The sequence below is a fragment of the Rhodococcus sp. 105337 genome, from assembly GCF_012844225.1.
Classification (GTDB): Bacteria; Actinomycetota; Actinomycetes; order Mycobacteriales; family Mycobacteriaceae; genus Rhodococcus.
This window is the reverse complement of the sequence record NZ_JABAGQ010000002.1, coordinates 226,103-554,782: the sequence shown is the minus strand read 5'-3', so window position 1 is coordinate 554,782 and position 328,680 is coordinate 226,103. Positions and strand designations below refer to the sequence as shown.

General features: G+C 67.7%; 304 protein-coding genes, 8 tRNA genes, 2 other RNA genes and 1 pseudogene. 131 read left to right on the top strand and 184 right to left on the bottom strand.

The window, feature by feature from the left end:
* Positions 1-68 precede the first annotated feature (68 nt).
* Together HF886_RS06355 and HF886_RS06350 are read right to left on the bottom strand one after the other, a co-directional pair.
* Positions 69-629 (bottom strand): hypothetical protein, encoded by a 561-nt coding sequence (locus tag HF886_RS06355; protein ID WP_169651815.1) that lies wholly within the window; start codon positions 627-629, stop codon positions 69-71.
* Positions 630-641: 12 nt separating this feature from the next.
* Positions 642-1,790, bottom strand: a complete 1,149-nt coding sequence (locus tag HF886_RS06350) for a zinc-dependent alcohol dehydrogenase (RefSeq protein WP_169651814.1) — start codon at positions 1,788-1,790, stop codon at positions 642-644.
* A 177-nt stretch (positions 1,791-1,967) separates the two neighbouring features.
* Here HF886_RS06350 and HF886_RS06345 point away from each other — a divergent pair, with 177 nt between their 5' ends.
* Positions 1,968-2,882, top strand: a complete 915-nt coding sequence (locus HF886_RS06345) for a manganese catalase family protein (RefSeq protein WP_169651813.1) — start codon at positions 1,968-1,970, stop codon at positions 2,880-2,882.
* A 301-nt stretch (positions 2,883-3,183) separates the two neighbouring features.
* On the opposite strand, the gene HF886_RS06340 is transcribed toward HF886_RS06345, so the two are convergent.
* The 3 genes from HF886_RS06340 to HF886_RS06330 all read right to left on the bottom strand — a co-directional run bounded on the left by HF886_RS06340 (position 3,184) and on the right by HF886_RS06330 (position 5,855).
* Positions 3,184-4,137 (bottom strand): DUF808 domain-containing protein, encoded by a 954-nt coding sequence (locus HF886_RS06340; protein WP_169620202.1) that lies wholly within the window; start codon positions 4,135-4,137, stop codon positions 3,184-3,186.
* Positions 4,138-4,345: 208 nt separating this feature from the next.
* Positions 4,346-4,762, bottom strand: coding sequence for a cytochrome c oxidase subunit 4 (locus tag HF886_RS06335; RefSeq protein WP_169620203.1), 417 nt, complete (start codon positions 4,760-4,762; stop codon positions 4,346-4,348).
* 40 nt (positions 4,763-4,802) lie between these two features.
* Entirely contained in the window at positions 4,803-5,855 is a 1,053-nt protein-coding gene (locus HF886_RS06330) for a cytochrome c oxidase subunit II (RefSeq protein WP_169620204.1), read from the bottom strand.
* Positions 5,856-6,163: 308 nt separating this feature from the next.
* Between HF886_RS06330 and asnB the strand changes: the two genes are divergently transcribed.
* Positions 6,164-8,089: an asparagine synthase (glutamine-hydrolyzing) gene (gene asnB / locus HF886_RS06325; RefSeq protein WP_169620205.1), complete on the top strand. Its 1,926-nt coding sequence runs from the start codon at positions 6,164-6,166 to the stop codon at positions 8,087-8,089.
* Between the two features lie 96 nt (positions 8,090-8,185).
* Here the strand turns inward: asnB and HF886_RS06320 are convergent, their stop codons facing one another.
* The gene (locus tag HF886_RS06320) at positions 8,186-9,154 is read right to left on the bottom strand and encodes a carbohydrate kinase family protein (protein ID WP_169651812.1); all 969 of its coding nucleotides are present in this window, start codon (positions 9,152-9,154) and stop codon (positions 8,186-8,188) included.
* A gap of 126 nt (positions 9,155-9,280) precedes the next feature.
* Entirely contained in the window at positions 9,281-9,631 is a 351-nt protein-coding gene (locus HF886_RS06315) for an iron-sulfur cluster assembly accessory protein (RefSeq protein WP_169620207.1), read from the bottom strand.
* Positions 9,632-9,790: 159 nt separating this feature from the next.
* Here HF886_RS06315 and HF886_RS06310 point away from each other — a divergent pair, with 159 nt between their 5' ends.
* Positions 9,791-10,462 carry a DUF3043 domain-containing protein gene (locus tag HF886_RS06310; RefSeq protein WP_169620208.1) on the top strand — a complete coding sequence of 224 codons (672 nt, stop codon included), beginning with the start codon at positions 9,791-9,793 and terminating at the stop codon, positions 10,460-10,462.
* Here the strand turns inward: HF886_RS06310 and HF886_RS06305 are convergent.
* Entirely contained in the window at positions 10,459-10,683 is a 225-nt protein-coding gene (locus tag HF886_RS06305; protein WP_169620209.1) for a hypothetical protein, read from the bottom strand. The two genes, HF886_RS06310 and HF886_RS06305, sit on opposite strands and share 4 nt — an antisense overlap.
* Positions 10,684-10,805: 122 nt before the next feature.
* Here HF886_RS06305 and cobT point away from each other — a divergent pair, with 122 nt between their 5' ends.
* Together cobT and HF886_RS06295 are read left to right on the top strand one after the other, a co-directional pair.
* Positions 10,806-11,897 carry a nicotinate-nucleotide--dimethylbenzimidazole phosphoribosyltransferase gene (cobT, locus tag HF886_RS06300; RefSeq protein WP_169651811.1) on the top strand — a complete coding sequence of 364 codons (1,092 nt, stop codon included), beginning with the start codon at positions 10,806-10,808 and terminating at the stop codon, positions 11,895-11,897.
* The gene (locus tag HF886_RS06295) at positions 11,897-12,661 is read left to right on the top strand and encodes an adenosylcobinamide-GDP ribazoletransferase (protein WP_169620211.1); all 765 of its coding nucleotides are present in this window, start codon (positions 11,897-11,899) and stop codon (positions 12,659-12,661) included. Before cobT ends, HF886_RS06295 begins: the two co-directional genes overlap by 1 nt.
* 84 nt (positions 12,662-12,745) lie before the next feature.
* Here HF886_RS06295 and HF886_RS06290 read toward each other — a convergent pair whose 3' ends face one another.
* Both HF886_RS06290 and gcvT read right to left on the bottom strand, forming a co-directional pair.
* Complete coding sequence (locus HF886_RS06290; RefSeq protein ID WP_169651810.1) at positions 12,746-13,852, bottom strand: branched-chain amino acid aminotransferase; 1,107 nt, start codon at positions 13,850-13,852, stop codon at positions 12,746-12,748.
* Positions 13,853-13,885: 33 nt separating this feature from the next.
* The gene (gcvT, locus tag HF886_RS06285) at positions 13,886-14,986 is read right to left on the bottom strand and encodes a glycine cleavage system aminomethyltransferase GcvT (protein ID WP_169651809.1); all 1,101 of its coding nucleotides are present in this window, start codon (positions 14,984-14,986) and stop codon (positions 13,886-13,888) included.
* Between the two features lie 87 nt (positions 14,987-15,073).
* Between gcvT and HF886_RS06280 the strand changes: the two genes are divergently transcribed.
* The 5 genes from HF886_RS06280 (at position 15,074) to HF886_RS06260 (ending at position 21,850) form a co-directional block, all read left to right on the top strand.
* A complete protein-coding gene (locus HF886_RS06280; protein WP_169620214.1) occupies positions 15,074-16,585 on the top strand; it encodes a leucyl aminopeptidase in 1,512 nt (503 codons plus the stop codon).
* 304 nt (positions 16,586-16,889) lie between these two features.
* Positions 16,890-19,040 (top strand): 2-oxoglutarate dehydrogenase, E2 component, dihydrolipoamide succinyltransferase, encoded by a 2,151-nt coding sequence (gene sucB, locus HF886_RS06275; protein ID WP_169651808.1) that lies wholly within the window; start codon positions 16,890-16,892, stop codon positions 19,038-19,040.
* Positions 19,041-19,185: 145 nt separating this feature from the next.
* Entirely contained in the window at positions 19,186-19,965 is a 780-nt protein-coding gene (gene lipB / locus HF886_RS06270) for a lipoyl(octanoyl) transferase LipB (protein ID WP_169651807.1), read from the top strand.
* A gap of 55 nt (positions 19,966-20,020) precedes the next feature.
* Positions 20,021-21,031 (top strand): lipoyl synthase, encoded by a 1,011-nt coding sequence (lipA, locus tag HF886_RS06265; RefSeq protein ID WP_169620217.1) that lies wholly within the window; start codon positions 20,021-20,023, stop codon positions 21,029-21,031.
* A gap of 78 nt (positions 21,032-21,109) precedes the next feature.
* On the top strand, positions 21,110-21,850 hold the full coding sequence (locus HF886_RS06260; protein WP_169620218.1) for a DUF4191 domain-containing protein: 741 nt from the start codon (positions 21,110-21,112) through the stop codon (positions 21,848-21,850).
* 78 nt (positions 21,851-21,928) lie between these two features.
* Here the strand turns inward: HF886_RS06260 and HF886_RS06255 are convergent, their stop codons facing one another.
* A complete protein-coding gene (locus HF886_RS06255) occupies positions 21,929-22,405 on the bottom strand; it encodes an RDD family protein (protein WP_169620219.1) in 477 nt (158 codons plus the stop codon).
* A gap of 210 nt (positions 22,406-22,615) precedes the next feature.
* On the opposite strand from HF886_RS06255, the gene glnA (HF886_RS06250) reads away from it, so the two are divergent.
* A complete protein-coding gene (gene glnA, locus HF886_RS06250; protein WP_169620220.1) occupies positions 22,616-24,052 on the top strand; it encodes a type I glutamate--ammonia ligase in 1,437 nt (478 codons plus the stop codon).
* Positions 24,053-24,275: 223 nt separating this feature from the next.
* Here the strand turns inward: glnA (HF886_RS06250) and HF886_RS06245 are convergent, their stop codons facing one another.
* Positions 24,276-24,728, bottom strand: coding sequence for a helix-turn-helix transcriptional regulator (locus HF886_RS06245; protein ID WP_169651806.1), 453 nt, complete (start codon positions 24,726-24,728; stop codon positions 24,276-24,278).
* Positions 24,729-25,005: 277 nt separating this feature from the next.
* Here HF886_RS06245 and istA point away from each other — a divergent pair, with 277 nt between their 5' ends.
* Genes istA through HF886_RS06230 form a run of 3 tightly spaced genes read left to right on the top strand, consistent with a single transcriptional unit; the run spans position 25,006 to position 28,196 of the window.
* Positions 25,006-26,244, top strand: coding sequence for an IS21 family transposase (gene istA, locus HF886_RS06240; protein WP_296549579.1), 1,239 nt, complete (start codon positions 25,006-25,008; stop codon positions 26,242-26,244).
* On the top strand, positions 26,241-27,032 hold the full coding sequence (gene istB, locus HF886_RS06235) for an IS21-like element helper ATPase IstB (RefSeq protein WP_169651804.1): 792 nt from the start codon (positions 26,241-26,243) through the stop codon (positions 27,030-27,032). The genes istA and istB overlap by 4 nt, the downstream gene beginning before the upstream one ends.
* Positions 27,033-27,071: 39 nt before the next feature.
* The gene (locus HF886_RS06230) at positions 27,072-28,196 is read left to right on the top strand and encodes a hypothetical protein (protein ID WP_169651803.1); all 1,125 of its coding nucleotides are present in this window, start codon (positions 27,072-27,074) and stop codon (positions 28,194-28,196) included.
* Positions 28,197-28,229: 33 nt separating this feature from the next.
* On the opposite strand, the gene HF886_RS06225 is transcribed toward HF886_RS06230, so the two are convergent.
* On the bottom strand, positions 28,230-30,596 hold the full coding sequence (locus tag HF886_RS06225) for an AAA family ATPase (protein ID WP_169651802.1): 2,367 nt from the start codon (positions 30,594-30,596) through the stop codon (positions 28,230-28,232).
* On the opposite strand from HF886_RS06225, the pseudogene HF886_RS06220 reads away from it, so the two are divergent.
* Positions 30,586-31,412, top strand: a pseudogene (locus tag HF886_RS06220) (alpha/beta hydrolase). The gene HF886_RS06225 and the pseudogene HF886_RS06220 sit on opposite strands and share 11 nt — an antisense overlap.
* Before the next feature lie 73 nt (positions 31,413-31,485).
* Here the strand turns inward: HF886_RS06220 and HF886_RS06215 are convergent.
* The 3 genes from HF886_RS06215 to HF886_RS06210 all read right to left on the bottom strand — a co-directional run bounded on the left by HF886_RS06215 (position 31,486) and on the right by HF886_RS06210 (position 33,345).
* Positions 31,486-32,112, bottom strand: a complete 627-nt coding sequence (locus tag HF886_RS06215) for a class I SAM-dependent methyltransferase (RefSeq protein ID WP_169651801.1) — start codon at positions 32,110-32,112, stop codon at positions 31,486-31,488.
* Positions 32,113-32,202: 90 nt separating this feature from the next.
* Positions 32,203-32,535, bottom strand: a complete 333-nt coding sequence (locus HF886_RS20895; RefSeq protein WP_206038554.1) for a hypothetical protein — start codon at positions 32,533-32,535, stop codon at positions 32,203-32,205.
* 18 nt (positions 32,536-32,553) lie between these two features.
* A complete protein-coding gene (locus HF886_RS06210; RefSeq protein ID WP_206038553.1) occupies positions 32,554-33,345 on the bottom strand; it encodes an MFS transporter in 792 nt (263 codons plus the stop codon).
* A gap of 86 nt (positions 33,346-33,431) precedes the next feature.
* On the opposite strand from HF886_RS06210, the gene HF886_RS06205 reads away from it, so the two are divergent.
* The 4 genes from HF886_RS06205 (at position 33,432) to HF886_RS21010 (ending at position 37,481) form a co-directional block, all read left to right on the top strand.
* A complete protein-coding gene (locus tag HF886_RS06205) occupies positions 33,432-34,013 on the top strand; it encodes a TetR/AcrR family transcriptional regulator (RefSeq protein WP_169620223.1) in 582 nt (193 codons plus the stop codon).
* A gap of 79 nt (positions 34,014-34,092) precedes the next feature.
* On the top strand, positions 34,093-34,536 hold the full coding sequence (locus HF886_RS06200) for a Fur family transcriptional regulator (RefSeq protein ID WP_169620224.1): 444 nt from the start codon (positions 34,093-34,095) through the stop codon (positions 34,534-34,536).
* A gap of 37 nt (positions 34,537-34,573) precedes the next feature.
* Positions 34,574-36,757, top strand: coding sequence for a catalase/peroxidase HPI (gene katG / locus HF886_RS06195; protein ID WP_346765072.1), 2,184 nt, complete (start codon positions 34,574-34,576; stop codon positions 36,755-36,757).
* A 151-nt stretch (positions 36,758-36,908) separates the two neighbouring features.
* The gene (locus tag HF886_RS21010; protein WP_240954893.1) at positions 36,909-37,481 is read left to right on the top strand and encodes a hypothetical protein; all 573 of its coding nucleotides are present in this window, start codon (positions 36,909-36,911) and stop codon (positions 37,479-37,481) included.
* A 12-nt stretch (positions 37,482-37,493) separates the two neighbouring features.
* Here HF886_RS21010 and HF886_RS06185 read toward each other — a convergent pair whose 3' ends face one another.
* The 3 genes from HF886_RS06185 to HF886_RS06175 all read right to left on the bottom strand — a co-directional run bounded on the left by HF886_RS06185 (position 37,494) and on the right by HF886_RS06175 (position 43,500).
* On the bottom strand, positions 37,494-40,508 hold the full coding sequence (locus HF886_RS06185; protein ID WP_169651844.1) for a bifunctional [glutamine synthetase] adenylyltransferase/[glutamine synthetase]-adenylyl-L-tyrosine phosphorylase: 3,015 nt from the start codon (positions 40,506-40,508) through the stop codon (positions 37,494-37,496).
* Positions 40,509-40,533: 25 nt separating this feature from the next.
* A complete protein-coding gene (glnA, locus tag HF886_RS06180; RefSeq protein ID WP_169620225.1) occupies positions 40,534-41,871 on the bottom strand; it encodes a type I glutamate--ammonia ligase in 1,338 nt (445 codons plus the stop codon).
* An 84-nt stretch (positions 41,872-41,955) separates the two neighbouring features.
* A complete protein-coding gene (locus tag HF886_RS06175) occupies positions 41,956-43,500 on the bottom strand; it encodes an alpha/beta hydrolase (RefSeq protein WP_240954915.1) in 1,545 nt (514 codons plus the stop codon).
* A gap of 156 nt (positions 43,501-43,656) precedes the next feature.
* Here HF886_RS06175 and panB point away from each other — a divergent pair, with 156 nt between their 5' ends.
* The 3 genes from panB (at position 43,657) to pip (ending at position 46,086) form a co-directional block, all read left to right on the top strand.
* Entirely contained in the window at positions 43,657-44,505 is an 849-nt protein-coding gene (panB, locus tag HF886_RS06170) for a 3-methyl-2-oxobutanoate hydroxymethyltransferase (RefSeq protein ID WP_169651800.1), read from the top strand.
* A gap of 175 nt (positions 44,506-44,680) precedes the next feature.
* Positions 44,681-45,124, top strand: coding sequence for a hypothetical protein (locus HF886_RS06165; RefSeq protein ID WP_169651799.1), 444 nt, complete (start codon positions 44,681-44,683; stop codon positions 45,122-45,124).
* The gene (gene pip, locus HF886_RS06160; protein ID WP_169651798.1) at positions 45,124-46,086 is read left to right on the top strand and encodes a prolyl aminopeptidase; all 963 of its coding nucleotides are present in this window, start codon (positions 45,124-45,126) and stop codon (positions 46,084-46,086) included. Before HF886_RS06165 ends, pip begins: the two co-directional genes overlap by 1 nt.
* Positions 46,087-46,098: 12 nt before the next feature.
* Here pip and HF886_RS06155 read toward each other — a convergent pair whose 3' ends face one another.
* The 4 genes from HF886_RS06155 to rnpB form a co-directional block, all read right to left on the bottom strand.
* The gene (locus HF886_RS06155; RefSeq protein WP_169651797.1) at positions 46,099-46,701 is read right to left on the bottom strand and encodes a CHAP domain-containing protein; all 603 of its coding nucleotides are present in this window, start codon (positions 46,699-46,701) and stop codon (positions 46,099-46,101) included.
* Complete coding sequence (locus tag HF886_RS06150) at positions 46,691-48,100, bottom strand: RNB domain-containing ribonuclease (protein WP_169651796.1); 1,410 nt, start codon at positions 48,098-48,100, stop codon at positions 46,691-46,693. The genes HF886_RS06155 and HF886_RS06150 overlap by 11 nt, the downstream gene beginning before the upstream one ends.
* Before the next feature lie 25 nt (positions 48,101-48,125).
* Complete coding sequence (locus HF886_RS06145) at positions 48,126-48,305, bottom strand: hypothetical protein (protein ID WP_169620231.1); 180 nt, start codon at positions 48,303-48,305, stop codon at positions 48,126-48,128.
* Between the two features lie 301 nt (positions 48,306-48,606).
* Positions 48,607-49,018, bottom strand: an RNA gene (gene rnpB / locus HF886_RS06140) — RNase P RNA component class A.
* Positions 49,019-49,139: 121 nt separating this feature from the next.
* Here rnpB and HF886_RS06135 point away from each other — a divergent pair.
* The gene (locus HF886_RS06135; protein ID WP_169651795.1) at positions 49,140-49,658 is read left to right on the top strand and encodes a DUF1697 domain-containing protein; all 519 of its coding nucleotides are present in this window, start codon (positions 49,140-49,142) and stop codon (positions 49,656-49,658) included.
* Positions 49,659-49,761: 103 nt separating this feature from the next.
* Positions 49,762-51,027 carry a lipase family protein gene (locus tag HF886_RS06130; protein WP_169651794.1) on the top strand — a complete coding sequence of 422 codons (1,266 nt, stop codon included), beginning with the start codon at positions 49,762-49,764 and terminating at the stop codon, positions 51,025-51,027.
* Positions 51,028-51,170: 143 nt separating this feature from the next.
* On the opposite strand, the gene HF886_RS06125 is transcribed toward HF886_RS06130, so the two are convergent.
* The 3 genes from HF886_RS06125 to HF886_RS06115 all read right to left on the bottom strand — a co-directional run bounded on the left by HF886_RS06125 (position 51,171) and on the right by HF886_RS06115 (position 54,271).
* Positions 51,171-52,364, bottom strand: coding sequence for a bifunctional RNase H/acid phosphatase (locus HF886_RS06125; protein WP_206038551.1), 1,194 nt, complete (start codon positions 52,362-52,364; stop codon positions 51,171-51,173).
* Positions 52,313-53,050 (bottom strand): C4-type zinc ribbon domain-containing protein, encoded by a 738-nt coding sequence (locus tag HF886_RS06120; protein ID WP_169651792.1) that lies wholly within the window; start codon positions 53,048-53,050, stop codon positions 52,313-52,315. Before HF886_RS06120 ends, HF886_RS06125 begins: the two co-directional genes overlap by 52 nt.
* Before the next feature lie 75 nt (positions 53,051-53,125).
* Positions 53,126-54,271 (bottom strand): Nif3-like dinuclear metal center hexameric protein, encoded by a 1,146-nt coding sequence (locus tag HF886_RS06115; protein ID WP_169651791.1) that lies wholly within the window; start codon positions 54,269-54,271, stop codon positions 53,126-53,128.
* Between the two features lie 76 nt (positions 54,272-54,347).
* Here HF886_RS06115 and HF886_RS06110 point away from each other — a divergent pair, with 76 nt between their 5' ends.
* The 11 genes from HF886_RS06110 to HF886_RS06060 all read left to right on the top strand — a co-directional run bounded on the left by HF886_RS06110 (position 54,348) and on the right by HF886_RS06060 (position 63,465).
* Positions 54,348-55,037 (top strand): HAD-IA family hydrolase, encoded by a 690-nt coding sequence (locus HF886_RS06110; RefSeq protein WP_169620237.1) that lies wholly within the window; start codon positions 54,348-54,350, stop codon positions 55,035-55,037.
* A 7-nt stretch (positions 55,038-55,044) separates the two neighbouring features.
* A complete protein-coding gene (locus HF886_RS06105) occupies positions 55,045-55,500 on the top strand; it encodes a low molecular weight protein-tyrosine-phosphatase (protein WP_169620390.1) in 456 nt (151 codons plus the stop codon).
* 28 nt (positions 55,501-55,528) lie between these two features.
* Complete coding sequence (locus HF886_RS06100; protein WP_169651790.1) at positions 55,529-56,479, top strand: SURF1 family protein; 951 nt, start codon at positions 55,529-55,531, stop codon at positions 56,477-56,479.
* A 64-nt stretch (positions 56,480-56,543) separates the two neighbouring features.
* Positions 56,544-56,900 carry a DUF5655 domain-containing protein gene (locus tag HF886_RS06095; protein WP_169620239.1) on the top strand — a complete coding sequence of 119 codons (357 nt, stop codon included), beginning with the start codon at positions 56,544-56,546 and terminating at the stop codon, positions 56,898-56,900.
* A 163-nt stretch (positions 56,901-57,063) separates the two neighbouring features.
* Positions 57,064-58,707 (top strand): ABC transporter substrate-binding protein, encoded by a 1,644-nt coding sequence (locus HF886_RS06090; RefSeq protein ID WP_169651789.1) that lies wholly within the window; start codon positions 57,064-57,066, stop codon positions 58,705-58,707.
* Between the two features lie 3 nt (positions 58,708-58,710).
* The gene (locus HF886_RS06085) at positions 58,711-59,706 is read left to right on the top strand and encodes an ABC transporter permease (protein ID WP_169651788.1); all 996 of its coding nucleotides are present in this window, start codon (positions 58,711-58,713) and stop codon (positions 59,704-59,706) included.
* Positions 59,703-61,394: a dipeptide/oligopeptide/nickel ABC transporter permease/ATP-binding protein gene (locus HF886_RS06080; RefSeq protein WP_346765300.1), complete on the top strand. Its 1,692-nt coding sequence runs from the start codon at positions 59,703-59,705 to the stop codon at positions 61,392-61,394. The genes HF886_RS06085 and HF886_RS06080 overlap by 4 nt, the downstream gene beginning before the upstream one ends.
* Positions 61,391-62,152, top strand: coding sequence for a dipeptide/oligopeptide/nickel ABC transporter ATP-binding protein (locus tag HF886_RS06075; RefSeq protein WP_206038549.1), 762 nt, complete (start codon positions 61,391-61,393; stop codon positions 62,150-62,152). Before HF886_RS06080 ends, HF886_RS06075 begins: the two co-directional genes overlap by 4 nt.
* Positions 62,153-62,191: 39 nt before the next feature.
* Positions 62,192-62,698, top strand: a complete 507-nt coding sequence (locus HF886_RS06070; protein WP_169651787.1) for a hypothetical protein — start codon at positions 62,192-62,194, stop codon at positions 62,696-62,698.
* Between the two features lie 88 nt (positions 62,699-62,786).
* A complete protein-coding gene (locus tag HF886_RS06065) occupies positions 62,787-63,212 on the top strand; it encodes a hypothetical protein (RefSeq protein WP_169651786.1) in 426 nt (141 codons plus the stop codon).
* 40 nt (positions 63,213-63,252) lie between these two features.
* The gene (locus HF886_RS06060; RefSeq protein ID WP_169651785.1) at positions 63,253-63,465 is read left to right on the top strand and encodes a DUF4287 domain-containing protein; all 213 of its coding nucleotides are present in this window, start codon (positions 63,253-63,255) and stop codon (positions 63,463-63,465) included.
* 18 nt (positions 63,466-63,483) lie between these two features.
* Here HF886_RS06060 and HF886_RS06055 read toward each other — a convergent pair whose 3' ends face one another.
* The 6 genes from HF886_RS06055 to HF886_RS06030 all read right to left on the bottom strand — a co-directional run bounded on the left by HF886_RS06055 (position 63,484) and on the right by HF886_RS06030 (position 67,846).
* Positions 63,484-64,158, bottom strand: coding sequence for a hypothetical protein (locus HF886_RS06055; RefSeq protein WP_169651784.1), 675 nt, complete (start codon positions 64,156-64,158; stop codon positions 63,484-63,486).
* Positions 64,155-64,790 carry a hypothetical protein gene (locus HF886_RS06050; RefSeq protein WP_346765299.1) on the bottom strand — a complete coding sequence of 212 codons (636 nt, stop codon included), beginning with the start codon at positions 64,788-64,790 and terminating at the stop codon, positions 64,155-64,157. Before HF886_RS06050 ends, HF886_RS06055 begins: the two co-directional genes overlap by 4 nt.
* A 130-nt stretch (positions 64,791-64,920) precedes the next feature.
* Positions 64,921-66,573: an NAD-dependent malic enzyme gene (locus tag HF886_RS06045; RefSeq protein WP_169620246.1), complete on the bottom strand. Its 1,653-nt coding sequence runs from the start codon at positions 66,571-66,573 to the stop codon at positions 64,921-64,923.
* A 242-nt stretch (positions 66,574-66,815) separates the two neighbouring features.
* Positions 66,816-66,890, bottom strand: a tRNA-Val gene (locus HF886_RS06040).
* A gap of 33 nt (positions 66,891-66,923) precedes the next feature.
* A complete protein-coding gene (locus HF886_RS06035) occupies positions 66,924-67,388 on the bottom strand; it encodes a peroxiredoxin (protein WP_169620247.1) in 465 nt (154 codons plus the stop codon).
* Between the two features lie 35 nt (positions 67,389-67,423).
* Positions 67,424-67,846: a DUF3052 domain-containing protein gene (locus tag HF886_RS06030; protein WP_169620248.1), complete on the bottom strand. Its 423-nt coding sequence runs from the start codon at positions 67,844-67,846 to the stop codon at positions 67,424-67,426.
* A 346-nt stretch (positions 67,847-68,192) separates the two neighbouring features.
* Here HF886_RS06030 and aceE point away from each other — a divergent pair, with 346 nt between their 5' ends.
* The 6 genes from aceE (at position 68,193) to HF886_RS06000 (ending at position 76,626) form a co-directional block, all read left to right on the top strand.
* Positions 68,193-71,042 carry a pyruvate dehydrogenase (acetyl-transferring), homodimeric type gene (aceE, locus tag HF886_RS06025; RefSeq protein ID WP_169651783.1) on the top strand — a complete coding sequence of 950 codons (2,850 nt, stop codon included), beginning with the start codon at positions 68,193-68,195 and terminating at the stop codon, positions 71,040-71,042.
* A 61-nt stretch (positions 71,043-71,103) separates the two neighbouring features.
* A complete protein-coding gene (locus tag HF886_RS06020) occupies positions 71,104-72,417 on the top strand; it encodes a helix-turn-helix domain-containing protein (RefSeq protein WP_169651782.1) in 1,314 nt (437 codons plus the stop codon).
* Between the two features lie 128 nt (positions 72,418-72,545).
* Positions 72,546-73,463, top strand: coding sequence for an ACP S-malonyltransferase (locus tag HF886_RS06015; RefSeq protein ID WP_169620394.1), 918 nt, complete (start codon positions 72,546-72,548; stop codon positions 73,461-73,463).
* Positions 73,464-73,577: 114 nt separating this feature from the next.
* Complete coding sequence (acpM, locus tag HF886_RS06010; RefSeq protein WP_072699228.1) at positions 73,578-73,853, top strand: meromycolate extension acyl carrier protein AcpM; 276 nt, start codon at positions 73,578-73,580, stop codon at positions 73,851-73,853.
* An 8-nt stretch (positions 73,854-73,861) separates the two neighbouring features.
* Entirely contained in the window at positions 73,862-75,103 is a 1,242-nt protein-coding gene (locus tag HF886_RS06005) for a KasA/KasB family beta-ketoacyl-ACP synthase (protein WP_169651781.1), read from the top strand.
* Between the two features lie 89 nt (positions 75,104-75,192).
* Complete coding sequence (locus tag HF886_RS06000) at positions 75,193-76,626, top strand: carboxyl transferase domain-containing protein (protein WP_169620252.1); 1,434 nt, start codon at positions 75,193-75,195, stop codon at positions 76,624-76,626.
* Positions 76,627-76,748: 122 nt separating this feature from the next.
* Here HF886_RS06000 and HF886_RS05995 read toward each other — a convergent pair whose 3' ends face one another.
* The 3 genes from HF886_RS05995 to HF886_RS05985 all read right to left on the bottom strand — a co-directional run bounded on the left by HF886_RS05995 (position 76,749) and on the right by HF886_RS05985 (position 79,350).
* Entirely contained in the window at positions 76,749-77,255 is a 507-nt protein-coding gene (locus HF886_RS05995) for a DUF3145 domain-containing protein (RefSeq protein WP_169620253.1), read from the bottom strand.
* 120 nt (positions 77,256-77,375) lie between these two features.
* A complete protein-coding gene (locus tag HF886_RS05990) occupies positions 77,376-78,188 on the bottom strand; it encodes a serine hydrolase domain-containing protein (protein WP_169620254.1) in 813 nt (270 codons plus the stop codon).
* Between the two features lie 34 nt (positions 78,189-78,222).
* Complete coding sequence (locus tag HF886_RS05985; protein ID WP_169620255.1) at positions 78,223-79,350, bottom strand: NDMA-dependent alcohol dehydrogenase; 1,128 nt, start codon at positions 79,348-79,350, stop codon at positions 78,223-78,225.
* Between the two features lie 227 nt (positions 79,351-79,577).
* On the opposite strand from HF886_RS05985, the gene HF886_RS05980 reads away from it, so the two are divergent.
* Both HF886_RS05980 and HF886_RS05975 read left to right on the top strand, forming a co-directional pair.
* Positions 79,578-79,997, top strand: coding sequence for an OB-fold domain-containing protein (locus tag HF886_RS05980; RefSeq protein WP_169651780.1), 420 nt, complete (start codon positions 79,578-79,580; stop codon positions 79,995-79,997).
* A 34-nt stretch (positions 79,998-80,031) separates the two neighbouring features.
* Positions 80,032-81,180: a thiolase family protein gene (locus HF886_RS05975; RefSeq protein ID WP_169651779.1), complete on the top strand. Its 1,149-nt coding sequence runs from the start codon at positions 80,032-80,034 to the stop codon at positions 81,178-81,180.
* A gap of 97 nt (positions 81,181-81,277) precedes the next feature.
* Here the strand turns inward: HF886_RS05975 and HF886_RS05970 are convergent, their stop codons facing one another.
* Positions 81,278-82,240: an endonuclease/exonuclease/phosphatase family protein gene (locus HF886_RS05970; RefSeq protein WP_346765298.1), complete on the bottom strand. Its 963-nt coding sequence runs from the start codon at positions 82,238-82,240 to the stop codon at positions 81,278-81,280.
* A gap of 153 nt (positions 82,241-82,393) precedes the next feature.
* Between HF886_RS05970 and HF886_RS05965 the strand changes: the two genes are divergently transcribed.
* On the top strand, positions 82,394-83,269 hold the full coding sequence (locus tag HF886_RS05965; protein ID WP_169620259.1) for an SGNH/GDSL hydrolase family protein: 876 nt from the start codon (positions 82,394-82,396) through the stop codon (positions 83,267-83,269).
* A gap of 28 nt (positions 83,270-83,297) precedes the next feature.
* On the opposite strand, the gene HF886_RS05960 is transcribed toward HF886_RS05965, so the two are convergent.
* Both HF886_RS05960 and HF886_RS05955 read right to left on the bottom strand, forming a co-directional pair.
* Positions 83,298-83,906 carry a TetR/AcrR family transcriptional regulator gene (locus tag HF886_RS05960; RefSeq protein WP_169620260.1) on the bottom strand — a complete coding sequence of 203 codons (609 nt, stop codon included), beginning with the start codon at positions 83,904-83,906 and terminating at the stop codon, positions 83,298-83,300.
* A 100-nt stretch (positions 83,907-84,006) separates the two neighbouring features.
* On the bottom strand, positions 84,007-84,780 hold the full coding sequence (locus HF886_RS05955) for an SDR family oxidoreductase (RefSeq protein WP_296550095.1): 774 nt from the start codon (positions 84,778-84,780) through the stop codon (positions 84,007-84,009).
* A gap of 148 nt (positions 84,781-84,928) precedes the next feature.
* Here HF886_RS05955 and HF886_RS05950 point away from each other — a divergent pair, with 148 nt between their 5' ends.
* The 6 genes from HF886_RS05950 to HF886_RS05925 all read left to right on the top strand — a co-directional run bounded on the left by HF886_RS05950 (position 84,929) and on the right by HF886_RS05925 (position 90,069).
* On the top strand, positions 84,929-85,732 hold the full coding sequence (locus HF886_RS05950) for an ABC transporter ATP-binding protein (RefSeq protein WP_346765297.1): 804 nt from the start codon (positions 84,929-84,931) through the stop codon (positions 85,730-85,732).
* A complete protein-coding gene (locus tag HF886_RS05945) occupies positions 85,729-86,448 on the top strand; it encodes an ABC transporter ATP-binding protein (RefSeq protein WP_169651777.1) in 720 nt (239 codons plus the stop codon). The genes HF886_RS05950 and HF886_RS05945 overlap by 4 nt, the downstream gene beginning before the upstream one ends.
* Positions 86,449-86,458: 10 nt before the next feature.
* Positions 86,459-87,337: a branched-chain amino acid ABC transporter permease gene (locus HF886_RS05940; protein WP_169620264.1), complete on the top strand. Its 879-nt coding sequence runs from the start codon at positions 86,459-86,461 to the stop codon at positions 87,335-87,337.
* Between the two features lie 2 nt (positions 87,338-87,339).
* Positions 87,340-88,446 (top strand): branched-chain amino acid ABC transporter permease, encoded by a 1,107-nt coding sequence (locus tag HF886_RS05935; protein WP_169620265.1) that lies wholly within the window; start codon positions 87,340-87,342, stop codon positions 88,444-88,446.
* A gap of 53 nt (positions 88,447-88,499) precedes the next feature.
* Positions 88,500-89,705 (top strand): ABC transporter substrate-binding protein, encoded by a 1,206-nt coding sequence (locus tag HF886_RS05930; RefSeq protein ID WP_206038548.1) that lies wholly within the window; start codon positions 88,500-88,502, stop codon positions 89,703-89,705.
* A gap of 184 nt (positions 89,706-89,889) precedes the next feature.
* A complete protein-coding gene (locus HF886_RS05925) occupies positions 89,890-90,069 on the top strand; it encodes a hypothetical protein (protein ID WP_169651775.1) in 180 nt (59 codons plus the stop codon).
* Positions 90,070-90,109: 40 nt separating this feature from the next.
* On the opposite strand, the gene HF886_RS05920 is transcribed toward HF886_RS05925, so the two are convergent.
* Positions 90,110-91,072 (bottom strand): YafY family protein, encoded by a 963-nt coding sequence (locus HF886_RS05920; RefSeq protein WP_169651838.1) that lies wholly within the window; start codon positions 91,070-91,072, stop codon positions 90,110-90,112.
* A 62-nt stretch (positions 91,073-91,134) separates the two neighbouring features.
* Between HF886_RS05920 and HF886_RS05915 the strand changes: the two genes are divergently transcribed.
* Positions 91,135-91,707, top strand: a complete 573-nt coding sequence (locus HF886_RS05915) for a DinB family protein (RefSeq protein WP_169651774.1) — start codon at positions 91,135-91,137, stop codon at positions 91,705-91,707.
* Position 91,708: 1 nt separating this feature from the next.
* A complete protein-coding gene (locus HF886_RS05910) occupies positions 91,709-92,146 on the top strand; it encodes a VOC family protein (protein WP_169620269.1) in 438 nt (145 codons plus the stop codon).
* 54 nt (positions 92,147-92,200) lie between these two features.
* Here HF886_RS05910 and HF886_RS05905 read toward each other — a convergent pair whose 3' ends face one another.
* Entirely contained in the window at positions 92,201-92,842 is a 642-nt protein-coding gene (locus tag HF886_RS05905) for an NAD(P)H-dependent oxidoreductase (protein ID WP_169620270.1), read from the bottom strand.
* 91 nt (positions 92,843-92,933) lie between these two features.
* On the opposite strand from HF886_RS05905, the gene HF886_RS05900 reads away from it, so the two are divergent.
* From HF886_RS05900 to HF886_RS05890, 3 genes are all read left to right on the top strand, one after another.
* Positions 92,934-93,464 carry a MarR family transcriptional regulator gene (locus HF886_RS05900; RefSeq protein ID WP_296550107.1) on the top strand — a complete coding sequence of 177 codons (531 nt, stop codon included), beginning with the start codon at positions 92,934-92,936 and terminating at the stop codon, positions 93,462-93,464.
* A 40-nt stretch (positions 93,465-93,504) separates the two neighbouring features.
* Positions 93,505-94,065: a GNAT family N-acetyltransferase gene (locus HF886_RS05895; protein WP_169651773.1), complete on the top strand. Its 561-nt coding sequence runs from the start codon at positions 93,505-93,507 to the stop codon at positions 94,063-94,065.
* A gap of 80 nt (positions 94,066-94,145) precedes the next feature.
* Positions 94,146-94,562, top strand: coding sequence for a VOC family protein (locus HF886_RS05890; protein WP_240954892.1), 417 nt, complete (start codon positions 94,146-94,148; stop codon positions 94,560-94,562).
* Between the two features lie 2 nt (positions 94,563-94,564).
* On the opposite strand, the gene HF886_RS05885 is transcribed toward HF886_RS05890, so the two are convergent.
* Together HF886_RS05885 and HF886_RS05880 are read right to left on the bottom strand one after the other, a co-directional pair.
* Positions 94,565-94,638 (bottom strand) — tRNA-Ile (locus HF886_RS05885).
* Between the two features lie 184 nt (positions 94,639-94,822).
* Positions 94,823-94,895: transfer RNA gene (locus HF886_RS05880), tRNA-Asn, on the bottom strand.
* 150 nt (positions 94,896-95,045) lie between these two features.
* Here HF886_RS05880 and HF886_RS05875 point away from each other — a divergent pair.
* Complete coding sequence (locus tag HF886_RS05875; RefSeq protein ID WP_206036732.1) at positions 95,046-95,291, top strand: hypothetical protein; 246 nt, start codon at positions 95,046-95,048, stop codon at positions 95,289-95,291.
* Positions 95,292-95,295: 4 nt separating this feature from the next.
* Here HF886_RS05875 and dnaG read toward each other — a convergent pair whose 3' ends face one another.
* The 3 genes from dnaG to HF886_RS05860 all read right to left on the bottom strand — a co-directional run bounded on the left by dnaG (position 95,296) and on the right by HF886_RS05860 (position 99,265).
* Positions 95,296-97,209, bottom strand: coding sequence for a DNA primase (gene dnaG / locus HF886_RS05870; protein ID WP_169651772.1), 1,914 nt, complete (start codon positions 97,207-97,209; stop codon positions 95,296-95,298).
* A 60-nt stretch (positions 97,210-97,269) separates the two neighbouring features.
* Positions 97,270-98,541 (bottom strand): deoxyguanosinetriphosphate triphosphohydrolase, encoded by a 1,272-nt coding sequence (locus HF886_RS05865; protein WP_169620301.1) that lies wholly within the window; start codon positions 98,539-98,541, stop codon positions 97,270-97,272.
* A 103-nt stretch (positions 98,542-98,644) separates the two neighbouring features.
* Positions 98,645-99,265 carry a YdcF family protein gene (locus HF886_RS05860; RefSeq protein ID WP_296550222.1) on the bottom strand — a complete coding sequence of 207 codons (621 nt, stop codon included), beginning with the start codon at positions 99,263-99,265 and terminating at the stop codon, positions 98,645-98,647.
* Positions 99,266-99,424: 159 nt separating this feature from the next.
* Between HF886_RS05860 and HF886_RS05855 the strand changes: the two genes are divergently transcribed.
* Positions 99,425-101,413, top strand: coding sequence for a TPM domain-containing protein (locus HF886_RS05855; RefSeq protein WP_169651770.1), 1,989 nt, complete (start codon positions 99,425-99,427; stop codon positions 101,411-101,413).
* Between the two features lie 132 nt (positions 101,414-101,545).
* Here the strand turns inward: HF886_RS05855 and HF886_RS05850 are convergent, their stop codons facing one another.
* Entirely contained in the window at positions 101,546-102,937 is a 1,392-nt protein-coding gene (locus tag HF886_RS05850; RefSeq protein ID WP_169620304.1) for a glycine--tRNA ligase, read from the bottom strand.
* A gap of 161 nt (positions 102,938-103,098) precedes the next feature.
* On the opposite strand from HF886_RS05850, the gene HF886_RS05845 reads away from it, so the two are divergent.
* Together HF886_RS05845 and HF886_RS05840 are read left to right on the top strand one after the other, a co-directional pair.
* A complete protein-coding gene (locus HF886_RS05845) occupies positions 103,099-103,458 on the top strand; it encodes a metalloregulator ArsR/SmtB family transcription factor (RefSeq protein ID WP_169651769.1) in 360 nt (119 codons plus the stop codon).
* Positions 103,455-103,883, top strand: a complete 429-nt coding sequence (locus tag HF886_RS05840; RefSeq protein WP_169620306.1) for a Fur family transcriptional regulator — start codon at positions 103,455-103,457, stop codon at positions 103,881-103,883. Before HF886_RS05845 ends, HF886_RS05840 begins: the two co-directional genes overlap by 4 nt.
* A 12-nt stretch (positions 103,884-103,895) precedes the next feature.
* Here HF886_RS05840 and HF886_RS05835 read toward each other — a convergent pair whose 3' ends face one another.
* Genes HF886_RS05835 through recO form a run of 4 tightly spaced genes read right to left on the bottom strand, consistent with a single transcriptional unit; the run spans position 103,896 to position 106,420 of the window.
* Positions 103,896-104,426 carry a hypothetical protein gene (locus tag HF886_RS05835; RefSeq protein WP_169651768.1) on the bottom strand — a complete coding sequence of 177 codons (531 nt, stop codon included), beginning with the start codon at positions 104,424-104,426 and terminating at the stop codon, positions 103,896-103,898.
* A complete protein-coding gene (locus HF886_RS05830) occupies positions 104,423-104,845 on the bottom strand; it encodes a hypothetical protein (protein ID WP_169620308.1) in 423 nt (140 codons plus the stop codon). Before HF886_RS05830 ends, HF886_RS05835 begins: the two co-directional genes overlap by 4 nt.
* A complete protein-coding gene (locus tag HF886_RS05825; RefSeq protein ID WP_206036658.1) occupies positions 104,842-105,648 on the bottom strand; it encodes an isoprenyl transferase in 807 nt (268 codons plus the stop codon). The genes HF886_RS05830 and HF886_RS05825 overlap by 4 nt, the downstream gene beginning before the upstream one ends.
* A complete protein-coding gene (recO, locus tag HF886_RS05820) occupies positions 105,605-106,420 on the bottom strand; it encodes a DNA repair protein RecO (RefSeq protein ID WP_169620310.1) in 816 nt (271 codons plus the stop codon). The genes HF886_RS05825 and recO overlap by 44 nt, the downstream gene beginning before the upstream one ends.
* A 124-nt stretch (positions 106,421-106,544) precedes the next feature.
* On the opposite strand from recO, the gene HF886_RS05815 reads away from it, so the two are divergent.
* Both HF886_RS05815 and HF886_RS05810 read left to right on the top strand, forming a co-directional pair.
* Entirely contained in the window at positions 106,545-107,954 is a 1,410-nt protein-coding gene (locus HF886_RS05815) for an amidase (protein WP_169651767.1), read from the top strand.
* Positions 107,951-108,544 (top strand): TetR family transcriptional regulator, encoded by a 594-nt coding sequence (locus tag HF886_RS05810; RefSeq protein ID WP_169651766.1) that lies wholly within the window; start codon positions 107,951-107,953, stop codon positions 108,542-108,544. Before HF886_RS05815 ends, HF886_RS05810 begins: the two co-directional genes overlap by 4 nt.
* Here HF886_RS05810 and era read toward each other — a convergent pair.
* The 5 genes from era to HF886_RS05785 all read right to left on the bottom strand — a co-directional run bounded on the left by era (position 108,541) and on the right by HF886_RS05785 (position 113,292).
* Positions 108,541-109,458: a GTPase Era gene (gene era / locus HF886_RS05805; protein WP_169620313.1), complete on the bottom strand. Its 918-nt coding sequence runs from the start codon at positions 109,456-109,458 to the stop codon at positions 108,541-108,543. The genes HF886_RS05810 and era overlap by 4 nt on opposite strands.
* Complete coding sequence (locus tag HF886_RS05800; RefSeq protein ID WP_169620314.1) at positions 109,455-110,768, bottom strand: hemolysin family protein; 1,314 nt, start codon at positions 110,766-110,768, stop codon at positions 109,455-109,457. Before HF886_RS05800 ends, era begins: the two co-directional genes overlap by 4 nt.
* A gap of 76 nt (positions 110,769-110,844) precedes the next feature.
* Positions 110,845-111,387: an rRNA maturation RNase YbeY gene (gene ybeY, locus HF886_RS05795; RefSeq protein ID WP_169620315.1), complete on the bottom strand. Its 543-nt coding sequence runs from the start codon at positions 111,385-111,387 to the stop codon at positions 110,845-110,847.
* A 79-nt stretch (positions 111,388-111,466) separates the two neighbouring features.
* Positions 111,467-112,534 (bottom strand): PhoH family protein, encoded by a 1,068-nt coding sequence (locus tag HF886_RS05790; protein ID WP_169620316.1) that lies wholly within the window; start codon positions 112,532-112,534, stop codon positions 111,467-111,469.
* 62 nt (positions 112,535-112,596) lie between these two features.
* A complete protein-coding gene (locus HF886_RS05785; protein WP_346765296.1) occupies positions 112,597-113,292 on the bottom strand; it encodes a TetR/AcrR family transcriptional regulator in 696 nt (231 codons plus the stop codon).
* Between the two features lie 126 nt (positions 113,293-113,418).
* Between HF886_RS05785 and HF886_RS05780 the strand changes: the two genes are divergently transcribed.
* Positions 113,419-115,077 (top strand): MFS transporter, encoded by a 1,659-nt coding sequence (locus HF886_RS05780; RefSeq protein WP_169651765.1) that lies wholly within the window; start codon positions 113,419-113,421, stop codon positions 115,075-115,077.
* Here HF886_RS05780 and HF886_RS05775 read toward each other — a convergent pair.
* The 4 genes from HF886_RS05775 to hrcA are packed head-to-tail and all read right to left on the bottom strand — an operon-like array spanning position 115,014 to position 118,795.
* Positions 115,014-115,763: a prolyl oligopeptidase family serine peptidase gene (locus HF886_RS05775; protein ID WP_169651764.1), complete on the bottom strand. Its 750-nt coding sequence runs from the start codon at positions 115,761-115,763 to the stop codon at positions 115,014-115,016. The genes HF886_RS05780 and HF886_RS05775 overlap by 64 nt on opposite strands.
* Positions 115,764-115,773: 10 nt before the next feature.
* Complete coding sequence (locus tag HF886_RS05770) at positions 115,774-116,532, bottom strand: 16S rRNA (uracil(1498)-N(3))-methyltransferase (RefSeq protein WP_169620320.1); 759 nt, start codon at positions 116,530-116,532, stop codon at positions 115,774-115,776.
* Positions 116,533-116,537: 5 nt separating this feature from the next.
* A complete protein-coding gene (dnaJ, locus tag HF886_RS05765; RefSeq protein WP_169620321.1) occupies positions 116,538-117,689 on the bottom strand; it encodes a molecular chaperone DnaJ in 1,152 nt (383 codons plus the stop codon).
* Between the two features lie 59 nt (positions 117,690-117,748).
* Positions 117,749-118,795: a heat-inducible transcriptional repressor HrcA gene (gene hrcA / locus HF886_RS05760; RefSeq protein WP_169651835.1), complete on the bottom strand. Its 1,047-nt coding sequence runs from the start codon at positions 118,793-118,795 to the stop codon at positions 117,749-117,751.
* 165 nt (positions 118,796-118,960) lie between these two features.
* On the opposite strand from hrcA, the gene HF886_RS05755 reads away from it, so the two are divergent.
* On the top strand, positions 118,961-119,401 hold the full coding sequence (locus HF886_RS05755; RefSeq protein WP_169620322.1) for a type II toxin-antitoxin system VapB family antitoxin: 441 nt from the start codon (positions 118,961-118,963) through the stop codon (positions 119,399-119,401).
* Positions 119,402-119,425: 24 nt separating this feature from the next.
* Here the strand turns inward: HF886_RS05755 and hemW are convergent, their stop codons facing one another.
* Positions 119,426-120,616, bottom strand: a complete 1,191-nt coding sequence (gene hemW, locus HF886_RS05750) for a radical SAM family heme chaperone HemW (protein WP_206036740.1) — start codon at positions 120,614-120,616, stop codon at positions 119,426-119,428.
* A gap of 425 nt (positions 120,617-121,041) precedes the next feature.
* On the opposite strand from hemW, the gene HF886_RS05745 reads away from it, so the two are divergent.
* The 7 genes from HF886_RS05745 to HF886_RS05715 all read left to right on the top strand — a co-directional run bounded on the left by HF886_RS05745 (position 121,042) and on the right by HF886_RS05715 (position 128,576).
* Positions 121,042-122,760, top strand: a complete 1,719-nt coding sequence (locus HF886_RS05745) for a nitrite/sulfite reductase (RefSeq protein ID WP_169620324.1) — start codon at positions 121,042-121,044, stop codon at positions 122,758-122,760.
* A 29-nt stretch (positions 122,761-122,789) separates the two neighbouring features.
* On the top strand, positions 122,790-123,518 hold the full coding sequence (locus HF886_RS05740) for a phosphoadenylyl-sulfate reductase (RefSeq protein WP_169651834.1): 729 nt from the start codon (positions 122,790-122,792) through the stop codon (positions 123,516-123,518).
* Positions 123,515-124,459: a sulfate adenylyltransferase subunit CysD gene (gene cysD, locus HF886_RS05735; protein WP_169620325.1), complete on the top strand. Its 945-nt coding sequence runs from the start codon at positions 123,515-123,517 to the stop codon at positions 124,457-124,459. Before HF886_RS05740 ends, cysD begins: the two co-directional genes overlap by 4 nt.
* 2 nt (positions 124,460-124,461) lie before the next feature.
* Positions 124,462-125,796 (top strand): GTP-binding protein, encoded by a 1,335-nt coding sequence (locus HF886_RS05730; RefSeq protein WP_169620326.1) that lies wholly within the window; start codon positions 124,462-124,464, stop codon positions 125,794-125,796.
* Positions 125,793-126,539, top strand: a complete 747-nt coding sequence (locus HF886_RS05725) for a sirohydrochlorin chelatase (protein ID WP_169651763.1) — start codon at positions 125,793-125,795, stop codon at positions 126,537-126,539. The genes HF886_RS05730 and HF886_RS05725 overlap by 4 nt, the downstream gene beginning before the upstream one ends.
* 177 nt (positions 126,540-126,716) lie before the next feature.
* Entirely contained in the window at positions 126,717-127,607 is an 891-nt protein-coding gene (gene ppk2, locus HF886_RS05720; RefSeq protein ID WP_169620328.1) for a polyphosphate kinase 2, read from the top strand.
* Positions 127,608-127,691: 84 nt separating this feature from the next.
* On the top strand, positions 127,692-128,576 hold the full coding sequence (locus HF886_RS05715) for a universal stress protein (protein ID WP_169651762.1): 885 nt from the start codon (positions 127,692-127,694) through the stop codon (positions 128,574-128,576).
* Here HF886_RS05715 and HF886_RS05710 read toward each other — a convergent pair.
* The 5 genes from HF886_RS05710 to HF886_RS05690 form a co-directional block, all read right to left on the bottom strand.
* Positions 128,569-129,573, bottom strand: a complete 1,005-nt coding sequence (locus HF886_RS05710) for a sulfate ABC transporter ATP-binding protein (protein WP_169620330.1) — start codon at positions 129,571-129,573, stop codon at positions 128,569-128,571. The two genes, HF886_RS05715 and HF886_RS05710, sit on opposite strands and share 8 nt — an antisense overlap.
* Positions 129,570-130,379, bottom strand: coding sequence for a sulfate ABC transporter permease subunit CysW (cysW, locus tag HF886_RS05705; protein WP_169620331.1), 810 nt, complete (start codon positions 130,377-130,379; stop codon positions 129,570-129,572). Before cysW ends, HF886_RS05710 begins: the two co-directional genes overlap by 4 nt.
* The gene (gene cysT / locus HF886_RS05700) at positions 130,376-131,170 is read right to left on the bottom strand and encodes a sulfate ABC transporter permease subunit CysT (protein ID WP_296549262.1); all 795 of its coding nucleotides are present in this window, start codon (positions 131,168-131,170) and stop codon (positions 130,376-130,378) included. The genes cysW and cysT overlap by 4 nt, the downstream gene beginning before the upstream one ends.
* 90 nt (positions 131,171-131,260) lie before the next feature.
* Positions 131,261-132,289 carry a sulfate ABC transporter substrate-binding protein gene (locus HF886_RS05695; RefSeq protein ID WP_169651761.1) on the bottom strand — a complete coding sequence of 343 codons (1,029 nt, stop codon included), beginning with the start codon at positions 132,287-132,289 and terminating at the stop codon, positions 131,261-131,263.
* Positions 132,290-132,701: 412 nt separating this feature from the next.
* Complete coding sequence (locus HF886_RS05690; protein ID WP_169620334.1) at positions 132,702-132,908, bottom strand: hypothetical protein; 207 nt, start codon at positions 132,906-132,908, stop codon at positions 132,702-132,704.
* Between the two features lie 88 nt (positions 132,909-132,996).
* Between HF886_RS05690 and HF886_RS05685 the strand changes: the two genes are divergently transcribed.
* Entirely contained in the window at positions 132,997-134,934 is a 1,938-nt protein-coding gene (locus HF886_RS05685) for a glycoside hydrolase family 15 protein (protein WP_169620335.1), read from the top strand.
* 25 nt (positions 134,935-134,959) lie between these two features.
* On the opposite strand, the gene HF886_RS05680 is transcribed toward HF886_RS05685, so the two are convergent.
* Positions 134,960-135,892 carry a nitronate monooxygenase gene (locus HF886_RS05680; RefSeq protein ID WP_169620336.1) on the bottom strand — a complete coding sequence of 311 codons (933 nt, stop codon included), beginning with the start codon at positions 135,890-135,892 and terminating at the stop codon, positions 134,960-134,962.
* A 41-nt stretch (positions 135,893-135,933) separates the two neighbouring features.
* Complete coding sequence (gene lepA, locus HF886_RS05675; protein ID WP_296549240.1) at positions 135,934-137,823, bottom strand: translation elongation factor 4; 1,890 nt, start codon at positions 137,821-137,823, stop codon at positions 135,934-135,936.
* Positions 137,824-137,918: 95 nt separating this feature from the next.
* Here lepA and HF886_RS05670 point away from each other — a divergent pair, with 95 nt between their 5' ends.
* On the top strand, positions 137,919-138,509 hold the full coding sequence (locus tag HF886_RS05670) for a type II toxin-antitoxin system PemK/MazF family toxin (RefSeq protein ID WP_169620337.1): 591 nt from the start codon (positions 137,919-137,921) through the stop codon (positions 138,507-138,509).
* A 100-nt stretch (positions 138,510-138,609) separates the two neighbouring features.
* Here HF886_RS05670 and HF886_RS05665 read toward each other — a convergent pair whose 3' ends face one another.
* From HF886_RS05665 to HF886_RS05650, 4 genes are all read right to left on the bottom strand, one after another.
* Positions 138,610-139,497 carry an aquaporin gene (locus tag HF886_RS05665; RefSeq protein WP_169620338.1) on the bottom strand — a complete coding sequence of 296 codons (888 nt, stop codon included), beginning with the start codon at positions 139,495-139,497 and terminating at the stop codon, positions 138,610-138,612.
* A gap of 100 nt (positions 139,498-139,597) precedes the next feature.
* Entirely contained in the window at positions 139,598-140,428 is an 831-nt protein-coding gene (locus tag HF886_RS05660; RefSeq protein WP_169620400.1) for a transglutaminase family protein, read from the bottom strand.
* Between the two features lie 8 nt (positions 140,429-140,436).
* On the bottom strand, positions 140,437-141,411 hold the full coding sequence (locus HF886_RS05655) for an alpha-E domain-containing protein (RefSeq protein WP_169620339.1): 975 nt from the start codon (positions 141,409-141,411) through the stop codon (positions 140,437-140,439).
* On the bottom strand, positions 141,411-142,970 hold the full coding sequence (locus tag HF886_RS05650; RefSeq protein ID WP_240954907.1) for a circularly permuted type 2 ATP-grasp protein: 1,560 nt from the start codon (positions 142,968-142,970) through the stop codon (positions 141,411-141,413). Before HF886_RS05650 ends, HF886_RS05655 begins: the two co-directional genes overlap by 1 nt.
* Before the next feature lie 304 nt (positions 142,971-143,274).
* On the opposite strand from HF886_RS05650, the gene rpsT reads away from it, so the two are divergent.
* Complete coding sequence (rpsT, locus tag HF886_RS05645; protein WP_072699291.1) at positions 143,275-143,535, top strand: 30S ribosomal protein S20; 261 nt, start codon at positions 143,275-143,277, stop codon at positions 143,533-143,535.
* Between the two features lie 129 nt (positions 143,536-143,664).
* Here rpsT and holA read toward each other — a convergent pair whose 3' ends face one another.
* The 14 genes from holA to HF886_RS05575 form a co-directional block, all read right to left on the bottom strand.
* Entirely contained in the window at positions 143,665-144,636 is a 972-nt protein-coding gene (holA, locus tag HF886_RS05640) for a DNA polymerase III subunit delta (RefSeq protein ID WP_169620341.1), read from the bottom strand.
* Positions 144,633-146,981, bottom strand: coding sequence for a ComEC/Rec2 family competence protein (locus HF886_RS05635; RefSeq protein WP_169651759.1), 2,349 nt, complete (start codon positions 146,979-146,981; stop codon positions 144,633-144,635). Before HF886_RS05635 ends, holA begins: the two co-directional genes overlap by 4 nt.
* Positions 146,978-147,823: a ComEA family DNA-binding protein gene (locus HF886_RS05630; RefSeq protein ID WP_169651758.1), complete on the bottom strand. Its 846-nt coding sequence runs from the start codon at positions 147,821-147,823 to the stop codon at positions 146,978-146,980. Before HF886_RS05630 ends, HF886_RS05635 begins: the two co-directional genes overlap by 4 nt.
* Before the next feature lie 115 nt (positions 147,824-147,938).
* Positions 147,939-148,754: a DegV family protein gene (locus tag HF886_RS05625; RefSeq protein ID WP_169651757.1), complete on the bottom strand. Its 816-nt coding sequence runs from the start codon at positions 148,752-148,754 to the stop codon at positions 147,939-147,941.
* 5 nt (positions 148,755-148,759) lie between these two features.
* Positions 148,760-149,551 carry a diglucosylglycerate octanoyltransferase gene (octT, locus tag HF886_RS05620; RefSeq protein ID WP_169651756.1) on the bottom strand — a complete coding sequence of 264 codons (792 nt, stop codon included), beginning with the start codon at positions 149,549-149,551 and terminating at the stop codon, positions 148,760-148,762.
* Positions 149,538-150,188, bottom strand: a complete 651-nt coding sequence (locus HF886_RS05615; protein WP_169620346.1) for a histidine phosphatase family protein — start codon at positions 150,186-150,188, stop codon at positions 149,538-149,540. Before HF886_RS05615 ends, octT begins: the two co-directional genes overlap by 14 nt.
* Entirely contained in the window at positions 150,185-150,640 is a 456-nt protein-coding gene (gene rsfS / locus HF886_RS05610; protein ID WP_169651755.1) for a ribosome silencing factor, read from the bottom strand. The genes HF886_RS05615 and rsfS overlap by 4 nt, the downstream gene beginning before the upstream one ends.
* The gene (gene nadD, locus HF886_RS05605) at positions 150,637-151,296 is read right to left on the bottom strand and encodes a nicotinate-nucleotide adenylyltransferase (RefSeq protein ID WP_169620401.1); all 660 of its coding nucleotides are present in this window, start codon (positions 151,294-151,296) and stop codon (positions 150,637-150,639) included. The genes rsfS and nadD overlap by 4 nt, the downstream gene beginning before the upstream one ends.
* Before the next feature lie 70 nt (positions 151,297-151,366).
* Positions 151,367-152,812, bottom strand: coding sequence for a VWA domain-containing protein (locus tag HF886_RS05600; protein WP_169620348.1), 1,446 nt, complete (start codon positions 152,810-152,812; stop codon positions 151,367-151,369).
* Position 152,813: 1 nt separating this feature from the next.
* On the bottom strand, positions 152,814-153,710 hold the full coding sequence (locus HF886_RS05595; RefSeq protein WP_169620349.1) for a MoxR family ATPase: 897 nt from the start codon (positions 153,708-153,710) through the stop codon (positions 152,814-152,816).
* A gap of 29 nt (positions 153,711-153,739) precedes the next feature.
* Positions 153,740-155,020, bottom strand: a complete 1,281-nt coding sequence (locus HF886_RS05590) for a glutamate-5-semialdehyde dehydrogenase (protein WP_169651754.1) — start codon at positions 155,018-155,020, stop codon at positions 153,740-153,742.
* A 55-nt stretch (positions 155,021-155,075) separates the two neighbouring features.
* A complete protein-coding gene (locus HF886_RS05585; protein ID WP_169651753.1) occupies positions 155,076-156,182 on the bottom strand; it encodes a D-alanine--D-alanine ligase family protein in 1,107 nt (368 codons plus the stop codon).
* An 82-nt stretch (positions 156,183-156,264) separates the two neighbouring features.
* Positions 156,265-157,389 (bottom strand): cystathionine gamma-lyase, encoded by a 1,125-nt coding sequence (locus tag HF886_RS05580; protein ID WP_169651752.1) that lies wholly within the window; start codon positions 157,387-157,389, stop codon positions 156,265-156,267.
* 4 nt (positions 157,390-157,393) lie between these two features.
* Positions 157,394-158,392, bottom strand: a complete 999-nt coding sequence (locus tag HF886_RS05575; RefSeq protein ID WP_169620353.1) for an NAD(P)H-dependent glycerol-3-phosphate dehydrogenase — start codon at positions 158,390-158,392, stop codon at positions 157,394-157,396.
* 141 nt (positions 158,393-158,533) lie between these two features.
* Between HF886_RS05575 and cofC the strand changes: the two genes are divergently transcribed.
* Genes cofC through HF886_RS05560 form a run of 3 tightly spaced genes read left to right on the top strand, consistent with a single transcriptional unit; the run spans position 158,534 to position 162,429 of the window.
* A complete protein-coding gene (gene cofC, locus HF886_RS05570) occupies positions 158,534-159,256 on the top strand; it encodes a 2-phospho-L-lactate guanylyltransferase (RefSeq protein WP_169620354.1) in 723 nt (240 codons plus the stop codon).
* A 32-nt stretch (positions 159,257-159,288) separates the two neighbouring features.
* Positions 159,289-161,469 (top strand): RNA degradosome polyphosphate kinase, encoded by a 2,181-nt coding sequence (locus HF886_RS05565; protein ID WP_169651833.1) that lies wholly within the window; start codon positions 159,289-159,291, stop codon positions 161,467-161,469.
* A gap of 12 nt (positions 161,470-161,481) precedes the next feature.
* Positions 161,482-162,429 (top strand): NUDIX hydrolase, encoded by a 948-nt coding sequence (locus HF886_RS05560; protein ID WP_169620355.1) that lies wholly within the window; start codon positions 161,482-161,484, stop codon positions 162,427-162,429.
* A 180-nt stretch (positions 162,430-162,609) separates the two neighbouring features.
* Here HF886_RS05560 and HF886_RS05555 read toward each other — a convergent pair whose 3' ends face one another.
* The 3 genes from HF886_RS05555 to leuC all read right to left on the bottom strand — a co-directional run bounded on the left by HF886_RS05555 (position 162,610) and on the right by leuC (position 165,581).
* Positions 162,610-163,371 carry an HU family DNA-binding protein gene (locus HF886_RS05555; protein ID WP_169620356.1) on the bottom strand — a complete coding sequence of 254 codons (762 nt, stop codon included), beginning with the start codon at positions 163,369-163,371 and terminating at the stop codon, positions 162,610-162,612.
* 169 nt (positions 163,372-163,540) lie between these two features.
* A complete protein-coding gene (leuD, locus tag HF886_RS05550) occupies positions 163,541-164,137 on the bottom strand; it encodes a 3-isopropylmalate dehydratase small subunit (RefSeq protein WP_169620357.1) in 597 nt (198 codons plus the stop codon).
* A gap of 25 nt (positions 164,138-164,162) precedes the next feature.
* A complete protein-coding gene (gene leuC / locus HF886_RS05545; protein ID WP_206038546.1) occupies positions 164,163-165,581 on the bottom strand; it encodes a 3-isopropylmalate dehydratase large subunit in 1,419 nt (472 codons plus the stop codon).
* A gap of 127 nt (positions 165,582-165,708) precedes the next feature.
* On the opposite strand from leuC, the gene HF886_RS05540 reads away from it, so the two are divergent.
* The 3 genes from HF886_RS05540 (at position 165,709) to HF886_RS05530 (ending at position 167,223) form a co-directional block, all read left to right on the top strand.
* Complete coding sequence (locus tag HF886_RS05540; RefSeq protein ID WP_169620359.1) at positions 165,709-166,410, top strand: IclR family transcriptional regulator; 702 nt, start codon at positions 165,709-165,711, stop codon at positions 166,408-166,410.
* Positions 166,411-166,454: 44 nt separating this feature from the next.
* Complete coding sequence (locus tag HF886_RS05535; protein ID WP_169651750.1) at positions 166,455-166,967, top strand: PPOX class F420-dependent oxidoreductase; 513 nt, start codon at positions 166,455-166,457, stop codon at positions 166,965-166,967.
* Positions 166,968-167,049: 82 nt separating this feature from the next.
* Positions 167,050-167,223, top strand: coding sequence for a DUF5302 domain-containing protein (locus HF886_RS05530; protein WP_169651749.1), 174 nt, complete (start codon positions 167,050-167,052; stop codon positions 167,221-167,223).
* A 56-nt stretch (positions 167,224-167,279) separates the two neighbouring features.
* Here HF886_RS05530 and HF886_RS05525 read toward each other — a convergent pair.
* From HF886_RS05525 to HF886_RS05505, 5 genes are all read right to left on the bottom strand, one after another.
* Positions 167,280-167,352 (bottom strand) — tRNA-Glu (locus HF886_RS05525).
* Positions 167,353-167,437: 85 nt separating this feature from the next.
* Positions 167,438-167,513: transfer RNA gene (locus HF886_RS05520), tRNA-Glu, on the bottom strand.
* An 87-nt stretch (positions 167,514-167,600) separates the two neighbouring features.
* Positions 167,601-167,672: transfer RNA gene (locus HF886_RS05515), tRNA-Gln, on the bottom strand.
* 193 nt (positions 167,673-167,865) lie between these two features.
* On the bottom strand, positions 167,866-169,338 hold the full coding sequence (gene gltX, locus HF886_RS05510) for a glutamate--tRNA ligase (RefSeq protein WP_169619632.1): 1,473 nt from the start codon (positions 169,336-169,338) through the stop codon (positions 167,866-167,868).
* 82 nt (positions 169,339-169,420) lie between these two features.
* On the bottom strand, positions 169,421-170,197 hold the full coding sequence (locus HF886_RS05505) for a fumarylacetoacetate hydrolase family protein (protein WP_169651748.1): 777 nt from the start codon (positions 170,195-170,197) through the stop codon (positions 169,421-169,423).
* Positions 170,198-170,310: 113 nt separating this feature from the next.
* Between HF886_RS05505 and HF886_RS05500 the strand changes: the two genes are divergently transcribed.
* Complete coding sequence (locus HF886_RS05500) at positions 170,311-171,483, top strand: MFS transporter (RefSeq protein ID WP_169619634.1); 1,173 nt, start codon at positions 170,311-170,313, stop codon at positions 171,481-171,483.
* A gap of 47 nt (positions 171,484-171,530) precedes the next feature.
* Here HF886_RS05500 and HF886_RS05495 read toward each other — a convergent pair whose 3' ends face one another.
* The 6 genes from HF886_RS05495 to HF886_RS05470 all read right to left on the bottom strand — a co-directional run bounded on the left by HF886_RS05495 (position 171,531) and on the right by HF886_RS05470 (position 179,910).
* A complete protein-coding gene (locus HF886_RS05495) occupies positions 171,531-172,541 on the bottom strand; it encodes a 3-isopropylmalate dehydrogenase (RefSeq protein ID WP_169619635.1) in 1,011 nt (336 codons plus the stop codon).
* Positions 172,542-172,649: 108 nt separating this feature from the next.
* A complete protein-coding gene (serA, locus tag HF886_RS05490) occupies positions 172,650-174,242 on the bottom strand; it encodes a phosphoglycerate dehydrogenase (protein ID WP_169619636.1) in 1,593 nt (530 codons plus the stop codon).
* A gap of 212 nt (positions 174,243-174,454) precedes the next feature.
* Positions 174,455-176,269 (bottom strand): SulP family inorganic anion transporter, encoded by a 1,815-nt coding sequence (locus HF886_RS05485; RefSeq protein WP_169651747.1) that lies wholly within the window; start codon positions 176,267-176,269, stop codon positions 174,455-174,457.
* Between the two features lie 150 nt (positions 176,270-176,419).
* Positions 176,420-177,433: a ketol-acid reductoisomerase gene (ilvC, locus tag HF886_RS05480; protein WP_169619638.1), complete on the bottom strand. Its 1,014-nt coding sequence runs from the start codon at positions 177,431-177,433 to the stop codon at positions 176,420-176,422.
* A gap of 36 nt (positions 177,434-177,469) precedes the next feature.
* Positions 177,470-177,973: an acetolactate synthase small subunit gene (gene ilvN, locus HF886_RS05475; protein WP_169619639.1), complete on the bottom strand. Its 504-nt coding sequence runs from the start codon at positions 177,971-177,973 to the stop codon at positions 177,470-177,472.
* A complete protein-coding gene (locus tag HF886_RS05470) occupies positions 177,970-179,910 on the bottom strand; it encodes an acetolactate synthase large subunit (RefSeq protein WP_169619640.1) in 1,941 nt (646 codons plus the stop codon). The genes ilvN and HF886_RS05470 overlap by 4 nt, the downstream gene beginning before the upstream one ends.
* 263 nt (positions 179,911-180,173) lie before the next feature.
* Between HF886_RS05470 and HF886_RS05465 the strand changes: the two genes are divergently transcribed.
* Positions 180,174-180,698, top strand: a complete 525-nt coding sequence (locus HF886_RS05465; RefSeq protein ID WP_169619641.1) for a PH domain-containing protein — start codon at positions 180,174-180,176, stop codon at positions 180,696-180,698.
* A gap of 101 nt (positions 180,699-180,799) precedes the next feature.
* Positions 180,800-182,641, top strand: a complete 1,842-nt coding sequence (gene ilvD, locus HF886_RS05460) for a dihydroxy-acid dehydratase (protein ID WP_169619642.1) — start codon at positions 180,800-180,802, stop codon at positions 182,639-182,641.
* Positions 182,642-182,710: 69 nt separating this feature from the next.
* Here the strand turns inward: ilvD and HF886_RS05455 are convergent, their stop codons facing one another.
* Positions 182,711-183,460: a DoxX family protein gene (locus HF886_RS05455; RefSeq protein ID WP_296550417.1), complete on the bottom strand. Its 750-nt coding sequence runs from the start codon at positions 183,458-183,460 to the stop codon at positions 182,711-182,713.
* A gap of 78 nt (positions 183,461-183,538) precedes the next feature.
* Here HF886_RS05455 and HF886_RS05450 point away from each other — a divergent pair, with 78 nt between their 5' ends.
* Positions 183,539-184,687 carry a PQQ-dependent sugar dehydrogenase gene (locus tag HF886_RS05450; protein WP_169651746.1) on the top strand — a complete coding sequence of 383 codons (1,149 nt, stop codon included), beginning with the start codon at positions 183,539-183,541 and terminating at the stop codon, positions 184,685-184,687.
* Between the two features lie 104 nt (positions 184,688-184,791).
* On the opposite strand, the gene gatB is transcribed toward HF886_RS05450, so the two are convergent.
* From gatB to HF886_RS05430, 4 genes are all read right to left on the bottom strand, one after another.
* On the bottom strand, positions 184,792-186,303 hold the full coding sequence (gene gatB, locus HF886_RS05445; protein WP_169619644.1) for an Asp-tRNA(Asn)/Glu-tRNA(Gln) amidotransferase subunit GatB: 1,512 nt from the start codon (positions 186,301-186,303) through the stop codon (positions 184,792-184,794).
* A 67-nt stretch (positions 186,304-186,370) separates the two neighbouring features.
* Positions 186,371-187,402 (bottom strand): 6-phosphofructokinase, encoded by a 1,032-nt coding sequence (locus HF886_RS05440; protein ID WP_169619645.1) that lies wholly within the window; start codon positions 187,400-187,402, stop codon positions 186,371-186,373.
* A gap of 68 nt (positions 187,403-187,470) precedes the next feature.
* The gene (locus HF886_RS05435) at positions 187,471-188,148 is read right to left on the bottom strand and encodes a response regulator transcription factor (protein ID WP_169619646.1); all 678 of its coding nucleotides are present in this window, start codon (positions 188,146-188,148) and stop codon (positions 187,471-187,473) included.
* An 11-nt stretch (positions 188,149-188,159) separates the two neighbouring features.
* On the bottom strand, positions 188,160-189,308 hold the full coding sequence (locus tag HF886_RS05430; RefSeq protein ID WP_169651832.1) for a histidine kinase: 1,149 nt from the start codon (positions 189,306-189,308) through the stop codon (positions 188,160-188,162).
* Positions 189,309-189,474: 166 nt separating this feature from the next.
* Between HF886_RS05430 and HF886_RS20890 the strand changes: the two genes are divergently transcribed.
* Both HF886_RS20890 and HF886_RS05420 read left to right on the top strand, forming a co-directional pair.
* Positions 189,475-190,155 carry a hypothetical protein gene (locus HF886_RS20890; RefSeq protein WP_206036534.1) on the top strand — a complete coding sequence of 227 codons (681 nt, stop codon included), beginning with the start codon at positions 189,475-189,477 and terminating at the stop codon, positions 190,153-190,155.
* Positions 190,152-191,537: an alpha/beta-hydrolase family protein gene (locus HF886_RS05420; protein WP_169651745.1), complete on the top strand. Its 1,386-nt coding sequence runs from the start codon at positions 190,152-190,154 to the stop codon at positions 191,535-191,537. Before HF886_RS20890 ends, HF886_RS05420 begins: the two co-directional genes overlap by 4 nt.
* 74 nt (positions 191,538-191,611) lie before the next feature.
* On the opposite strand, the gene gatA is transcribed toward HF886_RS05420, so the two are convergent.
* On the bottom strand, positions 191,612-193,087 hold the full coding sequence (gene gatA, locus HF886_RS05415) for an Asp-tRNA(Asn)/Glu-tRNA(Gln) amidotransferase subunit GatA (protein WP_169619648.1): 1,476 nt from the start codon (positions 193,085-193,087) through the stop codon (positions 191,612-191,614).
* Complete coding sequence (gatC, locus tag HF886_RS05410) at positions 193,084-193,383, bottom strand: Asp-tRNA(Asn)/Glu-tRNA(Gln) amidotransferase subunit GatC (protein WP_169619649.1); 300 nt, start codon at positions 193,381-193,383, stop codon at positions 193,084-193,086. Before gatC ends, gatA begins: the two co-directional genes overlap by 4 nt.
* 312 nt (positions 193,384-193,695) lie before the next feature.
* Here gatC and HF886_RS05405 point away from each other — a divergent pair, with 312 nt between their 5' ends.
* A complete protein-coding gene (locus HF886_RS05405; RefSeq protein ID WP_169619650.1) occupies positions 193,696-194,346 on the top strand; it encodes an amino acid-binding protein in 651 nt (216 codons plus the stop codon).
* A 60-nt stretch (positions 194,347-194,406) separates the two neighbouring features.
* On the opposite strand, the gene HF886_RS05400 is transcribed toward HF886_RS05405, so the two are convergent.
* The 8 genes from HF886_RS05400 to HF886_RS05365 form a co-directional block, all read right to left on the bottom strand.
* Positions 194,407-196,392, bottom strand: a complete 1,986-nt coding sequence (locus HF886_RS05400; RefSeq protein ID WP_169619651.1) for a YhgE/Pip domain-containing protein — start codon at positions 196,390-196,392, stop codon at positions 194,407-194,409.
* Between the two features lie 2 nt (positions 196,393-196,394).
* Positions 196,395-197,126 carry a hypothetical protein gene (locus HF886_RS05395; protein ID WP_240951953.1) on the bottom strand — a complete coding sequence of 244 codons (732 nt, stop codon included), beginning with the start codon at positions 197,124-197,126 and terminating at the stop codon, positions 196,395-196,397.
* 252 nt (positions 197,127-197,378) lie between these two features.
* Positions 197,379-199,466 (bottom strand): NAD-dependent DNA ligase LigA, encoded by a 2,088-nt coding sequence (gene ligA, locus HF886_RS05390; protein ID WP_169619652.1) that lies wholly within the window; start codon positions 199,464-199,466, stop codon positions 197,379-197,381.
* Positions 199,467-199,556: 90 nt separating this feature from the next.
* Positions 199,557-200,585: a methionine synthase gene (locus HF886_RS05385; RefSeq protein WP_346765295.1), complete on the bottom strand. Its 1,029-nt coding sequence runs from the start codon at positions 200,583-200,585 to the stop codon at positions 199,557-199,559.
* Positions 200,582-201,676 carry a tRNA 2-thiouridine(34) synthase MnmA gene (gene mnmA, locus HF886_RS05380; RefSeq protein ID WP_169619653.1) on the bottom strand — a complete coding sequence of 365 codons (1,095 nt, stop codon included), beginning with the start codon at positions 201,674-201,676 and terminating at the stop codon, positions 200,582-200,584. Before mnmA ends, HF886_RS05385 begins: the two co-directional genes overlap by 4 nt.
* Positions 201,673-202,908 (bottom strand): cysteine desulfurase family protein, encoded by a 1,236-nt coding sequence (locus HF886_RS05375; RefSeq protein WP_169651744.1) that lies wholly within the window; start codon positions 202,906-202,908, stop codon positions 201,673-201,675. Before HF886_RS05375 ends, mnmA begins: the two co-directional genes overlap by 4 nt.
* A 189-nt stretch (positions 202,909-203,097) precedes the next feature.
* A complete protein-coding gene (locus HF886_RS05370; RefSeq protein ID WP_169651743.1) occupies positions 203,098-204,054 on the bottom strand; it encodes an electron transfer flavoprotein subunit alpha/FixB family protein in 957 nt (318 codons plus the stop codon).
* A gap of 48 nt (positions 204,055-204,102) precedes the next feature.
* On the bottom strand, positions 204,103-204,888 hold the full coding sequence (locus HF886_RS05365; protein WP_169619656.1) for an electron transfer flavoprotein subunit beta/FixA family protein: 786 nt from the start codon (positions 204,886-204,888) through the stop codon (positions 204,103-204,105).
* A gap of 229 nt (positions 204,889-205,117) precedes the next feature.
* On the opposite strand from HF886_RS05365, the gene HF886_RS05360 reads away from it, so the two are divergent.
* The 3 genes from HF886_RS05360 to HF886_RS05350 are packed head-to-tail and all read left to right on the top strand — an operon-like array spanning position 205,118 to position 208,691.
* Positions 205,118-205,897, top strand: coding sequence for a class I SAM-dependent methyltransferase (locus HF886_RS05360; protein ID WP_346765294.1), 780 nt, complete (start codon positions 205,118-205,120; stop codon positions 205,895-205,897).
* Positions 205,898-205,923: 26 nt separating this feature from the next.
* Entirely contained in the window at positions 205,924-207,444 is a 1,521-nt protein-coding gene (locus tag HF886_RS05355; RefSeq protein WP_169651830.1) for a glycoside hydrolase family 57 protein, read from the top strand.
* On the top strand, positions 207,444-208,691 hold the full coding sequence (locus HF886_RS05350) for a glycosyltransferase family 4 protein (RefSeq protein WP_169619658.1): 1,248 nt from the start codon (positions 207,444-207,446) through the stop codon (positions 208,689-208,691). The genes HF886_RS05355 and HF886_RS05350 overlap by 1 nt, the downstream gene beginning before the upstream one ends.
* 1 nt (position 208,692) lies before the next feature.
* Here HF886_RS05350 and HF886_RS05345 read toward each other — a convergent pair whose 3' ends face one another.
* The gene (locus HF886_RS05345; RefSeq protein WP_169651741.1) at positions 208,693-210,180 is read right to left on the bottom strand and encodes an amidase family protein; all 1,488 of its coding nucleotides are present in this window, start codon (positions 210,178-210,180) and stop codon (positions 208,693-208,695) included.
* Between the two features lie 36 nt (positions 210,181-210,216).
* Positions 210,217-210,981: an acyltransferase gene (locus tag HF886_RS05340; protein ID WP_169619660.1), complete on the bottom strand. Its 765-nt coding sequence runs from the start codon at positions 210,979-210,981 to the stop codon at positions 210,217-210,219.
* Between the two features lie 94 nt (positions 210,982-211,075).
* Between HF886_RS05340 and HF886_RS05335 the strand changes: the two genes are divergently transcribed.
* Positions 211,076-212,377 carry a PQQ-binding-like beta-propeller repeat protein gene (locus tag HF886_RS05335; RefSeq protein ID WP_169619661.1) on the top strand — a complete coding sequence of 434 codons (1,302 nt, stop codon included), beginning with the start codon at positions 211,076-211,078 and terminating at the stop codon, positions 212,375-212,377.
* 10 nt (positions 212,378-212,387) lie between these two features.
* Here HF886_RS05335 and HF886_RS05330 read toward each other — a convergent pair whose 3' ends face one another.
* The gene (locus HF886_RS05330; RefSeq protein ID WP_169619662.1) at positions 212,388-213,296 is read right to left on the bottom strand and encodes a LysR family transcriptional regulator; all 909 of its coding nucleotides are present in this window, start codon (positions 213,294-213,296) and stop codon (positions 212,388-212,390) included.
* A gap of 70 nt (positions 213,297-213,366) precedes the next feature.
* Between HF886_RS05330 and dapA the strand changes: the two genes are divergently transcribed.
* Entirely contained in the window at positions 213,367-214,260 is an 894-nt protein-coding gene (dapA, locus tag HF886_RS05325) for a 4-hydroxy-tetrahydrodipicolinate synthase (protein ID WP_169619663.1), read from the top strand.
* Here dapA and HF886_RS05320 read toward each other — a convergent pair.
* From HF886_RS05320 to HF886_RS05300, 5 genes are read right to left on the bottom strand one after another with little or no spacing between them, the layout of a single operon-like run.
* Entirely contained in the window at positions 214,257-215,414 is a 1,158-nt protein-coding gene (locus HF886_RS05320) for a class I SAM-dependent methyltransferase (RefSeq protein ID WP_169619664.1), read from the bottom strand. The two genes, dapA and HF886_RS05320, sit on opposite strands and share 4 nt — an antisense overlap.
* Positions 215,415-216,392 carry a class I SAM-dependent methyltransferase gene (locus tag HF886_RS05315; protein ID WP_169651740.1) on the bottom strand — a complete coding sequence of 326 codons (978 nt, stop codon included), beginning with the start codon at positions 216,390-216,392 and terminating at the stop codon, positions 215,415-215,417. It abuts the gene before it with no gap.
* 52 nt (positions 216,393-216,444) lie between these two features.
* Complete coding sequence (locus tag HF886_RS05310) at positions 216,445-217,224, bottom strand: enoyl-CoA hydratase-related protein (protein ID WP_169651739.1); 780 nt, start codon at positions 217,222-217,224, stop codon at positions 216,445-216,447.
* Positions 217,225-217,233: 9 nt separating this feature from the next.
* Positions 217,234-218,067: an NUDIX domain-containing protein gene (locus tag HF886_RS05305; protein ID WP_169651738.1), complete on the bottom strand. Its 834-nt coding sequence runs from the start codon at positions 218,065-218,067 to the stop codon at positions 217,234-217,236.
* Positions 218,068-218,119: 52 nt separating this feature from the next.
* Positions 218,120-218,944: an ABC transporter ATP-binding protein gene (locus HF886_RS05300; protein WP_169619668.1), complete on the bottom strand. Its 825-nt coding sequence runs from the start codon at positions 218,942-218,944 to the stop codon at positions 218,120-218,122.
* Between the two features lie 50 nt (positions 218,945-218,994).
* Here HF886_RS05300 and glgX point away from each other — a divergent pair, with 50 nt between their 5' ends.
* The gene (glgX, locus tag HF886_RS05295) at positions 218,995-221,190 is read left to right on the top strand and encodes a glycogen debranching protein GlgX (protein ID WP_169619669.1); all 2,196 of its coding nucleotides are present in this window, start codon (positions 218,995-218,997) and stop codon (positions 221,188-221,190) included.
* Positions 221,191-221,220: 30 nt separating this feature from the next.
* Here glgX and HF886_RS05290 read toward each other — a convergent pair whose 3' ends face one another.
* The 3 genes from HF886_RS05290 to ctaD all read right to left on the bottom strand — a co-directional run bounded on the left by HF886_RS05290 (position 221,221) and on the right by ctaD (position 225,130).
* Complete coding sequence (locus HF886_RS05290) at positions 221,221-221,988, bottom strand: peptidyl-tRNA hydrolase (protein WP_346765047.1); 768 nt, start codon at positions 221,986-221,988, stop codon at positions 221,221-221,223.
* Positions 221,978-223,225 (bottom strand): phosphoserine phosphatase SerB, encoded by a 1,248-nt coding sequence (gene serB, locus HF886_RS05285; protein ID WP_169619670.1) that lies wholly within the window; start codon positions 223,223-223,225, stop codon positions 221,978-221,980. The genes HF886_RS05290 and serB overlap by 11 nt, the downstream gene beginning before the upstream one ends.
* Positions 223,226-223,369: 144 nt before the next feature.
* Positions 223,370-225,130, bottom strand: a complete 1,761-nt coding sequence (gene ctaD, locus HF886_RS05280) for a cytochrome c oxidase subunit I (RefSeq protein WP_169619671.1) — start codon at positions 225,128-225,130, stop codon at positions 223,370-223,372.
* Positions 225,131-225,417: 287 nt separating this feature from the next.
* Here ctaD and HF886_RS05275 point away from each other — a divergent pair, with 287 nt between their 5' ends.
* A complete protein-coding gene (locus tag HF886_RS05275; RefSeq protein WP_169619672.1) occupies positions 225,418-226,482 on the top strand; it encodes an ABC transporter substrate-binding protein in 1,065 nt (354 codons plus the stop codon).
* Positions 226,483-226,496: 14 nt separating this feature from the next.
* Positions 226,497-226,973, top strand: coding sequence for an NUDIX domain-containing protein (locus tag HF886_RS05270; RefSeq protein ID WP_169619673.1), 477 nt, complete (start codon positions 226,497-226,499; stop codon positions 226,971-226,973).
* An 81-nt stretch (positions 226,974-227,054) separates the two neighbouring features.
* Here the strand turns inward: HF886_RS05270 and nrdF are convergent, their stop codons facing one another.
* The 8 genes from nrdF to HF886_RS05230 all read right to left on the bottom strand — a co-directional run bounded on the left by nrdF (position 227,055) and on the right by HF886_RS05230 (position 235,971).
* Positions 227,055-228,062, bottom strand: a complete 1,008-nt coding sequence (nrdF, locus tag HF886_RS05265; protein WP_169619674.1) for a class 1b ribonucleoside-diphosphate reductase subunit beta — start codon at positions 228,060-228,062, stop codon at positions 227,055-227,057.
* A 52-nt stretch (positions 228,063-228,114) separates the two neighbouring features.
* Positions 228,115-230,196, bottom strand: a complete 2,082-nt coding sequence (gene nrdE / locus HF886_RS05260; RefSeq protein ID WP_206036560.1) for a class 1b ribonucleoside-diphosphate reductase subunit alpha — start codon at positions 230,194-230,196, stop codon at positions 228,115-228,117.
* 202 nt (positions 230,197-230,398) lie between these two features.
* Positions 230,399-230,851 carry a class Ib ribonucleoside-diphosphate reductase assembly flavoprotein NrdI gene (gene nrdI, locus HF886_RS05255; RefSeq protein WP_169651737.1) on the bottom strand — a complete coding sequence of 151 codons (453 nt, stop codon included), beginning with the start codon at positions 230,849-230,851 and terminating at the stop codon, positions 230,399-230,401.
* Between the two features lie 106 nt (positions 230,852-230,957).
* Positions 230,958-231,188: a redoxin NrdH gene (locus HF886_RS05250; RefSeq protein WP_169619677.1), complete on the bottom strand. Its 231-nt coding sequence runs from the start codon at positions 231,186-231,188 to the stop codon at positions 230,958-230,960.
* A gap of 331 nt (positions 231,189-231,519) precedes the next feature.
* Complete coding sequence (locus HF886_RS05245; RefSeq protein WP_169619678.1) at positions 231,520-233,610, bottom strand: xanthine dehydrogenase family protein molybdopterin-binding subunit; 2,091 nt, start codon at positions 233,608-233,610, stop codon at positions 231,520-231,522.
* A complete protein-coding gene (locus tag HF886_RS05240; protein WP_169651736.1) occupies positions 233,607-234,608 on the bottom strand; it encodes a xanthine dehydrogenase family protein subunit M in 1,002 nt (333 codons plus the stop codon). Before HF886_RS05240 ends, HF886_RS05245 begins: the two co-directional genes overlap by 4 nt.
* Positions 234,605-235,180, bottom strand: coding sequence for a 2Fe-2S iron-sulfur cluster-binding protein (locus HF886_RS05235; protein WP_169651735.1), 576 nt, complete (start codon positions 235,178-235,180; stop codon positions 234,605-234,607). The genes HF886_RS05240 and HF886_RS05235 overlap by 4 nt, the downstream gene beginning before the upstream one ends.
* Positions 235,181-235,407: 227 nt before the next feature.
* Entirely contained in the window at positions 235,408-235,971 is a 564-nt protein-coding gene (locus HF886_RS05230) for an NAD(P)H-dependent oxidoreductase (RefSeq protein ID WP_169619681.1), read from the bottom strand.
* 90 nt (positions 235,972-236,061) lie between these two features.
* On the opposite strand from HF886_RS05230, the gene HF886_RS05225 reads away from it, so the two are divergent.
* Positions 236,062-236,673, top strand: a complete 612-nt coding sequence (locus tag HF886_RS05225) for a TetR/AcrR family transcriptional regulator (RefSeq protein ID WP_346765293.1) — start codon at positions 236,062-236,064, stop codon at positions 236,671-236,673.
* 24 nt (positions 236,674-236,697) lie between these two features.
* Entirely contained in the window at positions 236,698-237,123 is a 426-nt protein-coding gene (locus HF886_RS05220) for an META domain-containing protein (protein ID WP_169619682.1), read from the top strand.
* Positions 237,124-237,144: 21 nt separating this feature from the next.
* On the opposite strand, the gene HF886_RS05215 is transcribed toward HF886_RS05220, so the two are convergent.
* Entirely contained in the window at positions 237,145-237,693 is a 549-nt protein-coding gene (locus HF886_RS05215) for a nucleosidase (protein WP_296549438.1), read from the bottom strand.
* Between the two features lie 118 nt (positions 237,694-237,811).
* Here HF886_RS05215 and nadE point away from each other — a divergent pair, with 118 nt between their 5' ends.
* Positions 237,812-238,651 (top strand): ammonia-dependent NAD(+) synthetase, encoded by an 840-nt coding sequence (nadE, locus tag HF886_RS05210; protein ID WP_169651734.1) that lies wholly within the window; start codon positions 237,812-237,814, stop codon positions 238,649-238,651.
* Between the two features lie 21 nt (positions 238,652-238,672).
* On the opposite strand, the gene HF886_RS05205 is transcribed toward nadE, so the two are convergent.
* Both HF886_RS05205 and moaA read right to left on the bottom strand, forming a co-directional pair.
* Positions 238,673-238,951 (bottom strand): MoaD/ThiS family protein, encoded by a 279-nt coding sequence (locus HF886_RS05205; RefSeq protein ID WP_169619685.1) that lies wholly within the window; start codon positions 238,949-238,951, stop codon positions 238,673-238,675.
* Positions 238,944-240,002: a GTP 3',8-cyclase MoaA gene (gene moaA, locus HF886_RS05200; RefSeq protein ID WP_169619686.1), complete on the bottom strand. Its 1,059-nt coding sequence runs from the start codon at positions 240,000-240,002 to the stop codon at positions 238,944-238,946. The genes HF886_RS05205 and moaA overlap by 8 nt, the downstream gene beginning before the upstream one ends.
* Before the next feature lie 127 nt (positions 240,003-240,129).
* On the opposite strand from moaA, the gene glp reads away from it, so the two are divergent.
* The 4 genes from glp to HF886_RS05180 all read left to right on the top strand — a co-directional run bounded on the left by glp (position 240,130) and on the right by HF886_RS05180 (position 244,459).
* On the top strand, positions 240,130-241,323 hold the full coding sequence (gene glp / locus HF886_RS05195; protein ID WP_169651733.1) for a gephyrin-like molybdotransferase Glp: 1,194 nt from the start codon (positions 240,130-240,132) through the stop codon (positions 241,321-241,323).
* Positions 241,320-242,324, top strand: coding sequence for a bifunctional molybdenum cofactor biosynthesis protein MoaC/MoaB (gene moaCB, locus HF886_RS05190; protein ID WP_169619688.1), 1,005 nt, complete (start codon positions 241,320-241,322; stop codon positions 242,322-242,324). The genes glp and moaCB overlap by 4 nt, the downstream gene beginning before the upstream one ends.
* Positions 242,317-242,784, top strand: coding sequence for a molybdenum cofactor biosynthesis protein MoaE (locus tag HF886_RS05185; RefSeq protein ID WP_169619689.1), 468 nt, complete (start codon positions 242,317-242,319; stop codon positions 242,782-242,784). The genes moaCB and HF886_RS05185 overlap by 8 nt, the downstream gene beginning before the upstream one ends.
* A 226-nt stretch (positions 242,785-243,010) precedes the next feature.
* The gene (locus HF886_RS05180) at positions 243,011-244,459 is read left to right on the top strand and encodes a DEAD/DEAH box helicase (protein ID WP_169651732.1); all 1,449 of its coding nucleotides are present in this window, start codon (positions 243,011-243,013) and stop codon (positions 244,457-244,459) included.
* A gap of 13 nt (positions 244,460-244,472) precedes the next feature.
* Here the strand turns inward: HF886_RS05180 and HF886_RS05175 are convergent, their stop codons facing one another.
* The 4 genes from HF886_RS05175 to HF886_RS05160 form a co-directional block, all read right to left on the bottom strand.
* Positions 244,473-245,495 (bottom strand): GTP-binding protein, encoded by a 1,023-nt coding sequence (locus tag HF886_RS05175; protein ID WP_169651731.1) that lies wholly within the window; start codon positions 245,493-245,495, stop codon positions 244,473-244,475.
* A gap of 83 nt (positions 245,496-245,578) precedes the next feature.
* Complete coding sequence (locus HF886_RS05170) at positions 245,579-246,217, bottom strand: MBL fold metallo-hydrolase (RefSeq protein ID WP_296549434.1); 639 nt, start codon at positions 246,215-246,217, stop codon at positions 245,579-245,581.
* Positions 246,214-247,299: an S-(hydroxymethyl)mycothiol dehydrogenase gene (locus HF886_RS05165; RefSeq protein ID WP_169651730.1), complete on the bottom strand. Its 1,086-nt coding sequence runs from the start codon at positions 247,297-247,299 to the stop codon at positions 246,214-246,216. Before HF886_RS05165 ends, HF886_RS05170 begins: the two co-directional genes overlap by 4 nt.
* Before the next feature lie 147 nt (positions 247,300-247,446).
* Positions 247,447-247,662, bottom strand: coding sequence for a hypothetical protein (locus tag HF886_RS05160; protein WP_169619693.1), 216 nt, complete (start codon positions 247,660-247,662; stop codon positions 247,447-247,449).
* A 120-nt stretch (positions 247,663-247,782) separates the two neighbouring features.
* On the opposite strand from HF886_RS05160, the gene HF886_RS05155 reads away from it, so the two are divergent.
* Both HF886_RS05155 and HF886_RS05150 read left to right on the top strand, forming a co-directional pair.
* Positions 247,783-249,549, top strand: coding sequence for a cutinase family protein (locus HF886_RS05155; protein ID WP_169651729.1), 1,767 nt, complete (start codon positions 247,783-247,785; stop codon positions 249,547-249,549).
* A 252-nt stretch (positions 249,550-249,801) separates the two neighbouring features.
* Positions 249,802-252,321, top strand: coding sequence for an excinuclease ABC subunit UvrA (locus HF886_RS05150; protein ID WP_169651728.1), 2,520 nt, complete (start codon positions 249,802-249,804; stop codon positions 252,319-252,321).
* 128 nt (positions 252,322-252,449) lie between these two features.
* Here HF886_RS05150 and HF886_RS05145 read toward each other — a convergent pair.
* The 7 genes from HF886_RS05145 to HF886_RS05115 form a co-directional block, all read right to left on the bottom strand.
* Positions 252,450-252,522 (bottom strand) — tRNA-Ala (locus tag HF886_RS05145).
* A gap of 134 nt (positions 252,523-252,656) precedes the next feature.
* Positions 252,657-253,403, bottom strand: a complete 747-nt coding sequence (locus HF886_RS05140) for a DsbA family protein (protein ID WP_169651727.1) — start codon at positions 253,401-253,403, stop codon at positions 252,657-252,659.
* 36 nt (positions 253,404-253,439) lie between these two features.
* Positions 253,440-253,928, bottom strand: a complete 489-nt coding sequence (locus HF886_RS05135) for a MauE/DoxX family redox-associated membrane protein (RefSeq protein WP_169651726.1) — start codon at positions 253,926-253,928, stop codon at positions 253,440-253,442.
* Positions 253,929-253,953: 25 nt separating this feature from the next.
* Positions 253,954-255,177, bottom strand: coding sequence for an MFS transporter (locus tag HF886_RS05130; RefSeq protein WP_169651725.1), 1,224 nt, complete (start codon positions 255,175-255,177; stop codon positions 253,954-253,956).
* 81 nt (positions 255,178-255,258) lie between these two features.
* Complete coding sequence (gene pgm, locus HF886_RS05125; RefSeq protein WP_169651724.1) at positions 255,259-256,887, bottom strand: phosphoglucomutase (alpha-D-glucose-1,6-bisphosphate-dependent); 1,629 nt, start codon at positions 256,885-256,887, stop codon at positions 255,259-255,261.
* A 567-nt stretch (positions 256,888-257,454) separates the two neighbouring features.
* Positions 257,455-257,697 (bottom strand): DUF2630 family protein, encoded by a 243-nt coding sequence (locus HF886_RS05120; protein WP_169651723.1) that lies wholly within the window; start codon positions 257,695-257,697, stop codon positions 257,455-257,457.
* Between the two features lie 888 nt (positions 257,698-258,585).
* Positions 258,586-259,923 (bottom strand): DUF2254 domain-containing protein, encoded by a 1,338-nt coding sequence (locus HF886_RS05115; protein ID WP_206038545.1) that lies wholly within the window; start codon positions 259,921-259,923, stop codon positions 258,586-258,588.
* Between the two features lie 118 nt (positions 259,924-260,041).
* On the opposite strand from HF886_RS05115, the gene HF886_RS05110 reads away from it, so the two are divergent.
* Entirely contained in the window at positions 260,042-260,557 is a 516-nt protein-coding gene (locus HF886_RS05110; protein ID WP_346765303.1) for an SRPBCC domain-containing protein, read from the top strand.
* A 67-nt stretch (positions 260,558-260,624) separates the two neighbouring features.
* Here the strand turns inward: HF886_RS05110 and ssrA are convergent.
* From ssrA to prfB, 9 genes are all read right to left on the bottom strand, one after another.
* Positions 260,625-260,996, bottom strand: a transfer-messenger RNA (tmRNA) gene (gene ssrA / locus HF886_RS05105).
* A 124-nt stretch (positions 260,997-261,120) separates the two neighbouring features.
* Complete coding sequence (locus tag HF886_RS05100) at positions 261,121-261,531, bottom strand: TIGR03667 family PPOX class F420-dependent oxidoreductase (RefSeq protein ID WP_169651721.1); 411 nt, start codon at positions 261,529-261,531, stop codon at positions 261,121-261,123.
* Between the two features lie 121 nt (positions 261,532-261,652).
* Positions 261,653-262,510, bottom strand: coding sequence for a DMT family transporter (locus HF886_RS05095; RefSeq protein WP_169651826.1), 858 nt, complete (start codon positions 262,508-262,510; stop codon positions 261,653-261,655).
* Positions 262,507-262,983: an SsrA-binding protein SmpB gene (gene smpB, locus HF886_RS05090; RefSeq protein ID WP_169619705.1), complete on the bottom strand. Its 477-nt coding sequence runs from the start codon at positions 262,981-262,983 to the stop codon at positions 262,507-262,509. The genes HF886_RS05095 and smpB overlap by 4 nt, the downstream gene beginning before the upstream one ends.
* Before the next feature lie 69 nt (positions 262,984-263,052).
* Complete coding sequence (gene ftsX, locus HF886_RS05085) at positions 263,053-263,958, bottom strand: permease-like cell division protein FtsX (RefSeq protein ID WP_169619706.1); 906 nt, start codon at positions 263,956-263,958, stop codon at positions 263,053-263,055.
* 51 nt (positions 263,959-264,009) lie between these two features.
* Positions 264,010-264,699: a cell division ATP-binding protein FtsE gene (gene ftsE, locus HF886_RS05080; RefSeq protein WP_169619707.1), complete on the bottom strand. Its 690-nt coding sequence runs from the start codon at positions 264,697-264,699 to the stop codon at positions 264,010-264,012.
* 31 nt (positions 264,700-264,730) lie between these two features.
* Complete coding sequence (locus tag HF886_RS05075; RefSeq protein WP_169619708.1) at positions 264,731-265,198, bottom strand: hypothetical protein; 468 nt, start codon at positions 265,196-265,198, stop codon at positions 264,731-264,733.
* Positions 265,195-266,082: a mechanosensitive ion channel family protein gene (locus HF886_RS05070; protein ID WP_169651720.1), complete on the bottom strand. Its 888-nt coding sequence runs from the start codon at positions 266,080-266,082 to the stop codon at positions 265,195-265,197. The genes HF886_RS05075 and HF886_RS05070 overlap by 4 nt, the downstream gene beginning before the upstream one ends.
* A gap of 21 nt (positions 266,083-266,103) precedes the next feature.
* Positions 266,104-267,222, bottom strand: coding sequence for a peptide chain release factor 2 (gene prfB / locus HF886_RS05065; protein WP_169619710.1), 1,119 nt, complete (start codon positions 267,220-267,222; stop codon positions 266,104-266,106).
* 32 nt (positions 267,223-267,254) lie between these two features.
* On the opposite strand from prfB, the gene hisN reads away from it, so the two are divergent.
* The 3 genes from hisN (at position 267,255) to HF886_RS05050 (ending at position 270,786) form a co-directional block, all read left to right on the top strand.
* Positions 267,255-268,043 (top strand): histidinol-phosphatase, encoded by a 789-nt coding sequence (gene hisN / locus HF886_RS05060; protein ID WP_169651719.1) that lies wholly within the window; start codon positions 267,255-267,257, stop codon positions 268,041-268,043.
* A 111-nt stretch (positions 268,044-268,154) separates the two neighbouring features.
* A complete protein-coding gene (locus HF886_RS05055; protein ID WP_169651718.1) occupies positions 268,155-269,546 on the top strand; it encodes an acyl-CoA dehydrogenase family protein in 1,392 nt (463 codons plus the stop codon).
* 28 nt (positions 269,547-269,574) lie between these two features.
* A complete protein-coding gene (locus HF886_RS05050) occupies positions 269,575-270,786 on the top strand; it encodes an acyl-CoA dehydrogenase family protein (RefSeq protein WP_169619713.1) in 1,212 nt (403 codons plus the stop codon).
* An 84-nt stretch (positions 270,787-270,870) separates the two neighbouring features.
* Here HF886_RS05050 and HF886_RS05045 read toward each other — a convergent pair whose 3' ends face one another.
* The gene (locus HF886_RS05045; RefSeq protein WP_169651825.1) at positions 270,871-271,815 is read right to left on the bottom strand and encodes an alpha/beta hydrolase family protein; all 945 of its coding nucleotides are present in this window, start codon (positions 271,813-271,815) and stop codon (positions 270,871-270,873) included.
* Between the two features lie 328 nt (positions 271,816-272,143).
* On the opposite strand from HF886_RS05045, the gene HF886_RS05040 reads away from it, so the two are divergent.
* The gene (locus tag HF886_RS05040) at positions 272,144-273,832 is read left to right on the top strand and encodes an acyl-CoA synthetase (protein WP_169651717.1); all 1,689 of its coding nucleotides are present in this window, start codon (positions 272,144-272,146) and stop codon (positions 273,830-273,832) included.
* Between the two features lie 57 nt (positions 273,833-273,889).
* On the opposite strand, the gene HF886_RS05035 is transcribed toward HF886_RS05040, so the two are convergent.
* Positions 273,890-273,966 (bottom strand) — tRNA-Met (locus HF886_RS05035).
* Between the two features lie 452 nt (positions 273,967-274,418).
* Here HF886_RS05035 and HF886_RS05030 point away from each other — a divergent pair.
* A complete protein-coding gene (locus tag HF886_RS05030; protein ID WP_169651716.1) occupies positions 274,419-274,988 on the top strand; it encodes a transglycosylase family protein in 570 nt (189 codons plus the stop codon).
* A gap of 122 nt (positions 274,989-275,110) precedes the next feature.
* Here HF886_RS05030 and HF886_RS05025 read toward each other — a convergent pair whose 3' ends face one another.
* Positions 275,111-278,107: a UPF0182 family protein gene (locus HF886_RS05025; RefSeq protein ID WP_346765302.1), complete on the bottom strand. Its 2,997-nt coding sequence runs from the start codon at positions 278,105-278,107 to the stop codon at positions 275,111-275,113.
* Between the two features lie 190 nt (positions 278,108-278,297).
* Between HF886_RS05025 and HF886_RS05020 the strand changes: the two genes are divergently transcribed.
* Positions 278,298-278,903 carry a PPA1309 family protein gene (locus HF886_RS05020; protein WP_169619716.1) on the top strand — a complete coding sequence of 202 codons (606 nt, stop codon included), beginning with the start codon at positions 278,298-278,300 and terminating at the stop codon, positions 278,901-278,903.
* Between the two features lie 5 nt (positions 278,904-278,908).
* On the opposite strand, the gene HF886_RS05015 is transcribed toward HF886_RS05020, so the two are convergent.
* Complete coding sequence (locus tag HF886_RS05015; RefSeq protein ID WP_169619717.1) at positions 278,909-279,931, bottom strand: PDZ domain-containing protein; 1,023 nt, start codon at positions 279,929-279,931, stop codon at positions 278,909-278,911.
* 87 nt (positions 279,932-280,018) lie between these two features.
* Here HF886_RS05015 and HF886_RS05010 point away from each other — a divergent pair, with 87 nt between their 5' ends.
* The 3 genes from HF886_RS05010 to HF886_RS05000 all read left to right on the top strand — a co-directional run bounded on the left by HF886_RS05010 (position 280,019) and on the right by HF886_RS05000 (position 283,770).
* Positions 280,019-281,455 (top strand): zinc-dependent metalloprotease, encoded by a 1,437-nt coding sequence (locus HF886_RS05010; protein ID WP_169651715.1) that lies wholly within the window; start codon positions 280,019-280,021, stop codon positions 281,453-281,455.
* A gap of 93 nt (positions 281,456-281,548) precedes the next feature.
* Positions 281,549-282,448: a hypothetical protein gene (locus HF886_RS05005; protein ID WP_169651714.1), complete on the top strand. Its 900-nt coding sequence runs from the start codon at positions 281,549-281,551 to the stop codon at positions 282,446-282,448.
* On the top strand, positions 282,445-283,770 hold the full coding sequence (locus tag HF886_RS05000; RefSeq protein ID WP_169619720.1) for an AarF/UbiB family protein: 1,326 nt from the start codon (positions 282,445-282,447) through the stop codon (positions 283,768-283,770). Before HF886_RS05005 ends, HF886_RS05000 begins: the two co-directional genes overlap by 4 nt.
* A 19-nt stretch (positions 283,771-283,789) precedes the next feature.
* On the opposite strand, the gene HF886_RS04995 is transcribed toward HF886_RS05000, so the two are convergent.
* The gene (locus HF886_RS04995) at positions 283,790-284,044 is read right to left on the bottom strand and encodes a WhiB family transcriptional regulator (RefSeq protein WP_206036567.1); all 255 of its coding nucleotides are present in this window, start codon (positions 284,042-284,044) and stop codon (positions 283,790-283,792) included.
* Positions 284,045-284,217: 173 nt separating this feature from the next.
* Complete coding sequence (locus HF886_RS04990) at positions 284,218-284,355, bottom strand: hypothetical protein (RefSeq protein ID WP_169651713.1); 138 nt, start codon at positions 284,353-284,355, stop codon at positions 284,218-284,220.
* A 176-nt stretch (positions 284,356-284,531) separates the two neighbouring features.
* Between HF886_RS04990 and HF886_RS04985 the strand changes: the two genes are divergently transcribed.
* Positions 284,532-284,909 carry a VOC family protein gene (locus HF886_RS04985; protein ID WP_169619722.1) on the top strand — a complete coding sequence of 126 codons (378 nt, stop codon included), beginning with the start codon at positions 284,532-284,534 and terminating at the stop codon, positions 284,907-284,909.
* On the opposite strand, the gene HF886_RS04980 is transcribed toward HF886_RS04985, so the two are convergent.
* Positions 284,898-287,033: an ATP-dependent DNA helicase UvrD2 gene (locus tag HF886_RS04980; protein WP_169619723.1), complete on the bottom strand. Its 2,136-nt coding sequence runs from the start codon at positions 287,031-287,033 to the stop codon at positions 284,898-284,900. The genes HF886_RS04985 and HF886_RS04980 overlap by 12 nt on opposite strands.
* Positions 287,034-287,163: 130 nt before the next feature.
* Between HF886_RS04980 and HF886_RS04975 the strand changes: the two genes are divergently transcribed.
* Positions 287,164-287,418, top strand: a complete 255-nt coding sequence (locus HF886_RS04975; RefSeq protein ID WP_169619724.1) for a mycoredoxin — start codon at positions 287,164-287,166, stop codon at positions 287,416-287,418.
* 9 nt (positions 287,419-287,427) lie between these two features.
* On the opposite strand, the gene nudC is transcribed toward HF886_RS04975, so the two are convergent.
* Complete coding sequence (gene nudC / locus HF886_RS04970) at positions 287,428-288,327, bottom strand: NAD(+) diphosphatase (protein WP_169619725.1); 900 nt, start codon at positions 288,325-288,327, stop codon at positions 287,428-287,430.
* 10 nt (positions 288,328-288,337) lie between these two features.
* The gene (locus HF886_RS04965; protein WP_169651712.1) at positions 288,338-289,426 is read right to left on the bottom strand and encodes a potassium channel family protein; all 1,089 of its coding nucleotides are present in this window, start codon (positions 289,424-289,426) and stop codon (positions 288,338-288,340) included.
* A 116-nt stretch (positions 289,427-289,542) separates the two neighbouring features.
* Here HF886_RS04965 and HF886_RS04960 point away from each other — a divergent pair, with 116 nt between their 5' ends.
* Positions 289,543-289,944, top strand: coding sequence for a hypothetical protein (locus tag HF886_RS04960; protein ID WP_169651711.1), 402 nt, complete (start codon positions 289,543-289,545; stop codon positions 289,942-289,944).
* A 10-nt stretch (positions 289,945-289,954) separates the two neighbouring features.
* Here HF886_RS04960 and HF886_RS04955 read toward each other — a convergent pair whose 3' ends face one another.
* Entirely contained in the window at positions 289,955-290,635 is a 681-nt protein-coding gene (locus HF886_RS04955) for an alpha/beta fold hydrolase (protein WP_169651710.1), read from the bottom strand.
* 163 nt (positions 290,636-290,798) lie between these two features.
* Positions 290,799-292,016, bottom strand: coding sequence for an erythromycin esterase family protein (locus tag HF886_RS04950; RefSeq protein WP_169651709.1), 1,218 nt, complete (start codon positions 292,014-292,016; stop codon positions 290,799-290,801).
* A 113-nt stretch (positions 292,017-292,129) separates the two neighbouring features.
* Between HF886_RS04950 and HF886_RS04945 the strand changes: the two genes are divergently transcribed.
* Positions 292,130-292,882 carry a MerR family transcriptional regulator gene (locus HF886_RS04945; protein ID WP_169651708.1) on the top strand — a complete coding sequence of 251 codons (753 nt, stop codon included), beginning with the start codon at positions 292,130-292,132 and terminating at the stop codon, positions 292,880-292,882.
* Here the strand turns inward: HF886_RS04945 and HF886_RS04940 are convergent.
* Both HF886_RS04940 and HF886_RS04935 read right to left on the bottom strand, forming a co-directional pair.
* Positions 292,879-296,277, bottom strand: coding sequence for a UvrD-helicase domain-containing protein (locus HF886_RS04940; RefSeq protein ID WP_169651707.1), 3,399 nt, complete (start codon positions 296,275-296,277; stop codon positions 292,879-292,881). The two genes, HF886_RS04945 and HF886_RS04940, sit on opposite strands and share 4 nt — an antisense overlap.
* Positions 296,274-299,624: an ATP-dependent DNA helicase gene (locus HF886_RS04935; RefSeq protein ID WP_169651706.1), complete on the bottom strand. Its 3,351-nt coding sequence runs from the start codon at positions 299,622-299,624 to the stop codon at positions 296,274-296,276. Before HF886_RS04935 ends, HF886_RS04940 begins: the two co-directional genes overlap by 4 nt.
* 168 nt (positions 299,625-299,792) lie before the next feature.
* Between HF886_RS04935 and HF886_RS04930 the strand changes: the two genes are divergently transcribed.
* The 6 genes from HF886_RS04930 to HF886_RS04905 all read left to right on the top strand — a co-directional run bounded on the left by HF886_RS04930 (position 299,793) and on the right by HF886_RS04905 (position 304,761).
* Positions 299,793-300,785, top strand: a complete 993-nt coding sequence (locus tag HF886_RS04930) for an ABC transporter substrate-binding protein (RefSeq protein WP_169619733.1) — start codon at positions 299,793-299,795, stop codon at positions 300,783-300,785.
* Between the two features lie 76 nt (positions 300,786-300,861).
* Entirely contained in the window at positions 300,862-301,842 is a 981-nt protein-coding gene (locus tag HF886_RS04925) for an iron chelate uptake ABC transporter family permease subunit (RefSeq protein ID WP_169619734.1), read from the top strand.
* A complete protein-coding gene (locus HF886_RS04920) occupies positions 301,835-302,893 on the top strand; it encodes an iron chelate uptake ABC transporter family permease subunit (RefSeq protein ID WP_240954891.1) in 1,059 nt (352 codons plus the stop codon). The genes HF886_RS04925 and HF886_RS04920 overlap by 8 nt, the downstream gene beginning before the upstream one ends.
* On the top strand, positions 302,890-303,648 hold the full coding sequence (locus tag HF886_RS04915) for an ATP-binding cassette domain-containing protein (protein ID WP_169619735.1): 759 nt from the start codon (positions 302,890-302,892) through the stop codon (positions 303,646-303,648). The genes HF886_RS04920 and HF886_RS04915 overlap by 4 nt, the downstream gene beginning before the upstream one ends.
* 21 nt (positions 303,649-303,669) lie before the next feature.
* On the top strand, positions 303,670-304,455 hold the full coding sequence (locus HF886_RS04910) for an alpha/beta fold hydrolase (RefSeq protein WP_169651705.1): 786 nt from the start codon (positions 303,670-303,672) through the stop codon (positions 304,453-304,455).
* Entirely contained in the window at positions 304,456-304,761 is a 306-nt protein-coding gene (locus HF886_RS04905) for an MGMT family protein (protein WP_169619737.1), read from the top strand.
* Between the two features lie 64 nt (positions 304,762-304,825).
* Here HF886_RS04905 and HF886_RS04900 read toward each other — a convergent pair whose 3' ends face one another.
* Entirely contained in the window at positions 304,826-306,079 is a 1,254-nt protein-coding gene (locus HF886_RS04900) for a multidrug effflux MFS transporter (protein ID WP_169651704.1), read from the bottom strand.
* A gap of 64 nt (positions 306,080-306,143) precedes the next feature.
* Between HF886_RS04900 and HF886_RS04895 the strand changes: the two genes are divergently transcribed.
* Positions 306,144-306,602: a MarR family transcriptional regulator gene (locus HF886_RS04895; RefSeq protein WP_169619739.1), complete on the top strand. Its 459-nt coding sequence runs from the start codon at positions 306,144-306,146 to the stop codon at positions 306,600-306,602.
* A gap of 62 nt (positions 306,603-306,664) precedes the next feature.
* The gene (locus HF886_RS04890) at positions 306,665-308,404 is read left to right on the top strand and encodes an NTP transferase domain-containing protein (protein ID WP_169651703.1); all 1,740 of its coding nucleotides are present in this window, start codon (positions 306,665-306,667) and stop codon (positions 308,402-308,404) included.
* Positions 308,405-308,425: 21 nt separating this feature from the next.
* Here the strand turns inward: HF886_RS04890 and HF886_RS04885 are convergent, their stop codons facing one another.
* From HF886_RS04885 to HF886_RS04850, 8 genes are all read right to left on the bottom strand, one after another.
* Positions 308,426-309,136, bottom strand: a complete 711-nt coding sequence (locus HF886_RS04885) for a sirohydrochlorin chelatase (protein ID WP_169619741.1) — start codon at positions 309,134-309,136, stop codon at positions 308,426-308,428.
* Positions 309,137-309,139: 3 nt separating this feature from the next.
* Positions 309,140-310,273, bottom strand: a complete 1,134-nt coding sequence (locus HF886_RS04880; RefSeq protein ID WP_169619742.1) for a uroporphyrinogen-III synthase — start codon at positions 310,271-310,273, stop codon at positions 309,140-309,142.
* On the bottom strand, positions 310,270-310,710 hold the full coding sequence (gene nirD, locus HF886_RS04875) for a nitrite reductase small subunit NirD (RefSeq protein ID WP_169651702.1): 441 nt from the start codon (positions 310,708-310,710) through the stop codon (positions 310,270-310,272). Before nirD ends, HF886_RS04880 begins: the two co-directional genes overlap by 4 nt.
* A 95-nt stretch (positions 310,711-310,805) precedes the next feature.
* Complete coding sequence (gene nirB / locus HF886_RS04870; RefSeq protein ID WP_169651701.1) at positions 310,806-313,328, bottom strand: nitrite reductase large subunit NirB; 2,523 nt, start codon at positions 313,326-313,328, stop codon at positions 310,806-310,808.
* Positions 313,329-313,364: 36 nt separating this feature from the next.
* Entirely contained in the window at positions 313,365-314,837 is a 1,473-nt protein-coding gene (locus tag HF886_RS04865) for a nitrate/nitrite transporter (RefSeq protein WP_169651700.1), read from the bottom strand.
* Between the two features lie 136 nt (positions 314,838-314,973).
* A complete protein-coding gene (locus tag HF886_RS04860; protein WP_169619746.1) occupies positions 314,974-315,828 on the bottom strand; it encodes a TIGR02569 family protein in 855 nt (284 codons plus the stop codon).
* A gap of 112 nt (positions 315,829-315,940) precedes the next feature.
* A complete protein-coding gene (gene moeZ, locus HF886_RS04855; RefSeq protein WP_169651699.1) occupies positions 315,941-317,176 on the bottom strand; it encodes an adenylyltransferase/sulfurtransferase MoeZ in 1,236 nt (411 codons plus the stop codon).
* Between the two features lie 28 nt (positions 317,177-317,204).
* A complete protein-coding gene (locus HF886_RS04850) occupies positions 317,205-318,317 on the bottom strand; it encodes a DUF3152 domain-containing protein (protein WP_169651698.1) in 1,113 nt (370 codons plus the stop codon).
* 191 nt (positions 318,318-318,508) lie between these two features.
* On the opposite strand from HF886_RS04850, the gene HF886_RS04845 reads away from it, so the two are divergent.
* On the top strand, positions 318,509-319,168 hold the full coding sequence (locus tag HF886_RS04845) for a TetR/AcrR family transcriptional regulator (RefSeq protein WP_169619748.1): 660 nt from the start codon (positions 318,509-318,511) through the stop codon (positions 319,166-319,168).
* Positions 319,169-319,276: 108 nt separating this feature from the next.
* Here HF886_RS04845 and HF886_RS04840 read toward each other — a convergent pair whose 3' ends face one another.
* Together HF886_RS04840 and HF886_RS04835 are read right to left on the bottom strand one after the other, a co-directional pair.
* Positions 319,277-319,507: a DUF3107 domain-containing protein gene (locus HF886_RS04840; RefSeq protein WP_169619749.1), complete on the bottom strand. Its 231-nt coding sequence runs from the start codon at positions 319,505-319,507 to the stop codon at positions 319,277-319,279.
* A 45-nt stretch (positions 319,508-319,552) separates the two neighbouring features.
* Positions 319,553-320,245, bottom strand: coding sequence for a ferritin-like fold-containing protein (locus HF886_RS04835; protein WP_169651697.1), 693 nt, complete (start codon positions 320,243-320,245; stop codon positions 319,553-319,555).
* A gap of 201 nt (positions 320,246-320,446) precedes the next feature.
* On the opposite strand from HF886_RS04835, the gene HF886_RS04830 reads away from it, so the two are divergent.
* Together HF886_RS04830 and HF886_RS04825 are read left to right on the top strand one after the other, a co-directional pair.
* Positions 320,447-322,132, top strand: a complete 1,686-nt coding sequence (locus HF886_RS04830; RefSeq protein WP_169651696.1) for a DEAD/DEAH box helicase — start codon at positions 320,447-320,449, stop codon at positions 322,130-322,132.
* Between the two features lie 5 nt (positions 322,133-322,137).
* Positions 322,138-323,349 carry a PQQ-binding-like beta-propeller repeat protein gene (locus HF886_RS04825; RefSeq protein WP_169651695.1) on the top strand — a complete coding sequence of 404 codons (1,212 nt, stop codon included), beginning with the start codon at positions 322,138-322,140 and terminating at the stop codon, positions 323,347-323,349.
* Between the two features lie 11 nt (positions 323,350-323,360).
* Here the strand turns inward: HF886_RS04825 and HF886_RS04820 are convergent, their stop codons facing one another.
* On the bottom strand, positions 323,361-324,146 hold the full coding sequence (locus HF886_RS04820; protein WP_169651694.1) for an AAA family ATPase: 786 nt from the start codon (positions 324,144-324,146) through the stop codon (positions 323,361-323,363).
* A 104-nt stretch (positions 324,147-324,250) separates the two neighbouring features.
* Between HF886_RS04820 and HF886_RS04815 the strand changes: the two genes are divergently transcribed.
* On the top strand, positions 324,251-324,721 hold the full coding sequence (locus HF886_RS04815) for a GNAT family N-acetyltransferase (RefSeq protein WP_169651693.1): 471 nt from the start codon (positions 324,251-324,253) through the stop codon (positions 324,719-324,721).
* A 22-nt stretch (positions 324,722-324,743) separates the two neighbouring features.
* Here HF886_RS04815 and HF886_RS04810 read toward each other — a convergent pair whose 3' ends face one another.
* Positions 324,744-325,166 carry a hypothetical protein gene (locus tag HF886_RS04810; RefSeq protein WP_169619755.1) on the bottom strand — a complete coding sequence of 141 codons (423 nt, stop codon included), beginning with the start codon at positions 325,164-325,166 and terminating at the stop codon, positions 324,744-324,746.
* Positions 325,167-325,213: 47 nt separating this feature from the next.
* Between HF886_RS04810 and HF886_RS04805 the strand changes: the two genes are divergently transcribed.
* Together HF886_RS04805 and HF886_RS04800 are read left to right on the top strand one after the other, a co-directional pair.
* On the top strand, positions 325,214-326,155 hold the full coding sequence (locus HF886_RS04805; protein ID WP_169651692.1) for a diacylglycerol kinase family protein: 942 nt from the start codon (positions 325,214-325,216) through the stop codon (positions 326,153-326,155).
* Positions 326,156-326,398: 243 nt separating this feature from the next.
* Positions 326,399-326,653 carry a WhiB family transcriptional regulator gene (locus HF886_RS04800; RefSeq protein ID WP_072699424.1) on the top strand — a complete coding sequence of 85 codons (255 nt, stop codon included), beginning with the start codon at positions 326,399-326,401 and terminating at the stop codon, positions 326,651-326,653.
* 80 nt (positions 326,654-326,733) lie between these two features.
* Here the strand turns inward: HF886_RS04800 and HF886_RS04795 are convergent, their stop codons facing one another.
* Together HF886_RS04795 and HF886_RS04790 are read right to left on the bottom strand one after the other, a co-directional pair.
* Positions 326,734-328,209: a histidine kinase N-terminal domain-containing protein gene (locus HF886_RS04795; protein WP_169619757.1), complete on the bottom strand. Its 1,476-nt coding sequence runs from the start codon at positions 328,207-328,209 to the stop codon at positions 326,734-326,736.
* A gap of 17 nt (positions 328,210-328,226) precedes the next feature.
* Complete coding sequence (locus HF886_RS04790) at positions 328,227-328,442, bottom strand: biotin/lipoyl-binding carrier protein (RefSeq protein WP_169651691.1); 216 nt, start codon at positions 328,440-328,442, stop codon at positions 328,227-328,229.
* Positions 328,443-328,680: the final 238 nt, after the last annotated feature.

Genomic DNA, 328,680 nt, shown 5'->3' with positions numbered 1-328,680 from the left:
CGGCGAGGGAGCGACACGCCGCGGACCTGGCCGGATGCGCTCAGCCGATTCCCACCACTTCCCGGGACTTACCCGAGTCCCGCACCGAGAGCCAGGAGCCACGGCGCGCCGACGAGGATCGGATCGAGCCACTGGTGGGACTTGTCGACTCGCGTGCTCTTCGCACGCTCCGCCGGTCCGTTATGGGTGAACTCCGCCCGGACTCCCGTTTCCGTCACCGGGTTGTCCGGTCGCCCGGAAACGAAGGAACGCAGATGCGACTCGACCGCGTCGACACGATCGGCACCGAGCAGCAGGAGCCAGTGCGCGGCACGGCCTTCACTGAAACGGCGGTAGGCGTACTTGCGGATCATTCCGGACAGGCCCTTGGGCGGGCACGCCGTGCCGAAGACCGGGGTGACGAAGGCATGCTCGACGGATCGTTCCCGTGGCCACCTCTCCTCCTGTCGCTCGGGGAAGGTCCATCGCGCACCCGATGCCTCGGGGTCGAAGCGCTCTTTCGGTACCGACGGACGGTCCGCGGGATCGATGTCCACACCCCATCCGGGAATACGTGCGCGCAACGCATCGGCGTCCGGCGGCTGTGGCGCGCTCGGGACGTAGGCGGTCGGAAGTTCGTGTTCTGCCATCACGCAGCCCTCTCATCCGGCATCCGGCACGATGACCGGCTTGATGCACTCGTCGAGTTTCGCGGAGAAGATGTGGAATCCCTCGGCGATGTGTTCCAGCGGAATCCTGTGCGTGACAAGCTCGTTGGGCTTGATGTAACCGTTGCGAATATGTTCGAACAAACGCGGCCACTGGCGTTTGACCGGGCACTGATTCATCCGCAGCGTCAAACCCTTGTTCATCGCGTCGCCGAATTTGACGGCACTGAACATCGGCCCGTACGCCCCCATGACCGAGACCGTTCCGCCCTTGCGGACCGAGTCGATCGCCCAGTTCAATGCGATAGGTGATCCACCCTGCAACTTGAACTTCGCCGACGTCACGTGCTGGAGGAAGTTGCCGTCGGCTTCCGCGCCTACCGCATCGATGACCACATCGGCCCCGAGATAGTCGGTGGCCTTCTTCATCTGCACGACGATGTCGTCGTATTCCGCGAAGTTGTAGGTCTCGGCGTGAGCGAAGGTGCGTGCTTTCTCGAGTCGATACTCGAGGTGGTCGATCACGATGACTCGGCCGGCGCCCATGAACCACGAACTCTTCGCGGCGTACAGCCCTACCGGGCCGGCCCCGAAGACCACGACGGTGTCGCCCTCGGTGATGTCACCCAACTGGGCACCGAAATAGCCTGTCGCCAGCGCGTCGGTGCACATCAGCGCGTCTTCGTCGTCCATCCATTCCGGGATCGGTTCGGGCCCGACGTCGGCGAACGGCACTCGCACGAATTCCGCCTGGCCTCCGTCGTATCCGCCGCAGGTGTGCGAGTAGCCGTAGATGCCGCCCACTGCCGTGGCATTCGGATTGACGTTGTGGCAGTTGGAATACAGCCCGCGTGCACAGAAGTAGCAGGATCCGCAGTACACGTTGAACGGCACCATCACCCGGTCTCCGGGCGTCAGATTGCGGACCGACGGCCCGACCTCGTGCACCACGCCGATGAACTCGTGACCGAAGGTCATCCCGACACGCGTGTCGGGCATCATGCCGTGGTACAGGTGCAGGTCCGAACCGCAGATAGCCGCTCTCTGCACGCGCACGATCGCATCGTTCGGGTGCTCGATACGCGGGATGTCCTTCTCTTCCACCCGGATCTTGTAGGGCCCTCGGTACACCATCGCTTTCAAGTCGCCTCCCGGGTCTCCTCGTGGTTCGTGGCACGCGGGTACCCCCTCGGATACGTCCGATGCACGACCGGGCCGATCAGTTCCGGGGAGATCTCACGATCTCGGAGGTTTGGTCGCGTTTCGCGGTGGTACCTCCCCACCCCAGGACTCAGAAGTCCCGACACGAAAGGGAGAGAATTGTTCCGTCACACAGATCACCTCCAGTTCGACGTCAAACCCGAGAAGCCCGATCCCGTCTACGCCCGCAAACTCCAAGAACTCATCGGCGGCGCATACGGCGAAATGACCGTCACCATGCAGTACCTGTTCCAGGGATGGAACTGCCGGATGCCCGGCAAGTACAAGGACATGATCATGGACGTCGCCACCGAAGAAATCGGCCACGTCGAAATGATCGCCACCATGGTCGCCCGGTTCCTCGAAGGCGCACCGGCCACCGAATCGACCAAGAACGCCGCCGCCGACCCCGTCGTCGCGGCCGTGCTCGGCGGAATGGACCCGCAACAGGCCATCGTCTCCGGCGGCGGACCGACGCTGTCGGACAGCAACGGTGTGCCCTGGAACGGACGGTTCATCGTCGCGAGCGGCAACCTGCTCGCCGACTTCCGGGCCAACGTCGCTGCCGAAGCGCAGGGCCGGGTACAAACCGCGCGTTTGTATCACATGACCGACGATCCGGGTGTCAAGGACATGCTGAAGTTCAACCTGGCGCGCGATACGTACCACCAGAATCTGTGGCTCGCGGCGATCGAGGAACTGCAGGCCGACGGGATCGAGCCGTCCCCGATCGCACCGAACGCGTTGTTCGACGAGGAGCATTCCGAACATGCCACGAGCTTGTGGCATCTGTCGGACGGTGTCGCGTCGGATCAGGGCCGGTGGGCGCACGGTACCGGTCCCGACGGGTCGACGCCGATGTCGTTCCTGGCCGATCCGGTTCCGCTCGGTGATGTGGCCAGTGCGCCGCCGCCGGATCCGAAGCTGTATGCGACCTATGACGGGTCGCAGGGTGAGCCGCGTTCGGCTGCGCTGGGCACGGAGAAGGGGCTGATGGGCAAGATGAAGGACGCCCTCGATCCCGAAACGCCCTGATCTGTTGACCTGCGCGCGGGCCCGCGTCCTCCGGGACGCGGGCGCGCCGTTGTCGGAACGCTCCCCACATGTGAAGGCAGGCATGTGAAGACCCCGCCGACGCAGGCGCCGACGGGGTCCTCCCGGAAGGTTCGCAACACGTGGCCGACTGCGAACCGGGCACGGTGACCACTTTCGTGGCCAACCCCGGATAACCGGACGGCACGGACTCAAACAGTCACAACGCGGAGCGTCGAACTTTCACTGCACCGAAGTCTCAGTGCCCGAAGTTTCAGTGCCCGAAGTTTCAGTGCCCGAAGTTTCAGTGCACCGAGGACGTCTTCTTCCGCTTCGGAATCAGGTGCATCACCAGGACCACCAGTGCCCCGAGAACGAGTCCGACGAGGGCCGAGACCACGGTCCCGGAAGTCCAGGACAGGACACCGCCGAACCCGCCGTGGACGAGTTCACCGAACCAGTGCTCGAGATCGTGAAGCCGGTCGGCGGGCCAATGGAATCCGGCCTCGCCGACATTGATGATCAGGATGTGCCCGCCGACCCACAGCATCGCGGCGATCCCCACGACGGTGAGCACGGCCATCACCTTCGGCATCGCGGCGACGAGTCCCCGGCCGACCCGGCGAGCGAACGACGACTGCCGCTGGGCGAGCGACAGTCCCACGTCGTCCATCTTCACGATCAGCGCGACCACGCCGTACACCAGCGCGGTGATGAGGAGCGCCACGACGATCAGAACCATCAGCCTGGTGAGGAACGGTTCGGACTCGACCGACGACAGCGAAATCACCATGATCTCGGCGGACAGGATCAGATCGGTCCGGATGGCTCCGTTGACCATGGTCTTTTCGAGTTCCGGTCCGGACTTGGGTGCGTCCGCGGCCTCGTCCTCGTGATGGCCCCCGGTGAGGGCCTCGTAGACCTTCTCCGCTCCCTCGTAGCACAGGAACAGGCCGCCGGCGATGAGCAGGTACGGCAGCGCTTGCGGCAGGAACTGGCTGAGGATCATCGCCACCGGGAGGATGATCAGGAGCTTGTTGCGGATGGAACCGATCGCGATCTTGCGAATGATCGGCAGTTCGCGATCCGGGCTGAATCCGTGCACGTAGCGGGGAGTGACCGCGGTGTCGTCGACGACCACTCCCGCGGCCTTGACGCTCGCGCGACCGGCCGCTGCGCCGACGTCGTCGATGGACGCCGCTGCTGCTTTCGCGAGCGCCGCGACGTCGTCCAGCAGGGCGACGAGACCACCAGCCACGGGAAACCTCCACAGTTCGGTCGATCGAGCGACGCGCGGTCGCGGGTCGACCTTCAAACGGTAGCCGATCGCCCGCCCGGCCCGACAGCCCGTCGGTACGTAGCCGGACGAGTGACAACCGCTCCACCTCGAGAAGAACCGGAACGGCGCCGACGACAGCGGGCGCCACACCCGAAGGTGTGGCGCCCGCTGTGGACTATGAACTCGCTCAGTGCTTCTCGGGACCGATGTGGTACTCGAACACCAGGCCGGCCGACGCCGCGAGGATCAGCACCACGGCACCCGCGATCATCCAGGGCTGGAAGAACGCCAGCGAGATGGCGGCGAAGGATGCCGACGCGGCCAGCAGGATGGGCCAGAAGCTGCCCGCGCTGAAGAATCCGAGGTCGCCGGCGCCATCGCTGATCTCGGCATCCTCGTAGTCCTCGGGGCGAGTGTCGAGACGCCGAGCCACGAACCGGAAGTACGTTCCGATGATGAGGGTCAGTCCGGCGGAGAGCACGATGCCGGTGAGACCCGCCCACTCGATGCCCGTACGGGACAATCCTGTGAAGGTTCCGTACACGATCGCGACGAGCACGAAGAACACCGTCGTCACTTCGAAGAGCTTGGCTTCGATTTTCATATCAGCACTTGTCCTTGTCGATGAAAGGCGAAGAGACGGGTCACTCGCTGGCGCCGGATGCGGAACGGTCGGTGCGATCGGTCTTGAACGGGACCGTCGACGTGGCGACGGGGCTCTGGCCGATGGCCTCGAGTGCGGCGGCGTTGGACAGACCCTGTCCGCCGTCCTCGACAGGCTTACGAAGGTCGATGAAGCGTGCGAAGTCCTCGGGGCTCACCGCGCGGACCTCGAAGTTCATCATCGCGTGGTAGGTGCCGCACATCTCCGCGCAGCGACCGACGAAGGCGCCCTCACGCTCGATCTCCGAGATCTGGAAGACCGGGTCGGAGTTGTTCTGGATCGGGTTCGGGTTCACGTCACGCTTGAACAGGAACTCGGGGACCCAGAACGAGTGGATGACGTCCGACGACGCGAGGTAGAACTCGATCCGCTTGCCGGTCGGGAGGACCAGGACGGGAACCTCGTTGCTGGTGCCGATCGTCTCGATCTTGTCGTAGTGCAGGTAGGACAGGTCTTCGACCGGGGCACCGTGGATCGGGCCGAGTTCGGCGTGCGCATCCTCCGCATTGGGGATGTCGATCTGCACTGCTTCCTCGGCGGCCTCGTCGATGCCGTTGTACGGCTGACTTCCGTCCTGGAGGTCGATCGAGCGGTAACCGAACTTCCAGTTCCACTGGAAACCGGTGACGTCGACGACGACGTTGGGGTTGTCTTCCTTCTCCAGGACGTAGTTCTGCACCACGACCGTGAAGTAGAAGAGGACACACACAGCAACGAACGGCGCCGCCGTGTACGCGAGCTCGAGCGGCACGTTGTATGCCGTCTGCCGCGGGAACTCCGGGGAGTCCTTCCGTCGCCGGTAGGCGATGATCACCCAGAAGGTGAGGGCCCACACGAGAATTCCCATGACGAGGGCGGCGACAACCGACCACGTCCACAGGTCACGCATACGCTCGGCTTGGGGGGTCACGCCCTCCGGCCAGCCGAAACGAAGGACTTCTTCGCTCGAACACCCGGTCAGCACCAAGGCTGCAATGCCGAGTGATGCTGCGAGCCCGAACCGCCGAAGGATCCGACCTTGCGCCACGTTCACGCCTTCCTGATCGCTGCAATTTCAGTAGGGCACACCAAGAGGGCCAGCCCAATTACTACGCAGCGTAGACCAAACCCGGCCGCTATCCATCCTCGGGGCACGAAGAAAGTGTCGCGCCTGGGGATTCGCCCGGAACGTACCGACGTGACGACGGTTTTTGCGCGGTGCCGCCCGCTCGCCCTCCCGGCTGTCTGCGGCATACTCCAAGGGAACAACGACGAACGTCGGCGAACAGTTCCCACGGCCCTGAGCGGTGGTCGCCGGCTGGTTCGCTTCTGACACCCCGAACGGAATGAGGTACCGAACGCGTGTGCGGCTTGCTCGGGTTTCTGACCACCGACGGCACCAGCGACGAGGCCGTCGCCCAGGTGGCGTCCGCAATGCACTGCCTCCGGCATCGCGGCCCGGACGAACACGGCACCTGGAATGATGCCGATCTCGTCTTCGGGTTCAACCGACTGTCGATCATCGACATCGCCCATTCGCATCAGCCTCTGCGCTGGGGGCCTCCGGAGCAGCCCGACCGGTATGCCCTGACCTTCAACGGCGAGATCTACAACTATCTCGAACTGCGCAAGGAACTCGCCGACGAGTTCGGGGCGACGTTCGAGACCGAAGGCGACAGCGAGACCATCGTCGCGGCGTACCACCACTGGGGCGCCGAGGCCGTGCGCCGCCTGCGCGGAATGTTCGCGTTCGCGATCTGGGACACCGTGAACCGTGAGCTGTTCCTGGCACGCGACCCGTTCGGCATCAAGCCGCTGTTCCTCGCGACCGGCACCGCCGGCACCGCGTTCGGCAGCGAGAAGAAGAGCCTTCTCGAACTGGCCGACCTGATCGGCATCGGTACCGAACTCGATCCGCGGGCAGTGGAGCACTACACGGTCCTGCAGTACGTGCCCGAGCCCGAATCGCTCCACAAGGAGATCCGCCGGCTCGAGTCGGGTTGCTACGCGCGACTGACCCCGGGAGCGGAGCCCGAGATCACGCGGTACTTCGAACCGACCTTCCCGGTGCGGCCCTTCGCGGCAGGCCGCGAGCAGGATCGCTACCGCGAGATCGCCGACGCGCTCGAGGATTCTGTCGCCAAGCACATGCGCGCGGACGTGACGGTGGGTTCGTTCCTGTCCGGTGGCATCGACTCCACCGCCATTGCGGCTCTGGCGATGCGCCACAATCCGAACCTCATCACGTTCACGGCCGGCTTCGAGCGGGAGGGATATTCGGAGGTCGACGTGGCCGCCGAGTCCGCCGCCGCGATCGGTGCGCGCCACGTGGTGCGGGTCGTCTCCCCCGCCGAGTTCGCCGCGGCCATTCCCGAGATCGTCTGGTACCTCGACGACCCTGTCGCCGACCCGGCGCTGGTGCCGCTCTGGTTCATCGCCAAGGAGGCCCGCAAGCACGTCAAGGTGGTGCTCTCGGGCGAGGGCGCCGACGAACTGTTCGGCGGTTACACGATCTACCGGGAGCCGCTGTCGCTGCGACCGTTCGAGTTCCTGCCTCCGGCGCTGCGCCGCGCCGCAGGCAGACTGTCCGACCGTATTCCCGAGGGAACCCGGGGCAAGAGCCTGCTGCATCGCGGGTCGATGCCGCTCGAGGAGCGCTACTACGGCAACGCGCGGAGCTTCAGCGACGCGCAACTGCGGTCGGTGCTGCGCGAGTTCCGGCCCGAGTGGACGCACCAGGACGTCACCGCGCCCATCTATGCGCGGTCGGTGGGCTGGGATCCCGTCGCCCGCATGCAGCACCTGGACCTGTTCACGTGGCTGCGCGGCGACATCCTCGTCAAGGCCGACAAGATGACCATGGCGAATTCCCTCGAGCTGCGCGTCCCGTTCCTCGATCCCGAGGTGTACCGCGTGGCGTCGCAGGTCCCGCTGGACCAGAAGATCACCAAGGACACCACCAAGTACGCGCTGCGTAAATCGCTCGAGGGCATCGTCCCGTCCCATGTCCTGCACCGCGCGAAGCTCGGGTTCCCGGTGCCGCTGCGGCACTGGCTCGCCGGCACCGAGCTGTTCGACTGGGCGCATCAGGTGATCGCCGAGTCCGGCACCGACCACCTGATCGACAAGGCCGCGGTGACGAAGATGCTCGACGACCATCGCGTCGGCACGGTCGACCACAGCCGCCGGCTGTGGACCGTGCTGGTGTTCATGATCTGGCACGGCATCTTCGTCGAGGAGCGCATCGTTCCGCAGATCCAGGAACCGGCGTACCCCGTCGAGGTCTAGGCACCACACGCACCAAGACAGACGGTCGTGGCCACTCCGCCGAGCGGAAGTGGCCACGACCGTCTGTTGTCGTTCCGAGGGCCGGAGCCCGGTGAACTAGAGGATGGCGGCGATGTCGTCCGCGGCAGCCGCACCGTAGGCGTCGGCGAGACGCTTGAGCGCATCGGCCCGGTCGAAGGTCCACTCCTGCGTCCCGGTGGTCTCGAGGACGTGCACCGCGACCAGCGAGCCGAGTTGCGCGGCACGTTCGACACCCAGTCCTGCGCGGTGGGCGACGAGGAAGCCCGCACGGAAGGCGTCGCCGACGCCGGTCGGGTCCACCTTCGCGCGGTCCGGGACCACGCCGACGTGCACCCAGTTGCCGTCACGGTCGACGATGTTCGCGCCGTTGCCGCCGAGCGTGGTGATCCGCATGCCGACCTTGGCGCCGATCTCGTCCTCGGTCAGACCTGTCTTCTGCTGGAGCAGTCCCCACTCGTATTCGTTGGTGAACAGGTACTCCGCGCCCTCGATGAGCTCGGCGGCCTGCTTGCCGTCGAGGCGCGCGAGCTGCTGGGAGGGGTCCGCGACGAACGGGACGCCGAGCCGGCGGCACTCCTCGGTGTGGCGGATCATGGCGTCGGGGTCGTTGGCGCCGATCAGCACGAGGTCGACTCCGTGTTGTGCCACGACATCCGCGATCGAGATCTCGCGGGCCTCCGACATCGCACCCGGATAGAACGACGCGATCTGCGCCATGTCCTCATCGGTCGTGCACACGAACCGAGCCGTGTGCGCGGTCTCGGAGACATGCACGGACGCGCAGTTCACGCCGTGGTTCTCCAGCCAGCCGCGGTACTCGGCGAAGTCCGCGCCGACCGCGCCGACGAGCACCGGAGAACCGCCGAGCACACCCATCGCGAACGCGATGTTGCCGCCGACACCACCTCGCCGGACGACGAGGTCGTCCACCAGGAAGCTCAGCGAGATGTGTGCGAGCTGGTCGGCGAGCAACTGTTCGGCGAACCGGCCGGGGAAGCGCATGAGGTGATCGGTGGCAATGGAGCCGGTCACAGCGATGGTCACGTGGCTGTACCTTTCCGCAGGAATCGGGACGATGAGGCACTCGGGACGAGGCCGTAGCGCCCTCACGGTACCCGGAGACACGAGAGGGCCCCGGTGCTCTCGCACCGAGGCCCTCTCGAGACCGACTCAGTTGAACGAATCACCGCACGCGCACGAACCCGTGGCGTTCGGGTTGTCGATCGTGAAGCCCTGCTTCTCGATGGTGTCGACGAAATCGATCGCCGCACCTTCGACGTACGGAGCGCTCATACGGTCCACAGCGAGCTTGACGCCGGCGAAGTCCTTGATCAGGTCGCCGTCGAGACTGCGATCGTCGAAGAACAACTGGTATCGAAGACCGGCGCAGCCGCCGGGCTGCACGGCGATACGCAGTGCGAGGTCGTCACGGCCCTCCTGATCGAGAAGTGCCTTCGCCTTGGAGGCGGCGGCCTCGGTCAGGACGACGCCGTGAGTGTCGGTTTCTTGCTGCACAGTCATGGGCGCTCCCTGTATTTCGTGTCGGACCTGTGGTTCGTGTCGGACCCGGATGCCTCAACGGTACCGCGCCCGGATGTATTCCCCGTGAACGAGTCGCGCAACACAGTGGTATTGCAGCCTGGTTTACCCGTTCTCGCGAATATCCCATAGCCTGGAAGGGTGAAGTTGCTACGCCGCGGCGGTTCCGACGAGTCCGCCGACCACGAGGTTCCCGTGCCCGAGGCCCTGCCCGACGGGGAGGCTGTCGCCGCCGCCCCGAAGGTCACCACCGGCAAGGGCCGCCCGACGCCCAAGCGCCGAGACGCCGAAAGTCGCCGTCGCGGCCCGGTCGCCCCGGCCCCGATGACGGCGAAGGAAGCGCGCGAGCGGCGCAAAGCCGCACGCAAGTCGCAGTCGAAAGACCAGCGCAAAGCCGCTGCAGCCGAGCGTCGCGCGGCCGCATCCGAGCGCCGTAACCGGATGCTCGCCGGCGAAGAGAAGTTCCTGCTTCCCCGCGACCGGGGCCCGGAGCGCGCGTACGTGCGCGATCTCGTCGACAGCCGCCGCAACCTCGTCGGCCTCTTCATGCCGCTCGCGCTGGTGCTCATCATGTCGATGTTCCTCGGCCCCGTCGTGCAGCAGTACGTCACGCTGGCGATGTTCCTCCTGATGCTGCTGATGGTGATCGAGGGGATCTACCTCGGCCGTCTCGTGAACAGGAAGGTCCGCGAGCGTTATCCCGACTCCGCCCAGGGCGGATTCGGGCTGGGCTGGTACGCGTTCGTCCGCGCGTCGCAGATCCGCAAGCTCCGCGCGCCGCTCCCCCGGGTCAAGCCCGGCGACGCCGTCTAGGAATCTTCGCCCGCTCGGCACACATCGTGGTTTTCGGCCGCGGCCCGCTCGTCCTCGGACAATTCGGGCTGCGGCCGATTCGTCTCTCCGGGCCGGAAGGCGTTGGTCCGCCACCAGGCCCGCGCCACCCACCGGGGCCGCGCAGCCGGGAGGAACCGGCCGATCTCCGGCGCGGCCGCGAGTGCCAGGAGAAAGCCCATGATCACTATGATGTCCGCCATAGTGCCAGCCTGCGGGTGATGATCTCCGAGCGAAAGTGGCAGAAAAGACATCCATCGTCGGATTTGTGCCACAGGGCGAATTGATAGCGTCAGTCGGTGATTCCCCACGCGAGAGGTGACATGTGACCAGCACCCCCGGCTCACCCGCCGGTATCGAGTTCCCCCAGCTGACCGCACCGGACAGGGAGGTGCGACTCGTCGCCGAGGAACGACAGCGGGACCTGACCAAGCCTGCCGGCTCACTGGGCCGTCTCGAGGTCCTCGGTTGCTGGGTCGCCGCATGCCAGGGCGAAGTTCCCCCGCACCCGTTCCGGCGGCCCCGCGTCGTGGTCTTCGCCGGTGACCACGGAGTCGCACGCAACGGTGTCTCCGCATACCCGCCGGAGGTGACGGCCCAGATGGTCGCCAACCTCGTAGCAGGCGGAGCAGCAGTGAACGTCCTTGCCGGCGTTGCCGGAGCAGGCGTCCGCGTCGTCGATATGGCGGTGGACGGCGACACCCCCGCCGAGGTGTCCACCTTCAAGATCCGGCGCTCGAGCGGGAGCATCGACCGCGAAGACGCGCTGACCCACGACGAGACGGTACGGGCGGTCGAGGCCGGTCGCGCACTCGCCGACCGAGAAGTCGACGAAGGAGCGGATCTCCTGATCGCCGGTGACATGGGGATCGGCAACACCACCCCCGCCACCGTCCTCATCGCGACGCTGACGAGCACCGAACCTGTCGCCGCCGTCGGCCGCGGCACCGGAGTCGACGACGCCGGCTGGATGCGCAAGGTCACCGCCATCCGCGACGCGATGCGGCGTGCACGTCCGCACACCCGAGATCCGATCGCCCTGCTGCGCACAGCGGGCGGTGCCGATTTCGCCGCCATGGCGGGATATCTGTCGCAGGCTGCGGTACGCCGCACGCCCGTGATCCTCGACGGCGTCGTGGTCACCGCTGCGGCGATGGTGGCCGAAGAACTGACCCCGGGCGCAGCACGATGGTGGGTCGCCGGGCATCGGTCCGCCGAACCGGCCCACACGATCGCGCTGCGCCACCTGCGACTCGAACCGATTCTGGATCTCGACATGCGGCTGGGCGAAGGATCGGGCGCGGTGGCCGCACTCCCCGTCGTGCAGGGTGCGGTGGAGATCCTGGCGAGCATGGCGACGTTCTCGGAGGCCGGAGTCAGTACCCGCGACGAGGCTCCCACCAAGACCGCCGGGTGATGCTGCGCCGGTGGATCGACGGCGTGTCGCTGTCGCTCTCGTGGCTGACCGTCCTTCCCGCGCGGGGCCCGCACGACATCGACAGAACGGTCGCAGGCCGGGCGATCACCGCCGCTCCCGTCGCCGGCCTGGTACTGGGTGCAGCAGCGGCCGCGGTGTCCTGGGTAGCGAGCACCGCCGGTGCGCCGGTCTTCGCCACGGGACTGCTCTGTGTCGGTGTGCTCGCCGTCGGGACCCGTGGGATGCACGTCGACGGGCTGAGCGACACGGCCGACGGTCTCGGTTGTTACGGACCGCCCGAACGTGCCCGGGAAGTGATGCACAGCGGCGGAGCGGGGCCGTTCGGTGTCGTCGCGTCGATCGTCGTACTCGGCATTCAGGCGGCGTCGTTCGGCGCGCTCGCGGACGCCGGTGGATGGGCGGCGATCCTCGTTGCGGTAGCCGTGGGCCGGGTCGCCGTGGTGCTCGCGTGCCGCCGAGGAGTGCCCGCGGCGCCGGGAAGCGGCTTCGGCACCCTGGTGGCCGGAACGCAGGGTCCGCTTCCGATCGCGCTGTGGCTGGTCGCGGCGACAGCCGCTGCCGTCCTGACCACGCCCGCAACGCCGTGGCTCGGCCCGCTTGCCGTACTCGTGGCGCTGGTGTTGTCGGCTCTGTTCGTGCGGCACTGCGCCCGCCGGTTCGGCGGACTCAACGGCGACGTGCTCGGCGCGGCGCTGGAAGGCACGGTCGCGGCGGTCGCACTGGTGGCTGCGACCGCGCTCTGACAGAGCCGACCGGCCGAAACAGAGAAGGCCGCGACCGTCGGTACGGTCGCGACCCTCTCCGGGTGCAGATCTCTGCGGGCTGATCTACGCGCGCAGCGTCGTCATCCAGCCGTGCGTGTCGGCGAACGTGCCGCGCTGGATACCGGTCAGCGTGTCGCGCAGCGCCATCGTCACCGGTCCCGGCTCGCCGTCTCCGATGATGAACTCGCCGTCCTTGTCCTTGATTCTGCCGACCGGGGTGATCACGGCTGCGGTTCCACACGCGAACACCTCGGTGATCTCCCCGCTTGCGGCCTTCTCACGCCACTCGTCGGTGCTGATCCGCTGTTCGTCCACGACCAGACCGGAATCCGTGGCGAGAGTCAGCAGCGAGTCGCGGGTGATGCCGGGCAGCAACGACCCCGACAGTTCCGGGGTGACGAGACGCGCATCCGCGCCGGACCCGTACACGAAGTACAGGTTCATCCCGCCCATCTCCTCGACGTACTTGCGTTCGATCGCGTCGAGCCACACCACCTGGTCACAACCCTGCTCGGCGGCGTGGGCCTGCGCGACGAGCGACGCCGCATAGTTGCCGGCGAACTTCGCGGCACCCGTGCCGCCGGGCGAGGCGCGCACGTATTCACGCGAGAGCCACACGCTCACCGGGCGCACGCCGCGCGGGAAGTAGGCGCCGGCGGGAGAGGCGATGAGGAGGTATCGGTACTCGTGGGCGGGCCGCACGCCGAGTGCAGGCTCGGTCGCGAACATGAAGGGCCGCAGATACAGCGACTCCTCCCCGCCCGCCGCGGGAACCCACTCGTGGTCGACGTCGAGCAGTTCGCGGACCGACTTCTCGAACAACTCCGGCGGCAGGTACGGCATGGCCAGGCGCTCGGCGGACCGGTTCATCCGCGCCGCATTCTCACTCAACCGGAACGACGAGATGCTGCCGTCCGCCTGCCGGTACGCCTTGAGTCCTTCGAAGATCGCCTGGCCGTAGTGCAGCACCATGGCAGCGGGATCGATCTGGATCGGGGCGTACGGCTCGACCTTCGCGTCGTGCCAGCCCACACCTTCGGTGTAGGTGATCGACACCATGTGGTCGGTGAAGTACTGCCCGAATCCGGGCTCGGACAGAATCTCCTGTCGCCGCTCCGCAGAGCTGGGTGAGGAATGCGGGACGCGGACGAATTCGAGGACACCTGTCATGAACGACAATCCTAACAATCAGCGGAAACGGATCTACTTCGTGTGGTCCTCGACGAACGGCGGGTTCACGACCTCGGCCCGCAACGACCGGCCCCGCACGTCCACCGTGACCTCGTCACCGGCGGCGATTCCCGGGGCGGTGTCGAGAAGCGCGAGCGCGATACCGATCTTGAGGGTGGGGGAGAACGTTCCGGACGTGGTCTGCCCGACGGGCACGCCGTCACGGGAGACGGTCAGCCCCTGGCGCAACACCCCGCGGTCGACGGCCCGCAGACCCCACAGGCGCCGTGCCGGTCCGGATTCCTTCTCGGCGAGGAGCGCCTCGCGACCCCAGAACTGCGGCTTCTTCCAGCCGACGGCCCAGCCCACCCGTGCCTGGACGGGCGAGATGTCGACGGACAACTCGTGCCCGTGCAGTGCGTAACCCATCTCGGTCCGCAGCGTGTCGCGAGCGCCGAGGCCTGCCACCTGCCCACCGGCGTCGCGGACCGACGCCGCGAGCGCGCGAAACACCGTCTCGGCGTCGTCCCAGCGGGGCAGCACCTCGAATCCGCGCTCACCGGTGTAGCCGCTGCGGCACACCCGCACCGGCATGCCCTGGTAGTCGGCGTCGACGAAACCCATGTAGGCGATGTCGGTGGGCAGCCCGAGGCCGGCAAGCACGTCCTCGGCCCGCGGTCCCTGCACGGCGAACACCGCGTAGTCGCGATGCTGGTTCGAGACGGTCACCCCGTCCGGTGCCGCGGCGGACAGCGCATCGACGACCGCGGCGGTGTTCGCCGCATTGGGAACGAGGAACAGTTCGTCGTCGGAGACGTAGTAGACGATGAGGTCGTCGGTGACACCGCCGGTCTCGGTGCAGCACAGGGTGTACTGCGCCTTGCCGGGGCCGATCTTGGCGAGGTCGTTGGTGAGCGCGGCGTTCACGAATGCGGCAGCGCCCGGGCCGTGGACCAGGGCTTTACCCAGGTGGCTGACATCGAACAGGCCCACGGCCTCACGGACCGCGGTGTGCTCGGCGACCGTCCCGGCATAGGAGACGGGCATCTCCCAGCCACCGAACGGTGCGAAGGTGGCGCCGAGTTCGACATGGACGGCGTGGATGGGCCCCTGCTGGAGTTCCTCGTCACTCATGTCGCACGACGCTATCCCACCGCTGCGACCGTTCGGACGGTGGTCACTAGCATCGAAGCCATCACCCCCGCTTCCTAGGAGTTGCCTGTGAGCACACCGACCCCCGCACTTCCCGAACTCGCACTCGCCGGTTCGGTATCCAAGCGAGCCGACGTTCTCGTCATCGGACTCACCTCGTCCGACAACGGTCCCGAAATCCTCTTCGGCGACGGTCCTGTCGACGAAGCAGTGCTCGGCGAACTGCTCGACACCCTGCAGGCGGTGGGCGCCACGGGCCGAAGCGAAGAACTCACCCGGGTGCCCGCGCCGGCCGGACTTCCCGTCGCGAGCGTGCTCGCCGTCGGCCTCGGAGCCGCGGACCGTATCGATGCCGAACAGGTCCGTCGTTCCGCCGGTGCAGCAGCGCGTGCGCTGACCGGTGTCACCACCGTCGCGACCACCCTGTCGTCGGTCGATCTCGGTGCCGCCGCCGAAGGTTTCGCGCTGGGTTCCTACACGTTCACCGAGTTCCGTTCCGCGAAGTCGGCGCCGAAGGACGACGCGCGGCCCGCGACCCGCATCGAACTGCTCGTTCCGTCCGTGCGCGACCGGGCGGCCAAGGCCGTTCTCGCCCGGGCGACCGCAATCGCGGAGGCGGTGGCAACTGCCCGCGAATTCGTGAACACCCCGCCGAGCCACCTCTACCCCGCCGAGTTCGCCGAGCGCGCGAAGGCACTGGGTGAAGCTGCCGGGCTGAAGGTGGAGGTGCTCGACGAGAAGGCCCTCGAGAAGCAGGGCTACGGCGGAATCGTCGGCGTCGGCAAGGGCTCGTCGCGGCCGCCGCGACTGGTGCGGTTGTCGTACTCGGCGAAGAAGCGGAAGGCGCCGAAGATCGCCCTCGTGGGCAAGGGCATCACATTCGACACCGGCGGCATCTCCATCAAGCCCGCTGCCGGCATGGAAGCGATGACCTCCGACATGGCCGGTGCCGCCGCCGTCGTCGCCACCGTGGTGCTCGCCGCGAAGCTCGGTGTCGCTGCCGACGTCGTCGCCACCGTTCCGATGGCCGAGAACATGCCGTCCTCGACGGCGCAGCGTCCGGGCGACGTGCTGACCCAGTACGGCGGAACGACGGTGGAAGTCATCAACACCGACGCGGAGGGTCGTCTCGTGCTCGCCGACGCGATCGTGCGTGCGTGTGAGGACGGGCCCGACTACCTCATCGATACCGCAACGCTGACCGGCGCGCAGATGGTCGCCCTCGGCAATCGCACCCCCGGTGTGATGGGCACCGAGGAGTTCCGCGATCGGGTTGCCGCGCTGTCCCAGGAGGTCGGCGAGAACGGCTGGCCGATGCCGTTGCCGGAGGAACTGCGCCGTGACCTCGACTCGCGGGTCGCGGATCTCGCGAACGTCACTCCGCACCGGTGGGGCGGCATGCTCGCCGCAGGCCTGTTCCTGAAGGAATTCGTCGCCGAGGGTGTCCAGTGGGCGCACATCGACGTGGCGGGTCCGGCGTTCAACACCGGTGGCCCCTTCGGGTACGTCGGCAAGGGCGGGACCGGAGTGCCGGTACGCACGATGATCACCGTCATCGAGGACATCGCCGAGCACGGCTGACCACACTGCCGAGCACGGCTGACCGCACTGCGGGCGCGTCCTGCTCCCAGCGCCACCGTGCGCTGCGAGCAGGGCGCGCACTGTCCGCGGTGTGAGACGGTGCTGCCCCTCTGCAACCGCGCCGAGACGATGAGTGCAAGGATGGTTACGGCCATGCCTCGCTTGGGCAGCGGTCCGTCTACCCCTGAAGCACCCGCACGAGTCTCCGGCCTCGAGCACAATGGTGACGACCACACAATGGTTGTCGACCACGAGTCGGTACAACTCAACACACACGAACACAACCGTCGAGGAGTCAACAGACATGGCCTTCTCCGTCCAGATGCCAGCGCTTGGTGAAAGCGTCACCGAGGGAACTGTCACGCGATGGCTCAAGCAGGAAGGAGACACGGTCGATGTCGACGAGCCCTTGCTCGAAGTCTCCACTGACAAGGTGGACACCGAGATCCCCTCGCCCGCTGCAGGCGTCCTGGTCAAGATCGTCGCTCAGGAAGACGACACAGTCGAGATCGGCGGCGAACTCGCTGTAATCGGTGACGCCGGCGAGTCGGCCGACGACGCCGCTCCTGCCGAAGAGTCCGCCGCCGAAGAGCCCGCAGAGGAACCCGCAGCCGAGGAACCGGCCGCCGAGGAAGCTCCCGCGGAATCCGCTCCCGCGTCGTCCGGTGGCAGCGGCGAAGGCACCCCGGTCACCATGCCCGCACTGGGCGAGTCCGTCACCGAAGGCACCGTCACCCGGTGGCTCAAGGCTGTCGGCGACGAAGTGGCCGCCGACGAACCCCTCCTCGAGGTCTCCACCGACAAGGTCGACACCGAGATCCCGTCCCCCGTCGCCGGTATCCTCACCGAGATCACCGCGCAGGAGGACGACACCGTCGAGGTCGGCGGGCAGCTCGCCGTCATCGGCACCGAGGCCCCCGCCGAGAAGGAGAAGCCGGCGGAAGAGCCCGCCGCCGCGCCTGCCTCCACGCCTCCGTCCGAGGAAGCGGCACCCGAGCCGTCCGAGTCGGAGCCGTCCGAGCCCGAGCAGTCCGCTCCGGCTGCTTCCGGTGGCAGCGGCGAAGGCACCCCGGTCACCATGCCCGCACTGGGCGAGTCCGTCACCGAAGGCACCGTCACCCGGTGGCTCAAGGCTGTCGGCGACGAAGTGGCCGCCGACGAACCCCTCCTCGAGGTCTCCACCGACAAGGTCGACACCGAGATCCCGTCCCCCGTCGCCGGTATCCTCACCGAGATCACCGCGCAGGAGGACGACACCGTCGAGGTCGGCGGACAGCTCGCCGTCATCGGCACCGAAGCCCCCGCCGAGAAGCCCGCCGAACCCGAGGCGAAGCCCGCGCCCAAGCAAGAGGCTCCCAAGCAGGAGGCTCCCAAGCAGGAGGCTCCCAAGGCCGCCGAGAAGCCTGCCGAGAGCAAGCCCGCGCCGGCCGCCCCGAAGGCCGAGCAGGCCGCGTCGGCTCCGGCTCCGCAGGCTGTCGCGTCCTCGTCCGGCGACTCGTCGAACGGGTCCAGCCCGTACGTCACTCCCCTCGTGCGCAAGCTCGCCGCGGAGAACGATGTGGACCTGGCCACGGTCAAGGGCACCGGTGTCGGTGGCCGAATCCGCAAGCAGGACGTGCTTGCCGCCGCGGAGGCGAAGAAGGCTCCGGCCACCGAGGAGAAGGCTCCCGCGAAGTCCGCTCCGTCCGCACCGTCCGGTGCCGCACCGGGTGTGCGTCCCGAACTGGCCGATCTGCGCGGTACCACGCAGAAGGTCAACCGGATCCGTCAGATCACCGCGAAGAAGACTGTCGAGTCGCTGCAGACCACGGCGCAGCTCACGCAGACCTTCGAGGTCGACATGACCAAGATCGCCCAGCTGCGGGCCCAGGCGAAGAAGTCGTTCGCCGAGCGTGAGGGCGTGAACCTCACGTTCCTGCCGTTCTTCGCGAAGGCTGTCGTCGAGGCCCTGCGTGCGCACCCGAACGTCAACGCGTCGTTCGACGAGGGCAAGAAGGAGATCACGTACCACGCGGCGGAACACCTCGGCATCGCCGTGGACACCGAGCAGGGTCTGCTCTCCCCGGTGATCCACAACGCCGGCGACCTGTCGCTGGCAGGGCTCGCACGGGCCATCGCCGACCTCGCCAAGCGCACGCGCAGCGGCGGTCTCAAGCCCGACGAGCTGGCCGGTGGCACGTTCACGATCACCAACATCGGAAGCCAGGGCGCGTTGTTCGACACCCCGATCCTGGTGCCGCCGCAGGCCGCGATGCTCGGTACGGGCGCGATCGTCAAGCGCCCCGTGGTGGTGACCGACGAGACCGGCAACGAGTCGATCGGCGTGCGGTCGATGTGCTACCTGCCGCTCACCTACGATCACCGTCTCATCGACGGTGCCGATGCCGGCCGGTTCCTGACGACGATCAAGCATCGTCTCGAGGAAGCCGCGTTCGAGGCCGACCTCGGTCTGTGATCCTCGGTCTGTGATCGGCTGAAGATCACGTTCGTGCTCCACCGATAGCGGGGGCGCCGTCATCGCGACGGCGCCCCCGTTTTTCGTCGTGCGGTGGCGGTACGGGCCGTTCCGCTTCGACCCGACCGGCGTAAAGTCCGGATACATGAGCAACCCCACCGCGTCCGCCCGTTCCGATACCGCGCCGGTCACCGTGGTGCATCTCGGGTCGATCGGGTACCTCGAGGCGTGGGAGCGGCAGCGGGAGATCCTCAACGCCCGCGCCGACGGCACCGGGTCCGACACCCTGCTGCTGCTCGAACACCCCGCGGTCTACACCGCGGGCCGGCGCACCGAGGACGGCGACCGTCCCACCGACGGCACCCCCGTCATCGATGTCGACCGGGGCGGAAAGATCACCTGGCACGGTCCCGGCCAGCTTGTCGGATATCCGATCATCAAACTCGCTGAGCCCATCGACGTCGTCGGGTACGTACGCCGGATCGAGCAGGCACTCATCACGGTGTGCACCGACCTGGGACTGACGTGTGGCCGCATCGAGGGACGCTCCGGGGTATGGCTGCCCGGGGGACTGCGCGACGGGCAGTGGGTGCCCGAGCGGAAGATCGCTGCGATCGGGATCCGCGTGCAGCGCGGCGTCACGATGCACGGCTTCTCGCTCAACTGCAATTCCACACTCGATGCGTTCGACTCGATCGTGCCGTGCGGAATCCGCGACGCCGGTGTCGCATCACTGACCGGGGAACTCGGCAGGGAGATCACGATCGACGACGTCACCCCGGCGGTGACCGAGGCCGTGCTCGATGCGCTCGACGGACGGATTCCCGTCACCACATCCGACATCGACCGGGTCACCTTCGAGGAAGCCGCCGCCGCGGCCGAAGGCTCCTCACGCGCCCCGGAATTCACCACTGTGCAGTTCTGACCGGCGGCGCTCCCCGACAGGGTCACGGTGTGAGCGCGGGCGTACGATCGAGGACGTGACTGTGGCCCCAGAAGGACGCAAACTGCTGCGGATCGAGACCCGAAACGCTCAGACGCCGATCGAACGTAAACCGAACTGGATCAAGACCCGGGCGAAGATGGGCCCGGAATACACCGAGCTCAAAGGCCTTGTACGACGCGAGGGCCTGCACACGGTCTGCGAAGAGGCCGGGTGCCCCAACATCTACGAATGCTGGGAAGACCGTGAGGCGACGTTCCTGATCGGTGGTGAACAGTGCACGCGGCGCTGCGACTTCTGCCAGATCGACACCGGCAAGCCCGCGGCACTCGACCGTGACGAACCGCGCCGTGTCGCCGAATCCGTTCAGGCGATGGGCCTTCGATACTCGACGATCACCGGCGTTGCCCGCGACGACCTCCCCGACGGCGGCGCGTGGCTGTACGCCGAGACCGTGCGGCAGATCCACGAACTCAACCCCGGCACCGGTGTCGAGAACCTCATCCCCGACTTCAACGGCAAGCCCGACCTCCTGCGCGAGGTGTTCGAGTCCCGTCCCGAGGTGCTCGCTCACAACGTCGAGACGGTGCCGCGGATCTTCAAGCGCATCCGCCCGGCTTTCCGCTACCAGCGGTCGCTCGACGTGATCACCGCGGCCCGCGAATTCGGTCTCGTCACCAAGTCGAACCTCATCCTCGGAATGGGCGAGACGCCCGAGGAGGTCACCCAGGCGCTGCACGACCTGCACGACGCCGGGTGCGACATCATCACCATCACGCAGTACCTGCGGCCGTCGCCGCGGCACCATCCCGTCGAGCGGTGGGTCAAGCCCGAAGAGTTCGTAGCGCACTCCGACACCGCCCGCTCCATCGGGTTCGCCGGCGTGATGGCCGGTCCGCTGGTGCGCTCGTCGTACCGCGCCGGCCGTCTCTACGCGCAGGCCATGGCCCATCACGGCCGCGAACTGCCCGCAGCACAGGCGCACCTCGCCGAGGAAGGCACCGCATCGCAAGAGGCGGGCGCGGTCCTCGCCCGATTCGGTAGCTGACGCTCCGGATCGGCGACGCTGTCCGGTCGGCCCCCGTGGTGGCGAATGCGCCACCACCGGGGCCGTATCCTTGTGGGTATGGCCAAGGGCAGTAGCAGCGACAAGGAAGCGAAGGCTGCGGCGAAAGCCGCACGGAAGCAGGCGTCGAAGGAGCGTCGCGGCCAGTTGTGGCAGGCGTTCCAGATTCAGCGCAAGGAAGACAAGCTTCTCCTTCCGTGGATGATCGGGACGCTCGTCGCATCGATCGTCGTGTTCTTCCTCATCGGTTTGATCTTCGGGATCCAGTGGTTCCTGTTGCCCATCGGAATTCTCGTGGGCGTGCTTCTCGCGTTCATCATCTTCGGGCGCCGCGTCCAGAAGTCGGTGTACACGAAGGCCGACGGACAGGCCGGCGCAGCAGCCTGGGCACTGGACAACCTTCAGGGCGCCTGGCGCGTCACGCAGGCGGTCGCCGGGACGACGCAGCTCGACGCGGTCCATCGCGTCATCGGCCGCCCCGGCGTGATTCTCGTCGGTGAAGGCAACCCCGGCCGGGTCCGGGGCCTCATGGCTCAGGAGAAGAAGCGCGTCTCCCGCCTCGTCGGCGACACGCCGATCTACGAAGTGATCGTCGGAAACGACGAAGGACAGGTCAAGCTCTCGCAGCTCCAGAAGCACCTGTCGAAGCTTCCCCGCAACATCGACACCAAGCGCATGGACACCATCGAGGGTCGTCTCTCGGCGCTGAGCACCAAGAAGACCGGACCGGCCATGCCGAAGGGTCCGCTGCCCGCCGGCGCGAAGATGCGCAGCGTGCAGCGCACGATCCGTCGCCGCTGACCCCGCATTCCCTCCGTTCCACGCAAAGGCCGCCTCGATCCACGGATCGGGGCGGCTTTTCGGTGCGGTCAGGGACGTCTAGCGGGCGCGGACGATCGCGGTACCGGTCGCGCGGTCGTGCAGGCCGCGGCCGTCGACGTCGGTGACGGTCGCGGGGACGACGAACACGATCAGCATCTGGCGTGCGAGCGCCCGGACGATACCGACCCGGACGGGCGCGTCCACGCGAGCGACGCGCACGCCGGCGAGGAACTGGCCGGGGGTGAACGAGAACAGCGCGACGGTCACGACGCCGACGACGAACCAGATGATCAACGTGTATCCCGAGAGGCGGGAGCTTTCGAGCGGGTTCTCGCCGACCAGGCTCGCCGCGATCGCCATCGACAGGAACCAGTCGAGCGACAGTGCCAGCACGCGGCGCGCCGTCGACACGAGAGACCCGGGTCCGTGCTGGGGAAGGCCGAGCAGTTCGCCGGAGTACGCCTGCTCTTCCTGCTGCCCCTTCGGGAGCGCCGCGGAAGGTCCGGAAAGCCAACTGCCCGTCATACGTGCCATACGTCCAGGATAGGCTGGTCGCTGCGGATCACCATGATCCCATGCACCGGCGGTGACCTCTACCACGTTTCTGCCCTGACAGCAGGGGCAATGCGAGCCGTAACACCGTCGAAACATAGGTTTGATGGGCGGGCAACACCAGGTCCATACCGTCTGATCCGACGCAGGCGCCCCAGCACCATGGCGCGCACCGACTGAAGGAGCACAAGCGTGGCGTTCACCACGGCCGAAGAGGTCATCAAGTACATCGCGGACGAAAACGTCGAGTACGTGGATATCCGCTTCACCGACCTGCCCGGCATCGAGCAGCACTTCTCGATCCCGGCGAAGGCGTTCAATCAGGACGTCTTCGAGGACGGCCTGGCCTTCGACGGCTCGTCCGTGCGTGGCTTCCAGTCCATCCACGAGTCGGACATGCTCCTGCTTCCGGACGTGACCACTGCGCGCATCGATCCCTTCCGTGCCGCCAAGACGCTCAACGTGAGCTTCTTCGTCCACGACCCCTTCACTCGCGAGTCGTACTCCCGCGACCCCCGCAACGTCGCGCGCAAGGCCGAGGAGTACTTGGTCAGCACCGGCATCGCCGACACCGCGTACTTCGGCGCCGAGGCCGAGTTCTACATCTTCGACTCCGTGTCCTACGACTCCAAGATGAACGGCTCGTTCTACGAGGTCGATTCCATCTCCGGCGCCTGGAACACCGGTGTGGACTACAACGCCGACGGCACCCCGAACCGTGGCTACAAGGTTCGCCCGAAGGGCGGCTACTTCCCCGTTGCGCCGTACGACCACTACGTGGACCTGCGCGACGAGATCTCCACCAACCTGCAGCTCGCGGGCTTCGAGCTCGAGCGCGCCCACCACGAGGTCGGCACCGGCGGACAGGCGGAGATCAACTACAAGTTCAACACGCTGCTCTCGGCTGCCGACGACCTGCAGCTGTTCAAGTACATCGTCAAGAACACCGCGTGGAAGAACGGCAAGACCGCCACCTTCATGCCGAAGCCCCTCTTCGGCGACAACGGCTCGGGCATGCACGTGCACCAGTCGCTGTGGAAGGACGGCAAGCCGCTGTTCCACGACGAGTCCGGCTACGCGGGTCTGTCCGACCTCGCCCGCTGGTACATCGGCGGCATCCTGCACCACGCGCCGTCGCTGCTCGCGTTCACCAACCCGACGATCAACTCGTACCACCGTCTGGTGCCGGGCTACGAGGCGCCGATCAACCTCGTCTACAGCCAGCGCAACCGTTCGGCCGCGGTCCGTATCCCGATCACGGGCAACAACCCGAAGGCCAAGCGCCTCGAGTTCCGCGCGCCCGACTCCTCGGGTAACCCGTACCTGAACTTCGCCGCGCAGATGATGGCCGGCCTGGACGGCATCAAGAAGAAGATCGAGCCGATGGCTCCGGTCGACAAGGATCTCTACGAGCTTCCGCCGGAGGAGGCCAAGAACATCCCGCAGGCTCCGACGTCGCTCAACGCGGTCATCGACCGCCTCGAGGCCGACCACGAGTACCTCACCGAGGGTGGCGTGTTCACCACCGACCTGATCGAGACCTGGATCTCGCTCAAGCGCGAGCAGGAAATCGCTCCAGTCAACCTGCGCCCGCACCCGTACGAGTTCCAGCTGTACTTCGACTGCTGAGTCTCCTGATGCGCTGAAGGCCGAACACTCCCCCGGGAGCGGGTCGTCAGCAGGACTTCCGCAGTAGTTTCGAAAACTGGTCCGCTTGCCCCACGTCGGGCGAGCGGACCAGTTTCGGTTCCGAGCCCGAGGGCCATTCGGAACAACCCTTCGCCGCCCGGGCCGACGACTTTCGGGGTCGAGGGCACGGAGTTTTCCCGGTTCGCCGGGAGTGCCGGGCCTCTCAGTCCAGCCGCAGATCTCGGAGTTGGCGTCGCGAGGTCACTCCGAGTTTTCGGAAGACCTTTCGCAGGTGGTAGTCGACGGTGTTCGGACTGACGAAGAGTTGCGACGCGATATCGGTGTTCGTGTTGCCCGCCGCCGCCAGTCTGGCCACAGATGCTTCCTGCGGGGTCAGTGGCGACGGGCCGCGAGACGCATTCGGCTCGCGGCACTTACCTGTTGCGTCGAGTTCCCGCTGGGCACGTCCGGCCCAGCCTGCCGCACCGAGACGGAGAAACGTCTCCAGCGCAGCGGCCAGATGCAGCGCGGCATCCGTTCGTCGACGTCGTCGCCTCAGCCATTCGCCGTAGAGCAGATGAGTGCGGCCAGCATCCATCTCGAGAGCTGGTCCGGTGAGCAGTTCCAAAGCACGCTCACAACGCGACGCTGTGTCTTCTCCTTCGAGGTGCGTCATGCTTCGCTCCAGAAGCCCGGCCGCCCACCGGCTCTGTGTGTCCCGGCACTCGATCGTCAACTGTCGTATCAGCTTTTCCGCCGAGTCGAGGTCACCGGCGCGGGCCGCACACTCGATCAGATCGGCCAGATAGAGGGTTCCTGTGAAGAAGGGATCCTCGTGTCCGAGCCGACGTCCGTAGTTCCTGTCGACGGCGGGTGAAGACTGACCCCCAGACGGCAATCGAAAACTGATCCCCTCGGAGATGCTGACCTCAGTCGAGGTCAGGAGGAAGCGGGTGTTGTCTGTGGAGGACTGGGCCGAGATCCGGCGACTGCACCGAGCCGAAGCAATGCCGATCAAAGCGATCGCCCGGACGATGGGATGCTCGAAGAACACCGTCAAGCAGGCTCTGCGATCGGCAGGACCCCCGAGATATCGGCGGGCCCCGAAAGGCTCTCTCGTCGACGAGGTCGAACCCCGAATCCGGGAACTGCTGACGGTGTGGCCGACGATGCCGGCCACGGTCATCGCCGAACGCCTCGGCTGGCAGCATTCGATCCGCATCCTGCGCGATCGCGTCCGTGAACTGCGTCCGGCGTATTTGCCGCCGGATCCGGTCTCGCGTACCACCTATCAGCCCGGCGAGATCGGGCAGTGTGATCTGTGGTTCCCCGACATCACCGTGCCGGTGGGTTACGGCCAGCACCGCACCGCTCCCCGGCTGCCGGTGCTGGTGATGGTCACCGGCTACTCCCGTACCCTCTCGGCCCGGCTGCTGCCGTCCCGGCGCGCCGAGGACCTGTTCGCCGGCTGGTGGCAGTTATGCCGTGGGCTCGGAGCAGTGCCCCGGACGCTGGTGTGGGACGGGGAAGGCGCGATCGGGCGATGGCGGCGCGGTGGCGCCGAGCTGACCGGTGAGTGCCAGGCGTTCCGCGGCACCCTCGGCGCCCAGGTGGTGATCTGCAAACCCGCCGACCCCGAAACCAAAGGGCTGGTTGAACGCGCCAACGGCTACCTCGAAACCTCGTTTCTGCCCGGCCGCACCTTCACCGGCCCGCAGGACTTCAACACCCAACTGCAGCGATGGTTGGAGACGGCGAATCGGAGGCGGATGCGGGTGCTCGGCTGCGCTCCCGCCGACCGGATCGCCGCCGATCGGGCGGCGATGCTGCCGTTGCCGCCGATCGCCCCGACGGTCGGATGGCGCCGATCGTTGCGGCTCCCACGCGATCATTACATCCGGCTCGACGCCAACGACTATTCGGTGCATCCGGCCGCGATCGGCCGACGCATCGAGCTCGTCGCCGGACTCGACCGGGTGCAGGCATTCTGCGACGGCCGGATCGTGGCCGACCATTCCCGCTGCTGGGCCACCCACCAGTCGATCACCGATCCCGACCATGCGGACGCCGCCCGGGCGCTGCGCCGCAGCCGACTGTCGATCGTCCCGGACCCGACCTCGGTGGAGGTCGAGCAACGCCGGCTCCGCGACTACGACACGCTGTTCGGACTCGACGACGAGGCATCGGGATGAGCACCCATCGCACGGCGGCGGAGCTGACCGCCGAGATCGCCTATCTCACCCGAGCGTTGAAGGCGCCGACGCTGCGGGACTCGGTTGATCGGCTCGCCGATCGTGCCCGTACCGAATCGTGGAGTCACGTCGAGTTTCTCGTCGCGTGCCTGCAACGCGAGGTCGCCGCCCGCGAAGCCCACGGCGGGGAAGGACGTATTCGCAGTGCCCGGTTCCCGGCCCGCAAGAGCCTCGAGGAGTTCGACTTCGACTATGCCCGTGGTCTGCGCCGGGAGGTGCTTGCGCATCTGGGCACCTTGGATTTCGTCGCGGCCAAGGACAATGTGGTCTTCCTCGGGCCACCGGGGACCGGCAAGACGCATCTGGCGATCGGGCTGGGGATTCGGGCGTGCCAGGCCGGCTACCGCACCTTGTTCGCCACCGCCGCCGAATGGGTCGCGCGGTTGGCCGAAGCACACCACCAGGACCGGCTGCAGCAGGAACTGGTGCGTCTGGGCCGCTATCCGCTGGTGATCGTCGACGAGGTCGGCTACATCCCGTTCGAGCCGGAGGCGGCGAATCTGTTCTTCCAGCTCGTGTCCTCGCGCTACGAGCGGGCCTCGCTGGTAGTCACCTCCAACAAGCCGTTCGGTCGGTGGGGTGAAGTCTTCGGTGACGACATCGTCGCCGCCGCGATGATCGACCGGCTCGTCCACCACGCCGAGGTCGTCGCCCTCAAAGGCGACTCCTACCGGCTCAAGGACCGCGACCTCGGCCGCGTCCCCACCGCCACGCCGGACGAAGCATGAGACCCGGCGCAGCAGGATCCGATACGCGATGATCATCCGGTGCAGTCCAACGGCGTGGTCCAGGTCGACCATCACCAGTTCAGCTTCGGCGACCCCACGGTCGACACCCTCGATCCGATCGCGCAGGGCACCTTGATCGATGTCGGTGACGGGGCCGTCTCGTTCTACACCGGCATCGCCTACGGCCCGGTCCGCGTCGGTGTCGAGCTACTCGATCAACCTCCGACCGATCCTCCGCAGGAGGACTGGGAGGTCATCGAGGAAACCACCCTCTCGGCGACACAGGCGATGGTCGTCTCCGCTCTCGACGGCACCGTCTGCACCACCATCGATCCGGTACCGGCGGGCACCTATCAGCTGCGAGCACACGCTCGTGGCCGCGACAGCAAGTACGGTCTCGACGTCGACGAGATCGTCGAGGACTATCTGATCTGCCTGTGGCCCATCACCACCCGTACCACGGATGCGCAGGTACGAACACTCCACAAAACCGACAGCGCATGGTCACCGCAGCCGCAGGTCGACCGCCCGGAACCGTCCCGGGAGTATGTCTACGTCCGGGACGAATCCGGGAAGGTGATCACCGTGGCGCCGCAGAGCCGCGAAGCCCTGGCCGTGCGCGCCGTCCTGCACACCTTCGGCGGAAAACCGCTCACGCCGGCTCTCGAGGCGATCTATGCCGCCCGGCACGTCGCCGGACTGGACCGCGACCTCATTGACCGCGTCGAAGCACTCGACGCCGACCGGCAACGCGCCTTCGCGCGCTGGTGCGTGCACCAAGCATGGGAACGCGCCGGACTCGTGCAGTCCCAGTGGTTCCGCCAACGGCTCGCCGACATGGATGCAGGACAACCCGTCCACCCGGACTTCATCGCCAGCACCAACGCCCGCAACCGACTCGACACCGACCCGCGGATCCGGCTCACCCTTGTATCCGGGCTACCTGCGAGTGCGGAGCTCGTTCAGCAGTACGAGGCGTTGCTGACGTACGCACGGAGCATGTATTCCGAGGCGACACCGCTCGAGTCGGCGATCGAAGCGCTGCGGCACGCCGCGCAGACCTACGGGATGGACTATCCCGAGTTGTTCGCACATGCCCGCAGCGACTTCTTCGGCGACCACACCACAAGTGACCCCGAGAATCGCGGACCCGGTGATTCCTGACCCCATACGCAACGGGTCAGATTTCATCTGCCGCTAGGGGTCAGTCTTCGATTGCCGTTGACAGTTCCACGCTTCGGCGTATCTACCTTCTGCCGCCCGGAGCAGCATCGCACCTACGAGGCGTGATGCGCCGGTGCGTCCGTAGCCGACGTTGCGCGCTTCGACCATCACCTCATCCTCGTCGGTGACAGTCTCGTCGCCCCGCCATCCGCGAACGATGGGGAGCGAGAGTGCTATGTCTGTCCAGAGTTGCGGCAGCCCTATGAAGGCGATGATTTCACCGGCCCGGGTGAGGTGGTCGGTGCCTTCGCCGGTTCTGCCTTGCTGCATGCTGGAGTACGCGCGGAGAGAGAGCACCCGGGCAAGGGCCAGCGCCGCGCCCTGCCTCTGCGCCGCGCGCTCGGCATATCGGAGTACGGCCTCGACCGCGTCCGGTTCTCGGAACAGACAGGCGGCGTGTGCAATACACATGTAGGACTGCAGGATTTCCTCATCTGCGGTGTCATCCGTTGTCGCCCGGACTACTGCTTCCTTTACCAGCTGGGACGCCGCCGCTCGCCCGTCGAGGACGAGGGTGCTCAGAGCAACGAGCGCCTGCGTTGTCAGATCCGATCCCGGATCGGTCCGGCAGATATGTCTCGCCGCGTCGGCAACCTCCCGAGACGTGGTCCCCTGCACCAGCTCGTCGGCCTGGATCAGAGCCCCGAACGCATTGGCAACCGCCTGTTTGGCATGTGCCGAATCGAGGGAATGGAGATACCTCGCTGTGGCGAGCAACCGTTGGGGGCGGTGGGCGAAGACGGAACCCCTGACGGGTGTGAGGGCCTCCAGCTCGCACAGCGCAAGAAACAGTCGCCCACGCGCCGCGTCGTCCAGCCTGGCTGGGTCGAGGCTTGCCAGCAGAGCACCGGCCTGCGGCCCCGCACCCGCGACCAGCGCCGATTCTCCCGCTGCGAGGATGCGCAACTCTTTGCGTGCGGCGTCCGAGGTCAATGCCGCTGCACGGACCAGAAGAGTGGCCCGAGTCATGTATCCGCCGCGCTGAGTGACGATATCGGCGGACCGCTCCAGTTCTTCGGCCACCTCGTCGTCCATTCCGACCGTTGCTGCGGCGCGGTGTGTCACCGACCTGTGGACATCACCTCGCTCGTGCGCCACGCAGGCGAGATGAGAATGCACCCTGCGGAGCTCTGGGCTGGGAGCACCGTTGTAAACAGCTGAGCGCACCAACGGATGACGAAATGTCACCGTCGAATCCACACGGACGAGACCGGCCAGCTCGGCCCGATGGGAGGCCGCCTCGGAAAGCCCGAGAGCCTCGCCGGCCGCGGTGATGGCGTCCAGATCCCCTTCTGGCTCTGCGGCGGCAGCGAGGAGCCAGGTCCGAGTCTCCGGGGGTAGCCCGCGAATCTGCTTCAGGTAGTGCGCTTCCAGATGTTTTCCCAGGGGCACCGGCTCGTGCAGGAAGTCTTCGCCCCGAAGCTGTTTCGAAGTGAGCTCCCCGGAGAGATCCACCAACGCGAGCGGGTTGCCTCCCGTCGCATCGACAATGCGGTCGACCACGCGGCGGTCCAACGGTCCGCACGAAGAAGCGCGGAGGAGTCGCCGCGCGTCGGCACGGTCCAGTCCCTCGAGCGTCCGGCCGGGGAGGTCGTCCAGCACGGACGAGACGAACCCCTCGGTGCGAACGGCGAAGAGCAACGCAACACGTTCGGCGAGAAGGCGCCTACCGACGAATGCCAGCGCCTGCAACGACTCGGGATCTATCCACTGTGCGTCGTCGATGAAACAGACGAAGGGCGTGTCGTCGGAAAGGCGCGCCAGGAAGGTGAGCAGCCCGAGTCCTACCAGCGATCGCGGCGGCGACGGACCCGCCGCTATCCCGCAGGCCACGCCGACAGCTGATCGCTGCTCCACCGGAAGACTCTCGAACACAGGCCGGTGACTCAGCATCATTCTCTGCAGCGCGGCATAGGGAAGGTCGGCTTCGGACTCCACACCGACTATGCAGGTGGATCCCAATCGCGGGTGTTCCGACAGCACCGAGCAGACAAGATACGTCTTGCCCATGCCGGCGTCACCACGTAGGACGCCGACGACTCCGCGCCCTTCGACGGCGGACTGGAGAAGGCCGCTGAGCCGGGCCTTCTCGACGGCTCTCCCGACGAGCCTTTCCGAGGGCGCCCGATTGTCCATCGCGCCCTGTTTCCGAGACCGAGGGTTGCCGTTACCCGGGATGCTAACAAGCGGCGGCTCTGGTCGGAGGTGGAAGGCTACGAGCCCACGGAAAATACGGGTCCGGTCTCTGGGGACTACGTAGATCGCGTGGTCCGGTGGGTGGTGACGCCGTGCAGGCTTGTGGAACCGATGCGCAAGCGAGGAGCACACGATGACCTTCATCGAGACCGAAGACGGAACCGCAATCTTCTACAAGGACTGGGGGCCGGCAGACGGGGTACCGGTGGTCCTCAGCCACGGCTGGCCACTCAACAGCGACGCCTGGGAAGCCACCGCACGGTATCTCGCCGTGCGGGGGTGTCGCGTCATCGCTCACGACCGGCGGGGGCACGGCAACTCCACCCAGACCTGGGACGGGAACGAAATGAACACCTACGCCGATGATCTCGCGGCACTGCTCAGTACGCTGGAGCTGACGGGTGTCACACTCGTCGGGCACTCCACCGGTGGCGGTGAGGTCACCCGTTACGTGGGCCGCCACGGCAGATCTCGGGTCGCGGGGCTCATTCTGGTGTCGGCGGTGCCCCCACTCATGGTGCGCACAGAGGACAACCCCGACGGTCTTCCCGTCGAAACCTTCGACGCCCTGCGAGACGGCGAGTCCGCCAACCGGTCCCAGTTGTACCGGGATCTCGCCGACGGCCCCTTCTTCGGTCACAACCGCACCGGTGAGGTACCACAGGGCACCCGCGACGCCTTCTGGCGACAGGGGCTCGAGTCGGGCACACACAACGCCTATGAATCCATCGCCGCTTTCAGCGCCACCGACTTCAGGCCCGATCTGGCGAAGATCGATGTGCCGACCCTGGTGATCCACGGAGAAGACGACCAGATCGTTCCTTCGACATCAGCGGAAAGCTCTCCGCGCAACTCGTCCCGGACGCGAAGCTGATCGCCTACGAAGGCGGAGCTCACGGCTTACCGGACACCGAGCGCGACCGGCTCAACACCGACATCTTCGCGTTCGTCACTCGATGATCACCATCCGGAACAAGGAGCGCATCCCGGCGATTCGGATCGCATCAGAGTGCTGCGGCGATACTCGCGCGTCTCACCGTGCGGGCGACCGGACGGCGGTGATTGCGCCGAGCGGCCGGTAGCCACTCCCCGTCCGCGTATGTGTCTCGATCACTTCGAAGCCGGCGTCAATCAGTTCCTGGGCGAGTGCGGCTACCGGCCATCGATACGCGGTAGTCACCGCGTGATCGAACGCCTCGACGGTTGGTCCTTCGAAGAATCCGAGCAATAATCCTCCGCCCGAACGTAATATGCGTGCGAACTCGGCGACCGGAGTCCGGATGTCCTCCGGACTGTGATGGATCAGCGAGTACCAGGACAACACCCCTCCCAGCGACTTCGCCGCAACGTCCACTGCGTCCAAGGTGCCGACCTCGAACGAGAGATCCGGATAGTGCTTACGAGCGCGCTCGACGAACTCGGGAACGAGATCGACGCCGCTCACGGCCAGTCCGCGCCCGGCCATGAAGTCCGTCCACTGACCCGGGCCGCATCCGGCGTCGAGCACGGGGCCGGACACGGTGTCGGCCCAGCTCCCGATGAGCGCCCGGTCCAACGGATGCGCCGACGCCACGGAGCCGAAGAGATCCCCATACTCCTGGGACCTGGCCGAGTACGACTCGCGGATGGTGTCGACGACGGGTGTGCTCGCGTTCTCCATACCGCCATCATCGGTGATGGGTCGGCGTATCTGCTCCTGCCTGCATAGGCAAGTCTTGTAATCCCGGCACCGACGGGGGGACCCCGACACTCACCGCGTCGCGCGCCTCGACCCTGCTGCGGCGGGGTCACGGACGGCCGGCAGCACGGCGAGGATCCCGAGCGCGCCGGCAACTACGAAGGCGAGGACCGGTGATGCTCCCAGCAGCACTCCGAGCGCTACCGAACCGGCCGCCTGCCCGACAGCCAGGGCGATGAACAGCACGACAGTCCCCTCGGCGGCGAGATCCGGCACCACCCGCACCGCCCAGACGATGAGGACCCCGCTCATCGCGGTGTAGCCCGCCCCGAACGCTGCCACCGAGACGTACGCCGCGGGTGGTGTGCCGGGAGCCACCCCGAGCAGGACGGTCGCTGTCGCCATGACCGCGGTCGTGGCGACCTAGGCAACTCGCAGGCTCCAGGTCTGCACGATCTTCCCCGCGGCGGCGCCGAGTATCCCGAATGCCCCGAGGACCATCCAGGCCGCGATGGACAAGGTCTCGTCGCCTGCTCCGGAATCGGCCATCACCGAGCGCCCGAAGGTCCAGATCGCGGCGCTCGACGCACCGGCCAGCGTCGCGCCCACGAGCGGACGGGCGAGGGCCGCCACGTCGTCGGCTTTCACCCGGGACGGACGAGCGGACCGACGGCGACGCGGCGTCGACCGGTCGGCGCGCAGAGTTGCGACCGTTGCGAGCCCGGCCGCGAGCGCGATGACCAGCCATCCGACACGCCAGTGCCCAGCGGTCAGGATCAGAAGGATGCCCGCGACGACGATTCCGGCGCCGGTGCCGGCGTTGACGACGGTCTGCGCGTTCTCTTGCCGCGCGGCGGCGACGTTGCGTTCGATGAGAGTGACGAGCCCCGGAGTCGCGAACCCGGCACCTGCCCCGGCGACGATCACGCCCAGCGCAAAGAGGCCGACGTGCGGTGCCAGCGCAACGCCTGCGGCTCCCACGGTTGCCGTCGATCCGGCGCAGACCACGACCAGGCGGGGGCGCGCACCGAGACGCGTGGCAGTCAGAGCCGCACAGCAATAGGAGAGGAAGCTTCCCGCCTGAACGGCTCCGGCGAGGGTGGAGCCCATCTGGAAGGTCTCGGTGAAGCGTGGGAGGAAGAGTCCGTAGCCGAAGCGCGCCAACCCGTAGGTCGCCGCGATCAGAGCCATGCCGCTGACCACGAGGGTTCGCATCGCACCTCCGACCGAGCCAGAACCAGAACGCTCGTTACAGTACTCCGAAACGGAGCCTCTGTCAGAACGAGCGTTACAGTGGGATGGTGTCCGTAGCCCAGCGATCCCCCGCACGCACCCGACTGCTCGACGCGGCCGAGAGCATGCTGTTCGACCGCGGCATCCGCGCCACGTCCGTGGACGAGTTGCTGCGACGCGCCGAAGTCTCGGCAGCGACGTTGTATGCGCAGTTCGGCAGCAAGGACGCACTCGTCGCCGAGGTATTGCGGCTTCGGCTGGCGGACTGGCAGGCCGTATGGGACCAGCACATCATCGCGGCCGACGACGACACGTCGCGGTTGCTGGCACTGTTCGACGCCCTTGCCGACTACCGCGACACACGCGGCGCTCCCGGGCGCTGGTGCGCCTTCCTGGCCACCGCCACCGAACTTCCCGACGCGACGGACGACATCCGCCGGATCCTTTCCGCGGACACCGAACTGCTCACCACCCGGCTTCTGCACTTCTCCAGTCCTCTGGCCGGGGCACGTGCCCAGGATCTCGCCGACGAGGTGCTCATGGCCTACAACGGCACCCTCGTAGCGTTCCTCCGCGGCCGGCCGGCGGCGCCGATCGAGACCGGACGCCGACTGGCCGCTGCGGCAGTCCGGGTCCACAGCCAGGGCTGACCGCGACCGCGCGGGCTGCTTGCGCGACGGATCGGCCGAAATCGCGACTCATTCCAGAAACGTGGGTCATAGTGGTCTGGTGCCCACCTCGAGGGAAGCAGCACAGCAGTTGCGCGCAGCAGGTCTCCGCGTGACGCGCCAGCGAGTCGCTGTCCTCGACGCCGCCGGTACACACCCGCACGCCGACGCCGAGACGATCTTCGACACGGTGCGCACCGCGCTTCCCGGCATTTCTCGCCAGACCGTCTACGACGTACTCCACGCGATGACGTCACGGGGGATGCTCCGGCGGATCGAGCCGTCGGGATCCCATGCGCGGTACGAGGCCCGCGTCGGCGACAACCATCACCATCTCGTCTGCCGGGCGTGCGGAGTCATTGCAGACGTGAACAGCGCGACCGGTGACACACCCTGTCTCACCGGGTACGACGACGGCGATTTCGCCGTTGACGAAACCGAGGTCGTCTTCTGGGGTCTGTGCCCCGGCTGCTCCTCATCGGCAGCTTCGCGACCACAGCCCTGAATCTGTCCGATCCACCCAGATCCGGAAGGAACCCGCAGTGTCCGAAAGCGAAAACCCGGCAGTCCCCTCCCCCAAGCCGCAGCCCCATCGCCCCAGGACCGCCCTGGACTGGTGGCCGGATCAGCTGGACCTCCAAGTCCTGCACCAGCACTCCCCTATGGCCAACCCCATGCCACCCGACTTCGACTACCGGAAGGAGTTCGAGAACCTCGACGTCGACGCGCTCCGCCAGGACCTCATCGCGCTGATGACCGACTCCCAGGACTGGTGGCCCGCAGACTTCGGGCACTACGGCGGCCTCTTCATCCGCATGAGCTGGCACTCCGCGGGCACGTACCGCATCGCCGACGGCCGGGGCGGCGGAGGCAAGGGCGCGCAGCGCTTCGCTCCGCTGAACAGCTGGCCCGACAACGTCAGTCTCGACAAGGCGCGTCGGCTGCTGTGGCCTATCAAACAGAAGTACGGACGCAGCCTCTCGTGGGCCGACCTCATCGTCTTCGCCGGCAACTGCGCCTACGAGTCGATGGGATTCAAGACGTTCGGGTTCGCATTCGGCCGCGAAGACATCTGGGAAGCCGACGAGGTGTTCTGGGGCCCGGAGGACACCTGGTTGGGCGACGAGCGTTACGCCGGCGAGCGCGAACTGCAGGGCCCGCTGGGCGCGGTCCAGATGGGGCTGATCTACGTCAATCCGGAAGGCCCGAACGGTAATCCGGAGATCCTCGCGTCGGGCCGCGACATTCGAGAGACGTTCGCCCGTATGGCGATGAACGACGTAGAGACCGCCGCGTTGATCGTCGGCGGCCACACCGTCGGCAAGACGCACGGTGCTGCGCCCGCCGACAATCTCGGTCCCGAACCCGAAGCTGCGCCGCTGGAACAACAAGGTCTCGGCTGGAAGAACTCGTACGGCACGGGCAAGGGACCCGACACGATCACCAGCGGACTCGAGGTCATCTGGACACCCACCCCGACGAAGTGGGACAACACCTTCCTCGAAATGCTGTACGGGTTCGAGTGGGAAAAGACCAAGAGTCCTGCCGGGGCATGGCAGTGGACACCGAAGGACAACGCCGGGTCGGATATCGTGCCCGATCCGTTCGATTCGGCGAAAAAGCATGCGCCCGGCATGCTTACTAGCGACCTCGCGCTGCGATACGACCCGATCTACGGCGAGATCACCCGGCGCTGGCTCGACCACCCCGAGGAACTCGAAGCCGAGTTCGCCAAGGCCTGGTACAAGCTGCTGCACCGCGACATGGGACCGCTCTCGCGGTACCTCGGGCCGTGGATCCCGGAGCCGCAGCTCTGGCAGGACCCGGTGCCCGACGTCGATCACGAGCTGATCGGCGACGACGAGATCGCGTCGCTCAAGAGCACGGTCCTCGACTCCGGGCTGACCATCCCGCAGTTGGTGGCCACCGCGTGGGCGTCGGCGGCAAGTTTCCGCGGCACCGATATGCGCGGCGGCGCGAACGGCGCACGTGTCCGCCTCGAGCCGCAGAAGAACTGGGAGACCAACGAACCTGCCCAGCTGAACGCGGTGTTGCCGGTGCTCGAACGCATCCGTGACGACTTCAACAGCTCGGCGACGGGAAACAAGAAGGTCTCGCTCGCGGACCTGATCGTGCTCGCGGGTAGTGCTGCGGTCGAGAAGGCAGCCAAGGCGGCCGGACACGACATCACGGTGCCGTTCGCTCCGGGCCGGACGGACGCGTCCCAGGAGATGACCGACGTCGAGTCGTTCTCGGTGCTCGAGCCGAAGAGCGACGGGTTCCGCAATTTCCTGCAGGGCGGGGAGAAGCTTCCTCCGGAAAAGCTGCTCCTCGAACGTGCGAATTTCCTGACACTGACCGCCCCCGAGATGACGGTGCTCGTCGGCGGGCTCCGTGCCCTCGGAACCAATCACGGCGGCAGCAACCACGGCGTGCTCACCGATCGGCCTCAGGTGCTCACCACCGACTTCTTCCGTAATCTGCTCGACATGGGCACGGAGTGGAAGGTGTCGGAGTCGTCGGAGGGGATTTACGAGGGCCGCGCGCGCGGAACCGACGAGGTCAAGTGGACGGCGACCGCCGTCGATCTGGTGTTCGGCGCGAACTCCCAACTGCGGGCGCTGTCCCAGGCGTACGCCACCGACGACGCGCAGCCGCAGTTCGTGCAGGACTTCGTGAAGGCGTGGACCAAGGTGATGAATCTCGATCGGTTCGATCTGGCCTGAGCCGTCCGGGAACGGTGCCGCCGGACGGCACCGCGACACCGAAGCCACCCGTCGCACTTCGGCGGGTGGCTTCGTCGTGTGGGGGCCGTGTGGCCGGTGCCGAGGCGAAGCGGCGCGGGGACCCGCCGCACCGGCGTACCCTTGTAGTGCCGTGAGGGTGACTTCGATCACGCCTCAGGTGATGGAGAACGTTTTCTTTGCGTCGGGGCAAAGACAGGGATACGCCGCCTGCGTCACGGCACCGGATTCTCCGGTCGCCGCGTCCGTTGCCGACGCGACGCCTGTCGTTGCGTATCCGGTCGTCGTGCGAGACCGTCCTGCGCGTTCGGCCCTGTCGAACCCGGGCTCGTGCCCGGCCGAGTACCTCCGCACGACATGTCTCCCGGAGGAGATCGTGATGCGCAGAAACATCCTCAGGGCTGCGGCATGCTCTGCCGCCCTGCTCATAAGCACTATCGGCGCCGGTGTGGCCGGTGCCCAGACAGATATCTCGACCGTCGGAATGTCCCAGGAGCAAGCCGAAGCAACACTGTCCGAGGCCGGCGTCGAATACATCATCCTCAGCCGCGCGGGCAGCACCCTGCGGAACTGCAACGTGACCGAGCAGCGCGACCGCGGCTACGACACCGAAGTCGAATACTCGTGGGACGCCGACGCCGAAGAGTGGGACAAGACCGAGACGGAGGTCTGGCGCGGGGTTGCCCTGGTCGTCTTCTGCGACTGACCCCCGCCGCCGTCAGGCACCGAACACCCGCTCGACCACTGCTCGCGCACGACGGGTCACGCGCAGATAGTGGTCGAGATACTCCGAGGCGTCTTCGCCCTGCCACCCTGTCACTCTCGCGACCGCTGTGAGAAGCCTTCCCGGGCCGGGCAATTGGTCGGCGCGCTTACCCCGCACGAGCACCAATGCGTTGCGTGCACTGGTGGCGGTGATCCACGCGTCGCGCAGCAACTCCACATCCCCGGCGCTGATCAACTCGGCCGCACCGATCGCGTCCAAGGTCTCGAGCGTCGACGTGTTGTGCAGCGCCCCGATGTGGTGCGCGTGCTGCAACTGCAGCAACTGCACCGTCCATTCGATATCGGCAAGTCCCCCGCGGCCCAGCTTCGTGTGGGTGGCGGGGTCGGCTCCGCGGGGGAGACGCTCCGAATCGACGCGTGCCTTGATCCGGCGGATCTCGCGGACCGCCTCCTGAGACAGCCCACCCTCCGGGTAGCGGACCTTGTCGATCATGCGCAGAAAGCGCGTGCCCAGGTCTGGGTCGCCGGCGACAGCGTGCGCCCGCAGGAGCGCCTGCACCTCCCACACCTCGGCCCACTGGGTGTAGTACGCCTCATAGGAGGTGAGCGTGCGCACCAGCGGTCCGCTACGGCCTTCCGGCCGCAGGTTCAGGTCGACCTCGAGCGGCGGATCGGTGCTCGGCGCGCCGAGGAACTTGCGGACCTGTTCGGCAACGGTCGTCGCCCATTTCACGGCGTCGGTGTCGTCGGCGTCCGCGTGCGGTTCACAGACGAACAGCACATCGGCGTCGGAGCCGTAGCCCAGTTCGGCACCTCCGAGACGACCCATCCCGATCACGGCGATGCGCGCGGGGGCCGGTCCCCGTGAGCTTTCCGACGCGCGAATGACGGCGGTGAGTGCGGCCTCGAGCACCCCGGACCACACCGTCGACAGTGCTTCGCACACCTGGGGGACGTCGAGCATCCCGAGGATGTCCGCACTCGCGATCCGGGCCAGTTCGGCGCGGCGCAACGAGCGGGCGGCGAGGATCGCACGCGCCGGGTCGCCGTAGCGGGACGACGACGCGACCAGCGCGCGGGCGACTTCCGGAGGCTTCGGTTCGAGCAACCTCGGACCGTTCGGGCCGTCGGCGTACAAGCGCAGCACCTCGGGCGACTTCACGAGCAGGTCCGACACGTACGCCGACGATCCGAGCACCGTCATGAGGCGTTCCGCCACCGCCGGCTCGTCGCGGAGCACCCGCAGGAACCACACGGTGTCGTACAGCGCGTCGGACAAACGGCGGTAGGCCAGCAGTCCGGCATCGGGATCGACTGTGTCGGCGAGGTATTCGAGCAGTTGCGGAAGCAGCATCGCCTGGATCCGCGCCTTACGGGACGCGCCGCCGGACAAGGCTGTCAGATGGTCGAGCGCGTGCGAGGGCGCGCTGTACCCGAGGGCGGCGAGCTGACGGACGGCCGCGTCGGGCGAGAGCCGTACGGCCTCCTTGTCGAGCTTGCTCACCGACTCGAGCAACGGCCGGTAGAACAGTTTCGCGTGCAGTTTCCGTACCCGCGACGAGTTGCGCTTGATCTCGGATTCGAGCACGCCGAGCGCATCCTTCCGCCCGTCCGCACGCATGTGCGACGCACGGGCGAGCCAGCGCAGCGCCTCCCGGTCGTCCGCGGGCGGCAGCGTGTGGGTGCGCTTGAGTCGCTGGAGCTGGAGGCGGTGCTCGAGCAACCGGAGGAACTCGTACGACGCGCGGAGGTTCGCGGCGTCGTCGCGGCCGATGTAGCCACCGTCGGCGAGCGCACCGAGCGCCTCGACCGTGTTGGGGACCCGCAGCGACTCGTCGACGCGGCCGTGTACGAGTTGGAGCAGCTGGACGGCGAATTCGACGTCGCGGATGCTGCCGCGGCCGAGCTTGAGTTCGCGTTCCTGCAGTTCTGCGGGCACCAGGTCCTCGACGCGCCGGCGCATCGCCTGGACTTCCGGGACGAAGTCCTCGCGCTCGGAGGCTGTCCACACCATCGGGCTCAGCGCTTCGACGTACCGGCGGCCGAGATCGAAGTCGCCGGCCATCGGCCGGGCCTTGAGGAGCGCCTGGAACTCCCACGTCTTGGCCCACCGGTTGTAATACGCGATGTGCGACTCGAGGGTGCGCACCAGCTCACCGCTCTTGCCTTCCGGGCGCAGCGCGGCATCGACCTCGAAGAAGGCGGAGGTGCCGATACGCATCATTTCGCCCGCGATCCGGCTTGCGCGCGCATCCGCGGGTTCGGCGACGAAGACCACGTCGACATCGCTCACGTAGTTCAGTTCCCGCGCTCCGCATTTGCCCATGGCGATGACCGCCAGGTGGATCGGGCACGGCTCGTCGGGAACCACCGTCGTCACGGCGACCGCGAGGGCCGCGGTGAGGGCGGCGTCGGCGAGGTCGGCGAGCAGCGCCCCGACCTCGAGGTACGGAAGGACCGGCTCGTTCTCGACGGTCGCGGCGAGGTCGGCCGCCGCGATGATCATGAGCTGGTCGCGATAGGCGGTCCGCAAGGCTGCGACCGCCGCGGGCCCGGTTTTCTCTGCGCGGTAGAGCAGGCGGCCGACGCGACCGCCCGGCTCGGGATACCCGCCGACGCTGTCGAGCATCCTCGCGGTGAAGGTGTGCTTGTCGGGCAGATCCAGGGAACCTTCGAGCAGCCGCCAGCAGGCAGGATTCGCGACCACGTGGTCACCGAACGCGGACGACGCCCCGAACAGGCCGAACAGCCGGCCGCGAAGGCCCTTGTCGGCACGCAGCGCGGCATCGAGTTCGGCCCAGCCGTCGTCACCGAGACTGTCTGCGAGGCGCGCCAGGGTCCGCAGCGCCAGATCCGCATTGGCGGCGCGGGACAGCGCCCACAGCAGTTCGACGCTGTCGGCGTCGTTCCAGCCGAGCCGTTGCAGCTCTTCTGGCGCGGTCGGCTCGACGAGGCCGAGCCGACCGGGAGCCGGGACAGTGGAACGAGAAGTCGGCGGTTTCACCACCACATCATCCGCCATCGCCGGCCGATTACAGCCCCAGGTACTGCTCGAGCTCGAAAGGCGTGACCTGGCTACGGTAGTTCTCCCACTCGCGCCACTTGTTCCGCAGGAAATAGTTGAACACGTGCTCGCCGAGCGTTTCGGCGACCAGCTCGGACTTTTCCATCTCGCGAAGTGCGATGTCGAGATCGGTGGGCAGCTCGCGGTACCCCATCGCGCGACGCTCCGCCGACGTCAGCGACCACACGTCGTCTTCGGCCTCGGGAGGGAGTTCGTATCCCTTCTCGATGCCGCGCATGCCCGCCGCGAGGAGCAACGCGAACGACAGGTACGGGTTGCACGCGGAGTCCGGGGTGCGGATCTCCACCCGGCGCGACGACGCCTTGTTGGGCGTGTACATCGGGACACGGACCAGAGCCGAGCGGTTCGACGGTCCCCAGCACGCCGCGGTCGGCGCTTCGCCGCCGTGCACGAGACGCTTGTAGGAATTGACCCACTGGTTGGTGACGGCGCTGATCTCGCCGGAATGCTCGAGGATGCCGGCGATGAACGCCTTGCCGGTCGCCGAGAGCTGCAGCGGGTCGTCGGGGTCGTGGAAGGCGTTGGTCTCGCCCTCGAACAGCGACATGTGGGTGTGCATGGCCGAGCCCGCGTGCTCGCGGAACGGCTTCGGCATGAAGGTGGCGCGCACGCCCTCCTGCATCGCGATCTCCTTGACCACGTAGCGGAAGGTCATGACGTTGTCCGCCATGGACAGCGCGTCGGCGTATCGCAGGTCGATCTCCTGCTGGCCGGGAGCCGTCTCGTGGTGGCTGAACTCCACCGAGATGCCCATCGACTCGAGCGCGTCGATGGCGTGGCGCCGGAAGTGCGGGGCGGACCGGTGGACGGACTGGTCGAAGTAACCGCCCGTATCGGCGGGCACCGGCGCGGCACCCTCTTCACCGTTCTCCACGAGGAAGAACTCGATCTCGGGATGCACGTAGCAACTGAAGCCGAGGTCGGACGCCTTGTTGAGCTGACGCCGCAGCACGTGCCGCGGATCGGCCCAGCTGGGCGTTCCACCCGGCATGGTGATGTCGCAGAACATGCGCGCGGAGTACTGGTGGCCCCGGTCGTCGGTCCACGGCAGCACCTGGAAGGTTGTCGCGTCGGGGCGGGCGACCATGTCGGCTTCCGAGATCCGGGAGAATCCCTCGATCGCCGAACCGTCGAACCCGATGCCCTCTTCGAAGGCTCCCTCGAGTTCGGCCGGGGCGATCGCCACGGATTTCAGGGTGCCGACGACGTCGGTGAACCAGAGACGAACGAACCGAATGTCGCGCTCTTCGAGGGTGCGGAGCACGAACTCCTTCTGGCGATCCATATCCGCGAGAGTAGGCATCATCCGTTAATTCCGTGTTACATACGCGCGTTGGGACAGTGGCGTGTCGCTCACATCGTGCCGGATTCAGCAGTGAGGATCGGTTTCGGGGACCTCGAGATCGATCAAATACCTGGTCACAGCGTCGTCGACGCATTTCTCGCCGTCGAGCACGACCGTGTGCTGGGTCCCGTCGAAACTCAGCAGCGCACCGCCGAGATGACCCGCGAGCTCGACTCCCGCGAGATACGGGGTCGCGGGATCGGCGGTAGTGGACACCACGAGCACGGGAGCCAGACCGGACAGGTCCGCATCCTCGCCGTCCACGGTGGGCGGGACGCGCCAGAAAGCACACGTGTCGAGAGCGGCGGAACCGTTGCCGCGCCCGTCGTCGAGGAACGGCGCCGCCTCACGGAACCGGGTGTCGAGTTCTCCGGCGAGCACCCGGTCGGTGACGGGTACGTCGTCGACGCATCGCACCGCGTCGAACGCGGCGGTGATGTTGCTGTAGGTGCCGTCGTCGCCGCGACCCTCGTACAGGTCGGCGAGCCGCAGGAGCGTGTCGCCGGTACCGCTGCTCGCAAGCGAGTCCAGTCCGCCGCGCAACGAGCCCCACAAGGACGGTGAGTACAGCCCCTGCTGGACCCCGGTGATCGCGTCGCCGTAGCTCAGGCCGCGGGGGTCGGTGGTGGGCGCGGGTGTGTCGAGCAGCGGGCCGACGAGGGCGCGGAACCGGTCCACTGCCGCCGCAGGATCGTCGCCGAGCGGGCATCCGTCGTAGTCGGCGCAGTAGCGCGCGAACTCCTCGAACGCGCGCTGGAAGCCCTCCGCCTGCAACACGATCTCCTCGACGGGATCCTGGTCCGGGTCGATGGCACCGTCGAGCACCATCGCCCGCACCCGGTCGGGAAACGCTGCGGCGTACTCCGCGCCGAGCCTGGTGCCGTACGAGTAGCCGAGGTAGGTGAGCTGATCGTCGCCGAGCACCCCGCGCACGACATCCATGTCGCGCACCACCTCGCGGGTGCCGACGTGCGCCAGCACCTCCGGCCCGGTGCGCTCGGCGCACAGATCCGCGTACTCCCGATTGAGTTTCTCGGCTCGCGCGATGCCCTCACTGGTGGTGTCGCCGGGGTCGAGGGCGCGATCGGCGTCGGTCTCGGCGTCCGTGCGGCACACGATCTGCGGTTCCGAGGCGCCGATTCCCCGCGGATCCATCCCGATGACGTCGAAGCGCTCGGCGAGCGGGGTGCCTTCTCCGGCCAGCGCGAGCGACAACCCCGACGCGCCCGGCCCGCCGGGGTTCGTCAGCAGTGAACCGATCCGGTCCCCGCCGGCCCGGGACCGCGACAACGCGAGCGAGACGGTCTGTCCGTCGGGATCGTCGTACTCGAGCGGCACCGTGATCCGGGCGCACTCCACACCGTTGAGGGCAAGGTAGCGACCGTCGGTTCCGTATCCCGCGCACGACTCCCACCGCACCGCCTGGCGGTAGAACTTCTCGAGTTCGCCCGGCACCGCGACATCCGACGGCGGCTGCGTGCTGTTGCCCGGCGCCGAGCAGCCCAGGACGGCGAGACCTGCGACAACGGCGAGCGACATGAGGCGGAGAACGTGCATACGGGGGGACATCGACACCCGACGATCGTCCCATGAGCCGACAGAGCGCCGACGCTGTGACCAATCGCACCGCCACGTGGTGTTTGTGCAGCGACCTGCGGTGGCACACTGAGACGGTCATCACCCAACCCGGGGACCCCTAGGGCCTCGAGGCAGAAAGGGACAGCGATGTCCGACAACATGACGTCCGTATACGGCGGCGCCGCTCCCGCCGATACCCCCAAGCGCAAGACTCGAGTCCATCACCTGCAGGCGATGAAGGCCGAAGGCCGCCGCTGGGCGGAACTGACCGCCTACGACTACTCCTCGGCCCGAATCTTCGAAGAAGCCGGGATCCTGGTCCTCCTCGTGGGCGACTCCGCAGCGAACGTCGTCTACGGCTACGACACCACCGTTCCGGTCACCGTCGACGAACTGCTCCCCCTGGTCCGCGGCGTCGTGCGGGGCGCGCCGCACGCTCTCGTCATCGCGGACCTGCCGTTCGGTAGCTACGAAGCGTCTCCCGAACAGGCTCTCGCGACGTCCATCCGGTTCATGAAGGAAGGCGGCGCCCACGCCGTCAAGCTCGAAGGCGGCGAACGGGTCGCCCCGCAGATCGCGGCGATCACCGCGGCCGGCATCCCCGTGCAGGCGCACATCGGTTTCACCCCACAGTCGGTCAATACGCTCGGCGGGTTCCGCGTCCAGGGCCGCGGTGACGGTGCCGAGCAGCTCGTCGCCGACGCGATGGCGGTTCAGGAAGCCGGCGCATTCTCCGTCGTGATGGAGATGGTGCCTGCCGAACTGGCCGGTCAGGTCACGGGCAAGCTCACCATCCCGACGGTCGGCATCGGCGCCGGAAGCGAATGCGACGCGCAGGTTCTCGTGTGGCAGGACATGGCGGGCTACACCAGCGGCAAGACCGCGAAGTTCGTCAAGAAGTTCGGTGCTGTCGGCGACGAACTGCGTCGCGCAGCGTCCCAGTACGCGCACGAGGTCGCCGAAGGTACCTTCCCCGGTCCCGAGCATTCGTTCTGAGCAGACGCCCTCGGCGCAAACGACAAGCCCTTCCTGCGGTGCGCCGCGGAAGGGCTTGCCGTTGTGTGACGTTCGTCCCCCGGTTCCGGCGGGGCGGCCTCACCACCCCCTCAGGATTCGGTGGCACACTCGACGGCGACCACGACGCGAGCCCCGACAGACGAGGTGTACATCCATGAACCGATTCCGACAGGTGCCGGCTGCGGCCGCCGTCGCAGCCGCCATGATCGGCGTTCTCGGGGCATGCGCTCCGGCGCCCGAGTCCGGGCAGACCGGTTCCAGCACAGAACTGTCGTCGTCCACCCAGGCGACCTCCTCGGCGACGCGGTCTCCGCAGTCCGGTGATGCCGGCGTCACCGATGCTCAGGCGGAAGACCTGTGCACCCGGCTGGAGGCGCAACTGTCGCCGTGGCGCACGTACACCCCGTCGGTCGGCCGCGGTGGGCTCAACATCCTCATCGGCGAATGGGCAGGGGCAAACGGCGTCGACCTCCTCGCACTTGCCGGTGATCGGGCACGGATCGACACGATCACGTCCGAGCAGTGCCCCGAGGTGCGGGAGGAAGCGGTCACCGCACTCGAAATCCCCGATCTCGCATCCGGTCTCGTCGGTTTCTGATGAACGAGCGCCGCGAGCTGTATCCGCCGCTGGAACCGTACGAGCAGGGCATGCTCGACGTCGGTGACGGTCAGCAACTGTACTGGGAGGTCAGCGGCAACCCCGCGGGCAAGCCGGCGGTGTTCCTGCACGGCGGGCCCGGCGGCGGCGTGTCGCCGATGCAGCGCCGGTTCTTCGACCCCGATGCCTACCGCATCGTGTTGTTCGATCAGCGCGGTTGCGGCCGATCGCTCCCGCACGTCGCAGACGGGGCAGACCTGTCGGTCAACACGACCGACCATCTGGTCGCCGACATCGAACGACTGCGCACCCACCTGGGCGTGGAGCAGTGGCTCGTCTTCGGCGGCTCGTGGGGATCGACCCTCGCGCTCACCTACAGCCAGCGACACCCCGACCGCGTCACCGAACTGGTGTTGCGCGGAATCTTCCTGCTGCGGCGCAGCGAGATCGACTGGTACTACAACGGCGGTGCGGGAGAGGTGTTCCCAGACCTGTGGGAGGGATTCACCGCACCGCTCGCCGCGGCGGAACCCGGGGAGCATCCCGTCGACACCTATCATCGCCTGCTGCACTCCCCCGACCCGGACGTGGCTCTGGACGCTGCGATCGCATGGTCGACGTGGGAAGGCGCCACGAGCACGCTGCTACCCCATCCCGACCGCGTCGCGGAGACCTCCGAACCCCGGTTCGCCCTCGCGTTCGCGCGGATCGAGAACCATTACTTCTACCACCGGGGTTTTCTCGAGGACGGTCAGATCCTGCGCGACGCGCATCTGCTGCACCGCATTCCCGGGGTGATCGTGCAGGGCCGCTACGACGTCGTGTGTCCGGCGCGCAGCGCATGGGATCTGCATCGGGCCTGGCCACAGTCCGATCTGCGCATCGTCGACGATGCCGGTCACGCGGCAACCGAACCCGGTATCACCCATGAACTCCTGGAGGCCACAGACCGGTTCCGGTAATCCGCCGCCGGTTCAGGCGGGCAACCGCCCGAAACCGACCACGGCGCCGTCGTCCTCCCAGTCGAGGGTGTGCACGCGAATCTTGCCGAACTCGTTGCCACCCACAGTGGTTGCGGTGCTGCCCTCCACCGAGATCACGATGTTGGTGTGTTCGCGCTGCCCGAAACCGAGGGAGCTGTGGTACAGCACCACGTCGCCGACGGCGGGGCGGTAGCCCGATCCGGAGGGTTCGAAGCGGCCGGTCTGCTCGTAGTACTCCCCGAGCGTGTACACCCCCGGGATACGCCAGTGACCGGAATGCGGATTAGCCAGGGGCACACCGGCTTCCCGCATGATCCAGCTGACGAAGTCCGCACACCACGGCTCCCGGACGCCCTCGGAGTAGAACGTCCCGGGCCGCTGCGCGTCGTGCTGATCCTCGAGCAGCTCGACGATCTGCACCTGCGTCGGTGACAACGCCGACGTGTCCACGTCCGGGAACGATGCACTGTCCCAGGGGAACAACCGGTTGGGGGCACTCCACCACACGGTTGCGGCGACAAGAGCGACGGCGACCACCACGACCGCCACGATCGTCGCGAACGGTCGGCGCCCGACGGTCCGTTCAGGGTTCACAGGCGAACTGCACTCTCCGGGTCGCCGGGTCGGCGAGTACCAGGCGGACCGTGACGCGCTGTCCCTCCGCGGGCGTCCCGGTGCACTGCGCGATCACCGTCTCCGACGGGATGAAGATCTCGGCGTCGCGTCGCTCGGTGGCGTCTTTGAGAACCGTGGCTTCGAAGGTCTCCCCCACCCGCGACGACAACACGACCGCCTCGGCGAGGTCGATGCACGCGCGCCCGACCTTGCCGGCGAGCGAATCGGACGAGGACATGATCTTCGGCAGCAGACCCAGGGTGTCGCGCACGTCGCCGGGCAACTCGGTGCCCGAGGACACCGCAAGGCACACCTCGGTGGCGTAACGGTCGGACAGCCGGCGCAGCGGCGCGGTGACGTGCGCGTAGGCGGCGCCGATCGCGCCGTGCACCGTCAGTTCCGGCAGTTCTCCGTCGAATGCGACGTAGGACGCGCCGCGCAGCAGCGTCGGCGCCTCGCTCATGAGAACGAGCGTGGTGGGCAGATTCGCGTCGAGACCGGCGAGGAACGCGCCCACCGACATGTCGCCGGGCCACTCGACGCCCAGCAAACAGGCGGTTCGGCGGAGAGAGGCGACAGCGTCGGGATCGGCGGGCGGCAATGTGCGCAGCAGCCCGGTCTTCGCGTCGATCATGATGCGCGCCGCGCACATTCCGGTCAGCAGCGACACATGCGAGTTCCAGTCGTCGGCCTCGGTGCGCGGTTCGATGTCGAGTCGCCAGCCGTCACCGTCTTCGACCACGTCCTGTTCGGGCAGTCTCAGTTCGATCGCACCCCGTGCCCGCGCCGCGACTTCGCGCAACCGCCCGAACTCGGGTAGCGCCGCGATCGACGGATGGAGGGTGCCGGCATCGGCATCGCGCTGCACACCGGCATAGTCGAGTCGCGCCACCGAACGGACGCGTGCCCGCGACACGGAGATTGCGACGGGCTCTGCGTACTCGTCCATCTCGATGCGCCACAACACGGCCGGTCGCACCGCGCCCGGGAGCAGACTGGCCGCGTTCTCCGACAACACCCGCGGGTGCAGCGGCACCGACCCGTCGGGAAGGTAGAAGGTCTGCGCGCGGCGGTGCGTCTCGAGATCCAGCGCACCGCCGGGTTCGACGACCGCGTACACGTCGGCGATCGCGTAGTGGAGCACGAATCCGGTGTCGGTGCGCTCGAGGTGGAGTGCCTGGTCGAGGTCCATCGAACCGGGTGGATCGATCGTCACCACGGGCAGATCTGTGCGATCGTCGCGCTCCGAAGCGAATCTGTCGGTCGCCGTCCGGGCCTCTGCGAGCGCCTCGTCGGGGAATTCGTCGACGAGGCCGAACTCGGCGCGGACACCGGTGAAATCGATCTCCGGTGCGACGACGATGGGTGTGGTCACCAAAGCGGCGGGGCTCCTCGTCGCGCGATCACTTGTTCCATTCGTCGTCCGCGTCGTCGGCTGCCTTGTTGCGGGCGGCAGCGATGTCGAGGGCCCGCATGGCGGTCTCCCGGTCGGGGTACGGACCCATGCGGTTGAGGGCGCTGGGATCTTTGCCCTGGGTCACCTTGCCGGTCTTCACATCGAAATACCAACCGTCGTCACTCATGGCCCCAGTGTGCCCGAACAGCGGCGCGATACCCGGTATATCGGGCGCGGTTTCGGCGAAACTCGGCTACCGGCGCAGCTGGTAGCGTCGGCCGGACCGCAAGATCGTTACCGACCGAAGGAGATCACACGTGTCGTACATCCTTTTCGATGCACTGCTGCCCTATGTAGGCCCCGAGTCCGCCTCGTACTGGGCGCACCTGCTGGTCGTCGGACCACTCTGACCGACTCCCGGCGGCGGCGATGCCGTCGACCGACCGGGGCGGGCACGCGCGTCGGCGGGGTGGGACAGGAATGCAGGGCGGACGAGTCGGCCTGTAAGCCGGATCCTGTCCCCCGCCGAAGCGGGGTGGCGACCATCCATCTGGGCACACCGTTGCCGGGTACCTCGAGCGGTTCACCCGCAGGCTCGGGCGAGCAGCCCTCGAGCACCTGCGCAGACGCACCGCGCAGCGATGCGACCTTCAACCTTGCTCCGGGCGGGGTTTACCTAGCCACCCCGGTCACCCGGGGTGCTGGTGCGCTCTTACCGCACCGTTTCACCCTTACCTGCCCGCGAGGGGCAGGCGGTCTGTTTTCTGTGGCACTGTCCCGCGAGTCACCTCGGGTTGCCGTTAACAACCGCCCTGCTCTGTGGAGTCCGGACTTTCCTCGACGCAGGGCCTGACACCGTCCGGTGCCGGTTCCCTGTTCCGCGGTCGCCCGGCCAACTCGTCCGCCCGGACAGCGTAGCGCCCCCGCGGGGATGCGACGCACGGACCCCGTGCCGTCTGCCACCGTGCGACCACTGCGTATCGGACTCCCGACCCGCCGCGTGAGAACTACCGTGAACCGCATGACTCGGTACGTCGCTTTCCTGCGCGGGATCAACGTCGGCGGTATCCGGATCAAGATGGCCGATCTGGCGGAGTTGTTCTCCGCGGCCGGACATCGCGACGTCCGCACCGTGCTCGCGTCGGGCAACGTGCTGTTCGACTCCGACGACGATGCCTCGTCGCTGAAACCCGCCCTCGAACGCGCGCTGACCGATCGCTTCGGGTACGACGCCTACACCTTCGTCGTCGAGCAGTCCCGGGTGGCGGACATCGTGGCGGCCTACCCCTTCGGAGACCGCGAGGATCGGCATTCCTATGTGGTGTTCGTGTCCGACCCCGATGTTCTCGACGCCCTGGCTGCGGATGCGAACCGTCTCGACGGTGACGTCGAGTGCGCCGCACCGGGTGCGGGTGTCCTCTACTGGCAGGTCGAGAAGGGGAACACTCTCGACAGCGCACTCGGGAAGAAGACCGGGTCCGGTCGGTACAAGGCGGTCACCACCTCTCGAAATCTGAAAACACTCCGCAAGTTACTGTGACTTGTCACCACAAGTAAGCAAATCCTCGGACGTCCTCGTAAGTGCAGTTAGCCTCCCCGGGGGCCGCAGTCGCGGCACATCAATCCGGACTCGAAGGACACACATGCGGATTGCCGCACGACTGCTTGCCGCAGCAGCTCTAGCAGGACTCTCCCTCGGCGCGACGACCACCGCAGCAGCCCAGCCGGCGGTGCCCGGCCCCGCCGCGCAGTCGGACGACTTCTACGCCACGCCCGACCTGAGTTCCGGTTCGCCGGGAGAGGTACTGCGCACTGCCCCGTCGGTCGCCGCAATCATCCCCGGCACCCCCGCCGTGCTCGACGCCTCGGTCACCCGCGTGATGTATCGCAGCACCAGCGCCACCGACACGCCTGTCGCCGTCGTCGGCACCGTGATGGTCCCGGCACTGCCGTGGGCCGGCGACGGCCCCCGGCCCACCGTCGTGGTCGGGCCCGGCACTCAGGGCATGGGCGATCAGTGTGCCCCGTCCAAGCTCATGACCTTCGGCCAGGAGTACGAGCACCTCCAGATCGGTCCGCTCCTCGCGCGCGGGTACGCGGTCGCGGTCACCGACTACGAAGGGCTCGGCACCGCCGGAGTCCATCCCTATCTCAACCGTGCCTCTCAGGGGCACGCGATGCTCGACCTCGCCCGCGCCACCCGGTCGCTGGGAACTCTCGGTGTGGATCAGGACGGCCCGATCGCCTTCTGGGGCTATTCGCAGGGCGGTATGGCTGCGGCGTCCGCGGCCGAACTCGCCTCGACCTACGCCCCGGAACTGCCGGTCGCCGGTGCGGTCGCGGGATCACCGCCCGCGTCGCTGAGGGATCTGGCGGTCGCCGGCGACGGTTCGTTCTTGTCGGGTGGCATCGGCTGGGTCGTCAACGGGTTCATCTCCGCATACCCGCAGCACGCCGACGAAATGTTGAAGGTGTTCAATCCCGCGGGCCTCGATATTCTCGGCCGCGCCGAAGATGCGTGCGTGTTCGACGCACCGTTGCTCGACCCGTTCTCCTCGACCACCCGGTACACCGTCGACGGCCGGCCGATCGTCGAGCATCTCTCGGAGGAGCCGTGGGCCTCGCTCGTGGCCGAACAGGAACTCGGCAACCGGACCCCGTCCGCTCCGGTGTTCGTGGCGCAGGCCACCGGGGACGACTTCGTGCTCGTGTCGGGCGTCGACACGATGGTCGGCAAGTGGTGCCTCACCGGAGCGACCGTCACCTATCAGCGATACGACGTCCCCCCGGCGTTCACCAAGACAGGATTCGGGCACGTCGTCGGGCTTTTCCCCGCTCTGGTGGAGGGCATGGACTGGCTGGACCAGCGATTCGCCGGCGTCCCCGCGACAACGACCTGCGGCCCGTAAGGAAAGTTCGAAAAAAGCTCGGCGGCCGGTAACGCCTCACCGATCGCAGCGATACATGATGTGAGTGGCCACGCAGGCACCCCCCGACATGCCTGCGCGGCCACTCTTTTCATCGCTGCTCCCGTGAACCGGGATATCGCGTGTTACAGATGCGACGTGTCGTTGACCAGACGCACCGAGGATCCGCCGTCCGGATAGAACTCCGCGGTGCTGAGCGACGCCAGGTCCAGGTGCAGCCGGTACAGCAGGGACGGACCCGAATCCAGCGCGAGCCGCAGGAAGGTCTTGATCGGAGTGACGTGGGAGACGACGAGTACGGTCACTCCCCCGAACTCCGACACCAGATCGTCTCGCGCCGCGGCGATCCGCGTGTGGACCTCGTCGAAACTCTCGCCACCGGGCGGACGCACCGAGGTGTCGCCGAGCCACGCGCGGTGAATGTCCGGGTCGCGCTGGGCGGCCTCACCGAACGTGAGGCCCTCCCACTCGCCGAAATCCGTCTCGATCAGGCCGTTGTGCACCGTCACGGGCAGATCCAGGGCGTCCGCGGCCACGGTGGCGGTTTCGCGGGCGCGGCCGAGCGGTGACGACACCACGGCGGCGACGCCTCCTCGTGCCGCGATCCGGCGCGCGGCGGCAACGGCCTGTTCACGACCGAGTTCGGTGAGCGGCGGGTTGCCCCGCCCCGAGTAGCGGCGTTCCACCGACAGCGGTGTCTGGCCGTGCCGCAACAGCAGGAGCCGTGTCGGCGAACCGGTCGCGCCCGTCCAGCCCGGCGCCGTGGGTGCCGGAGTCGTCGCGGCCGGCGGAGTCGTCGCCGCGACCGAAGGCGACGAGGACGACTCTGCGAGGACGAGCGTCTCCTCGCCGGAGACGAGTGCCTCGGCAGCGGCGTCCATGGCCACATTCGCAAGACGGTCGGCGTACGCGTTCTCGGCGCGCGGAATCCACGTGTAGTCGACACGGCGGAACTTCGCCGCCGTCTCCCGCGCCGCCGCGGCGAGCGGAATCATGTCGGGATGCTTGATCTTCCAGCGGCCCGACATCTGCTCCACGACGAGCTTGGAATCCATACGGACGTCCACCTCGTCCGCCCCGAGTTCCGCGGCGGCGGTCAGCCCCGCGAGCAGTCCCCGGTATTCGGCGACGTTGTTGGTGGCCCGCCCGATGCTCGCGTGCCGCTCGGCGAGGACGGTCCGATGGTCGGCGTCGAACACCACGGCACCGTAGCCCGCCGGTCCCGGATTTCCTCTCGAGCCGCCGTCCGCTTCGACGACGACCCGGGTCACAGTCCGGATTCCTTGGTGCGCACCAAGATCGAGTTGCACTCCGGGCATCGCACGAGCGCGTCGGCAGGTGCGGCCGCGATCCGGGCGATCTCGCCCCGGTCGAGCTCGAGGCGGCAGGCACCGCAGCGGCGTCCCTGCAGCAGTGCCGCGCCGATGCCGGCCTGTTCGCGCTGCTTCTCGTACAACGCCACCAGGTCCTCGGGCAGCGCACCGATCAGGGCCGCGCGGTCGCTGCGGCACCGCTGCTCGGCGACGTCGATGTCGGCGAGGGCTTCGTCACGAGCGCGGGTCGCGTCGGCGAGCTGATCGTCGATCTGCGAGACCTGCGCCCCGGCGTGATCGTGGTCGCCCTTCGACGCCTCGCGACGTTCCATCACCTCGAGGAGGTCGTCCTCGAGCGCCCCCTGACGGCGTTCGAGGCTTCCGAGTTCGTGCTGCAGTTCCGTGAGCTGCTTCGAGCCGACCGACCCGCTCTCGAGCATCGTCCGATCGCGCTGTGCACGCATGCGCACCGCTTCGATCTCCCCTTCGAGCTTGCGGATGTCGCGATCGAGATCGTCGAGGATGATCTCGACGGCCACGGCCGCATCCTTACGCGCGTTGCGGTCGGACTGGAGCCGGTCCACCGTCTGCTGTTCCGGCAGGGTGCGACGGCGGTGCGCAAGGCGATTCAGCTCCGCGTCCACGGCGGCGAGAGACAGAAGCTTGGACTGCACTGCGGATTCGACGTTCACTCGGGTGGTTCCTGCTTTCGGTGGGGCCTCGATGGGCGGGGATGACGGACAGCCCCGGAGACGGGTCGTAGCTGATTACGGTACCGCGCGCACCGCGGCGGTCGTCCACGGATCGGTTCGCAACCGGCTCACCCGCGCCTGCCAGCCGTCCCGGCCGGCGAATGCCGCGTCGAGAACGTCACGTGCCTGAGCGCACCACGGATACTCGCTCGCCCAGTGTGCGACATCGACGAGTGCGGGACCCCCGGCGCGCAGGTGCTCGTCGGCGGGGTGGTGCCGGAGGTCCGCTGTGACGTAGGCATCCACGTCGAGCGCCGCGACCGCGCCGAGGAACGAATCGCCCGATCCCCCGCATACCGCGACGCTCCGGATCGGCCGCTCCGGGTCGCCTGCGGCGCGTACTCCCCACACGGTGGCGGGCAGGGCCGCGGCCACCGACTCGGTGAACTCGGCGAGCGTCATCGTCTCGGGTAGCTCCCCGACCCGCCCCAGCCCGCGAGCACTCGGGAGTTCGGCGAGTTCGAGCACGTCGAACGCCGGTTCCTCGTAGGGATGGGCGGCGCGCAGGGCGGCGAGCACCCGGGAGCGGGAACGTCGCGGAGCGATCACCTCGATACGAGCTTCCTCGACGTGCTCGAGTTCCCCGAGGACGCCGAGTGCGGGATCGGCTGCGCCGACGGGACGGAACTGGCCGGTGCCGGAAGTGGTCCAGCAGCACTCCGTGTAGTTGCCGAGCGCTCCCGCACCGGCATCGAACAACGTCTGCCGGACGCTGTCGGCGGAACCGGACGGCACCATCACCACCCATTTGTCCGTGGCCGGTTCGGGCTTGGCCTCGAGCGGTCGCAGTCCGGTCAGCCCGAGTGCCTCGGCGAGGGCGTCGGACACGCCGGGATTCGCACGATCGGCATTGGTGTGCGCGGTGAACAACGCGCAGCCCCCGCGGATGAGCCGGTGGATCAACGCGCCTTTCGGGGTGTGCGCGCCCACCGTGTCGACGCCGCGCAGCAGCAGCGGGTGGTGGACGAAGAGCAACTGCGCACCCCACTCGAGTGCCTCGTCGACGACATCGGCGGTGGCGTCGACTGCGAGGAGCACCTTGTGGACCGGGTCGGCGGGGTCGCCCGCTACCAGTCCGACGGAGTCCCACCCTTCGGCCAGCGACGGTGGATACGCGGTATCGAGTACGTCGATCACCTCACGCAGCGACGGCGCAGTCACGTGTCCTCCTGGGTTGTCTCGGCTGTCCCGACGACCCTACGCGGCGCGGTGTGCCCGAACCGAGGACAATGGATGCGTGACCCTTCTCGTCGAACCACAGCCACTGCTCCTGCCCGCCCCGGTTGTCCTGTTCGACCTCGACGGAACGCTCACGGACTCGGCGACCGGCGTGATCAACGGATTTCTCCACGCGGCCGACACCGTCGGATTCGCTCCACCCACGGGCAACCTCCACCGACTGCTGGGTCCGCCCATGCGCGACAGCCTGCTCGCACTCGGGCTCGACGAGGACCGGATCGCCGCAGGGATCGAGGCGTACCGGGAGTACTACTCGGCGACAGGCTGGGCCGAGAACGCGGTGTTCGACGGCGTCGAACCCCTGCTCGACGCCGTGCGCGCCGCAGGGAGCCGCCTCGCGGTCGCGACATCGAAGTCGGAGTCCTTCGCCGAACGCATCCTGGACCACTTCGGGCTCGCGCCGTACTTCGAGTTCATCGGCGGGGCGAGTGACGACGGAACGCGGCGCGCGAAATCCGATGTCGTCGCGCACAGCCTCGAAGCCCTCGGTATCCGGCCGGTCGAAGCAGGGACCACCGGCGTCGTGATGGTCGGTGACCGCGAGCACGACATCCACGGCGCGGGACGCTGGGGCATACCGACGGTCTTCGTCGAATGGGGTTACGGCGACGCCACCGAGGGGCAGGCCGCCGCCCGCATCGCGACCAGTGTCGACGAACTTCGCGAGGTGCTCACGGGTGGCCGCTGACGACGACGTGCTCCACGTGACGTTCGTGTGCACCGGCAACATCTGCCGGTCTCCGATGGCCGAGAAGATCTTCGCCGAGCACGTGCGCCGCGAAGGACTCGGCGACCGGGTGCGGGTGAGTAGCGCCGGCACGCACGGCTGGCATGTCGGCGCCGAGGCCGACCCGCGGACGAACGCGGTGCTGCAGCGGCACGGGTACCCGACCGGGCATGTCGCGGCCGAACTCGGACCGTCGCATCTTTCCGCAGACCTGGTGGTGTCGATGACCACCCACCACGATCGGGCGGTGGCGCACCTGGGTGTCCCGGCGGAGCGGCGCGTCCTGCTGCGATCGCTGGACCCGGATGCCGACGGCGATTCGGTGCCCGATCCGTACTACGGCGGGCTCCCCGAGTTCGAGCAGGTCCGCGACCAGATCGAGGGTGCGATTCCCGCGCTGCTCGACTGGGTGCGGCAGCAGTGAGACCTACCTCACCGTCTACCGTGGACACGTGCGCCGATTGACGTTTCTCCTCCGTCCCAGCTGGCTGGTCCTGGCCCTGGTGGTCGGCGGCTTCGCCTACGCGTGCTTCACCGTCCTCGCCCCGTGGCAGCTGGGTAAGAACACCAGCACCGAGGAACGTAACGATCGTCTCGCCGCGTCCATGTCCGAGGATCCGGTGCCGGTCGGTGACCTTCTCGCCGGCCCCGGCCCCACGGTGGACGACGAGTGGCGACGGGTCGTGGCCCAGGGTTCGTATCTCCCCGACTCCGACGTACTCGTGCGGCTGCGCAACATCGACGGCCGTCCCGCCTACGAAGTCCTCACTCCGTTCGAGTTCGACGACGGGCGGATGATCCTCGTCAACCGCGGTTTCGTCCGCCCGGTGCAGGGCACCGCGGTACCCGAGGTCCCGCCCGCACCGGCCGGAGACGTCTCCCTCGACGCTCGGATCCGGATGTCGGAGGGCACCGTGGCCGGCAAGGACCCGTTCACCGACGCGGGATATCAGCAGGTCTACTTCATCGACGCCCCGCAGGTCGCGCAGGTCACCGGGCTTCCGCTCGAGGACGTCTACCTCCAGCTCGACGACGGTCAGCCCGGCGGACTCGGCACCATCCCCTTGCCACAGCTCGACGCCGGCCCCTACCTCTCCTACGGTCTCCAGTGGCTCGCGTTCGGCATCATGGCGCCGCTCGGTCTCGGCTACTTCGTGTGGGCAGAACTCCGCGAACGCCGGAAGGCGAAGGCCGCGACGATCGCCGGGCCGGATGCCGACGCCTCGGACACCGCGAAGTCGGACAGCCGCGGTTCGGACCTCCGTAAGTCGGAGAGCACTGCGCTCACCGACGATGCTGACGACACCGTGCCCGCCGGCACCGCACCGGCCGACGCGCCGGCTCCTGCAGCGCCGCCGTCCCGTGAAGACAAGCTCGCCGAGCGTTACGGACGGTCCCGGTGACAGGCTGGGCCGACCGCACGTCTGCCGACCGCATTTCCGCCGACCGACTTTCCGAGGAGCCCTGATGTACGCCACGGTCGAGGACTACCTGGCGGACAAGGACCCGGCCGCAATCGAGGCGTTCCTGCGATTCCGCACGATGGTTCTCGACCTCGGTGACGACATCGAGGAGCGCGTGCACGCGTCGGAGATCTCGTGGTCCCGCGGCCGCACATTCGCTGCCGCATTCGTGTACGCCTCCAAGCTCGAAGTCGCCCTCGATCTTCCGCGGCGGGTGCACCACGCGGCTCTCCGTGAGGCGTTCCCGACCGGCCCGATCACCACCCACCGTTTGAGTCTCGCGGACGCCGCCGGGTTCGACGACCATCTGGCCGAACTCCTGCGCGAGGCCTACGACACGGCTGCGGAGCCCGGCCCGTAGCCGAACCGTCCGTTCTCCGGAGACAACACAACCGCCCCCTCACACGAGGGGGCGGTTGCCTTTTATGCCCGGATCTGGATTAAGGTAGCCTTACCGCACTAAGGATTGCCTTACCTCTGGTGGTGCGGGCCGTGTACTTCCCTTCAGCAGAATGTGAACTCAGTTGACGCGCACACTCCGGCGTTCTCACGCCCTGCCCCTCGTTCTTGCGCCGGCACTTCTCGTTGCAGCATGCGGCGGGTCGAGCACGGCGGCAGAGTCGGCTCCGGGACCGTCCTCGGCCCGATCGCTCACCATCGCCGCCTCCGAGGACTCCGGGCCCCTCAACATCTTCGCCGGCCAGACGGACCAGATGACCGAGCTGATCTACGACAAGCTTCTGTCGCCGTCCCCCTACGTCGCCGACCCCCAGCCGTGGCTGGCCACCGACGTCCGCCAGGTCGACGCGACCACCTGGGAGGTCGACCTCCGCGACGACGTCACCTGGCACGACGGTGAGGCGTTCACGGCAGACGATGTCGTCTTCAGCTTCCACTACATGCACGCTGCCCCCACCGGCCGCTACACCCACCACGTCAACGACACGCCGTCCATCTCCACGGTCGACGCCGTGGACGAGGACTCGGTTCGCTTCGTGTGCGACTACTCGTGCCCCGAACTGGGCCCCGTCACACTCGCGGACCTGCCGATCATCCCCGAGCACGTGTGGTCGAAGGTCGACCCTGCCGAGGCCAAAGCCGTCACGGACCTTCCGATCGGCACCGGCCCGTTCGTGCTCGTCGACTACAGCCCCACCAGCGGATACCGCTTCGAGGCGTACGCGGACTACTTCGCCGGAACCCCGACGGTCGACGAACTCGTCATGCCGGTGATCGAAGACAACGCCGCAGCGTTCACCGCACTCGGCTCCGGGCAGATCGACGCCGCCGACCGTGCGCTCACACCCGAACTGGTGGACCGGTTCAGCGCCTCGAACGACATCGGCGTGATCACCGTCGCGCCGCTGAGCTACCCCGAACTGAAGCTGAACTTCACTCGGGAACCGTTCGCCCAGGCCGACTTCCGCGCGGCACTGAACCTCGCGGTCGATCGCGACCAGCTGCTCGAGGTCGTCGGCCTCGGTCAGGGCCGTCCCGGCACACAGGGCTACGTCCATCCGGACGCGCCGTTCGCCGATCCCGACGCGTCGACCCCGTACGACGCCGCGCAGGCCACCTCGATGCTCGACGAGCTCGGCTGGACCGACCGTGACGGCGACGGCACCCGCGAGAGCCCCGCCGGCGAGCCGGCCACCTTCGACATGATCGTCAACGGTGGTAACGCACCGCAGGTCCGCGCCGCCGAACTGCTCGTCGAGGACTTCGCCGAGGTCGGCATCGCCGTCACCGTCAGCCCGCTCGACTCCGGATCGTTCTCCGACGCGTCGTCCAAGAAGACCTACGACATGATGGTCACCACCAACAGCCCACACGCCGTGGCGGATTCGACGCAGTTCATCATGTCGCACCGCTCAGGCAACCTGTGGAAGCACCCGGACATCGCCTACCCCGAGTTCGACGCCCTGTACGACGCGTGGAAGGCCACCGAGACCAACGACGCGCGCATCGCCGCCATGCAGGACATGCAGAAGCTGTTCAACCGCCAGCCGACCGCCATCGCCCTGTACTACCCGGACGAGTACTGGGCCTTCCGCGCCGACACGTTCGGCGGATGGATCGAAACCCCGGGTTACGGCATCGTCCACAAGTGGTCGTTCCTGCCCGCGGACGTCGTCGAGGCGGCCAACGCAGAAGCACCGCAGGACTGACCCATGACCGTCGTGCGGCGAGCGGGGCAATATGCCCTCGTATTGTGGGCGGCGGTAACGCTGAACTTCGCGTTGCCCTACTTGGCGCCCGGCGATCCCGTCGAATACCTCTACGGAGGCGACCAGCAGGCCCTCGATCCGAGATACATCGCGCAGATGCGCGCCGAGTACGGGCTCGACCGGCCGATCCTCGAGCAGTACCTCTCCTTCTGGTCCGGTCTGCTGCACGGAGATCTCGGAATCTCCGTGCAGCACAACCGGCCCGTGGTCGACGTTCTGTGGGACAAGCTGCCCTGGACGGTCGCGCTGGTCGGTATCGGCACCCTCCTGGCGTTCCTCATCGGCACCCTGCTCGGTGCATGGGCGGCCTGGCGCCGCGGCACCGGCAAGGAAACCGGAACCGTCGTCGGCATTCTCGTTCTCGATTCGATGCCCGGTTTCTTCATCGGAATGATCCTCATCGCGGTGTTCTCCGTGACCCTCGGCTGGTTCCCGTCCTACGGGGCAGCGGCCATCACCTCCACCGGCGGGGAATGGTTGCTCGAAGTCGCCTCACGCATGGCGCTTCCCGTCGCCACGCTCACGATCGCCGGTATCGGCGGGTTCTTCCTCATGACCCGGGCGTCGATGGTCGGGGTCCTCGACGAGCCGTTCGTACGTCTCGCCCGCGCGAAAGGGGCGAGCGAGTTCCGCGTCGCGGTCGGACACGCCCTGCGCAACGCGTTGCTGCCCGTCTACACCACCCTCACGCTCACCGTGGGCGTCCTGCTGTCCGGTGCGGTCGTCGTCGAATCCGTCTTCGCGTATCCCGGTCTAGGCAAACTCACCTTCGACGCGGTCACCGCGCGGGACTATCCCCTGCTCCAGGGCGCATTCCTGCTCGCCACGGTCGGCATCGTCGCCGCGAACATCGTCGCCGACCTCACGTATCCCCTGCTCGATCCCCGGGTCCGTCGCGACCGGACCTCCGCCACGATTCACGAAGAGGTGACCGTGTGAGCATCATCGGCACGAAGACACGGTCGCAGCGACTCGCAACGGCCGGCACGGTAATCCTCGGAATCCTGCTGCTGTGCGCGCTGGCCGCACCGTGGCTCTCCCCCTTCGACCCGGCGGAGCGCGCGACACGGCCGTTCGCGTCGCCGTCCTGGCAGCACTGGCTCGGCGCCGACGACGTCGGGCACGACCTGCTGTCGATGCTGCTTCACGGCGCTCGTGTCTCCCTGTTCGTCGGTGTCGTCGCCGCAACCGTCGCCACCGCGATCGGCACACTCGTCGGTGTCGTCGCCGGTTACGCGCGCGGCGTCCTCGACACCGTTCTCATGCGCGCCGTGGATGTCGTGCTGTCCCTCCCGGTACTGCCACTGACGATCGTGATCGGCGTGTTCGCCGGTCCGGGACTGCGCACCCAGATCATGGTCATCTCCGCCGTTCTCTGGGCCGGCATGGCCCGTGAACTACGCGCACAGGTCCTCACCCTGCGCGAGCGCGATCACATCCAGGCCCAGCGAGCGATGGGCGCGAGCGCGGGCTATGTGCTCCGCCGCCACATCACACCCGCGGTGGTCCCGCTCGTCGTTCCGCAGTTCGTCCTCGCCGTCAAGACGGCGATCCTGCTCGAAGCCTCACTGTCGTTCCTCGGGCTCGGCGACATCTCGGCGGCCAGTTGGGGGTCGATGCTGTCGATGGCCCACTCCCGCAACGCGTTCCTGACCGATGCGTGGCTGTGGTGGGTCCTGCCGCCCGGCATCGCGATCGCGGTCACGGTGCTCGGGTTCGCGTTGCTCGGCAATGCCATCGAAGAGCGGGCACGGCCGATCCTTCTACCGCGCAAAGCCTCTCGCCGATCGCGTCTCCGCGCGGCGACCCCCGAGACCGTCGCCGACGACGTGCAGCACCCCCTGGTCGTCGACAACCTCACCGTCCGCTACGGCGCGGACGGACGCGGCGCCACCGCCGTGTCGTTCTCGATCGCACCCGGCGAACTGCTCGGCCTGGTCGGCGAATCCGGCAGCGGGAAGTCCACCGTCGCTGCCGCCGCGGTGGGTTTGCTGCCGCCCGCGGCACACATCGTGTCCGGGCGCGTGCTGGTGTCCGGCCGGGACGTCGCGGCCATGACGCCCGCGGAATTGCGCGCCATGCGCGGCAACCGAATCGGTCTCGTTCCGCAGGAGGCGCTGAGCGCCCTGAACCCGGTGATGACCATCGGCTCTCAACTGGATGAAGCCGTCAGGGCACACCGTTCCTGCAGCCGCGCCGACGCGCGGGCACGCTCGCTCGACTTGCTGGCCCAGGTGGGTCTCGGTGCCGATCGGGCCGACGCCTACCCGCATCAACTGTCCGGGGGCATGCGCCAGCGTGTCGTCATCGCGATGGCATTGGCGAACGATCCGGACGTTCTCATCGCCGACGAGCCCACCAGCGGCCTCGACGTGCTCCGCGAAGCCGAAGTGCTCGCACTGCTCGACGACCTGCGGACCCGGCACTCGCTGGCGCTACTGGTGGTCACCCACAACCTCCCGGTCATCGAGCGGATCGCCGACCGCATCGCCGTGATGAAGGACGGAGACCTGGTGGAGATCGGCCCGGTCTCGCAGATCACGGGAGCACCCGAACATCCCTACACCCGGCACCTCGTCGAATCCGCTCCCCGGCTCCGCCCCGCGCTGCTCGAGGCCGCACGGTGAGCCCGCTGCTCGACATCCGGTCACTGTCCGTGGTGTTCGACGGTGTCCCCGCCGTATCCGATGTGTCCCTGCGGGTCGCGGCGGGCGAATCCGTCGCCCTGGTGGGCGGTTCCGGCGCCGGGAAGTCCACGGTTGCGCGGGCGATCGCCGGACTGGTCACTCCGACCGCCGGCAGCATCGTCTTCGACGGTACCGACGTGACGACTGCTCGCGGACGGCAACGGCGACAGGTGCGCCGCGACATGCACATGGTCTTCCAGGACCCGTACGCGTCGCTGCCACCCGGATTGCGGGTCCGGGACATCGTCGCCGAACCCATGGTGATCCACGGACTCGGTGACCGGACCGAGCGACGAGAAGCGGCAGTCGCCGCTCTCGACGCCGTGCACCTCACCCCGACGACCCGTTATCTGGACCGTTTCCCTCATGAACTGTCCGGCGGCCAGCGACAACGCGTGGCCTTCGCGCGGGCACTGGTGACGCGCCCGCGCCTCCTGCTCGCCGATGAACCGACCAGCGGCCTCGACGCGTCGTTACGCATCGGGATCGTGGACCTGATGGCCGAACTCGCCGCCGGCACCGGTCTCGCCGTCGTGCACATCACACACGATCTCGCGCTCGCCGAACGTAGCTGCGAGAACATCGTCGTCATGCAGGGCGGCCGTGTCGTCGAGACCGGCCGCGCGAGCGAGGTTCTCGCCCGTCCCCGACATGCCTACACCGCAGCACTCGTCGCCGCGGCGTCCGGCGCCCGCTGACCGAACATCGAAAACAGTGTCAACACAGGAGGATCGACCATGTCTGCAGTGCTCGAGGTCATCGACAACGGAACCGTCATCGGTTTCGGTGTCGACGACATCATGAAATACCACGGCCCGGGTTTTCCCGGTGGCGTCGCGCACGCCGTCAAGGTACTCGAGCGTGCCCTGCCGGTTCTGAGCCCTGATGCACCGGCCGAGCGCCGCGAGATCTCGGCCGTCACCGCACACCGCGGTCCCGGAGTGCGCGACACGTTCGAGGTCGTCACCCGTGGCGTCACCGAGGGCCGCTTCACCGTGGACCCGGCACTCGAACGTCCCGAGCGCGGAGCGACCCTCGAGCGGTACGTATTCGAACTCACCTACCGGGGAAAGACCGTCAGGCTCGAGATCCGTGAAGGGTTCGTCACCGACGAGTTCATCTCCCTCGGCCGCAAGGCTGACCGCACCGAGGCCGAGGACGAACGGCTCACGGTGCTCAAGCAGGAGATGGCAGACCGACTGCTCTCCGCGCCGGCGGACGAGGTCTACGACATCGTCGGGTAACCACACACGTAACCAAGCATGAGCGTGCCCGCCATCCTTCGTCGGTGGCGGGCACGCTCATGTAGCGCGCGACCCGTACGGTGCACTCATGTCCCGTTTCTCACGCACGGCTCCGGTCCTGATCGCGGTGGCCGTGGCCTCGGCGTTGTCCTGGTTCGCGTGGCTCGGCTGGGAGACCGGCTACCGCGAACTGCCCGACGGCAGCGTGGAGGGACCCTATTCGGCCGTGCAGGTGATCGCATGCGCGGTGACGGTCGCGGCCGTCGTCGTCGCCGGATGCCTGGCTCTCCGTGGCTCACGAGGCGGCGCTGCCGCAGTGGTCCTCACTGCGACGGGCGCCTTCGCGGTGATGTGGGCACTGGACGCGTCGTCCGACGACACCAGTGGACTGTGGGTCGTGGGGCTGGCCCTGCTGGTGCTCGGAATGACGGCGGGTTTGTCCGTGGTCGCGTTCCTCACTCTGCTGGTCCGGAGACGCCTGCTCCGCAACCGGTCCCGCACCGCAGGTGAGTGAACACCACGTGGGTGTCCGACCGGACTGCTAGCTTTCGGACATGGGTGAGAAGGTGCAGGGTCCGGAGTCGTACTTTCCGTCGATCGAGAAGAAGTACGGCCGGCCGATCGCGGAGTGGAAAGAACTCATCCGCGCGTCGGATCTGAGCAAACACTCCGAGTTGGTGAATTGGCTGAAGGCCGAACACGGTCTCGGTCACGGCCACGCCAACGCTCTTGTGGCGCATACCCGGAAAGAAGACGCCGCGACCTGAACTCGCCGGTGACCCCGTTCAGGTGTTGTCGACCCAGCGCAGCAACGCGTACAGGAAGCGGGTCGCGCCCGGCATGAAATTGCTGCCGTGGTGGTACATCGGGTCCAGCGTGGTCGCGATGATCCGGCCGGGAGTGGTGACGGTGTCCTCGTACAGCATCATGCCCGCGTCACGCGGAACACCTTCGGAGTCAGGCTCTTCCGACACCAGCAGGGGCACCACGTCGGCGTCGGTGTTGTAGATGCCGTGGTGATGCCAGATGACGGCTTTGGTCGTGAGGTACTGCCAGGACTCGTGGTCGTGACTGCGGGTCCGGATCATCGGATCCTCTTTGGTCAGCCACCACCAGAAGTTCGTGGGTCGCGGTTCCCACGTCACACCGGGAAGCCACGTGTGGGCGCCGCTTTCACCGAGCGCGACCACGGTGCCACCACGTTCGGCCACGGAATAGAACTGTGCCGCGTTCTTGGCGACCAGGTCCGGGTGCAGCCGGTCGCCCACGACGACGGTGTCGTAGCAGTCCAGATCGCCGGGCAGCAGTTCGGGAAGGTAGAGGAAGTCCGGCTGGTGAGCGAGCACTGCGGGATCCTTCATCGTCTGGAGGTGAAAGTACGTGCCCCCGTGGATGATGGCGAGCCTGCGGACGCGCTTGGGTGCGCGGTCGGTACGAGTGAAGGGTTCGACGATCGTCATCGCTGCACCAGCCAATCTACGAGCTGGACGGCCAGCCGTGCGGAACTGTTCGGGTCGTTCTTCCATCCGAGGAGGTCGTTGCCGCCGTGGGCGAGAACCTGGCCTTTCCCGAGCGGGTAGACGTAGTCGAACGGAAGAGCGTGTCGTCCGATGCGGGTCGTGACGAGGGCGTCGTCCGGGATCTTGTCGATGTATCCACGGCCGTAGAATCCGGTCACGCCCTTACGGGTGCTCAGATCGACGGGTTCGACGCCCGCCCACACGGGATGCGGCTCGCCGAGCGTGATTGCCAGATCTTTCGGCCCGGTGTAGTCGAGCTTGCGCCATACCCCAAGTCCCGGAAGGAAGTCCGTGAGCGCGTGGCCCATCACCGCGATGCGGCCGCCGGAGGTGACGAAATCCGTGAGCAGATCCTTGTTGCGCGCGAGGAAGATCTGGTCGACACCTCCGCCGAGGATGAGACCGCGCACCGCGGACAGGTCGATCTCGGGTAGGCGATAGATATCCACACGGGCCATGCGCGGGTCGTCGCTGGGGCCCTCGGCACCCATGGTGACGTGCAGGACGGGTGCGGTGGCGGGCGCGTGCCCGTCGGGAGGCAGGGTGGCGGGTGAGCAATCGGCTTCTGGCACAGGACTCTTCCGGGTCGAAGAGCGCACAGGGCGCTCGGCGAGAGGTCGTTAGTAAGGCAAGCCTACATTAACCAATAGCTCCGGAATTCGTGCGGGTCATCCCATCGTCGTTGTCCCCTGCCGGCACCGCTCAGCGCGCGTCCAGCGGGCGGTACACCGGCTGCCACATCGCGTCCTGCACAGCCTGTATCAGGTTGTCGTGCTCGATCGTGGCCGCCCCGTCCTGCACGGCTTGCCCCGCGACGGCCACCGCGACCGTCGCCGAGGACGCGCGGAGGTTCTCCACCGGTGGCAGGAGGGACGCCCCCGGCGGCGTCGGATCGACCTGACTCGCGACGGCGTCGGCCGCCGCGAGCAACATCCCGTCGGTGACATGCTTCGCACCCGAGACGATGACGCCGAGGCCCAGACCCGGGTACAGCAGCGCGTTGTTCCCCTGGCCGATGGTGTATGTGGTGCCCCCGTACTCGACCGGAGCAACCGGAATGCCGGTCGCGACCAGCGCCTTGCCATTCGACCATGTGATGACGTCCTCGGGCATCGCCTCGATGCGCTCGGTCGGGTTCGACAAGGGCAGGATGATCGGACGATCGACGCCGGCACCGACCGCTTCGATCACCTCGCGAGTGAAAGCGTTGTGGTCGGTGGAGGTGCCGATCAGGATGGTCGGCTCGACTCGGGTCACCACCTCGAGCAGCCCGATCTTTCCGTCGACCCGCTTCCAGTCCTTCACGTCCGCTGCAGCGCGGGCATAGGCCTGCTGGTAATTGGGCAGATCCGTCATGTCGTCGGTGACGAGACCGTGGATGTCGATGAGCCACACACGGTCCTTGGCCTCCTCCGGCGTCAATCCCGCACGAACCATCCCGGCGGAGATTTGATCGGCCATCCCGGTCCCGGCGGTACCCGCCCCGTAGACGACCAGCCGCATGTCCGCGAAAGTCTGTTCGGTCACTTTCAGTCCGGAGACGATGGCTGCGGTGACGATCGCACCGGTGCCCTGCATGTCGTCGTTGAAGATGCGGTATCTGTCGGCGTTTTCGACCAGGATGCGACGGGCGTTGGCCGGCCCGAAGTCCTCGAAATGCAACAGCGCCTTGCCGAACACGTCCGAGGCGACCTCGAGGTACTCCGCGATGAGCTGGTCGTACTTCTCTCCACGCACCCGTGCGTGCCGATTCCCCAGGTACCGAGGATCATTGAGCAAGGCTTCGTTGTCGGTGCCGCAGTCGAGGTTGACCGCGAGGGTGCGGGCCGGGTCGATCCCGGCAGCGGCGCAGTAGACTGCCACCTTCCCCACGGAAATGTCCGTGCCGTTGACTCCCCAGTCCCCGATTCCGAGGATTTCCTCGGCGTCCGACACCACGATCAAGTCGATGTCGTCGGCACCGAGCCCCAGGGTCTCGAACGATGCTCGCACCTCTTCGGGGTGATCCACCGAGAGATACACGGCACGGGACAGGCGGTAGTCCCGGGACCACATCTTGATCGCCTCCCCGACCGTGGGGTCGTAGACGATGGGCAGTAATTCACTCAGGTGATCCACCAGAAGTCGGTAGTAGAGCACCTCGTTGCGGTTGTGCAACTGGTCCAAGAAGATGTATTTGTCGAGATCGTCCGTGTACTCCTCCAACTGGCCGTACGCGCGGACGGCCTGCTGGTCGAGTGTCTCGACCGCGGCCGGCAACCGGCCGACCAAGCCGAGCGCTGCGCGTTCCTCGCGGGTGAACGCGGTTCCGCGATTGGTGAGAGGGTCGGTCAGCACGGTCGGTTGCTCGGACACGCGCGCTCCTGTGGGTGGTTCCTGGACGCCTCATCACGGCGACTGAGCTACTCACCCGAGACTACGGCGCACCTCCGCAGGCACACGCGCTTCGAGAAGAATCGACGCAGGTGCCGACGCCACGCCCGTCGCAGGCGGCCGTCGGAGCAGCGAGGCGACGGACCCGGCAACGGAAGTGCGGGATCCGTGAGCGGTGACCGTTCGCGAGCACGTAGCGCCGGCACGACGCCGAGCCGTACCTTTGGTGGGCGCGGAGGGTTTCGAACCCCCGACCGCTGGTGTGTAAAACCAGAGCTCTACCACTGAGCTACACGCCCGCATCGTCGGCGGCCGAAGCCGCCGACGTCGCATCAGGACTCTAGCGCGGCCAGCGCTCTCACCCAAGCTCCCTGGTCACGGGGCTCCCCGGGCTGGTTCTCTTCCGCGAATTGCACGATGCCGTCCTTATCGATGACGAACGTGCCGCGATTCGCGAAACCGAACTTCTCGTTGAACACCCCGTACGCCTGAGCGACTTCACCGTGCGGCCAGAAGTCTGACAGCAAGGGGAAGAGATATCCCTGCTCGGCCGCCCAGATCTTGTGTGTGGGCGACGGCCCGACCGACACCGCGAGGATCGCGGTGTCGTCGTTGTCGAAGGTCGGCAGGTCGTCGCGCACGGCGCACAACTCGCCCTGGCACACCCCGGTGAACGCGAGGGGGTAGAAGATCAGCAGGACGTTCTTCTTGCCCCGGTAATCCGCGAGGGAGACTTCCTGGTTGTTCTGATCCTTGAGGGTGAAGTCGGGCGCCTCGGTGCCCACTGCGATCGCCATGTGGTGCTGGTCCTTCGTTCGGGGGAAAGGCCGGTTCAGCGACGCGGACGGCCGGTCTTCGGCTGCACGAGACGGCTGCCGATCCAGTCCCCGAGGTTGGCCGCCGAGGTCTGGGTCAAACCGGCGGTGGTGGCGGATTCGGCGATCTCACTGGGCTCCACGTGGTCGACGCGACCGTTCTTCGGGGTGAGAACCCAGACGACACCGTCGTCGGCGAGTGGGCTGACGGCATCCATCAAGGTGTCCACCAGGTCGCCGTCGCTCTCGCGCCACCACAGCAGCACGACATCGACGACTTCGTCGGACTCCTCGTCGAGGAGCTCGGTTCCGGTGACCTCTTCGATCGCCGACCTCAGCTCGTCGTCGGTGTCCTCGTCCCACCCGAGTTCCTGCACCACATGGTCGTGAGTGATACCGAGCTTGGAAACGTAGTTCTTGGCATCCGCCGCGGCGACCACGGTGGCTCCTCCTAAAAGTAGTGGTGCGCGAATCGCTTCGGCGTACCGGTGTGTGACGATCAATGGTCAAAGCGAACATGGTCGGAAGGCTCAACGCAACCCGAATCGCTGGGAAAGACCAAGAATCTTTCCCCGGACGCTACGCCGTCACCGTCGAGAAGCTCGGCTGCGGGACCGCCCGAGCACTCTCGTGTCCCGATCAGAGGGCATCTCGCATCTTCCGCCGCGGGATGGGGGAGAATGAGATCAGCATCATGTTCAGATGTCGATTGGGTCGGCCCCCACAAGAGCCGGCCTTCTGAATGGGCGCCCCACCTGCGCGTCCTACCACGATGAGGAGCAGACGTTGACAGACCTGATCCACGGACCCGACTCGCAGAAGGACGCCACACCGGGCGCCGCGGGAACGGGCCCCTCGAACGAGACGGCTTCGACCAAGGACAACCGTGTCCGGGTCATCCGCGAGGGCGTGGCTTCCTACCTGCCCGACATCGATCCGGCAGAAACCGACGAATGGCTCGAATCGTTCGACGGCATGCTCGAGGCTGCGGGCCCGACCCGCGCCCGTTACCTGCTGCTCCGCATGCTCGAGCGCGCGAACGAGCGCAAGGTGTCGCTTCCGGCGTTGACGTCCACCGATTACGTCAACACCATTCCCACGGAAAACGAGCCGTGGTTCCCCGGTGACGAAGAGGTCGAGCGCCGCTTCCGCGCCTACATCCGCTGGAACGCGGCGATCATGGTCACCCGCGCGCAGCGTCCCGGCGTCGGCGTCGGCGGGCACATCTCGACGTACGCGTCCTCCGCGGCCCTCTACGAGGTCGGTTTCAACCACTTCTTCCGTGGCAAGGATCACCCGGGCGGCGGCGATCAGGTTTTCATCCAGGGTCACGCCTCCCCCGGCATCTACGCCCGCGCGTATCTCGAAGGCCGGATTCCCGCGGAACAGCTCGACGGGTTCCGCCAGGAACACAGCCACGCCGCGCAGGGCGGCGGCCTGCCGTCGTACCCGCATCCACGTCTGCTCCCGAACTTCTGGGAATTTCCGACGGTGTCGATGGGTCTCGGGCCCATGAACGCCATCTACCAGGCCCGGTTCAACCACTACCTGCACGACCGCGGAATCAAGGACACCTCAGACCAGCACGTGTGGGCGTTCCTCGGTGACGGCGAGATGGACGAGCCGGAGTCGCGGGGTCTCGCACACGTGGCGGCCACCGAAGGTCTCGACAACCTGACGTTCGTCATCAACTGCAACCTGCAGCGTCTCGACGGACCGGTCCGCGGCAACGGCAAGATCATCCAGGAACTCGAGTCGTTCTTCCGCGGAGCCGGTTGGAACGTCATCAAGGTCGTGTGGGGCCGCGAGTGGGATGCGCTGCTGCACGCCGACAAGGACGGCGCGCTCGTCAACCTCATGAACGTCACGCCGGACGGCGACTACCAGACGTACAAGGCAAACGACGGCGCGTTCGTGCGCGAACACTTCTTCGGCCGCGACCCCCGCACCAAGGAACTGGTCAAGAATCTCAGCGACCAGGAGATCTGGAACCTCAAGCGCGGTGGCCACGACTACCGCAAGATCCACGCCGCCTACCGCGCCGCGTTGGACCACAAGGGCCAGCCCACGGTGATCCTTGCCCACACCATCAAGGGCTACACCCTGGGTAAGCACTTCGAGGGCCGCAACGCGACCCACCAGATGAAGAAGCTCACGCTCGAGGATCTCAAGTACTTCCGCGACATCCAGCGCATCCCGATCTCGGACGCCGAGCTCGAGAAGAACCCGAAGATGCCGCCGTACTACCACCCCGGTTTCGACGCTCCCGAAATCGAGTACATGCTCGAGCGCCGGCGCGCTCTGGGCGGCTTCGTTCCGGAACGTCGCACCGCCGCCAAGCCTCTCGCGCTGCCGCCGGAGAAGACGTACGACGTCGTGCGTAAGGGCTCGGGCAAGCAGGAAGTCGCGACCACCATGGCCACGGTCCGTGTCCTGAAGGAACTGTTGCGCGACAAGGAGATCGGTAAGCGCATCGTGCCGATCATCCCGGACGAGGCCCGCACGTTCGGCATGGATTCGTGGTTCCCGTCGCTGAAGATCTACAACCGCAACGGCCAGCTCTACACCTCCGTCGACGCCGAACTGATGCTCGCCTACAAGGAGAGCGCCGCCGGCCAGATCCTGCACGAGGGCATCAACGAGGCCGGATCGGTTGCGTCGTTCACGGCTGTGGGTACGTCCTATGCCACGCAGGGCGAGCCGATGATCCCCGTCTACATCTTCTATTCGATGTTCGGGTTCCAGCGCACCGGCGACGGCCTGTGGGCCGCGGCCGACCAGATGGCACGCGGATTCCTGCTCGGCGCGACCGCCGGCCGCACCACCCTCACCGGTGAGGGCCTGCAGCACGCCGACGGGCATTCGCTGTTGCTCGCCTCGAGCAACCCGGCCGCAGTGACGTACGACCCGGCGTTCTCGTACGAGATCGCGCACATCTTCCGCGACGGTCTGCGCCGGATGTACGGCGGGACCGACGGTGTCGACGGGTTCGGCGGTGAGAACATCTTTTACTACATCACCGTGTACAACGAGCCGTACGCACAGCCTGCCGAACCCGAAAACCTCGATGTCGAGGGTCTGCTCAAGGGCGTGTATCTGTACAAGCGGGGTGCCGAGTCGGGCCCGAAGGCGCAGATCCTCGTCTCCGGCGTGATCATGCCCGAGGCGTTGCGCGCTCAGCAGATGCTCGAAGAGGAGTGGGGCGTGTCCGCCGACGTCTGGTCGGTCACCTCGTGGGGCGAGCTTCGCCGCGACGGTGTCGAGTGCGACCGCCAGGCGCTGCTCGATCCGGGCCGGGAACCGCAGGTTCCGTACGTGGCGTCCGTGCTCAACGACGCCGCCGGACCGTTCGTCGCGGTGTCCGACTGGATGCGTGCGGTGCCCGATCAGATCCGCAAGTGGGTGCCGGGTGACTACACCGTGCTCGGCGCGGACGGGTTCGGCTTCTCCGACACCCGCCCGGCCGCACGGCGCGTGTTCAACATCGACGCCGAATCCACGGTGGTCGCGGTGCTCGAGGCTCTCGGCCGTGAGGGCACGATCGATCGTGCGCGGGCAGTCGAGGCGGCGAAGAAGTACCGGATCGACGACGTGACGGCAGCCCCCGAGCAGACCTCGGACCCGGGCGTCGCCTGAATCACGCCGTCACGTGCGGTTCGGCCACGGTGACCGGGTGACACCCGGGTAGGTTCGTTGCATGGTCGACGAGCCCGCATCAGGTCGCAGAGCGCGGGTACCGGGCGTCCCAACCGGGCGTCCGGTACCGCCTGCGCGACCCGACCGCGCTCCCCTGCCCGACGCGCTGCTGCGTCGGGTCAAGCAGTTCTCGGGGCGCATGTCCACCGAGGCCGTGCACGTGCTGCAGGAGCAACTGCCGTTCTTCTCCGATCTGGATGCCTCGCAGCGCGCGACGGTGCAGTTGGTGATCCAGACGTCGGTGGTGGACTTCCTGGAGTGGGTGCGCAACCCGGAGAACGATCCACGGTTCAGCCTCGACGCGTTCCAGATGATCCCTCAGGATCTGGCGAACCGCCTGACCCTCCTGCAGACCGTGGACATGGTGCGGGCGGCGATGGAGTTCTTCGAGCAGTGGCTGCCGGCGCTGGCCCGCAACGAGGAGCAACTCGTCGCGCTGACCGAGGCGATCCTGCGATACGGCCGCGAACTGGGCTTCGCGGCCGCGGCGGTGTACGCGACCGCCGCCGAGTCGCGCGGCGCGTGGGACACCCGCCTCGAGGCGCTGGTGGTCGATGCCGTGGTCCGCGGTGACACCGGTGCCGACATGCAGTCGCGTGCGGCAACGCTCAACTGGGACGCGACGGCGCCCGCGACGGTCGTGGTCGGCACACCCCCGCCCGAGGAGGGCGTGTCGGTGGTGACCACGGTGCACGCGATCGCCCAGCGGCACGGTCGTGCCGCTCTCGCGGTGGTCCAGGGCGAGCGACTGGTGATGGTCGTCAGCGGCGATCTGCACGGAACGACCGAGGCAGCGAGTTTCCTCGGCGAACTGATGCAGGCATTCTCCGACGATCCGGTGGTGATCGGGCCGACGACCGCAACCCTGGGCGCCGCGCACGTCTCCGCCCTCGAGGCGCTCGCGGGGATGGAGGCGGTCGGAGGCTGGCCCGGCGCACCCCGACCGGTCCACGCGGCCGAACTTCTGCCCGAGCGGGCACTGCTGGGCGATCCGGCGGCGATCGCCGCGCTGGACGATCACATCGTGGCCCCTCTGGCCGCGGCGGGGTCGTCGCTCTCCGACACGCTGGACGCCTACCTCGACAGCGGCGGCGCTGTCGAGTCGTGCGCCAGAAAGCTGTTTGTTCATCCAAATACCGTCCGGTACCGACTCAAGCGGATCACAGAAGTCACTGGGCGGGATCCCACAAATCCACGCGATGCGTACGTGTTGCGAATCGCGGCAACGGTGGGTCGTCTGGCTCGAAGCCATAACGAATTGAGATCTCCAGCACCACCAGTCACACGGTTCACAATCCGCGAATCGGACATGTAACACGGCGGGAGAGTCGGCCGATAGCCGACGCCCACGTGGGAATTTGTAAGATCCCTACAAATCCGGGCACAAGCTTTCATTCCCACCGACATCTCGCAACAGTGCGCTGAGGGTGTTCGCTGGTGCTCGTGATTGCGCTGCTTGCCCCCGGCCAGGGGTCCCAAACACCCGGCATGCTTGCTCCGTGGCTGGAGCAGGCCGGTGCCCGTGACCGCATTGCGCTGTGGTCGAAGGCATCCGGTCTCGACCTCGAGCGCCTCGGCACCGTTGCAACAGCAGACGAGATCACCGACACTTCCGTGACTCAGCCACTGGTCGTGGCGACCGCCCTGCTCGCCTTCGAGGAACTCGAACGCCTGGGTCTGGTACCCGGCGACGTGATCGTTGCCGGCCATTCAGTGGGCGAGTTGGCCGCTGCGGCGATGGCCGGCGTCATCAGCACCGACGAGGCCGTCGGACTCGCCGCGATCCGCGGACGCGAGATGGCGAAGGCGTGCGCGCTCGAGCCCACCGGTATGTCCGCCGTACTCGGCGGCGCAGAGGACGAGGTGCTCGCACGCCTGGAAGAACTCGACCTCACGCCCGCCAACATGAACGCCGCCGGTCAGATCGTCGCGGCCGGACGCCTCGAAGCACTTGCGGCACTCGCCGCGGACGCGCCCGCGAAAGCACGCGTCCGTGCCCTGCCGGTCGCGGGCGCTTTCCACACCCGGTTCATGGCACCCGCGCAGGATGCGGTTGCCGCTGCCGCGGCGAAGATCGCCCCGAGCGATCCGACCCGCACCCTGTTGTCCAACTTCGACGGCGCACCGGTCACCTCCGGCGCCGAAGCGCTCGAACGACTCGCGGCGCAGGTCACCCGCCCCGTGCGCTGGGACCTGTGCACAGCACACCTGCGTTCCGCCCAGGTTTCCACGGTGGTGGAGCTTCCCCCCGCCGGCACGCTCGTGGGCATCGCCAAGCGCGAAATGCGCGGCACACCCACTGCTGCCCTCAAAACACCCGCGGACATCTCCGCTCTGGCCGAAACACTCGAACTCGGTTAGGTTGCTGCGCACCGTCGCGCAGCACGGGCACATCCGGGAAATTTCCGGGTCCGGCCGGAAACATTCGGCCGGTTTCACACGACATAGTCGGTACATCACGAAGGGAGCCACGACGTGGCCACTCAGGAAGAAATCATCGCCGGCCTCGCGGAGATCATCGAAGAAGTTACCGGCATCGAGCCCTCCGAGGTGACCGTCGACAAGTCCTTCGTCGACGACCTCGACATCGACTCGCTGTCCATGGTCGAGATCGCCGTGCAGACCGAAGACAAGTACGGCGTCAAGATCCCCGACGAGGACCTCGCCAGCCTCCGCACCGTCGGTGACGCCGTGAACTACATCCAGAAGCTCGAGGCCGAGGGCGTTCAGGCCACGAACGACAACGAGTGAGCCCAACCGTGACTTCCCCTTCTCCTCGGACATTGCGCAACGTCGTCGTCACGAGCCTCGCGGCTTCGACGTCGATCGCCGGCGATGTGGATGCCAGCTGGAAGGCACTCCTGGCCGGTGAGAGCGGGATCGGTGTACTCGACGGCTTCGTCGACGAGTACAACCTCCCGGTCCGCATCGGCGGCCGGCTGAAGGTGAGCCCCGACGAGTCGCTCAGCCGGGTCGAGGTCCGGCGGATGAGCTTCGTCGAACGGCTGGCCCTCACTCTCGGCCGGACGGTCTGGGAGAACGCCGGAAGCCCGGACGTCGACAAGGACCGGCTCGCGGTCGTGATCGGCACCGGTCTCGGTGGTGGTGAGTCGCTGATCGACGCTGTCGACAAGCTGCGGGACGGCGGCTACCGCAAGGTGTCGCCGTTCGCGGTGCAGATGATCATGCCCAACGGACCGGCCGCCACGGTCGGTCTCGAACTCGGTGCCCGCGCCGGTGTCATCACACCGGTCTCGGCGTGCTCCTCGGGTTCCGAAGCGATCGCGAACGCGTTCCGCATGATCTCGAACGGTGATGCCGACATCGCCGTCGCCGGTGGTGTCGAAAGTCAGCTCGATGCGGTGGGTCTCGCCAGCTTCGCCATGATGCGGGCGTTGAGCACTCGCAACGACAACCCGCAGGGCGCCTCGCGGCCCTTCGACAAGGACCGCGACGGCTTCGTCTTCGGTGAGGCGGGCGCCTTGATGGTGCTCGAATCCGAAGAACACGCGAAAGCGCGCGGGGCGACGATCCATGCCCGGATCCTCGGCGCGGGTATCACCTCGGACGGGTACCACATCGTGGCACCGCATCCCGAGGGCACCGGAGCGGCCCGTGCGATGACGCGGGCCATCGAAAGCGCCGGCCTCACCAAGGCCGACATCGGGCACGTCAACGCACACGCGACGGCCACTCCGATCGGCGACATCGCCGAGGCGAAGGCCATCAACGCCGCAGTGGGCAATCATGCAGCGATCTATGCCCCGAAGTCCGCACTCGGACATTCGATCGGCGCGGTCGGTGCACTCGAAGCAGTACTTACGGTCCTGAGTCTGCGTGACGGAGTCATTCCGCCCACGCTGAATCTCGAAAACCAGGATCCAGAAATCGACCTGGACGTGGTCAAGGGTGAAGCCCGCTACGGACAGATCGACTTCGCGCTGAACAACTCGTTCGGTTTCGGTGGGCACAACGTGGCACTCGCGTTCGGTCGGGCCTGACCCGACACGCTCGTCCCACCGTTGCGGTGGAGGCTCCCCGGAGCCTCCACCGCGGCCCACCACCACCGCGCTCGACCGAGGAGCACTCGATGACCATCCTGGATCCGGCTAAACAACGCGCCCATTCGACGGATCCACGCGATCCTCTGCGCCGGCTCGAGGCACTCTTCGACTCGGGCAGCACGGAGCTGCTCCACGCCCGGGACAAGTCCGGCGTCCTCGCCGCGATCGGATGCATCGACGGCGTCCGGACAGTGGCGTACTGCTCCGACGCGACCGTCATGGGCGGAGCGATGGGCGTCGAGGGGTGTAAGCACATCGTCGCGGCGATCGACACCGCCCTCGAACTCGAAGCGCCTGTCATCGGGCTCTTCCACTCCGGCGGGGCGCGCCTCGCGGAGGGCGTCGAAGCGCTGCACGCCGTCGGCCTCGTCTTCGAGGCGATGGTGCGCGCATCCGGTTCCATCCCCCAGATTTCCGTCGTCCTCGGTTTCGCCGCAGGTGGCGCGGCATACGGCCCGGCGCTCACCGACATCGTGATCATGGCGCCCGAAGGACGTGTGTTCGTCACCGGACCCGACGTCGTACGCAGTGTCACCGGCGAGCAGGTCGACATGGAGTCCCTCGGCGGCCCCGACACCCACACCAAGAAGTCGGGTGTCGCCCATATCGCGGCCCACGACGAGTCCGACGCACTGCACCGGGCACGGCGTCTCGTGTCGATGCTCGCCGAACAGGGCGAATTCGACGTCGCTGCCGCAGCCCTCGGAGACACCGATCTGCGCGCGCTCATGCCCGAGTCACCGCGCCGCGCCTACGACGTGCGCCCGATCGTCCACGAACTCCTCGACAACGTCGAAGGCGAATCGAGTTTCGAAGAACTGCAGGGTGGCTGGGCTCGCAGTATCGTCACCGGCTTCGGTCGGCTCGGCGGCCGCACCGTGGGCGTCATCGCCAACAATCCGCTCCGCCTCGGCGGGTGCCTGAACTCCGAGAGTGCCGAGAAATCGGCGCGTTTCGTACGCATGTGCAACGCCTTCGGCGTTCCCCTGGTGGTGCTGGTCGACGTGCCGGGCTACCTTCCCGGCGTCAGCCAGGAATGGGAGGGCGTCGTGCGCCGTGGAGCGAAGTTGCTGCACGCGTTCGCCGAAGCCCGTGTGCCCCGCGTGACCCTGGTGACCCGCAAGATCTACGGCGGCGCGTACATCGCGATGAACTCGCGCGCCCTCGGTGCGACAGCAGTGTTCGCGTGGCCGGAGTCCGAGGTCGCCGTGATGGGCGCGAAGGCCGCGGTGGGGATCCTCCACAAGCGGGCCCTCGCTGCCGCTCCCGAAGAGGAACGCGAGGCCCTGCACGACCGTCTCGCATCCGAGCACGAAGCCATCGCGGGAGGCGTCGGTCGCGCCATCTCGATCGGCGTGGTCGACGAGATGATCGACCCGGCAAAGACGCGGAGCACCCTGGCTGCGGCGCTGGCAGCAGCGCCTGCAACCCGCGGGCGGCACAAGAACATTCCGCTGTAAGCACCGAACCGGCTGTAAGCACCGAACGCCGACGCCGGCGCCGCCACCTTCGAACCGAGGTGGCGGCGCCGGCGTCGTAGCGGAGAGGTGCAGGAGGTGTCAGGTCGAAGGCACGGTACCGCTCAGCCGACGTCGCGCCGGAGCCACGTCACCTCGGCGCCCTCGGCACCGCTGCGATAGGGCTCGAGTTCGTCGTCCCATGCCGTCCCCAGCGCCCGGTGGATTTCGGCGGCGGCGTCGGACGAGGCCAGGATGGCGCGCAGACGCATCTCTCCGACGACGACGTCGCCGTTCGCGCTGGCGCACCCCCGCCACAGTCCCAGCCGGGGAACGTAGCTGTAGCGCTCGCCGTCGACACCCTCGCTGGGATTCTCGGTGATCTCGAAGCGCAGCATCGGCCACACACTCAGAGCCTCCGCGAGGCGGCCGGCGGTGCCGACCGGACCGACCCAGTCGATGGAGGTCCGCAGCACGCCCACGTCGGCGGGCTGACCGATCCAGGTCAGTTCCGGGCGACTGCTCAGCGTGGCAGCCAGCGCCCATTCGATATGTGGACAGACCGCGGCGGGCGAAGAGTGGATATAGATCACCCCGGTCGTCACATCCGCGAACTGATTGGATACGCGCATAGATACACCTCCGGTTCGACGAGGACGTCTTCCCCAACGGCCTCTGCGCGAAGGTTTCTCCATGCGACTGGGAACAAGTGTGCTCCTGTTGCCAGTGTTTCGCCAGGAAACGAAAGAGGTTTATGTGAGTTCAGCGATTACCGAGTCACTCAGTGCAGGCCAGAGCGGTTTTGCCCAGTCTCCGAAGTCCCTATCGGTAAGTACCACAGATGCCGCGCCGAATTCGGGATCTACCCAGAGAAATGTCCCCGATTGGCCGAAATGCCCGAATGTACGGGAAGAATTCTTTGTGCCGGTCCAGTGCGGATTCTTCTCGCCGCGGATTTCGAAACCCAACCCCCAATCGTTGGGCTTGAACATTCCGTATCCGGGCACCAATCCGTTCAGCCCCGGAAACTGCACGTCGGTCGCCTCACCGAACAGCACGTCGGAGACGAGTGTCGGGGCCAGCAACTCCCCCGCGAACACGGCAAGGTCCGCGGCCGACGAACGGCCTCCGTGGCCCGCCGGACCGGGCAGGCTCGAGTCGCCCATCCCGAGAGGCTCGAACACCGCCTGGGTCACGTAGTCCGGGAACGCGATATCGCTCTCGGTGGCGATCAACTCACCGAGAACCTCGAAGCCCGCACTCGAGTAGATGCGCTTGCGCCCGGGTTCGGCTGCGACGGTGCGCTCTCCGAACGCCAGCCCCGACGCGTGGGCGAGCAGGTGCCGCACCGTCGATCCGGGCGGGCCTGCGGGCTGATCGAGTTCGATGGCCCCTTCCTCGATCGCCACGAGAGCCGCGTATGCGACGAGGGGTTTGGTCACCGAGGCCAGCGAGTACACCGCCCGCTGATCTCCGGTGGACGCAACCACGCCGCCGTCGCGAGTGACGACAGCGGCGGCGGCATGGTCGACGGGCCATTCGGATATCACTTCGAGACTGCGCACCGACCCAGGGTACGAGATGGTGGGCGCAGCAAGGTCACCAGTCGGCTTCTGTGTAGCGGATCACGCCACGGATGTTCTTGCCGTCGAGCATGTCCCGGTATCCGTCGTTGATCTGTTCGAGCGTGTACGTGCGGGTCACCATGTCCGCGAGGTTGAGCTGACCGGACTTGTAGAGGTCCAGCAACTGGGGGATGTCGACGCGGGCGTTGCAGCCACCGAAGATGTTGCCCTTGAGATCCTTCTGCAGCATGGAGAACAGGAACGAGTTCAGCTTGACGTCCATGTCCGACATGAAGCCCATGGCCGTGACGACACACTTGCCGCCCTTCGCGGTGAGCGTCAGCGCCGGGTCGACCAGGTCACCCTTCATCTCACCGACGGTGATGATCGTCTCCTGGCACATACGTCCCCAGGTGACCTCCATGATCGGCACGATCGCTTCCTCGATCGACGCGTAGGTGTGGGTGGCACCGAACTTCATGGCCTGCTCACGCTTCCACGGCACCGGATCGATCGCGAAGACGTAGCGGGCACCGGACGCGACCGCGCCCTGCAGCGCGCTCATACCTACGCCGCCGACACCGATGATCGCGACCGAATCGCCCGGCTTGACGTCGGCGATGTGCGTAGCCGAACCCCAGCCCGTCGGAACGCCGCAACCCACCAGGGCGGCGAGCTCGAACGGCACATCCTTGTCGATCTTGACGACCTGGCTCTGATTCACGGTCATGTACGGGGAGAACGTCCCGAGCAGGCACATCGGGATGACGTTCTGGCCGCGCGCCTGGATCCGGTAGCTGCCGTCGGAGATCGCCTGACCGCTGAGGAGTCCGGCGCCCAGATCGCACAGGTTCGAGTGTCCGCTCGCACACGACGGGCATCGTCCACACGCGGGAATGAAGGACAGCACGACGTGGTCGCCGACCTCGAAACCGACGACACCGTCGCCGACCTTCGTGATGACGCCGGATCCCTCGTGCCCGCCCATGACCGGGAAGGACGGCATGGGCGTCGCGCCGGTGACGATGTGGTGGTCGGAGTGGCACATGCCGGCGGCTTCCATGCGGATCTGGACTTCACCCGCCACGGGATCGCCGAGCTCGATGTCCTCGACCGACCACGCTTCGTCGAGCCCCCACAGCACTGCACCCTTGGTCTTCATCTGACGCCCTCCATCGCATTGCAAGTTGTGCACGTGACGATAACCACATTCCTCCGTAATTGGAACAGGTTCTATAAAGCTTTCCGCGCGCATGGCGCGCTCCGCCCGCGACCCGGCGTCGGATATGGTGCTCTCATTGTGGAGAATGCAATTTCCGTCTAGCGTGATTGTCATGGCCGCAGTCCTCGGGACACGGGGCGGCGGCACCGAACAACGGAGGATGACCTATGACGACGAAGGCGCTCGCGCCCGACGTTTCGACCTGGCCGGCGGAGGACACCCAACTCGTCGGCAGCCACTGCGCCGACTGCGCCGCCACCACCTGGCCGCAGCAACCGCGGTGCCCGCGGTGCAGCGGAGCGAACGTGTCGGAACTGCTGCTCCCCCGGCGCGGAACCCTGGTCGCCTGGACGACACAGGGATTCGTCCCGAAGCAGCCGTACGCCGGCAACGAAACCGCCGCCACCTTCACACCGTTCACGTTCGGCCTCGTCCAGCTCGGCGATGTCGTGCGGGTCGAGGCGCGGCTGACCGAGTCGGATCCCGCCGAGCTGCGGCCCGGCATGGAGCTCGAACTCACGTTCGTGCCGTTCTACGTCGACGAGGACGGGACCGAAATCGTCACGTGGGCGTTCGAGCCGATCTGACCAGCACACACCCGATCGAGGAGTCCTTGAAACTATGAACGACGTTGCCATCATCGGTGTGGGCCTTCACCCGTTCGGCAGATTCGGCACCAAGTCGGCCATCGAGATGGCGGCCGACGCAATCCAGCTCGCACTCGAAGATTCGGGTGTGGCGTGGCGAGACATCCAGTTCGGTATCGGCGGTAGCTACGAGGTCGACAACACCGACGCCGTGACCCGGCTGGTGGGCCTGACCGGCATCCCCTTCACCAACGTGTTCAACGCGTGCGCCACCTCCGCGAGTGCGATCGAACAGACCGCGGACGGCATCCGGTCCGGGAAGTACGACATCGGCATCGCCGTCGGCACCGACAAGCACCCGCGCGGTGCGTTCACCGCCGACCCCGCCATGCTCGGCCTGCCGGCGTGGTACGCCGAGAACGGCCAGTTCGTCACCACGAAGTTCTTCGGCATGAAGGCCAACCGCTACACCCTCGAGCACAACATCTCCCACGAGACGCTCGCCCGGGTCGCCGCCAAGAACTACCGCAACGGCGGACTGAACCCGAAGGCATTCCGGCGCACCGAATTCAGCGTCGAGGAGATCCTCGAATCACCCATGCTGAACTACCCGCTCACCGCCAAGATGTTCTGTGCTCCCGACGAAGGCGCTGCGGCAGTCATCATGTGCCGCGGCGATCTGGCATCGAAGTACACGGAGAACAAGCCGGTGTACCTGCGTTCCACCGCGATTCGTACCCGCACGTACGGCGCCTACGAGGTGCACGCGACGTGGGCAGCAGTGGACGAGGACGTCTCTCCGACCGTGTACGCCGCGAAGGCAGCCTACGAGGCGGCCGGCATCGGGCCCGAGGACGTCGACATCGCGCAGTTGCAGGACACCGACGCCGGTGCGGAGGTCATCCACATGGCCGAGACCGGGCTGTGCGCCGACGGTGACCAGGAAAAGCTGGTCGCGGAGGGCGCCACCGAGATCGGCGGCTCGCTGCCCGTGAACACCGACGGTGGTCTCATCGCAAACGGTGAGCCGATCGGCGCGTCCGGCATTCGCCAGGTGCACGAGCTCGTCGTGCAGCTCCGCGGCCAGGCGGGCGATCGCCAGGTGCCCGGAGAGCCGAAGGTCGGACTGGCCCAGGTCTACGGAGCCCCCGGAACGGCCGCCGCGTCGATCCTGTCCCTCTGATCGTGCGCGCTACGTAACTGCTGTTCGCAGCCGGAAAGGAGGCGACGCCGCCACAGCGGCGCCGCCTCTTTTTTCGTTCCCTCGAAGCCCGTGCGGCTTATTCGGGCACGCCGTCGAGACGCAGTTGCGCGACCACCGCACGATGGTCCGATCCCGGCACGCTTACCGTCTCCACCTCGGTCGCTGATCCACCTGCGACGAGAATGTGGTCGATGCCGACCACGGGCGGGATCCCTTTGTCGGTGGGGTAGGTGCGCAGATGCCCCGCACCCACCTGATCGGCGGCATCGCCGAAGCGGCCCGACAGTAATACCCGGAATTGCGAATGATCGTATGTCGCATTGAAATCGGCGCCGACGACAGCCGGGCGTGTCCCGGGTTCCTGCTCGAGAATGTCGTGCAGACTGGACAGTTCGTCGGCCCACACGTCCGTGCCGACGACGGGCGGCACGGGATGGAAGGCGTAGACGCCGACCGGCCCGGCGCCCGGAATCTCCGCCGTCGCGGAGACCTGGCTCATCACGAACCCGTCGTACTCGACGGTGTCGGACAGCGGGTAGGCGCTCCAGATCCCCGTTCCGTTCGCGGCCGGCCCGGGCGAGAGATGCCGGTGAGGCAGCACTGTGCCGAGACCCGCTGCCTCCAGTGCCTCCAGTGCCTCCGGCGAGAGTTCGTCGGCCGTGAGCAGTCCGATGTTCCGGTCGCGTACCTCGGTCACCACGGCAGCGGCGTCCACCCCTCCGAAGAGGATGTTCGTCTGCATCACGTGCACCACAGGGCCTTCAGCGGGGTCCGCGTCACCGATGTAGAGCGGCGCTTGGGTCGCCGCCGCACCCACGACGACCAGGCCCGCGACCGCCACTCCGGCCCGGTTCCCGAGAGCCGAGAACGCCAGGACACCGAACAGCGCGCACACCATCAGATAGGGCGCGCCCGACGCGGCGAGGACGAGAACTCGCGCCGACGACGGGCTGACATGCAACGCGATCCCGGTCGCACCGATCGAGGTTGCGACCCATGCACCCACTCCGATTGCCGCGCGCACCCACGTCGTCGTCACATCCGACAGACAAGCACGACGGTGTTCGTGCCGTGATGCCGGGTTGTGCTCGGCTGCCGGACGGGAATCTCTTGACAGCGCCGCGACCCCGCCGGATCATCATCGAGACACGTCGCCGATACCAGCGACAGCCGACAACACCGGAGTCGTCCCGTGCGCACAGGCATCGCTCTCGCTGGAATCCTCGGATCCATCGCCACCACAGCCGTTTTGGTCACCTGGATACCCGCATCCCAGCCCGCGTCGGCCACCCCGCTCTACGATTCGTATGTTGCGCTCGGGGATTCGTTCACCTCCGGTCCCGGTATTCCGCCCACGGTGTCGGAGGAGTGCGGACGGTCGGCCAGCAACTATCCGACCCTGGTCGCAGAGGTACTCAATGTCTCTCGTTTCGTCGACGTCTCGTGCGGAGGTGCGGTCAGCGGCCATCTGACGGAATCCCAGGCGACGTTCCGCGGCGTGGGTGTCCCACCCCAGTACGAGGCGCTGACGCCGGACACCGACCTGGTGACCGTGGGCATCGGCGGCAACGACATCGGACTCGTCCAACTCGCCGCGGGCTGCATCAATCTGCTGCCACCCCCCAATGGGCAGTCCTGCGCGGCGACGAACACCGCCGGTGGCGCCGACCGCGTCGACGCCGCGATCGACGCCTTCGTCCCCCGCTACAAAACGATCACCGCGGAGATCCGGCAACGCTCACCGGATGCGAAGATCGTCTTCGTCGGCTATCCCACGGCTGTCCGCGACGGCGGGTGTTTCCCGGAGCAGCGGTTGTGGCCCGAGGACGCGACCTATCTCCAGAACAAGCTGGACCGGTTGAACAGTGCCATGCGTCAGCAGGTGCAGGAATCGGGTGCCGAGTTCGTCGATCTGACCGGATCGACGGTCGGGCACGATGTGTGCGCCGATCCCGACACCAGGTGGATGGAAGGCTTGTCGCCCGTCGCCGAAGCGATCCCGCTGCATCCCAACGCCGCCGGGCATCGCAATGCGGCGGATCAGGTTGTGGCGTCTCTGCTGAAGTGACACCGACGCGCCGCCCGCGTGTGCCGCACTAGCCGAGAGAGGCGTGCACGGCAGCGGCCAGAAGAGCGGCGACCGTCTGGCGCATCACGGCTGTGGCGTCGGGAACGGCGAGGCCGTATTCGTCGCGCAGCACCGACCACGACGCCCACGTACTGGCGATTCCGAGCGCCTGGACCGCCTGCGTACGACGCGCCGACGGAAGAGGCGACAGTTCTCGGGCGAACAGCGCCTCGATTTCGTCCGTCACGCGCCCGATGTGCCGCAGCCGATTGGTCCGGAGTTCCCGCGAGTACGGCTCCCGCAACCCTGCCGCCCGCGCGTACGGAGCAATGAACTCGAGCAGTCTCGCGCGCTGCGCGCAGAATTTGTCCACCCGCTGCGGAAGATCGAGGTCGGGCGGCACCGGTACGAACATCGCGTCCTGGCGACTGAGCAGTTCGGCACCGGTGGTTCCGAACAGCGTTTCCAGATCGCTGAAGTTGGCCCACAGCGAGCGCAGGGAAATACCCGCGTGCTCCGCGATCTGCGCGCCGGTGGGCTTGAGTTCTCCCGCCTCGATCAGGGCGATATGCGCGTCGATCACGGCGCGCCGGGTGCGCTCCCCGCGTGCGGTCCGCCCGTCCGAGGTGCTGGTCACTACCGATTCCTCACTTGCGTCGTTCGTGTACTGCTGTGCTGCATTCTGCCAGTGCCTACGAGGGTGCTTGCCGGCCGCACGAAGCGGTGCGCACCGACTCTCATGCGGACGGGACCGTGAGCCCGCCACCGTCCACCGACAAGACCTGGCCGGTGACCCAGGAGGCATCGTCCGACACGAGGTACGCGACCGCCGACGCCACATCCGACGGCACACCGAGCCGTCGCATCGGATATCGCGCCGCAACCTGCTCTTCCCGTCCCTCGTAGAGCGCGGCCGCGAACCGCGTCTTCACGACGGCGGGTGCGACGGCGTTGACGCGGATGGTCGGTCCGAGTTCGGCGGCGAGAGACCGGGTGAGCTGGTTGAGCGCCGCCTTGCTGACGCCGTAGAACGCGATTCCCGGCGCGTGGGAGAACGAGGACACCGACGAGATATTCACGACCGCACCACCTTCGGTGGCCGCCTTGGCGAAGCGCTGCGTCCACGAGAGGGCACCGAGCACGTTCACCTCGAGGATCTTGCGGGCAGCGTCGAGGTCGAGATCGGACAGGGGCCCGTAGACGGGGTTGGTGCCGGCGTTGTTGACGAGGATGTCGACTCTGCCGAAGCGGTCGACGGCCGTGGCGATCGTGTCGTCCCTATGCGCGGAATCGTGCACCTTGCCGGCCACGCCGCACGCGACATCGGTTCCCAGTGCTGTGACCGCCTCGGCGAGAGGCTCCGGCGAGCGCGCCGTGAGCACCACCCGTGCGCCCTCCGCCACGAGACGTTCGGCAATTCCGAATCCGATTCCCCGGCTGCTCCCGGTCACTACCGCGACCCGGCCCTCGAGCCGGCCCGGGGTCCCGGCGATGGGTACGACCACCGTCACGACTCCTCTCTCGAAAACGATCCCTCCGGACAGTAGGAACATACACTCGGAGTGTTGTAACCTGTCGCTGAAAAGTGACGTCGATCTCACCGAGACCCGGCAGAACGCCCGAAAGGCCGGAGAAGGCCCGAGAGAAAGTGCACCCGCTGTGCAATCAATCGTTACCCCGAGTGAACCTCCGGACCGCCTCCGTCTCGAGGGCATCGAAGTCCGTTTCGGTGGCCTCGTCGCACTCGAGAACGTGTCGCTCCAGGTGCCGGCCGGCTCGGTCGTCGGCGTCATGGGACCGAACGGCGCAGGCAAGACGACGTTGTTCAACGTCGTCTGCGGGTTCCTGCGCCCGCACGCCGGGACACTGACCCTCGACGGCCGGCCGGTACGCCCCGCCCCGCACCGCCTCGTCCGGCATGGAGTGGCGCGCACCCTGCAGGGACTCGGGCTCTTCGGTGGGCTCACCGTTCTCGAAAATGTCGCCGCAGGAGCGTCGGTGTCGCACCGCGCGTCGTTCGTCACCGGCCTGCTCGGGTTGCCGTACGGCGCCCGCACCCAGCTCGCCGCCCGCAGTTCCGCCGCGACACTGCTCGACGAGTTCGGGATCGGAGAGTACGCACAGGCACTCCCGCCGGCACTCCCCTACGCGGTCGCCAAGAAGGTCGCGCTCGCGCGCGCTCTGATCTCCGATCCCACATTGCTTCTTCTCGACGAACCGGCAGGCGGTCTCGACAGCAGCGACATCGAAGAGTTGGGGACTCTGATCCGCCAACTGCCTTCGCGCGGCGACGGATCGCGTTCGGTGATGCTCGTCGAACACAACGTCGACCTGATCATGTCGGTGTGCGACCACATCGTCGTGCTCGACTTCGGCAAGGTGATCGCCGCGGGGACCCCCGACGAGATCCGTGCCGATCCGCTGGTCGCGGCGGCCTACCTCGGCGGAAAAGAGGCAGCGTGACCTCTCCGTTGCTCCGGATCGAAAACCTCACGGGCGGATACGGTCCCGTACCGGTCCTGCACGAGGTGAGCTTCGACGTCCCGTCCGGCACCATCGCCGCTGTCGTCGGCGCCAACGGCGCCGGGAAAACAACCTTGCTGCGGGCACTGTCGGGAATGCTGCCGGCGGTCCAGGGTTCGATCAGCGTGTCGGGGACGTCCGTGCTCGGTGTCCCGACGGAGAAACTCGTGCACCACGGGGTTGCCCACGTGCCCGAAGGTCGCGGCGTGATCGGCGAACTGACCGTCGAGGAAAATCTGCGTCTCGGCGGACTGTGGCGCAAGGACCGCGCCGACACCACTCGCGCCATTGCCGAGATGTACGAGATGTTCGAGCCTCTCGCCCGGCGCCGGACCAGCAGCGGCCATCAACTCTCCGGCGGCGAGCGGCAGATGCTCGCGATCGGCCGGGCACTGGTCGCGCGGCCTTCGCTGCTCCTGCTCGACGAACCTTCGCTCGGTCTTGCGCCGCGCATCGTCGACCTGATCATGTCGGTCCTGCGCGACCTGCGGGACCGCACCGGCCTGACGGTGGTCCTCGTCGAGCAGAACGTTCACAGTGCGCTTCCGATCGCCGACCAGGCGATCGTGCTGGCACTGGGCCGCGTCGTCGTCGCCACCTCGGCCGCGGAACTCGTCATGGACAGCGACTTCCGCACCGCGTACCTGGGCTTCTGAGGAGCAACCGATGGACAGATTCCTGTTTCTCACCGTGGACGGTCTCGCGCGCGGTGCCGTCTTCGCAGCGTTCGCACTCGCGCTCGTGCTGATCTGGCGCGGTACCCGCGTGATCAACTTCGCGCAGGGCGCGATGGCTGCGGCCACCACCTACATCGCCTATTCGGTGACGTCGGCGACCGGTTCGTACTGGTACGGACTGCTCGCCGCCGTCGTGAGCGGCTTCCTCCTGGGTGCCCTCGTCGAGCGAGTGCTGATCCGCCGCCTCGACCACAGCCGCCCACTAGCCGCGGTGATCGTCGCGCTGGGCCTCGTGATGGTGATCCACGCCGTACTCGGCATGATCTACGGCAACGACTTCCGTCCCATGCAGTTGCCGTTCAGCCGCGACCCGCTGCGGGTCGGGACGGTTCCGCTGCTGTCTCCGTACGACGTGTTCGTCTTCGCTGCGGTGGGTGTCGTGGTCATCGGCCTCGCCCTGCTGTTCACCCGTACCGATCTCGGCCTGAAGATGCGGGCCTCGGCGTTCGCTCCGGACGTCTCGCGACTGCTCGGGGTGAAGGTCTCGGCGATGCTCACCCTCGGGTGGGCTCTGGCCGGCGCAGTCGGCGGGCTCGCGGCCCTGCTCGTCGTACCCACCGAACTCGGGCTCAACCCGCACGCAGTGGATCTCGTGTTCATCTTCGCCTTCACCGCAGCGGTGATCGGCGGTTTGGACAGCCCCGTGGGCGCGGTGCTCGGCGGGCTCGCGACAGGGTTGCTGCTGAGTTTCGTCAGCGGCTACCTCAGTGGAAGCATCGCGCCGATCGCGGTACTTCTGATGCTGCTGGCGGTGCTTCTGCTGCGGCCCCAAGGCATTTTCTCCGGCGTCGCCGCCAGGCAGGTCTGACCATGCACACTTCCCGCTTCGATTCGTTTGCCGTGCGCGCCGCGGTGGTGGCCGGTATCGCCGTCGCCGTCATCGCGATCATCTTCGTACTGCCCCCCTTCCGGAACTACCAGTTGGCGACCATCGCGGCCTATCTGTGCGCGACAGCCGGGCTGACAGTGCTCATCGGCCGCAACGGTCAGCTCTCGCTGGGGCACGGAGCGCTGATGGCGTGCGGGGCATACTCGTTCGCGCTGACCTCCAACGCGATGGGCGACGCCGGGGTCACCGGGATTTCGGTGCTGCTCGTGCCGCTCGTCGCTGCCGTGCTCGTGACCTCCGTCGTCGGGATCGTCGTCGGGGCTGCCGCCGCACGGCTTCACGGCCCCTACCTGGCGGGCTTGACGCTCGCGCTGGTCGTCGTGATCCCGTCGATCACCACCACGTTCTCGAGTGTGCTCGGCGGCGACCAAGGACTGTGGGCGTATGTGGAGGGACCGCCGAGCAGCATCGCAGCGGCGTTCACCGTCGAACAGTGGCAGGCCATGATCGCCGTGGTCGCCGCGGCCCTCACTGTGCTCGCGCTGTCGAATCTCATTGCCGGAGACTTCGGCCGCCGCATGCAGGCCGTGCGCGACGACGAGATCGCCGCTCGCCTCGCGGGTATCGACGTCGCCCGCACCAAGATCACCACATTCGTGGTGAGTGCCGGTGCCGCCGGCCTCGGCGGCGGTGTCCTCGCCATGGTCTCCCAGAGCGCGTCCCCGGGCGCGTTCGGTGTCACCTTCTCCCTGTTCCTGCTGATGGGCGTGGTGATCGGCGGGCTCGGCTCTCTTCTCGGCGCCGTATGGGGCGCGGTGCTTCTGGTCGTGCTCCCCGCACTCGTAGCCGCCCTCACCGACACGCTCGAACTGTCCCCGTCCCTCGCCGAACGTCTGGACGGCAACCTCGCGATCGCGGTCTTCGGCGTCGCCGTCATCCTCATCGTGATGCTCGCGCCCGCCGGCCTCCAAGGTCTGTTCAGCGCAGCAGTCCGCCGTCTCCGGCCGCGCACCGGTAAGCCACGACACGGGCGCGGTCCCGATTCCACTTCCGTCTCCACCCCACCGAAAGCAGAGGCCAGCATATGAAAACAGGTCGGCGACAAAAACTTTCCCTCGTCGCTCTCGTTGCGACGACGGCCGTGACGCTTGCCGCGTGCGGCAGCGGCAGCACCGCGTCGACAGGGTCCTCCGGTGAAGGAGACACCACCGGTGTCACCGACACCTCGGTGCTGGTCGGCACCCACATGCCACTGACCGGGCCGGCCGCCGCCGGTTACTCGAAGATCCCTCCCGCCACCCAGGCGTACTTCGACTACGTCAACGAACAAGGCGGCGTCAACGGCCGCACCATCGAGTACAAGGCACTCGACGACGGCTACAACCCGTCCAACACCCAGCAGGTCGTGCGCGAACTGGTGCTGCAGGACCGCGTGTTCGCGCTGCTCGGTGGTCTCGGGACACCCACCCATTCCGGTGTGCTCGACTTCCTCAACACCAATAATGTTCCCGACCTGTTCGTCGCGTCCGGTTCGCGGATCTGGAACCAGCCCGACAAATACCCGAACACGTTCGGATTCAACGCCGACTACACCGTCGAAGCCAAGATCATGGCTCAGTACGTGAAGGACAACCTCCCCGGCAAGAAGGTGTGCACCCTCGGGCAGGACGACGACCTGGGTGGCGACTACCTGGCGGGAGTCGAGCAGATCGTCGGTGCCGACGCGGTGGTCGAGAAGCAGTTCTACGCCACCAGCAATACCAACGTCGCTCCGCAGATCGGTGCGCTCCAGGCCGCGGGTTGCGAGGTCGTCATGCTCGCAACGATTCCCGGCTTCACCGCCCTCGCGATCGGCACCGCGGGCCGACTCGGATTCCGGCCGCAGTGGACCACCGCCTCGGTCGGTGGCGATTACCTGACCCTGTCCAAGACCCTCGGTGACGCAGCCCCGCTCGCGGAAGGATTGCTCAGCACCAATTACCTGCCGTCGCACTTCAGCCAAGACGACGAGTGGACCACCAAGTTCCGGGAGATCAACACCAAGTACAACAACGACGCCGAGTTCGACGGCAACGTCGTCTACGGGATGTCGATGGCGCACACCTTCGTTCAGGCGCTCGAAGCTGCGGGTGAGAATCCCACCCGCGAATCGATCGTCGAGGCCGTCCGGTCGAGCGACTTCACGGGCCCGAACCTCGTGCCGTTCCGGTTCTCCGAGGACGATCACTCCGGTGCCGGGGGCGCACGGGTCAACCAGGTCACCAACGGTGTCCAGGAGTACTTCGGCCCCGCGTACACCACCACCGACGCTCTCGGCGATCCGGTCGTGGAGTACCGAGCGGAATAGCGAACACCGGCAGTCGAGCCGCGGCTGCCGACACCCCCCCAGACGGCGTCGGCCGGGCAGCGTACGAGGATGCCCGGCCGACGCCCTTTCATGTCGGTAGCACCGCGTACTGTCGCGTCCATGCACAACGCGCAGCACCAAGGCTAGCCCCGGCCCGGGGCCGCCCCGAGTCAGGAGAAACCTGATGCGCGCTGCACTCTGCAACACCCTGTTCACCGGGTTCGGTCACCGGATCTGCTGTGGCCGGATCCCCGAGTGGACCGCCTATGTGGGCCAGGAGTGGGACACCTACCACGTCGCCCCGTGGAATCTGTACAACGTGATCTGGCGGATCCAGAACTGGATCCGCGGTGGTGTCGACTGAGGTGTCGAACCACCGAGCCCACCGACTCCGCCGGTCGGGTTCACTCCGGAGCAGTCGCCATCGCCGAGAGTCGCTGCGCGAGAGTCCGTGCCGCCTCCCGTAATTCGGGAGGCTCCAGGACCACGGCGTCGAAACCCAGTCGCGCGACGTGCATGGCGAGCCAATCCAGGTCCTGCCCGCCGACGACGAGCACACACCAACCGTCGTGCTCGTCGTCGACGCGGCCGACCTGGGGCGGCACCAATTCCCGGACCCGGTGGGCGGGGGCATGCACCCGCACCCGCGCAAGATATCGGTAGGGCGCCTCGGTGACGGCGCGTTGCACGTAGGAAATCGGGTCCGGGTAGTCCCTCGGGCGGAACCGCCAGGTCGTCGCCGTCACGTCGCCCATCCGGTCGAGCCGGAAGGTACGCCAGTCGTCGCGGTCGATGTCCCAGGCCATCAGATACCAGCGGTGGCCGGCGACGACCAAGCGCACCGGTTCGGTCGTGCGTTCCCGGTCCTCCCCGTCACGGTCGGTGTACCGGAACCGCACGCGCACCGCGTCGCGGCAGGCCCGGGCCAGAACCATCAGCGTGTCGGCGTCGATCTCGATGTCGGGTCCCACCAAGGTCTCCATCGCCCCGTACACCGCCCGCACCTCCGCCCGCAGTCGCGGCGGCATGACCTGGTCCAGTTTCGCGAGCGCCCGCAGCGACGCCTCGGCCGATCCGGTGATCGTGCTTCCCGACGCCAGCCGCAACGAGACCGCTGTCGCAATCGCCTCTTCGTCGTGAAAGAGCAACGGAGGCAATCGTGTTCCGGCGCCGAGCTGATAGCCGCCGCCGACGCCCGCGGTGGCACGGACGGGATACCCCAGTGACCGCAACCGCTCCACGTCGCGGCGCACCGACCGGTCGGTGACCCTCAGTTCCACCGCGAGGTCCGCGGCAGTCCAGGACGGCCGGCTCTGCAGCAGCGCCAGCAACCGCAGCACCCGTTCGGTCGTCGCCTCGACGGTCACGATTTCCATCGTCGCACGATCACGGAACGATCCTGTCCGGAATGTGGGGGACGCTTGTACCCATGACGGACCGACACTGGAATTCTCTCCTGCGAGACCAGCTCGCCACCCCGGTGCGCAGTCGCCTCGACGGACTCACCGACGAGGAGTACTTCTGGGAACCCGCTCCCGATTGCTGGAACGTGCGCCCGCGAGGCACCGGCACCGCACCCGTGCAGGCCGGCAGCGGCGCCATGACGATCGACTTCGCATTTCCGGAGCCGGACGCGCCGCCGTTCACGACGATCGCGTGGCGCCTCGGCCACGTCATCGTCGGAGTACTCGCGATGCGCAACGCGTCGCACTTCGGACGGGCACCCACCGACTACGCCTCGTTCGAGTACGCCGCGACCGCGGACGAGGCGCTCGCCCAACTCGACGCGGAATACGCGACCTGGGCCGCCGGTGTCGAATCGCTCGGGGAAGAGGGATTGTTCCGCCCCTGCGGGGAGGCGGAGGGTCCGTACGCCGACTACCCGATGGCGACCCTGGTTCTGCACATCAACCGCGAGCTGATCCATCACCTCTCGGAGGTGTGCCTGCTCCGCGACCTCTATCTGCACACCCGCCGTTCGACTCGACAGGAGGTGGGCTGACATGGCCCGCGACATCCAGATCACCTTCGACTGCGGTGATCCCGCAAAACTCGCCCAGTTCTGGGCCGACGTCCTCGGCTACGAGGTGCAGGCCCCGCCCCCGGGTTTCGCGTCCTGGGAGGAAGCACTCGAAGCAATGGGAGTGCCACCGGAACACCACAACGACGCGTCCGCTGTCGTCGATCCCGACGGAGCCGGACCACGACTGTTCTTCCAGCGAGTTCCGGAAGGAAAGCAGGTCAAGAACCGAGTGCATCTCGACGTTCGAGCGGCACCCGAAACGGACGGCGACGCCCGAATGGAGCTGTTGGAGAAGGAAGCCGAGCGGCTCGTGACCCGCGGAGCCGAGCGGGTTCGACGCCACGAGCCCGCTCCCCCACTCGACGCCGGACACATCGTGATGACCGATCCCGAAGGTAACGAGTTCTGCCTCGATTGACGGTCGTGCACAAGTCACGGGCCATGCGGGGCCTCGGACCCGGAGGCGTACCGGCTAGGCGGCGTGCCGGGCGGCGAGGGACTCGCCGGCCGAGATCGCCGACTCCTCCGCGGTTTTGCGCATCGTCACCGCTGTCTCGGTGAACTCGTCGAGGGCGGGGTTCACGCCGACGAGGGTGAAGTCGCGCTCGACGATCGTGAGGTCCGCACCCCAGTGGTCGACGAGAATCCGACGTGCGTAGCCGGTGCTGTGGTCCCAGCCGTCGCGCGGAGTCCCGGGTCCGTACGCACCGCCGCGTGTGACGACCAGGACGGTGGGCGTGCCGTCGAGAAGCCGAACGCCGTGCTCGGCGCCGACCACGGTGAGATCGATCCATGCTTTCACGTGCTGTGAGACGCCGTAGTTGTAGAGCGGAAACGCCAGAACGACTGCCGTAGCCTGCTGCAACTCGGTCGCGAGTCGCTCTGCGAGGGCGAGTGCATGGCGCTGCGGCTCGTTGCGATCCTGTTCCGGCGTGGCACTTCCGGAGAGGGCATTTCCCCAGGCGTCGGACGGCAGGGGGTCCTGACCGAGGTGCCGCCGGACGACGGGAACCGCCGGGTGCGCAGCGGTGACCCGATCGAGAACGAGATCGGCGAGCGCGCTGCTTGCGGAGCGGTCGCCTTGAATGCTGGCGTCGATACGGAGTAGGTGCATGATTGTCTCCCGAGAGTTACGGACTTGAATGTTCAAGTCGGACGCTACACGCGACGACTTGAATGTTCAACACGTCGGGTACGGTGTTCTTGTGAGCGTCGAAAACACCCGCGCATCCGCTTCCTCCGGCGATGACGAGACTCTCTGGCTGTCACCGGACCAACTGCGCGATTGGGTATCCCTCGTCGAACTGCTGTCGACGCTTCCCCCCGCCATGGACGCGCAGCTCAAGCGAGACGCGGGGATGAATTCGTTCGAGTACCACATCCTCGCCGTGCTGGCCGAGGCGCCGGACCGCACCCTGATTCTCAGCGAGCTGGCCCCGTTGGCACAGGGCTCCCTGTCCCGCCTGTCCCACGCGATCACCAGACTCGAGCGGTCGGGATGGGTCGAGCGGCGCAGCTGCACCGTCCGTGGCGGTCGGCGAGCCGAAGCGTGGCTCACCGATGCCGGACTTGCGAAGCTCGAAAAGACCGCGCCGGGCCACGTCCGGGAGGCGCGTCGTCTCGTCGTCGACGTTCTCACTCCCGGCCAGTTCGCCGCGCTCGGCGATGCCGCCCGGACCATCAACGCGGCACTCACGGCGGGTCCGGCCGAGTGCCCGGAGTCCACGGACAGTTGATCCGCCAACCGGCACGGCCGCTCGTGTGAGGATCGCGGACATGGATGTCTTCCTGAAATCCGGGCGGCTGGTGCTGCGTCCCTTCACCGGCACCGATGCCGGCAACCTCGTAGCACTCGACAACGACCCCGACGTCATGCGCTTCATCAACGGCGGCCGCGCCGCGAGCCTCGAAGTTGTCCGAACGCAGACGCTGCCACGGCTCTTGCACGAGTACCCGTGCTTCGGCACCCGCGGCTACTGGGCAGCGGAAGACAGGGACACCGGAATCTTCCTGGGCTGGTTCGAGTTCCGCCCCCTGGATGACCATCGCTCCGCCGTAGTCGAACTCGGCTACCGACTGAACAGGGCCGCCTGGGGCAAGGGCCTGGCCACGGAGGGATCGCGCGCTCTGATCGACAAGGGGTTCACCGACCTCGGAGTGGAGCGGGTCACCGCGAACACGATGGCGGTCAACACGCGCTCCCGCCGCGTGCTGGAAAAGGCAGGTCTGCTGTTCGTACGAAGCTTCACCGGGGACTGGGCGGAGGCGATCGAAGGATCCGAACACGGTGACGTCGAGTACTCCCTCAGCCGAGCCGAGTGGGAACAGCGCCGGTAGTCGCTTCTCGGTGCGCCGGGCTCGTCTCGCGATGAGTTCCACCGTGGCGACGAGTCGACCCACTCGACAACGTTTCCGAGATGAAGGACCTGATCATGGAAGACACCGGGAGCGCATTCATCGACGTGATGACGATCGGGGTACCGGTCACCGACCAAGACCGCGCACTCGCGTTCTACGTCGACACACTCGGCTTCGAGACACGAATGGACGTACCGCTCGAACAACTCGGGGGTCGCTGGATCATCGTCGCGCCACCGGATGCTCGCACAACGATCGCACTGGTTCCTGCCGGCGACGGCACTCCTGCGGGCATCGAGACCGGAATCAGGCTCACCACGTCCGATGCCGCAGCGCTGCACACGCAACTACGGGAGCGCGACGTCGTCGTCGGTGAACTGCTCCTCTGGGACGGCGTACCACCGATGTTCACGTTCCGCGATCAGGACGGGAACGGTTTCGAAGCCGTCGAGCAACCGGCCCTCGACGCGGTCTGAGGTGGGGCGGGCGGGGCTCGAACCCGCGACCAATGGATTATGAGTCCACGGCTCTAACCGACTGAGCTACCGCCCCTCCGCGGCGACGGGTCGCCGCAGAACACTGCCGCATCGGACAGCGCTCCGGAATGGTACCTGGGGCGGCACCGCCGAATCGAGACGGGGTGACGCAGTTGTGTCACGACCGTCACACCGACCGGTGCCCCAGGCCACAAACGAAAAATCCTCCCACCCTGTGACGGGTGGGAGGATTTCAAGCGCTCCCCCGGCTGGACTCGAACCAGCAACCGTTCGATTAACAGTCGAATGCTCTGCCAATTGAGCTACAGGGGATTGTCCTGCGGTGCTCCGCGGTTTCCCCCGGTGCGTGGAAAACCATAGCGCTCAACCCGCCGCGGTGCCAAATCGCCTGCACAGTGCGCGTCCGGGCCAAGATCAGGCAGGATGGAACAGACGCGCAGCCACGGGTGGAAGGACAGCACATTGATGGGTTTGTTGGTCGGAGTCGCAGCGGGCTATGTGCTCGGCACCAAAGCGGGTCGTGCCCGATACGAGCAGATCAGCAAGACCGCGAGGGCGGTGGCGGGGAGCCCGGTCACCAAGAAGGCGATCGAGGTGGGACGACAGAAGCTCGCCGACTCGCTGAGCCCTCAGCCGAAGCTCGAGCCGATGAAGCCGATCGACGAGCACACGACGATCATGATCCCGCGGGATCAGCTCAAGAAGTAGCTGCTCAGCCGGCCAGGCCGTCGCCGCTCGTATCGCCGATGGCCTGGTCGAGCAAGCTCCGCCGGTACTGCTCGAGTGCCATGAGGTCGCCGAGCAGCGCGTGGAACTCGTCCGATTCGGTGGCGGGCGAGATGCGCTGCAACTTCGACTTCAGTTCCGCGACCTGCTCCCCCACCCACACTTCTTGCAGGCGTGCCAGCACGCCGCCGATGTAGCGCGGAATGCGGTCTTCCTCGGCCGGTATCGGCTCGACTGCGAGTTCCATCACCAGCGAATGCGCGACGGGGTCCTTCGCTGCCCGGCCGACCGCGTCGACCCACTCGCCGCCACCCATACCCGAACCGGTGCCGCCCGCGGCAGCGACCGCTGTACGGACCGCTGCGTACGCCGGATCGGTGAAGGTCTCCTTGGGCAGCGAATCGAATACGGTTCCGGCAATGCCCGGGTACTGGAGGGCGGCCTTGAGCGCATCACGTTGCGGCCACAGGGACGGGTCGTTCGGGCGGGGGCGGCGCAACGCCGACGCGGGCGCCTGGGGCGCCACGGTGACTCCGGCCCGGGACTTCGTTTCCGGTGCGCGGGCACCTCGCCGCGCTTCGTCCTGCACCCGGCGTCGCACCGCGGGAATGTCGTCCCAGCCCACCCAGTGCGCGAGTTGCACCGAGTAGTTGTCGCGCAAGGTGCGGTCCTTGATCTGCGCGACCACCGGAACGCAGCGGCGCAGTGCCTCGACCCTTCCCTCCGCGTTGTCCAGATTGTGTTCGGAGAGAATAGATTTCACCACGAACTCGAACATCGGAGTCCTGCGGGCGACGAGATCGCGCACGGCGCCGTCACCGGACTCCTGCCGGAGTTCGCAGGGATCCATGCCCTTGGGGGCGATCGCGACGTAGGTTTTCGCCGCCGTCTTCTGGTCGCCCTCGAATGCTTTCATCGCGGCGGCTCGGCCGGCGTCGTCACCGTCGAAGGTGTAGATGACCTCGCCGCGGAAATAGCTGTCGTCCATGAGCAGGCGGCGCAGCATGGCCAGGTGCTCGTCGCCGAAGGCGGTTCCGCACGCGGCCACGGCGGTCTTCACGCCGGCGAGATGCATGGCCATGACGTCGGTGTAACCCTCGACGATCACCGCCTGGTGTGATTTGGCGATCTCGCGCTTCGCGAGGTCCAACCCGAACAGCACCTGAGACTTCTTGTACAGCTGCGTCTCCGGCGTGTTCATGTACTTCGCGGTGATCTGGTCGTCGTCGTACAGCCGTCGCGCCCCGAACCCGATGACGTCACCGGAGAGATTGCGGATCGGCCACAACAGTCGCCGGTGGAACCGGTCGATGGGTCCGCGGCGCCCCTCCCGCGACAGTCCGGCCGCCTCGAGTTCTGCGAACTCGAACCCCCGACCGAGAAGATGCTTGGTGAGCAGGTCCCATCCGGCGGGCGCGAAGCCGCAGCCGAACGTCTCGGCGGCGGCGCTGTCGAAGTTGCGCTCGGTGAGGTAGTCGCGCGCCGCCTGGGCACCCGGGGTGCGCAGTTGCTCGGCGTAGAACTCCTGGGCGGCGGCATTCGCGGCGACGAGGCGGGCACGGGTACCGCGGTCGCGCTGGACCGACGGCCCGCCGCCTTCGTAGTTGAGGGTGTAGCCCACGCGCTCCGCGAGTTGCTCGACGGCTTCGACGAAACTGACGTGTTCGATCTTCTGCAGGAACGAGTAGACGTCGCCACCCTCCCCGCACCCGAAGCAATGGAAGTGCCCGTGGTTGGGCCGCACGTGGAACGACGGCGACTTCTCGTCGTGGAACGGGCACAGCCCCTTCAGGGAGTCGGCGCCGCCTCGCTTGAGTGCGACGTATTCACCGACGATGTCTTCGATGCGGGCGCGGTCGCGAATGGCCGCGATGTCTCTGTCTGAAATTCGGCCGGCCACGACGTCGATTCTAAGCCGCTCGGCCGCCGCCGCCCGCAGCGGTGGTCCCGCGTCGCGGTGCTACCCCCAGCTGGCCTGCGCGGCGAGGCTGTCCCGGTCGATGCGCTCGAGCCGGGATTCGGTGCACGACGCGATCTGATCGACCACCACGCGCACCCGCGCCGCGTCGTCGGGTGCGTCTTTCCACGCCGCGGCGAAGAACGGATCGAGGCCCACCGGCGCCGTCCGCAGCAGCCATTCCGCGACGCGGTGGATCCGCTCGCGCTGCGCCTCCTGCCGGGTGCGGTGCACGCGGTCGGACATGACGAACTGCAGCGCCATCGTCTTGAGCAAGGCCACCTCGGCGGCGACCACGGGCGGAATCACCAGGTCGGCGTCGTATCTCGTGACGGGTTGGTCACCGGTGACCTCCCGCGTTCCCAGGATCGCGGCGGTGGCGTATCGGCCGACGAGTTCGCTGGTGAGCCGTTTGAGAGCGACGGAACTGGCCAGGGTGCCGTCGAAGGTTCCGACGTCGATCACGACGGGCATCTCCGACAATCGTTTCGCTGCTTCGGTGAGTTCGTCGGGGACGAGATCGGAGAATTCGCGCATGCCCAGTTCGATGAGCGCGGACACTGCGTCCGCGTCGCCGAGCACCCGCAGGTCGATTCGGCCGTCGATGACGCCGTCCTCGACGTCGTGCACCGAGTACGCGACGTCGTCGGACCAGTCCATGATCTGCGCCTCGAGGCATTTGCGGCGATCCGGCGCGCCCTCCCGCACCCACGTCAGCACTTCGACGTCGTCGTCGTACGCGCCGAACTTCGCGCCCGGAGACGGCCGCGTCCACGGATATTTGAGCGTCGCGTCGAGGGCGGCGCGGGTGAGGTTCAGGCCGGCGCTCGTGCCGTCCGGATAGAGAACCTTGGGCTCCAGGCACGTCAGGATGCGCAGGTTCTGCGCGTTCCCTTCGAATCCTCCGCACGGCGCCGCCACCGCGTCCAGGGCGCGCTCTCCGTTGTGCCCGTACGGCGGGTGCCCGATGTCGTGGGCGAGTCCCGCGAGGTCCACGACATCGGCGTCGGCGCCGATTCCCTCCGCGATGCTGCGGCCGATCTGCGCGACCTCCATCGAGTGCGTGAGCCGGGTGCGCGGAGTGTCACCGTCGCGAGGGCCGACGACCTGAGTCTTGTCGGCCAGCCTGCGCAGGGCAGCGGAGTGCTGGACCCGCGCGCGGTCGCGCGCGAATGCGGTGCGGTCGGCGGCGGCCCGTTCAGCACCGATCAACGCCGAGCGCTTCGGCGGTTCGGCGACACGCCGCTCCAGATCGTGTTCGCTGTAGCCCTGCATCAGATCCGTCCTTCGTCGCACCGGCCGTACGTCCCCCGGCCCCTACTCACATGTACGCCTACCCATATCTTCGTCCTTCACCATCTCGGCCTCCCACCCGCGGTCACTGCTCTGCTGTGTACGGGAAGTCCGCGGAGAAATGGGTGATCTGGTACCAGATCAACGCGCCCGTTTCGCGGGCGATCGCGTGAAACTGCGAGTTGCGGGTGAACACTGCCGGGCCCTGACGGGTCGGCGCGGTCCATGCGTCGAGACCCGAGTCGCGGGCCATGGTCCGGGTGCGCAGCGAATGCCACGGATCGCTCACCAGCACCGACGACGACAACCCCAGCTCGCCCATGTCCCTGCTCACGGCTTCTACGCTGCGCAGCGTGTCGGATCCCTCTTCCACCGCCATGATCGCCTCCGCGGGCACGCCCCGGGAGACGAGATAGTTCTTGCCCGCGGCCGCTTCGGTGAACAGATCGCCTTCCTGCTTGCCACCGACGGTGACGATCATCGGCGACACCCCTGCCTCGTACAGCTTGAGTGCCTGCTCGAGTCGTGCTTCGAACACCGACGACGGTGTGCCGGAGTACTGGGCGGCGCCGAGCACGACGATGGCGTCGGCGGGCGTCCTGTCGTCGATGCGGGCGACCTGCCACACCCGTATCGCCGTTCCGCCGACGACGAGGATCGCGGCGAGCAGCGCACCGACCACCAGTCGCCTCAGCCACCGGGTGATGCGGGCGCCCGTGCCGAGATCGTCCTCGGCGCGGCCTGGCGCGGGGACCCTGGGGTGGGATGCGGTACTCACCCCTCAAGTCTGCCAGTGGACGCGGGGAACGAAGCAGGGCGACGCGCCGACCGTGCTTCGTTCCCGCGAACCACTAGATTCGTTGTCATGCCCCACGCATCGTCCCCGCGCCGACGTCCCGCCCGGATCGTGCCCGCGCTGCTACCCCTCCTGCTCGCCGCGACCGCGTGGCTGCTGATGCCCGTCGCGGCGTCGGCCGAGCCCCCGTCACGACTCCAGTCACCGATCAGCGACAGCGCCGGAGTCCTCGATGCCGACGACGTCGCACGCATCCAGCAGGCGGTGGACACGTTGTACGACGAGCACCGCCTGCAACTGTGGGTCACGTATGTGTCGACCTTCGACGGCCAGAACTACGACGCCTGGGCGCAGGCGACCGCGCGGGCCAGCAACTTCGGTCCGGACACCGCCCTGCTCGCCGTCGCCACCGACGACCGCGAGTTCGCGTTGTGGACCCCGAACGGATCGGATATTTCCCAGTCGGAACGCAACCGCATCAGCTCGAACGACATCACGCCCGCGCTGCGCACCGGTGACTGGGCGGGCGCCGCCGTGGCCGCGGCGGACGGCCTCGATGCCGCGTTGACGCCCTCGAGCGCGCCCACCACGACACTGCTCGTCGGTGGCGGCGTGATCGCCGCGGGTGCCGGCGGCGTCTACGCATATTCGCGGCGGTCCAAGCGCAAGCGTGCCGAGACGGCCGCCGCGCGTGCAGCGGCGATCGATCCCGCCGATACCGGCGCACTGGCCGCGCTCCCGCTCGAGGGTCTCGAGCTGCATGCCCAGAAGGTACTGGTGGAGACGGACAACGCAGTGCGCTCGAGTTCGGAAGCACTCGAGCTGGCGCGCGGCGAATTCGGCGACACGGCAGTTCAGCCGTTCGACCGGGCGTACCGGCAGGCGCAGGCCGCGCTCGCGAACGCGTTCGAGATCCGGCAGCGTCTCGACGACGACATCCCGGAGACCCCGGAGCAACAGCGCGAGATGCTGGTGCAGCTCGTCTCGTCGTGCGGGCAGGCCGACCGCGAGCTCGACGCGCAGGTGGAGGCGTTCGACCGGATGCGGGACCTGTTGCTCGACGCTCCCGACCGGCTCGACGCACTGACACAGCGCGCCATCGGCCTGCGGGCACGTATCCCGCAGGGCGAGGCCGCTCTCGCGCAGCTGACCGAAGAATTCCCGGCGGAGGCGCTCGCGCCCGTCAAGGACAACGTGTCGCTCGCGGTCGAGGAGATCGAGTACGCCGAGAAGGCCATCGATGAAGGCCGGGTCGCGGTGTCGCGTCCGGCGGGTGAGCAAGGTGACGCGGTCCGCGCGATCCGCGAGTCCGAACGCGCACTCGGACACGCGGCAACGCTCCTCGACGGTGTCGAGCACGCCGCGGAGGACATCCGCCACGCGATCGCGACTCTTCCGGCTGCCATGGAAGATGCGGCGCAAGGCATTGCCGACGCCGAAGGGCTCGTTGCCGCAGGTGGCCCGGAACTCGCCGAAGCGCGCCGAGCCGCCCAGGAGGCACTCGAGCATGCACGGGCCGCGCAGCACACCGACCCGCTGGGAAGTTTCACGCGGGTCGTGGAAACCGACGCGCGCCTCGATGCCCTGCGGGCGCAGACCCGCGCGGCTCGAGAGGAGGAAGCGCGGGCCCGCCGGCGGCTCGAGCAGGATCTGACCGCCGCCCAGGCACAGGTCACCGCCGCATCCGATTTCATCGGCACGCGACGCGGCGTCGTCGGCGCGGAGGCACGCACGAGGCTGTCGGAGGCGCAGCGCCATCTGGACGCGGCCCGGCAGCTGGCGTCGGCGGACGCAGCCCAGGCGCTGCAGCACGCCCAGACGGCGTCGGCTCTCGCGTCCCGCGCCTTGAGCGCCGCACGCCGGGATGTCGAGTCGTGGGAACGTCGCAACCCGCCGCGCGGTGGCGGTTCGTCGGGAGGCAACATCGCCGGTGCCGTGCTGGGCGGCATCCTCATCAACAGCGTGCTCGGGGGCGGCGGGCACGGCGGCGGCTTCGGAGGCGGCGGCTTCGGGGGCGGCGGAGGCGGATTCGGCGGGTCGAGCGGCGGCAGGTTCTGACGCCGCACAGGTAAAACCCTGGTGGGAAAATGCCCGCTCAGCGGGCAACAACTCACCCGAGTTCACAAAGACTCGCCGGCCCTCCCGTGATACGGGAGGGCCGGCGAGTCGAGTGAGAGTCGGATCGACCGATCAGCAGCCGATCAGGCGCTGCGCGAGGTAACCCTCGACCTGGTCGAGTGCGACGCGCTCCTGCGCCATCGAGTCGCGCTCGCGGATGGTGACCGCGTGGTCCTCGAGGGTGTCGAAGTCGACGGTGATGCAGAACGGCGTGCCGATCTCGTCCTGACGACGGTAACGGCGGCCGATGGCGCCGGCGTCGTCGAACTCGATGTTCCAGTGCTGGCGCAACTGGGCGGCGAGATCCTTGGCCTTGGGGCTCAGATCGGAGTTGCGGCTCAGCGGCAGCACGGCGGCCTTGACGGGCGCGAGGCGGCGGTCCAGCCGCAACACCGTGCGCTTGTCGACCCCGCCCTTGGCGTTGGGTGCCTCGTCCTCGGTGTAGGCGTCGACGAGGAACGCCATGAGCGAACGGGTGAGGCCGGCTGCGGGTTCGATGACGTACGGCGTGTAGCGCTCGTTCGTCGTCTGGTCGAAGTAGCTCAGGTCGGTGCCCGAATGCTGCGAGTGCGTCGACAGGTCGAAGTCGGTGCGGTTGGCGACGCCCTCGAGCTCACCCCATTCGCTGCCCTGGAAGTGGAAGCGGTACTCGATGTCGACGGTGCGCTTCGAGTAGTGCGACAGCTTCTCCTGCGCATGCTCGTACAGGCGCAGGTTGTCCTTGTTGATGCCCAGCCCGGTGTACCAGTCCATCCGGTAGTCGATCCAGTACTGGTGCCATTCCTCGTCCTCGCCGGGCTTGACGAAGAATTCCATCTCCATCTGCTCGAACTCGCGGGTGCGGAAGATGAAGTTGCCGGGGGTGATCTCGTTGCGGAAGCTCTTGCCGATCTGGCCGATGCCGAACGGCGGCTTCTTGCGCGACGTGGTGAGCACGTTCGCGAAGTTCACGAAGATGCCCTGAGCGGTCTCCGGGCGCAGGTAGTGCAGGCCCTCTTCGCTCTCGATCGGACCGAGGTAGGTCTTGAGCATCATGTTGAAGTCGCGCGGCTCGGTCCACTGGCCCTTGGTGCCGCAGTCCGGGCACACGATCTCCGACATCGCAACGGCGTCGGGGTCGTCGAGCTTGTGCTTCTCGGCGTACGCCTCCTGCAGGTGGTCCTGGCGGTGGCGCTTGTGACAGCTCAGGCATTCGACGAGCGGGTCGTTGAACACGCCGACGTGGCCGGATGCGACCCACACCTGGCGCGGGAGGATCACCGACGAGTCGAGGCCGACGACGTCGTCGCGGCTGGTGACCATGTTCCGCCACCACTGCTTCTTGATGTTTTCCTTGAGCTCGACACCGAGCGGCCCGTAGTCCCAGGCCGACCTGGTGCCGCCGTAGATCTCACCACAGGGGTAGACCAGTCCTCGGCGCTTGGCGAGGTTGGCGACGGTATCGATCTTGGATTTGGGTGCCACTCGGATTCTCTCCATCTTCGATGCGGGTTTTCGCAGCTTGCGTCGACTACTTAGACTATCGCTCCCCGCCACGGCGACGAATTCCTGGCGGTTGACATGCACATCCATGCATATCAAAATGGTATCGGTTTGCAATAAGCCCCGAGAGCGCGAGGAGTCCCGTGAGTGTCGACGCCGGTCACGACGAGTGCCGCACGGACAACGAGACCCCCCGCGCAACGCCGGCGCACCCGCCGGTCTCGCACGACACGCTCGTCGCCGCGGGCGAACTGCTCCGCGCACTCTCGGCACCGGTCCGCATCGCCATCGTGCTCGAACTGCGCGAATCCGCGCGGTGCGTCCACGAACTCGTCGGCGCACTCGGCGTGACCCAGCCTCTGATCAGCCAGCACCTGCGCGTTCTCAAGACCGCAGGCGTGGTGCGGGGCGACCGCACCGGCCGCGAAGTTCTCTACCGCCTGGCCGACGACCACCTCGCTCACATCGTCATCGACGCTGTCGCGCACGCTCAGGAAGGATGACGACCGTAGTGACCTCCGCACGCAAGCCCCTGGTGGGGGTGCGCTCGACCAGACAACGCAGCGCGATCGTGGATCTGCTCGACAACACCGAAGAGTTCCGTTCCGCACAGGACCTGCACGACGAACTGCGCAAGCGCGGGCACGGGATCGGTCTGACCACCGTCTATCGAACCCTGCAGTCCCTCGCCGAGACGGGCAGCGTCGACGTGCTCCGCACCGACTCGGGCGAATCGCTGTTCCGCCGCTGTTCCTCCGGACACCACCATCACCTCGTGTGCCGCCACTGCGGGTTCACCGTCGAGGTCGACGGGCCCGAAGTCGAGCGCTGGTCGCACGAGGTCGCCGACACGCACGGGTTCGACGACGTCAGCCACACGGTCGAGATCTTCGGAACCTGCCGCGACTGCGCACTGGCGAGGGCGTGACGAGCGGGTAGGTCAGCCGCAGGTGCAGTTACCGCACCCGCAGTCCCCGCCGAGCAGGTTCTCACCGGCCACGGTGTCCGCGGGCCCGTCGAACACGCATGCATCGCCGCCGAGCCTGTCGGCCAGCGCACGCACCTGCCCGACGAGCGGAACCACGGCGCCCACGGCGCGCAACAGGTGCAGCGGCACGAGCGGGCACGCAGCGACACGCTGCTCGGCAGTGACCCGGTCGTGGTGCAGAACGAACTTGAACTCGGGGAACTCGAGTTGCAGGTCGGTGAGCACCTCGGCGGCGCGCGCCCGGTCCGCGATGTTCTCGGCCAGGAACGTCGCCAGGTGCACGACACCCCCTTCCGCATCGGCGGTCGCGAACGTCGGCACGTCCTCGATCCAGATCGGAACGTCACCGTCCTCGTCGGGTTCGGGTGCGTCGTCCATCGCCTGCGCCAGCGTGCGGATCACCAGGTCGCGCAGCGCGTCGTCGCCGGTGGTCGCCACCGCGAGGTCCCACTGTTCCTCGCCGGTACCCGCGTCGCCGGTCATGCGTTCCCCGTTCCGGATGTGCCCGCGACGTTCTCGCGGGCTTCGGCCACTCCGTCGAGGACGAGCAGCAGCATGGTGGTCAGCGGAGAATCCTCGAGCCCGGTGGCGGGGAACGAGTAGCGGACGATCACGTCCGCGACGGACTCCCGTTCGATGACGTGGATGGAACCGAACTGCAGCGCCTCGGCGGCGGTGGCGACGCGGTTGCGCACCTCGTCGCCGAGTGGGAGATCCCACGCGAGCACGCCGGTCAGCGACACCACGTCCAGTCCCTCGGTGAGGGTGACGACCTGCAGTGCGAACGGGACGGCGCCGTAGTCGAATCCGAACGACCCGTCTCCGTTGTCCTCGGCACCGGGAGTCCGCAACTGGACGAACGGCGTCAGCGCCGCGGCAATCCGGTCTCTCAGCGCGGTCATTTCACACCTCCGAACCGGCGGTCGCGCGAGGCGTACTCGACACAGGCGGCCCACAGGTCGCGACGGTCGAAGTCGGGGAACATCTTGTCCTGGAAGACCAGTTCTGCGTACGCGGACTGCCACAGCAGGAAGTTCGACGTGCGCTGCTCCCCCGACGGCCGGAGAAACAGGTCGACATCGGGCATGTCGGGTTCGTCGAGGTATCGCGCGATGGTGGCCTCGGTGATGCGTTCCGGATCGAGGTCCCCCGCCGCGACCCGCCGTCCGATTTCCCTGGCCGCGTCGGCGATCTCGGCGCGACCACCGTAATTGACGCACATCGTGAGAGTCATCACAGTGTTGTCGCGGGTCAGTTCCTCCGCGGCCTCGAGTTCCTTGATGACGCTGCGCCACAACCGCGGACGACGCCCGGCCCACCGCACGCGGACACCCATCTCGTGCATCTCGTCGCGGCGACGACGGATCACGTCGCGGTTGAAGCCCATGAGGAAGCGAACCTCGTCGGGGCTGCGCTTCCAGTTCTCGGTGGAGAACGCGTAGGCCGACAGCCACGTGATGCCCATCTCGATGCACCCGCACACGGTGTCCATCAGGACTTCTTCACCGCGTTCGTGACCCGCGGTGCGCGGCAGTCCACGTTCCTGCGCCCAGCGCCCGTTTCCGTCCATCACCAGCGCGACGTGCCGCGGAATCAACTCGGGTTGGAGGATGGGCGGCGTGGCCCCCGACGGGTGCGGGTCGGGCGGCCGGATCGCGCGATCAGGCGATGGGTGTGGGGCGCGTCGTCGAATCACGGGTCCCATCCTGCCTGACGCCCGAACCGCCCCGTTCGGCCACGTAGGTGCCGCCGCGTTCGACCAGGGGCAAGGATCGCAGTTGACGCTCGAGATGCCATTGCAGGTGCGCGGCGACGAGCCCGCTGGCCTGGCTCCGGACTCCGGCCTCGGTTGCTTCCGTCTCGGCCCACCGGCCGTGGGCGAGCGCGTCGAGCAAGGCGAAGACGGCGGGAGCGGGCGTCGCCGCGCCGGGGGGACGGCAGTGCACGCACACGGCGCCGCCGGCAGCGACATGGAAGGCGGTGTGCGGACCGGGCCGGTCGCATCGCGCGCAGTGCGTGATCGCGGGCGCCCATCCGGCGTAGGCCATCGCGCGCAGGAGGTACGCGTCGAGAATCAATTCGGGTGGGCGGGTGTGGTCGCACACCGCGCGCAGCGCCCCGACGGTCAAGGCATGCAGGCGCGGGGCAGGTGCCCGCTCTTCGCCGGCGAGCCGCTCGGCGGTCTCGAGAATGGCGCACGCGGTGGTGTAGCGGGAGTAGTCGTCGACGATGCCGACCGCGAAGGCGTCGAGGGTCTGCACCTGGGTGACGATGTCGAGACTGCGTCCGGGGTGGAGTTGCACATCGACGTGCGCGAAGGGCTCGAGCCGGGCCCCGAACTTCGACCGGGTTCGGCGCACTCCCTTCGCGACGGCGCGGACGAGGCCGTAGCGGCGGGTGAGCAGTGTGACGATGCGGTCGGCTTCGCCCAGCTTGTGCTGGCGCAGCACCACCGCGTTGTCCCGATACAGCCTCACCACCCGAGTGTTTCACGTCGCCACGACACGCGGCACTGCACCGCCGACTCCGGCCACGGGAAAACCCTCGACGTCGAAACGAGAACACGTTATCGTTCGTTCGAACGAACAGTGAGGGAGAACGATGAGCGCGCCTGCCCGCCCCCGGGGTCTCGCCGATACCGCGAACGACCTCGCGAACGGCACCGTCACCTCGCACGACCTGGTGCGCACCGCCCTGGACCGGATAGACGCGTCGCAGGCAGAGTTGAACGCCTTCCGGGTCGTCCGGCACGACAGTGCGCTGTCCGAAGCCGCAGACGCGGACCGCCGCCTTGCGGCCGGCGACCGTCGCGCGCTGCTCGGAGTGCCCGTCGCGATCAAGGACGACACCGACATCGCGGGTGAGACGACGATGTTCGGATGCGCGGGCACGTTCGCCGTCAAGGAACACGACGCGGAGGTGGTGCGCCGTCTGCGCGACGCCGGAGCGGTCATCGTCGGCAAGACGCACTCCCCCGAACTCGGTCAGTGGCCCCTCACCGGCGGCGACGCGTTCGGTCACACCCGCAGCCCGTGGTCGCGTGACCACACCCCCGGTGGTTCGTCGGGTGGCAGCGCCGCTGCCGTCGCCGCAGGACTCGTTCCCGCAGCACTGGGCTCCGACGGCGCCGGATCGGTCCGTATCCCCGCGTCGTGGTCGAATCTGGTGGGCATCAAACCGCAGCGCGGCCGGATCTCCATGTGGCCCGACGCGGAGGCCTTCCAGGGCCTGACCACCCACGGCCCGCTGGCCCGGACGGTCGCCGACGCGGCGCTGTTGCTGGACGTCGTCTCGGGAAACCACCCCGGCGACCGCCACACTCGGGAGAAGATCACCGTGTCCGATGCGGTGGGGCGCGACCCCGGCAGACTGAAGATCGCTCTGTCGCTGAAGCTTCCGTTCACGGCGACACCGACCCGCCTCGATCCGCGGGTGCGTATCCGGCTCGCCGCGTTCGCCGCCACCCTGCGCGACCTCGGTCACGACGTCACTCTCGCCGATCCCGACTACGGGATCCTGTTCGGCCTCAGCTTCCTGCCCCGCTCGATGGCCGGGATCGAGGACTGGCTCCACCGACTGCCGGACCCGGCCCTGGCCGATGTGCGGACCCGCGCCAACGCACGTACCGGGCGGATGCTCCACGGTGCGCCCCTGCGCGCGGCACGGGGCGCGGAGCCTCACCTCCGCCGGCGAGTCGGCCGGATCTTCGACCGGTTCGATGTCGTCGTCACTCCGACGACGGCGACACCTCCGCTGCCGGTGAACGCGATCGACGACATCGGCGGGTGGGCCACCGACAAGGTCATCACGGCCGCGTGCCCGTGCGCGTGGCCGTGGAACGTACTGGGCTGGCCGGGGATCAGTGTCCCGGCCGGATTCACCGACGAGGGTCTTCCCGTGGGCGCTCAGCTCCTCGGTTCCGAGGACTCCGAGCCGCTGCTGGTTTCCCTTGCGTCGCAACTCGAGTCGGTTCTGCGCTGGCACGAGCGCACCCCGGAGCCGTGGTGGTGACCGAGTCTTCCTCCGTGCGGTCACGCATCATCGATGCGACCCTCCACCTCGTGGGCACCGACGGGATCGCCGGAGTCACGAACCGCCGCATCGCGTCTCGTGCCCAGGTGTCGCTGGGCTCGATCACGTACCACTTCCCCACCCAGGAAGACCTGCTGCGCGCCGCACTGACTCACTTCGCCCGCGAAGAGACCACGAGGTTGCGGGAGATCGCGGATTCGTATCGCGGCAAGGAGATTTCGGTGCAGGATGCGGCGACCCTGACCGAGCAGGTGGCCGAGAGTCTGGCCTTCTCCGCAGAACGGATCGCACCGTTCGAGTTGTACGTCCAGGCCGGCCGCGACCCGAATCTGCGCGCCGCCGCCGACGAGTGCTGGCGCGCCTACGACGCGCTGACCTTCACCATCTTGACCGAACTGGGCATACCCCGCGCCGAGACCCTCACCCCCACGCTCGTCGCGACGATTGCGGGGCTGCAACTCCGGCGCTTGTCGACGGGTGGGGGTTCCGATCTGGCCGGCGCGGTGCTGCTCCTTCTCCGGCAGTCCGGTACGCCAGAGCACCGGGATCCGGACCCCGGTACGGGCTAGAAACCGAGGCGGCCCAGCTGTTTCGGGTCTCGCTGCCAGTCCTTGGCGACTTTGACGTGGAGGTCGAGGTAGACCTTCACACCGAGCAGTTTCTCGATCTGTGTGCGGGCTGCGGTCCCCACCTCACGGAGGCGCGCACCGCCCTTACCGATCACGATGCCCTTCTGGCTGGGACGTTCGACGTAGAGCACAGCGTGCACGTCGAGCATCGGGCCCTGCTTCTCGGTGCGACCCTCGCGTTCGACGACCTCGTCGATCACCACGGCGAGCGAGTGCGGCAGTTCGTCGCCGAGACCCTCGAGGGCAGCTTCGCGAATGAGCTCGGCCATGAGGGTTTCTTCGGGTTCGTCGGTGAGTTCGCCGTCCGGGTAGAAGGCGGGACCCTTCTCCATGTTCGACGCGATCACGTCGACGAGCACCTCCACCTGCTCACCGGAGGTCGCCGACACCGGCACCACGTCGGCGTTGTCGCCGAGCAGTTTCGACACGGCCAGGAGCTGTGCGGCGACCTGCTGCTTACCGACCTTGTCGATCTTGGTGACGATCCCGATCAGCGGGGTCTTCGGCGCGACGTGCCGCACCTGCTCGAGGATCCACCGGTCGCCGGGGCCGATCTTCTCGTCCGCCGGGAAGCACATGCCGATGGCGTCGACTTCGGAATACGTATCGCGCACAAGGTCGTTGAGCCGCTGGCCGAGCAGGGTCCGCGGACGGTGCAGGCCCGGAGTGTCCACGAGGATCAACTGCGCGTGGTCGCGGTGCACGATCCCGCGAATCGTGTGCCGCGTGGTCTGCGGCCGCGACGACGTGATGGCGATCTTGCTGCCGACGAGCGCATTGGTCAGCGTCGACTTTCCGGTGTTCGGCCGGCCGACGAAACAGATGAAGCCGGAACGGAAGTCGGGGTCGGTCATGCGTGCTCCTCGGTGGTGTCCGTGCTGGTGTCGTTGCTCTCGGGTTCGGGCGCCCGCTGTACGAAGACGGTGCTCACCCGCACCCGCCCGCGCACGTCCGGGCCGCCCTCACCGCGCAGGATGAGCCCGTGCGTGGTGACCTCGGACCCGGGCAGCGGGACGCGGCCCAGTTCGTAGCCGAGCAACCCGCCGACGGTGTCGACCTCGTCGTCGTCGATCTCGGTGTCGAACAGTTCCCCGAGATCTTCGACGGGAAGCCGCGGGGACACGCGGAAGGTCCCGTCGCCGAGATCCTCCACGTCGGGAATCTCCGCGGTGTCGTACTCGTCGGCGATCTCACCGACGATCTCCTCGATGACGTCTTCGATCGTGACGAGACCGGCGATGCCGCCGTATTCGTCCACGAGCACCGCCATGTGGTTGCGGTCGCGCTGCATGTCCGACAGCAGGTCGTCGAGGCGCTTGGAGTCCGGAACGAACACGGCCGGACGCATGACGTCGGCGACCGAGACGCTGTGGCCGCCGTCGTTGGAGTAGTACGTCCGCTTGACCAGGTCCTTGAGGTACACGACGCCGCGGATGTCGTCGACGTTCTCACCGATCACCGGGATGCGGGAGTGTCCGCTGCGGACGGCGAGGGACGTGGCTTGACCGGCCGACTTGGTCTCCTCGATCCACACCATCTCGGGCCGGGGCACCATGATTTCGCGGGCCGTGGTGTCGCCGAAATCGAAGACCGACTGGATCATCCGGCGCTCTTCGTCGGCGACCACACCGCGCGCCTGCGCGAGATCGACGAGTTCGCGCAGTTCGATCTCGTTCGCGAACGGGCCGTTGCGGAATCCCCGGCCCGGGGTGACCGCGTTACCCACGAGAATGAGGATGCGGCTGACGGGTCCGAGCAGGACACCGAGCATCCGCAACGGGACGGTGGCGGCCAGAGCGAGTGGGTACGCGTGCTGTCGCCCGAGCGTGCGGGGGCCGACGCCGATCACGACGTAGTCCACGATCACCATGACGGCAGCGGCAACGACCAGCGCCCACGTCCTGTCGAAGACGTCGAGCAGCGCGCCCGCGAGGACGACGGTCGCGGCGATCTCGCACAGGATGCGGAGCAGCACCGAAAGATTCACATAGCGGGGCCGGTCGTCGAGGATTCCGAGCAGGCGCTGCGCGCCGCCTCGGCCGTCCTTGGCGAGTTCTTCGACGCGCGCGTGCGAGACGGTGTTGAGGGCGGAGTCGAGTCCGGCGAACAACCCGCCGAGGATCACGAGTACGACGGCGAGAACGACGAGTGTCAGTGTGCTCACGCGGTCCGACCTCCCCGAACGGACTCGATCCCTACACGTCGACGACGTCGGCTGCCGCCGGGTCTATCGTCCCCCGTCATGATTCGGGAGTGTCGACGAAGCCGGCCTTGCCCAGCAGGCTCCGGTCCCGTTCCGCGAGGCGCGCCTGCTCCTCGGCTCGGCGCAGTTCCTCGTACCACTCGGTGAGGAGCTGGTTCTGCAGTGCGAACATCTCCTTCTCCTCGTCCGGTTCGGCGTGGTCGTATCCGAGGAGATGGAGCATTCCGTGCACGGTGAGCAGCGCGAGTTCGTGCGCGACCGGGTGGCCCGCCTTCTCGGCCTGCTCGGCCGCGAACGGCGGGCACAGCACGATATCGCCGAGCATCGCCGGCCCGGGCTCGGGCGCGTCGGGCCGACCGCCGGGCTCGAGTTCGTCCATGGGGAACGACATCACGTCGGTCGGGCCGGGCAGATCCATCCAGCGCATGTGGAGGTCGGCCATCGTGTCGGAATCGACGAGGACCATCGACAGTTCCGCCGCGGGATGGACATCCATCCGGGCGATCACGAAACGGGCTACGTCGAGGAGGTCTTCCTCGGAGACCTCCATCCCTGATTCGTTCGAGATCTCGATGCTCATCGGTGTCGATCCTTCTTCACTACGGCCTTCTGCACGACGGCCTTCTGCACTGCGGACTGGACGGGGGGTGGGGCGGCCGTCACCGGCGCGGCACCCGCTGCTGCGATGCGGCGCGGCGCTGGGCGCGGTTGCCCTGGCCGGAGCCGTCCTCTCGGGCCGCCTCGAAACGCCCGTAGGCGTCGACGATGTCGGAGACGAGACGGTGGCGCACCACGTCGCTGCTGTCGAGTCGCGCGAAGTGGATGTCGTCGATGCCCTCGAGGATCTCGGTCGCGGCCGCGAGACCGGACCGGGCACCGCCCGGCAGATCGATCTGGGTGACGTCGCCGGTCACGACGATCTTGGCCCCGAATCCGAGCCGGGTGAGGAACATCTTCATCTGCTCGGCGGTGGTGTTCTGCGCCTCGTCGAGAATGATGAACGCGTCGTTGAGCGTGCGTCCTCGCATGTAGGCGAGCGGCGCGACCTCGATCACTCCGGCTTGCATGAGCTTCGGGATGGCCTCGGGGTCCATCATGTCGTGCAGCGCGTCGTGCAGGGGCCGCAGATACGGGTCGATCTTTTCGTGCAGGGTGCCCGGCAGGAATCCGAGGCGCTCCCCGGCTTCCACCGCAGGCCGGGTGAGAATGATGCGGTTGACCTGCTTTGTCTGCAGCGCCTGCACGGCTTTGGCCATGGCCAGGTACGTCTTGCCGGTGCCGGCAGGACCGATCCCGAACACGATGGTGTGGGAGTCGATTGCGTCGACGTAGCGCTTCTGGTTGAGCGTCTTGGGCCTGATCGTCTTACCCCGCCGGGACAGGATGTCGAGGCTCAGGACGTCGGCCGGTGACTCCGACAGCCCCTGGGTGAGCATGCCGACGGTGCGGCGGACGGCATCGGGGCCGAGGGTCTGGCCGCGGCGCACGATCGTCACGAGTTCGCCGAATACGCGTTCGGCGAGGGCGACGTCGGCGGGGCTGCCGCTCAGGGTGACAGTGTTGCCGCGCACATGGATATCCGCGGCCAGGGCACTTTCGAGGGCGATGAGGTTCTCGTCCGTCGCGCCGAGAAGAGGCGCAGCTACGTCCGGCGGAAGGTCCAGGCTGGACCGAACCGGAGTGGGTTCGATGTTCTCAGGGTCGCGGGTGCGGTCTGGTTGACTCACGTGGACGGTACGGCCTGCTTTCCGTTCAGCTCCGGCACGACGGTCGTCGTGTCCGCACCAGTCTAGCGCTGTGCGTTGGCACCCTTCACGGCATTGATTTCCGTGCCGCGCGGGTCACCGCGCCGATCGTCTCTCCCGTGAGCGCTCACCACCCACCGGCGCGCGTCGTCGAGCACGTCCGGCGACCGGTCGACGGGCACTCCTGCCAGCACGAGAACGCCGAGAGCCATGCTCTCGCCGTCGTCGCGGACCAACCCGAAGTTGGCTTGCTCCAGCACGGACATGGTCAGCCCCTCCATCATCCCGACGAGTACCGCCGTGGGCAGGTAGGCGGGAAAGAGGCCGGAGTCACGTCCGCGTTCGACGACGTCGACCGTCCGGGTTCGCACCGGAGCGATGAGTTCGGCGATCCGGTGGTCGCCGACTTCTTTGCGGGCGAACGACAGCAGCATCCGGAAGCGGTCGCCGACCGGCCACGTGCGCAGGGCCCCGACCGCGAGGGCGACCGCGGGATCGTCGGGTTCGGGGTGGTCGAGAGCGTCCGCGAGCGCGGCCGACGCTTCGTCGGAGAGACCGTCGACGAGCGCTTCGCGGTTGGGAAAGTGGGCGTACACCGTCCGGCGCACCACGCCGGCGGCACGCGCGACGTCGTCCATGCTGGCGTCGGGGTCCGCGGCGAAGCACGTCATCGCGGCGTCGAGGATGCGGCCCCGGTTGGCATTCGCTCGCGTCCGCGGCCGTCCGGCCGAATCCTCCACGCTGTTCAACCTCTTTCCCCGGCTCCCACTCGAGCTTCCAGTCTACTTGCACAGCCGTGTACAAATAACTAGGTTGCACACGGCTGTGCAAATAGAGCGTCCCGCGACGCCGACGCAGGAGGAACCATGTCCGCACCCGTTGCCGGGACCGGCCGCACTCTCGGAGCCGAGGCTCCCTATCGCCTGCGGTGGGCGGGTCTCGGAGTGCTGTGCCTGAGCCTGCTCATCGTGGTCATGGCCAACACGGCCCTGATCGTCGCAGCACCGAGCATGCTGCGAGATCTGCACCTCACCAGCGCCGACATGCAGTGGATCATCGACGGGTACACCGTCCCGTACGCCGCGCTCATGCTGCTGTGCGGCGTGCTCGGCGACCGGTTCGGCCGGCGACGCGCCCTGCTCGCCGGCTTGGCGGTCTTCGCCGCAGGTGCCGTGTACGGCAGTCTCGCCGGCTCGGCCTTCGACGTGATCGCCGCGCGGATCGTGATGGGCGTCGGCGCGGCGGTGATCATGCCCGCCACGCTGTCTCTCCTGGTCGCCATGTTCCCCGGCCACGAACGCGCCCGCGCGATCGCCGTGTGGGCCGCGACGTCCGGGCTCGCCATCGCCCTCGGCCCCCTGCTGGCGGGCTGGCTGCTCGAATCGCACGGATGGGGCTCGACGTTCCTCATCAACGTCCCGATCGCCGCCGCCGCAGCGATTGCCGCGGTTGCGCTCGTCCCGGCGTCCAGAGCGGCGGATCTCGAGCGCACCGACTGGGTCGGTGGCGCCCTGTCCATCGTCACGGTGGGCGGTCTCGTCTACGCCATCATCGAGGGCGCCCACGCCGGTCTGCACCCCACGGTGCTGGTCGCGTTCTTCGCTGCATCCATCGCCGCCGCGGTGTTCGTCGCCTGGGAACTCCGGCACCCCCAGCCGCTGCTCGACCTGCGACGGGTCGCCGACCGCGCAGTCGGAGGCGCGAGTATCTCCGTGCTGCTGCTCTTCTTCGCCACGTTCGGTGCGATCTACTTCGTGGCGCAGCAATTCCAGTTCGTCTTCGGATACGGACCACTCGAGACGGGGCTTCGGCTGCTTCCCCTCGCCGTGGCGGTATCGCTGGGCGCCGCGCTGAGCAGCCGGGTGGCTCCCCGCTGCGGAGAACGTGTCGCCGTGGGCGGCGGCCTGCTCCTGGCCGCGGCAGGTGTTCTCGTCCTGGCCGTCTTCGACCCGGCGTCCGGATACGGCCCGTTCCTTGCCTCGCTGCTGTTGCTCGGCGTGGGCATCGGAGTTGCCACGCCGCCGGCCACCGACCTCATCATGGGCGGCTTCCCGGAGTCGGAACTCGGTGCGGCGGGAGGCCTGAACGACACGGCCGTCGAGTTCGGCGGCTCGCTGGGTATCGCGCTGCTCGGATCCGTGCTCGCCGCCTCGTACCACCGCGGCATCTCCGAGTTCCTCGACGGTCTGCCGCTGAGCGAGGTCACGGGCCCGATGGCCGCGCGCGCCGCCGAGGCCGTCGAGGCCGCGGGCGATTCCGTCGGTGGCGCTGCGATTGTCGCGGAGGAACTGGCGAAGAACCCGATCACGTCGTCGTACACCGAGCCGCTGCTCGAGGCGTCGGGAGCGGCGTTCTCCCATGCGGTCGGGGTGGGCAGCCTGGTCAGCGGTGTCGTCCTCGCGATCGGGGCGGCTCTGGTGATCGCGCTTCTTCCCCGCCGAGCAGAACCGGCCGGACCGGATCAGGCCGTGAGCAGTTCCCGCGACAACGCCCAGGATCGCGAGGTCTTGTCCAGAAACGCGTAATGATCCTCGCCGTCGACGACGTGCAAGGTCACGTCGTCTCCGGCGGCACGGGCAGCCTTCTCGTAGCGAGTCGCAACGGAAACGGGAACCTGGGCGTCCTCGCTTCCGTGCACGACGGCGACCGGCACACCGATCGGAACGCAGTGCATCGGCGACGCCGACCGGTACAGCGCGGGATCCTCGTCGTACTGCATCCCGAAGAGGTCCTCGATGTAGTCGATCCTGCGCCCGCGTTCCCCCGCCGACGCCAGGTCGAGCGCACCTGCCTGCGCGACCACCAGTTGCGGTCGCGGGGTGACGGGCTGGGCCGCGAGCCAGACGGCGAGTTGACCGCCGGCCGAGTGTCCGACGATACGCACGCGGTCCAAGTCGACTGCGACACCCGACTTTTCGGCACACTCCGCGACCAGGGTGGGTATGGCGTGGTACGCGGCAAGGATGTCGGCGGACATCTCCGGCCAGCGGCCGCCCGCCCCGATCCTGCGGTACTCCACGTTCCACGCGACCACCCCGTGGCGGGACAGCTCCAGTGCGATCGGGGTACCGAGATTGAGCCCGTACCGACCGCTCCAGTACCCGCCGTGCACGACCATCACCACGGGCACGGGGCCGTTCGCGGCCTCGGGGAGATAGAGATGACCGAACTGTTCGGGGCCGGGACCGTAAGGGATTCGCGTGCGGGACATGGCGAAAACGCTAGTGCAGCGGTTGATCGTGCCAGCGGCCGGTGAGGACCCCGATGGCGCCGAGCGCGACCGCCGCGGCCGTCGAGGTGCGCAGCACAGTCGGGCCGAGCGACACCGCGACCGCACCTGCCTCGACCAGTGCCCGCACTTCCGTGTCGTCGAGTCCGCCTTCCGGACCGACCACCAGGATCACATCGCCGGCATCGCGCAGGGGCAGGTCCGCGAACGGGGTGGTCGCCGACTCGTGGAGAACGGCCACCACACCCCCGCTCGCGACGGTCTCCCGCACCCGCTCGAGCACGTCCGCGGTCCGGTGCAGAGCCGCCACCTGCGGCACGTAAGCACGACGGGACTGTTTCGCAGCCGCCACCGCGACAGCCTGCCACCGGGCAACACCCTTGTCCGCCTTGGCATCCCACCGAGCGACACAGCGCGCCGATTGCCACGGCACGATCGCGTCGACACCGGCTTCCGTCGCGAGTTCGACAGCAAGTTCGGAACGGTCCGATTTCGGCAGCGCCTGGACGACGGTCACAGCGGGCCGCGACGCGGGAACCGTGCGCCGTGCGCGCACAACCGCTTCGAGCCTGTCCTTCGCCGCGGCGGTGACTTCTACCTCGGCGACGCCGCCCCGCCCGTCGGAGAACACGAGTGGCTCCCCGACGGAGATGCGGCGAACCGTCGCGGCATGCCGACCCTCCTTGCCGTCGAGCACGGCGATCTCACCGGGCTCGGGCAACGGATCGAGATAGAACAGGGTGGCGGCCACGGCGGCTAGCGGGCGCTGAACGCGTCGCGCAGGCGGGAGAACAACCCACCGGAGTGCTGCGAACCGTTGGTCACCACTTCGGCGTGGTCACGCTCGTTGTTCCGGCGCAGTTCTTCGAGCAGCTTGGTCTGCTTGCTGTCGAGCCGCGACGGTACGACCACCTCGAGGTGAGCGTGCAGGTCACCGCGTGTGCCGGACCGGAGTTTCGGCATGCCGTGCCCGCGCAGCACCGTGACGGAGCCGGGCTGGGTTCCCGGGGCGACCGCGATCTCGGTGGGCCCGTCGAGAATGGTCTCGAGAGTCACCGACGTGCCGAGTGCCGCGTCGACCATCGGCACACGAACGGTGCAGTGCAGATCGTCGCCGTCGCGCACGAACACCTCGTGCTGCTGCTCGATGACCTCGACGTACAGGTCACCCGCGGGGCCGCCGCCCGGGCCGACCTCGCCCTGCGCCGCGAGGCGGATGCGCATTCCGTTGCCGACGCCCGCCGGCACCTTGACCGTGATCTCGCGACGAGCCCGGACCCGGCCGTCGCCACCGCACTTGCGGCACGGATCTGGGATGGTCTCACCCGCTCCGCGGCAGGTCGGGCACGGGCGCGAGGTCATGACCTGCCCGAGGAAGGACCGTTGCACCGACTGGACCTCGCCGGCGCCACCACACGTCTCGCATCGCACGGGCTTCGAATCGCCGTGGGTGCCGGAACCGGTGCACTCGTCACACAGGATGGCCGTGTCGACCGTGACGCTCTTGGTGACACCGCGCGCGCATTCCTCGAGGGTCAGACGCGTACGCAGCAGGGAGTCGGCGCCGGGCTGCACGCGGCCGCGGGGTCCACGGCTGCCGCCGGCCCCGCCACCGAAGAACGCCTCGAACACGTCGCCCAGGCCACCACCGAAGCCGGCGCCTCCGAAGCCGCCGCCACCGCCGCCACTCGTCTCGAGGGGGTCGCCGCCGAGATCCACGATCCGGCGTTTGTCGGGGTCGGACAGCACCTCGTACGCCGCTGAGATCTCCTGGAACCGCACCTGGGCGGATTCGTCGGGGTTCACGTCGGGGTGATGTTCCCGCGCCAACTTGCGGTACGCCCGTTTGATCTCCTGGTCGGTCGCGCCTTTGGACACGCCGAGCGTCCCGTAGTAATCCCGTGCCACGTTGAGTTCTCGTCCTTACTTCTCTACACAGATGAACAATGTCCGGCGTCGAACCGTGCTCAGCGCTCGCCGAGTACTTCGCCGATATATCTCGCGACGGTCGCGACCGACGCGATGGTTCCCGGATAGTCCATCCGGGTGGGGCCGAGCACCCCGAGCCCGCCGAAGACCGTGCCTGCCGCACCGTATCCGGTGGAGACGACCGAGGCGGTGCGCATCTCCTCGACCTGCGTTTCTTCCCCGATGCGGACGGTCACCCGGCCCGCGTCCTGGCTGGCGGCGAGCAACTTGAGCACCACCACCTGCTCCTCGAGGGCTTCGAGGACCGCGCGCAGCGATCCCGGCACCCCGTGACCGTGACCCTCGAAGTCTGCGGCGTTGCGGGTGAGGTTGACGGTGCCGCCCAGCACGAGGCGTTCCTCGGGATGTTCGACCAGGGTCTCCACGAGAATCGTGGCGCACCGGATGACGGCGTCGCGCAGGTCCTCGGGCGCATCGTCGGCCAGTTCGGTGACGGCGATCGACGCCGCCGCGAGGCGCTTGCCCGCGAGTGCGGCACCGAGCAGATCGCGCAGTCGCGCGAGATCCTCGTCGCCGATGACATCCCCGAGTTCCACGATGCGCTGATCGACCCGGCCGGAGTCGGTGATGAGCACGAGCAGCAACCGCGCCGGCGTGAGTGCGACCACCTCGAGGTGACGCACCGACGACGCCGACAGCGTCGGGTACTGCACGATCGCGACCTGCCGGGTCAGCTGTGCCAGCAGCCGTACGCCGCGTCGCAGCACGTCGTCGAGGTCGACTCCGGATTCGAGGAATTGCAGGATCGCCCGTCGTTCGGCCGCCGACAGCGGTTTGACCTCCGCGATGCGGTCGACGAACTGGCGGTATCCCTTGTCCGTGGGAACCCGGCCCGAACTCGTGTGCGTCTGGGTGATGTACCCCTCCGCCTCCAACGCCGCCATGTCGTTGCGCACCGTCGCGCTGGACACACCGAGATTGTGGCGATCGACAAGCGTCTTCGAGCCGATGGGCTCCTTGGTGGACACGTAATCCGCCACGATCGCGCGCAAGACCTGAAATCGTCGTTCCTCGGTGCTCGACAACCCGCCCACCTCCGTTTCCACATGTGCGTGCTACATGTCCCGTACCGGACCAGTCTAATCGTGTCCGAAATGTGCAGGCACGTGCCACACCGGGCCGGCCGTTCGCCCGGAGCACAGCGCCTACCGCCGTGAGGGCCGGGCGGGGGTCACCCGTACTGTGTGCGCATGATTTTCAAGGGCGTCCGGGACGGGAAGCCGTACCCCGATCACGGGTTGTCGCTGCGTGACTGGTCGCGAATCCCACCGCGGCAGGTGCGTCTCGACGAAATCGTCACCACAACCAAGGTTCTCGAACTCGACCGGTTGCTGTCCGAGGACTCGACCTTCTACGGCGACCTGTTCCCGCACGCGGTGCAGTGGCAGGGCGTGCTGTATCTCGAGGACGGGTTGCACCGCGCGGTGCGGTCGGCGCTGCGCAACCGCCCGGTGCTGCACGCCCGCGTCTTCGACTACGACGCGCTCGCACCCGCGCCGGACGCGCCGGCCGAACTCCCGCCGTCGGAGCCGTTCCCCGCGCCGGGTGAGGCGTTGGGCGGCGAGCCGGACTCGCCGCCGAATCCGCCCGGGGTCGGGCGCCACCGGAGCGACGACGCCGGCGACGAATAGCGCCGCGCTCGGCGCCGGGCGGGATCAGCCCTCGGCGCCGAGCAGGATCGTCCGGACCACCGCGTCGGCGAGGAGCCGCCCGCGGTCGGTGAGGACGAGATGTTCGTCGGAGATCTCCGCGAGACCGTCGGCGACCACCGAGTCGGCGGCGACGCGCTCCCCGGCGTCGAGGACGCCGAGGGGCAACCCGGTCCTCAACCGGACCGCGAGCATCACGACTTCGGTGTGCACGTCCTCGGCGCTCAGGCGCTCGCTTCCGCCGACCGGCAGACGTCCGTCCGCGAGGATGCCTGCGTACCGCGCGGGATGCTTGACGTTCCACCACCGGGTTCCGCCGACGTGACTGTGCGCGCCGGGACCCGCTCCCCACCAGTCGCCGCCGTCCCAGTAGCCGAGGTTGTGGGCACAGCGCGCCGAAGGGTCTTGCGCGGCAGCCCAGTTCGATACCTCGTACCAGGTCATGCCTGCATCCCGGAGACGTGCGTCGATCCGCTCGTACCGTGTGGCGAGCACGTCGTCGTCGGGGGCGGGAAGCTCTCCCCGGCGCACCCGCCGGGCGAGCGCGGTGCCGTCCTCGACGATGAGCGCGTACGCGGACACATGATCGACGCCGGCGTCGAGCACCGCGTCGAGAGATGCCTCGAGGTCCGAGTCACGCTCCCCCGGTGTGCCGTAGATGATGTCGAGATTCACGTGGTCGAAGCCCGCTGCGCGGGCCTCCCGCGCCGCCGCGACCGGGCGTCCCGGAGTGTGGGTGCGGTCGAGTACGGCCAGCACGTGCGGCGCGGCGGACTGCATGCCCAGCGAGACCCGGGTGTATCCCGCGGCGCGGATGCGGTCGAAGAATTCGGGCGAGGTCGACTCCGGATTCGATTCGGTGGTCACTTCCGCACCGGGAGCGAGACCGAACGACTCCCGGACGGCGCCGAGGACATCTGCCAGCCCGTCCGCACCGAGGAGCGACGGTGTGCCACCCCCGACGAACACCGTCTGCGCGGCCGGCGCGCCCCGGCCGGTGCCGCCGAGCATCTCCGCGCCGGCGGCGAGTTCCCTGCGCAGGCCCTCGAGCCACGATGCCGGCGAGGCAGCGCTGCCGAGTTCACCCGCCGTGTAAGTGTTGAAGTCGCAGTAGCCGCAGCGCGTCGCGCAGAAGGGGACGTGGACGTACACCCCGAACGGCCGGGTGCCCACTCCCTCGAGGGCGTGCTCGGACAGCGCGAAGCCGTCCTCGGCATCGGCGACACCTGATTTTCCCGCGGTGCGTTCACCGATTTCCGTCGTACTCACACCCCCAGTGTCCCAGACACGCGCGGGCCCGCGACCACGGCCGGGGCGCCTACCTCGACATTTCCCCCGAATTCGGTGGAAATAGCCGCCGAGTTTCGGAATCGCGCCGATGACATGGCACAATTGGCGACATGACCGGACCCGGAGTGCGACTCGTGGCTCGCCGCCACGTCGACCTCAAGCGCGTCTGTGCGTCATGCTGTCTGCCTTGCGCCGCCTGTTTCTGCGCCGACTGTCTGTAGTCGGCACCACCCGGCAATCCCCAGATCCCGCCGGGTCGAGGCGTGCTCGCAACGAGGTACAGCTCCCTCCTGCGCACTCGGCCCGTCAACGCACACTCCAGGAGACCCCGCATGACGTCGTCCACCGACGCCACTCCCACCGACGGTTCGGCAGCCCCAACCCGGCGTGCGGGGCGGCCCACCAAGACTCGCGCCGAAGGCCAGTGGGCTCTCGGCTACCGCGAGCCGCTCAACGCCAACGAGCAGACGAAGAAGGACGACAACCCTCTCAACGTCCGCCGGCGGATCGAAGAGATCTACGCGCACCAGGGCTTCGACAGCATCGACAAGTCCGACCTGCGCGGCCGCTTCCGCTGGTGGGGCCTCTACACGCAGCGCGAACAGGGCTACGACGGTACGTACACCGGTGACGAGAACCTCGACCTGCTCGAGGCCAAGTACTTCATGATGCGGGTGCGATGCGACGGAGGCGCGCTCAGCGCCGCGCAACTGCGCACCGTCGGCGAACTCTCCACCGAGTTCGCCCGCGACACCGCCGACCTGTCCGACCGCGAGAACGTGCAGTACCACTGGATCGAGGTCGAGAACGTTCCCGAGATCTGGCGCCGTCTCGAAGCGGTCGGATTGCAGACCACCGAGGCGTGCGGCGACTGCCCCCGCGTCGTGCTCGGGTCGCCGCTCGCCGGAGAGTCCCTCGACGAGGTCATCGACGGCACCCCGGCCATCGACGAGATCGTCCGCCGCTACATCGGCGACCCGAAATACTCCAACCTGCCGCGCAAGTTCAAGACCGCGATCTCCGGTCAGCAGGACGTCGTGCACGAGATCAACGATGTCGCGTTCGTCGGCGTCGAACATCCCGAGCACGGGCCCGGGTTCGATCTGTGGGTGGGCGGTGGCCTGTCCACCAACCCGATGCTCGCCCAGCGCGTCGGCGCCTGGATCCCGCGCGACGAGGTTCCGGACGTGTGGGAAGCGGTCGTCTCCGTCTTCCGCGACTACGGCTACCGCCGCCTGCGGGCGAAGGCGCGCCTGAAGTTCCTCATCAAGGACTGGGGCATCGAGAAGTTCCGCGAGGTGCTCGAACAGGAGTACCTGAAGCGTCCGCTGATCGACGGTCCCGCGCCCGAGAAACCGGCCCGGCCGATCGACCACATCGGCGTGCAGAAGATTCGCAACGGCCTCAACGCCGTCGGCTTCTCCCCGATCGCGGGACGGGTGTCGGGCACGGTCCTGACGAAGGTCGCGGACGCCGCCGAACGAATCGGTTCCGACCGTATCCGGTTCACCCCGTACCAGAAGCTGGTGATCCTCGACGTCGCCGACGACAAGGTCGAGGAGCTGATCGCCGAACTCGAGCCGCTCGGGCTGCGTGCCCGGCCGTCGCACTGGCGGCGCAACCTGCTGGCGTGCAGCGGAATCGAATTCTGCAAGTTGTCGTTCGTCGAGACCCGCAAGCGCTCGCAGGCACTCGCGCCGGAGCTCGAGCAGCGACTCGCCGACATCAACGCCGACCTCGACGTGCCGATCACGATCAACATCAACGGTTGCCCGAACTCCTGTGGCCGGTCGCAGATCGCGGACATCGGATTCAAAGGCCAGCTCGTCGACGACGGCGACGGGAAACAGGTCGAAGGCTTCCAGGTCCATCTCGGCGGCAGCCTCGGCCTGGACTCCGCATTCGGCCGGAAGCTGCGGCAGCACAAGGTGACCAGCGACGAGCTCGGTGACTACATCGAGCGCGTCGTGCGCAATTTCATGAAGCACCGCACCGAGGGCGAACGTTTCGCGCAGTGGGCCGTACGCGCGGAAGAAGCCGACCTGCGATGACCGAGACAACCGACGAGCGGACGGGGCAGATGACGATCGACACCGCGACAGCCGACGAGCTGCGAGCGATAGCCGCGCGAGGTGCGGAAGAACTGGAAGGCGCGTCCACTCAGGAACTTCTGCGGTGGACCGACGAGACATTCGGGGCGCCCGTCGAGGGCGCACGCAGCGGATACATCGTCGCCTCCAACATGCAGGACGGCGTCCTGGTCCATCTCGCGGCGCAGCAGCGCCCCGGCGTGGACGTGCTGTTCCTCGACACCGGCTACCACTTCGCCGAGACCCTCGGGACCCGCGACGCCGTGGAACAGGTGTACGGCGTCAATATCGTGAACGCCCGCGCCGCGGCCACCGTCGCCGAGCAGGACGCACTGCTCGGCAAGGATCTGTTCGCCCGCGATCCCAACGAGTGCTGCCGCCTGCGCAAAGTGGTGCCGCTGACCGAGTCCCTCCGGGGCTATCGCGCATGGGTCACCGGTATCCGCCGGGTGGAGGCACCCACTCGCGCGAATGCGCCGCTGATCTCCTTCGACGATGCGTTCGGCCTCGTGAAGATCAACCCGATCGCCGCGTGGTCCGACGAGGACATGCAGAACTACATCGACGAGCACGGAATTCTGGTCAACCCGCTCGTCGACGAGGGTTACCCGTCCATCGGGTGTGCCCCGTGCACTTCCAAACCACTTCCCGGGGCCGATCCGCGCAGCGGACGCTGGGCCGGCCGAGCCAAGACCGAATGCGGGTTGCACGCCTCATGACACTCACCGATCCGACTCCCACCACTGCCCGCGCCACGCTGGACGGCACCAAGTTCGACACTCTCGACGCACTCGAGTCCGAAGCGATCCACGTCTTCCGTGAGGTCGCCGGGGAGTTCGAGCGGCCGGTGATCCTGTTCTCCGGCGGCAAGGACTCCACCGTCCTGCTGCACCTGGCGATCAAGGCGTTCTGGCCCGCACCGCTGCCGTTCGCGCTGCTGCACGTCGACACCGGGCACAATCTGCCCGAGGTTCTCGACTTCCGCGACCACATCGTCGAGAAGTACAACTTGCGTCTGCACGTCGCGAGTGTCGAGGACTACATCGCCGACGGGCGGCTCACCGAGCGGCCCGACGGTATCCGCAACCCGCTGCAGACCGTCCCGCTGCTCGACGCGATCACCGAGAACCGTTTCGACGCGGTCTTCGGCGGTGGCCGGCGCGACGAGGAACGCTCGCGCGCCAAGGAGCGGATCTTCTCGCTGCGCAACGCATTCGGCCAGTGGGATCCGAAGCGGCAGCGCCCCGAGTTGTGGAACCTCTACAACGGCCGCCACTCCCCCGGAGAGCACGTCCGGGTGTTCCCGCTGAGCAACTTCACCGAACTCGACATCTGGCGCTACATCGCCCGCGAGGACGTCGAACTCGCGAGCATCTACTACGCGCACCAGCGCCCGGTCTACCGGCGCGACGGCATGTGGATGACGCCCGGCGTCTGGGGCGGCCCCGCCGACGGCGAGACCCTCGAAACCCGCTCGGTGCGCTACCGCACCGTCGGTGACGGCTCGACGACCGGCGCGATCCTGTCCGAGGCGGTCACCAACGAAGACATCCTCGACGAGGTCGCCGCGTCGCGGCTGACCGAACGGGGCGCCACCCGGGGCGACGACCGTGTTTCCGAAGCGGCCATGGAAGACCGCAAGCGAGAGGGCTACTTCTGATCATGAGCGACCTCCACGAGCCCGGCCTGCAGAGCGAGACGCAACTGCTGCGCCTCGCCACCGCGGGCAGCGTCGACGACGGTAAGTCCACCCTCGTCGGCCGGCTCCTGTACGACACCAAGTCGGTGCTCGCCGATCAGATCGACGCTGTGACACGAGCTTCGGTCGACAAAGGCCTCGACACCCCGGACCTCTCGCTGCTCGTCGACGGTCTGCGTGCCGAACGCGAACAGGGCATCACCATCGACGTCGCCTACCGGTACTTCGCGACCCCGAAGCGCAGCTTCGTGCTCGCCGACACCCCGGGGCACGTCCAGTACACCCGCAACACCGTCTCCGGCGCCTCGACCGCCCAGCTCGTGGTGCTGCTCGTCGATGCGCGCAAGGGGGTCATCTCTCAGACCCGTAAGCACGCCGCGGTGCTCGCGCTGCTCGGTGTGCCGAAGCTGGTACTCGCGGTCAACAAGATCGACCTCGTCGACGACCCCGCCGAGGTCTTCGGCCGGATCAGTGCGGAGTTCAACGAACTGACGGGTTCGCTGGGCTGGTCTCCCGACGACGTGCAGGAGATTCCGGTCTCGGCGCTGCACGGCGACAACATCGCGATCCGGAGCGAGAACACGCCCTACTACGACGGCCCGACGCTGATCGAGCACCTCGAGTCGGTGCCCGTCGACGCCGACGTGCACGGACGGCACGAGGTGGGTCTGCGCTTCGCGGTCCAGTACGTGATCCGGCCCCGTACCGCGGAGTTCCCGGACTACCGCGGGTACGCCGGTCAGATCGCCGCCGGATCGGTCCGGCCCGGCGACGAGATCGTCGTCCTGCCTTCGGGGGTCCGGTCCACGGTGCAGCGCATCGACACCGCCGACGGTGAACTCGACATCGCACACGCCGGTCGCTCGGTCACTCTCGTTCTCACCGACGACGTCGACATCTCCCGCGGCGACCTGCTCGCCTCGCCCGGGGATGCACCCGAACCGCTCTCGGAGTTCGAGGCCACCGTGTGCTGGCTCGCCGAGAAGCCTCTGCGGCCCGGCGCGCGTCTGCTCCTCAAGCACGGCACTCGCACCACCCAGGCGATCGTCGGCACGCTCGAGGAACGATTCGACGAGCAGACCCTCACCTCGGAAGATCACCCGGAGTCCTTGGAGCTCAACGAGATCGCGCGTATCACGGTGCGTGTCGCGGAGCCGATCGCGGCGGACGACTACAAGGTCAACCGGCGTACCGGCAGTTTCCTGCTGATCGACCCGGCCGGCGGCAACACGCTCGCCGCCGGACTGGTGGGCAACGGCCTCGCGGACATCGAACTCGGAGATCGCGTCCCCGCATGATCCCGCTGATCGCCGTCGCGCACGGCAGCCGCGACCCCCGCTCTGCGCGGGCCGTGGCTGCCGCGCTCGCGGTGCTGCGGACAGAGCACCCCGAATGGGATGTGCGCCTCGCATTCCTCGATCTGAACACGCCGTCGGTACCGCAGGTTCTCGACGCCGTCGCCGCCGACGGGTACCGCCGCGCGGTCGTCGTACCGTTGCTGCTCGGCAGCGCGTTCCACGCCCGCGTCGACCTGCCCGCGATCCTCGCCGACGCACGCACCCGCACCCCCCCGCTCGAGGTGATGCGCGCCGACATTCTCGGCGACGACGCGCTCCTCGTCGCCGCCGCCCGCGACAGCATCGCGTCGACGGGTGTCGCGCTGGACGACCCGTCCGTCGGGGTTGCGTTCTGTGCCGTCGGCTCGCGCCGAGACGAGGCGAATACCGCCACGGCGCGCGTCGTTCCGCGGGTCACCGACGGCACCACATGGGCGGCCGTCCCGTGCTACGCCACGGCTGCCGAGCCGACTGCCGCCTCGGCGCTGGGACTGCTGGCCCGGTCCGGGTGCCGCACCCTCGTGGTCGCACCCTGGATGCTCGCTCCGGGGCTTTTGTGGGACCGGGCGTGTGCCGCTGCCGTCGAGGCGCATCCCGGCGTACGTATCGCCCCGACCCTCACCACGCATGCCGCCGTCGGGCACGTCGTCGCGGAGCGTTATCTCGCGGCGGTTCGGCGCGCCACCGTTCGCGCCGCCGCCTGACACGGCCGCCCGCTGCCGGGGATCCGGCTACCGAGAGCCCTGCTGCCCAGAACACGGCTGCCCTGAACACGGCTGCCCGACCTCGTTCGATGTCCTCGCGTTCACTTTTGTCCTATACAAGTAGGTGTTCCATCGAACACGAACGACCTCGGGCTCGGATCACTTCAGGGAGCGCACGTGCAGAACGAGTTACGCCGCTACATCGACCGTCTCCGCACCGAGGGATTCTCCGTGCGCGACGATCACGGCGAAGACCCCGACCTGATCGACATCGAGGGCAAAGCCGTCAACACGTGGCGCAAGAACTACCCGTACGACGAGCGTATGGATCGGGCGACCTACGAAGTCGAGAAATACCTGCTGCAGATCGAACTGCTCAAGTTCCAGGCATGGTCGAAGGAGAACGGCTCGAAGCACGTCATCGTCTTCGAGGGCCGTGACGCCGCCGGCAAGGGCGGCACGATCAAACGTTTCCAGGAATACATCAATGTCCGGCACGCCCGGGTGGTCGCGCTGAACAAGCCGTCCGACCGCGAGCAAGGGCAGTGGTACTTCCAGCGCTACGTCAGGCACTTCCCCACCGCGGGAGAACTCGTGATGTTCGACCGCTCCTGGTACAACCGCGCCGGTGTCGAACGGGTCATGGGATTCTGCACCGACGAGGAGTACGAACAGTTCGTCACGCAGGTCCCGATGTTCGAACAATTGGTCGTCGACTCCGGGATCTCGCTGACGAAGTTCTGGTTCTCCGTCACGCGGGACGAGCAGCGCACGCGGTTCGCGATTCGTCAGCTCGACCCGGTGCGGCGCTGGAAGCTCTCCGAAATGGACCTCGAGTCGCTCGAACGCTGGGAGGAGTACACCGCGGCGAAGGAAGAGATGTTCCTGCGTACCGACACCGACCTCACCCCGTGGACCACGATCAAGTCCAACGACAAGAAGCGCGCGCGGATCAACGCGATGCGCTTTTTCCTGAACCAGTTCGATTACGACGACAAGGACACCCAGGTGGTCTTTCCGGCCGATCCGAACATCGTGCAGCGAGGCAAGGACGCCGTCGGCGACTGAGTATCCGTTCCGACGCGATACGGCAGATTCGTTGCTCGACCGTGCGGCCTACCCCAGACTGAAGAAGACAGGGAGCGAGGATCCATGAGCACAGGAACACCGGCCGGGGGAATCGTGGTGGGGATCGACGGGTCCGACAGCGCGATGTACGCGGCCAGGTGGGCCGCCGCGATCGCACGCAAGCTCGGTGAACCGCTCCGGCTCGTCCACGCCCATCCCGGGGGCCCCGGCGACGACGACGAACCCACGCGCGCCGTGCTCGACGACGCCGAGGCCGCGGTCCTCGACACGGAGACGGCACGCCAGGCGACAGGCGAGCGCATCCCCGTGGGTGAGTTGGCGATCGAGAAGATTCCGGTGGCGGGCCGGCCCGCCAACGCGTTGTCCGACCTGTCGGCGTCGGCGCGGATGATCGTGCTCGGGCACACCACCACCAGCGAACTACAGTCCATGTTCCGCAGGTCCGACGTCGTGTACGTCGCCAACCACGCGGTCTGTCCGGTGGTGTCGTGGCGGAGTGAGAACGGTTTCCAGCCCCCGGACGGACGTCCGATCGTGGTCGGGGTCGACGGCACCGAACTCAGCTCCTCCGCGATCGCGGAGAGCTACATCCTCGCGGCGGCGCTGGAGGCACCGCTCGTCGCCGTGCACACCTGGGTGGAACAGTCCACGATCACGTACGGCGAAGATTCTCGCTTCACGGACTGGACGGATTTCGCGACGTTCGAGAGGGCCGGAATGGTGGAGTCCATGTCCGGCTGGGCTTCCCGATTTCCCGATGTGCAGGTCGAGCACCGGGTCGAGCGCGGCAAGCCCGACATCGTCCTGCTCCAGCACTCGGCCGATGCACAGCTGCTCGTCGTCGGCAGCCACGGCCGCAGCGCGAAGTCGTCCGCGATACTCGGCTCGACCAGCCAGGGACTCATCCACCACAGCTACTGCCCGGTGGCGATCTGCCGCACTAGGTGACGGGGACCGCGTCCAGTTGCGGCGCCCTCGTGGCGCGGGCGTAGACGGTCTCGCCCGCAGCCAACCCGAGGGCGTGCGCGTCTCCGCGGGTGACCTGGGCCGAGAACGGCTCGCCCGTCGCCTCGTTGCGCAACTCCACTCGCACCTCGAAACCGAGGTGCACGACGCGTTCGACGGTGGCGCGGGTGATGCCCAGTGTCTCGGCCGTTCCCTCGTGCTGCGCCAGCGCGAGTTCCGGCTGCCGTCCGAGCCGGATGTCGTGAGGTCGTACGAGTTGGCCGTTGAGCTTGGACACGGTGCCGAGGAACGACATCACGAAGGTGTTGGACGGCCGGTCGTACAACTCTTCCGGGGTTCCGACCTGCTCGATGCGGCCCTGGTTCATCACCGCGATGCGGTCGGCGACGTCGAGCGCTTCTTCCTGGTCGTGAGTCACCAGCACCGTGGTGACGTGAACTTCGTCGTGCAGACGGCGCAACCAGGTCCGCAGGTCGGTGCGGACCTTGGCGTCGAGTGCGCCGAACGGCTCGTCGAGAAGCAGCACACGGGGATCGACCGCGAGTGCTCGCGCCAGGGCCATGCGCTGGCGCTGACCACCCGAGAGTTGCGCGGGGTAGCGGGACTGGAAACCGCCCAGGCCCACGATCTCGAGGAGTTCGTTGACCTTCTTCTCGATCTCCGGCTTGGGCCGCTTGCGGATCTTCAGCCCGAACGCGACGTTCTCCCGCACCGTCATGTGCTTGAACGCGGCGTAGTGCTGGAAGACGAATCCGATATCGCGCTTCTGCGGCGTCACGGTGGTCACGTCCTCGCCCGCGATGTGGACGGTGCCGCCGTCCAGCGACTCGAGACCCGCGATGGACCGCAGCAACGTCGACTTCCCGGACCCGGACGGCCCGAGCAGCGCGGTGAGCGACCCCGACGGGATGTCGAGGCTGACATCGTCGAGTGCCGCGAAGCTGCCGTAATTCTTGCGTGCCCCGGTGACGGTGATCATTCTTCGGTGCTCCTCTTGCGGTCGAGCAGGGTCATCAGCAGCAGGACGATCACCGCGATGGCCATGAGCAGGGTCGCGGCGCTGTAGGCGCCGAAGGTGTTGTGGTCGTCGATGTAGCGGGCATGCACGAGCAGAGTCAAGGTCTGGGAAACACCGGGGAAGCCCGACGAGACCATGATGACGGCACCGAACTCACCGAGCGCGCGGGCAACGGTCAGCACCACTCCGTAGGTCAGTCCCCAGCGGATGGCCGGCAGCGTGATCCGCCAGAACGTCTGCCAGGTATCGGCCCCGAGGGTCGCGGCTGCCTGTTCCTGTTCCTCACCGATCTCGTACAGGACCGGTTCGACCTCGCGGACCACGAACGGCAGGGTCACGAAGATCGTGGCGATCACCATGCCGGGGAGCCCGAAGATCACCTTGAATCCGAGGGATTCGACGGCACCGAACCAGCCGTTGGCACCCCACAGCATGATCAGCGCGACACCGACCACGATCGGCGACACGGCGAACGGCAGGTCGACGACGGCTTGCAGGAGGCGGCGGCCGGGAAACCGGCCACGGACGAGTGCGAGCGCCACGACGATGCCGAACACCACGTTGACGGGTACGACGATCGCGACGATCAGCAGCGAAAGATTCAGGGCGGAGATCGCCGCCGGGGTGCTGATCGACTCGGCGAAGGCGCCGATTCCGTTCTCGAACGTGCGGTACAGGATCACGCCGATGGGCACGAGCAACAGGACGAACAGATACCCGAGCGCGATCGTGCGCAGCGAGATCTTGACGGGAAGCGACACGTTCACCGGTCGTTCTCCTGTCTGCGGAGGCCACGGCTCGCGACCCAGCGGAGCACGAAGAGGGCGACGAAGGCGATGAGCAGCAGCACCACCGACACGGCCGCGGCATTGACGGGCCGATCGATCTCGATCTGCTGCTGGATGTACTGGGAAGCGACCTGGGTCTGATACGGAATGTTGCCGCCGATGAGCACGATCGAGCCGTATTCACCGATGGCACGCGCGAATGCCAGGCCGGTGCCGCCGAGAATTGCCGGCGCGAGCACCGGCAGGACCACGGTGCGGAAGATCGTGAAGTTGTTCGCCCCGAGCGACGCGGCAGCCTCCTCCACCTCCCGGTCCACCTCGATGAGTACCGGCTGCACGGCCCGGACGACGAACGGCAGCGTGACGAACGCCAGGGCGATCACCAGGCCGGGCTGGGTCGCGTTCAGTTGCAGCCCGATGGGACTCTGCGGCCCGTACAGCGAGAGCAGCACGATGCTCGCGACGATCGTCGGCAGGGCGAACGGCAGGTCGATCAGCGCGTTGACGACCTTCTTACCGGGAAACTCGTCGCGGACGAGGACCCAGGCGACGATCGTGCCCATCACCGCGTTGATCGCGGCGACCACGATCGAGACGCCGACGGTCACGCGCAGGGTTGCGAGGGCAGCGGGAGCGGTGACCGCGTTCCAGAACCCACCGAATCCGTCCGACAGCGAATGGGCGGCAAGCGCAGCGAGGGGCAACAGGACGATCAGGCTCAGCCACAGCGTGGCCACGCCGATCCCGAGAGGTCCGACGGTGCCGGTGATCCGTGCTCTGCGTGTGCGACGACGAGCCGCCGGCGCGGGAGGCGTTGCTCCCGCACCGGCAGTCTGCTCGGAAATGCTCAAGACGACGCTCTACTTCGTGGCGTTGTCGTAGACGATCGCGATCGAGCCGGAACCGTCCGCGAACAGTTCTTCGTTGACCGTGTCCCAGCCGCCGAGATCGGCGACGGTCCACAGCTTCTCCGGCTCCGGGAAGTCCGCGGCGAACTCTGCCGCCACGGCAGGATCGACGGGCCGGAACCCGGCCTCGGCCCACAGACGCTGGCCTTCGGGGGTGTAGAGGAAGTCGTTGAACGCCTGTGCCTTCTCGGCGTTCGGCGAGTTCTTCAGGACCGCGGCAGGATTCTCGATCTTGAATGTGACAGGCGGAGTGACGTGTTCGACGGGGTCACCGTTGCGCTCGATGAACAAGGCTTCGTTCTCGTAGCTCAGGAGAACGTCGCCGGTCCCCTGCAGGAACGTCTCGGTTGCCTCGCGCCCCGACTTCGGCTGGACCTTGACGTGATCGTTGACCAGGGCGGTGACGTAGTCGATCCCGGCCTGCGGGTCTTCACCACCGTTGCTGAGGGCCGCGTACGGTGCCAGCAGATTCCATTTCGCGGAGCCCGAACTGAACGGATTGGGGGTGACCACCTCGACGTCGGGACGCAGGAGATCGTTCCAGTCCCGGATGTTCTTGGGGTTTCCCTCACGCACCACGATGGTGACGACCGAGCCGAACGGCACACCCCCGTAAGCGTTTTCGTTCCACGCTTCGTTGACGAGCCCGGCCTCGACGAGGCGGGTGACATCGGGCTCGACGGAGAAATTCACGAAGTCGGCCGCGGCCCCGTCACGCACCTTCCGCGACTGGTCCCCCGACGCTCCGTAGGACTGCTGGAAAGCGACGTCCGTGCCCGCTTCGGTTTCCTCGAAGGCAGGGATGAGCAGGTCGTATCCGACCTTCGGCACGGCGTAGGCGTAGAGGTTGATCGTGCCGGCGGAGCCGTCGCCGCCACCCTCGGCGCCTGCGGTGTCGCTCGACCCGCCGCTGCACGCGGTCAGTGCCGTCACGGTGGCCGCCGCCACTGCGGCAACGAGAACTCTGGTGCGCTTCTTCATGACACAAGCCTCCTGAGGGGCTGTTCGGTGAGGTGATCGAACGGACGACGGCAACGCCACCCGGCACACCACGAACCGGGGTGAGTCAGGGCGACGGAATCATCCGTGAGGGGAGCGCGGCGGACAGGAGCGAGAACACTCCCCGCCGAAAAGAGGGACCGGGTCGAGAAACAGGGTCAGCGACAACAGTCGATATCGGCAACCGAGGGCATACCTACAGCGATCAACGCCAGTTCATGGCGGATTCGAGGTAGCGCGGTCGCGGTCACTCGGCAGACTCTAGCAGAGGCTGTGGGGCTCCCGAAACCGACGTTTCGGGCGACGAAGCAGGTGTCAGCGGGTCAGTAACCAGGCGATGACGACGAGCAGCAGCAGGGCGATCAGCGCCAGGGTCACACGCGAGCGCGGCATGTCAGCAATCCTCCGGGTCCGGGGCGGGCGATACGGGTTCGCGGCGTCCGACCATCGCGAACGCTCCGGCGATCACGCGGTCCAGCAGCCAGGCGACGCCTCCGCACAGCGGCACCAGCACAACGAGTACGAGTGCCGACTGCGGCACAAAGGACAGTCCCGCGAGCCACAGCTCGAAACCGTCCCACCACGATGCCAGTCGATCCACTCTCCTCACCTTAGTGGCTGCCGGAACTCGTCCGTACGCAGCCCGGCAATGCCGCCCCGGACAGCTCCCTTCGCGGGATCATGGGGGGATGGCTTCGTCACACCGCCTCCGGGTCGCCGCACTGCACGACAGCCCGCATCCGCCGATCGACGATTATGCGTTCCTGTCCGACTGTGAGACGACGTGCCTGATGGCGCGCGACGGATCGGTGGAATGGATGTGCCTGCCGCGCCCGGACTCCCCCAGCGTGTTCGGCGCGGTCCTCGACCGCAGTGCCGGCCGGTTCCGTCTCGCACCGCACAACCGCAGCGTTCCGGCGGCGCGCCGTTATCTGCCCGGCGGGCTCGTCCTCGAGACGACGTGGCAGACCGACACGGGCTGGATGGTGGTGCGCGACGCGCTGGTGATGGGGCCCTGGTACGACGTCGACGAACGCTCCCGTACCCATCGGCGCACCCCGTCGGACTGGCAGGCCGAGCACGTTCTGCTCCGTACCGTTCGCTGCGTCAACGGCACGGTCGAACTGGACATGTCGTGCGAGCCCGCCTTCGACTACCACCGGTGCGGCGCCGAGTGGCGGTACACCGGAAAGGTATACGAGGAAGCGACGGCGATGCGGGCCGGCGCACCCGACGAACAACCCCAGTTGCGGTTGACCACCAACCTCCGGATCGGCATCGAGGGTGGTGAAGCGCGCGCCCGTACCCGGCTCGACAAGGGTGACTCGGTGTTCGTCGCACTGTCGTGGTCGGAACTGACGCCGCCGCGGACGTTCGCCGACGCGGTCGCGAAGATGACCAGCACGCAGGATTTCTGGCGGGAATGGATCACCACCGGGCGCTTCCCGGATCATCCCTGGCGTACCTATCTGCAGAGCAGCGCCGTGATCCTCAAGGGTCTGACCTACGCCCCCACCGGCGCACTGCTTGCGGCACCGACCACTTCCCTTCCGGAAACACCTGGCGGAGAACGGAACTGGGACTACCGCTACGCCTGGGTTCGCGACTCGACGTTCGCACTGTGGGGCCTGCACACACTCGGGCTGGACCGCGAAGCCGACGACTTCTTCTCGTTCATCCTCGACGTCTCGCAGAACGCCGACGGGAGCGACCGCACATTGCAGGTGATGTACGGGGTGGGCGGCGAGAGCTCACTTCCCGAGTCGACACTCGACCATCTCAGCGGATACGACGGCGCCAAGCCGGTCAGGATCGGAAACGACGCGTATCAGCAACGCCAGCACGATATCTGGGGAACTCTTCTCGACTCGGTGTACCTGCACGTGCGTTCTCGGCGGCAGATCCCCGAATCGCTGTGGCCGATCTTGCGTCAGCAGGTCGAGGAAGCTGCCGCTCATTGGCGCGAACCGGACCGGGGCATATGGGAAGTGCGCGGCGACCCGCAGCATTTCACGTCGTCGAAGGTGATGTGCTGGGTAGCTCTCGATCGCGGCGCGAAGCTTGCCGACCTGCACGGCCGGGACAGCCACGCGCGGCGGTGGGCGGCGACCGCCGACGAGATCAAGGCGGACATTCTCGAGCACGGCGTCGACGAAAGAGGCGTGTTCACACAGCGATACGGAGACCCGTCACTCGACGCCTCTACCCTGCTGATCCCGTTGTTGCGCTTCCTTCCCGCCGACGACCCCCGGGTGCGCGCGACGGTACTGGCCGTGGCCGACGAGCTGACCGAAGACGGACTGGTGCTGCGCTATCGCGTCGAGACCACCGACGACGGACTCTCGGGCAAAGAGGGAACCTTCACGATCTGTTCGTTCTGGCTGGTGTCGGCACTCGTGGAGATCGGGGAGGTCGAACGTGCCGCAGCGCTCTGCCATCGCCTGCTCGAGTTCGCCAGTCCCTTGAAGTTGTACGCGGAGGAGATCGATCCCGAATCCGGTCGACATCTCGGCAACTTCCCGCAGGCGTTCACGCACCTGGCGCAGATCAACGCGGTGGTGCACGTCATCCGCGCCGAGAGCAGAGTCCACACGGGGGAATTCCGCCCGGGACACCCGATCACCTGACCGGTGTCGTTCCCGCCGCCCCGCGTCAGCGGAAACGGGCCAGAAGCGCTTCCGCTGACGCCGCGATCTCGCGGATGACCTGTCCCGCGGGTCGCTCCTCCCGCACCGAGCCGACAGCCTCCCCCGCGTAGACCACACCGATATCGGGATCGTCGCCGGTGTACGCCTCGGCGAGGACGTCCTCGTCGGCGACTGTGCCGTGGAAGCGGTCGGTGAACGCATTCGTCAGCGCGCGCCCACCCCACCGTGACGGCCACGGTTGATGCCGGGCCTTGTCGAAGATGTCGGTGTAGACGGTATCCGCGCTCCCGGCGTCGACGACCTTCGTGCGCGCGTACTCGGGGCCGACCGTTTCCGGGCTCGCCAGCAGCGCGGTCCCGACGAACGCGCCCTGCGCCCCGGCTGCCAGAACCGCGGCGAGTCCCCGTCCGGTGGCGATTCCGCCCGCGGCGAGCACCGGCAGCGACGTGGACTCGAGAACCTCCTGGAGCAGCGGCAGAGTGCCGACCCTGCCCGTGTGCCCGCCGGCCTCGTGTCCCTGGGCGACGACGGCGTCCACGCCCGCCGCCTCGACGACCCGCAAGTCGTCGAGCGTGTTGATCTGCGAGAGGACCAGCGCACCGGCCTCGCGGACCCGGTCGACGTACGGGGCCGGATCGCCGAACGACAACGCGACCACCTGTGGGCGGTGCGCGAGAACAGCAGCGAGCAGTGAATCGTCGTCGGCCAGCGACCACGTCATCAGCCCGAACCCGACCGGCCCGTCCCCGATGTCGCGGGCGACGCGCACTTCGGTGTCGAGCCACTCGGGGGTGTTGTACCGGGCCGCTCCGATGAGTCCGAGGCCGCCGGCTTTGGTCACCTCTCCCGCCAGCACACCCCCGGCGCGGCCGCCCATCGGCGCCCCCACGAGCGGGACGGAGATTCCGAGTGTCCGGGTCAGCCAGGTGTCGAGCACTGGTTCTCCTTCGTGGGGCCGCGCGAGAACTACTCCGGGAACTACTTCTTCGGCTTGTCGGACGCGGCGTCGGACGAGAGCGCCGCGACGAATGCCTCCTGCGGCACCTCGACACGACCGATCGTCTTCATGCGCTTCTTGCCTTCCTTCTGCTTCTCGAGCAGCTTGCGCTTACGGCTGATGTCACCGCCGTAGCACTTCGCGAGCACGTCCTTACGGATGGCCCGGATATTCTCGCGCGCAATGATTTTCGATCCGATCGCCGCCTGGATCGGCACCTCGAACTGCTGACGCGGAATCAGCTCACGCAGCTTGGTGGTCATCTTGTTGCCGTACGCGGCCGCGGCGTCCTTGTGCACGATCGCACTGAAGGCATCGACGGCTTCGCCCTGCAACAAGATGTCCACTTTCACCAACGCCGATTCCTGCTCGCCGGACTCCTCGTAATCGAGGCTGGCGTAGCCGCGGGTGCGCGACTTCAGGGAATCGAAGAAGTCGAAGATGATCTCCGCCATCGGCAGCGTGTACCGCAACTCGACGCGGGTCTCGGAGAGGTAGTCCATGCCACCGAGCTCGCCGCGGCGGGACTGGCACAACTCCATGATCGAGCCGATGAATTCGCTGGGCGAGATGATCGTGCACTTGACGATCGGCTCGTAGATCGCCCTGGCCTTGCCCTCGGGCCAGTACGACGGGTTGGTGACGATGGTTTCCTGACCGCCCTCGAGCACCACGCGGTAGACGACGTTCGGCGCGGTGGAGATGAGATCGAGGCCGAACTCGCGCTCGAGACGTTCTCTCGTGATCTCCATGTGCAGCAGACCGAGGAAGCCACACCGGAAACCGAACCCGAGCGCGACCGACGTCTCGGGCTCGTAGGTCAGCGCTGCGTCGTTGAGTTGCAGCTTGTCGAGCGCATCGCGCAGGTCCGGGTAGTCCGAGCCGTCGACGGGGTAGAGACCCGAGTACACCATGGGCCGCGGCTCGCGGTATCCCGTGAGCGGTTCGGTGGCGCCGTTGCGCGCGAGCGTCACCGTGTCGCCGACCTTCGACTGACGCACGTCCTTCACGCCGGTGATGAGGTACCCGACCTCGCCGACGCCGAGGCCCTGGGTGGGCTTGGGCTCGGGCGAGACGATGCCGACCTCGAGCAGTTCGTGCGTGCTGCCGGTGGACATCATCTTGACCTTCTCGCGCGGCACGATCCTGCCGTCCACCACGCGCACGTACGTGACGACACCGCGGTAGGTGTCGTACACGGAGTCGAAGATCATGGCGCGCGCCGGCGCGTCGGCATCACCGACGGGAGGCGGCACCTTCCGGATCACCTCGTCGATCAGAGCCGGGACGCCTTCGCCCGTCTTGCCCGACACGCGGAGAACGTCCGACGGCTCGCATCCGATGATGTTCGCGATCTCGGCGGCGTAGCGATCGGGATCGGCGGCGGGCAGATCGATCTTGTTGAGGACCGGAATGATCGTCAGGTCCTTGTCGAGCGCGAGGTACAGGTTCGCGAGCGTCTGCGCTTCGATGCCCTGCGCCGCGTCGACCAGCAGCACCGCACCCTCACAGGCCTCGAGTGCTCGCGACACCTCGTAGGTGAAGTCGACGTGGCCGGGCGTGTCGATCAGGTGCATCACGTACTCTTCGCCGTCGTACTTCCAGGGAAGCCGGACGTTCTGCGCCTTGATCGTGATGCCACGTTCGCGCTCGATGTCCATGCGGTCGAGGTACTGCGCGCGCATCTGCCTTTCCTCGACGACGCCGGTGAGCTGCAGCATCCGGTCCGCGAGCGTCGACTTGCCGTGGTCGATGTGCGCGATGATGCAGAAGTTCCGAATCTTCCCGGGGTCCGTGAAGGTGGTGTCGGCGAAGGTGCTGATGTCGTGCTCCTGACTCGGGATGGCAACGGTCGTGCAGACCGCGGTCACACCAGCAGAATATCCAAGCCTGCGCGTGCTCGGGACCCCGGCCGGGGCTCGGCTCACCGAGCCCGGTGCTCACCGGCTCGCTAAGCTCGGTCCTCGTGGCTGGCACATGGAAGAAACTAGGCATGCAACTGGGCCGCCTCGCGGCCCAGCAGGGCCCGAAACTGTACAAGCAACTGCAGCAATCCGGAGCGCTGGACAAGGCTCGGACCGCTATCGGTAACGCGGCCGCCGGAACGGCCGCGGGCGGCACGGCAGCGGCTACCCGCGGTCCGGTACCGGGACGGCCGGTGGCGTCGCACAGCGCTCCCACGGCACAGCGCGCCCGGCGAGTCGCGTACTCCCCGGATCTGGACGGCCGTGCCGATCCCGGTGAGATCGTCTGGACCTGGGTTGCCTACGAGGAGGACGCGAGCCAGGGCAAGGACCGGCCGGTCCTCGTCGTGGGCCGCGACGGCCACACGCTGCTGGGCCTGATGCTGTCGTCGAACAGCGACCGCGACGGACATCCGGACTGGGTCGGGATCGGTAAGGGACGCTGGGACCCGGAGGGCCGGCCGAGCTGGATCCGGCTCGATCGCGTGATCGACGTGCCCGAGGACGGCATCCGCCGGGAGGGCGCGATCCTCGAGCGGTCGCGGTTCGAGCAGGTCGCGAGCCGGCTCCGGTCCGACTACAGCTGGCAGTAACCGCCCACAACCGGCGATACCGGCACGAGACGACGCCCGGCGGCCCCGAACCCCGCCGGGCGTCGTCTCGTCAGGCGTCGTCTCGTCAGGCGTCGTCTTGTCAGGAGGGACGCAGTCCCTGCCGTCGGCCGAACAGGAACGCGTAGACGAGTGCGCCGAGCGCACCGCCGATCAGCGGGAAGACGATGAACAACCACAGTTGCCCCAGCGCGCCGTTCTGATAGAACGCGACGGCAAGGCTGCGGGCGGGATTCACCGACGTGTTGTCGATCGGGATCGAGATCAGGTGGATCACCGCGAGCGTGAACCCGATGGCGATTCCGGCGATCGGCACGTCGGCGATTCGGTCGGTGCTCGAGAGCACCACGAACACGAGCAGCGCGGTCAGGAGTATCTCGACGGCCATCGCGGCCCCGATCCCGTACCCGTTTTCGAGGACGCCGCCGAGCGGCCCCCGGATCGCGGACGGACTGTGGGCGCCCCAGCCGTTCGCACCGAGACCGTCCGCCGCACGGTTGTACGACGGGAGCGACGAGGCGATCGCGTAGATCGTCACACCCGCCACCAGACCACCGATGATCTGGGCAATCCAGTAGCCCACCGCGCGTACGGCAGTGACCTGGCCGACGATGAGATGGCCGAGTGTCACCGCCGGGTTCACGTGACAGCCCGAAATCGGGCCGATGGTGTAGACGAGGAACAGCAGCGTCAGGCCGAAGGCCAGCGCGACGCCGAGTTGCCCCACGTAATCACCCGCGAAGACAGCGGTTCCGACCGCCGAGAACACCAGCACGAACGTGCCGATGGCCTCGGCCGCGCACCGTCGGAGATCGGAATAGTCCGTGGGGTCCGCGACTTCCTGCGCCGTTTCGTGTTCGGCTCTGCCGACCGGGCGATCCGGTTCACGGACCCCATAATCCGGTTCTCCGGCAGTTCTCTGCGCGGGATCGGGTAACGGTTCACGGGCAGGGTCGCGTTCGGGTTCCATGAGTTCCCCTCGGAGGTCGTGGTCCCGCACATCCGCCGGACCTACCTACACCGGACACCATCGAATCGTCTTGCCGCAGCGTCGTTCGCTCGTGAGCACACTACGCAAGTCGCGTCACCTCCACAACGACTTCCTGCGCCGCGGCGCTTCCGCCCATGTAAATACCTTTGAGTGGCGGGACGTCTCCGTAATCGCGGCCGATTCCCACCGATACGTGTTGCTCGCCCACGAATCTCGCGTTGGTCGGGTCGTATCCCCACCATCCTCCGGTCCAGGCCTGAATCCACGCGTGGGATTGACCTTCGACGGTCTTGCCGATCTCCGCGTCCGCAACCGGATGGAGATACCCGGAGACGTACTGTGCGGGAATCCCCATGGCCCGCAACAGCAAAAGGGTCAAATGGGCGTAATCCTGACAAACACCCTGCCGTTCCTCGTACGCCTGGATTGCGGAGGTGTGCACGCCGGTCGTTCCCGGGACGTAATCCATCTGTTCGTGCACCCATTGCGCCGCCGCGACCACCGCGTCGACAGGATCGAGCCCCTTTGCGAGGTCACGCGCCGTTTTGGCGAGCGACTTGTCCGCGGGAACGTAGCGGCTCGGCAACAGCAATTCGTCGTATCGGTCTCTGGTGTCGGGTTCGCGGATCACGTCCCACCCCGCGGGTTCCTCCAGCGGATCGAGCGAATCCGTTTCCACAACAGACAAACCGGTCACTTCGAGCGAAGTGTGCGGCGCATGGAGATCGAACGCAGTCACGCCGCTTCCCCAGTAGTCCGTGTACCGATAGGACCGCGTCGCGGGAGTCGTCTCGACGCGGCTGAGAATCACCGTCTGACGGTTGTCGGACCGCGGCGTCAGACGCGCCTCGTTGTACGACGCCGTGACCGGCCCCGCGTACTCGTAGCCGGTCTTGTGGACCACGCGCATACGCCAGCTCACAGTTCTCCCTCCAGAAGCATGTCGTCTTCACCGTCGTTGCGAGCGGAACTCCACGCCACCCAGGGCGCCGCATGGAAGTACTGGAGTGCGATCGCCTCACCGACCTGCCGGCACATCTCCTGCAGCGCGACAAGCCGTTCGGCGAGTTCCTCGAGAAGTACCCCGGGGCGGATGAACTCGAGTTCGCTGCGGGCACGTCCGAGCAACCGCTGCGCTTCGTTGCGCGCACCGAACCGGTAGTCGGTCTGGTCGTCGAGTTCGGTGAGGCACTGCTCGGCCTGCCGGATGGCAGAAAACACCGAACGCGGAAAAAGCCTGTCCAGCATCATGAATTCGACGATGCGCCCCGCGTCGAGTGCACCGCGATAGGTGCGCAGGTAGGTGTCGTAACCGCCCGCCGACCGCAACACCGTCGCCCAGGTCGGCGACGTGGGACGGTCGCCGGCGCGGGACAGCAGCAGTCGCACGATCATGTCCACGCGTTCGATGGAGCGGCCGAGCAACAGGAACCGGTACCCGTCGTCACGGCACAGCGTGCTGTCGGCCAGGCCCGCGAACATCGCGCCGCGGTCTTCGACGTATCGGAAGAACTCGTGGGGCCCCAGTCGTTTCGCCGCCCGTTCCCGCTCGGCGAGGGCGTTGTAGGTGGTGTTGAGGCACTCCCACATCTCGGTGGAGGTGACTTCGCGCGCGCCGCGCGCATTCTCACGCGCGTGCGAGATGGTGTCGAGGATCGATCCCGCGCCGTCCCGCCCGAACGCGACGATATCGATGACGGTCTGCACGTCGAGTTCACCGTCGGGCGCGCTGAACCCGAGCACCCGCAACAGCTGACGGCACGTGCGGTCGGGGTCCACCGTCGAATCTTCGAGCAGTTGGTGGACCGCGACATCCATGATGCGCGCCGTGTCGTCGGCTCGCTCGACGTAACGTCCGATCCAGAACAGCGACTCCGCATTTCGTGCGAGCATCAGCAGTCCCCCTCATTGTGTTGCTGTTGCTGTTGCTGTTGCTGTTGCTGTTGCGGTTGCTGTTGCTGTTGTTGCTGCTGCTCGGTGGTCAATTCCGGCCCCCGGTCGGGTTGTTTGACCTCGGCCCGCTCCTCGACGAACCCCTCCCCGCCCAGTTCGCTCTCGGTATCCGAACTCCGGCTGGCGAGAACCCAGGTGTCCTTGCTTCCACCGCCTTGGCTGGAGTTGACCACCAGCGACCCCTCGGGCAGCGCGACACGCGTCAATCCGCCCGGAAGAATCCAGATGTCCTCACCATCGTTGACCGCGAACGGACGCAGGTCGGCGTGGCGGGGAGCCAATGTGTCACCGGCCCTGGTCGGGACGGTGGACAACTGCACGACCGGCTGAGCGATCCAGGCGCGGGGGTTCGCCCGGATCTTGCGGGCCATGGTCTTCAGTTCGGTGGCCGAGGCGTCGGGCCCGAACACGATGCCGTATCCACCCGAGCCTTCCACCGGCTTGATGACGAGTTCGTCGATCCGGTCGAGAACCTCTTCCCGTTCTTCGTCGAGCCAGCAACGCAGGGTGTCGACGTTGGGCAGGAGGGGCTTTTCACCGAGGTAGTAGTCGATGATGTCCGGTACGTACGTGTAGACGAGTTTGTCGTCTCCGACGCCGTTGCCGACCGCGCTCGAGATGACCACGTTGCCGGCTCGTGCCGCATTGAGCAGGCCGGCGACACCGAGCACCGAATCGGGGCGGAACTGGAGCGGATCGAGGAAATCGTCGTCGATGCGGCGGTAGATGACATCGACCTGCTGCTCACCTTCCGTGGTGCGCATGTAGACGATGTTGTCCCGGCAGAACAGGTCACGCCCCTCGACGAGTTCGACGCCCATCTGCCGCGCCAGAAGCGAGTGCTCGAAGTACGCCGCGTTCGCCAGACCCGGAGTGAGAACGACCACCGTGGGGTCGGCAGCGTTCGGCGCAGCCGCCGCTCGGAGCGCTCGCAACAGGTGCAGTGCGTAGTCACCGACGGGACGCACCTTGTGCTGGACGAACAGGTCGGGAGCGACGCGAGCCATGACCCGCCGGTTCTCCATGACGTACGACACACCGGACGGTGAGCGGAGGTTGTCCTCGAGTACCCGGAAGGTGCCTTTCTCGTCGCGGATCAGGTCGATTCCGGCAACGTGGATGCGCACTCCGTTCGGCGGGACGATGCCCGCGGCCTGCCGGTGGAAGTGGTCACACGAGGTGACGAGCCGCTTCGGAATGACGCGGTCCCGCAGGATGCTCTGCTCGCCGTAGATGTCGGCGAGGAACAACTCGAGCGCCCGCACCCGCTGCCGGATGCCTTTCTCGAGCCGGTTCCACTCGGCGGCGGCGATCAGGCGCGGCACCATGTCCAGCGGAAAGGGCCGCTCCTGGCCCGACAGCGAGAAGGTCACACCCTGGTCGGTGAACGCCCGGCCGACCGCGTCGGTGCGCGCGGCGAGATCCTCGGGTCCCTTCGACTCGAGGATCTGATGCAGGCGGCGATACGGCGCCCGGACCTTGCCGTCCGCGTCGAACATCTCGTCGTACGCCAGGCGATCGGGATTTCTCGCGTAACCGTCGAAAACGTCGGGGTTTTTCCTGCGGTGCCTGGCCGGGGACGCGCCCGGCGCAGTAGGGGTACGGCGACTCATGCCGGAATCGTTCTATATGGGAAGGGGTTGTGCACAATCCGACATCGAACTGTCTCGCCGGGGAAACACAGCGGACATCACGCTCGCGCCGGTTTGGGCTTTGCCTGCCTTCTTGGTATCGTTGCCTGTCGGTGCCTAGTGCATCCAGAGCTTTCCAACCAGCTACCAGCAACACGACAGGATTCTACGCGTGGCCAACATCAAGTCCCAGGTGAAGCGAATTCGCACCAACGAGCGCAACCGGCTCCGGAACCAGTCGGTGAAGTCGGCGCTCCGTACCGCGATCCGCTCCTTCCGCGAGGCCGCGGCCGCTGGCGACAAGGACAAGGCCACCGAGCTTCTCGTCGCCACCAGCCGCAAGCTCGACAAGGCAGCCAGCGCGGGTGTCATCCACCCCAACCAGGCTGCAAACAAGAAGTCTGCACTGGCCAAGCTCGCCAACTCGCTCTGAACGTAGTTCCGAGGTAGTAGACGCGAGCTCTGCTTCCGAAGGCCGCTCCCCACACCGGGGAGCGGCCTTCGTTGTCTTCCGAGGATCCCGCACCGGTGGCGGCCCGGCCGGAACCGGGCTCGCCCGGTATCAGCCGGCGAGCTGGGCCACGGTACGTACGGCGTACTCGAGTGCGTAGTCGGGGTCGGCGGCCGCACCCTTGACGTCGGCGTTGAGCGCGGCCACCACGCCGAGCGCCGTGCCGATCGAGGCGGGCGCCCAGGCTCGGGCCTGTGCCTGCGCCTTCTTGACCTTCCACGGGGGCATTCCGAGACCGGACGCGAGGGCGAACGGGTCGCCGCGACCGGCCGAACCGACCCGCGCGATGGTATGCACCGCGTCGGCGAGCGCGTCGGCGAGCAGGACATGCGCAACCCCACGGTGCATCGCCCACCGCAGCGCCTCGAGAGCACCGGCCGTATCGCCCGTGACAGCCTTCTCGGCGACATCGAAACCCGTGATCTCCGCCTTGCCGGAGTAGTAGCGCCGCACCGCCGCGGCGTCGATCTTGCCGCCCGTGTCCGCCACCAGCTGACTGCACGCTGCGGCCAATTCCCGCAGATCGGATCCGACGGATTCGATGACCAACTGCTCGACGTCGGACGCGACCCGTACGTCGACCGCCTGGAACTCCTTGTGGACGAAGGCGCGTACCCACGCCGCGCGGTCTCCGGCCTTCGCGGGCGCCGCACAGTCGTGCTCCACCGCACCGCACGAACGCAGACCACCGACCATCGCCTTGGCGCGTCCCCCGCCGTTGTGAACGACGACGAGTGTGACGCCGTCGGGCACGGCGCCCGCGGCGTCGAGGATCAGCGCTGCGGCATCCTTGCCGGCCTCGCCCGCGGACTCGAGGATCACGACCCGGTCCTCGGCGAACAGCGACGGGCTCAGCAACTCGGCAAGTTCGGGAGGTGACGCGTCGCCGGCACGCAACCGCGTCACCGGAAGATCGGTGCCGGCCCCGCTCCGGGCACGCACGGCGGCGACGATCTTCGCAATTGCACGATCGATCAGGAGTTCCTCGTCGCCGAGGAGCAGATGCAAAGGAGAATCGCTCACGGCTCGATGGTGTCACGGCGGTCCGACACCACGGCCAAGGCCCCCGACCCCGCGCGCACCACCGCGACATCGCCGTGCCGGTCGGTGCTGAGCACCCGGGTACCGAGCCTGCGCAGCACGTCGACCGTCTGTGGATGCGGATGGCCGAACGTGTTGTCGCGGCCGGCGCTGATCACCGCGACACGGGGACGCACCGCCGTGAAGAACCGGGCCGGAGTGGTACGCGAGCCGTGGTGCGGCACCTTGAGCACGTCGGCCCGCACGTCGACACCGGCGCGCACCAGCGCGTCGAGGGCCGCCTCCTCCGCGTCGCCCGGCAGCAGAATCCGCCCGACCGGGGTGTCGGCGACCAGCACGAGCGAGAGGTCGTTCTCCGATGCGTAACCCGGTCCCGCGGGAGCGACGACCCGGATTGTCGTCGCACCCGAGACGAGGACCTCGCCGGGATCGGCCTCCCGCATCGGGACTGCGTGCTGTGCGAGGAGATGACCCAGCTCGGCGCCCCCGTCACGGGCTGCGGCGCCCGGACCCACCACCACCGCGCCCACGTCGCGTCCCCGGAGGACACCGGTCACACCCCCGGTGTGGTCCGCGTGCAGGTGCGACACGACGAGCATCGACACCGTGCGGATCCGGAGTTTGCGCAGACAGCGGTCCACGGGTCCGGGCTCGGTCCCCGCGTCGACGACCACCGCCCCTCCCCCGTCCGTCGCGACGATCAGCGCATCGCCCTGGCCCACATCGCAGGCAACGAACACCCACCCCGCGCCCGGCCACGCGGGTTCGAGCAACCGGACCGGTATCCACACCGCCGCCACGGACAGCAGCGCCACTCCGGTGGCGAGCCGGACCCGCCGGTTCCGCGCCGCCGTCCAGGCCAGAACTGCGACGGCACCGGCGGTCACGGCTCCTGCCATCCCGTCCGGAACGGCTACCTCGGCGGACGGCACCGCGGAGGATCGATCTGCGACACCGAGCATCCACCACAGCAACGGCGCAGCGCCGCGCGCGAGCAACTCCCCGGCCGCAGGATGAACCGTCGCGGCCACGGCGACTCCCGATCCGAGCACCGTCAGTGGCGCCACGACCGGAGTGACCAGGATGTTCGCCGCGACGGCGACGAGACTGACGGTGCCGGTCGCGGCGGCGACGATCGGAGCGGTGACCGCGAACGCGGTCGTCGACACCGCCGTGACCTCGGCCATCGCCCGCGGCCACCCGTGTGCACACAGCCGCTCGACCGCGACGGGCGCGAGCACGACGAGGCCCCCGGTCGCCGAGACCGACAGCGCGAAACCGATATCGACGGCGAGATCGGGCACCACCAGGAGCAACACACCCACCGCCGCACACAAGGCGGGAAGTGCTCGGCGTTCGCGGCCCGAGACGAGCGCGAGCAATGCGATCGCGCCCATCGCTGCCGCCCGCACCACGCTGGGCGACGGCCGGACCACGATCACGAACGCGACGAGAGCCACCGCCGCCAAGGCCGTCCCGGTGCGTGGACCGAGTCCCGCCGCACGCACGAGAAGCAGAACCGCACCGAGCACGATGCTCACATTGGCCCCGGACACAGCAGTCAGGTGGGTCAGTCCGGCAACGCGGAAGTCGGCACGCGCCTCGTCCGGCAGCGCCGACGTATCGCCGACGACGAGGCCCGGCAGCAATCCGGCCTGTTCGGGCGACAGCGCGCGTCGGCACGCTTCGGCAAGTCGGTCCCGCACCCCACCGGCCCACGTGTGCCAGGCCGGCGGGGGCGCGACGGCGCGCGGGTGCCCGTCGGCGCGGAGGACGGCAACGCTCGTCCCCGCCCCCTCGAATTCCGACACCCGGACACGCGCGGTAACTCGTTGTCCGGGAAGCAGATCCGACCACCCGTCCGCGGGCGCGAACACCACGACGGCGCCGCCCGTCGCCTGCGTGCCACCTGCGATCGTGGTGTGCCGCAGAACCGCCGGCAGACGAACCTGCGGCTCGCCGCCGAAGGTGGCGCGCCGCACGATCTTCGGATCGTCGGTCGGTTCGAAGGTCGCGCTCACCCATCGCCCGTCCGCCGCCGCCTGCGCCACCGGGTGTGTTTCGGCGAACCACATCCGCACCCCTGCAGCCGCACCGAAACCCACGACGACGGCGCAGACCGCGAGCACGACCGGCACCACCGCGTGGTTACGCCACCTGCCCGGGCCCCGGAGACGAACACCCACAACAAGAACGACAACGGCGATCGCACCCGTCACCAGCACAACGGTCGCCGACGAACCGAGATGCAATCCGGTCGCGGTCGCCACCCACGCGGCCGCGGCGCACGGCACGAGGCGCGCGTCCAGACGCGGAGTGTCGGTCATACGGTGACCAGTTCGCGCAACCGCGCGAGCCGGGCGGGGCCGATCCCGTCGACCTCTCCGAGTTGCTCGACGTCGGCGAACGGTCCGTTCGCCTGCCTGAACGCGACAATCGACGCAGCCGTCACCGGACCCACGCCCGGAAGCGAATCCAGGGTCGCCTCGTCCGCTGCGTTGAGGTCGATCTTCCCCTGCCCCGGCACCCCTCCGGCGTCGCCGTCCGGGCCGTCCCCACCCTGAGGGGCCGCACCCGACACGCCGCTACCGTGCGGGATCGGCTGCGGCGGAGACAGACCCACGACGATCTGATCTCCGTCGGCTATGCGCCGCGCGAGGTTGAGACCTACGAGGTCGGCTCCCGGTGCGACACCGCCTGCGGCGTCGAGCGCGTCGGCGACCCGCGCGCCGGGCGCGGTCGTCACGAGCCCGGGCCGGTGGACAAGACCGACCACACTCACGACAAGGTCGGCCGGTACGTTCTCGGGCTCCGGCACGGGCGGCGGGGCGGGCGCGGTCGCGGTCGCGGTCGCAACCACACTGTCCACCGAAGGCAACGGCGGCACCGGCTCCGGGACGGGCCGGTCGCGCCACACGACCCCGAGGGCGATGACCACCGCGAGCACAGCGACGCCGGCGAGAGCAACGCTTCCGCGGTGCCCGGTTGCCCACCTCGCGGCAGCGATCCGCTCGGTCAGCCGCGACGGATACGGCTCCGGTTCGTCGTATTCTCCGGCCGTGCCGGCGACCTCGTCCGCCTCGCGCATCTCGGCGCCGACGCGACCCGCCGTTCGCGCGATCGCGCCCAGCCTGTTTCTCGCCAGGTCGCCGCCGTCAGTGCTCGCCATGGCGCGACGGTAACGCCGCGGCGGACCCGGAAAATCCGGCCGGCAGCAGGATGATCAGGGCTGGGGATGAACCGGGCACCTGGGGACGAACCCCCGTGCGCTCGGACCCGCGGGGTCAGGCGTGCGCGACGACGACGCCCACCGCACCCGGCCCCACGTGCGCGCCGAGGACCGCGTCGAGTTCGGTGACCGTGACCTCCGCCTCCGGAAGCCGCTCGGACAGTTGCTCGACGAGCTGACCGGCTCGCTCGGGTGCGTCACGGTGGTGCACCGCGACGAGTGCGCCCGGCCCGGCCTCCGCGACGACACCGTCCACGAGTTTGGCCATCGCTTTGGTCATGGTGCGGGTCTTCTCCCGCAGAACCAATTTTCCTTCGACGAGGTGCAGCACCGGTTTCATCGCGAGGGCGGTGCCCAGCAGCGCGGTCGCGGTGCCGATACGGCCGCCGCGGCGCAGATGATCGAGACGGTCGACGACGAGAAGGGTCCTGGCGGACGCGGCGACCTTCTCGGCCCGGTAGAACACCTGGTCGAGGTGCTCGCCTGCCCGCGCAGCCTTCGCCGCGTCGAGCGCCGCGAAACCCAAACCCATTGCCGTGTTGCGGGAATCGACGAGCCGAATCCGCTCGCCCAGCTCGTCGGCGGCGGAGCGCGCGGCGTCCCAGGTTCCGGACAGCAATCGTGAGAGATGGACTGCCACCACACCGTCGCCGTCGCTGTCGGCGAGCGCCGACGCGTACGCCTCGGTCAGTTCCGCGGGCGAGGGGCCCGAGGTGGTCACCGTCGCGAGGTCGTCGGGAAGTGCGTCGACGCCCTCGCGAAGATCCTGTCCGTCCGCGATGACGTGCAACGGCACCACGCGGATGTCGTACCGATCCACCAGTTCCGGATCGAGACAACACGACGAATCGGTCACCACCACGACAGCCACGACGACTACCGTAAGCCGTCCGCGGCGGGTTGCGCATCCCGGTGCGCCATCCGGACAGCGTCCACGACAGCGGCGGCGACGCGGCGATGCGCTTCCCAGCCCCAGTGGATACCGTCCGGATTCGCGTCGCCGGAATGGATGTCGTCGTGGACCGCCTCACCGAGGTCGACGAGCGGAACGGCATTCTGCGATGCCCAACCGGTGATCGCGTGCACCGCGGGACGCCGGCCGCGGTGGACCGAGCGGTACTGCTCGCTGCGGTGCACCGACGGAAGTGTGCCGATGACCGGCAGGTCCGGGCGCACGTACGCCAGCGACTCCCGGATCATCTCGAGGTATTCGACGCTGATGCGCGGCGGCAGGGCGACAGGCCATCCCAGCGGGGAGAGCCGGGGCTGAAGCCACCCGTACGCGGTGCGGGCGACGCGGCGCAACGCCGGCGGACGCACGTACCGCAGTCCTTCCCGCAGGGCGGTGGGCAGCGGCGACGGGAGTGTGTCCATTCCTCCCACGCCGAGCACCACGGCGCCCGCACGCGGAATGGTCGCCCAGACGCGGGGGTCCTGCGTCAGCGCCCACCACGCGTCGCGGGAGGTCCACCCGATACGCGCCACGAGTTCCACATCCCAGCCCAGTTCGGCGGCGACGAGATTCGGCCAGATTCGCGGATCGTCGGCCGGTAGTCCGCCCTTGGGGCCGTAATAGCTCAGGGAGTCGGCGAGCACCAGCAGCGTCGGCCGCCGAGTCGCGGCACCTGCGTCGGTGTCCTCACCGGACACCGGCTCAGAGGACGTCATCGGGTGCCACCACAGCCGACGCGTTCCACACGTCGAGTCGCCAGGACGGCGTGTCACCGTAACCGCTCAACTGCACCCAGCCGGTGTTGCCGAGCCCTCCGAGCACCGGCCAGCGGTCCACGGGCAGGTCCAGCAGCGCTGCGGTGAGCGCCGCGATCAGCCCTCCGTGCGCCACCAGGACGATCGGCTCGTGACCCCACTGCTCGTGCTTGTCGAGCAGTTCCTCCACCAGGGGGACGCTGCGACGGGCGACATCCACGCGGCTTTCGCCCTCCGGCGGCGCCCAGGTCGCGTCGGCCCGCCAGGCACTGCGTGCGCCCGGACCGATCGCGTCGACGTCACTGTGGGTGAGGCCTTGCCACTGCCCGAGGTGGGTCTCACGCAGCCGCGCGTCGATCTCGACGGGAAGGCCCGCGCGGTCGGCGACGGCGACTGCGGTGTCGTACGCACGCCGCAGGTCCGACGAGACGACCGCGAACGGGTTCAGCGCAGCCATCGCGTCGGCGACGGCGGCGGCCTGTTTCCGGCCGAGGTCGGACAGTTCCGTGTCGAGTTGGCCTTGCATTCTCCGGGTCGCGTTGTACCCGGTCTGTCCGTGGCGCAGCAGAATCAGCCGGCGCACCCGCGGCTCGCTCACGCGTTGCCCGTGGGATCGACGTCTTCGGTCGCGGTACCGGTCTCACCGGGCGCCGTCTCGTCCGAGCCGGCCTCGACTGCCGAACGCGGGGTTCCGACGCCCTCGACGGGCACCGTCGGGCAGTCCTTCCACAGGCGCTCGAGCGCGTAGAAGTTGCGTTCCTCCTCGTGCTGGACATGCACCACCACGTCGACGTAGTCGAGAAGCGTCCAGCGGCCTTCGCGGGTTCCCTCGCGGCGGACCGGCTTGTGACCGGCTTCGCGGAGCTTGTCCTCGATGTTGTCCACGATCGCGTTGACCTGGCGTTCGTTCGGCGCGGACGCGATGACGAAGCAGTCGGTGATCACCAACTGCTCCGACACGTCGAGCACCACGACATCGGTTGCCAGTTTCTCGTCGGCCGCCAGGGCCGCGACACGGGCCATCTCGATTGCTTCTGTCGATGCGCTCACTGCGTGCTCTTTCTCTCGGTACTGCTGTCGATGTAATGGTCGTCGGTGCCGGTGCTCGCGTCGGCGGTCGTGCTCTCGCTGTAGAGGCGGCGTTTGCTGATGTACTGCACCACCCCGTCCGGCACGAGGTACCAGACCGGCCGGTTCGCCCGGACCCGCTCCCGGCATTCGGTCGACGAGATCGCCAGGGCAGGGATCTCGATGAGGCTCACGGCCTCGTCCGGTAGGTCGACGAGGTGCGGCGCCAGATGTTCGGTGTGCAGGTCGTACCCGGGTCGCGAGACCCCGACGAAGCGGGCGAGACCGAACAGAGTCTGCCAATTCTGCCACGACAGGATCGACCCGAGCGCGTCCGCACCGGTGATGAAGTACAGCTCCGCACCCGGATACCGGTCGCGGAGGTCGCGCAGCGTGTCGACGGTGTACGTGGGCGTCCCCCGGTCGATGTCCACCCGGCTCACGGTGAATCGCGGGTTCGATGCCGTCGCGACCACCGTCATCAGGTACCGGTCCTCCGCGGGGCTGACGTCCCGTTTCGATTTCTGCCACGGCTGCCCGGTGGGGACGAAGATCACCTCGTCGAGACCGAAGCGTGCCGCGACCTCGCTGGCGGCAACGAGGTGGCCGTGGTGGATCGGGTCGAAGGTGCCGCCCATCACGCCCAGACGTCGCTGAGGCACTACGGGCCGCTCCGATGGCTGATGCACGATGGTTCAGCTTACGGGGTCACACCGGGAGCAGGCCCGCCACCACCGCGGCCAGCTGTTGCGCCGACCGGCACTCGTGCATCGTGATGACCTCCGCGTACGCGCGGGCCGCCGAATCTCCGGAGCCCCATTGGCCGCGCGGCTCGGGATTGAGCCAGTGAGCGTGCCGCGCGACACCGACGAGATGTTCGAGCACATCCAGGTTGGGATTGCGGTAGTTCGTCCGTGCGTCGCCGAGGATGAGCAGCGAACTCCGCCCGGTGAGGCTGTGGGCATGCCGCTCGGCGAAGGTCGCCAGCGCGTTGCCGTAGTCGGAGTGTCCGTCGTAAGTGATCAGGTCTGCCTCGCGCAGCATCCTCGACATCGCGTCACCGAGGTCGGCGCCCGACGAAAAGTAATGGGTCACTTCGTCGGTCGTGTCGATGAAGGCGAACACCCGCACCCGGGAGAACTGTTCGCGCAGCGCGTGCACGAGGAGCAGCGTGAAGTGCGAGAAACCGGACACCGAACCGGAGACGTCGCACAGCACGACCAGTTCCGGCCGGGCCGGTCGTGGCTTGCGGTTGATCAGGTCGATCGGCACGCCGCCGGTGGACATGGACTTTCGCAGTGTGCGGCGCAGGTCGATCGCGCCGGCACGAGACCGGCGACGACGGGCCGCGAGGCGGCTGGCGAGCAGACGCGCGAGGGGCATCACGCTGCGGCGGAGCGCGACCATGTCGGCATCGGAGGCACGGAGGAAGTCGACTTCCTCTGCCAACTTGGGCACACCGTACTTCTCGACGCGTTCGCGGCCGAGGTGTTCCGCGGTGCGCCGCCGCGTCTCCCGTTCGACCATTGCCCGGAAGTCCGCGATTCTCCGCGCCGCGGTCCGCCGGGCGACCTCGGTTTCGTAGTCGCCGTCCGCGCGTGCATCCGGTGCGCTGTTTCCGAGCAGGCCTTCGAGGATCCTGGTGAGCAGCGTCTCCGGAGCCACCTCGCGCAGAGCCTGATACGCCGAGAAGGAGGGTCCGTTGGACGACTTGTACTGCCCGAGTTCCTCCACCATCTGCGCGGTGAGCGCCTCGACGGCGGCCTGCGCTTCGGCGGAGTCGTCGGCGAGCAGTTCGGCGAGCAGTTCGCGGAGCGCGTCGAGGTCGATATCGCCGTCGGGAGTACGCGGAAGGTCGGCGTCGGGTGCGTCGGCGGTGCGGTGCCCGATGGCCGGTGGGAACCATAGGTCGAAGAGCGCGTCGAAGGTCGGCCGGTGAGTGGTGCGGCGCAGCACCGTGCAGGCGAGTCCTTCGCGCAGGGCTTCGCGGTCGAGCAGGTCGATCACGGTCATGACCCGGCCCGCGTCGACCGTTTCCGACGGGCCGACGGCGATGCCTCGGCGGCGCAGCGACTCGACGAATCCCACGAGGTGCCCGGGCAGACCGTGTGGTGCGATCGGCGTCCCCGCACCGGTCTGAAACGCGCCGGCCATGTCAGTTCAGCCGAAGCTCGGCTGCGGCGCGCAGTTGGTCGGATTGGTGCTTGAGCACGACCCCGAGGGTGGTGCGCACGGCCGCGTCGTCGAGTGTGTCGAGCCCGAGTGCGAGCAACGTCCGGCCCCAGTCGATGGTTTCGGCCACCGACGGCACCTTCTTGAGTTGCATGCCGCGCAGCACCCGCACCGTGCGCACGAGTTGCTCGGCGATCGCGTCCGGAAGTTCCGGTACGCGGCTCGCGAGGATCCGGCGTTCGAGGTCGGCGTCGGGGAAATCCAAATGCAGGAACAGACAGCGCCGCTTGAGTGCTTCGGACAGTTCGCGGGTGGCGTTGGAGGTCAGCACGGCGAAGGGCTTACGCGTCGCGACGATCGTGCCGAGTTCGGGGACGGTGACGGCGAAGTCGCTCAGCACCTCGAGCAGCAGACCCTCGATCTCCACGTCCGCCTTGTCGACCTCGTCGATGAGCAGCACCGTCGGATCCTCGCGGCGGATGGCCGTCAGCAGCGGGCGGGAGAGGAGGAACTCTTCCGAGAACACGTCTGCCTTGGTCTCGTCCCACGATTCGCCGGCCGCGGCGTTCGCGCCGGCGGACTGGATCCGCAGAATCTGCTTCGCGTGGTTCCACTCGTAGAGCGCGCGGGATTCGTCGACACCCTCGTAGCACTGCAAGCGAACCAGTTCCGCGCCGGACGTCTGGGCGACGGCCCGCGCGAGTTCGGTCTTGCCGACACCGGCGGGCCCCTCGATGAGCAGCGGCTTGTCGAGCCTGTCGGCGAGGAACACCGCGGTGGCCGTGGCCTTGTCCGCGAGGTAACCGGTCTCCGCCAGGCGATCGATCACTTCCTGGACATCCGCGAAGATCGGCGGGGTGATGGGCAGCGCACGATCCACGCTGAGTCCTTTCGTCGGGCCGGCCGGGTTCAGGCCGGGCGGGTGTGGCCGGCGCCCCACACCACCCATTTGGTGGAGGTCAGCTCCGGCAGGCCCATGGGACCCCGGGCGTGCAGTTTCTGCGTGGAGATTCCGATCTCGGCTCCGAACCCGAACTGCTCACCGTCCGTGAAGGCCGTCGACGCGTTGACCATAACGGCTGCTGCATCGACACGGGCGGTGAACTCCCGGGCCGCCGCGAGATCGGACGTGACGATGGCTTCGGTGTGACCGGTTCCGTACCGATCGATGTGCTCCACGGCCGCATTCAGGTCGTCGACCACCGCGAGCGCAACGTCGAGCGTGAGGTATTCCTGCGCCCAGTCCTCTTCGGTGGCCGGGATCAGACCGGGCAGGTCGCCGTGCACGGTCACGCCGTGCGACTGCAGTGCCTCCAGCAACTGCGGGACGGCGGTGTCGGCGACGGCCTTGTCGACCAGGATCGTCTCCGCCGTGTTGCACACGCTGGGCCGGCGGGTCTTCGCGTTCACCACGATCCTCTCGGCCATCTCGAGGTCGGCGGCGGCGTGGACGTATACGTGGCAGTTACCGACACCGGTCTCGATGGTCGGCACGGTGGCATCCCTGACGACCGCGGCGATCAGACCGGCACCGCCGCGCGGGATGACCACGTCGACGAGCCCGCGGGCCTGGATGAGATGGGTGACCGACGAACGGTCGGCGCTGGGCAGCAGTTGCACCGCGTCGGCCGGCAGTCCCTGTGCTTCGAGCGCGGGGCGCAGCGCGGCGACGAGCGCGGCATTGGAACGTGCCGCCGAGGAGGAACCGCGCAACAACGCCGCGTTGCCCGACTTCAGCGCAAGACCGAACGCGTCGACGGTGACGTTGGGGCGGGCCTCGTAGACCATCCCGACGACGCCGAGCGGCACCCGCACCTGCCGCAATTCGAGTCCGTTGGGCAGCGTCGAACCGCGGACGACTTCGCCGATCGGGTCCGGCAATCCGGCGACCTGCCGCAGCCCCGACGCGATGCCGTCGACGCGTGCGGCCGTGAGCCGCAGCCGGTCGAGGAGAGACTCTTCCGTACCGGCCGCGCGGGCGGCGTCGATGTCTTCGGCGTTGGCGGCGAGCACGGCGTCGGTCGCGGCGAGCACGGCGTCGGCGGCCGCGTGGAGCGCGGCGTCCTTCTCGGCAGTGGTCAGCAACGCAAGACGGCGGGACGCGACGCGGGCGCGGCGGGCCGCGGCATGCACGGCTTCACGGGTGTCTCCGGCGTCGGTCACCACTGAGTCGGGAGTCACGGCAGTCATGTCCACAGCCTAGTCGTGGATACGGGGGCTCCGACAAGCGCGGCGCCCGTCCGGGTCAGCGAAGACCGGTGCCTCGTGCGAGCGCGGTCCGTACGAGCGTGTCGACGAGTTCGCGGTACCCGATCCCGGTGGCTTCCCACATCTTCGGATACATCGAGATCGACGTGAATCCGGGCATCGTGTTGATCTCGTTGATCACCGGCCCGTTGTCCGTGACGAAGAAGTCGACCCGCGACAGGCCCTGGCAATCGAGGGCGCGGAACGCGCGGACGGCCATGTCGCGGATTTCGTCGGAGACGGCGGGGTCGAACTTCGCCGGTACGTCGAACTCGCACACGTCGTCGAGGTACTTGGTGTCGAAGTCGTAGAACGCCTCGTGGTCGCCGGAGGTGTCGGGCATGCGGATCTCCGCGACCACGCTGGCCCGCACGTCTCCGTCGGGGAACTCGAGGACGCCGCACTCGACTTCGCGTCCCACGATGGCGGATTCGACGATGACCTTCGGATCGTGCGCTCGGGCTCTGCCGACGGCAGCGTCGAACGCCGCCCAGTCGGTGACGCGGCTGACGCCGATCGACGATCCGCCGCGGGCCGGCTTGACGAAGACGGGAAGTCCCAGTTGCTGCTTCTGTTCCTCGGTGAGGGTGGCCGTACCCGGCCGCATCACGATCTGGAAGCCGACCGGCAGCCCCTCCGCGGCCAGCAGTTTCTTGGTGAACTCCTTGTCCATTCCGGCTGCGCTCGCGAGCACCCCGGGACCGACGTAGGGCACGTCGGCGAGTTCGAGCAGTCCCTGGATGGTGCCGTCCTCCCCGTAGTGGCCGTGCAGCACCGGGAAGACCACGTCGACCGACGCGAGCACCTTGCCGAATTCCCGCGCGTCGAGGGCGACGATGTCGCCGCTGCGGGTGGGGTCTGCGGTGAGGACCAGCGACGAACCGTTCGCGTCCACGACGGGCAGTTCGCGCCCCGCCTTGGCGAGCCGCGCCGGGTCGGTGTCGCCGAGCACCCAGGACCCGTCGGTCGTGATCCCGATCGGGACGACGTCGTACTGCTCGGGGTCGAGGTTGCTCAGAATACTGCCCGCCGACAGACAGGAGACGGAGTGTTCGTTGCTGCGACCGCCGAAGACGACGGCCACCCGGGTTCGGGGCGTACTCACGGCACAAACCGTACCGGTAAGCCGCGCTGTCTCCCCAGCCGCGTCCCGATCCGCCCGCACGCCCGGCCCGCCGCCCGGGATGTCACAACGAGCCGAGGGCCGCGTGCAGGTCGCTCAGAAGATCGGCGGTGTCTTCGATTCCGCACGACAACCGGATGAAGCCGTCCGGCACGGGATCGCCCCAGCGAGCCCGACGATCCGCAGTGGTGTGGATACCGCCGAAACTCGTCGCCGGGAGAACGAGTTCGGCAGCGTTCACGAACCGATGGACGTCGGGTGCGCTGGGCAGCACGAACGTGACCAAGGGCCCGAATTTCTGCATCTGCGCGGCCGCCACCGGGTGAGCGGGGTCCGAGTCCAGTCCCGGGTATCGCACTCCGGTCACGGCGGGGTGCTCGCTGAGCATCCGGGCGACGGCGAGGGCGTTCGCGCACTGCCGTTCGATCCGCAGCCCCGCCGTTCCGAGACTGCGGTGGGCCAGCCACGTTTCGAACGGCCCGAGCACGGTGCCCGAGTGCAAGCGCTCGCGATCGAGCCGCGGGAGCAGCGCGGCGTCCGAGACCGCCACGTATCCGAACAGAAGATCGCTGTGCCCGCTGAGGGATTTCGTACCGCTGGCGACGACGATGTCCGCCCCGAGAGCGAGTGGGGTCTGCCCGAGCGGAGTGGCGGTGGTGTTGTCGACCAGCAGCAGCGCCCCCGCCGCGCTGCACAACTCGGCGGTGGCCCGTAGATCGACGATGTCGAGGCCGGGGTTCGACGGGGTTTCGGCGAGCACCACCGCCTTGTCTCCGGCACCGGCGAGGATGCTGCGCAGCGTTCCGTCGCCGAACTCGGCAACGGAGAGTTCACGAACCACTGCGCCGTGGCCGGCGAGGAAGTCCTGCGCATAGGCACGCACCTGGTAATAACCGTCGGCGGGCACCACGACGGTCGCACCGGGACGGCTGAACGCTCTCAGCGCGACGGTGATCGCCGACATTCCGGATCCGACGACCCGCGCGGCGACAGCGCCTTCGAGCGTCGCGAGGGCTGTTTCGAGGGCACGCCAGCCGGGGTTGGACGCGCGTGCGTAGGTGTCCACCTCCGCGCTTTCGTCTTCGCCGAGAAGATAGGGCGCGGCGAATACCGGTCCCTGCTGGAGCGGCGAACCCGGCGTGCCTTCGGCGGCAACAGCTTTCACACAACGTGTGGAATCTCCGGTCATGTGCTTATTCCGGCTTGATTCGCCGGCCGAGCAGCAGACCGATCGCGTCGTGCACCGACATCCCCTCGTGGCACACCCGGTGCACCGCGTCGGTGAGGGGCATCTCCACGTCGTAGCTCGCTGCGAGCGCCCGCACCGATGTGCAGGACTTGACGCCTTCGGCGACCTGGCCGTGGGTGGCCTCCTGCGCACTCTCGAGCGACTCTCCTCTGCCGAGGCGTTCACCGAAAGAACGGTTGCGGGACAACGGCGAACTGCATGTCGCGACGAGATCGCCGACTCCCGCGAGGCCGGCGAGGGTGGTGGGCATGGCGCCGAGCGCGACTCCGAGCCTGATGATCTCGGCGAGGCCCCGGGTGATGATGCTCGCAACGGTGTTCTCGCCGAGGCCGACCCCGGCCGCCATGCCGCACGCCAGTGCGATCACGTTCTTGCACGCGCCACCGATCTCACAGCCGATGACGTCGGAGTTGGTGTAGGGGCGGAAATAGCCTGTGGCGCACGATTTCTGGATTTCCAGCGCACGCGTCGAATCGGGGCACGCGATCACCGTTGCGGCAGGCTGCCCCTCCGCGATCTCCGGAGCCAGGTTCGGGCCGGAGAGGACGGCGATGCGGTGCGGGTCGGCTCCCGTGACCTGGCCGATGACCTGGCTCATGCGCATGAGGGTGCCGCTCTCGATCCCCTTCGCGAGGCTGAGCAGGGTGGCGCCGGACCCGATGTCGTCGCGCCACGCCCCCAGGTTGGCGCGCAGGGACTGGCTCGGCACCGCGAGCACCGCGAAGTCGACGCCGTCGAGCGCCACACGATGATCGGTCGTCGCCCTCAAAGACGCGGGGAGCGCGACGCCCGGCAGATAGGCCGGGTTTTCGTGGCGCTCACCGATGGCCTGCGCCACCTCCGCCCGGCGCGCCCAGATCGTCACGTCGGTGCCTGCTTCTGCGAGCACCTTCGCGAAGGCAGTCCCCCACGACCCTGCTCCCAGAACTGCCGCTTTGGTCACAAATCCCCCTCTGTTCCCTCATTCGTTCCGACGCGCTTCCGGCACGCGCGTCACTGCACGCTGTTGCTTTCAGTATCGCCCAGGTGGACGGACGGCACCGCGACCCGCCCTCGCCCGCGACCGGCTGGCACAATCACGCCCATGCCCGCGGTGCACATTCTCGTCCCGGTCAAGGCCCTCGGCCTGGCCAAGTCGAGACTGGCGCATGCCCTCGAACCGGACGCACGCGCCGAACTGGTGCTCGCGATGCTCGAGGACACCCTCGCCGCAGCCCGGAACACCGACGACGCCGTGGTCACCGTGATCACCTCCGACCACCGGGTTGCGGCCGTTGCCCGACGGTCGGGCGCAGCGGTGCTCGCAGATCCCCCGGCCGCGAGCGGTCAGGACCGGCAGGATTCGCTGAACGCGGCCCTGCGATCTGCTGCCGAACACGCCCGGGACGACTCGCCCGGTGTCGATCTCGTCGCGTTGCAGGCAGACCTTCCCTCCTTGCGCCCCCACGAACTGGCCGAGGCACTCGAGGCGGCCCGCGCGACGGGGACCATGATCGTCGCCGACCACACCGGCTCGGGTACCACCGCACTTCTCCACTGCACGTCGCAGCGTCCGCTGCACCCCCGGTTCGGTCCGGACTCCGCGCACCGGCACCTCGAGGCCGGTGCCCTCGCCGTGGAGGCGCACCTGCCCGGCCTGCGACTCGACGTCGACACGATCGACGATCTGGGGGCCGCGGTGCGTCTGGGAGTCGGTGCGGCCACCGCCGCGTTGCTCGACCGGATCGGCTCCGCGCTTCCCTTCCCGTATCCGACCTCCCGCCGGGAGCCTCATACTTCACCGGTTCCTGACACAATGGGACGGTGACCAACGGCGACACCCCCGAGCAGAGCGTCGGCATCGAACAGAGTGCCGGAACCGAGCAAGGTGCCCTCTCCGGCATCACCCGACCGCAGGGACGCGTGGCCACCGCCACCAGCGCCCCACCAGCGGCCATCGACTCCCAGCTGAAGACGAACCGCAACGACGGCCTGCCCCGCGATCGGTACCTCAACCGCGAGTTGAGCTGGCTCGACTTCAATGCCCGGGTACTCGCCTTGGCGGAAGACACTTCTCAGCCGTTGCTCGAGCGCGCCAAGTTCCTCGCGATCTTCGCGTCGAACCTCGACGAGTTCTACATGGTGCGGGTCGCGGGGCTCAAGCGCCGCGCGGAGACCGGACTGTCCGTCCGGTCCGCCGACGGCCTCTCTCCCCGGGCGCAGCTCGCGCTCATCGCGTCGAGCACGCAGGAACTCGCGGGACGGCACGCGCAGGTCTTCCTCGACTCGGTCCTGCCGGCTCTCGAAACCGAGGGTATCTCGATCATCAAATGGGCGGATCTGACCGCCGGCGAACGTGGACGGCTCACGCGGTACTTCGCGGAACAGGTGTTCCCCGTCCTCACGCCGCTCGCCGTCGACCCCGCCCACCCGTTCCCCTACATCAGCGGTTTGAGCCTGAATCTCGCTGTGACGGTGAAGGATTGTGAATCGTCGGGCGAGCATTTCGCGCGAGTCAAGGTGCCCGACAACGTCGATCGTTTCGTCCGGGTCGACCGCGCCGGGTCGCTGCACGGCCTCGCGGCATTCCTGCCGCTCGAAGAGCTCATCGCGGCTCACCTGGACGTGCTGTTCCCGGGCATGGAAATCGTGGAGCACCACGCGTTCCGGGTGACACGCAACGCCGATTTCGAGGTCGAAGAGGACCGCGACGAAGACCTTCTCAAGGCGCTCGAACGGGAACTGGCACGACGACGGTTCGGTTCGCCCGTCCGCCTCGAGGTGTCCGACGACATGACCGAGCACATGCTCGACCTGTTGCTCCGCGAGCTGGATGTAGACCCTGCGGACGTCGTCCAGCTCCCCGGCCTCCTCGACCTGTCGTGCCTGTGGCAGGTCCACGCCGTCGACCGCCCGGATCTGAAGGATGTGCCGTTCGTTCCCGCAACGCATTTCGCCTTCGGGGAGAGGGAGACACCGAAGAGCGTGTTTTCGACGCTGCGCGAGGGGGACGTCCTCGTCCACCATCCGTACGACTCGTTCTCGACGAGCGTTCAGCGGTTCATCGAGCAAGCCGCCGCGGACAGCCAGGTCCTGGCGATCAAGCAGACGCTGTACCGCACCTCCGGTGACTCCCCCATCGTCGACGCACTGGTGACGGCCGCGGAGGCCGGCAAGCAGGTCGTTGCCCTCGTCGAGATCAAGGCGCGTTTCGACGAGCAGGCGAACATCAAGTGGGCGCGAAAACTCGAGCAGGCGGGCGTGCACGTGGTGTACGGCCTGGTGGGACTCAAGACCCACTGCAAGACCTGCCTGGTGGTCCGTCGTGAAGGGTCCACCATCCGCCGCTACTGCCACATCGGCACGGGCAACTACAACCCGAAGACTGCTCGGCTCTACGAGGACGTGGGTCTACTCACCTCGTCGCCGGAGATCGGCGCCGACCTGACCGACCTGTTCAACACCCTCACGGGTTACTCGCGGAAGGCGCAGTACCGCAACCTGCTCGTCGCGCCCCACGGAGTCCGCAGAGGCATCATCGAGCGCATCGACCGGGAGATCGAACACCATGCGGCGGGTCGGCCGACGCGGGTTCGCCTCAAAGCCAATGCCCTCGTCGACGAGCAGGTCATCGACGCCCTCTATCGGGCGTCCTGTGCCGGCGTCCCCGTCGAAATAGTCGTACGCGGCATCTGTGCTCTCAAACCGGGCGTTCCGGGCCTGAGCGAGAACATCACCGTGCGCTCCATCCTCGGCCGGTTCCTCGAGCATTCGCGCATCTTTCACTTCCTCGGCAGCGACGAGTGCTGGATCGGCAGCGCCGACATGATGCACCGCAACCTCGACCGCCGGGTCGAGGTCATGGTGCAGGTGAAAAACCCTCGGCTGGCGCATCAGTTGCAGGACATCTTCGATTCCGCGCTCGATCCGGCCACGCGGTGCTGGACCCTCGAGGCCGACGGCACATGGACGGCTTCCCCCGCGCCGGGCACGGCAGCGCGCGACCACCAGATGGAACTCATGCGCAGCCGCGCATCGTAAGCGGAGGCACCGGTGACCGATTCGTCCGATAAGCCGATGAAGGCCAACATCTTTGCCGCAGGTGCAGTGCTGTGGCGTCCCGCCGGTGGCGACCCCACCCGGCTCGCCGGTGGCGACGTCGAAGTCGCAGTTGTCCACCGGCCCCGATACGACGACTGGTCGTTTCCGAAAGGGAAACTCGACCCCGGGGAGACCGCAGTCGTTGCCGCGGTCCGTGAAATCCGGGAAGAAACCGGATTTCGGCCCGTCCTCGGCCGGCACCTCGGCCGGGTGACTTATCCGGTGCCCGGACACCGGAAACTCAAACGGGTGGACTACTGGGCAGCGAAGCCGGCCGACGGCGAGTTCGTCCCGAACGACGAAGTCGACGAATTGCGTTGGGTGACACCCGAAGCCGCGTTCGACCAGCTGTCGTATCCGATGGACCGCAGCGTGCTCCGGCGTTTCAGGTTGCTGCCCGCCGACACCGGGACGGTAGTGATCGTCCGGCACGCGAAGGCGGGAAGCCGCAAGAAACATCGGGGCGACGACCGAACCCGGCCTCTGGATGCGGCCGGCAAGACACAAGCGGCCGCACTTGTCCCCCAGTTGCGCGCGTTCGGCGGAGACAGCGTCACGTCGGCCGACCGCACGCGGTGCGTCGACACCGTGGCACCGTTCGCCGCGGACATCGGCGTCGAGGTTGCGCTCGAACCCTCGCTGTCGGAAGAGGAATACAACGCAGATCCCCAACTGGGCCGCAAGCGCGCACTCGACATCGTCGCGCGCGGTGGCACCCCGGTGATCTGCAGCCAGGGAAAGGTCATTCCCGATCTTGTCTCGTGGTGGGCTGCCCGGGACGGGATCACGCTCCCACCCGCCCGGAATCGCAAGGCGAGCATGTGGGTGCTCTCGCTGAAGGGCGACCGTCTCCTCGCGGCCGACCACCTCGACAGTCCGCTGCCTTCGAAGCAGTCCTGACCGCTTCGCTCACCCGGGTACGCATCCGGGTGAGCGACGGTCGCAGCATGGCATCCAGACGCCAACGGCGGCTACCGGAGATATCCGGTAGCCGCCGAGTGCCACCCGTCCCGCGCACACGCGAACCGGTGGTGGGCGCCGAACTGTTGCTCGGGCGCCGAATTACTTCTCGGTGCCGAATTACTTCTTGGCGGTCCTGCGGGCCGTGGTCTTCTTGGCCGGAGCCTTCTTCGCCGCCGCAGTGGTCTTCTTGGCCGCGGTGGTGGTCTTCTTGGCCGGGGCCTTCTTCGCTGCGGTGGTGGTCTTCTTCGCCGCGGTGCTCTTGGTCGCGGTGGTGGTCTTCTTGGCCGGGGCCTTCTTTGCCGCGGTCGTGGTCTTCTTCGCCGCGGTGCTCTTGGTCGCGGTGGTGGTCTTCTTGGCCGGAGCCGACTTTGCCGCAGTGGTCTTCTTCGCCGCGGTGGTCTTCTTGGCCGGAGCCGACTTTGCCGCAGTGGTCTTCTTCGCTGCGGTGCTCTTGGCTGCAGTGGACTTGGCTGCGGTCGTCTTCTTGGCCGCGGTCGACTTGGCGGCAGCGGTCTTCTTCGCAGCCTTCTTGGCGGCAGCGGACTTCTTCACTGCAGCAGCCGCACCGCGTTTGACGGCCGGTCCCGTGGCGGGGAGCTTCTGGGTACCGGCGATGACTGCCTTGAACTGCGCACCCGGACGGAAAGCCGGCACCGACGTCGGCTTGACCTTGACAGTCTCACCGGTGCGCGGGTTGCGGGCGACGCGCGCCGCACGGCGACGCTGCTCGAAGACACCGAATCCGGTGATGGTGACGCTCTTCCCGTCGTGCACCGCGCGCACGATCGCGTCCACAATGTGCTCGACGGCCGCCGTGGCGGTGCGCCTGTCCGAACCGAGCTTGTCGGTCAGAACGTCGATCAGCTCTGCCTTGTTCATGATTTCCTCCGCACATCTACGGTCCACCGTCAGACCGACTCCAGTCCACGGTAGACCCGCAAACGGACTAGAGTCTATGTGCCACGCGGATTCTCATGCAAATAAGTCGCAGGTCCCGGCTCGACCGAGGGGTCGAACCGAGACCTGCAGGGGCCTTTTCAGGCTCGGATCACGGGGCCGGAAGAGTCCGTGGTTTCCAAGAAGGCCTTGACTTTTCGTACTCGGAAATGGCTTCTACCTGGCGCAACGTCAACCCGATGTCGTCGAGACCCTCCAGCAGACGCCACCGTGTGTAGTCGTCAATAACGAACGGCACCACGGTCGTTCCGGCGGTCACTGTCCGAGTTTCCAAATTCACATCGAGTTCGAGCCCGGGCTGCTGTTCGATGAGTTTCCAGAGCAATTCGACGTCGTCCTGCTCGACCTGAGCGGCCAGAAGTCCGGCCTTTCCGGCATTGCCGCGGAAGATGTCGGCGAAGCGGGACGAAATCACAACCCGGAATCCGTAATCGGACAAGGCCCACACCGCGTGTTCACGCGAGGAACCGGTGCCGAAATCCGGACCGGCGACGAGAACGCTGCCACGGTCGAACGGCGGGGTGTTGAGAACGAATGCCGGATCGTTACGCCACGCGGCGAACAGTCCGTCTTCGAATCCGGTGCGGGTGACGCGTTTCAGATACACCGCCGGGATGATCTGGTCGGTGTCGACGTTGGACCGGCGCAGGGGAACGCCGATGCCCTTGTGAGTAGTGAAGGCTTCCATCGAAATATCTCCTCGGTCCTGTGCTCTAGTCCAGATCCGCCGGCGCGGAGAGGGTGCCGCGCACCGCTGTTGCGGCCGCGACTGCCGGGGAGACGAGGTGCGTGCGACTGCCCTTGCCCTGACGCCCCTCGAAGTTACGGTTCGACGTGGATGCCGACCGCTCACCCGGCGCAAGCTGATCCGGGTTCATGCCCAGGCACATCGAGCAGCCGGCCTGACGCCATTCCGCCCCTGCGGCCGTGAAGATCTCACCGAGACCTTCTTCCTCCGCCTGGACACGAACACGCATCGAACCGGGCACGACCAGCATTCGCACACCGTCGGCGACTTTTCGTCCGTCGAGCACTTCGGCGACGGCGCGCAGATCCTCGATCCGTCCGTTGGTGCAGGAACCGACGAACACGGTGTCGATCTTGATGTCGCGCAGCGGCATACCGGGTTCGAGGTCCATGTACCGAAGGGCCTTCTCGGCAGCAGACCGTGCGGTCTCCTCCGCGATCTCCTCGGGCACCGGCACCGTGGAGCCGAGCGGTGCACCCTGGCCCGGGTTGGTTCCCCACGTCACGAACGGGGTGAGCGCACTGCCGTCGATGCGGACCTCTGCGTCGAAAACCGCGTCGTCGTCGGTCTTCAGCTGTTCCCACGCTTCCACGGCCGCGTCCCAATCCGCGCCCTTCGGCGCGTGCGGACGACCCTTGATGAACTCGTAGGTGGTGGCGTCGGGAGCGATCATGCCGGCGCGCGCGCCTGCCTCGATCGACATGTTGCAGATCGTCATCCGCGATTCCATGGACAGCTTGCGGATCGCCTCGCCGCGGTATTCCAGGACGTAACCCTGCCCACCGCCGGTACCGATCTCGGCGATGATCGCGAGAATGAGGTCTTTGGAGGTGACGCCGGGCTGCAGTTCGCCGTCGACGGTGATCGCCATGGTCTTGAAAGGCCGCAGCGACAGCGACTGCGTCGCCATGACGTGCTCGACCTCGCTGGTGCCGATACCCATTGCGAGCGCACCGAATGCCCCGTGGGTGGAGGTGTGGCTGTCGCCGCACACCACCGTCATGCCGGGCTGGGTGAGTCCGAGCTGGGGCCCGACCACATGGACGATGCCCTGGTCGAGGTCTCCCATCGGATGCAGCCGGACGCCGAACTCCTCGCAGTTGCGACGCAGCGTCTCGACCTGCGTGCGCGAGATGGGATCGGCGATCGGCTTGTCGATGTCGATCGTCGGAACGTTGTGGTCCTCGGTCGCAATGGTGAGATCGGGACGGCGCAGCGAACGCCCCGCCAGCCGCAGGCCGTCGAAGGCCTGCGGACTCGTCACCTCGTGCACGAGGTGCAGGTCGATGTAGATCAGATCCGGCTCTCGCGCCGAACCTTCTCCTCCACCACGCACGATGACGTGCTGATCCCACACTTTCTCCGCCAGAGTCTTTCCAGCCATCTTCTCCACCTGTCGTACGTGACGAACGCGAGACCGATTCAGGGCTGTCCGGCCCGCGTATGGTGTCGTCCCCGCCTCGTTCCGCATGCGTTATGCTTCCCAGCATGCGAGACGGAGGTATCGACCTATGAGACAGCATAGCGGGATCGGAGTGTTGGACAAAGCGATGACTGTCCTACACGCGGTGGCCGAACAACCGTGCAATCTCAACGAGTTGTGCACCCGCACAGGTTTGCCGCGGGCCACCGCGCACCGTCTCGCAGTCGGTCTCGAAGTACACCGCCTCCTCATGCGCGACGGTGACGGTCAGTGGCGTCCGGGCCCGGGTCTGGCCGAACTCTCCACCGGCGCCGGCGACTCGCTCGCCGAGGCCGCCTCCCTCGTCCTGCCCCGGTTGCGCGAAATCACCGGCGAGAGCGTGCAGTTGTACCGTCGCGAAGGCACCCACCGGGTGTGCGTCGCAGCACTCGAGCCGCCGACGGGACTGCGCGACACAGTCCTTGTCGGTTCGCGTCTGCCGATGACCGCCGGATCAGGCGCCAAAGTTCTGCTCGCGTGGGCCGATACGGCCGTACAGCGCGCGATCCTGCCCGACGCCGCGTTCGGGGAACGCGTCCTCACCGAAGTCCGCCGTCGCGGATGGGCGCAGAGCGCGGCCGAACGCGAACCCGGCGTTGCGTCCGTGGCCGCACCCGTCCGGGACGGTGGCGGTGCTGTCGTCGCGGCGGTCTCGGTGTCCGGACCGATCGACCGCATGGGACGCCGGCCGGGTGCCCGGTGGGCCGCAGACCTTCTCGCCGCCGCCGAGGCGTTGCAGAAAAGACTCTGACGACCCCTGGTGGCGGATGTGCGTGGTATGTCACAGTTCTCGTCATGGGAACCAACCGTCGCGCCGAAATCGCTATGACCGACTCGGAAATCTCCGATTTTCTCCACCACAGCCGTGTGGCGACCCTCGCATCGCTCGGTCCCACGGGCATGCCCCACCTCGTCGCGATGTGGTACGCGGTACTGGACGGCGAGATCTGGTTCGAGACGAAGGCGAAGTCCCAGAAGGTCGTCAATCTCCGGCGCGACAACCGCGTCACCGCACTGGTCGAGGCGGGCGACACGTACGACCAGTTGCGGGGCGTCGCACTCGAGGGCCACGCCGAGATCACCGACGACCACGACACCGTGTTCGCCGTCTGCCGCGACGTGTGGAATCGGTACACCGCTCCCTACACCGAGGAGGCGCGGCCCGCAGTGGAGCAGATGATGGCCAAGCGGGTCGCCGTGCGCGTCGTGCCCGGGCGGGTCCGATCCTGGGATCACCGCAAGCTGGGTCTGCCCGCGATGGAGATCGGCGGGACCACAGCTGCGTACCTCTCCTCGCTCGCACGCTGAACCTCGGCCCCCGATAAATGGGGCGACAGCGCCGTTCCCCCGGCGCTACATTTCGAGGGCATCGGCGAAGGAAGGGGACACCATGACCGACCCGGAGAAGGAACGCCTCAAACAGGAATTCCGTGACGCGCTCGAGCGCAAGAACAAGAATCAGCGCGACGGGCACGGCACCGCGCACCTCGACGCTCAATCCAAGGCTCGCGGACCGAAGGCGACTGCGGACCATCACCGCGAGTTCCGGCGCAAGAGCGTATGAGACGGTCCCGGCACGAAAAAGACCCTCCGAGCGATGCTCGGAGGGTCTTCTTCCTGTACCCCCGATGGGATTCGAACCCACGCTACCGCCGTGAGAGGGCGGCGTCCTAGGCCGCTAGACGACGGGGGCCTGGACTTTCCTTCGACACACCCCGGAAGGCATGCCTGCTTTCAGAGAAGAACACCCACCGATCCGGAGATCGATGGGCCGTTCATGGTACCCCCGATGGGATTCGAACCCACGCTACCGCCGTGAGAGGGCGGCGTCCTAGGCCGCTAGACGACGGGGGCCTGAGAACTTCTTCTCGTTACGCTTCCCGGGGGAAGCTCAGCCAGCTTAGCTGGCCGAGACGTGGCGGGCAAACCACCACATCGCAGCTGGGGTACCAGGACTCGAACCTAGAATGGCTGAACCAGAATCAGCTGTGTTGCCAATTACACCATACCCCAATGGACTGTCCCTTCGGCCTGCGCACTGCGCTCCGGCCTCCGTTCCCGAACCGAGAGAAAGATTAGCACCATCACCGTGCACAACTACAAATCGCCTGGTCAAAGTAGGTAAATCGGCCTCGAACCGGAAGCGCCCCCGTAGCGGAAGCTACGGGGGCGCCCGTCAGTGCCGGCCGATCGGTGGTGGCGCCGATCAGCCGACGACAGCCCGAGCCGCGCGCATGCGGTCCAGGGTGCGCTCGCGTCCGAGCAACTCCATCGACTCGTAGAGCGGCGGGCTGATGTGCGAGCCCGTGACGGCCACCCGCACGGGCGCGAACGCCTTGCGCGGCTTGAGTCCGAGATCGTCGATGAGGGCCGTTTTGAGGGCCTCCTCGATCGCCTCGGTGGACCAGTCGCCCAGACCGTCCAACGCGGTGAGCGCGGCGTCGAGGACCGGTGCCGCCTCCTCCTTGAGGTTCTTCGCGGCAGCCGCCTCGTCCAGAACGAAGTCCGATTCGTCGACGAAGAGGAACTTCAGCAGATCCCACGCGTCGGAGAGCACCACGATGCGCGTCTGGACGAGATCGGCGGCCTTCCTGAACACCGTGTCGTCCACGTCGGCCGCGAGATGACCGTGCTCGACGAGGAACGACTTCAGACGGTTCGAGAAGTCCGCCGGCTCGAGCATCCGGATGTGCTCGGCATTGATCGCGTCGGCCTTCTTCTGGTCGAACCGCGCCGGGTTCGAATTGACCTTGCCGATATCGAAGGCCGCGACCATCTCGTCGAGAGAGAAGATGTCGCGGTCGTCGGCCAGTCCCCAGCCGAGCAGCGCGAGGTAGTTCAGCAATCCCTCCGGGATGAAACCGCGGTCGCGATGGAGGAAGAGGTTGGACTCGGGATCGCGCTTGGAGAGCTTCTTGTTTCCCTGGCCCATGACGAACGGAAGGTGCCCGAACTCGGGCGTGAAGTCGGCTACCCCGATGCGCTGCAGCGCGGCGTACAGGGCGAGCTGACGAGGCGTGGACGACAACAGGTCCTCGCCGCGCAGAACGTGGGTGATCTTCATGAGCGCGTCGTCCACGGGATTGACGAGCGTGTACAGCGGGATGCCGTTACCTCGGGTGAGCGCGAAATCGGGAACGCTACCTGCCTTGAACGTCGTCTCACCGCGGACGAGATCGTGCCATGTGAGGTCCTCGTCGGGCATCCGCAGCCGCACGACGGCCTTGCGTCCCTCGTCGAGGAAAGCCTGCCGCTGCTCGGGTGTCAGGTCACGGTCGTAATTGTCGTAGCCGAGCTTGGGGTCGCGTCCCGCCGCCTTGTGGCGCTCCTCGACTTCCTCCGCGGTCGAGAACGACTCGTAGGCCTCGCCGGCCTCGAGCAGTTTCTCCACGACTCCGATGTGGAGTCCACGACGCTCCGACTGGCGGTACGGCTTGTACGGTCCGCCCACCTCCGGGCCCTCGTCCCATTCGAGGCCCAGCCAGCGCAACGCGTCGAGGATCGCCTGGTACGACTCCTCGCTGTCCCGGGCAGCGTCGGTGTCTTCGATGCGGAACACGAACGTGCCGCCGTGGTGACGCGCGAAGGCCCAGTTGAACAGGGCGGTACGCACGAGACCCACGTGCGGGGTTCCGGTCGGGGACGGACAGAAACGGACACGTACTTCGCTGCTGGTCATGACTCGCTCAGGGTTGAGGATCGACGGGGAGACCCTCCCAGGCTATCCCCTGACCGCCGCCCGGGAAGCGGAGACCGCCCGGTCAGGCACCCTTGGCGACGACCGGATTGGTCAGTGTTCCGATCTTCTCGACGGTGACGGAAACGGTGTCGCCCGGGACGATCGGTCCGACGCCCTCGGGGGTGCCGGTGAGAATGACGTCGCCCGGAAGCAGGGTCATGACCGCCGACACCCATTCGATGAGCTTCGGAATGTCGTGGACCATCAGAGAAGTCCGGCTCCGCTGACGCTGCTGCCCGTCGACCTCCGCCGTGATCTCGAGATCCGAGGGGTCGAGGTCGGTCTCGATCCACGGCCCCAGCGGGCAGAACGTGTCGTGCCCCTTGGCTCGCGTCCACTGTCCGTCGGCCGCCTGGTGGTCGCGGGCCGAGACGTCGTTCGCGACGGTGTATCCGAGGATCGCCTCACGCGCCTTCGCTGCCGGTACGTCCTTGCACGGCCTGCCGATCACGACGGCCAGCTCGGCCTCGTGGTGCACGACAGAAGCATTGCGAGGAATGACGATCGGGGCACCCGGCCCGACGATCGAGGTGTTCGGCTTGAGGAAGATCACCGGCTCCTCGGGGACCTCGTTCCCCGATTCCGCGGCGTGCGCAGCGTAATTGCGGCCGACGGCAATCACCTTGCTGGCGAGGATGGGAGCGAGCAACCGGACATCGGCGAGCGGCCAGCTACGCCCGGTGAAGGTGGGTGTACCGAAGGGGTGCTCGGCGATCTCCTTCGCGGTCGCGGACTCGCCCTCCCCCTCGATGCTGACGAAAGCGACACCGTCCGGACTGGCAATTCGACCAAGGCGCATGCGGGAAGTCTAACGGGGCGGTCGCCACCTCCGATCGACGCGGCGTCGGCCGCCGTATAAAGTGAGCCCACAATTTCAAGATACGGGATCATTATCCTAGATAGTGGGAAACGATGGACGCGGGAGAAATCGGGGCACGGCGCTGGCTCATCCTGGCCGTCGGCGTGCTGGCACAGGCGGCGCAAGCCACGATCGTCAACGGAGTGGCGTTCCTCATCCCCTCGCTCCATACCGAGGCGGGGCTGTCGCTCGCGCAGGCCGGAACCCTTGCGGGCGCACCACTGTTCGGCGGCGTCTTCACTCTCGTGATGTGGGGCGCGATCTCGGATCGATTCGGCGAGCGGTTCGCGTTGACGGCCGGACTGGGACTCGCGTCGGCGGCAACGGCCGCAGCTACGCTCACCACCTCGATTCCCGCGCTGGGCATACTGCTCGTGCTCGCCGGCGCCGGCGCCGTCAGCGCGAACGCCGCGAGCGGGCGCGTCGTCGTCGGGTGGTTCGCGCCCCGCCAACGCGGACTGGCAATGGGAATCCGTCAGATGTCGGTGCCGCTCGGCGTCGCAGCGGGAGCACTCGTCATTCCCCCTGTCGCGGCGCACCACGGCGTTGCCTGGGCACTGGCCTTTCCGGCCCTCGCCTGCGGAATCGCGGCACTCGCATGCGTGCTCGGGATCCTGGACCCGCCCCGGCCCGACCGAGCGGAGGCGCAACGCACGGGAATGCTCGCGAATCCGTACCGGAGTTCGTGGACTCTCGCGCGCATCCACGCGGCTTCGATCCTGCTGGTGGTGCCGCAGTACGTCGTGTGGACCTATTCACTCGTGTGGCTGATCACCGATCGAGCATGGGACGAAACCGGTGCCGGTCTGCTGATCACGGTGGCCCAGATCCTTGCCGCTCTCGGCCGTGTCGCCGCCGGGAGCTGGTCCGACCGGGTGGGCAGCAGACTGGGTCCGATGCGACTCGTCGCCGTATCGGTGGTCCTGGCGATGGTCGCACTGGCCGCGACATCCCTGTCCGGGTCGGTGGCAGCGGTCGTCGTCCTGCTCGTCGCCTCCGTGCTGACCTCGGCCCCGAACGGGCTGGCGTTCACGGCCGTTGCGGAGATCGCGGGGCCGTACTGGGGAGGACGAGCGCTCGGCGTCCAGAACACCGGGCAATTCGTCGCGGCGGCTGCGGTGGGGCCGGTGTTCGGCGCGCTCATCGCCGTGGTCGGGTTCCCGGCGGCATTCGCGATCGCAGCGGTCGCACCGGCAGCCGCCGCACCGGTGATTCCGAAAAGCTGACCGGCGTGCTGGTTCCGGCTACCGAGGCAACCGGAACCAGCACCGCGTCAGAGTGCTGCGGCGATACGGTCGCCGACTTCGGTCGTGACGATCGGTCCCGATCCCCGCGACGCGAGATCCGCTTCCACGGCCTGCTCCACGCGGGCGGCATCCTCGTCGCGCCCGAGATGACGCAGCAGCAACGCAGTCGACAAGATCGCCGCCGTCGGGTCCGCGATGCCCTTGCCCGCGATGTCGGGAGCCGAGCCGTGTACCGGTTCGAACATCGACGGATTCGTGCCGGAGGCGTCGATGTTGCCGCTGGCCGCCAAACCGATACCGCCGGTGACCGCACCCGCCAGGTCCGTGATGATGTCGCCGAACAGATTGTCGGTGACGATCACATCGAACCGCGACGGATCGTCGACCATGTAGATCGTCGCCGCGTCGATGTGGCAGTAGGCGGTCTCGACGTCGGGGTACTCGCGGCCCACGGTCTCGATCGCGCGGGTCCAGATCGCGCCCGCGTTCGACAGCACGTTGGTCTTGTGGATGAGCGTGAGGTGCTTACGACGGGTCTGCGCCAGCGCGAACGCGTACCGCACGACGCGCTCCGCGCCGAACCAGGTGTTGATCGACACCTCGGTGGCGATCTCGTGCGGTGTGCCGACCCGGATCGCTCCGCCGTTGCCCGTGTACGGGCCCTCGGTGCCTTCACGCACGACCACGAAGTCGATGTCGGGGTTCTTCGCCAGCGGCGACACCGAACCCGGATGCAGCCGCGAAGGACGCAGGTTCACGTGGTGGTCGAGAGCGAACCGCATGTTGAGCAACAGGCCACGCTCGAGCACGCCGGGCTTGACCGACGGATCCCCGATGGCGCCGAGCAGGATTGCGTCGTGTTCACGGATCGCCTCGAGATCCGCGTCCGGCAGCAGTTCACCGGTGGCGTTGTATCGCTTTGCGCCCAGGTCGTATTCGGTGGTCTCGAGGTCCGGGACCAAGGCGCGCAACACCTTCAGCGCCTCGGCTGTGACCTCGACACCGATTCCGTCACCGGGGATGACTGCGAGTTTCATTGGGTTGGTGCTCACTTCCTGTGCGACGGTGGCCGCGACCGTGCTGAGACGGTCGCGGCCACCGGACGATGCTGGGCCCGAGGGCGCCCGTAGACGCCCCGGAAACGATCAGGACAGGTCGACCTGCGCGACGCGTGCGTCGAGCTGCTCGACGATCTGCGCGACCTCGGCGTCACCCACGACGCGGTTCACGCGCAGGATGACGGTCGCGCCCGGGCCTTCGGCATCCTGGCTCAGTGCGGCGGCCTGAATGTCGATACCGGCGTTACCGAGAACGGTGCCGAGTGTTCCGAGGACACCCGGGCGATCCTGGTAGTGCACGATGAAGTTGTGGCCCTCGGCACGCAGGTCGAAGCTGCGTCCGTTGATGTTGACGATCTTCTCGACCTGCTGCAGGCCGGTGAGCGCACCCGCGACCTGCGTGACGTGACCGTCGGCGGCCACGGCGCGCACCTCGACGGCACTGCGGTGGGTCTGCGCCTCGCTGACCTTCTCGACCTCGACGGTCACGCCGCGCTGCTCGGCGAGCTGCGGTGCGTTGACGAAGGTGACGGGCTCGTCGCTGCTGGCCGAGAACAGGCCCCGCAGCGCAGCGAGTCCGAGGATCTCGACGTTCTCGGACGAGAGTTCGCCGCTCGCGACGACCTGCACGTTCTGGACTGCCTCGGGCGAGAGGGTGCCGGCGAGCAGGCCGAGCTTGCGGACCAGTTCCAGCCACGGCGCGACCTCTTCGCCGACCGGGCCACCGGAGACGTTCACGGCGTCCGGCACGAACTCGCCGGCGAGTGCGAGCAGCACGCTCTTCGCGACGTCGGTGCCCGCCCGGTCCTGGGCCTCGGAGGTGGATGCCCCGAGGTGGGGGGTGACGACCACGTTGTCGAGATCGAACAGCGGCGAATCGGTGCACGGCTCGGAGTTGAAGACGTCGAGCCCCGCGGCGCGGACCTTGCCGGAGACGAGCGCGTCGTACAGTGCGCCTTCGTCGATGAGACCGCCGCGAGCGGCGTTGACGATGATCACGCCGTCCTTGGTCTTGGCAAGACGCTCCGCGTTGAGCAGACCGGCGGTTTCCTTGGTCTTGGGCAGGTGCACGGAGATGAAGTCGGCCCGCGCGACGAGTTCGTCGATGTCGACCAGTTCGATCCCCAGCTGTGCCGCACGCGCTGCGGGCAGGTACGGGTCGTACGCGATGATGTCGGTCTCGAACGCGGCGAGGCGCTGCGCGAAGAGCTGACCGATCCGGCCGAGGCCGACGACGCCGACGGTCTTGCCGAGGATCTCGGTGCCGTTGAAGCTCGAGCGCTTCCAGGTCTTCTCGCGCAGCGTGCGGTCGGCGGCCGGGATCTGGCGCGCGGTCGAGAGCAGCAGCGCGACAGCGTGCTCAGCGGCCGAGTGGATGTTGGACGTCGGAGCGTTGACGACCATCACGCCGCGCTCGGTGGCGGCGGCGATGTCGACGTTGTCGAGACCCACACCTGCGCGGCCGACGATCTTCAGGTTGGTCGCGGCGGCGAGCACCTCTGCGTCGACAGTCGTTGCGGACCGGACGAGCAGCGCATGCGCGTCGGGCACGGCGGCGAGCAGCGCCGGGCGGTCCGGGCCGTCCACCCAGCGCACCTCGACACCGTCACCGAGCGCATCGACGGTCGATTGCGCAAGCTTGTCGGCGATCAGGACTACTGGACGGCCATTCTGGCTCACGTGTGGACTCCCTGTGTCGTGAATGTGTGGGTGGTCGGCGGCGCCGACGCCTGTCGGAAGGCGCGTTCACCCGCGACCGCACACAGTTTAGTGCCCCTGCCCCCACTACGGACCCACCGGGATCGCCCACCGGGGTACACCGGAGCGGGGTGGAGTCCCCCCACGCGATCCTGAGCCCGACCGATAGCCGGTCGAAAGAGGTCGCGGATACCTCAGTGCCGCCGCCGCAGATGCCTGGCGCCCGGCACCGGGCGCGGCCTCCGCCGTGCACTCCGTCCGGTGGTTCCCGTCGGCGAAATGTCCGGACGCGCACGAATTGTCCGCTGCGTGATACCGGTGTCGTGCCGGTGCCGGAAGGCGATCACGGCGGCACGAGTCGTGGGATAGAACCGTTCCCGGTGGAAACGGTTCGCCGATTGCATGCGCAGCAGCTTGTCCCTCTCCTGGCCCTCCAATCCCGCGAAAACGAGTCGAATTCCGTTGTGGGACAAGTATTCATCGAGCCGCTCGATCTCTTCGACCGACGTCGTGTCGAGATCGGTGATCGGCTGCGCCACGAGGATCACCCACTCCACCCGATCCGATCGCTCCTGTACGAGTGCGCGCACATATCCCGTGAGAATCGAGCCGTTCGCGAAGAACAGCGGTGCGTCGAACCGTGCCAGGAGGAGCCCTCTGATCCGGTGGCCTTCGGGATGGCGCTCCCTGTCGTGATATCCGGCGATTCCGGGGACTTCGACGAGTTCGGCGCGGTGAGGCCGCCAGGCCTGGATCACCAACGCCATCAGCGACAGCGCGATCGCGATCAGTACGCCTCGCAGCACGCCCGCGAGGATGACAGCGACGGATGCCGCTATACACAAACCGAATTCGATCTTGGCCACCTGCCACAGATGCCTGACCTTGGCGAGTTTGAACTGCGCGCTCGCAGCGACGATGACGACGGCGCTGAGCGCAGAACGCGGAAGGTTGCCCGTCGCGCCGGGTGCGAGCAGGAGGAAGGCAAGGACCGTCAGTGCTCCCACCACTCCGGCGAGTTGTGTGTGCGCGCCCGCGCGTTGGACGACAGGCGTGCGGCTTCCGCTACCGCACACCGGGAACCCGCCTGTGACACCGGCCGCGAGGTTCGCGACGCCGAGCGCCCGCATCTCGGAGCTTCCGTTCACGTCCTCACCGCGCTCGGACGAGAAAGCGCGGGACACGACGGAGGTGTCGGCGAAACCGATGATGGCGATCGCGACAGCGGGGCCGAGCAGGGTCGCGACGTCGCTCCACGCGAGCCCGCCGAGGGCCGGGCCCGGGAGCCCCGACGGGAGCGCGCCCACCGTCTCGAGTTTGTCGCCCAGCCCGAAAGCGGCTGTCACCCCGGTGGCCACGACGACCCCGACGAGGATGCCCGGAGCTCGTGGCCACAGCACCTGCATCACCACGATCAGGATCAGGGTAGCGCCGCCGAGGAGGAAGGCGAGCGATCCGAGCGCACCCCCGCGCACCGCGTCCGCAGCATTCCTGAGGTTCGTGAAAAGGTCGGCCGGCCGGGTATTCGCACCGAGTAGGTGCGGGACCTCGCTCGCGATCACGATCAGAGCGATAGCGTTGAGAAATCCGACCCTGATGGGGTTGGACAGCAGTTCTGTGATGAATCCGAGGCGCAGAATCCCGCTGAACAACAGCAGAATTCCGACTATCAGGGCGAGCAGACCGGCTAGCGCCACGGCGCGGGAGGGATCTCCTGCCGCGGCGAGGGGAACGACCGCCGCCGCGATCAGCGGTGCCAGGGCGGAAGACGGAACGACCACGAGGATGCGCGACGGACCGACGAGCGCGTACACCAGCATCGGCACGATCGTGGCGTACATGCCCATGTGGGCAGGCAGTCCCGCAGCTGCCGCATATCCCATGCCGGTGGGCACGAGCAGTGCGCTGACCACCAAACCCGCAGTGATGTCGGTCCGCAGCCATCCGCGCTGGTACCTGCGTGCCGTGGCGATGCCGGGAATCCGGCTGGCGGCGGCCGAGAGCGACATTGGGCAAGTATGGTCCGCCGGTGCGGTCCGCGTCCGGCGCGTGACGATATTCGTCTCGGCACGCACCGACCGCCGGGGGCCGCACCGGAACGACGGCAGCCCGCCACCCTTTCGGGGTGGCGGGCTGCCGTCGTGGCGAAATGGAAACGACTATGCAGTCTCGGTGATCGGACGATCGACCCAGCTCATCAGGTCGCGCAGTTGCTTGCCGACGACCTCGATGCCGTGCTCGGCGTTCTCCTTGCGGAGACCCTCGAGCTCCTTGTTGCCGTTCTCGACGTTGGCGACGAGTCGCTTGACGAAGGTGCCGTCCTGGATGTCCTTGAGGATGTCCTTCATGCGCTCCTTGGTGCCGGCGTCGATGACGCGCGGACCCGAGAGGTAGCCGCCGAACTCGGCGGTGTCGGACACCGAGTAGTTCATGCGGGCGATGCCACCCTCGTACATGAGGTCGACGATGAGCTTGAGCTCGTGGAGGCACTCGAAGTAGGCCATCTCGGGCGAGTAGCCCGCCTCTACGAGGACGTCGAAACCGGTCTTGACCAGTTCTTCGGTGCCGCCGCACAGCACGGCCTGCTCGCCGAAGAGGTCGGTCTCGGTCTCTTCTTTGAAGGTCGTCTTGATGACGCCCGCGCGGGTGCCACCGATGGCCTTCGCGTAGGACAGGGCCAGGCTCTCGCCCTCACCCTTGGGATCCTGGTGGACCGCGATGAGTGCCGGGACGCCCTTGCCGTCGACGAACTGACGACGCACCAGGTGGCCGGGGCCCTTGGGGGCGACCATGCCGACGGTGACGTTCTCCGGAGCCTTGATGAGCCCGAAGTGGATGTTCAGACCGTGGCCGAAGAACAGCGCGTTGCCGTCCTCGAGGTTGGGCTCGATGTCGTTCGTGAAGATCGACGCCTGGGCGGTGTCGGGGGCGAGCAGCATGATGACGTCGGCCCATGCGGAAACCTCGGCCGGGGTACCGACGGTCAGGCCGGCCTCTTCTGCCTTGGCCCGCGACTTCGAGCCTTCCTTCAGCCCGATGCGCACGTCGACACCGGAATCACGCAGGCTCAGGGAGTGTGCGTGCCCCTGGCTGCCGTAACCGATCACAGCGACCTTGCGGCCCTGGATGATCGACAGATCGGCATTGTCGTCGTAGAAAAGCTCGACTGCCACAGTTCCTACCTCTTTCAGCAAATGGGTGTGTTCAGGCTAACGGGTGGCCGTGATGGACTTGGGACCGCGTCCGACGGCAACGACGCCGGACTGAACGATCTCTCGGATCCCGTACGGCTCGAGCATGCGAAGAAGCGCATCCAGCTTGGACCGGGTGCCGGTGGCCTCGATCGTGAGCGACTCCGGCGACACGTCGATCACCTTGGCGCGGAAGAGATTCACGGTTTCGATGACCTGGGTGCGAACGCTCGCGTCCGCGCGCACCTTGATGAGCAGAAGTTCGCGGGCGACGGACGCCTCGTCCTCCTGCTCGACGATCTTGATGACGTTGACGAGCTTGTTGAGCTGCTTGGTGACCTGCTCGAGAGGAAACGCATCGACGGTGACGACGATGGTCATACGCGAGATCTCCGGAATCTCGGTGCCACCGACCGCAAGCGATTCGATGTTGAAGCCGCGCCGCGAGAACAGCGATGCGACTCGGGCCAGCACGCCCGGCTTGTCCTCGACGAGGACACTGAGGGTGTGGCTCGTGCTCACTTGGCTTCCTCCTCGGCTGCAGCCTGACGGCCGCGTGCTTGATCACGTTCGATGACCGCGTCGACGACGGTGGCGTCGTCCGCGGCAGTGTCCTCGTCGAACAAGGGACGGATGTCCCGGGCAGCCATGATCTCGTCGTTACCGGTACCGGCGGCGACCATCGGCCACACCTGGGCGTCCTTGCCGACGATGAAGTCGATGACGACCGGGCGATCGTTGATCTCCTGGGCGCGACGGATCGCAGGCTCGACGTCCTCTTCCCGTTCGACCCGGATACCGACGCAACCGAGCGCCTCGGCGAGCTTCACGAAGTCCGGGATACGCAGCGAATGCGTGGACAGATCGGTGTTCGAGTACCGCTGCTCGTAGAACAGCGTCTGCCACTGGCGGACCATGCCGAGGTTGCCGTTGTTGATCAGGGCAACCTTGATCGGAACACCCTCGACGGCGCACGTCGCCAGTTCCTGGTTGGTCATCTGGAAGCAGCCGTCGCCGTCGATGGCCCACACCTCGGTGTCCGGGCGGCCCATCTTGGCGCCCATCGCAGCGGGCACCGCGTAGCCCATCGTGCCGAGTCCACCGGAGTTGAGCCACGTCCGCGGCTTCTCGTAGTCGATGAACTGCGCCGCCCACATCTGGTGCTGCCCCACGCCCGCGCAGTAGATCGCGTCCGGTCCGGCGAGCTTGCCGACAGCCTGGATCACGAACTGCGGCGACAGGGAGTCGTCGGACGGGCGGTCGTAGCTCAGCGGGTAGGTGCGACGGATGTCGTCCAGGTACGCCCACCATGCCGTGTAGTCGAGCGTGGTGTTGGTGGCGAGATGCGCGCGCATCGCCTCGATGAGCTCGACGAGAACCTCTTTGCAGTCACCGACGATCGGGACGTGCGCGTGACGGTTCTTGCCGATCTCGGCGGGATCGATGTCGGCGTGGATCACCTTCGCGTCGGGCGCGAAGGAGTCGAGCTGACCGGTGACACGGTCGTCGAAGCGGGCGCCGAGAGTGATGAGCAGGTCGCTCTTCTGCAGCGCCGCCACGGCCGCGACATTGCCGTGCATGCCGGGCATTCCGCAGTGCAGCGTGTGGGTGTCGGGGAACGCACCGCGCGCCATGAGCGTCGTGACGACCGGAATCCCGGTCAGTTCGGCGAGTTCGAGCAGTTCGGCCGAAGCCTCTGCCTTGATGACGCCGCCACCGACGTAGAGCACCGGCTTACGCGAATCGGCGATCAGACGTGCCGCCTCGCGGACCTGCTTGCCGTGCGGCTTGGTGACGGGCCGGTAGCCGGGCAGGTGCATCTCCGGTGGCCAGCTGAAGGTGGTCTGGGCCTGCAGGATGTCCTTCGGGATGTCGACGAGGACCGCACCGGGTCGACCCGACGACGCGAGGTAGAACGCCTCCGCGAGCACGCGAGGGATGTCGGCGCCGTCGGTGACCAGGAAGTTGTGCTTGGTGATGGGCATCGTGATGCCGGAGATGTCGGCTTCCTGGAATGCATCCGTACCGATGAGGGGGCGCCCGACCTGCCCGGTGATCGCGACGAGCGGCACGGAGTCCATCTGCGCGTCCGCGAGCGGTGTGACGAGGTTGGTCGCGCCGGGTCCGGACGTCGCCATGCACACGCCGACCTTGCCGGTCGCCTGCGCGTATCCGGTGGCAGCGTGGCCCGCGCCCTGCTCGTGCCGGACGAGGACGTGCCGCACCCGCTTCGAATCGAAAATGGGGTCGTAGACAGGGAGGATCGCGCCGCCGGGAATGCCGAAGACCGTATCCACGTCGAGCTCTTCGAGGGCTCGGACTACCGACTGTGCGCCGGTGACGCGCTCGGGCGCGACCTGGCGTCGGGTGGCGGGCTGCGCCGCGGCAGCGGCGGCGGCTGGGGTTCCGGCCCCCGGCTTCCGCGGCGAGGGATGAGGCCGTGCGGTTGGTGCGCTCACTGCAATTCCTCTGATTCTGGCTCCGGGCAACAAAAAACCCTCGTCAGCGTTGTGCTGTACGAGGGTGGCGCGTCGTGGGCGAGTTGCAGAATGCGGCTCAGGCGACGACGCGCCGGCCGATTACGAGCAACCCATTCTGATTCACGCGCTTGACGGTAGGCGCGTGGTGGGGAGACAGTCAACTTGGTGTGGTTACTGTCCCAGAATGTGAGATGCCGCGGCTGCAGTGACAAGATGTAGAGGTGTCATCTTCACAGCAGCCCGTGCCACCTCCCCCATCATCCCACATGCCGGATTCGACGACGCAGGTCATCCAGATTTCGCGCCTGTCGTTCCTCGCGTGCGGGCTTCTGTTCCTTGCGCTGGCCTCTCCCGCCCTCGCGTGGCCCGAAGCTTTCGCGTGGACCCTCGTGATCCCGTTCCTCGTCGCCGCGTGGGTGGTCCGCGTGCGCACCGTCGTCGGCCCCGACGGAGTTGTCGCTCGCTCGACCTTCTCCACCACGACGATCCCGTGGGAGTCCCTGAAGGGCATCCGCTTCCCCAAGCGCGGCTGGGCCCGCGCGACGCTCACCGACGACTCCGAGGTTCCGTTGCCGGTCGTCACCTTCGGACGCCTGCCGCAACTCGCCGAAGCCAGCGGAGGCCGCATCACCGACCCGTACGCAGCCGCCGACGACGCGCGCGCAGCCGAAGCGGCCGCTGCCGAACGCTCACCGGCGAAGGACGACACGACATCCGGCACACGCGACGAGGTGAGCGAACCCGACTCGGATACCGAGACGAAATAGCACACGAGTAAATTCGACTGTGCCGCCACCCGGAACAGGCCCCAGCCACGGCGACCGGATGCGGTCCGCCGCTTGCGCACAACCCGTCAAGGAAGTCAGCCATGCCCCCGTTGAGGTCACGCACCACCACCGTCGGACGTAATGCAGCCGGCGCGCGCTCACTGTGGCGCGCCACCGGATTGACCGATTCCGACTTCGGCAAGCCGATCGTCGCCATCGCGAACTCGTACACGCAATTCGTTCCCGGCCACGTCCACCTCAAGGATGTCGGCGAGATCGTCGCCAAGGCCGTCAAGGCAGCCGGCGGCGTGGCACGCGAGTTCCACACCATCGCGGTCGACGACGGTATCGCGATGGGCCACGGCGGAATGCTGTACTCGCTGCCGAGCCGCGAAATCATCGCGGACTCCGTGGAATACATGGTCAACGCACATACCGCCGACGCGCTGGTGTGCATCTCGAACTGCGACAAGATCACGCCGGGCATGCTCAATGCCGCGATGCGCCTGAACATCCCGACCGTGTTCGTCTCCGGTGGGCCGATGGAAGCAGGCAAGGCGGTCGTCGTCGGGGGCGTCGCACAGGCACCCACCGACCTCATCACCGCGATCTCCGCGTCGGCCAACGACTCGGTGAGCGAGGAAGGTCTCGACGAGGTCGAGCGCAGCGCGTGCCCGACCTGCGGATCGTGCTCGGGCATGTTCACCGCCAACTCGATGAACTGCCTCACCGAAGCACTGGGCCTTGCCCTCCCGGGCAACGGCTCGACCCTGGCGACGCACTCCGCACGACGCGCACTGTTCGAGCGGGCCGGAACCACCGTCGTCGAGGCGGCGCTGCGCTACTACCGCGACGGCGACGAGTCCGTGCTGCCGCGAAACATCGCCACTCCCGCCGCCTTCCGTAACGCGATGGCGCTCGACGTCGCGATGGGCGGGTCGACCAACACGGTGCTGCACACGCTTGCCGCCGCCCAGGAAGGCGAGGTCGACTTCGACCTCGAGACGATCGACGCCATCAGCCGCAAGGTGCCGTGCCTGTCGAAGGTCTCCCCGAACTCCGACTACCACATGGAGGACGTGCACCGGGCCGGTGGCATCCCCGCACTGCTCGGCGAATTGCGACGCGGCGGACTGCTGGAAACCGATGTGTCGACGGTGCACACCAAGAGCTTCGACGAGTGGCTCGACACCTGGGACATCCGCTCCGGAAAAGCATCCGACGAAGCACTCGAGTTGTTCCACGCCGCCCCGGGCGGTGTGCGCACCACCGAGCCCTTCTCCACCGACAACAGGTGGTCCTCGCTCGACACCGACGCGGCCGGCGGATGCATCCGCGACGTCGAACATGCGTACACCGTCGAAGGCGGACTCGTCGTGCTGCGCGGCAACGTCGCCCTCGACGGCGCGATCCTCAAGACCGCGGGTATCGAGGAGGACCTGTTCTCCTTCCAGGGGCCTGCGCTCGTGGTCGAGTCCCAGGAGGAAGCGGTCTCGGCGATCCTGCAGAAGCGGATCAAGCCCGGCGACGTGATGGTCGTCCGCTACGAAGGCCCCAAGGGCGGACCCGGAATGCAGGAGATGCTGCATCCCACCGCCTTCCTCAAGGGCGCCGGCCTGGGCAAGGTGTGTGCACTGATCACCGACGGCCGGTTCTCCGGTGGCACGTCGGGGCTGTCGATCGGGCACATCTCCCCCGAAGCGGCCGCCGGCGGCACGATCGGTCTGGTCGAGACCGGTGACCAGATCCGCATCGACGTCGCGACCCGCACGCTCGAGGTGCTGGTGTCCGACGAGGAACTCGCCACCCGTCGCGCCAAGATGGAGGCGTCGGAGAAGCCCTGGCAGCCGGTCGATCGTCAGCGCACAGTCACCACCGCGCTGCGCGCGTATGCCGCGCTGGCCACCTCCGCCGACAAGGGCGCGGTTCGCTACGTGCCCTGATCACGGGCACGAACGAGACGACGGCGGGGGCCGCACACATGTGTGCGGCCCCCGCCGTTTTCCGTGGTCTCAGCGGCCGAACAGCCACAGACAGACACCCGCCGCGACGCCGAGCAGCAACGCGACGAACGATCCGAGGAAGGGACGTGTCGCCCACTTGCGCGGGCCGTCGGCCGCGATCCTGCCGGGACCGGTGAGCGTGAGCGCCACCGCCGCTGCGGCGAGGAGAACCTCGTACTCGAAGCCGGAGCGGTCGGACGCGAAGTACTGCACGCCCGGCTCGAGGTCGTGCTTGAACAACACGGCGTTGATCATGATCGCGACCACCGCCGCCGCGGCAAGAGGTGTCAGCAGACCGAGCACGAGCAGCGCACCGGCCGCCGTCTCGCCGACCGCGCCGACGATCGCAAGCACCCGGGGCTGCTGATATCCGGCCTCGCGCAGCAGTTCCTCGAAACCGTCGAGTCCGGGCCCGCCCCACAACCCGACCAGTTTCTGCAGGCCGTGGGCGATCAGGGTTCCACCGACCGCGAGTCGCAGAATCAGCAACCCGAGATCGAGGGTGCCGCGTCGAACCTTGACCGGATGCTGCTCGACGGTCGTGGACGCGGGATCCGCCACGTAGCCACCGGCGGTGCCGGGCCGGTACATCTGCTCGGTGGGCGCCGCGTGGGCACCGCTACCGAACGACGATCCGTCGAGGTCGAGGTCGTCCTCGGACTCCAGCCGGGAGGCACGAGTGCGCCGCATCTGGAGTGTCGGCTCGTCGAAAGGACTCGATCCTGTTTCCGGCGATCGGCCGGTTTCCTTGTCGGTCACGCCACCAGGGTAGGACTCCGGGCGCCCGAGCACCCGGCATCCGGAGGCGACACGCGGCGTGCCGGTAACGTTTGCGCTATGACGTGGGGCAGGCAGTCGACAGGTTCGCGCGGTGTTCGGACGGCGGCGGTGGCACTGGCCGTCGGGGTTCTCGCGCTGTCGTCCTGCGCGAGGTTCGACGATGCGGCATCGACACCGTTCACCCCCGAACCGACCTTCGATTCCGGTCCCGGTTTCGGGCCGCAGGACCCCACGACGACCACGACGACGCCGAACGCCTCCGCCGTGCCCCCGGGGCCGTGTGAAGATCCCGATCCGGCAGTGGTCGCGACCTGTCTCGACACGACCGGCGGGCTGGTGACCCTGCCCGGCGGTGGTGCCGCACTCGTGACGGAACGACGGACCGGACGAATCCTCCAGGTCGCGCCCGACACCGAGCCCGTGGAAATCGCCACCGTCCCCGTCGACGCTTCGGGTGACGGCGGCCTGCTCGATGTGGCGCTGTCCCCCACCTTCGACGAAGACCGGTTGCTCTACGCCTACATCACCACCCCCACCGACAACCGGGTCGTGCGGGTCGCGGCCGGCGACACCCCGAAGGATGTGCTGACCGGCATACCCCGCGGCGCGACGGGAAACGGTGGCGCCATCGAATTCACGTCCGCCACGGAGATGGTCGTCCTCACCGGAAATGCGGGAAACGGCTCCGCGGCAACCGATCCCGCTTCTCTGGCCGGGAAACTGCTCGAGTTTCCGCTTCCGGCGCCGGGCACCGCACCGGTGCCCACCGTGGTGCTCTCGGGCATCGGCACGGCCGGTGACGTGTGCCGCGACCCGGGCGGCAATCTGTGGGTGACGGACCGGACCGAACTCGAAGATCGTCTCCAGCGCATCGGCGCGGACGGCTCCGTCGGTGCGGGCCCGGCATGGACTTGGCCCGAGCGGCCCGGCGTGGCGGGATGCGCCGCGTCGCCGGACGGTATCGCGGTAGCGCTGACCGGCGGGAAAGCGGTCGCCGTGGTGGCGATCGATCCGGGATCGGGTGCGGTCACCGCCGCGCCGGTCCTCACCGTTCAGGATCGCTACGGCCTGCTTCGCGGGGCGGCGTCGTCCCCGGACGGTCTGCTCTGGATCTCGACGGTCAACAAGTCCGGCGGTGAACCCGGACCGAACGACGACCGCGTCGTGCGCATCCAGTTCCCCGCGGGCGGCGGCGGCTTCGACTGAGGTCCGGCCCGCCCGGGCAGAGACTGCGGTCCGGGAAACGTTCGTGCAGACACCACCGCGGCCGGCCCGGAACGGGCTCGGCCGCGGTGGTGTTCAGCAGGACGTCAGCTACAGGCAGCGATAACGAGTTCCTTGACGCGGGCGGGGTCGGCCTGTCCGCGTGTCGCCTTCATGACGTCGCCGACGATCTTGCCCGCGGCCTGGACCTTGCCGGAGCGGATCTTCTCGGCGATATCCGGGTTCGCGGCGAGCGCCTCGTCGACGGCAGCCTGCAGCTTGCTGTCGTCACGCACCACGACGAGTTCGGGATGCGCCTCGAGGATCTGCTCGGGATCGCCTTCACCCGCGAGCACGTGATCGACGACCTGGCGGGCGACCTTGTTGTTGAGCTTGCCGCTGTCGATGAGCGCAATGACCTGCGCGACCTGCTTCGGACTGATCGGAAGATCGGCCAGTTCGACTCCGCGCGTGTTGGCCTGCTGCGTCAGGTACGACACCCACCAGGATCGCGCCGCGTCGGCGGGCGCACCCGCCTCGGTGGTGGCGATGACCAGGTCGAGGGCGCCGGCGTTGACCAGGTCGCGCATCACCTCGTCCGAGACACCCCATTCGGCTTGGATGCGGGCCCGACGCAACCACGGCAGCTCCGGGAGCGTGCCGCGCAGTTCTTCGACCCACGCGGCGTCGGGTGCGACCGGTTCGAGGTCCGGCTCCGGGAAGTACCGGTAGTCCTCCGCGGTTTCCTTGCGGCGACCCGGGGATGTGGTGCCGTCGGCCTCCTGGAAGTGCCGGGTTTCCTGGATCACCTCACCGCCGGAGAGGAGCACTGCGGCTTGACGGCGCATCTCGTAGCGCACGGCCACCTCGACCGACTTGAGCGAGTTGACGTTCTTCGTCTCGGTACGGGTACCGAACTCCTTCGCGCCGATCGGCATGAGCGAGATGTTCGCGTCGCACCGCATCGATCCCTGGTCCATGCGCACATCCGACACGTCGAGCGCGCGGAGCAGGTCGCGCAGGGCGGTCACGTAGGCGCGTGCCACCTCGGGCGCGCGTTCTCCGGCACCGACGATCGGCTTGGTGACGATCTCGACGAGGGGCACTCCCGCACGGTTGTAGTCGAGCAGCGAGTGGCTCGCACCGTGGATCCGGCCGGTGGCGCCGCCCACGTGCAACGACTTGCCGGTGTCCTCCTCCATGTGCGCGCGTTCGATGTCCACGCGCCAGGTGCTGCCGTCGTCGAGCACCACGTCGAGGTAGCCGTCGGTGGCGATGGGCTCGTCGTACTGCGAGATCTGGTAGTTCTTCGGCTGATCCGGGTAGAAGTAGTTCTTGCGCGCGAACCGGCCCCACGGGGTGATCGAGCAGTTCAGGGCCAGACCGATCCGGATCGCCGACTCGACCGCCGCCTGGTTCACCACCGGCAGTGCGCCCGGGAGACCGAGGCACACGGGGCACACCTGGGTATTGGGCTCGGCGCCGAACCCCGTCGGGCACCCGCAGAACATCTTGGTGGCGGTGTGCAATTCGACGTGCACCTCCATGCCCATCACGGGCTCGAACTTCGCGAGCACGTCGTCGTAGGCGAGCAGGTCGGCAGACACAGAGGCAGTCATGCACCTGATTTTAGACCGCCCCCCGAACGGGGCGGCGCGGGCTCGTACCCGGCCACCCCGCGCGGCCTCAGCCGAAGAGAACGCGCATTTCCTGATAGCGCGACTCGGGCACGAACTTGGGGTCGGCAAGCGATTCGTCGAACCCGACCCGGGCGATCTCGGTGCCGTGCAGCGCGACCATGTGTCCCCATTCCTCGTCGGCGACGAGATCGGTCACCGCCATACCGAGGCGGGTTGCGAGCACCCGGTCGAACGCGGTCGGAACACCACCGCGCTGGATGTGTCCGAGCACGGTGGCGCGGGTTTCGATGCCGGTGCGCTCCTCGATCAGGGGCGCGAGCACCTCGCCGATACCGCCGAGCCGGGGGCGATCGAACCCGTCCAGTCCCTTGGTCGAATACGCCTCGTCCATATCCGGGAACTTGAATCCCTCCGCGACGACCACCATCGGCGCACGTCCGCGGTTGCGGACGCTGAGCACCCATTCGCAGATCTGCTCGAGGCTCTCGGGGTGTTCCGGGATCAGGATGGCGTGGGCGCCACCGGCGGTACCCGAATGCAGCGCAATCCATCCTGCATGCCGGCCCATCACCTCGAGGACCATGCACCGTTTGTGGGAATTGCCGGTCGTACGCAGCCGGTCGATCGCCACGGTGGCAATCTCCACGGCGGTATCGAACCCGAAGGTGTAGTCGGTGTGGCTGAGGTCGTTGTCGATCGTCTTGGGAACACCGACGATCTTGATCCCGTCCTCGAACAGGCGTTTCGACGCCGCCGCCGTGCCCTCACCCCCGATGGCGACGACTGCGTCCACCCCGAGCCGGTCGAGAGTGGCCTGAATGTTCTGCGCACCGCCCTGCGGGCCCTGATAGGGACCGAACCGGCTGGTACCCAGAATGGTGCCGCCCTGCTGGGCCAGACCACGAACTCTGCTGCGATCCAACGGAATCGCGTCGCCTTCGACGAGTCCGCGCCAACCGTCGAGGAAACCGACGAACTCCTGGCCGTGGACTTCCGTGCCTTTCAGGACCGCGCCGCGGATGACAGCGTTGAGGCCCGGGCAGTCCCCGCCGCTCGTAAGAATCCCGATCGTCGTCATGCATACCTCCGTCGAATGGACTTCGTTCCGCCCTGCCATCCTGCCCGTTACGCCGCGACAGGGCAGCCCTAACCCGGAGTCACCAGCCCCGATTCGTAGGCGATCACCACCGCCTGCGCACGGTCGCGCAGGTGAAGCTTGCCCAGAACCTTGCCGACGTGGGTTTTGACGGTCTGCTCGGCGACGAACAAGCGCTCGGCGATCTCGGTGTTCGACAATCCGTGCGCGATCAGTTCGAGGACTTCGAGTTCGCGAGGGGTCAGGACGCCGAGTGTGTCGTCACGCCGACGCCGTGAGGGGCGACGCCGGGTGACGTCGGCGATCAGCCGGCGCGTGACGGTCGGCGCGAGCAGTGCCTCCCCCTTCGCCACGACCCGCACGGCACGGACCAACTCGTCGGCCGGTGCGTCCTTGAGCAGGAACCCGCTCGCCCCCATCCCGAGCGCCTCGTACACGTAGTCGTCGAGATCGAACGTGGTCAGCATCAGCACGCGTGAACGGGGTTCGCGCGTGTCGGACAGGATGAGCCGGGCCGCGTCGAGGCCGTTCATCTCGGGCATCCGCACATCCATGAGGACGACATCCGGTCGCAGCCGCGCCACCTCGGTGACGGCGGCCCGCCCATCGGGCGCGTCGCCGAGAACACTGATGTCCGGCTGCGCGGCAAGCAACGCGCCGAAGCCTTGTCGCACCATCGCCTGGTCGTCGGCGATGAATACGGTGACGGGTCTCTCGAACTCGATCATCGGCCGCCAGCCTAGGCCGCGAGCGTCGGAAGCAGTGCCCGCACCTCGAACCCCCCGTCGGGTCGCGGGTGTGCGACAAGGTTTCCCCCGACGGCCGCAGCGCGTTCGGCCATCCCGCGGATGCCGGTACCGCCGCCGTGGTCCGGTGCCGAATCACCCGGTTCTCCGGGGCCGTTGGTCACCGAGATCGTCACGGTTCCTTTTCCCCACTCGAGGCAGGTCGCTACTTCCGCGCCGGGCGCGTGCCGTGCGCTGTTGGTGAGAGATTCCTGCAGGATTCGGTACATCGTCAGCGCCACGGCGTCGGTCACGCCCACCGGCACCCCCGTCGTCCGGGCGTCGAGCCGGATCCCGGCACGCCGTGAGGCCTCGAACAGATCGGCAATCCGGTCCAGGCCGGGTTGCGGCGCGCTCTCCGGCAGTTGTCCGTCGCTGCGGAGCACGCCGAGGAGGCCGCGCACATCGTTGAGCGCTTCGCGAGCGGCGGCGCCGATCGTGTCGAATTCCGCGCGCACCTCGTCTGGCATCGTGGGGAGCCGATACGGTGCGCTCTGCGCCTGCACGACGATCATCGACATGTGGTGGGCGACGATGTCGTGCAGGTCGCGCGCGATGTGCGCCTTCTCTTCGAGGATCGCGCGCCGTGCACGCTCGAGTTCGCTGACCTCCTCCTCGTGTGCGAGTTGCCGACGGGAGATCACGAGCCAGCGCACGAGTAATCCGAACACGACGACGGCGGTGATCCCGATGGCCCAGCCCCAGCCGTCGTTGCCCGGCACGAATCCGAAGAAGAGCAGTACCGTCGCAAGCCACACCGCGAGGACGACGCGGATGTCTTCACGGACGCTCACCGCTGCGACCAGCACAAGCATCACGATGATGTGCACGACCTGCCACGGATAGTCGAACCCGTCGACGCGGTCGACGACGACCGGGACGACGAGCGCCGTCGCCGCGGTGAGGGCCCAGCCGAGAAGCGGCCGGACCCAGACGAGCAACATCGGGAACACCGCCGCCGCGGACAGCAGCGGCATCACCTGGGGCGACACCTCGTGGGTCAGGCGCAGGGTGGGCCAGGCGACGGCGTACAGAATGAGCGTCACCGCGACGACGCACATCGATGCCCAGTGCCGGCGGACGAACCGCCCCGTGGACCGCATTCCCGACGATTCCCGCTTCTTCACACGTTCACGCTAGGTTTTGCGCCCCTCGCCTGTCCTCATACCTGAGAGTGAGATCCGGGCGACCCTCCGGTACGGGCCGCTCGCTCCGGACCGCTCCGTCGCGTGATCCGTGCGGGTGTGTTCCGTTCCTAGCGTCGCCGCCATGACATTGCGATTGCTGGTCCGCCGGGGTGCGGCCGCCCTCATTGTGGGCGCAGGGGCGGCGCTGTGCGTAAGCGCGACGCCCTCCGCGGCCACCGGTATCCCATCCCCATCGGCCGGAGCGCCGCACGCGCTCGCGGCCACCGCCCCCGTGGATATCACGGCCACCGCTGCGGCCGTCCACGCTCTCGCGACCGACGACACCGCCGCTGCGATGGCGGCGTTTCCTGCGGACTTCGCCGCCACGATGGGTTACTCGCCGGTGACCGAGCCCGGGTTCACATCCACAGAGGTCCTCGCGGACCCCGACGGGGACTGCTCGTCTCCGGTCCCGCTCCCCAGCTCGTTCGACGCCGCGTGCCGTGTCCACGATCTCGGGTACGACATGTTGCGTTTCGCCCGGGACAGCGGACAGGAACTGGGTCCCGACGCACGCCGCGAGCTGGATGCGATGCTCGCACGTCACCTGCGTGCCACGTGCGAATCCGATGCAGCCCAGAGCGATCCGTCCTGTATGCCCGCGGCCCATCTCGCCACGACCTTCGTGCGTCTCAACTCCTGGCGCCAGGGCTACCGCATCCCGATCTCCGAATCCCCCGCGTCGTTCCTGATGGTGGCAGGTCTCGGCGCACTCCCGGTCGTCTTGGGCGCGTGGGCAGTGCGAAGGGCGGCCCGCCGATGAGCATCCTCGCTCGCGACCACACTGCCGGGTCCCCGCCGTTGCACCCGGGCACCGCCGGGCGCGTCCGGTCCGTCCTGGCATCGTCGGGACCGACGATCGGTACCAGTGTCACAATCGCTGTCGCACTCTGGTTTTCACTCGCGCCGTCGCTGCTTCCCCGCACGTCGTCGACGCAAGGGCTGGTGTCCGGACTGGTGGTCGTGCTGGCACTGGCGGTCCGGGCGGGTATCGCGCGAATGCGCGCCCCGCGCCCGGCACGCGTATCCGGCGAGACCGAGGTGCGGTACCTCGCCGCGTCCGTTGCCGCCGCGTCCGTCGTGATCGCCGGGACCGGCGCACACCACTGGCAGAACGCGCTGCGAGAGGCGATGGGACAGGCACAGATCGGGCCGCGTTATTGGCTCGACGTGTTCGTCACGGCATCGATCGTCGCCGCGCTCCTCGTCTTCTCGGCACGGGCGGTACGCACGATCCTGCGGAACCGGCGAGGACGACGAATTGCGGTGACGATCGGTACAGCTTGTCTTGCAACATGGTTCGCTGCCGGATCGGCACTGCTCTCCCCTGCCCCCGGCGCCCCGGACCCCACTTCCCTGTCGCCTCTTCCGTCCGCCGCGGGGCTCGCGGGATCGAAGGATTCCCTCGTCGGATGGGACACTCTCGGACGTGAGGGGCAGCGTTTCGTGTCCCTCGCCTCCGCCGGATCCGCTGTCCGCACCTACGTGGGTCTGGAGTCCGCCCCGGACGTCCCGGAGCGTGCGGCACTGGCCGTCCGGGAACTGGAACGGGCCGGCGGATTCGACCGCGCGCATCTCGTGCTCGCGGTACCCACGGGGTCGGGGTGGGTGGACGCGCACGCCGTCGAAGGCTTCGAAGCACGCTGGGGAACCGATGTCGCGATCGTCGCTCAGCAGTACTCGGACGCCCCGAGTTGGATGACCTTCCTCACCGATCGTGACGCAGCCGCCGAATCGGCCCGCACACTGACCTCTGCCGTGCGCGCCCACGTCGACGGCATGCCGGCGTCCCACCGCCCCGAGGTGCACGTGTACGGGCAGAGTCTCGGCGCGTCCGGTGCCGCCGCGGCGCTCCCCGATGCCGAACCGGGGTCGTGCGACACGGTGCTGTCGGGTCCACCCGCCGGGATGAGCCCTCCGGGAGGAACCGTCCTGGCGAACAGTTCGGATCCGGTGGTGTGGTGGCAGCCTTCGCTGCTCTGGTCGCCTCCGGACCTGTCCCATGCGCGGGTGGATGCCCCCGTCCCGCCGTGGTTACCGGTGATCACCTTCGCGCAGACGACCGTGGACCTGCTCACCTCCCTCGACGCTGCGCCCGGCCACGGTCACCGGTACGGACAGGATCAGGCGCAGTGCACTCCGTGATCGAGCGGCGACACGGAACGACCCGCAGGCTCCGGGAGGGAGCCTGCGGGTCGTCGACGGCGACGCGGGGACGCTCAGGCCACGATCGGGCCCCGGGCAGCCTCGTATGCCGCACCCACGCGGTAGAGGCGCTCGTCTGCCATCGCCGGAGCCATGATCTGCAGGCCGACCGGAAGCCCGTCGTCCGCGGACAAGCCCGACGGCACCGACATCGCGCAGTGACCGGCGAGGTTCGTCGGCAGCGTGCACAGATCGGACAGGTACATCGCGAGCGGATCGTCGACCTTCTCGCCCAGCTTCCACGGAGTGAACGGGCTCGTCGGGGAGACCAGCACGTCGACCTGCTCGTACGCCTTGTCGAAGTCCTGCGCGATGAGACGACGCACCTTCAGGGCCTGGCCGTAGTAGGCCTCGTAGTAGCCGGACGAGAGAGCGTAGGTACCGATCATGATGCGGCGCTTGACTTCTTTGCCGAAGCCCGCGGCGCGGGTGGCCGCCATCACCTGATCGGCGCTCATCGTGCCGTCGTCGACCCGCATGCCGTAACGCATCGCGTCGAAGCGAGCGAGGTTGGACGACACCTCGGACGGGAGGATGAGGTAGTAGGACGCGAGCGCGTACTCGAAGTGCGGGCACGAGACCTCGACCACCTCGGCGCCGAGCTTGGTCAGAGTCTCGACTGCCGCGTCGAACGAGGCGATCACGCCGGGGTTGTAGCTGTCGGAATGGAGTTCCTTGACCACACCCACCCGCAGACCGGTCAGGTCGCCGGATGCACCCTGACGGGCAGCGTCCACCACCGGGCGCACCGGGGCGTTCACGGAGGTGGAGTCGCGCGGGTCGTAACCGGCGATCACCTCGTGCAGCAAGGCGGTATCGAGGACTGTGCGGCCACACGGCCCACCCTGGTCGAGCGACGATGCGCACGCCACCAGTCCGTACCGGGACACGGTGCCGTACGTGGGCTTGGTGCCGACCGTTGCCGTCACCGCGGCGGGCTGGCGGATGGATCCACCTGTGTCCGTGCCGATCGCGAGGGGCGCCTGGTAGGACGCGAGCGCGGCCGCGGAGCCGCCGCCCGATCCGCCCGGGATGCGATCGGTGTCCCACGGGTTGCGGGTGGGGCCGTACGCGGAGTTCTCGGTCGACGAGCCCATGGCGAACTCGTCCATGTTCGTCTTGCCGAGGATCGGGACGCCCGCCTGCCGCAGCTTGGTGGTCAGCGTCGCGTCGTACGGCGACACCCAGCCCTCGAGGATCTTCGACCCGCACGTCGTCGGCATGTCGGTGGTCGTGAACACGTCCTTCAGCGCGATCGGCACGCCCGCGAGCGAGGACGCCGGCGTCTCGCCTGCGGCCACGGCGCGGTCGACCTCACGCGCAGCGTCGAGCGCCTGCTCTCCGGCCACGTGCAGAAACGCGTTGTAGCCGCCGTCGACCGCTCCGATGCGGTCCAGGTGCGCCTGGGTCACCTCGACGGACGACAGGTCACCGGCGTGGATCCGCGAGGCGAGCGTCGCGGCGTCGAGCCGTGTCAAATCGGTGCTCATTCGCCCTCCCCCAAGATCTGCGGGACGGAGAACCGTCCTTCCTCGACGAGGGGTGCACCCGACAGCGCCTGCTCGGGCGACAGTCCGGGAATCACCTCGTCCGGCCGTGTCACGTTGGTGACGGCGTTCGGGTTCGCCATCGGCGCGACATCGTCCGCGGCCACCTCCGACACCGCCTTGACATGGTTGAGGATCGAATCAAGCTGGCCGGAGAACTCGTCGAGTTCGGCGTCGGTCAGCGCGAGCCGGGACAACCGGGCGAGGTGCGCGACCTCGTCACGGGAGATGTCAGGCACCGTAGGTGGCCCCTTTCCGATGGGAATTGAACTTCCTGTCCAGGGTAGTGCGTGCCCGATACGGTCGTGCAGTCGGTTCGATCACCCCCCGTGCGCCCCGTTCGCCGTCGCGCTGTTTCGTTCGTACAAAGGAATTGTTGCGTTCTTGTGAATCGGATGGCCGCGACCGGGCATTTTCGGGTGAGGATCGCCGAAACCGGTGATGGGCGGTCACAATCGGCGTGCGGCGGGTGGAAAGATGTGCCCCACCGGGGTGCACTGCGATCCCGGGCCGGCGTACGGGGCGCCGGCATCCTCTGGGAAGGGACGTACGTGTCATATCTCTTGCGTGTCCGGCTACCCGATCGTCCCGGTAGCCTCGGCGCGCTCGCCTTGGCTCTCGGTTCTGTCGGAGCGGACATCCTCTCGCTCGATGTCGTGGAACGCGGCACGGACTACGCGATCGACGATCTCGTGGTCGATGTCGATCCGGGCAAACTGCCCGACACCCTCCTGACCGCCGCGGAGTCGCTCGACGGTGTGACGGTCGATTCCATCCGGCCGTACGCGGGCATTCTGGACACCCACCGGGAACTCGAGTTGATCGATCACGTCGCCGCGGCCCGGGACGACCGGCTCCAGGTTCTCGTCGACGGTGCCCCGCGTGTGCTGCGGGTCGGATGGGCGACGGTGCTCGGAATCGGTACACACGGCATCTACCGCATCGCCGGCAGCGCCGGAGCCCCCGAGACACACCTTGCCGACGTTCCGTGGATGCCACTGGCGAAATCGACGCTGCTCGACCACGAAGCGGACTGGGTTCCCGGCCTGTGGCGCGACATGAACACGATGCTGGCCGCCGCGCCGCTGGGAGCGCCCGACCGAGTGCTCGTGCTGGGCCGGCCCGGTGGACCGGAGTTCCGCCCGTCGGAGATCGCGCGGATCGGCTATCTCGCGGGCATCATCGGTACCGTTCTCGCCTAGCCTTCGCCGGCGTTACCCAGACCCCTCCGTTGCCGGGCCCTGCGCCCACAGCCCGAAGTGTCAGACCTCCACCGGCGGATAGAGCCGCTGCATGGTGTACCGCCGGTTTCGCCTCACCGCCAGGGCGCTTGCGGTGAGGGACACCAGCAGGAGCCCGACCAGGACTGCCACGGCCACCCACAGGCGCGAGTCGACCTGTTCGGCGACCGTGAGCTGCCGCAACCCCTCGACGGTGTAGGTCATCGGGTCGAAGGGATGGATGTACTGGAACGGTTTCGCAGTCGTGGGTACCGGATAGATGCCGCCTGCCGAGACCAGTTGCAGCATCAGGAATGCGAGGGTGACGACCCGCCCGACCGCCGTCCCGAAGACCGCATTGAACGCTTGGATCATGGCGAGATAGGTCGCCGCGATGAGCATCAGGAACAAGATCGTCCCGGCGAGGTGCTTGACGTCGAGACCCACGCCGAAATGCACCACCGCGTACATGACCAGCGCCTGCAGGATACCGACGAGCAGCGCCGGCCAGTACGACGCGAAGACGGTGCGGTACAGCCCGACTCCACCGACCGTCGGACGGGATTGCAACGGTGTCAAGAGCATCCACGTGATGATGCCGCCGACGAACAGTGCCAATGAGAGGAAGAAGGGAGCGAACCCGGTGCCGAACGTCGACGCGAGGTTGTTGTAGTCCTGCTTCAACGCCACCGGCGAGGCCAGGGTGTCGGCAGTCGCGGTGCGCTGCTGATCCGTCCAGCTCGGCACCTCGCCAGCGCCCTGTGACAGCTGCTGGGCCAGTTCGTCCGAGCCCGACTGCAACTGCTCCATTCCCGACGACAACTGTCCGGCACCGTCGGCGAGCCGGAAACTCCCGTCCGTCAGCTCGATCAGCCCGGAATTCAGCGTCCCCGCGCCCGAACTCAATTCGTCCACCCCGTTGCGCAACTGCTCCACATCCGACGCCAGATCGCCGCTCTGCAGCAACGCCAGCCCGCTCTGGAGGGGACTGTTCGGGTCGAGCAGTTCGTACTCGACGGCCTGGGCTTCGCCCTGCAAGCGCACGATCTCCGCGCGCAACGCCTCTGCGTCTGTCTGCACCTGCTGCGCTGCGAGCGGGCCCAGCACGGCAAGGGCCTGCTGGGCAAGCGGATCGTTGCTCTGCCCCAGCACGTCGACGACCGTTTGCAGCGCCGACCCCGCCGCGGCCTCCACCGGCTGGGGCACCCGGCTTTCCAGTGCGATGAGCGATTGCCTCAGTTGCGTCACCCGGTCGGCAATATCGGTCGGTGCGCCGCTGTTGAGGAAGCCCAGCAGCGGATCGGCGACGCCGTCCACGGCGGTGGCGAGTTCGTTCGCGCCGGTGGCCAGCCGGGCCGATCCGTCACGGGCGGTGACGAGGTTGTCGGCGAGTTCGCGCGACCCCGAGGTGAGCTGGTCTGCTCCGCTCTTGGCCGTGTCGATCCCGTTCGCGAGTGTGCCGGCGCCGTCCGCTGCCTTCTTCAGCCCCGAACCCGCGCTTTCGAGCCCGGTGAGTATCTGTCCGACGCCCTCCGCGCCGATGGTGGCGTTGATCTGGTTGAGCACCTGTTCGGAGGCGTCCTGCGCGATGATCGTGGCGAGATAGTTGTTGGCGTCGTTGAAGGTGAACACCAGGTTCGCCTTCTCCGGATTGTCCCCGCTGGGGGATTCCACTGCCTCCGTGAAGTTCTCGGGGATGGTCACGGTGTAGTAGTACTTACCGCTCGCGAGACCGGCAGTCGCCTCGCTCTCCGGCACCTCGATCAGATCCAGCTTTCCCGAGTCGAGCAGCGATTTGACGACTTGATCGCCGGCATCGACCTGTTGGCCGGTCGAGGAACGTCCGGTGTCGTTGTTGACGATCGCCGCGGGGATCTTGTCGACCGCACCGAACGGATTCCAGAACGCCCACAGGTACATCGCGCCGTAGAGCAACGGCATCAGAATGATGGTGACGAGCGCGACACGCGGCATCGTGCCGCGAAAGTACCGTGTGATGTCGCTCCCCAGCGAAAACGCAGCCAGCATCGCTACCCCGTCTCGGTCATGACGCCGATGTCGCCCGGCCCCAGAAGATCGTGCAAGTCCACCAGGGTCCGCACCGCGGCCCCGGGAGGAATCGGATTCACGTCGGCGGTGATCACCGATTGCGTCTCGCCCAGTGCGATCAGCCTCTCGAGAAGAACCGCGCGCTCGGCGTCGTCGGCGATCCGGTCGAGCCGCCCGACCACCAGCAGCGGCGGGCGCCGGGTGTTCGCGACCGCGATACGCAACAGCATCTGCTGAAGTTCCGGCAGGTCGTCGATGAAAGCCCGCAGGTGCGGGAGTTCGACGTCGCCGAACACCTCCTCGCACATGTCCGCGACTCCGCGTTCGTCGACCCGTGGCACGAGCCGGTACCAGGGCGAATCCCACCGCTTCTGTTCGGTGACGAGATCGCGCACGGTGACCGAGGGCGGCACCTCGTCGAGTTCGTTCATGCACGCGATCGCGGAATGAGCGAACACCTTTCTCGGCTGGTCCTCGTATCCGAGGACGGTGAGCGAACCGCCGGTCAGGCGCATCCGTCCGCACAACGCCATCATCAACGCGGTGCGTGCCGCCCCGGCCGGTGCCGCCAGCACGGAGACTCCGCCCTCGTCGATATCGAGGTCGAGCGGACCGAACACGTGTCCCCACGGCCCGTCCAGTTCGATGCTCCGTGCCGAAACGAGCGTTCCCGGAACCGGCGCCCACGACGCCCTGGGGTCCGTCACAGACATTTCGACCATCTCCACCCCACGTCTCCGGCGTCGGAACATCAACGCCTTCGCCTCGGAGCCCGTCGCGCGGACCGATCCGACTCGCAACAGGACGACCACCGAAGGACACGTTCACAGCACGTTCTTCCGATCATGCCGTTGTTCACGGCGACCGAGAGGCGCTTTCCGAGATGTGTCAGGAGATAGGAGCGAGCACCCGGCACCGACGAGGCGAACGCGGGCGCGCCGCCGGGTGGATGCCCGTCGGGGGCGTTACCCCACCTCGCGCACGGCGTCGGGGCCCTGGTCGAGCAGGATTCTGAACGCGTCCTCGTCTATCACGGGCACGCCGAGATCGGTCGCCTTGTCGGCCTTGGTGCCGGGGTTGTCGCCCACCACCACGAACGCGGTCTTCTTCGATACCGAACCGGCGGCCTTGCCGCCTCGCGCCAGAATGGCTTCCTTCGCCTGATCGCGCGAGAACCCCGCGAGCGTGCCGGTGACCACGATGGACAGACCCTCGAGTGTGCGTGCGATCGACTCGTCGCGTTCGTCCTCCATACGCACCCCGGCAGCGGCCCACTTGTCGACGATGGCGGCGTGCCAGTCCACCGTGAACCACTCGACCACGGCGGCGGCGATCGTGGGACCCACGCCTTCGACGGCGGCGAGTTCCTCGAGGGACGCCGCCCGGATCCGGTCCAGGCTGCCGAACTCCGTCGCGAGAGCGCGTGCCGCCGTGGGACCGACGTGCCGGATCGACAGCGCGACCAGGACGCGCCACAGCGGCTGTTCTTTCGCATTGTCCAGGTTCTGCAGCAAACGCTCGCTGTTCTTCGACAGCGCGCCTTTCGACGTGAGAAAGAACGGCGCCTTCCGGAGGTCGTCCTCGGTCAGCGAGAACAGATCGCCCTCGTCGGAGATCACGTTCGCTTCGAGCAGGGCCGTCGCCGCCTCGTATCCCAGTGCCTCGATGTCGAACGCACCGCGTCCGGCGACGTGGAAGACCCGTTCGCGCAACTGTGCCGGGCAGTTCCGCGAATTCGGGCAACGCAGGTCGACGTCGGCTTCCTTCGCGGGCGCGAGTGGGGTCCCGCACTCGGGGCATACGTTCGGCATCACGAATTCACGTTCCGTGCCGTCGCGCAGGTCGACGACGGGTCCGAGGACCTCGGGGATGACGTCGCCGGCTTTCCGGATCACCACGGTGTCGCCGATGAGCACGCCCTTACGCACCACTTCGGACGCGTTGTGCAGCGTCGCGAGCGAGACGGTGGATCCGGCGACGGTGACCGGTTCCATGTACGCGAACGGCGTGACCCGGCCGGTGCGTCCGACACTCACCCGGATGTCGAGCAGTCTGGTGGTCACTTCCTCGGGCGGGTACTTGTAGGCGATCGCCCAGCGCGGGGCACGCGAGGTGGCACCGAGCCGGCGGTGCAGGCCCATGTCGTCGATCTTCACGACCAGGCCGTCGAGTTCGTGCTCGATGTCGTGACGGTGTTCGCCCCAGTACCGCATGCGCTCGACGACGGCGTCCGCTCCCCGGACGCGGAGGGTGTGCGGCGAGACCGGCAGACCCCACGCGGCGAACGCGTCGTACGCCTGCGACTGCGATCGCGGCGAGAACCCCTCGATGCGGCCGTACCCGTGGCAGTACATGCGCAGCCGGCGCTGCGCGGTGACCGCGGGATTCTTCTGTCGCAGCGACCCTGCCGCCGAGTTCCGCGGATTCGCGAACGGCGGTTTTCCGGCGGCGACGAGACCGGCGTTGAGGTTCTGGAAGTCTTCGAGACGGAAGAACACCTCGCCCCGTACCTCGAGCAGCGTCGGGATCGGGTATTCCTCGGTGGCGGTGAGCTTTTCGGGCACCTCGTCGATCGTGCGCGCGTTGAGCGTGACGTCTTCACCGGTACGGCCGTCGCCGCGGGTCGCGGCGCGCACGAGTCGGCCGTTCTCGTACACCAGGCTCAGCGCCACACCGTCGATCTTCACCTCGCACAGGTAATCCGGGTGTGTCCCGGTCTCGGTCTCCGCGCGCGCGAGCCATGCCCGCAGCTCGTCCTCGTCGAAAACGTTGTCGAGGCTGAGCATGGGCTCGAGGTGGCTGACAGCGGTGAAATCGGTGGCGAACCCTCCGCCGACGAGCTGGGTCGGTGAGTCCGGGGTGCGCAGCTCCGTGTACTGCTCCTCGAGCGCCTGGAGTTCGCCGAGCAGTGCGTCGAACTGACCGTCGGAGATGATCGGCGCGTCGCGCACGTAGTAGCGGAACTGGTGCTCCCGTACCTGCTCGGCAAGATCCTGCCAGCGCTCGCGCGCCTCGGGAGGAGCGGTGGCAGGCGCGTCCGTCGGTTCACTCACAGGTCACAAGACTAGTCGAGGACCCCGACAACTCCGCAGCGATCCGATCGCACCGGACCGGGTCCGGCGGCGTCGGCCGGACCCCTTTCGTCACAGCGTCTCGGGGTCCTCCGAGAGCGCTGCCGAGATGTCGCGCGCCGACTTCAGTGCCTGCCGCGCCCAGTGCGGGTCCGCCGAGGCGAGCCCGCACGTCGGGGCCACGGACACCGACCGCAACGCGGTACGGGGGAAGCCGAGACGGTCGAAGAGTTCCACGGCAGGTGCCGCCTGCTCCCGCCAGCTGGGCACGGGGTTGGGAGCGGTGGTCGGAACCAGCCCGAGGACGAGCGCGGTACCGGAATCGAACAGTTCACCGATGCCGTCCAGATCGGCCCGCGACACCCTCGTGAGATCGAACGCGACGGCCTCTGCGGCGCTGCGGCGCAACAGGTCGGCGGGCAGGCTGCCGACGCAGCAGTGCACCGCGACGGACAGTCCGGTGCCGCGGATCGTCGTATCCAGGACGTCGAGCGCCTCGGGTTCGGGCCATGCCGGAACCGTCTCGAGGATCGTCCTGCCCTCCAATGTCCCGGCGAGGACATCGGGAAGCGCGGGTTCGTCGAGTTGCACGACGACCTGCACGCCGAGTCTGCGGTGCAGTTCGGCGGCGTGCCGCGCAATTCCCTCCGCCAGCGACTCGGACAGTTCGCGCACCGCCCCGCGGTCGAGCAGGACGCGACGGCCCGTGGCGAGTTCCAGATGAGCAGCCAGCGTCAGCGGACCGGCCGACTGCACCTTGACCGTGCGATCCGGCCCCGCACCGGCGCGTTCCCACGCTTCCTCGAGCGCGTCGAGGTCCTGCCGGAGCAGATCTTCGGCGCGCGCGGCGATCGTGCCGCGCCGGGAGACCAATCGGTAACCGGTCGTCGATGCGTCGAGATGGAGGTCGACGAGCAGCGCGCTCGCCCGCCCGATCGTGTCCGAACCCAGACCTCTGTCCGGAAGTTCCACGAGATGCGGAAGCTCGGCGAGTTCCCCGACCACCACAGCCGCCGCTTCGCGCGCGTCGGTGCCCGGCCACGAACCCACTCCGGTGGCGATCCCGGACCAGATCCCCCGAGCCGGGTCTCGGGTCGTCACATGCCCTCGGCTACGGGCCGTGCGACCGCGATCGTGCCGCTGCCGAGAACGATGTCTCCGGCCGGGTCCGGCCGGTACAGCACCGCGGCCTGACCGGCGGCGACGCCCGTGAGCGGTTCCCGCAGAGAGATCTCGATGCCCGAACCGGCCGCCTCGGCGACCGCCGGGGCGATCCCGCCGTGCGCGCGGACCTGCACGACGCATTCGACGGGGCCGTCGGGTGCGCTACCCGAGGTCCATACCGCACGCTCCGCATGGATGAAGTCGACCTTGAGGCGTTCGGCGCTGCCGACACGGACGGTGCCCGTCTCGGGTTCGATCGCGGTGACGTACCGCGGACCGCCGTCGGCGCCCGGACCGGAGATCCCGAGTCCCTTGCGCTGACCGATCGTGAAGCCGTGGACGCCCTCGTGCTCGGCGAGGACCTCCCCCGAATCGTCGTCGACGACCGCACCGGGCCGCACCCCGATGCGCGCGCCGAGGAAGGCCCGGGTGTCACCGGAGGGAATGAAGCAGATGTCGTGGCTGTCCGGCTTGTTCGCCACCGCGAGACCGCGCTCGGCGGCTTCGGCGCGGATCAGGTCCTTGGGTGTGTCCCCGATCGGGAACATCGCCCGCGACAACTGTTCCGCAGTCAGCACTGCCAATACGTAGGACTGGTCCTTGTCGGCGTCGACCGCGCGCCGCAGCACCCCGTCCTGCAAGCGCGCGTAGTGGCCGGTCGCGACCGCGTCGAAGCCCAGGGCCACCGCGCGGTCGGCCAGCGCGGAGAACTTGATCTTCTCGTTGCACCGCAGGCACGGATTGGGGGTCTGACCCGCCGCGTAGGCCTCCACGAAGTCGTCGATCACGTCTTCTTTGAAGCGGTCGGCGAAATCCCATATGTAGAAAGGGATTCCGAGCATGTCGGCGGCGCGGCGGGCATCGCCGGCATCCTCTTTCGAACAACAACCACGCGAACCGGTGCGCAGGGTGCCGGGAGCAGACGACAACGCCAGATGCACCCCCACCACGTCGTGTCCGGCATCGACAGCGCGGGCCGCGGCAACCGCCGAGTCCACACCGCCGCTCATAGCCGCAAGAATCCTCATCTCCGGTCACCTCCTCGTCCACCAGCGCTCGCCATACCGGCGGCACGTGCCCGCTCCACCACGCGCGGCAGAGCGTCGATCAGTACATCGATGTCGTCTCGGGTCGTGGTGTGCCCCAACGAGAATCGCAACGACCCGCGGGCGGTCGCGGGGTCGGATCCCATCGCGACCAGCACGTGGCTGGGCCGCGCCACGCCTGCCGTGCACGCCGACCCGGTAGAGCATTCGATCCCGGCCGCATCGAGCAGCATCAGCAGCGAATCCCCCTCACAGCCGGGGAACGTCATGTGCGCATTGTTGGGAAGCCGCCCCGCGCCGCGGGGTCCGTTGAGGATCACATCGGGGATCACCGCTTCGACACCGTCGACCAGACGATCGCGCAGGACGGCGAGTTCGGCGGTCCGGGCCGGAAGGTCGCGGGTGACCTCCCGGAGCGCAGCGGCCATGCCGACGATCGACGCGGTGTCCTGGGTCCCCGACCGGATGTCCCGTTCGTGTCCACCGCCGTGCGCGAGCGGAACGCAGGGCACCTGGCGTCCGAGCAGGAGCGCACCGACACCCTGGGGGCCGCCGAACTTGTGAGCGGCGAGGGTGAGCGCCGACAGCCCGCTCGCCGCGAAATCGACGGGCAGATGCGCGACGGCTTGCACCGCGTCGCTGTGCATCGGCACACCGAACTCGGCCGCGACGGCAGCGAGTTCGGCGATCGGCATCACGGTGCCGACTTCGTTGTTGGCCCACATGATCGTGACGAGGGCGACCTCGTCCGGATGAGCGGCGAGCGCCTCGCGCAGAACTGCCGGCTCGACCCGCCCGACCGCGTCCACCGGCAGCCAGGTCACCACGGCACCCTCGTGGTCGGCCAGCCACTCGACGGCGTCGAGCACGGCGTGGTGTTCCACGGCGCTCGCGATGATCCGGCGGCGCCGCGGGTCCTGGGCGCGCCGGCCCCAGTAGATGCCCTTGACCGCGAGGTTGTCGCCTTCGGTGCCGCCGGAGACGAAGATCACTTCGGAGGGTCGCGCACCGAGTTCGGCGGCGATCGATTCGCGGGCTTCTTCTATCCTGCGGCGTGCCGCGCGTCCCGAACCGTGCAGGGACGAGGCATTGCCGGTGGTTGCGAACACCCCGGTCATCGCGTCGATCGCCGCGGTCAGCATCGGCGTGGTCGCGGCGTGATCGAGGTAGACAGTTTTCGGGGTACCGGAGGATCCGGTGGCGGGCGAGGTCATGACCGATCCAGGATAGCGGGTGGCTCGGGGTGCCCGTCGCGCTCACCGCTTCCACGGGAGCACATGCGGCAAGGGTCACGTTCCGGCGTGCGGACGAGCCGGACATCTCGCCCACCGGGACCGACCACGCGCGAGCGCGGCCCCGCTCCGGATTCCGGAACGGGGCCGCGCTCTTGCTGAGGGTGAGAATCAGCCCTTGTGCTTCTTGACAGCCTCGGTCAGCTGCGGAGCGACGTTGAACAGGTCGCCCACGACGCCGAAGTCGGCGATCTCGAAGATCGGTGCCTCTTCGTCCTTGTTGACCGCGACGATGGTCTTCGAGGTCTGCATACCCGCGCGGTGCTGGATCGCTCCGGAGATACCGAGCGCGATGTACAGCTGCGGCGAGACCGTCTTACCGGTCTGGCCGACCTGGAACTGACCCGGGTAGTAGCCCGAGTCGACAGCGGCGCGCGATGCGCCCACCGCTGCGCCGAGCGAATCGGCGAGTTCTTCGACCACGGAGAACTTGTCGGCCGAGCCGACACCACGACCACCGGAGACGACGATCGACGCCTCGGTGAGCTCGGGACGGTCGCCACCGGCGACGGGCTCACGCGAGGTGATCTTGACCGCGTTCTCTTCCTGGGCCGGAACCTCGACGTCGACGCGAGTGGCGGCGGCAGCCTCCGGCTTGGCCTCGATCGCACCCGGGCGAACCGAGATGACCGGAACGTCGCCGTTGGCCTTGGCATCGACGGTGAACGCGCCACCGAAGATCGAGTGGACGGCCGAGCCGTCGCTCTTGACGTCGACGACGTCGACGAGCAGACCGGAGCCCAGGCGCGCAGCGAGGCGGCCGGACACCTCCTTGCCCTCGACCGACGCTGCGGTGAGAACCGCTGCGGGGCTGGTGGATTCGACGAGCGCGGCGAGAACGTCGACCTTCGGCGTCACGAGGTAGCCGTCGATGATGTCCGACTCGGCGGCGTAGACCTTCGCGGCACCGGCGGCGGCGAGCGCCTCCTGGAGCTTGTCGGCGGTGCCGGCGGGACCGGTCACGACTGCCGACGGCTCACCCAGCGCGCGAGCGGCGGTGATGAGTTCGGTGCTGATCTTCTTGAGCGCGCCCTCGGCATGCTCGACGAGCACGAGTACTTCTGCCATTGCTTGCTTCTCTCCCTAGATAGGTCTGGTGTTGTCGCGGGGGCGCGATCAGATGATCTTGTTGCCGACCAGGTACTGAGCGACCTTGTCGCCACCGTCGCCCTCGTCGGCGACACGCTCGCCGGCGGTACGCGCAGGCTTCGGGGTGACGCCGGTGACGGTGGACGCGGCGTTCGCGACACCGAAGATCTCGGGATCGAGACCGATGTCCGCCAGGGTGAGGGTCTGAACTTCCTTCTTCTTCGCGGCCATGATGCCCTTGAAGGACGGGAAGCGCGGCTCGTTGATCTTCTCGGTGACCGAGACGATCGCGGGGAGCGGTGCCTCGAGGCCGAAGACGCCCTCGTCGGTCTCACGCTCGCCGGTGGCCTTGCCGTCGGCCAGGGTCAGCTTGCGCAGGTGCGTGAGGTGCGGCAGGCCCAGGTACTCCGCGATGATCGCGGGCACGGCACCGACGCGACCGTCGGTGGCCTCGTTGCCGGCGATGACGAGCTCGACGCCCTCGATCTGGCCGAGCGCCGCGGCGAGCGCGTAGGCGGTCTGGATGGAGTCCGAGCCGTGCAGCGCGGGATCGTTGAGGTGGATGGCCTTGTCGGCACCCATCGACAGCGCCTTGCGGATGGCGTCGGTCGCGCGGTCGGGACCTGCGGTCAGCACGGTCACCTCGCCGCCGTCGCGCTCCTTGATGAGCAGGGCCTCTTCGACCGCCCGCTCGTTGATCTCGTCGAGAACCGCGTCGGCGGCTTCACGGTCGAGCGTGTAGTCGCCGTCGGTGAGCTTGCGCTCGGACCACGTGTCGGGGACCTGCTTGATCAAAACGACGATGTTCGTCATGGGTCTGCGTCGACCTCCTGTGTGTAGCTGCCTTTGGTCGGCAAGGCGCTGCCTGAACCGAGCACTCGTGTCTGTCGCACGGCGTGTGCGATAGATTATCAAACGCTAAGTTACCCGTGGGTAACTTAGCGGGATTCCTGGTTCACCATAGCCGCACGAAAGGACGCGCAAACCTGTGATCTGGACCACCGGAACGGAGCCGGAGTGCAGTGGCACTAATGTCTGCTCGGTGAGCGATACCAACAGCCGCACCGACGACGCCCAGACTCTCCCCCTCACCGGCGAACGGACGGTACCCGGCATCGCCGAGGAGAACTACTGGTTCCGGCGCCACGAAGTGGTCTACCGGCAACTGCTCGACCGCTGCCGACACCGCACCGTCCTCGAAGCGGGAGCGGGCGAAGGCTACGGCGCGGACATGATCGCCGACGTGGCGACGCGGGTCATCGGCCTCGACTACGACGAGAGCGCAGTTGCCCACATCCGCGCCCGCTACCCGCGCGTCGACATGCGGCACGGCAACCTCGCCGAACTCCCCCTCGCGGACGAGACCGTCGACGTCGTCGTGAACTTCCAGGTCATCGAACACCTGTGGGACCAGGGACAGTTCCTCCGCGAATGCCACCGCGTGCTCTCCCCGGGCGGCGCGCTGCTGATCAGCACACCGAACCGCATCACCTTCTCGCCGGGGCGCGACACCCCGCTCAATCCGTTCCACACCCGCGAACTCGATGCGGCCGAACTCTCGGAACTGCTCGACAGCGCCGGTTTCCGAGTGGAACTGATGACCGGAGTGCACCACGGCCCGACACTCCGCGCGCTCGACGCCAAGCACGGCGGCTCGTTCATCGACGCGCAGATCGAGCGTGCACTGGCCGGAGAACCGTGGCCGGCGGAACTCACCGAGGACGTCGCGGGCATCACCGTCGACGACTTCGTCCTCGACCCCGAAAACATCGACAGCAGCCTCGATCTGGTTGCCGTCGCAGTAAAGGATCCCGCGCGGTGAGTACGAAGAAGACCGGGGAACCGGGAATGTTCTCCCTCGTCCTGCACTCCCACCTGCCGTGGCTCGCCCATCACGGCCGCTGGCCGGTCGGTGAGGAATGGCTCTATCAGTCCTGGGCCGCAACATATCTCCCGGTCACCGACGTTCTTGCGCGCCTCGCCCACGAAGGACACAGCCGGATGGTCACGCTCGGGATCACGCCCGTCCTGGCCGCCCAGCTCGACGATCCGCACTGTCTTGCCGGAATGCACCACTGGCTCGGCAACTGGCAACTGCGCGCCCACGAGGCCGCCGGCATGGCCGAGGAGTCCTACCGGGCACTCGGGGCACGCGAACACCGTGCGGCAGGAGCCGCGCTCGAGATGTTCGAAACCCGATGGCGCCACGGCGGTTCCCCCGTGCTCCGCAACCTCGTCGACTCCGACGCGATCGAACTGCTCGGTGGTCCGCTCGCGCACCCGTTCCAGCCACTGCTCGACCCCCGGATGCGGGAGTTCTCCCTCGCCGAAGGCCTGCACGACGCGCACGCCCGTTGGCAACACCGACCCCGTGGCATCTGGGGCCCCGAGTGCGGATTCACGCCGGGCATGGAAATCGGGTACGCGGCAGCAGGTGTCGAACATTTCATGGTCGACGGGCCGGCGCTGCACGGCGAGACCACTCTCGGCCGCACCGTGCTCGACTCGGACGTCGTGTGTTTCGGACGTGACCTTCAGGTCTCGTACCGCGTGTGGTCGCCGAAGTCCGGATACCCCGGGCACGCCGCCTACCGCGACTTCCACACCTACTGTCACGACACGGGTCTCAAACCCTCCCGGGTGACCGGACGCGCGGTGCCGTCGGAGGACAAGGCGCCCTACGACCCCGAACTCGCGTCCCTCGCCGTCGACCGCCACGTCGCCGACTTCGTCGACACGATCCGCCGCCGCCTCCGGAGCGAGTCCGCGCGTATCGGCAGGGACGCACTCGTCGTCGCGGCATTCGACACCGAACTGTTCGGGCACTGGTGGTTCGAGGGCCCGCTGTTCCTCGAGCGGCTTCTGCGGGCGCTGCCGGAGGCGGGCATCGAGGTGGGCACGCTCACCGACGCCCGTGATCGCGGATACGTCGGTGGCCCCGTCGATCTCGCGAACTCCTCGTGGGGATCGGGCAAGGACTGGCGGGTGTGGGCCGGCGACCAGGTCTCCGACCTCGTCCAGCTCAACGACGAGGTGGTCCGGACCACGCTCGACACACTCGACAAAGCCCGTGACGGGCACGCACCCGGAGCACCGGTCCTGCGCAACCGCGTGCACGACCAGATGTTGCGCGAAGCACTGCTCACCGTCTCGAGCGACTGGGCGTTCATGGTCAGCAAGGACACCGCGGCCGCCTACGCCCGCGATCGCGCGCACACCCACGCGCACGCCCTCCGGGAGATCGCCGAGGCGGTCGCTTCCGGTCGGGACTCGACGGCAGTACGGTTGGCCGACGGCTGGAACCGAGCCGACAACCTGTTCCCCGGGCTCGACGCGCGGCGCCTGCCCGGACGCCACGGAGGCAAGTGATGAAGATCCTGATCGTGTCGTGGGAGTACCCGCCGGTCGTCGTCGGTGGGCTCGGTCGGCACGTTCACCATCTCGCCACGGAACTTGCCGCAGCGGGGAACGAAGTCGTGGTGCTGTCCCGGCGCCCCACGGGAACCGATGCTTCGACGCATCCCACACTCAGCCATATCGCCGAGGGCGTGCTCGTCGTCGCGGTCGCGGAGGACGCCCCCCACTTCGTATTCGGCGAGGACATGCTCGCCTGGACACTCGCGATGGGGCACGCGATGGTGCGCGCGGGGATCGGCCTGAGCCGCGGCGGTATCGGCGAGGGGTGGCAACCCGATGTCGTGCATGCACACGACTGGCTGGTCGCGCATCCCGCCATCGCCCTTGCCGAGCACTTCGACGTGCCGCTTGTCTCCACGCTCCACGCAACCGAAGCGGGCCGCCACAGCGGGTGGCTCTCGGGCAGAATCAACCGCCAGGTGCACTCGGTCGAGTGGTGGCTCGCCCACGAATCCGACGCGCTCATCACGTGTTCGGCGTCGATGTACGACGAAGTGACAGCACTGTACGGCCCCGATCTGCCGCGAATCTCGGTGATCCGCAACGGTATCGACATCACGACGTGGTCGTACCGCGAGCGCGCACCCCGATCCGGGCCGGCCCGGCTTCTCTATGTGGGACGGCTCGAGTACGAAAAGGGCGTGCAGGACGCGATCGCCGCCCTCCCGCGGATTCGGCGTTTCCACCCCGGCACCACGCTCATGGTCGCCGGCGACGGCACCCAGTCCGAGTGGTTGCGCGAACAGGCGCGCGTCCATCGTGTCGCACGCTCGGTGACCTTCCTCGGCAACCTCGACCACACCGAACTGCTCGATCGACTGCACACCGCCGACGCCATCGTCCTGCCCAGCCGGTACGAACCGTTCGGCATCATCGCGCTCGAAGCTGCCGCTGCGGGAACACCGTTGGTCACCTCGACCGCCGGCGGGCTCGGCGAGGCCGTCGTCGACGGCACGACCGGGTTGTCGTTTCCTCCCGGCGACGTCGCAGCGCTCACGTCGGCGGTGCGCAGGACGCTCGACGATCCGGCCGCCGCGCAGGAACGCGCCCGGGCCGCCAGGGCCCGGCTCACCGACGACTTCGACTGGGGACAGGTCGCCGAGGAGACGGCCCAGGTCTACATCGGCGCGAAGCGGCGGGTACGGCATCCGCTCGGACGGCCCGTGATCCCGCAGCGCCCGCTGCCCGGCCGGGACTGAGTCAGCCGACTCCGAGCGCCGGCACGCGGTCGAACCACGGGCGAGCCTGTTCCAGTTCGGCCCCGAGAGCGAGCAGCAGGCCTTCCCCGCCGAGCGGCGCGACGAACTGCACGCCGAGGGGTACGTCGTCCGCGGTCCAGTGCAGCGGCAGCGAGATCGCCGGGCGCCCGGTGATGTTCGCCAGCTGGGTGTACGGCGTGCGTCCGAGGTTCTCGTCGATCATCCGGTCCACCAGCCCGGTCCAGCGGGCCACCCTGCCCATTCGCGTCGCGATGAGCACGTTCCCGAGGGTGCTCATCCAGCGCGGAGTCGCCAGTTCCCCGATCCGCGCCGGAGGATAAGCCAGGGTCGGCGTGAGCAGTAGGTCGTAACGCTCGTGGAACGCAGCGAGCCGGGTGGTGTGTTCGCCCCAGCGCGCCAGCGCCGCGAGATACTCCGGAGCGGGCACGGTGCGGCCCAGTTCGGCGAGAATGCGGGTGTCGAACTCGAATCCGTCCGGGCCCGACCCCGTGCGTTGCCGTACCTCGTCGACCTCCGCCGTCAACGACGCGAACCACATCGTGAGGAAGTCCGTGGCCAGTTGCCGCTCGTCGACGCCGGTCGTCGCGGGCTCGACGTGGTGACCGAGGCCGTCGAGCAGGGCAACCGTGGCGTCGACCGCTGCGACCGCTTCGGGGTCGACCCCGGTCCCGAGCGGGGACGCGGTCGCGTACCCGATCCGCAGGCGCCGGGGGGCGGTGCGGGCGGCGGCCGAATACGACTGCGGTGGAGCCGCGCTCAGGAAGGGCGCCGCCCCATAGGCACCGGCCATGACGTCCAGGAGAGCCGCGGAGTCACGGATGCTCCGGGTGATCGCCCCGTTCGTTGCCGCCCCGTGCAGCGGTTCGCTGCCGAGCGGGCCGGTCGGCACGACTCCGCGCCCGGGCTTGAGACCGACGAGACCGCAGCATGCGGCCGGGATCCGGATCGAGCCGCCGCCGTCGCTCGCGCCCGCCACGGGCACCACGCCCGCTGCGACAGCCGCGGCGGAACCACCGGACGAACCCCCGGGGGTCAACGCCGGGTTCCACGGGTTGCGTGTGGGACCGTTCGCTTCCGGTTCGGTGATGCCCTTGAGCCCGAATTCCGGGGTGTTGGTCTTCCCGAAGACGACGAGACCCGCCTCGAGCCAGCGGTCGACGACCACCGAGTTGCGTTCGGCGGGAACTTGGGCGAGGGCGCGGGACCCACTGCCGGTGGGGATCCCCGCGATGTCCTGCCCGAGGTCCTTCACGAGGAAGGGCACGCCCGCGAACGGGCCGTCCAACGGGTGGCCGGCCCGCACACGAGCCTCTCGGTCGAGCCGGTAGACGACCGTATTGAGAGTCGGCTCGACGGCGTCGAGCCTGGCGATCGCCGTCTCGAGCAGTTCGTGCGGCGTCACCTGCCCGCCCGCCACCAGTTCTGCGAGCCCCACGGCGTCGTGACGCCGGTATTCGTCGAAATCCACTCGAGCCCTCCCCTGCCGATCTTCCTGTGGCTGTCGTCAGACGCCGGGTTGTGCGTCGGCCGGCTTTTCTCCCGCCTTCTTCCGCGCGATGTCCTCGAGCGCTGCGGCCCGTGCGGCACGTTCGGCGGCGGCGGTCTCCCACGACAGCTTCCGATTCTTCACGACCTTCGCCGGCGAGCCGACGGCAATGCTGTAATCGGGGATCTCACCCTTGACCACGGCGTGCGCGCCGAGCACACAGCCGCGACCCACCTTGGTATTGCGCAACACCGTCACCTTGGCGGCGATCCAGGTGTCCGGCCCGATGCGCACCGGACCCTTGATGATGCCCTGGTCCTTGATCGGATAGGTGATGTCCTCCGTGCGATGGTCGAAATCGCAGATATAGCACCAGTCCGCAACGAGGGTCGAGGCGCCGATCTCGATGTCGAGGTAGGTGTTGACGACGTTGTCCTTGCCGAACACGACCTTGTCGCCGATTCGCAGCGAACCTTCGTGGCAGCGGATGGCGTTGCCGTCACCGATATGCACCCACTTGCCGATCTCGAGCCGCGCCAGGTCGGGCGTCGCGTGGATCTCGACGTTCTTCCCGAGAAACACCATTCCGCGCAGCACGACGTGCGGATTCGCCAGCTTGAACTTCGCCAGGCGGTAGTACCGGACCAGGTACCACGGCGTGTATGCCTTGTTTGCCAGCACCCATCGCAGAGATGACAGTGTCAGGAATCGTGCCTGGTCCTGATCCCGGCGACGGGAACCGCGCCACCTCGTGCGCAGCGGTGCGCCCCACATGCTCGTCATAGGGGGCAGCCTACGGTCCGCCTCCTGCGCGGGGTACAACCACCGGCCCGATACGCTGACGGCTCGAAACGTTCGTCCCGGGAGGAGTTGGGTGATGCGGGGTGTCCTGCGGGCCGCAGTGCTGGCATCGACGGCAGCGGTCGCACTGAGCGGGTGCGCAGGCGGAGGCGGTACCAGCGATGTGCTCTCCGAAGGAGGCTGGCCGGGCCGTTATTCGGATGCCCGCAACAGCAGCACCGCCACCGCAGACGGTCTCGACGACCTCTCGGCCGCGTGGGCCCGCCCGCTGGGAGGCCGGGTGGGCTCTCCCGCCGGGGTTGCCCGCAACGGCCAGATCGCAGTCACCGCCTCGACGGACGCGGGATGCAACCTCTTCTCCTTCCAGATCGACAACGGCCGCAAACGGTGGTGCACGCGGCTCGCTCCGGGCGCCACGACCGTGACCCCCGTGTCCGACGGCAACGCGAACATCTACGTCGGCGAGGACGGTGGCATGTTCTCGTTCAACGAACACGGGCAGCGACGCTGGCGCATCCCGGTGAGCGGCACACCGCGCAGCGCCCAGTTCGCGTCCGACGGAAAACTGGTCGTCGTCACGCATTTCGGCCAGGTCAACATCATCAACCCGCAGACCGGCCAACTCGTCGCACCGCTGTTCGACCTCGTGCCCATTCCCGCCGTCGGCGACGGCCAGAACGTTCCGAGGCTCGCGAGCGACCACGGGTTGCCCGCATGCTTCGGCGGATCACCCGATTGCCCCGTCGCCACCACTCCCGCAGTCGACCTGGCCACGGACCGGATCTTCGTGACCCTGTGGCGTCCCGGTGCCGACCGCGCGTCTCTCGTCGCCATGCGGTACACCAGCGGCGACAACGCGTCCGTGGTCGAAGAATGGTCCACCGACGACCTGCCGGGCGGCGCCGTGACGAGTCCGGTGCTGTCCGCCGACGGCGCGACCGTCTACGTCCACGACGGCGACGGCACCCTCTGGGCCGTCGACTCCACGACGGGGACACCCCGATGGAGCCATCGACTCGACTACTCCCCCGCGACCGGCCCGGCAGTGACCGGTGACGGATTGCTGCTGCTTGCCGCCGGCGGAGACGAGGGCGCCCTGACCGCACTGCGGGACAATGGCGACGGCGCCGAAATGGTGTGGCAGCGAACGGATGTCACGCAGCACGCCGTACCGGCGGTGACCTCGAACGGGCTGGGTTACTCGATCGTGGGCGGCGCCGACGGCCTTGCCGCACTCGTGTTCGACACCTCGGACGGCCACTCGATCGACGAGGAACCGATCACGGAGGCAACAGGATTCCCGGTCGGCACCGCGGTGGGCCCCGACGGCGAGTTCGTCACCACGACGCACGACGGTGACATCGTCGTACTCCGCTGAAGCAGTTCCCTCAGCCGACAGTCGAGGTACAGTCGAAAGATCGTGCTGCCCTGCGTAATTCGGCGCTCACGACAGCCTGCGCCGGCCGGTGCCCACTGCCCCGGCGGTACGCAATTCGGGTTCGTCTCCCGACCGGAAGCGCGGTGAGCACCACCCCTGCCGGAACATCGATCGCCCCGAGCTGTGGCACCAGTGCCACGCCGGCTCCCGCTGCAACCAGTCGCAGGACCGTGGCGAAGTCGTCGACCCGATGGGTGACCCACGGTTCGAACCCTTGGGAGCGACAGGTGCGCACCGCCATGGTGTGACACAACGTGCCGGAGTTCCCGACAATCCAAGGGCTGTCTGCGTGACTGCGGACGACCGCCAAACCCTCCGCGTCCGGCGCTGCGGACGCGGCCAGATAGATGACCTCGTCGAGCAGCGGTTCGAGTTCGATGCCCGACCCGACGGAGGACGGCACGTTGTCGTATTCGTGGACGAGCGCCATGTCGAGGTGACCTCCCCGAAGCAGATCCGGCGCATCGGCGGGATCGACCTCCGTCACCGTCACTTCCGGGCCCTGCTCCGCACGGCGGAGTTCCGACAGGGCGGGGAGCACAACCGTCCGTAGCGCGGTCGGAAAGGCCCCGAGGCGAACCGACCCCGACGGCCCCGGCCCACTCGTCGCGAGCGCGGTTTCTGCTCGTTCCAGTTCCGCCAGAACCGCCTCGGTGTGCTCGACGAGGATGAGAGCCGCCGGGGTCAGCCTCACCCGACGACCCGTGCGCACCAGGAGGGGGCGGCCGGCCTCGCGTTCGAGCGCCGAGATCTGTTGCGACACCGCCGACGGCGTGTACGAAAGCGCCTCGGCGACGGCAGCGATCGTGCCTCGATGGGCGAGTTCACGGAGAAGCCTGAGCTTGCGAACGTCGAGCATCGGTTCAGCTTACGAGTTCCGTCACGAAGAGTAACTGGATCTTGTGAATTGCGACGGTAAAAGTGGGTGCATGACATTCCATCCGTCGGGCATCTTCGTCCCGCTCGTCACCCCGTTCACAGACACCGGCGAGATCGCCGCGACCGACCTCGAACGTCTCGCCCACGGCGTGATCGAAGAAGGCGCAGCCGGCATCGTGGCGTTGGGAACAACCGCGGAGGCGGCCACCCTGACCCCTCTGGAACGTCGAGAGGTCGTGCGGATCTGCAGCACGGCGTGCCGCGAGCACGGCGTGCCCCTGATCGTCGGCGCAGGTTCGAACGACACGGCCGGCACCGCGCGCACCCTCGAGGAACTGCATGCGGAGGGCGACGCCACAGCCGCAATGGTGGTGGTCCCGTACTACACACGCCCGTCCGAGGCAGGGGTGGTGGCGCACTTCGAATACATCGCCGCACGCAGTCCGCTCCCCCTGATTCTCTACAACGTTCCGTACCGCACCGGTCAGCACCTGGGCTGGGAGTCCGTCGAGCGACTGTCGCAGCATCCGCAGATTGCCGGCATCAAACAGGCAGTCGGCTCGGTGGACACCGACACCGCGCGACTGGTCGCAGTGGCCCCCACGTCGTTCTCGGTCCTCGCAGGAGACGACGCGCTGGTTTCCCCGCTCCTCGCGATGGGTGCCGCGGGAGCGATCCTGGCGACCGCGAACGTCTGCACGCGCGAGTTCGTCGAACTGTTCCGGTTGTGGGACGGCGGATTCCTGTCGCAGGCGAGGGCCCTCGGGAACCGACTCGTGGAGACCGCGTGCGCGCTGACCGCAGGGCCGAACCCCACCGTCATCAAGGCCGTGCTCCACGCCCAGGGCAGGATTTCGACTCCGAACGTCCGGCTACCCCTCCTGCCGGCGGGCAGCCCCGCGGCGATTCTCGGAGCGCTGCCCCACACGGTCCGTGCAGGCTAACGGGACGCTGCGCACACGAAGGCCTCGGGCGTGCGGCCGATGCGGGTCAGCACCACGCTCAGCGAGCGTGAGCCCTTCAATTTGAGCCGGGGACGCAGCACCGCGGGATCGATGTCGAGCCCGCGCACCAGGATCTCGGCGATCCCGCAATCGAACCGGGACAGTGCCTGTTTCAGCGCCTTCTCCGTGTATTTGAACTGTTCGAGGACGCGGAATCCACGCACCCCGTCGGGCAACGTATCGCCGGTGAGGTAGGCGATACGTGGATCGAGTTGCCACAGCCCGTGTGCGGCCGCGTAGTGACGCACCAGTCCGGACCGCACGATCGCACCGTCCGGATCGACGATCCATTCCCCCGGTGCACGCTCGGGAATCTCGTCCGGCATCGTGTCGGTGACCTCGAAACCGGTTCCGTCCGAACGGAGTACCGACGCGCGGCGTCGAACACCGCCGTGGGTGAGTCCCGGGGAGTACAGGCATGCTTCACGCACGCCGCCGTCCAGCGACACCACCTCGACCTCGCCGTCCCAGTCGAGGGAGTCGAAGTCCAGACCCGGCGCGCACTTCACGGCCAGATCGCGTCCTGCATACACCCCGAGAAGGTCGGGCAACGGCGGTTGCAGCGCCGCCGGGTCGTGGGTCCTGCGGCCGCCGGCGCGACGCGCAGGGTCCGCGACGACGGTCGTGCCGCGTGTCACCGGCGTCAGCGCGTCCGCACGGAGGAGATATGCCTCGGGGACGTTGTGCGCGGCCATGGCGAGGCGCACTTCGTCGAGGTCGCTGCCCACCACCGTCTCCGCGACACCGACGAGTTCGGCGAGTTCGGTGCCGATCGAGCAGGTGACGTCGTGGACCCGGCGGCCGGCAAGCCGTCGCGCACGATGCGCCGCCACGGTTGCGGGCGTCGACTGCTGCACTGCATCGTCGGTGAGGATCCAGCGCGCGGCACCGGGAATCTTCGCGTCCGCCTTGCGGCGCAACAACACCGTCTCCACGAGCACCGCGGTACGGTCGCCGAAGTGCGTACGCACCCAGCCGATATCGGCAAGGCGCGTACGCGTCGACAGTTCACGCTCGCCGACACGTGCGAGCGCTGCCGCGCCGGTATCGGAGGTCAGGTACCGGACGTCGTCGAGCGTGAACTCGTATCCCAATTACTTGCCCGGCTTCACACCGGTGATCATCACGTTGTAGAAGAAGCTGCGCGGGACAACGTGCTTGAGCACATTCTCGTCGACCCAGCTGAGCGACTTCCAGCCGCCGAAGGCGAACTTGGCCCAGTTCCAGCCCAGCTTCTCGGGCGGAACTGCGGCTTCGAACGTGCGAACGGGCCAGCCGAGCAGTGCGGCGGCGAACTCCTCGCTCGAGGCCTTGACGTTCACCGCGCCGGCCGACCGGGCGATCTTCTCGAGATCGGAGGGGTCGAAGGTGTGCAGATCGACGACGGCCTCGAGTGCCGCGGCGCGCGACGACTCGTCGAGTTCGGTCTGCGGGCGGCGCCAGTCGCTGAGGAACGGCAGCTTCGTGACGGTGGTCGTGGCCTCCCACGTGATGCGCCCGAGCCAGCGCGCGTAGAAGTTGCCGACTGTGCTCGGCTCACCGGCGAACACGAATCGGCCACCCGGCTTGAGGATGCGCAGCACCTCACGCAGGGACTGCTCGACATCGGGAATGTGGTGCAGCACTGCGTGTCCGACGACGAGGTCGAACGTGTCGTCCTCGTACGGGATGGTTTCGGCGTCGGCGACGCGGCCGTCGACATCGAGACCGAGATGCTCGGCGTTGCGCAGCGCCACCTTGACCATGCCCGGCGACAGGTCGGTGACCGAACCCCTCTTCGCCACTCCACCCTGCATGAGGTTGAGCAGGAAGAAGCCGGTTCCGCAGCCCAACTCGAGCGCCCGATCGTAGGGCAGGGGCTGCTCTCCGGCGGCGGCGACGAACCGTCCCTTCGCGTAGTCGATGCAGCGTTCGTCGTACGAGATCGACCACTTGTCGTCGTACGTCTCGGCTTCCCAGTCGTGGTAGAGCACCTGAGCGAGCTTGGTGTCTTCCATCGCTGCCGCGACCTGTTCGGCAGTGGCGTGCGGGTTCGGCGCGGGGTCGACCCCGTCGGGCCTGCTTGCAGTCATGGCGGTGATCCTACCCATCGGTAAGTCGGGGGCAATTTTGCGGTTGGGCGAACTATTCGCCGACGAAATCGGCTTTTCCGGGTCCGTCGGCGAGGAACGACTCCATGCCGATGGTGCGATCCTTCGTGGCGAACAGCGACGCGAACAGGTGCTGTTCGATGGCGAGGCCGGTCACGAGATCGGTCTCGAGGCCCCGGTCGATCGCAGCCTTGGCTGCCGCAAGCGCACGCGACGCCGCCGTGGTGAACTGCGCGGCCCACCGGCGGGCCGCCTCGTACACGTCGTCCGGTGCCACGACCTCGTCCACGAGACCCATCGCCAGAGCCTCGTCCGCCCCGACGAACCGGCCGGTGTACACGATGTCCTTGGCTTTCGACGGCCCCACCAGGCGGGCGAGGCGCTGTGTGCCGCCACCACCGGGGATCACGCCGAGCAGGACCTCGGGCGTGCCCAGCTTCACGTTGTCCCCGATGATGCGCCTGTCGGCGCCGAGGGCGAGTTCGAGGCCACCGCCGAGCGCGTAGCCGGTGATCGCGGCGACGGTCGGCTTCGGAATGTCGGCGATCGAGCCCAGCGCGGATTGCAGATCGCCCACGATCCGGCTCATCCGGACGAAGTCGATCTCGGCGAGTTCCTTGATGTCGGCGCCGGCGGCGAACACCTTCTCCCCGCCGTACACGATCACCGACTTCACGTCGTCCCGCACCGACGCTTCCCGCGCGGCCTCCCGAAGCTCCTCCTGGAGCTGCCGGTTGAGCGCGTTCATCGGCGGCCGGTCGAGTCGGATGGTGCCGATACCGTCGGAAACCTCGAGCGTCACGAATTCAGGCATGCACGAAGCCTAGAGGTCGGCGCGCTGGGCCCACGGATGCGACCCGACCGCGTAGTAGCCGTCCTCGCCGTCGAACGAGATGTGGATCATTCCGTCCCGCTTGCTCATGACGGGAAGGACCGGTTCGACGGTCACTTCCGCGGCTATGATCTCCGCGACCGTCCGGTATCGCGCCAGGTCCGTCAACTGAGTCCAGGTCGGGGGAAGCAGCACGCACCGTCCCGACCGCCAGTACTCGAGTTCTTCCGCGGCGGTCCGCCAGCGCACCTCGTCGGCCTCGCTCGTCTCCCCGTCCGCGCCTTGTCCGTCGGGTGCGGCGGCGACGAAGAAGCGGGTGTCGTACCGGCGTCGCTCGCCCAGGGGCGTGATCCAGTTGGCCCAGGGGCGCAGCAGGTCGGCGCGCAGCACGAGTCCTTCCCGCGCGAGAAAATCGCCGAAGGACAGGTCGCGGGCCTCGAGCTTGCGGCGCGCACCGGCGTAGACGGCAGTGTCGGCGACGAGCGTGTCGGGGTCCGGTCCGGCCAGCAGGACACCGCATTCCTCGAACGTTTCCCGCACGGCCGCCAGTACCAGTGCGCGCGCTGTCGCCTCGTCGGTGGCGAACCGCTCCGCCCACCATGCGACGTCCGGACCGGACCACCGCACCGACGCGTCGGTATCGGACGGATCGACCCCGCCGCCGGGGAACACGGTCATCCCTCCGGCGAAGTCCATGCCGACCACGCGCTGTTGGAGGAACACCTCCACTCCCCGTGCGGAGTCGCGTACCAGCATCACCGTGGAAGCACCGCGGATCGGCACCGCGGCGGGGTCGAAGGAGCTCACCGAGCGATCGTGGGACATGGCCTCAAACTATCGGATCACGTGACGCACGCCATGCCGGGCGCCCGTCGTGTCACCCGCGACGGTGGCGTCCCGGCTCCCGGGTTCGGCGTGCGAAGAACCGGCCGTCCGCCTGTTCCAGCGTGATGGCCTGGCTGAACGCTTCGCTGAGGTTCTCCCCGGTGATGACGTCGTCGAGCAGACCCTGCGCGACGACCGTGCCCTCCTTGAGGAGCAGCGCGTGGGTGAAACCGGGCGGGATCTCCTCGACGTGGTGCGTGATGAGGACGGTGGCCGGGGCATCCGGGTCGGCGGCCAGCACGCCGAGCCGCGCGACGAGTTCCTCGCGGCCACCCAGGTCCAGGCCGGCCGCGGGTTCGTCGAGCAGCAGCAGTTCGGGATCGGTCATGAGCGCGCGGGCGATGAGCACGCGTTTGCGCTCGCCCTCCGACAGCGTTCCGTACGAGCGGTCGGCGAGGTGTTCGGCGCCGAGGCTCTCGAGCATCTCGATCGCGCGCTCGGTGTCCATGTCGTCGTAGCGCTCGCGCCATCGGCCGAGTACGCCGTATCCGGCGGAGATCACCAGATCGAGGACTTTCTCGTCGAACGGCACGCGGTTCGCGAGCGCCGCCGACGACAGGCCGATGCGGGTCCGCAGTTCGGACAGGTCGGTCCGGCCGAACGTTTCGCCGAGCACGTGTGCCGTTCCGGACGTGGGGAACGTCTCGGCCGCCGCGATGCGCAGCAGCGTCGTCTTGCCTGCGCCGTTGGGGCCGAGCACCACCCAGCGTTCGTCGAGTTCCACCTTCCAGGTCACGGGTCCGACGAGGACGTTGCCTCCACGCCGCACCAGAACGTCTTCGAATTCGATGAGCAAATCGGGATCAGGTTGTGCCACGCGTCCATCTTGTCTTACGTCCGGGCGCGACACGCGGCAGGATCATCCCTGTGTCGTCACCCTCCTCGGAATCCGTCCCGTCCGCCGCCCTGCACGACCGGTCGCCGTTCCCCCTCGGCGCGACGGTTGTCGGTTCCGGTACCCGGTTCGCCGTGCACGCCCCGCACAGCGACCGCGTCCAGGTGTGTCTCGTCGGCGAGGACGGGCACGAACAGCGCATCGACCTCCCCGATTTCACCTACGGCGTGTGGCACGGCGTGGTCCCCGGTGTCGGCGCGGGGCAACGGTACGGCTATCGCGCGCACGGGCGGTGGGATCCGCGCCACGGCCTGCGCACCAATCCGCACAAGATCCTTCTCGATCCGTGGGGACGACAGATCACGGGCGAGATGGGTGACGCAGCCAGGCTGCTCGCGTACGACGGCGGACCGTTCGACGCGATGTCGACTGTGGACTCACTCGGGCACACGCCGCTGTCGGTGGTGACGGCCTCCGACGCCGACACCCCGCAGCGGCCGGACATACCGTGGGAGAACACCGTCGTCTACGAACTGCACGTGGGTTCGTACACCGCGCACCATCCGCAGGTACCCCCGCATCTGCGCGGCACCTACCTCGGGCTCTGCCACCCGGCGGTGATCGACCATCTCGTGCAGCTCGGAGTGACCACCGTCGAACTCCTGCCGGTCCAGGCTTTTCTCACCGAACCCCCGGTCCGGGCGCGCGGGATGCGCAATCACTGGGGGTATTCGACCGCGTCGTACTTCGCTCCGCACCCCGCCTACGCCGCGACACCGGGTGAGGAGATCGCCGAGTTCCGCACGATGGTCCGCGCGCTGCACAGCGCCGGACTCGAAGTCGTTCTCGATGTCGTCTACAACCACACGTGCGAATGGTCGGTGGCGGGACCGAACCTGTCGTGGCGCGGCCTCGACGCGCCCGGTTACTACCTGCTCGACCACCACGGTCACGACATCGACCTCACCGGCTGCGGCAACACGATCGACGGTTCCTCCCCCATCGCCGTCCGGATGGTGTGCGACAGCCTGCGGTACTGGGCGCAGGAGATGGGTGTGGACGGGTTCCGGTTCGACCTCGCGAGCGCGCTGGCGCGGCCGCGCGGTGGTGCGTTCGACCCGCGCGGGGCTCTGCTCACCGCGATCACCACCGACCCGGTGCTCACCGACCTCAAACTCATCGCCGAGCCGTGGGACGCGACCGGGCACGGTTACCAGTTGGGACGCTTCGGTGTGCAGTGGGCCGAATGGAACGACAAGTACCGCGACACGGCGCGCCGCTTCTGGGCGGGGCACTCGGGTGTGCGCGAACTCGCCTCGAGGCTCACCGGCTCGGAGGATCTGTTCCGGCGGGATCAGCGGCAGCCCGCGATGTCGGTCAACTACATCACCGCGCACGACGGATTCACGCTCACCGACCTCGTGTCGTACCGGCACAAGCGCAACGAGGCGAACGGTGAGGACGGCCGCGACGGCTCCGACCACAACGAATCGGTCGACCACGGGGTGGAAGGTCCCACCGACGACGTGGAGATCGTCGCCGCGCGCGACCGGCACGTCCGCGCGCTGCTCGCGACGCTGCTGCTCTCGACCGGGACACCGATGCTGCTCGCCGGGGACGAACTCGGTCACACCCAGCACGGCAACAACAACGCGTACTGCGTTCCGGAGGATGTACCGGTACCCGACGCGTGGCCGTTGGACTGGGAAGACGCCGACCTCGACCGGCTCGCGTACGTGCGCGGGCTTCTCCGGCTCCGGAACGTCGTGCCGGTGCTACGGCGGCGACGGTTCTTCGACGGGCGGGCGAGGACCGACGGCCACCCCGACCTGGTGTGGTTCGGGATCGACGGCACCGAACTCGACTACGCGGGCTGGCACGACGAGAGCCGCCGCACCCTTCAAGGGTGGGTCGACGGATCGGGGCTGGGCACCACCACCCGCGCGGGGATACGGCTCCCCGACAGCAGTGGTCTGTTCGTTCTGCACGCCGGGGGCGCCGCGACCCTGACGCTGGGTGGGCCGGAGTGGTATCGCGGCGACATCATGTGTGTCTTCGACTCGAGCACTGTCGACGGCTCACCCGTCGACGATGCGCCTCACCCGGTGGGCACCGAGTTTACGCTGCCCGGTCCGGCCGTACTGGTGTTCCGAACCGCACTGCGAGACGAAATACCCACGGACCCAACGCACTCCGGCTCCGACCACCACGGGTCCACGCCGGGATGACGCGGTGCGGCGTCGCTGTCGTCGCGACGGTCACTCTGCCAGTGCGACGACGGTGACCGACCCGGGCGCGACTTCGGTGAACCCGGCGTCCTTCACCGCGACGGCAGATCCGTTCTCGACGTGCGCGAGCAGTTCGCGCCATCGCGCGGGGGTCGCCTCACGGACGGCACAGGGATAACCCGCGGCCGCCCACTGGCGCGCGGACTCGAGCGGCATCGCGCCGGCGAGCAGCATCGAGGCGTGACCGACCTGTGCGGCGGCCTTGCCCACCGTCATACCGAGAGTTCCGTCGACCCACAGCACCGGAACACCGGCGGGCGGGGAGGGCGGACTGTCGGGCGGGACATCGGTGCCGCCGATCTGCAACCGGGAGATCCTCGGGTCGAGGGCTCCTACCGGGCCGGGGACCAGTGCCCGCGCCTGGGCGCCGGCGTGGTCGACGGTGACACCGGGGACCTCCTGCGCGGCACGCCATTGCGCGCCGCGGGCACGACGGCTGACCTTGCGGATCCGGGCGTCGTTCCACGCGAGGAACGGTTCCTGCCACGGTCCGGGCTCTCCGTCCGGGCCCGGCCCGACCCGCGGATCCAGGCACAGTGTGACGGTGGCGATTGCGGCGGCCTCGAGCAGCGAACTCCGGTCGGGCGGATCGGATTTCGGGATGTGGAGAACGATCGGCATCGCCAGCACCGACGCCGGGTCGTCCGGGTCGGGCCGGTCTCCGTAACCCCGGGCGAGCACGGCGTGCCGCTGCGCGAACCCGGGGTCGGTGAAGATCGGATGGGGTTCAGGCACCACGATCGAGCGGTACCCGTCGCAACGTTCCGTCGACCCGGTCGGCGGCTTCCACCTCGTCCCGCGTGACACCGAGGACGAAGAGCACGGCGTCCAGATACGGGTAGGACAACGCGGTGTCGGCGACCTCGCGCAGCGCGGGCTTCGCGTTGAACGCGATACCCAGCCCTGCGGCACCGAGCATGTCGATGTCGTTGGCACCGTCGCCGACGGCCACGGTCTGCTCGATGGGCACACCCGCCTCGGCGGCGAATTCCCGGAGCGCGTGCGCCTTTGCGGCACGGTCGACGATGTCGCCGACAACGCGGCCCGTGAGCCTTCCGTCGACGATTTCGAGAGTGTTCGCGCGCACGAAGTCGAGTTCGAGGTCGTGAGCGAGGCCTTCGATGACCTGGCGGAAACCGCCCGAGACGACGCCGCAGCGGAACCCGAGCCGACGCAGCGTCCGGATGGTGGTGCGCGCGCCGGGGGTGAGTTCGATCTGATCGGCGACTTCGTCGATGACACTGGCGGGCAGGCCGGCGAGTGTGGCGACGCGTTGTTCGAGCGACTGCGCGAAATCGATCTCGCCCCGCATCGCGGCTTCGGTGACTTCGCGGACCTTGTCCTCGACGCCCGCGTGCGCAGCGAGCATCTCGATGACCTCGCCCTGCACCAGAGTCGAGTCCACGTCGAAGACGATCAGACGCTTCGCGCGACGGGCGAGACCGGCGCGTTCCACCGCGATGTCCACGTCGATACCGGCGGCGAGTTCCGCGAGGGCCTTGCGCAAACGGGAGTCGGCATCCGAATCGGTGTCCGGTGCGGTGACCATCAGTTCCAGTCCGGTGACGGGATAGTCGGCGATGCCGCGGATGGAATCGATGTTGGCGCCCTGCGCGGCGAGCGTGCGTCCCACCGACCGCAACGCGCGCGCACTCAACGGACTGCCCAGCACGACGACGGCGTGGGTGGACACCGGGTGGCCGCTGCCGGGCGCCACGCCGATCTGCACTTCGGCGCGCATGCCGATGGCGGCCATGGCCGACGAGACCTCGTCCTGCAACGCCTCGACATCGCGGGGGCAGACCACGAGGACGCCGAGCGTCAACTGCCCGCGGATCACGACCTGCTCGACGTCGAGCAGGTCGACGTCATACCTCGTCAGCGCTGCGAACAGCTCCGAGGTCACGCCAGGATGGTCCGGTCCGGTCACGGTCACGAGCACCGTGCTGTCAGACGCCACAACGTCTCCGATCATTGTCGTCGAGGCACGTGCGGACGCAGCACGTGCCCATCCATTGTCGCAGTCCGAGCGGTCGGCTCCGCGTCGGGGTACGGGCCCGGAACGGCGGAAGCCCCGCCCGTGGAGACGGGCGGGGCTTCGGTGCGTAGAGCGGGTCGATCAGGAGCGCGGGACGTCGCCGGGGGTACGGTCGGCGCCTTCGAGCACGTTCACGCTGTGCTTGTGGCTACCCGGTCCGACGTGCGCCTCGGCGCGCATCTTCTCGACCATGTGCGGGTAGTGCAGTTCGAACGCGGGGCGCTCCGACCGGATGCGCGGCAACTCGGTGAAGTTGTGCCGCGGCGGCGGGCAGGAGGTGGCCCACTCGAGCGAGTTACCGAAGCCCCACGGGTCGTCGACCGTGACGACCTGGCCGTAGCGGTAGCTCTTGAACACGTTCCACAGGAACGGCAGGGTCGAAGCACCGAGCACGAACGCACCGATGGTCGAGATCGTGTTGAGCGTGGTGAACCCGTCCGACGGCAGGTAGTCCGCGTAGCGACGCGGCATGCCCTCGTTACCGAGCCAGTGCTGCACCAGGAAGGTGGTGTGGAAGCCCACGAAGGTCAGCCAGAAGTGCCACTTGCCGAGACCCTCGTCGAGCATGCGGCCCGTCATCTTCGGGAACCAGAAGTAGATGCCGGCGTACGTGGCGAACACGATGGTGCCGAAGAGCACGTAGTGGAAGTGCGCCACGACGAAGTACGAGTCGTGCAGGTGGAAGTCGAGCGGCGGGCTCGCGAGGATGACGCCGGTCAGGCCACCGAAGAGGAACGTGATGATGAAGCCGACCGAGAACAACATCGGTGTCTCGAAGGTCAATTGCCCCTTCCACAGCGTGCCGATCCAGTTGAAGAACTTCACGCCCGTCGGGACGGCGATCAGGAACGTCATGAACGAGAAGTACGGAAGCAGCACGGCGCCGGTGGCGTACATGTGGTGCGCCCACACCGCGATCGACAGCGCCGCGATGGCGATCGTCGCGTAGACCAGGCCGGTGTAACCGAAGATCGGCTTGCGGCTGAAGACCGGGAAGATCTCCGAGACGATGCCGAAGAACGGCAGCGCGATGACGTACACCTCGGGGTGACCGAAGAACCAGAACAGGTGCTGCCAGAGGAGCACACCGCCGGTAGCCGGGTCGTAGATGTGGCCACCGAGATGACGGTCGACGAACAGCCCGAAGAACGCAGCGGTCAGCAGCGGGAACACGAGCAGGATCAGCAGGGCGGTGATCAGGATGTTCCACGTGAAGATCGGCATCCGGAACATCGTCATACCGGGAGCGCGCATGCACACGACGGTGGTGATGAAGTTGACCGCGCCGAGGATGGTGCCCAGGCCCATGACACCGAGACCGAGAATCCAGAAGTCCGCGCCGACACCCGGGGAATGCAGCTCACTGGTGAGCGGGGTGTACGCGGTCCAGCCGAAGTCGGCGGCACCACCGGGGGTCACGAAGCCGAGCATGACGATCGTCGCGCCGAACAGGTACAGCCAGTAGCTGAACGCGTTCAGACGCGGGAACGCCACGTCGGGCGCGCCGATCTGCAACGGCAGGATGTAGTTCGCGAAGGCGAACACCACGGGCGTCGCATACATCAGCAGCATGATCGTGCCGTGCATGGTGAACAGCTGGTTGAACTGTTCGTTCGACAAGAACTGAAGACCGGGAACCGCGAGCTCTGTACGCATCAGCAGGGCCATCAGGCCACCGATGAGGAAGTACGCGAACGAGGTGACCAGGTACATGAGCCCAAGCATCTTGGGGTCTGTTGTCGTGATCATCTTGTAGATGAACGAACCCTTGGGTCCCTGCCGCGGCGGGTATGGCCTCGCTACCGCTAACTCTGGGACTGGCTGGGGCGCTACGGCAGTCACTAATCCTCCTGAATGCGCGCTCGGCCTCGGGCTGGAGGCGAACGTTCTCTGGCTTGCGCTCATCGAATCGTAGACCCTCCGCAAACCGGTCGCCCGCCGGGTCCTACTCGCTGTCGTATTCGCCGCCACGCTACCTGGCATGGAGCCCGGGACTCACCGCAGAGCCTGTGCTGCGGATCACAGGAACGGGTCCCAACGAGCTTGCGGGACACTGTCGGCGGCGTGTGCCACACGAGATAGCCTGAGCCGTCCCCTGGTTCGAGCCCGTCCGTCAGGAGTGGTCTGAAGTGTTAGCTGTGCACCGGTCCCGCGCAGTCGTCGCGTCCCTCGCGATCGCTGCCGCGACGTCGACCGTACTGGCGAGTTGTTCCACCCCCGCCGACGACGACGCCTCGACCATCGTGCGCACGACCACCCGCATCGCCGGCGCATCCGTGGTCGGCATCGACCGTGACACCAGCACCGCGTGCGCCCTTCCGTCTCCTCTGGATGCGGGCGTTCCGCCGACCGGCACACGGCGGATGGTCCACACCGCCGGGGTCACCGAGGTTCCGGCCGACGCGCAGCGCATCGTCGTGCTCGACGAGGCAGCGCTCGACGCCGTGTGCGCACTCGGCTTGTGGGAGCGTGTCGTGGGCGCCACCGTCGACGCCGACGGAAGGCCGGAGTATCTCGGCACCGGCATCTCCGAGTTGCCCACCGTCGGGCCGGAGGGCGCGCCCGATGTCGCCGCGATCGAGCAGGCCCGCCCCGATCTGATCCTGGGGTCGGCGGCCGACGAGAGCGTCTACCGATCGGTGTCCGCGGTGGCCCCCACCGTGCTGGTCGGTTCCGATCCCGTGTTCTGGCGGGATCAGTTCCTCCGCGTCGGCGAAGCCCTGGGACGCAACGCCGCCGCGCAGGCGGTACTCGACACCTACGCCGCCGAGGCTGCCGCCCTCGGACGCGAACTGGTGTCGTCCCAGACTCAGGCCTCGATCGTGCGGTTCACCGCCGACGGTGGAGAGATAGAGGGCACGGCGTCGTTCGCCGGACAGGTCGTCGGAGATCTCGGCGCCGCACGGCCGCCGGCACAGCGGTTCGGGGTCGTCGACAACCGCCCGACCGAAGCTTTCGCCGCGGACGATCCGGCGGCAGCGGACGGCGATGTGATCTTCGTCCGATTCGACGGCGAAGACGGACTCGAGCGCGGCACCGAGATCATGCGCACCGATCCGTGGCTCGACCTCGGCGCGGTCACCGACAACCGGTTGTTCTCCGTAGCCGACGAGGTGTGGTCCACACCCGGTCCCGTCGCAGCGCGCGCGATCCTCGAGGACCTCGGCGTGGGTCTCAACGGTTACTCCGGATAGAAGAGGAATACGCGATGCCGGTCCCCGACTTCGTTCTCCGACTCCGCGCCCAGGTCGGCACAGCACCGCTGTGGCTGCCCGGAGTGAGCGCCGTCGTCGTCGACGACGATCACCGGGTGTTGCTCACCCGCCGCGCGGACAACGGAAAATGGGCCGTCGTCTCGGGCATCCTCGAGCCAGGCGAAGAACCTGCGGCAGCGGCGATCCGGGAAGTGCACGAGGAAACGGGCGTCGACGCGGAAGTCGTCCGGCTCACGAGCGTCGACGTCACCGCTCCGATCGTCTATCCGAACGGTGACGAAGCGCAGTATCTCGATGTGGCATTTCTCATGCGCGCCGTGGGTGGCAGTGCCCGGGTGGCCGACGACGAGAATCTCGAGGTCGGGTGGTTCTCCCCCGACTCTCTCCCCGAACCGCTGACCGACACCTCGCGGCTACGGCTCGGCAAAGCTCTCGCGGGCCGCCCCGAAGCATGGTTCCGCCGCCCCTGACGCCACGAAAGCCCGGCGGCCGGGTGCCGCCGCACTGTGTGCGTGGCACCCGGCCGCCGGGACCGACTGTGAGGGATCCGGTCAGAAGTCCCAGTCGTCGTCCTCGGTGACGACAGCCTTGCCGATGACGTAGGAGCTACCCGAACCCGAGAAGAAGTCGTGGTTCTCGTCGGCATTCGGCGAGAGCGCCGACAGGATAGCCGGGTTCACGTCGGTCTCGTCCTTCGGGAACAGCGCCTCGTACCCGAGGTTCATCAGCGCCTTGTTGGCGTTGTACCGGAGGAACTTCTTGACGTCCTCGGTCAGGCCTGCCTCGTCGTACAGGTCTGCGGTGTACTGGGTTTCGTTGTCGTAGAGCTCGAAGAGCAGCTCGAAGACCCAATCCTTGAGGTCGTCGCGCTCGGCCTGAGTGATCTTCTCGAGGCCCTTCTGGTACTTGTAGCCGATGTAGTAGCCGTGCACGGCCTCGTCACGGATGATCAGGCGGATCATGTCGGCCGTGTTGGTCAGCTTCGCCCGCGACGACCAGTACATCGGCAGGTAGAAGCCCGAGTAGAAGAGGAACGACTCGAGCAGCGTCGAGGCGGCCTTGCGCTTGAGCGGGTTGTCGCCCTTGTAGTAGTCCAGGACGATCTGCGCCTTGCGCTGAAGGTTCACGTTGTCCTCCGACCACCGGAACGCGTCGTCGATCTCACGCGTCGAGCACAGGGTCGAGAAGATGTTCGAGTACGACTTCGCGTGTACCGACTCCATGAACGCGATGTTCGTGAGGACAGCTTCCTCGTGGGGAGTGACCGCGTCGGGAATCAGCGAGACAGCGCCCACCGTGCCCTGGATGGTGTCGAGCAGGGTCAGTCCCGTGAACACCCGCATCGTGAGCTGCTGCTCGTATGCGTTGAGCGTTCCCCACGACGGGATGTCGTTGGACACCGGCACCTTCTCCGGAAGCCAGAAGTTGCCGGTGAGGCGATCCCACACCTCGGCGTCCTTCTCGTCGGGGACGCGGTTCCAGTTGATCGCGGAGACGCGATCGATGAGCTTGACGCGCAGGCCGTCCGCCGGCGAGTGCGCGTGCGGTGCTGAGGTCATCGGTTACCTACCTGATCGGTGTTCTTGTGCAACGGGTGTCGGGGAAGTCGGATCACAGCATGCAGGAGACGCAACCCTCGACCTCGGTGCCCTCGAGCGCCATCTGCCGCAGGCGGATGTAGTACAGCGTCTTGATGCCCTTGCGCCACGCGTAGATCTGCGCCTTGTTCACATCGCGGGTGGTCGCGGTGTCCTTGAAGAACAAGGTGAGCGACAGACCCTGGTCGACGTGCTGCGTCGCCGCGGCGTAGGTGTCGACGATCTTCTCGTACCCGATTTCGTACGCGTCCTGGAAGTACTCCAGGTTGTCGTTGGTCAGGTAGGGAGCCGGGTAGTAGACGCGGCCGATCTTGCCCTCTTTGCGGATCTCGATCTTCGAGGCGACGGGGTGGATCGAACTCGTGGAGTTGTTGATGTACGAGATCGAGCCGGTCGGCGGCACGGCCTGCAGGTTCTGGTTGTAGATACCGTGCTGCTGCACCGACGCCTTCAGCTGCCGCCAGTCGTCCTGCGTGGGGATCTCCACACCCGACTCGGTGAACAGCTGACGCACCCGCTCGGTGGCCGGCTCCCACGTCTGGTCGGTGTACTTGTCGAAGAACTCACCCGACGCGTACTTCGACTCGGGGAAGCCCTTGAAGTACGAGCCCCGCTCGATGGCGAGCTTGTTCGAGGCACGCAGTGCGTGGAACAACACCGTGTAGAAGTAGATGTTCGTGAAGTCGATGCCCTCGTCGGAGCCGTAGTAGATCCGCTCGCGGGCGAGGTAGCCGTGCAGGTTCATCTGCCCGAGGCCGATCGCGTGGGAATCGTTGTTTCCCTGCTCGATCGACGGGACCGAATTGATGTGCGTCTGGTCGGACACCGCCGTGAGCCCGCGGATCGCGACCTCGATGGTGCGCGCGAAGTCCGGCGAATCCATGGTCTTGGCGATGTTGAGCGAACCGAGGTTGCAGGAGATGTCCTTGCCGACATGGCTGTAGGACAGGTCGTCGTTGTAGGTCGACGGCGTGGACACCTGCAGAATCTCCGAGCACAGGTTCGAGTGGGTGATCTTGCCGGCGATCGGGTTCGCGCGGTTCACCGTGTCCTCGAACATGACGTACGGGTAGCCGGACTCGAACTGCAGCTCGGCGACCGTCTGGAAGAACTCGCGCGCCTTGATCTTTGACTTGCGGATCCGCTTGTCGTCGACCATCTCGTAGTACTTCTCGGTGACGTCGATGTCGGCGAACGGCTTGCCGTAGATGCGCTCGACGTCGTACGGCGAGAACAGGTACATGTCCTCGTTCCGCTTCGCCAGCTCGAACGTGATGTCCGGGATCACGACGCCGAGGGAGAGCGTCTTGATGCGGATCTTCTCGTCGGCGTTCTCACGCTTGGTGTCGAGGAAGCGGTAGATGTCGGGGTGGTGGGCGTGCAGGTACACCGCGCCCGCGCCCTGACGGGCACCGAGCTGATTCGCGTACGAGAAGGAGTCCTCGAGCAGCTTCATGATGGGGATGACGCCGGAGGACTGGTTCTCGATCTTCTTGATCGGCGCGCCGTGCTCACGAATGTTGGTCAGCAGCAGGGCAACTCCGCCGCCGCGCTTCGACAGCTGCAGCGCCGAGTTGATCGCGCGGCCGATCGACTCCATGTTGTCCTCGATGCGGAGCAGGAAGCAGGAGACCGGTTCGCCGCGCTGCTTCTTGCCGGAGTTGAGGAACGTGGGGGTGGCGGGCTGGAAACGCCCGGAGATGATCTCGTCGACGAGGTGCGTCGCGAGGATCTCGTCACCGTCGGCGAGCGTCAGCGCCACCATGCACACGCGATCTTCGAAGCGCTCGAGGTAGCGCTTTCCGTCGAACGTCTTGAGCGTGTACGACGTGTAGTACTTGAACGCGCCGAGGAAGGTCGGGAAGCGGAACTTCTGCGCGTACGCGTGCTGGAACAGCGTCTTGACGAACGGCCGCGAGTACTTGTCGAGGACCTCGGGCTCGTAATAGTTCTCCTCCACGAGGTAGTCGAGCTTCTCGTCGAGGTTGTGGAAGAAGACGGTGTTCTGGTTGACGTGCTGAAGGAAGTACTGGCGCGCCGCGGCGACATCCTTGTCGAACTGGATCTCGCCGTTCGGGCCGTACAGGTTCAGCATGGCGTTGAGCGCGTGGTAGTCGAGACCCTTGAGCGACTCGTCGAGCTTCGGGCTCTTGACGGGATCGGGATCGGTAATGGTCACAGTGCTGTCCCCACCTATCGAATAAAGGAACGTGGCCGCGCTGTCACGTGTGCGACGCGCGTCGAAATGGATACGAATGACGGTGTGCCCCATAGATTTCGGGGCGCGGCGGTGCGGCCTATGCGGTTTGCAGCTCCGATTCCCAGAAGTGGGCGAGCCCGGCTCGGACACGCTCGACATCGTCTGTCGTGCCCATCAGCTCGAATCGATACAGATAGGGCACCTGACACTTCCGCGAGATGATGTCGCCCGCGAAACAGTACGACTCTCCGAAGTTGGTGTTCCCCGCCGCGATCACGCCCCGGATCAGGCCGCGGTTGTGCTCGTTGTTGAGGAACCGGATGACCTGCTTGGGAACGTAATGCGTGTCGCGCCCGGTGGCGGTGGTGCCGCCCCCGTAGGTGGGCACCACCAGCACGTACGGCTCCTGCACTTCGAAGGTGCCCTCACGGTCGTGCAGCGGGATCCGCGTCGCCGGGATCCCGAGCTTCTGCACGAACCGGTGGGTGTTCTCCGATGTACTCGAGAAGTACACCAGCGACGTACCCGGGGACGGACCCTGCGAGGTCATCGGTGTTCACCACTCTTCAATCGATTGCGAAGACCGGCTCGGTCGGGCAAAGAACTACTGCCGCAGCGGACTGCGACCGGTCCGCGGAAGCGGACGACACGAACACTCAGGCTGCGACCGTGAGCGCCTTGATGCGATCGGGACGGAAACCGGCCCAGTGATCGTCACCGGCGACGACGACGGGAGCCTGGAGGTAGCCCAGCGCCATCACGTAGTCGCGGGCTTCCGGGTTCTCGGTGATGTCGACGACGTCGTACTCGATGCCGGCCTTGTCGAGGGCACGGTAGGTGGCATTGCACTGGACGCAGGCAGGCTTTGTGTAGACGGTGATGTTCATGGGTGCCCCTTAGTTCACGATGGCCGTGACGGCCTGACGACTGACTGCTGCGCGGTGCTCGAATGCCCACCGAATCCGCCCGATCTCACTTCCCCGAGAGACCGGCGACCCTTGGGCCCTCCAGCGGTCTAGACACTACACCTTGTGTCCGACAGATACACAGAACCCAGGATCTTGTGAGTTACAGGTGTGATATTCCCAGGTCGCACCTCGCCGACATGCACGTTCAGGGGCCCGTACGGCGTGTCGCGGCGGGGCGCGCCGACCATGGCCCCGAGCACAGTGTGACGCCACCCACCGACACCCTCGCGGGGTGCCGGTGGCGCGCCCGTTACGGCAGTGCGGGCAGCAGGTCGTCGAGCCGGGCGGGCAGGCTCCGCACCCGCACCCCGGTCGCATGCCACAGCGCGTTCACGACCGCTGCCGCGCTGCCGACGATGCCGATCTCTCCGATGCCTCGTGATCCCACGGCCGTGGCGTGGAAGTCGTCTTCGTCGAGCCATGCGGCGTCCACGTTGCGGATGTCCGAGTGCGTCGGTACGTGGTATTCCGCGAGATCGTGGTTGAGCACGTGCCCGAACCGCGGGTCGCGAATGCTCTCCTCGAACAGTGCCATGGAGATACCGAACGACATGCCGCCGATGAACTGCGAACGGGCGGTGCGCGGATTGACGACGCGTCCGACCGAGAACATGCCGAACATGCGCGGCACCCGGATCTCGCCGGTGTCGCGATCGACTCGGACTTCGACGAAGTGCGCGCCGAACGAGGCGGCGGTGTAGCTCTCGAGGTCGGCGTTCTCGCCCGCTGTCGCGGACGCCTCGTCTCCCGGCTCCGGAGAGTCCCCGAATCGGGTCCGGAACGTTCCGGCCGCCGCCACGATGGCGTTGCCCCACGACGACGTGCCCGAGGAACCGCCCGCGACGGTCCCGAAGGGCAGCGCGCTGTCGCCGAGTTCGAGATCGATCTGTTCCGCGGCCACATCCAGCGCGTCCGCCGCGATGAGGGTCAGCGCGGTCCACGCACCCGTGCCGAGGTCCGCCGCCCCGATCCGGACCTGGAACCGTCCGTTTCCGCGGTACCCGATCGAGGCTGTCGAACCGGGCTTGACCATGTGGGGGTAGGTCGCGACCGCGACGCCGGTGCCGGTGAGCCACCGCCCGTCGCTGCGTGTTCCCGGCGACCGATCGGACGGATCCCAGCCGAATCGCTCCGCGCCTTCGCGGAGGCATTCGACGAGCCGGCGCGACGACCAGGGTTTCCCGGTCTCGGGGTCGGACTCCGGTTCGTTGCGAATGCGCAGTTCGACGGGGTCGATCCCGCATGCCACCGCGAGTTCGTCCATCGCCACCTCGCCGGCGAACATGCCGGGTGCTTCACCGGGCGCCCGCATCCAGAACGGTGCCGGCACATCGAGGGGGATGGCCCGATGGGACGTGCGCACGTTCGCCGCGTCGTACAGATTCCGCAGCGGCACGGCGGCCTGTTCGACGAACTCGGTGACATGGGAACTCTGGACGTAGGCCTCGTGCACGATGCCGGTGAGCCGGCCGTCGCTGCGGGCTGCGAGCCGGACGCGCGAGGCCGTCGGCGAGCGGTACCCGACATACCCGAACATGTCGTGCCGGGAGACGGCGAACTTCACCGCGCGGCCGGGCACCGCCTTGGCGGCGAGCGCACCGAGCACGTCGTGCGCGTGGGGTCCGCCCTTCGATCCGAAGCCGCCCCCGATGTACGGGCAGACCACCCGCATGGTCGAGGAGTCGAGGCCGAGGGCAGGTGCGAGTGCCGAGACGACCCCGTGCGGATGCTGCGTGGAGGTATAGAGGGTGAGGGTTTCCCCGTCCCAGAGCGCGACGACCGTATGAGGTTCGAGCGGGTTGTTGTGCTCTTCGGGGGTGGAGTACCACTCGTCGATCACCACGTCGGCAGCGGCGATCGCCCCGTCCGCGTCACCCCGCTCGGAGTCGGGCGGATATCCCCCGTTGGCCGTCTCCGGCTTGTAGGCGTCGGGGTGGTCGGGCCGGAAGCGGGCGTCGTGATCGGTGCTCGTGTACTCCACCGACAGCAGCTCGCACGCGTACCGCGCGGCTTCCGGACTCTCGGCCACGACCGCACCGATGAGCTGACCCCGGAAAAGCACGTCGGGGTTCTGCAGCACGACGTATTCACCCTCGGCCTCGTCGGTGAGGCGGGGTGCGTTCCATGGGGTGAGCACCGTGATGACACCGGGGACCGCCTCGGCGGCAGCGGTGTCGATGCGGTCCACCGTCCCCCGCGCGATCGTCGACACCAGAGGCACAAGATAGGCGGGATCGGGTACGGGGTGCTCGTAGGAGTAGGGCGCGGTGCCGGCGACCTTCTGCGGCCCGTCGACCCGGGTGGTGGATGTGCCCACGGCACGGGTGGCGCTGTGTGTCATGCGGATACCCCTTCGTCGTGGAGTCCGGCGAGGTCGCGGAGCACGGCGGCGAGCGTGCGGCGGAGCAGGGGGATCTTGAAAGCGTTGCCGTCGAGTGCCCGGGCATCGACCAGTTCCGCATCGGCCGCCCGCGCGAACAGGTCCTCCCCCGGGCGCTCTCCGAGAAGAGCGGCTTCGGTGCGGTGTGCGCGCCACGGCCGGTGCGCGACCCCGCCGAAGGCGATGCGGCACCCGGTGATCGTGCCGCCCGAAACGGTCAGTTCGGCAGCGACCGAGACCAGGGCGAACGCGTAGGACGCGCGGTCGCGGACCTTGCGATACGTCGCCACGGTGGTCTGCGGCGGCGGAAGATGCACGCCGACAACGAGTTCGTCGCGGTCGAGGGTGGTATCGAGGTCGGGCCGGTCGCCCGGCAGGCGATAGAACTCTTCGAGCGGAACGGTGCGCTCCCCGTCCGGGCCCAGAACGAGAACCTCCGCATCGAGGGCGAGCATGGCCACCGCCATATCCGACGGGTGTGTCGCAACGCAGTCCTCCGAGGCGCCGAGCACCGCGTGGTAGCGGGTGTATCCGCCCAGCGCCGAGCACCCGCTGCCCGGTTCACGCTTGTTGCACGGTGTGGATACGTCGCGGAAGTACACGCACCGGGTGCGCTGCAGGAGGTTCCCGCCGGTGGTAGCTGCATTCCGCAGTTGCGGAGACGCTCCCGACAGGAGTGCACGCGTGAGCATCGGATAGTTGCGGCGCACGTCGGGGTGCACGGCAAGCGTGCTGTTGCGCACGTTCGCGCCGATCCGGAGGCCTCCGTCCGCGGCGCTCTCCACCGAGTCGAGCGGCAGGTGCGAGATGTCGACCAGCATTCCCGGAGTCGCGACGCCGATCTTGAGGTGGTCGACGAGATTGGTGCCGGATGCGAGGAACACCGCGTCCGGGTTGTCGTGCACGGTCGCGACCGCCGTCGCGGCGTCGGCCGGTCGTTCGTAGCGAAGGGGCCTCATTCGGTCGCCCCCTGCCCTGCGACATCCTGCCCTGCGACATCCCTGATCGCGTCGACGATGTTGGGATACGCGGCACAACGGCACAGGTTGCCGCTCATGCGCTCCCGGATCTCGTCGTCGTCGAGGTCGGGCGTGACGCCGAGTTCTTCGGTGACGTGGCTCGGGTCGCCCTGGGCGTATTCGTCGAGCATGCCGATCGCCGAGCAGATCTGGCCGGGCGTGCAGTACCCGCACTGGAAGGCGTCCCGCTCGAGGAAGCGCTCTTGCAGGGGGTGCGGTCCGTCGGCGGCCAAGCCCGCCGCGGTGACGATCTCGGCACCGTCGTGTGCGACGGCGAGCGCAAGGCACGTGACCCTGCGCCGTCCGTCGAGAAGGACGGTGCACGAGCCACACTGGCCGAGGTCACATCCCTTCTTGGGCGAGGTGACGCCGAGGCGGTCGCGGAGGGCGTCGAGCACGGTGGTGCCGGCATCGACGGTGCAGTGTCGTTCGGTGCCGTCGACCCTGAAGGTGACGGAGTGTTCGTGCAGGCCGGGCGGAGCCGTGCCCGCGTCGGCGGTCTCGGATGCCATGGGTCGTCCTCCCGACGGTGGGCTGTCGTCCGGGCATTCCCCGTCCGCCGCGACTCCAATCCCGCCGTCGGAGGTCTCTCGATGCCGGGGTCTTTCGAATCCGGTCTCGGCAGCTACCGGAGACGCAACAGCCCCGGTCCCGCTGATGCGGGACCGGGGCCGGTCGTCGCGTCGCACCCGGGTGGACGGCGGGCGGCGACGCGAACGTCTGTCGGACCTCGGGTCCGTCAGGCCTCGACGAGTTCCTTGGTGGCATTCACGAGCGCGTCGACGACGCCGGCGATCTCGGTGGCCGTCTCGGCATGCTCCTTGGCGTGTGCGTCGCCGAACTTTCCGAAGGTGCCGCCGACCGAGAGGGAAGCCCCTTCGGCGACCGTGCCGCCGGCGATCCCGACAGCCTTGACAGTGTCCTCGAGTGCCCACTTCGCGGCGTTGCCGCTCGGCGACGCGCTGACGACGGCCACCGGCTTGCCCGACAGCGCACCGGCGCCGTAGGGGCGCGAGAGCCAGTCGATCGCATTCTTGAGGACGCCCGAGGTCGATCCGTTGTATTCCGGGGTCAGGAACAGGACCGCGTCGACGCCGGCGACAGCCTCACGGAGGGCGACAGCAGCGGCGGGCACGGTCTCGCCGTCGAGGTCTTCGTTGTAGAACGGCACGTCGGCGAGGCCTTCGTGGATGCTCACCTCGACGCCCTCGGGGGCCACAGTGGCAGCGGTCTCGGCGAGCTGGCGGGTGACAGCGGCGGAGCGGAGGCTTCCGACGAGGGCGAGGACTCGAGTCTGAGCCATGAGGTACATCCTTCGATCGAGTTGGTTGATTCCGCAATCATAAACGGACCGCGGTCCACTTTCATTCCCGCGACGGTAGAATGTGACCTTGTGAACACTCACCCGCTGTGGCTGGTCGACGACGGCCCCGCAGAACGCGGCGACGCGGCGCGCAACCGGAAGCGCCTGCTCGACGCCGCGTCCGTGCTCGTCGCCGAGCACGGCGCCGACGCGATCACGATGGACGCCGTCGCAGCGAAAGCGGGTGTCGGTAAGGGAACGGTCTTCCGGCGCTTCGGATCCCGCGCCGGTCTCATGCAGGCGCTGCTCGACCACAGCGAGCGCGAACTACAGCAGGCATTTCTCTTCGGTCCCCCGCCGCTCGGACCGGGCGCGGATCCGGTCGAACGGCTCATCGCCTTCGGCCGAGCGCGCATCGCACTCGTCGACGTGCAGGGTGAACTGCTCCGGGCCGCCGAGGCCGCAGGCGGCGGCGTGCGGTTCTCGGCACCGGCGCGCACCGTGTCGCTCACCCACGTGCAGACCCTCCTACGGGCGGCGGGAACAGGCGGCGACCTCCCGGTCCTCGCCCAGGCCCTGCTGGCACCGCTCGATGCGTCTCTCGTACTCCATCAGTGGCGCGACCTCGGTTATCCCCTCGAGCGTCTCGCCCAGGCCTGGTCCGACCTCGCGCGACGCGTCGCGCGTCCCGTCGACCGGTAGTTCCCGCCGGGTACGGTGAGCCCCATGACCGGTGCCCTCCGCGCGTTCGTCGTCCTCACCCTCGGCGGACTGCTCTGTGCGTGCGACACCGGCGCAACGGCGCCCTCGGCGTCCGATCTCGTGGGCCGCGACTTCGTATCCACCGAGGTCGTCGGCGCTCCCATCCCGGGCGGGGGCCCGTTCACCCTCGCCTTCCCGGCTCGCGAACGCGTGGCCGCGTACGCAGGGTGCAACCGGATGATGGGCACTGCGGACTTCTCCGGCGGGGTGGTGCAAGCCGATGGCCTCGCCACCACGATGATGGCGTGCCCGCCCCCGCTCGACGAGGCCGACCGGTGGGTGCAGAAACTCTTCGCCGCTCGGCCGCGGTGGCATCTGGACGGAGATGTGCTCACGCTCGCGACGGACAACCTCCGGGTCACTCTCGTCGAGCAGTCCGCCGACCGCTGACCCGCGACGGCAGCGGTGCCGTCAGTACATGTCCACGAGCCATTCCGCGAGCACCCGCGCGCTGTTGTCGATCTGCTTCGGCCAGTCCATCGCCGTTTCGTCCGCGTGATCGCTCACGTGCTTGACGAGCCTGCAGGACGCTCCCATGTGTGCCGACGCGGAGGCGATCGCGAAGCCCTCCATGTCGACGAGGTCCGCGCGGGCGGCCAGCGCATCGCGGACCTCGGCGTCGGAAACGAACGAATCCCCCGTCGCGAGGATCGTTCCGTCTCCGTCCTCGAAGGTGAGCGTGTCGGCCACCGGGTGCCCGAGACTGCGCAACACCTCGCTGCTGATGTCGTGGTTGATGACGGTGGAAGGAAGATAGAGCCCGCCGTGCGCACTCCGCAGGGCGCCGGCGGTTCCGATGTTGACGACCAGCGGTCTGCGGCCCTCCGGATAGCGCGCGAGCGCGGCCGTCACCGCAACGGCCGCGGTGACCTTCCCTATGCCCGTGATCAGCGTGTCGTACCGTTCCGGAACGTGCAGTGCCTCCGACTTCGTTGCGGATACGACGAGGATCCCGTTCACCTGCTGCCTCCGTGTTCGACGGCCGACGACACTGCCGTGTGCATGCGCGTGGCCTCGTCCCGCACCGTATCGCGCGGTCGTCTCGCAGCACGGCTCCGGTGACGCTAATGTGGCGGCAATGACGAACCTGCGCGATCGGATCATCGAAGAACTCGGCGTCAAGCCCTCCATCGATCCGCGGAGCGAGATCGATTCGCGAGTACAGTTTCTCGCCGACTATCTTGCCGCTACGCCGGCGAAAGGTCTGGTGCTCGGCATCAGCGGCGGTCAGGACAGCACGCTCGCCGGACGCCTCGCTCAGCTCGCCGTCGAGAAGCTTCGACACGGCGGGCACGACGCGGAATTCGTCGCCGTGCGCCTCCCCTACGGGCAGCAGGCCGACGAGCACGACGCACAGATCGCGCTCGACTTCATCCAGCCCGACCGCACGGTGCGGGCGGACATCAAACCCGGAACCGACGCCACCGCGGCCGAAGCGGGACGAGCGCTGGGCGAAATCCCCGGCCACGGAAGCACCATTCGCGATTTCGTCCGGGGAAACATCAAGGCACGCGAGCGCATGATGCTCCAGTACGCGATCGCCGGCGAACTGGGACACCTCGTGGTCGGCACCGATCACGCCGCCGAGGCCGTCACGGGTTTCTACACCAAGTACGGAGACGGCGGTGTCGACATCACGCCGCTGGCCGGGCTCACCAAGCGGCAGGGGGCGGCGTTGCTCCGGGAACTCGGGGCACCGGAGAGCACCTGGAGCAAGGTCCCCACCGCAGACCTCGAGGACGACCGTCCGGCTCTGCCCGACGAAGAAGCACTCGGCATGACGTACAGCGAGATCGACGACTACCTCGAGGGCAAGGACGTCACCGATGATCTCGCGAAACGACTCGAAGGCAAATTCCTCGACACGTACCACAAGCGCGTGATGCCGGTGGCACCGTCCGACACCTGGTGGAGGTAGGGCAGACGCCCGGGAGGGTGCTCAGCCGCCGGCGAACGGGGGCAGCACGTCGACCCGGGCACCCGCCGGACGGGACAGATCGCGGGTGAGTTCCCCGGCGCCACCGTCTCCCGGCTCGACGAGATACGCCGCGACCGACAGAACCCGCTCCATGGCGGGGCCGTACCGCTCCACGAGCACCGTCCGTAGAGCACCGAGATCGGAGCCGGCGGGCAATGCCACGGTCTCCTTCTCGCACCCGGACGCGTCGGTCGCGGCCGCGAAATACCGGACCTCGATTCCGTTCACCACGTCAGCCACCGATCGCTCCCATACTGCGTTGCGGCGGCGCGAAGTCCGCCGCGTCGATACCGTGCCCGGCCCACTTGTTCCACATCGCACCCCGCCAGAGATCCACCAGCTCGTCGTCGGTCGCGCCGCCGCGCAGCGCAGCCCTCAGGTCCGTCTCCTGGTCGCTGAACAGGCAGGACCGGACCGTACCTTCCGCCGTGAGCCTGGTGCGGTCGCAGTCCGAGCAGAACGAGCGGGTCACCGAGGCGATGATGCCGACGGTCGCGGGACCCCCGTCGACGAGCCAGCGCTCGGCCGGTGCCGAAGGATCCTCACGTTCGGTCTCGGTAAGGGTGAAGCGCTCCCCGAGGGCATCGAGCAGGCCCTGTGCGGTCACCATCCGCGACCGCGCCCATTCGTGGTCGGCGTCGAGCGGCATCTGCTCGATGAACCGCAACTCCACCTGCTCCTCGAGACACCATCCGAGGAGGTCTGCGGCGCCGTGCAGGGTTTCGGGCATGAGGACGGCGTTGACCTTCACCCGGGCAAAGCCCGCGTCCTTCGCGGCGCGGATGCCGGCGAGCACCGACCCGAGGCGATCGCGGCGGGTGAGCTGGGCAAAGTGATCGCGGTCGATCGTGTCCAGGGAGATGTTGACGCGGGTGAGTCCGGCCTGCGCGAGCGCGTGCGCCCGATGCTCCAGACCGACCGCGTTGGTGGTGACCGCGAGCGGGATTCCGGGCGCGACACGGGAGCAGCCTTGGATGATCGCCTCGAGGTCGCGGCGTACCAGGGGTTCGCCGCCGGTGAAGCGCACCTCGCGGATGCCGAGCCTGCCGGTCGCGATACCGACCAGGCGCACGATCTCGTCGACCGTGAGGAGTTGCTCACGAGGGATGGGTGGAAGCCCCTCTTCCGGCATGCAATAGGTGCAGCGCAGCGAGCACTTCTCGGTGATGGAGACACGCAGGTCGCGGGCCACCCGACCGAAGCGGTCGAGAAGATCCGGTACGTCGGGCCGGTCGGAGGTGTCGTCTGCGCGTCGACGCACCGACGGAATCCCCACGTTCACCGCCGTCATCCGATCACCATCGCCATACGCCCAGTATGCCCATTGCCCGCGAACGTGAACACCGAAGCACCCGACGAGTCCGCTCTAACCGAGTACGCGGCCGGATGCGGACGGCGATATGCCTAGGATTGGCCGCATGACGAGCGGCAGGCGGTCCGTGGAAGAACACGAGCAGTACGTGGGTGAACTACTCGCGGTGCTGCGGGCGGGGTCCACCGCGACCGTCCCGCTTTCCCGGGCTCTGCACCGCACGCTCGCGGAGACGATCAGTTCCCCGCTCGACCTTCCGTCGTTCCGGAACTCGCAGATGGACGGCTACGCGGTCGCATCCGGCACCGTGGCCGACGCGCCGGTGACCCTGCCGGTGCAGGGCGTCGTGGCGGCGGGGGACACCGCGGGAGTCCTCGAACCGGGACACGCACTGAAAATCATGACCGGTGCGCCGATGCCCGAGGGGGCCGACGCCGTCGTTCCCGTCGAGGACACCACCGCTGACGAAGCCGCCGGCACGGTGACGATCGGCCGCGGGACGACGCCGGGCACCTACGTCCGGGAAGCCGGCAGCGATGTCCGGGTGGGCGACTGCCTGCTCACCGCGGGCACGGTGCTCGCGGCCCGCCACATCGCTGCGCTCGCCGCAGTCGGACTGACGGATATCCCGGTCCGGGCACGACCGCGCGTCGCGGTGATCTCCACCGGAAGCGAACTCGTCACCGCGGGCGAGGTGCTCGGCCCCGGCCGCATCTACAACTCCAACGGCCCGGCCCTGGCCGCGAGTGCCGCCGCCAACGGCGCCGATGTCGTCTCGGTCGACCATTGCCACGACGACCCCGACGAGTTCGCCACGATGCTCTCCTACGCCGTGCGCGTGGCCGATGTCGTGTTCACCTCGGGAGGGGTGTCGAAAGGCGACTTCGAAGTCGTCAAAGACACTCTTCAGCCCAGGGGCGGCAGGTTCGTCTCGGTCGCGATGCAGCCCGGTGGCCCCCAAGGTTCCGCGGTGATCGACGGCGTTCCGGTGCTGACCTTTCCCGGCAACCCCGTCAGCGCACTGGTTTCCTTCGAGGTGTTCGCGCGCCCAGCACTCCGAGCCGCAGCGGGATACCCACCGCCCGTAACCGAAATGCTTCCCCTTGCCACCGATCTGACCTCGATCGCGGGCAAACGCCAGTTCCTGCGCGGTGTCCTCGACGGTCGCACCGTGAGACCCGCCGCCGGGCGCGGATCGCACCAGGTGGCCGGTCTGGCCGCTGCCGACGTCCTTCTCGACATCCCCGCCGACACCGTCTCACTCGAAGCCGGAGACCTCGTGAAAGTGCTGACACTGTGAGCGAATTGAGCCATCTCGACGACCAGGGCCGCGCCCGCATGGTCGACGTGTCCGCAAAGGCCGACACCACGCGGACAGCACTCGCCGCCGGCCACCTCGTCACCACGCCGGAAGTCGTCGCGCTCGTGCGGGCCGACGACATGCCCAAGGCCGACGTCCTCGCCACCGCCCGCATCGCCGGTATCGCCGCGGCGAAGCGGACCTGGGAACTGATTCCCTTGTGCCACCAGCTCGCATTGTCGTCGGTGAAGGTGACGTTCGGATTCACCGACACCGCGATCACCATCGAGGCGACCGCCAAGACGAAGGGCCCTACCGGCGTCGAGATGGAAGCACTCACCGCCGTTGCCGTCGCAGGACTCACGTTGCACGACATGGTCAAAGCCGTCGACCCCGCCGCGACCCTGGACGGGGTCCGACTCGTTTCGAAGGAAGGCGGCAAGCACGGTCGCTGGCGTCGCGGCGACTCCGACACCCAGCGCGCCGAACCGCAGGCCGATACCGCGCCGGACGGTGGCGATTCGGCAGAGCGTTCGGCGGTCGTCGTGGTGGCGTCCACCGGCGTCGCCGCGGGAACCCGCGAGGATCGCACCGGCCCGGTGATCGAGAAGTGGCTGGGCGAGCACGGATTCAGCGTCCGCGGCCCGCTCGTGTATGCCGATGCGCAGATCGCCGCGGGCCTTGCAGATGCGCTCCGAGGTGCACCGGCGTTGATCGTGACCACCGGTGGCACCGGCGCGTCGCCGACCGACGCCACCCCCGAAGCGACCCGCGCGGTGCTCGATCGCGAACTACCGGGGGTTGCGGACTCGATCCGCAGACGCGGACTCGAGGTCACCCCTCACGCGGTCCTCTCACGTGGGGTCGCCGGGCTCGCGGGCCGCACGGTCGTCGTGAATCTGCCGGGATCGCCCGGTGGCGTGAAGGACGGACTCGCCGCGCTGGAACCGATCCTCGATCATCTACTGGCGCAAGTGGCAGGAGGCGGAGCACATGAGTGAAGCAGACGGCGTCGGCACGACGGGACGGACCGACGAGACCGGCGGCAAGAGCCAAGTGCTGGCCAGGATTTCGGCGGAGCCGCTCGACCCTGCGGTAGTGGACGCCGCGGTCGCCGGCCCCGAACACGGAGCGGTGGTGGTGTTCACCGGTGTCGTGCGCAACCACGACGGCGGCCAGGCCGTGACCGCGCTCGAGTACCAGGCACATCCCGACGCGGAAGCCTTCCTGCGCCGCTGCTGCGAGGAGGCCGCCGCGGCGTCGGGACTTCCCGTGGCCGCCGTCCACCGAGTGGGACATCTCACCATCGGCGATCTCGCCCTCGTCGCCGCCGTCGCCGCGCCGCATCGCGCCGAAGCCTTCTCCACCTGCGCCGACCTGGTGGAACGCATCAAACACGAAGTCCCGATCTGGAAGCGCCAGCACTTCGCCCACGGTGTCACCGAGTGGGTCGGCCTGTAACCGAGCGGGCCGTACCCGTCCGGGTGTGCGGTAGGGTGATGTGGTTCGGGTGTCACGAAGACACCCACCGTCGTGGGATACCGGCGGGATCGGGATCGTGCCCGACCCGCATGCATACTGCAGCTCTCTGCACACGCACCGGCTTTCCTTGCGGCGATCACGTCAGCACCACGGGAACACTTCCCGTCGAGTGCACACACGCCGCAGTGAAAGGCAGCGCTGTTCTATGACCACATCTTTTTCCGATCTCGGTGTTCCCCGTCCTCTCGTCGCTACGTTGAGTGACTCCGGAATCACCAGCCCCTTCCCGATCCAGGTCGACACCCTCCCCGACACGCTCGCGGGACGCGACGTGCTCGGCCGCGGCCGTACGGGTAGCGGTAAGACCCTTGCTTTCTCGATCCCCCTCACCGCGCGTCTCGCCGGTGGCTCCACCCGCGCTGCGGGCCGTCCCCGCGGCCTCGTACTTGCGCCCACCCGCGAACTCGCAACGCAGATTGCAGCGGTCGTCGAGCCTCTCGCGCATGCGTCCGGCCTTCGGGTGACCACGATCTTCGGTGGCGTGTCGCAGAGCCGCCAGGTCGAGGCCCTGCGCCGCGGCGTCGACATCGTCATCGCCTGCCCGGGACGCCTCGAAGATCTCATGCGCCAGAAGTTCGTCTCGCTCGACGCGATCGAGATCACGGTGCTCGACGAGGCCGACCACATGGCCGATCTCGGCTTCCTCCCGGGCGTCACGCGCATCATGAACGCAACGCCGAGCAACGGCCAGCGCCTTCTGTTTTCGGCGACCCTGGACAACGGAGTCGACAAGCTCGTCAAGCGCTTCCTCCACAACCAGGTGATGCACTCGGTCGACGAGGCGAACTCCCCCGTCGCGGCGATGACGCACCACATCTTCGATGTGGCCGGCGTCGACGCCAAGAAGGATCTCATTCGCACCCTTGCCTCGGGCAACGGACGCCGAATCCTGTTCATGCGCACCAAGCATCAGGCCCGCAAGCTGGCCAAGCAGCTCACCGACTCGGGAATCCCGGCGGTCGATCTGCACGGCAACCTGTCGCAGAACGCTCGCGACCGGAACCTTGCAGCGTTCTCGTCGGGTGAGGCACGGGTTCTCGTGGCCACCGACGTCGCGGCCCGCGGCGTGCACGTCGACGACGTCGAACTCGTCGTCCACGTGGATCCGCCGGCCGAGCACAAGGCATACCTGCACCGTTCGGGTCGCACCGCGCGCGCCGGAAGCGCCGGCGACGTCGTCACGCTCGTCCTTCCGGACCAGCGCAGGGATCTCGCCGTCATCATGCGGAAGGCCGCGATCAACGTCACGCCGATCAAGTCGACGGCGAACTCCGAGCACGTTCTCGCGCTCGTCGGTGAAATCGCTCCGTATGTCGCGCCGAAGCCGGTCCAGGCTCAGGCCGCCGGTACGTCGCGTCCGCAGCGGTCCGGTGGGTCCGCCGGCGGACGCCGCCGCACCCCGTCCCAGGGCGGCGCAGCACGTCAGGGCTCGGGCTCGGGTTCCTCGTCCCGTCAGGGTTCCTCGTCCCGTCAGGGCGCCGGTTCCGCCACCCGCCAGGGTGCGCCGGCCGGACAGCGTTCCTCGACCGGACACGGCGGAGTCGCTGCCACCGGTCGTCGTCGTTCGACGCGCCCGACTGCTACCCCGCGCTGATCCCCAGCCGGGTTCAGCGTGGCGTGAACCGGTGGACGGCGTACAGTGCGTCGCCCGACACCGGTTCGGTCGCAATGCATCCCGTCAATCGTTCGCGGACAGCGTCCGTGTCGAGATCGGCACCGATCACCACCAACGTGGTGCAGTCGGGGACGCTCTCGCCGCGGCCGACGGGTTCGAACCCGATGTGATCGCCCACCGTGTGCACCAGGTACGTGCTCACTCGTAGTCCGGCGGCGACGCGCACATAGCCTTTGATACGAAACACCCCTGCGGGCTGGTTCTCGAGAAAATCGACCAGCGCGCGGGGGTGTAGTGCGTCCCGGGTCTCGAACGTGACGGCGTTGTACCCGTCGTGCAGATGCACGTGGTCGTGTTCGTCTTCCGGGTAGAGCAACCGGTCGAGGGTGAGTTGTTCGCCCGGCTGCGGTTCGGGCCGGTCGGGTATGTCGAACAGCAGAGCCGGATCGATCCGCGCGTGCTCGGTCGAGACGACGGCGGCGCGGGAGTTGAGGCCGCACACTACGCCGAGCAGGTCGTCGTGCGCGTCGCTGTCGATACGGTCGGTTTTGTTGAGCAGCACCAGGTCTGCGAGCGCGACGTGCTGTTCGATCTCGGGATGTGCTGCCCGGACCCCGTCGAATTCCACGGCGTCGACAACGAGTACGAGGCCGCCGTAGGTGACGAACGGATTCTCCGACCCGACGACGAGACGGATCATGTTCCGGGGTTCGGCGAGACCACTGGCTTCGACGACGATGACATCGAGATCCGACGACCGATAGGCGAGCCGGTCGAGCATCGCATCCATGTCGCTGACATCGACTGCGCAGCACAGGCATCCGTTGCTGAGCGAGACCATCGAGTCGACCTGGCCGGCCACCATCATCGAGTCGATGTTGACCGAGCCGAAATCGTTGACGATCACACCGATCCGCGCGCCGCGCGTGTTGCGCAGGAGATGGTTGAGGAGGGTCGTCTTTCCCGAGCCGAGGAACCCGGCGACCACCACCACCGGTATCTGCTTCTTCGCCATACGGTGAGGGTAGCGGCGAGCACTACGCCGCCCACGCGGGTGGTTCCGGCGGCGTCCGGCCCCGGAACCACCTGCGACGGGTGTCAGCTACCCCGCTTGATCCACTCTTCGAGGTGCGGAGACTCCGTGCCGATCGTGGTTCCGTCACCGTGCCCGGTGTGCACCGTGGTCTCGGCGGGCAGCGCGAACAGCTTGTCGCGGATCGACCCGATGATCGTCGGGAAATCCGAGAAGGAGCGTCCGGTCGCACCCGGGCCGCCCGAGAACAACGTGTCGCCGGTGAACAATTCGCCGGCTTCGGGCAGGTACAGGCAGACCGAACCCGGTGAGTGACCCGGTGTCGCGATCGTCTGAATGTCGGTGCCCGCCACCGAGATCCGTTGCCCGTCTTCGATTGTGCCGTGGGCGACGCCCGGGTGGGTCATCTCCCAGAGCATGTCGTCTGCGGGGTTGAGGAGGATCGGCGCGTCGAGCTTGTCCGACAGCTCGGGTGCGACGGTGATGTGATCGTTGTGCGCGTGGGTGCAGACGATCGCCACCACGTTGCGGCCGCCGACGGCATCGATGATCGGCTGCGCTGTGTGCGCGGCGTCGATCACCACCACCTCGTCGTCGTTGCCGACCAGCCAGATGTTGTTGTCGACTTCCCACTCCCCGCCGTCGAGGGCGAAGATCCCGCGGGTGACGACCCGATCCACCCGGATCGGCGACACGGTGCTCACAAGACCACCACCGATCGGAGGACCTCACCGCGGTGCATCGTCTCGAACGCCTTCTCGACATCGTCGATGCCGATCCGTTCGGTGACGAACTTCTCGAGGGGCAGACGTCCCTGCTGGTACAGGTCGACGTACGTCGGGAAGTCACGTTCGGGCAGGCAATCCCCGTACCACGAACTCTTGAGGGAGCCGCCGTGGGAGAAGAAGTCGATGAGCGGCATCTCGAGGGTCATGTCCGGAGTCGGAACACCCACCAGAACGACGGTGCCCGCCAGGTCGCGGGCGTAGAAGGCCTGCTTGTAAGTCTCCGGGCGACCGACGGCGTCGATCACGACGTCGGCACCGAAGCCGCCGGTGATCTCCTTGATCGCCTCGACCGCGTCGGTCGAGGTGGAGTTGATCGTGTGGGTCGCTCCCAAGTCGGTGGCCCACTCGAGCTTCTTGTCGTCGCGGTCGACGGCGATGATCTTGCCGGCGCCGGCGAGCCGGGCACCCATGATCGCGGCGTCGCCGACGCCGCCGCATCCGATGACCGCGACCGACTGGCCGCGCGTCACGCCGCCCGTATTCACGGCGGCACCGAGGCCCGCCATCACGCCGCAGCCGAGCAGGCCCACCACGGCGGGATCCGCGCTCGGATCGACCTTGGTGCACTGGCCGGCGTGCACGAGGGTCTTGTCGGCAAACGCGCCGATACCCAGCGCAGGGCTCAGTTCCGTGCCGTCCTCGAGGGTCATCTTCTGGGTGGCGTTGAACGTCGAGAAGCAGTACTGGGGCTGACCACGCTTACACGCGCGGCACTGCCCGCACACGGCACGCCAGTTCAGGACCACGAAATCGCCCACGGCGACCGACTCGACACCTTCGCCGACCGATTCGACGACACCTGCCGCTTCGTGTCCGAGCAGGAACGGGAACTCGTCGTTGATTCCACCCTCGCGGTAGTGCAGATCCGTGTGGCACACACCGCACGCAGCGATCGCGACGACGACTTCGCCCGGCCCGGGATCGGGTATCACGATGGGGACGACCTCGACGGGGACTCCCTTCGCGCGTGCGATAACTCCGCGGACTGTCTGCGACATGGTGATGTCTCCTTCGTACTGTGGCTCGCGCCGATCGGTGATATCGACCCTATCGCCTCCCGGCAGGCCCCAACGCGTCGTCGAGGAGGAGCCCGGCCGGGGGAAAGATCAGAACGGGCAGCCCGGCGGGCGAACGCTGGATTTGGATCACTCGTCCCGGAAGCGCAGGCCCCGTCCGGCGAGTTCCTCACCCAGAATGCGGATCGCCTTCGGGCCGACGCCGTGGATGGTCAGCAGTTCTTTCGACGTCACCGAGGTCAGGTCGTCGAACCGCGTGTATCCGTGCTTGGACAGGGCACGCCGAGACACCTTTCCCATCGCGGCCGGGAGCTCGGTCCCGGACGAGCCGTCGGATGTGTCCATGCGTCTCTCCTCCGCCGCGGGCTTCGATGTAACACAGGGACGGGTTTGTACGACGTGTGATGTGACCCGCCCGCATCCTCGCACCGGATGTTCGACAGGTGAAACGGATTGGAAAAGCCCATGGCTAATGGAACGTCGCCGTCACGCGGCAAGATTTTCGCGGGCGTGCTCGCGCCTCTCGCGCTCGGGGTCGCGGCGGCAGTCGCCATCGCGTGGCCGCAACCGACCCCGCCCACCGTCGCCGACCCCGCTCTGGCGGGTATGGCCTCGACGACCGAATGCCATGACATGGTCAGCATCGGCGTCGGCGGACGTGGAGACACCCCCCGCGACCAGACCAAGATGCTCGTCGATGAGAACGGCAACAGGTTGCCCGCGGCGCAGCAGGGCGCGTACCGGAGCCACTGGGTGGATCCGGTGATCAACGCGCCGATGAAGGACCACGAGGGCGAGAACGGGTACGCGGCGATCTACGTCGAGTACCCCGCCGACCTGTCGAGCTACGAAGACGCCGTGAACACGGGCGCCGACAACACCATCAAGGTCATGAAGGCGATCCAGGCCTCGTGCCCCGATACGCAGTTCGCCATCGTCGGCTTCAGCGAAGGCGCGGATGTCGCCCGGCGTGCGGCGATGCAGATCGGCAACCAGGAGCAGAACCCGGACGGCACCTGGCCGAACGGCGATCCTTCTGCGGTCACGGGAGTCGTCATTCTGTCCGACGCCGGCCGCGGCGTCGACGGAGGATTCTTCCCGGGCGCCGACGATCCCAGCAACCCCAACGGCTTCGACCGTCCCTACGAGCCGGGCGCGGGCCCCGCTCCCGGTGGCGGAGTGCTGCCCGGAACGGGCGGCGGGTTCGGCCATCTGGACGGCAAGGTTGCCTCCTTCTGCTCCGAGGGAGACTTCGCATGCTCGACGCCCGACAACATCGCCCTGATCGAACTGCTGGTCAACCTCGGCCGTCAGGTCAACGGTGATGCGTTCGAGCGGGAGGGGCTGTCCCCTGCCACGGGTGCCGATCTCGCGCAGGTCGTGGGCCGGGTCGCGCTGCTGGCCCTCGCCGATGTCTCCGCCAACGAGGACTGGATGCAGTCGGATGAGACGTTCCTCGACGTTCTGATCAAGGTGTCCGACCCCGATTACGTCCCGGCGGCTCCCAAGACCACGCCGGTCGCCGACGGCGCCCAGCCCATCCCCGCGGACCGCCTGGCCAACCTCGCGTACCTCCCGGAGAAGCTCCTCAAGGAAGTCGTCGGATTTGTGCGGAGCAACCAGAACACCCTCGCGGTGATCATGAGCGATCCGTACGACCAGACCTTCGGTTACAACAAGGAGACGGACGACCATTACGGTCACCACTTCGACTACTGGGACGACGACATCGACGGCAAGGGCACCAGCACCGTCGACTATGCGGCCGCATGGCTCAACCACCTTGCCGAGCAGGCCAAGCAGGGCAAGCCCGTGTCCAGGGACGCCGAAGCCAAGGCGATGCGGATGATGGCCGCCGCCGAGGCTGCGGAAGGCTCCGAGACCCCGGAGACCTCCGAGACGACACCCGCGCCCGCTCCCAGCGAGCAGACGGACACCTCGCCGACACAGGACGGCGTTGTACCGGCACCCTCCGCTCCGGCACCGGGTGCTCCCGCACCGAGCGTCGCCCCCGCACCGGCCGCACCGTCGGGCACGCCGCCCGTCGTCGCACCGGCTCCGGGCACAGTTCCCGCTCCCGAAGGTGCCGGCGCGCCGGCGCCGGCGACGGGCGAGACCACCGCCGGTCAGCCGACCACCGGTGAGCCGACGACGGAGCAGCCGACGGGCACCACCGCCCCGGCCACCACGACGGTGCCTACGACGACCCCGTCGCCGCAGCCCGTTTCCTGACCACCAGGTAACTCGGCGCCAGTACTCGCAGCTTCGACCCCGGCCTCCCCGAGCGCCGCGGCCGTACCGCGAGTCCTGGCGCCGAGTTTTTTCTTCTGCTCCAGTACCGTGAGGACAGACCGGTCCGAATCCTGACACCGGTAGGTGTTCCGGACGGAATCCCTTACCGGCAGTCTCGACAGCGCGCTCCCCTGACCAGAAGGGTCGGCGAGGCGGCTGCTTCTTCACCGCCTGCGCGGAGGGACTCACAGCATGGCCGAGCACGACGAACCGCAGAGTTCCCTCCCCACCTCGATTCGCGTGCGTGGCGCGCACGTGAACAACCTGCGGCACATCGACGTAGATCTACCGCTGAACACGCTCGTCTCCATCGCGGGCGTCTCCGGATCCGGAAAATCGTCGTTCGCTCTAGGGGTGCTCTACGCGGAAGGATCGCGACGCTATCTCGAGGCGCTGTCCACGTACACGCGTCGGCGGCTGACGCAGGCAACGCGCGCGGCAGTCGACAGCGTCGAGCACGTCCCCGCCGCGCTCGCACTCCGCCAGCGGCCCGCGGTCCCCGGCGTGCGATCCACGTTCGGAACCTCCACAGAGCTGCTGAACAGCCTCCGGTTGATCTTCTCCCGCCTCGGCCACCATCGGTGTCCCAACGGGCACCTGATGGAACCCACGATCGATGTCGCCCGCGATCTGCCACTGACCTGCCCGGTGTGCGGGGTCGTGTTCGGCCCGCCGAGCGCCGAGTCCTTCGCGTTCAACAGCGAAGGCGCGTGCGAGCGTTGTGGCGGTACCGGCATCGTGCGCGACGTCGACGACACCACCCTGGTCCCGGACGAGTCGCTGACCATCGACGAGGGCGCGGTCGCGCCGTGGGGCATGTTCGGACTCGTGGCGAACCCGAAAGTTGTCGCCGAGATGGGTGTCCGCACCACGGTGCCGTTCGCCGAACTCACCGAGCAGGAACGGAAGATCGTGTTCGCCGGCCCGGAGGAGAAGCGCTCGATCCTGTACCCGTCGAAGAACGGGAAGCTGTTCGACCTCAACGTCACCTACCGCAATGCCCACCAGTCCGTCGTCGAAGCGTTGAAGAAGGCGGAGACGGAGAAGGGTCTGGGACGGATCGAGCGGTTCCTGAGCGTGCAGACCTGCCCGGCCTGCGAGGGCACGAGACTCAGCACCCGGGCCCGCTCGACTCTCGTCGACGGAATATCCCTCGCCGACGCGACAGCGAAAACCCTGGAAGACGTCACGGCCTGGGTTCGGACTCTCCCGGCTCTCGTGCCCGCGGACATGACCGCGATGGCGGACAGCATCGTCACCCAGATGGTCGAGACCGCCCGGATGCTGCTCGGCCTCGGGCTGGGCTACCTCACCCTCGACCGCGCGTCGTCGACTCTCTCCACGGGGGAACGTCAGCGCGTGCAGCTCTCGCGCGCCGTCCGCAATCGCACCACCGGCGTTCTGTACGTGCTCGACGAGCCCTCCATCGGGATGCACCCGTCCAACATCGACGGGCTCATCGCGGTCATCAGGAAGCTGCTCGCGGACGGGAACTCCGTCGTGATCGTAGACCACGACACCCAGGTCCTCCGGGAAGCGGACTGGCTCATCGAGATCGGTCCCGGCTCCGGCGCAGAGGGCGGCACCGTCATCGCATCCAGCACGCTGCCGGAACTCGAGGGCAACCCACGGTCCCGTATCGCGCCGTTCCTCACGGACACGGTGCACGAGCGTGTCCGTTCACTGGCCGAGGCCGGTGCGGTGTTCGATCACGGGCATATCCGGATGTCCACCACCCCGATCCACACGGTCCATGCCCTCGACGTCGACCTGCCCAAAGGACGACTCACCGCTGTCACGGGCGTGTCCGGTTCGGGTAAGACGACCGTGATCCTCGAGAGCCTCGTCCCGGCGCTCACCGCGGTCGCCGCGGGGAACAGGCTTCCCCCACACGTGACGAGCGTCGATCCCGCCGGCATCGGCAGCGTCGCAGTTGTCGACGCCGCCCCCATCGGACTGAACGTCCGTTCGACCGTGGCCACCTACAGCGGCGTCCTCGACGAGTTGCGGCGCGCGTACGCCGCCACCCCCGACGCGAAGGAACGCGGCCTGAAAGCCGGCGATTTCTCCTACAACACCGGGTCGTTGCGGTGCCCGGACTGCGACGGCACCGGGCAGATCTCTCTCGACGTGCAGTTCCTCCCCGACGTCGACATCGTCTGTCCCGGATGCGAGGGGGCCCGCTACAACGCCGCCGCCCACGACATCGTCCGCACCGTGCCCCATGCCGACGGAGAGCAACGAGAAGCACTCTCGCTACCCGCGGTGCTCCGGCTCACCATCGAACAGGCCCTTCCCGAACTCGCCGACCTCAGAAAGGTGCACAGCCGGCTCCGGGTGCTCGCGGACCTCGGCCTCGGGTATCTCACCCTCGGTGAAGCGACCACGACCCTTTCCGGTGGTGAGGCACAAAGGCTCAAGCTCTCCGCCGACATCGACCGAGATCAGCACGACACCCTGTTCGTGCTGGACGAGCCCTCGATCGGACTGCATCCCCTCGACGTGCGGACGCTTCTCCGTGTGCTCGACCGTCTCATCGTCCGCGGCGCCACCGTCGTCATCATCGAGCACGATCTCGACATGATCCGCAACGCGGACTACGTGATCGACCTCGGTCCGGGAGGGGGCACCTCAGGGGGACGCATCACCGCCACGGGAACGCCGGACGAGATCGCCGCGGACGCTGACAGCATCACGGGCCGGTATCTCTGAAGTGGCGGCGACTCCGCGAAGCTGACTACGGGGTGCACGGTGAGCGATGAACGAGTCGACCTCATCGACCCACCCACAAACGAAACTTGCCCCGCCATCAGGCGGGGCAAGTTTGTGTTCGGGTTACGTGGAGCTAAGGGGACTCGAACCCCTGACCCCCACACTGCCAGTGTGGTGCGCTACCAGCTGCGCCATAGCCCCGTATCCATTTTCTGCGCGTCGGGGGCAACCCCGTGCGCTGAAAGAAAGTTACACCATTGCGCTCGCCGCCAACAAATCGCCTGGTCGGCGGGGGAACGGTGGGAGGCGCCCTGCCGGGGCCTCCCACCGCGCTGCTATCCGGACAGTTCGGCGATCCAGTTCTCGTTGCCGAGGGCATCGATGACGGTGCCGTTGTAGATCACGGCAGGCGTGCCGGTCGCGCCGGTCGTCGCAAGCTTCTGCCTACCGGCCTCCGCGTCGACGGCCGCCTGCTCCACGCGGGCTCCGTCGGCGATGCACTGCACGGTTTCGTCGGATGCGCCCGCATCGCGTGCCAGTTGCGCGAGTGCAGCGTTGTCGAGGTCGCTGTCCCCGCCCTCCGCCGGCTGCGTATCGGGCGAGAGGAGCGTGTCGTGGAACTTGGAGAAGACCACCGCGTCACCGCTCTCCGCGACGCATTGCGCTGCGGCCACAGAACGTGTCGAGTAATCGCCGCTGCTGGACAGCCGGTCGAGGAACGCAAGAATGTGGTACCGGACAGCAACCTCGCCGTTGTCGATCGCCTGGGCGAGTTCCTGCGAGTGCTTGTGCTCGAGTTCGGCGCAGTACGGGCACATCGGGTCTTCGTACAGATCGATGGTGGCCGCGGCGTCGGGCCGACCGAGGAGAATCGCTCCGTCGTCGAGGCTCACCTCCACCGCGGCGTTCTGCACCGTCCCGTATCCGTCGTTCCGGGCGTCACTACCGCCCGAGGTCCACAGCACGCCGCCGATGACGAGCGCCGCGATCACCACGACAGCGACGCCGCCGAGGATGTAGGTGAACTTGTTCGACGTCGGTTCCGGCGTGTACTTCACCGGTTTGACCTTCTTCGCATTCACGACTTCTGCCCTTTGTTCGTCGGAGAATGTCCGGGTTCACTCTGCCACTGTGGGCTGAGGACGCACTGAGAGCGTCCGCGATCCGGGGCCCAGCGCGGCGGGTGTGCGCGGGAACACCATGAGCCAGACGGCTGCCGCGAGGAATCCCAGGTCTCGCAGGATCTCGGAGGCGTAATCCCAGGCGCCGACGTCGGCGACGACACCACCACCACCGAAGCATCCGCAGTCGATCGACAGGCCGCGCGCCCAAGCCGAGGCAATCGCCGCGATGAGCACTACCAGGCCCATCGCAGTCGCCACCGCCGCCGGGCGTACCGCCAACCCGATGAGCAGCAACAGTCCCAGGATGAGTTCGACCACCGGGAAGACCGCGGCGAACGGCCGCACCAGGTCCGCGGGAATCAGTTGGTACGCCCGTACCGCAACTACGGTCTGGGTGGGGTCGGAGAACTTGCTCCACCCCGACACCAGCCACACGGCTGCCAAACCCACGCGCGCAGCCGTCGAGACGATGCGAATCCACACACGTTCGACAGTACCGATCCCGTGCTCAGCTGCCAGTGTCCTTGATCACCTCGTCCGCTGGGGTGATGCTGTCGCGGGTGCGGCGGCCGGCGAGAAACCACGGAACCGCGGCGACCAGCATGATGACGCCTGTCACGGCGAACGCCGTCGAGAACGACAGGTACTGGGCGAGCAGTCCCGCCACGACCGGCCCGATCACCGTGCCGACGTCTGCCGTCATCTGGAAGGTGGCGAGGACGGGTCCACCGCGCGCCTTGCTGCCGACGACGTCGGCGACCGCGGCCTGCTGCGACGGGTTCGACAGACCTGACCCGAGTCCTGCCACGAACGACGTGATGAGGAAGAGCGCCACGCTCTCGGTCAGCCCCATCACGATGGTGCCGACACCGCAGATCATGAGCCCGGCGAGGACGAACGGTCGCCGTCCGTACCGGTCCGACCACCTGCCCGCGCGGATGAGCACGACAGCATTGCCCACGGCGAATGCGGTGAGAGCGATGCCTGCGAACGCCTCTCCCTGCCCCAGGGCTTCGACGACGAAGAGCGGCACCATCGCGACGCGCACCCCGAAGACCGCCCAGCCGTTGGCGAAGTTCGAACCGAGAGCGGCGCGATAGATCGGGGAGCCCAGCGCTTCCCGCAACCCCATGATCCGAAGCCCTTCACCCGTGGTGGGCTGCGCCAGGTGCGACGAGCGCAACATCACGCCCACCACAGCGGCGGCGATCAGCAGGGCCACGGCGTAGATCAGGAACGGTGCCCGCAGGCCGAGGCCTGTCAGCGCGCCGCCCACGAGGGGGCCGAAGATATTTCCGAGCAGGAAGCTGGTGGCGTACAGGCCCGAGACGCGACCACGGGCATCGGGCGGCGCGATACGCACCAGCAGGCCCAGTGCCGACACCGTGAACATCGTGGAGCCGATACCGCCGAGCCCCCGGAAGACGAGCAGCTGCCAGTAGGTTTCCGCAAAGGCACACGCGCCGGTCGAGACGGCCACGATGAGCAGCCCCGTGATGTAGATGGGCCGCTCCCCCAGCTTCTGGACGAGCCGTCCGCTGAACGGGGCGAATATCAGGCGCATCGCGGCGAACGCCGAGATCACGACGGATGCGGCAGTCACTCCCACGTCGAAGCTGCGCGCGAATTGCGGGAGTGCCGGGGCGACGAGCCCGAAGCCGAGCGCGATGACGAAACTCGCCGCGACCAGAACCCAGATCTCCCGCGGCAACGCCGCCTCACGTGTACGCATGATGCCCACGATGTTAGCTACGCGCACGACCCGGCCGGCGCTGCGGATCTCCGCGCCGCACGCCGGCCGGGACGGGACCGATCAGGACAGGACCGACGACACGAGGTCCCGGGCCGCCTGCTGCACCTCCGCGAGATGCTCCGGGCCCCGGAAGGACTCCGCATAGATCTTGTACACGTCCTCGGTCCCGGAGGGCCGGGCGGCGAACCATGCGTTCTCCGTGGTCACCTTCAGGCCACCGATAGGGGCCCCGTTGCCCGGGGCGGTGGTGAGCGTCGCGGTGATCGGCTCGCCGGCGAGTTCGGTGGCGTCGACCTGGTCGGGAGACAGTTTCGCGAGCACCGCCTTCTGGTCGCGCGTCGCCGGTGCGTCGACCCGGGCGTACGACGGACTGCCGTACCGGGCCGCGAGGTCTCCGTAGTACTGCGAGGGGCTCTTGCCCGCGACGGCCGTGATCTCGGCAGCGAGCAGAGCCAGGACGATGCCGTCCTTGTCGGTGGTCCAGACCGAGCCGTCGTGCCGGAGGAACGACGCACCCGCACTCTCCTCACCTCCGAAACCCAGCGAGCCGTCGAGCAGGCCGGGCACGAACCACTTGAAACCGACCGGTACCTCGAGCAGGGACCGGCCGAGACCCGAGGCGACCCGGTCGATCATCGACGAGCTGACCAGGGTCTTGCCGACCTTACTTTCGGCAGACCACCCGGGCCGGTTCCGGAACAGGTAGTCGATGGCCACCGCGAGGTAGTGATTCGGATTGAGCAGACCGGCGTCCGGAGTGACGATGCCGTGCCGATCGGCGTCGGCGTCGTTGCCGGTCGCCAGGTCGAAATCGTGACGCGCCTCGATCATGGACGCCATCGCATTGGGCGACGAGCAGTCCATGCGGATCTTGCCGTCGGTGTCGAGTGTCATGAAACGCCAGGTTCCGTCGACGAGGGGGTTCACGACCGTCAGGTCCAGATCGTGCCGTTCGGCGATTTCGCCCCAGTAGTCGACGCTCGCGCCGCCCATGGGATCGGCACCGATGCGCAGTCCTGCGGCGCGGATCGCACCGAGGTCGACGACGTTCGGCAGGTCGTCGATATAGGTCGCGAGGAAGTCGTATCGCCCTGCCCCGCCCAGGGCGGAAGCCACCGAAACCCTTTTCACACCGGCGAGTCCGGCGGCGAGCAGTTCGTTGGCGCGTGCCGCGATCGCCGAGGTCGCGTCACTGTCGGCAGGACCACCCGAAGGCGGGTTGTACTTGAAGCCGCCGTCGCGCGGAGGGTTGTGGGAGGGGGTCACCACGATCCCGTCGGCACGGTGACCTGCCCCTGCGTTGTGCCGCAGGATCGCATGGCTGACCGCAGGCGTCGGGGTGTAGCGATCGCGGGAATCGATGATGACTTCGACGTCGTTGGCGACGAGCACCTCGAGCGCGGTAGCCCATGCCGGTTCGGACAGTGCATGCGTGTCGCGGCCGAGGAACAGCGGCCCCCCGGTGCCCTGCCCCGCCCGGTATTCGACGATCGCCTGCGTGGTGGCGAGAATGTGGTCTTCGTTGAACGCACCGGCGAGGCTCGAACCGCGATGCCCGGACGTTCCGAATGCCACCTGCTGCAGTGGGTCTTCCGGGTCCGGTTTCACGGTGTAGTACGCGGTGACCAAGTGTGCGAGGTCTTCCAGATCCTCCGCAGTCGCCCGCTGCCCCGCTCGTTCGTGCGCCATGTGACCTCCTCGTCGACGGTATAGGTCTCATCTTGCCCGTGTGCGCCAGGGCATGCGCGAGGTACACCCCTGATCGCGGGCGAACAGAACACGATTCGAACGACGGGTGTAGCCCCTCACGTGCCGGGTCTGCAGCGGACGAGACGCCGTGAGAGGGGGCTCTCGCACTGCACGACGATCATCCGAAATGAGAAGTACCGATGGCTGATTCGAACAACCCGGACAGTTCGGCAACCGTGAGGACACCGAAGAACTGGCCCATCGCGGAGGTGAAGCCGGCACCGCAAGCCTCGGCGACAAGAAAGTGCCGATCCCCAGGGAGGCCGGCAGCAAGGGCACGCAGGCGCAACCCACCGAAGCCAAGGCTCGCGGCGGCAAGAAGAGCGGAAACTCGTACCACGCATGCAGGGACGGGAGGGCTCGGCAGAAATGCCGAGCCCTCCCGCGTTCGATTGATCTCGGTGCAGCACCGCTCACCCGAGGTACCGGTCGGCTCATATCGCCACCTGCGGCGCCACTGTCCCGTAAACCCCGGTGCCCCAATATCTTCGGGGCGAACAATCGCGCCTACTGCCGATACGATTCGACCTCTCCCACCGGGCGCGGCTCCGCATCGTCGGGGTCGCCACCGAACTCCGCCCTTGCCCGCCGCTGCCGTAGCAGATCCCAGCACTGATCGAGGCGCTCCTCCACCATGCGCAGTTCCTCGCGGTCCTCGTCGGAGACCCCGTCGCTTCCTGATTGCCTGCGCAACTCCTGCTCACGCTGGACCAGCTGTTCGATTCGCCCGAACAGATCTTCTTCTGTCATCGTCGGCCTCCTTCTACACAGCGCGTGTCGAAACAGTGCATACCGAAGGCATAGCCGGTGGCGTGTATGCGAAACACTGTCCGCAACCCATGCACGGCGTCCACTAGGCCCGCGGAGGCGAGAACAACGGCGGCGGTAACTCGTCGCCGGCGCGCGGAAGGGCCCCGCTCGATGCCGGGCCCTTCCGGTGTGTTCGTGGCAGTAGACCGGTCGGCGGCACACGATGTCGCCGGTCCCTGTTGATCGCGATCACACCCGCGTACCCGGAATACCGCGGAACGAGAGTGTGTTGAACGGGGCGGATCGGGACGGCACCGTGTCCCCCGGGCTCAATCCCGTTGCCGTCGCAGAGTTCCGTTGGGCTGGAGCTGCGATATGCCTTTCGCCGTGAGGCGACCGGACGTCCCGATCCACTTCGTACTTACCGGGAATCCCCATCCTCTGCGGAGGACGAGGCCTCGTCGGCGTCGCCGAACATGACCGCGAGGCGCGCTTTGATCTCTGCTGTACTCATCGATCCGCTTCGGCTGGTATGGCGAACAGGGTCCGAGGACGAACCAGACGACGTGCCGATAGCTGAAAACGTGGAATCACTCATCTCGACCGGGTGGTCCTTTCAGGGCAATAGCTCGATACGACCTCTGTGCCTGACCGGAGAACCGCCTCGATGAGGACGGGTAAGCCCGCTCCGGGAGAGAACCCCAGACAGGCGGGCAACTGGCTGTACCCGGGTCTCCCGGCGCGATCGCGCCGGGAGAAGACCTATTCTTTCTACCTCTGTTCGGTCGTCGGCGCCACTCGGACAACCGACCAGTGCCGTCGAAATCTGTTCTTGCCCACAAGATCAGCTACGCATGCGCGGAGTACCCACCGACGTAAGCTGGGCGATCAGTCGAGACGGTGCTCGGCCGGATCGACCGCGGACCGGGCCACCGCCTCGAGCAGCGCCAGATCTTCCGGGTGAATGTCGGTGCGGTCGGAGGCGGTTTCGAGAACCATCCGGATCTGCCGCTCGAGGGCGGGCACATGCTCGGGCCGGCCCGCGTCACGGACGTGCTCGACCAGCATCCGCAACACCCGGATCAGCGCCAGCGTCACATGCACCTGACCGGCACTGGTGCGACGGATCTCGTCGAACGCATGCCCGATGTATTCGTCGGGCGAGAGCAGCCACGGTCGCACCAGCACCCGCCCGTCGGGGCCACCCACCGACACTTCCTGCTCCGGTGCAACGAGGACGATTCGCAGCAGACTGCCCAGTCGCAGAACGACCTCGATTGCCGTCGTGGGGTCGTTGATCGCGGGACTGAGCGCGCGCAACGCGATGTCGACGAGTTGCCGCAGTCCGAAGTCGAAATCCTGCTGCATGGTTCGGGCGTCGCCGATCGTGACCGTGGCGAGGAGGCGGGCGCGTACACGTTCGGCGTCCTGCGGTGCGGGATGAATGCGCATGAGAACTTCCCCGCGGTGGATATACGCGCCCGGTCGCGTCTCGAGTCGCACGACCGTCGACGGCGGGATCGCGTGGAGGATGTACTCGGTCGGCGCCTGCGAGACCCACCCGTCCGCATGGGCCAGCACTGTGACGTCGTCTGCGGACTCGTCGAACCGCACCGGCCCGGCCGGGACTTCCCGTTCTGCCGCACGGGTCATCGCCTCGATCACCAGGTCCGCTTCGTTGCTGATGGACCGGACCACCTCGCCGACCTGTAGCCGGTGTGCAAGCCGGTCGAGGTACGCGACGATCAGCATCACCGTCGCGACGGTCAGGACAAGTGACACCGTCATCGCGATGCTCGGTGCGGGCGACGTGGCGTCACCACCGACGTGACGCAGGGTGAGGACGCAGAATACGAACGTCGCGACGAGCATGCCTATTACGGTCTGGCTGAAGCGATCCCGGATGAACGAGCGCATCACGCGAGGAGAGAACTGACTGCTCGCCAGTTGCAGGCTCACGACCGTCAGCGAGAAAACCACTCCCGCGGTGGTGATGGTGGCGCCGGCGACGGTGCTGAGCAACCACGTCGCCGCGTTGGTCTGCATGTCCACGGTCCACGGCGCCGAGTCCGCGTCCTCGACGGTTCGGTCGAGCACCGCGGTCACCTCCGCGGCGACCACGCCTGCGACGACGATGAGCGCGGGCAACGCGAACAGGCTTTCCCGGAATCGGTACACGGCCGACGCCAGGCGCAGACGGGGCAGCGGAGCGGGGGCGGTCCTCATGCCTGCCGACTGTATCCATCGAGCGACCCGCCGGCGGAACATCCGTCGACGTCGGCGGTCACACGTATTCGGTTCTCACAGCCGCGGGATCCGATGATTTCTTCCCGACCCGCAGGTCATACCCGACGACCGCGTCCGATCCACCCCGACAGGAGGGCACCGTGCCGATTCCTTCGATGTCGTCAGCACCCGCACGTTCAGTGCACCCGCCGAGGAGGTGTGGCGCGCGTGGCAGGACCCGGAACATGTCAAGAGGTGGTGGGGACCTCACGGTTTCACCGTTCCGGTCGCGGACCTCGACTTCCGAGTCGGTGGCACGTCACTGGTCGGCATGCGCGCTCCGGCCGAGTACGGCGGACAGGACATGTTCAACACCTGGACCTACCGCAGGATCGAGCCGACCAGTCTCCTCGAGTTCGACCTCGCCTTCACCGATGCGTCGGGCACGCGGGTCGCATCCCCGCCCGGGGTCCCCGAAGACGTGCGGCACGTCATCACGTTCGTGCCGGGCAGCGACGGCCGGACAATGCTGACCGTCACGGAGTTCGGGTACGCGGATGAACAGGCACGCGACCTGTCGAAGGCAGGGCTCGAGCAATGCCTCGACAAGATGACGGATCTGCCGACGAGCTAGCTAGCCTTCCCTCGTCAAAAAAAGGACCCCGGGTGGGATACCTCGAAAGGTCTCCCACCCGGGGTTTCGGTGGAGCTGCCGGGAATCGAACCCGGGTCCTCCGCCGCCTCGCCAGGGCTTCTCCGTGTGCAGTTCGCTATGTCTCTACTTGGATCTCCCGTTCCCGCGAACAAGACGAGATGACGATCCCAGTCGCTGTTTGATGTCCCATCCGACTCCGCGACCGAGCCGAACGGTAAAGCTCTCTAGTCGATGCCAGGATCCGGGTCGAGAGCAAACCCGGTCTGACAGAGACGCAATCGCTACTTAGGCAGCGAGGGCGTACTCGCGCTGAGTGGTCTCGGCGCTTAATTGGTTGCAGCGACGCTTACGGTGGTCTCTTGCCTGCACCGACACGCTTCCCCTAGCTCAACGTACGCAGTCGAAACCGTTCAGCCCCGCACGTCCCTGCGAGGTCGTGTAACCCCGCAGGACTACCCACTGTAGCGACGAATCCGCCCGTTGTCATTCTCATTGTCACAGCGGGCCGACGAGAGAGAATGAGCCTGCTCACACCGCATCCGCTACCACTGGCGGACGCGGACCGGAATCACTCGGACCGGCACCGAGTAGTCGTCGCGAAAGCGGGCGGGCGTGTAGTCGAGGGAGGCCATCTGCTGCTCGTACTTCTCCACGTATCGGTTCCAGTCGTCGTCCGGAACGTCGGCGTCGAGGACGGCGTGGCCCGTGAACACCGCGACGTCGCCGCCGTGGGCATCCGAGTTGAGGTTGAGCGCCACGCGGGGATCGGCGGCGATGTTTGCGAGTTTGCGTGTGCCCGGCTGCGAGAACAACAGGAAGCTGCCATCCCTCCACAGAAACCACACGGGGGTCGGCACCGGCGTGGACTTCGCGTCCACCGTGGTCAGCCAGATCACCGATTCGTCGGCGAGCCTCCGCGCGACGGTGACGGACAGGTCGAGAGTATCGGTCATCGGTCGCCTCCCGGCAGCTCACACGGACTCGCGGCAAGCAGAGACGAGCTCGCAGGTCGCTGTCCCGAACAACCTTCAGGCTACGGTCGGCGCGCAGGTTCCGGCCGGGCTTCGAGCAGACTCACGCCGCGACACTGATGAGCGCTACCGCAACACCTGCCGCGAGCATGCCGAGCAGCCGGAGCCGGCCCACGCGTTCCCCCAGCACGATCATCGCGAGGAGGACCGTCGCGGCGGGGTACAGGGCTGCGACGACACTGACGAGCGACAACATGCCCTGCTGGTAGGCGAAGATGAGGGCACCGTTGGCGAGGACGTCGAGCGCACCGATCCCGAGCAGGATCGGCACCATGTCCCGGGTCGGCCACACCACCTTGCGCCAGACCACCGCGATGACGGACCACACGACGAGTGTCGCGGTCAGACGCGAGGCGACGAGCCCCCACAGCCCGGTGCCTTCGTCGATCTGGCCCAGCGTGATGAACGACAAAGCGAACGCGATGCCCGACCCCACCGTCAGCCACGCCACCTTCACGGTGAAGCGGGGATGTTCGTTGCCGACGACGGTCTCGTCGGATTCGCGGCTGACCAGTGCCACCGCGACGACCGCGATGACGATGCCCACATACGACAGCAGTCCCGGACGTTCACCGAGCGAAATGCCCACGAGCACAGGGATGCCCGCGACAAGGATCGCGGTGAGCGGGGACACTACCGACATCGGTCCGGAGGCGAGCGCCAGATAGAACCACCAGATCGCGATGCCGCCGGCGATCCCCGAGACCGCTCCCCACCCGAGCGACGCGGCCGTCGGCCCTCCCCCGACGAACGGCGCGACAAGGAGTGACACTACGAGCGAGACCGGGTACGTGACGGCGATGACGCCGAGGGCGCTGGCACGACGCGACGATGCTCCACCCGCGAAGTCGCTGAGCCCGTATGCGAGGGCCGCGACCAGCGCGAGGGCGACCGCGATCAGCGGCGCATACCCTTCACGCGTCGTCCCAGTTCGCGGGTCACCTCGCGTTCGGCGGTCCGGCGCGCGAGATCCTGGCGCTTGTCGTAGTCCTGCTTGCCGCGCGCGAGCGCGAGCTCGACCTTGACCTTGCCGTCGGAGAAGTACATCGACAGCGGCACGAGAGTCTGGTTGCCCTCGCGGGTCTTGCCGACGAGGGTGTCGATTTCGCGGCGGTGCAGTAGCAGCTTGCGGGTGCGGCGCGGAGCATGGTTGGTCCATGTGCCGTGCCCGTATTCCGGGATGTGCAATCCGCGCAGCCACACCTCACCGTCGTCGACGGTGGCGAATGCGTCGACGAGCGATGCCTTGCCTTCCCGGAGGCTCTTCACCTCGGTCCCGACGAGAGCGATCCCCGTCTCGAAGGTGTCGATGATGGCGTAGTTGTGACGTGCCTTGCGGTTGGTCGCGATGACCTTCCGGCCCTTTTCCTTCACTTACAGGCCCTTCCGGTCCTCGAACGGTCGATACAGAACACAGTCCAGCATAGGAACCGCGGCAACTCGTTATTCACGCACGTACAGGCGAAGGGTCACGTACGAGGTCAACGCCGCCATTCCCACGCCGACGAGAACGAGGAACGGCGCGATGAACACGACGTCGCTGTCGGTGATGCGGGCGACGATGTTCGCGTCGTATACCTCGGAGAGCATGTCGTCGACGAACATGCTCTTGGCCGCGAAGAGCCCTCCGATGGCCAGCGCGGCACCGACCACCGCGGCAACCACGGCTTCGAGCAGGAACGGCAGCTGGGTGTACCAGCGGGTCGCGCCGACCAGCCGCATGATGCCCACCTCGGTCCGGCGGGTGAACGCCGCGATCTGCACCATGTTGGCGATGAGCAGCACCGCCGCGATCGCCTGGATGGTCGCGATGGCGAAGGCGGCGTTGCGGATACCGCCGAGCACGCCGAACAGCCGCTCGACGAGGTCCTGCTGGTTGAGGACGCTGTCGACTCCGGGTCGCGTCCCGAATTCGTCCTGGATCATGGCGAACCGGTCCGGGTCCGACATCTTGATCTTGAACGATGCGGGGAAGCTGTCGGCGCTCACGAGTTCGGCGAGCTCGGGCTGGTCCGCGAACACGCGATCCGTCGCGTCGGCCACCGCGTCGTCGCGGCTGAGGTACTGCACCGAGACGACGTCGTCGGTGTTCTCGATGTCGCTGCGCAGCGTGCTGCAGATCTCCTGCTCGCACTCCGGGTCGAGTGAGGAGACGTCTTCGGTGAGGAACACCTGCACTTCCACGCGGTCGAGGAAGATCTGCTGCGTCTTGCCCGCCATCTGGACCACCAGCAGGCCGGCTCCGAACAACGCGAGAGAGATCGCGGTGGTGAGGATCATCGCGATCGTCATGGTGAGGTTTCGGCGCAGGCCGGTGGTGACCTCGCTGAACAGGAAACTGGCACGCATCGGGTGGGGGATCCTTCGGTTGCCGGGTGGAAGGCGGGAGCGGGACTGGTGCTAGCGGCCGACGCCGTACACGCCGCGTGCCTCATCGCGGACGAGCCGCCCGAGATCGAGTTCGACGACCCGTCGCCGCATCGAGTCGACGATGTGGTGATCGTGCGTCGCCATCAGGACCGTGGTGCCGGTGCGGTTGATGCGCTCGAGCAGCAGCATGATGTCCTGGCTGGTTTCCGGGTCGAGGTTGCCGGTGGGCTCGTCGGCCATCAGCACGAGCGGACGGTTGACGAACGCCCGCGCGATCGCGACGCGCTGTTGCTCGCCGCCGGACAGTTCCGCGGGAAGCCTGTCGGCTTTACCCGAGAGCCCGACGAGGTCGAGAACCTCGGGGACGGTGCGCTCGATCACCGTGCGGGGTTTGCCGATCACCTCGAGAGCGAAGGAGATGTTCTCGGCGACGGTCTTGCGTTGCAGCAGCCGGAAGTCCTGGAAGACGCAGCCGAGGTTCTGCCGCAGTTTCGGCACCCGGCGACCGGACAGCCGATTGACGTGGAAGTCCGCGACGTGGATTTCTCCGCTCGTCGGCCGGTCCTCCCGCAGCAGCAGACGCAGAAACGTCGACTTACCGGAGCCGGACGGCCCGATGAGGAACACGAACTCGCCCTTCTCCACTTCGACGGACACGTTGTCGAGGGCAGGACGCGTGGACGTCTTGTAGGACTTGGACACATTCTCCAGCCGGATCACGACGCCATGCTAGCCGTTACCGGACGGTGATCTACTGCTCCGGCCCACCGGTCTCCGAGGTGTCGCTCTGCTCGTCCACGCTCGGGAGTCCCGGAATCTGCAGATCGAAGGGCATCTGCCTGGTCGTCGTGGTCGTGCCGGTCGTGGGTGCCGGCGGAGCAGGTTCGGTCCTCGTGGCGGTCGGCACGCCCGGGTTCGGCGGCACCGTCGTCGTCACGGACGGCGGGGTGCCGGTCCCGGACGGATAGGTGGTCGCCGTCGGAGGCAGTGTCGTCGCCGTCGGTGCGGTCGACGCCGGAGGCACATACGGAACGTAGGGCGTCTCGGAGATGATCACCGCCGACGGGGGAACTTCGGCAGGCTTGTCGGGCTGGTTGAGGAACAGGTAGAGCATCCACAGCGCGAGCCACAGCACACACAGCCCGAGCGTTGCGGTGCGGACCTTTCCACCGAACAGGTGAGACGGGATGCGCGACCAGAACCGCTTCTCGTCGCTCATGGGGCGGCCTCCGACCGGTCGACGACGCTTGCGGTACCGAGTTGCGGTGTAACGGTAATCCCCTGGACTCGCAGAGCACGTGCGATCCGTGCACGCAGCAGGCGCCCCACCTGGAATTGCTTGCCGGGGAGGGTGCGCGCCACCATCCGCACGCTCAGCTGATCGACCTCGAGGCTCTCGACACCCATCACGCTCGGTTCGTCGAGAAGCAGTTCGCGCACGCGGGCGTCGTTGTAGGCCGCGACTCCCACCTCTCGCAGGATGTCGGTGACATCGGAGATGTCGGCGCTGACGGGAATGGGTACGTCGACCACGGCCCGCGCCCAGTCCTTCGACAGGTTGACCGCCTTGTTGATCTGCCCGTTCGGCACGATGATCACTTCGCCGGCGGTGCTCCGGACGCGCGTGACTCGCAGCGTCACGTCTTCGACGGTGCCCACCGCGTCCTCGGAGGCGCCGGTCACGGAGATCTGGACGGTGTCGCCGAACCCGTACTGCCGTTCGGTGATGATGAAGAATCCCGCGAGGATGTCCTGGACGATGCGCTGGGCACCGAAACCGAGCGCGGCACCGATCACGGTCGCCGGCGCCACCAGGGTGCCGAGCGGCAATTCGAGATGGTCGAACACCTTCAGCGTCGCGACGATGTAGATGAACGAGATCAGCATCCACGTGATGACCTGCGCCATCGAGTGGCGATGCTTGGTGGCCTCCGACCGGACGAGGTCGTCGGACTGCTCGTAGCTCTCGTCGATACGCCGGGTGATCCGCCCGCCGCCCCACGACACGAACCGGGCGATCAAGGTCGCACCCAGCACGGTCAGGACGATCAGCAGCCCGTTGCTCGAGAGCCAGTCGAGAAGACTACTCCCGGGAAACACCATGCGACCGCCTCTCGCCCCCACTCACGACTTCTGTTCCTCCCGCATCCGCCAGCGGATTCCGGCTTCGAGGAAACCGTCGATATCTCCGTCGAGCACAGCGGACGGGTTGTTGACCTCGTACTCGGTGCGCAGGTCCTTGACCATCTGGTACGGGTGCAGCACGTACGACCGCATCTGGTTGCCCCACGAGCTGCCGCCGTCGCCCTTGAGCGCGTCCATCTCGGCGCGCTCTTCCTTGCGCTTGCGCTCGAGCAGCTTGGCCTGCAGCACGCGCATCGCGGCAACCTTGTTCTGCAACTGCGACTTCTCGTTCTGGCAGGTGACGACGATGCCGGTCGGGATGTGGGTCAGTCGCACGGCGGAGTCGGTGGTGTTGACCGACTGGCCACCCGGGCCGGACGAGCGGTAGACGTCGACGCGGACGTCGTTCTCGTCGACCTCGATGTGGTCGGTGGTCTCCACCACGGGAAGCACCTCGACCTCCGCGAAGGACGTCTGACGACGGCCCTGGTTGTCGAACGGGCTGATGCGCACGAGCCGGTGCGTTCCCATCTCGACCGAGAGCGTCCCGTAGGTGTACGGCGCCTTGACGGCGAAGGTCGCCGACTTGATGCCTGCTTCCTCCGCGTACGAGGTGTCGTAGACCTCGACGCCGTAGCCGTGCTTGTCCGCCCACCGGACGTACATACGCATGAGCATCTCGGCCCAATCCGCCGCGTCGATGCCACCGGCACCCGCACGGATGTTGACGAGGGCGTCGCGCTGGTCGTACTCGCCCGACAGCAGCGTGCGCACCTCCATCGCCTGGATGTCGACACGCAGGCTCGCACGCTCGGCGTCGGCGTCGGCGTGTGCCGCGACGGCGGCGTCACCTTCTTCGCCTTCGGCGAGTTCGTAGAGCACGGGCAGATCGTCGAGGCGCTCGCGCAGATTCTCGACACGCCGCAACTCGCCCTGCGCGTGGGACAGCTCGCTGGTCACCTTCTGCGCGTGCTCCTGGTTGTTCCACAACTCGGGATCCGCGGCCTGGTGCTCGAGTTCGTCGATCCGGCGGCGCAACTCCTCGACATCGAGGACGGACTCCACGGTGCGGAGGGTCGTATCGAGCTCGGCCAGGTCTGCAGAAACATCGGGGTGCACGATTTTCAAGGGTAGCCGCTAGCGTTTGCTGCATGCCCACCGACTACACCGCAGATCTGGACCTTGCTCTCCGCCTCGCCGACGAAGCGGATGCGATCACCCGCAACCGCTTCGGCGCACTCGACCTCGAGGTCGACGACAAGCCCGATCTGACCCCGGTGTCGGACGCCGACCTCGCCGTCGAACGGCTGATGCGGGAGGTTCTCGGGGCCGAGCGGCCCGGCGATGCGGTGCTCGGCGAGGAGTTCGGCGGCGACGCGGTGTTCTCCGGCCGCCAGTGGGTCGTCGATCCCATCGACGGCACCAAGAACTTCGTTCGGCGCGTGCCGGTGTGGGCCACACTGATCTCTCTGCTCGACGACGGAGTGCCCGTGGTCGGCGTGGTGAGCGCGCCGGCCCTGAACCGGAGGTGGTGGGCGGCAGCGGGCGCGGGCGCTTTCGTCTCGTACGACTCGGGAGAACCTCGGCGCATCACGGTGTCGCAGGTACGCGCACTCGAGGCGTCGTCACTGAGTTTCTCGAGCCTGACGGGCTGGCGGGAGCGGGGCATGCGCGAGCAGTTCATCGGCCTCACCGACGACGTGTGGCGGGTGCGCGCCTACGGCGACTTCTTCTCGTATTGCCTGCTGGCGGAAGGCGCGCTCGAGATCGCGCTCGAGCCGGAGGTGTCGCTGTGGGATCTTGCCGCGCTGGACGTGCTGGTGCGCGAGGCCGGCGGCCGGTTCACCGATCTCGAGGGCGCCGACGGACCACACGGCGGCAGCGCGGTCGCGACGAACGGGCACCTGCAGGACGAGGTGGTCGGGCGCCTGCGGCCGTGAGGTGACCGGGTGGCGATGCGGGAACGGGAAAGAACTTACCGAAAAGTAGACACCGGACCTTACTCAGAAGTAAGATAGGTCACCGTCCGCTCCCGCATCGAGAAACCTCTGGTGATCATGAGCAAGCAAGACAGCGTGCCCCGGAACACACCTCGCGACACGTCCGCCGTGGGTCTGAACCCGTTCAAACGCGACGCCATGGGTGCCGCGATGCGCGTTCTCACGCGGATCACCGGGTCCGAACTCGCCGATCGGTACAACATCCGGCAGACCATCGACCGGGTCACGTACCAATCCACGAAGACCGGATTCAAGACGCTCGGCGCCGCGACCCGCACCTTCAAGAAGGTCTCGGGCGGCAGTTCGCCGCAGCGCCTGACGACGGCGAAGAACGCCGACTTCTTCGACCTCACGCCCACCGACGATCAGCAGATGATCACGGAAACGGTGCGCGAGTTCGCCGCGGAGATCATTCGCCCGGCCGCCTACGACGCCGACGCCGCCGCGGCCGCCCCCGCGGACCTGCTCGCACGCGCCGCCGAACTCGGCATCACCATGGTCAACGTCCCCGAGGCGTTCGACGGTGTCGCCACCGAACGCGGCGTCGTCACCAACTCCCTGGTCGCCGAAGCGCTTGCGCACGGCGACATGGGTCTCGCACTTCCGATCCTCGCCCCGAGCGGTGTCGCCGTCGCGCTGACCCAGTGGGGCACCGACGAGCAGCAGCAGACCTACCTTCCCGCATTCGCGAGCGAGGACGTCCCCCAGGCGTCGGTGGTGGTCGCGGAACCGCGTGCTCTGTTCGACCCGTTCGCCCTGCAGACCAAGGCGGTCCGCTCCCCCAGCGGTTACCGCCTCAACGGAGTCAAGGCGCTCGTACCGGCCGCGGGTAGCGCCGAACTTTTCATCGTCGCAGCGGAACTCGACGGAAAGCCGTCGTTCTTCATCGTGGAGGCGAAGAGCAAGGGCGTCGTCATCGAGGCGGACCCCAGCATGGGCCTGCGCGCCGCCGGACTCGGACGTCTCCTGCTCGAGGACGTCGCGGTTCCGCAGTCCGCCCTGCTCGGCGACGAGAACCCGGACGTGCGCGCCGAGCAGTACGCCGACGCCGTGCGGCTCTCGCGCCTCGGCTGGGCGTCGCTCGCACTCGGCACCTCCCAGGCGGTGCTCGACTACGTGATCCCCTACGTCAACGAGCGGCACGCGTTCGGCGAACCGGTCAGCAATCGTCAGGCCGTCGCATTCATGGTCGCCGACATCAAGATCGAATTGGACGGCATGCGTCTGGTGACCCTGCGCGGCGCATCGCGCGCGGAGCAGGGCCTGTCGTTCGCCCGCGAGGCCGCGCTCGCCCGCAAGCTCGCGACGGACAAGGGCATGAAGATCGGCCTCGACGGCGTGCAGCTGCTCGGTGGCCACGGTTTCACGAAGGAACATCCCGTCGAGCGCTGGTACCGCGACCTGCGTGCCATCGGTGTCGCCGAAGGCGTCGTCCTCATCTGAGCGGCCCGATCCGAACAAGGAACCTGTGATGATCAATCTCGAACTTCCCAAGAAGCTCAAGGCTTCCGCGAACCAGGCCCACCAGGTCGCCGCGCAGATCTTCCGTCCGATCTCCCGCAAATACGATCTCGCCGAGCACGAATACCCCGTCGAGCTCGACACGATGGCGGCCATGGTCGAGGGCCTCAACGACTCGGGTCAAGGCACCGCGGGCGCAACCCTCGGACGCGACGCGAAGGCCAAGACGGAAGCGTCCGGAAATCTCAACGGCGGCAACATGGCCGGCCTCCTCAATGTGATCGAAACCTGCTGGGGCGACGTCGGCCTCACGTTGTCGATCCCCTATCAGGGCCTGGGCAACTCCGCCATCGCAGCCGTCGCCACCGATGAGCAACTCGAGCGCTTCGGCAAGGTGTGGGCCTCGATGGCGATCACCGAGCCCGGATTCGGGTCCGACTCCGCAGCGGTGACCACCACCGCCGTGCTCGACGGCGACGAGTGGGTTCTCAACGGCGAGAAGATCTTCGTCACCGCGGGCGAGCGCTCGACGCACGTCGTCGTGTGGGCGACCGTGGACAAGTCCCAGGGCCGGGCCGCGATCAAGTCGTTCGTCGTGCCGCGGGAAGCGCCGGGTCTCAGCGTCGCCCGGCTCGAGCACAAACTCGGCATCAAGGCGTCCGACACTGCGGTCCTGCTGCTCGACAACTGCCGCATCCCCAAGGACAACATCCTCGGCTCACCCGAGGTGAATGCCGAAAAGGGTTTCGCCGGGGTCATGCAGACCTTCGACAACACCCGTCCGATCGTGGCAGGCATGGCCGTCGGTCTCGGCCGCGCGGTGCTCGAGGAGTTGCGGGTGATCCTGAAGGACGCCGGCGTCGAGGTGTCGTACGACGTTCCCGCCAACAATCAGCACGCTGCGGCGGCCGAGTTCCTGGCGCTCGAGGCAGATTGGGAAGCGGCGTATCTGCTCGCCCTCCGGGCGACGTGGATGGCCGACAACAAGAAGCCCAATTCCCTCGAGGCGTCGATCTCCAAGGCCAAGGCGGGCCGGACCGGCACGGCAGTGTCGCTCAAGGCGGTCGAACTGGCCGGCACGTACGGGTATTCGGAGCGTCCGCTGCTCGAGAAGTGGTCACGCGACTCGAAGATTCTCGACATCTTCGAAGGCACCCAGCAGATTCAGCAGCTCATCGTCGCGCGACGCGTACTCGGAAAGTCGTCGGCCGAGTTGAAGTAGACCGGCCGCACAGCAACTGCGCCACAAGCCGACAGACGCGATGGGCGGCACCTTCGGGTGCCGCCCATCGCTCTTCGAAAGCTCCTACCCCGCCCGCAGAGCGCTGAGGATGTGCGGCCGGGCCCGCCACAGTTCCTCGGACCAATACGGCCAACTGTGGGTGCCGACGTTCGGGAAGTTGTACGTCGCACCGATGCCCAGGCTGTCCAGCCGCGCTTGGAACGCGCGGGTCGTCGCGAGGGACAACGCTTCGAGTCCCATGCCGTTGGCGGTGTTGACCACATCCACCATGTTCTCGACCCGGTTCGCATATCCGGGGATTCCGCTGCCCGCCGAGACGTACATCGGCAACCCGCGCAGGCTCTCGGCCTGAGTGAACGGGTCGTTGCGCGCCCACGACTCGTCCCACGGCGGACCGTACATCGCATCGACGTTGTACAGACCGGCGTCGAGCATCGCGATCCGGATCGCCGAGCGCATGCCCGGAGCATTGAGCCAGAGGTATCCCGAGAAGGATGCGGCGAACTTGAACTGATCGCGATGGTGCGCCGCGAGGTTCAGCGCCGCCGTGCCGCCCATCGACAACCCGGCGATGCCGGTGCGGGTGCGGTCCACTCCGCGTGCGGCGAGCGCGGCGGGCAGGTGACGGGTCAGGAACGTCTCCCACTTGTACGTCACGCCCTGCTGGTTGAAATTGCTCGCGTTGTACCAGTCGCTATACCAACTGGACTCACCGCCCACCGGCATCACGAGGGTGACGTCGTCGAGTGCGAACTGCTCGAAGGCGTTCGTCTCGAACGACCACGCGTTGGCATCCGGGCGGGCACGCATCCCGTCGAGCAGGTACAGCGACGCACTGCCGCCCCGCTTGGCCCACTGCACCTGGCACTTGATCGGGCCCATCTCCGAGGGCACCCAGATCTCTTCGTACCCTCCCCGGGGTACTGCCCTCGCAACGCCCGGTGCGGAGGTGGCCAGGGCCGCGGCGCCGGCGAGTCCGGCTGCGCCCGCGAACGCTGTCTTGAGCATCGTTCGCCTGTTGAGTGAGGGGTTGTCGGAGCGGGTCACGCGTAGCACCTGCACCCTTTCTGTGGGCATGTCACCCACGGACGTCGATCGAGTGTTCTCCGATTTCATCGACGCCCGGTGCGTCCGTATTACCCCGACCGACCTCCGCTCGGCGCGAATCGCCTGGTCGCCGGCGTTCTTCAGTGACATGTCCCACCATGCGCAGACTGCTGGGCGGTCGGCGCTCCCGAAAATACGGACATTCCGCCCCATGTGACGTGTATCACTACTAGGGTGAGGAGCGCACGCCGTTACCTCCATCCATGTATGCCGCCGAAAGGGCCTCCCGATGCCGGTGCTCGACCTCGCCAAAAAAGTCCGCGGTGCCCTCGACAGCGTCACTGACGCGGTCGGTGCTCTCGCCGTGATGCGGCGGGCGGGCCTCCTCCACTTCCCCCGGGTCGACCAAAGCGTCGCCACCATGGCCGCCGCACGTAAGTACGGGCCCTTCGCGGGGCCCGTGCACGCTCACGCCGCCCGCGGGTCGGACGTAGCCGCCATCATCGACGAACGGGGCGAGGTCACCTACCGGGAACTCGAAGACTGGTCGAACGGACTCGTGCACGCCTGGAAGAACGCCGGCGTCACTCCCGGCTCGTCGATGGGGATCATGGCCCGCAACCACCGTGGGCTCGTCGTCACGATGCTCGCAGCCGCCAAGCTCGGTGCGCGGCTGGTGATGATGAACACCGGGTTCGCCCCGCGCCAGCTCGCGGAAGTAGCGGAGCGGGAGGCGGTCACGACGTTCGTGTTCGACTCCGAGTTCGCCGATGTCGCCGCCGCGCTCCCCGAGAGCGTACGTCGTTACGTGTCGTGGAAGGACGACGAGGTCCCCGGTGTTCCCACGCTCGAGGAAGCGATCGAAGGAGTCGACGTCTCCGCGCCTCCGGCACCGCCGGCCTTCGGAGGATTCGTGCTTCTGACCAGCGGCACGACCGGAACGCCGAAGGGCGCACCGCGCGGTCGCACCTCTCCGCTCGCCTCTGCCCAGTTCCTCGACCGGGTGCCGCTGCGTCCGGGTCAGACCATGCTGATGGCCGCTCCCGCGTTCCACGGCACCGGGGTGTCGCAGTTCGCGATCGCCCTCGCCTTGGGGCAGACGATCGTGATGATGCGTCGCTTCACGCCGACGGACACGCTGAGCCTGATCGATCGGCACCACGCGAACGTGCTGGTCGTGGTGCCGACGATGCTCCAGCGAATTCTCGACCTCGGTCCGGAGAAGATCGCGGAGTACGACACGTCGAGCTTGAAGATCATCTTCTCGGCGGGTTCGGCGCTCTCCCCCGATCTGTGCCGCCGCACGCGCGAGTCGTTCGGAGATGTGCTGCACAACCTGTACGGGTCCACCGAGTGCGCCGTGGCGACCGTCGCGACACCGGAAGACATCCGCCTCGCCCCGGGTACCGCGGGGCGCCCTCCCGTGACCTGCCGGGTCGCGTTGTTCGATCCGGACGGTCGCCGCATCACCGAACCCGGCGTCGTGGGCCGCATCTTCGTCTCCAGCGGACTGAGTTTCGCCGGGTACACCGACGGCCGCGACAAGGAGCGCATCGACGGGATGCTCTCGATCGGCGACCTCGGGCACTGGGACGAGGAGGGACGGCTCTTCGTCGACGGCCGCGACGACGACATGATCGTCTCCGGCGGAGAGAATGTCTATCCGCTCGAGGTCGAGAACCTGCTCGCCGAGCGCGACGACGTGCTCGACGTGGCGGTGGTGGGCATTTCGGATGCGGATTTCGGGCATCGGCTCCGCGCGTTCGTCGTGCCGTCCTCGACCTCCGCCCGCGACGGCGAGGACATCAAGGTCTTCGTACGCTCCAACCTCGCGCGGTACAAGGTCCCCCGCGACGTGATCTTCCTCGACGAACTGCCGCGCAACGCGACCGGGAAACTGCTGCGGCGGGTTCTCGTCGAGATGGAGCCGCCACACAGCGGGGCCGACGAGGGCGAGTCTGCCGCGCCCACAGGCTGATCCGCAGTACACAACGTGCAAGGCCCGGGAATCACATGTGATTCCCGGGCCTTGTCGTGGTAGCGGGGACAGGATTTGAACCTGCGACCTCTGGGTTATGAGCCCAGCGAGCTACCGAGCTGCTCCACCCCGCGTTGCATGATCGAACCTACAGGAGCGCGGAATCGGAAAGCAAATCGCTCGGTCGGCCACCCCGAATGCACAGATGCGGCCCCTCCGACGAGTGAGGGCCGCCACGGCCATCGCATGATCCCCAACACATAACGTTGCGGTAACGATCTTGTCTCTACCAGCGCAACACGCCGCCGTGACCTGCGACGACATGTTTTTTCTTTCCCATATATCGGACGAGCGTCGTAACAATTCGCGGGATGAACCGGCCGAAAGGGACTTGTACCTTCGGTGCCGGTTCGACACAACCGAACCTCCGCCGGCCCGCCGCCTTCCACTCTGCCCCGCGGGATCCGGTGGCTACGACACGTCCGAGGGGCGGAGAGCGCGGACACGCGCCCAGACCTCGAGCACCTCGAGTGCGCCGGTCTTCGTGGCCACCGCAGTCCGCGAGCGCGAGAGGATCACAAAACCGATGACCAAATTCTTCAGCAAACGTACTGTCGGCACCGTGCTCGTCACCGGAGTCCTGGCGACCGTTCCGCTCGCTCTGACAACCGGTACCGCGTCTGCCGCCACCCACAACTGGGATGCGGTGGCGCAGTGCGAGTCCGGTGGTAACTGGTCCATCAACACGGGCAACGGTTACTACGGCGGCCTGCAGTTCTCGCAGAGCACCTGGGAGGCCAACGGCGGCACCGGCATGCCGCACCAGGCCACGAAGGAAGAGCAGATCCGCGTCGCGGAGAACACGCTGCAGACGCAGGGGCCGGGCGCATGGCCCGTGTGCGGTCAGTATCTGACGACGGTCGAAGAGCCGGCACCCGCGCCGGCACCGGCACCTGAGGTTGCACCGGCACCGGCACCGGCTCCCGTCCAGGAAGCACCGGCCCTCCCGGCCGAGGTGCAGCCGTACGTCGACATCGCGGTCCCCGCCGTTCCCGCCGAGGTCCATCAGTACATCGACGTCGCGCGCGGCGTGGCCGTGGAGCTGGGCTACGGCGAGCAGTTCGACCAGGTCCTCGACGCCCTGCCCGGCGTCTGATCCGGCCGACCCTCGGCATCCGCCGTCACGAAACGAAGCGGGGCCCCGCGGTAGAAACCGCGGGGCCCCGCTTCGTTCGTCGTCCGCACTCACTCGGCGGGCGGTTCAACCGGACGCGGAGATCAGCCTCCGCTGGACTCGTAGGCGTCCGTCGCGCGCTGCAACCGTTCCAGCGCCCGGCCGTACGCAGCGAAGTCACCGCTGCTCTGCGCCTCGGCCAGCTCGCTGAGTGCGGCATCCAGTTCGGCAACCGCGGCGTCGCGGCCCGCCGGGATCGGCGCAGCCGGGGACGGCTGCTCGCCGGGCGCCGGCTCGGCAGCGCCTTGCACGGCTTCCTCACGCGCCTCGTCCTCGACTTCGGCGGTCGGGAGAGCCACCCCGCCCGGAGCGGTGGCGGCATCGCCCACGCCTGCACCGAACACCTGGTCGAGCGCTGCCGCGAGAGTCGGCGCGTAGCCGATCCGCACGCCACCACCGGTACCCGGCTCCCGGTAGCTCACGAGCACCCGCGAAAGCTGCGGGAACGTCGAGGTACTACCCGCCGTCGGGTTGCGTTCGGTGTACATCGGCTGCACGTAGAGGATCCCGCCTTCGGCGATCGGCAACGTGAGCAAGTTGCCGTACTGGATCCGGTTCGATCTCTCGAGCAGCGTGCGTTCGGAGGCGACACGCGTGTCGGAGATCATCGCGTTCTGCGTTTGTTCCGGACCGAAAGTCTGCGTATCGGTGGGTAATTGCAGAATCGTGAACTTGCCGTAGTTCTCCGGGTCGGCCTCCACCGAGATGTACGCCGAGAGGAACTGCCGGTTGTAGCCGACCATCGCAGACGTCAACCTGAATGCCGGCTCGGCATTCTCCTGGTTACCCGTGAGCAGGTAGTACGGCGGCTGGTTGGCGCTGGTGTCCACGGTGGGATCCGCGGGCACCGACCAGAACGCGTTGTTGGTGAAGAACTCACGCGGGTCGTCCACGTGGTACTTCGCGAGCATCTCCCGCTGGACCTTGAACAGATCCTCCGGGTACCGGAAATGCGAGCGCAGTTCGTCGGAGATCTGATCCTGCGGGGTCACCGCATCCGGGAACACACCCATCCACGCATCCAGAACGGGGTCTTCCTCGTCGACCTGGTACAGGGTGACGGTGCCGTCGTAGGCATCGACGGTCGCCTTCACCGAGTTGCGGATGTAGGAGACCTCCTTGCGCGGGATCAGCCGGCCGGTGTTCTGGTCGATGCTGTCCTCGACCAAGCCCTCGAGCGACGCGCGCTGCGCGTACGGGTAGTTGTCGAGCGTGGTGTACGCGTCGACGATCCACACGATGCGACCGTCGACAGCGGCCGGGTAGGCGTCGCCGTCCGCGGTGAGCCACGGAGCGACCTTGGTGACGCGCTCGCGCGGATCGCGGTTGAACAGGATCTTCGAGTTTTCGCCGATGGCGCTCGAGAAGAGGATGTTGCGTTCGGCGTACTTCGCCGCGAAGGCGAGACGGTTGAACCAGTTGCCGATCCCGACGCCACCGCTGCCGGTGTACGTGTACTTCTCGGTGTCGGTGTCGTACTCACGCGGGCCGGACGCGTCGGCGCTGTTACCCACGATCGAGTAGTCCGGGTCTGCCTCGGCGATGACCTCACCGAAGTAGATACGCGGCTGCTCGACCGGGATCACCTGGTTCTCGGCGGCGAGCGACGCGAGGTCGCTGATCTGGTAGACCGGGTAGCCGCTGTTGCTGTTCGCGGCTTCTTCCGCCGATGTGCTCGCCGCAGCGTTGACCCGGTTCGCCGGAGCGGTGACCAGGCCGTTGCCGTGGGTGTACACGGTGTGGCGGTTGATCCAGTCGGTCTGGTTGCCCGTCAGGCTGGTCGGCGAGAGCTCACGAGCCGCAACGATGTAGTCCTCGACCTTGCCGTCGACCTCGTACCGGTCGATGTCGAGCGACTCCGGGTATCCGTAGAAGTTCTTCAGCTGGGTCTGCTGCGTGAACGTTCGGGGCAGGACGTTGGGATCGAGCAGGCGGGCGTTCGCGATCGTCGTGATGTCGGCCGGAACGTCCTCGGGGGATGTGGTGCCCACCCCCGGGTAGTCCTTGTACTCGACCTTGTCGTCGGTGATCCCGTACGCCACCCTCGTGGCGGCGATATTCCGCTCGATGTACTCGCTCTCCTTGTCTGCCGCGTTCGGACGGACGGAGAACTGCTCGACCATCAGCGGGTAGACAGCGCCGACCAGGATCGACGAGAGCACCAGCAACGCCGTCGCGAGCGCAGGAATGCGCAGGTCGCGCAGGAAGATCGCGGCGAAGAACGCGAGCGCGCAGATGACGGCGATCGCGAGCAGGATCAGCTTCGCAGGGAGCACGGCGTTGGTGTCGGTGAAGCCCATTCCGGTGAACGTGGGCTCCTTGCGTCCGCTCCAGAGCAGCTCGTACCGGTCGAGCCAGTACGCGACAGCCTTGAGTGCGACGAAGACGCCGGCCAGCACGGCGAGCTGGACACGCGCGGCGGTGGACATGCTGCCGCCACGCCCGGCGAGGCGGATGCCGCCGAAGATGTACTGCGTCACGAGGTTGGCGAAGAACGCCAGCACGACCGCGACGAACAGCCAGTTCAGGATGAAGCGGTAGAACGGGAGGTCGAATGCGTAGAACCCGACATCGAGCCCGAACTGCGGGTCGGTGGTGCCGAACTCTCCGCCGTTGAAGAACATCTGCACGGTCACCCAGCTCGCCTGTGCGACGAGTCCGGACAGCACGCCCAGCACGATCGGGATACCGAGCCCGAACGCACGCATCCGGGTCAGCACGCTCGTGCGGTAGCGCGCCACCGGATCGTTGGGTCCGGTGGTGGGGACGAATACCGGCCGTGACCGGTACGCGAGCAGCATCGCCAGCCATACGGCGACGCCGACGAAGAGACCCACCGCGAAGAACAGCAGGACTCGGGTCAGAAGAACCTTGATGTAGACGTCGCGGAAATCGACTTCCCCGAACCAGAGCCAGTTGGTGTAGGTATCCACCAGGCGCGGCCCCAGCAACAGCAGCACAGCGGCCACCAATGCGAGAACCAGCAGCACTTTGCTCCGTCTCGACAACGTCGGTACTCCGGTCGGGGGCCTCATGCCCACGTGCCACGCTCCCAATCGTCCGGCGGCGAGAAGAACGCCGCGAATGTATACCTCGTGCGTCACACCGCGTGACCGTTTCGCCCCACTCTACGGACTAGTCGCAGGACAGGTACGCGGTCCTCGATCCGTGGCCGGCGGCATCGGACCCACAGCCGACACCGATCCGGCCCACCAATGACAGGATAGGCGTGTGAATCAGCACCTTCCCGTCCCTTCCGAAGCCGCCCTGTCGCGTACGGTCCACGAGATCATCGACTACGTCGACGCCGAGGGATGGGACCAGCCGCCCGTCATGTTTGCGCTGGTACCGACCGTGCTGCTCGCGGCGTCGGAGCCGAGCCTCGGCGACCAGCTCGACGAGGGACACGAGTACACGCCGATCGCGCAGGAAGCGTTTCCCGAGGACGTGCAGGGCGGAAGCCCGGCCCTCGGCGAGTTCCTCGCGACCACGAGCTGGCCTTCCTCGGTCGCGGGCTGCGCACTCGTTCAGGAGATCGTGGTCCTGCCGCCCAACGCCGAAGCCGACCTCGACGACGCGGTGGTTCCGCTCGTCACCGACTCGCACTCGGTGGACGAGGCGGCCCGCTTCGCGGCGCACGCGCACCCCGACAGCAGACGAGCGCGGCTCATCGCCGCGGTGCTGCGGGACGGGCCGGCGATGACGTTGCTGCAACTCCGTCCCCTCGACGACGACGATCCGTTCGCCGGGGCGGAATTGCGGACCTACGAGAACCTCGCTCCCGAGGTGGTCGGAGCGCTGTACGCGACCCTGGAAGCAGAAGAAGACGACGACTGACGGACTCAGCAGGTGGGCGCGTCGCCGCCTGCCGCGATCGACTCCAGCGCGGCGGCCGCGCCCTCCAGCGTCTCGACCCTGACGAGCCGGACATCGTCCGGCTCGTTGGTGAGCGCCTCGGCGCAGTTGTCGGCGGGCACGAGGAAGACCTCGGCACCTTCCTCGTCCGCAGCGGTGAGCTTGTGGGTGATGCCGCCGATGGGGCCGACGATGCCGTCGGAGTCGATGGTTCCGGTCCCCGCGACGTTCAGCCCGCCGTTGATCTCGCCGGGACTGAGCTTGTCGACGAGTGCGAGACTGAACATCAACCCGGCCGACGGCCCGCCGATGTCGGCGAGGTTGAAGACCACCTCGAACGGCACGTCGGGAATCTCCTCGGTTGCGATACCGAGGAATCCCGCGCCCTCCCCTCCGGGTCGCTCCCCCACCACGACGTCGATCGTTTCCTCGGCGTCGCCGCGCAGGACGGTGATCGCGACGCTCTCGCCGGGAGTGACCGCTCCGACGGCGCGCTGTACCTGTCCGGCCGTTTCCACCGGTTCACCCGCGATCGCCACGATCCGGTCGTCCACCTGCAGATGTCCCGACGCGGGGGCGTCGTCCGCGATCTCGGCAACCCGGAGTATGACGGGCAGATCCAGGTAGTGCAGAGCAGCAAGTTCGGCACTGCGCTCCGACTGCGCGAACTGGGCTTGATCGACTGCTCGCACCTCGTCCTTGCTGCGGTTGGGCGGATACACCTGCTCACGTGGTGCCAGTCCGTACCGGCCGCTGAGCCACGCCGTCACCGTTTGCGCGAGGTTGAGGTTGTCGGTGACGCCGACGGTCGTCATCACCAGGCTGCCCGTCGTCTCGTCCGTCTCGACGCCCTCGATCTCGATGACCGGCTTGTCGTCCACGTCGCCGAGCGTGTCGAACGTGGGCCCGGGACCGAGTGCGACATAGGGAACGGTCAGATTGAATGCGATCAGGACGAGGGTGAGAACCGGGAGCAGCACGGCGAGAGGCATCACGAAGCGTCGATTCACCCGGCCAGAGTATCGGGCCGATCGTGTTCGCGGTCAGCGTGACCACGATGCCCGTGCTCCGACGGCGCGCCTTGTACCGTTGAGAACATGAGTGACACGCCCTTCGGATTCTCGAATCCCGACGACGACCCCGACCGCAAAAAGGACGAGGGTTCAGGAAGCGGGGGTGGGTCGCCGTTCGGCTTCGGCCTTCCCGGCGGTGGTGGCGACAACCCGTTCGGTGCGCAGGGCTTCGATCCCGCCCAGTTCGGGCAGATGCTCAGCCAGTTCGGCCAGATGCTCGCCGGGATGGGCAGCGCGATGGGCACAGGCGGGGCCGGCCCCGTGAACTACGAGATCGCCTCGAAGCTCGCGCGCCAGCAGATCGGTTCGGTCACTCCCGTCTCCGCGGGGACGGCCGACGCAGTGCGCGACGCGTCGCGGCTCGCGGAATTGTGGCTCGACGCGGCGACGACGCTGCCCGCCGGCGCCACCAAGACCGTCGCCTGGACGCCCGTCGAGTGGCTCGAGAACACCCTCGACACCTGGAAGCGCCTGTGCGACCCCATTGCCGAGCAGGTCAACGGCATGATGCTGCAGGGCCTGCCCGAGGAGGCCCGCGCGATGGCCGGACCGATGATGGGCATGTTCTCCCAGATGGGCGGGGTCGCGTTCGGTTCCCAGCTCGGTCAGGCACTGGGCCAGCTGTCCAAGGAGGTCATGACCTCCACCGATATCGGCCTGCCGCTGGGCCCGGCCGGCACCGCCGCCCTGCTGCCCGCCGCCATCGAGGAGTTCGGTGAGGGCCTCGAACAACCCGCCCAGGAAATCCTCGTGTTCATCGCCGCGCGGGAAGCCGCGCATCAGCGGCTCTACAGCCACGTGCCGTGGCTGCGCCAACGGCTCCTCGCGATCGTCGAGGAATACGCCCGCGGAATTCGCATGGACATGTCGTCGATCGAAGATCTGGCCCAAGGCCTCGACCCGTCCGCGCTGAGCGATCCGTCCAAGATCGAGGAAATCCTCAAGCAGGGTGCCTTCGAGCCGCAGACCACGCCCGAACAACTGGCAGCGCTCGAGCGACTCGAGACGATGCTCGCGCTGGTCGAGGGCTGGGTCGAGACAGTCGTGATCGATGCCCTCGGCGACCGGCTCCCCGGTGTGGCGGCGCTGAGCGAGACGCTGCGTCGCCGCAGGGCCACCGGCGGACCCGCCGAGCAGACCTTCGCGACCCTCGTCGGTCTCGAACTCCGTCCCCGCAAGCTGCGGGAAGCCGCCGCGCTGTGGCGTCGGCTCACCACCGACGCCGGAGCGGACGCGCGCGACAAGGTGTGGGAGCACCCGGACCTGTTGCCGGATTCGTCGGATCTGGACAATCCCGCCGCGTTCGTCGACCGCGTCATCGGTGGAGGCACCAGTGCCTTCGAGGATCCGATCGCACAGCTCCGCGAAACGATGGAACGCGAGCGTGCCGAGAAGGATCAGGACGGCGGGGACGACACCGCCGACCGCGAGCCGGACGACGATTCCGGAAAGAACTCCTGACACCACGTCGTCGCTGATAGAAGCCGCGATCGCCCTGTGGACAACCGCGTCGGGGGCGACCGCGGCGGGCCGGATGCCTGTGATGCTGCCCGTATGACATCCCCCGTGCGGGCGGCCACAGGTCTCGTCCTCGATCCCGATGTGCTGGTGCTGCACCGAGCCGACGGTTCGGTGCAGCTCGGGTGGGGCCCCGACACTGCCGCAGTCGTCGTGCCGCCCGACGGTATGGACGCGTTCGATGTCCGCGCCCTGCTCGTACTGCTGGACGGGAGCCTGCCGTACGAGGCTCTCGTCGAGGCGGCCGCAGCGCGCGGCCTGCCGGCACCCGCTGTCCGGGCGCTCCTCGACGAACTGGTCGGCGCCGGATCCGTGCGGCCGGCGCGACCCGCAACCGCGGCCGCGTCGTCTCCGCCGTGCGTGCGGTTGTACGGGGCGGGGCCCCTCGCACACGCGCTCGCCCCGCATCTGTCGCTGTGGGACACGAGGTGGTTCCGGTCGGTTCCACGTACCGACGACGCCGGTCTCACCACCCGGCTACCGGACTGCGTCGTGCTCGCCGACACCCAGGTGCCAGATCCGCGTCTCGTGCAGATCCTGATGCGCCACCGGGTCCCTCATCTGGCGGTCCGCGTACGTGACGGCCGCGGCGTCATCGGCCCGTTCGTTGTTCCCGGCCGTACCAGCTGCCTGCGCTGCGCCGACCTGGCTCGCACCGACGCCGACCCGTCGTGGCCGCGGCTCGCGGCACAGTTGTCCGGGCGGGAGGGACGAGCCGAGCGCTCCGTGATCGGCGCCACCGTCGCGGCCGCGCTGGCGCAACTCGATCTGTTCTTCGCCGACACTGCGTCGCCCACGCGGATCGCGGGCGCCGGTGCGCTCGCCCTCGACCGCACGATCGAGTGGGATATCCGCAGGACACAGCTCATCACCCGCAGGTGGCACCGCCATCCCGACTGCGACTGCCCGACTATCCCCGTCCCCGTTCAGGCATGATGGGGAGCGTGTCAGACATCCCTCGCAGAAGCTCTTCGCGTACCGCCAAACTCGCGAGCATCCCGCTGGGCATCGCCGGACGCGCCGCTGTAGGTTTCGGCCGGCGCCTCGCAGGTGGTGATCGCGGCGAGATCGACGCCGAGATGACTGCGAAGGCCGCCGAGCAGTTGTTCACGGTGCTCGGTGAGCTCAAGGGCGGCGCCATGAAGTTCGGGCAGGCTCTCAGTGTCATGGAGGCCGCTGTCCCGGAGGAATTCGCGGAGCCGTATCGCGAGGCACTGACCAAGCTGCAGGCGGCAGCACCTCCCCTTCCGGCCAAGTCCGTGCACCGTGTGCTCGATCAGCAACTCGGCACGAAGTGGCGCGAGCGATTCCAATCCTTCGACGACGTGCCCACGGCCTCGGCGAGCATCGGGCAGGTGCACCGCGCGGTGTGGTCCGACGGACGCGACGTCGCCGTGAAGGTGCAGTACCCCGGGGCCGACGAAGCACTGCGCGCGGACTTGCGGACGTTGTCGCGGTTCGCGGGAGTATTCGCGACCATGATGCCGGGCGCGGACGTCAGGGCGCTCCTCGACGAACTGACCGCCCGCACCGAGGAAGAACTCGACTATCGCACCGAAGCCGACAGCCAGCGGGCATTCGCGCGGGCCTTCGACGGCGACGAGAAGTTTCTCATCCCCCGCGTGGTGGCCAGTGCGCCGAAAGTGATGGTGACGGAATGGCTTTCCGCCACGCCGCTGTCGGTGATCATCAACGAGGGCACCCGCGAGCAACGTGACCGCGCGGGGGCGCTCCTCGCCGAATTCCACTTCTGCAGTCCGGCCAGAGCCGGTCTGCTGCACTGTGATCCGCATCCCGGCAACTTCATGTTGCTCGAGGACGGACGACTCGGCGTGATCGACTTCGGTGCCACCGCCGCGATGCCGGACGGATTCCCCCCGGTGCTCGGGCGCATGGTGCGACTCGCCCTCGAGGAACGTTTCGACGAGCTGACCGCCCTGCTCTACGACGAGAAGTTCGTACTCCCCGGCCGCACTGTCACCGATCAGGAGATCGCCGACTACCTACGGCCCTTCACCGACCCGATTCAGACCGAGTCGTTCCATTTTACGCGGGCGTGGCTGCAGAAGGTGGCGGGCACCGCGACGGATTTCTCGAGTGCACAGTTCCGGACTGCACGGACGTTGAACCTGCCACCGGAATACGCAAGCATCTTCCGCGTTCTGCTCGGGTCGGTGGGTATCTGCGCGCAACTCGACGCGCAGGCTCCCTATATGGCGATTCTCTCCGAATGGCTGCCCGGCTTCACCGAGGAGTAGTCGGGGCCGGGCAGCCGATTCAGGCGTACACCAGTTCTTTTCGCGGTTCGGCGACGACCGTCTTCCGGGGTCGCCCGCGGGGGCGTTTCCGGGCGACCACCGCGCCCTGGTGGATGATTTCGCCGCCCCACACTCCCCACGGTTCTTCGCGGTCGAGCGCTGCGGCGAGACAGCGCGCGCGTACGGGGCATCCGGCGCACAGCGATTTCGCCAGTTCCAGATCTGCCGGGGCCTCGGCAAACCACAGATCGGGATCGTCACCGTGACAGGGCAGAGGATCGCCCGCACGGAGGGTGTTTTCGCCGACACCTGATGCGGTCGAAGGGTTTTCGCTCGGCACGAGGACTCCTAGAGGTTCGATCGAAAGAGATGCGATGCGAACTCCGGCCGAAAAGACAAAGGCCACGGTCCGCTGGGCGGTTGTCCGTGGCCTGGAGTCGGAAGGGACTACCGCGTAGGTGTCCCGACGAGTCGTCCGGCCACGGACGAGAAGGCTACTGCGCGCCGACGCCATGTGCGCGGGGCGGCGGCGGATGCGGCGCGCGCCACGACGGGAGCGACGGCCGCATAATTGATGCTGATCATCACGGGCCACCTCGCTTTCGTCGTCACGCACGGGCTTCTCCCGTGGCAATGCAATACACAATAGTAATGCTGGTGCGATCAGCACAAGTTATTTTCTACCTGCGGTTTTGTCCAATTTTTGTCGAGCGTGGTTCGATTCGCCGCTCGCACCCTCACGCGGGACTAGAGTCCCGGCCATGCCACTGTCGACAACGAAATGTGTATCGGTTCTCGATTGTCCCGATCCGCGCGCGCTCGCGGGCTTCTACCGGGACCTGCTCGGCTGGACCACCGCGCGGGACGACGACGATTGGGTCGAACTCGCGCGCGACGACGCGAATTCGCTCGCATTCCAACGCGCACCCGATTTCACGCCCGCGCGCTGGCCTTCCGAAAGTGTGCACGTCCACCTCGACTTCTACGTCCCCGAATTCGAGGACGCCGAACGTCTCGCGCTCGACCTCGGCGCGACCCGCGTCGACGATCCGTCGAGCACAAAGAACTTCCGGGTGTACCGCGACCCCGCAGGCCACCACTTCTGCCTCTGCGTGGAGCCGGTAGGCCTAGATATCTAGCGTTGCCGCGGTACGTTCGCCCCGCACGAGCGCGAGCACGTCGGCGCCGTACTGCTCGAGCTTCTTCGCGCCGATGCCCGGAATCGAGACGAGCGCGCGGTCGTCGCGTGGCTGTTGTTCCGCGATCGCCACCAGGGTGTTGTCGCTGAACACGACGTAGGCGGGGACCTTGAGCTCCTTCGATCGCTCGCGGCGCCATTCCTTCAGCGCGACGAGCAGTTCCTCGTCGAGGTCGGACGGACAGCCCTCGCAACGCCCGAGCATCGTCGAGGTGGTGCCCAGGAGCGGCTTACCGCAGATCCGGCACTGCGGACGCTTCTTCTTCGGTGAGGCCGGCTCGACGATCTTCGACGCCGGAGAACTGTCGGGGATCAACCCGTTCAGGAAGCGGGACCGCCGCCGTGAGCGGCGCCCGCCTTCGGTGCGCGCCAACGCCCACGACAGCGACAGGTGCACCCGGGCGCGGGTGACGCCGACGTAGAGCAGACGGCGTTCCTCCTCGATACCCGCTTCGTCCGGAGGGGTGTCCTTGTCTCCGGTGACGTGGGTGATCGGCAGGGTGCCGTCGGTGAGCCCGACGAGGAACACCGCGTCCCACTCGAGGCCCTTCGCGGCGTGCAGCGATGCCAGAGTCACGCCCTGCACCGTCGGGGGCTGCCGCGATTCGGCGCGGGCCGCGAGGTCGCGCAGCAGACCGGTGAGGGTCAGCTCGGGTTCGTGCTCGAGCAGTTCTTCCGTGAGCTGGACCAGCGCCACCAGCGACGACCACCGTTCCCGGGCCTGCGCACCGGTGGGTTCGGTGTCGGTCAGGCCGAGCGGCACCAACGTGGCCCGGACCAGCGTGACGAGATGGCTGCCGCGATCGGCTCCGTCGGGCAGGTCGTTGCGCGCGTCGACCTGCCGAAGCGCGTTGATCGCCTGCCGCACCTCGGCGCGGTTGAAGAACCCCTCGCCGCCGCGCACCTGATACGGGATGCCGGTCTCGGTGAAGGCTTGCTCGTACACTTCCGATTGCGCGTTGATCCGGTACAGCACCGCGATTTCCGACGCCGGCACGCCGTCGCGCAGCAGTTTTGCGATGGCCTTCGCGGTCGCCTTCGCCTCCGCGGGTTCGTCGTCGTACTCGGCGAACGTGGGTTCCGGGCCGGGCGGCCGCTGCCCGATCAGTTTCAGCCGGGTGCCGGCGATCCGCCCGCGGGCTTCGCCGATGACGCGGTTGGCCAGTTCCACCACCTGCGGGGTCGAGCGGTAGTCGCGCTCGAGCCGGACGACGGTGGCGTCGGGGAACCGGCGCGAGAAATCGAGCAGGTACTTGGGCGACGCGCCCGTGAACGAGTAGATGGTCTGGTTGGCGTCGCCGACCACGGTGAGATCGTCGCGGTCCCCGAGCCATGCGTCGAGCACGCGCTGTTGCAGCGGCGTCACGTCCTGGTATTCGTCGACGACGAAACAGCGGTAGCGGTCGCGGAACTCGTCGGCGACAGCGGTGTTGTCCTCGAGCGCGGCGGCCGTGTGCAACAACAGATCGTCGAAGTCCAGGTAGAACCCTTCGTCGCCGCGGAACTTCAGCGATTCGTACATCTCGTACACCGCTGCGACGCGCTCGGCGGCGGCCGGCGGCTCGCGGCGGACCCGCGCGACCGTGGCCGGATAGTCTTCCGGCGCGATCAGCGACCCCTTGGACCACTCGATCTCCGAGAGCAGGTCGCGCACGGTGTCGGTGTCGGTCGGGAAGCCGCACCGATGTGCTGCCTGCGAGACGACGGAAAACTTGCGATCGAGCAACTGCCACGGAGTGTCGCCGACGACCTGCGGCCAGAAATACCGCAACTGCCGCAGCGCCGCGGCGTGGAAGGTGCGGGCCTGCACCGACGGTCCCGGTGCACCGACCCCCAGTTCACGGAGCCGCGAGCGCATCTCCCCCGCAGCCCGCGCGGTGAAGGTGACTGCCAGAACCTGGCCGGCGGCGACGTGCCCGTCGGAGACGAGGTGCGCGATGCGGCGGGTGATGGTGCGGGTCTTGCCCGTCCCGGCGCCGGCCAGCACACACACGGGGCCACGCGGCGCCCGCACAGCCGCCGCCTGTTGAGGGTCCAGGCCGTCCGCAACCGCATCCACACGCATGGCCTCCATCATGACAGTGCGAACCGACAACGCGACGCCGCACATCCTGTGCAGGCATATCCGCTGTGTCCGCGACCACATTCGGGGACCGGTCGGAACAGATCGCGGCGGCTGTGATGTTCTCCAAGTCATGACCACCACCGATGCACCCGCCTTGACCGTCTACTCCACCACGTGGTGCGGCTACTGCAAGCGTCTGAAGAAGCAGCTCGACGAGAACGGCATCGCCTACACCGAGATCGACATCGAGGCCGATCCCTCGGCAGCGGAATTCGTCGGCAGTGTCAACGACGGCAACCACATCGTGCCGACCGTCAAGTACGCAGACGGCACCACCGCCACCAACCCGCCGCTGTCGGCGGTCAAGCGCGCGCTCGGTCTGTAACAGCCCGGATCAGCCCCGGGCCCATCCTTCGAGCATGCCCCGGGCAATGGAGATCGAGCCCGGCAGCAGCAGAGGCACCTCGTCGGCCGACGCCCAGTCGCCGGCCTCGAGTGCGTTCCGCACCTCGTCGCGAGTGAACCATCGCGCCTCGCCGATCTCGCCGTCCCGGAATTCCAGGGGCTGAGCGGGGTCGGCGACGGCCGCGAACCCGAGCATCAACGACCGCGGAAACGGCCACGGCTGGCTTCCGAGGTAGCGGATGTCACGCACGTCGACGCCGACTTCTTCGCGGATCTCCCGCACCACACACGATTCCAGCGATTCGCCCGCCTCCACGAATCCTGCCAGGACGGAGAAGCGCCGCTCCGGCCACACGGGTTGACGCCCGAGCAGCACCCTGTCGCCGCCGTCGTGCACCAGGCAGATGACCGCCGGGTCCGTGCGCGGGAATTCCTCGTGCCCGGTCTCGGAACTGATCCGCGACCATCCGGACATGGTGGGTTCGGTGACGGAACCGTCGACCGCGCTGAACCCTGCCCGGTCGTGCCAGTTGAGCAAGGCCACCGCACTCACCATCAGGTCCGCGTCCGCGTCGTCGAGTGCGTCGCCGACCTTGCGCAGGTCCGCAACCTCTCCCGTCTGTGCGAGTACGCGGACGGCCCACACGTGCCGCTCGTCGCGCACACCGAGAAACACCGCCCCGGGGGCCGGCTCGGGGCCGAGTTCCGCGGCGGCACGGAACACCAGTGCCCCGTCCGCCACGGGCACCTGTCCCCGTCGGTCCACCTTCAGGAGTTTCGCGTCCGCCCACCCCGCCCGCAGCGCGTCCTCGTCGGAGCGAAGCTCTTCGGCGCGCTCGACGACGGTGCGCGACAGGAGTGGGGTACCGGACAGAGAGAAACTGGTCACTTCGAGCACACTAGCCGCGCATCGCGCCCGGCTGCGTGCCCACGAGCCGGATGTAGAGCAGCTTGTCGCCGGCCTCCACCGCATCCACCTCGGGCGAGCCGATCCGCCACATCCGGCCGTCGCGCACCACGGCAAGGACGATGTCCTTGAGGTGTCGCGGCGAACCGCCGATCTCCGACGGTTCCACGTCACGTTCGGCGATGGCGAATCCGGCTTCGGGGGTGAGCAGGTCCTCGATCATCTCGACCACGTTGGGTGTCGTCGTAGCGATACCCAGCAGGCGGCCCGCGGTCTCGGAGGAGATGACCACCGAGTCGGCACCGGACTGCCGCAGCAGGTGCGTGTTCTCGGACTCGCGGATCGCGGCGACGATCTTGGCCTTGGGGGCGATCTCGCGGGCACTCAGAGTCACCAGCACCGCGGTGTCGTCGCGGTTCGCGGCGACGATGACAGCGGCGGCGTGCTGCACACCCGCGAGGCGGAGAACGTCCGACTTGGTTGCCGAACCCTGGACCGTCACCAGTCCCTGCCCGGCCGCGGATTCCAGGACGACGGGATCGGTGTCCACCACCACGATGTCGGATGGGGCGACACCGTCGCCCAGCATGGCGTCGACGGCGGTACGGCCCTTGGTGCCGTAGCCGATGACGACGGTGTGATTACGCACGCGGCGCCTCCATCGTTGGATCTTGAATGCTTGTCGTGAACTCGCGGTCAGAGCCGACAACGTCGTTCCGACCAGCACGATCAGGAAGAACACCCGCAGCGGGGTGATCACGAGAACGTTGATCAGGCGCGCTTCGGGTGTGAAGGGAGTGATGTCGCCGTACCCGGTGGTCGACAGCGACACGGTCGCGTAATAGAGACAGTCCAGCAACGACAACGCGTTGCCCTGGGCGTCGCGGTACCCGTCGCGGTCGAGGTAGACGACCAGCACCGCGAACAGCAGCGCCGCGAAGGCGTAACCGATGCGACGCGCAATCGCGATTCCGGGACTCGTCTGCTCTTCCGGCACCCGGAGGACGCCCACCAACGCGAAGTCCGGACGCTCGGTGAGCTGATCGGAGCGACTGAACCTCGCACGCAATCTACCGGGCATCGTGCCTACTCCACCTCGTCTCGGTCCCCAGGGGGGACCTCACTTACACCGTAGCGATGCCGGACGGCCATCGATTCCGGATCGCAGCCTACGCGCCGCCCGCTACTGTGGCGCCCATGTCCACCCAACCGTCCCGACGACCGGCGTTGCGGCTCGCCGCATTGCTCCTCGGCGCAGGCACGATGCACTTCGTCCGACCGCAACCCTTCGACGGCATCGTCCCCCGCGCGCTGCCCGGTTCCGCCCGCACCTACACCCACGTCTCGGGAGTCGCCGAGATCGGGGTCGGGCTCGCGCTCGTGGTGCCGCGTACCCGCCGGACGGGTGGCGCGCTGGCTGCTGCGCTGTTTCTCGCGGTGTTCCCTGCGAACGCGCAGATGGCCGTCACGTGGCTGCGCAGCGACCGGATCTCACCGGTGGCAAAGGCCGTCGCGGTGGCACGGCTGCCGCTGCAGATCCCTCTCGTCACCGCGGCCCTCGAGGTGCGTCGCCTCGCCCCGGGGGCGCACCGCCGCTGACCCCGTGCGTCTACGCACCGAGGAGAATGTCGACGAGTTCGGACGGGCGCGCAAGTGCCACAAGGTGTCCCGAGTCGACGACCACCGGCTCGACACCGGCGCGCGCACGGGACAGTGCCGTCAGGAACGGGAGCGGGAACAACCGGTCGCGCCGGCCTGCGACAACCCGCACCGGAACGTCGGGCCAGCGCTCGGCATCCCAGGCGGGTTCGAACGCCGCGTCCGACAGGCGCGTCTCCTCGTGGGCGAACGCTTCCTCGGTGACGGCGTCCGGGATGTCGTGGAAGAACAACTCCCGTATGTCGAGCGGTGCATCGGGGTCCCGTCCGTCCGCGACGGCCTGCTCCCGCTGAGCATCCTCGTGCCCGACGTCGCCCGACCACTGCGCCGGTGATTCGCCGGGCGCAGGGATCATCGGTGCCACCAGCACGAGTTCGTCCACAGCACACCGCTCTGCGATACGAACGGCGGTGAACGCCGACATCGATTGGGCCACCACCACGAGGGGTCCGGGAGCATCGCCGAGCGCCGCAACCACGAAGTCTGCGTACGAGTCCTGGTTCTCGTTGTCGTCGGCGTACGGGAGATCGACGGCGAGCGCGGCGTGCCCGCGTCCCTCGAGCATCGGCACCACCCGGTGCCAGTACCACGAGTCCGACCCTGCTCCCGGCAACAGCACAAAGGTCGACACGGCCGCCCCTTTCCGTCGAACGGTGCCTACGAGCGTAACGGCGCGCGGGGGGCCCGCACAGCGGGTTTTCACAGGCCGGCGGGTTTTCACGGGCCTGAGCCTCGCTTCCACCTGATGCAGACCGCGGATGTGCCTCTGGTCTGCGCGTCATCGATGTGGCGCGTTACCAGTACTGGTGCTGGTGCCCGTCGGTGTCGGCAACGAAGACGATCGCGTCGGCGCGCTCCACGTCGGCCGGACTCAGCGGAATATGTCCTCGGACAATGGGTTCGCCCGTGCCGAGCGAGCGCGGAAGGGCAGCGTGCAAGGGCTTCGCAGGGAACAGGGCGCGCCGTGCGGTCGCCTCGGCGAGTGTGCCCTGAAGGGTGCCTGGACGGGGGTGCAGCCCGGCGTCCGCGGCAACGAACATGTAGCGCTCTCCGAGAGCAAAGCCGACGAGCGCACCGGCACTTGGCCCTATCGCTCCCTCGTTGTCGACCGGCATGGACGACTGCGTTCGCTGGAGGTGGGCGTTGTGCGCAAACACCAGGCTCGGCCCACGGCCCTTCTCCTTGGACACGATCGCGAGAAGGTTCTCGGCCATCATGGCGGCGCGCAGGCTGAGCAGGGTGGCGATGCGGTCCGACGCGGTGTGCGCCATGGCCGCGTGGTAGCGAAGCAGACCCCGCGCGGTGTGCGCGTACGCGAGGGCATCGTCGTACGCCACCGGATCGGTGGGAGCGAGGACGGGCGCTGCGCGGCGCAGCACGCTGATGAGGTCGTCCGCGACCAGGCGCAGGGCGCGAGCACGCTCGGAGTCCCCGATGGACGCAGCCGGGTCCCGCATCGCGTCCGGGTTCGTCCAGTCCGCGTCGTCGCCGAGCAGTCCGTCGACGTCCCCGGCCGAGTCCGGATGCAGCGCAGCGGGCAGGTACTCCAGAACGACGGACAGTGCGTGTCGTGGGCTGGGTGCGCCGGAGAATTCCACCGGGGCGTCGAATCCGTAGAAGCGCACCCGATCCCGCGCGGGACGACCGGTGTTGTAACCGCGGAGCCATTCGACGAGTTCGCGGTTGCCGGGGACGCGGCCGAAACCATGACTGAAGCCGCGCTCGAGGACATCGTCGATCTCCGTTGCCCCGCCCCCGACGTAGTTGTCGACGACAGAAGCGGCGAGGACATCGGTCTCCAGCACGATCGAGCGGTATCCGCGTTCGACGAGGTGACAGAGAAGTTCGTTGCGCAGCAACGGGAATGCGGCGATTCCGTGGGTCGGCTCGCCGAGGGCGAGCAGGCTCGGGGGTTCCTGCCGCGTGGCAAGCAACTCGTCGAACGCGCTTCCCAGATCTCCGGGCGTGTCCAATTGCCGGCAGATCTCGGTCGGCGACGTGGTCGTAGACATGAATTCTCCTTCCGGGAAAACCTGCCTTCGACGCTATCGTTGAAGAATCGGGTGAAGGTTGTCTCCTATCGGCCCACGACAGGGAGATCCAAGCCTCAAACAAAGGAAATACGATGCGGCCCGTCGACCTCGCCCGCGAACACGGGTTGTCCGCACAGGCGATCCGCAATTACGACGATGCGGGCATCTTCCCGCCGACCGGGCGCACCGAGGCCGGCTACCGGTATTACACCCCTCTTCACGCGCAGGCTCTGCGGACCTTCCTCACGTTGCGGCGCGGACACGGGCACCGGCGAGCGACGGACATCATGCGTGCGGTCAATCGGCACGACACCGAGTCCGCCTACCGGCTGATCGACGCGACACACGTCGAGGTGCTCGCCGAACGCGACACCCGAACAGAGGTCGCGACGGTTCTCGGTGGTCTCACCGCGACGGCACCTGCTTCCGTCCCGGGCCGGCCCCTCACGGTGGGCGAACTGGCACGAAGGCTCGGAGTTCACGCGGCGACGCTGCGGGCGTGGGAGTCCCAGGGAATCCTCCGGCCCGAACGTGATCGCGCGACCGGTTACCGCATGTTCGGTGCCGAGTCCGTGCACGACGCCGAGATCGCACGACAGTTGCGCCGGGGCGGCTACCCGCTGCGCCAGGTCGCCCGGTTCCTCGCATCGCTGCGCGACGCGGGCGGTGCGGACGCACTGAGCCGGTTCCTCGGCTCCTGGCAGGCGCGGCTGGCTGTGCGCAGCCGGGACCTCCTTGCCGGCGCGGGGACACTCGACGCCTACCTGTCCCTCCTCGACCACGCCGCGGCCTCCTCCGGCGCTGCTGCACCTTCCGACAGCGCGCCGCCGCCCCACACCGGCTAGGAGGCGGGCTCCCCCGGCTGTCCGGCATCCCCGGCAGAATCGTCCCGGGCAGAGTCGTCCCCGGCACCCCGCACGAGCTGTTCCATCGCGGCCGCGCCGGGGAGATCTCCGGGTGCGACGGTGCGGCCCGTACGGACGTAATGGAATGCCGCACGCACCTTGTTCAATGGAGGCTCGGCCGGTCGCCCGGTGATGCGTGTGATGCGGGCCGCCATGAGCTGCGCCCACGCCAGCCGATATGCGGCCAGCTGCAGACCGACCGACGCCAGTGCGTCCGCGTCGGGCTCGGCACCGGTCTTCCAGTCGATGACCGTCCAGCCTCCGTCGGGATCCTCGAACACCGCATCGATGCGACCACGGATGACGGTGCCGCCCAGCGACGTCTCGAACGGGACTTCCACCTCGACCGGGTTGCGGGCAGCCCACGGCGACCGCAGGAACGCCTCCTGCAGCCGCTCGAAGTGGGATTCGTCGCCGCCTTCGTCGTCGGCGCCGGGAAGTTCGTCGAGGTCGAGCAGACGCGTTGCGCCGAAACGGCGTTCGAGCCACGCGTGGAAGGCGGTACCCCGGCGCGCCAGTGGGTTCGGCCGGAACGGCAGCGGACGACGCAGACGTGCTGCCAGCGCCTCCGGGTCGGTCGCGAGGTCGACCAGTTGGCTGACCGACAGCTGGGCCGGGAGCATCACCTCGGCGGCCCGTTCGAACCGCTGTTCCCGTTCGGCGAGCAACGCATCGACGTCGGCTGCCCAGTCGTCCGGATCGTCCTCGCTGCTGCCGGGCGGATTCGGTTCGCCGGCGTCGAGTGCCGAGAGCACGAGCGCAGCTCCCCGCTGGACGTCGGCACGACGCGAACCGAGCGGGTCGCGAGGCCAGGTGGCACTGCGGGGCGACTCCGTCATGGGGTTACGAGCACCGGGTTCCGGTGCCGGCTCCCACACCTCGATCGTCCCCAGTTCGCTTCGCGCCGAGACCAATTCGTGCATCTCCTCGAGGAACTCGGACGGGCCCTTCGGTTCGGCCCCCGTATCGCCCCAGTGGTGACCCGACACGAACAGGGCACGCTCGGTGCGGGTGAGCGCGACATAGAACAACCGGCGATCCTCGTCGAGCTTGCGACTCTTGAGGGCACCCTTGTGGCGGTCGATGGCGTTCTCGAGCATCTTGCGATCGAAGATGTCGTCGAGTTCGAGCACCGGCACCCCGTCGGTGCTCGACCCCGGATCGTCGCCCGGCATCGCGCGGTCGCCACGCAGCTGCGGGGGCAATTCGGTGACGGACCCCAGCCACGTCGCGGCGGCAGACGAGGACGGAAAGACGCCCGCGGTGACGTGCGGAACCGCCACGACCTCCCATTCGAGCCCCTTCGCCGAATGGACGGTGAGTATCTGCACCCGTTCGGGGTCGACTTCGACCTCACCCGGCGCGAGCCCCTTTTCGATCTCCTCCGCGGCCGCGAGGTAGCCGAGCAGTCCACCGAGGGTCGCGTGGGTGCGCGCCGCATACGACGCCACCACATCGGCGAACGCGTCGAGGTGCTCACGGCCGGCGATACCGCCGCGACCACCGACTCGCGCTTCCGCTTCGATACCGATTCCGAGGACCCGTTCGACCTCGGCAACGAGTTCGGTGAGCGGCTGGCCGAGACGCTCACGCAGCGAGGCGAGTTCGCGGGCCAGCGCGGTGATGCGCGCGAACCCGAATTCCGAGTACTGGCCCGGATCACCCGGATCGGAGATGGCGTCTGCCAGGCCCGCCTGGTCGGCGTATTCGCCGGGCAGCGAGGAATCGAGTGCCTCGTCGAGCGCATCGGGGTCGGTGACGGCACCGGCCACTCCGTAGCGACCGGCGATGGCGAGTGTCTGGGCGCGTCGCCACAGTGCCTTCAGATCGGCCGCGCCGATCTGCCACCGGGCACCGGTCAGCACACGCACGGCCGCACTGCCGGCCAGCGGGTCGGCCGCGAGCCGCAACATGGCGAGCAGGTCGGCGACCTCGGGCGTGTGCAACAAGCCCCCGATGCCGACGACCTCCACCGGCAGGTCGCGGGCACGCAGGGCTTCGGCGATCGGGGCGGCGTCGGCGTTGCGCCGCACCAGCACCGCCGCACTCGGCGGTGGTTTTCCGGCCTCGCGCGCGGCTGCGTACTCCGCGGCGATGCGGTCGGCGACCCAGTTGCGCTCGGCGTCGATGTCGGTGTGCAGCGCCAACCGCACGTCGCCGGGCACGGCGTCGGGCCGGGGCCGCAGGCGGCTGACCGCCACGCCACGATCGCGCAGGGGTTCGGACGAGACGTTCGCGAGGTCCAGGGCTTCGGGAGGATTGCGCCAGCTGGTCAGCAGTTCGAGGGTGGGCGCGGGACGCCCGCCCGGCAACGCGAAGTCGGTGGCGAATCGCGGGAGGTTCGCCGCCGAGGCGCCGCGCCAGCCGTAGATCGACTGCATCGGGTCGCCCACGGCGGTGACCGCGAGATTCGGGTCCTGAGCACCTCCGAACAGCGATCCGAGCAGCACGCGCTGCGAGTGACCGGTGTCCTGGTATTCGTCGAGCAGCACGGCCCGGAACCGTTCGCGTTCCCCGGCGCCCACTTCGTAATGATCGCGGGCGACCCGCGCGGCGAGCGACATCTGACTGCCGAAGTCCAGGGCGCCTTCCCTGCGGAGGGTGTCGGACAGTCGCTGGACGAGCGGGAGCAACTGCAACCGGTCGTGCTGTGTCTCCAGGTATCCGAGAAGCGTTTTCGACGGTCCGCCGCGCTGGCCCGGCCCTGCCGGCAGCGTATGGATCAGCTTGTCGAGTTCGGTGTGCGCCTCGCGAAGGTCTTCCGGCTCGACGAGATGTTCGGCGAGCTGGCCGGACAGCGCGAGCACCGCCTCCGTCACCGACGCCGGGCTGCGGTCGGTATCGAGTTCGCCGTCCCACGCACTGACGACCCGGTGGGCGACCTGCCACAATTCCGTTTCCGACAGGAGCGTTGCCGTCGGTTCGATCGGCAGCAGCAAGCCGTGCTCGCCGAGCAACCGGCCGGCGTACGCGTGGTAGGTACCCACCTCGGGCTCACCGGCGAGGATGCGGGCGCGCAGGCCTCCCTCCGGGTCCAGATCCCGGATCAGGGCCGAGCCTGCGAGTTTCGCGAGACGGGTTCGGATGCGGGCGGTGAGCTGTTGGGCGGCCTTGCGCGTGAAGGTGAGGCCCAGCACCTGTTCCGGTTCGACAAGCCCGTTGGCGACGAGCCACACCACCCGTGCGGCCATCGTCTCCGTCTTGCCTGCTCCGGCACCCGCCACGACGAGCACGGGCCCCATGGGCGCTTCGATGACGGCGGCCTGCTCGGCGGTCGGTGGATGTTGTCCGAGCGCCTCGGCCAGCCGGGCGGCACTCACTGCGGGGGTGGTCATCCGTCCGTCACCTGCCTTCCTTCGTCGTGGGCAGGGCAACTGGACAGCACCGGGCAATGCCGGCAGCCGTCGTTGACCTGCGCGAGGAACTGCGGTCCCTGCGTCGCCGCGGCCGCCTCGTGGATCACCTCGCGCCAGTGGGCGAGGCCCTCTTCGTCGAGGGGCGGCTGTAAACGCTGGGTCGCGCCTTCCTTGTTGTGAGGTTTGGCCACGAACACCAGCCGGGCACCGCCGGGCGACGACGCCGGTTCCCCGTCGATCGCTCCGGCAGCAGCCGCCACCTGGTACGCGGCGAGCTGTGCGTGGTCGCGCGCGGCGTCCTTGGACACGGGATTCTTCGCGGTCTTGACGTCGACGACGACGGGCCGGCCGTCGGGGTCGCGTTCGAGCCGGTCGATGCGACCTTTCAGCCGCACGCGCGGCAGGTCGTCGGAGGGGGGTTCGAGTATTCCGTCGACACTGACCTCGACGCCGATCTCGGTGAGGTCGTTGCGCGTGCCCTGCAGCCAGGTCGAGAACGTGTCGAGCATGCGGCGGGTGCGTTCGAGTTCACGTTTCGCATACCACTCGGACCCCAAATCGACTGAATCCCAGGCTTTTTCGAGAGCCTGATCGATGCGCTCGGGTGGGATACGGCCGGCGAGGGCCTGCACGAGCGTGTGGACGAGCGTGCCGGTGACGGCGTGACTGTTCTCGCCGTCGGCACCTCCGTGCCGCTCGAACATCCATCGCAGCGGGCAGGTGACGAGTTGTTCGACGGTGGACGGCGACAACCGGACCGCGTCGTCGCCGGGATCCCACAACGGCGCCGCGGTGCTGGGATCGGAAGTGCCGTACCACTCGTCGGGGTGGGCACCGCGCACGCCCGCGCGGGCGAGCCGGGCCAGTTGCGCGGCCGCCGTGCGCTGCCGCTCCGGTTCGTGTTCGGCAACCAGCGGATCGCACACCACGCTGCGCAGCTCGGCGACGAGCGCGGGCAACGCGAGCACCCGGATGCGCACCTCTTCGGGCATCTCGGAGTCGGGCACGGCGTCGGGATCGTCGCCGCCGAGCAGTTCGTCGACGAACCGCGAACGTACGAGTTCGGTATCGCCGCTCACCGAGTCGACCGCGGTGACCAGCAGGTGTGTGCGGGCTCGGCTGCAGGCGACGAGGAACAGCCTGCGCTCGTCGGCGAGCAGTGGTGCCATGCGCGACAACCGCACCGACGCATGCTCGCCACCGTCGGCACCCGACACCGCATCGATGAGCGATTCGATGCCGAGCAGGGTGCCCCGCGCCCGCAGACTCGGCCACAAGCCTTCCTGCACACCGGCGACCACGACGACATCCCATTCGCGCCCGGCGGCGGAATGCGCGCTGACCACCGTCACCGCTTCGGTCTCGGCGACCAACCGCGTGCGCACGGTGCCGGGAATCTCCTGCTCGGTCAGGTAATCCACGAATCCTGCGATCTGCGCGCGGGGTAGGCGGTCGACGTAGTCGGCGGCGGCGTCGAACAATGCCACGACAGCGTCGAGGTCGCGGTCGGCCTGCGCGCCGACCGGTCCGCCGCGGGCCGACGCGGCGGCCCAGCGTCGTTCGAGACCGGTGGCTTGCCAGGCCTCCCACAGCACGTCCTCGAGTCCGCCGCCCCGCAGGGCCGCGGAGCGGGCTTTGCGCAGCACGCCGAGAACCTTTCGCAGCGGCGCGGACTCCACCTCGGTCAGGCCGCGGACGAGGTGAGCGGTCTCGCCGCCCTTGTCACCGTGGTCACCGCCGTCGCCGTCGGTGAGCAGCAGACGCAGCAGTTCCGCAGAGTCGCGGTCGCGCCCGGACGCCAATTCGACGCGGCGCAGACCTCGCCGCAGACGACGCAGGGCGACGGGTTCGGCACCGCCGACCGGACCCGACAGCAGCGCCAGCGCCTCCTCGCCGCCGAACCGGCGACCGGACACTGCCCGCAGCACGAGCAGCAGACCTGCCACGCTGTGCTGCCGGGCGAGAGGCAACTCGGAGGCCGCGGTGGTCATGGGGACGCCGGCGGCGAGCAGCGCGCGTCGCAGCGGTGCGAGGACTCGCGGCACCGATCGGACGACGATCGCCATGCGGGACCAGGGCACTCCGTCGACGAGGTGGGCGCGGCGCAGGGTGTCGGCGACGAGCGCGGCTTCCTTCGCCTGCGACGGCTGCACCACCACCCGCACCGAGCCGGGTTCGGTTGCGGCCTCGGGTGAGATGCCATCGGGCGAGGTGCCATCGGGTGAGGCGGCGCCGCGATGCGGAGGCAGCCCGGGCACTCTGCGCGCGATGCGGTGGGTCACCGCCGCTACCGCGGGCGCGGCCCGGTAATTGGTACCGAGCACGATGCGGCGGGACGGATCGTCGTCGGCCAACCGTTCGAGAAAGGTGGGATCGGCGCCACGGAAACCGAACACGCTCTGGTCGGGGTCGCCCGCGACGGTGCTCGTCCGGGTACCGGTGCCGATCACCCGCACGAGGTGAGCCGCCTGCGGGTCGAGGTGCTGCGCATCGTCGACGAGCAGGTGACGGATCCGGTTGCGCTCGGACGCGAGCAGGTCGGGGTCGGTCGCGAAGGCGGCAAGCGCCGCCCCGACGAGTTCTGCCGCGTCGAGCGCGGGCGCGGTCGCTTCGGGTGCTTCGAGACCGACGGCGCCGCGCAGCAGCATGACCTGCTCGTACCGCTGCGCGAATCGCCCGGCCGCGACCCACTCGGGGCGATCACGCCGCTCGCCCAGTGCGACGAGGTCTTCGGGACCGAGCCCGCGCTCGCTGGCACGCAGCATCAGATCGCGGAGTTCGACGGCGAATCCGGTCATACCGAGGGCGGGGCGGAGTCGCTCGGGCCACCCGGTGGCACCGTCGTCGATGTCGCCACGGAGCAGTTCGCGTAGGACCGCGTCCTGTTCGGCGCCGGTGATCAGTCGCGGCGGCGGGTTGCCGTGCGCAGTTGCCTGTAAGCGCAATACCGCGAACGCGTACGAGTGGACGGTGCGGACCAGCGGCTCCCGGGTGGCGCGTGCACCGGCACCCAGCAGCCCGGCGGTGATCGCCTCGCGCAGCGCTGTCGCGGCGCGGCGGGAGTGGGTGAGTACGAGGACGGACTCGGGATCGACCCCGGAGGAGATGCGATGTACCACCAGGTCGACCAGCAGCGACGTTTTGCCGGTACCGGGCCCGCCGAGCACCTGCCAGGGGCGCCATCGCGGGGCGGGCGGTGCGTCGGCGAACACTGCCCGCACATCGTCGGGCCACGTCCTGGCGGCCGGTGCGACATCCGGTCGCCGGACCAGTCGCGCGGCAGGTCGTCGCGAGCGGTCGGGCGCACGGAGGTCGAGGTCGGGCATATCGACATCCCACCAGAACCCCCCGACAACCGGCCGGTGGCATCTGCCGTCTCCCTGCCCGGAGAATCGTTAACGCCCGGAAGCAACGGGTAGGTAAGGCTAGGTTAAGCTCTGCCTCGGCTGCGGCACCACGCCGCCGACTGTCGACGCAGAACGAGGATCACAGCTATGAACGCCATCCGTAACTACCGGCGCGCCGCAATCGGCGCCCTGGCCGTCATCGCCCTGGCCGGGTGCTCCACTTCCACGACCGACGACGCCGACACCACCGCGGCAGCCCAGACGGTCGCGATCGAGGACAACTTCGGCGAGCAGACCGTGACGACTCCGCCGAAGTCCGTGGTGGCGACGGACAACAGCACGTTCGAGACGCTCGACTCGTGGGGCGTGGACCTGTCGGCCGGCGCCGTGAGCCTGATGCCGAGCACGATCGGGTACAAGCAGGACAGCGACGTCGTCGACCTCGGCACCCACCGCGAGCCGAACCTCGAGGCGGTTGTCGCGGCCGAGCCCGACCTCATCATCAACGGCGGCCGGTTCGCGCAGTTCCGCGGGGACTTCGAGCGCCTCGCGCCCGACGCCGCCATCGTCGAGGTCACTCCGCGCGACGACCAGCCGTTCGACGCCGAGCTCAAGCGCGGCACCACCGTTCTCGGCGAGATCTTCGGCAAGCAGGCCGAAGCCCAGGCCCTCAACGACGCATTCGACGCCTCGATCGCGCGCGTGAAAGCCGCCTACTCCCCCGACACGTCCGTGATGGGCTTGATCACCTCCGGCGGCGAAATCGGCTACGTCGCGCCGAGCACCGGCCGCACGATCGGCCCCATGTTCGACATCTTCGGTTTCACCCCGTCGCTCGAGGTGCCCGAGAGCTCGGACAACCACCAGGGCGACGACATCTCGGTCGAGGCCGTCGCAGCCTCCAACCCCGACCTGATCATCGTGATGGACCGTGACGCGGGAACCGCCAACGGTGGCGGCGAGGGATTCGTCCCCGCGGCGAACATCATCGAGAACACCGAAGCGCTGAAGTCCGTCACCGCCGTCAAGGACGGCAAGGTGATCTTCCTGCCGACCGATACCTACACCAACGAGAGCATCCAGACGTACACGGAGTTCTTCAACTCCCTCGCGGACCTGCTCGAGCAGCAGAAGTCCTGATCTTCGTCACTCCTGGCGCCCGCGGGTTCGTCCCGCGGGCCCAGGCATGAATGCCTCACGGAAGACAGCAGCATCGATGAGCACAACGACGGTTTCCCCGACCCGCAAGGGCCGGTTGTTCGACTGGAAACTCCTCCTGGGAATCCTCGGAGTCTGTGTCCTGCTGACCATGTCGCTGTTCACCGGGGTGTACGACATCTTCGGCGGCGAACAGGGCTGGGAGATGTTCGAGATCACCCGCATCCCCCGGACGATCGCGCTGGTTCTGGCGGGCGCGGCAATGGCGATGTCGGGGCTGGTGATGCAGTTGCTCACCCAGAACCGGTTCGTCGAGCCGACCACCGCCGGCACGACGGAGTGGGCGGGCCTCGGCCTCATCCTGATGATGATCCTCCTGCCCGGATCCGGACTCGTACCGCGGATGATCGGGGCGATCGCCGCCGCCTTCGTCGGCACGATGATCTTCTTCCTGTTCCTCCGCCGCGTCTCGCTGTCCTCGTCCCTCATCGTGCCGATCGTCGGCATCATGCTCGGCGCCGTGGTCGGCTCGATCACGACGTACCTCGCCCTGGCCACCGACATGCTCCAGAGCTTGGGCGTGTGGTTCGCCGGAAGCTTCACCTCCGTCCTGCGGGGACAGTACGAGGTGCTGTGGATCGTCGCCGCGGTTGCGGTCGCGGTGTTCCTGGTCGCGGACCGCCTCACGGTGGCCGGCCTGGGCGAAGACGTGGCGACGAACGTCGGGCTCAACTACACCCGGATCATCTTCCTGGGCACCGGCCTCATCGCTGTGGCCACCGGCGTCGTGACCGTCGTCGTGGGAAATCTGCCGTTCATCGGCCTCATCGTCCCGAACATCGTCTCCATGTTCCGCGGCGACGACCTGCGCAGCAATCTGCCCTGGGTCTGCTTGCTGGGCATCGCGATCGTGACGGTGTGCGACCTCATCGGGCGGACGATCATCGCCCCGTTCGAGGTCCCCGTCTCGCTCATCCTCGGCGTGGTCGGCGCCGTCGTGTTCATCGCTCTACTGCTGCGGAGCCGTCGTCATGCCTGAAACCATGCCCGTCAGCGCGGAATCGGCGGTCGCGGCACCGCCGGCGGAACTTCCTGCGTCGGACGTCTTTCCGAACCCGAAGGCGCGCCGGCGCTACTGGATTCTGCTCGCCGGCCTGTCGCTGCTCGCGTGCTTCTTCGCGGTGGGAACGCTGGTGTGGAACAACCCGATGCCGTTCGGGAGTTCCGGATTCTGGCGGATCACAGAGATGCGGGCGACCAGCCTTGTCGTCATCGCAATCGTCGTGGTGTGCCAGGCCACCGCCACCGTCGCGTTCCAGACGGCCACGAACAATCGGATCATCACACCGTCGATCATGGGATTCGAGGCACTGTACGTCGCGATCTCCACCGCCGCGGTGTACTTTCTGGGTGCCGTCGGAGTCGTTGCACTGCAAGGAACTCCGCAGTTCCTCCTGCAGATCGCGCTGATGGTCTTCTTCTCGCTCGTGCTCTACGGATGGCTGCTGTCGGGTAAGTACGGCAACCTGCAGGTGATGCTGCTCGTCGGGATCATCCTCGGCGGTGGGCTCGGCTCCGTCTCGACCTTCATGCAGCGACTGCTCACCCCGAGCGAATTCGACATCCTCACCGCGCGGTTGTTCGGGTCCGTGTCCAACGCGGACGCCTCCTACCTCCCCGTCGCGATTCCCCTGTGTCTAGCCGCTGCCGCCGCACTGTGGTGGCGTGCACGGAAACTCAACCTGGTGGCGCTGGGACGCGACATCACCACCAACCTCGGCCTGAATCACCGCCGCGAGATCATGATCGTGCTGTTCCTCGTGTCGGTCCTGATGGCCGTCTCCACCGCCCTCATCGGACCGATGACCTTCCTGGGCTTTCTCGTGGCCACCCTCGCGTACCAGTTCGCGAACACCTACGACCACCGATACGTGTTTCCCGTCGCGGTGCTGACCGGGTTCGTCGTCCTCACGGGGGCCTACTTCGTTCTCAAGAACATCTTCTACGCCGAGGGCGCGGTGTCGATCATCATCGAAGCCGTCGGCGGATCGGTGTTCCTCTACGTCCTCCTCCGAAAGGGCAGACTGTGATCGAGCTCAAGGGCGTCCGCAAGGACTACGGTGACGGGGTGTCGATCGGCCCCGTCGATCTCCAGATTCCGGCGGGCGGTATCACCGCACTGGTCGGGCCCAACGGAGCCGGCAAGTCGACGCTGCTGACGATCATCGGCCGGCTGCTCGGTGCCGATTCCGGTTCGATCGAGATCGCCGGATACGACATCGCCCGCACCCCGTCGAAAGACCTCGCGAAGATCGTCTCGATCCTGCGTCAGGAGAACCACTTCGTCACCCGGCTGACGGTGCGTCAGCTCGTGGGCTTCGGTCGGTTCCCGCATTCGAAGGGCCGCATCACCCGGCAGGATCAGGAGATCATCAGCCGCGCGATCGAGTTCTTCGACCTCGGCCCGCTCGAGAACCGCTATCTCGATCAGCTCTCCGGCGGGCAGCGCCAGCGCGCCTACGTCGCGATGGTGCTGTGCCAGGACACCGACTACGTCCTTCTCGACGAGCCGCTCAACAATCTCGACATGCGGCATTCGGTCCTGATGATGCAGCACCTGCGCCGTGCCGCCGACGAACTCGGGAGGACGGTGGTCATCGTCCTGCACGACATCAACTTTGCCGCGCACTACGCGGACCGGATCTGCGCGGTGAAGAACGGGCGCGTCGTCGAGTTCGGGACCCCGCAGGAGATCGTGGTCGACGACACGCTCACCCGCGTGTTCGACACCCCGGTGACCTGCGTGGACGGCCCCAACGGCCCGCTGGCCGTCTACTACCGGTAGCCGTGCTGCGATAGTGGTCGCGTGAACGCTGCCGAGACCCTCCGCACCCACCTGTTCGGCCCCGCCGACGGGCCGCAGATCCTTGCTCTGCACGGGCTCACGGGTCACGGCCGGCGCTGGCGGCACCTCGCGGAGACTCATCTCCCCCACGCCCGGTTCCTCGCACCCGACCTTCGCGGCCACGGCCGATCGCCGTGGACACCGCCCTGGACGTTCGAGCGCCACGTCGACGACCTGCTCCGCGTGCTGGACACGCATGCCTCCGGTCCGGTGACGGTGGTGGGTCATTCCTTCGGGGGCGCTTTGGCGCTGCATCTCGCCGCCGCGGCACCGGAACGCGTGCGAGCGCTCGTCCTGCTCGATCCGGCGATCGCGTTGCCACCGGAGCGGATGCTCGAGGTCGCCGACTCGACGGCCCGCTACCCGGACTACACCGACGAGGCGGAGGCGCGTGCCGAGAAAGTCGGCGCCGACTGGGCCGAAGTCGATCCGGAACTGCTCGACGCGGAGGTCGAAGAGCATCTGGTGGCGCTCGATTCGGGGCGCGTCGCCTGGCGCGTGTGCGTGGCCGCGACGGTGACGTCGTGGAGCGAACTCGCCCGGGACTACGTGTTGCCCCCCGCTCACATCCGGACCGTGTTCGCGCGGGCCGGAAAGGTCCAGCCCGGATACACCTCGCCCGAGTTCCGCGCCGCACTCGCCGACCGGCTGGGATCGAACCTGACGGAGGTGGAGGTGGACTGCGATCACATGATCGAGCAGGCCCGCCCCGCCGAGACCGCCGACCTCATCTCCCGGGTGCTGTAGATGGCCGCGACCACCGACGACCAGATCGAAAAGGTGCGCGCGCTCGTCGCGTCCATCCCGGAGGGGCGCGTGGCCACCTACGGCGACATCGCCGATGCCGCAGAGCTTTCCAGCCCGCGTACGGTCGGCTGGATCATGCGTACCGATACCGCCGACCTGCCGTGGCATCGCGTGGTGCCGGCGTCCGGCAGACCTGCCGCGCACCTCGCCTACCGGCAACTGGCCCGGCTGGCGCTCGAAGGCACACCGATCCGCGGAGACCGAGTGGATCTGGCGCAGGCACGCCACCTCTTCCCCGCCCCGTGACAACGACCTCGCCGGTCGGTCCGGCCATCCGGACCCACCGGCGAGGTGCGTGATTCGCTGGTGCTCAGGCGCGTTCGGGCCTGGCCAACGCCATCGCACCCAACGCGATGACGCCGCTGACGACCATCGCCACCGCCATGGGCACCGCGGTGTCCTCTCCGCCGATTCCGACGAGCGGGGCGATCGCTGCCGCGAGCAGGAACTGGAGCGCACCGAGCAACGCCGAGCCGGTGCCCGCCGCGCGCTGCGCCTGGCCCAGGGCCAAGGTGGTGGCGTTCGCGATGATGAGTCCGAGGCTGCTCATCGTGCACCACAGCAGGATCAGCGTCACCCACATCGCCGGTCCGGCAAGGCTGTTGATGAGCATCAGGACAGACATGGACGCCAGGATCGTGAGGCCGATCCGCAACGTTCGGCCGGAGCCGATCCGGCGGACGATGTTGTCGTTCGCGATACTGCCGATCACGAGACCTATCGCGTTGGCGGTGAACGCCACCGTGTACCAGCCGGTGGACATGCCGTGGACGTTCTGCAGCACGAACGGCGACGCGGAGATGTACGCGAACATCACACCGAAGGCGAAGGCGTACGCGAGTGTGTATCCGACGTACCGGCGGTTCCGGAGTACTTCCCGGGCATCCCGCAGCATCGCGGTGGCGCCGCCTTGGGTGCGGCGCTCGACGGGATGGGTCTCGGCCACCAGAAGCAGCACGGCCAGGAACATGAGGACGGACAAGCCGGCGAGCACCCAGTAGACGGCACGCCAGCCGACGTTCGTGACGATCACACCGCCGACGAGAGGCGCGATGATCGGAGCTACCGCGTTGATGACGACGAGCAGGCTGAACAGCTTGGCAGCCGCGACGCCCTCGGCCCGGTCGGCGATGACGGCGCGGCCGAGCACGATGCCCGCCGCACCGGCGAAGCCCTGCACGAACCGCGCGCCCGCGAGCAATTCGATGGTGGGCGCGAGCGCACTCGCGGCACTGAACACCGCGCACGCGAGGGTGCCGACGAGCAGGAGCGGGCGGCGGCCGAACCGGTCGGACAAGGGGCCGAAGACGAGCTGGCCGATGGCCATTCCGAGCAGGAATGTCGTGAGGGTCAGCTGAATCGCCGACGCGCTCGTGTCGAATTCCTCGGCCATTTCCGGAAAGGCCGGGAGGTACATGTCGATCGCCAGCGGCGCCACTGCCGCGAGGAGAGCCAGGACCGCGATCAACTTCGCCGAGAACGGCGTGCCGCCGGTGTCGTCACCGGTCTCGGTGCTCTCGGGGATATCCGGCGCCTGGGTGGTCGCGGAGTCATGCTGGGGCATACGTGCCTTTCATTGCCGATGTATATTTAAATGTATATATACATTTAAGAGCTAGTATCGTAGCATGGTGAATCCACGGGACGTAAGCGACAGCGACGTCGACAGCCTCGCCCGGACCTCTCGTTCGCTGGTGTGGGCGCTCCGGAGATTCGGCGAGCGCGAGGCGGGCCTGTCGGCCATGCCGAACTCCGAGATCGAGGTCCTGCGCGCGGTTGCCGAGCGCCCGGGCAGTTCGATTTCGGAGATCGCGCGCGCGCTCGACCTGCAGAACAGCAACGTCAGCACCACCGTCAGCCGCCTCGTCGATCGGGGACTGCTCGAGCGACGCGCCGATCCGAACGACGGGCGATCGCACCGGATTCACCAGACCGACCTGGCCCGGCGCAACAACGCGCTGATCGACGCCATGTGGGCACGGGGCATACGCGATCTGCTCACCACGCTGAGCCCCGAAGAAGCGCACACCCTGATCGAGGCCGCGCCTCTGCTCGCCCGGCTCGGCTCGATGCCCAAGAACTACTGATCGACATTCGGCAGGACACCGGCCCCTGCGAAAACTGCGGCGTCATGGGGCAGCATGAGGATATGAGTGCACTGACCGACGTGGAGGCAGTGATCGTCGCGGGCGGCCGCGCGACCCGGATGGGAGGCGTCGACAAACCCGCCCTGGCGGTCGGGGGGCGGCGCCTCCTCGACACCGCCCTCGCCTCCGTCACCGGGTGTGCGCGGATCACGGTGGTGGGCCCCCGGCGCGACGACCTCGACCCCGCGATCATCCAGGTCCAGGAACACCCGGCCGGCGCCGGGCCCGTCGCGGCGCTCGCCGCCGCAAGCCCTGTGGCCGACGTCGTGGTGACGCTGGCGGCGGACCTGCCCTTCGTCACCGCCGCCACCGTGGCAACACTGATCGCGGCCCTCGACGCCGATCTGTCCGCGGATGCCGCCTTTGCGGTGGACGACGAGGGCAGGACGCAGTACCTGCTCGCGGTGTGGCGAGGCCCCGCGCTCTCTGCACGCCTCGCGCATCTCGGCGAGGAGGTGGCCGACCGGCCGATGAAGGCTCTGCTCCCCGACCGGTACGCCTCGGTCACCGTGACGGGCACCGCCGACTGCGACACTCCGGCAGATCTGCACCGTGCGCGCGTCGCCCACGCCCCGGGACGCGTCGCATCCGGCCCGGACGACGCACGATCGCTGGTGCGTCAGGCCTTGCTCCCGCTGGACGCTCGGCGGATACCCGTCGCCGCGGCGGAGGGCGCGACACTCGCCGCCCCACTCGTCGCCGAAGCGGCCCTGCCTCCCCTGCCGACGTCCGCGATGGACGGCTACGCCGTTGCAGGTGACGGACCGTGGGCACTGCGGCCCGAGGTCCGCCGCGCGGGTGATCCCGTGGTGTTCACGCTCGCCGACGGCGAGGCTGCCCGCATCGCGACCGGCGCCCATCTCCCGGCCGGTGCCACCGCGGCCGTCCGCGACGAGTTCGTCCGCGTGGACAACGGTGTGGTGCACCGGCTTCCGGAGTGCCCGGTGCGTGACGACACCCGCCGACGGGGCGAAGACTGGGACCCCGGGTTCGTGCTCGCCGAAAGCGGCGAGACCGTCACCCCCGCCGTCCTGTCCGCGGCACTGAGCGGCGAGGTCGCCGAGATCGACGTCCGGGGCCCGCTCCGGGTGCACCTCGTCATCAGTGGCGACGAGATCGTGCGCCACGGTCCGCTGCTCGAGGGCCGGACCCGGGATTCTCTGGGCCCTGTGCTCCCCCGTTTCGTCCGGTGGTGTGGCGCCGAACCGGTCGGTGAGACGCTGTTGCACGACAGCCCCGGCGGGTTCGAGGCCCTCTTCGCAGGCACACAGGACGTCGACGTGCTCGTGATCGTGGGGGCTACGGGCGGCGGCGCCGCGGATCAGCTGCGCGGCGCTCTGGACCGGGCAGGTGCGCACATCGTCGTCGAACGTGTGCGGTGCAAGCCCGGCGGTTCCCAGGTCGCCGCCGTGCTGCCCGACGGCCGCGCGGTGCTGGGCCTGCCGGGAAACCCGGTTGCGGCGTTGTCGACGCTGCTGGTGATGCTTCCGGCCGTCGTCGACGGCCGTACCGGCCGCACGCCGCCGTCACGCCTGGTCGGCCCTCTGGCGAACGCGTCGGAGGTGGAGGGCGATCGCACACGCCTGTTACCCGCTCGCCAGCGTGAGGATGGACAGTGGTTGTGCGACAACGCGATCCGCACCGCCCACCTCGCCGGCCTGATCGGCCGCACCGCGATAGCGCTGGTGCCGCCCCGGTGCTCCGACGGAGATGTCGTGGAGTTGCTGCCGCTCCCCCGCTGACGCGTCCGGCGTACGGCCGTATCACCGCGCCGGGCGCACCCCCGCGCTTGCCCTCAGCGCAGGAACGGCGGCGTAGTACCGGCGGGCGACCAGATCGACCACAGGCGCCGTCACGCCGAGCGGGGCGGTGACCCCGTCGGCGCCGGCGCCGGACAGACGGGAGTGGAACAGTCCTTCGGCCAACAGATACGACGCGACGAACACCCGCCGGGCTCCTCGCTCGCGCAGCTCCTCGACCACCTGCGGCACGCGCGGTTCTCCGGTCGCGACGTAGCCGATGGACACGGTCCGGTGCGTCAGGGCCGACAGCATGTCGGCTGCGCGGTGCACGTCGTGCAGTGCCCTCGGGTCGGACGACCCGGCCGCCGCGAGCACCACGGCATCCCCGGGACGCCACCCGGCCTCGCGCAACCTCTGGACGAGCACACGCGCCAGGACCGGGTCGGGGCCGAGAGCCGGAGTGACCAGCACTCTGCCGTGACCGCTGTCGGCGACCTCCCGTGGCACGTCGGCGTGCACGTGATATCCGGAGGCGAGGAACGCCGGCACCAGCACCACCGGCCCCGCGACCTCGCGCAGCACCTCGGACGGCGACGGACCGAGTACGTCGACGAATGCCACCCGGGTCGCGCCGACCCGGCCGGACACCGCGTCGGCGAGGCGGGCGATCATCTCGACTCCGCGCGGGTTGCGGGTGCCGTGGGCGACGAGCAGCAGAGCGGGATCGGTCATGGCTCAGGGTCCTTCCGGATCGACCGCCAAGCGGTAGCCGCGCTTGACCACGGTTTGAACGATCGACGGCGCTCCGAGGGCCGACCGCAACCTCGCGACCGCCGTCTCCACCGCATGGGTGTCTCCGCCGCCTCCGGGAAGCGCGGCGAGCAGTTCTTCGCGGGAGACGACGCGTCCCGGCCGCGACGCGAGCGTCCGGATCAGCGCCATCCCCGCCGGGGCCAGGCACCGGGTGGTGTCGTCGACCATCACGCACCGCCCGCGCATTCCGAGGACATGCCCTCCGGCTTCGATCCGCACGGCGCGGCGCGGAAGTTCCTCGGCGAGGTGCCGCGCCAGCGAGCCGAGCCGTGCACGCGAGGGCATCGTCACCGGCACCTCGAGAGCGACGAACGGCGCCGCGGTGACCGGGCCGACGCACACCGCGGCGACACCGGTGCGAAACCCTCGCAACATCAGTTCGAGCATTCCGGTGTCCTTGGCGCGCATGAGCATCGAGGCCACCGCCGGTGCACTCGTGAAGCTCACCGCGTCGAGCCCGTAATCGGCGACCTGCTCGATCATGCGGTCCAGCGTCGCGGGATCGTCGGGCGGAGTCCACCGGTAGACGGGGACCGCGACGACATCCGCACCCGCGGCCCGAAGCGCTTCGCACACATCCGTTCCCGGCTCCCACTCGGTGCGCTCACCGTGCAGCTGGACCGCGATCCGGCGGCCCCGGACACCTTCGGCGAGCAGGTGTTCGAGCACCTCGGCGGACGACTCCGACGCCGGTGACCATTCCTCGCGCAATTCCGCGGCGCGGATCGCCCCGGTGACTTTCGGTCCCCGGGCCAGGATGCGGCTACCCGCAAGAGAGCGCGCCAGATCGTCGGAAAGCCCCCACCCGTCCGCTGCTCCCATCCAGCCGCGGAATCCGATCGCGGTCGTCGCGACCGTGATGTCCGGTGGGCCGGCGACGATGCTGCGGGTCACCCGCTCGAGTTCGGTGTCGTCCGAGAGCGGGATGATGCGGATCGCCGGTGCGTGCACCACGTCGGCGCCGCGCCGCGTGAGCAACGTCGCGAACTCGTCCGCACGTCGCGCCGCCGTGACTCCGACGGTGAAACCGCGCAGCGGCGTGTTGTCCTGGTTCACGAAAGCTCTGCGCCGGTCGCCGGACCGTCGTCGGAGCGCGCGCTGGTGAGGTGGCTGTGGACCTGCACGACACCCGCCCACACTCGCACGTCGTAGACCGGCAACCGCACCGACGGGTCGTCGAGGTAGCGACCGTCGTCGAGCGAGAACACCTGCTTGAGAAGGGGTGAGGCAAGGGTGGGTTCGCCGGCGCGGTCCCCGACGATGCCGCGGGACATCACGGCGGCGCGGCCGAACGGATCGAAGTTCCCGACCGCGCGCAGCGTGCCGTCGTCGAGCAGGAACACCGCGACCTGTTCGCCCCCGCGCAGCAGGACGGCCACTCCGCGGCCGGGAATCAGGTGGCTGAGCGGACAGGCCGACGTCCATTCCAGGCGCCCGTCGAACACGCTCTCACGCGTCGAACCCCCAGCGGTATGCGACTCGATGACGGTCATGGGATGGTCCCTCCTCGAAACTTCCGTCCTGGCATTCTGTGGCCCCGGTGTTTCACGCGCGTTACCCACCGATTCCCTCCACGTAAGCAGGCACGTCACGCGGACGCATCCCGCCCGATCTTCGGCATGCCGACCAGGACGGGTACCTTCCGCTTGCCGGAGTCGTCGAATCGGATGGTTGGGTCCGGCTGCTCCGGGGCATTGACGAAGGAGACGAAACGCGCCAGCAGTTCGGGATCCTCGAGCACTCCCGCCCATTCGTCCTTGTACCCGGCGACATGCTTTGCCATCGCGGCTTCGAGTTCGGCGGCGATGCCGAGGCTGTCGCCGCACACGACGTCCTTCAGGTGCTCGAGCCCGCCGTCGAGCGCGTCGAGCCAGGGCGCCGTGCGCTGCAACCGGTCGGCGGTGCGGATGTAGAACATCAGGAACCGGTCGATGTACCGGACCAGGGTCTCGTCGTCGAGCCCACCGGCGAGCAACTGCGCGTGCTTCGGGGACTGCCCGCCGTTACCGCACACGTAGAGGTTCCAGCCGTTTTCCGTGGCGATCACCCCGACGTCCTTGCCGCGCGCTTCGGCGCATTCGCGCGCGCAACCGGAGACGCCGAACTTGAACTTGTGCGGCGCTCGCAAACCGCGATATCGCATTTCGAGATCCACCGCCATCCCGACCGAATCCTGCACGCCGTACCGGCACCAGGTCGAGCCGACACAGCTCTTCACCGTGCGCAGCGATTTACCGTAGGCCTGCCCGGACTCCATCCCGGCGTCGACGAGCCGTTTCCAGATCGCCGGCAGTTGCTCCACCCGGGCACCGAACATGTCGATACGCTGGCCGCCGGTCATCTTGACGTACAGCCCGAAATCGCGCGCGACCTCCCCGATGACGATGAGCTGTTCGGGGGTGCACTCGCCACCGGGCATCCGCGGCACCACCGAGTAGGTACCGTTCTTCTGAATGTTGGCGAGGAAGTGGTCGTTGGTGTCCTGGAGCCCTGCCTGCTGACGATGCAGGATGTGGTCGGAGTCGGTGGACGCGAGGATCGACGCGACGACGGGCTTGCAGATGTCGCAGCCCCGGCCGGTGCCGTAGCGCGAGATCAGTGCCGAGAAGGTGCGGATCTGCGTGGCTCGCACGATCTCGAACAGCTCGGCGCGCGACTGCTCGAAGTGCTCGCACAGTGCCTTCGACATCGGCACACCGGAACTGCTGAGAAGTTGTTTGACGGTGGGCAGGCACCCGCCGCACGTGGTGCCGGCGTTGGTGCACGCTTTGACCTGCGCGATGTCGCACGCCCCGTCCGCAATCGCCCCGCAGATCGCGCCCTTGGTGACGCCGTTGCACGAACACACCTCGGCATCGTCGGGAAGCGCTCCGGCGCCGGGCTTTTCACCTGCCGGGGAGATGAGCGTCGCCGGGTCGCCCGGAAGTTCGCGGCCGACGAGTGGACGCAACGTGCCGTACGCCGACGCGTCGCCGACGAGAATTCCGCCGAGCAGCGTTTTCGCGTCGTCCGAGACGACCAGCTTCGCGTAGGTTCCCTTCGCCGAGTCGGACAGCACCACCTCGAGCGCACCGGGCGTGACCCCGTGCGCGTCGCCGAAGCTGGCGACGTCCACACCGAGCAACTTGAGTTTGGTCGACAGATCCGCGCCGGGGAATTCGGCGGCGCCGCCGAGCAGTCGGTCGGCGACCACCTCTGCGGTGCTGTACCCGGGAGCCACGAGCCCGTAGCAGGTGCCCTCGACGGCCGCGCACTCTCCGATGGCATAGATCGCGTCGTCCGTGGTGCTGCGGCACCCGAGGTCGGTGAGAACACCGCCGCGCGCGCCCAGGTCGAGACCGGCGTCGCGAGCGAGCGCGTCCTGCGGGCGCACTCCGGCGGAGAACACCAGCACCGCGGCGTCGATCGTCGATCCGTCGGACAGTTCGACGACGAGACCGGAAGGCCCCTCGGTGATTCCGGCCGTGCCCACCCCGGTGTGCACCGTGAGCCCGAGCTCGGTCACGAGCCGTTCGAGGACCCGTCCGCCGCCCTCGTCGACCTGCAGCGGCATCAGACGCGGCGCGAACTCCACCACGTGCGGAGACATTCCCAGCCGGCGGAGAGCGTTCGCGGCCTCGAGCCCGAGCAGGCCGCCGCCGACCACCACACCGACCGGGGCGTCACCGTGCACGGACGCGGCGTCGGCCGCCGCCCGGATGCCGTCGAGATCGTCGAGCGTGCGGTAGACGAAACACCCCGGCAGTGCGTTGCCGGGGATCGGCGGCACGAACGGGTAGGAACCGGTCGCGAGGACGAGCGCGTCGTAGGCCAGCACGTCACCGGCATCGGTGGTCACCGTACGCGCCGCCCGATCGACCGACACGACGCGGGAAGAAACCCGAAGATCGACGAGAGGGTCTGCCGCATAGTCGTTTCCGGCGAGCGCGAGTTCTCTGCGATCCCAGGTTCCGACGTACGAGGACAATCCGACGCGATCGTAGGCGGGGTCCGGTTCCTCGCAGAGGACCGTGATCTTCCACGCGTCGTGCTCGTCGCGGGAACGCAATGCCTCCACGAAGCGGTGCCCGACCATTCCGTGTCCGACGACGACGACGTTCTTGCGGCTCATGGGAAGTCTCTCTCTGTTCGTGCAGGCGGATCGGTGTCAGACGGTGGCGTCGGACAGTCGCGTCGCCGGGGTCACCGGTGCGGTCGATGTGGGTGCGGACGACTCGACGGGTTGCTGCGGGCGGCGAAGGAAGACGACCCACGTCACCGCGATGCAGACGAGGTAAAAGATCGCGAAGACCCAGAACGCCATGGTGGCGGACTGTGCCTCGCCGCCGTACGAACCGCGGAAGACGAGGTTGATACCGACGCCGCCGAGTCCGCCGATGGCACCGGCGAATCCGATGAGGGCGCCGGACATGCTGCGCGACCACGCCGCCTTCTCGGCACGATCGGCACCGGCAAGGCCCTGGGCCTTCGCTTCGAAGATCGAGGGGATCATCTTGTACACCGAGCCGTTGCCCAAGCCGGACAACAGGAACAGTGCGATGAACCCGAGCACCATGGCCGTCAGGACGCCGCCGGACGCTGCGCCGGCGCTCGCGTCGTCGAGGGTTCCCGCCACGATCAGTACCGCGGCGGCGAGCGCCATACCGACGAATGTGTACATCGTGATGCGGCCGCCGCCGATACGGTCGGCCAGTTTCCCGCCGATCGGACGCGAGAGCGAGCCGAGCAACGGGCCGATGAAGGCGATCTGGGCGGCGTGCAGAGCAGCCTGGGCGGGTGTGTCGCCGCCGGCGAGGAAGTTGATCTGAAGCACCTGGCCGAACGCGAAACTGAAGCCGATGAAGGAACCGAACGTGCCGATGTACAGGAAGGAGATGACCCACGAGTCGCTGAACTTCAGCGCGCGGCCCATGGCGCGCAGGTCCGCTTTCTGGTCGCCGAGGTTGTCCATGAACAGTGCCGCACCGATCGCGGCCGCACCGCACAGCACCAGGTAGACGGCGCAGACGATCCACGGTTCGGTATTGCCGACGGTCGCGATGACCAGCAGGCCGATAAGCTGAATCGCCGGCACCCCGATGTTGCCGCCACCCGCGTTGAGCCCGAGTGCCCAGCCCTTGAGTCGCTGGGGGTAGAACGCGTTGATGTTCGTCATCGACGAGGCGAAGTTACCGCCGCCGACGCCGGCAAGCGCCGCGACCAGCATGAACGTGCTGTACGAGTGCCCCGGGTTCAGCATCAGATACAGCGCGCCCATGAGCGGGACGAACAGCACGAGCGCACTGAAGACGGTCCAGTTACGGCCACCGAATCGTGCGGTCGCCACGGTGTAGGGAATGCGGAGCACGGCACCGACGAGCGTGGGCACCGCGACGAGGAAGAACTTGCCCGCGGCGTCGATGCCGTAGATGTCGGTGGGCATGAACAGCACCATGACCGACCACACGGACCACACCGAGAATCCGACGTGTTCGGCGATGACAGACCAGATCAGGTTTCTCTTGGCTATCTGCTTGCCGCCGGACTCCCACGCCTCGACGTCTTCGGCGTCCCAGCTCTCGATGTAGTGCTTGCGCGCGAATCTCTCTCGGAGAGTCTCGTTCCGGACCGAATCCGCCATGCCGGCCGCCCTTCTCAGGTGTGTGATGAACCCAAGGTAGGCAACGGGTGTTGCCGCGGTGCTGCCCGCGATGACCGTCGCGTCAAGAGATGCTCACCCGGTGACGGGCGACGGTGTGAGGTGGCGGTAACCGATATCAGAGAAGGAATCGGACCAGGTCGGCGGTGTGCGCCAGCCCGGGGAACGCTTCTTCGGTGGATCGGGGGTGCAGCGCATGGACCGCGAGCCGGAACATCACGGCGCGCAACAGCATCTGCGGCCACTCCGGAAGGTCTTCCCACCGTGCGATGAGACCGTCGTCGGCGCCGCCCCACGACAACGCGTCGACGACGGTCACCGCGGCCGCCCACGACGCGGGACGCCAGTAGGGCGTGATGTCGGTGAGGCCCGGCGCGGCTCGTCCCGCGAACAAGACGGTGCCGAAGAGATCGCCGTGTACGAGTTGATCGGGCAGGTGCACCGGCTTCCGGAACGTGGCGAGCTGCCCGATGAGGTCGAGGCTCTTGAGTCCGTCGGGGGTGACCGTCTCGGGGGCACCCGCAGCGCGCGCGGTCCGCAGCGGCACCGTTTCCCACGCCGCGCGGTCGGCCGCGACGAACACGTCGACGTCCTGCCACGGTGCCACCGGTGGCTGCATGAGGAAGCGCGGGCGCTCGAGTTGTGAGGTCGCGACGTGCAGCCGCAGCGACAGCGAGACCACCTCGTCGTGCCGGGGTTCGGAAGTCCCGACGATGTACGTGTCGGCGCGCCATCCGGACACCACGTAACGCCCGTCGGTCGAGCGGACGGGCCGGGCGAGCCGTACTCCGTCGACGGTCAGCGTCTCCCTGATCTTCGCGGACCACGCCGCGCGGGCGTGGTCGGCGACCCGGGACAGCACCACGTCTCCACACCGGAAACCGCCGTCCCAGTCGGCGCCGAGGGCGACCGGCTCGACGTCGCGAAGGCCGAACGTAGAGCACACGTGCTGCGGTGGTTCGAGTGAGCTCACGCCCACACGGTACCGGCGTACCCTGCCGGGTCCCGGGAGGCACTCCGCTGTTTTCCGGTCACAGCTCGGCGACAACGGGCCGGAGGATGCGGCAACGGCCCGGCGCCGGCGGTCAGTAGACGGGCAGGGAGGGATCGATCTGCTGCGCCCAGGCGAGTACACCGCCGCGAAGGTGGGTGGCATCGGAGAACCCCGCGCGCGTGAGCACGGCGAGCGCCTCCGCCGACCGCACGCCCGTCTTGCAGTAGAGGACGATCGGCCGGTTCTGCGGCAGTTCGGCCAGGGCCTCGCCCGACAGGATGCGGCCCTTGGGAACCAGCCGGGCACCGTCGATGCGGACGATGTCCCACTCCACCGGTTCGCGGACGTCGATCACTTCGACGTCGCGGCCCTCGTCGAGCATCCTGCGCAACTCGCCCGGCGTGATCGCCGCATCGGCGGCTGCCGCCGCGTTGTCCGGGACGACGCCGCAGAACACGTCGTAATCGATCAGTTCGGTGACCGGTACGCGGCAGGGGTCCCGGCGCAACGTCACGGTGCGGAACGACATCGCGAGCGCGTCGTAGATCATCAGCCGTCCCAGCAGCGGCTCACCGATCCCGGTGATCAGCTTGATGGCCTCGGTCGCCATGATCGTGCCGACGGTGCCGGGCAGGACACCGAGGACACCGCCTTCGGCGCAGGACGGCACCATGCCCGGCGGCGGCGCCTCGGGATACAGATCGCGGTAGTTCAGGCCGCGCCCGCCGGGAGCGTTCTCCCAGAACACGGACACCTGGCCTTCGAAACGGAAGATCGATCCCCACACGTACGGCTTGCCGGCGAGCACCGCGGCGTCGTTCACGAGGTAGCGGGTCGCGAAATTGTCGGTGCCGTCCACGATCAGGTCGTACTGCTCGAACAGAGCCACCGCGTTGCCGGAATCGAGGCGGGTCGGATGCAACCGCACGTCGACGTGCTCGTTGATGGCGTTGATGCTGTCGCGGGCACTCTCGCCCTTCGCCCTGCCCACATCGGAGCGGCCGTGGATCACCTGCCGCTGCAGATTCGACATGTCGACTTCGTCGAACTCGACGATGCCCAGGGTGCCGACACCCGCCGCGGCCAGATACAGCAACACCGGTGAACCGAGGCCGCCCGCACCGATGCACAGCACCTTCGCGTTCTTGAGCCGCTTCTGTCCGGTCACACCGACGTCCGGAACGATCAGGTGCCGGCTGTATCGGGCGACCTCGTCACGATCGAGGTCGGCAGCCGGTTCCACCAGCGGTTGCAAGGCGCTCGGATCCACCGAGGGCGTCGATACGGTCACGGATACTCCTCGGCCGGCGGGACGGTCGTGGTCCATTGTTCCACCGCTCACAGTCGCGGCGGCGTCACGCCCTCGGGTACGGCCACGGGTTGAAGCGGCACCGCAGCCCGTCGGCCGGCACCACCCCGCCGGGATCGAGCCGGGCGATGTCGTCGTTGTTCGTGCCGAAGGTCTGCTGCATCATGATCGGCGCGAGACCGTCCTGCACCCCGCACCGCTCGTGCTGAGCGAAGCCGATCGCGTGCCCGACCTCATGATTGACCAGGTACTGGCGGTAGGAGCCGAGGTCGCCCTGGAAGGCGACCGCTCCTCGAACCCAGCGCGCTTCGTTGAGCAGGACCCGCCCGAGCGACGGATTGAAGCACGACCCTTCGAGCCGGATGTCGTACCCGCATCCCTCCCGGATGGTCATCTGCGAGGTGAGCGAGATACGGAAGTCGGGGGTGCCGACGTCGATCCGGCGGAAAGCGAACTGGGGATCACCGACCCAGCTCCGAGGGTCGGCGAGCGTCTGGTCGACCAGGAGTCCGAAGGCGTCGTCACCGCCGTAGCCCGCGGTGTCGATCCCGTCCTCGACCTCGACCGTGTAGGTGAAGGTGCGTGCCGCCTCCGAGCCCACTCGTGCGGTCGTGCCGGGCAGCACTCGCCACCTCTGCGCACCCCGCTCGGTGAACGGTCCGCCGTCGGGAAGGGTGCCGGACGCGAGATCCGCCGGGAACAGCCCGTCCGCCCGCGGCGCTTCCGCGACGATCTCGCCCGCGTCCACCATGCTCTGTTCTTCGGCTGCGCCGTCGTCGCCGGTTCCTCTGAACGCATCCCACAGCACCACGACGGTCACCACGACGAGCACGGGCACCACGTACGCGCGCCATCCGTATGTTGCGACGAACTTGCCGAGCCGGCTCTGCTTCCGGACCTCTCGGACGGGCCGGGGCCTGCGCGGTTCCCGCGCCGGGTCGTCTCCACCCACCGGGTCCCACTGGGCTCGCAGCGGCTGGTACGCATCGCGCCTGGATACCCGCGACGCACCGGAAGTGCGGCGCGGTTCGGACGGGTGTCGCGGTTCGGGAGGTTGCCGGGAGCCGGACGGCGGTCGCTGTGCCGGGGAACCGGATGGCGGGGTCCGGGTGGAGTCCTCCGCGGACCCGTTCGGTCGCACTCCTCCTCGGTCGATCACGGTTGACAGAATGTCACATCCACGAGAATCCGACGGGCGGTCCCGGCAGTCCTGCGGAGCGGGCGGGGAAAAGCGGATACTGGGCGTGGGGCCGACCAGGAGAAAAGCGCGGCGGCCTGTAACCTGCAAGGACGATCGAAGCCGAAGTGGCGCTGCTCACTGTCGGCGAAAGTGCGCAGACTGGAGCAAGCATGACCGAACTGGCCGACCGGGCATCCGGCCGCGGCAACAACGGCAACAAGCGTGGTGCCCGGATGCCGAGGGACGAACGGCGTGCCCAGCTGCTCGAGGCTGCGAGTGAAGTGTTCGTCACCCGCGGTTACCACTCCGCCGGCATGGACGAGATCGCCGAGTGCGCGGGTGTGAGCAAGCCGGTGCTCTACCAGCATTTCCCCGGGAAGCTCGAGCTGTATTGCGCCGTCCTCCAGAACTATGTGGACGTCCTCATCAACGGGGTCCGGCAGGCGCTTCGGTCCACCACCGACAACCGCCAGCGCGTCCGCGCCGCCGTCCAGGCGTTCTTCGACTTCGTGGACAACGACAGCCAGGGTTTCCGGCTGGTCTTCGAATCGGACCTGATGGGTGAGCCGGAAGTGTCGCGCCGCGTGGAACAGGCCACGGAAGCGTGTGTGGACGCCGTGTTCGACCTGGTCAGTCACGATTCCGGTCTCGACCCCTACCGTGCGCGGATCCTCGCCGTCGGGCTGGTGGGCACCAGCCAGTTCACGGCGCGTTACTGGCTCGACGCCGCGCGGCCCATCCCGAAGGACGATGCCGTCGATACGACGGTCGCGCTCGCATGGGGCGGACTCAAGCACGTCCCGCTCCAGCCCGAACTACGGCTGCGCTGAGGAGGCCGTCCCGGCCGGCCGCACGTCGCGGACGCAGCCGGGAGAACAGCGATACGGCGAGAGGCCGGGGCGATGTCGCCCCGGCCTCTCGCCGTATCGGTCCGGTGGTCAGATGGCTGCGAAGCCGACCTTCCCGATGGTGGAGGGGCCGATCTCCACGTACGCGATCTTCGCCGCCTGCACCAGAACCTTGCGGCCCTTCTCGTCGATGAGAGCGAGCACGCCGCTGCCGTTGCCGCTCAGTGCGTCGGTCACAAGCTTTTCCACCTCGTCGTGCGTCTGGTCGCTGACGAGGACGAGTTCACGCGGGCTGTCCGCAACGCCGATCTTGACCTCCACTGGGGACCTCCGAAATCTCAGGCTGTACTGCTTGTCACCGCCAGGCTAATGCAGTCCGAGCACTGCCATCCGCTTGGTGTGCTCGACCTGCATCCGGTCGAACAGGGCGGCAATGCCGGCGAGGTCGCCCGAGGTGAGAATCACCAGTTCGGCAAGCTCCTCGTTCTGGGCGAGCACGTACTGGGCCTGCGTGATCGCTTCGCCCAGCAACCGGCGCCCCCACAACATCAGGCGGTCCTTCTGGAGTGGGCTTCGTTCCACGACTTCACGGACTTCGCGCACCACGAACTCGGAGTGCCCGGTCGCGGCGAGCACGTCGCGCACCACCGCGGCGACCTCCGGGGCGAGCCGGTCGGCGATCTCACAGTAGAAGTCGGCGGCGATCCCGTCCCCCACGTACGCCTTGACGAGGGATTCGAGCCACGTCGACGGGGTGGTGGACGCGTGATAGGCGTCGAGAGCCTGCCGGTACGGCTCCATCGCGGCATAGATCTCCACACCGCGGTCGGCGAGCGCCGCGTGCAGCGTCTCGAAGTGACTCATCTCCGCCGCTGCCATGCTCGCAAGGGCCACACGCCCCCGCACCGACGGGGAGAACTTGGCATCGTCCGCGAGACGGTAGAACGCGGCGATCTCGCCGTAGGCGATCACCGCGAACAACTCGGCGACGCCGGGATGGTCGGCGGGGACGAGGGTCGGGCTGGATGATGCTGTGGACGGCGACGATTCGGCTCCCATGACGACAAAGCGTAGTACTACCTCGGCGAATCCGCCGGAACCGGTACAATGGTCCTTGAAGTTCGCGCTTCGAGCCGCTGAACGCAGCCCGCGAGCTTCACCGATAATGTGCGCGCACCCGACCGCGGATCGCCGCGCTTCGCCGAGCTTCTGACAACGCTCGTGCTGAGGCGCAGGCCGGTCCCCTGCCCGACCTCGTGCGTGCGTGCCGAGACCAGGAAGGCCGGACCCCTGAGCAAGATCACAATCGACCACGAAGACGACGCGACCGAAACGACCGTCTCCGCACAGCTCGACTCCACCCACGTTCCCCCCACCTTCGGAGAGCTCGGCGTCCGTGACGAAATCGTCCGGGCACTCTCCGAGGTCGGCATCGAACGTACGTTCGCAATCCAGGAGCTCACGCTCCCCCTCGCCCTCGCAGGCGACGACCTCATCGGCCAGGCCCGCACGGGCATGGGCAAGACCTTCGGGTTCGGGGTTCCGCTGCTCAACCGCATCACCACCGACGGTTCGGGCACCACGACCCTCGACGGCACCCCGCGTGCGCTCGTCATCGTCCCGACGCGCGAACTGTGCGTCCAGGTGACCGGCGACCTGGTGAGCGCCGCGAAGTACCTGCCCGGCAGCGGCAAGAAGGGCCTCGAAGTCCTCTCGATCTACGGCGGACGCCCGTACGAGCAGCAGATCTCCCAGTTGCAGAAGGGCGTCGACGTCGTCGTCGGCACCCCGGGCCGGCTCCTCGACCTCGCCAACCAGGGTCACCTGATCCTCGGCAAGATCGGCGTGCTCGTCATGGACGAGGCCGACGAGATGCTCGACCTGGGCTTCCTGCCCGACATCGAACGCATTTTGACGATGGTGCCCGACAAGCGTCAGACGATGCTGTTCTCGGCCACCATGCCGGGCCCGATCATCACGCTCGCCCGCACCTTCCTGAACCGCCCGACGCACATCCGCGCGGAGGAAGCCGAGTCGTCGGCGGTGCACGAGCGCACCCAGCAGCACGTCTACCGTGCGCACGCGCTCGACAAGGCCGAACTCGTCGCGCGCGTGCTGCAGGCCGAGGGCCGCGGCGCGACCATGATCTTCACCCGTACCAAGCGCACCGCACAGAAGGTCGCCGACGATCTCGTCGAGCGTGGCTTCGCCTGCGGCGCCGTGCACGGCGACCTGGGCCAGATCGCACGAGAGAAAGCGCTCGACAAGTTCCGCGCCGGCAAGATCGACGTGCTGGTCGCCACCGATGTCGCGGCACGCGGCATCGACATCGACGACGTCACCCACGTCATCAACTACCAGTGCCCCGAAGACGAGAAGACGTACGTGCACCGCATCGGCCGTACGGGTCGCGCGGGCCGCACCGGCATCGCGATCACCCTCGTCGACTGGGACGACATTCCCCGCTGGCAACTGATCGACAAGGCGCTCGGCCTCAACATGCCCGATCCGGTCGAGACCTACTCCAGTTCGCCGCACCTCTTCGAGGAACTCGGCATTCCTGCCGGCACCACGGGGCGCGTGCACAAGCAGGCTCCGGCGCGGTCCGCCGAGAGCGAGCCCGCCGAACGTCGACCGCGTGAGGATCGCGAGGAGACGGCGTCCCGGCCCAAGCGCAACCGCGTGCGCCGCCGCACCGTCCGCGGCAAGGCGGCCGACGGTGACACCGCTGCCGCCTCGGGCGCCGACGCTACGGAGCCGAAGGCGTCGAACGGCCAACAGAAGGACCCGCAGGCCGACGGCGCATCCGAGCGCGCCGGTTCCGACGCACCCGCTTCCCCGGCACGGCGTCGTCGCCGTCGTCGCGGCAACGGCGCCGCGGGCCACGACACGGCCTCACAGGACGCCCCGAACGCGGACACCGTCGCGGCATCGTCCGCTCAGTAGGACCCGTGCTCGCGCCGGAGCGCCGCACACGCACGGATCTGCTCGTCGCCGCCACACTCGTCGTCACCGTCCTGGTGGCGGCGAGTGTCGTCTGGCTACGGTCCGATGCGCGCGGCACCACCTCGATCACGTGGGACGAGCCGGTGTCCGCTCCCCCTCACGCCGGCACGCTGCCCGACACCCTCACCGAGGTGTGGCAGGCGCCCAGCGGGGCCACGTCGGCGCCCGTCGCGCTCGGAGGCACCGTCGCGACGGCCGACGCGAACACGGTGGTGGGCCGGGATCCGGTCACCGGCGACGAACGATGGCGGTATGAGCGCAACCGCCCGCTGTGCGCCGCAACGGGTGCGTGGGGTTCGGTGATCTCGGTCTACCGCGACGCACGCGGCTGCGGGCAGGTCACCGCGCTCGACTCGGACAGCGGAGCGCGCGGGGCACAGCGGACCGGTGACGCAGACGAGGAGATCCGGCTCATCGACGCCGGCTCCCACGTCATCGCACTCGGCGACACCCGGCTCGAGATGTGGCGGTCCGACCTCGTGCGCACCGTCGAATACGGGTACGTCGACGCCCCCGTCAACCCGCGCGCCCAGCCCCGGTCCGGCTGCGAACTACTTTCCGCCGACGCCGGGACGAGCCGTCTCGCGGTACTCGAGCAGTGCCCCAACGAGCCGGCCAATCGGCTCACGTTGCTGGACCCCACTCCCGACGACAGTCAGAAACCCGAGCAATACGCGTCGTCGGTGCTGCCGGAAGCGCAGACCGGAGCAGGCGCCCGCATCGTCGCCGTGCTCGGTGAACGCACCGCTGTGTACATGCCGCCGGGACCCGGCGGCGGCCCACGCATCGCGGTGTACGACGGCTCGGGCGCACTCGTCGACACCCACGACCTCGGACGTGTCGCCGGCAACGGCACCGCACCCGCCACCGAACAGGAAGGGGTCCTGGTCTGGTGGACGGGTCTCGACACGGTCGCCCTCTCCCCCGAGGATTTCGCACCGGCATGGACCGTCGAGGACACCCTCGGGACCGGAGCGGCGATGGCCGGCTCACTGCTCCTGCCGGTCGACGACGCGGTCGCGGCGGTCGATCCCGCGTCCGGCAACGTCCGGCGGCGGATTCCCGTCGAACGAGGCGACGCACCGGACGTGGACGTCGCGGTCACCGGTGAACTCGTGCTCGAGCAACGCGGAGACCGGGTCGTCGCGCTGCGCTGACGACGCCGGGGTCAGTCCAGCGTGGGCAGTGCGGTGTCCTTCGTCCACGACGCGAGCAGGTTCTCGGCCAGTTCCCGGTAGGCGTCCGCGCCCTTGTTCTTCCGACCGGCGAGCACGGTCGAACCCGATGCAGACGCCTCGGCGAACCGCACGGTTCGCGGGATGGGTGGCGAGAGCACCGGCAGGTCGTACCGGTCCGACACGTCGGCGAGCACGTCACGACTGTGTGTGGTCCGCGAGTCGTACAGCGTGGGAAGTGCGCCGAGGAGTTCGAGTTCGGGGTTGGTGATCTGCTTGATCTCCTGGACCGTCCGCAGAAGCTGACCGACGCCGCGGTGTGCGAGCGTTTCGCACTGCAGCGGGACGAGGACGGAGTCTGCCGCGGTGAGCCCGTTGAGGGTGAGCACCCCGAGGGACGGAGGACAGTCGACGATCACCACGTCGAAGTCGTCCGCGACCGTCGCCAGTGCGCGTTTGAGGGTGTATTCCCGGCCCGGTTTCATGAGCAGCATCGCCTCGGCACCGGCCAGGTCGATGGTCGCGGGCATGAGCGTGATGCCTTCTCCCGCCTCGACCAGCACCTCCTGCACCTTGGTCTCCCCCACGAGGACGTCGTGCACCGACTTGTCGAGCCGGTCCGGGTTGTGGCCCAGGGAGAAGGTGAGACATCCCTGGGGATCGAGGTCGACGAGGAGCACCCGCTGTCCCAGCGCGGACAGGGCGGCCCCCAGCGACGCGACGGTGGTGGTCTTGGCGACGCCACCCTTCTGGTTTGCCACTGCAAGTACGGTTGTCACGGGTCGATCCTCGCGTATTCGGCGCTCCGGTGTGCGGTAACGACGCGGCATCTTCCCGGCACATCGTGCAGACCCCTCCGACGCTCCCGAAAGGCGTACCGCCCGTGATCCGCAGAGTCCGTCCCGACGATGTCGACGCCGTCACCGGCCTGATCTACGACCTTGCGGAGTACGAGAAGGCCCGGCACGAGTGCACCGTGACGACGGAACAGATCCGGGCCGCGCTGTTCGGTCCGGAACCGTCGGTGTTCGGCCATGTGGCGGAAGAGGCGGACGGCACCGTCGTCGGGGTCGCGCTGTGGTTCCGGAACTTCTCCACGTGGGACGGGGTCCACGGCGTGTACCTGGAGGACCTCTACGTCCGGCCGGAGCATCGCGGCGCGGGACACGGGCGCGCGCTGCTCGCCGCACTGGCCCACGAATGTGTGGAGCGCGGTTACACCCGGCTGAGCTGGTCTGTGCTGAACTGGAACGAGCCGTCCATCGGTTTCTACCGGTCGCTGGGTGCGGTCCCTCAGGACGAGTGGACGACGTTCCGTCTCAGCGGTGACGCGTTGCGCGAGCTCGGCGCCTGACCGGCCTCCGACGCGGCCCGGTTCAGTGCTCGTCCTCGGGCACGTAGTCGCGGGCGAGCCACCGGGTGGTGGCGGGGCTGAAGAGGAGCACGAGCGCCGGCACCACAATCAGCCCCATGAGCGCACCGAGGAACACCTGATGGGAATCGGTGAGGAGCGACCACACCACGGGCAACAGCAGAAGCTGCGCGACGACAGCGATCGAACGTCCCCAGTGCGCGCCGCGCAGGAGCGCGATGCCCGCGGCCAGGACGCCGCCGAAGAGGATCGACAGCCACAGCGCGAGGCCGTAGCCGTTACTCACCGACTGGTCGTAGTTACCCGACCATGCCCGGATGACCGAGTACACCGCGAACCCGATGGCGATGACGCCTTCGAGCACGACGAGCGACCCGGCAACCTTGACGGTCGACGGGGTACGGGTACGAGGTGTTTCAGTGGGCACCCGACCAGCGTAGTGGACCGGCGCGATAGCACTTAGGCTGATGCTCCGTGCGTGCCCTGCTGATCGTGAACCCGAACGCGACGACCACCACTCCGGCCGGTCGTGACCGGCTGGCTCACGCGCTGTCGGGCAGAACGCAGCTCACCGTGGCGCATACGACGCACCGGGGGCATGCCGCGGACCTGGCACGTTCCGCACACGCGGACGGGATGGATGTCGTCATCGCTCACGGTGGCGACGGCACCGTGAACGAGATCGTCAACGGCCTGCTGGGGCCTTCCCCCGACCGTGGTCCCGATCCGACGCTGCCTCGCCTCGCCGTGGTGCCGGGCGGATCGGCGAACGTGTTCGCTCGCTCTCTCGGGATCGCACCGGACCCGATGGAGGCGACGGAACAACTGCTCGCCCTGCTCGCCGATCGCACGGCCCGCCGCATCGGGCTCGGCCACTGCGACGGGCGGTGGTTCGTATTCAACGCGGGGCTCGGTCTCGACGCGCAGGTGTGCGAAGCGGTCGATCTGAGTCGTCTCAGCGGCAAGAAGGCGACGAGTTCGCGGTATGTGCGACATGCGATCACGCAGTTCTTCGCGTCGAAGCGGATCGAACCGGCACTCACGCTCGAAGTGCCGGGGCAGGATCCGGTGGCCGGGGTGTATTACGCCTTCGTGTCCAACTCGAGCCCGTGGACCTTTCTCGACAGGCGCCCGGTGCACACGAACCCGGGTACGTCGTTCGGCACGGGCCTGGGGGTCTTCGCGATGGCGACGATGCGGGTCGTGCCGAGCCTGCGCGTCGTGCGGCAGTTGCTCGCGAAGCAGGGAGATCCGTCGTCTCCGTATCTGTTGCGCGCGGACGACGTCACGCACGTGCGCGCACGGTCGACGCGACCGATCGGCCTGCAGGTGGACGGCGACTACCTGGGGCTTCGCACCGATGTGGAGTTCGTATCCGTGCCTTCGATACTCGAAGTCGTCGCTCCTGCACAGTGAGCAGAGTGCTCGAATGTTGTGATTCTGCTTACTTTTCGGCCGAACAGGTGTAGAAAGAAGGATTGACGAATGCTTCGCCCCTTCGTCGGCGTGAGCTTCCACACGGTCGCGGTCGATTCTCTTGACTTCACGCAAGTTCGTGAAAGCATTCACAAGTAACCGCGCGGAAATACTTCGCGCCGCAAGCGTGAACACGCACAGACAATCATCCGGTGCACAGCACCATCGAAGGAGAGTAGAAGCATGGACTGGCGCCACGAAGCCATCTGCCGCGACGAGGATCCGGAACTGTTCTTCCCTGTGGGCAACAGTGGACCGGCTCTCGCGCAGATTGCCGATGCCAAGCTCGTGTGCAACCGCTGCCCCGTCACCGCCGAGTGCCTCTCGTGGGCCCTCGAATCGGGTCAGGACGCCGGCGTATGGGGCGGCATGAGCGAAGACGAGCGACGCGCACTCAAGCGCCGCAACGCCCGCACCCGGGCTCGCACCACGGTCTGACGATCGCGACTTGTACGAAGGCCCGGCCCCCGAGGGGACCGGGCCTTCGTACGTCGTAGGTGTCTCGCCGACAACGTGGATCAGGTTCCGGCAACCTTGCCGAGTGCCAGTCGCAGGCGCGCGTCGGTTCCGCCGGTCTCGTTCGCGGCCAGGTCGAGCGTGCCGCCGAGTTCGGCAGCGACCAGCGTCCGCACGATCTGCAGCCCGAGACGGTCGGAATCTTCGAGACGGAACCCCTCGGGCAGGCCTTTGCCCTCGTCTCGCACGACGACGTCGAGCCACCGGGCCGACCGGTTCGCCCGGACCGTCACCGTGCCGTGAACACCGGGGTCGAATGCGTGCTCGACGGCGTTCTGCACGAGTTCGGTGAGCACCATCACGAGCGGGGTAGCGCGATCCGCGGGGAACACACCGAGGTTTCCCTCACGGCGCACCCGGATCTGGCTGCCCACCGCCGAGACATCCACCACGATCGGGATCAACTGGTCGAAAACACCGTCGAGGTCGACCTCTTCGTCGACCGACATCGACAGGGCTTCGTGCACCAGCGCAATCGACGTGACCCGGCGCACCGCTTCGCCGAGCGCCTCTTTGGCCTCGACATTGCCGGTGCGCCTCGCTTGCAGCCGCAGCAGCGCCGCGACCGTCTGCAGGTTGTTCTTCACCCGGTGGTGGATTTCCCGGATCGTGGCGTCCTTGCTGAGCAGGGCACGGTCACGGCGTTTGACCTCGGTGACGTCGCGGATGACCACAGCGGCGCCCTCGATGCGGCCGCCGGGCGACAGGACGAGAGCACGGATGAGCACCGTCGCTCCGCGCGCCTCCACCTCCATGCGCTGTCCCAGCCGTCCGTGCACGGCCCCGCTGAGATATTCGGAGACGTCCGCACTTTCGAACGGATCCGTCACGAGGGAGCGGGTCGTCTCGACGAGGTCCTGACCCAGCAGGTCGGAATTGAATCCCATGCGGTGGTACGCGGACAATGCATTCGGGCTGGCGTAGACGACGCGGCCCTCACGGTCGAGACGGATGAAACCGTCACCGGCGCGGGGGCTGGACTTCGTGTCCGACCGTGCTTCCGGAGTGGGGAACGTTCCCTCGCTGATCATGCTGTAGAGCGCATCGGCACATTCGAGATATGCCGTCTCGAGCGCACTCGCCGAGCGCCGTGACACCCGCGCGGCGTCCCGGCTCAGTACCGCGACCACCTGCCCGGCCCACCGCACCGGCACGGCCTGACGCAAATGGATCGAGTCGCTGGATCCGCGACGGACCGTGACGATCTCGCCCGATTTGAAAGCCTTACGGACATAAGGATGTTCGTCGTCGGACACGACGGTCCCCACCGCATCCTCCGGGATGACGGTCGAGGCGGTGGTGGGACGGCACTGCGCCACACACACGATCCCGTCGGGCGCGGCGTCCACCCACAGCAACACGTCCGCGAACGACAGGTCGGCGAGCAGTTGCCACTCCCCGACGACGCGCTGCAGGTGGTCGACAGCGGCACCGGGAAGATCGGTGTGGGTGGCGAGAAGGGCACTGAGGGTGGACACGGAGGCCGCCTTCTTGTTCAGGAGATGACCGCGATGAGATCGCCCTGCTGGATCACATCTCCCACGGCGACGCCGACCGACGTCACCGTGCCCGAGGTCTCCGCGAGCACCGGGATCTCCATCTTCATCGACTCGAGGATGACCAGGGTGTCGCCTTCCGCGACGACCTGTCCCTCGTTCACCACCACCTCGAAGACCGTGGATACCATCTCGGCCCGTACGTCCTCTGCCATCGAACACCTCATTCCGCGAACCGGACGGTGGACCTGCCGACAGGACCACTCGACCGCACGTGAAACACTGTAATGAAAGAGAAAGGAGATCCAACCATGGGTAAGCGAGGCCGCAAGAAGCGTAGCCGCAAGGGGAACGCCGCCAACCACGGCAAGCGTCCCAACGCCTGAGGCGTTCGGAAACACGGAAGGACCGGAAAGCGTTGCTTTCCGGTCCTTCTTGCTCGGGGGGCCGAGT

Coding starts and splice junctions, on each gene's coding strand:
- HF886_RS06355 (WP_169651815.1), bottom strand. CDS start 629: ATGGCAGAACACGAACTTCCGACCGCCTACGTCCCGAGCGCGCCACAG.
- HF886_RS06335 (WP_169620203.1), bottom strand. CDS start 4,762: ATGAAAATCGAAGCCAAGCTCTTCGAAGTGACGACGGTGTTCTTCGTG.
- HF886_RS06315 (WP_169620207.1), bottom strand. CDS start 9,631: ATGACTGTGCAGCAAGAAACCGACACTCACGGCGTCGTCCTGACCGAG.
- HF886_RS06305 (WP_169620209.1), bottom strand. CDS start 10,683: ATGGCGGACATCATAGTGATCATGGGCTTTCTCCTGGCACTCGCGGCC.
- HF886_RS06295 (WP_169620211.1), top strand. CDS start 11,897: ATGCTGCGCCGGTGGATCGACGGCGTGTCGCTGTCGCTCTCGTGGCTG.
- HF886_RS06290 (WP_169651810.1), bottom strand. CDS start 13,852: ATGACAGGTGTCCTCGAATTCGTCCGCGTCCCGCATTCCTCACCCAGC.
- gcvT (WP_169651809.1), bottom strand. CDS start 14,986: ATGAGTGACGAGGAACTCCAGCAGGGGCCCATCCACGCCGTCCATGTC.
- sucB (WP_169651808.1), top strand. CDS start 16,890: ATGGCCTTCTCCGTCCAGATGCCAGCGCTTGGTGAAAGCGTCACCGAG.
- lipB (WP_169651807.1), top strand. CDS start 19,186: ATGAGCAACCCCACCGCGTCCGCCCGTTCCGATACCGCGCCGGTCACC.
- HF886_RS06260 (WP_169620218.1), top strand. CDS start 21,110: ATGGCCAAGGGCAGTAGCAGCGACAAGGAAGCGAAGGCTGCGGCGAAA.
- HF886_RS06255 (WP_169620219.1), bottom strand. CDS start 22,405: ATGGCACGTATGACGGGCAGTTGGCTTTCCGGACCTTCCGCGGCGCTC.
- HF886_RS06245 (WP_169651806.1), bottom strand. CDS start 24,728: ATGACGCACCTCGAAGGAGAAGACACAGCGTCGCGTTGTGAGCGTGCT.
- istB (WP_169651804.1), top strand. CDS start 26,241: ATGAGCACCCATCGCACGGCGGCGGAGCTGACCGCCGAGATCGCCTAT.
- HF886_RS06225 (WP_169651802.1), bottom strand. CDS start 30,596: ATGAAGGTCATCGTGTGCTCCTCGCTTGCGCATCGGTTCCACAAGCCT.
- HF886_RS06215 (WP_169651801.1), bottom strand. CDS start 32,112: ATGGAGAACGCGAGCACACCCGTCGTCGACACCATCCGCGAGTCGTAC.
- HF886_RS20895 (WP_206038554.1), bottom strand. CDS start 32,535: ATGGCGACAGCGACCGTCCTGCTCGGGGTGGCTCCCGGCACACCACCC.
- HF886_RS06210 (WP_206038553.1), bottom strand. CDS start 33,345: ATGCGAACCCTCGTGGTCAGCGGCATGGCTCTGATCGCGGCGACCTAC.
- glnA (WP_169620225.1), bottom strand. CDS start 41,871: ATGGATCGCCAGAAGGAGTTCGTGCTCCGCACCCTCGAAGAGCGCGAC.
- HF886_RS06175 (WP_240954915.1), bottom strand. CDS start 43,500: ATGTCCCCCCGTATGCACGTTCTCCGCCTCATGTCGCTCGCCGTTGTC.
- panB (WP_169651800.1), top strand. CDS start 43,657: ATGTCCGACAACATGACGTCCGTATACGGCGGCGCCGCTCCCGCCGAT.
- HF886_RS06165 (WP_169651799.1), top strand. CDS start 44,681: ATGAACCGATTCCGACAGGTGCCGGCTGCGGCCGCCGTCGCAGCCGCC.
- pip (WP_169651798.1), top strand. CDS start 45,124: ATGAACGAGCGCCGCGAGCTGTATCCGCCGCTGGAACCGTACGAGCAG.
- HF886_RS06145 (WP_169620231.1), bottom strand. CDS start 48,305: ATGAGTGACGACGGTTGGTATTTCGATGTGAAGACCGGCAAGGTGACC.
- HF886_RS06135 (WP_169651795.1), top strand. CDS start 49,140: ATGACTCGGTACGTCGCTTTCCTGCGCGGGATCAACGTCGGCGGTATC.
- HF886_RS06130 (WP_169651794.1), top strand. CDS start 49,762: ATGCGGATTGCCGCACGACTGCTTGCCGCAGCAGCTCTAGCAGGACTC.
- HF886_RS06125 (WP_206038551.1), bottom strand. CDS start 52,364: ATGCCCGGAGTGCAACTCGATCTTGGTGCGCACCAAGGAATCCGGACT.
- HF886_RS06095 (WP_169620239.1), top strand. CDS start 56,544: ATGTACGCCACGGTCGAGGACTACCTGGCGGACAAGGACCCGGCCGCA.
- HF886_RS06085 (WP_169651788.1), top strand. CDS start 58,711: ATGACCGTCGTGCGGCGAGCGGGGCAATATGCCCTCGTATTGTGGGCG.
- HF886_RS06070 (WP_169651787.1), top strand. CDS start 62,192: ATGTCTGCAGTGCTCGAGGTCATCGACAACGGAACCGTCATCGGTTTC.
- HF886_RS06065 (WP_169651786.1), top strand. CDS start 62,787: ATGTCCCGTTTCTCACGCACGGCTCCGGTCCTGATCGCGGTGGCCGTG.
- HF886_RS06060 (WP_169651785.1), top strand. CDS start 63,253: ATGGGTGAGAAGGTGCAGGGTCCGGAGTCGTACTTTCCGTCGATCGAG.
- HF886_RS06055 (WP_169651784.1), bottom strand. CDS start 64,158: ATGACGATCGTCGAACCCTTCACTCGTACCGACCGCGCACCCAAGCGC.
- HF886_RS06035 (WP_169620247.1), bottom strand. CDS start 67,388: ATGGCGATCGCAGTGGGCACCGAGGCGCCCGACTTCACCCTCAAGGAT.
- HF886_RS06020 (WP_169651782.1), top strand. CDS start 71,104: ATGGTCGACGAGCCCGCATCAGGTCGCAGAGCGCGGGTACCGGGCGTC.
- HF886_RS06000 (WP_169620252.1), top strand. CDS start 75,193: ATGACCATCCTGGATCCGGCTAAACAACGCGCCCATTCGACGGATCCA.
- HF886_RS05995 (WP_169620253.1), bottom strand. CDS start 77,255: ATGCGCGTATCCAATCAGTTCGCGGATGTGACGACCGGGGTGATCTAT.
- HF886_RS05985 (WP_169620255.1), bottom strand. CDS start 79,350: ATGAAGACCAAGGGTGCAGTGCTGTGGGGGCTCGACGAAGCGTGGTCG.
- HF886_RS05980 (WP_169651780.1), top strand. CDS start 79,578: ATGACGACGAAGGCGCTCGCGCCCGACGTTTCGACCTGGCCGGCGGAG.
- HF886_RS05975 (WP_169651779.1), top strand. CDS start 80,032: ATGAACGACGTTGCCATCATCGGTGTGGGCCTTCACCCGTTCGGCAGA.
- HF886_RS05940 (WP_169620264.1), top strand. CDS start 86,459: ATGGACAGATTCCTGTTTCTCACCGTGGACGGTCTCGCGCGCGGTGCC.
- HF886_RS05935 (WP_169620265.1), top strand. CDS start 87,340: ATGCACACTTCCCGCTTCGATTCGTTTGCCGTGCGCGCCGCGGTGGTG.
- HF886_RS05925 (WP_169651775.1), top strand. CDS start 89,890: ATGCGCGCTGCACTCTGCAACACCCTGTTCACCGGGTTCGGTCACCGG.
- HF886_RS05915 (WP_169651774.1), top strand. CDS start 91,135: ATGACGGACCGACACTGGAATTCTCTCCTGCGAGACCAGCTCGCCACC.
- HF886_RS05910 (WP_169620269.1), top strand. CDS start 91,709: ATGGCCCGCGACATCCAGATCACCTTCGACTGCGGTGATCCCGCAAAA.
- HF886_RS05905 (WP_169620270.1), bottom strand. CDS start 92,842: ATGCACCTACTCCGTATCGACGCCAGCATTCAAGGCGACCGCTCCGCA.
- HF886_RS05895 (WP_169651773.1), top strand. CDS start 93,505: ATGGATGTCTTCCTGAAATCCGGGCGGCTGGTGCTGCGTCCCTTCACC.
- HF886_RS05890 (WP_240954892.1), top strand. CDS start 94,146: ATGAAGGACCTGATCATGGAAGACACCGGGAGCGCATTCATCGACGTG.
- HF886_RS05865 (WP_169620301.1), bottom strand. CDS start 98,541: ATGCAGGGCTACAGCGAACACGATCTGGAGCGGCGTGTCGCCGAACCG.
- HF886_RS05855 (WP_169651770.1), top strand. CDS start 99,425: ATGCCCCACGCATCGTCCCCGCGCCGACGTCCCGCCCGGATCGTGCCC.
- HF886_RS05840 (WP_169620306.1), top strand. CDS start 103,455: ATGACGACCGTAGTGACCTCCGCACGCAAGCCCCTGGTGGGGGTGCGC.
- HF886_RS05835 (WP_169651768.1), bottom strand. CDS start 104,426: ATGACCGGCGACGCGGGTACCGGCGAGGAACAGTGGGACCTCGCGGTG.
- HF886_RS05830 (WP_169620308.1), bottom strand. CDS start 104,845: ATGACCGCGCTGAGAGACCGGATTGCCGCGGCGCTGACGCCGTTCGTC.
- HF886_RS05825 (WP_206036658.1), bottom strand. CDS start 105,648: ATGGGACCCGTGATTCGACGACGCGCCCCACACCCATCGCCTGATCGC.
- HF886_RS05815 (WP_169651767.1), top strand. CDS start 106,545: ATGAGCGCGCCTGCCCGCCCCCGGGGTCTCGCCGATACCGCGAACGAC.
- era (WP_169620313.1), bottom strand. CDS start 109,458: ATGACCGACCCCGACTTCCGTTCCGGCTTCATCTGTTTCGTCGGCCGG.
- ybeY (WP_169620315.1), bottom strand. CDS start 111,387: ATGAGCATCGAGATCTCGAACGAATCAGGGATGGAGGTCTCCGAGGAA.
- HF886_RS05780 (WP_169651765.1), top strand. CDS start 113,419: ATGTCCGCACCCGTTGCCGGGACCGGCCGCACTCTCGGAGCCGAGGCT.
- HF886_RS05775 (WP_169651764.1), bottom strand. CDS start 115,763: ATGTCCCGCACGCGAATCCCTTACGGTCCCGGCCCCGAACAGTTCGGT.
- HF886_RS05755 (WP_169620322.1), top strand. CDS start 118,961: ATGATTTTCAAGGGCGTCCGGGACGGGAAGCCGTACCCCGATCACGGG.
- HF886_RS05745 (WP_169620324.1), top strand. CDS start 121,042: ATGACGTCGTCCACCGACGCCACTCCCACCGACGGTTCGGCAGCCCCA.
- HF886_RS05740 (WP_169651834.1), top strand. CDS start 122,790: ATGACGATCGACACCGCGACAGCCGACGAGCTGCGAGCGATAGCCGCG.
- cysD (WP_169620325.1), top strand. CDS start 123,515: ATGACACTCACCGATCCGACTCCCACCACTGCCCGCGCCACGCTGGAC.
- HF886_RS05730 (WP_169620326.1), top strand. CDS start 124,462: ATGAGCGACCTCCACGAGCCCGGCCTGCAGAGCGAGACGCAACTGCTG.
- HF886_RS05725 (WP_169651763.1), top strand. CDS start 125,793: ATGATCCCGCTGATCGCCGTCGCGCACGGCAGCCGCGACCCCCGCTCT.
- HF886_RS05715 (WP_169651762.1), top strand. CDS start 127,692: ATGAGCACAGGAACACCGGCCGGGGGAATCGTGGTGGGGATCGACGGG.
- HF886_RS05710 (WP_169620330.1), bottom strand. CDS start 129,573: ATGATCACCGTCACCGGGGCACGCAAGAATTACGGCAGCTTCGCGGCA.
- HF886_RS05695 (WP_169651761.1), bottom strand. CDS start 132,289: ATGAAGAAGCGCACCAGAGTTCTCGTTGCCGCAGTGGCGGCGGCCACC.
- HF886_RS05685 (WP_169620335.1), top strand. CDS start 132,997: ATGGCTTCGTCACACCGCCTCCGGGTCGCCGCACTGCACGACAGCCCG.
- HF886_RS05665 (WP_169620338.1), bottom strand. CDS start 139,497: ATGGAACCCGAACGCGACCCTGCCCGTGAACCGTTACCCGATCCCGCG.
- HF886_RS05660 (WP_169620400.1), bottom strand. CDS start 140,428: ATGCGCGTGGTCCACAAGACCGGCTACGAGTACGCGGGGCCGGTCACG.
- HF886_RS05655 (WP_169620339.1), bottom strand. CDS start 141,411: ATGCTCGCACGAAATGCGGAGTCGCTGTTCTGGATCGGACGTTACGTC.
- HF886_RS05650 (WP_240954907.1), bottom strand. CDS start 142,970: ATGTTCGACGCGGACGGCAAGGTCCGGGCGCCGTATCGCCGCCTGCAT.
- HF886_RS05635 (WP_169651759.1), bottom strand. CDS start 146,981: ATGACCGACACTCCGCGTCTGGACGCGCGCCTCGTGCCGTGCGCCGCG.
- HF886_RS05630 (WP_169651758.1), bottom strand. CDS start 147,823: ATGGCGAGCACTGACGGCGGCGACCTGGCGAGAAACAGGCTGGGCGCG.
- octT (WP_169651756.1), bottom strand. CDS start 149,551: ATGACGTCCTCTGAGCCGGTGTCCGGTGAGGACACCGACGCAGGTGCC.
- nadD (WP_169620401.1), bottom strand. CDS start 151,296: ATGGGCGGCACCTTCGACCCGATCCACCACGGCCACCTCGTTGCCGCC.
- HF886_RS05600 (WP_169620348.1), bottom strand. CDS start 152,812: ATGGCCGGCGCGTTTCAGACCGGTGCGGGGACGCCGATCGCACCACAC.
- HF886_RS05590 (WP_169651754.1), bottom strand. CDS start 155,020: ATGACTGCCGTGACTCCCGACTCAGTGGTGACCGACGCCGGAGACACC.
- HF886_RS05580 (WP_169651752.1), bottom strand. CDS start 157,389: ATGACCGGAGATTCCACACGTTGTGTGAAAGCTGTTGCCGCCGAAGGC.
- cofC (WP_169620354.1), top strand. CDS start 158,534: ATGCCCGCGGTGCACATTCTCGTCCCGGTCAAGGCCCTCGGCCTGGCC.
- HF886_RS05555 (WP_169620356.1), bottom strand. CDS start 163,371: ATGAACAAGGCAGAGCTGATCGACGTTCTGACCGACAAGCTCGGTTCG.
- leuD (WP_169620357.1), bottom strand. CDS start 164,137: ATGGAAGCCTTCACTACTCACAAGGGCATCGGCGTTCCCCTGCGCCGG.
- leuC (WP_206038546.1), bottom strand. CDS start 165,581: ATGGCTGGAAAGACTCTGGCGGAGAAAGTGTGGGATCAGCACGTCATC.
- HF886_RS05540 (WP_169620359.1), top strand. CDS start 165,709: ATGAGACAGCATAGCGGGATCGGAGTGTTGGACAAAGCGATGACTGTC.
- HF886_RS05535 (WP_169651750.1), top strand. CDS start 166,455: ATGGGAACCAACCGTCGCGCCGAAATCGCTATGACCGACTCGGAAATC.
- HF886_RS05530 (WP_169651749.1), top strand. CDS start 167,050: ATGACCGACCCGGAGAAGGAACGCCTCAAACAGGAATTCCGTGACGCG.
- gltX (WP_169619632.1), bottom strand. CDS start 169,338: ATGACCAGCAGCGAAGTACGTGTCCGTTTCTGTCCGTCCCCGACCGGA.
- HF886_RS05505 (WP_169651748.1), bottom strand. CDS start 170,197: ATGCGCCTTGGTCGAATTGCCAGTCCGGACGGTGTCGCTTTCGTCAGC.
- HF886_RS05500 (WP_169619634.1), top strand. CDS start 170,311: ATGGACGCGGGAGAAATCGGGGCACGGCGCTGGCTCATCCTGGCCGTC.
- HF886_RS05495 (WP_169619635.1), bottom strand. CDS start 172,541: ATGAAACTCGCAGTCATCCCCGGTGACGGAATCGGTGTCGAGGTCACA.
- HF886_RS05485 (WP_169651747.1), bottom strand. CDS start 176,269: ATGTCGCTCTCGGCCGCCGCCAGCCGGATTCCCGGCATCGCCACGGCA.
- ilvD (WP_169619642.1), top strand. CDS start 180,800: ATGCCCCCGTTGAGGTCACGCACCACCACCGTCGGACGTAATGCAGCC.
- HF886_RS05450 (WP_169651746.1), top strand. CDS start 183,539: ATGACGTGGGGCAGGCAGTCGACAGGTTCGCGCGGTGTTCGGACGGCG.
- gatB (WP_169619644.1), bottom strand. CDS start 186,303: ATGACTGCCTCTGTGTCTGCCGACCTGCTCGCCTACGACGACGTGCTC.
- HF886_RS05440 (WP_169619645.1), bottom strand. CDS start 187,402: ATGACGACGATCGGGATTCTTACGAGCGGCGGGGACTGCCCGGGCCTC.
- HF886_RS05435 (WP_169619646.1), bottom strand. CDS start 188,148: ATGATCGAGTTCGAGAGACCCGTCACCGTATTCATCGCCGACGACCAG.
- HF886_RS05430 (WP_169651832.1), bottom strand. CDS start 189,308: ATGCGGTCCACGGGGCGGTTCGTCCGCCGGCACTGGGCATCGATGTGC.
- HF886_RS20890 (WP_206036534.1), top strand. CDS start 189,475: ATGACATTGCGATTGCTGGTCCGCCGGGGTGCGGCCGCCCTCATTGTG.
- HF886_RS05420 (WP_169651745.1), top strand. CDS start 190,152: ATGAGCATCCTCGCTCGCGACCACACTGCCGGGTCCCCGCCGTTGCAC.
- gatA (WP_169619648.1), bottom strand. CDS start 193,087: ATGAGCACCGATTTGACACGGCTCGACGCCGCGACGCTCGCCTCGCGG.
- HF886_RS05400 (WP_169619651.1), bottom strand. CDS start 196,392: ATGCTGGCTGCGTTTTCGCTGGGGAGCGACATCACACGGTACTTTCGC.
- HF886_RS05395 (WP_240951953.1), bottom strand. CDS start 197,126: ATGTCTGTGACGGACCCCAGGGCGTCGTGGGCGCCGGTTCCGGGAACG.
- mnmA (WP_169619653.1), bottom strand. CDS start 201,676: ATGAGGATTCTTGCGGCTATGAGCGGCGGTGTGGACTCGGCGGTTGCC.
- HF886_RS05375 (WP_169651744.1), bottom strand. CDS start 202,908: ATGACCTCGCCCGCCACCGGATCCTCCGGTACCCCGAAAACTGTCTAC.
- HF886_RS05370 (WP_169651743.1), bottom strand. CDS start 204,054: ATGGCAGAAGTACTCGTGCTCGTCGAGCATGCCGAGGGCGCGCTCAAG.
- HF886_RS05365 (WP_169619656.1), bottom strand. CDS start 204,888: ATGACGAACATCGTCGTTTTGATCAAGCAGGTCCCCGACACGTGGTCC.
- HF886_RS05355 (WP_169651830.1), top strand. CDS start 205,924: ATGTTCTCCCTCGTCCTGCACTCCCACCTGCCGTGGCTCGCCCATCAC.
- HF886_RS05350 (WP_169619658.1), top strand. CDS start 207,444: ATGAAGATCCTGATCGTGTCGTGGGAGTACCCGCCGGTCGTCGTCGGT.
- HF886_RS05340 (WP_169619660.1), bottom strand. CDS start 210,981: ATGACGAGCATGTGGGGCGCACCGCTGCGCACGAGGTGGCGCGGTTCC.
- HF886_RS05335 (WP_169619661.1), top strand. CDS start 211,076: ATGCGGGGTGTCCTGCGGGCCGCAGTGCTGGCATCGACGGCAGCGGTC.
- HF886_RS05330 (WP_169619662.1), bottom strand. CDS start 213,296: ATGCTCGACGTTCGCAAGCTCAGGCTTCTCCGTGAACTCGCCCATCGA.
- dapA (WP_169619663.1), top strand. CDS start 213,367: ATGACATTCCATCCGTCGGGCATCTTCGTCCCGCTCGTCACCCCGTTC.
- HF886_RS05315 (WP_169651740.1), bottom strand. CDS start 216,392: ATGACTGCAAGCAGGCCCGACGGGGTCGACCCCGCGCCGAACCCGCAC.
- HF886_RS05310 (WP_169651739.1), bottom strand. CDS start 217,224: ATGCCTGAATTCGTGACGCTCGAGGTTTCCGACGGTATCGGCACCATC.
- HF886_RS05305 (WP_169651738.1), bottom strand. CDS start 218,067: ATGTCCCACGATCGCTCGGTGAGCTCCTTCGACCCCGCCGCGGTGCCG.
- serB (WP_169619670.1), bottom strand. CDS start 223,225: ATGATCGGAGACGTTGTGGCGTCTGACAGCACGGTGCTCGTGACCGTG.
- HF886_RS05270 (WP_169619673.1), top strand. CDS start 226,497: ATGCCGGTCCCCGACTTCGTTCTCCGACTCCGCGCCCAGGTCGGCACA.
- nrdF (WP_169619674.1), bottom strand. CDS start 228,062: ATGACCTCAGCACCGCACGCGCACTCGCCGGCGGACGGCCTGCGCGTC.
- nrdE (WP_206036560.1), bottom strand. CDS start 230,196: ATGCTGAACCTGTACGGCCCGAACGGCGAGATCCAGTTCGACAAGGAT.
- nrdI (WP_169651737.1), bottom strand. CDS start 230,851: ATGACCTCGCAGGGTCCGTCCCCGGGTACGTCGCTGGTGTACTTCTCG.
- HF886_RS05250 (WP_169619677.1), bottom strand. CDS start 231,188: ATGAACATCACCGTCTACACAAAGCCTGCCTGCGTCCAGTGCAATGCC.
- HF886_RS05245 (WP_169619678.1), bottom strand. CDS start 233,610: ATGACACACAGCGCCACCCGTGCCGTGGGCACATCCACCACCCGGGTC.
- HF886_RS05240 (WP_169651736.1), bottom strand. CDS start 234,608: ATGAGGCCCCTTCGCTACGAACGACCGGCCGACGCCGCGACGGCGGTC.
- HF886_RS05235 (WP_169651735.1), bottom strand. CDS start 235,180: ATGGCATCCGAGACCGCCGACGCGGGCACGGCTCCGCCCGGCCTGCAC.
- HF886_RS05230 (WP_169619681.1), bottom strand. CDS start 235,971: ATGGCTCAGACTCGAGTCCTCGCCCTCGTCGGAAGCCTCCGCTCCGCC.
- HF886_RS05220 (WP_169619682.1), top strand. CDS start 236,698: ATGACCGGTGCCCTCCGCGCGTTCGTCGTCCTCACCCTCGGCGGACTG.
- nadE (WP_169651734.1), top strand. CDS start 237,812: ATGACGAACCTGCGCGATCGGATCATCGAAGAACTCGGCGTCAAGCCC.
- moaA (WP_169619686.1), bottom strand. CDS start 240,002: ATGACGGCGGTGAACGTGGGGATTCCGTCGGTGCGTCGACGCGCAGAC.
- glp (WP_169651733.1), top strand. CDS start 240,130: ATGACGAGCGGCAGGCGGTCCGTGGAAGAACACGAGCAGTACGTGGGT.
- HF886_RS05185 (WP_169619689.1), top strand. CDS start 242,317: ATGAGTGAAGCAGACGGCGTCGGCACGACGGGACGGACCGACGAGACC.
- HF886_RS05180 (WP_169651732.1), top strand. CDS start 243,011: ATGACCACATCTTTTTCCGATCTCGGTGTTCCCCGTCCTCTCGTCGCT.
- HF886_RS05175 (WP_169651731.1), bottom strand. CDS start 245,495: ATGGCGAAGAAGCAGATACCGGTGGTGGTGGTCGCCGGGTTCCTCGGC.
- HF886_RS05165 (WP_169651730.1), bottom strand. CDS start 247,299: ATGTCGCAGACAGTCCGCGGAGTTATCGCACGCGCGAAGGGAGTCCCC.
- HF886_RS05160 (WP_169619693.1), bottom strand. CDS start 247,662: ATGGACACATCCGACGGCTCGTCCGGGACCGAGCTCCCGGCCGCGATG.
- HF886_RS05155 (WP_169651729.1), top strand. CDS start 247,783: ATGGCTAATGGAACGTCGCCGTCACGCGGCAAGATTTTCGCGGGCGTG.
- HF886_RS05150 (WP_169651728.1), top strand. CDS start 249,802: ATGGCCGAGCACGACGAACCGCAGAGTTCCCTCCCCACCTCGATTCGC.
- HF886_RS05130 (WP_169651725.1), bottom strand. CDS start 255,177: ATGCGTACACGTGAGGCGGCGTTGCCGCGGGAGATCTGGGTTCTGGTC.
- pgm (WP_169651724.1), bottom strand. CDS start 256,887: ATGGCGCACGAACGAGCGGGGCAGCGGGCGACTGCGGAGGATCTGGAA.
- HF886_RS05120 (WP_169651723.1), bottom strand. CDS start 257,697: ATGACAGAAGAAGATCTGTTCGGGCGAATCGAACAGCTGGTCCAGCGT.
- HF886_RS05115 (WP_206038545.1), bottom strand. CDS start 259,923: ATGAGGACCGCCCCCGCTCCGCTGCCCCGTCTGCGCCTGGCGTCGGCC.
- HF886_RS05100 (WP_169651721.1), bottom strand. CDS start 261,531: ATGACCGATACTCTCGACCTGTCCGTCACCGTCGCGCGGAGGCTCGCC.
- ftsX (WP_169619706.1), bottom strand. CDS start 263,958: ATGCGTGCCAGTTTCCTGTTCAGCGAGGTCACCACCGGCCTGCGCCGA.
- HF886_RS05075 (WP_169619708.1), bottom strand. CDS start 265,198: ATGAGCGACGAGAAGCGGTTCTGGTCGCGCATCCCGTCTCACCTGTTC.
- HF886_RS05070 (WP_169651720.1), bottom strand. CDS start 266,082: ATGGTGTTTCCCGGGAGTAGTCTTCTCGACTGGCTCTCGAGCAACGGG.
- hisN (WP_169651719.1), top strand. CDS start 267,255: ATGCCCACCGACTACACCGCAGATCTGGACCTTGCTCTCCGCCTCGCC.
- HF886_RS05050 (WP_169619713.1), top strand. CDS start 269,575: ATGATCAATCTCGAACTTCCCAAGAAGCTCAAGGCTTCCGCGAACCAG.
- HF886_RS05045 (WP_169651825.1), bottom strand. CDS start 271,815: ATGCTCAAGACAGCGTTCGCGGGCGCAGCCGGACTCGCCGGCGCCGCG.
- HF886_RS05040 (WP_169651717.1), top strand. CDS start 272,144: ATGCCGGTGCTCGACCTCGCCAAAAAAGTCCGCGGTGCCCTCGACAGC.
- HF886_RS05030 (WP_169651716.1), top strand. CDS start 274,419: ATGACCAAATTCTTCAGCAAACGTACTGTCGGCACCGTGCTCGTCACC.
- HF886_RS05010 (WP_169651715.1), top strand. CDS start 280,019: ATGAGTGACACGCCCTTCGGATTCTCGAATCCCGACGACGACCCCGAC.
- HF886_RS05005 (WP_169651714.1), top strand. CDS start 281,549: ATGACATCCCCCGTGCGGGCGGCCACAGGTCTCGTCCTCGATCCCGAT.
- HF886_RS05000 (WP_169619720.1), top strand. CDS start 282,445: ATGATGGGGAGCGTGTCAGACATCCCTCGCAGAAGCTCTTCGCGTACC.
- HF886_RS04990 (WP_169651713.1), bottom strand. CDS start 284,355: ATGATCAGCATCAATTATGCGGCCGTCGCTCCCGTCGTGGCGCGCGCC.
- HF886_RS04985 (WP_169619722.1), top strand. CDS start 284,532: ATGCCACTGTCGACAACGAAATGTGTATCGGTTCTCGATTGTCCCGAT.
- HF886_RS04980 (WP_169619723.1), bottom strand. CDS start 287,033: ATGCGTGTGGATGCGGTTGCGGACGGCCTGGACCCTCAACAGGCGGCG.
- HF886_RS04975 (WP_169619724.1), top strand. CDS start 287,164: ATGACCACCACCGATGCACCCGCCTTGACCGTCTACTCCACCACGTGG.
- HF886_RS04965 (WP_169651712.1), bottom strand. CDS start 289,426: ATGCCCGGTAGATTGCGTGCGAGGTTCAGTCGCTCCGATCAGCTCACC.
- HF886_RS04960 (WP_169651711.1), top strand. CDS start 289,543: ATGTCCACCCAACCGTCCCGACGACCGGCGTTGCGGCTCGCCGCATTG.
- HF886_RS04950 (WP_169651709.1), bottom strand. CDS start 292,016: ATGTCTACGACCACGTCGCCGACCGAGATCTGCCGGCAATTGGACACG.
- HF886_RS04945 (WP_169651708.1), top strand. CDS start 292,130: ATGCGGCCCGTCGACCTCGCCCGCGAACACGGGTTGTCCGCACAGGCG.
- HF886_RS04940 (WP_169651707.1), bottom strand. CDS start 296,277: ATGACCACCCCCGCAGTGAGTGCCGCCCGGCTGGCCGAGGCGCTCGGA.
- HF886_RS04935 (WP_169651706.1), bottom strand. CDS start 299,624: ATGCCCGACCTCGACCTCCGTGCGCCCGACCGCTCGCGACGACCTGCC.
- HF886_RS04930 (WP_169619733.1), top strand. CDS start 299,793: ATGAACGCCATCCGTAACTACCGGCGCGCCGCAATCGGCGCCCTGGCC.
- HF886_RS04925 (WP_169619734.1), top strand. CDS start 300,862: ATGAGCACAACGACGGTTTCCCCGACCCGCAAGGGCCGGTTGTTCGAC.
- HF886_RS04920 (WP_240954891.1), top strand. CDS start 301,835: ATGCCTGAAACCATGCCCGTCAGCGCGGAATCGGCGGTCGCGGCACCG.
- HF886_RS04905 (WP_169619737.1), top strand. CDS start 304,456: ATGGCCGCGACCACCGACGACCAGATCGAAAAGGTGCGCGCGCTCGTC.
- HF886_RS04900 (WP_169651704.1), bottom strand. CDS start 306,079: ATGCCCCAGCATGACTCCGCGACCACCCAGGCGCCGGATATCCCCGAG.
- HF886_RS04895 (WP_169619739.1), top strand. CDS start 306,144: ATGGTGAATCCACGGGACGTAAGCGACAGCGACGTCGACAGCCTCGCC.
- HF886_RS04890 (WP_169651703.1), top strand. CDS start 306,665: ATGAGTGCACTGACCGACGTGGAGGCAGTGATCGTCGCGGGCGGCCGC.
- HF886_RS04885 (WP_169619741.1), bottom strand. CDS start 309,136: ATGACCGATCCCGCTCTGCTGCTCGTCGCCCACGGCACCCGCAACCCG.
- nirD (WP_169651702.1), bottom strand. CDS start 310,710: ATGACCGTCATCGAGTCGCATACCGCTGGGGGTTCGACGCGTGAGAGC.
- nirB (WP_169651701.1), bottom strand. CDS start 313,328: ATGAGCCGCAAGAACGTCGTCGTCGTCGGACACGGAATGGTCGGGCAC.
- HF886_RS04865 (WP_169651700.1), bottom strand. CDS start 314,837: ATGGCGGATTCGGTCCGGAACGAGACTCTCCGAGAGAGATTCGCGCGC.
- moeZ (WP_169651699.1), bottom strand. CDS start 317,176: ATGGACCACGACCGTCCCGCCGGCCGAGGAGTATCCGTGACCGTATCG.
- HF886_RS04845 (WP_169619748.1), top strand. CDS start 318,509: ATGACCGAACTGGCCGACCGGGCATCCGGCCGCGGCAACAACGGCAAC.
- HF886_RS04835 (WP_169651697.1), bottom strand. CDS start 320,245: ATGGGAGCCGAATCGTCGCCGTCCACAGCATCATCCAGCCCGACCCTC.
- HF886_RS04800 (WP_072699424.1), top strand. CDS start 326,399: ATGGACTGGCGCCACGAAGCCATCTGCCGCGACGAGGATCCGGAACTG.
- HF886_RS04790 (WP_169651691.1), bottom strand. CDS start 328,442: ATGGCAGAGGACGTACGGGCCGAGATGGTATCCACGGTCTTCGAGGTG.